General features: G+C 72.0%; 361 protein-coding genes, 1 tRNA gene and 5 pseudogenes (2 of these 367 only partly in view). 180 read left to right on the forward strand and 187 right to left on the reverse strand.

Features of this window, described 5'->3' with window-relative positions; all coding sequences use genetic code 11:
• Positions 1-69 carry the end of a Kazal-type serine protease inhibitor family protein gene (locus tag WME98_RS15345; protein WP_437951956.1) on the forward strand. Its footprint begins 867 nt before the window's first position, so the window shows 69 of its 936 coding nt (coding positions 868-936); its start codon lies off the left edge, out of view; the stop codon is at positions 67-69.
• A gap of 299 nt (positions 70-368) precedes the next feature.
• Positions 369-782, forward strand: coding sequence for a hypothetical protein (locus WME98_RS15350; protein ID WP_437333962.1), 414 nt, complete (start codon positions 369-371; stop codon positions 780-782).
• A gap of 80 nt (positions 783-862) precedes the next feature.
• On the opposite strand, the gene WME98_RS15355 is transcribed toward WME98_RS15350, so the two are convergent.
• From WME98_RS15355 to WME98_RS15395, 9 genes are all read right to left on the reverse strand, one after another.
• Complete coding sequence (locus tag WME98_RS15355; RefSeq protein ID WP_061627196.1) at positions 863-1,777, reverse strand: metallophosphoesterase; 915 nt, start codon at positions 1,775-1,777, stop codon at positions 863-865.
• 286 nt (positions 1,778-2,063) lie between these two features.
• On the reverse strand, positions 2,064-3,167 hold the full coding sequence (locus WME98_RS15360; protein WP_437951957.1) for an alpha-hydroxy acid oxidase: 1,104 nt from the start codon (positions 3,165-3,167) through the stop codon (positions 2,064-2,066).
• 196 nt (positions 3,168-3,363) lie between these two features.
• On the reverse strand, positions 3,364-4,377 hold the full coding sequence (locus WME98_RS15365) for an expansin EXLX1 family cellulose-binding protein (protein ID WP_437951958.1): 1,014 nt from the start codon (positions 4,375-4,377) through the stop codon (positions 3,364-3,366).
• A gap of 114 nt (positions 4,378-4,491) precedes the next feature.
• A complete protein-coding gene (locus WME98_RS15370; protein ID WP_437951959.1) occupies positions 4,492-5,760 on the reverse strand; it encodes a hypothetical protein in 1,269 nt (422 codons plus the stop codon).
• A 246-nt stretch (positions 5,761-6,006) separates the two neighbouring features.
• Complete coding sequence (locus WME98_RS15375; RefSeq protein ID WP_437951960.1) at positions 6,007-6,645, reverse strand: hypothetical protein; 639 nt, start codon at positions 6,643-6,645, stop codon at positions 6,007-6,009.
• A gap of 310 nt (positions 6,646-6,955) precedes the next feature.
• Complete coding sequence (locus WME98_RS15380) at positions 6,956-7,600, reverse strand: DUF2267 domain-containing protein (protein ID WP_437951961.1); 645 nt, start codon at positions 7,598-7,600, stop codon at positions 6,956-6,958.
• A gap of 213 nt (positions 7,601-7,813) precedes the next feature.
• Positions 7,814-9,226: a hypothetical protein gene (locus tag WME98_RS15385; protein WP_437951962.1), complete on the reverse strand. Its 1,413-nt coding sequence runs from the start codon at positions 9,224-9,226 to the stop codon at positions 7,814-7,816.
• Entirely contained in the window at positions 9,223-10,779 is a 1,557-nt protein-coding gene (locus WME98_RS15390; protein WP_437951963.1) for a YncE family protein, read from the reverse strand. The genes WME98_RS15385 and WME98_RS15390 overlap by 4 nt, the downstream gene beginning before the upstream one ends.
• A gap of 208 nt (positions 10,780-10,987) precedes the next feature.
• Entirely contained in the window at positions 10,988-11,275 is a 288-nt protein-coding gene (locus WME98_RS15395; RefSeq protein WP_437951964.1) for a hypothetical protein, read from the reverse strand.
• Between the two features lie 530 nt (positions 11,276-11,805).
• Between WME98_RS15395 and WME98_RS15400 the strand changes: the two genes are divergently transcribed.
• A complete protein-coding gene (locus WME98_RS15400) occupies positions 11,806-12,639 on the forward strand; it encodes a fibro-slime domain-containing protein (RefSeq protein WP_437951965.1) in 834 nt (277 codons plus the stop codon).
• A 58-nt stretch (positions 12,640-12,697) separates the two neighbouring features.
• On the opposite strand, the gene WME98_RS15405 is transcribed toward WME98_RS15400, so the two are convergent.
• From WME98_RS15405 to WME98_RS15415, 3 genes are all read right to left on the reverse strand, one after another.
• The gene (locus tag WME98_RS15405) at positions 12,698-12,946 is read right to left on the reverse strand and encodes a hypothetical protein (protein WP_437951966.1); all 249 of its coding nucleotides are present in this window, start codon (positions 12,944-12,946) and stop codon (positions 12,698-12,700) included.
• Between the two features lie 11 nt (positions 12,947-12,957).
• On the reverse strand, positions 12,958-13,191 hold the full coding sequence (locus tag WME98_RS15410) for a hypothetical protein (protein ID WP_061624140.1): 234 nt from the start codon (positions 13,189-13,191) through the stop codon (positions 12,958-12,960).
• Positions 13,192-13,263: 72 nt separating this feature from the next.
• Complete coding sequence (locus WME98_RS15415; protein WP_437333973.1) at positions 13,264-13,593, reverse strand: hypothetical protein; 330 nt, start codon at positions 13,591-13,593, stop codon at positions 13,264-13,266.
• A 206-nt stretch (positions 13,594-13,799) separates the two neighbouring features.
• Here WME98_RS15415 and WME98_RS15420 point away from each other — a divergent pair, with 206 nt between their 5' ends.
• Positions 13,800-14,933, forward strand: a complete 1,134-nt coding sequence (locus tag WME98_RS15420; protein WP_437951967.1) for a PAS domain-containing protein — start codon at positions 13,800-13,802, stop codon at positions 14,931-14,933.
• 31 nt (positions 14,934-14,964) lie between these two features.
• On the opposite strand, the gene WME98_RS15425 is transcribed toward WME98_RS15420, so the two are convergent.
• On the reverse strand, positions 14,965-15,417 hold the full coding sequence (locus tag WME98_RS15425) for a nuclear transport factor 2 family protein (RefSeq protein WP_437951968.1): 453 nt from the start codon (positions 15,415-15,417) through the stop codon (positions 14,965-14,967).
• Positions 15,418-15,639: 222 nt separating this feature from the next.
• Positions 15,640-17,115, reverse strand: a complete 1,476-nt coding sequence (locus WME98_RS15430; protein ID WP_437951969.1) for an alpha/beta fold hydrolase — start codon at positions 17,113-17,115, stop codon at positions 15,640-15,642.
• A 142-nt stretch (positions 17,116-17,257) separates the two neighbouring features.
• On the opposite strand from WME98_RS15430, the gene WME98_RS15435 reads away from it, so the two are divergent.
• Together WME98_RS15435 and WME98_RS15440 are read left to right on the forward strand one after the other, a co-directional pair.
• Entirely contained in the window at positions 17,258-18,160 is a 903-nt protein-coding gene (locus tag WME98_RS15435) for a helix-turn-helix transcriptional regulator (protein WP_437951970.1), read from the forward strand.
• A gap of 191 nt (positions 18,161-18,351) precedes the next feature.
• Positions 18,352-19,467, forward strand: a complete 1,116-nt coding sequence (locus WME98_RS15440) for a S8 family serine peptidase (RefSeq protein ID WP_437951971.1) — start codon at positions 18,352-18,354, stop codon at positions 19,465-19,467.
• A gap of 62 nt (positions 19,468-19,529) precedes the next feature.
• Here the strand turns inward: WME98_RS15440 and WME98_RS15445 are convergent, their stop codons facing one another.
• Entirely contained in the window at positions 19,530-21,506 is a 1,977-nt protein-coding gene (locus tag WME98_RS15445; protein WP_437951972.1) for a TolB family protein, read from the reverse strand.
• A gap of 342 nt (positions 21,507-21,848) precedes the next feature.
• On the opposite strand from WME98_RS15445, the gene WME98_RS15450 reads away from it, so the two are divergent.
• Positions 21,849-22,220 carry an RNA recognition motif domain-containing protein gene (locus tag WME98_RS15450; RefSeq protein WP_437951973.1) on the forward strand — a complete coding sequence of 124 codons (372 nt, stop codon included), beginning with the start codon at positions 21,849-21,851 and terminating at the stop codon, positions 22,218-22,220.
• A 191-nt stretch (positions 22,221-22,411) separates the two neighbouring features.
• On the opposite strand, the gene eno is transcribed toward WME98_RS15450, so the two are convergent.
• Positions 22,412-23,707, reverse strand: coding sequence for a phosphopyruvate hydratase (gene eno / locus WME98_RS15455; RefSeq protein ID WP_437333981.1), 1,296 nt, complete (start codon positions 23,705-23,707; stop codon positions 22,412-22,414).
• A gap of 297 nt (positions 23,708-24,004) precedes the next feature.
• Between eno and WME98_RS15460 the strand changes: the two genes are divergently transcribed.
• Both WME98_RS15460 and WME98_RS15465 read left to right on the forward strand, forming a co-directional pair.
• Positions 24,005-24,646, forward strand: a complete 642-nt coding sequence (locus WME98_RS15460; protein WP_437951974.1) for a DotU family type IV/VI secretion system protein — start codon at positions 24,005-24,007, stop codon at positions 24,644-24,646.
• Positions 24,647-24,650: 4 nt separating this feature from the next.
• Positions 24,651-25,745, forward strand: coding sequence for a type VI secretion system protein (locus WME98_RS15465; RefSeq protein WP_061626747.1), 1,095 nt, complete (start codon positions 24,651-24,653; stop codon positions 25,743-25,745).
• Positions 25,746-25,812: 67 nt separating this feature from the next.
• Here the strand turns inward: WME98_RS15465 and WME98_RS15470 are convergent, their stop codons facing one another.
• A complete protein-coding gene (locus tag WME98_RS15470; RefSeq protein ID WP_437951975.1) occupies positions 25,813-26,454 on the reverse strand; it encodes a hypothetical protein in 642 nt (213 codons plus the stop codon).
• A gap of 1,034 nt (positions 26,455-27,488) precedes the next feature.
• Positions 27,489-27,881, reverse strand: a pseudogene (locus WME98_RS15475) (eCIS core domain-containing protein); the annotation flags it as partial.
• Positions 27,882-28,430: 549 nt separating this feature from the next.
• On the opposite strand from WME98_RS15475, the gene WME98_RS15480 reads away from it, so the two are divergent.
• From WME98_RS15480 to WME98_RS15495, 4 genes are all read left to right on the forward strand, one after another.
• Positions 28,431-33,860 (forward strand): AAA family ATPase, encoded by a 5,430-nt coding sequence (locus WME98_RS15480; RefSeq protein ID WP_437951976.1) that lies wholly within the window; start codon positions 28,431-28,433, stop codon positions 33,858-33,860.
• Positions 33,857-34,237, forward strand: a complete 381-nt coding sequence (locus tag WME98_RS15485; protein ID WP_437951977.1) for a response regulator — start codon at positions 33,857-33,859, stop codon at positions 34,235-34,237. The genes WME98_RS15480 and WME98_RS15485 overlap by 4 nt, the downstream gene beginning before the upstream one ends.
• Positions 34,238-34,497: 260 nt before the next feature.
• Positions 34,498-35,253 carry an Hsp20/alpha crystallin family protein gene (locus tag WME98_RS15490; RefSeq protein WP_437951978.1) on the forward strand — a complete coding sequence of 252 codons (756 nt, stop codon included), beginning with the start codon at positions 34,498-34,500 and terminating at the stop codon, positions 35,251-35,253.
• 163 nt (positions 35,254-35,416) lie between these two features.
• Entirely contained in the window at positions 35,417-36,727 is a 1,311-nt protein-coding gene (locus tag WME98_RS15495) for a thrombospondin type 3 repeat-containing protein (RefSeq protein ID WP_437951979.1), read from the forward strand.
• A gap of 653 nt (positions 36,728-37,380) precedes the next feature.
• Here the strand turns inward: WME98_RS15495 and WME98_RS15500 are convergent.
• The 3 genes from WME98_RS15500 to WME98_RS15510 form a co-directional block, all read right to left on the reverse strand.
• Positions 37,381-38,379, reverse strand: a complete 999-nt coding sequence (locus WME98_RS15500) for a hypothetical protein (RefSeq protein ID WP_437951980.1) — start codon at positions 38,377-38,379, stop codon at positions 37,381-37,383.
• Between the two features lie 9 nt (positions 38,380-38,388).
• Positions 38,389-39,207 (reverse strand): PEGA domain-containing protein, encoded by an 819-nt coding sequence (locus tag WME98_RS15505; RefSeq protein WP_437951981.1) that lies wholly within the window; start codon positions 39,205-39,207, stop codon positions 38,389-38,391.
• Between the two features lie 296 nt (positions 39,208-39,503).
• Complete coding sequence (locus WME98_RS15510) at positions 39,504-41,168, reverse strand: protein kinase domain-containing protein (protein WP_437951982.1); 1,665 nt, start codon at positions 41,166-41,168, stop codon at positions 39,504-39,506.
• Between the two features lie 586 nt (positions 41,169-41,754).
• On the opposite strand from WME98_RS15510, the gene WME98_RS15515 reads away from it, so the two are divergent.
• Together WME98_RS15515 and WME98_RS15520 are read left to right on the forward strand one after the other, a co-directional pair.
• Complete coding sequence (locus WME98_RS15515) at positions 41,755-42,552, forward strand: GNAT family N-acetyltransferase (protein WP_437951983.1); 798 nt, start codon at positions 41,755-41,757, stop codon at positions 42,550-42,552.
• Between the two features lie 30 nt (positions 42,553-42,582).
• The gene (locus WME98_RS15520) at positions 42,583-43,368 is read left to right on the forward strand and encodes an iron-containing redox enzyme family protein (RefSeq protein WP_437951984.1); all 786 of its coding nucleotides are present in this window, start codon (positions 42,583-42,585) and stop codon (positions 43,366-43,368) included.
• Here the strand turns inward: WME98_RS15520 and WME98_RS15525 are convergent.
• Entirely contained in the window at positions 43,340-44,416 is a 1,077-nt protein-coding gene (locus WME98_RS15525) for a response regulator transcription factor (protein WP_437951985.1), read from the reverse strand. The two genes, WME98_RS15520 and WME98_RS15525, sit on opposite strands and share 29 nt — an antisense overlap.
• Positions 44,417-45,082: 666 nt before the next feature.
• On the opposite strand from WME98_RS15525, the gene WME98_RS15530 reads away from it, so the two are divergent.
• Complete coding sequence (locus WME98_RS15530) at positions 45,083-46,621, forward strand: SBBP repeat-containing protein (RefSeq protein ID WP_437951986.1); 1,539 nt, start codon at positions 45,083-45,085, stop codon at positions 46,619-46,621.
• A gap of 72 nt (positions 46,622-46,693) precedes the next feature.
• Here WME98_RS15530 and WME98_RS15535 read toward each other — a convergent pair whose 3' ends face one another.
• Both WME98_RS15535 and WME98_RS15540 read right to left on the reverse strand, forming a co-directional pair.
• Positions 46,694-47,659 (reverse strand): DsbA family protein, encoded by a 966-nt coding sequence (locus tag WME98_RS15535; RefSeq protein ID WP_437951987.1) that lies wholly within the window; start codon positions 47,657-47,659, stop codon positions 46,694-46,696.
• 112 nt (positions 47,660-47,771) lie between these two features.
• On the reverse strand, positions 47,772-48,662 hold the full coding sequence (locus WME98_RS15540; protein ID WP_437951988.1) for a hypothetical protein: 891 nt from the start codon (positions 48,660-48,662) through the stop codon (positions 47,772-47,774).
• 346 nt (positions 48,663-49,008) lie between these two features.
• Here WME98_RS15540 and WME98_RS15545 point away from each other — a divergent pair, with 346 nt between their 5' ends.
• The 3 genes from WME98_RS15545 to WME98_RS15555 are packed head-to-tail and all read left to right on the forward strand — an operon-like array spanning position 49,009 to position 51,819.
• Complete coding sequence (locus WME98_RS15545; RefSeq protein ID WP_437951989.1) at positions 49,009-49,965, forward strand: c-type cytochrome; 957 nt, start codon at positions 49,009-49,011, stop codon at positions 49,963-49,965.
• A gap of 7 nt (positions 49,966-49,972) precedes the next feature.
• Positions 49,973-50,833 carry a DUF692 domain-containing protein gene (locus WME98_RS15550; RefSeq protein WP_437951990.1) on the forward strand — a complete coding sequence of 287 codons (861 nt, stop codon included), beginning with the start codon at positions 49,973-49,975 and terminating at the stop codon, positions 50,831-50,833.
• Positions 50,830-51,819, forward strand: coding sequence for an HvfC/BufC N-terminal domain-containing protein (locus WME98_RS15555; RefSeq protein ID WP_437951991.1), 990 nt, complete (start codon positions 50,830-50,832; stop codon positions 51,817-51,819). The genes WME98_RS15550 and WME98_RS15555 overlap by 4 nt, the downstream gene beginning before the upstream one ends.
• 56 nt (positions 51,820-51,875) lie before the next feature.
• Here the strand turns inward: WME98_RS15555 and WME98_RS15560 are convergent, their stop codons facing one another.
• Complete coding sequence (locus tag WME98_RS15560) at positions 51,876-54,869, reverse strand: penicillin acylase family protein (protein WP_437951992.1); 2,994 nt, start codon at positions 54,867-54,869, stop codon at positions 51,876-51,878.
• 524 nt (positions 54,870-55,393) lie between these two features.
• Here WME98_RS15560 and WME98_RS15565 point away from each other — a divergent pair.
• Positions 55,394-56,272 carry a hypothetical protein gene (locus WME98_RS15565; RefSeq protein WP_437951993.1) on the forward strand — a complete coding sequence of 293 codons (879 nt, stop codon included), beginning with the start codon at positions 55,394-55,396 and terminating at the stop codon, positions 56,270-56,272.
• Between the two features lie 201 nt (positions 56,273-56,473).
• Here WME98_RS15565 and WME98_RS15570 read toward each other — a convergent pair whose 3' ends face one another.
• Positions 56,474-57,577 carry an alpha/beta hydrolase family esterase gene (locus tag WME98_RS15570; protein WP_437951994.1) on the reverse strand — a complete coding sequence of 368 codons (1,104 nt, stop codon included), beginning with the start codon at positions 57,575-57,577 and terminating at the stop codon, positions 56,474-56,476.
• Positions 57,578-59,055: 1,478 nt separating this feature from the next.
• Here WME98_RS15570 and WME98_RS15575 point away from each other — a divergent pair.
• Positions 59,056-59,682, forward strand: a complete 627-nt coding sequence (locus tag WME98_RS15575) for a glycoside hydrolase family 11 protein (RefSeq protein WP_437953985.1) — start codon at positions 59,056-59,058, stop codon at positions 59,680-59,682.
• Positions 59,683-59,807: 125 nt separating this feature from the next.
• On the opposite strand, the gene WME98_RS15580 is transcribed toward WME98_RS15575, so the two are convergent.
• Genes WME98_RS15580 through WME98_RS15590 form a run of 3 tightly spaced genes read right to left on the reverse strand, consistent with a single transcriptional unit; the run spans position 59,808 to position 63,501 of the window.
• Positions 59,808-61,208, reverse strand: coding sequence for a hypothetical protein (locus WME98_RS15580; protein WP_437951995.1), 1,401 nt, complete (start codon positions 61,206-61,208; stop codon positions 59,808-59,810).
• Positions 61,192-62,418, reverse strand: coding sequence for an MFS transporter (locus WME98_RS15585; RefSeq protein ID WP_437951996.1), 1,227 nt, complete (start codon positions 62,416-62,418; stop codon positions 61,192-61,194). Before WME98_RS15585 ends, WME98_RS15580 begins: the two co-directional genes overlap by 17 nt.
• 6 nt (positions 62,419-62,424) lie before the next feature.
• Positions 62,425-63,501, reverse strand: coding sequence for a TauD/TfdA family dioxygenase (locus WME98_RS15590; protein ID WP_437951997.1), 1,077 nt, complete (start codon positions 63,499-63,501; stop codon positions 62,425-62,427).
• A gap of 1,085 nt (positions 63,502-64,586) precedes the next feature.
• Here WME98_RS15590 and WME98_RS15595 point away from each other — a divergent pair.
• Positions 64,587-65,090: an SRPBCC family protein gene (locus tag WME98_RS15595; protein WP_437951998.1), complete on the forward strand. Its 504-nt coding sequence runs from the start codon at positions 64,587-64,589 to the stop codon at positions 65,088-65,090.
• A gap of 166 nt (positions 65,091-65,256) precedes the next feature.
• Here the strand turns inward: WME98_RS15595 and WME98_RS15600 are convergent, their stop codons facing one another.
• Both WME98_RS15600 and WME98_RS15605 read right to left on the reverse strand, forming a co-directional pair.
• Entirely contained in the window at positions 65,257-65,889 is a 633-nt protein-coding gene (locus tag WME98_RS15600; RefSeq protein ID WP_437951999.1) for a glutathione S-transferase family protein, read from the reverse strand.
• Between the two features lie 209 nt (positions 65,890-66,098).
• Positions 66,099-68,399, reverse strand: a complete 2,301-nt coding sequence (locus tag WME98_RS15605; protein WP_437952000.1) for a helicase-related protein — start codon at positions 68,397-68,399, stop codon at positions 66,099-66,101.
• A gap of 368 nt (positions 68,400-68,767) precedes the next feature.
• Here WME98_RS15605 and WME98_RS15610 point away from each other — a divergent pair, with 368 nt between their 5' ends.
• The 3 genes from WME98_RS15610 (at position 68,768) to WME98_RS15620 (ending at position 72,046) form a co-directional block, all read left to right on the forward strand.
• Complete coding sequence (locus WME98_RS15610) at positions 68,768-70,615, forward strand: serine/threonine-protein kinase (RefSeq protein WP_437952001.1); 1,848 nt, start codon at positions 68,768-68,770, stop codon at positions 70,613-70,615.
• A gap of 119 nt (positions 70,616-70,734) precedes the next feature.
• Complete coding sequence (locus WME98_RS15615; RefSeq protein WP_437952002.1) at positions 70,735-71,202, forward strand: NAD(P)-dependent oxidoreductase; 468 nt, start codon at positions 70,735-70,737, stop codon at positions 71,200-71,202.
• Positions 71,203-71,794: 592 nt separating this feature from the next.
• Positions 71,795-72,046: a hypothetical protein gene (locus WME98_RS15620; protein WP_437334005.1), complete on the forward strand. Its 252-nt coding sequence runs from the start codon at positions 71,795-71,797 to the stop codon at positions 72,044-72,046.
• A 148-nt stretch (positions 72,047-72,194) separates the two neighbouring features.
• On the opposite strand, the gene WME98_RS15625 is transcribed toward WME98_RS15620, so the two are convergent.
• The 7 genes from WME98_RS15625 to WME98_RS15655 all read right to left on the reverse strand — a co-directional run bounded on the left by WME98_RS15625 (position 72,195) and on the right by WME98_RS15655 (position 82,220).
• Positions 72,195-73,295, reverse strand: a complete 1,101-nt coding sequence (locus WME98_RS15625) for an aldo/keto reductase (RefSeq protein WP_437952003.1) — start codon at positions 73,293-73,295, stop codon at positions 72,195-72,197.
• A 101-nt stretch (positions 73,296-73,396) separates the two neighbouring features.
• Positions 73,397-74,806, reverse strand: a complete 1,410-nt coding sequence (locus WME98_RS15630; protein WP_437952004.1) for a DUF1552 domain-containing protein — start codon at positions 74,804-74,806, stop codon at positions 73,397-73,399.
• Positions 74,803-76,506 (reverse strand): DUF1592 domain-containing protein, encoded by a 1,704-nt coding sequence (locus WME98_RS15635; RefSeq protein WP_437952005.1) that lies wholly within the window; start codon positions 76,504-76,506, stop codon positions 74,803-74,805. Before WME98_RS15635 ends, WME98_RS15630 begins: the two co-directional genes overlap by 4 nt.
• A 265-nt stretch (positions 76,507-76,771) precedes the next feature.
• Complete coding sequence (locus tag WME98_RS15640; RefSeq protein ID WP_437952006.1) at positions 76,772-77,584, reverse strand: BPTI/Kunitz domain-containing protein; 813 nt, start codon at positions 77,582-77,584, stop codon at positions 76,772-76,774.
• 202 nt (positions 77,585-77,786) lie between these two features.
• Complete coding sequence (locus WME98_RS15645; protein WP_437952007.1) at positions 77,787-79,478, reverse strand: metallophosphoesterase family protein; 1,692 nt, start codon at positions 79,476-79,478, stop codon at positions 77,787-77,789.
• 94 nt (positions 79,479-79,572) lie between these two features.
• Positions 79,573-80,856 carry a c-type cytochrome gene (locus WME98_RS15650; RefSeq protein WP_437952008.1) on the reverse strand — a complete coding sequence of 428 codons (1,284 nt, stop codon included), beginning with the start codon at positions 80,854-80,856 and terminating at the stop codon, positions 79,573-79,575.
• Positions 80,853-82,220, reverse strand: coding sequence for a DUF1501 domain-containing protein (locus WME98_RS15655; RefSeq protein WP_437952009.1), 1,368 nt, complete (start codon positions 82,218-82,220; stop codon positions 80,853-80,855). The genes WME98_RS15650 and WME98_RS15655 overlap by 4 nt, the downstream gene beginning before the upstream one ends.
• 32 nt (positions 82,221-82,252) lie before the next feature.
• Between WME98_RS15655 and WME98_RS15660 the strand changes: the two genes are divergently transcribed.
• On the forward strand, positions 82,253-82,456 hold the full coding sequence (locus WME98_RS15660; protein WP_437952010.1) for a hypothetical protein: 204 nt from the start codon (positions 82,253-82,255) through the stop codon (positions 82,454-82,456).
• Positions 82,457-82,686: 230 nt separating this feature from the next.
• On the opposite strand, the gene WME98_RS15665 is transcribed toward WME98_RS15660, so the two are convergent.
• The 6 genes from WME98_RS15665 to WME98_RS15690 are packed head-to-tail and all read right to left on the reverse strand — an operon-like array spanning position 82,687 to position 90,157.
• Positions 82,687-83,382 (reverse strand): hypothetical protein, encoded by a 696-nt coding sequence (locus WME98_RS15665; protein WP_437952011.1) that lies wholly within the window; start codon positions 83,380-83,382, stop codon positions 82,687-82,689.
• Between the two features lie 11 nt (positions 83,383-83,393).
• On the reverse strand, positions 83,394-85,322 hold the full coding sequence (locus tag WME98_RS15670; RefSeq protein ID WP_437952012.1) for a DUF1585 domain-containing protein: 1,929 nt from the start codon (positions 85,320-85,322) through the stop codon (positions 83,394-83,396).
• A complete protein-coding gene (locus WME98_RS15675) occupies positions 85,319-86,908 on the reverse strand; it encodes an ABC transporter ATP-binding protein (protein WP_437952013.1) in 1,590 nt (529 codons plus the stop codon). The genes WME98_RS15670 and WME98_RS15675 overlap by 4 nt, the downstream gene beginning before the upstream one ends.
• Complete coding sequence (locus WME98_RS15680) at positions 86,905-87,987, reverse strand: ABC transporter permease (protein ID WP_061621958.1); 1,083 nt, start codon at positions 87,985-87,987, stop codon at positions 86,905-86,907. The genes WME98_RS15675 and WME98_RS15680 overlap by 4 nt, the downstream gene beginning before the upstream one ends.
• Before the next feature lie 9 nt (positions 87,988-87,996).
• Positions 87,997-89,094, reverse strand: a complete 1,098-nt coding sequence (locus tag WME98_RS15685; RefSeq protein WP_437334019.1) for an ABC transporter permease — start codon at positions 89,092-89,094, stop codon at positions 87,997-87,999.
• Between the two features lie 28 nt (positions 89,095-89,122).
• Positions 89,123-90,157, reverse strand: coding sequence for a BMP family lipoprotein (locus WME98_RS15690; RefSeq protein WP_437952014.1), 1,035 nt, complete (start codon positions 90,155-90,157; stop codon positions 89,123-89,125).
• A 231-nt stretch (positions 90,158-90,388) separates the two neighbouring features.
• Between WME98_RS15690 and WME98_RS15695 the strand changes: the two genes are divergently transcribed.
• The 4 genes from WME98_RS15695 to WME98_RS15710 are packed head-to-tail and all read left to right on the forward strand — an operon-like array spanning position 90,389 to position 93,420.
• The gene (locus WME98_RS15695) at positions 90,389-91,072 is read left to right on the forward strand and encodes a hypothetical protein (RefSeq protein ID WP_437952015.1); all 684 of its coding nucleotides are present in this window, start codon (positions 90,389-90,391) and stop codon (positions 91,070-91,072) included.
• A 5-nt stretch (positions 91,073-91,077) separates the two neighbouring features.
• Positions 91,078-92,379: a c-type cytochrome gene (locus WME98_RS15700; RefSeq protein ID WP_437952016.1), complete on the forward strand. Its 1,302-nt coding sequence runs from the start codon at positions 91,078-91,080 to the stop codon at positions 92,377-92,379.
• A gap of 28 nt (positions 92,380-92,407) precedes the next feature.
• Positions 92,408-92,803 carry a hypothetical protein gene (locus WME98_RS15705; protein WP_437952017.1) on the forward strand — a complete coding sequence of 132 codons (396 nt, stop codon included), beginning with the start codon at positions 92,408-92,410 and terminating at the stop codon, positions 92,801-92,803.
• The gene (locus WME98_RS15710) at positions 92,800-93,420 is read left to right on the forward strand and encodes a DUF1349 domain-containing protein (protein WP_437952018.1); all 621 of its coding nucleotides are present in this window, start codon (positions 92,800-92,802) and stop codon (positions 93,418-93,420) included. Before WME98_RS15705 ends, WME98_RS15710 begins: the two co-directional genes overlap by 4 nt.
• 27 nt (positions 93,421-93,447) lie before the next feature.
• On the opposite strand, the gene WME98_RS15715 is transcribed toward WME98_RS15710, so the two are convergent.
• Positions 93,448-94,041: an NAD(P)H-dependent oxidoreductase gene (locus WME98_RS15715; RefSeq protein WP_437952019.1), complete on the reverse strand. Its 594-nt coding sequence runs from the start codon at positions 94,039-94,041 to the stop codon at positions 93,448-93,450.
• Between the two features lie 68 nt (positions 94,042-94,109).
• On the opposite strand from WME98_RS15715, the gene WME98_RS15720 reads away from it, so the two are divergent.
• On the forward strand, positions 94,110-95,039 hold the full coding sequence (locus WME98_RS15720) for a LysR family transcriptional regulator (protein WP_437952020.1): 930 nt from the start codon (positions 94,110-94,112) through the stop codon (positions 95,037-95,039).
• Positions 95,040-95,097: 58 nt separating this feature from the next.
• Here WME98_RS15720 and WME98_RS15725 read toward each other — a convergent pair whose 3' ends face one another.
• Both WME98_RS15725 and WME98_RS15730 read right to left on the reverse strand, forming a co-directional pair.
• Complete coding sequence (locus tag WME98_RS15725) at positions 95,098-95,607, reverse strand: DUF3291 domain-containing protein (protein ID WP_437952021.1); 510 nt, start codon at positions 95,605-95,607, stop codon at positions 95,098-95,100.
• A 23-nt stretch (positions 95,608-95,630) separates the two neighbouring features.
• On the reverse strand, positions 95,631-95,780 hold the full coding sequence (locus tag WME98_RS15730; protein WP_437952022.1) for a hypothetical protein: 150 nt from the start codon (positions 95,778-95,780) through the stop codon (positions 95,631-95,633).
• Positions 95,781-95,796: 16 nt separating this feature from the next.
• Between WME98_RS15730 and WME98_RS15735 the strand changes: the two genes are divergently transcribed.
• The 3 genes from WME98_RS15735 (at position 95,797) to WME98_RS15745 (ending at position 99,853) form a co-directional block, all read left to right on the forward strand.
• Positions 95,797-98,106, forward strand: coding sequence for a hypothetical protein (locus tag WME98_RS15735; RefSeq protein ID WP_437952023.1), 2,310 nt, complete (start codon positions 95,797-95,799; stop codon positions 98,104-98,106).
• 151 nt (positions 98,107-98,257) lie between these two features.
• Positions 98,258-99,019, forward strand: a complete 762-nt coding sequence (locus tag WME98_RS15740; protein WP_437952024.1) for an SDR family oxidoreductase — start codon at positions 98,258-98,260, stop codon at positions 99,017-99,019.
• 87 nt (positions 99,020-99,106) lie between these two features.
• Complete coding sequence (locus WME98_RS15745) at positions 99,107-99,853, forward strand: class I SAM-dependent methyltransferase (RefSeq protein ID WP_437952025.1); 747 nt, start codon at positions 99,107-99,109, stop codon at positions 99,851-99,853.
• A 28-nt stretch (positions 99,854-99,881) separates the two neighbouring features.
• Here WME98_RS15745 and WME98_RS15750 read toward each other — a convergent pair whose 3' ends face one another.
• The 3 genes from WME98_RS15750 to WME98_RS15760 form a co-directional block, all read right to left on the reverse strand.
• Entirely contained in the window at positions 99,882-100,355 is a 474-nt protein-coding gene (locus WME98_RS15750; protein ID WP_437952026.1) for a hypothetical protein, read from the reverse strand.
• Between the two features lie 73 nt (positions 100,356-100,428).
• Positions 100,429-100,989 (reverse strand): NADPH-dependent FMN reductase, encoded by a 561-nt coding sequence (locus WME98_RS15755; RefSeq protein ID WP_437952027.1) that lies wholly within the window; start codon positions 100,987-100,989, stop codon positions 100,429-100,431.
• Between the two features lie 231 nt (positions 100,990-101,220).
• Positions 101,221-101,412: a hypothetical protein gene (locus WME98_RS15760; RefSeq protein ID WP_437952028.1), complete on the reverse strand. Its 192-nt coding sequence runs from the start codon at positions 101,410-101,412 to the stop codon at positions 101,221-101,223.
• A gap of 219 nt (positions 101,413-101,631) precedes the next feature.
• Between WME98_RS15760 and WME98_RS15765 the strand changes: the two genes are divergently transcribed.
• On the forward strand, positions 101,632-102,060 hold the full coding sequence (locus WME98_RS15765) for a DUF6184 family natural product biosynthesis lipoprotein (RefSeq protein WP_129579747.1): 429 nt from the start codon (positions 101,632-101,634) through the stop codon (positions 102,058-102,060).
• Between the two features lie 173 nt (positions 102,061-102,233).
• On the opposite strand, the gene WME98_RS15770 is transcribed toward WME98_RS15765, so the two are convergent.
• Together WME98_RS15770 and WME98_RS15775 are read right to left on the reverse strand one after the other, a co-directional pair.
• Complete coding sequence (locus WME98_RS15770; protein WP_437952029.1) at positions 102,234-102,467, reverse strand: hypothetical protein; 234 nt, start codon at positions 102,465-102,467, stop codon at positions 102,234-102,236.
• Positions 102,468-102,547: 80 nt separating this feature from the next.
• Complete coding sequence (locus WME98_RS15775) at positions 102,548-105,163, reverse strand: hypothetical protein (protein ID WP_437952030.1); 2,616 nt, start codon at positions 105,161-105,163, stop codon at positions 102,548-102,550.
• A 241-nt stretch (positions 105,164-105,404) separates the two neighbouring features.
• Between WME98_RS15775 and WME98_RS15780 the strand changes: the two genes are divergently transcribed.
• Complete coding sequence (locus tag WME98_RS15780) at positions 105,405-105,881, forward strand: hypothetical protein (protein ID WP_437952031.1); 477 nt, start codon at positions 105,405-105,407, stop codon at positions 105,879-105,881.
• Positions 105,882-106,442: 561 nt separating this feature from the next.
• On the opposite strand, the gene WME98_RS15785 is transcribed toward WME98_RS15780, so the two are convergent.
• The 7 genes from WME98_RS15785 to WME98_RS15815 form a co-directional block, all read right to left on the reverse strand.
• Positions 106,443-109,718, reverse strand: a complete 3,276-nt coding sequence (locus WME98_RS15785) for a hypothetical protein (protein WP_437952032.1) — start codon at positions 109,716-109,718, stop codon at positions 106,443-106,445.
• Between the two features lie 306 nt (positions 109,719-110,024).
• Positions 110,025-110,948, reverse strand: coding sequence for a response regulator (locus tag WME98_RS15790; protein ID WP_437952033.1), 924 nt, complete (start codon positions 110,946-110,948; stop codon positions 110,025-110,027).
• A complete protein-coding gene (locus tag WME98_RS15795) occupies positions 110,942-114,007 on the reverse strand; it encodes a response regulator (RefSeq protein ID WP_437952034.1) in 3,066 nt (1,021 codons plus the stop codon). Before WME98_RS15795 ends, WME98_RS15790 begins: the two co-directional genes overlap by 7 nt.
• 228 nt (positions 114,008-114,235) lie before the next feature.
• Positions 114,236-115,096 (reverse strand): sugar ABC transporter permease, encoded by an 861-nt coding sequence (locus WME98_RS15800; RefSeq protein ID WP_437334041.1) that lies wholly within the window; start codon positions 115,094-115,096, stop codon positions 114,236-114,238.
• On the reverse strand, positions 115,093-117,351 hold the full coding sequence (locus WME98_RS15805) for an extracellular solute-binding protein (protein ID WP_437952035.1): 2,259 nt from the start codon (positions 117,349-117,351) through the stop codon (positions 115,093-115,095). The genes WME98_RS15800 and WME98_RS15805 overlap by 4 nt, the downstream gene beginning before the upstream one ends.
• 8 nt (positions 117,352-117,359) lie before the next feature.
• The gene (locus WME98_RS15810; protein ID WP_437334043.1) at positions 117,360-118,439 is read right to left on the reverse strand and encodes an ABC transporter ATP-binding protein; all 1,080 of its coding nucleotides are present in this window, start codon (positions 118,437-118,439) and stop codon (positions 117,360-117,362) included.
• 43 nt (positions 118,440-118,482) lie between these two features.
• Entirely contained in the window at positions 118,483-120,471 is a 1,989-nt protein-coding gene (locus WME98_RS15815; RefSeq protein WP_437952036.1) for an alpha-amylase family glycosyl hydrolase, read from the reverse strand.
• A gap of 534 nt (positions 120,472-121,005) precedes the next feature.
• Here WME98_RS15815 and WME98_RS15820 point away from each other — a divergent pair.
• From WME98_RS15820 to WME98_RS15835, 4 genes are all read left to right on the forward strand, one after another.
• Positions 121,006-124,545 (forward strand): AAA-like domain-containing protein, encoded by a 3,540-nt coding sequence (locus tag WME98_RS15820; RefSeq protein ID WP_437952037.1) that lies wholly within the window; start codon positions 121,006-121,008, stop codon positions 124,543-124,545.
• A 240-nt stretch (positions 124,546-124,785) separates the two neighbouring features.
• Positions 124,786-128,373, forward strand: a complete 3,588-nt coding sequence (locus tag WME98_RS15825; protein WP_437952038.1) for a protein kinase domain-containing protein — start codon at positions 124,786-124,788, stop codon at positions 128,371-128,373.
• Positions 128,370-131,402 carry a hypothetical protein gene (locus WME98_RS15830; RefSeq protein ID WP_437952039.1) on the forward strand — a complete coding sequence of 1,011 codons (3,033 nt, stop codon included), beginning with the start codon at positions 128,370-128,372 and terminating at the stop codon, positions 131,400-131,402. Before WME98_RS15825 ends, WME98_RS15830 begins: the two co-directional genes overlap by 4 nt.
• On the forward strand, positions 131,399-132,019 hold the full coding sequence (locus WME98_RS15835; RefSeq protein ID WP_437952040.1) for a hypothetical protein: 621 nt from the start codon (positions 131,399-131,401) through the stop codon (positions 132,017-132,019). Before WME98_RS15830 ends, WME98_RS15835 begins: the two co-directional genes overlap by 4 nt.
• A 219-nt stretch (positions 132,020-132,238) precedes the next feature.
• On the opposite strand, the gene WME98_RS15840 is transcribed toward WME98_RS15835, so the two are convergent.
• Positions 132,239-133,762, reverse strand: coding sequence for an MFS transporter (locus WME98_RS15840; protein WP_437952041.1), 1,524 nt, complete (start codon positions 133,760-133,762; stop codon positions 132,239-132,241).
• A 649-nt stretch (positions 133,763-134,411) separates the two neighbouring features.
• On the opposite strand from WME98_RS15840, the gene WME98_RS15845 reads away from it, so the two are divergent.
• From WME98_RS15845 to WME98_RS15855, 3 genes are read left to right on the forward strand one after another with little or no spacing between them, the layout of a single operon-like run.
• Entirely contained in the window at positions 134,412-135,611 is a 1,200-nt protein-coding gene (locus WME98_RS15845) for a tyrosine recombinase XerC (protein WP_437952042.1), read from the forward strand.
• Positions 135,608-137,911, forward strand: coding sequence for a sulfatase-like hydrolase/transferase (locus WME98_RS15850; protein WP_437952043.1), 2,304 nt, complete (start codon positions 135,608-135,610; stop codon positions 137,909-137,911). The genes WME98_RS15845 and WME98_RS15850 overlap by 4 nt, the downstream gene beginning before the upstream one ends.
• 47 nt (positions 137,912-137,958) lie before the next feature.
• Positions 137,959-138,282 (forward strand): hypothetical protein, encoded by a 324-nt coding sequence (locus WME98_RS15855; RefSeq protein ID WP_437952044.1) that lies wholly within the window; start codon positions 137,959-137,961, stop codon positions 138,280-138,282.
• 74 nt (positions 138,283-138,356) lie between these two features.
• On the opposite strand, the gene WME98_RS15860 is transcribed toward WME98_RS15855, so the two are convergent.
• On the reverse strand, positions 138,357-139,061 hold the full coding sequence (locus WME98_RS15860) for a hypothetical protein (RefSeq protein WP_437952045.1): 705 nt from the start codon (positions 139,059-139,061) through the stop codon (positions 138,357-138,359).
• A gap of 289 nt (positions 139,062-139,350) precedes the next feature.
• Between WME98_RS15860 and WME98_RS15865 the strand changes: the two genes are divergently transcribed.
• The 3 genes from WME98_RS15865 to WME98_RS15875 all read left to right on the forward strand — a co-directional run bounded on the left by WME98_RS15865 (position 139,351) and on the right by WME98_RS15875 (position 143,600).
• Positions 139,351-139,977, forward strand: coding sequence for a LysE family translocator (locus WME98_RS15865; RefSeq protein ID WP_437952046.1), 627 nt, complete (start codon positions 139,351-139,353; stop codon positions 139,975-139,977).
• 111 nt (positions 139,978-140,088) lie between these two features.
• Entirely contained in the window at positions 140,089-141,174 is a 1,086-nt protein-coding gene (locus WME98_RS15870; protein WP_061626934.1) for an ATP-binding protein, read from the forward strand.
• An 11-nt stretch (positions 141,175-141,185) separates the two neighbouring features.
• On the forward strand, positions 141,186-143,600 hold the full coding sequence (locus WME98_RS15875) for a DUF5682 family protein (RefSeq protein WP_437952047.1): 2,415 nt from the start codon (positions 141,186-141,188) through the stop codon (positions 143,598-143,600).
• Positions 143,601-144,260: 660 nt separating this feature from the next.
• Here WME98_RS15875 and WME98_RS15880 read toward each other — a convergent pair.
• The 3 genes from WME98_RS15880 to WME98_RS15890 all read right to left on the reverse strand — a co-directional run bounded on the left by WME98_RS15880 (position 144,261) and on the right by WME98_RS15890 (position 147,754).
• Positions 144,261-145,181, reverse strand: a complete 921-nt coding sequence (locus WME98_RS15880) for a transposase (RefSeq protein ID WP_437953986.1) — start codon at positions 145,179-145,181, stop codon at positions 144,261-144,263.
• A 532-nt stretch (positions 145,182-145,713) separates the two neighbouring features.
• Complete coding sequence (locus WME98_RS15885) at positions 145,714-146,634, reverse strand: hypothetical protein (protein WP_437952048.1); 921 nt, start codon at positions 146,632-146,634, stop codon at positions 145,714-145,716.
• A 190-nt stretch (positions 146,635-146,824) separates the two neighbouring features.
• Positions 146,825-147,754 carry a LysR family transcriptional regulator gene (locus WME98_RS15890; RefSeq protein WP_437952049.1) on the reverse strand — a complete coding sequence of 310 codons (930 nt, stop codon included), beginning with the start codon at positions 147,752-147,754 and terminating at the stop codon, positions 146,825-146,827.
• Between the two features lie 155 nt (positions 147,755-147,909).
• On the opposite strand from WME98_RS15890, the gene WME98_RS15895 reads away from it, so the two are divergent.
• The 7 genes from WME98_RS15895 (at position 147,910) to WME98_RS15925 (ending at position 154,525) form a co-directional block, all read left to right on the forward strand.
• On the forward strand, positions 147,910-148,230 hold the full coding sequence (locus WME98_RS15895) for a putative quinol monooxygenase (protein ID WP_437952050.1): 321 nt from the start codon (positions 147,910-147,912) through the stop codon (positions 148,228-148,230).
• Between the two features lie 835 nt (positions 148,231-149,065).
• The gene (locus tag WME98_RS15900; protein ID WP_437952051.1) at positions 149,066-149,428 is read left to right on the forward strand and encodes a hypothetical protein; all 363 of its coding nucleotides are present in this window, start codon (positions 149,066-149,068) and stop codon (positions 149,426-149,428) included.
• A gap of 254 nt (positions 149,429-149,682) precedes the next feature.
• Entirely contained in the window at positions 149,683-151,146 is a 1,464-nt protein-coding gene (locus WME98_RS15905; RefSeq protein WP_437952052.1) for a sensor histidine kinase, read from the forward strand.
• Complete coding sequence (locus tag WME98_RS15910; RefSeq protein WP_437334062.1) at positions 151,143-152,528, forward strand: sigma-54-dependent transcriptional regulator; 1,386 nt, start codon at positions 151,143-151,145, stop codon at positions 152,526-152,528. The genes WME98_RS15905 and WME98_RS15910 overlap by 4 nt, the downstream gene beginning before the upstream one ends.
• 230 nt (positions 152,529-152,758) lie before the next feature.
• Positions 152,759-153,427: a UPF0158 family protein gene (locus WME98_RS15915; RefSeq protein WP_437952053.1), complete on the forward strand. Its 669-nt coding sequence runs from the start codon at positions 152,759-152,761 to the stop codon at positions 153,425-153,427.
• A gap of 110 nt (positions 153,428-153,537) precedes the next feature.
• The gene (locus WME98_RS15920; protein WP_437952054.1) at positions 153,538-154,086 is read left to right on the forward strand and encodes an OmpA family protein; all 549 of its coding nucleotides are present in this window, start codon (positions 153,538-153,540) and stop codon (positions 154,084-154,086) included.
• Positions 154,087-154,138: 52 nt separating this feature from the next.
• Positions 154,139-154,525, forward strand: coding sequence for an AgmX/PglI C-terminal domain-containing protein (locus tag WME98_RS15925; RefSeq protein ID WP_437952055.1), 387 nt, complete (start codon positions 154,139-154,141; stop codon positions 154,523-154,525).
• Positions 154,526-154,538: 13 nt separating this feature from the next.
• Here WME98_RS15925 and WME98_RS15930 read toward each other — a convergent pair whose 3' ends face one another.
• Entirely contained in the window at positions 154,539-155,558 is a 1,020-nt protein-coding gene (locus tag WME98_RS15930) for a hypothetical protein (RefSeq protein WP_437952056.1), read from the reverse strand.
• Entirely contained in the window at positions 155,555-157,924 is a 2,370-nt protein-coding gene (locus WME98_RS15935; protein ID WP_437952057.1) for a DUF4215 domain-containing protein, read from the reverse strand. The genes WME98_RS15930 and WME98_RS15935 overlap by 4 nt, the downstream gene beginning before the upstream one ends.
• Positions 157,925-158,192: 268 nt before the next feature.
• On the opposite strand from WME98_RS15935, the gene WME98_RS15940 reads away from it, so the two are divergent.
• On the forward strand, positions 158,193-159,434 hold the full coding sequence (locus WME98_RS15940) for a VWA domain-containing protein (RefSeq protein ID WP_061629686.1): 1,242 nt from the start codon (positions 158,193-158,195) through the stop codon (positions 159,432-159,434).
• A gap of 835 nt (positions 159,435-160,269) precedes the next feature.
• Here WME98_RS15940 and WME98_RS15945 read toward each other — a convergent pair.
• The 5 genes from WME98_RS15945 to WME98_RS15965 all read right to left on the reverse strand — a co-directional run bounded on the left by WME98_RS15945 (position 160,270) and on the right by WME98_RS15965 (position 169,712).
• Complete coding sequence (locus WME98_RS15945; RefSeq protein WP_437952058.1) at positions 160,270-162,459, reverse strand: ATP-binding protein; 2,190 nt, start codon at positions 162,457-162,459, stop codon at positions 160,270-160,272.
• Positions 162,460-162,475: 16 nt separating this feature from the next.
• Entirely contained in the window at positions 162,476-166,807 is a 4,332-nt protein-coding gene (locus WME98_RS15950; protein WP_437952059.1) for a HAMP domain-containing protein, read from the reverse strand.
• Positions 166,808-166,923: 116 nt separating this feature from the next.
• Positions 166,924-167,364: a response regulator gene (locus WME98_RS15955; protein WP_044986901.1), complete on the reverse strand. Its 441-nt coding sequence runs from the start codon at positions 167,362-167,364 to the stop codon at positions 166,924-166,926.
• Positions 167,361-169,061, reverse strand: coding sequence for an ATP-binding protein (locus tag WME98_RS15960; protein WP_437952060.1), 1,701 nt, complete (start codon positions 169,059-169,061; stop codon positions 167,361-167,363). Before WME98_RS15960 ends, WME98_RS15955 begins: the two co-directional genes overlap by 4 nt.
• A 228-nt stretch (positions 169,062-169,289) precedes the next feature.
• The gene (locus tag WME98_RS15965; RefSeq protein WP_437952061.1) at positions 169,290-169,712 is read right to left on the reverse strand and encodes a winged helix-turn-helix transcriptional regulator; all 423 of its coding nucleotides are present in this window, start codon (positions 169,710-169,712) and stop codon (positions 169,290-169,292) included.
• 424 nt (positions 169,713-170,136) lie between these two features.
• On the opposite strand from WME98_RS15965, the gene WME98_RS15970 reads away from it, so the two are divergent.
• A complete protein-coding gene (locus WME98_RS15970) occupies positions 170,137-173,106 on the forward strand; it encodes a HEAT repeat domain-containing protein (RefSeq protein ID WP_437952062.1) in 2,970 nt (989 codons plus the stop codon).
• Positions 173,107-173,205: 99 nt separating this feature from the next.
• Here the strand turns inward: WME98_RS15970 and WME98_RS15975 are convergent, their stop codons facing one another.
• The 4 genes from WME98_RS15975 to parA form a co-directional block, all read right to left on the reverse strand.
• Positions 173,206-173,628 (reverse strand): response regulator, encoded by a 423-nt coding sequence (locus WME98_RS15975; RefSeq protein WP_129579780.1) that lies wholly within the window; start codon positions 173,626-173,628, stop codon positions 173,206-173,208.
• Between the two features lie 277 nt (positions 173,629-173,905).
• Positions 173,906-176,800, reverse strand: coding sequence for a PAS domain S-box protein (locus tag WME98_RS15980; protein WP_437952063.1), 2,895 nt, complete (start codon positions 176,798-176,800; stop codon positions 173,906-173,908).
• Positions 176,801-177,372: 572 nt separating this feature from the next.
• The gene (locus WME98_RS15985; protein WP_437952064.1) at positions 177,373-177,930 is read right to left on the reverse strand and encodes a hypothetical protein; all 558 of its coding nucleotides are present in this window, start codon (positions 177,928-177,930) and stop codon (positions 177,373-177,375) included.
• Positions 177,931-177,985: 55 nt separating this feature from the next.
• Positions 177,986-178,669, reverse strand: a complete 684-nt coding sequence (parA, locus tag WME98_RS15990; protein WP_061624607.1) for a ParA family partition ATPase — start codon at positions 178,667-178,669, stop codon at positions 177,986-177,988.
• 273 nt (positions 178,670-178,942) lie between these two features.
• Here parA and WME98_RS15995 point away from each other — a divergent pair, with 273 nt between their 5' ends.
• From WME98_RS15995 to WME98_RS16005, 3 genes are all read left to right on the forward strand, one after another.
• On the forward strand, positions 178,943-179,467 hold the full coding sequence (locus WME98_RS15995; protein ID WP_437952065.1) for an alpha-ketoglutarate-dependent dioxygenase AlkB: 525 nt from the start codon (positions 178,943-178,945) through the stop codon (positions 179,465-179,467).
• A 550-nt stretch (positions 179,468-180,017) separates the two neighbouring features.
• The gene (locus tag WME98_RS16000; protein WP_437952066.1) at positions 180,018-180,491 is read left to right on the forward strand and encodes a cupin domain-containing protein; all 474 of its coding nucleotides are present in this window, start codon (positions 180,018-180,020) and stop codon (positions 180,489-180,491) included.
• A gap of 39 nt (positions 180,492-180,530) precedes the next feature.
• Positions 180,531-180,713 carry a DUF6210 family protein gene (locus WME98_RS16005; RefSeq protein WP_437952067.1) on the forward strand — a complete coding sequence of 61 codons (183 nt, stop codon included), beginning with the start codon at positions 180,531-180,533 and terminating at the stop codon, positions 180,711-180,713.
• Positions 180,714-180,833: 120 nt separating this feature from the next.
• On the opposite strand, the gene WME98_RS16010 is transcribed toward WME98_RS16005, so the two are convergent.
• Positions 180,834-181,898: a DUF4423 domain-containing protein gene (locus tag WME98_RS16010; protein ID WP_437952068.1), complete on the reverse strand. Its 1,065-nt coding sequence runs from the start codon at positions 181,896-181,898 to the stop codon at positions 180,834-180,836.
• 18 nt (positions 181,899-181,916) lie between these two features.
• Here WME98_RS16010 and WME98_RS16015 point away from each other — a divergent pair, with 18 nt between their 5' ends.
• Positions 181,917-182,543, forward strand: a complete 627-nt coding sequence (locus tag WME98_RS16015; protein WP_437952069.1) for a hypothetical protein — start codon at positions 181,917-181,919, stop codon at positions 182,541-182,543.
• A 216-nt stretch (positions 182,544-182,759) separates the two neighbouring features.
• Positions 182,760-184,565 (forward strand): carbohydrate binding domain-containing protein, encoded by a 1,806-nt coding sequence (locus WME98_RS16020; protein WP_437952070.1) that lies wholly within the window; start codon positions 182,760-182,762, stop codon positions 184,563-184,565.
• A gap of 124 nt (positions 184,566-184,689) precedes the next feature.
• On the opposite strand, the gene WME98_RS16025 is transcribed toward WME98_RS16020, so the two are convergent.
• Both WME98_RS16025 and WME98_RS16030 read right to left on the reverse strand, forming a co-directional pair.
• Positions 184,690-185,385 carry a hypothetical protein gene (locus tag WME98_RS16025; protein WP_437952071.1) on the reverse strand — a complete coding sequence of 232 codons (696 nt, stop codon included), beginning with the start codon at positions 185,383-185,385 and terminating at the stop codon, positions 184,690-184,692.
• A gap of 288 nt (positions 185,386-185,673) precedes the next feature.
• A complete protein-coding gene (locus tag WME98_RS16030; protein WP_437952072.1) occupies positions 185,674-186,648 on the reverse strand; it encodes an FG-GAP repeat domain-containing protein in 975 nt (324 codons plus the stop codon).
• On the opposite strand from WME98_RS16030, the gene WME98_RS16035 reads away from it, so the two are divergent.
• The gene (locus tag WME98_RS16035) at positions 186,637-187,818 is read left to right on the forward strand and encodes a hypothetical protein (RefSeq protein WP_437952073.1); all 1,182 of its coding nucleotides are present in this window, start codon (positions 186,637-186,639) and stop codon (positions 187,816-187,818) included. The two genes, WME98_RS16030 and WME98_RS16035, sit on opposite strands and share 12 nt — an antisense overlap.
• A 195-nt stretch (positions 187,819-188,013) precedes the next feature.
• Here the strand turns inward: WME98_RS16035 and WME98_RS16040 are convergent, their stop codons facing one another.
• Together WME98_RS16040 and WME98_RS16045 are read right to left on the reverse strand one after the other, a co-directional pair.
• A complete protein-coding gene (locus tag WME98_RS16040; protein WP_437952074.1) occupies positions 188,014-188,340 on the reverse strand; it encodes a hypothetical protein in 327 nt (108 codons plus the stop codon).
• 292 nt (positions 188,341-188,632) lie between these two features.
• On the reverse strand, positions 188,633-188,980 hold the full coding sequence (locus WME98_RS16045) for a DUF6210 family protein (protein WP_437952075.1): 348 nt from the start codon (positions 188,978-188,980) through the stop codon (positions 188,633-188,635).
• Positions 188,981-189,479: 499 nt separating this feature from the next.
• Between WME98_RS16045 and WME98_RS16050 the strand changes: the two genes are divergently transcribed.
• The 10 genes from WME98_RS16050 to WME98_RS16095 all read left to right on the forward strand — a co-directional run bounded on the left by WME98_RS16050 (position 189,480) and on the right by WME98_RS16095 (position 205,474).
• On the forward strand, positions 189,480-190,754 hold the full coding sequence (locus WME98_RS16050) for a PAS domain-containing protein (RefSeq protein WP_437952076.1): 1,275 nt from the start codon (positions 189,480-189,482) through the stop codon (positions 190,752-190,754).
• 134 nt (positions 190,755-190,888) lie between these two features.
• Entirely contained in the window at positions 190,889-194,959 is a 4,071-nt protein-coding gene (locus WME98_RS16055) for a hypothetical protein (RefSeq protein WP_437952077.1), read from the forward strand.
• A gap of 50 nt (positions 194,960-195,009) precedes the next feature.
• On the forward strand, positions 195,010-196,113 hold the full coding sequence (locus WME98_RS16060; RefSeq protein ID WP_437952078.1) for a UDP-N-acetylmuramate dehydrogenase: 1,104 nt from the start codon (positions 195,010-195,012) through the stop codon (positions 196,111-196,113).
• Between the two features lie 239 nt (positions 196,114-196,352).
• Positions 196,353-198,782 (forward strand): type VI secretion system Vgr family protein, encoded by a 2,430-nt coding sequence (locus WME98_RS16065; protein ID WP_437952079.1) that lies wholly within the window; start codon positions 196,353-196,355, stop codon positions 198,780-198,782.
• 83 nt (positions 198,783-198,865) lie between these two features.
• A complete protein-coding gene (locus WME98_RS16070; RefSeq protein ID WP_437952080.1) occupies positions 198,866-201,997 on the forward strand; it encodes a DUF2169 domain-containing protein in 3,132 nt (1,043 codons plus the stop codon).
• A complete protein-coding gene (locus WME98_RS16075; RefSeq protein WP_437952081.1) occupies positions 201,990-203,081 on the forward strand; it encodes a pentapeptide repeat-containing protein in 1,092 nt (363 codons plus the stop codon). Before WME98_RS16070 ends, WME98_RS16075 begins: the two co-directional genes overlap by 8 nt.
• Positions 203,082-203,088: 7 nt before the next feature.
• On the forward strand, positions 203,089-203,739 hold the full coding sequence (locus WME98_RS16080) for a DUF3540 domain-containing protein (protein ID WP_437952082.1): 651 nt from the start codon (positions 203,089-203,091) through the stop codon (positions 203,737-203,739).
• Between the two features lie 90 nt (positions 203,740-203,829).
• Positions 203,830-204,120 carry a PAAR-like domain-containing protein gene (locus WME98_RS16085; RefSeq protein WP_437953987.1) on the forward strand — a complete coding sequence of 97 codons (291 nt, stop codon included), beginning with the start codon at positions 203,830-203,832 and terminating at the stop codon, positions 204,118-204,120.
• A 68-nt stretch (positions 204,121-204,188) separates the two neighbouring features.
• Positions 204,189-204,659: a hypothetical protein gene (locus WME98_RS16090; RefSeq protein ID WP_437952083.1), complete on the forward strand. Its 471-nt coding sequence runs from the start codon at positions 204,189-204,191 to the stop codon at positions 204,657-204,659.
• 440 nt (positions 204,660-205,099) lie between these two features.
• Complete coding sequence (locus WME98_RS16095) at positions 205,100-205,474, forward strand: protein kinase domain-containing protein (protein WP_437953988.1); 375 nt, start codon at positions 205,100-205,102, stop codon at positions 205,472-205,474.
• A 42-nt stretch (positions 205,475-205,516) separates the two neighbouring features.
• On the opposite strand, the pseudogene WME98_RS16100 reads toward WME98_RS16095, so the two are convergent.
• From WME98_RS16100 to WME98_RS16120, 5 genes and pseudogenes are all read right to left on the reverse strand, one after another.
• Positions 205,517-206,953 (reverse strand): annotated as a pseudogene (locus tag WME98_RS16100) (sigma 54-interacting transcriptional regulator); the annotation flags it as partial.
• A gap of 123 nt (positions 206,954-207,076) precedes the next feature.
• Positions 207,077-207,478 carry a hypothetical protein gene (locus tag WME98_RS16105; RefSeq protein WP_437952084.1) on the reverse strand — a complete coding sequence of 134 codons (402 nt, stop codon included), beginning with the start codon at positions 207,476-207,478 and terminating at the stop codon, positions 207,077-207,079.
• On the reverse strand, positions 207,475-207,645 hold the full coding sequence (locus tag WME98_RS16110) for a hypothetical protein (protein WP_437952085.1): 171 nt from the start codon (positions 207,643-207,645) through the stop codon (positions 207,475-207,477). The genes WME98_RS16105 and WME98_RS16110 overlap by 4 nt, the downstream gene beginning before the upstream one ends.
• 249 nt (positions 207,646-207,894) lie before the next feature.
• Positions 207,895-208,497 (reverse strand): hypothetical protein, encoded by a 603-nt coding sequence (locus WME98_RS16115; protein ID WP_437952086.1) that lies wholly within the window; start codon positions 208,495-208,497, stop codon positions 207,895-207,897.
• 31 nt (positions 208,498-208,528) lie between these two features.
• Positions 208,529-208,870, reverse strand: coding sequence for a hypothetical protein (locus WME98_RS16120; protein WP_437952087.1), 342 nt, complete (start codon positions 208,868-208,870; stop codon positions 208,529-208,531).
• A 118-nt stretch (positions 208,871-208,988) separates the two neighbouring features.
• Between WME98_RS16120 and WME98_RS16125 the strand changes: the two genes are divergently transcribed.
• The 12 genes from WME98_RS16125 to WME98_RS16180 all read left to right on the forward strand — a co-directional run bounded on the left by WME98_RS16125 (position 208,989) and on the right by WME98_RS16180 (position 225,104).
• Positions 208,989-209,849, forward strand: a complete 861-nt coding sequence (locus WME98_RS16125) for a hypothetical protein (RefSeq protein WP_437952088.1) — start codon at positions 208,989-208,991, stop codon at positions 209,847-209,849.
• A 447-nt stretch (positions 209,850-210,296) separates the two neighbouring features.
• Positions 210,297-211,376: a prephenate dehydratase gene (gene pheA / locus WME98_RS16130; protein WP_061628186.1), complete on the forward strand. Its 1,080-nt coding sequence runs from the start codon at positions 210,297-210,299 to the stop codon at positions 211,374-211,376.
• Positions 211,377-211,494: 118 nt separating this feature from the next.
• The gene (locus WME98_RS16135) at positions 211,495-212,859 is read left to right on the forward strand and encodes a hypothetical protein (RefSeq protein WP_437952089.1); all 1,365 of its coding nucleotides are present in this window, start codon (positions 211,495-211,497) and stop codon (positions 212,857-212,859) included.
• A 147-nt stretch (positions 212,860-213,006) separates the two neighbouring features.
• Positions 213,007-213,606, forward strand: coding sequence for an RNA polymerase sigma factor (locus WME98_RS16140; RefSeq protein WP_437952090.1), 600 nt, complete (start codon positions 213,007-213,009; stop codon positions 213,604-213,606).
• Positions 213,603-214,721 (forward strand): tetratricopeptide repeat protein, encoded by a 1,119-nt coding sequence (locus WME98_RS16145; RefSeq protein ID WP_437952091.1) that lies wholly within the window; start codon positions 213,603-213,605, stop codon positions 214,719-214,721. The genes WME98_RS16140 and WME98_RS16145 overlap by 4 nt, the downstream gene beginning before the upstream one ends.
• A gap of 73 nt (positions 214,722-214,794) precedes the next feature.
• Positions 214,795-215,853, forward strand: coding sequence for a hypothetical protein (locus WME98_RS16150; RefSeq protein WP_437952092.1), 1,059 nt, complete (start codon positions 214,795-214,797; stop codon positions 215,851-215,853).
• A gap of 61 nt (positions 215,854-215,914) precedes the next feature.
• Entirely contained in the window at positions 215,915-216,967 is a 1,053-nt protein-coding gene (locus WME98_RS16155) for a hypothetical protein (protein ID WP_437952093.1), read from the forward strand.
• Positions 216,968-217,025: 58 nt separating this feature from the next.
• Positions 217,026-219,095: a PEP/pyruvate-binding domain-containing protein gene (locus tag WME98_RS16160; protein WP_437952094.1), complete on the forward strand. Its 2,070-nt coding sequence runs from the start codon at positions 217,026-217,028 to the stop codon at positions 219,093-219,095.
• Between the two features lie 64 nt (positions 219,096-219,159).
• Positions 219,160-219,843 carry a DUF4956 domain-containing protein gene (locus WME98_RS16165; protein WP_437334104.1) on the forward strand — a complete coding sequence of 228 codons (684 nt, stop codon included), beginning with the start codon at positions 219,160-219,162 and terminating at the stop codon, positions 219,841-219,843.
• Positions 219,844-219,943: 100 nt separating this feature from the next.
• Complete coding sequence (locus WME98_RS16170; RefSeq protein ID WP_437952095.1) at positions 219,944-222,067, forward strand: HlyD family secretion protein; 2,124 nt, start codon at positions 219,944-219,946, stop codon at positions 222,065-222,067.
• A 127-nt stretch (positions 222,068-222,194) separates the two neighbouring features.
• On the forward strand, positions 222,195-223,430 hold the full coding sequence (locus WME98_RS16175; RefSeq protein ID WP_437952096.1) for a CotH kinase family protein: 1,236 nt from the start codon (positions 222,195-222,197) through the stop codon (positions 223,428-223,430).
• Between the two features lie 324 nt (positions 223,431-223,754).
• Positions 223,755-225,104, forward strand: coding sequence for an Ig-like domain-containing protein (locus WME98_RS16180; RefSeq protein WP_437952097.1), 1,350 nt, complete (start codon positions 223,755-223,757; stop codon positions 225,102-225,104).
• A 66-nt stretch (positions 225,105-225,170) separates the two neighbouring features.
• Here WME98_RS16180 and WME98_RS16185 read toward each other — a convergent pair whose 3' ends face one another.
• Positions 225,171-228,173 (reverse strand): glycoside hydrolase family 3 protein, encoded by a 3,003-nt coding sequence (locus tag WME98_RS16185; RefSeq protein ID WP_437952098.1) that lies wholly within the window; start codon positions 228,171-228,173, stop codon positions 225,171-225,173.
• 390 nt (positions 228,174-228,563) lie between these two features.
• Here WME98_RS16185 and WME98_RS16190 point away from each other — a divergent pair, with 390 nt between their 5' ends.
• From WME98_RS16190 to WME98_RS16210, 5 genes are all read left to right on the forward strand, one after another.
• A complete protein-coding gene (locus tag WME98_RS16190) occupies positions 228,564-229,244 on the forward strand; it encodes a methyltransferase domain-containing protein (RefSeq protein WP_437952099.1) in 681 nt (226 codons plus the stop codon).
• 81 nt (positions 229,245-229,325) lie between these two features.
• Positions 229,326-231,572: a glycosyltransferase gene (locus WME98_RS16195; protein WP_437952100.1), complete on the forward strand. Its 2,247-nt coding sequence runs from the start codon at positions 229,326-229,328 to the stop codon at positions 231,570-231,572.
• Between the two features lie 14 nt (positions 231,573-231,586).
• Positions 231,587-233,002, forward strand: coding sequence for a DUF362 domain-containing protein (locus WME98_RS16200; protein WP_437952101.1), 1,416 nt, complete (start codon positions 231,587-231,589; stop codon positions 233,000-233,002).
• A 201-nt stretch (positions 233,003-233,203) separates the two neighbouring features.
• A complete protein-coding gene (locus WME98_RS16205) occupies positions 233,204-235,438 on the forward strand; it encodes a DUF3160 domain-containing protein (protein ID WP_437952102.1) in 2,235 nt (744 codons plus the stop codon).
• A 407-nt stretch (positions 235,439-235,845) separates the two neighbouring features.
• Positions 235,846-237,120 (forward strand): non-reducing end alpha-L-arabinofuranosidase family hydrolase, encoded by a 1,275-nt coding sequence (locus tag WME98_RS16210; RefSeq protein ID WP_437952103.1) that lies wholly within the window; start codon positions 235,846-235,848, stop codon positions 237,118-237,120.
• A 417-nt stretch (positions 237,121-237,537) separates the two neighbouring features.
• On the opposite strand, the gene WME98_RS16215 is transcribed toward WME98_RS16210, so the two are convergent.
• The 3 genes from WME98_RS16215 to WME98_RS16225 form a co-directional block, all read right to left on the reverse strand.
• A complete protein-coding gene (locus WME98_RS16215) occupies positions 237,538-238,320 on the reverse strand; it encodes an alpha/beta hydrolase family esterase (RefSeq protein ID WP_437952104.1) in 783 nt (260 codons plus the stop codon).
• Between the two features lie 813 nt (positions 238,321-239,133).
• The gene (locus WME98_RS16220; protein WP_437952105.1) at positions 239,134-239,967 is read right to left on the reverse strand and encodes a hypothetical protein; all 834 of its coding nucleotides are present in this window, start codon (positions 239,965-239,967) and stop codon (positions 239,134-239,136) included.
• 239 nt (positions 239,968-240,206) lie between these two features.
• Positions 240,207-240,383, reverse strand: a complete 177-nt coding sequence (locus WME98_RS16225) for a helix-turn-helix domain-containing protein (protein ID WP_437953989.1) — start codon at positions 240,381-240,383, stop codon at positions 240,207-240,209.
• 94 nt (positions 240,384-240,477) lie between these two features.
• Here WME98_RS16225 and WME98_RS16230 point away from each other — a divergent pair, with 94 nt between their 5' ends.
• The 4 genes and pseudogenes from WME98_RS16230 to WME98_RS16245 all read left to right on the forward strand — a co-directional run bounded on the left by WME98_RS16230 (position 240,478) and on the right by WME98_RS16245 (position 244,396).
• The gene (locus WME98_RS16230) at positions 240,478-241,278 is read left to right on the forward strand and encodes a hypothetical protein (protein ID WP_437952106.1); all 801 of its coding nucleotides are present in this window, start codon (positions 240,478-240,480) and stop codon (positions 241,276-241,278) included.
• 11 nt (positions 241,279-241,289) lie between these two features.
• Positions 241,290-241,889 (forward strand): annotated as a pseudogene (locus WME98_RS16235) (KGGVGR-motif variant AAA ATPase); the annotation flags it as partial.
• Positions 241,890-242,417: 528 nt separating this feature from the next.
• Positions 242,418-243,656, forward strand: a complete 1,239-nt coding sequence (locus tag WME98_RS16240; RefSeq protein ID WP_437953990.1) for a tetratricopeptide repeat protein — start codon at positions 242,418-242,420, stop codon at positions 243,654-243,656.
• Positions 243,596-244,396, forward strand: a complete 801-nt coding sequence (locus tag WME98_RS16245) for a tetratricopeptide repeat protein (RefSeq protein ID WP_437952107.1) — start codon at positions 243,596-243,598, stop codon at positions 244,394-244,396. The genes WME98_RS16240 and WME98_RS16245 overlap by 61 nt, the downstream gene beginning before the upstream one ends.
• Positions 244,397-244,467: 71 nt before the next feature.
• Here WME98_RS16245 and WME98_RS16250 read toward each other — a convergent pair whose 3' ends face one another.
• Entirely contained in the window at positions 244,468-245,853 is a 1,386-nt protein-coding gene (locus WME98_RS16250; protein WP_437952108.1) for a sigma-54-dependent transcriptional regulator, read from the reverse strand.
• A 197-nt stretch (positions 245,854-246,050) separates the two neighbouring features.
• Between WME98_RS16250 and WME98_RS16255 the strand changes: the two genes are divergently transcribed.
• A complete protein-coding gene (locus WME98_RS16255; protein WP_437952109.1) occupies positions 246,051-246,944 on the forward strand; it encodes a PaaI family thioesterase in 894 nt (297 codons plus the stop codon).
• 19 nt (positions 246,945-246,963) lie between these two features.
• Here WME98_RS16255 and WME98_RS16260 read toward each other — a convergent pair whose 3' ends face one another.
• On the reverse strand, positions 246,964-248,172 hold the full coding sequence (locus WME98_RS16260; RefSeq protein WP_437952110.1) for a cytochrome P450: 1,209 nt from the start codon (positions 248,170-248,172) through the stop codon (positions 246,964-246,966).
• Positions 248,173-249,470: 1,298 nt separating this feature from the next.
• Between WME98_RS16260 and WME98_RS16265 the strand changes: the two genes are divergently transcribed.
• From WME98_RS16265 to WME98_RS16275, 3 genes are all read left to right on the forward strand, one after another.
• Positions 249,471-251,012, forward strand: a complete 1,542-nt coding sequence (locus WME98_RS16265; protein WP_437952111.1) for an RICIN domain-containing protein — start codon at positions 249,471-249,473, stop codon at positions 251,010-251,012.
• Between the two features lie 177 nt (positions 251,013-251,189).
• On the forward strand, positions 251,190-252,638 hold the full coding sequence (locus WME98_RS16270; protein ID WP_437952112.1) for a non-reducing end alpha-L-arabinofuranosidase family hydrolase: 1,449 nt from the start codon (positions 251,190-251,192) through the stop codon (positions 252,636-252,638).
• 344 nt (positions 252,639-252,982) lie between these two features.
• The gene (locus WME98_RS16275) at positions 252,983-254,476 is read left to right on the forward strand and encodes a hypothetical protein (protein WP_437952113.1); all 1,494 of its coding nucleotides are present in this window, start codon (positions 252,983-252,985) and stop codon (positions 254,474-254,476) included.
• A 53-nt stretch (positions 254,477-254,529) separates the two neighbouring features.
• Here the strand turns inward: WME98_RS16275 and WME98_RS16280 are convergent, their stop codons facing one another.
• Both WME98_RS16280 and metG read right to left on the reverse strand, forming a co-directional pair.
• On the reverse strand, positions 254,530-256,122 hold the full coding sequence (locus tag WME98_RS16280) for a sensor histidine kinase (protein ID WP_437952114.1): 1,593 nt from the start codon (positions 256,120-256,122) through the stop codon (positions 254,530-254,532).
• Between the two features lie 66 nt (positions 256,123-256,188).
• On the reverse strand, positions 256,189-258,285 hold the full coding sequence (gene metG / locus WME98_RS16285; protein ID WP_437952115.1) for a methionine--tRNA ligase: 2,097 nt from the start codon (positions 258,283-258,285) through the stop codon (positions 256,189-256,191).
• 297 nt (positions 258,286-258,582) lie between these two features.
• Here metG and WME98_RS16290 point away from each other — a divergent pair, with 297 nt between their 5' ends.
• The 3 genes from WME98_RS16290 to WME98_RS16300 all read left to right on the forward strand — a co-directional run bounded on the left by WME98_RS16290 (position 258,583) and on the right by WME98_RS16300 (position 261,467).
• Positions 258,583-259,065 (forward strand): Dps family protein, encoded by a 483-nt coding sequence (locus WME98_RS16290; RefSeq protein WP_272826937.1) that lies wholly within the window; start codon positions 258,583-258,585, stop codon positions 259,063-259,065.
• 102 nt (positions 259,066-259,167) lie between these two features.
• Complete coding sequence (locus tag WME98_RS16295) at positions 259,168-260,463, forward strand: phytoene desaturase family protein (RefSeq protein ID WP_437952116.1); 1,296 nt, start codon at positions 259,168-259,170, stop codon at positions 260,461-260,463.
• A gap of 20 nt (positions 260,464-260,483) precedes the next feature.
• Positions 260,484-261,467, forward strand: coding sequence for a sigma-70 family RNA polymerase sigma factor (locus WME98_RS16300; RefSeq protein ID WP_437952117.1), 984 nt, complete (start codon positions 260,484-260,486; stop codon positions 261,465-261,467).
• A gap of 162 nt (positions 261,468-261,629) precedes the next feature.
• Here WME98_RS16300 and WME98_RS16305 read toward each other — a convergent pair whose 3' ends face one another.
• Positions 261,630-261,962, reverse strand: a complete 333-nt coding sequence (locus tag WME98_RS16305; RefSeq protein WP_020740911.1) for a polyhydroxyalkanoic acid system family protein — start codon at positions 261,960-261,962, stop codon at positions 261,630-261,632.
• Positions 261,963-262,255: 293 nt separating this feature from the next.
• Between WME98_RS16305 and WME98_RS16310 the strand changes: the two genes are divergently transcribed.
• The 3 genes from WME98_RS16310 to WME98_RS16320 are packed head-to-tail and all read left to right on the forward strand — an operon-like array spanning position 262,256 to position 266,544.
• Positions 262,256-263,320 (forward strand): hypothetical protein, encoded by a 1,065-nt coding sequence (locus WME98_RS16310; RefSeq protein WP_437952118.1) that lies wholly within the window; start codon positions 262,256-262,258, stop codon positions 263,318-263,320.
• 55 nt (positions 263,321-263,375) lie between these two features.
• On the forward strand, positions 263,376-265,046 hold the full coding sequence (rseP, locus tag WME98_RS16315) for an RIP metalloprotease RseP (RefSeq protein WP_437334126.1): 1,671 nt from the start codon (positions 263,376-263,378) through the stop codon (positions 265,044-265,046).
• The gene (locus WME98_RS16320) at positions 265,039-266,544 is read left to right on the forward strand and encodes an RsmB/NOP family class I SAM-dependent RNA methyltransferase (RefSeq protein WP_437952119.1); all 1,506 of its coding nucleotides are present in this window, start codon (positions 265,039-265,041) and stop codon (positions 266,542-266,544) included. Before rseP ends, WME98_RS16320 begins: the two co-directional genes overlap by 8 nt.
• A 159-nt stretch (positions 266,545-266,703) precedes the next feature.
• Here WME98_RS16320 and WME98_RS16325 read toward each other — a convergent pair whose 3' ends face one another.
• Positions 266,704-268,278, reverse strand: coding sequence for an AAA family ATPase (locus WME98_RS16325; protein WP_437952120.1), 1,575 nt, complete (start codon positions 268,276-268,278; stop codon positions 266,704-266,706).
• A 792-nt stretch (positions 268,279-269,070) separates the two neighbouring features.
• Between WME98_RS16325 and WME98_RS16330 the strand changes: the two genes are divergently transcribed.
• The 6 genes from WME98_RS16330 (at position 269,071) to WME98_RS16355 (ending at position 273,819) form a co-directional block, all read left to right on the forward strand.
• Positions 269,071-269,376 (forward strand): hypothetical protein, encoded by a 306-nt coding sequence (locus tag WME98_RS16330; RefSeq protein ID WP_061629550.1) that lies wholly within the window; start codon positions 269,071-269,073, stop codon positions 269,374-269,376.
• Positions 269,373-270,662, forward strand: coding sequence for a hypothetical protein (locus tag WME98_RS16335; protein WP_437952121.1), 1,290 nt, complete (start codon positions 269,373-269,375; stop codon positions 270,660-270,662). The genes WME98_RS16330 and WME98_RS16335 overlap by 4 nt, the downstream gene beginning before the upstream one ends.
• Positions 270,663-270,895: 233 nt before the next feature.
• Complete coding sequence (locus tag WME98_RS16340; protein WP_437952122.1) at positions 270,896-272,218, forward strand: hypothetical protein; 1,323 nt, start codon at positions 270,896-270,898, stop codon at positions 272,216-272,218.
• A gap of 40 nt (positions 272,219-272,258) precedes the next feature.
• Positions 272,259-272,332, forward strand: a tRNA-Gln gene (locus tag WME98_RS16345).
• Between the two features lie 153 nt (positions 272,333-272,485).
• Positions 272,486-273,376 (forward strand): sigma-70 family RNA polymerase sigma factor, encoded by an 891-nt coding sequence (locus WME98_RS16350; protein WP_437953991.1) that lies wholly within the window; start codon positions 272,486-272,488, stop codon positions 273,374-273,376.
• Positions 273,373-273,819, forward strand: a complete 447-nt coding sequence (locus tag WME98_RS16355; protein WP_437952123.1) for a hypothetical protein — start codon at positions 273,373-273,375, stop codon at positions 273,817-273,819. The genes WME98_RS16350 and WME98_RS16355 overlap by 4 nt, the downstream gene beginning before the upstream one ends.
• Positions 273,820-273,970: 151 nt before the next feature.
• Here WME98_RS16355 and WME98_RS16360 read toward each other — a convergent pair whose 3' ends face one another.
• A complete protein-coding gene (locus tag WME98_RS16360) occupies positions 273,971-274,744 on the reverse strand; it encodes a Stp1/IreP family PP2C-type Ser/Thr phosphatase (protein ID WP_061626148.1) in 774 nt (257 codons plus the stop codon).
• Positions 274,745-274,916: 172 nt separating this feature from the next.
• Entirely contained in the window at positions 274,917-276,146 is a 1,230-nt protein-coding gene (locus WME98_RS16365) for a S1C family serine protease (protein WP_437952124.1), read from the reverse strand.
• 263 nt (positions 276,147-276,409) lie between these two features.
• Between WME98_RS16365 and WME98_RS16370 the strand changes: the two genes are divergently transcribed.
• Positions 276,410-276,988 carry an RNA polymerase sigma factor gene (locus WME98_RS16370; protein WP_044989539.1) on the forward strand — a complete coding sequence of 193 codons (579 nt, stop codon included), beginning with the start codon at positions 276,410-276,412 and terminating at the stop codon, positions 276,986-276,988.
• Positions 276,989-276,992: 4 nt separating this feature from the next.
• Positions 276,993-281,654: a VIT domain-containing protein gene (locus WME98_RS16375; protein ID WP_437952125.1), complete on the forward strand. Its 4,662-nt coding sequence runs from the start codon at positions 276,993-276,995 to the stop codon at positions 281,652-281,654.
• 61 nt (positions 281,655-281,715) lie between these two features.
• On the opposite strand, the gene WME98_RS16380 is transcribed toward WME98_RS16375, so the two are convergent.
• Both WME98_RS16380 and WME98_RS16385 read right to left on the reverse strand, forming a co-directional pair.
• Positions 281,716-282,264 (reverse strand): hypothetical protein, encoded by a 549-nt coding sequence (locus WME98_RS16380; RefSeq protein ID WP_437952126.1) that lies wholly within the window; start codon positions 282,262-282,264, stop codon positions 281,716-281,718.
• Positions 282,265-282,267: 3 nt separating this feature from the next.
• Positions 282,268-282,594 (reverse strand): hypothetical protein, encoded by a 327-nt coding sequence (locus WME98_RS16385; RefSeq protein ID WP_437952127.1) that lies wholly within the window; start codon positions 282,592-282,594, stop codon positions 282,268-282,270.
• A gap of 204 nt (positions 282,595-282,798) precedes the next feature.
• Between WME98_RS16385 and WME98_RS16390 the strand changes: the two genes are divergently transcribed.
• The 3 genes from WME98_RS16390 (at position 282,799) to WME98_RS16400 (ending at position 286,821) form a co-directional block, all read left to right on the forward strand.
• Positions 282,799-285,276 (forward strand): AAA family ATPase, encoded by a 2,478-nt coding sequence (locus WME98_RS16390; protein ID WP_437952128.1) that lies wholly within the window; start codon positions 282,799-282,801, stop codon positions 285,274-285,276.
• Positions 285,277-285,352: 76 nt separating this feature from the next.
• On the forward strand, positions 285,353-285,898 hold the full coding sequence (locus WME98_RS16395; protein WP_437952129.1) for a hypothetical protein: 546 nt from the start codon (positions 285,353-285,355) through the stop codon (positions 285,896-285,898).
• Positions 285,899-285,930: 32 nt separating this feature from the next.
• Positions 285,931-286,821: a 3-hydroxyacyl-CoA dehydrogenase family protein gene (locus tag WME98_RS16400; RefSeq protein ID WP_437953992.1), complete on the forward strand. Its 891-nt coding sequence runs from the start codon at positions 285,931-285,933 to the stop codon at positions 286,819-286,821.
• 88 nt (positions 286,822-286,909) lie between these two features.
• Here WME98_RS16400 and WME98_RS16405 read toward each other — a convergent pair whose 3' ends face one another.
• The 5 genes and pseudogenes from WME98_RS16405 to WME98_RS16425 form a co-directional block, all read right to left on the reverse strand.
• Complete coding sequence (locus WME98_RS16405) at positions 286,910-287,980, reverse strand: hypothetical protein (protein ID WP_437952130.1); 1,071 nt, start codon at positions 287,978-287,980, stop codon at positions 286,910-286,912.
• A gap of 30 nt (positions 287,981-288,010) precedes the next feature.
• Positions 288,011-289,132: a hypothetical protein gene (locus tag WME98_RS16410; protein ID WP_437953993.1), complete on the reverse strand. Its 1,122-nt coding sequence runs from the start codon at positions 289,130-289,132 to the stop codon at positions 288,011-288,013.
• Between the two features lie 314 nt (positions 289,133-289,446).
• A complete protein-coding gene (locus WME98_RS16415) occupies positions 289,447-290,262 on the reverse strand; it encodes a hypothetical protein (protein WP_437952131.1) in 816 nt (271 codons plus the stop codon).
• A gap of 239 nt (positions 290,263-290,501) precedes the next feature.
• Positions 290,502-292,158: pseudogene (locus WME98_RS16420) on the reverse strand (hypothetical protein).
• 406 nt (positions 292,159-292,564) lie between these two features.
• Complete coding sequence (locus WME98_RS16425; protein WP_437952132.1) at positions 292,565-294,178, reverse strand: hypothetical protein; 1,614 nt, start codon at positions 294,176-294,178, stop codon at positions 292,565-292,567.
• 387 nt (positions 294,179-294,565) lie between these two features.
• Here WME98_RS16425 and WME98_RS16430 point away from each other — a divergent pair, with 387 nt between their 5' ends.
• Complete coding sequence (locus WME98_RS16430; protein WP_437952133.1) at positions 294,566-295,330, forward strand: hypothetical protein; 765 nt, start codon at positions 294,566-294,568, stop codon at positions 295,328-295,330.
• Positions 295,331-295,819: 489 nt separating this feature from the next.
• Here the strand turns inward: WME98_RS16430 and WME98_RS16435 are convergent, their stop codons facing one another.
• From WME98_RS16435 to WME98_RS16455, 5 genes are all read right to left on the reverse strand, one after another.
• Positions 295,820-296,458, reverse strand: a complete 639-nt coding sequence (locus tag WME98_RS16435; protein ID WP_437952134.1) for a tetratricopeptide repeat protein — start codon at positions 296,456-296,458, stop codon at positions 295,820-295,822.
• A 155-nt stretch (positions 296,459-296,613) separates the two neighbouring features.
• The gene (locus tag WME98_RS16440; RefSeq protein ID WP_437952135.1) at positions 296,614-297,360 is read right to left on the reverse strand and encodes a hypothetical protein; all 747 of its coding nucleotides are present in this window, start codon (positions 297,358-297,360) and stop codon (positions 296,614-296,616) included.
• Positions 297,361-297,428: 68 nt separating this feature from the next.
• Entirely contained in the window at positions 297,429-298,409 is a 981-nt protein-coding gene (locus WME98_RS16445; protein ID WP_437952136.1) for a pseudouridine synthase, read from the reverse strand.
• Between the two features lie 7 nt (positions 298,410-298,416).
• Positions 298,417-301,449, reverse strand: coding sequence for a PEP/pyruvate-binding domain-containing protein (locus WME98_RS16450; RefSeq protein WP_437952137.1), 3,033 nt, complete (start codon positions 301,447-301,449; stop codon positions 298,417-298,419).
• On the reverse strand, positions 301,446-302,390 hold the full coding sequence (locus tag WME98_RS16455) for an alpha/beta hydrolase (protein WP_437952138.1): 945 nt from the start codon (positions 302,388-302,390) through the stop codon (positions 301,446-301,448). Before WME98_RS16455 ends, WME98_RS16450 begins: the two co-directional genes overlap by 4 nt.
• A gap of 220 nt (positions 302,391-302,610) precedes the next feature.
• Here WME98_RS16455 and WME98_RS16460 point away from each other — a divergent pair, with 220 nt between their 5' ends.
• Complete coding sequence (locus tag WME98_RS16460) at positions 302,611-304,212, forward strand: amino acid permease (protein ID WP_437952139.1); 1,602 nt, start codon at positions 302,611-302,613, stop codon at positions 304,210-304,212.
• Between the two features lie 60 nt (positions 304,213-304,272).
• Here the strand turns inward: WME98_RS16460 and WME98_RS16465 are convergent, their stop codons facing one another.
• Together WME98_RS16465 and WME98_RS16470 are read right to left on the reverse strand one after the other, a co-directional pair.
• Complete coding sequence (locus WME98_RS16465) at positions 304,273-305,826, reverse strand: carotenoid oxygenase family protein (protein WP_437952140.1); 1,554 nt, start codon at positions 305,824-305,826, stop codon at positions 304,273-304,275.
• A gap of 65 nt (positions 305,827-305,891) precedes the next feature.
• Complete coding sequence (locus tag WME98_RS16470) at positions 305,892-307,481, reverse strand: AgmX/PglI C-terminal domain-containing protein (RefSeq protein ID WP_437952141.1); 1,590 nt, start codon at positions 307,479-307,481, stop codon at positions 305,892-305,894.
• A 710-nt stretch (positions 307,482-308,191) separates the two neighbouring features.
• On the opposite strand from WME98_RS16470, the gene WME98_RS16475 reads away from it, so the two are divergent.
• From WME98_RS16475 to WME98_RS16485, 3 genes are all read left to right on the forward strand, one after another.
• Positions 308,192-310,255 (forward strand): TonB family protein, encoded by a 2,064-nt coding sequence (locus WME98_RS16475; RefSeq protein WP_437952142.1) that lies wholly within the window; start codon positions 308,192-308,194, stop codon positions 310,253-310,255.
• 57 nt (positions 310,256-310,312) lie between these two features.
• Positions 310,313-310,843 carry a thioredoxin family protein gene (locus WME98_RS16480; RefSeq protein ID WP_437334151.1) on the forward strand — a complete coding sequence of 177 codons (531 nt, stop codon included), beginning with the start codon at positions 310,313-310,315 and terminating at the stop codon, positions 310,841-310,843.
• A 110-nt stretch (positions 310,844-310,953) separates the two neighbouring features.
• On the forward strand, positions 310,954-311,586 hold the full coding sequence (locus WME98_RS16485) for an AMIN-like domain-containing (lipo)protein (RefSeq protein ID WP_437952143.1): 633 nt from the start codon (positions 310,954-310,956) through the stop codon (positions 311,584-311,586).
• Positions 311,587-311,658: 72 nt separating this feature from the next.
• Here the strand turns inward: WME98_RS16485 and WME98_RS16490 are convergent, their stop codons facing one another.
• Together WME98_RS16490 and mutM are read right to left on the reverse strand one after the other, a co-directional pair.
• Positions 311,659-312,894, reverse strand: coding sequence for a LysM peptidoglycan-binding domain-containing protein (locus WME98_RS16490; RefSeq protein WP_061623512.1), 1,236 nt, complete (start codon positions 312,892-312,894; stop codon positions 311,659-311,661).
• 78 nt (positions 312,895-312,972) lie between these two features.
• Positions 312,973-313,839 carry a bifunctional DNA-formamidopyrimidine glycosylase/DNA-(apurinic or apyrimidinic site) lyase gene (gene mutM / locus WME98_RS16495; RefSeq protein ID WP_437952144.1) on the reverse strand — a complete coding sequence of 289 codons (867 nt, stop codon included), beginning with the start codon at positions 313,837-313,839 and terminating at the stop codon, positions 312,973-312,975.
• Between the two features lie 73 nt (positions 313,840-313,912).
• Here mutM and recD2 point away from each other — a divergent pair, with 73 nt between their 5' ends.
• Complete coding sequence (recD2, locus tag WME98_RS16500) at positions 313,913-316,336, forward strand: SF1B family DNA helicase RecD2 (RefSeq protein ID WP_437952145.1); 2,424 nt, start codon at positions 313,913-313,915, stop codon at positions 316,334-316,336.
• Here the strand turns inward: recD2 and WME98_RS16505 are convergent.
• A complete protein-coding gene (locus tag WME98_RS16505; RefSeq protein ID WP_437952146.1) occupies positions 316,333-316,503 on the reverse strand; it encodes a hypothetical protein in 171 nt (56 codons plus the stop codon). The genes recD2 and WME98_RS16505 overlap by 4 nt on opposite strands.
• A gap of 214 nt (positions 316,504-316,717) precedes the next feature.
• Between WME98_RS16505 and WME98_RS16510 the strand changes: the two genes are divergently transcribed.
• Positions 316,718-317,851 carry a tetratricopeptide repeat protein gene (locus WME98_RS16510; protein ID WP_437334157.1) on the forward strand — a complete coding sequence of 378 codons (1,134 nt, stop codon included), beginning with the start codon at positions 316,718-316,720 and terminating at the stop codon, positions 317,849-317,851.
• A gap of 72 nt (positions 317,852-317,923) precedes the next feature.
• On the opposite strand, the gene WME98_RS16515 is transcribed toward WME98_RS16510, so the two are convergent.
• From WME98_RS16515 to WME98_RS16530, 4 genes are all read right to left on the reverse strand, one after another.
• On the reverse strand, positions 317,924-318,766 hold the full coding sequence (locus WME98_RS16515) for an HAD family hydrolase (RefSeq protein WP_437952147.1): 843 nt from the start codon (positions 318,764-318,766) through the stop codon (positions 317,924-317,926).
• An 84-nt stretch (positions 318,767-318,850) separates the two neighbouring features.
• Positions 318,851-319,108, reverse strand: a complete 258-nt coding sequence (gene rpmA, locus WME98_RS16520) for a 50S ribosomal protein L27 (protein WP_012240530.1) — start codon at positions 319,106-319,108, stop codon at positions 318,851-318,853.
• Positions 319,109-319,122: 14 nt separating this feature from the next.
• Positions 319,123-319,431 carry a 50S ribosomal protein L21 gene (gene rplU, locus WME98_RS16525; RefSeq protein WP_020740951.1) on the reverse strand — a complete coding sequence of 103 codons (309 nt, stop codon included), beginning with the start codon at positions 319,429-319,431 and terminating at the stop codon, positions 319,123-319,125.
• 329 nt (positions 319,432-319,760) lie between these two features.
• A complete protein-coding gene (locus WME98_RS16530; RefSeq protein ID WP_437952148.1) occupies positions 319,761-322,373 on the reverse strand; it encodes an ATP-dependent Clp protease ATP-binding subunit in 2,613 nt (870 codons plus the stop codon).
• 74 nt (positions 322,374-322,447) lie between these two features.
• Here WME98_RS16530 and grxC point away from each other — a divergent pair, with 74 nt between their 5' ends.
• From grxC to WME98_RS16555, 5 genes are all read left to right on the forward strand, one after another.
• Positions 322,448-322,747 (forward strand): glutaredoxin 3, encoded by a 300-nt coding sequence (gene grxC / locus WME98_RS16535; protein ID WP_437334160.1) that lies wholly within the window; start codon positions 322,448-322,450, stop codon positions 322,745-322,747.
• Between the two features lie 197 nt (positions 322,748-322,944).
• Entirely contained in the window at positions 322,945-324,609 is a 1,665-nt protein-coding gene (locus tag WME98_RS16540; RefSeq protein ID WP_437952149.1) for a serine/threonine-protein kinase, read from the forward strand.
• 7 nt (positions 324,610-324,616) lie between these two features.
• Positions 324,617-325,849, forward strand: a complete 1,233-nt coding sequence (locus WME98_RS16545; RefSeq protein WP_437952150.1) for a tetratricopeptide repeat protein — start codon at positions 324,617-324,619, stop codon at positions 325,847-325,849.
• 165 nt (positions 325,850-326,014) lie between these two features.
• The gene (gene acs / locus WME98_RS16550) at positions 326,015-327,982 is read left to right on the forward strand and encodes an acetate--CoA ligase (protein ID WP_437952151.1); all 1,968 of its coding nucleotides are present in this window, start codon (positions 326,015-326,017) and stop codon (positions 327,980-327,982) included.
• A 264-nt stretch (positions 327,983-328,246) separates the two neighbouring features.
• The gene (locus tag WME98_RS16555; protein WP_437952152.1) at positions 328,247-329,776 is read left to right on the forward strand and encodes a serine/threonine protein kinase; all 1,530 of its coding nucleotides are present in this window, start codon (positions 328,247-328,249) and stop codon (positions 329,774-329,776) included.
• A 58-nt stretch (positions 329,777-329,834) separates the two neighbouring features.
• On the opposite strand, the gene WME98_RS16560 is transcribed toward WME98_RS16555, so the two are convergent.
• From WME98_RS16560 to rho, 4 genes are all read right to left on the reverse strand, one after another.
• Positions 329,835-331,514: an ATP-binding protein gene (locus WME98_RS16560; RefSeq protein WP_437952153.1), complete on the reverse strand. Its 1,680-nt coding sequence runs from the start codon at positions 331,512-331,514 to the stop codon at positions 329,835-329,837.
• Positions 331,511-332,596, reverse strand: a complete 1,086-nt coding sequence (locus WME98_RS16565) for a (Fe-S)-binding protein (protein ID WP_437952154.1) — start codon at positions 332,594-332,596, stop codon at positions 331,511-331,513. Before WME98_RS16565 ends, WME98_RS16560 begins: the two co-directional genes overlap by 4 nt.
• 49 nt (positions 332,597-332,645) lie before the next feature.
• A complete protein-coding gene (locus WME98_RS16570) occupies positions 332,646-334,634 on the reverse strand; it encodes a GAF domain-containing protein (protein ID WP_437952155.1) in 1,989 nt (662 codons plus the stop codon).
• A 203-nt stretch (positions 334,635-334,837) separates the two neighbouring features.
• Positions 334,838-336,085, reverse strand: coding sequence for a transcription termination factor Rho (gene rho / locus WME98_RS16575; RefSeq protein WP_044986941.1), 1,248 nt, complete (start codon positions 336,083-336,085; stop codon positions 334,838-334,840).
• Between the two features lie 387 nt (positions 336,086-336,472).
• Between rho and yccX the strand changes: the two genes are divergently transcribed.
• Both yccX and WME98_RS16585 read left to right on the forward strand, forming a co-directional pair.
• Entirely contained in the window at positions 336,473-336,751 is a 279-nt protein-coding gene (gene yccX / locus WME98_RS16580; RefSeq protein ID WP_012240542.1) for an acylphosphatase, read from the forward strand.
• A gap of 5 nt (positions 336,752-336,756) precedes the next feature.
• Positions 336,757-338,964 (forward strand): hypothetical protein, encoded by a 2,208-nt coding sequence (locus WME98_RS16585; RefSeq protein ID WP_437952156.1) that lies wholly within the window; start codon positions 336,757-336,759, stop codon positions 338,962-338,964.
• A 213-nt stretch (positions 338,965-339,177) separates the two neighbouring features.
• On the opposite strand, the gene rplQ is transcribed toward WME98_RS16585, so the two are convergent.
• The 24 genes from rplQ to rplV form a co-directional block, all read right to left on the reverse strand.
• Complete coding sequence (gene rplQ / locus WME98_RS16590) at positions 339,178-339,696, reverse strand: 50S ribosomal protein L17 (RefSeq protein WP_437952157.1); 519 nt, start codon at positions 339,694-339,696, stop codon at positions 339,178-339,180.
• A gap of 20 nt (positions 339,697-339,716) precedes the next feature.
• Positions 339,717-340,757, reverse strand: coding sequence for a DNA-directed RNA polymerase subunit alpha (locus WME98_RS16595; protein WP_020740962.1), 1,041 nt, complete (start codon positions 340,755-340,757; stop codon positions 339,717-339,719).
• A gap of 207 nt (positions 340,758-340,964) precedes the next feature.
• On the reverse strand, positions 340,965-341,594 hold the full coding sequence (gene rpsD, locus WME98_RS16600) for a 30S ribosomal protein S4 (protein WP_020740963.1): 630 nt from the start codon (positions 341,592-341,594) through the stop codon (positions 340,965-340,967).
• Positions 341,595-341,605: 11 nt separating this feature from the next.
• Positions 341,606-342,016, reverse strand: coding sequence for a 30S ribosomal protein S11 (rpsK, locus tag WME98_RS16605; RefSeq protein ID WP_020740964.1), 411 nt, complete (start codon positions 342,014-342,016; stop codon positions 341,606-341,608).
• Positions 342,017-342,036: 20 nt separating this feature from the next.
• The gene (rpsM, locus tag WME98_RS16610; RefSeq protein WP_020740965.1) at positions 342,037-342,417 is read right to left on the reverse strand and encodes a 30S ribosomal protein S13; all 381 of its coding nucleotides are present in this window, start codon (positions 342,415-342,417) and stop codon (positions 342,037-342,039) included.
• Positions 342,418-342,460: 43 nt separating this feature from the next.
• The gene (gene rpmJ / locus WME98_RS16615) at positions 342,461-342,577 is read right to left on the reverse strand and encodes a 50S ribosomal protein L36 (RefSeq protein WP_012240549.1); all 117 of its coding nucleotides are present in this window, start codon (positions 342,575-342,577) and stop codon (positions 342,461-342,463) included.
• 31 nt (positions 342,578-342,608) lie between these two features.
• The gene (gene infA / locus WME98_RS16620) at positions 342,609-342,860 is read right to left on the reverse strand and encodes a translation initiation factor IF-1 (protein WP_020740966.1); all 252 of its coding nucleotides are present in this window, start codon (positions 342,858-342,860) and stop codon (positions 342,609-342,611) included.
• The gene (locus WME98_RS16625) at positions 342,857-343,498 is read right to left on the reverse strand and encodes an adenylate kinase (RefSeq protein WP_437952158.1); all 642 of its coding nucleotides are present in this window, start codon (positions 343,496-343,498) and stop codon (positions 342,857-342,859) included. Before WME98_RS16625 ends, infA begins: the two co-directional genes overlap by 4 nt.
• Before the next feature lie 10 nt (positions 343,499-343,508).
• On the reverse strand, positions 343,509-344,837 hold the full coding sequence (gene secY / locus WME98_RS16630) for a preprotein translocase subunit SecY (protein WP_437952159.1): 1,329 nt from the start codon (positions 344,835-344,837) through the stop codon (positions 343,509-343,511).
• A 42-nt stretch (positions 344,838-344,879) separates the two neighbouring features.
• The gene (rplO, locus tag WME98_RS16635; protein WP_437952160.1) at positions 344,880-345,371 is read right to left on the reverse strand and encodes a 50S ribosomal protein L15; all 492 of its coding nucleotides are present in this window, start codon (positions 345,369-345,371) and stop codon (positions 344,880-344,882) included.
• A 50-nt stretch (positions 345,372-345,421) separates the two neighbouring features.
• Positions 345,422-345,625 (reverse strand): 50S ribosomal protein L30, encoded by a 204-nt coding sequence (rpmD, locus tag WME98_RS16640; RefSeq protein WP_437952161.1) that lies wholly within the window; start codon positions 345,623-345,625, stop codon positions 345,422-345,424.
• Complete coding sequence (rpsE, locus tag WME98_RS16645; RefSeq protein WP_437952162.1) at positions 345,622-346,230, reverse strand: 30S ribosomal protein S5; 609 nt, start codon at positions 346,228-346,230, stop codon at positions 345,622-345,624. Before rpsE ends, rpmD begins: the two co-directional genes overlap by 4 nt.
• A 79-nt stretch (positions 346,231-346,309) precedes the next feature.
• Entirely contained in the window at positions 346,310-346,669 is a 360-nt protein-coding gene (rplR, locus tag WME98_RS16650; protein ID WP_020740972.1) for a 50S ribosomal protein L18, read from the reverse strand.
• A gap of 47 nt (positions 346,670-346,716) precedes the next feature.
• The gene (gene rplF / locus WME98_RS16655; RefSeq protein WP_437952163.1) at positions 346,717-347,346 is read right to left on the reverse strand and encodes a 50S ribosomal protein L6; all 630 of its coding nucleotides are present in this window, start codon (positions 347,344-347,346) and stop codon (positions 346,717-346,719) included.
• Positions 347,346-347,741 (reverse strand): 30S ribosomal protein S8, encoded by a 396-nt coding sequence (rpsH, locus tag WME98_RS16660; protein ID WP_020740974.1) that lies wholly within the window; start codon positions 347,739-347,741, stop codon positions 347,346-347,348. Before rpsH ends, rplF begins: the two co-directional genes overlap by 1 nt.
• Before the next feature lie 4 nt (positions 347,742-347,745).
• Positions 347,746-347,931, reverse strand: coding sequence for a type Z 30S ribosomal protein S14 (locus tag WME98_RS16665; protein WP_080682593.1), 186 nt, complete (start codon positions 347,929-347,931; stop codon positions 347,746-347,748).
• Positions 347,932-347,941: 10 nt separating this feature from the next.
• Positions 347,942-348,667: a 50S ribosomal protein L5 gene (gene rplE, locus WME98_RS16670; protein WP_437952164.1), complete on the reverse strand. Its 726-nt coding sequence runs from the start codon at positions 348,665-348,667 to the stop codon at positions 347,942-347,944.
• Between the two features lie 2 nt (positions 348,668-348,669).
• On the reverse strand, positions 348,670-348,987 hold the full coding sequence (gene rplX, locus WME98_RS16675; RefSeq protein WP_437952165.1) for a 50S ribosomal protein L24: 318 nt from the start codon (positions 348,985-348,987) through the stop codon (positions 348,670-348,672).
• On the reverse strand, positions 348,987-349,355 hold the full coding sequence (rplN, locus tag WME98_RS16680) for a 50S ribosomal protein L14 (protein ID WP_020740977.1): 369 nt from the start codon (positions 349,353-349,355) through the stop codon (positions 348,987-348,989). Before rplN ends, rplX begins: the two co-directional genes overlap by 1 nt.
• A gap of 4 nt (positions 349,356-349,359) precedes the next feature.
• Complete coding sequence (gene rpsQ, locus WME98_RS16685) at positions 349,360-349,569, reverse strand: 30S ribosomal protein S17 (protein WP_237245713.1); 210 nt, start codon at positions 349,567-349,569, stop codon at positions 349,360-349,362.
• A gap of 146 nt (positions 349,570-349,715) precedes the next feature.
• On the reverse strand, positions 349,716-349,919 hold the full coding sequence (gene rpmC / locus WME98_RS16690; protein ID WP_012240564.1) for a 50S ribosomal protein L29: 204 nt from the start codon (positions 349,917-349,919) through the stop codon (positions 349,716-349,718).
• Positions 349,920-349,927: 8 nt separating this feature from the next.
• Positions 349,928-350,341, reverse strand: coding sequence for a 50S ribosomal protein L16 (gene rplP / locus WME98_RS16695; protein ID WP_020740979.1), 414 nt, complete (start codon positions 350,339-350,341; stop codon positions 349,928-349,930).
• A gap of 12 nt (positions 350,342-350,353) precedes the next feature.
• Positions 350,354-351,046: a 30S ribosomal protein S3 gene (gene rpsC / locus WME98_RS16700; protein ID WP_020740980.1), complete on the reverse strand. Its 693-nt coding sequence runs from the start codon at positions 351,044-351,046 to the stop codon at positions 350,354-350,356.
• 17 nt (positions 351,047-351,063) lie between these two features.
• Positions 351,064-351,402, reverse strand: coding sequence for a 50S ribosomal protein L22 (gene rplV, locus WME98_RS16705; RefSeq protein WP_012240567.1), 339 nt, complete (start codon positions 351,400-351,402; stop codon positions 351,064-351,066).
• Between the two features lie 652 nt (positions 351,403-352,054).
• Here rplV and WME98_RS16710 point away from each other — a divergent pair.
• The 3 genes from WME98_RS16710 (at position 352,055) to WME98_RS16720 (ending at position 355,662) form a co-directional block, all read left to right on the forward strand.
• Positions 352,055-352,789, forward strand: a complete 735-nt coding sequence (locus tag WME98_RS16710) for a hypothetical protein (RefSeq protein ID WP_437953994.1) — start codon at positions 352,055-352,057, stop codon at positions 352,787-352,789.
• A 385-nt stretch (positions 352,790-353,174) separates the two neighbouring features.
• Positions 353,175-354,008 carry an SUMF1/EgtB/PvdO family nonheme iron enzyme gene (locus tag WME98_RS16715; RefSeq protein ID WP_437952166.1) on the forward strand — a complete coding sequence of 278 codons (834 nt, stop codon included), beginning with the start codon at positions 353,175-353,177 and terminating at the stop codon, positions 354,006-354,008.
• 229 nt (positions 354,009-354,237) lie between these two features.
• Positions 354,238-355,662, forward strand: coding sequence for a hypothetical protein (locus WME98_RS16720; protein WP_437952167.1), 1,425 nt, complete (start codon positions 354,238-354,240; stop codon positions 355,660-355,662).
• A 92-nt stretch (positions 355,663-355,754) separates the two neighbouring features.
• Here the strand turns inward: WME98_RS16720 and WME98_RS16725 are convergent, their stop codons facing one another.
• Positions 355,755-356,327: a hypothetical protein gene (locus tag WME98_RS16725; RefSeq protein WP_437952168.1), complete on the reverse strand. Its 573-nt coding sequence runs from the start codon at positions 356,325-356,327 to the stop codon at positions 355,755-355,757.
• A gap of 1,446 nt (positions 356,328-357,773) precedes the next feature.
• Between WME98_RS16725 and WME98_RS16730 the strand changes: the two genes are divergently transcribed.
• Complete coding sequence (locus WME98_RS16730) at positions 357,774-358,439, forward strand: class I SAM-dependent methyltransferase (protein WP_437952169.1); 666 nt, start codon at positions 357,774-357,776, stop codon at positions 358,437-358,439.
• A 79-nt stretch (positions 358,440-358,518) separates the two neighbouring features.
• On the forward strand, positions 358,519-359,145 hold the full coding sequence (locus WME98_RS16735; protein ID WP_437334178.1) for a hypothetical protein: 627 nt from the start codon (positions 358,519-358,521) through the stop codon (positions 359,143-359,145).
• Positions 359,146-359,194: 49 nt separating this feature from the next.
• Here WME98_RS16735 and WME98_RS16740 read toward each other — a convergent pair whose 3' ends face one another.
• Complete coding sequence (locus WME98_RS16740; RefSeq protein WP_437952170.1) at positions 359,195-360,295, reverse strand: PhoH family protein; 1,101 nt, start codon at positions 360,293-360,295, stop codon at positions 359,195-359,197.
• 374 nt (positions 360,296-360,669) lie between these two features.
• On the opposite strand from WME98_RS16740, the gene WME98_RS16745 reads away from it, so the two are divergent.
• The 4 genes from WME98_RS16745 to WME98_RS16760 all read left to right on the forward strand — a co-directional run bounded on the left by WME98_RS16745 (position 360,670) and on the right by WME98_RS16760 (position 365,130).
• On the forward strand, positions 360,670-362,367 hold the full coding sequence (locus tag WME98_RS16745; RefSeq protein ID WP_437952171.1) for a porin: 1,698 nt from the start codon (positions 360,670-360,672) through the stop codon (positions 362,365-362,367).
• A 196-nt stretch (positions 362,368-362,563) separates the two neighbouring features.
• A complete protein-coding gene (locus WME98_RS16750) occupies positions 362,564-363,844 on the forward strand; it encodes a penicillin-binding transpeptidase domain-containing protein (protein WP_061624988.1) in 1,281 nt (426 codons plus the stop codon).
• 456 nt (positions 363,845-364,300) lie between these two features.
• A complete protein-coding gene (locus tag WME98_RS16755) occupies positions 364,301-364,597 on the forward strand; it encodes a hypothetical protein (protein WP_148314458.1) in 297 nt (98 codons plus the stop codon).
• Between the two features lie 350 nt (positions 364,598-364,947).
• Complete coding sequence (locus tag WME98_RS16760) at positions 364,948-365,130, forward strand: hypothetical protein (RefSeq protein WP_020740990.1); 183 nt, start codon at positions 364,948-364,950, stop codon at positions 365,128-365,130.
• A gap of 199 nt (positions 365,131-365,329) precedes the next feature.
• Here the strand turns inward: WME98_RS16760 and WME98_RS16765 are convergent, their stop codons facing one another.
• The 4 genes from WME98_RS16765 to WME98_RS16780 all read right to left on the reverse strand — a co-directional run bounded on the left by WME98_RS16765 (position 365,330) and on the right by WME98_RS16780 (position 371,006).
• On the reverse strand, positions 365,330-365,830 hold the full coding sequence (locus tag WME98_RS16765; RefSeq protein WP_061624991.1) for a hypothetical protein: 501 nt from the start codon (positions 365,828-365,830) through the stop codon (positions 365,330-365,332).
• A 59-nt stretch (positions 365,831-365,889) separates the two neighbouring features.
• Positions 365,890-368,940: a BamA/TamA family outer membrane protein gene (locus WME98_RS16770; protein ID WP_437952172.1), complete on the reverse strand. Its 3,051-nt coding sequence runs from the start codon at positions 368,938-368,940 to the stop codon at positions 365,890-365,892.
• Positions 368,941-368,964: 24 nt separating this feature from the next.
• Positions 368,965-369,936, reverse strand: a complete 972-nt coding sequence (locus tag WME98_RS16775) for a hypothetical protein (RefSeq protein WP_437952173.1) — start codon at positions 369,934-369,936, stop codon at positions 368,965-368,967.
• Positions 369,937-370,154: 218 nt separating this feature from the next.
• The gene (locus tag WME98_RS16780; RefSeq protein ID WP_437952174.1) at positions 370,155-371,006 is read right to left on the reverse strand and encodes a methionyl-tRNA formyltransferase; all 852 of its coding nucleotides are present in this window, start codon (positions 371,004-371,006) and stop codon (positions 370,155-370,157) included.
• 101 nt (positions 371,007-371,107) lie between these two features.
• Between WME98_RS16780 and WME98_RS16785 the strand changes: the two genes are divergently transcribed.
• The 9 genes from WME98_RS16785 (at position 371,108) to WME98_RS16825 (ending at position 377,924) form a co-directional block, all read left to right on the forward strand.
• Positions 371,108-371,938 (forward strand): cell division ATP-binding protein FtsE, encoded by an 831-nt coding sequence (locus tag WME98_RS16785; protein WP_437952175.1) that lies wholly within the window; start codon positions 371,108-371,110, stop codon positions 371,936-371,938.
• Positions 371,939-371,984: 46 nt separating this feature from the next.
• Positions 371,985-372,878: a cell division protein FtsX gene (locus tag WME98_RS16790; protein ID WP_437334186.1), complete on the forward strand. Its 894-nt coding sequence runs from the start codon at positions 371,985-371,987 to the stop codon at positions 372,876-372,878.
• Entirely contained in the window at positions 372,875-373,882 is a 1,008-nt protein-coding gene (locus WME98_RS16795; RefSeq protein WP_437952176.1) for a murein hydrolase activator EnvC family protein, read from the forward strand. Before WME98_RS16790 ends, WME98_RS16795 begins: the two co-directional genes overlap by 4 nt.
• 95 nt (positions 373,883-373,977) lie before the next feature.
• Positions 373,978-374,751: a ribonuclease PH gene (gene rph / locus WME98_RS16800; RefSeq protein ID WP_437952177.1), complete on the forward strand. Its 774-nt coding sequence runs from the start codon at positions 373,978-373,980 to the stop codon at positions 374,749-374,751.
• Positions 374,748-375,371: an RdgB/HAM1 family non-canonical purine NTP pyrophosphatase gene (gene rdgB, locus WME98_RS16805; protein WP_437952178.1), complete on the forward strand. Its 624-nt coding sequence runs from the start codon at positions 374,748-374,750 to the stop codon at positions 375,369-375,371. Before rph ends, rdgB begins: the two co-directional genes overlap by 4 nt.
• A gap of 105 nt (positions 375,372-375,476) precedes the next feature.
• Positions 375,477-375,851, forward strand: a complete 375-nt coding sequence (locus WME98_RS16810) for an AtpZ/AtpI family protein (RefSeq protein ID WP_437952179.1) — start codon at positions 375,477-375,479, stop codon at positions 375,849-375,851.
• Positions 375,841-376,305, forward strand: coding sequence for an ATP synthase subunit I (locus WME98_RS16815; RefSeq protein WP_437952180.1), 465 nt, complete (start codon positions 375,841-375,843; stop codon positions 376,303-376,305). Before WME98_RS16810 ends, WME98_RS16815 begins: the two co-directional genes overlap by 11 nt.
• 219 nt (positions 376,306-376,524) lie before the next feature.
• Positions 376,525-377,295: a F0F1 ATP synthase subunit A gene (gene atpB / locus WME98_RS16820; RefSeq protein WP_437315976.1), complete on the forward strand. Its 771-nt coding sequence runs from the start codon at positions 376,525-376,527 to the stop codon at positions 377,293-377,295.
• 290 nt (positions 377,296-377,585) lie between these two features.
• A complete protein-coding gene (locus WME98_RS16825) occupies positions 377,586-377,924 on the forward strand; it encodes an ATP synthase F0 subunit C (RefSeq protein WP_061622327.1) in 339 nt (112 codons plus the stop codon).
• Positions 377,925-378,164: 240 nt separating this feature from the next.
• On the opposite strand, the gene WME98_RS16830 is transcribed toward WME98_RS16825, so the two are convergent.
• The 3 genes from WME98_RS16830 to WME98_RS16840 all read right to left on the reverse strand — a co-directional run bounded on the left by WME98_RS16830 (position 378,165) and on the right by WME98_RS16840 (position 382,591).
• On the reverse strand, positions 378,165-379,529 hold the full coding sequence (locus WME98_RS16830) for a L,D-transpeptidase (protein WP_437952181.1): 1,365 nt from the start codon (positions 379,527-379,529) through the stop codon (positions 378,165-378,167).
• A gap of 37 nt (positions 379,530-379,566) precedes the next feature.
• On the reverse strand, positions 379,567-380,712 hold the full coding sequence (locus WME98_RS16835) for an FHA domain-containing protein (RefSeq protein ID WP_437952182.1): 1,146 nt from the start codon (positions 380,710-380,712) through the stop codon (positions 379,567-379,569).
• A gap of 274 nt (positions 380,713-380,986) precedes the next feature.
• On the reverse strand, positions 380,987-382,591 hold the full coding sequence (locus WME98_RS16840) for a hypothetical protein (protein ID WP_437936785.1): 1,605 nt from the start codon (positions 382,589-382,591) through the stop codon (positions 380,987-380,989).
• A 460-nt stretch (positions 382,592-383,051) separates the two neighbouring features.
• Between WME98_RS16840 and WME98_RS16845 the strand changes: the two genes are divergently transcribed.
• Positions 383,052-386,501: a DNA translocase FtsK 4TM domain-containing protein gene (locus tag WME98_RS16845; RefSeq protein ID WP_437952183.1), complete on the forward strand. Its 3,450-nt coding sequence runs from the start codon at positions 383,052-383,054 to the stop codon at positions 386,499-386,501.
• 1,797 nt (positions 386,502-388,298) lie between these two features.
• Here WME98_RS16845 and WME98_RS16850 read toward each other — a convergent pair.
• A complete protein-coding gene (locus tag WME98_RS16850) occupies positions 388,299-389,411 on the reverse strand; it encodes a hypothetical protein (protein ID WP_437952184.1) in 1,113 nt (370 codons plus the stop codon).
• A 193-nt stretch (positions 389,412-389,604) separates the two neighbouring features.
• Here WME98_RS16850 and WME98_RS16855 point away from each other — a divergent pair, with 193 nt between their 5' ends.
• On the forward strand, positions 389,605-391,797 hold the full coding sequence (locus tag WME98_RS16855) for a cyclic nucleotide-binding domain-containing protein (RefSeq protein WP_437952185.1): 2,193 nt from the start codon (positions 389,605-389,607) through the stop codon (positions 391,795-391,797).
• A 333-nt stretch (positions 391,798-392,130) separates the two neighbouring features.
• Here WME98_RS16855 and WME98_RS16860 read toward each other — a convergent pair whose 3' ends face one another.
• The 4 genes from WME98_RS16860 to WME98_RS16875 all read right to left on the reverse strand — a co-directional run bounded on the left by WME98_RS16860 (position 392,131) and on the right by WME98_RS16875 (position 395,897).
• The gene (locus tag WME98_RS16860) at positions 392,131-392,850 is read right to left on the reverse strand and encodes a hypothetical protein (protein WP_437952186.1); all 720 of its coding nucleotides are present in this window, start codon (positions 392,848-392,850) and stop codon (positions 392,131-392,133) included.
• 186 nt (positions 392,851-393,036) lie between these two features.
• On the reverse strand, positions 393,037-394,020 hold the full coding sequence (locus WME98_RS16865; RefSeq protein WP_437952187.1) for a hypothetical protein: 984 nt from the start codon (positions 394,018-394,020) through the stop codon (positions 393,037-393,039).
• Positions 394,021-394,045: 25 nt separating this feature from the next.
• Positions 394,046-395,152, reverse strand: a complete 1,107-nt coding sequence (locus WME98_RS16870) for a M50 family metallopeptidase (protein ID WP_061624635.1) — start codon at positions 395,150-395,152, stop codon at positions 394,046-394,048.
• Positions 395,153-395,330: 178 nt separating this feature from the next.
• Positions 395,331-395,897, reverse strand: a complete 567-nt coding sequence (locus tag WME98_RS16875; RefSeq protein ID WP_061624636.1) for a hypothetical protein — start codon at positions 395,895-395,897, stop codon at positions 395,331-395,333.
• A 396-nt stretch (positions 395,898-396,293) separates the two neighbouring features.
• Between WME98_RS16875 and WME98_RS16880 the strand changes: the two genes are divergently transcribed.
• Both WME98_RS16880 and WME98_RS16885 read left to right on the forward strand, forming a co-directional pair.
• Positions 396,294-398,114 carry a right-handed parallel beta-helix repeat-containing protein gene (locus tag WME98_RS16880; protein ID WP_437952188.1) on the forward strand — a complete coding sequence of 607 codons (1,821 nt, stop codon included), beginning with the start codon at positions 396,294-396,296 and terminating at the stop codon, positions 398,112-398,114.
• 282 nt (positions 398,115-398,396) lie between these two features.
• Positions 398,397-399,095: a hypothetical protein gene (locus WME98_RS16885; RefSeq protein ID WP_437952190.1), complete on the forward strand. Its 699-nt coding sequence runs from the start codon at positions 398,397-398,399 to the stop codon at positions 399,093-399,095.
• A 188-nt stretch (positions 399,096-399,283) separates the two neighbouring features.
• Here WME98_RS16885 and WME98_RS16890 read toward each other — a convergent pair whose 3' ends face one another.
• On the reverse strand, positions 399,284-400,894 hold the full coding sequence (locus WME98_RS16890) for an SBBP repeat-containing protein (protein ID WP_437952191.1): 1,611 nt from the start codon (positions 400,892-400,894) through the stop codon (positions 399,284-399,286).
• 391 nt (positions 400,895-401,285) lie between these two features.
• Between WME98_RS16890 and WME98_RS16895 the strand changes: the two genes are divergently transcribed.
• From WME98_RS16895 to WME98_RS16905, 3 genes are all read left to right on the forward strand, one after another.
• Positions 401,286-402,425: an SUMF1/EgtB/PvdO family nonheme iron enzyme gene (locus WME98_RS16895; protein ID WP_437952193.1), complete on the forward strand. Its 1,140-nt coding sequence runs from the start codon at positions 401,286-401,288 to the stop codon at positions 402,423-402,425.
• A 139-nt stretch (positions 402,426-402,564) separates the two neighbouring features.
• Positions 402,565-403,707 (forward strand): PEGA domain-containing protein, encoded by a 1,143-nt coding sequence (locus tag WME98_RS16900; protein ID WP_437952195.1) that lies wholly within the window; start codon positions 402,565-402,567, stop codon positions 403,705-403,707.
• A 9-nt stretch (positions 403,708-403,716) separates the two neighbouring features.
• Positions 403,717-405,336 carry a hypothetical protein gene (locus WME98_RS16905; protein WP_437952196.1) on the forward strand — a complete coding sequence of 540 codons (1,620 nt, stop codon included), beginning with the start codon at positions 403,717-403,719 and terminating at the stop codon, positions 405,334-405,336.
• A gap of 63 nt (positions 405,337-405,399) precedes the next feature.
• Here WME98_RS16905 and WME98_RS16910 read toward each other — a convergent pair whose 3' ends face one another.
• A complete protein-coding gene (locus WME98_RS16910; RefSeq protein WP_437952198.1) occupies positions 405,400-406,569 on the reverse strand; it encodes an RNA polymerase sigma factor in 1,170 nt (389 codons plus the stop codon).
• Between the two features lie 355 nt (positions 406,570-406,924).
• Here WME98_RS16910 and WME98_RS16915 point away from each other — a divergent pair, with 355 nt between their 5' ends.
• The 8 genes and pseudogenes from WME98_RS16915 (at position 406,925) to WME98_RS16950 (ending at position 411,960) form a co-directional block, all read left to right on the forward strand.
• The gene (locus WME98_RS16915; protein WP_437952199.1) at positions 406,925-407,260 is read left to right on the forward strand and encodes a nucleotidyltransferase domain-containing protein; all 336 of its coding nucleotides are present in this window, start codon (positions 406,925-406,927) and stop codon (positions 407,258-407,260) included.
• A gap of 173 nt (positions 407,261-407,433) precedes the next feature.
• Complete coding sequence (locus WME98_RS16920; RefSeq protein ID WP_437952200.1) at positions 407,434-407,577, forward strand: hypothetical protein; 144 nt, start codon at positions 407,434-407,436, stop codon at positions 407,575-407,577.
• Positions 407,519-408,388, forward strand: a complete 870-nt coding sequence (locus tag WME98_RS16925) for a hypothetical protein (protein ID WP_437952202.1) — start codon at positions 407,519-407,521, stop codon at positions 408,386-408,388. Before WME98_RS16920 ends, WME98_RS16925 begins: the two co-directional genes overlap by 59 nt.
• Before the next feature lie 484 nt (positions 408,389-408,872).
• Positions 408,873-409,037, forward strand: a pseudogene (locus tag WME98_RS16930) (hypothetical protein); the annotation flags it as partial.
• 45 nt (positions 409,038-409,082) lie between these two features.
• On the forward strand, positions 409,083-409,643 hold the full coding sequence (locus tag WME98_RS16935; RefSeq protein ID WP_437954179.1) for a hypothetical protein: 561 nt from the start codon (positions 409,083-409,085) through the stop codon (positions 409,641-409,643).
• A gap of 286 nt (positions 409,644-409,929) precedes the next feature.
• Positions 409,930-410,190 (forward strand): hypothetical protein, encoded by a 261-nt coding sequence (locus WME98_RS16940; RefSeq protein ID WP_437952204.1) that lies wholly within the window; start codon positions 409,930-409,932, stop codon positions 410,188-410,190.
• Positions 410,187-410,669 carry a hypothetical protein gene (locus tag WME98_RS16945; RefSeq protein WP_437723287.1) on the forward strand — a complete coding sequence of 161 codons (483 nt, stop codon included), beginning with the start codon at positions 410,187-410,189 and terminating at the stop codon, positions 410,667-410,669. The genes WME98_RS16940 and WME98_RS16945 overlap by 4 nt, the downstream gene beginning before the upstream one ends.
• Positions 410,670-410,940: 271 nt before the next feature.
• Positions 410,941-411,960 carry a ParA family protein gene (locus tag WME98_RS16950; protein ID WP_437952205.1) on the forward strand — a complete coding sequence of 340 codons (1,020 nt, stop codon included), beginning with the start codon at positions 410,941-410,943 and terminating at the stop codon, positions 411,958-411,960.
• A 200-nt stretch (positions 411,961-412,160) separates the two neighbouring features.
• Here the strand turns inward: WME98_RS16950 and WME98_RS16955 are convergent, their stop codons facing one another.
• From WME98_RS16955 to gloB, 3 genes are all read right to left on the reverse strand, one after another.
• A complete protein-coding gene (locus WME98_RS16955; protein WP_437952206.1) occupies positions 412,161-413,087 on the reverse strand; it encodes an NAD(P)-binding domain-containing protein in 927 nt (308 codons plus the stop codon).
• Positions 413,084-414,868 carry a 1-acyl-sn-glycerol-3-phosphate acyltransferase gene (locus tag WME98_RS16960; RefSeq protein WP_437952207.1) on the reverse strand — a complete coding sequence of 595 codons (1,785 nt, stop codon included), beginning with the start codon at positions 414,866-414,868 and terminating at the stop codon, positions 413,084-413,086. Before WME98_RS16960 ends, WME98_RS16955 begins: the two co-directional genes overlap by 4 nt.
• A 65-nt stretch (positions 414,869-414,933) precedes the next feature.
• Positions 414,934-415,689, reverse strand: a complete 756-nt coding sequence (gene gloB, locus WME98_RS16965; RefSeq protein WP_061624212.1) for a hydroxyacylglutathione hydrolase — start codon at positions 415,687-415,689, stop codon at positions 414,934-414,936.
• Positions 415,690-415,856: 167 nt separating this feature from the next.
• Here gloB and WME98_RS16970 point away from each other — a divergent pair, with 167 nt between their 5' ends.
• Complete coding sequence (locus tag WME98_RS16970) at positions 415,857-416,861, forward strand: hypothetical protein (protein ID WP_437952209.1); 1,005 nt, start codon at positions 415,857-415,859, stop codon at positions 416,859-416,861.
• Positions 416,862-416,951: 90 nt separating this feature from the next.
• Positions 416,952-418,136, forward strand: a complete 1,185-nt coding sequence (locus WME98_RS16975) for a bifunctional methionine sulfoxide reductase B/A protein (protein WP_437952211.1) — start codon at positions 416,952-416,954, stop codon at positions 418,134-418,136.
• Between the two features lie 314 nt (positions 418,137-418,450).
• Here WME98_RS16975 and lpdA read toward each other — a convergent pair whose 3' ends face one another.
• The 6 genes from lpdA to WME98_RS17005 form a co-directional block, all read right to left on the reverse strand.
• Positions 418,451-419,857, reverse strand: coding sequence for a dihydrolipoyl dehydrogenase (gene lpdA / locus WME98_RS16980; protein ID WP_437952212.1), 1,407 nt, complete (start codon positions 419,855-419,857; stop codon positions 418,451-418,453).
• A gap of 163 nt (positions 419,858-420,020) precedes the next feature.
• Entirely contained in the window at positions 420,021-421,211 is a 1,191-nt protein-coding gene (locus WME98_RS16985; RefSeq protein WP_437952213.1) for a thiamine pyrophosphate-dependent dehydrogenase E1 component subunit alpha, read from the reverse strand.
• Between the two features lie 107 nt (positions 421,212-421,318).
• Positions 421,319-421,594 carry a hypothetical protein gene (locus WME98_RS16990; RefSeq protein WP_061624216.1) on the reverse strand — a complete coding sequence of 92 codons (276 nt, stop codon included), beginning with the start codon at positions 421,592-421,594 and terminating at the stop codon, positions 421,319-421,321.
• A gap of 109 nt (positions 421,595-421,703) precedes the next feature.
• Positions 421,704-422,318 (reverse strand): DUF4149 domain-containing protein, encoded by a 615-nt coding sequence (locus WME98_RS16995; RefSeq protein ID WP_437334211.1) that lies wholly within the window; start codon positions 422,316-422,318, stop codon positions 421,704-421,706.
• Positions 422,315-423,352 (reverse strand): HEAT repeat domain-containing protein, encoded by a 1,038-nt coding sequence (locus WME98_RS17000; RefSeq protein WP_437952215.1) that lies wholly within the window; start codon positions 423,350-423,352, stop codon positions 422,315-422,317. Before WME98_RS17000 ends, WME98_RS16995 begins: the two co-directional genes overlap by 4 nt.
• Positions 423,353-423,405: 53 nt before the next feature.
• Positions 423,406-424,179: a hypothetical protein gene (locus WME98_RS17005; RefSeq protein WP_437952216.1), complete on the reverse strand. Its 774-nt coding sequence runs from the start codon at positions 424,177-424,179 to the stop codon at positions 423,406-423,408.
• Between the two features lie 160 nt (positions 424,180-424,339).
• Here WME98_RS17005 and WME98_RS17010 point away from each other — a divergent pair, with 160 nt between their 5' ends.
• From WME98_RS17010 to WME98_RS17025, 4 genes are all read left to right on the forward strand, one after another.
• Positions 424,340-424,645, forward strand: a complete 306-nt coding sequence (locus WME98_RS17010) for a YfhL family 4Fe-4S dicluster ferredoxin (protein WP_061621589.1) — start codon at positions 424,340-424,342, stop codon at positions 424,643-424,645.
• Positions 424,646-424,738: 93 nt separating this feature from the next.
• Complete coding sequence (locus WME98_RS17015; protein WP_437952217.1) at positions 424,739-425,536, forward strand: hypothetical protein; 798 nt, start codon at positions 424,739-424,741, stop codon at positions 425,534-425,536.
• A 97-nt stretch (positions 425,537-425,633) separates the two neighbouring features.
• Positions 425,634-426,605: a hypothetical protein gene (locus tag WME98_RS17020; protein WP_061621587.1), complete on the forward strand. Its 972-nt coding sequence runs from the start codon at positions 425,634-425,636 to the stop codon at positions 426,603-426,605.
• A gap of 25 nt (positions 426,606-426,630) precedes the next feature.
• Positions 426,631-428,682, forward strand: coding sequence for a protein kinase domain-containing protein (locus WME98_RS17025; protein ID WP_437952219.1), 2,052 nt, complete (start codon positions 426,631-426,633; stop codon positions 428,680-428,682).
• A 36-nt stretch (positions 428,683-428,718) separates the two neighbouring features.
• Here the strand turns inward: WME98_RS17025 and WME98_RS17030 are convergent, their stop codons facing one another.
• A complete protein-coding gene (locus WME98_RS17030) occupies positions 428,719-429,006 on the reverse strand; it encodes a hypothetical protein (RefSeq protein ID WP_061622496.1) in 288 nt (95 codons plus the stop codon).
• Positions 429,007-429,218: 212 nt separating this feature from the next.
• Between WME98_RS17030 and hutU the strand changes: the two genes are divergently transcribed.
• The gene (hutU, locus tag WME98_RS17035; protein WP_437952220.1) at positions 429,219-430,892 is read left to right on the forward strand and encodes a urocanate hydratase; all 1,674 of its coding nucleotides are present in this window, start codon (positions 429,219-429,221) and stop codon (positions 430,890-430,892) included.
• A gap of 5 nt (positions 430,893-430,897) precedes the next feature.
• Here hutU and WME98_RS17040 read toward each other — a convergent pair whose 3' ends face one another.
• Positions 430,898-431,824 (reverse strand): deoxyribonuclease IV, encoded by a 927-nt coding sequence (locus tag WME98_RS17040; RefSeq protein ID WP_437952222.1) that lies wholly within the window; start codon positions 431,822-431,824, stop codon positions 430,898-430,900.
• A gap of 265 nt (positions 431,825-432,089) precedes the next feature.
• Between WME98_RS17040 and WME98_RS17045 the strand changes: the two genes are divergently transcribed.
• From WME98_RS17045 to WME98_RS17065, 5 genes are all read left to right on the forward strand, one after another.
• Positions 432,090-436,664 (forward strand): AMP-binding protein, encoded by a 4,575-nt coding sequence (locus WME98_RS17045; RefSeq protein ID WP_437952223.1) that lies wholly within the window; start codon positions 432,090-432,092, stop codon positions 436,662-436,664.
• Entirely contained in the window at positions 436,661-437,662 is a 1,002-nt protein-coding gene (locus WME98_RS17050) for an NAD-dependent epimerase/dehydratase family protein (protein WP_437334220.1), read from the forward strand. Before WME98_RS17045 ends, WME98_RS17050 begins: the two co-directional genes overlap by 4 nt.
• A 310-nt stretch (positions 437,663-437,972) precedes the next feature.
• Complete coding sequence (locus WME98_RS17055; RefSeq protein ID WP_437952224.1) at positions 437,973-439,004, forward strand: sensor histidine kinase; 1,032 nt, start codon at positions 437,973-437,975, stop codon at positions 439,002-439,004.
• Positions 439,001-440,548 carry an RAD55 family ATPase gene (locus WME98_RS17060; RefSeq protein ID WP_437952226.1) on the forward strand — a complete coding sequence of 516 codons (1,548 nt, stop codon included), beginning with the start codon at positions 439,001-439,003 and terminating at the stop codon, positions 440,546-440,548. Before WME98_RS17055 ends, WME98_RS17060 begins: the two co-directional genes overlap by 4 nt.
• A complete protein-coding gene (locus tag WME98_RS17065) occupies positions 440,545-440,931 on the forward strand; it encodes a response regulator (protein ID WP_437952228.1) in 387 nt (128 codons plus the stop codon). Before WME98_RS17060 ends, WME98_RS17065 begins: the two co-directional genes overlap by 4 nt.
• Before the next feature lie 43 nt (positions 440,932-440,974).
• Here WME98_RS17065 and WME98_RS17070 read toward each other — a convergent pair whose 3' ends face one another.
• The gene (locus WME98_RS17070; RefSeq protein ID WP_437334224.1) at positions 440,975-441,868 is read right to left on the reverse strand and encodes a DUF2267 domain-containing protein; all 894 of its coding nucleotides are present in this window, start codon (positions 441,866-441,868) and stop codon (positions 440,975-440,977) included.
• 457 nt (positions 441,869-442,325) lie between these two features.
• Between WME98_RS17070 and WME98_RS17075 the strand changes: the two genes are divergently transcribed.
• From WME98_RS17075 to WME98_RS17100, 6 genes are all read left to right on the forward strand, one after another.
• Positions 442,326-443,273, forward strand: coding sequence for a hypothetical protein (locus WME98_RS17075; protein WP_437952230.1), 948 nt, complete (start codon positions 442,326-442,328; stop codon positions 443,271-443,273).
• Positions 443,267-444,856 (forward strand): protein kinase, encoded by a 1,590-nt coding sequence (locus tag WME98_RS17080; RefSeq protein ID WP_437952231.1) that lies wholly within the window; start codon positions 443,267-443,269, stop codon positions 444,854-444,856. Before WME98_RS17075 ends, WME98_RS17080 begins: the two co-directional genes overlap by 7 nt.
• A gap of 203 nt (positions 444,857-445,059) precedes the next feature.
• Positions 445,060-445,770, forward strand: coding sequence for a hypothetical protein (locus tag WME98_RS17085; protein WP_437952232.1), 711 nt, complete (start codon positions 445,060-445,062; stop codon positions 445,768-445,770).
• 45 nt (positions 445,771-445,815) lie between these two features.
• The gene (locus WME98_RS17090; protein ID WP_437952234.1) at positions 445,816-446,664 is read left to right on the forward strand and encodes a hypothetical protein; all 849 of its coding nucleotides are present in this window, start codon (positions 445,816-445,818) and stop codon (positions 446,662-446,664) included.
• Between the two features lie 228 nt (positions 446,665-446,892).
• Positions 446,893-447,441, forward strand: coding sequence for a hypothetical protein (locus tag WME98_RS17095; RefSeq protein WP_437952236.1), 549 nt, complete (start codon positions 446,893-446,895; stop codon positions 447,439-447,441).
• Between the two features lie 9 nt (positions 447,442-447,450).
• Positions 447,451-447,669 carry a hypothetical protein gene (locus WME98_RS17100; RefSeq protein WP_437952237.1) on the forward strand — a complete coding sequence of 73 codons (219 nt, stop codon included), beginning with the start codon at positions 447,451-447,453 and terminating at the stop codon, positions 447,667-447,669.
• An 82-nt stretch (positions 447,670-447,751) separates the two neighbouring features.
• Here WME98_RS17100 and WME98_RS17105 read toward each other — a convergent pair whose 3' ends face one another.
• From WME98_RS17105 to WME98_RS17160, 12 genes are all read right to left on the reverse strand, one after another.
• Positions 447,752-448,150: a hypothetical protein gene (locus tag WME98_RS17105; protein WP_437952238.1), complete on the reverse strand. Its 399-nt coding sequence runs from the start codon at positions 448,148-448,150 to the stop codon at positions 447,752-447,754.
• An 83-nt stretch (positions 448,151-448,233) separates the two neighbouring features.
• On the reverse strand, positions 448,234-448,398 hold the full coding sequence (locus WME98_RS17110) for a hypothetical protein (RefSeq protein WP_437952239.1): 165 nt from the start codon (positions 448,396-448,398) through the stop codon (positions 448,234-448,236).
• A gap of 66 nt (positions 448,399-448,464) precedes the next feature.
• Entirely contained in the window at positions 448,465-448,650 is a 186-nt protein-coding gene (locus WME98_RS17115; RefSeq protein WP_437952240.1) for an AAA family ATPase, read from the reverse strand.
• Between the two features lie 153 nt (positions 448,651-448,803).
• Positions 448,804-449,337, reverse strand: coding sequence for a hypothetical protein (locus WME98_RS17120; RefSeq protein ID WP_437952241.1), 534 nt, complete (start codon positions 449,335-449,337; stop codon positions 448,804-448,806).
• Positions 449,338-449,342: 5 nt separating this feature from the next.
• Positions 449,343-450,119: a hypothetical protein gene (locus tag WME98_RS17125; protein WP_437952242.1), complete on the reverse strand. Its 777-nt coding sequence runs from the start codon at positions 450,117-450,119 to the stop codon at positions 449,343-449,345.
• A complete protein-coding gene (locus tag WME98_RS17130; protein WP_437952243.1) occupies positions 450,116-450,655 on the reverse strand; it encodes a hypothetical protein in 540 nt (179 codons plus the stop codon). The genes WME98_RS17125 and WME98_RS17130 overlap by 4 nt, the downstream gene beginning before the upstream one ends.
• Positions 450,656-451,076: 421 nt before the next feature.
• Entirely contained in the window at positions 451,077-451,619 is a 543-nt protein-coding gene (locus WME98_RS17135; RefSeq protein ID WP_437952245.1) for a hypothetical protein, read from the reverse strand.
• A 109-nt stretch (positions 451,620-451,728) separates the two neighbouring features.
• Positions 451,729-452,292, reverse strand: a complete 564-nt coding sequence (locus WME98_RS17140; RefSeq protein WP_437952246.1) for a hypothetical protein — start codon at positions 452,290-452,292, stop codon at positions 451,729-451,731.
• Positions 452,289-453,065, reverse strand: coding sequence for a hypothetical protein (locus tag WME98_RS17145; RefSeq protein ID WP_437952248.1), 777 nt, complete (start codon positions 453,063-453,065; stop codon positions 452,289-452,291). The genes WME98_RS17140 and WME98_RS17145 overlap by 4 nt, the downstream gene beginning before the upstream one ends.
• The gene (locus WME98_RS17150; protein WP_437952249.1) at positions 453,062-453,601 is read right to left on the reverse strand and encodes a hypothetical protein; all 540 of its coding nucleotides are present in this window, start codon (positions 453,599-453,601) and stop codon (positions 453,062-453,064) included. The genes WME98_RS17145 and WME98_RS17150 overlap by 4 nt, the downstream gene beginning before the upstream one ends.
• Before the next feature lie 254 nt (positions 453,602-453,855).
• Positions 453,856-454,002, reverse strand: a complete 147-nt coding sequence (locus tag WME98_RS17155; protein ID WP_437952251.1) for a hypothetical protein — start codon at positions 454,000-454,002, stop codon at positions 453,856-453,858.
• A 280-nt stretch (positions 454,003-454,282) separates the two neighbouring features.
• A complete protein-coding gene (locus tag WME98_RS17160; protein ID WP_437952252.1) occupies positions 454,283-455,362 on the reverse strand; it encodes an AAA family ATPase in 1,080 nt (359 codons plus the stop codon).
• A gap of 170 nt (positions 455,363-455,532) precedes the next feature.
• Between WME98_RS17160 and WME98_RS17165 the strand changes: the two genes are divergently transcribed.
• Together WME98_RS17165 and WME98_RS17170 are read left to right on the forward strand one after the other, a co-directional pair.
• Entirely contained in the window at positions 455,533-456,063 is a 531-nt protein-coding gene (locus WME98_RS17165) for a hypothetical protein (protein WP_437952254.1), read from the forward strand.
• Positions 456,064-456,551: 488 nt separating this feature from the next.
• Positions 456,552-457,448 (forward strand): hypothetical protein, encoded by an 897-nt coding sequence (locus tag WME98_RS17170; protein WP_437952256.1) that lies wholly within the window; start codon positions 456,552-456,554, stop codon positions 457,446-457,448.
• A 393-nt stretch (positions 457,449-457,841) separates the two neighbouring features.
• Here the strand turns inward: WME98_RS17170 and WME98_RS17175 are convergent, their stop codons facing one another.
• Positions 457,842-461,373: the 3' portion of a transglutaminase domain-containing protein gene (locus WME98_RS17175; RefSeq protein ID WP_437952257.1), read on the reverse strand. The gene runs 536 nt beyond the window's last position; 3,532 of the gene's 4,068 nt are visible here — the last part of the coding sequence; the start codon falls outside the window, past its right edge; it ends in the stop codon at positions 457,842-457,844.

The raw sequence follows: 461,373 nt of genomic DNA on the forward strand, positions 1-461,373 counted from the left end.
TGCGTCGCCGCCGCGAGCGGGATCTCCGTCGACGCGCGGGGCGCGTGCGACAGCCCGCCTGTCGAGTGATCGCCCCCGGCGCCTCGCCCCTGCCCGCCCCGGCGGCGCCGCGGGCCCCCTGACGCCGCCCCGCGACGGCGCGGCCAAGCGGCACGCGCCCGCGCCGCCCGGGGCCGCGCTCCAGGCAATCTGAATTTTTTCAGCCCCATTTCTATCTGCCTGTCCGATCGGCGCGTCGTCGCCTCGTCCGGCGGGGGCGTGTGTCCCTTGGCGCTCGCGCGCGCCGCGCGCGCGGCGTAGATTGATTGGGTACAGCGCTCGACGTCCATTTCCTGGCTCTCTGGGGGCGCGAAGCGCAGGAGAACGACATGCTCGTATCGCCGCTTCCCGTCGATGTCCGCCACGAGTCCGAGCGAGGCAGCATCGAGATCTCGTATCCGGGGCGCCATCTCATCTACTACCGCCTCGCGGGGCACATCGACGCATCGCTCGTCCCCGGCCTCGTCAAGCCCACGTTGCACGCCATGGCGCTCCACGGGCACATCGACGAGTTCATCGATTGCACGCGGATGACCGGCTACGATTCGATCGTCCGTGTCCGCATGGTCGAGTACCTGCGCGCCGCGCGCGAGAGCGGCTCGGTGCTCCAGCACGTGCTCGTCGGCACCAAGATCGTGACCCTGGGCGTCTGGCTCGCGAAGCTCGCCGCCGGCGGCATCGACATCTACCACGATCGCGCCGCGTTCGAGGCCGCGCTGGGCCGCGCGCTCTACCCGAGCTGACGCCGCGCGAGCCGCCGCAAACCTCTCCCCCGCCCCAACCGTAGCCGCCGGAGAGGGGGGCCGGGCCAGCCTGGTGCGACCTAGGGCTGTCCCCCCGCGCTCCCCTCGCCGTGCCGGTGCGCCCGCGCGCGCCGTTCCCGGTTCCTCGCCACCCGCGCCGCCCGGCTCGCCACGAGCTCCGGCGACGGCTTGCGCCCGCGGAGCGGCAGCTGCTCGGCGTGGTGCTCGTCGAACGACCCCGGCTCGCTGCCCAGCTCGAAGATCGCGACCTCGCGCTGGCCGCGCTCGCCGAGCCGCAGCGGCATCACCGCCGCGCCGATCCCCGCCCCCACGTAGACCGCCCCCTGGCCGGGCTCGCCCCGCTTGCGCGTCCCGTAGAGCCCGTGGATGTACCGGTGCCCCGCGATCTTGCCGATCGAGAGCTCGTTCAGGCGCGCGACCGTCACCTGGCCCGCGTGCGTGTGGCCCGAGAGCACGAGCGGGATGCCGTGGCGCCAGAGGCCGTCCGCCTCCTCGGCGATGTGCGAGAGCCCCAGGGTCGGCAGATCGCGCCGCATCCCCTTCACCGCCTTCTCGCGCGACGCGTGGCCGGTATAGGCGTCGTCGAGCCCCACCACCTGGAGCCGCTCGTGGCCCAGCGTGATCACCGTGCTCGCGTTGCAGAGCACCGCGGCGCCGCCCCGCTCGAGCGCGCGCTTCACCGCGTCCGCGCCCGACCAGTGATCGTGATTCCCCAGCACGGCGATGACCGGCGCCTCGAAGCCGCGCACCACCTCTTCCAGCTGATCGAGGTAGAGCTGGCTGTGACACACGAAGTCGCCCGTGAGCACGACGAGATCGGGCCGCTGCAGGTTCGTCAGCGCCACGGCCGCGCGCTGCACCCGCACCGACGTCACCCGGCCGACGTGCTGGTCGGTCAGGTGGGCAATGCGAAGCGACGACACCTGCTCGAGGTAAGCCGCCGGCCCGGCGAAGCGCCGGAGGCGAATCCCCATGGTCGTGTCCGCTCCCTCGGAGTCCGGCCCCCCACCCGAGGCGCCAGCGCCTCGCCGGAAGAGCCCCCGCCACCGCTCCCTCGCAGGTACTGCACCGCTCACGGCCGCCGAGTGTACGGGTGAGGTCGAGTGGCCGCCACCTTTTCTTTCGTCGGAGACGCCTTGATGCCGGGGAGCGCAGCAATCTGACGAGCGCGCGCTAGTCTGACGAGCGCGCGCTGGTCTGACTAGCGCGCTCGGCAGCGCTGATCTTGGAAAACTCCGCGCTCGTGCGACTCGGCATCCCTCATCGGGCCTGAGCCCGGCGAATCAGGTCGCGATCGATGGAAGCCAGGGTGGGACAGCCGGCGAGCGCCATGGCCATCGACAGCTCATCGCGCAAGCCCCCGAGCACGCGCGCGACCCCCTCGCCGCCGAGCGCGGCGAGTCCCCACAGGACTGGCCGCCCGACCAGCACCGCGCGGGCGCCGAGCGCGATCGCCTTGAGCACGTCCGTACCCCACCGGACACCGCCGTCCATCAGCACCAGGCACCGCCCGGCGACCGCGTCGGCGACGGCCGGGAGCACCTCGATCGTCGCGGGGGCGCCGTCGAGCTGCCGCGCGCCGTGGTTGGAGACGACGACGCCGGCCGCGCCGGCCCCGAGGGCGCGGACCGCGTCGTCGGGCCGGACAATGCCCTTGAGCAGGATGGGGAGTTTCGTGATCGAGCCGAGCCACTCGACATCGCGCCACGTGAGCGAGGCGTCGTGTCGCGAGGCGACGTAGGCCGCGAGCAGGGAGCCCCGCTCCGCGGCGGGGGCCGCCGCGGCGACGTCGAGGAGGTTCGCCATCACGAGCCCCTCGGGGAGCGCGAAGCCGTTGCGCACGTCCGCGATCCGGCGGCCGAGGAGCGGCGTGTCGACGGTGAGCATCAGCGCCCGGTAGCCCGCGGACTCGGCCCGCTCGACGAGCGCGCGCGTGAGGCCTCGGTCCTTGTGGACGTAGAGCTGGAACCACTTCGGCCCCGGCGAGGCCTCGGCGACCGCCTCGAGGCTCGTCGTCGAGAGGGTGGAGAGCGTGAAGATGGTGCCGAGCTCGGAGGCCGCCCGCGAAGAGGCGATCTCGCCGTCGGGGTGCGCGAGGCGCTGATAGGCGGTCGGCGCGACGAGGATGGGGAACGGGACCGTGGTGCCGAGCAGGGTCACGCTCATGTCCCGCGCGGCCACGTCGACGAGGACGCGATAGTGAATCTGGAGACGCCGGAACGCGTTGCGGTTCTCCCGGAGCGTCCTGCCCTCGTCGGCGCCGGATCGGTAGTAGTCATAGGCCATCTTGGACAGGCGGGCGCGCGCTGCGCGCTCGAAGTCGTCGACGGTGAGCAGCGACGGGGCGGGGCGAGGCTCTTGCACGGCGTTCTCCTGAAAAGCGCGGCGACGCGTCCTGGCCGCGGGCGCCGGCCATCTTACCAGGAGCGACGCTCAAGCACGAACAGGCGAACGCGCTGCGCGACGCGAGCCACGCCGCGCCGCACGCGGGGCGCGTCCACCGCTGGGCCTCCGGGCGGCCGCCCTCAAGCGGCGGCCCGGAGGCGCGATCGGTCAGTCGTCAGTTGCAGGCGGGGAACTGAGCGCTCGCGGGCTGTTCCCCGCCCTTGAGCTCGAGCATCGCTTCCACGGTGGAGCCGTTGATGTCGGTGGCGCGGACATGGTACGGCGCATTCCCCATGTCCCCGTCGCCGACGACGAAATAATTGTACGACTGCCGCGTGGCCGTCTGCCACGTGCCGTTGATCTCCACCTCGACCTTCTCGATCGGGTGCGCGTGCCCCTCGACGAGGATCTCGTTCCAGTACCTGTTGGTCGCGTCCTTGAGGCGGAAGGTGACGGGCGTCGTCGTCGGGCAGGGGATGTACCGCCAGGAGATCTTCCCCGCCGCGCCGCCGTTGGTGGTCCCGAGGTACCCCTCGCGCTCTTCGCCGATCTTGAGAAAGGCGTTCTTGCTGAGATCGATGTGGCCCCTCACGCACTTCGGGTTCGTGGCGATCGGACACTGGTCCACGACCATGGCCTGCACCTTGCGGCCGTCGTCGCGGGAGACCTCCACGCACGCGCCGCACATCCCCGCGCTGTTGTAATCCTCGGTGTTCATGGCGGCGAAGTACTGGCCTCCGCCGAACGGCACGTGCGCGACGACGTCCGGGTTCCGCCCCGTGATCTGGTAGCTGCAGTTCACCTCGGTCGAGCCCATGTCGAGCGTGTAGAAGGTGATGGAGCCGTTCGCGTGCTCCGCGGGATAGTCGCAGCTCACCGACGCGCCGCCCGCGCCCGTGGTGGCGGTGGTGGTGGCGGCGGTCGTGTTGCTGGGATCGCCGCTGCTCGTCGAGGTGGCGTCGGTCGTCGTGGAGCTGCCCGGGCCAGCGCCGGCGCCCGTCGTCGCGCCGCTCGCGCCCCCTGAGCCGGCCGCGCCCGCGCCGCCCTCCCCGCCGGTGGCGCTCGCGGTCGAGGTGCTCTCCGTACCGCCAGCGTCGCCATTCCCGTCGTCGCCGCAGCCCGCAACGCCGAGCGCGATCAGCGACAAGAGCGGCCATAAAATGCCCGTGGGCACGTAATCCAGCTTCATCCAGGCTCCTTAAGGTTTATGATAGGGGTGGATCCGCGAATCAACGCGACTGGATTACGCCAGGAGGGCCAATCGCGCAACAGCGCGTCGGCGCTGCAAATGCGGCTGCGGGTTTCACGGCCCCACGGCGCGCTGCTCGATGAAGGTGCCGGCGCCCGTCGTGTACGCGATCCACAGCGAGCCGTCGCGATCCGCCTCGACGGCGACGTGCTTGAACGATTTGCCCTCCACCGCGAGGCAGCGCGGCTGAAACCGCCCTTCGGCGTCGAGCTGGCCGAGCTCGAGCGCGTGCGGCGATCCGGGCTCGCGCGCGGTCGGCCGGACCCGGGCCACGCGGATCGGCGAGACGCCCTGTGTGGCCGCGATCGGCGCGGGGCTCAGCCCGTTGGGGTAGAGCGACCAGACGGCCGGCATGTCGTCGCGCGGCGCCTGGTCGATGCGGATCGCCGCCATGCCGAACGCCGACATGTCCTTGGACGCCGGGAGGAGCGCGAAGGCCGGCCCGTCGGCGCCGATCGCGAGCGCGCCGCCCATGCGCGACTCGCCTGCGTCGCCGACGAAGAGCACCGCGTCGGGCCCGAGCTCGAGCTTGCCCTCCGGCGTGACCCCGACCGTGCGGGCGTGCACCGGCGTCAGCGCCGAGCGCGCGTCGATGTACATCGCGAGCGCGCCGCCCTTCCACGGCGACAGCGCCACGAAGGTGGCGCCGCTGCCCTCCTCGGAGAGCGGCACGGCGGGCTTGTCGTCGAGCACCGCGAAGGCCTGGGTCACGGCGCCCTCGCTCGTCTTCCGGTCCGAGAGGAAGGCGAGGAGCGTGTGCCCTCCGGGCAGCGGGATGGCGGAGATCCCGGTGCCGCGGCGCCCGGCGCCGATGGGTGGCCCCTCGCCTCCCCACAGCGGGGTCCTCCGGATGGTGCCGCCGTGATCCATGCAGAACACGAACCGCGAGGCCACCGCGCACGCCGGCCAGGAGGCGCGCGCCGGCTCTCCGCCGGCGGCGCCGGCGTCAGCGGCGCCGGCGTCGGGCGCGGCCTCCCGGGGCGGCGAGCCCGGGGCGGCGAGCCCGCTGGACGCCGGCATGGCGAGCGGGCCGAGCGCCGGCGCGACGTGCTGCGCCACGCCGTCGCGGTTGAAGATCACGCGGAAATCCGCGCGGGCCGCGTCGTCCGGGGTCCAGAGCAGGGCCGGCCCGCGGAGCGAGAGCGAGAGGGGCCCGCGCCGGAGCTTGCAGCCCGCGCCGGGCGCTGCGGCTGCGGCGTCCGGTGCTGCGGCGTCCGGTGCTGCGGCGTCCGGTGCTGCGGCGTCGGGGGCTGCGGCGTCGGGGGCTGCGGCGTCGGGGGCTGCGGCGTCCGGTGCCCCTGCGTCCAGCGGCGCGGCGATCACTGCGGACGCCGCGCTCGCGGTAGGCGCGACGGAGGGCGACGGTGCGGCAGCGCCCGCATCCGGCGCCGGCCCGGCGCCCGGCGCACCCGAGCCGCCACGACAGGCGGCGAGCGCTGCCAATACGATTGCGCACGAACGCGGGGACGGGCAGCTCATCGCCGCAGCCAGACTCCGGGCAGGGCCAGGACGTTCCCTGTGCGCATGCAGCAGCTATCTCCGAAGAGACCCTTGCCTGGCCAACTTCGCTCAGCTCAGGTCGTCGAGCACCTCGGCGAGCGACGCGGCGACGATGGCCCGCTCCAGCCACCGTTCCAGGATCTCCGGATTCTTCTCGGCCAGGATGCGCTCCCGCGCCACGTCCGGCACGGCGATGCCGCGAACCCGGAGCGCCGTCAGCACGGCGCGCGCCGCTTCCTCGGCACGGCCCTCGTCGCGGCCTTCCTTCCGCTCCTCGGCGCGAAGCTTCCTCTCATAATCCTCGAACCACGCCCGGATCTCTGCGCTCACCTCGTCCTCCTTGTCGGTCGCCGGCTCCTGTCCTCCGAGCCGGAAGTGTACCAGCAGCGGCTTGACGATGCTCTTCTCCCAGGCATCGTCCGGCAGCGCCGCGAGATCGGCCAGCGCCTCGCGCAGGAGGCGGCCCGAGCCGAGCAGCCGCAGGAGCAGCGTCGCTCGCGTCCGGGGCAGCTCCGCGAGCACCACCACGCGCATCGAAAGGCCCGGCACGGCGTGGTAGACGCCTGGTTGCACCGGCTCGCAGCGGTAGGCGTCGAGCACCGTCTCAGGGCGCCCCGGGCCGATGACGACCAGCGCAGGGAAGTCCACCGCCGGCTGCGGCGGCGCACCACATGGGCCACCACAAACGACGTAAGAAGACGAATTCATCAACCCGCGAAAGCGCCACGAATAACGGGTCGTGCCTGCAACGACTCGTTGAACCACAAGCGTTTACCGGCAGTGGGAGCGAATCGTTTTAAATTCGCCCTCAGTCGTCGCGCGCCGCGGTGAACATGCACACAGACGTCACGAGCCTCGTCATTCAAGAGCGAATCGACGCCGAGATACTCATGGATGATGAAATCGAACGGGCAGACGCGGACGAGCCGGGCTCGATTTTCACCCGAGGACTCGAGAACATCTGGATGGATTGAGGAACACAACAGCAACAAGCCTGTTTCCCACCCAGGCGGCGTCATCAGCGCTGCGTCTCGCTGACCGGACGCTCGGGGCCGGGCCGCCCCTCCGCCAGCGTGTCCCCGAGGCGCTCCTGCGTCAGCCCCCGGCTGCTCGACAGCTTGGTCTCCGCGTGCGGCTCGTCCGATCGGGCGACCGACCCCGCGTGCGCCGTCGCGGGGTGCGCCTCGCTCAGGGGGTGACGGCTTCCGGGCCTTCCCGTGGCGAGCGTCGAGCCATGACCGACCTCGGGCGGCGCCGGTGCGTGCACCGGCCGCGGCGGGGGCGCTCCGGCCGCGCGCGGCGTGAAGAGGTCCGCCCAGTCCGGCAGGTGCCGCTGGAGCCTCAGGCGCTCGGCCTCGGGCAGCGCCTCCCCGATCACCTGGCACACGGCCTGGGCGTGCTCCATGCCGAAGCGGCGCGGCGCGCCCTCGCGACGGGCAACCCGGTCGTAGAGCTCATCGCGATCGAAATCGCCCTGGTACGCCGCGCCGCGCACCGCGGCGGCGACCGGCCCCGGCAGCCCGCCCGCGACCGCGACCGCCTCCTGCTCCAGCAGCCGCTCGCCCAGCGTCCGCGCGGTCACCGCGATCGCGCGCTCGGCCTCGTCACGGCCCTCGAAGCCGGCGCGGCGCCGCACCTCCTCGACGAAGCGCTCGTAGTCCATGATGCACCTCCCTCGTGGCGTGATCTTGTGATGTCCGTGCCACGGCGGGACTGGTCCCCCGACGCGAGCCCGGGAGGGGCAGCGGCGAGCCGAGCCCGAGCCGAACATCCACATCAGCTCGCCGGCACTCCGGATCGGGAGCGGGAATCTGGAGCGGTTCTCGGCTGGGACGGAGACACCGTCCTCCGTCTCTCGTGATGCGCCCGGGCCGACCTACTGCTCGAGCACCGTGATCGACCGGTCCCAGTACGACGCGACCACCGCCCGCGCGCCGTCCTTCGAGACCGCCACCGCGCACGCGCCCTTGCCGGTGGGCAGCGACGCGACGACCCTCGGCGGATCCCCCGCGATGACCGCGACCCCGCTGCCCGTCGGCGGCCACTGCGTCCCGCCGAGCGCCACGAAGAGCGTCTTCCGATCCGGCGACGTCACCCCCGTCCGCGGGACCCCGCTGAGCTGCAGCGTGCTCTTCACCGCCATCGTCGAGAGGTCGATGACGCTCGCCGTCCGCGCGTCGGCGTTGAGCGTGATGCCGTACCGATCCTCGTGGAGCAGGAAGCCCGCCGTCGGACCGACGCCGACGGGCGCCTTCCGCGTCTCGGTCACCCCGGCGACGCTCAGCAGGATCGCCGTGTTGGACAGCCGATCCGGGAAGAACACGGCGCCCCCGTCCAGCGTGATGTCGCCCTCGCGCGGCTCGCGCCCGACTGCGATGCTCCGCCGCGTGGCGCCGAACGGCGACTCGCTCGGGTCGAACAGGTCGATCCAGGCGCCCGCCGGGCGGCCGGCGTGCGTCAGCGCGCCGAGCGCCGCGATGTAGGGGCGCCCCTCGGCCTGCACCAAGAACAGCTGCCCCGTCGCGTGCGGGAGCGTGATGTTCGCGAGCCGCACCCCCGTCGGCAGCTCGAACTTCGTCACCCGCTTCGTGTCCGTCGTCGCCGCGACCACCGTCCGGCCATCCGGGAGCGCCACGATGTCGCCCGGCGTCCGGCCGACGTCGAGCAGCACCGGATCGCGGTCCCACGCCGTCGTGTCCATCACCGGGATCCGCGCGGCGTCCTCGTGCCGCAGCACCGCGACGTAGCGATCGAACAGGAGCCGGATGTGATCGCCCTGCGCCGGCACCGACGCCTTGTGGATGATCTCGCCGCTCTCCAGCGTGTACTCGCGCAGCGAGGCGTCGTCGCCGCTGACGTAGACCGACGCGCCGCTCGGGTTGAAGACGACGTCGAGCGGGTGCACGTCCCCGATCCGGAAATCGCGGGCGCGCCAGCGGCCCTTCGGCTCGGGGTGCGGCGGCGGGGGCACCGGATCCGGGCCGAACGCCGCGGGGTTCGGCGCGTCGTCGGGCGCGCTCACCGAGGCGTCGCCCTCCGGCTCGAGCGCGGTCAGCGGCGGCGCCTCGCCCACGGGCGACTTCAGGCTCGTGATCGTGGCGATGATCACGGCCGCGACGCCGCTCGCCACCGACACCGCGGCCCGCGCGAGGCGCGGCTCGCGGCCGGAGAGCGAGGCGGCGGACCCGCGGTGACGCTCGCCGAGCCACGCCTTGCAGGCGCGGCACTTGCGCGCCCCCTCGACGATCCGGGCGCCGCAGCTCGGGCACGGGACGCGACGCTCGCTCATTGCAGCACCCACGCGACCTTGGCGCGGTCGCCGAGCGCGAGCGCCGAGCCGCCGTCCGGGGCGAGCCGGATCCGCGTCGGCTCGCCGCCGAGCGGGTGGACCTTCGCCGCGTACGTCTTCAGATCGACCAGCGCCACCGAGCCCGCCTCGTCGCCGCTCAGCGCCACCACCGCCTGCGCCCCGTCCGGCGCGACCGCCATGTCGAGGGCGCGGCCGGGGAACGTGACGGCGCGGAGGAGCTCGCGCTTCGAGAGGTCGAAGACCTGGATCGCGCGCCCCTCGTTGCACCGCACGATGGCGCGCCGGTCGCTCCGGACGAGCTCGATCTGCTCCGGCTCGCGGCACGTCGTGATGCGCGCCTCCTGCCGCACCGCGCCCGACGGGAGCCAGGTGAGCGGCACCAGCGTGTTCTCGGCCCGAAGGGCGACGAACCCCACCGAGCCGTCCGGGCTCATCAGCGCGCTGGCCGGGTTGCCCACCATCGAGGTGCGCACGCGATCCTGCTCCGAGCCGAGCCGGCTCGGGTCGAACGGATAGGCGACGCCCCCCGACGGCTCGCGCTGGCCGGGCAGCGGGAGCTGGCCCGTCGTCGTGATCGCCCGCGTGCCGCTGTCGTCGACCGCCACCGGGCGCACCGGGTCGTCGCCGAACTGGATGCGCTCGATCTCGGCGTGGTACTCGGTCGCGAGGATCGCGACGGCGTGCGCCTCGGGCAGCGAGGCGAGCGCGCGCCGACCCGAGGCGCCGACCTGGATGTCGCCCACGGCCTCCCCGAGCTCGATCGTCTTGAGCAGCCGCGTCGTGGCGGCGTCGATCACGTAGATGCGCGACGGCGAGGTCGCGTAGACGACCTCGCCCACGCGGTGGAGGCGCCGCACGTTGGGCGCCTCGGTGACGAGGCTCAGCGCCTCGCCGGTCCGGGAGCTGCGCACCTCCAGGCCGGAGGACAGCGCGACCGCGAAGCGATCCCGGTCGAGCGGGAGCGCGTCGAACGCGTCCTTGGGCAGCGAGAAGGGCCCGGCGACCGAGGGCGCGTCGACGAGGTGGCCGACGTTGTTGGGGCGCTGCCAGACGCAGCGGCCGAGCTGGCACGACTCGCCGCTCCAGCACGGCGCCCCGCACACGGGGGCCGGCGGAGGGACCGCCGACGCGGCCCGGGACGGCGCGAACCGGTGGGGCGCCAGGTAGCGCAGGGCGCCGCCGGTGCTGATGAGCCCGAGGATGGCGCCGATCGTGACGAGCGGGCGCCAGTGGAGGGAGAGCCAGCTCGCGTCCGGGGGGGCGTCGGGGACCGAGGGCGCGCGCACCGACCGCTTCGACCCGTCGGTCGGCTCCCCGCACTCGGGGCAGAGGACGACCCCGGCGACGATGCGCTCGAGGCAGACGGGGCAGCTCGCCTCATCGGCGGCGGGCGCGGCGGGCGACCGGCGCGACGGCGGCTCCGGCTCCGACCACTGCGCGGGCAGCGGGGTCGCCTCGGCGGCGTGGCGGGCCTCCCGCGCGTCCGCGGCGCTGGAGGCGGGCTCGATATCGCTCCGCGTCTCGTGGTCCACTGCGCACCTGCGTCTTTTCCGTGACGAGCGGTCCCCGAGTACTCCGAGCGTACCCGGATGTCGAGCCCCTCGTCGCAGCGCGGCGCGCGCAGCGACGCCGCGAGCCGCGTAGAAACTGACGCACGGAGAAACCGCGCTGCTGTCGGGAAGACGCGCGGCCGGACGAGCGTTACCGCTGGATCAGGCGAGCGTGGCTGTGGCCGCCAGCTCAGGAGTCGGCGGGCGGCCGCTGGATCGCCGCAACATCGGTGTAGTCGGATTGCCCGACGGGCTCGCGCCCGTCCTTGGGCGCGGAGGGCGAAATGCCGGCGGGTCGGTCCGCATAGGCCTCATCGCCATCGCCCGGCTCCGCGTCGTCGTCGGGGGGCTCGGCCGGCGGATCGAGCCCGGGGCCGTGCCCGATGTCCTCCGGCGGCGCGCCGTGCGCGGCGTGACCTTCTGCCCCGGTCTGCGCGGCCGTCCGCTCCGCGGCGTCACGTCGTTGATCGATCATCATCGCTTCCTCCTTCCGCATTCCGCGTCTCGTTCTCCGCAAGCAATCCTGGATCCAGGCTCGCGGCGCTCCCTGCGGGCGAAGCGCGCCCGCGACGCCGGACACAGCCGCGCATGCGGTCGAGGCCGGCCCGCGAGCTCGGCGGCGCGCGCCGCACGCCCGCGCCGGACGGCCCGCCCCGGCAGCCCGCTCCGAGCGAGCGCTCGCCCCGTGGCGGCTCTCCGGGAGGCGCCGCCCGGGTCGACACCGGTCCTCGCAACGGCGATGAAATTATCGTATGGGATCAAACAATCCCGCCCCTCGGATCGCGGGGCCTCTGGCCACGATCGTGCGGCGAGCAGCGATGATAGAAAATACCAGCTTCAGCGAATCCCCAGGCGCATCTACGTTGTGCGATTCTATCGGATGACGCACAACGTCAGCGTACATGCGAGGCGGCCTCATGCTATTTTACCGTCAGGGCTTCGGGACGGCATCTTAACGCGAGGTTGGCGATGAAAAATACTGTGGGTGGCTTGGCGGCGATTGCGCTTGTGGGCTTGCTGAGCGCGTGCAGCGCGGCGCCGAATGAGGGCGAGACCAGCGGCGGCCGGACGTCCGCGAACGGCCCCGGCGGGCCTGGGCCCACGGGGACCGGGGGATACGATGAGAGCTTCGGCTCGGTCAATCCGAGCGGCGGCGTCGGCGGCGGCGGCGAGATGCCCGGCGGGAACCAGCAAACCGGCGAGTCGTGCGACGGCAGGTTCACCGGCCGGGTGCGCGATTTCAAGGAGGAGCACCCCGACATGGAGCCGCAGGACTCCGGCAAGTGCGTCGGCTGCGACGACCATGAGATCGTCACCGACACCCTCGGACCGGACCTGAAGCCCGTCTACGCCGGCGCGGCGGACGGCACGAGGAGCACGACCGGCAAGGAGGCCTTCGACCAGTGGTTCCGCGACCTGGAGGGCGTGAACATGCCGATGAACATCACGCTGCAGTTCGAGGACCCCGACAACGACGGCGTGTGGACGTACAGCGACCAGGAGTTCTTCCCGATCGACAACGCGCTGTTCGGCAACGAGGGGCGGCAGCACAACTACCACTTCACCTTCGAGATGCACATGGGCTTCGAGTACAAGGGGGGCGAGCGGTTCACGTTCGCCGGCGACGACGACGTCTTCACGTACATCAACGGGAAGAAGGTGGTCGACCTCGGCGGCGTCCACGTCGAGCAGACCGAGGTCGTCAACCTGGACGATCTCGGCCTCGAGGTCGGGCAGACATATCAGCTCGACTTCTTCTTCGCCGAGCGCCACGTGACCGACTCGCACTTCCGGATCGAGACCTCGATCGAGTTCATCAACTGCGGCGTCGAGGTCAAGTGACGCCGGCGAGCGAGCGCGATCGGCCGGCGCGGCCGCCCGGCGGCTCGCCAGGTGCCGCCTAGTCGTCGCAGACGAACTGCAGGGGGAAGCTCTCGAGCACGGCGCAGTCCGAGCCGCACTCCATGTGACAGTCCATGCAATCGCCGTACGACCTCTGGTCGGCCGTGGCCACCGGGCCGACCAGGGCGTCGCACGTCGCCCTCGCCTCGTCCGCGTCGTAGCCGCCGCCGCAGCCGAGCGCGGCGCCCCCGAGCGCGCCCGCGAAGAGCACCGCGACGACCCACGAAGCTGCTCTGCTCTTGCTCATGATGCTCCCTCTCACTCGGCGCAGGTGAATGTCTGGGGGCAGGCCCCCGACGGCTCGCAGTCGTCGCCGCACTCCTCGTAGCAGCTCACGCACGCCTGGTAGCTCTCGTCGGTGGCGCAGGACGGCACCGCGTCGCGCAGCTGATCACAGCGCTCTTGCGACGCCTGCGTCGAGAGCCCCCCGCAGCCGGACGCGAGCGTGATCAGCGAGAGCAGCACCGTGCCAATACCCAGCCTTCGAGCCATCGTCGCCTCCCTTCGAGTCCCCCGAGCGTAACCGAAATGTCGCGGTGGGGCGCGGGTTTCCGCGCGGCGCGCTCAGCCCGCCGGCCGCGCCGCTGGGGCGAGCCCGTACGTCCCTGCGCCGCTCACCTGAATCCACGCGCGCGTCACCTGGATGGGGCGCCCCGCCCGCGCGACGGCGGCGGCCGCCTCCGCGAGATCGCGCGCGCACGCGGCGTGCAGGTCGTCGGTCGTCTCGTGATCCTCCGCCGAGCGGCGGATCCAGACCGCGGTCGACGGCATCGCCGCGCCCTCGTGCCTGTCCTGCCAGCGCCTGCCGACGAGGTGCGCCCGGAGGAGCTTCCTCGCGTCCGCGGGCGTATCCGGGTGAAGCTCGTAGACCATCGTCGCGATGAATGACCTCATGCGCCCGAGCCTGCCGGAGCGACGCCCGCCCGTCCAGACGGCGGCCGCTGCGGGGCGCACGCGCGGACGCGCGGATGCGCGGACGTCAGCCGAGCGCCGCGCGGCGCAGCGGCGCCCGTCCCGCTCGCCCGATCGCCGGGTTGCATTCGAACGTAAGCGAGCTTATGCCTTTACGGCCAGCGGCTCTATCGAGCTGGGGGTGCCGAATGACGCTTGATGAACGCCTTGCCCCGCTCGCTTCCTCCAGCCTCGTCACGCTGGTCCTGGATCCGGAGCACCTGCGCTTTCGCTGGGCCAACGCCGCGGCGGTGCGGCTCTGGAACACCGCGAGCGTGGAGGAGCTCCTGGCGCGCGATCTCTCGGACATGTCGCCGGCGGCGCAGACGCGTCTCGCGGGGTATACCGCCCGGTTTCGAGAGGGCCAGACGGCACAAGAGACGTGGACCGTGTACCCGGGCGGGAAGCCTGTGCCGCTCCGGGCGTTTTTTTCTGGCATTGACCTGGATGATGGGCGCCAGGGCATCTTGATCCAGGCGCTGTCCGACGACGGGGCGCCGGAGGCGGAGCGCGCCCGGAGCGTCGAGGCGCTGCGCCATTCCTCGGTGATGGTGACGTTGCTCGACGCGCAGGGGGGCGTGCTGCTGCACAACCCGGCGGCGCTGCGCGCCTTCGGCGAGAGCGCGCCGTTCGCGGAGCGCTTCGTCGACGAGTCGCTCGCGCCGGCGCTCGTGGAGGCGGTCGCGCAGGGACAGGTGATCTCGCGCGAGACGCGGGTGCGGACGCTGCAGGGCGATCGGTGGCACGTGGTGGAGGCGCGCCCGGTGCCGGATCCGGCGACCGGCGAGGCCGCCATGCTGGTGCAGCACACGGACGAGACCGAGCTGCGGGAAGCCGAGGAGACGGCGGAGGCGCGGGCGAAGCTGGTGGCGGAGCTGGCGGGGGCGCTCGACCTCGTCGAGCAGCAGAAGGAGGAGATCCTGGCGCTGTCGGCGCCCATTCTGGAGGTCGCCACGGGGACGCTGGCGCTTCCGGTGATCGGCGCGCTCGACGGGGGGCGGAGCGAGGAGATGGGGGCGCGGCTCCTCCGGGCGGTCGTGGAGCGGAGGAGCCGCAGCGTGATCCTGGACCTGACGGGGGCGGCGACGGCGGACGCGGCGGTCGCGGAGCATATCGCGCAGCTGGTGCGGTCGATCCGGCTGCTGGGGGCGAGGCCGATCGTCACCGGGGTGCAACCGGCGCTCGCGCAGGCGTTCGCGGAGGCGGGGGCGGACCTGTCGGGGGTGGTGCTGCTGCGGAGCCTGCGGGATGGGATACGGGCGTCGGCGCGGGGGTGGGGCTAGCAAGGCGCCGAGCGTCGGCCCCGGCCATGGTTCACCGCCCCACGTTGTAGCTCGCCCCGAGCGCGTCTCCGAACGCACGCTGCAGGACGATGGGATCGAAGTACTCGTAATACTCCGCGATCTGCCCGCTCTGGATCACGAAGAGCGCGGCGTAGGTGTTGTTGTAAGAGCCGCCGGACTTGAGCCGGATCTCGCCACGGTAGGTCACGAAGAACCGAGACGGGTCGACCATGTCGTGGACGACGCGGTCGGGGAACCGCATGCTGGCGAAGTTGTCGGGCATGCCCCGGTATTGATTGAAGATCGCGGCCCGCCCCTCGAGCCTCTTCGGGAAGCCCTCCGGAGAGAAGGGCATGATCTGCGTGCCCTGCTCGGCGAAGAGCTCGGAGAATCCGCGGATGTCGAACGCCTCCAGCCGGGCGAAGAAGGCATGGACGACGGCGCGGTTCGTCTCCCGCACCTCCGATGAGCTCGAGCTGGACATGACTTCCTCCGTGGGCCTGCGCTGCGGCGAGGCGCAGCTGGGGGTCGAGATGATGAAGAGAGACAACACCGCAAACTTGAGCGCGCGTCGCATGGCTTCCTCCATGGCGCCAGCCGGCGTTGCGGCCGGCGGCGACACCGACACGCCGCACCGCCGGACGGGCGGGATGCAAAAAGGGTTGATCGGCGCAGGTCGCGCTTCCCCGGCGCGCCTGCCGCCGGCTCAACGCGCAGCCAGGGTCGCGCGCAGGTGCGCGGCGGCCTCCTGGCTCGCGCGCTCCACCGTCGCCGGGTCGTCGTAGAAATGGAACTGCGTTCCAGCCGTCCACACCACGCGCGGCGCCGCCGGCATCGCGGCCGCGAAGCGCTTCGCCCCGTCCGGAATGGCGCCCTGCTCGGAATGGACGATGAGCGTCGGCGCGCGCAGGCGCGGCGCGCTCGCGAGCGCGTCGAACTCCAGCCACCCGGGCCACGACATCACCGCGAATCGATTCCCCCACTGCGGGATCCCGCCGCGGCGCACGTCCAGGTAATAGTCGAATTGCCCGACCATCGCCGCGCTCGAGTCGGTCATGCTCACGGCCGGCACATAGCTGACCTCGCCCATCGCCGCGAAGCGCGCGCGCGCCTCCCTCCCCTTGCGCACCCGCTCGGCGACGCCCTCCGGCCCGCCGTACACCGAGGCGGCGAGCGCCGCGTCGTGGAGCCACGGGGCGACCATCACCACGCTCTTCACGCGCGGGTCGTCCGCCGCCTCCGCCGCGACGTATCCGCTGCTGGCGCAGACGCCCACGAGCCCGAGGCGGTTACCGTCGACGGCGGGGTGCGCCGACAGGAACGCCACCGCGGCGCGGAGGTCCTCGATCTTCCGCGCCGGCGACTCCTCATGACGAGGCGCCCCCTCGCTCTCGCCGAAGCCGCGAAAGTCGAACGTGAGCGCCGCGAATCCGGCGGCCGCGAGGCGCTGCGCGTACAGCGAAGGCATCTGCTCCTTCACCGTCGTCCACGACCCGAGCACCGCCACCGCGGGCACGCGCTCTCCCTCCCGGGCGCTCGCCGGCAGGTGCAGGACGCCCACGAGCTCCGCGCCCTCGCTCGGAAAGCGCACGTGCTCGACGCGGTATTCGGGCGCCCGCGGGGCGGGGAGGCCCGCCCGCTCGCGCGCGCGCTCGAGGAGCGCGGCGTTCCCCGTCGACTCGCCGGGGATCATGCGCATGCGCGTCACCTTCCACCCCGAGGCCGTGCGCGCGAGCTCGTGCTCGTAGCGGCCGGCGAGGCTCCAGAGCTCGCCGCCCGCCGCGCCGGCGAGGTGGTGAGCCGCCTGGAAGCGCGAGCGCACGCGCGCGAGATCGGGGTCGACGAAGCTCACCTGCTCGTCGCGGATCGCGTGCTGGGTGCTGTCGAACGCCGACAGGAGCGGCTGCCACCGGGAGACGATCTCCTCGGGCGTGAGCAGCTCGGGAATGCCGTAGTCGAGCACGACGCGCCCGGCGAACGCCGAACGCACCGTGTCCCACTGGCGCAGATCGGCGCCTCGGGCGACGTTGTGGATGGTCTCCAGGATGGCGGATCGGTCTCTCGTCGCGTTCTGCATGGGGTTCTCCTTCGCGCCGGGCTGGACGGCGCTGGTCGGGCTGCCACAGGCGGTGAGCGCCAGGGCGAGAGCGGCGATGGCGGCGCGGGCTCCGGTGGTCGTCATAGGGGCTCCTGATCGCGCCGTGAGGGTGCGCCCGCGCGGCGCCCCGCGCTTGAACGAAGCCCGCGCGCGCCGTTGAAGAAACCTGCGCGGAGGGGACCTGCGCCGTTCGCCTCGCGCCGCCAGGGCAGATAAAGTCGGGCGGGTGAGAGGTCGCAGCGCGGTCCCGTTCGTCGCCTCGAGCTCGTCCGAGCCCGTCGACGCGCTCGCGTCGGCGCGCATCCACGTCTCCAGCGCGCACCTGGGCTGGCCGGAGGTGCACGTCGAGGTGGGGGAAAACCCGTCGTGGGACGTGCACGATCTCACCGTGCGCGCGCATTACCTCGCGCTGAACACCGACCCTCACGCGCTGACCTTCGAGGCGGTCGTCGACGGGCGCCCCCGCGAGATCACCCTCGCGCCAGGGCAGCTCTGGTTCTGCCCAGCCGGGGAGTCGTTCACGCACCGCGTGGCGGCGCCCGCGAGCTTCGCCATCGTCACGCTCGAGCCCGAGAAGGTGCTCCGCGTGCTCGGGGGGCCCGAGGAGCGCGAGCTCAGGCGGGCCTACTCGGTCGATTCCCCCCAGCTGGAGCACCTCGTCCGCGCCCTCTCGGCCGAGGCCGAGCGCGGGGGCCCGAGCGGGGCCGTGTTCGTCGACGCCCTCGCCACGGCGCTGGCCGTGCAGATGGCCGCGACGTTCGCCGTGAAGGCGGCGCCCGCCCTCGCGGCGCGCGGCGGGAAGCTGTCGCGGGGAGATCTCCAGCGCGTGCTCGAGCTTGTGGACGCGGAGCTCGGCGAGGGGCTCACGGTCGAGCGCATGGCCGACGCCGCGGGGCTGAGCGCGGCGCACTTCGCCCGCGCGTTCCGCCGATCCCTCGGCGTCGCCCCGCACCAGTACGTCATGCGGCGGCGCCTCGAGCGCGCCCGGCAGGCGCTCGAGGCGCGGGACGCCGATATCCTCAACGTCGCGCGCCGGCTGGGCTTCGCGGACCAGGCCCACCTGACCCGGCTCTTCAAGCGTGAGTTCGGCGTGACTCCGGGACAGTACATGCGCGATCGCGCCCGGTGACGCGACAGGCGCCCAGGCCCGACGGGCCGAGCTGCCTTGTGGCTCGCGCCGCCGTGGCGACGACTCGCATCGTTCTCATCGCCATCGCCCTCGTCGCCACCGCAGCTCAGCTCGCTCCCTCGCACGGAATCCCGCGCTCCACGGCGCGGGCGAGGGCCTCGGCGGCGAGCCGCTGAGCTAGCATGGCGCCGATGTCGCTCGATCACCGGCGCATCCTGCCCATCGCGGACCGGCTCCACGCGGAGCCCGGCTATGCAGGCCGGGATGTGACCATCGCCTTCCTCGACTCCGGCTTTTACGCCCACCCGGACCTCGTCACGCCGCGCAGCCGCATCCTCGCCTACCACGACCTCTTCGCCCCCGAAGCGGACCTCTCCGCGCTCGAGCGCCCCGACGTCTCGTCGTGGCACGGCATGATGACCTCGGTGGTCGCCGCCGGGAACGGCGCGCTCTCGGGCGGGCGCTTCCGCGGGCTCGCCTGGGAGGCGAACGTCGTGCTGGTCAAGGTCGGCTCCGCGCACCGCATCGTCCACGACGACATCCGCAGGGGCATCGAGTGGGTGATCGCCCACCGCGAGCAGCACCGGATTCGCGTGCTCAACATCTCGTGCGGCGGCGATTACGAGGAGTCGTACCTGACCGGCGGCCTGTCGCGCGCGGCCGACGACGCGACCCGCCACGGCATCGTCGTCGTGGCGGCCGCGGGCAACGCGGGGCACGACGCCGCGCACAACGTCCTCCCGCCGGCCAGCGCGCCGAGCGTCGTCGCGGTCGGGGGGCTCGACGACGGCGGCGCCGGGGAGCAGACGTGGCACTACCACTCGTCGTACGGGCTCACCCTCGACGGGCTGCAGAAGCCCGAGATCATCGCCCCGGCGATCTGGCTGGCGGCGCCCATCCTGCCCGGGACGCCGACCGCGGCGCAGGCGCAGCTCCTGTCGCTGCTCGACGGCGCGCGGGACGAGGATCTGCCGGGGCTGCTCGTCGAGCACGCGTGCGTCGATCCGGACCTCGACGCCGTCGCCGGGCGCGAGCCGTACCTCGTGCGCCAGCTCGCGGCCGCCAAGCTGCGCGACCAGAAGGTGATCTCCGGCCACTACAAGCACGTGGACGGGACGAGCTTCGCCGCGCCGATCGTCAGCAGCGTCGTGGCGCAGATGCTGGAGGCGAACCCGCGCCTGTCCCCGCAGCAGTGCCGGCGCATCCTGATGAAGACCGCGCGCGGGCTGCCCGGCATCCCGCTCGAGCGGCAAGGCTGGGGCGTCGTGCAGCCCCGCGCGGCCGTGGCCGCGGCGCGCGCCGCCTGAGCGGGGCCGCGCTCCGGGACGCGCCCGGCCGCGGCGCCGAGGCCTGCGCCGCCCGGCCGCCCTCACCGCGGCACGGGGAGCGCCTTCTCGGCCCACTGCGGGATGTGGTTCCCCGTCGGGTCCGTCATGTCGTCGTTCTGCTGGGGCATCCACACCGGCGCGAAGCTCGGGTCGCCCTGGATCGCCCCGCCCGGCGCGAGCGTCACGGCCGCGAACCAGAGCTGCGGCTTCGTCGTGCCGTCGGTCGACCCGGGCAGGCGCAGGCCGTAAGGGCGCCGCGACGAGAACGCGACCCAGTAGATGTTCTTGCCGCGGTAGATGTCGTGGCCCGGCCCGAAGCGAGGCCACGAGTTCGCCCAGGTGTCGCCGCCGTTCGCCCGCGCGAGGTCGACCGGCGCGCCCCCCGCGACCGGGATCAGCTGGAGGCGCGCGGAGTTGTCGTCGTAGGCGTCGCACGGGTCGTTGCCGGCGGCCCCGTTGCCCGGAGGCCCGTCGCAGCTCGACGTGTTGAACACCACCCAGACGCCGTCATCGGAGATGGCGGGATAGAAATGGGTCCGGCCCTGCTCGCGCGGCACGAGCACGCGCGGCGCGTCGAACCCGCCCTCCCCGTCCGAGGCGGCGACCAGGATCTGCGCGCCCCTCACCGTGTCGCCGTAGAGCTCGGGGCCCGCGCCGTTCTCCCCCGGCTGCCACGCGACGAACGCGAGGTGCTCGCCGTCCGGCGACCAGAACGGCTGCGTCAGCCGCTCGCCGACCTCGCCGAACAGGTCGCCGAGCGCCTCGAGCGTCTCGTCGGCGCGGCGGAGCGTGAGCGCGCCGCGGAAGGCGTTGACCATGAGCTCGCCGTCCGGCGAGAAGGTGGTCATCGTCGCGAACCCGTCCGGGTCGGTGTTGCGCAGCGCGATGATGTCCGCGGTCGCGACGTCCACCAGCGCGAACGACGACGGGCCGCTGCCGCCGAACGTGAGCGCCATCTTGTCGCCGGCCTGCGCGAGGGCGTGGCACCCCATGCACGGCATCTCCTGCCCGTTCGCCAGCGGCGGCGACTGCTCGTTCTCCCAGAACAGCTCGGGCGGGCTCGCCGCGTCGTCGAGATCGTAGCGGTAGATGGCGGCCGACTGGAGCGAGGTGCCGTCGGTGCGCCAGTAGTACAGGCCGCCCGAGAGCGCCGCGCTCGCCCACCGGACGTCGATCGCCGCGCTCACCCCGAGCTCGCTCCCGTCCTCGGCGGCGAGGCGGACGCGCGTCTCCATCGCCTCGCCCTCGCTCGTGCGCACGAGCATCGGCGCCATCTCCGCCGGGAGCGCCATCGCGCACCCGCCCGCGTCCGGGATCGCCTCGCAGGCGCCGACGATGCGTAAGTTGATGAAATCGCCGAAGATTTCTATCCGGCCGACGCGCTGCCCGGCGCTGCCCTTGCGGACCTGGAGCTCGACCGTGCCGATGTTGGAGGGGAAGAGCGCGCCGTCGAGGGGATAGGCGATCGCGGGGGCGTTCGCCGCCGCCGGGGCGCCGCCGAACGCGGCGCTCGCCCCGGGGGGAGCGCCCGGCAGCGCGACCTCGCCGGCGAGCTTCACGGTGACGTCGGCGCTCGCCCTGAGGGAGCCGTCCGCGGCGGTCACCCGGACGCGTCCGGGGGAGCTGGTCGTGAGCTGGCCTTCGTTCACGTGGGCGAAGAGGTCGTCGGCGGTCCAGGTCACCAGCGCGGTGACGTCGCGCTCGGCGCCGTCCTGGAAGCGGCCGACGGCCTTGAGCTGCGCCGAAGCGGTCTCGCGGAACGCGAGCTCGACCGAGGTTGCGCCCGGCTCGATGCGCAGCGCGACGAGCCCCTCCACCGCGCCGCTGCTCGAGGAGCCGCCGCCGCCCTGCGCGCCGCTCCCCGACGCGCCGCCGCCCTGCGCGCCGCCCCCGGACACGCCGTCGCCCGAGGAGCACGCCGCCCCGGACGCCGCGATCGCCGTCGCGAGGGCGAGGAGGAGCGTCGCTCGATGCCCCGTGCGCGAGCCTGTCCTCGCGGAAAATGCGCGTGATCTCATGGTGTGATCTCCAGGTTGAGCACCGAACGGGCAGGCTACCATGCCCGGCTGCGGGCCCCCGCGCGCCGCCGCCGAGCGCGCCCCCGGGCGGGAGCATGACCAGGCAGACGCGGCCAGCCTGGGGGAATACCTTGCGTACCCCGCCGCCGGCCGGTAGCTTCGAGGCGCCTCAAGGCTCGTTCGTCCTCGACCTCTGATCCGGCCGCCTGCTGCAACGTGGTTGCCTCTTCCGAACGTGGGGTGACGGCCGGTCGTCGGGGAGCGTTTTCGTGTGCGGCCCGCGGCACGATCCGGGCCGTCCGCGAGGGAAGCGGGGATCGTGCAACGGGATTGGCGGCAGACATGAGCAAGCGGCTTTATGTGGGGAACCTGGCGTTCCATTCGACGGAAGACAACCTGCGCAACGCGTTCGAGTCGGCAGGGGTCGAGGTTCTGTCGATTCAGTTGATGACGGACCGGATGACCGGGCAGTCCCGCGGGTTCGGCTTCGTCGAGGTGAGCGATGCGCAGGCGCAGGCGGCCATCAACGCGCTGCACGGCAAGGACCTCGACGGTCGCACCCTGACGGTCAACGAGGCGCGCGAGCGCACCGGCGGCCCCGGCGGCGGGGGCGGGGGCGGGGGCGGCTTCCGCGGCGGCGGCGGCGGCGGGGGCCGTGGCGGCGGCGGTGGCCGTGGCGGTGGCCGCGGCGGCGGCGGGCGCGACCGCTGGTAGCCGCAGCGAGGTCGAGCTCCCCTGGCGCTTCGCCAGGGTGATCGGATCGGCGGGGGACACGAAGGCGGGAAGGCAGGAAGAAAGATCAACGATCTTCCCGCCTTCCCGCTTTCGTCGTGGCGCTCTCCTGGGCGGAGGCGCCCCGACCCGGCGGCGCGGCGGCCTCGCGCCAGGCCGCGCCGCCCTGCGCTCTAGCTGGCGCGCTGCGCCGCGGGGCGGCGGAACGGCTTGCGGCCGGCGAAGATCTGGCCATCGCCGAGCGCGTACGAGATCCGGAGCAGCTGGTTGTACTTCGCGACGCGATCCGAGCGGGACGCGGAGCCGGTCTTGATCTGGCCCGCGTTCGTCGCGACCGCGAGATCGGCGATGAACGTGTCCTCGGTCTCGCCCGAGCGGTGCGAGATGATCGACCGGTAGCCGCCCTCGGCCGCCTGGCGGATGCACTCGAGCGTCTCGGTGACCGTGCCGATCTGGTTCAGCTTGATGAGGATGGCGTTGGCGAGGCCGTCCTCGATGCCCTTCGAGAGGCGCGCGGGGTTCGTCACGAACAGGTCGTCGCCGACGAGCTGGACCTTCTTGCCGAGCCGCTCCGTGAGCAGCCGCCAGCCCTTCTCGTCGTTCTCCGCGACGCCGTCCTCGATCGACACGATCGGGAACGCCTTGGAGAGCTCCTCGTAGATGGAGACGATCTCCTCGCGGGTCTTCTGCTGCTTGTCGAAGGTGTACCGCTCGGTCTTCGCGTCGTAGAACTCGCTGAGCGCCGAGTCGAGCGCGACGCCGACGTCCTCGCCCGGGCGGTGGCCGGCGGCCTCGATGGCGCGCACGACGTACTCGAGCGCCGACCGGTTCGACGCGAGGCGCGGGGCGAAGCCGCCCTCGTCGCCGACGGCCGTGACCATGCCGTCCTTCTTGAGCAGCCCCTTCAGGGTGTGGAAGATCTCGGCGCCCGTGCGCAGCGCCTCGGCGAACGACTCGGCGCCGTAGGGGACGATCATGAACTCCTGGATCTCGAGGCCGTTGTCGGCGTGCACGCCGCCGTTCAGGATGTTCATGAGCGGCGTCGGCAGGACGCGCGCCGCGGCGCCGCCGAGGTAGCGCCAGAGCGGGAGGTCGACCGTGTCCGCGGCGGCGCGGGCGGCGGCCATCGAGACGGCGAGGATCGCGTTGGCCCCGAGCTTCGACTTGTTCGCGGAGCCGTCCGCCTTGATGAGCACCTGGTCGAGCTCGGCCTGATCGAGCGCATCCATCCCGAGGATGGCCGGACCGAGGACGGTCTCGATGTTCTTCACCGCGGTGAGCACGCCCTTGCCGAGGTAGCGCTTCTTGTCGCCGTCCCTGAGTTCGACGGCCTCGTGCTCGCCGGTCGACGCGCCGCTCGGCACGGCCGCGCGGCCGGTGCCGCTCAGCGTGGTGACCTCGGCTTCGACGGTGGGGTTGCCGCGCGAATCGATGACTTCGCGGGCGATGACGCTCTGGATCTCCGACATGACCTCTCCTCAAGGGACCGCTTCCGCGCGACCCCGGCAGCTCTCGAAGGGGGCTCGAGAAGCGGCGGGAGCATAGGCACGGCCCTCCCCGGATGTCGACGCTCCGGTGCACCCGCGGCGCTCCAGCGCGCCGCGCCGGAGCCGCCGACGGCCGGCGGGGCGCGCCTCGCGGCCGACGCGGAGCCGACACGCGGCTGGACGGAGCGGGCGCTCGCGGCGCCGTCGGCCCGAGCGCGCGGACGCGCACGCGCGCCCGGGTCGACGGGCCACGCGCGCCTGGCGTAAGCTCGCGGCCGCGTGGAAACCTCCATCGGCGTCTTCGGTGAGGAGATGCTCCTCTGGCTCTGCATGCTCCGCCAATCCCCGCGGCGGCCGCCGGCCGATCACGTGCTGCGGCAAGCGAACCTGCTGCTCGAGGAGCTCAAGGGGTCCAAGCTCGCGCAGGACATGCCGATCGCCTCGGTCGACGACGGCATGTTCGCGATCGCCGCCTTCGCGGACGAGCTCGCGATGTCGCTGCCGGACCTCCGGCCGGTCTGGGCCCAGCGCCCGCTCCAGGCGGCGCGATGGATGACGAACAACGCGGGCGTCGAGCTCTTCGAGCGGCTGGAGCGCGTCCGGAGCGGCCCGCTGCCGGTGATGGCGACCTACGCCTGCGTGCTCGGCCTCGGCTTCCGCGGCCGCTACGGGCTGCCGGGGCAGAGCGCCGACGACCTCCTGCGGATCCGCCGCGATCTCTCGCTGAAGCTCGGCGTGGATCCGGACCGCGACTGGAGCGGCGGGGTGCTCCGGCCGGCGCGCGTGGACGGCGTGGACGCGCAGCACCTCCCCAACCTGCCGCTGTGGCAATCCGCGCTGGTCGGGCGCGTCCTGGCGGCGCTCGTCGCGATCGGCGGCGCGGTCGCGCTCGGGTGGACGATCGCGCAAAAGGTCGGATGATCGGATGAGCGGCTCCTTCGTGTACGAGCTGGCGAGCGTCCACGCGCTGGTCCAGCAGGCGAACCCGGACAGCGACCAGGGGATCTACGCGGTCCCCTGCTACCTCGTGCTCGGCGAGCCGGGCTCGGGCCGCTCCACGGTGATCCGCGCGATGAACCTCACCTGGCCCCCGGGCGGCGCCCCGCTCCAGATCGGCGTGCCCGGGGCGCGGTGCTCGTACTGGCTGGCGAAGGAGGCGCTCTTCATCGAGCCCGAGGCGTCGGTGCTCGGCCCGCGGCGGGAGCCGGCCGAGCTCGCGCAGCTCTGCGACGAGCTGCGCCGCTCGCGGAAGCGCGAGCCGATCGACGGCATCCTCCTCGTCCTGAGCATCGCGGACTTCGCCGAGCTCGACGAGCAGGGGGTCGAGGCGTACGCGAACCGGATGCGCGCGTACCTCATCGAGGTCGGCCGCGCGCTGCGCGCGGACGTGCCGGCCTACGTGGTGCTGTCGCGCTACGACACGCTGTGGGGCTTCGCCGAGGTGTTCCAGTGGACGCACGAGCGCGGTCGCGAGGAGCCCTGGGGCTTCACGCTCCCGCTCGAGGCGGGCCCTGGCGCCGCGGCCCCGCGGATCCTCCAGGAGCTCGAGGGGCTGAACGCGCGGCTGGAGTCGTACTGCCTGGCGCGGGTGAGCTCGGAGGACCCGCCCGACGCGCGGATGCGGGCGTTCCAGCACCTGGCCGAGGTGCGGGCGCTGATGGCGCGGCTGCGGCAGCTGTTCGGGGCGCTCGCCATGGAGAACGCGTTCGAGCGGGCGCCGTGGCTGCGCGCGGTGGCGATCGGCAGCGCGCTGCCCGGCATGGGGGACCGGCTCCGCGCCGGGGTGACGCGGTTCATCAACATGGGGCTGGCGCAGCCGCCGCACGTGGCGGTCGCGCAGCGGCCCGGGGGGCTGCCGATCCACGCGACCATGAGGGTGGTCGTGCTGCCGGAGCGGGACATCGTGCCGCTCCGGCCGCGGTGGCGGGACGACCGGTTCACGCTGATCGGCTTCGTCGGCGGGCTGCTCCTGCTGCTCGCGGCCGGGATCACCGAGCTCATCTTGCGGTATGTGATGTGAGGGCGGCGGCGGGGGCGCGCAGCGAGCGGAAGGCTCGACCGGGCCGCCCGCGCAGGCGGAGCGCCCTCTACCCGTCGAGGGCCTGCTCCAGCTGTTCGTAGCCGGATTGGGCCACGTGCGGCCTGCGCGCGGCGAGCTGACAGAGCCGCTTCTTGGCCGTCAGCATGTCCAGCACCCAGGCGTCGTCGAGCCGTGCGAGCTGATCTTCGGTCGGGGTCGAAAGCTCGATCCACTGCGCGTCCGTCAACGCTTCGACCTGCTCCTCTAGCTTTCTCATCTCGCCCTGCTCGTAGGCTTCTGCGTCGCGTCTGAGCGTGAGCGCGTCTGGCTCGGCCGCGGCGCTGGCGCGTTCGAGCATCCCGTACACCTCGTCTCTGAGCTGCAAATAGCGCCGGAGCAGGCGAAACACGGTCGGGTCTCTCCCCCAGTCCCTGGGCGGCTTCTCCAAGCCGGCGAGCGCGCCCTCGATGGCCGCATCGAGCTGCTCCTCGGCAGCGCCGGCGGTGGACGCCCGCGCCGTGAGACGTTCGACCGGCTCACCCGTGTCGTCGCGGACGATCGTCGCGGTCGCGCGCCACTGCGTCCCTGCTCGCTTCGCCGGGCTCCGCTCGACGCGGAAGTAGAGGGGCTCGGTGGGGTCCATGCTCTTCCTAGTACCGAGGTGTCGGATGGGTGTGGGGGCGGCTGAGCTCGGCGTCGGCCTCTGCATCGTAGGGGCAGTCAAGGGCACGAGCCATCTGCACGAGCCGCCGCAGCGCCTCCTGGCGCAGCCCGTAGGTGGACCGATGCCTTGCATCCCCTCCGGAGTGCCGCTGCATGTCCCAGCGACGGAACCTGAGATCGCGAATCAGAATCAGCACGTCAATCGCGTACGCCAGCGCGTCGCAGTCGGTGCTGCGCTCGTTCGCTGCGTCCTGGACCTCCTCATGGGTGGGGTGCGACTCGCCAGGGCTCGGCTCCCATCGCGGCAGCGGTCGTTCGGACGAGGCGACCGGGGCCGAGGGCACGGCCGGCTGCTGGCCTGGCCGGCCCACGGAGGTGATCGCGTCCACTGCCGGGCGGCGCGGTGCTCCCCAGCGTCTCCGCGGGGAGGACCCGGTAGCCTTCCGGTCCGAGCTCGCGCAGGTACGGTCGAAGCGTGTTGATGCGCTGCTGCGCTTCTGCCACCGCAGGCAAGCCCCTGGGCTGCTCGGAAGTTGCGACCTGTTCGCCCGCAGCGAACGCGGGCCTGGGCCCCGGGTCCGCGCCGGCGGCGAGCTGCTCGAGGGGCGCCCGGAGCTGTTCGCCTCGCTCCGCGCGCGCTCGATCCATGGCCTCGGCCTGGACGGTGGCGTGGCAACCGGTGCAGGCCCGGTAGCGTCCGTCGATCTGCTGCTCCAGCACCCAGCGGCGGTTCGCGCCTCGCGTGCGGAGCCATTGCTCCGCCAGAGCGAGCTCCCCCCGTCGGCCGGCGGCGTCGAGGTCGAGACCTCGGTCGACGGGAGGCGCTCGACGACGGAGACGGCGACCCTGGTCTGACGCCGGAACAACGTCACCGGGTTGACCTGATCGGGATCGATGTGAAACCCGAAGCGGAATCGCTCGCCGCGCTCGGCCGACTGCCCGAAGTCGAAATGAACGGCGGCGCCGCGGATCGATACGCCGACCGTGTAGTCCCCGACCGGGATCTCGCAGGAGGTCAATCGGTCGATCGGACGCCGGGTCGTACTGACCGCTGCGAAACGCGATGTCCCGGCCGACGGTATAGGCCAAAGCGTTCACGGCGCGGGCGGAGGCGTCCGCCCGCGCATCGGCGTGGATGCGCACGTCGCCGAAGTCGTGGCCCCGGACGGAGCGAGAGACGATGGCGCCGCGGATGCCGCGACGGCCTCGGGCGCCGCGCGATCGACCCATGACCAGGGGGCGCTCCTCGGAGCAGGCCAGCGCGGCTCCACGTCGCGCCATCGCTCCTCGGTCGTCCCGGACGGAGCAGTCGCTGCGGCGTGGTTCGACGAGTCCCGCCGAGACCGAAGCTGGCTCGCCGGCATCGCCTGCGCAGAGCGCTGCAATGCGGGATTTCGCGCTGGAGGGTTTGCTGCCGATGGAATCGGTCTTCGGTCGACCGTGAACATGGCACAACCCTCCCGAGGGGACCATTCCTGCTTATCCGCTTCCGGTGGGCGTTGTCTACGGTGCCTCGAGCGACGGTATCCACGGCTCGCCTGCAAGAGCCCGATCGAGCTCGAATTGAAGACCTACGTGCCCGCGCGCGCGATATGGTGAGGCCGCCCGCGGAAGCGGGACGGGAGAGGGCCACATCTGGACGCTGTCGCACGCGAGCGTGCAGCGGCCATGCCGGCCTGAGCGCGGACGCCGCCGGCGACGCTACCCCTGGCTCCGATCGTCAGGTTGACAGGGCGTGCGGAGGGCTCATACGCATGCAATGGGGAAATATGTCCCAGGCGCCGAATCGGCCTGCTGTTCAGGGCGCTCGCTGCGCTGCGCCTGGACGCGCGCCGCGCAGACGGCGGACCGCGGCCGCCGGCGTCCAGCGGGAGGGCGGCCTTCGCCGGGATCTCGCCGTGACAGCGACGAGCGCGGCCGGCGCCGCCCGTGCGCCATGACGGGCCGGAGCGGCCGCGGCGCGACGCTCCCGGCGCGGCGCTGCCCAGGCGGGACCGGGGCGGCGGGCGCGAGGACGGCGCGATGACGCACCTCCCGATCCAGCCCGGCGCGACCCGCATCCGAGGGCATCACGTCACCGCGAAGATCGGCGAGGGCGCGGGCGCGGCCATGTACCGGGCCCGCCGCGACGCCGACGGGCTCGAGGTGGCGATGAAGATGCTCTACGCCGATTACACGCGGATCGGCGATATCCTCCGCTTCAAGCACGCCTATCGCGTCATCCAGCGCATCGACTCGGCGAGGGTCCTCAAGGTGCACGCCGTCGAGGAGCACGGAGACGGCCTGGTGCTCTTCACCGAGGTTTTCCCGGGCGCCCCGCTGTCCTCGACGCGGAGGTCGGAGGCGGCAGGCGAGCTCGACGTCTTCGCGGTGCTCGACGCCGTGATCCCCGTGGCCGAAGCGCTGGCCGACATCCACCGTCACGGCCTCATCCACGGCGACGTGAGGCCCCCGAACATCCTGCTCGGAGAGGGCGGCCAGGTGAAGCTCACCGGCTTCGGCGTCGACGCCCTCGTGACGCGCGAGAAAGAGGAGATCTATTCCCGCCACGTCCTCACGGAGGTGCTCCCTTACGCGTCGCCCGAGCAGACCGGCCGCATGAACCGCAGCGTGGACTACCGCACCGACATGTACTCGCTGGGGGTCGTGCTCTACGAGATGCTCACCGGGCGGCGGCCGTTCGAGGCGGCGGACCCGCTCGAGCTGATGCACGCCCACATCGCGGTGGCGCCCGTCCCGCCGTCGGAGATGAGCCCGGCGGTGCCCGGCGCGCTCTCGGCGATCGCGATGAAGCTCCTCAGCAAGAACGCCGAGGATCGCTACCAGTGCGCCGAGGGGCTGAAGGCCGATCTGGAAGAGCTCCGGTCGCGGCGGCGGAGTAGCGGCCTCTCGGGGACGTTCAGCCCCGGCCAGCACGACAGGAGAGACCTCTTCCAGCTCCACCAGAAGCTCTACGGCCGCGAGGGGGACATCCGGGCGCTCATCGATTCGTTCGACGACGTGCTCGGGGGCAAGCGCACGATCGTCCTCGTCTCGGGCTATTCGGGCATCGGCAAGTCGTCGCTCGTCCAGGAGATCCTGAAGCCGCTGGCGCGCGAGAAGGGCTATTACATCAGCGGGAAGTACGATCAGTACAACCGCGACAGGCCCTACAGCGCCCTCGTCCACGCGTTCGACGGGCTCATCAAGCAGCTCCTCTCCGAGAGCGAGGAGCGGATCGCGGCGTGGCGCGGCGCCATCCTGGAGGCGCTGGGGAGCAACGGGCAGGTCCTCTGCGACGTGCTCCCGTCCTTGAAGCACATCCTCGGCGAGCAGCCGCCCGTCCCCGCGCTCGGCCCCGTGGAGGCCCAGAACCGCTTCATCCTCTACTTCCAGAAATTCGTCTGCGTGTTCGCCCGGCACGCCCACCCGCTGGCCGTGTTCCTCGACGATTTGCAGTGGGTGGACTCGGCCAGCCTCGGCGTGATCGCGAGCATCCTCGCGAAGGACGGCGTGGAGTCGCTCTTCTTCTGCGGCGCTTACCGCGACAACGAGGTGAGCCCGGCCCACCCCGTGCTCGTCGCGCTGGAGGAGCTCGAGAAGGGCGGCCTCGGGGTGCGGCGCATCGTCCTCGCGCCCCTCGGGCTGGGCCACCTGACCGAGCTCGTGCGCGACAGCCTCCAGACCGCCGACGGGGGCCCGCTCGCGGCCGCGGTCCTGAAGAAGACCGCAGGCAATCCGTTCTTCGTGAAGCAGTTCATGCGGCACCTCTATGACGCGAAGGCGCTGGTCTTCGATCCGGCGAGGGGCTGGGGCTGGGATCTGCGGCAGATCGAGCGGCTCGGGTGCACCGACAACGTCCTCTGCCTCATGGCGGAGACGATCCGGCGCCTGCCGCCGGCGACGCAGCGGGTGCTCCGGCTGGCCTCGGCGATCGGCAACACGTTCGAGCTGGACGTCCTGAGCACCGTGAGCGAGCGTGCCCCCGAGGAGACGTACGCGAGCCTCGATCACGCCCTCGGCGAGGGCCTGATCGTGAGCGCGAACGGGCAGGCTCGCTTCGCGCACGACAAGATCCAGGAGGCCGCGTATTCGCTGATCCCGGAGCGCGACAGGCCGGCGTTCCACTACCGGATCGGGAGGCTCTTGCTCGGCAAGCTGCGCTCGGACAGGGGGCACGACCTGTTCGACGTCGTCGATCACCTGAACAGCGCGGGCGATCTGATGAAGGACCCGGAGGAGCGCATGGAGTCGGCCCGGCTCAACCTCCAGGCCGCCGCGCGCGCCGAGGAGTCGGCGGCCTTCGCCGCGGCGCTGAAGTACCTGGAGCACGGCATGGCCATGCTGCCTGAAGACGCGTGGACCTCCGATTACGAGCTGGCGTTCCTCTATCACACGAAGAAGGGCCTCTTGGAGTCGCTGTGCGGGCGGCACGACGACGCGCTCGCGACGCTCACGGGCACCTTCGACAGGGCGAAGGGGCGCCGCCACCAGACGGAGGTGCGGCGCCTGAAGATGAAGGTCGAGATCCTGAAGAACGATCTGCCCGCCGCCATGGACGAGGGGCTCGCCGCGCTGCGCGCCTACGACATCCACCTGCCGCCCTATCCGGACGACGGCGCGCTCGCCGCCGAGCTCGCGCGGACCCTCGAGATCATCGGCGACCGCCCCATCGCGTCTCTGGTCGACCTGCCCGCGCTGGACGACCCCGAGATCGCCGCCCTCCAGGACCTCCTTCAGGAGATGTTCTCGCCGACCTACCAGCTCGGCACGAACAACTTCGGCATCACGGTGATGAAGGCGCTCCAGGGCTCGCTCCTGCACGGCATCTCGAAGAGCTCGATCTACGCCTACGTGAATTTCGGGACATTCCTCTGCGCCGGGCTCGACATCGAGAAGGGCTACGCCTTCGGGCGGGCGGCGGTCCGCCTGAACGAGCGATGCCCGGACGCGAAATCCGAATCCATGCTGTGCAACATGTGGGGGGCGTGGGTGCAGCACTGGATGGACACCTACGAGAGCTCGAAGGCGTCGCTGCGCAAGGGCATCCACGCCGGCGTCGAGACAGGACAGTACATCTGGGCCTTCTACAACGCGTGCAACGCGAGCGTGAACGCCCTGCTCCGCGGGGCGCACCTCCACGACGTCCTCGAGGAGGCGAGGCTGCACGCGCCGCTCTGCAAGCTCGACGAGTTCAACACGATCACGTGGATGGTCGGGGCCGTCGCGCAGCTCAGCGAGCACCTGGGCGCGCCGGCCGGGGGCGACTGGAGGCGGGGGGCGTGGGTCGACATCGGCGCGGTCGCCGAGGAGGCCCGCCGCATCGACAACCGGGCGTCGCTCTATTTCTTGAACGTCTTCGAGGTCATCGCCGGCGTCTTCGAGGGCGCGTACGAGGAGGTGGCGGCGCTCTGGGGCAGGGCCGACCCCGGCAGCCTCGGGATGCTCGCCGCGTGGCACGCGAGCCCTTGCTATTACTTCTATGGTGGACTGGCCTTCTCGCGGGCCGCCGGGACCGCCGCCCCTGCGCTCAGGGAAGCCTACCTCGCGAGGCTCCGGGAGTGCGCGCGCAAGGTGGAGTCCTGGGCGGCCCTCGGGCCGGAGAGCCACCGTCATCGCGCCTCGATCCTGAAGGCCGAGCTCGCCCGGAGCGAGCGGCGCGAGGGCGCGGGCGCCCTGTACGATCAGGGGATCATGGCCGCCCGGGAGGGCCAGTTCCTGCATGACGCGGCGCTCGCCAACGAGCTCTGCGCCCGCCATTACCTCGATCTGGGCAGGACCTTCGTCGCGTGTGCCTACATGACCGAGGCGCACCGCCTCTATGGTCGCTGGGGCGCCGCGCGCGCGATGCGGCGCCTCGAGAGGGATTTTCCGCACGCGCTCTGGCCGGAGGCGATGCGCATGCAGGCCGCGGCCGGGCCTGCCCCGCCGTTCGATGCGCCGCACGCGAAGCTCGACCTCATCACCGTGCTCAAGGCGTCGCAGGCGGTCTCGGGCGAGCTGATCCTCGACCGGCTCATCGAGACCTTGCTGACGATCGTGATCGAGCACGCGGGCGCCGAGCGAGGCCTCCTGATCCGCCCGCGCGGCGCCGAGCACGACGTCGAGGCCGAGGTCGTCACCCGGCGCGGCCGGGTCGAGGTCACCCTCCGGCAGGCGCCCGTCACCCCGGCCGATCTCCCCATCTCCCTCCTCCACTACGCGATCCGCTCGCGGGAGAGCGTGATCCTGGACGACGCCGCCGTGCCCAACCAGTTCTCGGAGGACGCCTACGTGCGCGAGCGGCGACCCCGCTCGGTGCTCTGCCTCTCCCTGGTGAAGCAGGGCACGCTCGTGGGCGTGCTCTATCTGGAGAACAACCTGACCCCGCGCGCCTTCACCGCCGATCGCATCGCGATGCTGGAGCTCCTGGCCTCCCAGTCCGCCATCTCGCTGGAGAACGCGCGCCTCTATACCGAGCTCCAGCGCGAGAACAGCGAGCGCAAGCGGGTGGAGCTGGCGCTGCGCGAGCGGGAGGCGCGGATCCGGCGCCTCGTGGACGCCAACATCATCGGGATCGCCTTCTGGGACCTCGACGGCAGGATCCTCGACGCGAACGACGCCTTTCTGGCCATGCTGGGCTACAGCCGGGAGGAGCTCGCCTCGGAGAAGATCTACTGGACGGAGAGCACGCCGCTGGAGTCGCATGACGTGACCCAGCTGGCGGTCGACGAGATCGCCCTGACCGGCCAGTTCCGGCCTTTCGAGAAGGAGTTCTGCCGGAAGGACGGCAGCCGCGTCCCCGTGCTGCTCGGCGGCGTGCGGTTCGAAGGGTCGGACGACCAGGGGGTGGCGTTCATCCTCGACGTGAGCGAGCGCAAGCAGGCGGAGGAGCGCCAGAGGCTCCTGTTGAATGAGCTGAACCATCGGGTGAAGAACACGCTGGCGATCGTGCAGGCGATCGCCGCGCAGACGCTCCGCATGGCGGACTCGCCCAGGGCGTTCACGGAGGCGTTCCTCGCGCGGCTCCTGGCGCTGTCTCAGACCCACAACCTGCTGAACCAGACCTCCTGGCAGGGCGCGAGCCTCCGCGACATCGTGTGCGCCGAGCTGGCGCCGCACGCCGACTGCGACGCCGATCGGGTTCACGTGATCGGCGAGCACGTGCGCCTCCGCCCGGAGGCGGCGGTGACGCTCGGCATGGCGATCCACGAGCTGGCGACCAACGCGGCCAAGTACGGGGCGCTGTCGCAGCCGTCCGGCCGCGTCGAGATCGCATGGGACGTGAGCGCGGACGGGCGCGAGCCGCTGCTCTGGCTCGAATGGCGGGAGATGGGCGGGCCGCCGGTACGACCGCCGCGCCGCCGGGGCTTCGGCTCGCGCCTGATCGAGCGCGACCTCGGGCGCCAGCTCGCCAGGGAAGTGCGCCTCGACTTCGTGCCCGAGGGCGTGCGCTGCGTGATGCATCTGCCGCTGGAGCGCGTGGCCGCATGATGCTCCCGGATCCCGAGGGCAACCGCGAGCTGGAGGGGCTGCGCGTCCTCGTCGTCGAGGACGAGCCGATGATCGCCTCGTCCCTGGAAGATGTCTTGACCGACCTCGGCTGCGTGGTGATCGGCCCGGCGTTGACCATGAAGGACGCGATCCGCCTGGCCCGCGAGGCGCAGATCGATGGGGCGAGCCTGGACATCAACATCGCTGGCGAGAAGGTCTATGCCGTGGCCGACATCCTGATGGAACGGGGCATCCCGTTCGTCTTCGTGACGGGGTACGGGAAGGCAGGGCTGCGCGAGTCCGATCTCAGCCGTCCGGTGCTGCAGAAGCCGTACAGCCTCCACCGTTTCGTGGAGATCGCCAGGCGGTGGCGATAGCCGGGCACGCCTGCGCGGCGACGCCTGGCGCGAGCGCGCGCCGCGCGTGCGCAGCGTCGAGCTCGTCCGCGCCCGTCGTGCCCGGTCCGGCGCCGGCGCGCGGGGTGCGCTCCCCGCAGGCGGGCTCATGGTGGCTATTTGCGACGGCGCGCGCTCGGCCATGTGACGTCGCACGACGGGAGCCGTCGCATCGGCGCGCCCTTTCGCGAGGGCGATGCGGCCTTATGTTTGCAATGATTCCTCGTCGAAAGGAGGTTCCCATGGCGGAGCAGCAGCGTCAGCAAGCGGGTCAAGACGTTCCTGTGGCCAGGTCGCAGCAGGGCAAGCCCAGCAGCCAGGCGACGGGACAGACTTCCTCTCTGGGGGCCGGCGGTCCGTCCACCGGGCTGCAGCGCCAGCAAGGCGGCGGTCAGCTCGGGCGGTACGGCGGGGCGGGCGGGGTCTTCAGCCCGTTCACGATGATGCGCCGGATGATGGAGGACATGGATCGCATGTTCGAGGACTTCGGCTTCGGTGGGACGTTGTCGCCGTTCGGGCAGCCTCGCTCGCTCGCCGAGCAGGGCGGCGGTCGTGGTCTCTCGTCGTTCGGCGGCGGCCTCTGGTCGCCGCACATCGAGGTGGGCGAGCGCGACGGTCAGCTCGTCGTGAAGGCCGATCTCCCGGGCGTGACGAAGGACGACATCCGGGTGCAGCTCCACGACGACGCGCTGATCATCGAGGGCGAGCGCCGGCAGGAGCAGCAGGAGCAGCGCGAGGGCGTGAGCTACAGCGAGCGCAGCTATGGCTCGTTCATGCGCTCGATCCCGCTGCCCCAGGGCGTGCAGGCCGACGACGTGGACGCGAGGTTCGAGAACGGCGTCCTCGAGGTCTGCCTGAAGCTGCCGCAGCAACAGCAGCGCGGCCGCACGGTGCAGATCAAGAGCGGCGGCGGGTCCGCGGCGCAGGTGGCCGGCGGGCAGGGGGCGACGGCGGGCGGAGGCACGACGGCGTCCGAGAAGGCGAATCGTCCGAGCTGAGCCGGCTCGGATTCGGAGGGGCGGCGGCGCGCCGCCCCTCGCCGCATTCCAGCTCTGGAGCTCGTACCACTTTGGTAGACAGGCCAGGCCCTGAATCCTGATTGTAGGCCAGCGATGCGGCGCGCTAGCATGTTGGGGCATGATTGGACGCCTCGGTCGAGCGATGGCACTCGTGGGTTCGGCCCTGCTCCTGGGCGGCGCGCAGGCCCACGCCCAGGAGCTCGGCGACATCGGGCTGAACCGGTTCTCACCTGCTCCCGTCGGAGATCCCTTTCAGGAGGTACAATCGCCGACGATCGGTGGGCACATCGTCCCGCGAGCCGCGGTGTTCATCGACCATGCCGATGAGCCGCTCGTGCTGGAGCTCGGCTCCGAGCGCGGCGCCGTCGTCACCCACCAGACGTTCCTGCACTTCAGCGGTTCGTTCTCGCTCTGGGACCGCCTGCTCGTCTCTGCGGTGATCCCGGTCGTCCTCGACCAGGGCGGCGAGCGGCCGACGGCCTTCAACATGCAGTTGCCTTCGCCGCCCTCGGCCGCGATGAGCGATATCCGTGTGGGAGCCCGCGTTCGCCTGAGCGGGACGGAGGATGGAGACTTCTCTCAATTCTCCCTGGGGACCGACGTGTACCTCCCTACCGGCGAGGCGGGGATGTTCGTGAGCAATGGCGGCCTATGCCTTGCGCCGCACCTGCTCTTCGGAGGCAGAGGCGAGATCTTTGCGTGGAGCATCAGTCTGGGCGGATTGTTCCATGACTCCGTGAGCGCCTCCGCGCTGACGTATGGCGGCGGCGCCGGGTTGTCCTTCTGGGGCGGGAGATTGTTCCTGTCGACGGAGCTGAGCGCGGCGACCACATTCCAGGCGATGGTGACGGCGGCGTTCAAGGGCCGTGACTACAAGCCCCAGCTCCCGGGAGAGTTCGTCTACATCAAGGACGCGAATCGCTCGATCAGGCAGGACATCGGACACAACATCGAGCTTCTCTTTGGCGCGCGCGTCCGTCTGCTCGCGGGCGTCTCGGCGGGCCTGGCGGCCGGTCCGGGGCTCACGAGCGGCATCGGGACCCCCGCGTCCCGTATGGTCGCGGCGCTGAGCTGGGAGTTGCCCCAGGAGGAAGAGGAGCGGGTCCCGGACGCCGACGGCGACGGCGTTGCCGACGCATCCGATGCTTGCCCCTACGCATCCGGGCCGCAGCGCTCCGCTTCGGCGCAGAGCGGCTGCCCGGAGGTGGATCCCGACGGCGATGGCGTCAAGGCTCCGGACGACGCGTGTCCCGACGAACGGGGCGTCCGGACGAAGAGCTGGCACAGCAACGGGTGCCCTTCCGTGGACGATCCGGACGACGACGGCATCCCCGACGCGGTGGACGCCTGCCCTGATCGAAGGGGCAAGCCCAGCAAGGATCGCACGACGAACGGCTGCCCGGACGCGGCAGGTGGCGGCGCACCGACGGGTGTGAGCCCGGGACCGGGTTAGGTCTGTCGACGTCGACGCCGTCCGCGCGCGACCACTTCGACGCGCGGGAGCACGCAGGCGCTCGACATGGGCGTCCAGCGGATCGGTGTTTTCATCGCCAATGAGAGGTCACATGGAGAGGGTCATCGACTCAGAACGACGCTCGTACGCCGCAGAGACAAGAGAGCCGTCGCTCCGGCGATGTTCGGCGGAAACAATCACCAGCTCGCACGGACTGGCAGACCAATGGCGGATCCGCGTCCGACGCGCGCTTCGTTGGGCCACGGCTGGCGGGGCGGCGCTCCTCACGGCGGCCTCCACGCCGGCGGCGGCGAGCGGCGAGACGGGCGAGGATGCACCGTATACGACGACGAGCTGCGAGACCGCCGAAGACTGCCCTGCTGAATGTGCGGAGCAGACGTTCTGCGTTCACGGAATGTGCCTGCCAAGGGCGGTGCCCGACGGTACTCTCTGCACGGGAGGTACGTGTCAGGCGGGTGAGTGCACGCCTGAGCTGATCCTCCGGGGCGCCGGTTGCGCGTCGGCCGCACAGCCGCAGGAGGGCGCCTACCTCTCGACGCTCCTCCTCGTCGCCGTGGCGGTGTACCGGAGACGATCGCGTCGACCTTCTCGAGCGCCCTCCTGAGGGTCCGTCAGCAGACGGTGGTGCCAGGTTAGTCCAGCTGCGAACGACACAAGGGCCGCTGCTGCGTCCGATGTGGGCATTCAGGCGTCGCGTGAGCAAACAGCACGCCCAAGACGTCGTCCTTGTACTTGCGGAGCTCAGCACAAACGTCTTCCCGCAAAGTCACGCTGTCGGTGATCTCGCGCCCTTTGATCTCCTTGTGAATAGACTCGGGGATGATCGGGGCGACCCGGCAATTCCTATCTTGCTCATCGCATATCCCCCAGCGCCCTCCAGACTCTTTATCTTTCATTTGTATCGCCACATTGATATCGCTGAACTTCTTGCCCAGCAAACTCTCCCGCAGCGAGCTGTCGCCTTTCAGCTGGAACACGCACGGCTTCCCCTCCGCCGGGATGTCGATCCTGTCCGTGGGGGTATGCGAGGCGTCAAAGCATTTGTGAACGTCGAAGCAGTCGAGCGCGCCCTTGGCTGCGTCATAGTCAGCGATCTCCGATAGTACATCGACCGGCACGCAGGTCGAAAACGCGCACGCCTGATCGGTCTCCTGGTCCGAGCAAGCAGATTTCCCGAACTTGAAGATCACATCCTTTCGCTTGAGCGCCTTCGTCGCACAGAGGAATTCGAGCGGAACGAATGTGGTCGACGACTCATGCTCGGGCACCGTGACGACCCTTTTGTTGTAACCTAGAATCTCCCCGTCCTCGCCGCCGCTCCAGGCTGACACCTCCACCGTCACCGGCTCGAGCGGATCCGGCTCCGGCGCGTCGAAGACGATGGACCCCGGGATGACGAGCCTGGGGTAGAGCTCGTTCGTGCTCGAGACCGAGAAAGAGTTGTGATATTTCACCGAGCCGGACACCGACACCATCAAAGAGACGGTATCCACATTGTTGGGGATGCCCATATCTGTGTCGATGTAAACCTCCAGCTTTCCTGACGGAGCGCACGCTGCGGCTCCAAGCGCGCCGAGCAGGCAGCCCACTGGCGCCATTCGCTGCGGTGTCATCATGCTTCGCGTCATCACGTCGTCTCCTCATCGCAATGGGTAGATAACATTCACGTCAGGGCTGCTCCTCGACGGCTCCAACTCTGAATGTACGATGCTGGCGATGCCGCCCACCGCCACGGCGGCCAGGACGGCAGCGGCCGCGGTCCACACCCAGACCGGTCCTCCACGCGGAGGGCGAGCTGTGTCGAGGGGCATCGCGACGCGTCGGGCCTCGCCGTCCAGCAGCGAAATTTCACGTTCCTTCGGGAGCATGCCGGGCGCGGTCACGAGGAGGGTGTGCCCGCCCACCGGCACCGTGCCTTCCCAGCGCCCCCGGCCGACGACCCTGCCGTCGAGGGCGATCAGCTCGTTGGGACCGGCTGTGACGAGCAAACGAGCGCTCTGCACCTTCCTGACGAGCCTCACATGAAGGTCGAGCGGCTTCTCACCGGAGATCTCCACGACACGCTCGTACCTCCTGAATCCAGCCTTGACGATGCGGACTCGCCGCTTGCCGACGTCGACGCGGAGCGGTGCTTTGATCGGAGTCGTCCCGCGGGGCTCGCCATCGATGAAGACCTGGGCGCCTGCCTCGTCGACGGCGATGGTCATCAGGCTGATGTACGACGCCACCGCCTGCGCCAGCTCTCTTGCGTCCTGCCGGTCTGCCGCGGTCACCAGCGAGCTGGGGTGCTTATCGATCTGGGACGCCAGATCTGCCACGCGCGTATAGTGCCCGAGGAGCTGCTCGCAGCGAGCCATGAACCAGAGCACTTCGGGATCTTTCGATTGCTCGTAGGCCTGGCGGAACTTGATGAGCGCGTTGGCGTAGTCTTTACTCTTGAGCAGCGTCTTTCCGGCCATGAAATCGACCCGCGCGGGGCCGTGGAGACGACTTTCGACCGAAAGTTGCGCCGCGGCTGGCGGTGCGGCCTCCGCCGTGACCCCCGCTGCTGCCGGAGCAGGCGGCACCGCGGTCGCAGCAGGAGCTGGCGGGCTGCCCTCGAGCTCACGCTGAGGCTCCGGTGGGGGGGCCTGCGCGCCGGACCGAGCAGCGCTGAAGGAGATAGAGAGCCCAATCGAGGCGGCGACGAGGCTCAGCTGAAGTCCAGAACGCAGATACATCGGTGTCAACGATCTCATTTCTGATGACCTTCGTCTTAAGGGCCGCCGAGTTGCCTTTGAATTCTGCCGTCGAGCACCTCAAATGCGTCCTTGGTCGATTCAGGTGGAGGCGTAGGGCTGCTCGGTGCAGGACCGTCACTGTGAGATGTCGACACAGGCGGCTTCGGCCGCACACCTTCCGGAGCTCTCGGTCTGACCGGGGAGGCATTCTCCGGCTTTGTCGATTGTGCCCCCGCGTCGGGGGCATCCTGCTGCGCCGCCGGATCCGCGCTGGAAGAGGCCTCCGCGGCGACCGGCATAGGCTTCGAGGGATGCACCTCGGAAGCAGCATGACGAATCGTCGGCGCGACCAGCCCCGCCTCGGCCACGTCTCCTGCTCGCCGCGGCACGAAGCTGAACGCGCCGGCGATGCCGCCGGCGAGCGTCGCCACGGTGGCGATGATCGCGGCCAGCTTCTCTCTGGATGTATCCGGACGCCGGCCTTTGCTCTGCTCCCTCGAGGTCCTCCCCGGCTCGGGCGTGCGCATGGGTCCTACCTTCGGCGGCGTGCTCTCGCCGTCCGCATGGAACGCAGGAGAACGACGTTCCGCCGGCGTACCCGATCTGTCGGAGCCTGCATTGTCTGCTCGGATGGTCGACTCCATGCCGATCGGCGCATCCGCGTCCGGGGCAGGGTCCTGCGGGATCACGGACGTTCCTGCGGAGGGGTCCACGAGGACGGCGGAGCTCGGGGGCGGCCGCCTGCTGTCGTGCGCCTGCGCCGCGGATCGCGGGAGCGGGAGTCCCAGGAGCCGCGAGGCACGGACGGCGCACCGCGCGGCCTCCGGTGGACCGAAGGGCGCGATCGCCCATGCGAGCTCGGCGATGTTCTGGAATCGATCCGCCGGGTTCCGCTGGAGGCAGCGCAGGATCGCCTGCTCGAGCCCTTGCGGCAGGTCGGGGCGCAGCTGGCTCGGCGGCGTCGGCGGCTCCTCGTGAACCCACACGACCAGCTCGGCGAGCGACTGCGCAGGGAACGCCGCTCGCCGCGTCAAGATCTCGTAGAAGAGCGCCCCGACGGACCAGATGTCGCTTCGCGGATCGACATGGCGGGCCGATCGCAGCTGCTCCGGGCTCATGTAGAGAGGTGAGCCAAGCAGGGCCGAGCTCTTGGTGAGCCCCAGCTCCTGCTCGCCGTCTCCGGCGTCGCCGATGGCCTTCGAGATCCCGAAATCGAGGACCTTCACGGTCCGGAGCCCGCCTGCTCCATTCGCGAGGAACAGGTTCGCCGGCTTGAGATCGCGGTGCACGATGTTCATGGCGTGCGCCTCCGCGATCGCCTCGCACGCGCCCAGCACATGCGAGGCGGCCTCAAGGATGGACAGCGGACCGTCTTGCCGGAGCACGCGCGACAGGTCCTTGCCCTCGAGGAACTCCATCACCATGTAGGGCTGGCGGCTCGGCAGGTCTGCGACGTCGATGACGCGCACCACGTGCTCGCTCGAGAGACAGGCCGCAAGCCGGGCCTCCCTCCGGAACCGCTCGACCACCTCCGACGAGGCTTGCGGCAAAAGGAACTTGATCGCGACAGATTTCCTGAGCTGGATGTGCGTGGCCTTGACGACCATGCCCATGCCCCCCTTGCCCAGGACGTCCTCCACCCGGTACTTGTCGGCGATGATCTCCCCGACGGACACCGGGCACCCCGGAGGAGCGCTCACGCTTGCGTCATCGCGCGTTGAACCAGAGTGTTCATGCGATCCTCCATGACGATCCCGTGTTAACGATGCATGCAAGCGCCGCGGTCAACGGCAGCGGCAAGCAACGACCGCGCCGCCGTGCACCCACACGCGGCGCTCCGTCGTTCGCCGACCGGCCGAGGTGCCAATGGCGCCGCGACGTGCGCCAGACCACCGTACGAGAATGACGGGAACGAGAGCAGGTGAGCGCCTCAGCGGAACCGCTGGCTGACCGGACCCTCCTCCCAGGAAGTCCGCTGGAAAAGCTGCTCGAAGCTGCGCGGTTGCAGCTGTCACACCGGCGTAACGGCCGTAACAGGCGTAACGGCGCGCAGGTGTCGCGTCTCCGTCGAGATCAGGGAGCCGGAGATGCCTCCCGACCTGGAGGAGCGCTCCACGCGGCGCGAGATCGCGTGGCACGCCCGCTGCAAGTCCCGCCGCGAGCAACGCGAAGTACGCGCTGGACGCGCAGCACGCGCTGCGAGTTCCGCGGGGACGAGCCGGCGACCGCGCCGGCAGCCCGGAACCCTTCTCAGAATGCCTGCGCACCGTGTCGGAGGAATTGATCATGATCTCGATTCACTGCCGTATCGCCCACACGCGCAAGGAGCTCGACGACGCGCTCCGCATCCGCTGGGAGGTCTTTGGTCAGGAGCTAAATCTCATCGCAGCCGCACCTGTCGCGCCGCGTGAGGTCGATCCGTATGACACCCTCGATACAACGATCCATTTCGTCGCCTACGCGGACGAGCAGCCCATCGCGACCACCCGGCTGCTCTTGCCCAACCCCGAGGTTGCGCTCGCCCGCCGCGGCTGCCTCGGCGTGGACCTCGAGTCCAGGTTCGATCTCGGAGTCCTTCATGTCCCAGGGCTCTCGCTCGCGGAGGTCACCCGTTTCTGCGTCCTCGCACGTCATCGGAGCAGCAGCGCCCTGAGCGCGCTCCACGCGGCCATGCTCGAGGAGAGCCGCCGCCGCGGAATCACACACTGGATCGCCGCCGTGAACGCGGAGACCGACCACGCGGAGGACGCCACGATCATCCTCCAGGTGGCCGCCGCGCTCGGGCTCGTGAGCCCGCGGGTCCGGGTCTCCCCTCTCGGCGGCGAGCCGCCGCCGACCTCGCCCGGATTCCCCTTCTACAGCGAGGAGGAGCGCGCGCGGGCCCGCTCCGGCGCTGTCCGCGGATTGCGACTGCCCCGGCCGCTCCGGGTGTTCACCCGCCGGATGACCGCGCGCTTCATCGGCCCGGCGCGGTACGACAGCCGCTTCCGCCGGTTCGCCATGCCCCTGTTCGCCTCGGTGGAGGAGCAGGCGCGGGCGCCGCGACCCGTGACGACCACACCCATGACGCGCAAGGCCGCCTGAGCGATCACCCATCTTGAACGGAGGAACACCATGGCAACGAGAATGTTGGACTGGATCACCACCCTTGATCAGGAGGTCGCGGCCCTGCTCCTCCGCCTCGATGCGGATCCCGCGGCCCGCCGGCTGTACGACGGCGCCACGACGGCCAGCGAGTACGCGGCGTTCCTCGAGCAGATTTATCATTACGTGCGCTGGACCCGCCCTCTGTGCGCCCAGGCCGGCGCGCGGCTCTCGGCCAGGTGCGTCGGGCACGCGAGCGAGGCCTCTGCGGCGGATGGACGCGTCATCCTGGCGCCCCTCCTGCTCCGCAAGGCCGAGGAGGAGTCCGGGCACGAGCAATGGGCCCTCGACGATCTCGCCGCGCTCGGGCGCGATCCGGAGGCCGTGAGGCGCGCGGAGCCCGCGCCGGCGACACAGGCCTATATCGCGTGGAACCGCTACACCGCGGAGGCGGGCGCGCCCGAGGCCTTCCTGGGCACGGCCTACGTGCTGGAGGCGCTCTCGGCCCGCCGCGCTGGAGACGCCGCGGCGCGCCTCGTGGCACGCGCCCGCATCCCTGGTATCGCCGGTGCGGTGCGCTTCCTGCGGGGGCACGCCGACGCCGACGAGGGGCACGTACGCGAGCTCGCCGCGCTGCTCGCGACGATCCCCTGCCCGGACGCGCGCGAGGCCATCCTCCTGTCGGCGCGGGTCACGCGGGCGCTCTATCCGGACATGATCGCCGGCGCGCTGGCCGGCGCGGCCCGGCAGAGCGCGGCGGCGACGAGGTGGGAGGCGCCGAGTCACGTCAGCCTCGCTGCGCCGCGTGAGCCATGAGACCTGTACGACTCGGTACCCCCAGGGCGTCGTAAACCCGCTGCAGGTGCTTCTTCACGGTCGCCGGCGTGCACCCGAGGTCCTCTGCGATGAGCGCGTTGTCCCAGCCGCGCAGAACGCGCTCCGCCACCTCGACCTGCCGCTCCGTGAGTCGCCCTCTCCACGTCGCCGGGGCCGCCGCGGCCGCCCGCTCGCGCAGCTCCACCACCCACAGCTTGCGCCCTCGCTCGACGAACGGCACGAAGTCGGCGCGCAGCTCGCCGCTGGATGCTCGTCGCGCCCAGGGGGCGGCCGGCGGGCCGGAGGCGGGCGCGGCCGCGGCGGCGCCGAGCGCGGTGGCGAGCGGCGCGGGGAGGGCGCTGGCGCTCCGCTCCACGGGCGTGAACCAGCGTCCGAGCAGCGCCTCGGCGCCCGCGCTGCGCGAGAGCACGGACGCCGGCGGGGCGACCACCAGGACCTCCATGCCCTCGCGGCGGAGCGCCGCCTCCAGCGCGTCACCGCGTCGTATCGAGTCTCCGAAGCGCCTGCAGCTCCGCGTCGCGGCCGCGATCGAAGGGGCGAGGTGCTGCAGGAGGGCCCGGTCGCGATCCGAGAACGGGCGCCGCCGGTCGCGGTAGAGGGTGATCCCGCCGTGCCAGCTCGGCTCTACCGCGAACAGGATCGCCATGGCCTGCTCCAGCCGCATCCCGAGCTCCCGGCTGCGCCGGTACATCACGCTCCGCTCGATGGCCGTGCGGGGGAGCATCTCGCTGTCGCGCAGCACCACGTTCGGCTGCGCGATCACGGCGCTCCGGACGAAATCGTGCGGCGCGAGCGCGCCGTACCCCGCGAACAGCTCCGGCGGTAGATCGGCGACGGCCCAGTCGTACGCCGTGGGATCCTCGGGGAGCGAGACGCAGAGCGCGCCGTGGTCCGCGGGCACGAGCTGGCAGAGCACGCCGTACGCCCCGCGCAAGACCTCGTGAAGATCCAGCGAGCTGTGCAGGGTTTCGAGGAGCTCCCACGTGATCCGCTGCTCCCGCGCCGTCAGGTGGATCGAGGATCGCATCGGGGGTGGAGAATATCCGATGCACGACGCGTTGTGCGCGCGCGTACCACCAAAGGGGTACAGGGCCGCCCCGGGGGCTTGGAAGCCCGACCTCGAGGTCCACCTGGCCGATCCGTCCGGTCCACAGCCCTGACGTGTTCCCACGGTTGTATCGAGGATTCTGTCGCCGCCGCGCAGCGCGCAACGCGCGACCACGCCGCGCTCCCGGCTGCGCCGATGCCGCAGCAGCCCTGCGTGCTCGATCGGCCCGAGGGTTGTTTCAACCCCCGAGCTCCGGGTGCTGATGGAGGGGTTGTCCATGGAATCAAACCCGCGGCACACGCGTGGCGCTCTGCGCGCCACGATAACGTTTCAACATACATCCTGCCAACAAGCGGACCGATGAGCGAAGGGCGTCCAAGATCAGGATATCGATGGTACCTGCCCCAACGCTTCGGCGCGCTACTCCTAAAGTGGCATTCACGCGACCCGCGCGGCGACTTATCCTGACGATGTCGATCGATTGTCACGGCACGCACGACGCGCCAGGCCGGCACAACCGACGGCGCGCTCTGGCGGAGGTCATGCATGATGCTAATCGCGAACTCGGAGCTCAGCGTCCCGACTCCTGCCGCTGGGCATCGCCCAGCGGAACCAGCGCGCAGAAACACACGACGGTTCAGGCCGATGATATCGTTGCTCCTCCAGTGCGCAGCAGGATGCACTCCGGCGACGACTTGGTATGACGATTATTCGTCTGCCAATGTTTCAGCGGCGTCGGGAGGGATCGGGGGCAACCACCTTTACGACGGTCATGAGGCGAGCGGGGGCTGCGGCGCTGAGCTCGGCGCGAGCGGCACCTCCTCCTGCGACGCTCCGGCGATCGACGGCTGCACGTCGGTGGGCAACGAGGGCTGCGGTGCCTCCATGGTTCGCGGCGAGCTCTCCGCCCACGTCCACCGCATCCGAGCCGCCGGCATGCAGGTCCCCACTGACATCGCTGTAGACGGCGACGGGAGCACGATCATCGCCGGCAATTTCGACGGTTCTCTCGACATCGGGGGAGCGCGGCTGGTGGGTCATGAGACGGATGACATATTCGTCATCAAGCTCGGCCCGAGCGGTGCTCCAGTATGGAGCAGGAGCTTCGGCGACGACGACCTACAGCACGTTCAGCGAATCAGCACGGACGCGGACGGGAACGTCCTCCTGATCGGCCATTTCCAAGGGACGATCGATCTCGGCGGAGGTCCGCTCGTGAGCGCGGGAGCGCGGGACATCTTCGTCGCAAAGCTGGACCCTTCGGGGAGGCACGTGTGGAGCAAGCGCTTCGGCGGCGCCCACGATCAGCTCGGGCGCGGCATCGCAGCGGATCGAGACGGAAACGTGCTGATCGCCGGCACCCTTTGGGGCTCTGTTGACTTCGGCGGCGGGATGCTGAAGAGCGCCGGATGGGATGACCTCTTCGTGGCCAAGCTCGACAGGAGCGGCGAATACGTGTGGGCCCGGACCTACGGCGATGAGGAGACGCAGGAAGCGTCGGATCTGACGGTCGACGGACAAGGCAACGTCGTGGTGACGGGCTACGCCTTGGGCGTGGTTGACTTCGGCGATGGCCCGACCGTGGGCGCGGGCATGCCGGACGCGATCCTCGTCAAGCTGGACAGGAACGGCTCGACGCTTTGGAGTCACCGGTTCGGGGACGAGGGCACGCAGCTCGGCCACAGCGTGGCCGTCGACGACGAGGGGAGCGTCGTGATGGCGGGCGCGGCGCGCGGATCCATCGATTTTCCGGACAAATCATTTCATAGCGCCGGCGGCTACGATCTCTACGTCGCCAAGTTCAACGCTGCCGGCGAGCTCCTGTGGCACCGCCAGTTCGGCGACTCTCAGGACCAGTCAAGCATCGCCATATCTATCGACCGCGCTGGCGCCGTGCTGCTCACTGGCTCGTTCGAGGGGCGCCTGGACTTCGGATGCAGCCCGCTGGTCAGCGCAGGCAAAACCGATGCATTTGCGGCCAAGCTCGACCCTTACGGCGGCACCCTGTGGAGTTGGGCAATGGGAGATACGGATTCGCAGGCAGGGATGGGGATCAGCGGCGCCCCCGATGGCAACGTCATTGTCACCGGCGAGGTGTCGGGGGCAGTCGGCTTGAAGTTCCACCCGTTACCGGCTGCTGGCGATCTGTCGTCGGATATATTCTTGGCCAGGTTCCGACCTTGAGGCGGTCGCGATGGGGACCGCCAGTCCACGACCGCGATCGCGTGCTATCGCGCCCAGGCTGGCCCGCGGATCTCACCGCGCGCCCGGCGCTCCGGCGCCCCCGCCGAGGATCGCGAGCTCCGTCGCGATCCACCGGTCGAGCTCCCCCTGCAGGCTGAACAGCGCCAGATCGAACTCCCGGCCGTTGACGACGATGAACGGCGTCCCCGAGAGCCCCGCGCGGTCGGCCTCGGCCTTGTCGCGCGCGATCACCCGGGCGGCCGCCTCGCCGGCCATGTCCGCGCGGAACCGGGCCATGTCGAGGCCGACCCGCTGCGCGTAGCCGAGCAGGTCCTTCTCCTCGAGCCGCTGCTGGTTCTCGAACAGGAGCCGCTCCATCTGCCAGTAGCGGCCCTGCGCGTGCGCCGCGATGGCGGCGCGCGCCGCGGCCTCGGCGTGCGGGTGCGACCGCAGCGGGTACACCTTGTGGATCAACCGCACGTTCGGCGCGTGGCGCTCGAAGATCTCGTCGAGGAGCGGGACCGCGCGGCCGCAGGAGGGGCACTCGAAGTCCGACCACACGACGATCTCCACCGGCGCGCGCTCCGGCCCGCGCGACGGCGAGTCGGCGAGGTCGATCTTCTTCACGTTCGGTCCGAACCGCACGCCGTACGCGGCCTGCGCCTCGGCGGCGCTCGCGCCCCCGCGGATCTTGTCGGCGACGAGCTGCGCGGCGGGCACGCAGGCCGCGCAGGGGCGCGACTCGCGGACGCACTGCGCGAGCGACACCGCCTGCTCGGCGCACGGCGCGTAGAGCTGCGAGACGAGCTGCCACCACGTGTGGCGCTCGCGGCGGACGAGCTCGGCCGTGTTCACGCCAGGCAGCTCCTCCGGCTCGCCGCCGGGCGCGTCGAGCGGCGCGGCGCCGGGAGGACCGGGGAGCGGGACCGCGGGCGCGTCCGCGAACTGGGGATCCTGCCGCTCCGCGCCGCCGCACGCGGCGAGCGCGGCGAGCGCGATGAGCGCGAGCCGTCGTGCACCTGATTTCGGAATGAACACGCGCGGATGCTACACCCCCGCGGCGGCCGAGCCAGGCCGAAGCGCCGCCCGCGTCGCGCGCCCTCGCGGCGGCGCGGCACCTCGCCGGCGCGCCCGCGGCGCCGCTACCCCTTCAGAAGGCGCCGCCGAGGCCGAGCGTGGCGCGGTCCGGCGCCAGGGCGACGTGCGGTGCGAGCCGGAGCCGAGGCGAGCGGAGACGGATGTACTCGTAGCTGTCGGCGGTCGAGCGCTCCTCGCGCTCGAGGACCGCGATGTCGATGATGTTGGCCGTGAGGAGGCCGGCGCTGCTGCCGAGCATGATGCCAGCCACCTCGTCCCACCCGCGGGCGTCCACGGCTTTGCCGGCGAGCAGGCCGACCATGCCGCCGCCGAGCGTGCAGCCGGCGTTGAGGCCGAGGCTGGCGAAGCCCTTGCCGAGGTTGCCATTGGCCCAGTGGGTGACCGGACCGCCGAGCGCGAAGGTGCTGACGGACCACCAGGCGAGCACCTCGTTTTCCGTGCCGACGGCGATGGGCACGAGGATGGCGGTCCCGCCGAGCACGAGGAGGTGCTGCCAGCCGTACCAGACGCGCTTCGGCCCGGGCTGCTCGCCCGCGGGAGCGCCCTCGAGCAGCCAGGGGCTCGTCGTCCAGGCCGGGAGCGCCTGGGGAGCTCCCGGCGGCACAACCCCGGTCGGTGGCGCCCCCGACGGCGGCGCGACGCCGTCGCCCGGAGCTGGCTGCGGAGGAGATACGTCCGTCGCGGGCGCCAGGTGCATGTCCGCCGCGCCGCCCGGCGCCGTCGCCGGCGCCATCGGCGACGCTGACGGCGCGCCGGCTGGGCCGCCCTGCGACGCGGCAGGCGCTGGCTGCGACGCGGCAGGCGCTGGCTGCGACGCGGCAGGCGCTGGCGAGACCCGGGGCGCGGGACCAGACGCCGGCTGCATGGCGGCGACCGGTCCCGCCGCGAACACCACGGCCGCTGCACAACCGAGCCGCAGCCCCCCGCGAAGCATGCCTGTCATCCGGCGCTCCTCTTCCTTCTTCGACGCTCGCAGCCCTTGTACTTCCTTTCGCTCGGCCGCTGCACGCAAATCGGGCCCCGCGCCCGCGCCCGCGCGAGCGGCGAGGACGGCTCCTGCGACGGCGCGCGCCGTCGACCCCAGCGCCACGCCGACCGCGCGCAGGTCTCGCACGCGGCGCCGAACTGGCGCGCAGCCGCCGCTCCTCGAACGCGATGCACCAGCGATCGGACGGTAGGCCTGCGACAACTTGCCACATATTCCGCGCGCGCCAGCCATGCCTAAATGCCCTGCGCCGGGCAGCCGGCAAGCGCGCGCAGCGCGCTCCTTCGGAGGCAGGACGACCACCATGACCCAATCGCCGGGATCCACCTTGCTTGCGCTGGCGCTCGCCAGCTTCGCCGCCTTCGCGCCCGCTTGCGGCGACGACGACAGCGTCAACCCCATCTCCGGAACCGGCGGCGCCGGCGGCGAGGAGCCCGCCGGGACCGGCGGCTCCGACACGGGCGGCGGCGAGCCCGTGGATGACGAGGACAGCGACCACGACAGGGACGGCTTCACTCCGCGCGAGGGCGACTGCGACGACTTCAACAACACCGTCCACCCCGACGCCGAGGAGCGGAATCTCGATAACGTCGACTCGAACTGCGATGAGTCCGACGCGCCGGTCACTACGCTCGTGTGGAGCGCCGGCCCGGAGGACGATCTCGTGGACGCGATCGACGTCATGGACGAGGACGGCGATGGCCAGATCTCCCTCGAGGAGTTCGCCGCGGCGTGCGCGGAGTCCGCCATGCTGTCGGGCACCGCGCGCCCCGGCCTGGTGCAGGTCCACGCGTCCTGCGCCGGCACGAACAGCTGCCGCGGCATGGTCTATCAGACATGGAATGAGCTCTACGAGCACGCCTGCCGCGCCATGAACAGCTGCGAGGGCTGGAGCTGCGTGGAGACCGCCGAGGACCAGGATCGCGACGGCCCAGCGGCGTTCGGGGACGGGGGATGCACCCACTGCCACTCCGGCCCGGCGGGCACGTTCGGCGTGAAGGTGCCGCCCGGCGAGGACGTGGAGGCCTTCGTCGCCGGCTTCTGGGAGCGCCGCTCGGACACGTACCTGCAGTCCATCATCGCGTTCGGGATCGACGGCGTCGCCGCCGAGGGCATCGCCTACTCGAACATGCCCGGCGCCTATCACCTGCTCTCGCGGGCCGAGATCGACACGCTGATCGCCTACCTGCGCACGCTGACGCCGGAGGGCCACCCCTTCGAGCAGCTGCCGGCTGCAGAGCCGATCGACCCGAGCCCGTAGCCGGCCGATGAGCGCGCCGCGAGCCGCCGACGACGACCGAGCGCCCGACGCGCGCGCTCTCCCGTGCGACGCGCTCGGCCTCGGGCTGCGCCCGCCGCACTACGAGGCGATCGAGCGGCTCCGGCCCCGGCTGGGCTTCTTCGAGATCATCGCGGAGAACTACCTCGGCGCGTCGCCGCTGCCCCGGGAGCGGCTCCGGCGCATCGCCGAGCGCTACCCGATCGTCGCCCACGGCGTCTCCCTGAACCTGCTGGGCGAAGCCCCCCTCGACCGGGATCACCTGTCCCGGCTCCGGGATCTGATCCAGGAGTTTCGCATTCCCTATTTCACGGATCACCTCTGCTGGACGGCGTTCGAGGGCATGACGCACCACGATCTGCTGCCGGCGCCGTACGATCCGGAGCTGATCTCCTACGCCGCCGCGCGGGCGTCCGAGGTCCAGGAGGCCCTCGGCGTCCCCTTCGGGATCGAGAACCTGTCGTCGTACGTCGCCTGGGAGCGCGACACGATGCCGGAGTGGGACTTTTATCGCCGCGTGGTGGAGGAGTCCGGCTGCTGGGCCATGCTGGATGTCAACAACATCTTCGTCTCCAGCGACAACCACGGCTTCGATCCGCGCGAGTACCTCGACGGCGTGCCGTGGAGCCGGGTCTTGCAGGTCCACCTGGCCGGACACCAGGTGTTGCCCTCGGGCCTGCGGCACGACACGCACGATCGTCCGGTATGCGACGAGGTCTGGTCGCTCTACGAGGAAGCGTGGCGGCGGGGCGGCCCTTTTCCCACGCTCCTCGAGTGGGACGCGGAGATCCCGCCCCTGTCCGTGGCCCTCGCGGAGCTCGACAAGGCGCGGCGGGTGCGATCGGCATGAGCCCGAGGGGCGGAGAGCCTCCGCGCTGGCTGCGAGAGCTCCAGCGCGACTTCACCGCGGTCCTCCGCGCGCCGCTCGACCCGGGCGCCGGGCGCTTCCGCGAGCGGCAGGAGCGGTATCCCGCGCGCCTCGTGGCGCAGCTGAAGGGCGGCCCGGGGGGCCCCGCGCCGGCGGAGCGGCTGGCGGTCTATCATCGCCAGTACTGGATTCGGCTGTTCACCGCGCTCCAGACGAGCTTTCCCCGCGTGGCGCGGGCGGTGAGCCACTGGCACTTCAACCACCTCGCCGCGCTGCACCTCGCCGAGCGCCCGCCCCGCCACGCCGACCTCGACGACGCGACCCGCGGCTTCGCAGAGCGGCTCCACCGCGCGCTCGAGCGCCTCGACGGTGCGGGCCCGCGCCGACCGCCGGAGCGCCCGCCGCACGGCGACGCGTGGTGCCGGCGGGTCGAGCTCTCCAGGGCTCCGCTCGCCATGGTCCGCCAGGCGCTCCGCATGGACGAGGCCGAGCGGCGCGCCTACGAGTCGCCCTTCGAGGGGCTGTGGCGGCCGACGCCGGAGGAGCTCTCCCGGCTGGCCGGATCGCGGCTGCGCTTCGCGGTGTCCTGCTCGCTGGCCGAGGAGGACTGGGACCTCGCCCGCTTCTCGCAGCTCGCGGGGGCCGATCGGGACGAGGACGCGCCGGAGCCGATCCGTCGCCACCCGTCGACCCGGACCTGGGTCTTCGCCCGGAGCGCCGCCGGCACGACCACGACCTCCGTGGATCCGCTGTTCGCCCGGCTGCTCGAGCGCTGCCGGGAGCTGCCGTTCGGGCAGGCCCTCGCCGCTGTCGAGCAGGGCTGCACGGCCGCGGAGGCAGCGCAGCTGCGCGCGGACCTGCAAGGCTGGATCGCGCTCGCCCTCGCGAGCGGCTGGTGGACCGGCCTCGCCGGCGGCGAGCCCGGCGCGCGGCCGGAGGGCTCGAGCGAGGCGCCGAGCCGGGCGTGAGCCTCCCCGGCGAGTCCCGCCCGCCGGCCCGGGGCGGGCCTCGGCGGACGCGCCGGCTACGGCGCCTCGACCACGGTGCGCGACTCCTTCGCCTGGATCACGTCGGGGAGCAGGAACGGCACCAGGCGCGTCTGGTTCTTTCGCCAGAGCTCCGCCTGATCGCGGAAATGTGGGCTCTCGGCGTCCCAGACATTGCCTCCGGGAATGGCGTTCCACGCCTTCGGGCCCGCCGGGTCGAGCTCCACGACGAGCCGTTGCGACGGGCCGTGGACGTACCGGAAATCCGGTGACTCGTCGAGCGCCCACGAGAGGCGATAATCCGAGGAGTCCACCGCGAACTCGTCGCCGCCGCGCGGAAAGCCGCCGCTCCAGAGAGGATCGCTCGGCGGAGGGATGCTGAGGCTGCTGAGCAGGGGGACGAGCGCGTCGAAGGTGACCGTGTGAAAGGCGCCCCAGCGGGGCGCCGCAGCCCCGGAGCCGCCCTGTCGATCGAGCCAGGCGAGGGCGTCGAGCAGGGCGCGCAGCACGCGATCGTCCCTGGACTCGGCCGCTGGCGTGCCCATGTCGTCCCACAGCGCGCTGTCCTGCACGGCCGGATCGAAGGTGGCGAGCTGCTCCCGATCGGCGGAGAACAGGTGGAGGAGCGCCTTCGCCGACATCTCCCGGGAGAACGACGAGAAGCCCATCTGGCCGAGCTCGTCGCCCAGCACCCGGCGCACCACCCGGACGAGCCAGAGGTTGAAGACCAAGGTCGCCTCCGAGGCGCGGGCGTCGACCGCGCCGGGGCCATCGCCCTCGTCCGCGAGCGGCATGGCGGTATCGAGATCGACGCCGGCGGCCGCCTTGTAGTCCGCCTCCTTGCCCCAGCCGTCGAGGAGCGCCCGCAGGGCGACGAGGCGCTGCGGTTCGTATGCGGCGTCGGCGACGATCGCGGTCACATCGGGGTGAGTACCGGGCGTCTTGCGCTCCTCTTCGGCGCGGTCCATGGCGCGGAGGAGGTGAGGCACGAGCCTCGCGCCCAGCGCCGACTTGATGTCGCCCTGGATCGCCGCGCAATCCTCCGGCGACAGAGGTCCCTCGTGGGCATCGATCCGCTCCTGGATGCGGCCCTCGCGAAACCCGATGTCGAAGCTGCAGCCCAGGTACATGGGGGTGCCGTCGGGGAGCGCGCCGTTCGATGGATCGTTGTCCAGGGAGTCCCCGATGGGGTCGTTGTTCGCCGTGGCGATGTATCCCGCCGGCGGGTTCTTCGCCCGGGGGATGAGGTGCTCGGGGAGCGTCCCGGTCCACTCCGCGGTCCCGTCGCCGGGGAGCACCATGCAGGGGAGGACGCCCGTATAGGTGGCCGCGTCCCAGGCGAACGCCTCACGAGACCGCGTCGGGATCGCCGCGTGCGTCGTCCAGAGGATGTCGCCCGCGGCGTCGCCCATCACCCAGTTCTGCGCGCCGACGCTGAATTTCGAGAGCGACTCCTGCGCCTCATCGACCGAGCGAGCGCGCAGCAGGCCGAAGATGGCCTCCAGCTCCTTCGTCGGCTCCAGCCCCGTCCAGCGGACGCTGAGCGCCCCCACGGCCGGGTCCGGATCCACCACCGCGTGGTCGACGATGGTCGGCAGGAGCGGGCCGTGATGGGGCACGATCGGGACGCGGTAGGTATAGGGCTCCCTGCCAGCGATCGCGATGACCTCCTCGACCGTCTGGAGGGGCACTGGATTGCCCTTGAAGAGCACGGCCTTGCCGTCGGGCGTGAGCGTCTCGGCATAGACATCGGTGACATCGTACATCGCGACCGTCGCTCCCCACCCGACGTGCTCGTTGTGGCCCAGGATGATCCCCGGAATCCCGGGGAAGGTGACGCCCCCGACGTGAACATCGCGGCTCGCGTCCTTGCCCTCGGGCGCGGTGACATGGATCGAGACGGCATACCAGACGGCCGGCGCGCTCAGCGACAGGTGGGGATCGCTGGCCACGAGCGCGTGCCCCGTCGCGCTCCGGCTCGCGTGGATGGCCCAGTTGTTCGAGCCGAAGCCCTCCGGGGCGATCTTGCTCCTGGCGCGCTGGACCGCGCTCAGGTAGCCGGTCAGCGACGACATGAGCTTCGCGCGGGCCGGCGCGGCGCGCCCCGGTCGTCGCGCGCGAGGCGCTCTCTTCGCCGCCTTGTCCTCCGCCTTCCGGGCCTTCTCCCGCGCCGGGGAGGCGGGATAGCCGCTGCTGGTCACCGCGGGCTCGGAGGGGGCGAACCTCAGGAAGTCCCGCTCGAAGCCGGCGCGCTTCTGCGCGAGCGGATCGGCGCCGCTCGACGCGAACGTCGTCCGGGCGGCGTCGAAGAACTGCTGCGTGGTGATGTCCAGCTCGGCGTCGAACGACAGGAGGTAGCTGTGAAAACGGCTGATCACGAGCGAGTCGACGCCGCTCCAGTCGGTGAACGCCTTGGCGGGTATCCCCGTCGCGCCGCCGGGGAGGAGGATGTCCCCGGAGCGGATCTTCCTGAACACCTGGGTCACCCCGTCCGCGTACGCGTCGAGCATCTGGCGGAGCTCCCCCTCGGGGAGCGCGTCGTACTGGGCCCTGGCGATCCGACCGAGCCCGACATGGCGGAGAGCGATGTCCTGATCGATGGTGGTGGGATCGAGGTCGCCGAAGAGCTCTGCGAGCCTCCCCTCGGCGGTGCGCCGCAGGATCTCGAGCTGAAGCGCGCGGTCGCGCGCCGTCAGATACCCTTCGACGCGCATCGCGTCCACGAGGCTTTCGGCATAGATATGGGGCCTACCGTCCCTGTCCTCGACGACATCGACGGCAGAGAGCAGGCCGTCGATGGTGAGCCGCCCGTCGACGGGCAGATCCGGCCGATCGCCGAGCGGACCGAACGTCGCGGAGGAGGGCGGGCTGCCGTCGGGCGCGCCCGCGTCGGGGCCCGCGTCGGGATCGCTGGGCGCGCCCGCGTCGGGCGCGCTGCTGCCGGGACCAGGGTCGTCCGAGCAGCCGAGCATGCCCGTGAGCCCGGTGACCAAGGCGAGGACGCAATGTGCCGAAGAGAATGACAGTCGCATGAACGCTCCTTCATAGGATGGAAGCGAGCCACCGCGGCGGTGTCGTCGCGCGACGCGGTGGCTGGAACGGCGCGTCGTCGAGCGAGGTAGGGTTCGGAGCTCCTTTCGCGGTAGCATGGGCCAGGGCACGACCGGCGAGAGGGAGCGTGGCTTGGCGCGGTGTCTGGGCCAGCATGACACGCGGACGCCGCCGCGGCCCCGGTGCCGGACCGCCGCCGCGCCAAGCTGTCTGCGCGCTGTTCGCGTTCGTCGGAAAGCGGCGGACCCCGCCCCCGCTTCCCGCGGAAGAGCAGCGCGCGACGAGCTGACCGGGCCGGTTCCATCGCGCCCATCCTGCACCAGCTGACCGACGTTGGGGCTACGGCGCTTCGCGCAGCGCTTACTCGTGAGCGGCCGAGGTGTGGCGCCCCGTTCACGCGTCGCGTCTCGCGCCGCGATTTGGGCGGAAAATCCGCATGGATCGGGGAGGTACGAGCTTTGCTCCCACCGCCGTCATGAGGAACTACTTTCGTTCGCTGGTTCTCGTGGGGGCTCCTTTCATCTTCGTCGCGGGCTGCGGCGGATTGGACGGCGACGCGATCGCCGAGCCCACCGCGGCGCCGGCAACCCCGTCGACTCCGGCGGAGGTAGACACCACCTATGAACAGATCGGGCGCGGCTGCGGCGACGACGGCTTTCTCGTTCGCTCGCTGGCGCACGTCCCCGCGCTCACCACCAACAACCTCTGGATCGCCCCAGACGACGACGCCGCCGGCCTGGCCGCGTCCAAGAACGACAATGGCTGGGGAGCGAGCGTGGGCGTCTACGAGCTCGGGTTCGAGTCGAGCGGGGACAACATGGAGAGCCGCTCCGCCGAGCAGGCCGCACGATGCGACGCGGTCAGCGAGATCTTCGACCCGGTCGGGGACGGCGCGCGGCACCGCTTCCTCAACGTCCTCGTCTACGCCGGCGATCACCCGCACGCCGAGGCGATGCCCGCCGAGGGTCTCCCCGCTGCGGTCGAGGCGCCGGTCCGCCTGAAGGGCTATCTGGACGTGGCCACGGGCACGCGCGAGGAGATCGAAGACGGCGTCGTGTACCGGGACGCGCAGCACCAGTACGTGCCCATCTACGTTCGCTGCGAGAAGCCCATGAAGATCGCCCACGAGGAGCGCATGTTTTCTCGCGAGGAGGTCGAGGCGCTGAAGATCGACACCCGCATCTGTCGCCCCGTCGCCGAGGACGGCTACGGCTGCCTCTTCGAGCGCCCGCAGCCGATCGAGGGTGCGTGCACGTTCGTGGCGGCCGACGCGAAGTACGTGGCGACGAGCGGCGAGGAGCACAACATGTCGCTCGGTGGCCGCATCGAGCGCGGCGAACGACTCAGCTACAAGATCACGGTCGACCGCTTCGCCTTCCACTGAACGAGGGTCCTCGGTCAGGGAGCGTGACGTCGGAGCGCGTGCACGTGCACCGGGATGCGCTCGAGGGCGCACCGAGCAGCCGCCCGATCAGGCTTGATTTGCCCACGCGCTCGGAGGCGGCCCCTCTTCCCCTTGCAGGCGAGACGCCCCGAGCGCGGCGCTACGCGCGGGCGAGCGTCCCGCCCGCGGCGAGGGCGTCGGTCAGAACTGCTTGAAGAATTTCCACGACTCGATGGGAATCCAGTTCGGATTGCCGTCGATGTTCGTGTGCCCGCCGCCGAAGGTGCACACCCGCGTCGGATGCTCCGGATCGCAATCCTTGAAATCGTAGCAGCTGTACGCGCCGTTTGAAGTCGGGATATTGTCCGGAATCGTGCAGCCGTTGTCTTCGGCCTTTTCGAGGGCGATGAACTTGGCCCCTCTCTTCTGACCTTCGTTGTTCACCCAGGGGCAAGTCCCGTCGCTCATGCCCGTCGTGTGCATCCAAGCAATGGGCTTACGTGTCTTTTCAGGCAACCAGATGTTGTAGTTGGCCGGGGCGATGCCCACGGCCGCACGGATTTCCGCTTGATGGTTCGTCGACAGCGAATAGGTGATCATCCCTCCGAAGCTGAAGCCGGTCGCGAACACGCGGGTCGTGTCGTAGCAGACATTTTCATTCATGAACGCCATGATGTCGTCGAACAGCGCGTGGTCCTTCTCTTGCCACGTTGGACCGTCCGAGGAGGGGGCCACGAAAATGGCTTGCTCTCCGTCGGCCTCCAACTGCGGTTTGAGAAAGTAGAAGTCTTGATTCTTGACGTCTTGGTAGCGGCTGCCGATCCAATGTGAGGTGTAGAACAGCCGGTAGGGCTTGTTCATGTCGTAGTTGCGGGGCATATCGACGTAGTACACGCGATTTTGGCCCGAGCTAGAGATCGTATACTCCTTGGACGTCAACGTGGTTGCCTTGCCGCACCCCGCGCTCGGCACAGGCGCGTTCCCCATGGGAATGGCTCCTTCGGGCCAGCCACCCATGCCATTACCGCCGCTGCCGGTTGGCTCAGCCCCGCCACCCCCGCCGCTGTTGTCACCGCCGGTCCCAGCCGCGGTGGTGCTGCCAGAGGTCGCAACGCCGCTGCCGCTCGCGCTGCTGCTAGACGTCGCAACGCCGCTGCCGCTCGCGCTACTAACGGAACCACTGGTCGCCGTCGCTCCCCCCCCTCCCTCGTTGTTCGAGTCGGACTCGGCGGGGGCGCACGAAATCGCGACCCAACTGGCAAGGGTGACACAAAAGGCGAGTCGGCTGAACGTTTGATCTTGCATCACAGGTCTCCTACGTACCGGAATCAGGTGAGAATGAAACAAAACGATCCGAGCGTATCAACGGCGACCCGCCACACGCACCTCAGGTGACAGAGCGTTCCTCACGGGATCCGCCTCCCTGGCAAAGTGCCTCCCACCCGGCTCAGACGAGCCCCCGGACGGGGCCGATGTGATGACACCGGTGCGCCCGAGGAGCGTCTCAGCGCGGCCCGCCGCGACATGGGTTCCCTCGTTCCCGAGCTTGCCGTCCGGTCGCTTCGCCAGCATCGCCGGATTCTTGAAAAAAATCATCTCCGGTGGACAGCGCGCAGGATTTCACGACAGCCGTCGAACAAGCGAGGGCTGTCGCGTCCTCTATTGGATCGCTCTTGGCAAGACGCCGATCACCATCGATCAGCAATCGCTTCCGCGACGACCGCGCGAACAGGATCGGTGTAAAAAATCGACCGAATGGATCAGATTGACGAAGAGCTCGGTACTCAGGAGGACCCGACCAAACCGAAACAAAAGGATGGCCCTCGACTGGAATGTGAACGTTAACATTGTCGGTGTCAATTCCAATCGACCGGCCCGCGGGTATCTTCGGGCCCGAGGGAGGACATGGCGGGCAGGGCTCCTTCGGAGCGCCGCGTTAAGATGGGTGGGCGCCGGACCGCGGCCATCGCCGGACGGCACGACCACAATCGTACTGCCAGCGTGTCATGTCGCCGCGGCCGATGCGGAAACCGTGCCGCCATGGTCACTGAGCCCCGGAACATCGTCCGCTTCCTCTCCGCGCTCGGCGAGCCGACCGATGTTCCAGCGCGCTCTCCCAGCCGGGGACCACCGTACTGGAAAAGCACCGTTGTGCGCCGCAGGGCGCTCGGTGTCGACGCCCGGTGACGAGCGCCCGCGCCACGGAGCTCGGGGGTGGTCGAGCTGGCGGATCGCGGCGGGCGGCGGCATCGGCGTTGACAGCCGCTACGTGAACGTTCACGATGAGACCTCATCCTTACGCTTTCCCCTGAGTGGGCCGTCATGAGCACCGGGACCTCCGTCATCGGGATCGGGATCGATCTCTTCACCGGCTCCCATTGTTCGGTCGTCGCGGACACATGCAGCGGCGCGTTCGCGGGCGCCGCGCACAGGCCTCCACGACAGGTCCACTGTGCATTTCTCGCGTGGCCGCTCAGCTTCGAGCAGATCGAGTCGCTTCACGCCGAGACTCGCGCGCCTGGCGCGCCGGGCGATCGCGCCCGTCGAGGCCTCGGCCCCCTGTCGGCGTCAAGCCACCCTCGTCACTCTGCATCTGATAATATCGCACCTTCTTGATGACCAGGCCCGGTTGCATTGCTCATTCGGCTTGACGCAACTGCCAGCCCCGAACAATAGATAGGCCAAGAAAGGCGATCGCCATGAACAACATCACCCGTCTCGGCATGTGCTCCGCCTTTGGGCTCCTACTGACCAACTGCGTCATGGATGGCGCAGAAGTGGACATGAACGAGACCGATCTGACCACCGATCAAAGCGCTCTCACGATAAGCGCGAACAAAACCGGAACGGACGGCCAGTGGTACACGTTCTGGAAAGATGGCGGGTCGGTCAGCATGAATCTGAACGGCGGCGGCAACTACGCTGTCAATTGGGCAAACGGCAACTATAATTTCGTTGGCGGCAAGGGCTGGAGCACTGGGTCGTCGAGCAGGAACATTGGCTACAATGCCGGCGTCTGGTCGACGGGCAGCAGCAATGCATATCTGACGCTCTATGGGTGGACGACAAACCCACTCGTAGAATACTACGTCGTTGACAGCTGGGGCAGCTGGAGACCGCCGGGCGGAACGCCGGCGGGCTCAGTCACCACGGACGGGGGCACCTACGACCTGTACAGGATGCAGCGGGTCAACGCGCCCTCCATCATAGGCAATGCGACGTTCTATCAGTACTGGAGCGTCCGAAGGTCGAAGAGGCCCACCGGGACCAACAGCACCATCACGTTTTCCAATCACGTAAATGCTTGGGCGTCAAAGGGGTGGAAGCTTGGCACTCACAGTTACCAGGTGATGGCGACAGAGGTGTTCAACCCCTCGAGCAGCGGCAGCTCCAACCTGACGGTGTGGTAGAAGCAACGTACGGGGCCATCGACGGCGCCATCCCAGGCCGCGCCGCGCGCGCCACGCCCGGTGCCGGTCGCAGAGGGCGGTGTACCGCAGACCGCAGGCAACGCGTCCGCGCAGGGAGACGAGCCCTACCGTCCGGCCACCTGCGCCCTGGCCAGCGCCTCCTCCATGACCGGGAGCCAGCGGCCATGTGTGCGGAACAACTCAAGGTTCCGGGTGATCGACCGCGTGCTCCTCCGCGCGTAACGCTCCGCGAGCACCGGGAATATCCCCGCGCGCCCCGTCTGGGCGATGAGCGGCAGGACCTCGTCCGGCTCCTCCAGCACGTGCATCCCCCATCCGTGGTTGTCGTCGGCGAGGATGTCCTCGACCAACGCGCGCTCGTCCCTGTCCGACCCATCGAGCATGGCCAGCAGGGCGGCTCGGTATACCGGCATGTACGCGATCTGAAAGAACCCGCCCAGCGCGCGGAAGCCCGGCAAGAACGTCGCCGCGAGGAAGAGCAGGAACACATTCGGCAGCAAGGCGCCGCGGCGCAGCTCCTCGATCACGGCGCCTCGTTCGAATGGAACCGGCGCCACGTCCGGAGCTTCCTGCTCCACGAGGTGTCCGCCGCGCAGCGCCATGGCGCGGATCCGATGGTCGCGCACGCGCCAGAAAAAGTCGGTGCCAGACGGGAGCATGCTGCCCATGGTCGCTCCAGCCGCCCGCTCGATGACGCGCATGCCGGCCGCGCGCCGACGGGGCTCGAAGAGCAGGCGGCCAAGCAGGCCGTCCTCCACCTCGAGGTGCCGCGCGACGAGGCGCGTACAGAACCCCTCGGCGAAGACGACCAGCCGCGCCCGCCCCTCCGGCTCCCATTCCTGCCAGAGGAGGCGGTTGGCTGCGTCGACTGCCTCCGGCACGCTGTGATGCGCGGCGCCGCCGAGGAGATCACGCAAGTGGGCGAGCTCCGCGGCGACCGCAGGAGACAGCGCGCCGCTTTCCTCGAGCGCGAAGCGGACGGGCCCCGGGGCGGCGATGGCGCTGCTCCTGGTCATGAGCCTCCGCGACAGGCCAAAGACGTTGATGCACGTGCCCGCAACGCCCAGCCAGCCGGCGCCACGGCCGGGCCTCACCTCGAGCTTGTTCGTGAAGCAGGTGAACCAGAAATAATACCTGCATCCCCGCGACAGCAGGCCGATGCGCGAGAAGATGGCCGTGTAGAACGCGTCATGGTCCAGCATGAGCTGACCATGAGGGCCGGTCTGGATCACGCCGGAGCGCTCGAGCTCGGCGAGCGCGGCCGGGACGTCCTCTGGCGGCAGCTGCGCGCGCAGCTCGGGTCGAAGCGCGTCGGCGAAGAGGGCGCGCGCCTCCAGGCCGAGCCGGCTGCGGGGAGGCCGCGCAGGGCGGTAGACGTGGCGGGCGTAGTCGACGAGCGGCGCGTCGTAGAGCGCGGACAGCGGCTGGCCGACCTCGGGCACGGCGCGGCGCAGCGCCAGCAACGCCGCGTCCTCGGGCAGGCGGGGGCTATCGAGAAAATCCATGGGATGACCTTCTGAATGCGGTGATTGACAGCCCGGCCCAGACCACGCCCAGAAAGACGGCGTAGCCGCGGTAGATGGCCGCTGGCGACGCGAGGTGGCCAAAGGCGCCCAGGTTCAAGTAGAGGACGCCGGAGAGGACCGCCACCCCGACCTGGACGAGGTTCTTGATGCGGCCGATCCTCTCGACGCCGCTGCGCTGCTGCAGGTCGCAGTCCGCGGACACCCGGCCTGTCACGATGCAGAGCCCCATGGTGGCGTAGAGCACCGCAGCGCCCGCGAGGCCGCGGCTCAGGCTGAACGCGCCGGTCGAGAGGCACAGCAGGAGCAGGCTGTGGCGCATCGAGAACCTCTGGAGCGCCCGGCTGCTCGCGGCGCTGAAGAGCGCCGCGCCGACCATCGCTCCGGCCGCCCCGGCCGCGTCGATGACGCCGTACGCGGAGCCGTCGCGCTCCAGCGTATGCGCGACGAAGCCCGGCAGGAGCGTGTTCGTCACGCTGAGCAGGCCGATGAGCGTGGCCTGGAGGACGATGTTGACCTGGATCCCGCGACTCTGCTGCAGGGCCGCGACGCCCTCCATGAGAGAGTCCCGGAAGGACGCCGCGGCTCGGGCGCTCGTCGCCGCCGGGCGTGCCCGCCGGTCGCTGAGCCGGGAGAGCGCGAGCGGCGAGATGAAGAAGCAGACGGCGCTCACGAGCTGCGACGCGCCATAGCCGATGCTCGCCACGACGACGCCGCCGACGCCCGCCCCGAGCATGTTGCCGAGCTGGACCATCGAGGCGGTCCGCGAATTGAACCGCAAGAGCTCGTGCTCCGGGGCGATCTCCATGACAAGCGCGTACACCGACCCCATGAACAGGCGATCGCCGAGCGCGGACAGGATGCCGAAGGTGTAGATCATGGCGGTCGCGCTGGGCGCCAGGTCGACTCTCCACGCGAGGAAGAGGAGCAGGAGCAGCGCGCCCCTCCCCGCGTCGGCGGCCATGCTGATCCTCTTGCGGTCCCACCGATCGATGACGATCCCAAGGAACGGCCCGACGGCGATATCCGCGGCGCTCTGCCAGACAAGCAGCCAGCCGACGGCGTTGACGGCGCCGGTCGCCCTCACGAGCTCCCACGACGCGGCGACGAGGAACGCGCCGCGCGCTACATAGGACGCGAAGACGGCGACGAGGAGCGGGATCTGGCTCATGCGCTGCTCGACGATCGCCATCGGCGCTCAACCGTGGAGCTGAGCCGTCGGGCGGGAGCTGGGCTGCTCGACCGTGAAGGTGGGAGCGAAGACCGCGTCGTCGATCCTCTCCCAGCCATCGAAGTTCTCCAGCGCGTCCGTCACGAAGATGCGCTGCACCCACCTGGACGCGCGCCCCTGCTCGTCGAACGACGCCTTGAAGGCTGTCCTGGCGTGGAGCGTGACGCGGTTGTCGATGCCTAGGAGCTCGCCGGGCGACACGATCTCGTCGATGGCCACCTCCTCCAGCGCCGCCTCGAAGCGCTTCGCCGCGCGCTCCGCTCGAGGGGACAGGATGTCGGCGATCATGTCTCCGTAAAACGCCGCGTTCACCACGAGACCCGCGGGCGTCCGCTCGACGAGCGGGATCGGGCGCGTGGTGACGTTCACGTAGGCGCCGCGAGACCTCCTCCACCTGTAAGGCAGCTTCATTTGATAGGCCGGGCTCGCCAGCGCCGCGCGTTCTTCCGGGCTCAGCATGGATAGCGCCAACCGCGCGTCGCTGACGCGCGTGTACGGCGGGGAGGCGTCCTGACGGACCCCGGTGAGGAAGAGCGCCTTGGGTGAGCAGTCGCGCCCGGTCATGAAGCGGAGGGCGGCGTTCTCGATGTGGAGCCTGAGCTCGGAGGTCGTGCCTAGCCCGCTCAGATCGCCCGACGTCTCCCTGGACGGCACGAGGTTGTTCACGAGGCCGCGCCCTTCGCAGTACATCGAGTACGGTTCGCCGAAGAACGAGGCGATCATCGTCAGGAGGTTCTCGGAAAGATAGCTCGGCTTCTCGATCCTCTTCGCGAGCCCCGCCTGAGGCGGCGGCACAGGGACGTTCGCGCTCGTCGGCAGATTCCCGACCTTGAGCGCGCCGCAGAACACCGGCGGCGAGCGGCCGAGATCCGCGAGCGCCGAGAGATCCGAGAACATGCCCGCGACGCGATCCCGCGCCTTCCGGAGCTGCGCGAGGTACTCCACGTAGCCGTTCTCTGGATACGTTATACCGGCGAGCGTCTCTTCGAGCAGCTCCCGTTCGCCATTCGATAGCGTCTTCGTGTAGATTTGCGTAGATGCCACGATGTTCCTTCCGTCGACGCACGAAGGCCGCGATACCGTCGCAGAGGAGTCGGCGCTCCGCGAGCGGCCGGCCGGCACTGGTGGTGAATGGGTTCATCGACGAGGTCGGCCCATCGCGGCGCCGCCTCGTCGGCAGTCGACGCGGCGGGCTTGGCAACCCGCATACCAGAGCGCAGCGATGCTCCATCGGGGCTCATCAAGGCGTCCGCAGCCCACCCCGTGGCCTGATCGCGCCGGGAATCCGCAGGCGGGCGGCGCGGAGGCGGCGCGGAGGCGGCGCGGGACGTGGACCGATCACGCAGGAGCGGCAGTCACGTGTTGCGCGATCGCGCAAGGGATCGTCGCCCCCGGCGCGAGGAGTACTGGGATGGCGTGGAGGACGAGCAGAACAAGGGAGAGCGAGGAGGGCGCTCGCCCCGCGGCTCCGCAGAGGACCGCTGCGACGTCGGCGTCCACGACCCGAGCGACCCGCCGGCGTCGTTGAACGTCACCGGCAACCTCGGCACCCACGACCCCGCCATCATCGCGCAATATACTGGCCACAGCCGGAGCGCGTCCGTGCATGCAGGCAACAAAAAAAAATCTCAGATCATGTCAATGCTTCAGTCATGGCCGCAACGTAAAGAACGTGTTTCCAGCCAACGTGCGAAATCTCGCGAATTTGGGCCCTGGACTTCCAGTCCCTGCGGCTCTCCACCCGAACAAGCCTGTTGAGCTTGGGTCCCGGATGGCGACCCGCAACCGAGCCACATCAATAGCATTCTGTATAAAAGCTTGATATGTGAATAGTCACATCCGTAACATCTGTTCCATGTCGCCGAAAACGCATATATCACCTGTCGCGAACGGATACGCGAGCCTATCGTAGGACAGCGGCAGGGGGAAGGCAGGAGCTCCGACGGCCTCGATGCTGGCGGCGCGGCGGCGCTGGAGAAGAGAGGCCGCACGCCCAGGCCGCGGCGGTGACGACGCGGAACCCGGGCGCGGTCTCGTCAGCCGACGGCGAGATCGCGTCCGGAACCCGCGGATCGTGATGGCCGTCTACAGGCCTTCCCTCGCAGCGCGGGGGGCCCTATGACGGCGGCATGATCGAGGGGATCAGCGAGGCGGTCATCCAGCGACCGCCGGAAGCCATCATCGACTTCGTGACGGACCTCCATCGATACAAGCTTGCCGACCGGAAGATCGGCCGCGTCCTCGGCCTGCGCCGCGAGGGCGACCGCATCTGGATGCGCCACGACGGCAAGCTGCGCGGCCTCCCGGGGCCGCCGGTGACGCTCGAGATGACGATCCTTGGCCGCCACGCGGTGCGCTATCGCAGCCTGCGCTCGTTCCCCGCCTGCCTGTTCCTCACCTTCGAGGGCGGCTTCGATCTCGACGAGACCGCCGCGGGCACCCGCGTGGTGCATACCGAGCGCTTCCGCTTCTTCGCGCCGTGGCGCTGGGTGATGGATCCGTTCCTGCGTGAATGGCTGGCGAGGGACGTGCGCGAGGAGATGGGGCGGCTGAAGACGCTGATCGAGGCAGAGCACCTCGCGCGCCCGGCGCAGCGCGCTTTCCCGATGAACAACGCGAAACCGGCTCCCTGACCGCAGTTCTCTGTACGATCCACGCGCCGAGCTCAGCGCCGCCGACGGATAGAGCGACGGCGGGAGCAGGCCGCTGATGGGGAAGGCGGCCGCCAGCGCCTCGGGGTGGGTGACCGCCAGGGCGAAGGTCATGATGCCGCCCTGCGAGAAGCCGGTGACGAGGGGGCTAAGCCCCAGGCATCTTGAGGCCGCGCTCGTCCATCACGGCTTTGTTGCGGGCCTCGCTCTTCGCGTACGCCGGGCGGGCTTTGACCCGCTCGGCATATCCGGTGAAGCTCGGGCGCGGCTCGAGCATCTTGAAGTCGAGCATGTACGCGATGGTGCCGCCGAAGATGACGTCGGCCATCGAGAAGTCCTTGCCCAGGACGAAGTCACGGCCAGAGATGGCCGATTCCATCGTCGCGATCATGTCGTCGTAGTTGCCCCAACCGGCGGAGCCGGCGCGGAACTCCCAGTTGCTGGCCTTGGCCATCGAGCCGGGCTCGATGACCGAGGGGGCGAAGAGCGACCAGCGAAAATACGTGCCGCGCGCCGCGTCGTCGAGCTTCGGCGCGAGGCGGCCCGGGGCATAACGATCGGCGAGATAGAGGCCGATCGCCGCGGATTCGGTGACGACGGTGTCGCCGTCGACGAGCAAGGGCAGCTTGCCCATCGGATTGAGCTTCGTGACGTCCGCCTTCTTCTGGTCGCCGGCCATGATGTCGACGAACTTGAGCTCATACTCGACGCCGACTTCCTCGAGCATCCACACGGTGTTGGCGGCGCGCGAAAACGGGTGGTGGTAAAGAACGATGGCCATGGTGGTGTCTCTTTCTCCGTTCGTTCCGCCGGTCGGTCGGCGGCGCGGCGGAGGCTACCAGAGGCCGGCCCCGTTGGGCGCGGCGCCAGGTGCGGCAGATTTGGAAAGCGGTGGCGATCGCCACTATTTCGGCGACCGCTCGTCATCGACCGGCTTTTCTGGCGGGATTTCTGACCCGCGGAGCCGGCCGCGCCGCGACGCCGCGACGCCTACCCGAGCAGCGACGCCGCGACGCGCGGCGCCTCCCGCGCCGAGCACCCCATCCAGCTCGAGAGCCGCGCCGCCGGCTCGCCGCTCGCGAGCGCGCGGTGCACCCGCTCCGCCACGTCCGCGCGGAGCGCCCGCGTCCCGAACACCGGGTAGCCGATCGCCGCGTAGGCCTTGGGATCCACGCCCCGGGCGACCGGCACCGACACGGCGCCGGGCGCCGGGCACGCGGGCACGCGGCCCCGGCCGAACCAGGCCGCGCACAGCGAGAGGCGGCGCTCCAGCGCGCCGCGCCGGAGCAGCTGCTGCACGTAGAGCACGCGCTCGCCCACCTCGATGCCGTGCGCCTTGAGCAGCGCGCGGTCGTCCGGCGCGAGCTCCGCGATCTGCTCCTCCGCGTCGCGCGCCGCCGCCGTCCCGAGCCCCTGCTCCAGCTGGTAGACGATCCCGCGCGCCGCGCCGGGCAGCGCGCGCACCTCGGGCGAGCGCAGCGGCGCGAGGAGCTCCTCGACCAGATCGCGCGCGAACGCCACGAGCCGCCGGAGGACGCGCGACCGCGCGCCGGCGCCGAGGTCGTCGAGCTCCGCGAGCCGCACGTCGGGCAGGAGCAGCGTCGGGCCGCGCGCGAGCTGCCCGAGCGGCTGCTCGCCGTGGGCGATCCGCCCGGCCGCGTCCACGGAGAAGCGCTCGTGCGGCGCCCCCACGATCGCCTCGACCCAGCGCGCCCGGTCGTCCTCGGGCGCCGGCGCCGCGGGCCCGGGCGCGAGCAGGGCCCGGAGCGCCGCGATCCGCGCGAACGGGTGCCCCGGGTCCACCGGCTCCGGCTCGGCCTCGGCCCGGCGCTGGCCCCCGCGGGCGACCGCGCGCGCGCCGGACGACGCCCGCGCGCCGCCGCCCCGCTCGACGAAGCGCTGCACGAGCCGCTCGTGGAGCGCGTCGCTGAGCCGGTCCTCGATCGCCCGCGTCCGGTCCTGCCACGCCGCCGCGTCGCGGACCCAGCGGCCGTGGTTCGAGATGTAGGTCCACGTCCTGATCGACGCGATCCGCGTGATCAGCGTGTCGATGTCGCCGCCCACGTCGTCGATCTCGGCCACCCGGGCGGCCATCCAGTCGGTGTCGAGCGCCGCGCTCGAGCCCGAGAGCTGGCCGTAGATCTCGGCGAGGAGCGCGACGTGCGACTCGAACAGGAGCTTGCGAAAATCCGGGATGCGGCAGACCTCCCAGAGCAGCGCCACCGCTTCGCGACCCCGCGCGCGGGCGCGCACCTCCGGGTCCTCGGCGAGCCGCATCAGGGCGGCGGTGTCCTCGGCGTCGTCGACGAGCTTCAGGCTGCGGGAGCGCGGGCGCTCCCGCAGCGACGCGAGGAGCGCGTCGATCGAGCTCCAGTCGAGCTCGCTGTTGCGCCAGAGCAGCCGCCGCACGGGGGGAAAGCGGTGCGCCTCGATGGCGGCCGCGACGCCGTCGGGGAGCGACAGCGGCGCGACGGTGCCGAAGGTGCCGTCGGCGAGGTGCCTGCCCGCGCGGCCGGCGATCTGCGCGAGCTCGGCGGGGTCGAGGTCGCGCACGGCGCGGCCGTCGAACTTGCGCAGCGCCGCGAACGCCACGTGGCGCACGTCGAGGTTGAGGCCCATGCCGATCGCGTCGGTGGCGACGAGGTAGTCGACCTCGCCGGACTGGAAGAGGGCGACCTGCGCGTTGCGCGTGCGGGGCGAGAGCGCGCCGAGCACGACCGCGGCGCCGCCGCGCTGCGCGCGCAGGCGCTCGGCGATCTCGTAGACCTGGGGGGTCGAGAACGCGACCACGGCGCTGCGCGGGGGCAGCCGCGAGAGCTTGCCGGCGCCGGCGCTGGCGAGCCGCGAGAGCCGCGGGTGCTGGACGAGCTTGGCGGTGGGCACGAGCTCGGCCATGAGGGGCCGCATCGTGTCGGCGCCGAGGAACCAGGTCTCGCGCCGGCCGCGCGAGAGGAGCAGCCGCTCGGTGAACACGTGGCCGCGCTGATCGTGCGCGGCGAGCTGGATCTCGTCGATGGCGAGGAAGTCGACCTCCAGGTCGACGGGCATCGCCTCGACGGTGCACACCCAGTAGTCCGGGCGCCTCGGGACGCGCTTCTCCTCGCCGGTCACGAGCGCGACGCGGGCCTCGCCGACCCGGGTGGTCACCCGATCGTAGACCTCGCGCGCGAGCAGCCGCAGCGGCAGGCCGATCATGCCCGAGTCGTGCGCGAGCATGCGCTCGATGGCGCGGTGGGTCTTGCCGGTGTTGGTCGGGCCCAGCACGGCGGTGATCGGGGAAGCGTCGACCATGCCGCGCGCAGCTTAGTACCGGACGCCGGAAAGACGCCTCCGGGCGGGACCGAGGACGCGCGCAGGTGCTTCCGACTGGACGGACTCTTCCGCGGGGTGCGGCGGCGGGGAGCGTGCGGCGGCGGGAGGCACGCGGTAGCGACGAGCCTACGGCGCAGAAAGCTACCGCGGCATGGGAGAGAGCTACCGCGGCACGGAGGAGAAGATGCGACAGCGACCGCTCGCGCTCGGTCTTCGTCCCGTCGCCGCGCCCATGGCATGATGGCTCGAGATGCCGGCAGCTGTAAGTACCGCGACAGTGGGCCCCGCCTCTGCTAGAGCCCGAAGGCCCGAACCCAAGGACACGGGGACGCAGAAGGCTCGAACGCATGCTGTCGCTTGAAGCGGGGAGCGTCGTCGGTGGGAAGTATCGCCTGGAGCGGCCGCTGGCGGGCGGCGCCATGGGCCTGCTCTGGGTGGCCCGGCACCTCCAGCTGGAGGTCGAGGTCGCGATCAAGTTCATGATGCCGCAGCACGCCGACTCCCCGGTCGCGCGGGCGCGGTTCGAGCGCGAGGCGAAGGCGTCCGCCCAGCTCCGGACGCCCAACGTGGTCCACGTCTACGACTATGGGCTCGAGGGCGACACGCCCTACCTCGCGATGGAGCTCCTCGAGGGCGAGGACCTCGCCGCGTACCTCGTGCGCCGCGGGCGCGTCGCGCCGGCCGAGCTGCTCGGCATCGTGAGCCAGGTCTGCAAGGCCCTCCGCCGCGCGCACGAGGTGGGCCTCATCCACCGCGATCTCAAGCCGGCGAACATCTTCCTCGCGCGCCAGGGCGACGAGATCGTCAAGATCCTCGACTTCGGGGTCGCCAAGACGACCGGCACCGGGCTGGCCGCCGACGCGACGAAGACCGGAACGCTCATCGGCTCGCCGCACTACATGAGCCCGGAGCAGGTGCGCCGGAGCAAGACGGTCGACCACCGCAGCGATCTCTGGTCGCTCGGGGTGATCATCTTTCAATGCCTCACGGGCCAGCTGCCCTTCCCCGGCGAGGAGCTCGGCGACGTGCTCGTGGAGATCTGCACGGGCGACATCCCGGTCGCCTCGCAGCTCGCGCCGGATCTCTGGCCCGAGCTGGATCGGTTCCTGGAGCGCGCGCTCAAGCGCGAGCCCGGCGAGCGCTTCCAGAGCGCGAGCGAGCTCGCCCGCGCGTTCGCCTCGGCCGTGCAGCGCGCGGCGGTCCCGGATTCGCGCGACTCGCTGGACTCCGCCGAGGCGCTGGCTCAGGGCGGCGCGCCGGCTCGCGGCGGCCTGCTGGCCGAGGGTGGCCTGCCGGCCCAGGGCGGCGCGCCGGTTTACGGCGGCGCGCTGGCTCACGGCGGGCCGCCGGCTTACGGCGGCGCGGCGGCTCACGGCGGCGCGGCGGCTCACGGCGGCGCGGTGGCTCATGGCGGCGCGGCGGCTCACGGCGGCGCGGCGGCTCACGGCGGCGCGGCGGCTCACGGCGGCGCGGCGGCTCACGGCGGCGCGGCGGCTCACGGCGGCGCGCCGGGCTCTGGCGGCACTCCCGGCTCGGGCGGCGCCCCGGGCTCGGGCGGCACGGTGGCCCTCGATGACGCCATGGTCCCCGGCGGCACGCTGGTGGCAGGCGGAACGGTGGTCGCGGACCGAATGCGGGTTCCCGGCGGCATCCCAGGCCCGGGCGGCACGTTGACGGCGAGCGGCACGCTGGAGGCCGTGGGAGGCGCCCTGCCCCCGCAGCCAGACCGCCGCCCCCCGTCATCGCGGGCGTTGCTCGCCGTGGCCGCCAGCGTGCTGACGGTCGGCGTAGGGGTCGCCGCCGTCGTCCTGCTCCGCTCGCCTGCTCCAAACGAGCCCGCCACGCCGGCGGCCGCGCCCCCGCTCGGCGCCACAGAAGCCGCCGCGCCTCCGGACCGCGTGCCGGAAGAGCCCTCCCCTCCGCCTCCCACCGCGAGCGCACTTCCCGCCGCTGCGGCGTCATCGTCTCCGGCCGCCGCGGACCCCTCCCCGGCCGCCGCGGACCCCTCCCCGGCCGCCGCGGACCCCTCCCCGGCTGCCGTCGACTCCGCCCCAGCCCCCACCTCCTCGGCCGGCCCCCCCTCCGGCGCCGGGAAGGCCCCCCTCAAGCCGGCGCGCCCCCCCGCCAAGCGACCCTCTCCGGCCGCGCCCTCCAGCAAGGGTGCCCCCGAGAAGGATCCGACCTTCGGCTTCTGAACGACACGAAGCGGAGAGCGTCACCGCACCGCGCTCGCTCCCCGCAGCTCGAGCTCCACGCGCACAGCCACGCTTACCCCTGCTCCCGCTCGATCGCGAGCATCGGGCCCGCCTTCGGCGTGCGGGTCATCGGCCTGAAGCGCACGAAGGAGCCCGTCGAGCACGTCGCCGAGGTGTACGGCCCGGACGACCTGGAGGCGTTCCTCGCCCAGTCCGAGCTGCTGGTGAACATCCTCCCCCTGACGGCGAAGACGCGCGGCTGGATCGGGCGGCGCGAGCTCGCGACGCTGCCGCGCGGCGCGTTCCTCGTCAACGTCGGTCGCGGCGCGACGGTGCAGACCGACGCGCTCGTCGAGGCGCTGCGCTCCGGCCACCTGGCGGGGGCGGGGCTCGACGTGACGGAGCCGGAGCCGCTGCCCGCCGAGCACCCGCTCTGGAAGCTCCCCAACGTGATCATCACGCCGCACTACTCCGGCGCCCATCCGGGCTATTACCAGCACCTCGGGGAGCTCTTCCTCTCGAACCTGCAGCGCTATGTGCGGGGCGAGCCGCTCGTGAACGTGGTCGACAAGCAGGGGGGTTACTGAGCGCCCGAGCCTGCGCTCCGCCCCCGCGATCGCCGCGGTGGTGCTCGAATTTGACCGGATAGAGTTCACATGAAGGCGGGAAGACAGGAAGATCATTGATCTTTTCTTCCCGCCTTCCCGCCTTCATGTTCAATTTTGAGCACTGCCCTCACCGCACGGGCTTCCGGCGAGCAGCGCAGCGGCGCGGCGCGCTCCGCCGCTCGCGGTGATGGGGCCGAGGTAGTCGAGGCGCGCCGGATTGGTTCACTCCACACGACCCGTGGCAGGTGGGGCGCGAGCTTTTCGTTATCCTCTTGGCTCAGACGGCGCAGTCGCCGCCATGACCGCGACCCCCCGGCGGCGACGCTGCGGCGCGGCGGACAACGCGCGCCGCGGCTCCCGCTTGGGACTTCCATGTTTCTCGATTCCTGTGTCATCATGCTCAATGCTGGCGGCGCTGGATGTCGAATCGCCGCTGGCGAGATTCGGCTGATCGCGAACAACGTGTGGCCTGACCGAGAAAGGTGTTCCAATGAATCGAGGCTCGTCTTCGGGGCGTCTGTCCAGGAGCCGCATCGGGCGCTCCCTGTCTGTCCTCCTCTGCGCGCCCCTGGTGGTGCTCGCGCTCGCCGGTTGCGGCGGCGAGGAGCCCTCCTCTTCGTCCGACTCCGAGGCTGAAGAATCCACGCCGAACGAAAACACCGATATGAGCTGGGAGGAGTTCCAGGCGAACGCCCACCGCGACAAGGAGACTGGGCTCACCGTCATCGACGGCTTCGAGCGGCGGCTCAACGACGCGGAGCTGCGTGCCGTCTATGAGCGCTATGTTCAGACCGGAGCGCTCGTCGTGGACGGGCGGCGCTGACGACATCTCGCAGGGGTACGACCGATAGCCGGATCTGACATATTGCGTCAGCAGCGCATTCGGCGGCCGGGCGGTTCGGCGAGTCCTCTCGTGCATCCAGGGAAGGAGATCCGACCTCGGCGACGCGGGTACCAGCCCCCCGCGCCGATCAGATCTTCGACGACGTCATCCAGTGGGGGTTCTTGGTCGTTCCATCGAATCGCTCGGTGGTCTTGAACTGCTCGTGCTCCCCCTTCGCCCCGAGCGGGGCCGTGCGCGCGAGGATCTCCGAGACGCGCTGGCTGCTGAGCGGCTGGAACGTGTACGCCGCCTTGATCGCCTGCTTGAGGATGCCCATCGAGTCGCAGCCGGTGATCACCACCGACGTCGGCAGGCTCATGGGATAGTGCAGGCAGTCCATCGGCGACACCGCCCCGGTCTTCGCGATCTCCCCGCTGGCGAACGGCTTCATCCCCAGCACCCCGATGCCCTGCTGCGTCAGCGCCGGGAGGACGTTCTTCTCGAAGCTCCGGTAATGCGGATCCATGACGTTGAGCGGCATCTGCACGGTGTCGAGCGGGACGCCCTGCCGCTCCGCCATCTTCAGCATGGCGAGGTGGATGTCCGGGTCCTTGTGGCCCGTGAAGCCGATGAACCGGATCTTGCCGGCCTTCTTCGCGGCCACGAGCGCCTCCATCGCGCCGCCAGGCCCGAAGATCTTCTCGGGATCGCTCATCCGGATGATCTCGTGCATCTGAACGAGATCGATGACGTCGGTGCGCAGCCGACGCAGCGACTGCTCGAGCTGCGCCTCGGCGGAAGCGCGGTCGCGGCCGTCGAGCTTGGTCATCAAGAAGACCTTCTGTCGATAGCCGTCCTGGAGCGCCTTGCCCATCCGCTCCTCGCTCTTGCCGTCGTGGTAATCCCAGCAGTTGTCGAGGAAGGTGACCCCGTGATCGATCGCGAAGCGGACGATCCGGAGGCTCTCCTGCTCGTCGTCCGGGATCGCCATGTGGTACCCGCCGAGCCCGAGGAGGCTGACGTTCACGCCGGTCCGCCCGAGCGGCCTCGTCGGCATCACCCCGCCGGCCGGCAGCTCGACGTCCTTCTCCCCGGGCGCGCCAGGCGCCGGCCCCTGCGGCGGCTCCTGAGAGCCCCCGCCCGCAGATGCGGCGTTTTGCCCCACCTGCGCGCTTCCTCCACAGGCGCTGAGCGCGAGGCCCGCGCCCACGGTCTGTACAAATGCCCGTCGAGAAGGTCGCTTCGTCATAAAAGGCAGCGCTCCTTTTAAAGACGAAGCCCGTGTGCAGGGCGTGTGCCACGCGGCGCGGCGCGCGTGAACGTGAGCGCGCCGCGCCCTGGCCGCGCCGATCAGGCCTTGAGCTCGTCGAACTCGCCCGGCTCGCCGAACGCGCCGAAGTTCTCGATCGGCCCGCCGCCCTCCTCGGTGCAGCCGACCGCGTTCGCGAGCGTCGTGAGCAGCTTGTTGTGAGGCGCGTCCTCGTCCTGAAGCGTGTTCTGCTGCCGCGTCACCTTGATGTACTGCCCCGTCTTGAAGTAGCCGCCGCAGCCCCCCGCGATGATGTACGGCAAATCGCGGAAATCGTGGATCTTGCCGTTGGAGAGCTCGTTCATGAACACGACGGCGCTGTTGTCGAGCACGGACGTCCCGCCCTCGTCGTAGCCCGCGAGCCGGTCGAGCAGATAGACATACTCGCCGATGAACCAGCGATCGATGTCGAAGAGCATCTCCTCGTAGCCGTCCACGACGCTCCCGGTGTCGTCGTCCCTCGTGTTGCCGTGAGAGAGCTTGTGGTGGTTGTACTCGTGGTTCATCCCATCCCACTTGAAGATGGGCCCGTACGCGCCCGCGCCCCACTGCAGCGTCGCCGAGCGCGTCGCGCGGGTCGCGATCGCCAGCGCGAGGATGTCCATCTGCATCCGGCCGATCTTCTTGAACTCGGCGTCGAACGACACCGTCGCCGGGTCGACCGCCTCGATCTCCGCGGCCCGCGCCGGCGGGAGCTCGCGCGGGATGAGCCCGGCGTTGCCCATGCCCACCTCGAGGTCGCGCACCGTCTGGAAGTGCATCTCGAGCTTGTCGCGGTCCGCCTTGCTGAGCTTCTTCTTGAGCAGGCCCTCGTACTCGGCCCCGACCAGGTCGAGCACGCTCTGGCGCCGCTTGGTCAGCCGCTCGAGCGCCTCCTCCTCGACGTTCGTCACGCCGATCAGGTCCTGGTACGCGAGCCACGGGTTGTTCTCGCCGGAGACGGGCTGCTCGCTGCCGCTGTACGAGATGTGCCCGCGCACGTTGGGGACCCGCGCCCCGACCATCAGCGTGAGCGCGGGCGTGCCCGGCGGGTTGAGCTTGTTCGCGATGAACTGGTCGAGCGAGATCCCCGCGGCGTACTGGCTGCCCTGGACGAGCGGCTGCGCCGTGAGCTTGCAGCCGATCCCCTTCGCGTGATCGTCGCCCGCGCTCGGATCCCACCCGAAGCCGCGCGGCGCCATGTGAATGCCCCGCGGGATCAGGAGCTTGTCGCGGTACGAGGCGAGCGGCGCAATCGCGCGATCCGCGCCGAACGAGGCGTCCGTCAGGGCGCCGTACCGCGTGCTCGGGAAGAACCGGCCCATGTTCACGCCGTTGCACATGAAGAACGCGATGAACCGGCGCGGCGCGGCCTCCGGCCCGGCCTTGGCGTCGCGAGCGCGCAGCGACTCGAGGAACGGCAGGCCGAGCATCACCCCGCACGCGCCCCGCAAGAACGTTCTGCGATTCATTGGTCCACCTCTTCCACAGCGCGATACCTGAACGTCTTCGTCTGGGTGAGCGCGACGAGCAGCTCCTTGATGTTGTACCCGGACGCGCCGAGCTTCGCGTCGAGGTCGTCGATCGTGCACGCGTCCTCGCGCGAGAGCTGGCGGGCGTTGCCGTAACGGTACCAGTTCGTCAGATAACACCGCTCTGCGACAGGGCTCTCCGCGAGCTGCTTCGCGAGGTCGACGGCGCCGTCGAAGCGGATCTCGGCTTCCCCGACCGCCATCGTGCCGCTCGCGTCGATCGGCTCGCCACGCTCGTCCTCGCGGTACCGCCCGACCGCGTCGTAGTGCTCGAACGCGAAGCCCGGCGGGTTGATCAACCCGTGGCACGAGCTGCACGCCTTCGGCGACGTGTGCGCCTCCACCTGATCCCGCGTCGTCCGGATCTCGCCCTGCTTGGGCGGCAGCTCCGTGTTGATGTTCGCCGGCGGGTCCGGCAGGTCCGCGCAGAGGATCTGGCGCTGGATGAACACGCCGCGGTGGATCGGCGAGGTCTCCCTCGCGAACGCGTGCGAGGCGAGGAAGCCGGCCTGCGTGAGGAGCCCCGCGCGCGACGCCGGGTCGAGCGGCGTCTCGACGAGCTCGCTCGTGAACGACCCCTCCACGCCGTAGATCGGGGCGAGCTTGTCGTTCACGAACCCGACGGGCGCGGTCATCAGCGTCCGGTAGTCGCCCTCCATCTCCAGGATGACGTGCCGGATGAACGCCTGCGTCTCGGCCAGCATCGCCGAGGACACGCTGGCGTCGAAGCCCTCGTAGAGCGCCGGATCCTTCGAGAGATCCGCGTAGCGGCTCATGTGCAGCCACTGGCGGTGGAAGTCGTCGAGCGCGCTCACCGCCTTGGGATCGTCGACCATGCGCCGCGCCTCGGCCTCGATCCCCTCGGGCGAGCCCAGCGCGCCGCGCTCCGCCGCCGCGAGGAGCGCGTCGTCGGGCAGGCTGTTCCAGAGCAGGTACGAGAGCCGGGTCGCGACCTCGTAGCCGTCGAGCGGGATGATCTGCTCGCCGTCGAGCTCCTCGCTGAGCTCGACGCGGTAGAGGAAATGCGGCGACTGGAGCATCGCCTCGATGACGTGGCGGACGCCCTGCTCGAACGGCGTGCCCGACTCGAACAGGCCATCGCCGCGCGCGTAGGCCGCGACGTACGCCGCCTCCTGCTCGGCCGACAGCGGCCTCCGGTAGACGCGCTTGCCGAGCTCCCGGATGAGCTGCCGGGCGCACGCGGCGCCGTCGCCCTCCGGGGCGCACGGCAGGATGTCGCCGAGCACGGCCTGGTCGACCACGACGTCCGCCGCGATGGCCTCGGCGGCGCGCCGGTAATCGCGGGCGAGCCGGTCGGACACGACGAGCCCCTTCGCGTTGTTGTCGAACCCCTCGAACGCCGGATCCGCGAGGAACGACGCCGAGGCCTTCATGTCCTTGCCGAAGAGGTCCCGGATCGAGTTGTCGTATTGCGCGTGCGTCAGCCGCGTCAGGCGCGGGGTCGGTCCGGGCGCGGTGACGCCCGGCGCGCACTGGACGCCGGCGCCGGATCCGCCATCGCCGGCGCCGGTCCCGCCACCACCCGCGCCGGTCCCGCCGTCTCCATTCGAGCCCGAGCACGCGGCCGCGCTGGAGAGCGCGAGGGCCACGAGCAGCATCCTCGGGGTGCGTCGATTCACGGGCAGCTCCCTTCGTGAAGAGGTCGAAGATGTAAGAATCTACAAGAGCTTCAAGGCCCAGGCTATCGGGCGCAGCCGTCCAGGGTCAACGCGCGGCGACCGCGCGAACGGCATTTCCCGTGCGCTTTCTGGACTTCGTTCAGCGCGAATGCCCGGCGCGCTCATGACGCGCTGCGCGCGGGAGGCGCCGTGGTGGGTACCGGGGAGAGCCGTATCTACAATGCATGAAGCTGCGCCTGATGGCGCAGGGCGGGGACGCCGGCGTTCACGGCGAGGACAGCTTCGGCTGACACCTGCCCTCCAGGCACACCGCGGTCATGCCCTCCGGGTACACGGGCGCGCAGGGGGGGCACGCGCCGAAGCCCTCGGGGCAGACGATGGACTCGATGTCCGCGCTCTGGTTGAGCGCGACGATGCCTTTCCCGCTGCACTCCTCGCAGCACCCGACGCCGTCGCGCAGCGCGCAGTCCGCGTCTTGCGTGCACTCCGTCAGCGGGGATTCGCGCACGTCGAGGACGACGCAGCGCCCGGCCTCGCACGCGGCGGCGAAGTACTGGCCGGTGCTCTCGGCCTCGCTGACGTCCTGGCACGGCGCGCACGCCACGCCCCCGCCGCACCCGAGGGTGTTCCAGAAATCGGTCGCCATGTCGCGGTGGACGGCGACGAAGTCATGGACGGCGTTCGGGTTGCAGGCGGCGCAGCAGCGCGGCGAGGCGAGGACGCAATCGCCCGGCGCGGCGCAGGCGGCCATGTCCGGGACGTTGCCCTGACAGGCCTCCTGGCACGCCTCGAGCGACTCGAAGCGGTTCTCGTTGCCCTCGCAACCGCCATAGGTGAACGGAACGCACACGCCGGAGCTGGGGTCGTGCCAGTAGCGCGGCATCGCCGCGTCGCAGGGCCCGGGGTCCTGCGGCAGCGAACAGCGGTTCGGCAATTCGCCGCCGGCGCCGCTGCTCGTGACCGGGCCGCCGCCGCCGCTGCCGGCGACCGGGCCGCCGCCGCCCGCGCCGCCGTCGCCGCCGTCGCCGCCCGCGTCCGCGCCGCTGCAGCCCGCGGCGAGCAGGAGAGAGGTAAGCAAGCCAAGGCCGAGGGAGGAGCGCCGCCGCAATCCAGAGACATTGCAACCGGCGCGCCCTCGACCGCCCGAGAAGAAGGCTATCGATCGTAGGGTATTCATACGCATGCGATGGCATGCCAGGCCGCGGCGTGCCAGGCGACGTGGCGCACCGCGACGACATCGTCGAGGCGCGGCGCCCGTCGCGCGGCGGCCGCCTCGCTCGTCAGACGCTGATCTCGAGCGACGGGAGCTGCTCCCGGAAGAACGCGTTGTACTTCGGGTCGTTGTACCGCTCGTATTCGATCACGAAGGGCGTGAGCTGACTGACTCCCCCCTTGTAACGGATGGTGAGGGCCATCGGGGTGACCTCGCGGTAGTTGCTGGTCAACGGCAGGTCGTCGTTCGTCCTCCCGCCCGCGGAGAACAGCGTGAGGAGCACGCCGTCGGGGTCGTCGTAGACCACGCGGAACCCCTCCTGGATGCGCTCGTGGCCGCGGATCAGGGTGGTGCAGCCGAGCTTCTGCATGAAGCTCTTGAACTGCCGCTTGCCGAAGGGGAAGCGGGCGGTGGACTTCTGGAGCTCCGCGGGGATGGCGTCGACCTCGCTCGGGTCGCTCCAGAGCATCTGGAACCGGATCTCGGGGTCGTTGAGCGAGGACACCGACTGCCACCGGGTGGCGAGGGTGTCGTCGCGGGGGATGCCCGCGTGGACGAAGAGGATGCGGTCGAAGACCAGCATGTTGGGGAGCGCCTCGAAGAGGCGCATGTACGCGGCGAACACCTCGTTCGGGGCGATGGCCGCGAGCGAGCTCATCGCCTCGGAGGGCCGCACCGGCGCGAGCACGCGGCCGTTCAGCTCGACGTAGTACTCGTGGTTGCCGCGCAGGACGAAGACGTTGTCGGGCGCGGCGAGGAAGAGCTGCATCACCGTGCGCAGGATGCCGTTGTAGCTGAACCTGCCGCGATCGATGTAGTCGCCCAGGAACACCAGCATGATCCGCGGGTTGTGCGCCGGGTCCTCGCGGTACGCCTGCAGCTTGGCGAAGAAATCTGCCTGCATCAGCGCCGCCTTGAGGCACGAGTAGCAGCCGTGCAGATCCCCGACCACGAGGAGCTCGACCTCGTGCGCGGGGTCGGGCGAGGCGACGTAGACGTGGCCGTCGAGGAACGGCGCCTGCCCGGCGAAGCTCGCGAGGTCCACCGCGCCGTCGAGCCGGCCCGCGCCGCGCGCGCGCTGCTCGGCGAGCTTCTCCTCGAACCGGCGCATCAGGTCGAGATCGACCTTGGCCTGCTCCGCGAACGTGGCCGGATCGGTCGCGTAGTCCCACTCGAACGCCTTGAAGAACGGGTGATCGAGCTCGCGCGCCTGCTTGCGCGTGGCCGGATCGATCACCACCGCGCCCTGCTCGATGGGCTCGATCTCCAGGTCGTCGATCTCGACCGCGAGCGCGAGCAGCGCGGAGAGCTCGTCGCGGAACTTCTGCTCGCTCGGGTGGATGACGCCGTCGGCGAGCATGAGCCCGTCGACGGTGGCGAGCAGCGCCTCGCGGTTGTCGTCGTCGAAGCCGTCGAGGAGCTCGAAGCAGCGGAGCTTGATCTTCGCGAGGACGAAGTCCTTGGGGTCCTCGCCGTCGGAGACGCTCTCGGTGAAGAGGCCCTGGATCTGGTGGTCGATCTCGGAGAACACCTCGTGGAAGTGCTTGGTCCACCGCGCGATGACGTCCTGGTTCGCCTGGGCCTCGTCGCCGAGGGCGTCGCGCGCGCGCTGCTGGACGAGCTCCTGGATGTGGCCGCGGATGAACGATTTCTCGGTCGGATCGAGCTCGCCGTCGATGTACCCGAACCCCGTGAGGTAATAGATGATGGCGTGCATCTGCTGCTCAGCGAGGCGCGGATCAGGGCTGAACGTCATCATCAGGCAGCTCTCCTCTGGCGGTGGGGCCCCAGGGTAGCGCAAGACGGGCGCGCCGCGCCTGCAGCCGCGCGCTACAGCGACGCGGGCGGGTGCGTCACGGCCGCGTCGACGGGCGCGCGGGCGGCGCGAGGCGCTCGACGAAACCGCGGATCCGCGCGCGATCGGCCTCGGACAGCGCGTGCCCCGGGGGCGGCATGGTCCGCTCCTCGACGACCCGGCGCGCGATGGCCTCCCGGAGCGACGCCCACGCCGCGCGCGTCGAGAGGTCGACGCCGCCCTCGCCGCGCGGGCGGTGGCAGCGCGCGCACGCCCGGTCGAACACCGGCGCGATGTCGTCCCAGGCGGGCCCGGCGCCGGCGTCGTCCGCGGCGAAGCGCCGGAGGGTGCCCGCCGCGAGCAGCCAGACGTCGCCGCTCGGCGATCCGATGAGCCGGCCGGCCTCCGGGAGGCGCGCGCCGCGGGTCGCGCGCGCGCCCGACGCGTCGAGCACGCCGAGCTCGCCGCCGTCGGCGAACCACACGCGCTCGCCGGAGACGGCGAGCCCGTGGAGCGCCGCGCTCGCCCGCAGCCGGAGGCGCAGCACGCCGGCGCTGTCCTCGGCGTAGAGCGCCGCCGGCGTCGCCGCGAGCAGCGCGCCCGCGCCCGTCACGGCGAGGAGCGGCGCGGGGCCGTCGGCCTCGAGCGGGTACGATCGCAGCGCCCTCGGGGCCACGTCGAGGGCGAGGACCTCGTCGCCGCCGAGCGCGAACGCCACGCGCCCTCCGCCCGCCGCGAACGCCGCGAGCGGCCCGGTCGCATAGCGCGTGACGCGCTCGCCGTCCGCCACCGCGATCTCGCCGTCCAGCGCGAAGGCGGCGCCTCCGCCGAGGCCGAGGCCGGCCGCGGCGCGGACCGCGGCGCGCTCGAGGCCGTAGTGGTCGGCGACAGGCTCGAACGACCCCCGGCTCGGCAGCCTGAGCAGCCGGCCCTCGGCGTCGGCGCCGACGATCCACGTGCCGTAGCCGTCGGGCGCGGGCACCACCGCGGCGCTCACCCAGCGATGGGGGGCGCGCTCCACCCGGGCGAGCGCGCCGTTCACGAAGACCGCCGCGGCGCCGTCGTGGAACAGGACGACGCGGTCGCCATCGTCGGCGACCGCGCGGACCGGACCGAGCTCCCCCGGCGCGGGCCAGGCGACCGGGCGCACGGCGAGCGGCGGGCGCGGGGGCGCGGCCTGCGAGGCGCAGCCGGCGAGCGCGAGCACGGTGAGGCATGCGAGCGCGAGCGCGGCGAGGCAGGCGCGCGCGGCGATGCAGGCGCGCACGGCGAGGCAGGCGCGCGCGGTGAGGCAGGCGGGCGCGAGCGCGGCGAGGGGCGCCGCTCGGCGCAGGGGCGTCACGGCCGCCGGAGCAGCTCCGGCACCACCTCGCCGTCGCGCAGGTGCTCGAGCGGGGGGATGCCGAAGGCGAACAGGAAGGTGGCGAGCAGATCCGGCGGGGCGATCGGCCGAGGCCCGCCCTGGAACGTCTTGGCCGGGGCCGGCAGGAGCTGCTCCGGGTCGGTCTTGCCGAACGAGATGCCCCCGCGGAAGCGGGGGGAGATCACCATCGCCGAGTTGTTGGGGTAGTGGTCGCGGCCCATCGCCGTGTTGAGTTGGGGCGTCCGGCAGAAGTCGCTCGTCACGAGGATGTGCGTGTGATCCGAGAGCTTCTTGCCGGCTCGGGTCGGGTGCGGGGTCTTGTCGAGCGAGCCGAGGAGGGCGGCGATCAGGTCGAAGAGCTCCTGCTGCGTGGCCGCGTGCTGGCGGTAGTTGCTCGTGTGCGTGTCGAACCCGTCGCTCGCGAAGCTCACGCAGCGGACCACGTTCCGCCGCATGGCCTCGATCGCGAACGCCGCGTTGACGGCCGCCTGCCGGGCGAAGCGGGCCTTGTGGTCGAGCTCCGGGTGCGCCTGGATGAGCTTGCCCCTGGAGAACACGTCCTGGAGCCCGGCGTTCAGCATCCTGCCCAGCGCTTCCGACTGGATCGCGAAGCCGTTCAGGGCCTCGGTGTAGCGCGATCGCGCGGCGAGGGACCTGGCCTCCTCGGAGAGGAGCGCGGTCACCGCGGCGCGGTCCTCGTCGGTGTCGTAGTGCCGCGCGCGGGCGAGGGAGCGGCTGATCGTGCCGATGTCGCCGACCGTGAGCGGGACGGCGCGCCGGTCGAGGCGGTCGCCCACGAACGCCGAGGGGAACTGCACGGAGACGGCGGGGAAGGTCTGGCTGGCGCCGAGCTCGCTGGCGCAGATGGCGTCGAGGCTGGAGGCCATGACGCGGCCGCCGCTCAGGTGCCGCCCGGTGGTCGCGAAGGCGGTGCCGTCGGGGTGGCTCACGGTGTTCATCGCCAGGCCGTTGACGATGCACAGCCGGTCGTGGAGGTCCGCGAGGGCGCCGATGCCCGGGCCGAACGCGAGGCTCGAGCCCTTCGGCGTGACGGGTGCGAAGCTCTTCGCGCCGCCGGCCGCGGGCGCGTCGACCCAGAGGCGGAGCGGCGCCGTGTCGGTGTTGTCGGTCGTCGCCGGGGTCACGAGCCCCTTGCTCTCGTTCCGCGGGTCGGCCCAGAGCGTCACGTCCCAGCCGCCGGACGCGTGGATGAAGAGGAAGAACTCGCCCTCCGCCGCCTTGCCGTGCGCGGCGAGCGCGCGCGCCGGCAGGCCGAGGAGGCCGGAGAGCGCCGCGCCCGCGGCGGCCTGGAGCAGCGCGCGGCGCGGGAGACCATGGGCCATCGCGAGCGCAGTTTGCGCTCGGGGATGGCGGCGTGCAAGCGAGCGCGGGGCCGCCGGGGCGCCAGCGCGCGATCGCCGCGCAAGGCAAGGCGGCGGTCTCCGGTCCGAGCGACCTCAAGAATTACATGGCCGAGCTCCGGGTCCGGTCCGCCGGCGCGTCTCCGGTGCACGCACCCGCCGTGACGTTCGACGGCAAGCGGGTGGCCGTGCACGCGGCGACGGGAATCAGCCGATGATCCTGACAGCGAACCAGTGGCGATATGTATGCATCGGCCGAGCCGAGCGACAGCAGCGCGCGATCCGATGCACTCCTGTAGGGCTCCGCGCCCTCGACCCGATAGATGACAACACAGGAGTCCAGATAGACTCGACTCACGGCTCTCCCCAGCTGTCGCGCTCCGCGCTCAGCGCGGCATCCACCTGCTCCTTCGACAAGATTCGTTCGGGTCTGCACCGACCAGACACCCTAATACAGGTGAAACTCCGGGTGCCTCACCAGCCCGTAACACACCGCCGCCCACCCCGCCTCGCCCGGCGAGAAACGCGACTTCGGCGCTCCCTTCGCGCGGTGCCGCGCGACCGTCCCCTGGTAGAGCGCGAAGAACTTCGCCTCCCGGTCCGGCGGCGCGAGGCGCGCCGGGTAGCTCAGGAACGTCCGGTGCAGCACGTCGAAGCGCGGGGCGAACGCCGCCGCGTCGAGGTCCTCCGCGGGGAGGTCGAAGGCGAAGATCAGCCGGCGCTCGAGCGGCACCGGCGCGCTCGCCTTGAGGTCGTGCTCCAGGGCGCGGTCGCACAGCGCGATCCCGAGCCGCTCGAACGCCGCCATCATGAGCGCGTTGGTCTGCGTGCCGCGCGGGAGATCCAGGCCGTGATCGGGGAGCCCGAGCGCCGTGAGGTAGTCCTCCCAGGCGTCGAAGAGCGCCGCCTTGTCGTCCCCCCGCGCGCGCCGCTCGACCGCCGCCGGCGCGAGGCCGCCGAAGAGCCGGAGATACGTCCTCAGGTACGCCTCGGCCGGGATGAGCCGCAGATCCTGCTTCGGCGTCCGGCTCTGCGCGACCCGCCCCGTCTCCCGGAGCGGCGCCGCAGGCCGCGGCGCGACCGCCTCCGGCGGGGCGCACGCGCCCGCCACCGCGGCCATCCCGGCAAGGGCGAAGGCCCTCACCCCGCCGCGCATCACCGCGCGCCCCCGCCGCCGCGCTCCAGCGCTGGCCGCACGTTGCTCGCGCGCGCGTAGGCCGGCGACCGCACGATCGCCTCGACCAAGGGCCGCATCCGGTAGCCGCGCGACACGAACCGCTCCCGCAGCGCGCGGAGCAGGGCCTCGTCCTCGTCGCGCAGCGGCCGCCCGAGGAACGACTCGGTGACGCGCGCGACCGCGCACGACGCGAACTCCGGCATGCGCGTGAGATCGGCCGCGGCGCCGGCCGGGCCGCGGTCGGCGTGATCCGGCGAGGCATACGCGCCCCGGAGCACCCCGCGCTCCCTGCTCGAGAAGTCAGGATCGTAGAAGCGCCGGCACGACCCGCCCGTCTTGCCCTCCGCGTCCAGCTTGCACACCGGGTTCTCGATCGGAAATCGCGAGGCGGGCAGATAGGTCCACGTCGTCTCCTCGACCCGCGTGAAATACGCGGCGAGCGGCTCCAGCGTCGCATGACAGCTGGAGCAGCCCGGCCGGACCATGAGATCGGGCTCGTCCGACGGCGGGAGCTCCGCGTGCTCGGCCGCGAAGCTCTTGCACAAGAACGCGCTGTAGAGCGCCGCCGCGCGCGCGCGGCGCGAGGAGTACTTCGTCAGGAACACCGGCGTCGTGACGATCCCCGCCGCGCGCGGCCCGCGATCGGGGATGTACGTCCACTCCGAGACGTCGTGCGGCGCGACGACCGGCGGCACCGCGCCCGGCAAGAACAGCGGCGCCTCGTCCTCGCGCATCCCGAAGGACTTGTGCAGCGAGCAGCACGCCGCGGGCGCGCTCGATCGATAGAACTGCGCGAGCGGACCGTTGATGAACGTGTAACGCCCGGTGAGGATCTCCCGGAAATCGCGGTCGGCCCGGAAGACGTGCTCCATCAGGTGAATCGCCTCCTGCGACCACCAGAACTTGTTCCAGCCGGAGATCGTGCGCGGCGCCGAGCCGATCGGGCTCTCGATGCCGAGCGGGACGTGGGCGGGCAGCACGAACGCGCGAGGATCCCTGCCGGAGTTGTCGCCCGGCAAGCAATGCTCGAGGCCGATGCCGCAGCCGCAATCGACGCTCATCGCGAAGGCGAGCGCGCTCCGGCACGAGATCGGCTCGCCCCGGTGCTCCCTGGCATAGCGATCCTCGGGCATCGGCGGGCGAACGCGCCCCGCGGGCAGCGGAGCCCCCGCGGGCAACGGGGGGATGTCGCTCGCATGGATGCGGCCGACCTCGGCGGTCTGCGCCTCTTCCTTGCAGACCCGGACCTCGACCGTCGGCGTCTTGCCGTCGGGCTCGACCAGGAGCTGCGGCAGCGGGACATAGGCGCTGTCCGGGTCCTTCCACCCGGCGCCGTAGCGCTGCGTCGGCGAGATCGAGAGGTAATCGCGGTAAAGCCAGAACGGGCGCACCACCGTGGTCCGCTCGTCGAGGAGCTTCTGGGAGATCGCTTTGGGCGTCCCCGTCAGCGCATGAAAGCTCCCGCGGAGCCCGCTCTCGGGCTCGGAGAAGCAGAACTCGCCGTCGATCACCGGGTTCAAGCGGCGCTGGTTGTAACGGAAATAGACGTAGAGCGGCTTGCCGTCCGGGCCGAGCACCTCGGCCCTCCGGAGCGTCGTCTCCGGCGGCGCGAACAGCCCCACCGGGCCGAGCTCCAGCCGCAGGACATCCATGTAAATGCGCGTCAGCCGCTCGACGTACCCCGGGCCGTCGAGGTGGCGCTCGATCCAGGCGTCGAGGTCGAAGCCCGGCGACTCCATCTCCGCGAGCTCCTCGCGCGTCGGGAGCCGACCCTTCAGATCGAGGGAGAGCGCGCGGAAATACCGGTACTGCTCCAGCGTCGGGGCGGCCGCGGACGGCGGCGCGAACAGGGCCGCGGCCGCCGCCGCGAGGACCGCAGCCGCGGCCACTGCGCCGAGCCCCCTCATGCCCCCGCCTCGCCCGCCTCGCCGGCGTCCCGCGCCGGCGCCGCCTCGCCATCGCGCGCCGGCGCCGCCTCGCCGGGGAGCGCCCCGGCCATCAGCATCCCGAGCTCCGTCCGCGAGACCGCGCCCGCGTCCCGCGTCGCCACGATCCCGCCCCGGTACATCACCGCGATCCGGTCCGACAGCGCGAGGATCTCGTCGAGCTCCGCCGACACGAGCAGCACCGCCGCCCCCGCGTCGCGCGCCGCCACGATCTCGCGGTGGATGTGCTCGATCGAGCCCACGTCCACGCCGCGCGTCGGCTGGCTCGCCACGAGCAGCTCGACCGGGCGGCTCATCTCGCGGGCGAGGATCACCTTCTGCTGGTTGCCGCCCGAGAGCGCCGAGACCGGCGTCCCCGGGCCGGGCGCGCGTATGTCAAAGGTCTTTATCAATCGCCGCGCGTTCTCCTCGCGGGCGTCGTCGCGGAGCACGCCGCGCGCGGCGAACGGGGGCTTGTGGTACGTGCAGAGCACGAGGTTGTCCGCGATCGCGTACGAGAGCACGAGCCCGTGGCGCTGGCGGTCCTCGGGCACGTGCGAGACGCCGCGCTCGATGAGGTCGCGCGGCGGCGCGCCGGTGACGTCGCGGCCCCGGAGGAGCACGCGCCCGGTGCGCGGCGGCGTGAGGCCGGTGACCGCCTCGACGAGCTCGGTCTGGCCGTTGCCCTGCACGCCGGCGATCCCGAGGATCTCGCCGGCGCGCACCGAGAAGCTCACCTCGCGGACCACGTCGGCGCCCGCCCCGCGCCGGCCCGCGACGCTGAGGCGCTCGACCTCGAGCACGACCGCCCCGGGGCTCGCCGGGGCCTTGGTCACCTGGAGCGCCACCTCGCGGCCGACCATCGTCGCCGCCAGGCCGCGCTCGTCGGTCTCGGCCGGGATCGCGGCGCCCACCACCTTGCCGGCGCGCATCACCGTCACCCGGTCCGCGACCGCGAGCACCTCCCGGAGCTTGTGCGTGATGAACAGGACCGAGACCCCCCGCGCCGTCAGCCCCCGCAGCACGCGGAACAGCTCGTCCGCCTCCTGCGGCGTGAGCACGGCCGTGGGCTCGTCGAGGATCAGGATCTCCGCCTTGCGGTAGAGCGCCTTGAGGATTTCCACGCGCTGCTGCACGCCGACCGGGAGGTCCTCGACGCGGGCGTCGGGGTCGACGTCGAGCCCGTGGCGCGCCGAGAGCGCGCGGACCTCGGCGCTCGCGCGCCGGCGGTCGAGCAGGCCGCCGCGCACGAGCTCGGCGCCGAGCACGACGTTCTCGGCGACCGTGAACACCGGGATGAGCATGAAGTGCTGGTGCACCATGCCGATCCCGAGCGCGATCGCGTCGCTCGGCGACCGCAGCGAGACGGGGCGCCCGCCGCGGCGGAGCTCGCCCTCGTCCGGGCGCAACAGCCCGTAAAGGATGTTCATCAGGGTCGATTTGCCGGCCCCGTTCTCCCCGAGCAGGGCGTGGATCTCGCCCTCGCGGAGGTCGAGATCGACCCCGTCGTTCGCCACGACGCCGGAGAACCGCTTGGTGATCCCCCGGGCCTCCAGGACGGCCGTCACCGCCGACCCTCCGGATCGTAGGGCTGGCCGTCGGCGGCCGGCGGCGTGGTCTTGCCGATGACGCCGGTGAGGATGAGCAGCGTCAGGAGGTACGGCACGAGCCCGACGACCGACGATTGCTGCAGGAACGACCACGACGGCGGGATCTGGTCGCGGAAGAGCTGGAGGTTGATCTGGAACGCCTGCGCCGCGCCGAAGACGAGCGCCGCGGCCCACGCGCCGAACGGCGTCCAGTCGCCGAAGATCATCGCCGCGAGGGCGATGAAGCCGCGCCCGTTCGTCATCATCGGCTCGAAGGACGGCACCGACTCCAGGGTGAAGTACGCCCCGCCGAGCCCCGCGATCGCGCCGCCGATCACGACGTTGACGTAGCGCACGCGGGCCACGTCGATCCCGACCGTGGCGGCGGCGCGCGGGTGCTCGCCCACGGCGCGCGCGCGCAGGCCCCACCGCGTGCGGAACAGCACGAGGTGCGTCACCCCGACCAGCGCGACGGCGGCGACGGCGATCGGCTGCTGCTCGAACACGGGGCCCACGATCGGGGCGTCCGCGAGGAGCGGGACGTGCAGGCGCGGCAGGACGCCGGGCGCGTGCGGCACCTGGCCGCCGAACGAGCTCCCGGGCCCGAAGAAGAGCTGTCGGTTGAAGAAGCCGGTGAGCCCCACGGCCAGCAAGTTGATCACCGTCCCCGCGAGGATCTGGTCCACGGAGAAGGTCACCGCCAGCACGGCGAGCAGCAGGCCGAGGAGCGCGCCGGTCGCGACCGCGATCGCGACGCCGAGCAGCAGGCTCGGCAGCGGCGGGACGCCGAGGACCGCGCTCGCGTAGATCGACCCGAACCAGCCCGAGAACGCGGCCGCGAGCATCATCCCCTCGATGCCGAGGTTCACGACCCCGCTCCGCTCGCAGAAGACGCCGGAGAGCGCCCCCAGGGTGAGCGGGGTGGCCACGGCGAGGGTCGTGGCCGCCATGCTGGCCACGATCGTCAGCGGCGGCACCTGCGAGGCGCCGACGAGCGCCACGACGCCGACCAGCACGCTCACGACCACCGCGATGAAGGCGTAGCGTCGATGGCCCATCGCCGCCCCCTAGCCGCCCCACCCGCGCGTGAGCACGAGCCGCTCGCGCTCGCCGCGGACCCGGTAGATGCGGCGGACCAGGGTGTCCGCCGCGACGAACAGCAGGATCAGCGCCTGGATGACGGAGATCACGTCGATGGGGATCTGCGTGAGGTACTGCATCCGGGTCGCGCCGCTGCGCATCGCGCTGAACAGCAGGGCGGCGAGCACCGTGCCGCCGGGGTGCGCCTTGCCGAGGAGGGCGATGGCGATCGCGTCGAAGCCGTAGCCCTGCGAGAACCCGAGCTCGTGCCGGTGGTGGAGCGCGCTCACCTCGATGGCGCCGGCCACGCCGGCGAGGGCGCCCGAGAGCGCCATGGTCACGATCACGGTGCGGCCCACGCGCACGCCGGCGTAGCGCGCGGCGTCGGGGCTCTGCCCCGCGGTGCGGATCTCGAAGCCGAACGCCGTCCGCCGCAGCACCCAGCCCACGAGCGCCGCCGCGAGCAGGGCGAGCGGGAAGCCCCAGTGCAGCCGGTAGCCCTCCACGAGCTCGGGGAGGCGCGCGCTCTCGTCGATGAGGGGCGTGCGGGACAGCACGTTGGACGCCGCGGGATCCTTCATGGGGCCGTTCAAGAGGAAGCTCACCGCGTTGAGGGCGACGTAGTTGAGCATGATCGTGCTGATCACCTCGTGTCCGCCGGCGCGCGCCTTGATCCACCCGGGCACCGCGGCCCACAGCCCGCCGGCGAGCGCGCCGAGGAGCAGCGTCAGGGGCACGTGCAGCGCCGCGGGCAGGCCGCCGCCCACGAGCCGCGGCAGCCAGTGGCCGGCCCACGCCGCGGACAGCGCGCCGAGCGCGAGCTGCCCCTCGGCCCCGATGTTGAACAGCCCCCCCTTGAAGGCCAGCGAGACCGACAGGCCGGCCAGGATGTACGGCGTCGCCCACACGAGCGTCTCGCTCACCGCCCGCGGCGACCCGAACGCGCCCTCGAGCAGGCCCGCGTACGCCTCGAGCGGGTTGCCCCCGGCCAGGGCGATGAGCACGCCGCCCAGGACCATCGCGGTGAACACCGAGAGGGCCGGCAGGAGCAGCGGCTCGAAGAGCCGGATCAGCTTCTGTCGCATCCGCGGGAGCCTGGGGCGATCACGGCGTTTACTTGGCGTCCTTGGCGGGCGGCACCGTCGTCTTGAGCGTCCCGTCGAGGAGCCCTTTGCGGAGCTCCTCCATCTTCGCCTTCACCTCGGCCGGGACCTTGCCGTCGAGATCGTGATACGGCGCATACCCCGATTTGCCCTGGAAGTTCCCGGACGGCAGGTTGCCTTCCTTGGCCATCTTGATGAGGTCGAAGGCGCCCTCGGTGATGAGCTTGACGGCGCTGGAGAGCAGCACCTTCTGGGCCTCGGGCACCGTGTAGTACTGGTCGGTGTCGACGCCGATCGCGTAGACGCCCTTCGTGGCCGCGCCGAGCAGCGCGCCGTTGCCCGTCTTGCCGCCGCCGCCGAAGACGATGTCGACGCCCTTGTCGATCATCGAGACGGCGGTCGTCTTCCCCCACTCGGGATCGGTGAACGTCTTATCGAAGCCAACGTCGTTGTGGTAAACGACGCTGAGCTCGATGTCCGGCTTGACGTGGCGCGCCCCGGCGCGGAAGCCCTCGCCGAAGCGGTAGACGGGCGGGACGGCGTCGGTGGCGAGCACCGCGCCGATCTTGCCGGTCTTGGTCATCAGCGCGGCCAGCGCGCCGACCAGGAAGCCGCCATGGTCCTCGGGGAAGACCAGGCCCACCACGTTCGGCTTCGTGTCGGCCTGGAACTGGTCGATGCCGATGAACTTGACGCCCTTGAACCGATCGGCCGCGGCGTGCGTCGCCTCGGTGAGCCCGAAGCCCGACGTGACGACCACGTCGTACTGCTCCTCGGCGAAGGTCGCGATGTTCTTGGGGTAATCCTTGGGATCCGTCGTCTCGATGTACTGCGTCGTGGCGCCGAGCTCCTTCTGCGCCCGCTGGATCGCCTCCCAGGCCGACTGGTTGAACGACTTGTCGTCGATCTTGCCCATGTCCGTCACGAGGCCCACGCAGAACACCTCGGGGCTCGCGCAGTCCGCCTTCTTGTTGCGGGTGCACGCCGGGAGCGCGCTGGCGAGGGCCAGCAGGACCGCGATCGCGAGGCGCCGCTTCTTCAACATGCCGGATCTCCTTGGAAGGCCCGCATTGGACACCGGGCAGCGCACCAAGGCAACCCAGCGTTCGCATCCGCCCACCTTTACTTACATCGGGCAGCCGGGCTGAGCGGTCGCGCGGCGAAGGTGTCGCGATCGCGGAGCAACTTTTTTTTCTGAGGCGTTGTCACAGTCGATCGGCAGCGCCCGATGAGCGACGGGGCGCGCCGGCGCAGCCTGCCCGAGGAGGTCCTTCCCATGAATGGTCCCGCCGTTCGACTCACGCTTGTTTGTGCTCTCGCCGCGTCCGCCCTGGTTCCTTCGGGGGACGCGGCCGCCTGCGGTGGCGTGGAGATCCTGCCCGCGATCGATCACCGCGTGATGGGGGTCGCTCAGGCCGAGCAGGCCCTGCGCGACGGCCGGATCACCGCGGCCGCCGGAAGCGTGATCCGCATGTTCCCCGAGATCCGGCGGATCTCCCACGACAAGGATCCGCTGCTCAACCGGGCTTTCCGCGTCCTCGCGGTGGCCACCGCGCGCGCGGGCGGCGCGCTCGACGTCCGGCCGGAGGTGCCGCGCGAGCTGCTCGAGACGTGGGGCGGGGCGTCGGCCGAGGAGCGCAAGGCGAACGTCGACTGGTCGATCCGCGCGCTGCGCCGGCTGAACGAGCACCGAAAGGGCGATCCCGCGCTGCAGACCGACCTCGGCGAGGCGCTCGCCCGGTCGCCGGAGCACCGCGGCGAGGCGCTGCAGCTGCTCGGCGGCCTGGCGGAGAAGGACCTCCTGGCGAGCCCCGAGGCGTACGCGGCGCTGGCGCGGCTGCGCGCGCTGTCGGGGGACGCCGCGGGGCACGACGCCGCGGCGAGCCGCTGCGAGGCGATGGCGAAGGACGCGGCCCTGTGCCGGACGAGCCGCGCGATCGACCCGCGCCCGCAGAGCTGACGCCGATGCGCGCCCGTCCGCTGCTCGCCGCGCTGGTCGCGCTCGCCTCGAGCGCCGCCGCGTGCACCTCCGAGGACGCGCGGGGGCCCGAGCCCGCCGCGCCCCTCTCCGCGGGCGGCGGCGCCGCGGAGGCCGCTGCCTCCGCCCCGGCCGCCGCCGCCGCGCAGGCCGCCGTCGTCGCGGTGGCGGCCGGCGATCCGGCGCGCGGGCAGCGGCTCGTCGCCGAGCTCCAGTGCAACCGCTGCCACGACGGGACCGGGCAGGCGCCCGCGCCGCGCGACGCGCACTGCGTCCAGTGCCACCAGGACATCGCGGCGGGCCGGTTCCAGGCGCCTGCCGCGGCGATGAAGCGGTGGAACGACAACCTGGTGCAGCTGCGCGACGTCCCGTCGCTCGCCGCCGCCGGCGACCGGCTCCGGCGCGACTGGATCCGCGGGTTTTTGCTCGCGCCGCACGACCTGCGCCCGCGCCTTCACGCGACCATGCCGCGGCTCGCGATCGGGCCCGAGCAGGCGAGCGACATCGCGGCCTACCTCACGCGCGATCGCCGCGAGCGGCCGCGCGAGGCGCTCGGCGGCGCGAGCGCGGCCCGGGGGCGCGAGCTCTACGAGGCCAAGGGGTGCGGCACCTGCCACGCCTTCACCGGGGCGGCCGGGCTGACGGCGGTCGCGCCGGTGAGGGCGATGGAGAAGGAGACGCGCGCCGCGGTCGCCCTGGCGCCGGATCTGCGGCACGCGCGCGACCGGATGGAGCCCGCGGACCTCGCCGCGTGGGTGCTCGATCCCGGGGCGATCAAGCCGGGCACGCCGATGCCCCAGGTGCCGATGTCGCCCGCCGAGGCGCGGGACATCGCGGCCTTCGTCGCGACCACGGCGCTCTCGCCGCCGGCGCCGGCGAGCGCGCCCGAGCGGCTGCCGCTGCTCTCGCGCCGGGTGACCTACGCCGAGGTGGACCGCAGGGTGTTTCGCGTCACGTGCAGGCACTGCCACTCCGAGCCCGATTACGCGCTCGGCGACGGCGGGCCCGGGAACACGGGCGGCTTCGGGTTCAAGCCGCGCGGGCTGAACCTCGCGACGTACGAGGGGATCGCGGCGGGCTACGTCGACGATCGGGGCGAGCGGCGGAGCGTCTTCGCCCGCGGGCCGGACGGCGTGCCGCGCCTCGTCGCCGCGCTCGCGGCGCGGCAAGCGGAGGAGGCCGGCCGCGCGGATCCGGCGGTGCGCGGGATGCCGCTCGGGCTACCCGCGCTCGGCCCGGAGGAGATCCAGCTCGTCGAGAGCTGGATCGCGCAGGGACGGCCGCAATAGCGCGACGGGGCGCGGCCTCGCGCGCCGCGTGATCGGAGAGTTCGAGTTCGTGGCCAAGGATCACGTCATCCGCCTGGTGCCCCGCGGGGACGCGCACCTCCTGGGCGATCCCGAGCTCCTCGAGGAGGCCCTCTGGAGCCTGCTCGTCCAGTCCGTGGCGGTCGCGATGGAGCGCGATCCGGTGCTGATCACGATCGACGCCGCCTCGGCCTCGCGCGTGCTCATCACGATCCCTCGCCAAGCCCTTCGATCTCGACGAGCTCCACGACGCGGTGCTCGGCCCGCGCGCGCCCTCGGCGTGAGCGGCGGCGCCGGTCCGCGCAGGAGCGCGCCCGGCGGCGGCGCGCTCCGTGGTAGGCTCCCGGCCCGCGCCCGCGCAGGAGCGGATCTCACGGGGCGCGACGTGTGGAGGCCAGCGTCATGACAGGGCAGCTTCTGGAAGAGGGCTTTACCAGAATCGGGATCGACCCGCGGCTCACGTGGCGCAACCCGCCCTCGCGCTGGGTGGTGGAGCCGGAGCGGGGCGTGCTCGTGGTCGAGCCCGGCGCGAAGACGGACTACTGGCAGCGGACGCACTACGGCTTCCGCACCGACAACGGGCCTTTCCTCTTCACCCGCGCCGGCGGCGACTTCGTGATGACGTGCCATGTGCGGTTCCGGCCGGCGCACCAGTATGATCAGGCGGGGCTCATGGTGCGGATCGCGGAGTCGTGCTGGCTGAAGACGTCGGTGGAGTTCGAGCCGGACGGCCCGAGCCGCCTCGGCGCCGTGGTGACGAACGCGGGCTACAGCGACTGGTCGACCCAGCCGTTCCCCTCGGATCGCCGCGAGGTCTGGCTGCGCGTGCGGCGGGAAGGGCCGGATTACCTCGTCGAGAGCTCGGACGACGGCGGGGCCTGGACGCAGATCCGCATGGCCCACCTGCACGAGGACGACGGCGCGCGCGAGGTCGAGTGCGGCCTCTACGCCTGCAGCCCGGTGGGCGAGGGCTTCACCGCCGAGTTCGACCTGCTCCGGATCGCGCCGGGGCGCGTCGCGTGAGCCCCCGCGGCGCGGGCGGCGCCGGCGTCATCGCCCGGCGCTGAACCGCCGCGCGTCCCGTTCGCCGATGCGCTCCATGTCCCGGAGCCAGGCCGCGCGTTGCTCGAGGGTCCGGGTGTTCTGGTTGAACAAGGTGGTCTCGCGGACGGGCCCGAAGCCCACGAAGCGCAACGTCGCGTTGACGAACGAGGCATGGACCGAGCGCCGGTGCCAGAAGCGGTACCACCAGCTCGGGCTGTCCATCGTGGTCACGACGCGCGCGCTGCGACCGGCGAGCAGCCCCTCGGGCAGCGGGCTGCGCTTTCGATAGGCGAACGACCAGCCGGGCAAGAAGGTGCGATCGACGAAGCCCTTGACGAGCGCGGGCGGGCCCGCCCACCACGTGGGGAAGAACCACGCCACGTGGCTCGAGCGCTCGATGGCGGTCCGGGCCTCGAGGAGATCGGGCTCGAGGTCTTGCCGACCGCTGAAGCCGGCGCGCAAGTGCGGATCGAAGGCGAGCGAGCGTAGGGCCAGGTGCTCGACGCTGGCGCCGCCCCTCTGGAGGCCGCTGGCGTAGGCCTGGGCGAGCGCGTCGCTCAAGCTGTCGGGCGCTGGGTGACCGTGGATGATGAGGTGCATGCGTCGATCTTGGACATGCAGCAGCCGCTGGGTAGACGGACCTGGGCAGGCGTGCCATGCGTGGATGCATGGCACGCTCTCGCGCTTCCGCGCCGGCTGGCAGTCCGCCCGCCGACGTGGATTGGGACGATCTGCGCCTCTTCCTCGAGGTGGCGCGCGCGGGCAGCTTCTCGGCCGCCGCCCGCAAGCGCGGGATCGAGCAATCGACGGTGAGCCGGCGCATGGCGGCCTTCGAGCGAACGCTCCGGGCGGCCGTGTTCGATCGGCTCCCGGGAGGCTCCATGCTCACCCCGCTCGGCGAGCAGCTCCGCCGCCACGTCGAGTCGATGGAGGCCGGCGCCGACCGGCTCGTGCGCGAGGCCAATGGCCACGAGAGGGAGGTCGAGGGCCTGGTTCGCCTGGCGCTCACCGAGTCGATCGCCGTGCACGGCGTCATTCCGCGCGTGCTCCCGGTGCTCGCCGAGAGGCACCCGCGCGTGTCGCTCCACCTGCTGACCAGCTACGAGGCGGCGGATCTGGGCCATCGCGAGGCCGAGATCGCCGTGCGCTTCTTCCGGCCGAGGAGCGGCGATCTGGTGGCCGCGCGCATCGTCACCTTGCCCACGGTGCCTGTCGCCCACCGCAAGCACGCGAAGAAGAGCCGCGACGAGCTCGACTGGATCGGCGTCGACCTGGGCCGCATCCCCGCGGTCGAGGAGGACTACCAGAAGCGGCACGTGCGGAAGGCCCCCAAGCTCGTCGTGAGCAGCTACATCGCTCAGCTCGAGGCCGTGCGCGCGGGCCTCGGCGCCGCCGTCTTGCCGCGCAGCGTGCTCGACCTGGACGACGGCCTGGTGGAGCTCGATCTCGGTCTCCCCGCAGGTCCCGTGCTCGAGCTCTGGCTCGTCACGCCGCGCAGCCTGCGCCACGTGCCGCGCATCGCCGCCGTGTGGGACGCGCTCGAAGAGCAGCTCCAGTTCCTGAACAGCGCGCGACGCGCGCGGGCACGTCCGCGGTGAGCCGGCGTGAGCCCCCGCGGCGCGGGCGGCGCCGGCGTCATCGCCCGGCGCCGACGGCTCAGCCGGCCGGGCAGCGCGGCGCGTCGTCCGCGGGCGCGGGGATGGTGGCGTCCGGCGCGTCCGGCGCGGGGAACGGGCGGCGGAAGGTGAACGCGTGGGGCGTCGGGCCGTGCCGGCGCAGGTGGTCGAGCCGCTCCTCGGCCTCGGCGACGGTCGGGGTGTGCCCGGCCGGGATCCACCACAGCACCGCGATCGCCTCCTTCATCGGGACGAACCATTCCCGGCGACGGCGCAGCACGGCGGCGTGCTCGGGATTGCGGAAGACGAAGTCGGACAGGGCCTCCGCCGATTCCCAGACCGACATGTTCACGAGGATCCGGTCGTCGCCGAACGCCCGCACCGCGGTGGCGTCGCCGCCGTAGCCCTGCAGCCGCCACACGAACCCTGGCGCGGCGTCGGCCAGCGCGTTGACCGGGGCGAGCGCCGACACGAAGTCGGCCAGCCGCGCCGAGTCGAGCGGCTCGAGCGGCAAGGCGATGTTGACCTGAGCGAGGTGGTAGGAAGGCATCCGGGGAGGATAGCGCGCGGAGCCTACGGTTGCCGGAGCCGCCGCGAGGACAGGAGCGCGAGGCCCCCGGTGCGCTCCGCGATGCGCTGGAGCGACGCGCGCAGCGCGGCGGTCTGCTGGGGCACGTCCCTGGGCGCTGCCTCGGCGATGAATGGCCCGGGAACCGGGGGCATCCATGAGACCATGCACATGAGAGCCAACACGCTTGTCGCGGTATCGTTCGTCGCGCTCCTCGGCTGCTCCGACGCGGGGGGCGGTAACCTCGGCGGAGGCGGAGCTGCTCCTGGAGCAACGACGGGCGCGGAGGGCAGCGGCGGCAACCAGGGCGGCTCCGGGGGCGAGGGTGGAGGCGCCGGAGGCGGCCTCGGCGGCTCGGGCGGCGACGGCGGCCTCGGCGGCGACGGCGGCTCGGGCGGCGACGGCGGCAACGGCGGCCTCGGCGGTTCCGGCGGCGAAGGCGGCGGCGTCGGCGGCTCTGGCGGCGAAGGCGGCGGCGTCGGCGGCTCCGGCGGCGAAGGCGGCGAAGGCGGCGGCGCCGCCTCCTTCGGGCCGTGCGGCACGTCATCCCTTTCGCTCGGCGCTCCGGAGGCATTTCTCGATCTCGGTCACGAGCGCCGCCTGGCCCGGCTCTTCGTCTCCGGAGGCCGCGTCCTGAGCTGGGATTACGAACGCTGGATCCTCTGGGATACGGACACCGGCGCCGCGATCGCCGGCGGCCGCGCGCCGGGCGGCATCGACCCCGGCGACCCGCTGGCTGGAGAACCGGAGTCCGAGCTGCCGGGCGGCGTGGCCCTCCGCGGAGACGTCGTGCTGGTCCAGACGAACCCACAGCACGCCTTCGAGCTGCGCAGCGCGGTCGACGGCTCCCTCCTGGCCTCCGTGACCGCGGAGTACGACGACGCGGGGCTCGCGACCGACGGAAGCTACGCCTGGACGCGCAACCTGTCCGCCAGGACGATCACCCTCTTTAGCACCGCGGGGGTCGAGCGCTGGTCCGCGGCGGTGAGCCACTATGGCGACGTCCACGCGGAGCCGGACGCGCTGCGCGTCGGCCCGGGGATCGCCCCCCTGCAAAACAGCATCGCGGTGCTCCCCGCCGACGGCTCGCCTCCCACGGTCACCCCCGCATTCTCGGGCACATTCCACGCCTGGTTCCAGGACGGCGAGCGCTACCTCACCACCGCCGGCACCACGGTGCGCGTGTACTCGAAGGCGGCGATCCAGGAGAGCATCGTCAACATGCCGTCGATCAAGCACCTCGCGGGGACGCGCGACTATTTCTGGTCGCTCGCGGACGGCAGACCGGACGACCCGCTCGTGATCTATCGCGTCGGAGGCGGAGCCGTCCCCGTCGCCGAGTACCCTGAAAGGGCCGACTACCGCTACACGTTCGTGCCGACCGAGCGCGCGCTCGCCTTGCTTCGCCAGGGAGAGCCGAGGCTCGACATCATCGATCTCGACGGTGCCGAGGTGAGCCTGAGCGAACACCCGCTGCCGCTGGCCAACAACCGCAGCGTCACCATCGACCAGGACCTGCGCTGGGCGGTCTCGAATGGGCTCGGCGCGATCGCGCATAAGGGCACCCTCACCGATCCGGAGGGCTCGGGGCTGCTCGGTTGCGGCGCGCTCAGCGCGGTCGCGGGCTCTCCCTCAGGGCACGTGGCCCTCGCGACGGCTTCGGGGAAGACGTTGATCTATGATACGGCCGCGCTCGACGCCCGACCCTCGGCGATCGCCCCGCTCCACAGCTCGAAGGTGCTGCTCTCGTCGGACGGCAGCCTGCTCGCGGCGCGCGCTGGCATCGATTCGTATACGGAGGACAGATCGCTCCGGCTCTTCTCGCTGCCGGACGGCGCGGAGCTCGCCTCGCTCTCGCGCGACGAGGTGGTTCAAGACTTCTCGATGTCGTTCGACGGCAGCACGGTCGGTCGCACCTACCTCATCGACGGCCGCATGACGGAGCGCGTCGTGAGCGACTGGTCGGGCGGCGCGCCGCTCTTCCAGGACACCGGGATCCTTCGGCCGGCGCCGCTCGTCTCCCCCGACGGTCACCACTTCGTCGTCACCGACACCGTCCCCACGGAGGGCTGCGGGTTCACGCAGTTCTACGAGGACGGCGCGCTCGTCAACGCGGTGCCCGGCTGCGCGATCGGCTGGATCGACGACACCCGCGTGCTCGTCCAGACCTACGTTTTCAACAGCAACCGCATCCGCTGGGAGTACCAAGCGTCGACGATCTACGACGAGCTCGGCAATCCCGTCTCCGCGCCGCCGCTCCCGAGGATCCCCATCCGCACCGACCTCAACTTTTCGTCCTCGTACGACGACTACGGGATCCAGCCGGTCTCGGCGACGTTGTTCTACTCGCGCGGCGACGGCGTCCTCTACGACATCGACACAGGGGCGGCGCTCGCGACCTTCCCGGCCTGGCGGAGCGCCCCCGCCGGCGCCTTCATGGTCTATCCGTGCGGCCACGGCGTGTGCGCGGAGACCTACTGAGCAGGCCGCGACGTCGGCGCGTGGATTCGATGGCAAGATCCGGAGCGCAGCCCGCCCCGGCGGTCGCTAGCTTCCCTCGTGACGCGGTCACGCGCGGCGCGATCCAGAGGGAGCGCCTGTGAGCGGACCGCCTCGCCAAAGGAGCAATTCCATGACCATGCGACTCGAGGGCAAGGTTTGCATCGTGACGGGCGCGAGCTCGGGGATCGGGCGGGCGACCGCCGTGGCGTTCGCGCGGGAGGGCGCGAAGGTCGTCGTCGCCGGCCGCCGCCCCGCCGAGCTCGAGGCGACGGTGCAGGCCGCCGCCAGGGCAGGCGGGCAGGCGGCCGCGCGCGCCGCGGACGTCACCAAGGAGGATGACGTCCGGGCGCTCGTCGGCTTCGCCATGGAAAGGTTCGGTCGCCTCGACATCGGGTTCAACGCCGCGGGAGGGACGTTCCCCGGCGCGCTGACCCACCAGCTCGACGTCGGCGACTTCCGCGCCTGGCTCGATAGCTACCTGGTGAGCGCGTTCCTGTCGACCAAGCACGAGGTCGCCGCGATGCTGCAGTCGGGCGGAGGCAGCGTGATCAACGTGGGCACCTTCGTCGGCCGCACGAAGGCGCTCCCCGGCACGGCGGGGTACGCCGCGGCGAAGACCGGCCTCATCGGCCTCACGCGCACGGTCGCCGCCGAGTACGCGACGCAGGGTATCCGCGCCAACGTGCTCATCTCGGGCGGCGCCGACACACCCATGTTCCGGCTCTGGAACGACACCGACGAGAAGCGCGCCTTCGCGGCCCAGCTCCATGCCATGAAGCGCGTCGCGTCCCCCGACGAGATCGCCAGCGCGGCCGTGTTCCTGGCGAGCGCGGACGCGTCGTTCGTCACCGGGACCGCGCTGGACGTCGAAGGGGGCGTGTCGCTCGGGTAGCTCTCCTGCTCCGCTTCTGCTCACGAGGGCGCCTGGCCCCCTCCGCGCAGCGTTCGTGATACAACGCCAGCGAGAGGACCGAAGGCCATGAGCGCGCTCTACGATCGCATCGGCACGTGCTATTCCGCCACGCGAAGGACGGATCCCCGTATCGAGGCGCTGATCAAGGACGCCCTTGGCGACGCCCGCTCGGTGGTCAACGTCGGCGCGGGCACGGGCGCGTACGAGCCGACCGATCGAGAGGTGCTCGCCGTCGAGCCCTCGGCGACCATGATCGCGCAGCGGCGGCGCGGCTCGGCGCCAGCCGTCCAGGCCAGGGCCGAGAGCCTCCCCCTGCCCGACCAGAGCTTCGACGCCGCCCTGGCCGTCAACACGCTACATCACTGGACCGACCTGCGGGCAGGCCTGCGCGAGCTCCGCAGGGTCGCGCGCAAGCGAATCGTCATCTTCATGCGCGACCCGAGGAGCGGTCGACCTTTCTGGCTGACCGAGGACTATCTCCCCTCGCTCGACCCGTCACGCAAGTACTCCGCCATCGCCGACGCGATCCGAGAAGAGCTCCCGTCCGTCAAGGCGCTGCCTTTCGCGTTGCCTCGCGATTGCGCCGACGGTTTGTTCGTCGCGTACTGGGGGCGGCCCGAGATGTACCTGGACGGCGAGGTCCGGCGGAACATCTCGAATTTCGCGCTCGCGGAGGAGAACACCGTGGAGGAAGGGCTCGCGCGCTTGAGGGCGGACCTCGCGTCCGGGGAATGGGACCGCAAGCATGGAGAGCTGCGACGGGTGGAGTCGCTCGACCTGGGTCACCGCGCGCTGGTCGCCGAGCTGGCGTGACGCACCACCCGGGCGGAGAGCGCGCCGCTCACCTCGACTCCGACGGGCGCCCGCCGCCCGTCAGCCGTCGTGCCATCCACGAGAGCAGCAGCACGCCCGCGGCGTCGGCCGCGAAGTCGGCGACGGACGAGGTCCGGCGCGGCGACAATCCCTGCGCGAGCTCCTCCAGGCCGGCGCCGGCGAGCACGAGCGCCGGGCCGAGGCGCGGGAACGAAACCCCGCGATGGATCGGGCGCTGGCCGAGCGCCCCGTCGACGCAGACCGCGAGCAGGCCGAAGCCCAGCGCGTGTCCGAGGAGGTCGGCGTGCGGGAACGAGGGGTGCGAGGTGGGGAGCAGGCCCAGGTAGGCGCCCGCGGAGGCGGCGGCGACCAGCGCGAGCTGGGCGCAAAGCAGGAGACGGAACTGGCTGATCCGTGCGGCGGTCATGTGCACGGCGTAACGGCGGAGCGCGCGCGGGCAATCCGAGGCGAGCAGGCTCCACGAGAATTCCTCGAGCGCCACGGCTCCACCACATCGGCTCCACGCCCGCTCCTCGCCGAGGAGGCTCACCCGCCGGCTGGCGCTCCGCGAGCGCTCACTTGTTGCGAAGGGTCTTCAGCGCGCCGGCCCACGCGAGCAGCTGGTCGAGCAGGGTTCCGACGGACGCCTCGTGGCGGGAGCGGGGCTTGAACACGCTGAATTTCTCGAAGTCGTCGTACAGGGAGAGCGTGACCTGCGCGCGCACGTCCGCGACCTGGAGCTCGGCCATCACCAGCCGGAGGTGCTCGACGGCGCGGACGCCCCCCGCGCTGCCGTAGCTCACGAAGCCGGCCGCCTTGTTGTTCCACTCCTTGTACAGGTAATCGATCGCGTTCTTGAGCGCGCCCGAGGTGCCGTGGTTGTACTCCGGCGTGACGAACACGAAGGCGTCGAACGCGTCGATCTTCGCCGACCACGCCTTGGTGTGCGGCTTTGTGTACTGCCCCATCGACGGCGGCGCTGGCTCGTCGAGCAGCGGCAGATCGAAATCCTTGATATCGACGAGCTCGTAATCGGCGCCGCCCTTCTTCGTCGCCACGCCGTGCACCCACTTCGCGACGGCCTCGCCGTTCCGGCCCGGCCGCGTGCTCCCGAGGATGATCGCCACCTTCAGCATGTCTCCGCTCCTGTCAATGGCCCCTCTCCGGTCGCCCCAGCGAGCGGCGTGATGCTCATTCCCACGACACCCCGGCGGAGAGAAGGGACCTTCGACGTTACTGCCAGATCGACGCTGCCACCAGCCAGGTCTCGCGCGTTCGCGCGAATGCGCGCCCGGTAGCTCCCACGCGTCGCGCAGGCCGGCCGGAGCGTGGCCGCCGCAGCAGCGGCGCTGGCGAGCTCGAGCGCGTCACGGCGTGCTCGGCGATGAAACGGCAGCCTCGGCGCTACGGGCGAGCGCCACATCCTCGATGATCAGGCCGAGCGCTGAGCGCAGCGCGAGCACAGCGAGCGGCCAGGTGGCAAGCGCGGAGAATGCAGGAAGCCCCGGCACCGGCGGGCCGCCTGCTGCGGGCGCGCACGCGGCGTCGCAATCTGCCACACGCGTGCGCCTGGCGCATGGCGGCGCGCCGCAGCGGACACGCGCGATCCTCGGCGCAGAGCGCCTCCGAGCGGCCGCGGACGCGACGGAGGGCGACTGGCACGGACGGTGCTTGAGCGGGTTGTACATGATAGCGAGCCCGCGGCGCATAACCGCGAAGCGGGCTACGCGTGAGGCCGCCATCCGACATTCTGGCGAGCTGCGAGAGAGGAAACAACGATGCAAAAGTGTCTCTGGGTTTCTTTGGCGACGACGATCGTCCTGGTTGGAGCCGCGGGCTGTGACGACGCCGCGGACACGGTGAACGACGTGCTGCCCGGCGAGGAGTCGCGCGAGGCGCGCATCACCCAGATCGCCGAGGCGGCGTGCGACCGGTACGCCGACACCGAGGCGGGCTGCCCTGGTTACGGCACCGGGGACGACCAGACCTATGAAACGGAAGAGGACTGCCAGCGCGATTTCGAGGACCGCGCGGCCGAGCTCTGGCCCGCGAGCGAGTGCGGCTCGGGGCAGATCAACGATAGCCGCTACGATGTCTGCGAGGAGCGCGCGAAGGCGGTCGCCTGCTCGCAGGGCGTCTTCGACGCGATCGCCGCGCTGGACGAGTGCAGCGCCGAGAGCGTGTGCACGGATCCCGCGGACAAGTGACCCCCTCTCGGCGGGCTGCCCGACCGGCAGCCCGCCGAGTACGTCCCCGAACGGGTTGAAGCCCCGAGAAGATGAACCACAGCGGCACAGAGGAACAACAAAATACCTTTGTGCCCTCTGTGCCTATGTGGTTCAGTCCCTTCATTCTCGGGCGTTTCAAGCGGAGCGGCGCCTTAGGGTCGCGCGTTCGCTCGTCGTGCCCGGGCCACGGCTGCGCCGATCGCCGCGCCGATCGCCGCACCGAGCAGCAAGCCTAGCCGGCCTGTCGCCTCGTAGCCCCGAAGGCCCTGGAACTCGAACCCGCTCGCGAAGTTGCCCCCGAAGAGCGCCCCCAGCAGCAGCCCCAGGGGCGCCCCCGCCGCGGCCCCGACCGCGGCGCCGATCACCAGCCGAACGACATCCCTCATGGCGGCGAGCCTAGCCGCATTCCCGCGGCGGCGCCACGCGCGGCGCGGTCACGGGGAGCCCGGAGCCGCGGCGAGCCTCCTCAGGGGTTCAACGTGGCGACGAAGGTCTCGAGACGCGCTGTGGAGGGGCGAGGGTCGGTGTCTATCGACGGGTAGATGTAACCGGCGAATGCAAACGTTCCATTCGGAGAGATGGTCATGTCCGCCCCGGCGCCTCGATAACCCGTGGGGACGTCGACGTGGGCGGACCAAAGCGTGGTCCCGCTGTCGTCGAGCTTGGTAACCACGAAGCCCCCGTCGAGGAGCATTCCACCAGCAGGATCCAGGGTTATATCCCCGGGGTAGGGAATCGTGCTGGAGGTGATGACCTCCCCTGCGGCGTCCAGCTTGACCAGCACGGCGAACGACTTGTCGCCAGCTCCTGGCGCGCCACCGCCGAAGTCGACGGTGCCATCCGTGTAGCCCGTCACCAGGACCTCGCCCGCGGCGTTGACGGCCACCGAGGTGGCCGACGCCCTGGGATCCACGTGCGCCTTGGAGCGGAATTGCCGCTGCCAGAGCAGAGCACCTGTCGTCGACAGCTTGACGACGCTGAAATCCGCACCGGGGGAGTAGACATAATCCTGATCCGCGTTCACCGCGAGCACGTTACCGTCGCTGTCGACCGCGATACCTCCCGACCCGCTCGAGGATCCTGGACTCTCGGATCCTGGCAGCATCTTATCCCAGAGGACGCCCTCACCTCCGGCGCTCACCTTTACCACGTGATAGGACACAGAATCCCAGCCACCAGCCACGCGGAGGACGAACACATTGCCGATGCCATCGACGGCCATCTCCAGCACACCCCCGAAGTCGATCGCAGTCCGCGGGAAGCCATTGCTCCAGATGTGGTTGCCCTCGGGGTCGAATTTGACCAAAAAGAGCGCGTTAGCAGAATAATCGGCGGGCGGGATGGGACCCCCACCAAAATCTGGGCTTTCATAGAAGTACGGCCCATTCCCATAATAGGTTCCGGCAAAGTAGATGTTTCCGCTTCCGTCGACGGCCAGGCTGGGGGCCCACTCGTCGTGCCCGGACCCGAAGCGCCTGCTCCAGATGAGCGAGCCGGAGGGGTCGAGTTTGAGGAGGAAGATGTCGAATTCTCCTTCGCTGGTGAGAGGGCCGGCGCCGAAGTCCACCGTCCCTGTGAAAACGCCGGAGACGTAGTAGTTGCCCCACGCGTCGCTCACGATGGACGTGGCGCCCTGCTCGCCGGGGCCGCCGTATGCCCGCGCCCACGGCGGGAGACGGGGGCACTGGGGATCGCCGTCGCAGTCCTCGTCCACCGGGCTGGCGCAGATCTCTGCGGCCGGCGCCACCGCACCTGCACACGGGCCATAGCCGAGCCCATCGGGGCGACACGTCTGCGTCCCGGTGGTGCACGGCCCGATGCCCACGGTCCCGGTGGGGCCCGTGTAGCAGGTGAGCACCGTGCCCGGCACGCACGTGCCTGGCGTGCCGCCGCCCTCGCCGCCGCTGCCGCCGACGCCGCTGCTGGCCGCGCCGCTGCCCCCCTCGCCGCCGCTGCCACTGCCGCCCTCGCCGCCGCTGCCACTGCCGCCCTCGCCGCCGTCGTGGAAGTGGTTGAACGTGGCGATGAAGATGTCGCTGCCCGCCGCGTAGGCGATCGGACCCGTCCCGAAGTCCACCGGCGCGAGCACGCGCCCGGTGGCTGCAATCGTGCCATTCGGAGCAAGGGCGATGTCCTCGAAGATCGCATCGGCGCCGATCGACCACGTCTCCGTCCCGCTCGCGTCAAGCCCGACCAGGCCACCCCCGGCGATGACGATGCCGCCGGCCGGGTCCAAGGCGATGTCGTCGTCGAAGCGAACCGAGCGGCTGAAGAGATGCTGGCCTGCAGCATCCAGCTTCATGAGCATCGGCCCACGAGGGAGCACGCCGCCGCCGAAATCGATGGTTCCGTCCGTGAAGCCCGTCACGAAGATCTCGTCCGCCGCGTTCACCGCCACCGAGGAGGCCGATACCCCGGTGAATCCCTCTGGCGCGCTTTGCCAGTGCATTGCTGACCAGAGAGGAAAGCCATCAGGATGGCACTTGGATACACCGATGTAGTATCGATCTCCACCCACCACGATCGCGTTTCCTGCGTTATCGATAGCGAGATCTGCTTCCTCCTCACTGGCGATGAGCGGAGAGGCCATAGTCATCCAGGTGATGGCGGTTCCGGCGACCAGCCTCGAGAGATACAGCATGCCGTCTCCAGCTAGTACGTACCCATTGCCGGCTCCATCGAGGGCGACTCGCTCGACCTCCCTGTGGGCCAACGGCTCACCCGGAAAGCCCTTGCTCCGGATGTGGTTGCCCTCGAGGTCGAGCCTGGCCACGAAGAGCGTGGACCGTTCGGCGGGCGCGAGGGGGCCCCCGCCAAAGTCGGGGCCCGGCACGGGAGCGTGGGCTGGACCAGCGTTATAGAATCCGGCGACGAAGATACTTCCGCCATCGCCGATGGCCACGGTGACGCTCTCATCGTCGTACTCGGCCCCGAAGCGCCTGCTCCAGATCACCGAGCCGGAGGGATCGAGCTTGAGGACGAAGACGTCGGATCCCCCTGCGCTGGTGAGAGGGCCGGCGCCGAAGTCCACCGTCCCTTCGAAGGCGCCGGAGACGTAGTAGTTGCCCGACACGTCGCTCACGATGGACAGGCCTCTGTCGTCGCCGGCGCCGCCGTATCCTCGCGCCCACGGCGGCTGGCGGGGGCACCGGGGCTCGCCGTCGCAGCTCTCGTCCACCGGCGTGGCGCAGATCTCTGCGGCCGGCGCCACCGCACCTGTACACGGGCCGTAGCCGAGCCCATCGGAGCGGCACGTCTGCGTCCCGGTGACGCACGGCCCGATGCCGATGGTCCCGGTGGGACCCGTGTAGCAGGTGAGCACCGTGCCCGGCACGCACGTGCCTGGCGTGCCTGACGCGCCGCCCTCGCCGCCGCTGCCGCCGCCGGCGCCGCTGCCGCCGGCGCCGCTGCCGCCGGCGCCGCTGCCGCCGGCGCCGCTGCCGCCGGCGCCGCTGCCGCCGGCGCCGCTGCCGCCGACGCCGCCCTCGCCGCCGCTGCCGCCGCTGCCGCCGCTGCTGGCCACGCCGCTGCCGCCGCTGGCGCCGCTGCTGGCCACGCCGCTGCCGCCGCTGGCGCCGCTGCTGGCCACGCCGCTGCCGCCCTCGCCGCCGCCGTTGCCGCCGCTGGCGCCGCTGCTGGCCACGCCGCTGCCCCCCTCGCCGCCGCCGCTGCCGCCGCTGCTGGCCACGCCGCTGCCGCCCTCGCCGCCGCCGCTGCTGGCCACGCCGCTGCCCCCGGCGCCGCTGCCCCCGGCGCCGCTGCCCCCGGCGCCGCTGCCGCCCTCGCCGCCGCCGCCGTGAGCGCTGGTCGTGGTACCGCTGTCCGTTCCGGCGCCGCCGCCATCACCATCCGTGCCCCCGCGCACGACGAGATCGCACGCCGTGGACACGAGGACAGCAGCGATGGCCAAGGCGGCCGTCCCACCCCGGCTCGCGCTGTATCGCGCTGAAGCAATAGACTCGTCGTCTCTGGTCATGGCGGCTTCGTTGCCCGGCGCGGCCGAAAGATTCACGTCCCGCGACGGGCCCCCGAGCAGCGCCGAGGCGATGGGCCGATGGCTAACCAGATTGCGTCGGCGCTCGAAGCCCACCCGATCGAGGCCGCCTCAGCCACCAGGATCGCTCGGCTCCTGGTCGTACCCCGGCGAGCGACACCGCATGATCATGTGGATCTCGTTGCCCTTCTCGTCGTGCCACACCTCGTCCATGAAGGTGCGGATCCGCATCAGGCCGCGGCCGCTCGGAGGGCGCCTTCGTCACGGGTGCCAACCTGACGATCGACGGCGGCGCCTCCGCCTGAGCGGAGACCGGAAGCCGCGCGCACCGGAAGCGTTGGACCGCAGCCGCGAGCCCCCGATCTCTTCAGGGATTCAACGTGGCGACGAAGGTCTCGAAACGCGCCGCGGAGGGGCCCGGGCCGGTGTCCATCGACGGGTAGATGTAACCGGCGAATGCAAACGTGCCATTCGGAGCGATGGTCATGTCCGCACCGCCGCCTCGATACCCCGTGGGGACGTCGACGTAGGCGGACCAGAGCGTGGTCCCGCTGTCGTCGAGCTTGGTAACCGCCAAGCCCCCGGTGAGGAACATTCCACCAGCAGGATCCGGGATGATACCCCCGGGGTAGGGAATCGTGCTGGAGGTGATGACCTCCCCTGCGGCGTCCAGCTTGACCAGCACGGCGAACGACTCGTCGCCAGCTCCTGGCGCGCCACCGCCGAAGTCGACGGTGCCATCCGTGTAGCCCGTCACCAGGACCTCGCCCGCGGCGTTGACGGCCACCGAGGTGGCCGACGCCCTGGGGTCCACGTGCGCCTCGGAGCGGAACTGCCGTTGCCAGAGCAGAGCACCTGTCGTCGACAGCTTGATGACGTTGAAATCCGCACCGGGGGAGTAGATATAATCCTGGTCCGGGCTCGCCACGAGCACGTTGCCGTCGCTGTCGACCGCGATACCTCCAAACCCGCTCGAGGACCCTGGACTCTCGGATCCTGGCAGCATCTTATCCCAGAGGACGCCCTCACCTCCGGCGCTCACCTTTGCCACATAGTAGGACACAGAATCCCAGCCACCAGTCACGTGGTGGACGAACACATTGCCGACGCCATCGACGGCCATCTCCATCACGCCCCCGAAGTCGATCGCAGTCCGCGGGAAGCCATTGCTCCAGATGTGGTTGCCCTCGGGGTCGAGCTTGACCAAAAAGAGCGCGTTAGCAGAATGATCGGCGGGCGGGATGGGACCCCCACCAAAATCTGGGCTTTCATAGAAGTACGGCCCATTCCCATAATAGGTTCCGGCAAAGTAGATGTTTCCGCTTCCATCGACGGCCAGGCTGGGGGCCCGCTCGTCGTGCTCGGACCCGAAGCGCCTGCTCCAGATCACCGAGCCGGAGGGGTCGACTTTGAGGAGGAAGACGTCGGATCCCCCTGCGCTGGTGAGAGGGCCGGCGCCGAAGTCCACCGTCCCTTCAAAGGCGCCGGAGACGTAGTAGTTGCCCCACGCGTCGCTCACGATGGACGTGGCGCCCTGCTCGCCAGGGCCGCCGTATGCCCGCGCCCACGGCGGGAGGCGGGGGCACTGGGGATCGCCGTCGCAGTCCTCGTCCACCGGGCTGGCGCAGATCTCTGCGGCCGGCGCCACCGCACCTGTACACGGGCCATAACCGAGCCCATCGGGGCGACACGTCTGCGTCCCGGTGGTGCACGGCCCGATGCCCACGGTCCCGGTGGGGCCCGTGTAGCAGGTGAGCACCGTGCCCGGCACGCACGTGACTGGCGTGCCGCCGCCCTCGCCGCCGCTGCCGCCGCTCCCCCCGCCGCCCTCGCCGCCGCTCCCCCCGCCGCCCTCGCCGCCGTCGTCGAAGGGGTTGAACGTGGCGACGAAGATGTCGCTGCCCGCCGCGTAGGCGATCGGACCCGTCCCGAAGTCCACCGGCGCGAGCACGCGCCCGGTGGCTGCAATCGTGCCATTCGGAGCAACGGCGATGTCCCCGAAGATCGCATCGACGTCGATCGACCACGTCTCCGTCCCGCTCGCGTCAAGCCCGGCCAGGTCCCCCCCGGCGATGACCATGTCGCCGGATGGGTCCAGGGCGATCTTGCCGCCGGAGCGGACCGGGCGGCTGAAGAGATGCTGGCCTTCAGGATCCAGCTTCACGAGCATGGGCCCACGAGGGAGCACGCCGCCGCCGAAATCGAGGGTTCCGTCCGTGAAGCCCGTCACGAAGATCTCGTCCGCCGCGTTGACCGCCACCGAGGAGACCGATTTCTCGGCGGACTCGTCGAGCGAGCTTTGCACGAGCGATCGCTGCCACAACTCAAATCCATCAGGATCAACCTTGAAGACGCTGAGGTGATACGGAGGAGGAAAATCGGTCGAGTCTATCGCACACACCACAACCGCGTTTCCTGCGCTATCGATCGCGAGATCTGCTCCCGCGATATCGATGCTGCGCGGCGCAGCCCAAGTCATCCACGTGGGGGTTCCGGCGATCAACCTCGAGAGAAACACGTCACCGTCCGCAAAAAGCACGTACCCATTTCCGTCGCCATCGACGGCAGCTCGCTTGATCTTCCGGCCGCTCGCCGGATCCTGAATTCCTCTGCTCCGGATGTGATTGCCCTCGGGGTCGAGCTTGGCCGCGAAGAGCGCGGACCGTACGGTGGGCAGGAGCGGACCCCCGCCAAAATCTGGGCCCGGCACGGAAGCGTGGGCTGGACCAGCATTATAGGATCCGACAAGGAAGATGTTTCCACCCTCGTCGAGGGCCACGGTGGCGCTCTCATCGTCGTACTCGGCCCCGAAGCGCCTGCTCCAGATCACCGAGCCGGAGGGGTCGAGCTTGAGGAGGAAGACGTCCGAGCCCCCTGCGCTGGTGAGAGGGCCGGCGCCGAAGTCCACCGTCCCCTCGAAGGCGCCGGAGACGTAGTAGTTGCCCGACGCGTCGCTCACGATGGACACGCCGCTGTCGTCGCCGGGGCCGCCGTATCCTCGCGCCCACGGCGCGAGGCGGGGGCACCGAGGCTCGCCGTCGCAGCTCTCGTCCACCGGCGTGGCGCAGATCTCTGCGGCCGGCGCCACCGCGCCGTCACACGGGCCATAGCCGAGCCCATCGGAGCGACACGTCTGCGTCCCGGTGGTGCACGGCCCGATGCCGACGGTCCCGGTGGCGCCCGTGTAGCAGGTGAGCACCGTGCCCGGCACGCACGTGCCTGGCGTGCCTGGCGTACCGCCCTCGCCGCCGCTGCCGCCCTCGCCGCCGCTGCCGCTGCCGCCGCCGCCGCCGCCGCCGCCACCGCCGCCGCTGCTGGCCACGCCGCTGCCGCCCTCGCCGCCGCCGCTGCCGCTGCCGCCGCCGCCGCCGCCGCCGCCGACGCCGCTGCCGCCCTCGCCGCTGCCGCCCTCGCCGCCGCCGCCGCCGCTGCTGGCCACGCCGCTGCCGCCCTCGCCGCCGCTGCCTCCGGCGCCGCTGCCTCCGGCGCCGCCCTCGCCGCCGCTGCCGGCCACGCCGCCGCCGCTGCCGCCGCTGTGAGCGCTGGTCGTGGCACCGCTGTCCGCTCCGCCGCCATCACCGTCCGTGCCCCCGCGCACGACGAGATCGCACGCCGTGGACACGAGGACAGCTGCGATGGCCAAGGCGGCCGTTCCACCCCGGCTTGCCCTGGTTCGCGCTCGAGCAATCGACTCGCCGTCTCTGGTCATGGCGTCTTCGTTGCCCGGCGTCGCCGGGATATTCAGGTTCCGCGACGGGCCCCGAGCAGAGCCGAGGCGATGGGGCCGATGGCTGGACAGATTGCGTCGGCGCTCGAAGCCCACCCGATCGAGGCCGCCTCAGCCGCCGGTAGTGGTCAACTTTGCCCAGAGAGAGCCCACATGAAGGCGGGAAGGCGGGAAGATCATTAGGGTTTTCTTCCCGCCTTCATGTTCAAATTTGATCACTGCTCAGCCGCCAGGATCGCTCGGCTCGTGGTCGGACTCCGGCGAGCGACACCGCATGATCATGTGGATCTCGTTGCCCTTCTCGTTGTGCCACACCTCGTCCATGAAGGTGCGGATCAGCATCAGTCCGCGGCCGCTCGGCTTGTCCAGGTTGGCGAGGTCGGTCGGGTCGGGCAGGTCGCGCGGGTCGAAGCCGAGGCCCTCGTCGCGCACCACGTAGGTCGCCTCGGTCCGCGTCTCCCGCGCCACCACGACCACCCGCCGGTCCCGGTAGGGGCTCTCGGTCCGGCGCCGCTCGACGAGCGCCGAGAAGGCGCTCGGATCCTCGTCGAGCAGCGACGAGCTCACCTCGAGGTTGCCGTGCACGATCGCGTTCACCAGCGCCTCGCGCAGCGCCACCGCGACCTGGATCCGGCCCGTCTCGTCGCACAGCCGCATCCGGCCCAGGCTCTGCTCGATGTGGCCCACCAGCGCGGGCACCTTCGCCACGTCGTTGTCGAGCTCGAAATGGGACTCGGTCGCCGTCAGGCACGCGAGCAGCTGCTGCTCCCGCCGGTCGAGCCGCGCCACCGCGAGGACGTTCTCGACCGTGCTCACGAGCTCCGCCGCGAGGCTCCGCTTCGCGACGTAGCTCGCGGCGCCGCGCCGGAGCGCCTGCACCGCGATCTCCTCGCTGCCGTGCGCCGTCATCAGGATCACCGGCAGGTACGGGTGCTCGCGGCGGATCGCCTCGACCAGCTCCAGGCCGTCCATCTCCGGCATCTGGAGATCGGTCAGCACGATCTCGGGCATCGCCTTCGCGATCGTCTGGAGCGCCTCGACGCCGTTCTCGGCGTACATCGGCTCCATGCCGGCGCGCTTCTTGAGCAGGCTCCCGGAGAGGCGCCGATCCAACGGGGAGTCGTCCACCACGAGCACCCTCACCATCGCGTCACCTCGTTATCAGAGCGCCGCTCGCCCTGCACCGGCGGCGCGGCGTCCACAAGCGGCGCCGAGTCCGCCGGCGAGCCCTCGCGCACGAACGCGGCGAGCTCGGGGATCAGGCGATCGATCTGCGCCCGCAGCGCGAACTGCGCCTCGGCCAGGCTGCCGAGCTCGTTCGACCGCGCCATCTTCTCCAGCGCGAAGGCCGCCTCGAACGCGCCCCGGGCGCCGAAGCTGTCGACCCCGCCCTTCAGGCTGTGCGCGGCCCGCTGGAGCTTGCGGGCGTCGCCGGCGGTCACCGCCTCGTCGATGTCGGCCATCCACCGCGGGCACTCCTCCAGGAACACCTCGGCGAGCTCGCGCAGGAGGTCGGCGTCGCCGCCCGTCCGCTCCAGCGCCCTGGTGCGGTCGAACATCGGCCGGCTCGCGATCGACGAGGGCGTGCCCTGCGGCCGCTCGTCCGTCGATCGGGTGCTCGGCGGACCGTTGTCGAGCGGCGACGAGGGCACCGACGGGTACGAGTTCGGCGCGCCGAGCGACAGGCGCGCCGGGTCCTCGATCTCCAGCGAGGAGGGCCCGGCGGCGAGCCGGTCGATCATGTCGTAGAGCTCCTCGACCTGGACCGGCTTCGACACGTAGCCGTCGAAGCCCGCCCGGAGGCAGCGCTCGCGGTCGCCCTTCATCGCGTACGCGGTCACGACGATGAGCGGCATGTGCCCGCCCTCGCGCCGCTCGCGCGCGCGGACCGCCCGCGCGGCCTGGAGGCCGTCCATCTCCGGCATCTCCACGTCGAGCAGGGCCACGTCGTACTGGCCGGTCGCGATCTTCTCGACGGCGAGCCGGCCGTTCTCGACGATGTGCACGTGGTGGCCCTGCCGCTCCAGCCAGCGGCGCATCAGCTTCTGGTTGATCGCGTTGTCCTCGGCCACGAGGACCCGCAGGCCGCGGGCGCGCGGCCCGGGCACGGCGCGGCGCACGTCGGCCGACCGGAGCGCGCTCCGCGTCGGGATGCCGAAGGCGTGGAACACGGCCTCCTGGAGGTGCGACGTCTTCACGGGCTTCGTGACCATCGCGAAGACGCCGAGATCGCGGCAGCGCGCGGCGTCCGCCTGCGCCGAGGTGGAGCTGAGCATCATGATGGTGCGCCCCTTCAGGATCTCGCGCCGCCGGCAGTGCTCGACCACGGCGAAGCCGTCGACCTTCGGCATGCGGGCGTCGACGATGGCGAGGCCGAACGAGGAGGTCGGCCCGACCGCGTTGCCCCCCGGCTTGCCCCAGGGCAGCGCCCAGGTGCCCGAGTCCTCCGAGAGCGCCGCGATCGCCGCCGCCCCCGAGTCGACCGGGACCGCCTTCATCCCCCAGCCCTCGATGGTCTCGGCGAGGATGCGCCGCGCGGTCGCGTTGTCGTCGGCGATGAGCACCCGCGTGCCGAGCAGGTCCCGCGGCATCTCCAGGCGGCGCGACCGGGCGGCGCCCTCGAGCGCCCGGAGCTGGAGGGTGAAGTGGAACGTGCTGCCCTTGCCGAGCTCGCTCTCAATCCAGATCTTGCCGCCCATCATCTCGACGAGGCGGGCGCAGATGGTGAGGCCGAGCCCCGTGCCGCCGTACTTGCGGGTGGTCGAGCCGTCCGCCTGCGCGAACGCGTCGAAGACGAGCTGCTGCTTGTCGGGGGCGATCCCGATGCCGGTGTCGATCACGCGCACGTGGAGCACCACGTTGTCGCCGAGCGCCTCGCCCGCGTAGAGGCTGGGCGCGCTCAGGCGGTCCGCGCTGGCCTCCTCCTCGGGCGTGAGGGGCGCGCGCGCGTCGACGCCGGCGCGGACGACGATCTCGCCGGCGTCGGTGAACTTCACCGCGTTGCTGACGAGGTTCACGAGGACCTGGCGCAGGCGCAGCGGGTCGCCGACGAGCGCCTCCGGCACGTCGGGGCCCACGTCGTAGGCGAGCTCGAGCCGCTTCTCGTGCGCGCGGAGCGCCAGCGTCTTCACGGCGTCGCCGATGATCTCGCTCGGGTCGAAGACGACGGGCTCCATCTCGAGCTTGCCGGCCTCGATCTTCGAGAAGTCGAGGACGTCGTTGATGATGGCGAGGAGCGCGTCGGCCGAGATCTTGACCATCTCGAGGTACTCGCGCTGCTCCTGGGTGAGCTCGGTCTGGAGCGCGAGCGACGTCATGCCGATGATGCCGTTCATCGGGGTGCGGATCTCGTGGCTCACGCTGGCGAGGAACTCGCTCTTGGCGCGGCTCGCCGCCTCGGCGGCCTCCTTGGCCTGCTGGAGCTCGGCCTCGACCGCCTGGCGCTGCATGAGCAGGGCGCGCAGGCTCGCCGAGTGCTCGCGCTCGTTCTCGAGCGAGGCCGCGCCCATGGCGTCCGCGCGCCGCTTCGCGATGCTCGCCATCACCGCCATGGCGGGCGTGGTGACGGCGAAGACGATGACGCGGAGCAGGTTGTCTTCCTTGTACGAGAACGGCACGCCGTCCTCGGAGAAGTAGAGCGCGAAGTAGACGCACGAGATGAGCGCGGTGACGATGCCGCTCCACAGGCCGCCGCTGAACGCCGCGAAGACGATGATCATCGAGAGGATCGCCGGCGGGTTCGGGATGTTCCAGTCGAACGCGGCCTCGAGCGTGGCGACCGCGCCGATGACGAGCAGCGCGAGCAGGGGCCCGAGCAGCGGCAGGAGCCAGAGCTTCTCCCACGAGGTCCGGCTGTGGCGCCGCTGCGGCACGGCCCCGGCCGGCAGGAAGGTGCCGCGGCCGTCGGGGTCGCCGACGAGCGAGAGGCGGGGGTCGCCGGCCAAGGAGGGGCGCGGCTCGCCGCCGAGCGACGGGCGGGCCTCGCCGACCAGGGACAGCCGCGGCTCGCCGCCGAGCGACGGGCGGGCCTCGCCGCCGAGCGACGGGCGGGCCTCGCCGCCCAGCGACGGGCGGCCGTCGCCGCTCAGCGAGGGACGGCCGTCGCCGCTGAGCGAAGGCCGGCCGTCGCCGCCCAGCGGCGGACGGGGCTCCGGGTGGGCGGTCCCCGGCGCGGCGGCAGGCGGGGGATCCTCGGCCTTCGGCATGGCTTTATGGAGATAGCGGGGTCGCGATCGGGCGTCCATGGCCGCGAGGTGGGGTCAGGCGGACGGTTGCCGCCGGGGCGGCCGGGGGGGCGGGCCGGGGGTGCCGTACGCCCCCGCGCGCCGCGCCGCCGCCGCGCGGCGTGCGTCGCGCGCGTCGCGCCATCGAGCGGCGCGGCCGCGCCGGCAGCCCGCGCTGCACCTCGTGGGCGGGGTTGCGCGCAGGTCCGCTCACCCCTTCACGCCGCCCGTCGTCAACCCCGCCACGAGGTGCCGCTGCACCAGGTAGAACGCCGCCATGACCGGCAGCGACACGAGCAGCGCCCCCGCCGCGAACCGCTCCCACTGCGCGTCGTGCTCGCCGATGTACCGCTGCAGCACCACCGGCAGCGTGAACATCTCCTCCTTGGAGAGCAGCGTCGCCGCGAGGATGAACTCGTTGTAGGCCGTCATGATCGCGAACAGCGCCGTCACCGCGATCGCCGGCCGCGCCGCCGGGAGCACCACCCGGACGAAGGCCTCGAAGCGCGTCGCCCCGTCGACCATCGCCGCCTCCTCCAGGTCGACCGGGATCGCCTCGAACGCCGCGCGGAGCTGGAAGATCGAGAACGGCACCGCGGTCGACGCGTAGCAGAGCACGAGCCCCGTCCGCGAGTTGAGCAGGCCCAGCGCGTCGAGCAGGAGGTACAGCGGGATCGCGCTCGCCACCGTCGGGAACATCTGCGTCGCGAGCAGCGCCCGCAGGCCGCGGCGCTTGCCGACGAACTCGAAGCGCGCGAGCGCGTACGCCGCCGGGATCGCGATGGTGACCCCGACGGCCGCGGTCGCGAGCGCCACGGCGACCGAGTTGGCGAGCTGGCGGGGGAACAGCCAGATCGTCTCGCCCCCGACCTTCTGCGACGTGGTGACCACCGCCTCGAGGTGCTCGAGCGTCGGCTGGTTCGGGATCGGCAGCACCTCCGGCACCGGCGGGCGCGCCCCCGAGAAGGCGATCGAGACGACCCAGAGCACCGGGTACAGCGCGAACGCGACCGCCGCGAGCAGCGCGACGTGCACCGCGATCGACTCGGCCGGAGAAGGCCGCCGCGTCATACGCCCTCCGTCGCCGCCACCGGCGCGGGCGCCGACCCGTCCGCCGCCCCGCCGCCCTGCGGGATGAACGACCCGGGCGTCCGCCGCCGCCACCGCCAGTCCCGTGTCGCCAGCGTGAGCAGCAGGAAGATCAGCACCGAGTACGCCGCGGCGTAGCCGTACTGCGCCTCGCGGGTGAACGCCCACCGGTACGCCTCGGAGACGAGGATGTCCGTGGTGCCGTCCGGATCGCCGCCGGACACGAGGAACACCACGTTGAACATGTTGAACGTCCAGATCGCGCCCAGCGTCACCGCCGGCGCGAGCACCGGTCGAATCAGCGGCAGCGTGATCATCCGGAGGCGCTGCCAGCGCGAGGCGCCGTCGACCTCGGCCGCCTCGAGCACCTCGCCGGGCACGGCGGTGAGCGCGCCGAGGGTGACCACCATCATGAACGGGAACCCGAGCCAGACGTTGGTCGTCACGTTGGCCGTGAACGCGGTGGTGAAGCTCGAGAACCAGGCGATCGGCTCGATGCTCGTCCCGAAGGCGGCGTTCACCGCCTCGATGAGGCCGGTCACGGCCCCGTACTGCCGGTGGAACATGCCCTTCCAGGACAGCGCGGTCACGTAGCTCGGCACCGCCCAGGGCACGATGAGCAGCACCCGGTAGAGCGCGCGGAGGCGCAGCGTCGGGCGGTGCAGGAGCAGCGCCAGCGAGACGCCGAGGACGAGGTGGCAGACGACGTTCACCGCCGTCCAGAGCACGGTCACCGCGAGCACCAGGTAGAACGAGCCGCTCGAGAAGAGCGGCTCGCCGCGCGCCGTGAGGATGCTGATGAAGTTGGCGAGGCCGACGTACCGGAGGCTCTCGCCGCTGCCGGCGAAGAGCGACGTCGCCGCGCCGATGACGAGCGGCACGATCACGAGCACGCCGATCGCCACGACGGCGTGCGCGACGTACTTGTAGGCGGAGAGCGAGCGTTCGAGGGATCGCCGGAGCGCGGGGCCCTGGACCGCGCCCTTGGCGGCGGAGACCCACCGGAGGACGAGGACGAGCGCGAGCGCGCCGAGCCCGACGAGGAGCGGCGCCGGCGAGGCGGGCGGGGGCAGCGGCCGGCGCACGTCGTCGAAGCGGTGCTTCGCCTCGGCGAGGGCGACGTCCGGCGGCGCGTCGCCCCGCAGCACCTTGCGGATCGCGCGCGCGGCCGGCTCCCAGGTCGAGCGCATCGCCGGCGACGTCGGCATCGGGATGGCCACCTTGGCCTGCTCGGTGAAGGCCGCGATGAAGGCGTCGTCGGCCGGGACGGCCACGTCGGTCCGCACCGGCGGCGTGCGCGCGATCTCGATCCGCGCGGCCGCGGCCGCGGCCCCGGCGATGTGGCGCGCGAGCGCCCGCGCCTCGGCCCGCTGCGCGCCCTGGGGCGAGAGCATGACCGCCTCGACGGTCATGAACGGCCGCATCGGCTGGCCGGTCTCGCGCACCTTCGGGAGCGGCACGACGCGCGCGCGCCGCTTCGCCTCGTCCTTGAGGCCGCCCACGAACCACGGCCCGCTGATCACCAACGCCGCGCGGCCCGCGTTGAACAGGTCGGTCACCAGCGCGCCGTTCGCGTCCTCCGGCACGATCCGCCGCGCGATCAGCGAGCGGACGAGCTCGAGCGAGCGCTCGGGCCCCGGGCCGAAGAAGCCGAACTGGTCGCGCTCGTCCAGCATCGCGCCGCCGAACGCGGCGAGGATCGGCATGTGCGCGTAGGCGTTCGACGCCTCGTACGCGAGCGGATACGCGCCCTGCGGCAGCGCGCCGGCGAGCGCCGCGATGTCCTCGAGGTAGGCCGGGGCCTCCTGGACGAGCGCGGTGTTCATGTAGAGCGCCATGCACTTCTGGCTGATCGGCAGCCCGAAGATCTCGCCGCCCAGCCGGACGGCCGCGAGCGCCGGCCCCTGGAACACCGCCTCGCCCCCCGGCTCGAGCGCGTCGCCCACGGGCGCGACGATCTTGCGCGCGCGGTAGTCGCCGAGCCGCTCGTGGGCGTCGATGAACAGGTCGGGCCCCTCGCCCATCGGGACCGCCGCCTGGAGCTTCGGGGCGTAGGCGTCGAACGGGACGGCGAGGAGCTCGACCTCCGCCCCCTGGAAGGCCGCCACGATGGCGCCGAGCGCCCTGGCCTCGTCGTCGCGGTAGGCGTGCCAGAGCCGGATCGGCGCCGCGACCGCGAGCCCGGGCAGGAGCAGGACCAGGGCGAGCGCGGCGAGCGCGGGGCGGCGGCTCGGCATGGCGCGCCTCACGCCTCCCGCAGGGTCAGCCCCGAGTCCGCGTCGAACAGGTGCACGTTGCGGAGCGCGAGCGTCACGGTGTCCCCCTTCGCCACGGGCGCCGAGGGGTCGAGGCGCGCCACGAACGGCGCCCCCGCGACCGTGCCGTGGGCGTACGACTCGGCCCCGAGCGCCTCGACGATCGCCACGTGGAACGGGGCGCCGCCCTCGCCCGCGGCGAGCTCCACCTCGTGCGGGCGCACGCCGACCATCACCCGCCGGCCGGACGCGAGCGCGCCCGGGAACTCGGCCGCGTCGACCTCGACCGAGAGCTCGCCCTGGGCCGCGACCCACCGGCCGCCGCGGTTTTCCATGCGCGCCTCGACGAAGTTCATGGCCGGGCTGCCGAGGAAGCTCGCCACGAATTGGGTGCGCGGCCGGGCGAACACCTCGAGCGGCGGGCCCGACTGCTCGACGACGCCCTTGTTGAGCACGAAGATCTCGTCGGCGAGCGTCATGGCCTCGACCTGGTCGTGGGTGACGTAGACGCTCGTCGCGCCGAGCCGGTCGTGCAGCTTGCGGATGTCGACCCGCACCTGCGCGCGCAGGGCGGCGTCGAGGTTCGAGAGCGGCTCGTCGAACAGGAAGAGCTGCGCCCGCCGCACGATGGCCCTGCCCATGGCGACGCGCTGCCGCTGGCCGCCGGACAGCGCCCGGGGGTGCCGGTCGAGGAGCGGGCCGAGCCCGAGCATCTCCGACGCCTCCTTCACGCGCGCCTCGATCTCGGCGGGCGGCGTCTTCCGGAGCTTCAGGCCGAACGCGAGGTTCTCGCGCACCGTGAGGTGCGGGTAGAGGGCGTACGACTGGAACACCATGGCGATGTCGCGATCGCGCGGCTCCAGCCGCGTGACGTCGCGCCCGCCGAGCGCGATCGAGCCCTCGTCGGCCTCCTCGAGGCCGGCGAGCAGCCGGAGCAGGGTCGATTTGCCGCAGCCGCTCGGGCCGACGAGGACGGCGAACGAGCCGTCGGGCACGTCGACGGACACGCCGCGCAGCACGTGCGTCTGGCCGAATCGCTTGTTGAGTCCGCGCACTTTGACAGAGGCCATAATCAAGGTTCTCGGAGGGAAGTCGGAGGGGAGCTCGTGGGGATCAAAGACCCTGGATGACCTGGTCTTCCGGGATGAGCAGCGCCCCGCTCACGGGGGGCAGCTCGACGGCGACGGCGCCGTTCGCGCCCACCCTATACGTCGTTTTCCCGGAGGAGAGCACGTCGACGAGCACGGTCCCCGGCCGGAGCTCCGTCGTCATGACCGACCCGCCGAAGCGCGTGGCGCTCCGCTTCGTGGGGTGCGTGTTGAGCACGACGAGCGCGTAATCGCCGCCCGGCTCGCCCCGCTCGAAGGCGAAGATGCCCGCGTCCTCGTCCCCGTCGCCGGTCCGCTCCGTCGACCAGCGCACCCGCTGCTCGCCGATCGTGAGCGCCCGGTAGCCCCGGCGCAGCGCCGTGAGCCGCTTGACCCACTGGAAGAGCGGATGCTGGGTGTCGTAGCCGCTCGCCCAGAGGTCCTCGCGGTTCGCCGGGTCGTGGCCGCCGCTGAAGCCCTGCTCGGTGCCGTAGTAGAGGCAGGGGATGCCGTCCTCCGCGAAGAGGAACAGGAGCGCGTTCCTGAGCGCCGCCTCGGGATCGGCCTTGAACGGCGAGACGCCCGGGCCGTCGTAGAGGAAGCGCGGGACATCGTGGTTGTCGATGAAGTTGACCAGCGTCTTCACCGGCGGCAGGCCCGTGGCGTTCGCGTTCGGCTCCGTGCCGTAGTTGGCCTCGCGCGCCGCCCAGAGCTCCTCGATGCGCCGCGTGCCCCGCGCGTCGCGGAAGACGTCGCGGAAAGCCTGGTAGTACTGGGAGAAATAGAAGACGCCGTCGAGCGTATCCCCCGTGATCGGCGCGGCGCCCGGACAGCCGCCCTCCGCCTCGCTCGAGTTCTCGCGCTCCAGATCGCCGCCGAGCGCCGCGTCGTGCGGGTGGGCCGGGACGTCGTGCCTCGTGAAGCTGCCGACGAGATCGTCCCTGCCGTCGAGGACCTCGCCGAACATGAAGAAGTTGGTCTTGCCCTTCTCCTTCAGCCGCAACCGGACGTTCTGCGTGAAATAGCGCCAGAACTCGTGCTCGACGTGCTTCACCGTGTCGATGCGGAGCCCGTCGACGTCGGTGAGCTCGACCCAGCGCACGAACACGTCGACCATCGCCCGCTTCACGTCGCAGCGGGCGGTGTCGATGTCCTTGAGCCCGCCCGGGAAATCGCCGTGCACGAGCTGGTCGATATCGTCGAAATCGAAGGCGCGGCCCTTGCGATTGTAAACCTCGGGGCGCTGGAAGAGCTCGGGCCGCGGCGGGAGGTGGTTGGTCGCGGGCTCGTGACGGAAGACGATCGGCGCCGGGCCCGACGCGCCGAGCGACGTCCGCGCCTGGACGCCGCGGGGGTCGAAATCGGGGTCGTATTCGCTCTGGGGGTGCGCGCCCTTGCCGCCGCCGTAAACGGCGTCGTCGGGCCGCCCGTTCTGGTTGATATCGTAAAAGAACAGCTGGCCGACGTGGTTCGTCACGATGTCGAGGATCACCTTCATCCCGCGGCCGTGGGCCGACGCGACGAGCCGGCGCAGCGACGCGAGATCGCCGAAATGGGGGTTCAGCGCGGTGAAGTCCTGCGTCCAGTAGCCGTGGTACCCGTCGAAGCCGGCGTCGGTCTCGACGTTCTTGACGATCGGCGAGATCCAGAGCGCGGTGACGCCGAGCTCCTCGAGGTAGGGCAGCCGGTCCTCGAGCCCCTTCCAATCGCCGCCGTGCCAGCTGCCGAGCGCCGAGGAGACCCGGTAGTTGTTGCTCGCGTCGCCGTCGGCGAAGCGGTCTATCAGCACCTGATAGACGATCTCCTCCCGCCAGTCGCTCGCGTGCGCCGCGAGCGCGGCCCGCTGCGCGAGCCCGTCGTCGAGCTGCATGCACCCCGCCGCGGGGAGGGCCGCCCCGGCCGCCCGGCAGAGCGTCGCCCCGCGCGACGAGGCGGCCGCGGCCCCGCCGCGCAGCTCGGGCCGGGCGGCCGCCGGCAGGAGGGCTGCCCCTGCAGTCGACGGCGGACTCTGCATCTCTCCGGAAGGTGCTTCAGGAGTATCGGGCAAAGCCGTAGTATCCGCAGGAATCTGCTGAGCCGCAGAGCGCCAAGCGAAGCCGAGCGGCGACAGGGCCGCCAGCGCGGCCACGACGCCATGCCCCATCGCCTTCAACGCCCCTCGCACGGCGCGAACGCTACACCAGCCAGAGTGGCCCGGTCCACGATTTCTGGACGTGGCAAGTGGGTTTTGGGGCGCGGCGCAACGGGCGCAACCGTGATCGCCGCACGGCGAAGGAAGGGAGGAGCGGAGGCGCGCGGCCGCGGCCGAGCCGCGCGACGCGGCGCCGACAGAAGCCGGCGGCCGCGCGCGAGGGTGCGCTCCTGCCCTGCTCCAGCGCCGCTCCAACCCCGCTCCAACCCCGCTCCTGCCCCTCCCCCCGGCCCTCCCCGCGTGACGCTCTCGTGAAGTTCACGCGCCGTCGCGAGACCTGTTGTTCCACCGCGGACGCTAGCGACGCGGGATGTCGTTCCGTTGACGGTCCCGGCGCTGCATGGCACCGTCTGATTCGTGACCTTCTCGGCGCCTCCCGACCTCGATCAGGCGAAGGCCAGCGCCGGTGATCACAGGCGCCGGTTCCAGGCGGGCGGGACCGTGGGCGACGGCGCCATCTATATCGAGCGCTCCGCGGACACGGAGCTCTTCGAGGCGCTGCTCGGCGGTGAGCTCTGCTATGTGCTGTCGACCCGGCAGATCGGCAAGTCCAGCCTGCGACTCCGGGTCTCGATGCGGCTCCGCGCCGAGCAGATCGAGTGCGCGAGCGTCGATCTCGGGGCGCTCGGCACCGACACCGCCACGCCCGTGGGCTGGTACCTCGGGATCGCGTCCGAGATCGCCGAGCAGCTCGGCCTGGAGCCGCCGGACGAGTTCTGGGACGCGCACTGGCACCTCGGGCCGGTGCACTGCTGGCTGCGCTGGCTCGAGGACGTCGTGCTCGTGGAGATCTCCTCCGGGATCGTCCTGTTCATCGACGAGGTCGACGCCACCCTGTCTCTGCCGTTCTCGCGGGACGACTTCTTCGCGGCCATCCGCGCCTTCGTGAACCGGCGCGCCGAGCGCCCGGCCAACGCCCGGCTGACCTTCTGCCTGCTCGGGGTGGCGGCGCCGTCGGAGCTCGTCTCCGATCCGACGCGGACGCCGTTCAACATCGGCCGCGCGATCCGGCTCGACGACTTCACCCGCGCCGAGGTGCGGGGGTTCCGCGAGGGCCTGGAGGGGCTCGTGGCCGACCCCGACGCGGCGCTCGACGCGATCTTCGCGTGGACCTCGGGGCACCCCTACATGACCCAGCGGCTCTGCGCGGATCTCGTCGGAGAGCGGCGCGGCCTCAGCGTCGACGAGGCCGTGGAGCGGCGCTTCCTGGGCCAGGGGCGGGCCGAGGACCCGAACCTGCGCTACGCGGAGCGGTGCCTGGAGGCGCACGGGCCCCACCGCGCCCACGCGCCGAAGCTGCTCCGGCTGTACGCGCGCCTGCTCGACGGCCACCCGGTGTCGGTCGACAGCGGCGATCCGATCCAGCTCTTGCTGCGGCTCTCGGGGCTCTGCGCCGAGCGGGCGACGGCCTCGGGCGCGCCGTGCCTCGACGTGCGAAACCGCATCTTCCGCCGCGCCTTCGACCGGGCGTGGGCCGGGTCGCGCGAGGTGGAGCGCGCCGTCACGGAGCCGCTCCTGCGCTGGCTCTCGAACGGGCGGAAGGACGACTTCCTCGTGGGCGGCGCGGCGCTCGCGGAGCTCACGTCGTGGTGCGACGGGCGGGGCGACCTCTCGGCCGAGGAGCGGGCGTTTCTGACCGCCTGCGCGCGGGCCGAGGGCCAGAAGCGGTCGATGCGGCGGCTCCTCACCGTGCTCGCCGTCGCCGTCACGCTGCTCGGCAGCATGGTCCTCGTGCTCCTCTGGCAGATGGGCAAGGAGGAGCAGGCGCTCGTCCGGGCGCAGCAGGAGGCGCGCGAGAAGGACGCCCGGCGGCTCGCGGCCCAGTCGGCGAAGGAGCTGTCCGACGGCCTGCTGCCGCGCGCGCGCCTCCTCGCCGTGGAGGCGGGCCTCGCCGCCAGGGCGAGCGGCCGCCCCGCGGCCGCCACCGTGGTGCAGGCGCTCGGCGACGCCGTCCGGGGCCCCGCCGTCGGCCAGGAGGTGCTCACCGGCCACGGCGGCGCCGTCCAGGACGCGGCCTTCAGCCCGGACGGCCGCTTCGTGGCCACCGCCTCGGCCGACGGGGCCGCGCGGCTCTTCCGCCTCGGCGCGCGCGACGCACCGGTCCTGCTGCGCGCCCACGATCCCGGCGGGGTGGTCGCCGTCGCCTTCAACCACGACGGCAGCCGCCTGGCGACCGCATCGACCGACGGCACGGTGCGCCTGTGGCGCCCCGACGGCCGCGAGGACGGGGCGCTCCCCACGCGGGACGCCGCGCCGTCCAGCGTGGCGTTCAGCCCGGACGGCAGCCGCGTCGTCGCGGGAACCACGAACGGCGCGATCTACGTGTGGCGCCCCGGCATGGGGGACGAGCCGCCGCTCGTCGTCCCGCTGGGCGAGCGGCTCATCCGGCGCGCGGTCTTCAACCACGACGGCACCTGGATCCTGGCCACGGCCATCAGCGGGACGGTCTACGTCGTCCGCGCCGACGGGCACGGCGCCCCCGAGGCGCTGAAGGGGCTCGGGCAGGGCGTCGAGGGCGCGAGCTACAGCCCCGTGGACGCCCGCGTCGCCCTCGCCGCGGGCGACGGGACGGCGCGCATCCTCGAGCCCGGCCGCCGCGAGCCCGTCGTCCTCCGCGGGCACCAGGGCTCCGTGCGCAGCGCCGCCTTCAGCGCCGACGGCACGTCGGTCGTCACCGCCTCCGCGGACGGGACGGCCCGCATCTTCCGCTGCGACGGCAAGGGCACGTCGACGGTCCTCGTGGGCCACGAGGGGGCGGTGAACAGCGCCGCCTTCAGCCGCGACGGCACGTCGGTCGTCACCGCCTCGGAGGACGGCACCGCGCGGGTGTGGCGCCTCGAGGCGCCGGGCGAGCCGCTGCTCCTCCACGGCCACACAGGGCCGCTGACCAGCATCGCGGTGAGCCACGACGGCAACAAGATCGCTACCGCCGGGACGGACAAGACGGTTCGCATCTTCCGCGTCGACGGCTCGGGCGAGCCCGTCGTGCTGCGCGGGCACGAGGAGCACCTGCTCAGCGTCGACTTCAGCCCCGACGGCAGCCGCCTGGTCACCGGCTCGGCCGATCGGACGGCGCGGGTGTGGCGCACCGACGGCAAAGGCGAGCCGGTCGTGCTCGGCGCCCACGACGATCGGGTGGTGGGCGTCGCGTTCAGCCCGGACGGCACGAGGATCGTGACGACCTCGTGGAACGGCATCCTGCGCGTGTTCGAGGCCGGGGTCCCGGGCGAGCCGGTGGTGCTGCGCGACGAGCGCGCGGGGCTGCTCAAGGCGGCGTTCAGCCCGGACGGCAAGAGCATCGTGGCGACGTCGGGGCCCAACGTGAAGGTGTGGCCCGCGGATGGCCGCGGGGCCCCGCGCGTCCTCGCCTCGGGGTACGAGGACCGCGCGATCGCGGCGCTGGCGGTGAGCCCGGACGGCAGCCACATCGCGATCGCAGCCCTCGACGACGCCGTGCGGCTGCTCCGCGCCGACGGCCAGGGCCAGCCGCTCGTCCTGAGCGGCCTTGGCACCTCCGTCCGGACCGTGTCGTTCAGCAGCGACAGCGCGCGCGTGGTGGCCGTGTCGAGCGACGGCATCGCGCGGGTGCTCCCCGTCGACGGGCAGGGCGAGCCGATCACGCTCCGGGCCGAGGGGGTCACGCTGACGGACGCGGTGTTCAGCCCCGACGCGACCCGCGTGGTGACCGCCGCCAACGACGGCGCGGCGCGCGTCTTCACGATCGCGGCCGAGCCGCTGATGACGCGCGCGTGCGCCTACGCCGGGCGCAATTTCACGCGCGAGGAGTGGGCGCTGCTCATGCCCGACATCGCCTACCGCGTCACCTGCCCCGAGTGGCCGGACGCGCCCGAGCCGGACGCCGGCGCAGCGCCGCGCCCGAGAGAGACGGTGCGCTGACGCGCGCGACCGTCGGTGGCTGTCCGGCGCTGTCCGGCGTCGGCCGATATCGTCCGTCGTGGGTCGCGCGCGTGCGTCGCACGCAGCCTCGCTGCTACCTTACGAACGCCTCTCCCACCTTTGTTCGGTGGGGGCGGACGAGCTTGTCCTGGTTCGCGCTTCACCGGGAACCATGTATGCTCGCCCTGGTTTACCCGCCCTCTGCCGCGCACGGCGCGGCCTCTGTCCGCCGCCCGGTCTATGGCCCCGCTCGACCCGCACGCCGAGGAGCCGAACCTCGTAGATACCGCCGCTGCGCGGATCGGGACGGCCCTGAACGCCAAGTGGCGGCTCGACGACCTGCTCGGGGTCGGCGGCATGGGCGCGGTGTTCGCGGCGACCCACCGCCGGGGCTCGCGCGCCGCGGTGAAGGTCCTTCACATCGAGTTCGCCCGCAACGCAGAGCTGCGCGACCGCTTCCTGCGCGAGGGCAAGATCGCGAACCGGGTCGACCACCCCGCGCGCGTGGCCGTGGTCGAGGACGACCTCAGCGATCGCGGGGAGCCGTTCCTCGTCATGGAGCTGCTCGCGGGCACCACCCTCCAGCGGCTCGCGAGCAACCACGGCGGCACCCTGGCCCTCGCGCAGGTGCTGCCCGTGTTCGACGTCGTGCTCGACCTGCTCGACAAGTGCCACTCGATCGGCATCGTCCACCGCGACATCAAGCCGGCGAACATCTTCGTCACGAGCGCCGGCCACGTGAAGGTCCTCGACTTCGGCATCGCCCGCATGCGCGACCCCGAGCGGCAGGCGACGCGCGCGGGGCTCACGTTCGGCACGCCGGCGTTCATGTCGCCCGAGCAGGCGATGGGGGTGTCCGGCATCGACGGCCGGTCGGATCTCTGGTCGGTCGGCGCGTGCCTGTTCACCCTGCTGTCGGGCAAGCGGCTCAACCGCGGCCGGAGCGAGTCCGAGTCGTATTTCCTCGCGGCGACGCAGACCGCGCCGTCGATCGCGACCGAGGTCCCCGACCTGCCGGTCGAGATCGTGGCGTTCGTCGACAAGGCGCTCGCGTTCGAGCGCGGGAGCCGCTTCCAGAGCGCCGGCGCGATGCGCGCCGAGCTCCGCCGGCTGACCGCCGCGAACGCCGCCGGCCAGCTGACCCCCTCGCGCGAGAAGAAGGCGCCGCGCGTGCTCGTCCGCGGCAACGACACCATCGACGAGGACCCGGATCCGCAGCCTTCGTCCCTCGTCGAGCAGACCTGCCAGCGGCTCGTCGGCGTCTGGAAGCAGCTCGCGCTGGTGCTCAGCAACATCCGCCAGTACGGGTGGAACCACCCGCATGTGAACAAGGGGATCCACTTCGCGTTCGACGAGATCACGCGCACGCTGTCGCAGAACCCGCTCGGCGTCCGCTGGGAGGTCACGCCGAACGCGTTCACCTCGGGCGGCCAGCCGATCTGGCAGCCCGACAGGCCGCCGTTCGATCGCATCCCTTACCAGCTCTTCGCCGACGGCGTCCGGAAGATCCAGATCAAGGCCGGCATCACCGAGGCCGAGCTCCGCGACTTCGCCGCCATCCTGCTCCGCGACCAGAGCTTCGGCATCGGCGAGGACGACGACGCGGTGACGGCGCTCTGGGACCGCCGCTTCGAGCACATCGCCTACATGGCGATCGATCAGTTCGCCGAGGGCGACGTCGACCCCGAAGATTTCGAGGACCAGTGCCGCGAGATCGCGATCGGGGCGCGCGCGCTCGCGCAGATCGAGAGCCTCTGGGACGAGAGCTCGCTCGCGGGCAGGGCGCTCCAGCGGAACGTCGAGGCCGCGCTCGCCGAGACGGGCGCGGCGGCCTCGGCGCTCGCCGTCGACCCGCTCACCCGGAGCACGCTCGGCGCCCAGATCGCGCTGCCCTCGGAGCAGTGGACCGAGCGGTACATGGAGGCGTTCGTCGACGGCTACGTCGACGCGGTGAGGCACGGCGACGCCGATCGCATGACCGGGGCGCTCACCGCGTGGACCGCCGACCAGATCGTCCTGCACAGCTACGAGCTCGCCTTCGAGGTGCAGACGATGCTCCGGCGCGCGTTCTCCACGCGGCTCGAGGGCGTCCAGCGTGGCGCGGCCGGCGCGGCGAGCAGCCGGCAGCTCGCCGCCATGCCGCAGCTCTCGCCGCGCGCCATCGACCGGGCGCTCGCGCAGTCGATGTTCCCGGTCGAGGCGCTGAAGGCGATCCTCGACGACCTCGCGACGACCCACCCGGAGGAGCCGGCGGCGATCGGCCCCGCGACGCTGGCGCCGGCGGCCCCCCGCGCCGGCGCCAGCCACGGCGGCGCGGGCGCCGGCGCGGTCTACGGCGCGGCCGCGGGCGTCGGCGCGGCCCACGGCGGCGCCAGCGTCGCGGCGCAGCCCGGCGCGGGGCGGGGCGCGGCGCAGCCCGGCGCGGGCCGAAGCCTCGTGCCCCTCGACCCGGCGATCGTCGAGGGGCTGGCCCACGCGCTCGACGCGCTCGACGACGGCGCGCTCTTCAGCGCGGCGTGCCAGTGCCACGGCGCCGCGCAGTCCGAGCGCCTGCGCGAGGTCCTGTTCGCGTACATGCGGCGGTGGGCGCCGGGCCGCGAGGCCGAGCTCGGCGACCTGCTCTCGCGCGCGCCGGCCCCCCTCGCCCTCACGACCATCCAGCTGCTCGCGCAGCTCAAGACCCCCGAGGCGCTCGCCGCGCTGGAGGCCGGCTTCGCGAGCCCGCACGTCGAGGTGCGCATCAGCGCGCTCGCCGAGCTCCCCGACGCCGCGGGCAGCGACGGCGCGAACGGCCCGGGCTCCGCCGCCGAGCGCGTCCGGGAGGAGCTCCAGAAGCTGCTCGACGATCCCGCGCCGCCGGTGCGCCGCGAGGCGCTGCGCCTCATCGGCAAGCTCGGCGTCCTCGCCGCGGGCCCGACGCTCGTGCGGCGGATCATCGCGCCGTCGTTCCACGACCTGCCGGGCTCGGAGCGGCGGCAGTGGCTCGAGACCGTCGCGCAGCTGAACCCCGCGCGGGCCGAGAAGCTCGCGATCGAGCTGCTCGAGAAGCGCCAGCTCATCCCGTCCGAGGCGATCGAGCAGACCCGCGAGCTGGCCGCGCACTTCCTCTGCCAGGCGCGGAGCTACGAGGCGCTCCGCGCGGTCAAGGAGGCCACCAAGCCGCGCTGGTGGAACACCCCGCCGGTGCGCGACGCCGCCGCCCGCGCCGCGGTCGCGATCGCCGCGCGCCTCGTCGCGCCGACCCGCCCGAGCGAGCGCCCGCCGGCGCAGGCGTCGCTGCCGTCACCGCCCGCCCCCGAGGCGAGCGCGCCGCCCTCCCGCGCCGCGCGCTCCTACTCGCCGGTCTCGGTCCGGCGCGTGAGCCCGGGCGGGCCGCTCAGCCTGCCCGACCAGCTCGAGCCGTGGAGCACCCCGCGCCCGAGCTCCGTCGGCCCGTACAGCAGCGGCGACGCCGGCCGGCCCGCGTACCGGCCGCCGATGGTCTCGCCGGTGCCCTCCTCGACCAGCGCCGCCTCGGCGCCCCCCAACTCGGTGCCGTTCAGCAGGCGCGGCCCGCCGCCGTCCTCCGCCGCCGCGGCGTCCACCCCGACCGCCGCGCCGCCCCCGATGCCGCCGTCGATGCCGCGCCCGGTCGCGCCGCCGCGGTCGCCCGCCCCGCCGTCGGGCCCCAGCGCTCCGCCGTACAGCGTGCGGCAGGGCCCCGCGTCGTTCCCGCTCGGCCCGTCGGCCCGGCCGGCGCCGGCGCCGGCGATCGAGCCCGCGCCGATGAGCGGGGTGCCGTCGACGAAGCCGGCGCCGTCGCCGTCGCCCCGCGGGAGGAAGCCGTGAGCGAGGAGAAGGCCAACCTCCACGAGAGCACCGGCGACATGGCGATCTCGGGCGTGAAGGCCGACGGGCGGCGCCGCGCGGCGCTCGGCCTGGTGCAGATGATCTACCGGCTCGCGAAGGCGTGCCTCCTGCACAGCGACTCGAACCAGGCGGTGCTGTCGCTCGTCCCGTCGGCGATCGACAGCATCGTCCAGTTCTGCGAGCTGTCGGGGAGCGAGGCCGCGACGCTGGTGTTCGCGGGCAACACGCTCTTCATCAACGGCCAGATGCTCCGCGCCTCGCGCGAGACGTACGAGATCGCCCTGGAGCTCGGCAGCTTCTTCGAGGCCTGCGACGTCTCGGAGCTCGTGCTCGACAAGACGGTCCGCCGCGCCGAGCTCGCCGCCTTCGCCCGCCTCCTCGCCGACGCGCAGCGCGACCGCAGCATCGCCGCGCGGCTGCTCCAGTCGAGCCTGCGCGGCGTCCGGGTCCGCAAGCTCACGAACCCGTTCCCCGCCGGGGCCATCGAGGGCGACGGCACCCGCATCGGCCGCATCAGCCGCACCTACGCCGCGGCGATCCTCGTGATGCGCGGGTTCTACGCGGCCCTGCGCTCGTCGGAGCCGACGCTGCCGCAGCGGGTGAAGCGGGTCGCGCAGAAGCTCGTCGCCGCGGCCGAGGAGGACGCGCGCCTCTTGCTCTCGGTCGCCGCGGGCAAGGTCGCCGATCCGGACGAGGCGGGCCTCTGCGTGTCGACGGCGATCGTCGCGCTGGGGATCGCGCGCCAGCTCACGACGGACCGGCGGATGCTCGGGAGCCTCGTCACGGCGGCGCTCCTCTACGACGTGGGCAGGCTGCGGCTCACGGGGGCGCTCGCGGGCTCGGCCGGCGGCGAGGAGCTGGCCGGGCGCTCGCTGCTCGAGCGCAGCCTGAGCGACGACGAGAAGGAGCGGCAGCCCGCGAGCGCGGCGGTCATGCTGACGGCGCTCGGCAAGCTGCACGCGCCGTCGATCACGCGCACGGTGATCGCCTACGAGGCGCTCGCGCTGCGGCCGGGCGGCCGGCAGGGCCCGCTCTACGGCGGCCGGCGCAGCCCCACGGTGCTCGCGCGGATCCTCGCGGCCGCCCGCCAGTTCACCGAGCTCCGGGCCGCGCCGTTCCCGTCGCTCGAGGGCGCGTCGGGCGGCGGCGCGTCGCTCGACGCCGTGCTCCAGCGCATGGTCTCGGGCGCCGAGAGCGCGACCGATCGGGCGATCGGCAAGCTGCTCATCGGCGCGCTCGGCATCATCCCGACGGGGACGTTCGTGCAGTTGAGCACCGGCGAGCTCGGGGTCGTGCTCGCGACGCCGTCGTCGCCCGCGCACTTCGCGCAGCCGCCGGTGCGCATCCTGTTCGACGAGCAGGGTCACCTCGTCAGCGCGCCGTTCGACGTCGATCTGTCGCTGCGGGCGCCGGGCGCGGAGCCGTGCTTCATCGTCCGGCCGGTCGAGGTGGAGCCGCACCACGAGCGGGCGATCCGCGCCGCGTTCGGCTTCCGCTCGGGGCGGGGCGCGGCGGGCGTGGAGTCGCGCGGGGCCGGGGCCGCGCCGCTCCTCTTCGGCGACGAGGTCCCGGCGACCGAGCCGGGCGACACGCTCGCGCCGCGCGCGGTGCGGCCGGCGGAGGAGGGCGCGCGCTCGTCGCAGGGGCGCAAGGACGCGGCGTGGCTCGGCCGGCCGCTCGCTGGCTCGGCGCAGGCCGCGTCGTCCCCGACCAGCGTGCGGCCCCGGCAGCCTGCGCCGGCGGATCGCCCGCCGTCGGCCGAGCGGGGTCGCGACGAGAACCTCATCTCGACGCAGCCGCCTCCCTCGACGGCGGCGGCGCGCGCGGCCATGGCGGTCCCGCCGCCGCCGCGGCTGCCGCGGGACTCGCGGCCGTTCGGGCAGGTCGCGTCGACGAGGTACTCCGTGCCGGCGCCCGAGCCGACGCGCCCGTCGCGGCGGATGGAGCGCCGGGAGGACGCGCCCCCGCGGGATCCGGGCGTGGGCCAGCTGCCGACGATCGGCCCGCCGGCGGGGTTTCCGATCTCGCGGAGGTCGGCCGAGCTGCGGCTGGGCCCGCCGTCGCGCCGGTCGGATTCCCGAGTGGATCCGGAGGATTGGGACTGGGACGACGAGCTGCCGACCATCGATCCGCCGCCCCCGCCGCCGCCGCCGACGTCGCGGAGCCCCTCCTTCCCGCCGGAGCCCATGCCCAGCGTCGCGCCCGAGCGGGCGCCCAGCGTCGCGCCGGGCCGCGCGCCCAGCAACGCGCCGGGCCGCGCGCCCAGCAATGCGCCGAGCCAGGCGCCCAGCGTCGCGCCGGGCCGCGCGCCCAGCAATGCGCCGAGCCAGGCGCCCAGCGTCGCGCCGGGCCGCGCGCCCAGCCAGGCGCCGAGCCAGGCGCCCAGCGTCGCGCCTGGCCGCGCGTCCAGCCATGCGCTGGAGCGGACGTCGAGCCACACGCTCGACCGCGCGCCCGGGTACGCCTCGGACCGCGCGCCCAGCCACACGCTCGACCGCGCGCCCGGGTACGCGCCCGACCGTCCGTCCAGCCATGCGCTGGATCGCGCTGCTCCCAGTTACGCGCCGGAGCCTGTCCCGACCGAGCGGAACGCGCCGCGGAGGTTCTCCAGCAGCGCCAGCTCCGTCCCGAGCCTGGAGGAGGCGGACCTGACCTGGACCGACGAGCTGCCGACGCTCGATCCCCCGCCGCCGCCGAGCACGGAGGAGCTCGAGCGCGACCGGCTGCTCGCGGCCTACCTGGCCGAGCGCACGCCGTTCCCCCAGGCGGGGCTGATCGAGGGGAGCGCGGCGTCCGGCGGACCGCCGGAGCCGGCCGAGCCGGAGGCGAGCGGCCCGTGGCGCGGCGGCGCGCCGTCCCAGCCTGCAGCGCCCGACTCGCGCGCGGCGCCGCCGATCAGCTCGAGCTCCTTCGGCGCCACGAGGCGCCCGCCGCGCGCGCCCATCCCGCGGGAGGAGCCGGAGGACGACGAGGGCCCTCCGCCGGCGCCGGAGCGGCGGGATCGATGACGGCCGCTCGCGCTGCGACGCGGCGAGCGCTCGCGGCGCTGCTGCTCGTCGCGCCGGCGTGCGGCGACGACGGGGAGCCTCCTCCGCCGGTCGTCGAGGAGATGTGCAAGCTCGGATACCTCGGCGAGGAGGGCGCGCCCATCCAGATCGACGTCATCGCGCTCGACTCGAGCGGCGTATCGCGCCCGGTGAGCGACGGCGACGCGGTCGACATCGTCATGCCGCCGCAGGGCGGGCGGGTGCTCTTCCTGGGCGTCCGCGCGACGAACCTGGGCGCGTGCGGCGTCCAGCTCTCCGGCGCGCTGCGCGACCCCGGGTCGGGGCGGGTGATGTCCGAGTCGAGGACGGTCAACCTGAAGCCGACCGGCGACGGCTGGGGCGCGAGCGTCGACGTCGACATCTCGACGTTCGCGAACGTGGGCGTCTGTCCGAACAACTGGTCGAGCCGCGACATCTTCGATCAGGACTACGAGATCGTGGTGCAGGTGAAGGACCGGGAGGGCCGGACGGCGAGCCACACGACCCAGGTCCGGCCGGCGTGCAACGAGGCCGAGCTCGAGGTCGAGTGTCGCTGCATCTGCAAGCACGGGTACATCCTCGGCGAGGCGTGCGAGTAGGCCGTCGCGCTGCCAAATCCGGCGGCGGAGTGAGCAATCTAAAAAACTCTTAAATCATACGATTCTAAGACGCGCATACATCGTCGCGCGTAAGCGCCCAAAGACCACGAACACGGCGAGATGCGCTGATTCGGTGCTCGGCATGGTAAGACCACCGCGGTGCCCTGCCCGCGGGCCCGACCGATGGATCGGGCCGCGCAGCAGCTCGGTAGACAGAGCCTACACGTCGAGATCCTTCCACCGCTTCGATCGCTGGGAGAAGAGCAGCATCCCCACGAGCGACGCGACCCCGACCGCCGCGAACGAGTACCAGATCTCGTAGGGTTGATAGGTGTCCCAGAGCAGGCGCGTGGCCTGGGTCGCGTCGATCTGCAGCACCTCCTGGAGCTTCCGGAAGGCCTCCTGGCGCGACACCCCGAGGAGCTCCGGGAGCGACGCCACGTCGCCGTTCCATGCCTTCCCCTTGGCGACATCGGTCTTCTCGGCGAGGTAGCGCAGGGCGCGCGTGGCCTTCTCGCCGCGCGTGCCATACAGGATCCCCGCCATCTGCGCGCCGATCGCCGGGCCGATCGCCGCCGGGATGTTGATGTAGCCGAGGTAGAGCGCCTTCTTCCCCTTCGGCGCGATGAGCGCGAAATACTCGCTCTTCTTCGGGCCGGTCAGCATCTCGCCGATGGAGAAGAGCAGGATGCCCAGGAAGAGGACGTAGAGCGACGTCGTGGTCCCGGAGACGAGGATGCCAAAGGTCGCGACGAGGATGCCCAGCGTCATCGCCGAGAGCACCTTCATCCTCGCCACCAGGTACGAGAACGGCACGAGGAAGAGGACGATGCACACCGCGTTCAGGTTGAGCACGTTCTCCTGCTTCAGCTGGACCCCGCGCGCATCCTTGACGTCGAGCCAGGAGGACGGGAGCCAGGAATTGTTCTGCACGAACGAGGTGCTGCTGATCCAGTCCGTGTAGAAGTTCGGCATCAGGTCCCAGAGCTGATACATCATCAGCCAGAACCCCGAGAGCAGCAGGATCACGGTGATGAGCCGCGCATCCCAGATGTTCTTGATCGTGTCCTTGAAGACCTTCCACGCGTCGGCGGTCTTGTCGGCGCCGGAGTCGACCTCCCGGTAGGTGAAGAGCATCAGGAAATTCAGGGAGATGATGCCGGCGCAGCCGTAGAACACCCACGGCCAGCCCTTGCCGTGGAGGTAGCCGGCGAGCGGCGGGCCGACCGCCGCGCCCACGTTCACGAGCCAGTAGAAGAGCCCCCAGCCGACCGACGAGTTCGACTTATCCATCGACTGGGCCAGCGTGCCCTGGATCCCGGGCTTGAAGAGGGCCGTGCCCGTCGCGAGGACGACCACGCCGAGGAGGAAGCCGGTGAAGCTCCGCTGCGTCGCCATCAGCAGATAACCGATGATCTTCAGCCAGACCGTGACGAAGATCGTGCGCTTGTAGCCGTACCGGTCCGCGTAACCGCCGGTGATCATCGGGAGCAGCGATTGGATGAGGGCCCAGACCATGTAAATGGTGCCCTTGTCCTGCTGGCTGAAGTGGAGCCCCCCAGGCTCGTCGGCCTGGGCGATGTAGATGGGCATGACGACGCGGACGCCGTAGTAAGCGAGCCGCTCCCACATTTCCATGATGCAGCCCATCCAGAAGGAGCGCGGCAGGCTCCTCAGGGTCTGGGCAAAGGAGAGCTTCGGCGGGACCTCGGTGGCCGGCTCGCTCACGACTGCATTCGTCATTTCATGCTCCTCACGCCCCGCGCGTCGTCGCCAGCGCGCCGGCCCTCGTACCACACCGAAAGCGGCGCACGTATCGGGATCACGCGCGCGATCCGCGGACGTCCATGACAGGCGGCAGCCGAGCTGCCCAGGAGAGGGGCGCGAGGGCGGAAGGCGGGGAGATCCTCGGCCTTTCCTCTTCGTCTTCCCCGTCATGTCCGGAATCCGGCCGGCAGCCCGCCACCGCAACGCCGATTGAGCGGCGCCCGCGCGCGAGCGCGCAGCCGTCGATCTTCCCGCAGCCTTCCCGCAGCGAAACAAAGGCCGATGTCCGCCGCGCCACAGCGAAACAGCCCATGTTCGAAGCGCGGTTCGGTAACTCAAGTCACGAAGCCACAGCGATGGTCACCGAACGACCTGAACAGCAGGGACGCGCGCGCCGGGCGCGTCCCTGCACCCCGAGGGCCGTACGCCGCGCCGGCCGCGGCGAGCGGCCACCGGCCCTGCGCAGCGCGCGCCGCGACCTCGACGGGGCCCGAGTCGGGCTGCCGCCGCCACCCGGCCTGCGGGTTGCCTCCCGGCGCGCCCGCGCGGCGGGAGCGCGGCGCCCCGGCGGGCCGCCGGCGAGTCTTTGCCTGCCGCCGCGTCCTGGTGGTAGGGCAAACCGGTGATGCACGTGCGGCGAGGCGGCGATCGATCCGGCGAGACCACGCTGGAGCAGGCGATCGCGCGCTTCCTCACCTACCTCACGGCCGAGCGACGGGCGTCGCGCCACACCGTGGCCGCGTACCGGCGCGACCTCGAGCAGCTCGCGCGCTTCGCCCGCGAGAAGGCGGCCGCGAACGCCGACCACCGCCCCGCGCCGACGCGCAGCAAGGCCCCGGCCGCCGGCAAGGCCCCGGCCGCCGGCAAGGTCCCGGCCGCCGGCAAGGTCCCCGCCGCCGGCAAGGTCCCCGCCGCCGGCAAGGTCCCGGCCGCCGGCAAGGTCGCGGCCGCCGGCAAGGCCGCAGGCGAGGCCCCGACCGCGGGCGAGGACGCGGCCGCGGTGGAGGACACGGCCGTGACCGGCCTCGACGTGCTCCTCCTGCGCAGCTGGCTGGGCTCGCTCGCGCGCACCCACGCTCCCGCCTCCATCGCGCGCAAGGTGGGCGCCGCCCGCGCCCTGCTCCGCTACCTCGAGCGGCGCGGCGAGGTCGACAAGAACGCGGCCGCCCAGCTCGCCCTGCCCAAGGTCCGGCGCCCCCTGCCGACCTTCCTCGACGTCGACGCCGCCGCCGAGGTCATGGAGATCCCCGGCGCCGACACCGCCGAGGGGCTCCGCGACCGCGCCATCCTGGAGACCCTCTACGGCGCCGGCCTGCGCGTCTCCGAGCTCTGCGGGCTCGACCTCGCCCACGTCGACCGGCAGCCCGCCGACAGGGCCTCGGTGCGCGTCATCGGCAAGGGCGACAAGGAGCGGATCGTCCCGCTGGGCTCCCACGCCGTCGCCGCCATCGAGCGCTACCTCGAGCGGCGCGACGAGCTCACCGACCCGACGACCGGCGCCCGCGACCCGCGCGCGCTCTTCCTGTCCCGCCGGGGCGCGCGCATCGGCGTGCGCCGCGTCCAGGCCCTCGTCCAGCGCTACGGCGCGCTCGGCGCCGGCCGGTCCGACCTGCACCCGCACGCGCTCCGGCACACCTGCGCGACCCACCTGCTCGACGGCGGCGCCGACCTCCGCGCCATCCAGAAGCTGCTCGGGCACGCGTCGCTCGCCACCACGCAGCGGTACACGCACGTGTCGATCGACCACCTGCTCAAGGTCTACGACGCCGCCCACCCCATGGCGCGGAACGCCCACCCGATGGCGCGGAAGCGGAGCCCGGCGTGAAGCGCACCCCCAGCTCGCCGGGGCCCGCCGTCCCGACGCTGGCCCGCGCGTGGGCAGGGCGGCTCGCCACGAGCGCCCTCGGCGCCAGCGTCCTCGGCGTCGTGGCCGCGTCGCTCGACGCCGGCTGGGCCGCGGCCTTCGCCGGCGACGACCCCGCCTTCCAGCGTGCGACCTACCTCGCCGACATCGGCGTGTTCGCGCCGGTCGCGCTCGCCGTCGGCCTGCTCGGCGGCCTCGGCGCGATCGTGGTCGACCCGTCGCGCCCGCCGTCGCCGGCCACGCTCGTCGCCTCGCTCCGCGTGCGGGCGATCGGCCGGCCCGCCGACATCGCGGCGTTCGTGCCGCTCGCGGTGCTCGCGGCCTTCCTCTGGATGACCCTGTGCGCGCACCTCGCCCGCGCGCTGCTCGGGCTCGAGGCCGCGCCCCTGCTCGTCGGCACCGCCGTCGCCGCGGGCTCGCTCGGCGTCGGCCTCATCGCGGGGCTCGCCGTCCTCGCCCTGACGCCGCCGCTCCGGCGCGCGCTCGCCAACGCGAGCGACGGGCGCCCCGCCTGCGTCGACCCGGCGGTCACGGGCGGCGTCGCGCTCGGGATCGCCGCGGCCCTGTTCGCGGTCGGCGTCGCCACGGGCGGCGTCTCCGGCGAGGGCGGCTTCCTCGGCATCTACGGCATCTTCAAGCGCCCCGAGCTCGACCTGCGCGCGCCGGCGCTCCTGCTCGTCGTCGCGCTCGCCGCCTTCCTCGCGCCGGCCGCCGTCCGGACGGTGCGCGCCCCGGTCGCCCTCCTCGTCGCGCTCCTGCCGCTCGCGCTCACCGCGCGCGCGGCCACGGCGCTCAACGCGGCGCCGGCGGTGGGCCAGGCGCTCGAGCGCGGCGCGCCCGTCGGCGGCAAGAGCCTCGCGGTCCTGCGCCGCCTGGCCGACCGCGACGGCGACCGCTCGGCCGGGCTCTTCGGCGGCGGCGACTGCGACGACCGCGACGCGCGCGTCCACCCGCTGGCCGAGGAGATCCTCGACAACGGCGTCGACGACGACTGCTCCGGCGGCGACCTGACCGCCGCGGCGCTGGCCGCGCTCGCCCCGGCCCCGAAGGCGGCCGCGCCCGCCGAGTCGCCCGCGGCGCGCCTGCCCCAGGACCTGAACGTCGTCCTCATCACGATCGACACGCTCCGCTGGGATCTCGGCTACGCGGGCAACCCGCGGCCCGTGTCGCCGAACCTCGACGCGCTCGCGGCCCGCTCGACGGCGTTCGAGCGCGCGTACGCGCTCGCGTCCTACACGGGCAAGAGCATCGGCCCGATGCTCATCGGCAAGTACGGGAGCGAGACCCACAGAAACTGGGGCCATTTCAACAAGTTCGGCGAGGAGGACACGTTCGTCGCGGAGCGCCTGAAGGCGGCGGGGGTGCGCACGATGAGCGTGCACGGGCACCGCTATTTCGGCAGCTTCGGCGGGCTCGATCGCGGGTTCGACGTGGTGGACATGTCCGCGGCGCCGCCCGAGGGCGCGCCGTGGGACATCGACAACAAGGCGACGAGCCCCGCGCTGACCGACGCCGCGCTGCGGCTGCTCGGGTCGCCCGAGAACACGGGCGGGCGCTTCTTCCTGTGGGTCCACTACCTCGATCCGCACGCCGACTACCTCCGGCACGACGACGTGCCGGGCTTCGGCGCGTCGTCGCAGCGGGACCTGTACGACGGCGAGGTGGCCTTCACGGACAAGCACATCGGCCGGCTGCTCGACGCGGTCGCGGCGGCGCCGTACGGCGGGCGCACGGCGATCGTGGTGACGAGCGATCACGGCGAGGCGTTCGGCGAGCACAAGATGTTCCGCCACGGCTTCGAGCTCTGGGAGGAGCTCGTGCGCGTGCCGCTGCTCGTCCATGTGCCGGGCGCGACGCCGTCGCGCGTCTCGGCGCGGCGGAGCCTGATCGACCTCGCGCCGACGCTGCTCGATCTGATGCGGGTCCCCGGGCCGGGGGAGGGCGCGCCCGCGACCGACTTCCTGTCCGGCGTGTCGCTCCTGCCCGACGTGTTCCTCGCGCCCGGCGAGCAGGCCGCGGCGCGCGACGTGCTGATCGACATGCCGGCCGGGCCATACAACGACGCGCGGCGGTCGTTCATCCGCGGCGATCTGAAGCTGACGATCTCGGGCGGCGCCCGGTTCGAGCTGTACGATCTGGCGGGCGACCCGGAGGAGCGGAAGAACCTCTGGGGGACGCCGGCGGCGAAGGAGATCGAGCCGTACTACGCGGCGGCGCGGGCGCGCCTGCGCGAGATCCAGGTCACCGGCGCGCGGAAGTGACCGGCGCGCCGAGGTGACCGGCGCGCGGACGTGACCGGCGCGCGGACGTGACCGGCCAGCGCCGGTGGCCCGCGCGGCGGACCTGCCGACACTTCCCCGGGTTCATCCGGCGCGACGGGTTCGCCTTCCTGATGTTCGTGATCCTGCAGTTCCACCTCGGGATCCAGATCACGCCGCTCGCGGCGCCGCAGGTGGGCCTCTTCGAGGCGCGCAAGGTGCTGCGCGCGGTGGCGCGCGGCGCGGCCTGCAAGGTCGATCTGAGCGACCGCTGGGACTTCTGGGACGTCGTCCACCTGCCGCTCGGCGAGGTGCGCGCGCGGTTCGGGATACCGCCGCTCGCCGCGATGGGGGCGCGGCAGGAGGCCGCCTGAGCACATGAATCCACCGCTCGCCTGACCGCACGGAGCCAGGTGTCTGGCTCACCGGAGCCGGGCGAGGCGGGCGATCACCTCGGTGCGAGCCGCTCAGCGATGTCGGTGCAGGTGGTGTCGTCCACGGCCTGGCAGTTGCTCAGCCCTGACCACGGCACCCAGACACACCCCTCCTCGGAGTCTTCCTCGCACGCTTCTTCCATGGACTCAGGGATCTCGACATCGCAGATCTGATGCAGAGACGGCGCCTCCCACGTGTCGGGCTGGCAGGGCGGCTCGTCGGGAGCTCCGCAGTGCCTCTCGCGGGTCTGCACGAGCGCGGTGCCGTCGCCCAGCACCACGATGAGCGACTCTGTCTCGTCGATGAACGGTCCGGGGGTATCGAGCGCCGCGAGGGCGCCCGTGTCGCCCGAAAGCAGGAGCCTGGCCGCGCACTCCAGCGCCTCTCGTGGTTCCGGGCCGAGGTGCCGCGAGATCTTCTCACAGCTCAGCTCGAGGCTGCATGCGAACAGGTCGGGCGCTGTCTCGGGCGCGCTCACGTCGCCGCCGCCTTCGCCGGAGGGATCGTTCCCGGTATCCGGCTCGGGATCACCCGAGCCGTCGACCGTGCCCGAGCAGGCGGCAACGAACGGAACCTGTGCGGCGACCAGCAGGAGCGCGACCCAGGCGAGTCGATGTGCTTTCATGATCATCATCTTTCCAAGGGGTGGGGAGCCGTCCGTGAGTGCGGCTCCGTCCTCGAGCTCGGTCAGTGCAAACTGCGTGCTCATCTGCCCCACGGGGTTGCGATCACGCCATCGCGCTCGATCTAGCGCTGCCCACGATGCGCCAGTGTGTAGCAGAGCACGGGGCTCAGCAAGACCCGAGCCCCCTTCGATTGACGCAGTTTGGCACATACTGGCAGAGGTGATAGCAACCTCGTCGCGGCCTCCGGGACGTGCCCTGACCACCGCGCGACAGCCTGTGGTTCGCCGCGATGCTGCTCGGCGGAGCCCTGTCCTGTAGCTGCGGCGTTCGGGCTCGGTTACAGTCGACCATGTAAGGAAACCAACACAGAGGATCGATGCGATGTCGGAGACCCAGATCGTTCTCTTCTTGCTTACTTCGCTCCTCGTCATTGTGACTCCGGGCCAGGACATGATCCTCGTGATGTCGCGCTCCCTCGCGCAGGGCTCGTCCGCGGGCATGGCGACCGCGGGCGGCATCAGCCTCGGCCTGGTGGGCCACACGGCGCTGGCCGCGCTGGGGCTCGGCTCCATCCTCATGGCGTCTGCCACCCTGTTTCTGATCCTCAAGCTCGTCGGCGCTGCGTACCTCGTCTATCTCGGCGTACGCCTCCTGCGCACGCGCGCTGCCGCGCTCGATCTCTTGGAGGCGAGGCCGTCGAGCCTGGCCAGGCTGTTCGCCGAGGGCGCGCTGTCCAACCTGTCCAATCCCAAGGTGACGATCTTCTATCTCGCCTTTCTCCCCCAGTTCGTCCCTGGTGATGCCGAGCACCCGACCTTGCTCATCAGCGGGCTCGGGGTGGCGTTCTCGCTGCTCACCTTCCTGGTGAAGGGGCTGGTCGGCTACTTCGCCGGCGCCCTGTCCGCGTGGCTGCGCGCGCGTCCGAGGGCCCTCACCGGCGTCTACCGGACGAGCGGCGCGATGATGGTCGGCATGGGCGTCAAGCTCGCCTTCGAGCGGCGTGCCTGAGCGCCTCGCGCTCCCGGGAGCAGATCGAGCACGAAGCTTCCGAGCGCATCCTCGACCTCCGCCCGTGTCGTTCTCTCCGCACCCCGTTCTGCGGTAGCCTCTCCCCCGCCCATGAGCGACCTCCGCCAGCCCGCCGAGACCAAGTACGCCCACGAGCTCGCCGCCCTCGCCGCCGAGGACACGGCGCCGAGGCCGCCCGGGTGGCGCCTCTCGCCGAGGGCCGTGGAGACCTACATCCTCGGGAGCGACAAGCCCGTCGGCGGCGTCGCGATCACCCCCAAGTACATCGGCGACCGCGCCCTCGTGCAGGTCGCCCTCGCGACGCTCGCCTCCGACCGCGCCCTCATGCTGGTCGGCGAGCCGGGCACCGCGAAGAGCTGGCTCTCCGAGCACCTGTCGGCGGCCATCAGCGGGACGAGCGCGCTCGTCGTCCAGGGGACCGCAGGCACCAGCGAGGAGCACGTCAAATACGGCTGGAACTACGCCCTGCTCCTCGCCGAAGGGCCGTCGCAGAAGGCGCTCGTGCCCTCGCCCATCCTCCGCGCCATGCGCGACGGGCGGTTCGCGCGCTTCGAGGAGATCACCCGCACATCGTCCGAGATCCAGGACGCGCTGATCTCCATCCTGTCCGAGAAGCAGATCGCCGTCCCGGAGCTCGACCAGGTGGTCCCCGCCCAGCGCGGCTTCAACCTCATCGCCACCGCGAACACCCGCGACCGCGGCGTCAACGAGATGAGCGCCGCCCTCAAGCGCCGCTTCAACTTCATCACCGTCCCGGTCGTCGACGACCTCGAGCAGGAGATCCGCATCGTGCAGAAGCGCGAGGCCGAGCTCCGCGGCGACTACCAGGTCGGCGTCGAGCCGCCGGCCGAGCTCGCGAAGCTGCTCGTGACGCTGTTCCAGGAGCTCCGCGCCGGCGTCACCAAGGACGGCAAGACCAAGGTGAAGGCGCCAGGGTCCGTCCTGTCGACCGCCGAGGCGATCAGCGTGCTCTTCAACAGCGGCATCCTCGCGCAGCACTTCGGCACCGGGAAGGTGACCGCCGACGACCTGTCCCGCTCGCTGCTCGGCGCCGTGAGCAAGGAGGGCGGCGACGACCTCAAGGCGGTGCGCGAGTACTGCGAGACCGTGGCCAAGGGGCGCACCGGGCTCTGGAAGGAGTTCTACGCCGCCGCCAAGAAGCGCCTCGCGCCCTGAAGGAGCCCCCGATGGACCTGGCCCGGCTCGCCGCCGTCCACCTCTTCCCGGTGCGCCACCACTCGCCGCGCTCCAGCGCGACGCTGCGCGCCTACCTCGACGAGGTGCGCCCGAAGGCGATCTTCGTCGAGGGCCCGAGCGACGCGACGCCGCTCCTCGAGGCGCTCGTCGACCCGAAGACGGTCCCGCCCGTCGCGATCCTCGGCTACCGCACCGACGGGACGCCCGCGTCGTCGCTGTGGCCGTTCGCCGCCTACTCGCCCGAGTACGTCGCGGTGAAATGGGCCTTCGAGCACGGGGTGCGCGTCGAGCTCATCGACGTCCCCGTCGGCATGACGCTCGCGCCGTTCGAGGGCGCCGTGGTCGGCCACGACGACGTCGAGGACCCCGGCGGTCACGAGCGGGAGAGCGACGCGGAAGGCGGTGGGCGCGCGGAGGACGGCGCAAGCGGCGAGGACGGCGAGGGCGGCGGCGATGCGCCGGCGTCCGCGGAAGGGGCGCAGGAGAGCATCTACGAGGCGTGCGCGCGGGCCCGGGGCTTCCGCTCGTTCGAGGAGTTTTGGGAGGCCTCGTTCGAGGCGCCCCGCTACGACCCGAGGTCGTTCCGCGAGGCGCTCCTCGCGTACGCGGACCTCGCGCGCAGCGACGGGGACCGGCTGGTCCACCGGGCGCGCGACGCGTACATGGCGCGGTGCCTGCTCGAGCGCATGGGGCCGGACCTCGCCCCGCACGAGGTCGCGGCCGTGCTCGGCGCGGCGCACGCGGCGGCGTTCGCGGCGCGCGACGTCGATCCCGCGCTCGAGGCGCGGCTGCCGGCGCCGGTGCCGTGCGCCGTGACGCTCATCCCGTTCAGCTTCCCGCGGCTCTCCGAGCAGCTCGGCTACGGCGCGGGCAACCGGGCGCCGCAGTATTACCAGCGCGCGCACGACGCGGGCGGCGACTTCCGGCGCGCGACGCTCGAGGTGCTGATCGACTTCACCGAGCACCTCCGCCTCCGCGGCTTCATGGCCTCGCTCGCCGACACCATCGAGGCGTTCCGCCTCGCGGTCACGCTCGCCGAGCTCCGCGGCAAGGCAGAGCCGGGCCTCGACGAGGTGCGCGAGGCGACCATCGCGACGATGTGCCGCGGCGACGCGACGCACGTGGACGGATTCCTGTGGCCGGCGGTCATCGGGCGCAACGTGGGTCGCGTCGGCGGCGGCATCGGGAAGAACTCGCTCCAGGAGGAGTTCTGGCGCGAGGTGCGCGAGCGCAGGCTCCCCGCCACGGACGCGCCCGAGTCGTTCCGGCTGTCGCTCACCAACCAGGTTGAGGTCGGCACGAGCGTGCTCCTGCACCGGCTCCGCATCGCCAAGATTCCCTACGCGGCTTACGCCGGGGCGCGGCGCGCCGGCGGCGGGGCGAGGCGGCGCGGCGGCCAGGCAACCCAGGAGACGCCGCCCGACGAGCTGCTCGGGCAGCTCAGCGAGACGTGGGAGGCGCAGTGGACGCCGGCCACCGACGTTGCGCTGGTCGAGAAGATCGTGCTCGGCGACACGCTGGAGCAGGTGGCGACGCGGCTGCTCGAGGAGGACCTCGCGGCGTGCCATACGACCGGCGAGGCCGCCGACGTGCTGCTGAACGGGGTGCTGGCGTCGAGCGCCCGCGCGGTGGCCGCGGCGCTGAGGGCGTGCGACCAGTTCGCCGCGGGCGACAGCGATCTGCCGTCGCTCGCCCGGGCGTGCCGCGCCTTCGCGGGGCTCGCGTCGTTCGGGTCGTCCCGGTCGCTGTCGTCGCTCGGCGACGGGGTGATCGCGCCGATGCTCGAGAAGACGTTCGCGCGCGCGGTGCTGCGCGTGCAGGGGGGCTGCACGGGCAGCGACGAGGCGGTCGCCACGGCCAAGGAGGCGCTGCGCACGCTGCACGACGTGGCGCTGTCGCAGCCGATCGTCGACCGCGCGGCGTGGCTCGCCGCGGCGCGGGGGCTCGTGGACAGCGACGCGGTGAACCCGACGGCGTCCGGCTTCGCCTGCGGGCTGCTCTACCTGGCGCAGGCGATCGACGATGCGGAGGTGGCGAGGGTGGTCGGTCTGCGGCTCGGGGGCGCGGCCCCGCCCGAGCCGGCGGCGTCGTTCCTGGCCGGCTTCCTCGAGGTGAACGCGCTCGTCCTCGTCAAGAGCCGGACCGTGGTTGAGGCGCTCGACGCCTTCCTCGGGGGGATCGCGCCGGAGCGCTTCAAAGACACGTTGCCGATCCTGCGGCGCGCGTTCGCGACGCTCGGCGCGACCGAGCGGCGGTATCTGCTCGAGAACGTGCTCGCGGCGCGCAAGCTCGGAGACAAGGCGCGCGCCGCGCAGGCCGTGCTCCTGGAGAAGGACCGCGAGAAGCTGAAGGAGATGAGCGAGGACCTCTCCCAGGCGATGGACGAACTGGACGATCTGCTCTGACGGAGGGCCGCTGGCCGGGCCGGGCCGGGCCGACCGGACCCGGGGCCGACCGGACCCGGGTTGCGACCTGTTGGGCACACCCGGATTGCGGGGCCGACCGGACCCGGGTTGCGACCTGTTGGGCGACCTGTTGGGCACACCCGGATTGCGGGGCGACCTGACCCTGGTTGCGCGGGGCGCGGGGCGACCGGGCCGCCGGCGGCGGCGGCGACCTGACCCGGTTGCGACCAGCAGCGGAGCGGCGGGCGACCTGCGGTGGCGACCTGCGACGGCGGCGGCCGCGACCGGGCCCGGGTTGCGACCACCTGCGGACCCGGGTTGGTCGGTCGACCCGACCCGGGTTGCGGGTTGCTACGGGTTGCCCATGCGGATTGCTCCAGTCCGCGGGCTGCCGGGCAACGACCCGGATTGACCTGGTGAGCGAGACGCGACGGCCGGCAAAGATCCGTCTCCTGCCATCGATCAGAGGCTTCGACAGCCTGGCATGGGCGCCGCTTCGTGTCCGCTTGGCCCGGCACGGCATATGCGCGCAAGGCGCGTGATACAGCGCCGAGCATCCGCCGGCCGCTCCCGCCTCGCCGACACGGGCATATCCGCCCCACAACGCGTCAAGACAACGCCGTCCGTGCCCGAGTCGCTGTCGCGCTCCCGATCGCCGTTCTACGCTGCAAGCGTCGCGTCGTTCACCCTGGCACCGTGGAACGTGCGCATCCACCATGTCCCCACCGGGAATACCGCGTTGTGCACGCCAGCACACCACTGTTTACGCGCCGTGCGATAGGATATGCGAAACGCACGTACAGCGGCCGTAGCGGTTCGCCAAGCATCGCCCTGGTTGCGGCCCACGGCGAACGTTGGATTGCGTGCACCGAGCTCCTCGCGGCTCGTGGCTCGCTCGTACGGGGAGATCTCGCTGGCTCGCTCGGCGCCCGAAAAGCGGCGGCCTTGTTGCTCCGCCTCTGCATGGGCCTGAGCTTCCTGGCGCTCAAGCTCTGCCGCGACCTGCAGGCGAAAGGCCTCCGCGTTCTCCTGCTCGATGGTAGGCGGCAGCGCGAGCGAGAGTGTCGCTTGCTCGACCCACTGCGGATTCTTTGGATTGAGATATGCGGACGGGCGCAGCGCGTGCAGCACTCCACGACCGAGGTCACCCACATCCACCTTGACGCCCGGCCATTCGCTCGCGTGCCGAACCAGGCCAGCAGCCACAGGGTTCGCGAGCACGTAGGCGATCTTCTCTACCACCGCCGCCTGCGTCACGAGCTGTACCACGCTCGTGGCCTCATGGTCCCATACTGGCCCTTCCCACTGCCGCAGCACTTTGGTGCCCAATGCGACCAGTCGATGGTAAAATTGCAAGAAGCGCGGCAGCACGCCCTGCACATCGGTCACGACCAAGTGCAGATGTGTTGACATCGCGCAAATGGCATGAACCTCGATGCCGTAGCGGCGAGCCGATATAGCGAGGGCGTAGACTAACAGCTGGTTGATGGCCGCATCGGGGCGCAACAGGAAGTGCCGACGCATGACCCGGCGGGTGAGTAGGTAGGTCGCACCTGGAGCGATTTGGCGAGGCTGGCTCATGGCCGCGCGCAGATACAAACGCCGCGCCATGAGTCGGCATGAATCATTTCAAGGACTTGCACGGTCGCATGGGTGGCGGCAGCGGTTTTCCGCCAGTTTCCGCCACTCTGAGTCGGCGCGCCGCGACATAGCCCAACTTACACCCGTAACCCGCGTTGATGGCCTGGATCGGGTCCAACATTGGATCGGGTCCAATCTGGGTTAGTTCCAACCTGGGGTCGGGACCCAATCTGAGGGGTGCGCCAACCTGGGTCGGGTAGTCGGGTCGCCAACCTGGGTCGGGTAGTAGTCGGGTCGCCAACCTGGGTCGGGTAGTCGCCCAACCTGGGTCGGGTCCGCGGGCGGGCGGGGGTCCGGCGCCAACCTGGGTCGGGTCCGGCGCCAACCTGGGTCGGGTAGTAGTCGCCCGCGCCAACCTGGGTCGGGTCCGGCGGCGGCGGGTCCGGCGGGTCCGGCGGCAGCTCCGGCGGCGGCGGCGGGTCCCGGGGGATCGAGCACTCTTGCCAACCTGGGTGCGTAGTCCCAGTCCAGCTCACTCCTCCTGGCCGGCCTGCGACCATCCACCGAGCCTTACCCCCGGCGTCCGCTCCAGAAACGCCCGCACATCGGGCGGCGTCGACGCCCACGCCGCGAGGCGCGCCGGCGTCCTCTCGACCGGCACCACCGCCGAGCGCGAGTACGAGCTCCACGCCCCGTCGCTGCACGCGTAGCACGCGGATCGCGCGAGCTGCGCCGTCAGCCGGAGCGCCCCCCGCTCATCGTAGGCTGGCGCGATCTGCACGAGCTCCGGTGCATCCCGCTCCTGCCCCGCGGCCTCTGCGCCGTCCTCGCCGTCGTCGAGCAGCGCCTCGGCCGCGCTCTGCAGCGCGGTCACGCCGCGCACCTCGGCCAGCAGATCGACGGCCGCGCGCCGCTCGGCGTCCCACGCCACGAACCCCGCGCCCTCGAAGCCGTGCGCCCCGCAGAGGTCCGTATACGTCCGCTCCTCGATGAACAGGTACGGCCCCACGCTCCCGATCAGCGCGGCCGTGTGGTGGATCTCGTTGCTCTCGTCCCCATCGTGCGGCGAGATCACCTCCTGGCGCTCGCCCTTCCCGCGGAGCACGAGCGCCGCGCGGGTCGCCGTGCCCTCGCCCGGCTCGCGCATCTCCCCCAGCCCCATCTCGCAGGCCGACGTCGCCACCTGCTCCTCGCGCGTTTCCCAGCGCCACTCCCCTCGCCGGGTCGCCACGACGATCCCGGGCTCCTCGCGGATCACCGCGCCGCCCTCCGCGAGATGCCACGTCCGCGGCGCTCCGTCGCCCACGCTGCCCCAGACCAGGAGGCCCCCGCCGGGCGCCCCGTTCCCGGCCGCCTCGGCTTCGGCCGTGCGCTGCGGAGGCGCGACCGGGATCTCGACGGGAACGGGAGATGCGGGCTGCGACCGGGCGGCACAGCCGGAAGTCAGCGTCACCAGGGCGATCAGCGCAGCGGCTCGGATGCACGGCATGCCGGCCCGGAGGAGCACGGCGCGTGCCGCAGAGCACGACCCGGAAAGCCCGCGCCGCGCCTGAGGCACGTGTCATCGCAGGCCCACGCCGCGTGGCAGGCCGGCCCCATCGCGCCCCGGCGTACACCGGCGCGCGCGCAGCCCGCGCCGATCCTCACCCGGACGCGCCCGGGCCCTCGACCGGCTCGCAGGCGACGGCCCTCGCAATGGCGGCCCGAAGCCAGCGGTGCCCTTCATCGCGCTCGGAGCGCTCCGCCCAGACGAGCGTCAGCGCATAGCCCGCGATCTCGACCGGACACGGCCGCACCACCAGGTCGAGCTTCGACGCCACGGCTTCGGCGACCCGCGCGGACACGGTGAGCAGCAGGTCGGAGCCGGAGACGATGAACGGAGCGACGAGGAAATGCGACACCGTCAGGGTCACCCGCCGGCGCAGCCCCCGCGCTGCCAGCTCCCGATCGACGACGCCGTGATCCTCTCCATGCGGTGAGACCATCAGGTGCTCGCAGGCAGCGTAGCGCGCCGCCGTGAGCGGCTTCCGGGACGCCGGGTGGCCTCGCCGCATCACGCAGACGAGCCGCTCGGCGGCCAGCAACATGGACCGACACCCGTCGGGCACCGGCCCGCCCCGACCCAGCTTGCCGTCGAGCTCGCCGGAGCGCAGGAGCTCCGCGAAATCCGCCGGGATGTTGCGGCACCGCACGTCGACGCACGGCGCCTCCGCGGCGAGGAGCCGGGCCAAGGCCGGGAGCACGAGCAGCTCGAGGTTGTCGGTCGCGACGAGCCGGAACGTGCGCCTGGAGCGCCCCGGGTCGAACCGCTCGGCCGGGCTGAAGACCTGCTCGAGGCGCTCGACGGCCTCCGCTGCTCTCGGCAAAAGGTCGCGCGCTCGCTCGCTCAACGTCATCTGCCTGCCGACCTGGACGAGCAGCGGGTCCCCGAAATGGGCGCGCAGCCGTGAGAGCGCGTGGCTCATCGAGGGCTGCGTCACGCCGACGCGGCGCGCGGCGCGCGTGACGCTCTTCTCCTGGAGCAGAGCGTGCAAGGCGACGACGAGGTGGGTGTCCACCGACTGCAGGCGCATGATCGATGGATAGCACGCCAACCCATAGACACCATCGATGGATGGGCGCGCCGACAGTCGATTCGACGGCAGGGCCGCGGCCACGTATCCCTGCTCTCCGGAGCGCGCGCGCCGCCGCACGGAGCGCCCCCGGCCACCCGACCCAGGGAGCTGCCATGATCATCGAGTATATTCGTTATGCCATCCCCGCGGACCAAGAGCAGGCGTTCCTGGCCGCTTATCGCGACGCAGCCGCCGAGCTGCGCGGCTCCGAGCATTGCCTCGACTACGAGATCTCCCGCTGCGTCGAGGATCCGGCGAGCTTCGTCGTCCGCATCCGCTGGGGCTCGCTGGAGGGCCACCTCCAGGGGTTCCGCAAGGCGGCGTCGTTCCCGTCCTTCTTCGCCAAGGTGAAGCCGTTCTATGAGCGCATCCAGGAGATGAGACACTACGCCTCGACCGACATCGCCGGCGCGGGGGGCGGCGCCAGCGGCTGATCGATCGCGTGTGTGACGCGCGTGCGATGGGAGCCCTCCTGGCTTCGCGCGGGCCATCGTGCGATGCTCCCTCGGTGGCACGCAAGCTGGCATCGGTCCGGACGCTCGCGCTCGGGCGCCCTCTCTCGCTGCTTCTGCTCCTCGTCCACTGCGCGAGCACGCCGAGCCCGACCGCCTCGACCGCAGCCCCGGCCGCTGCGCCGGGTCGAGAGCCTGATTCGCCCCCTCGGCGCGAGCCCGGCGCCGCGCCGACCGGTCGAGGGCCTGATTCGACCGCCGAGCGCGCGCCACGCCCCGAGCCGACACACGGGCCCGAGCCGACGCACGGCTCCGAGCCAACACCGGCATCCACGTCCGACCACGGGCCGGCCCCTGGCGCCGAGCCCGCGGCGGGCAGCGCGCCGGCGTCCGAGCCAGACCGGAGCCCTGCTCCCGGTCACGCGCCCAGGGCGCACCCCAAACCGACCAGCAAGCCCGCACGATGCGCTGCTCCGGCGCATCCCGCTCAGAGCTTCGGCGACTGCGGCGCGAGCGACGTCTTCGCCGACGGCTGCTGCTATCCGAGCTTCGAAGCGGCCTGCGCGGGTCTCGGCTGCCCTCCGCGGGCCTGCGTGCGCTTGAAGTCGAGCCCGTTGCAGGCCCGATGCAATCGTTGAAGAACGAATGGGTGCGACGCGTCGGCGCCGGAGAGCACGCGAGCGGAGGCGACGTGCAAGGCTGCGCCGAGAGGGAAGCGGTACGCCCGTCTCCATAGGTTGACCAGGCGAGAACGGCGCCAGGCCGCCACGCCGGACGGCGCCAGGCCGCCACGCCGGACGCGGGAAGGACACGAACGATGATCTCCACACCCCCGGAAGGCCCGAACACCGTCAGCGCTCACCGGCGACCATCCCCGCGACGACCGCCGAGGCGCGCGTCGCCCTGGGCTCGCAGGTCCGTCGCCGCGCTCCTCGCGCTCGTCGTGGCCGGCGCCGCGCTCGCGGCCTGCTCCAGGGGCGCAGGCGCGCCGAAGCGCCGCGAGGCAGCGCCGGAGCGCGACAGGGCCTGCACGGATCCAGAGAGGCCCAGGGCGTACTTCTATCCTGCGGAGAACCGGACGGACTACGCGCCCGACGACCCCTGGAAAGACGGCTGCGCCATGCTGGTGCCCGATCACCTGTTCTGCTGCCCGGAAAAGGCGGCCGAGAAGCCGAGGTGAGATCGCGCGCCAGAGCCGTCCACCGCAGCTCCGCCTCCCCGGGTGATCGGCTCTGGGCACGAGCACGGCGTCAGCCCAGCGAGCGCCGGATCTCGCCGGGGAGTCGTGCCGCTCATGACGCCCGACGCGCTCGGCGGCCTGCTCCTCATCCGGAACCGACGCCCTGCGCTGGTGTCGCAAAATGCGGCATGTCGTACTTTGCGGCGGCCTCATGCGGGTAGCTCGCCGCGCACCACCTGCGCTACGCCTCCGGCATGAAGCTCGCGCGCAAGCTGACGCTCGCTCTCGTGTTCGGAGTGTTCCTCGTGCTTGCGCTGAGCGCCTACGTCCAGATCCGCAGAGAGGCCAGGATCTTCGAGAACGATGTGCAGCGGGACCACCACACGATGGGCCGCGTGCTGGCCGCCGCCGTGACCGAGGTGTGGCGCTCCGAAGGGCAGGCCCGCGCGCTGCGCCTGGTCGACGATGCAAACGAGCGCGAGCGACAGGTGGACATCCGGTGGGTCTGGCTCGACGAGCACGCGAGCGAAGCGCATCGGCCAGGACTGGCGCCAGAGCTGCTCGTCCCCGTCTCGATGGGGCAAACCGTCGTGCACAGGATCCCCCGCGAAGACGCGGACGTGCTCATCACCTGCATGCCCGTGCCGGTGCCCGGCGACCGCGTCGGCGCGTTGCTGCTCTCCGAATCGTTGGCGGGCGCGCGCCGGACCATCCGGAGCATGATCCTGAGCACGACCGTCACGACAGCCGCTCTGGCGCTGGTATGCGGGTTGCTAACCACGTCCCTCGGAGTCGGGCTGGTGGGACGTCCCATGCGAACGCTGATCGACCAGGCGCGGCGGATCGGCGCGGGTGACCTCTCCCGACGCTTGTCGCTGCACCAGAAGGATGAGATCGGCGAGCTCGGACGGGAGATGAACGCGATGTGCGATCGCCTCGCTGCGGCGAACCAGAAGCTCGAGTCCGAAGCGGCCGCGCGGCTCGCCGCGCTCCAGCAGCTCCGCCACGCCGAGCGGCTCGCCACCGTCGGCAAGCTCGCCTCCGGAATCGCGCACGAGCTGGGCGCGCCTCTCCAGGTCGTCGCGGGACGCGCACGCATGCTGGTGGACGGGGACGTCTCCGGAGACGAGGTGCCGGCCAACGGACAGATCATCCTCGAGCAGGCGCAGCGAATGACCCAGATCATCCGCCAGCTGCTCGATTTCGCCCGGCGCCGCAGCGCGGAGAAGCAGGAAACCCCGCTGGGGAGCGTGCTCCGCAGCACCTTCACGATGCTGAGGCCACTGGCGGAGAAGCAGGGCGTCACGATCGTTCAGGAAGGGGACACGTCGGCGCTGATCGTCCACGCGGATGCTGACCAGCTCCAGCAGGCGCTCACGAATGTGATGGTCAACGCCATCCAGGCCATGCCGTCCGGCGGTACGCTGACGGTTGGAGTCCGGGCAGAGCGCGCCAGTCCCCCCGCCTACCAGGGCGGTGGGGGCGAGGGGGATTACGTCGCGCTGTCCGTTCGTGACCAGGGAGGAGGCATGCCGGCCGACATCCTCGAGCACATCTTCGAGCCGTTCTTCACGACCAAACCCGTCGGCGAAGGGACGGGGCTCGGCCTGTCGGTCACCTACGGGATCATCAAGGAGCACGGCGGCTGGATCCATGCCGACAGCCGAATGGATTCGGGGAGCTGCTTCACGATGTTCCTGCCACAGTGGAAGCCATGACGGGGCGCGTCCTGATCGTCGACGACGAGCGCGGCGTCTGCGAGCTCCTCGACGCCGGGCTCAAGAAGCGTGGATTCCGGACGGCGTGGCGGACGTCGGCCGCGGAGGCGTTCGAGCTCCTCGGGGTCGAGGACTTCGACGTCGTGGTCACCGACATGACCATGCGCGGCATGAACGGCCTCGAGCTCTGCGAGCGGATCGTCCAGAACCGGCCCGATCTGCCGGTCATCGTCATCACCGCGTTCGGCAGCCTCGACACCGCCACGTCGGCGATCCGCGCGGGCGCGTACGACTTCGTGACCAAGCCCTTCGAGCTCGACGCGCTCCGGCTGACCGTCGAGCGCGCCCTGCGCCACCGCGCCCTCCGCGAGGAGGTCCGCCGCCTGCGGCGCGCCGTGGCCGACGCCCGCGGATACGAGCAGATCCTCAGCAGCAGCCCGGTCATGAGGAGCGTGTTCGATCTGCTCGATCGGGTCGCCGACTCGGACACATCGATCCTCATCACGGGAGAGAGCGGCACCGGCAAAGAGCTCGTCGCCCGCGCCGTCCACCAGCGCAGCCGGCGGAGCGAGGGCGCGTTCGTGGCGGTGAACTGCGCGGCGGTACCGGACGCCCTCCTCGAGAGCGAGCTCTTCGGCCACGCGCGAGGCGCGTTCACCGACGCCAAGGGCGCGAGGAGCGGCCTGTTCGCGCGAGCTCACGGCGGGACCTTGTTCCTCGACGAGATCGGCGAGCTGCCGATCGGGCTCCAGCCGAAGCTCCTGCGCGCCCTCCAGGAGCGCGTCGTCCGGCCCGTCGGCGCCGACGAGGAGATCCCGGTGGACGTCCGGCTCATCGCCGCGACGAACCGCGACCTCGAGACGGCGATCGAGGAGCGCCGCTTCCGCGAGGATCTCTATTACCGGATCAACGTGGTCCACGTCGACCTGCCGCCGCTCCGCTCCCGCGGCGCCGACGTGCTGCTGCTCGCGCAGCACTTCCTCGAGCACTTCGCGGCCGTCAAGGCGAGGCCGATCGAGGGCCTCTCGGCGCCCGCGGCGGAGAAGCTCATGGCCTACGCGTGGCCCGGCAACGTGCGCGAGCTCCAGAACTGCATCGAGAGAGCGGTCGCGCTCGCGCGGTACGATCACATCACCGTCGACGATCTGCCCGAGAAGATCCGGACCTACGCGCGCTCCCATGTCCTCGTCTCGAGCGACGATCCGACCGAGCTCGTCCCCATGGAGGAGGTCGAGCGACGCTACATCTTGCGCGTCTTGGAGGTGGTCGGCGGGAACAAGAGCCAGGCAGCGCAGATCCTGGGCTTCGACCGGGCGACCTTGTATCGAAAGCTCGAGCGGTACGGCATGCGCGGCGGGCGTTCGAGCGACCCGAAGCCGTGACCGTCCGGCCGCCCTGCCGCCGAGCGCGCCTGCGCCGCGCCCCGCCCGACGCGAGCGGCGGTCGCTGAAGGCGCCGCGAGGCGCGCGACTCCGCGCTTCGTCGGCGTGTTGCACAACGCGACACCCACGGCGGCCAGCGCAGGACGGATGACTCTCGGGCGCGCTGCGCAGCGTGGGAGCGCGCCTTGTGCGTGGATGGCATGAGAGCTGCCTGCGGACCGGGCGCCAACATGAGCACGACCACGACGGAGTCCGCTGCTGCGGGTCGGAGAGTCCCTGTCGACTGGAGCGCGCTCGCGAGCGCCTTCGACAACACCGCTCAACACATCCGCTATTTTCTCCACCTCGAGACAGGCGCCCTGATCCGGCTGGTCGACGGGCTCGCCGATCCGGACACGCGCGTGCGCGTCGAGGCGGATCCGGCCTGCGTGCGCGTCGAGGCCATCGCTGCGCGCGACCAGTATCGATGGCTGCAGGCGTTCATCCCGACGGTCGACGACATCGAGCTCCAGGCGCTGCTCCTGCAGTGCCTCCAGGGGCCGGGGTCATTTCGGCGGTTCAAGGCCGTGCTCTCTGGCAGGCCGGACCAGCTCCGCCGCTGGCGCGTCTTCCGGATGGAGCGGATCCGTGCTGCCATCCTCGATTGGTTTGGCGCCCGCGGCCTCGTACCCGCTTCTTTCGAGCACGCCTGGCCCCGCGCCGACGCTGAGTCGATGCGATCTCGCGCCGTCGACTCGGCTCGCCAGCAGCTCCACGCGATGACGAGCGACCTCGCGCCCGGCGACCTCCACGCGCTCACGGCGCTCGCGGAGTTCCTGCGCGCGACACGCTCTAGCTCTCACGCTCCCCTGGTTTCGTCGAGGAGAGACGCAGAGCGACCCGATGGCCTGGGCCCGTGACGGCGGGCGATGGAGACGCGATCATGAAGGGTATGCATGATAAACAAGATGCGATGATGTGCCCGAGCCCTCGCCGTTGGCGAGTCGCATGGCGCAGCTCGCGGCGCGCCATGGGCCTCCGGCCCTGGGTCGTCGGTGCCTTGCTGACGGGCATGGGCCTGGGCTCGAGCGCCTGCGGCGGCGTCACCATGTTCGAAGGGGAGAGGGCGTTCAGCGTCGCGGGCCGCCCGCCCGCGCCGCCCCCGCCGCCCCCGGCGGATCGCGTCGTCGTGACCGACGACAAGATCGTCATCAACGAGAAGATCCAGTTCGAGTACGACAAGGCGACGATCCGGCCGGAGTCCCACAGCTTGCTGAACGAGGTCGTCGACACGATCAAGGCGCACAAGCACATCAAGAGGATCGCCATCGAGGGTCACGCGAGCGCCGAGGGCTCGGACGACCACAACCTGAAGCTGTCGGATCGCCGCGCGAAAGCCGTGATGAAGTACCTCGTCGACCGCGGGATCCCTGCCGGCATGCTCACCGCCCGGGGCTTCGGCACGTCGAGGCCCATCGCGGACAACGACACAGCGGAGGGTCGCGAGAAGAACCGCCGAGTCGAGTTCAACATCGTAGAGCAGGACACCGCGGCGAAGACCGCGGACGCCGGGCAGTGAACCGATGATCCGAAGCCGAGCCACGAGCGGCGCTCCCCGCAAGGAGGCGAGCATGAAGCAGTTGTTGCCGGTTCTTACCATGATGGTTCTGGCGAGCGCCTCCGCGGGCTGCTCCTTCGCCGTGCGGAACGCCGAGATGTACCGCGACGATACGGCCGCGCTGCTCGATACGAGGCGCGACGAGATCAGGGCATGCTATGACGCAGAGCTCGCCCGGAATCCCCGCGCGCAGGGCAAGGTCGCCGTCGATTTCACGGTGCTCGAAGACAGCGGCCGCATCACGAACGTCGCCGTCGACCCCGCTGGCACCACCGCGTCGGACGAGGTGGCGAGCTGCGTCGTGAAGGCGATCGACGGGCTCGTCCTCGCCCCGCCGGATGAGAAGCAAGGAAAGGGCAAATTCGTCTGGGAGTTCACCGCCGGGGCTCCGAAGGCGTAGCGCCGGCGCTGGATCAGAGGGCGAGCCGAGCCGACAGGCCGGCCACGTCGCCCGGCAGCACGGGCAAGAGCTCGATCCGAACACCGCCTCGATCGTCGGTGCGGTGGGACTGGGGCCCGTTCATGAGGAGCAGCACCGTCCCCGTGATCATCGCCGCCCCACCCGCGACGAACGCGCCGATCGCCAGCCGGTTCTCGACGACGCTGGCGTCGTACGCGTCGCGGGCCGACGGCGTGCACCACGGGTCGCATCCGCCCCCGAGGCGCCGGTCGGCGTCCCGGTGGTGCACGTCGGCCTGCCACCACAGGCCGGCGCCCGCGACGCCCAGGGCCGCGCCGGCCCCGAGCGTCGCCCAGGGGACCCACGGAGCCCACCGCCGCTCGGCGATGACGGCGTCGACGCTCAGCGTGACGCGGCCCGAAGCCTCCTTGCCGGCGAGCACGAGGACGGGCTTCACGACGGTGAAATACCCCTCCTTCCTCGCCGTGATCACGTGCTCTCCGGGCGTGATCATCCGGCGCGCGGCGCCCGGGCCGACGAACCACGGCTTGCCGTCGAGCAGCACGCGGGCCCCCCGCTCATCACAGCGGATCTCGATGGCGGCGAGCTCGTGCTGCACCAGCGCCCGCAACGTTGAGCGCGCCTCCCGCTCCTGCTCGGGGGTGAGCGAGCCAGGCCCCCATTGCAGCGACAGGCGCAGGCTCTCGTGGGCGAGGAGCGGCAGCCCGATGCTCCGGAGCACCCGCGCCAGGTAGAGCCGGAGCTCGGGGTGCTCCCACGAAGCGAGCGCCTCCTGGTACTTCTCCCGCGCCTCCGCCAGCATCATCCGCCGGTGCAGGTCCCGCGCCTCCTGGAAGAGCGCGTACGCCCTCTGCTTCCGCTCCTCGGAGACGCCCTGGTGCCACGGCGGCAGCGCGGGCGGCGCCTGGGCGCGCGCGGGCGCGGCGACCGCGGCCAGCAGCGCGAGCGACACGAGCGACGCCGCGCGGCGGCGGCGCGCTCTCTGGAAGGAGGGAGCCTGCGCGGCCTTCACGGCGGCGCCATCCGGGTATGACGGTAGATGACGCCGCCCTCGCCGACGATGAACGAGGTGCCGCCGTCGCCCCACACGTCAAGGAGGTGACGGTCCGTCGTGGAATTGAGCTTCAACCAGGAGATGCCGTCATAGTGCAGGAGCGTGCCCCGCTCGCCGACGGCGAAGACGTCCTTCGGCCCGCTCCCCCACACCGCGAGCAAGCGCGCGGACGTGGGCGACTCCATCGGCCCCCAGCGCCGGCCGTCATAGCGCAGGATCGTCCCGCTCTCGCCGACGGCGAAGACGTCCTCCGGCCCGCTCCCCCACACCGCGCGCGGGAGCGCGAACTCGGGCGAGGCCATCGGCTCCCAGCGCTCGCCGTCGTAGCGCAAGATCGCTCCGCTCTCGCCGACGACGAAGACGTCGTTCGGCCCGCTCCCCCACACGGGCCCCAGGTTCACCTGCACGGGCCTCGCCATGGGCTGCCAGCGCTCGCCGTCATAGTGCACGATCGTGCCCGCCACGCCGACGGCAAACACGTCGTCTGGCCCGCTCCCCCACACGCCGAACAAGAGGTCGAGCGTGGACGACTCCATGGCTTCCCAGCGCTCGCCGTCGTAGTGCAAGATCGTCCCGCTCTCGCCGACGGCGAAGACGTCCGCCGGCCCGCTCCCCCACACGCCCGACAAACCGGACGACAGGGGCGTATCCATGAACGCCCAGCGCTCGCCGTCGTAATGCACGATCATGCCGTTGTCGTCGATGGCGAAGACGTCCCTCGGCCCGCTCCCCCACACGCTGACCAGCGCCTCCGGCGTGGGCGATTCCATGGGCTGCCAGCTCTGGCCGTCGTGATGCACGATGGCGCTGTCGATGCTGACCGCGAACACATCGCTCGGGCCGCTCCCCCACACGCCGTACAGCAGCTTTGACGGGACCACCATCGGCTCCCAGCGCTCGCCGTCATAACGCAGGATCGTGCCTGCCAGGCCGACGGCAAAGACGTCCCGCGGCCCGCTCCCCCACACGCCGTACAGGGCCACGGACGCCGGCGACGCCATGGGCTCCCAGCGCTCGCCGTCGTAATGCACGATCTCGCCGTCCTCACCGACGGCGAAGACATCGTTGGAGTCGCTCCCCCACACGCCGAGCAGCGCTGCCGGTGTGCGCGAATCCATGCGCTGCCAGCCGTCGCCGTCGTAGCGCACGATCTCGCCGCGATCGCCGACGGCGAACACGTCGCGCGGCCCGCTCCCCCACACGCCGTACAGGGCCGCGGACGCGGGCGACGCCATGGGCTCCCAGCGCTCGCCGTCGTAGCGCAGGATCGTGCCTGCCAGGCCGACGGCGAAGACGTCCTCTGGCCCGCTCCCCCACACGCGGAGCAAGACCGCCGTCGTGGACGAGTCCATGGGCGCCCAGCGCTCGCCGTCGTAATGCAGGATCGTGCCGCGATTGCCGACGGCGAACACGTCGCGCGGCCCGCTCCCCCACACGCCGCCGAGCCACATCGGAGAGCTCGAGTCCATGGGCTCCCAGCGCTGGCCGTCGTAATGCACGATCGCGCCGGCGTCGCCGACGGCAAAGACGTCGTTCGGCCCGTGTCCCCACACGGCGAGCAGCGGCGCCGTCGTGCCGGGCTCCTGGAGACGCCAGTTCCAGTCCCCGCACGACGCCGTCGAGAGCCCATCGCACGCGCTCGTGCAGCCGGGCCGGCCGAAATCATAGCGCAGCGCCGCGCAGGGCGTGGTGATGAGCGCCCCCGGATCGCACGCCTCCTCCTCGGCCACCCGCCCGTCGCCGCAGTGGACCTGGCAGTCGTCCCGGCAGTACCCGCCGGACGCCGCGTTCTGCGCCCCGCGGCACTGCGCCTCGGCGGGCAGGACGTCGCCCGCGCCGCAATCGCACGTCTCCCCGCGCACCCTGTCGACCACCCCGTTGCCGCACCGCTCGTCGGACCGGCAGTCGGCGCTGCAGCCGTCGCCGTCCCTCGCGTTGCCGTCGTCGCAGACCTCCTCCAGCGCGGGATCGACGACCCCGTCGCCGCACTGCTCGTCGGACCGGCAGTCGGCGCTGCAGCCGTCGCCGTCCGCCGTGTTCCCGTCGTCGCAGATCTCGACGCCCTCGACGACCCCGTTGCCGCAGAGGTCGCGCTTGCCGGGGGCGAGGCACAGGTGCGTCGCCTCCCGGGTCAACACGCACTCGTGATCGACGGCGCAAAAGCCGTCGCCGCACGGGACCCCGCCCTCGAAGCACGCCGCCGCGACCGCGACCGGCGCCGCCGCGAGCACCATCAGGGCCGCACGGCGGAGCGCCCCGCCGCGACGGCGTCCCGCGGCGCCCCCGCCCGACCGCATGCCCCGCTTCCCCGTCCGCGCCCGCATCGTCCCCTCGCCCTCCTCCGCCGCGCGCCCGCCCCGCCCGGCCGCTCGCTCCGGCCCCCGCCCGCGGCGCGCGGGACGCCGCCGAACGCGCGCGATCCGGCGCGCCCGATCTCCTTGTGCCCGTCCGCCGCGCCCCCTATTCTGCCTCTGTGCAGCGCGCGCGCACAGCGCGCTCGACGGCTCGTTGCATGCGCCCCGGGACGGCTTAACGGGCTTCCGCCAGACAGGTCCTCTGGACAGTTCGCGACCCCCTCGACACCCCGCCGCGATGAGCGCCCGCAAGCCCGGAAAAGCCCCTCCGCCCCCCTCCCCCGCCGCCGCGCCGGACGACCTCTCCGACGCCGACCGCGACGCGCTCTTGCGCTGGCGGCTCGCGCTCGGCCCGGAGGCCGAGCGGGTCGACCCGCGCCTCTCCCTCGGCGGCCTCGGCGGCGCGGCGCCCGCCCTCCACGTCGACCCGCGGCGGCTCGGCGACCTCGACAAGGCCCTCTCGTTCATCTACGACGAGCGCGCCGGGAACCTCGGCGGCTCGCGGCCTTACGTGCCCGAGTGGCTGTCCGCCGTGCGCGAGTTCTTCAGCCACGACATCGTGGCGCTCGTCCAGAAGGACGCCATCGAGAGAAAGGGGCTGACTCAGCTCCTCTTCGAGCCCGAGACGCTCCCCTTCCTCGAGAAGAACGTCGAGCTCGTCGCCACCCTCATGAGCGCGCGAGGCCTCATCCCCGACGCCGCGCGGGAGACCGCCCGGCAGATCGTGCGCGAGGTCGTCGAGGAGGTGCGGCGCGCGCTGGAGTCCGAGGTCCGCACCGCCGTCCTCGGCGCGCTGCGGCGGAACACGACGAGCCCCCTGCGCGTCCTCAGGAACCTCGACTGGAAACGCACCATCCGCAAGAACCTCAAAGGATGGGACGCGGACCGGCGCCGCATCGTCCCCGACAAACTCTATTTCTGGGCGAACCAGACGCGACGGCACGAGTGGGACGTCGCCATCCTCGTCGACCAGTCGGGCTCCATGGGCGAGAGCGTCGTCTACAGCTCCATCATGGCCGCGATCTTCGCGTCGCTCGACGTCCTCCGCACGCGGCTCCTCTTCTTCGACACCGAGGTCGTCGACGTGACACCCATGCTCGTCGATCCGGTCGACGTGCTGTTCACGGCGCAGCTCGGCGGCGGCACCGACATCAACCGCGCCGTGGCCTACGCTCAGGCGAACTTCATCGAGCGCCCCGAGAAGACGCTGCTCATCCTGATCACCGACCTCTTCGAGGGCGGCAACGCGGAGGAGCTCATCGCCCGGATGCGCCAGCTCGCCGACAGCAAGGTGAAGTCGATCTGCCTGCTCGCGCTGTCCGACAGCGGCAAGCCCTCCTACGACCACGAGATGGCGCAGAAGCTCGCCGCCCTCGGGACCCCTTGCTTCGGCTGCACGCCAAAGCTGCTCGTCAAGGTGGTGGAGCGGCTGATGAGAGGACAGGACCTCGGCCCGCTGCTGGAGGCCGAGGCGCGGTAAAATCACGGAGGCACAGAGGACACAGAGGCTCTTCTCTTTCCTCTGCGTCGTCTGTGCCTCCGTGGCCCCCGCCTGGCGGGGCCTGAGCCCGATCGGCGCGCCTCGGGACGCGCGCCTTCGTCAGCGAAGGCGCGCCCTCGACCTCCGCGCCGCGTCGCCGCGTTATCGCGCGCGACGGATCGCCTTCGCGGCGCGCTCGTCCGTCCGCCGCGCGGCGGCGCGCTTGCGCGACGTGGCGCCCCGGGCAGCGCTCGCGGAGACCCGCCGGCGGGTGCCGGCCGCGCGACCCACCACCTCCAGCGAGGGGGGCTGGGCCATCAGCGCACCAGTGCTGATCGAGGGGCCGACTAGGCTGATAGAAAGCTTCACTTGAACTTCCGATGGGGTGGCGGACCGATCACGTCGCTCAGCGGAGGGCTCGTCAACCTATAAACTGTTTCGATCGATTACGCAGCGTCGCAGTGCGGAGATCACGAGCCCTGGAGCGCCCGTCCGGACGTGAACATGTCCACCCGGGAGATCCACTCGCCTCTCCGCCTCTCACGGCGGATGCACGCACCACGGAGGCACGAAGGCACGGGTCTGGGTTCGCTCCGTGCCTCCGTGTCTCCGTGGTGATCGGCGAGGGACTGCCCCCGGTGGTTGCACCGGGCGCTCTGTTACGATCATGTTGCACGTTGCAGGCCAACGATGGCTGGATGCCGGCATCGCCCGTTTTCTCGGGATGGGCGTGGGCCGCCTTTCATGGTTGAAACCACCGGTTGCAACCGTGGCGCAACGCAGCGGCGCCCGCACCTCCAGGAGCGCCTCGCACGCTCGGAGGGTGGATCTCGGCTCAGCCGGCAGGGCCGGTCAACGGAGATCCAGGGCGCTCACCCAGCGGCCCCGGGGATCCAGCCGCTCGGGGTGGGAGCGGCAACGCCACCTGGAACCTCGCCCCCATGCCCGGCGCGCTCTCGACCTGGATGCTCCCGCCGTGGGCCCGGAGGATCTGGTCCACGATGTACAGGCCGACGCCGAGGCCCCCATAGGAGCTCGTCGGCGCCGCCCGCTCGAAGCGCCCGAAGATCCGGGCGATGTACTCCTGCGCGATCCCGATGCCCTGATCCATTACCTGGAGCACCGCGGACTTGCCGTCGACCGAGATCCGCATCTGGATCGGCTTGCCGCGCCCGTACTTGATGGCGTTCGTCAGCAGGTTGGTGATCACCTGATCGATGCGCAGCCGGTCCCACCGGCCGATCGCCGACTCCGGGACGTCCAGGTCGAGCGAGCAGCCGGCCCGCTCCAGCTCGGATTCGAGGCGGCCCGCCACCTCGCGCGCCACGTCGCACAGGTCCACGTCCTCGAGGCTGAGCTCGAGCTGGCCGCTGTTGATGCGCGTCACGTCGAGCAGCGTGTCGATGAGCCGCGTGAGCCGCTCGATCTGCGCCTCCGCCTGGGCGAGCTTCGCGAGCGACTGCTCGGCCGGCAGCCCGCCGTCCGCGCGGCCGATCGCGCGGGTGAGGCCCTGGATCTGCAAGACCAGCGCGCTGAGCGGCGTCCTGAGCTCGTGCGAGGCGACCGCCACGAAATCCTCGCGGATCTGCACGGCCTCGCGCGTGAGCCGCAGCAGGCGGGCGTTCTCGAGGCAGAGCGCCGCCCGCTGCGCGACGTCGAGGGCGACCGCGAAATCCGGGGGCTCGAAGCGCTCGCCCGGCTCCACCCAGACCATGCTGAGCGCGCCGAGCACGTTGCCGCGCGTGACGAGCGGCACGCACAGGTAGCTGCTCGCCCCGAGCTCCTGGATCCGGCCCGGATCGTCGATGTCGAGCGCCCTCGCCACGTCGCGCGGGGCGCACTCGACGCGCAGGTCGGGGCGGCCGCTCGTCAGCACCGCGCCCACGCCGCCCTCGGCGAGCGGGAGCTCCCGCGGGCCGAACCGCTCCGCGAACCGCGCCGCCTCGCGCGCCCGATGCGCGGCGGCGACCCTGCACGCGCCGCCCTCCTTGCGCAGGTCGAGCACGCACCAGGTGCAGATGCGCTCCGCCGCGACGCGCACCAGGGCGGCCGCGACGCTGGCCTCGTCGAGCGACGCCGAGAACGCGCTCGACGCCTCCGCGAGGAGCTCCGAGCGGCGCACCGCGGCCTCGGCCTCGGCGCGGGCCGCCCGCTCGCGCGTCAGGAGGTGGATGCGCTCCTGCTCGTGGCGCTTGCTGTCGTCGATGTCGGTGAAGCTGCCGAGCCAGCCGACCACGCGCTTCCACACGTCCCGCTCCGGGACCGCCTGGCAGAGGTGCCAGCGGTACGCCCCGTGGCGCGACCTGAGGCGACACTCGCCCTGGAGCGGCTCGCCGGCCTCGATGCAGCGGCGCCATTTGCTGACGAACTGGTTCAGGTCGTTCGGGTGCACCGCGGCCTGCCAGCCCCAGCCGCGGAGCGCCTCGAACGCGAGCCCCGTGTACTCCAGCCAGCGCGAGCTCACGTAATCGACGCTGCCGTCGAGCTTCGCCGTGAAGACGCACTGCGGGATGGCGTCGGCCAGGTTCTGGTACCTCGCCTGGGCGGCGCGCCGCAGGTCCTCGACCTCGGCGTCGCGCCGCCGCTGCTCGGCCTTGCGCAGGAGCTCGGCCTGCTCCTTGATCTGCTCGCCGCGCCGGTGGAGCTCGACGAAGACCGCGACCTTCGCCTGCACGACCTCCGGCTCGAGCGGCTTCAGGAGGTAGTCGACGCCGCCGACCGCGTACGCCCTGTAGATGGCCGAGAGATCGTCCGTCGCCGCGGTGAGGAAGATGATCGGCGTGTGGCGCGACCGCTCCCGCTGCTTGACCAGCGAGGCCACCTCGAAGCCGTCGATGTCCGGCAGCCGCACGTCGAGCAGGATGACCGCGAAATCCTCGGACAGGATCCTGAGGAGCGCGTCCTTCCCGCTCGCGGCGGTCACGAGGCGGTAGCTCTCGTCGACCAAAATCGCCTTGAGCGCGGCCAGGTTCTCGGGCTGGTCGTCGACGAGGAGGATGCTGGTCGTCGCTGGAGCGGTGGACACCGTGCGGCTCCGTGGGTCAGTCGGGCCGCAGCCAGTGCAGCATGACCGCCATCAGCCGCCCCTCGTCGACGGGCTTGGCCACGAAGTCGTTCAGGCCGGCGTCCAGGCACTTCTGCCTGTCCTCCGGCATCGCCTTGGCCGTCACCGCGATGATCGGCAGCTCGTTGAAGCGGGGATCGCTCCGGATCTCGCGCGTCGCCTCGTAACCGTCGAGCTCGGGCATCATGATGTCCATGAGCACGATATCGATGCTCGCGTCGGACTCGCGCAGGAGCTCGATGCCGTGCCGCGCGTTCTCGGCGAGGAGCACCTGCGCCCCGCGCCGCTCGAGCAGGCTCGTGATGGCGAACACGTTGCGCGCGTCGTCGTCGATGACGAGCACGTTCCGCCCCGTGAGCGCGACCCCGGCGGAGCCGTTCGTGAGCAGCGGCGCGATCGGCTCGGGCAGGTCGGCGCGCACCGGCCGCGCGGCCTTCTGCTCGGGCCGCTCCGCCGGCAGGTAGAGGGTGAACTTGCTGCCGAGCCCGGGCGTGCTGTTCAGCGAGATCTCGCCGCCGAGCAGGCTGGCCAGCTCCCGGCTGATGGTCAGGCCGAGGCCCGTGCCGCCGTAGGTGCGGCTGGTGGAGGCGTCGGCCTGCTGGAACGCGTCGAAGATGAGCGTCTGCTTGTCCGGCGGGATGCCGATGCCCGTGTCGGTGACCGCGAACGCGAGGACGGTCTTCGCCTTGATGAGCGTGTCCCGCTTGAACGAGAGCCCCCGGCTGGCCACCTCGATCTCGAGCGAGATCCGCCCGGACGACGTGAACTTGAAGGCGTTCGACAGCAGGTTCTTCAGGATCTGCTGCAGCCGCTGCAGGTCCGTCATGATCGTCGAGGGCACGCCGGTGGCGACCCGGACCCAGAACTCGAGCTCCTTCTGCTCGGCGATCTGCCGGAAGCTCCGCTCGACGTACTCCGCGAGCTCGGACAGCGACACCCGCTGGGTCTTCACGTCGATCTTGCCGGCCTCGATCTTGGAGAGATCGAGGATCTCGTTGATGAGCTGGAGGAGGTCCTGCCCCGCGGCGGCGATCGTCTTCGCGTACTCGACCTGCTTCGGCGTGAGCGTGTGCTCCTCGTTGTCCGCGAGGATCCGGGCGAGGATGAGCAGGCTGTTGAGCGGCGTGCGCAGCTCGTGCGACATGTTCGCGAGGAACTCGGACTTGTACTTCGAGGTGCGCGACAGCTCCCTGGCTTTCTCCTCCAGGGAGGCGCTGGCGCGGGCGATCTCGCGGTTCTTGATCTCGAGCTCCGACGCCTTCTCCTCCAGCTCCTGCGAGCGGGAGCCGAGCTCGGTGTTCGACCTCTGGAGCTCCTGGAGCAGCTCCTCCGTCCTCATGCTGGCGCCGATCATGTTGAACACGACGCCGATCGACTGCGTGAGCTGCTCGAGGAACGTGAGGTGGATGGGCGTGAAGTTCTGGAAGCTCGCCAGCTCGATCACCGCCTTGAGGCCGCCCTCGAAGAGCACCGGCAGGACGCAGATGTTGCGCGGCGGCGCCTCGCCGAGGCCCGAGCTCACCCGGATGTAGTCGTCCGGCAGATCCGTGACGACGATGCTCTTCTTCTCGAGGCCGCACTGCCCGACGAGCCCCTCGCCGAGCGCGAACCGGTTGGAGATGCCCTTGCGCTTCTGGAACGCGTAGCTCGACGTGAGCTTCAGCGTCGGGTGCTTGTCCTCGGACTCCAGCACGTAGAAGGCGCCGTGCTGCGCCGAGACGAGCGGGGTGACCTCGGACATGATGAGGCGGGAGAGCGCCTCGATGGTCCGCTGCCCGGCCATCATCCCGGAGAAGCGCGCCAGGTTGGTCTTCAGCCAGTCCTGCTCCTGGTTGGCGCGCGTCGTGTCCCGCAGGTTCGAGATCATCTGGTTGATGTTGTCCTTCAGCTGAAGGACCTCGCCCTGCGCCTCGACCGAGATGGCCCGGGTCAGGTCGCCCTTGGTCACGGCGGTCGCGACCTCGGCGATGGCGCGCACCTGCGTGGTGAGGTTGCCGGCGAGCTGGTTCACGTTGTCGGTCAGGTCCCTCCACGTGCCGGCCGCGCCGGGCACCTTGGCCTGGCCGCCGAGCTTGCCCTCGATACCGACCTCGCGCGCCACCGTCGTCACCTGCTCGGCGAACACCCGGAGCGTGTAGGTCATGTCGTTGATGGTGTCGGCCAGCGACGCGATCTCGCCCTTGGCCTCCAGGGCCAGCTTCTGGCGGAGGTCGCCGTTCGCGACCGCGGTCACGACCTTGGCGATGCCGCGCACCTGCGAGGTGAGGTTCGAGGCCATGACGTTGACGTTCTCCGTCAGGTCCTTCCAGGTGCCCGACACCCCGGGCACCTGCGCCTGGCCGCCGAGCTTGCCCTCGGTGCCTACCTCGCGCGCCACGCGCGTCACCTCCGCGGCGAACGCGCGCAGCTGATCGACCATCTTGTTGATGGTGTCCTTCAGCTCGAGGATCTCCCCCTTCGCCTCGACCGTGATCTTCTGGGACAGGTCGCCGCTCGCGACCGCCTTCGTGACGAGGGCGATGTTGCGCACCTGGTTGGTCAGGTTGCCGGCGAGCTGGTTCACGTTGTCGGTCAGGTCCTTCCACGTGCCGGCGACCCCGGGCACCTGCGCCTGACCGCCGAGCTTGCCGTCCGTGCCTACCTCGCGCGCGACGCGCGTCACCTCCGCGGCGAACGCGCGCAGCTGATCGACCATCTTGTTGATGGTGTCCTTCAGCTCGAGGATCTCCCCCTTCGCCTCGACCGCGATCTTCTGGGACAGGTCGCCGCTCGCGACCGCCTTCGTGACGAGGGCGATGTTGCGCACCTGGTTGGTCAGGTTGCCCGCGAGCACGTTGACGTTGTCCGTCAGGTCCTTCCACGTCCCGCTGACGCCCCGCACCTCCGCCTGCGCGCCGAGCTTGCCCTCGGTGCCTACCTCGCGCGCGACGCGCGTCACCTCCGACGCGAACGCGCGCAGCTGCTCCACCATCTTGTTGATGGTGTCCTTCAGCTCGAGGATCTCGCCCCGCGCCTCGGCGGTGATCTTCTGCGATAGATCGCCCTTGGCGACCGCCGTCGTCACCAGGGCGATGTTGCGCACCTGGTTGGTCAGGTTGCCCGCGAGCTGGTTCACGTTGTCGGTCAGGTCCTTCCACGTGCCGGCGACCCCGGGCACCTGCGCCTGACCGCCGAGCTTGCCGTCCGTGCCTACCTCGCGCGCGACGCGGGTCACCTCCGCGGCGAAGGTCCGGAGCTGCTCCACCATCTTGTTGATGGTGTTCTTCAGCTCGAGGATCTCCCCCTTCGCCTCGACCGTGATCTGCTTCGACAAGTCGCCGTTCGCGACCGCCGTCGTCACGACCGCGATGTTGCGCACCTGGTTGGTCAGGTTGCCCGCGAGCACGTTGACGTTGTCCGTCAGGTCCTTCCACGTCCCGCTGACGCCCCGCACCTCGGCCTGCGCCCCGAGCTTGCCCTCGGTGCCTACCTCGCGCGCGACGCGCGTCACCTCCGACGCGAACGCGCGCAGCTGCTCCACCATCTTGTTGATGGTGTTCTTCAGCTCGAGGATCTCCCCCTTCGCCTCGACCGTGATCTGCTTCGACAGGTCGCCGTTCGCGACCGCCGTCGTCACGACCGCGATGTTGCGCACCTGGTTGGTCAGGTTGCCCGCGAGCACGTTGACGTTGTCCGTCAGGTCCTTCCACGTCCCGCTGACGCCCCGCACCTCGGCCTGCGCCCCGAGCTTGCCCTCGGTGCCTACCTCGCGCGCGACGCGCGTCACCTCCGACGCGAACGCGCGCAGCTGCTCCACCATCTTGTTGATGGTGTTCTTCAGCTCGAGGATCTCCCCCTTCGCCTCGACCGTGATCTGCTTCGACAGGTCGCCGTTCGCGACCGCCGTCGTCACGACCGCGATGTTGCGCACCTGGTTGGTCAGGTTGCCCGCGAGCACGTTGACGTTGTCCGTCAGGTCCTTCCACGTCCCGCTGACGCCCTGGACCTCGGCCTGCGCCCCGAGCTTGCCCTCGGTGCCTACCTCGCGCGCGACGCGGGTGATCTCCGAGCCGACCGTCTGCAGCTGCTGGACGACGTCGTTCACCTCGTCGGCGATCTGACCGATCGTCCCCGGCACCTCGCCGATGCCGACGCGCGCGGAGAAGTTGCCCGCCTTCACCGCCTTGAGCACCTCCAGGATCGCCTGGAGCTGCATCTCACGCACATCCAGGTGGTTCCCGTCGGCGCCGCGCCTGCGGGACGGCGGCTTCTTCTTGCTGGCGCCGTTCCCGTTCTTGTCCTTGGTCGCCGCGATGTTGTTCGGTTGCATGGATACCTTCCTGACGACGAGTGCGCGCCTGGAAATCTCGGTCCCGCTGGAGACTGATCAGGACCGCGCGGCGCCGGGGGTGGGCGGCGTCGCGAGGCCCCTGGTGCGCCGCCGCCTCACGACTTGCCGCGGCGCAGAACTTCTTCGACTTGTCGCTGGAGACGAGCGTGCTCGATCTCGCGGGCGCGCCGCTCGAGCGCGCGCCGCATGCGAGAGCTTAGCTCATCGGAACGGAAAGGTTTCGAGAGGTAATCGGAGGCGCCGACGCGGAGGGCGCGCATCCCCGTTTCGACGGAGCCGAACGCGGTGATGGCGATGACCGCCAGGGACGGGTCGTGCTGCTTGGCCCGGGCGATCAGCTCGATGCCGTCCATGCCCGGCATGCGGATGTCCGTGATCAGCAGCTCGAATTTGCCCGACGGCAGCAGGCGGAGGCCCGACAGGGCATCGGCAACGTGCGTCGCCTGGTAACCGTGGTCCGTTGCGATGTCAACGACGAACCGGCCAAGGTCGTCGTCGTCCTCGACAATCAATACGTTCGGTGAGCTCGAACTCATCCCTTCTGTCCTTCCTCCGTGCCCCCTGTCCTCGCCTCTCTCCTCGCCTCTCTCCTCGACTCTCTCGTCGCCTCTGGGCCCGCGGCCAGGCTCGCCCCCTCGCCACCTGTAGAGCTCGCCTCTTCCCCCTGCCTCGCCTGCATGTCCACGGATGAGCTCGCAGCCGAGCTCGCGTCCCGGCTCGACGGCGAGTCGGGCGCCACCGTGGGCAGGGTGACCCGGAAGCGCGCCCCGCCGGTCGACGAGGACCCGACCTCGACCGAGCCGCCCGCCTCCTGGACGATCCCGTGGACGATCGCAAGGCCGAGGCCGCTCCCGCCGCGGGTCGACTTCGTCGTGAAGAACGGCTCGAAGATCTGGCCCAGGTCCTCGGCGCGCACCCCGGGCCCCGCGTCCTCGACCTCGAAGCACACCGCGCGAGAGCCCGCCGGGCCGTCGTGCTCGGGGAGGACGCGCACCACGAGCTCGCCCCCGCCGTCCTGGGCCTCGATGGCGTTCAGGCACAGATTGAACACCACCTGAAACAGGCGATCGGAGTCGAGGGCGACGCGCGCCCACGACCCGCTGTCGCGCGGGCACTCGACGCTCGTCTCGATGTCGCGCTTCTTGCACTCCGGGCCGAGGAAGGCGACCACATCGTCGACGACGCGCCGCAGATCGCTGTCCCCCTGCTGCTGCCGCGACGGCCGAGCGAGGGAGACGAGGCGGGAGACGACCCGCGTGATCCGCTCGGACTGCCGCGCGATCGTCTCCAGCTCGGCGCGCAGATTCTCCGGACAGCCGGGCAGGTCGGCCGCCCGGCGCGCGCGGCCCTGGATCACGTTCAGCGGCGAGCCGATCTCGTGGCCGAGCGAGGTCGCCACCTGCCCCGCGGCGGCGAGCGCCTGCGCCTGCTGCAGCCTGCGCTCCACGTTCACCCGCGCCATCTCCTCCCGCTCGGCGCGCTGCCGGGCCTCCCTGAGCGACCAGGTCATCGTGTTGAACGCGTGGGCCAGGCGCGACAGCTCCTCCGCGCCCTTCTCGGGCACGGCCGCGTCGAGATCGCCGCTCGCCACGCGCTCGGCGCCGGAGAGGATCGCCCGCGCCGGGAGCGCGACGGTGAAGCGAACCACGGCCCCGGCCACGACCGCGCTGACCAGCAGCAGCACGACGCCTGTCGCCGCGAGGCCCCGATTCAACGAGCTCTCCAGCACTTCGATGTAATGACGGTCGCGCACCAGGATGGCCACCAGCGGTGGATTGGCGCTGCTCGGATGGATGGCGACCGTGCGGACCAGCACCGGCTGCCCGACCAGGTTGGTGGGCTCCTCGATGTCCCCTCCCTCCAGGAACGCCCGGCGGGCGAGCGCCTCGAGGCGCCCCTGCTCCCCCTTGACCCCCTCCGTGATGAAGACCGCCTCGCCCTCCCGGGTGAACGCGGCGACGCCCTGGATGCGCTCGGCGCTCGCGAAGTGCTCCGCCCGCCGCCGGACGAGCGCGATGTCCCTGCGCTGCAGCGCGCTCTCGACGAACGCCTGAAGCAGCGTGGCGTAATTCCGGAGCTCCGCCGTGGCCTCCTGCCGCAGGACCTGTTTGCGGTGCGCCGAGGAGAACAGGCCATACAGCGCGATCGCCATCGCGATCGGGACAACGAGCGAGAGCCAGAACTGGTGCGCGAGCCTCATCCCCGCGGGTCGGCGCTGGAGCTTCGGTGCCATACGACGATCCACCGCGGCGCCCGGAGGACGCCACCGCGTTAACGCTTCGCATCATCGGCGGCTTCCGATCGTACGAAGCCCTGGAATCACATCATCATTTCCCCGAATCGGCAAGGCCTTCCACGGGCTCGACAGAGGGATTCATCTCGCTACCTCGCCATACGAGGGCTCGGCATCAGGATATCCCTGAGTGACGCTCAGGATCTCGCGGACTCCTCGTGACGTCCGTCACGGGCCCTTGCGCGGCTGCGCGGCGCGGGGCCGAGCGCGCTTCGCCGCTGGGCCGGGCTTCGCCCCGCGCGCGCCGCCCTTCGCCCCGCCGGCGCGCGCCGCGCTCTCCGCGAGCATCTCCCCCCACCGCGAGATCGCCTGCGCCACCTCGCCGAACCCCCGCCCGGCGGCGGTCAGCTCGTACTCGACGCGGACGGGGGGGCCGGGCAGCACCCGCCGCTCGACGAGGCCGAGCGCCTCGAGCTCCTTCAGCCGGCTGGAGAGCATCCGATCGCTGATCGCGTCGATCCGCTCGCCGATCTCGCCGAAGCGCAGCGCCCCCTCCTCGAGCGTCGCGATGATCAGGCCGTTCCACGGCTTGGCGAGCACGCTCATCGCCGTCTGGAACCTTTGGCAGAGGTGCTGACAAGAGCGCTTCATTCCTCGTCCTCGCGCGCAGCATGACCTCGTCACTACCCAAAAGGAAGTGCGTCGACACGAGGTCGCTGCGACGCAGGACGCACCTCCGGCGGAGGTTACTTCCCTTTCGGAAGTTACGTTTCCTTTCGAAACAGCATCGATCCTGACCACCGCCTCTGACCTGCTGTTCAGCCCCTTCGCGCTCGGCCCCCTGCCGCTGCCGAGCCGCCTCGCGGCGAGGCGCAGGCCGCCAGCGCCGCGCTCTGACCCGAGGGCGTGATGGCATGAGCCCGGGATCCGCGGCCCCGGCCGGGCGCCTGGGCCAGGAGCTCCCGCGCCGTGGCCCATGGTAGGCTCAGAGGCCGATGCCGGCCGCCGCTCCCCCGCTCCCGAACGATGGACTTCCCCCGGCGCCGGGCCCGGCGCGCTCGCCCGCGGAGGCCCCGTGAGCGCGGCGCCGGGCGAGGTGCAGCGCATCGGGGCCGCCGAGCTCCGGGCGTTCATCCAGGACGCGGGGGAGCTCAAGAAGGGCACGCTGCTCTACGACGGCGGGCAGCTCCTGAACCTCGCGCGCTACGAGAACAAGCTGTTCTGCGAGGCCCGGGGCTCGGGGGCCTCGCCCTACAAGGTGACGCTCGTCTACAGCGACGCGCCGGCGCCCGGGTTCAAGGGGCGCTGCACATGCCCGGCGCGCACCTTCAACACCGCGTTCTGCAAGCACGCGGCGGCGCTGCTCGTCGCCTGGGCGCGCGCGCCCGAGTCGTTCGCCGTGAGCGACGCGGCGCCGCCCGGCGCGCCGGGCGGGGAGACCGCGCGCAAGAGCGTGAAGAAGGGCGCCGCGAACGCGCAGGCGCTGATGAAATCGGGCGTCGAGCAGGTCAGCACGCTCGTGCGCGAGCTCGGCGTGGCCGGCGTCGCGACGATCGGGGCCGACCGTATCGAGCAGATGGAGAAGCTCGCCGAGGGGCTCCGGGAAAACCGCCTCCGGCGGCTCTCGGCCCGGACGCTCGACCTCGCCGCGCTGCTGCGGGGGCAGGCCGCGGGCTCCGCGCCAGCCGCGCGGGGCCCGCAGGCCGCGGCCGGTCCCCCGGCGGGCGCTCGCCGCGGCGCGCTCCCGGCGGTCGCCTACGCGAACCTGATCGCCGACCTCCTGCTCACCGCCCGCAAGCTCGAGAAGCACCTCGCGGGCGAGCCGCTCGACGACCGCCACGTCGAGGAGCTCGTCGGCAAGACGTGGAAGGCGTCCGACCGCAAGCCCGCGGGCGCGCTCACGCTCGTCGAGTACGCCTTCTCGACGCGGACCACGAGCGACGATTTCGTCATCCGGGAGAGCCGCTTCCTCGACCTCGAGTCCGGCCTGCACTTCAGCGAAAAGCAGATCCTCCCCGCCTTCATGGCGAAGCGGAGCGACCCGAAGCGGAGCTTCGCCGGCGAGGTGCTCGCCGGGGCGCGGGCGACGACCTACCCCGGCTACCCGCCGCTCCGGCTCGATTTCACCGACCTCGGCGACAAGCGCCCGCTCGACGCCGGCGCCCTCGACGCCGTGCTCGCGCGGGCGCTGCCCGACGTCGGCGCCGCGCTCGCGGCCCTCCAGGAGCACCGCAAGGACGTCTTCGCGCCCGACCTCGTGCCCGTGGCCGTGCGCATCGACACGCTCTTCGCGCGCGGCGCGCGGCTCTCGGCGGTCGACGACAAGGGGGAGGCGCTCCACCTGCCCGACGACCCGGCGCTCGAGGAGCGGCTCGCCGGCTCGCTCCGCGACGCCCGGCTGCGCGCGCTGCTCGGCGATGTCGGGATCGACGCCGCGCTGCCCACCCTCTGGCCGCTCGCCGCGATCGTCGAGGGCCCGCTCGGCCTCTCGCTGCTCCCGGTCGTCGAGCAGGGCGCCGCCGCGCGGAGCGGGCCGCTCGAGGGCTCCGCGTGGAACGCCGCCGCCCGCGAGGCGGGCGCCTCGCCCGCGGCGATCGCGCTCGGCGAGGTCCGCGAGGAGCTCGCCGACGCGCTCGCCACCGGCCTGACCGGGCTGAGCGCCCGCGTGACCGACCCGCTCGCCGAGCGGCTCCGCGATCTCCGCCTCGAGAAGCAGGCCGCGCTGCTCCAGGGCCTGCCGCAGCGGCCCGATCCGGCGGACCGGCTCGACGACTTCATCAAGCTCTACCAGGTGCTCGAGATGGCGCTCGTGCGCCTCGCCGGCGCGACGCACGTCGATCGCGAGGACGGGGCGATCGAGCGCGTGCCGACCTATGAGAGCGTCGCCGTGGCGCGGCCGGACGAGACGCTCCCCCCGGACGAGGTGGCGCGGCGCCGGGCCGCGGGCGCGATGAACCGCTACGTCGCCGCGGTCCACCACGCGCGCTACTACGCGTCGCTGCCGCCGGGCGCGCTCGTCGGGAGCATCTTCCCGATCTGGGCGGACGGCACCGCGACGCCGACGATCGCGCGGACGTTCGCGCCGCTCGGGGCCGAGGCGATCGCGGCCGCGGAGAAGGCGCTCACCGTGAAGGCCGGCCGCGTGGCCAAGCTGACCGCGGTGCGGGTGCTGCAGGCGGTCGTGCAGCACGGCGGCCCGGCCCGCGCCGAGGCCGCGGCGATGCTCGGCCGGGTCGCGGAGCACGCCAAGGACGCCGGCCTGCGGGCGCTCGCCCGCGACGCGCTCGACGTGGCCGATTCGACCGGGCCGGGCGGGGCCGCGGTGCGCGCGCGCCGCGCCGCGCGGATGGAGCGCGTGCAGGAGCTCGCCAAGGCGCTCGGCGCGGCGCCGACCAAGGAGGAGCGGCTCGAGGCGCTCAAGGCGCTCGCCGAGCTGGGCGACCTCGCCGCGCTCCCGGCGCTCCGCCGCGCCTTCTACGCGGACGCCGCCCGCGGCGTGCGCGAGGAGGCGGCCTACGCGCTCGCCCAGCTCGGCGACGTCGAGATGGTCGAGACCTTCGCGCGGATGCTGGCGAGCCGCGGCGAGGACGACCGGGAGGCGAAGATCGCCGCGTACGCGCTCGGCTACCTGGGCGACGTCCGCGGGCTGAGCGAGCTCCTGTCGGCCTACGCCGAGGGGTACAAGCCCGGCATCGTGGCGGACGCGATCCGCGCGCTCGGCCCCGTGGCGCTCGCGCCGCTCGTGGACCTCATCGAGGCGCGGCCGGAGATCGCGAAGCGGGCGGCGGCGCTCGACGCGCTGAAGAAGATGGACGACACCGCGGTGGCGGGATGCCTGCTCGAGCGGATCGAGGCGCGGCGCGGCGACGCCGATTTCGCCGAGAAGGCGCAGCTCTACCTGAAGCTCGCCGACGTGCACCCGCACAGCCGGCGCGAGGTCGCGACCGCGATCGCGGCGGCGCTCGCGGGCGCCGAGGGCAAGGAGGCGCAGGCTGCGATCAAGGCGGCGCAGAAGGCGCTCGGCGTGGTCAAGCGCAGCAAATAGCCAGCGCCGCTCCATCGCGACGCGCGAGCGCGCGTGGCGCCGCGCGTCTCGCCGCCTCACCGCACCTCGCGAAGGTGGGCAGAAAGACGGCGAGTTTCGCTACGGTAGCTCCACGAGTCTCCAGTACTTGTTGAGCGCTGCCATGAGCTCAACGAAGCTGAGGAACGTGACGGGCTTGAGGAGATAACCGGCCACGTTGAGGTTGAAGGCCCCCACCTTGTCGCGATCGTCGTTCGATGTGGTCAGAACGACAACCGACGTGGCCACGAGATCCGGATCGGCCCGCAGCTCGCGGAGGAACTCGATGCCGTTCATCTTCGGCATGTTCAGGTCGAGCAGGATCAGCCGGCGCTCCACGGGGATGGCGCCGCTGCGCAGCATCTCCAGCGCCTCGACGCCGTTGCCGGCGACCCAGAGGGGGTTCGAGATGTTGTTGCGCTTGAACGCCCGTCGGACGTTCATCACATCGACCTCGTCGTCCTCGACGAGGAGGATGTTGAGCAGTTTTTCTTCGACGCTCATGGTCTCCTGGATCTCCTTGGCGAGGAGGACGTGAACGTCAACCTCCGCGCGATCGCCGCCGCGGCAATTCCCAGTGCAGCACGGCGACCGCCGCGGAGGTCTCGCGGCCGCCGGTGAGCCCGGACGCACTCCGACCTGGCCCTACCCGCGCAGGCGCTGTCGAGGCGTCTCATCGTTCGAGCTTGGACCACCGGTCCGTCGGGTTCAACTCCAATGACGCGTTCCGAACACCTGCTGAGCCTGCTGCTTTCGCGCTCTGCCGCGCGAGCGCCGCGTTTCAGGAGTCGCTCGGATCGCGCTTCTGCCAGGTGAAGCGGAAGATCGCGCCCTGGCCTGGGGAGGACTTGATCCAGATGCGTCCGCCGCGGCTCTCGACGATCTTCTTCACCACGGACAGCCCGATTCCCGTGCCCTCCACCTTGTCGCGCGCCTCGAGCGTCTGGAAGAGGCCCCAGACGCGCTCGTGAAACTCCGGGGCGATGCCTGGCCCGTTGTCCTCGACGAAGAACTCGTGGAGCAGGCCGGCGTCGCGGTGCCCGATCCGCACGCGCGCGTCGGCGCGCCGCGCGTGCTTGAGCGCGTTGCTGACGAGGTTCATGAACACCTGCTGCAGCGGGATCCGCTCGGTCCGCAGCACCGGCAGCCCCGGCGCGACCTCGACGCTCGCCTCGGACGGCGGCGCGATCAGCTCGACGACGTCCGCGAGGATCTGGCCCACGTCGACCGGCTCCACCGCGTGCCGCACCCGGCCGGCGCGGCTGTAGTCGAGGATCCCGTCGATGAGCGCCTCCATCCGGCGGACGCGGCCGCGCAGCAGGCTCATGTGCTCGCGCGACTCGCCCTGGAGCGTCCCCGAGAGGTCCTCCTCGATCCACTGCGCCAGGTTCGCGATGCCGCGGAGGGGCGCCTTCAGGTCGTGGCTGGCCACATACGCGAACTGGTCGAGCTCCTTGTTGCTCCGCTCCAGCGCGGCGATGAGGCGCTCGCGCTCCGCCTCGGCGCGCTTCTGCTCGGTGATGTCGCGGATCTCGATGACCGTGCCCACGGGGACGCCGCCGTCGAGGATCGGGCTCGCGGTGAAGGCCACGTGGTAGAAGGAGCCGTCCTTGCGGACGAAGACGTCCTCTCCCTGCTCCTGGCTCTTGCGCGGCAGCGCCCGGTCGATCGGGCACTCCTCCATGGGATAGCGGCTGCCGTCCGGCCGCGTGTGGTGCACGATCTCGTGCAGGGGGCGATCGAGCGCCCGGATCTCGTCGAACGTGAAGCCGGTGATCTTCTCGGCCGCCGGGTTCATGAAGGTGCAGCGCTGGTGCGCATCCATCATGAACAGGCCGAGCGTCGCGTTCTCGGCGATGGTGCGCACGAGCCGGTGCTGGACCCGGAACGCCTCCTCGGCGCGCCGGATGTCGCTCACGTCGACGTTGCAGCCGACCCACTCGTAAATCGAGCCGTCGTCCGCGATCAGCGGGACGCCGCGCGCGACGGTGTCGGCCCACGAGCCGTCGCGCCGGCGCAGCCGGTACTCCACCTCGTACCGGGTCTTCGACGCGACGGCCCCTCGCCACGCGGCGTTCGCCCGCGCGCGGTCGTCGGGGTGGACGGCGTCGAGCCAGCCGTAGTCGACCCACTCCTCGTAGCGCTGCCCGGTGAAGCCGCGCCAGGACGGGGAGTCCTCCACGACGTGGCCGCGCGGATCGGTCCGCCAGACGACGACCGCGGTCGCCTCGACCATGGAGCGAAAGCGCTTCTCGGCCGCGAGCGCCTCCTCGCGCAGCCGCGCGTTCTCGATGGCCACGCTGGCGAGCTGCGCGAGCTGCACCAGGATCGACTCGTCGTCGCCGGTGAACTCCCCCTCCTCCTTGTCCGAGAGCTGGACGAGCCCGAGGTTCCTGCCGTCGCGGCCGATGAGCGGCGCCGCGAGCCAGCCGCGCATCGGCGGGTGGCGCGCCGCCTCGCCGCTGAAGCCCCGCCACGCCGGGTGCGCCTCGAGCTCGGCCTGCGTCATGCGGCGCGGCTTGTTGGTCTCGCAGACCAGCGTGTAGATCCCGCTCCCGTCGCTCCTCGCGTCGTAGCCGCGGTACGCGGCGTACTTGTCCGAGAGGCTGACGGCGTTGATGGCGTGCGCCCAGTTCTGGTCGTCGGTCATGCTGATGACCGACTGGTGCGCCCCGATGAGCGCGCGCGCCCGCTCGGTGATCTCCGCGAGCATCCGGTCGAGCGACGTCGCCGAGTTGACGGCGAGCGACGCCTCGGCGAGCCCCTTGAGCTGCTCGCTGCGGCGCTGCTCCTCGCGCAGGGCGCGGATCCGCTCCGTCGCGTCGACGCCCACCGCGACGCCGGCCACGATCTGCCCCGAGCCGTCGCGGATGGGCGCGGCGCTGTACTCGATGATGGCGCGGGTGCCGTCGGCGCGCAGCATCTCCACCGGCTCGGCCCGGACGAGCTCGCCGCTCAGGACCGCGCGCGCGAGCGGCCACTCGTGCGGCGCGTAGGGGCGGCCGTCCCCGTGGAAGCCGCGGTAGGCCGCGCTGTACGCCTCGACGTCCTCCGACGCGACGAAGGGGCGGCCCAGCTGCGCGGCGCCCTGGGCGTTGCCCATCACGAGGTGCCCCGAGGGGGCCTCCGCGATGTACACCGCGTGGGGCATCTGCTGGATGACCTGCTCCAGCTTGTGGCGCTCGTGCTCGAGCTGCTCGGCGAGCTGCTCGATGCGGCGCCGCGCGAGCACCTGGTCGGTGACCTCGACCGCGAAGAGCACCACGCTGTGCGCCCCGCCGGCGCCGGCCGGGATGGGCTGCAGCGTCACGTTGAAATAGCCCTCGGCGAGCGCCCCGTCGCCGGCGCCGCGGTCGAGCAGGATGAGGAGCTCGCACGCCGCGGCAGGCTGGCCCGAGCCGTAGGCCCGCTCGAGCAGCTCGGCCACCTGGGAGCCGGCGAGCTCCGGGGCGCACTGGAAGAGGTGCCTGCCCACGGTGGTGCGGTCGCGGAAGAGCCGCTGCGCGAGCCGGTTCGTGAAATCGATCACCCAGTCGGGGCCGCGGAACACCGCGATGGCGGTGGGCGCCTCCATGAACATCGCGTGGACGGAGCGCCCGGCGTCCGACGTGACCTGCGCCTCCTTCTGGTTGAGCCCACGCGCGGTCGTCCCCTCGTCCCGAACATGCTGGGTCATCGCTCGTCCTGGTGGTCAATCGCCGCCGCGGCGAACGGCCCCGTGACGCTGGAGCCACGGCGCGCTCGGCGGCGGGAGCAGTGCGCTTCTCGCGCGGCGTCGCGGCGACTCAGAGCCTGCCCGGTCACCCCATGAATGTCAACGTCCCCCCCGGGAAGTAGCGGCGTCGGCCGGCGGGCGCGGCGCGCTCACGACAGCGCGGTGATAGCGCTCACCGCATCTGGCGGCGAGCGACCGGCGCGCCCGCGGCAGAGCGCTTGTCCGCGGCCGCCCCGGCGGAGCGGCCTGTGCGACCGCGCCCGCGGCGCGACGCGCGTCATGCCGCCTGGAGGGCGGACGCGGGCTGTGCGCTGGGACTCGGCAGAACCGCGGATGGCCTGTTTGGACCGGAGAGGCGCACTGCCGATTCGAGATAGCGGGTAGACAGGAAGATCCTTGTTTTCCCCCCGCGCGCCTGCCAAGGGCCGTCCGGCCACCCCGGAGCGGCGGCGCGCCGGGGTTCGTTCAGGGTCGGCGCAGGGGTTCGTTCGAGTTCGAGCGGGGGAGTCGCGCGGCGGGTCCGTGCGCGCGCGTCAGCTCGCCCTGGGCCGCTGCCGCCACAGGGTCATCAGCACGCGCCCGACCTGGACCATCCGGCCGACGCGCCCTGTCGGGCGGGTGTCCGCCGCGCGGAACGGCTCGGCGCGGTAGCTCGGGCCCGGCGGCGCGGCCTCGTGCGCGGCGGCCGCGCCGCCGCCGACGGGGGCGGCGGAGACCGGCGCCGGCCCGAGGCGCTTGTCGAGGTGCACCTCGACCGCCTCGCCGACCAGGTTGCTCACGTCGCGGTCGTGCTCGATGCAGTGGAGGAGCAGCCGGTCCGCGAGCGGGTCGGGCAGGTAGACCGTGACCGCGCGCCGCGCGCGGCCGTCGTTGCCGACGAGCACCGGCGGGACGGCCGGCGGCTCCGAGGTGGTGGCGAGCGGCTGCGGCTCGGCGGCCGCGCCGGCCTGCGGCGGCGGCGGGGCGACGGACGGCGCCGGCTCGGCGCTCGGCGGCGCTTCGGGCGCCCGCGCTTCCGGCGCGCGCTCCTGCTTCGCCTCCGCCGTCTTGTCGTCGTGCGCTCGCCTGTCGGCGGCGGGCCTCGACTTCACCGCGTCGGGGGCCGGCGCGCCGCCCTCGCCGCCCGCGACGAACGCGTCGACCTTTTCAGGCGACGGCGGCTTTCTTAGCGAGACCGCGACTTGCTTTTTCGCCATGATGAAGCTTCTCCAGTTCTTCGAGAAGGTGGGTGATCTCTTTGGCCGCGGCGTCCCGCGGCGCGTAGCCCGTCACCCCTTGCCCGCAGGCGAGGGACTCCTGGTAGGCGATGCGATAGCCGAGCTCCGTGGCGAGCACCGGCAGGCCCGACGTCTCGAGCACCGCGCGCGCCGTTTTGCCGAGGGCCGTGCGGCCCTGCTTGCGCGTGATGAGGATGCAGCCCTTGAGCGCGCTCCGCAGCGCCGCGGCCTCGCGGAACACCTCGATCGCGGCGGTGAGGGCCCAGGCGTCCGCGGCCGTGGGGCCGCAAGGGTAGATGGCGACGTCGGCGACCATCAGCGCCGACCGCGCGATCTCGCCGTGACGCGGGGGGCAATCGATGACCGTGAGGTCGTACGCGGCGGCGACGTCCGGCAGCTGCCCCGGCTTGTGCATCGAGGCGCCCATGGCCATGACGGTCGGGGTCTCGTGCCCCGCCTCGGCGGCCACGTCGCCCCACGTACGGACGGTCCCCTGGGGATCGGCGTCGACGAGGAGCACGCGCCGGCCCTTCGCCAGCGCGGCCACGGCGAGGCTCACGGCCGTGGTGCTCTTGCCGATCCCACCCTTCTGTCCGGTGAGCGCGATGATCATGAGCCCCCCCTAGCAGAATTCTCGCGGCGCCGCCCAATTTCCGGAGGTCCCCGGACGGCGGGGATCTCGCGAGAAGCGTGGAGCGTAGAGCGTGGACGGAGCGCGCGTCCCTCGCCTGAGCCGAGCGGCCGGCGCGCGCGGAGGCGATCTTCATCGCGGTGTGCCAGCCGCGCGAGCCGTCCTCCATCTGCCGTTTCAAGGTTAAGATAAAGCGGAGATCCGTATGGCGCGCAACCTCCACGGCGTCGACGGCTGGCTCCATCGCAGCGACTCATGCCGGAAGACCTAGAAGCTCAGTACCTGGCGGGGTTCGTCGCCGATCCGACAGCCCTGTTCGACATGGCGGAGCGGAGCCTCGCGTGGGACGACCGGATGCATTCACGCCGAACCGCCTCGTGCGGGGTGGCGTACAACTACTCGGGCATCTCCTACCCGGACTGCGAGATGCCGCCCTTCGTGCAGGAGCTCGCGGCCCGCATCGCCGGCGTGGCGGGGCACGGGATCAACAACTGCCTCGCCAACTTCTACGCCGACGGGGCGGCGAAGATGGGCTTTCACTCGGATTCCAGCGCCGGCGTCGTCGCCGGGACGACGACCTCGATCGTGTCGCTGGGCGCGCCTCGCGTGCTCACCTTCCGCCGGCGCTCTCGCCGGGGAGAGCGGCACGACATGGCCCTGGCGCCCGGCTCGCTCCTGATCATGCGCGCCAGCGTCCAGGAGGGGTGGCAACATGCGATCCTCGCCGTCGAGGCCGCGGGCCCGCGGATCAGCCTCACGTTTCGGTCCCTGTCTCGATGAGTCGGCGGCCATCTCCGAACCTGCGAGAGATCTACGAGCAAGCGCTCGAGGCTTCGCTGGTCCCGCGCTTCCGCGCTGAGCGCAGCGCGTGCGCCGCATTTTTACTGGCACGTCGGGCTGGTACCGGTGATTTGGTGAAACCATGGCGTGGAAGGCTCTGGCGATCTCGGCTACGTGCACTACGCACCCCAGCTCGCTCAATGGCTTCGTCATGTTCAGGAGGAGCCTCTGGACTATGAAAGCGAGCCCGAGTATACAGTCTGACGAGCGGCTGGCATTGACCCCGCCCCGCCCCGCCAGCACACCCGCAAGTCGCACTACCCTCGGGAGGTGACAATCGTGGCTCGTCACGGGGAGCCATCAGGGACGAGACAGAGCTCTACTTGCTGAAGGGCATCGCGGACGACTTGACGAGTCAAGTACCCGATGAAGAGCGAGCGCAGATCGACACGCTGCTCTCACAGTATGAAGCGCATCGGTCATAACGAATGATTGCAGGCGACGCTCTCAGAGCGACGCGCGACTGAATACGCCAGGAAGGAGAAAGCACGTGACGAAGTCAGGTCCAGTGATCGCTTCGGAGGTTCCGCCCCGAGCGAAGCCGTCCAACTACCCCGAGCCGTTTGCTTCGCGCGTCGCCGGACGGCAGAAGCAGGCCCTGGGCGACGTATTCGGGCTCAGGAGCTTTGGCGTGAATCGCACGACGTTGAAGCCCGGCGCAATGTCGGCGCTGCGTCACTGGCATTCGGTCCAAGACGAGCTCATCTACATTCTCTCGGGTCATCCCACGCTCATCACCGATGCAGGAGAGACGACGCTCGACCCCGGCATGTGCATGGGGTTCAAGGGGGGAGATCCCGACGGGCACCATCTGGTGAACCGGTCGACGGAGGACGTCGTATACCTGGAGATCGGAGATCGCCTGCCCGGCGATTCCGGATCGTACCCGGACGATGATCTGAAGGCCGTCATGGGGTCCGACGGCAAGTGGCAGTTCCAGCGCAAAGACGGCACGCCCTACTGACGTTCACCCTACCAGAGCGCCTCGGGGCAGACATTTTCCATGGACTCATCGTCGAAGCGACACGTCCCCCTGGACCCGGACGGCACGTGGCGCGCCACCTGGCTGGTCGTCGTCGAAGCCCCTACCGGCGTGCTCTATGAGCAGCAATGCGCGGGCAACGGCTGCGACGATCGTGCCATCGAAGGGTATCTGGTTCCGCTCGGCGGCTTGAAGGTCGACTGAGGACGACCGTCGAGCGGCGGGCTGGCCGCGGCCGGGTGGTGCCCCACCACCTCGAGGCCGAGGCGCAGCGACAGCGATCGTCGACATGACCGGGGGGAAGTACACGCCCCGGTTCGTGCCTCACGCGCCCAGCTCGAAGAGCTGCATCGCCACCAGCGCGACGCAATCGGGCTCGCGCGAATCCGACACGATCTGACGAAGCTCGTGGAAATACCGCACGTGCAAGGCCCGCAGCCGCTCGAGGTCGCGGCGCGCGACGCTGACGAGGTTGTAGGAATACAGCCCCGGATCGCCGCGACGCTGCCGGTTCGCGGCGACGTCGAGCCAGTGCGATTTCAGTCGTTGTCGCGGTTCGGCGGCGCCGCGGGTCATGTCGACCGTCTCGGCCGTGGTGGCGTACCGCCCTTCGCGCAACCGGATCAGGCCCGCCCGCGACAGGGCTTCGCGGCACGCACGCACCTCGTCGTCCGGGAGCCCGAGCCGCGCGGCGACCCAGGCATCGTCATGGCGGGGGAGGGCCGCGTAGCTCGCGAGCTCGAGGACGCGCAGGACGGCGTGAGACCAGGGTAGCTCCGTCGCGATGCGGCGGCGCTCCTCGAGCACACGGAAGTCGCGCGCCACCGAGGGCAACTGCCCCGGATGCACGAAGAGGGCGAGGAAGTCGAGGAGCCGCTCGGTGGTCGCGTCGACCAGGGCCAGCGCATCGGGGAGCCGGGGCTGGGACGCGCCCGCGATGAAGCGCGACACCTGGGACGCGCTGCGCCCGATACGGGCGCCGATCTCCGCGTTGCTCAGCCCTCCCTTGATGACCTGAAAGAAGGTGGCCGTGAGGGCCGGGTCGGAGACGGCGACGTCGGCGCCGAAGGCCGACTCCTGGCGTACGAAGCCCGAGAGCTCGCGATGGACGTCAACGCCGTTGTAGGCCGCGACGCGCAGCAGGGTGGGGAGCGTGGGAAAGCGCCGCCCGGACTCCCAGCCGAAGGCGACGTTCGTGCCGTACCCGAGCCGGACGCTCAGCTGCCGCTGCGAGCGCCGGCCGCGGAGCGCACGGCAGAAATCCCTTGCGATTTCCTCATATTGCGACCTCTTGTATCGCATATCTGCATCGATGGTAGCACATCGGAGCGATAGAATAATGCGTGGCTGCGCTACGCGGCGCTTGCGCTGGCTCGTTCGCTGCGGCAAATGGGAGCGGAGATTTCGATGAACGTACGACTCGCTTACTGGCTCTTGGCGGGGCTGCTCATGGGGTGCTCGCACGCCGGGGGACAGACGGGGGAGGTCGGCTCCGATCCGTGTAACTCCCTGCCGGTGACGGCTGGTCCGGCCGTGGAGCATGGCCTCACCGACCCGACGCCCCTCGGTGTGAGCGGCCAGGAGGCCCTCGACGCGACAGGCCGGGCCGGGAGCTTCGACGTGGCATGGGCCAACGGGATGAGGAGCGCCGTGAGCTGGTCGCTCGTCGCCGACATCGAGAGCTCACCGGCCGTGGGGTACGTCGACCGCAGCGGCGAGTGTGACGACGCGTATCTGCAGATCCTCGTGATCGGGCGTCTATCGAGCGCCGACGGCATCCTCCACCACGAGCAGCGCGGGGCGCTCTATCGGGGCGACGACGGGGCCGCGCGCCTTCGCCTGTCGTTCATCTTCGACGAGAACCCGTTCCCGGACGTGTACGCCGGCGGTGGATCGGGAGACGGCTGCACGGGGTGCGGCGGCGCCTTCGACCTCTCCGTCGAATCGCGCTGGGAGGCGGGCGAGTCGACCCCTCGAGGCCATGTGTACCTGCTCGAGGACGGGGCGCTGCTCGGCGAAGTCGGCGCCTTTTAAGCCAGCTCCGCGGCGCGCGCGTCCGCCTTTCACCCACGGAGGCGGCCCGCGGAGCGCGCGGTCGGCGCGAGCGGCTTCTCCCCGCGTCGGTGCGACGCGGCGATTCACGGATGTAGTGACGGAGAGGATCGACGCAGCTTGGGCTCGCGACGCACGCTTCCCGTGTGCGCGAGCCTGAGCCGGCGCTTTCCTCGTTTCAAAGAAGAAGGTTGATTCATGAGTTTCGTTTCCAGGAAGATCAAGGTCCGAAGTCTCGCCGGGGTGCTCGCTGGTTGTGTCGGTCTGGTCGCCGCTCAAGCGTCGGCCGGCGTGGTCGTGGGTAAGCCCACGCCGCACGGCAACACCGATTATCCCGAGGCCGGGACGACCCTGGCGCGGGCAGGGACCTACACGCTGGTGGGCGCGCTCCAGGAGCACGTGAAGATCAGCGGGGAGCCAGAGCCCACGTTCCCCAGCACGATGCAGGGGGCCGTCTACTTGATGAACGGGACGAGCGCCACGCCCGAGCGCGTTTACCAGTTCCCGGGGGTCGCCCAGTTCAGCCTCCAGGCCGGGAGCCAGCTCGCCATCTCGAGCCGCTTCCTCGCGTTCGCGACGCGAGGCCCGAACCCTTCCACCTCGCCGCACGCGAACTCCGTGTTCATCGCCCGGAAGACCAACGGCTCATGGGCGGAGTGCCCCCTGGTCGGCGGTCAGCGAAACTGCAACGGCGCGGTGCGCGAGAACGGCCAGAACATCAGCCACGCGCTCACCCGCATCCCGCTCAGCTACCCCGCGCTCAGCAGCTTCAAGGACATCGCGCTCGCCCTGTCCGACGATTACCTCGTGATCGGCTACAAGCGACACAGCGTGCTCGAGATCTACCGCTACAACTCCTCGAACGACACGTGGGTCCTCGAGCACTTCCTCAACGAGCCGGACGAGCGCTTCACCGGCGCCGCGGTCGCGATCGACGGCGACCTCGTCGCGGTCGGATCGCCGTGGTCCGACGGCGGCGAGGCCGGGGCCGAGCTCGGCTCGGTCCGCATCTTCCGCAGGAATGCCAGCGACGTCACCTGGAACGCCGTCGCCCTCGCGAGCGGCTATTTCTCGAGCGGCGCCTTCGGGCGGAGCCTCGCCATGGCCTCCGGGAACTTGGCTGTCACGTCCGGCGCGACGTACCTCGTCAACGACGTCATGCCGCAGCAGCACCTCTCGTTTTACCGGGTGGCGGGCGACGGCACGATCACGGCGAGCCAATCGCTGGCGACGGACTACCCTCACGTGCACCTGGCGCTTCACGGCGACACGCTGGCCAGCACGGTCGGCGGTGGCGACGAGGGCCTCTCGATCCACAAGCGCGACGCCGCGTCGGGGCAGTGGGCCTACGAGACCGGCCTGATCCGCGACTTCTACAAGAGCGTCAACAGCTCCAACTCCGGGTACGGCGGCATCGATCCCATCGGCCTCGTCGGCGATGACCTGTCGCTCGGCTGGCGCGCCTTTTCGGGCCTCCTGGGCGGCGTGGTCCACGAGAAGGTCAGCCTGGTCGACGCCTGCCGCGATCCTCTCAACCTCGTGACCAACTGCTCTTTCGACAATGTGACAAACACCTCGCTCGCGGGGAGCCAGAGCAGCAGCGGCTGGCAGCTCCTCAACTGGAACGGCGCCTCGGCATGGGCGGACTTCACCGGCCGCCAGATGCGCATCAACGTGCAGCAGCCCGGCTCCGACATGTGGCACATCCAGGCTCGCACCACGGTCAACCTGTCGCAGGCGGGGCGCTACCTGCTGACGTTCCGCGCCAAGGCGGACGACGTGCGCACGTTCGTGGTGAACCTGGGACGCAACGGCAACAGCGACAACAACTGGGCGAGCTACGGTCGCGTGACCGCGGCGGCGGGCCCCGCGTGGGTCGTCTACGCGTTCGAGCTCCCGAACGTCCCGCAGGATTCCGCGGCGCTCCTCGACATCAACGTCGGCAACGCAGGGACCGCGGCCGTCACCGTGGACAGCGTGAAGCTCGTTCGTCTGGCGCAGTAGCCACGTCGCGCGAGCCGCAGACGGGGGGCCAGCGAAGGCTGGCCCCTCGCATCGTGCACGAGGAGCTCGCGCGCGCCGGCGCGCGGGCGCCAAAAGGCGCTCCTCGCGATGGGCTGAAGCGGAGCTACGCGGCCTTGGCCGGCTTCGGGTTCAGCGCGAGGAAGCGGCGCTGGTAGGCGTAGGAGCGAAAGCGGATCTGCAGCGGCGGATCGTTGCCGCTCTGGATCTCGACCTTCGCGCCGTCGTCGTGCTCGGCGCAGTGCGGGATGCGCAGCGTGTACGTCGTGCCGCCGCCGGTGCGCACCGCGATGCCCCCGAGCGCGAGCCCGGCCGCGGCGACGGCCACGTTGGTCCCGGTCTGGCCGTCGTGCGCCTTCGCCTCGACGCCGCGGGTCGCCGGCCTCGCGCACACGCAGCAGCCTTCCGGCCAGCTGATCGTCTGGCCCGTCACCGGCGCCGAAAAGACCGGCGTCGGGTGGACGTAGTCGTCGGCGAGCACGGTGAGGACGCGCTTGTCGACGAGGTACGCGGCCTGGCACTTGTCGCAGAACGCCGGCTCGTCGGTGTGGTTGAGCTCGATCTCCGCGAGCGCCGCCTGGCAGCGCGGGCACGTCGCGGTGCCGGCCAGGTCCTTGGCGGCGAGGAGCGCCCCGAGCGCGAACACCGCGAGCCCGATGCCGCCGACGAGGCAGAGCGCCCACAGGAAACCGGAGCGGCCGATCATCGCGCTGAAACAGAGGAACGAGAGGCCGGCGAGCACCACCGTAATGACGGCGTACTTGATGGTGGAGCCCGTGTTGCGGGTCACGGTGGACGTCATGAGCGCGACCTTAGCGCCGATCGACCCTCGCGCGCGCGCCGAACGCCGTCGCGGAGAGGGGGTAGCAAGGTAGGAGGGTAGCGCGTCCAAACGCCTTCCGGCGCTCCGATACCATCCTGCCCCACATGCCCGTTGACGTCATACCCGGAGCGCGGCGCCGCCTCGATGCGCCGGAAACATTCATGATTTCAGCAAGTTGGCGTGGGCGTGCCCCGGAGCGGCGGACGAACCGTTCGCGGGCGTCGAAGACGTCCCTCGGTCCTCGCGGTCGTACGCGCGCGGCAGCGCTCAGGGCGCCGTCGCGCAGCCGCGACCGCGGAAGACGACCAGACCGTCGACCTGGACGCCCACGACGTCAGGACACCCGTTGCAGTCGAAATCGGTGATGCCGATGCCGAAGCCGTCGATTTCCTGGGAGGTGCCGGGGAATGGCGCCGGCTGGCCTTCGAACGTGCCCTCCGCGGTCTGCAGGAACGACCACATCTCGGCGGTGTTTGGGCTGACCACGACCAGATCGCTCCGCCCATCGAGGTTCAGATCCGCGATCTGCAGACCTCCGGAGGCGAAAACCTGGGGGTCATCGATGGTGAGCAGCGGCTGCGGCGCCGTCAGCTTGCCGAGGTCGTCTTGCAGCAGGATCCAGACCCGCATCGGCCCGTCGCTGTGCTCGTGCGTGACGGCGGCGACGTCCTGGCGTCCGTCGTTGTTCACGTCGCCCACCGCGACGGAGACGAACGAGACGCCCGAGCTCGGCGGCGTGGTCTCGAAGAAGACCTGCTGCCCGGACGTGTCGAACCCGCGCTCGGCGTCGTGCGGAAAGACCGCGACGCCCGCGCCCACGCCGTCCATCCCGATCACCGCGTCCGGGCGCCCGTCCCCGGTCACGTCGCCGGTGACGATGCCGGACATGAACACGCCGGCCGGCAGATCGTGGGTGAGCTCGTAGCCGCCGTCGCCGTCCCCCCGGTAGACGAGGATCTTGCTGTCGTACCCGAGCCCGACGAGGTCGAGGACGCCATCCCCGTCATGATCCACGGCGCTCGGGGAGAACGTGGTCGGCCCGGCGATCGTCCTCGGGGGCTCGAAGGCGCCGCCGCCCTGGTTGTGGAGGAAGACGAGCCCTTCCTGCTGAGCGACGACGATGTCGAGCGCGCCGTCGTGGTCCGCGTCGAGCAGCAACGTGTCTTCGACCGAGTTGGCCGGCGCGGAAGGGGTGTAGATGACCTCGCCGTTCAGGTCCCGCACCCGCGGATGCGTCTGCAAATACAGCTCTTTGCGATCCGTGCTCACGAAGCGCGTCACCAGGGGCTCGGCGGCGCGTTCTTGCTCGGCGCATCGCGTCGCGGAGCCGGTCACGACGGTCGACGGTCCTCCCCTGCCGGAGACGATCGCGCGATTTTTCACCGCGGCGCGGCGATCCCCTCACACGTCGTGCACGTCACGCGTGAGGTCGAGCAAAGAGCGGACGAGCGGGTCGGCCTCGTCCGCGGGCCGTCCTACGAGTCGCCCGACGATGGCGATAGGGCCGCAAGGGGTCTCGCCCATGGCGATGGCTGGGTGGGTACTCTGAACCGGGCATGGCGCCTCGCCCTTGACATCCTCAAAGCATTTTGTTCTCATTTTTTCAGGTTTGCGGAGATGACGATGCCAATGCTTAGAATCGATTCGATGCGGTCCATGTCTCGCCCTTCGGCCGTGGTGTCGAGCTGCTCACGGGCCTTTTTCGCGCTACATGCTGGGTTTGCGATCGCAATTTCCGCATGCGGCGCAGAATATCCGTGTCCTTCGGAGGAGCAATTGCGATACGCAGTCCGGGCGGACCTCAGCTGCCCTTCGGTTCAAGAAGTGGAGGAGGCCGCCACGCCGCACTACGAATACGACATTTCGGTCACGCTCAACGAGAGGAATGCTGGCTTCGGGGAGATCGCCGACCAACCGTGGACGGTTTGCTGGTACCGAGTCGAGGGCTCTCCTCTCGAGTACCACTGCGCTGACGACGCGAGCATCGTGGAGGACGACAGTCTGCAGTCCAGAACGCTGCGCCTCGCCTTGGTTCAAGAGACCGGGCGCGACGACCTCTGGGCGGAATCCAAGCGCTTTTCGGACGAAAGAACTGGTTATCCGATCGCATGCGACGCCGAGGGGTTGCTTTACGGCCATACCATCGTCCACGAGGTGACGACGCTGGATGCCGCCCTGGCCACGATGCCCGCCGATTGTCCCGCCATGTTGACCGAAGAACAGCTGAGCGACGCGCTCGTGGATGATCCTTCCGCGGAGGATGGGAAGCGCGAATGGAACGAGGCCGGCGAGAGGCTTTCTGGGCTGGTGGGACGCGATTTCTACCCGGCGCGCGTGCACTGCGTTTACGATGTGATCGAGGCGCGCGTCTGCAGGACTTCTGAGCTTGGTTCGGGATTCGGACCCAAGTGACGAGGTGGAGCGCTCCGGGTCTCCAAGCCGATGTCAGGAGGCTGCGCTCGCGGCTCCGCACCGCATCGCCGAGGAGCAGGCGCCGTCCCCGCACCGGCCGGTCGAGGCGCGCGGTCCCCCCATCTCGCTCCCCCATCGCCCCGCGGGGACCGACGCCCAGCATCGGCGCGGCGAGCGCCGGGTGTCTCCCGGTCATCAGCGATCGAGCCAGGCGCGGACAGGAGCGATGACACGCTCCCTGAAAGCATCTCGGTCCAGCGCGTTTTCGAGAGCGACGTTGAGGTACCGGTAGGTACACGGCTTCCCGCCGGTGTCGAGCTCGTGATCTCCGCCGTCGTAGATGGAGTCGTCCTGCGCGCTCAAGGACGACCAGAGCTGGGTCCACGACAGGTTCGGAACGGGGGACCGCAGCAGGCTGATCTGCAGCTCGGAGCGCGCCGCGCGGGCGTCGCCGAACCTGGTCGGATCCGGCTCTTCGCCTGGAATATGGTCAAAACCCGTGCCCGAAACCACCTCGATCACCAGACTTCGCGAGACCTTGGCCGACGACTGCCAGACGAGCTGGAGCCGATACGCGGGCAGGAAGTCCCATACCCAGTACTTGCGCCGGAAGAACTCCGAGCTCGACTTGGCGTGACGTGCGAACAGGAGCTGCCTTCGTTGGAACCCGTGTCGTCATACGAACCAACACCCGTGGCGCAGACTCCCGAACCAATATCAGTGGCGCACGTTCCCGAATCAATATCAGCGGCGCAGACTCCGTTGGTTGCGTCTTCCGATCGATCAGCGCAGTTCGCTCGCGCGGCGGCGCCATTCACCGCTCAGCGTAGTCCGTCTCACGCCGGTAATATCCGACCAGGACGCAAAATTTTCCAGCCAGCACAGAAGCCGACGATTCCATTCGATGCTGTGCGTTCGGAGTCGCATTCCGATTTTTAACAGCCGGTACGGCAGCCCATCGTGGCGTTGCGTCTGTACAGGATACGCGCGCTAGGACCTTGCGCTTGGCGTCGAACGGGACGAAGACCCCCTCCATCTCCGGCTGCGCGCAGCAAACACCACAGGTCTGGTCCGTATAGAGCACTCCGCTCGGGTGCTGGATGATGGCCCCCAGCCCTGCGTCGTAAAGTCGGATGCGCGCCGTCATGATCCCCGTCTCCATGAGCAGCCCGGACCATCGCCGAAACCGCCTGTGTCGCAGGGCGGAACGGTCAGCAGACTACCACGGGGAGCCGCGATCCGCAGACGCCCCCAGAGGAACCGCCGCGGCGCAGCGACGCGACCCAGGTTGCGGCGCCGCCCGCAGGTCGCGGCGCCTCCCCCGCCCTCGCCTCTCCTCCCCCGGCAGAACCCGCGCCGGACAGCCCGCTTCCTCGCAGGCACCCCCACCGCGCCGGGGTCCTCTTGCCAAGCCGAGCCCGCCCAACACCTCCGCGAGCGTAAGGGAGCTCTCTGCACGACGGTGAACAGCACACCGGATCCCACCGGCCCGGCGACGCCGCGATCGAATCTCACCTCACACGCTCGGCTCACCCCTCTCGTCCCTCGCCGGCCGCTCGTCGGTCGCCCTCGACACCGACCGCCGGCCCACGTTAGCTTGAGGACCAACGATGACGAGCACACCGATCGCTCCCCCATCCCCAGGGCTCCCCGAGAGCACCATGAGGGCAGTCCGCAGCGCGCCTTTCGCGGTGATCGAGTGCGCGGGGGACCTCGGCGATCTCGAGATCGACGCGTGGAACGGCGAGGCGGAACGTATCTTTGGAATCACCGCTGACGAAGCGGTGGGCCGCCGCCTCACGGACACGATCGTGATCGGACCGGACGCAGAGGCCTTCCGGCGCTCGCTCGCGCAGCCGGGCGCACCGATCCGCTGCGCCCACACCCGCAAGGACGGGCGCGCCGTCGTGTGCGAGTGGCGACTCGCGCCCGTGCTCGACGACGGCGGCGCGCCGATTCGGCTGCTCTGCTTCGGGCTGGATGTCACGGAGCAGGAGAAAGCCCTCGAGCGGCTGAGGGAGAGCGACGTCATCCTCCGGGCCATCCTCGACAACGTGGACACGGCCGTGACCCGGATGGATCGAGACGGATTCTGCACCTTCCACGAGGGCAAGAACCTGAAGGCCCTCGGCCTGACGCCAGGCCAGTTCGTCGGAATGAACGTGTTCGACGAGCCTCCCGCGCCGATGGACATGGAGCCGATGCGAAGAGCGGTCCGGGGCGAGCTCGTCCGCACCCGCGTCGAGGCGTTCGGGATGGCCTGGGAGACGTGCATCATCCCGCTCCGCGACGCCCGCGGGGAGCCCGACGGCGCCGTCAGCTTCACGGTCGACGCCACGGAGGCGAAGCTCAGGGAAGACGAGCTGAAATCGCGGCTCGAGCTGATCGAGCGCCAGCAGCAGGTGATCCGCGACCTGTCGACGCCCATCATCGAGGTCTGGGACAGCGTGCTGACCCTCCCGATGGTCGGCGTCGTCGACAGCAAGAGGGCCGCCGACGTGATGGACGACCTGCTGGCCGCCATCGTGGACAAGCAGGCCCGCTTCGCGATCCTCGACCTCACCGGCGTCGAGCTCGTCGACACGAAGACGGCGAGCTACCTCATCGAGCTCGTCCGCGCCATCCGGCTCCTCGGCGCCGAAGGGGTCATCACGGGCATCCGGTCCAACGTGGCGCAGACCATGGTCTCCCTCGGGCTCGACCTGTCGGGCATCGCGACCGTGGGAAACCTCCGCGCGGGCCTCAAGCTCTGCATGCAACGCCTGGCGGCGAGCGCCGCCGCGGCGCGCGCCACGGCGCCGCCCGGCGCGGCGTCGCCCGGCGCGCCGGCGCGCGGCACGGCGTCGCCCGGCGCGGCGCCGCCCAGCGCGACTTCGCCGCCCCGCGCGCCCGCACGAGGCGCCCCGCCGAGGCTCCCGGGAGGCGGCTCGGGCTGAACCGGCGGCGATGGAGCCGGCCTCGCGCGTCGGCCGGATCGCCGCGCCGCCCGAAGTTCGCGTTTGCTTCGGCAATCCCAGCCCCGTAAGGAACGGCGGACAGGCGCCCCGCGCGGCGCCGGGAGACGCCGACCGTGACCACCCCGCCCCAGAGCCCCACGAACGTCGGCCAGCGCCCCGGGAGCCCGCGCCGCGCACGGCGCGCCCCCCTCGCGCGCCGCGCCGCCCTCGGGCTCGCCCTCGCGCTCGCCGGCGCCGCGCCCGCCGCGTGCGCGCCGCGGGGGGCCGCCGCCCCGTCGGCCGTCGAGGCGCCCCTGCCCGCCGCGTTCGGCGCCGCGCTCGAGGCCGAGATCGCGAGCTCCGCCGCGGCGGCGCCGTACCTCGCCGCCATCGAGGCCGCCGTCGACGCGCCGGGCGACGAGGGCGCGCTCGCCACCGCCATCGCGTCGCTCGACGCGCTCGTCTTCGGCGCCGGCACCGCGGGCGGCTCCGCCCCCGACGCCTCGGCGATCGCCTTCCGCTCGCGCGAGGCGCTCCCCGAGGTCGCACGCCGCCTCCAGCGCGCCTGGGCGTTCGCGGACGTCTCCGGCCGCGGCGCGCCGGAGATGCCCTTCCTGCGCGGCGCGCTCGCGAGCGCCCTCCACCGCATCGCCCTCCACGTCGGCGACGAGGCCGCGGCCGCGACGTGGAGCGCGCGCCGCGGCTGCGCGAACGAGGCCGCCCTCATCGGCCCGCTCGACGCGGCGCCGCTCCAGAGCCTCACCCGCCCCTCGCCGGTGAGCTCCGCGAAGGGCGCGCCGCTCGCGCGCTCGTACCCCGGCATCGCGCCGTTCGCGAGGGCCGTCTCGCCCATCGTGGTCCGCGCCGACGCCTGCGCCATCGACGTCGACGCGGTGAGCGCCCTCCAGGGCACGCGCGCCGTGGTCGTCGACCTCCACAACCCCGTCGCCCAGCGGGTGAGCCTCGCGCTCGCCTCGTCGTCCGCCGCCGCGCTCGAGGTGGGCGGCGTGCCCGCCCTCCACCGCGACTACGCGGCCGGCGGCGCGCAGGTCACGCGCTTCGCGACCGTGGAGGCCCAGCCGGGGACGCTGCGCGTCGTCGTGCGCGTGGCCCAGAAGCGCGACGGCGGCGCCATCGAGCTCAGCGCCTTCGGCGAGAACGGCCTCCCGCTCCGCGCCCGCGCGCCGCGCCCCGGCGCCGCCGCGTCCGCGACCGCGGCGCGGCCCGCCGCGGTCAGCGTGGTCCCGGCGCCGCGCGCCCCCGGCGAGCGGCTCGGCCCCGCCGCCGTCGAGGTCGCGGCCGCCGCGCTGCTCGCGCTCGGCGACGCGCGCGCGGCCGAGCGCCTCCTCGACCCGGAGGGCGACGGCCGCCTCGACCAGGGCGGCGCGCCCGCGCCGGCGTCCGCGTCGTCGCCCCGCGCCGCGCCGGCCGCCCCGCGCTCGCCGCGCCTCGACCTGCTCTACGCGCGGGCCGTCCGCCGCGTGGGCGATCTGCCCGAGACCAAGGTCGTCGAGCGCACCCGCGCCGCCGTCGATCGCGCGCTCGCCGCCTGGCCCGCGTCGTGGGAGGCGCGCCTCTACCGCGCGGAGCTCGCCGAGCGCCGGGGCGGCCAGGGCGAGGGCACGATGGACGCGCTCCGCGAGCTCGGGGTCAGGGTCGCTCCTCCGACAGGGCCCGCCGGACCGAGCGCGCCCGCGGTCCCCGACGCCGACCGGATGGTCCTCGCCGAGCTCGCGATGGTCGCCCGCCGCGCCGGCGTCACCGACGTCGCCGAGGCCGCGTACGCGAGGCTCGCCGCGGCCGCGCCGGGCTCGGCGCTCCTCGCCGCGGTCGACGACCGCGTCCACGGCCGCGCCGGGGTCGACGCGGTGAAGGCCGCCTGCGGCGGCGGGCTCGACCGCTCGGGCAACGCGTGCCTCGCCGCGCTCCTCGGCGCGAGCGGCGACCGCGCCGCGGTCCTCGCCGAGATCCAGCGGCTGCGCCGGCTCCGCCGCGCGCCGGACGCCCTGCGCGACGTCGAGCTCCGCGAGCGCGTCGCCCGCGGCGACCTGCGCGGCGCGCTCGCCGTGTACGACGCCATGCCGCCGGGCGAGCGCGTGATGCTGGAGGCGCTCGGCCTCGCCGCCGGCCGCGGCGACGTCCGCGCCGCGCGGGGCCGCCTCGCCCGCGACCGCGCGACCGCGCGCGACGCCCCCGCCGCGCTCGGCCCCATCTCCCGCGCGCTCGGCCTCACGCCGGACCCGGCGCCGCCGCTCGAGGCCGAGGGGCGCAAGCTCGTGCTGGAGGACCAGGCCAAGGCGTTCCTGCCCGGCGCCGCGGTCGCGGTGCTCCGCCACGTCGAGCGGTTCACGATCGCGCCCGACGGGCTCGTCCACTACGTGACCTACGACCTCCGCCGCGTCTCCGGCACCACGGACGTCGCCCAGGGCGCGGTCGCCTTCGGCCCGCTCATCGAGGGCCGCGGCATGCCGCGCCTTTTGCGCCGCCGCATCCACAAGCGCGACGGCCGCATCCTCGCGCCCGACGCCGCGTCGAACGCCGCGCAGGAGCACAGCGACCTCTCGCAGCTCGAGCAGGGCGACTACATCGAGCAGGTCACCGAGGGCTACGCGCTGCCGGGCGACAGCGGCCAGCTCGTCATCGACACCTGGGACCTGCTCCCCGAGCGGACGAGCGTCCGCGAGGCGACGATCGAGGTCCACCGCCCGTCGTCGCTCCCGCTCGCGGTCTGGTCGCACCCGCTGCTCGGCGCCGCGGAGGAGCGCGCCGAGGGCGCCTCCACGGTCAGCGTCTGGCGCATCAAGGACCAGCCGCCGCGGCGCATGGAGGACGGCGTGCCCCAGGTGGAGATGGGCGTGGGGGTCAGCCTGGGGACGCAGACCTGGGGCCACGTGGCCGCGGCGATCGACGAGAACCTCCGCGCGCTGTCGGACCGCGACCCGTACATGACCCGCTGGGCGCGGGAGGCGGCGGGCCCGGAGCGGGCGCCGTCGCCCGCGCTGCTCGAGCGCGTCGTCGCGGCCGCGGGCAAGGCGCTGAAGGTCGCCGGCGGCGCCGAGCTCTCCGATTTCGCGGCGCTCATGGCCGGCGGCCCGCAGCGCACGACGGCGCGCGCGATGATCGAGCTCGGCCAGGGCAGCCGGTCGTGGGTCGTCTACCGCGCGCTGCGCGAGCTCGGCGTGCGCGCCGACCTCGCGATCGCCGAGACCGAGCCGTTCAGCTCGTCGGCCGACTTCCCGCCGCACGCGGGGCGCTTCCGACACCCGCTCGTCATCGCGCGCCTGCCGGGCGGCGACGTGTGGATCGACGCCGACGTCGAGGGCCCGCCGCTCCCGCCCGGGCGCATCAGCCCCGAGCTGCGCGGCCGCACCGCCATGCTGCCGGGCGGCGAGCTCGTCACGGTGGCCGGCACGAGCGGCGAGACCGGCGACGAGGTCGACCTCCGGCTCGCGGTCGACGCGCAGGGCAACGCTTCGGGATCGTTCACGATCTTGCTGCACGGCCGGTCGGCGCAGGCGCTCTCGGAGGCGTTCGAGACGGTGGTCGGCACGGCGCGGCGCGAGATGCTCCGGGGCGTCGTGCTCGGCTGGCTCCCGTGGGCCGACGTCGAGGACGTCGCGGTCTCGTCGACGGAGGGCTCGTGGGAGGTCGCGCTCCGCGCGGCCGTGACGATCCACGGCTTCGCGCGGCCGGAGGGCAAGGACGCCGCGGCGTGGACGCTGCCGGGGCTGGAGCCGGTGCACCTCGTGTTCCCGCGCGCGTTCGCGGGCACGCTCGGCGCCACGTACGCCTCGCGCGGGGCGCGCAAGAGCGCGCTCTCGATCGAGACCGCGCTCCAGTACCACGTGCGCCGCCGGATCGAGCTGCCGGAGGGGTACGCGGTCCAGCGCGCGCCCGAGGGCGTGCGGGTCGAGCACGCGGGCCTCGAGGCGTCGCGCAAGGGCAGCTACGGCGCGGCGATCGAGGAGGACTTCGCGCTGAGCCTGCCGACGGGCACGGTGTCGGCCGACGAGTACAAGGCGTTCGTCGGGCGGGTGCAGGCGGTCGACAGCGGCTTCATGGCGGGCATCCGGGTGGCGCGGCCGGCGCCGGCCGGGAGCGGCGCGCCGAAGGCGGCGGGGCGGGGCCCGGCGCAGCCGCAGGGCGCGGAGAAGCGGCCGCAGGGCGCGGAGAAGCGGCCGCAGGGCGCGGAGAAGAAGCCCTGAGCCTCGACGTCCGCGAGGCGGTCCCGCTGGCCCCGCTCACGACGCTCGGCGTGGGCGGCCCGGCGCGCTTCTTCGCCGAGGCGGCCGACGAGGCCGCGGTGGTCGAGGCGTTCCGCTTCGCCGAGGCCCGCGGGGTGCCGCTGTTCGTGCTGGGCGGCGGCTCGAACCTGCTCGTCGCCGACCGCGGGGTCGACGCGCTGGTCTTGCGCGTCCGCGTCCGCGGGGTCGAGCTCGCGGGCGGGGGCGACGCCGCCGGCGACGGCGGGCACGGCCGGCGCGTGCTCGTGCGCGCGGGCGCGGGCGAGGGGTGGGACGACCTCGTGGCGCGGGCGGTCGCCGAGGGCTGGGCCGGGGTCGAGTGCCTGTCGGGCATCCCGGGCGACGTCGGCGCGACGCCGATCCAGAACGTGGGCGCGTACGGCCAGGAGGTCGCGGAGACGATCGCCGAGGTCCGGGCGGTCGACCGCGCGACCGGGGCGGTCGTCGCCATCGCCGGAGCGGATTGCGGCTTCGGGTACCGCGACAGCCGGTTCAAGCGCGCGTGGCGCGGGCGGTACGTCATCACGGCGGTCACGTTCGCGCTGCGCCCCGGCGGCGCCGCGACGGTCCGCTACCCCGAGCTCCAGCGGGCGCTCGCCGCGGCTCCGGGCGGGGCGCCGCCGCCGCTCGCCGAGGTGCGCCGCGTCGTGATCGCGCTCCGCCGCGGCAAGTCGATGGTGCTCGATCCGGCGGACGAGAACGGCCGGAGCGCGGGGTCGTTCTTCATGAACCCGACGCTCGAGGCGGGCGCGGCGGCGGGCGTCCTCGCGCGCATCGAGGCGGCCGGCGTGCTCGCGGCCGGCGAGGCGGTCCCGCGGTATCCGGCGGGCGAGGGCCGGGTGAAGCTGTCGGCCGCGTGGCTCATCGAGCGCGCCGGGTTCGCGAAGGGGACGCGCCACGGCGCCGCGGGCATCTCGACGCGCCACACGCTCGCGCTGGTGAACCGCGGCGGCGCCACCGCGGCGGAGCTCTTGGAGCTCGCGCGGCGCGTGCGGCGCGGGGTGCTCGATCGGTTCGGCGTGGCGCTCACGCCGGAGCCCGATCTGGTCGGGTTCGCGCCCGGCGACGTCGACGATCTGGTCGGCGACGCCCACGCGGCGGGCCAGGGCCGCTGAGGCGCCCGCGCGCCGCCCCGGGCCCGGCGGCGCGGCGCGGTCATCGAGCGCGCCCGCGACCGCGCGGCCTTCCGCCGCGCCACCAGCCTATCCGAGCGGAAATAGCCGCTTCGGCTGCGAGCGCCGTCCTGGACGACAGCAACTAGGAGGCATTCCGACACGAGATCGCCACAGAGCCCCTCTACGCTCCACGGCGCGTCCTTATCCCTGCCGCCGCTCCTCACCCTCCAAGGCTCCCCATGCCCGACATCTTCGTCGTTCAATCGAGCGCCCTGCCCTCGTCCACCAGGCTCGTAGCTTTTCATGGCACCGAGGGGATCTCGAAGCTCTATCGCTTCGAGCTCTACCTGGTGATGACCAACGACGTCGGCCATAGCTTCGATATGGCCGCGGCCGTGGGCCAGCCGCTGACCATCTCTCTGCAGCGGAGCGAGAGCGAGAACAGCGGCGATTCAACCTTCGTTCGAAGCGGCGTCCTGGGCAGCATCGAGCTCTTGAACGACACCGCCGGTCGGTGCGTCTTCCGGGCCACCCTGGTCCCGCGCCTCGCCTTGCTGGCCATGGCGTTTCACAGCCGCATCTTCACCGAGAAGGCCATCCCGGAGATCATCCAGAGCGTCCTTCAAAAGGGCGGCGTCACGGACTGCACCCTCCAGCTCCAGGGCGCCTATGTCGCCGAAGAGCATGTCTGCCAGTACCGCGAGAGCGACTACGCCTTCATCACCCGGTGGATGGAGCGCGAGGGCATCTACTATTACTTCGAGCACAGCGAGGGCGGCGAGACGCTGGTGCTGGCGGACGATCGGTCGGCCCATCAGCCGTATGGCGGCAAGCCCGTTCGTTACTACCCGCAGCCCGGCGGCGCCAACACCGCGAAGGACTCCTTCTACGCCTTCACCTGCCGGCATGAAGCCGTGCCCAGCGCGGTCCGCCTCAAGGACCACAACTACGCCAACCCGGCCGTGCCGGTCACCGGGCAGGCGCTGGTCTCTCCCAACGGCTTCGGCGAGGTCAGCCTGTTCGGCGCGCGCTTCTTCTCGGCGGGCGACGGGGAGCGGCTGGCGCGGGTCAAGGCCGAGAGCCTCGCCGCGACCAGCGTCGTCTACCAGGCGATTGGCAACGCGGCGACGCTGCTCCCTGGGTTTACCTTCGAGCTCGACGAGCATCCGCGGGCCGCGTTCAACACGAGGTATCTGGCCATCGAGGCCGAGCACTGGTGCATCCAGAACCGGGACATGCCCGAGCTCAGCGAGCTCGTGTCGTGGCGCGAGAACTACCGCATCGAGGGCAAGGCCATCGCCGCGACGGTGCAGTTCCGCGCGGCGCAGGTCACCGCGTGGCCGCGCATCTACGGCACCGAGCCCGCGGTCGTCGACGGCGCGGCGGTCAGCGAGTACGCGCAGATCGACACCCATGGCCGCTACCGGATCAAGTTCCACTTCGACGAGAGCGACCTGACCGGGGGCAAGGCGTCGACCTGGGTCCGGATGCTCCAGCCCCACGGCGGCGGCATCGAGGGCTTCCACTTCCCGCTGCGCGCCGGCACCGAGGTCATGTGCTCCTTCGAGGGGGGCGACCCCGACCGGCCGGCCATCGTCGGGGTCGCGCCAAACGCGCTGACGCCGAGCCCGGTCACCTCGGGGAACAACACGCGGAACGTGATCCAGACGGGCGGGCGGAACCGCCTCGAGATCGAGGACCAGGCCGGGCAAGAGCGGATCACCCTGTCGACGCCCCACGCGAACACCTACATCCGGATGGGGGCGCCCAACGCCGGCTCGACCTACGAGGTGAAGACGAACGGCCACGCCTTCACGTGGATCGGCGGCTCCTCCGAGAACATCGTGGGCGGCAACCGGACGGCGATCACCGTGGGGATCTCCGAGAGCATCGTGGGGGGCTTCGCCCTGAGCATGGTCGGGGGGTACTCCGGGAGCTTCGTCGCCGGATACTCGCAGAACGTGATCCTCGGCTACCGCGACACGCGCATCCTCGGCAACGAGTCCACGAACGTCTACGGCAATCGAAAGACCCGCATCAAGGGGACCCGGAAGACGACCATCGGCGGCGACAGCACGACCTTGCTCATGTCCAACCGTGAGCTCACCGTCAGGGGCTACAGCGACTTGACCATCTTCGGGAAGCGCGACACGCATATCCGAGGCCGCGACAAGGGCGTCTTCGACAACGGCCGAGAGACGACGGTCTTCGTTGAAAATAAAACGACGATCAATGGCAAGAACGAGACCCGCGTCACGGGCCCGCGGAAGACCGAGATCGTCGGCCTCGACACCAGCGATTTCCGCGCAGGGCGAAAGACCACCGTTCACGCGGTGGGCAGCTTCACGGACATCACGGGTCAGAGCGTCACGAAGATCAAGGGCGGGAGCCGCACGACCGTCAGGGGGTGGAGAAAGAGCACTGTCGTGGGCCCTGCCTCCAGCACGGTGACTGGTCTTTATAAGACCGAGATCGGGACACGGGTCGAGAGAATCCACGGCACGAAGACCGAGAGGATCGATGGGCTGGCCTACAAACGTGCCCCTCTCGAGGTGAAGCAGCTGAGCATGTCGGAGCTCAAGACGAAAGGCTTCAACGCCAAGGCCCAGATCTATCGCATCTCGTCCCAGCTCGATCTCTTGCAGTCGGAGCTGCACATCGTGAAGTGATCTGCGTGCTGCGTCTGGAGGAGGCTCGCGCTCGGCGCTGAGCCGGGCGATCCCTCGAGGCCCGCTACCCTGGATTCCATCGGATGAAAATCGTCAAACCCATGCGTCTCGGGGTGGTGCCGCGGGTCTTCATGAACCAGCGCACCCCGCACCTCCTGGTCACCGCCTTCGTCGGCTTCTCCTACGAGAGGCCGGCCCGGCTGCTCTACGAGCCGACGGTCTGGACGATAGTCACGGAGGAGCTCGGCAAGGATGGCCTCCTCGACGAGCTCAATCCGAAGACGCGGGGCGAGCTCCTGGTCACGGGACGCTGCTATCCGCCTGGGCGCGTCGCTCGCCCCGCGAGCTCGGTCCGCGTCCAGCTCGGACCCATCGACAAGAGCCTCTACGTCGTCGGCGACCGGACGTGGGGAATGCTCGGCATGTCGGACCCGGCGCCGTTCACCGAGATGCCCGTCACCTGGCGGAACGCGTTCGGCGGAAACGGCTTCGCCAAGAACCCGCTGGGCAAGGGGCATGGCGACAGGAGCGCGGCGCTCCCCAACATCGAGTCGCCCAAGCACCTGATCCACGCCCGCAGCGACCGCCCTGCGCCCGCCGGCCTCGACGGCTACGACGTGACCTGGCCCCAGAGGTTCTCCAAGATCGGCACCCACGACGCGGCGTGGCGCAACGAGTGCTTCCCCGGCTTTGCGCGCGATCTCGACCCGACCCTGTTCAACATGGCCCCGGACGACCAGCAGATCGACGGGTTTTTCCGGGGCGACGAGGCCTTCGTGGTCGAGAACATGCACCCCGACAAGCCCCGGATCGAAGGCGCGCTCCCCGGGGTCGCGACCCGATGCTTCGTCTGCCTCAAGACGCGCGACGGGGTGGAGGTCCACGAGCCCGCCATGAAGCTCGACACGGTGCGTCTGTTCCCGCACCGCGAGCGGGGAGTCGTCCTCTTCCGCGGTGGCCTCGAGATCGCCGAGGACGACGCGAAGGACGTGGTGGCCGTGCTGGTCGCCTGCGAGGCCATGGGCGCTCCGAGGCCCGCCGCGTACTATCATGAGTACCTGACCCCCCGGCTCGGCCCCCGGAACCCCGATCTCCCGGACGACGAGGACGACGTGCTCATGCCCGAGCCGGAGGATCCGGAGGCGCCGCCGCTGCCCGATGACAAGCTCTCCGGGCTCGCGTCGAGGCTCCGGCGGCAGGGGTTCCTGGGAGGTACGCCGGATCGGGCCGTCAGGCGCGCGGCCGGGGCCGCGGCCGCGGCCGGCGTCACCGCCGCCGGCGCCCGCGAAGCCGGAGCAGAGAGGGACTCCGACGTCGAGGAGCTCGACGACGACCTCGCCGAGATGGGGATCGACCCCGAGCACCTCGATGCCGCAGCCGGCGAGGACGAGGCGGAGCCGGCTATGGATCTCCCCGACGGCGAGGAGGGAGAGGAGAGCCTCGCGTGGTCCGAGTCCGACGAGGAAGAGGAGCGCCTCGCGTGGTCCGAGATCGGGGAGGACACGGGGGTAAACCAAGCGGCGGACCCGGAGCCGATCGAGCCTGCGGTCGCGACGAGGACCCCCGACGCGGATGACGACGCCGAGGACGCCGAAGCGCTTCGCCAGGAGGAGGCGCTCGCGGCATGGGCCAAGAAGCGGCTGCAGGACCATGGCCTGGAATCAGAGACAGATTTCGCCCAGCAAGGCCCCTCCGAGGACCCCGAGCCCCTCGATGAGTCCGAGGAGGCCCTGGTCAGCCTGGTCGAAGGCAAGGCTCGCGCTGCCGCGCACATGCACGGGGTCGACGTTGGCGCGATGCTCGCGAAAGCGCGTCAGCACGCCTCCGAGCGTCCGAGCGAGGTCTCGGTGTCGCAGGTCCGCGAGCGCGCGCGGCAGACGCTGGAGAGCGAGGGCGTCACGCCAGAGAAGACCGAGGAGCTGCTGTCGGGGCTGGATTGGCGAGCGCTCGAGGAAGGAACCCGGGCCGACGATGACGCCGACCTCGACGGCGACGACGACATCCCCGACGACGCCCACGCCCTGGCCGAGGAGCCCGCCGAGGATCCGCTGCCGGAGGACGAGGGCTGGGGCGGTGAGGCTGCGGAAGACGAGGACTTCGAGTTTGCCGAGGGCCTGGACGAGAAGGCGTCCGCTTCCGCCGGGTGGGGCGAAGACGGGCCGCGGCTCGCGCACCTCTTGCCGGCCTCCGCGGCCCTCGACAGCGAAGAGGCTCTGCGGCTTCGGCGCGAGGTGGAGGCCGGGCACAAGGAGGGACGGAGCTTCGCGGGGTGCGACCTCTCGGGCGCCGATCTCTCCCACCTCGACCTCGAGGGGATCGACCTCTCGGGCGCCGTCCTCGAGTCGGCCTTCCTCACCGGAAGCGTCCTGCGAAGGGCGAACCTCACGGGAGCCGTCCTTGCGCACGCGAACCTGGTGGGCGCGGATCTCTCGGGGGCCAAGCTCGACGGGGCCAACCTCGGTTCGGCGTGCCTGCGGGACGTGAAGGCCGGCGGAGGCGTCGATCTCCGCGGGTCCGTGCTCGCCAAGGCCGACCTCTGGGGAGCGGATCTGTCCGGCGCCAACCTCTCGGGCGCTGATCTCTCCGAGGCGAACCTCTGCGATGCGAACCTGGAGAACGTCGTCGCGGAGAAGGCGACGTTCCAGAACGTGGACCTCACGGAGGCGCGCCTCGCGGGCGCGCGGCTCTCGGGGAGCACGTTCAACGAGGTGAACGTCACCGAGGTCGATTTCACCGGCGTCGACCTGAGCTCCGCCACCTTCATCGCCGCCGAGGGCGACGGCGCGGTCTTCCGGAACGCCATGGCGAAGGACCTCGCGATCGTGAAGGGCTCGTCCTTCGCGGGCGCAGACTTCGGCGGAGCGACGCTCGCCGGCGCGAACCTGATGGGGACGCGCCTCCACGGCAGCAACTTCGCCGACGCCGACCTGCGCGGCGCGCTGCTCAACGAGGCCGACCTGACCGAGGCGAAGCTGGATCGCGCGAACCTCGTGGAGGCCATGTTGATGCGAGCCGACCTCACCAGGGCGTCGCTCCACGCCGCGGACCTGAGGGAGAGCGTCCTGAACTCCGCATGCGTCCGCGGGGCCAGCTTCGAGAAGGCCAACCTGTTCGGCGCGTGCGCCGACCGGATGGTTGGAGACGACGACACGAGCTTCGCCGGCGCCAACCTCAAGCGACTCCGGATGATACCGGCCGAGAGGCAGCATGGATAGGGAAGCGCTGCGCGCGCTGATAGAGCAAGGCGAGGTCGTCTCGGAGCTGGACCTATCGGGCCGCGATCTCTCGGGGATCGACCTCTCGGGCGGGATCTTCGAGGACGTCCGCTTCGCGAGCGCCAACCTCGAGGGCGCCAAGGCGCGCGAGGCGATCTTTCACCGCTGCGACTTTTCGGGCGCCAACCTGAAGGGGCTCGATTTTCACCTCGGCAGCGCCGTGGACTGCACGCTCGCGGGGGCCGCGCTCGCGGGCGCCTCGCTGGTCGGAGCGAGCTTCTCGGACGTGGACCTCGAATCGGCGGATCTGACCGGAGCCGATCTCTCGTTGACCGAGATCGCGCGCTCCAGCCTCAAGAACACCCGGCTCGTCCGCGCCAACCTGACCGACGCCGCCCTGTTTCAGGCCGAGACGGGCGGCGCGGACTTCTCCCAGGCGAACCTGACCAAGGCGGTCCTGTTCCGTCAGGACCTGTCCCAGGCCATCCTCACGGGCATCACCCTCGTGGAAGCGATCCTCGTCGAGGTGCGGATGGGGCCCAAGGACCTCCGGGGGATGGACCTCAGCGGGGCGCAGCTCACGAACGCCGATCTGCACGGCTGCGACTTCTCCGGGGCCAACCTGACGCAATGCAGCTTCAAGGGCGCCAACCTGACCGGGGCTCGCCTGGATGGCGCCAGCGCCCCCACGGCCGTCTTCGTCGAGGCGGCCGTGATGAACGCGAGCTTCGCCAAGACCGACCTGACCCAGACGCTCTTCGTCGATGCGCGCGTGGACGCCGCGAACTTCTCGGGCGCTCGGCTCGAGGCGAGCGTCTGGCACCGGGCGAGCTGCCCGGGCGCCCGCTTCTCTGGGGCCGACCTGAGCCATGCAGACCTCTCCCACGCCGACGTGTCGTTCGCCGACTTCTCCGACGCGACGCTGTCGCGGGCGCGGCTGCATCGCGTGACGGACAAGGGCACGGTCTGGCCGCTGAGCAAGGCGATGGCGCAGGGGGACGACCAAGAGCTCAAAGAAGCAGAAGACTGGCAGGCCAACGTTCTCGGGAGGCCTGCCGGCGGTCAACGCACCCCTCACTCATGAGCAAACCATGCAGAGCGTAGCAAGGACGAGACAATACGAGCGGCAAGCCTACGGCGAACACGGCGCGGTGCTCCGGTTCGACGGCTCCGCGTACATCGTCGAGACCGACGACGGCGAGGTCCGCGCGAAGCGCGCGACGAGCTGTCTCCTGGAGCCCGCCGCCGGAGACCTGGTGCTCCTGGCCGTCGTGAACGGCGCGCACTACGTCCTCGCCGTCCTCGAGCGGGAGGAAGGAGCGCCCTCGCGCCTCGTCTCCGAGGGAGATCTCCAGATCCGCCTGCAGCGCGGCTCGCTGGGCCTCTCGGCGCCGGACGGCGTGCACGTGCAATCCGGCAAGGACCTCTCGATGGTCGCGTCGACCTTCCGTGTCCAGGCGAAGGAGGGGCACGTCGCGCTGGAGCTGTTCTCGTTCCTCAGCAAGATGGTCCGCGGCGAGGTCGACCGGGCCAAGCTGGTCGGCCGGAGCCTCGACGCGCACCTCGAGCGGGTGATGCAGCGGGTGAAGCGCTCCTACCGCATCGTGGAGGAGGCCGACCACGTGCGCGCCGATCGCATCGACTATGCGGCCAAGGGCAACCTCGCCATCCACAGCGAGAACGCCAAAATCACGGCGTCGCACCTCGTGAAGATCGATGGCGACCAGATCCAGGTAGGGTGACCAGAGATGTGCTTTGCTAGCACCTCGGGCGGTGGGCTCGACTTCGGCGTCCCGGATGTCTGCTTGCCGGGCCCCGTCCCGTACCCGAACATGGCATCTCGAACCATGGCGACGTCCGTCGCGTACAAGGTGATTCTCGGGCGCGGCCCCGCCCATACGCTGGCGACCGTCATTCCCATCTCCATGGGCGACAACCCTGGGATCCTCGGCGGCGTGATCTCCCGTCGCAACATGGGGCCCTCGCGGCGCCTCGTCCCCTATCCGAAGCTGCTCTTGCAGAACAAGCCGGCGGTGCGGCTCGGCGCCACGGGCATCCAGAACCAGATCAACGTGAACGGGACGACCATCGCGCCGAGCCAGGTGAAGGTCCTGCTGCTCTGACGCCCGCTCGGTCGTCCGCGAGACCGCCCCGAACCCCTGCGCTGTTCTGCCCGGTGAGGGACACGAGCATGGCCATCAACGAGCACGCCCGCATCCGCCTGGCGATCATTCAACAGAAATACGGCAAGCGCCTGGCCCAGGGCGCGAGCGGCGCTGACGCGGCCGACCGGCGCGGGCGTTTCAAGAGCGATTTCCGGCGGATCCTGGCCGACATCTTCGCGCCCACGTTCAAGGCCATCGGCGATGAGCTCGCCGCGTCGGGTCACGCCTACCGGATCGAGCATGACGCGGGCGAACAGACCCCGAGCCTCGAGCTCCACGTCCTGCTCCGGGGCGTGCCGGCGGACGCCAACAACCTGATCCGCCTCTTCTACAACGCCGAGGCCGAGGGCGATGGAGAGGTGATCGCCGAGGTCAACGTGCACCAGACGTTGACCGAGCTCACGCGGTTTCGGGTGCTGTCCCGGATCAACCAGGAGGTGGCGGAACAGATGTGCGTGGACGCCATCGAGCACATCTTCGCCGTGAACGCCCGCTGAGCGCTCGGCGGAGGGACCCCGCCGACCGGGCCCTGCTCGACAGCTCATCGCCCGGCGCGCGGCCGTGGTAGAAGCGCCCCGTGATCTCGGGGGAGAGCGCGGTCGTTTGCCGGCGCTGCGGCGCGGACAACTCCCCGTTCAACCCGCGCTGCGCGCGCTGCGGGGCGCCGCTGTCGGAGGAGCCGGACGCGCGCGCCGAGAGCACCCTGGATCTCGCGTCGAGCGGCGGGGGCGCGGCCCCGGGCTCACCGCCCGATCCGTTCGCGAGCACGGTCCTGCCGCTGGGCCGGACGGCCCCCGCCGAGGCGGCGCTCCCCGGCGCCGAGGCGGCGCTCCCCGGCGCCGAGGCGGCGCTCCCCGGCGCCGAGGCGGCGCCCGATCTGCGCCCGGGCGCGAGGCTCGGCCGGTTCGAGGTGATCGACCGCCTCGGCCAAGGCGCGATGGGCGTGGTGGTGCGGGCGCGCGATCCGGTGCTCGGCCGCGACGTCGCGATCAAGGTGCTGGGGCCCGAGGCGCTCGGGCGCTCGGGGACCGCGCAGGCGCGCGCCCGGCTCGTGCGCGAGGCGCAGGCCATGGCGAGGATCAAGCACCGGAACGTGGTCACGGTGCACGAGGTCCTCATCGAGGGCGCGCAGGTGCTCGTGGTGATGGAGCTCGTGGAGGGCCGGACGCTGCGCGCCTTCTGCGCGGAGGCGCGGCGCCCGACCGCCGAGCTCGTGGCCGCCTTCCTCCAGGCGGGCGAGGGGCTCGCGGAGGCGCACCGCGCAGGGCTCGTCCACCGCGATTTCAAGCCCGACAACGTGCAGCTTCTGTAGGTAGGTGCGGTTGAGCCCCGACGCGCGCGCCGCCTGCGACACGTTCCCGCCGTGCCGATCCATCAGCGCCGCGAGGAACGATCGCTCCGCCTCGGCGGCGCCCGCCTCGCGCGCCGCCTCGAGCTCGTCGGCCGAGAGCTCCGAGAAGCGCGGCGCCGGCGCGGCCCCGGCGGCGGCGGGCCCGGCGGCCGCGGACGCCGTCAGGTCGGGCGGGAGCAGATCCACGTCGAGCACCGGCCCCGTCGCCAGGATGCACGCGCGCTCCACCGGGTGCGCGAGCTCGCGCACGTTGCCCGGGTACGCGTGCTCGCGGAGCGCCCGCTCGGCCCGCGACGTCCACCGGGGCTGCTCGCCGGGGCGCTTCCAGGAGGCGCGGAGGAAGTGATCGACGAGCAGCGGGATGTCGCCGGCCCGCGCACGCAGGGGCGGGATCTCGAGCTCGATCACCTTGAGCCGGAAGTACAGGTCGCGCCGGAACTTCCCGGCCTCGACGAGCGCCGGCAGATCCTGGTGGGTCGCCGCGAGCACGCGGACGTCGACCCGCTCGGTCCGGTCGGAGCCGACGCGCTGGATCTCCCCGAACTGGAGGAAGCGGAGGAGCTTCGCCTGCACGTCGGGCGCGATCTCCGCGACCTCGTCGAGGAAGAGCGTCCCCCCCTGGGCCGACGCGATCCTCCCCACGCGATCGCGATCGGCGCCGGTGAACGCGCCCCTGACGTGGCCGAAGAGCTCCGACTCGAGGACGGTCCCTGGCAGGGCCGAGGTGTGCAGCGTGACGCAGGGCTTGGCGCGGCGGCGGCTGTTCACGTGGAGCGCGCGGGCGACGAGCTCCTTGCCGGTGCCGGTCTCCCCGCGGATCAGCACGGTCGCGTCCGCGTCGGCGACCTGCGCGATCGTCTTGAGGAGCGCGATCATCCTCGGGTCCTGCGCGACGATGCCCTGGAAGTCGTGGCGGGCGAAGAGATCGCGCTCGAGGCTCTGGGTGCGGCGGCGGAGCGCCTCGCGCTCGATCGCCCGCTTGAGGAAGAGCCCCGCGAGGTCGGCGAACTCGGCGACGAAGCGGAGCGCCTCGTCCCCGGCGCCGCGGGTCCCGTGCTCCACGTAGACGGTGCCGTAGACCTCGCCGCCGTGGGCGAGGGGCACCACGAGCACGGAGGACGCGCCTGACGCCTCGAGGCTCTCGATGAGCGCGAAGCGCGGCGCGTCGGCCTCCCGGGACAGGCGGACGATCTGCCGCGTCTCGATGGCCTGGCGCACGAGGCCGCGGCTGAATCTGCGCTCCTCGTCGGTGATCGTCGCCCGATCGAAGCGGACCGCGAATCTCTGCTCGTAGGCCCCCCCCTCGCGGACGACGATGAAGCCGCGGTCGGCGCCCGTCGCCTCGATCACGAGGCCGAGCAGGAGCTCGGGGGTCCGGACGTCGTCGTCCTCCGAGAGGAGGATCCGCACGATCTTGAGGAGCGCGGGGTAGAGATCCATGACGGCAGCGCCAGGGTAGAGCGTGCGGACCACCGCCGCGAGCGCGCCGCGACGAGCGCCCGCGCGGCGGGCGGATCGATCCGCCGGGGACACGGGGACGAGAGGGACACCGGGGCGGGAGCCCTAACCGCCTCGGCGCGCCGACAGGGCCAGCAACGGCTCGTCGCCGAGCAGCGCCATGTGAAGCAGGAACGCGGCCACCAGCCGGCTTGGATCGCAGGAGAGCGCATCGGTCGCATCGTTGACATCGCCGTAGATCAGCGCGCAGCTCTCGAGGTCGGGATCGAGGACGAAGCCCTCGAGCAGCCGCGCGAGCGGCGTGTCCAGGGCGGTCCGAAGCGAGCGAGGCCGGTCGCTCACGGGGAGGTCTTCGAGGCGCTCGATCGCGCAGTAGAACCTCGCAGACATGGCCGCCGCGGCCATGGCCCATGCCTTCGCGCGGAGGAAGCAGCGCTTATCGTGGTAGGAGCGCGACCGAATCCTGTATTTGAACACGAAGCCGAGCGTGCCGATCTGTTGGTTCATGGCGCTCCATTCGCAATGTTCAGAAACGCGCTACCTCGGCTCGACGCGTCCCCGGCCACCCGGTGCAGGTGAACGCGCCGCTCGCCGGCGCCGTCGTACAGCGCCCGCGACAGATCCTGCCCGTTCTCCCGCACCGACACCACCCGGTTGTCCTCGTCCCAGCTCAAGGCTCGCTGCCGGCTCCCGCGGTCCGGCTCCGTGCTGGCTTGCCCGGCCTCGGCACGGCCTCGACCGCTGAGCAGCGCCTCGAAGATGGAGGGAGCGGCGCCATCACGGCCGGGGCGGGGGTAGGACGGTTCGAGCGGACATGGGAAGACGTCGGCACGGGTTGCGTCCATTCTCCACCCTCACCACACAGATTTCGAGAGGAAAGCTGTCTCACGCGTCATTGAGACAGGGGGCGTTGCGGCATGGGCTCATTCCATTCCTGGCACGGACTTCCGGAACTCTTCCCATAGCGCGACAAAGGCTCGAAGACCGCCGAGGTCGGCTCCCTCGAACACACGGATCATCGCGTACCAGGAGGCACCCGACTGGGCGTAACGCTCGGCTAACCATTGCTCAAACGCCTCGAAGCGTTCTCGCTCATGCAGCGCTGCAGTCGGGTCGACCTCATCTAGTCCTGCGAGGAAGCCTTTCCAGAAGTTCGCGCACCAATCAACGGTAGGCTCAGCGAACACCATTCCCGTTCGTCCACTCACGATAGGATCGCGCACGAGCTCCACAAACCCAAGCTGCGCACTCGCCGGCGAGCTCCCCGCCAACGCCGGCTCTGCAGCAAGCATTAAACTCAGCGCTTCCAGCACACGTCGGAGGGCATGTTCCGTGTTCCGAGCGCTCAGATACGCTCGCGTACATGCGTCAGCCTGATCAGGCCCCTCGAATCGCCGTGCAAGCTCGTAAAGAATCGGAGCGACGTTTCCGTTCGCCATCCGATACCCAAACAGAAAGGCTCCGAGGGCCAGCACGCAAGCCTCGGTGAGGCACTCCCCCGGATTCTTTCGAATCGTATCGATCACACTCGCGAGTCTCATCGCTACTCCCTCTGAGTCAAAATCCAACAGCTTTGATTGCCACACCGCCGATCGCGTGCAGCGAGTCGACGTAGGTCTGATATGGAACACCTCCAGGACAGCCCCCCTCGAACGCCACCACCCGGGCCTGGTCGGGGAGCACCATTTCTCCATGGGGCGCCCCCACGTCCTCGACCAGCGGCGCGTCGAGACGAGGCCCCAAGAGCAGCCCCCCTGCGCCGTCGCTCGGCAGCCGCAATGGAATCGCCGAGAGCGCCACCCCGCCGCCCGGAGGCGACAGGGGCAAGAGCCGCGGCTCCTGCGGCCCCGCCAGCGCGAGCCCCTCGTGCCCCCGCCCGAGCAAGAGCCGCCTCTTCACGAAAGCTACACACGAGCATCATCGCAGCAGCATTCGGACGCCTGGCCGCGCTGAACGCCGTTGACAGCTCCTCCCCATGAGCGACCATCGCCCGTTACGCTCAACCAGGAGGGAGTCCATGCCCCTGAAACGCACCGTCAAGAACACGTCCAAGCCCAACTCACCCAAGGCCAGGTCGTCCGGCAAGGCGCCCGTCTCCAGGACGAAGCGCCCTGCCGCACAACCCCATGATCCGACCAGCGATGAGGCGCTCCTCGCCCTGGCCCCGACCTACGCGGCCGGGCCCGACATTCCGGTGAGCGTCGCGGAGCGCGAGCTCACCTCGCTCGCGCGCCTCGCGCACGCGCACGCGGCGCGGCTCGCCAGGATCGGGATCACCTCCGACAAGGTGGCTCTCCTCGCCCGCTTCGCCCACCGCCTCGGCGCCCTCGAGAAGGCCTGGCAGAAGGCGCGCGGCGCCGTGCAGCTCACGTCGGCGCAGCGCAGGCTCCGCGACGAGGCCGAGGCGCTCGACGCGAAGCTCGTGGCCGGCGGCCGCTGGGGCTGCCGCAACGACCCCGCCGCCCAGGCCGAGCTCTCGCGCATCGCCGACGGCTCCGGCCTCGCCGACACGATCCAGGACCTGCGCGATCTCGTCGACTTCTGGTCCGACCACGAGAGCGCGCTCGGCGTCACCGATATCACGCGCAAGGACCTCCAGCGGGCCAGGGCGCTCGCCGACGCGCTCGAGGACGCCGCCGCCAACGAGGCATCCGACGCGAGCGCCGCCCACGCGCTGGAGCTCCGCAACCGCGCGTTCTGGGCCGCCGACGAGCTCGCCAAGGAGCTCCGCGAGGGCGGCCGCTATGCCTTCCGCGATCAGCCCAAGCTCGCGGCCAGGTTCGTATCGCGCCACCGGGCAACCCTGAACCAGCGCTCGCGCCTCAAGGCGAAGAAAGCCAAGGCGGACGCGCTCTCGGAGCAGACAGCCGTCATCTGAGCATTCCTTCTGCGGCCGTACCGCGCGTCTGGCATCGTATCGCGCCCTCCCTGATCCCCTCGCGCCCGCGCCCGATCCTCTCACGCCTGCGCCCACCCCTATCGCTCCCGCCCCCGCCCCTATCGCTCCCGCCCCCGCCCCTATCACGCCCGCGCCCACCCCTATCGCTCCCGCCCCCGCCCTCATCTCGCCTGCTCCCGCCCTTCCCGCTCCCTCGTCAGGCGCTCGTTCTTCCTCTTCGCCTTCGCCGGTCTCCTCTCTCCCAGCGGGCCCATGCGTCGAGCCCGCACGGATGCCGCTTCGCCCCCGACGCGCGCCTCCGTCGCGCGCGTTTCACGCGCCTCCGTCGCGCGCGTTTCACGCGCCTTCCCCGCGCCGAGGCGAGCCTTGCGCGGTGGCGTCCCCTGCGCTTTGATGGCCGCCGGTCCCATCCGAGGTGAAGTGTACATGACGACCCTGGGCGAGCTCCGCGTGCGCATCGACAGCATCGACGATCGGATCCTCGAGCTCCTCGCCGAGCGGGCCGAGGTGGCCCTCGAGGTCGCGCACGCGAAGCGCGCCGCCAACGCCACGCAGTTCCACGACCCGGAGCGCGAACGGCGCGTGCTCGACCGCCTCCAGACCAAGGGCGCCGGCCGCTTCCCGCGCGACGCCATCCGGGTCGTCTTCCGGGAGGTGATGAGCGCCTGTCTGGCGCTCGAGGAGCCCATGAAGGTGGCCTTTCCCGGGACCGAGGGCGCCTTCGCCGAGGTCGCCGCGCGCCACCTCTTCGGGCTGGCGGCGCGCTACCGGGAGACGGGCACCATCGAGGGCGTCTTCGACGCCGTGCGCGCGGGCGAGGCGGCCTGCGGCGTCGTCCCCATCGAGAGCTCGTCGGACGGCTCGGTGACCCTGACCGCGGACGCCCTCATCGAGAGCGACCTCCAGATCCGACAGGAGCTCGTGCTCGACGTGGCGTATTGCCTGTTCAGCAAGGCGGAGGGGCTGAGCGGCATCACCCGCGTCCACGGGCACTCGCACGCGCTCTCGCAGTGCCGGCTCTGGCTCGCCAAGCACCTCCCCGGCGCGCAGATCGTCCAGACCGCCTCCGTCGCCGCGGCGGCGCACGAGGTCCTCGGCGATCCCGCCGCGGCGGTGGTCGGCAACCGCGGCGCGGGCGAGCTCTACGGGCTGCCGCTCCTCCGCGAGCGCATCCACGACCGCCCCGAGAACGCGACCCGCTTCATCGTCATCGCCCGGGCCGACGCGCCGCCCACGGCCGCCGACAAGACTTCGATCGTCTTCTCCGTGCAGGAGGAGCCCGGCGCGCTCCGCCGGGTGCTCGCCATCTTCGACGACGCCGCCATCAACCTGACGAGGATCGAGTCGCGCCCGAGCCGGCAAAAGCACTGGGACTACGTCTTCCTCGTCGACCTGGAGGGCCACCGGAGCGATCCGCGCGTCGCCGAGGCGATCGAGCGGCTGCGCGCCCGCTGCGAGATGGTGAAGGTGCTCGGGAGCTACCCGAGGTCGGCCGGATCGCGCTGAGGCCGCCAGCGCGGCCGTTCCGGCGCCGCCGCACCGCGGCGATCGCACGAACTCCGCGGTTCGGGGCGGCCCGCCGGGGATGGTGCCCCGGAGGGAAGGATGGTATTTTCCGCAGCCCGTGCCGGCTGCGTCGCTCGCGCTCGCCCTCCGCGCTGCCCGAACGGCCGCCAGCGCGGTGGCCTGCACGCTCCTCGCCCTCCCGGCCGCCGCCGAAGCGCCCAGCGCCGCCCGCGAGGCGCCCAGCGCCGCCCGCGAGGCGCCCAGCGCCGCCCGCGCGCCGGTGCTCGTCCTCGCGGCCTTCCCCGGCGCCGGCCGCATCGACGAGCGGGCCATCGACCTCGTCGCAGCCCATGTCCGCCCCCTCGGCGTCCGCCTCCAGGTCGTCCGTGCCGGCGCGCCGGGGCGCACGCTGCACACCCTCCTCCCCGACGCCCGCGCCCTCGCCGACGCGTGGGACGCGCGGGGCGTGCTCTGGATCGACGCCGGCTCGAGCGACGAGCTGGCCTTGTACGCGGTCGAGCGCGGCGGCGATCAGGTCTACGGCCGCCGCATCCCGGTCCCGCCCGGACAGATCACCGCGGCCCTCGAGTCGCTCGCCAACATCGCCGGCGCCGTCGCCGAGGAGCTCCGCGAGGGGCGCATCGCCGGCCTGGCCGAGGTGGATGTCGCCGCGACCGCGGCCCCGCCGGCCGCTCGCCCCGAGCCCGCCGCCGCCCCCGCGCCCGCGGCGCCCCCCGCGGCGGCCGCAGGCGCGGCGCCGGCCCCGCCGCCGCCCGCGGTCGAGCGGGGCGCCCGCCCCGAGGCGCCGCCGCTGCCCACGCTGGCCGTGCAGGTCGGCTACACCGGCGCGAACTTCAGCGGCGAGGTGCCCTGGCAGAGCGCCGCCGCGCTCCGCGCCTCGTGGGCGCCGGTCGATCGGGCCGTCCTCGGCCTGGGGTACGATCTGGTCCCTGCGGCCACGCTCGGCGACGATCGGTCGCCGTTCGAGCTCGTGCGTCACCCCGTGAGCGCGACCGGCCAGCTCCGGCTCCGGCTCCCGCTCGGCTTCGACCTGCAGCTCGGCGCGCGCGCCAGCGTCGACGTCGTCGAGCGCATCCCCCAGCCTCCCCCGCAGCCCACCCCGTCGTCGCCGCCCGCGTGGCCGCTGCCGGCCCGGCCGCCGCAGCGGGGCGAGCCGCTGCCGCCCTTCCCTCCCCCCTGGCGGTGGCCGCGGATGATGCCGCGGCAGCTGCCCCCGCCCGAGGCCCGGACCGATGTGATCGTCAGCGCAGCGCCGGTCGCGGAGCTCGGGTACCCGCTCACGGGGTGGCTTCGCCTCAAGGCGACGCTGGGCGTGGACGTCCTCCTGTCGCAGCCGGACGCCTCGGTGCACCCGGCCCTCGCGCTCCAGCCCGACCCGGTGCGGTTCGTCGCCGGCCTCGGGCTGGAGCTTGGCCTCTCCTTGCCGGCTTCCCCGGCCGCGGAGGGCGCGGTCCGGCGATGACCGCCCGCGCCGCGTGACCCGGCCCGGAAAGAAAATTGACCCGGGTTGGGCCGTGCGCCGCACCAGGTCGGGGCGATGGACGCTGCGCACACACGAGCTCTTCGCACGAGCCTCGGACCGTTTCCCGAGCCGCGCCCGGCCAGCGCCATGACCCGCCCCCCTTCCCCACCGCCGCCCACCGCGCCCCTGCCGCTCGATCTCGAGCGGATGCGCCGCGCCGGCGCGGGCGATCCAGAGGCGCAGGCCTGGCTCATGACGCACGTCATCCCCCGCGTCCGCAGGATCGCGCGGGCGTTCCTCCGCAGCTCGGCCGACGCCGACGACGCCGCGCAGCTCGCCCTGCTCGCGATCCTCGAGAGCGCCTCGACCTACCGCGGCGAGGCCGCCGTCGAGGCCTGGGCCAGGCGCATCGCCGCCCGCACGATCCTCCGCTACGCCAGGCAGCAGCGCCGGGACGGCGCGCCGGTCGCGCCGGAGAGCGCGATCGACGAGGAGGTCGCCCAGGCGCCGCATCAACCCCCGTTCGAGGCGCTCCCGCGCGAGGCGCGGGCGTACCTCGACGCGCTGCCGGAGGCGCAGCGCAACGTGATCCTCCTGCACCATGCGCTCGATTACTCGATCGAGGAGATCGCCGGAATGACCGAGGTCAGCCCCGACACCGTGAAGAGCAGGCTGCGCCTCGGGATCGGCGCGCTCCGCAAGCAGGTGCGCCAGGACATCGCCATCGGCCGCAAGAGGGCATCATGACAGGGACCCAGAAGCCCGAGATCGATCTGGACCGCCTGCCCGCCATCTTCGCCGCCGAGGCGCGTGGCGAGCCGATCCGCCCGGAGGACGCGGCGCTCCTCCGCCGCGCCGAGCAGGAGGACCCCGAGCTCCGCGGCGAGGCGCAGCTCTGGGCCGCGATCGGGAAGCTCGGCGACGAGCGCGGCGCCGGCCTCGAGCTCAGCGACGCCGCCCTGCTGGAGCGGGTGCTCGCGCGCGCCCACGTCGAGCCCGCGCCGAGGAGCGCGGCGCGGCCGCGCGCGGCGCCGCGGCCGGCGCTGCGGCGAGGGGTCGCGGGGACGCTCGCGGGCGTGGCCGCCGCGGCGACCCTCCTGGGCGCGCTCGCGGCGGAGCTGATCGACGGGCCCGCGCACGCGCCCCCGCCCGCGCCGGGCACGGGCGAGGCGCTCGCTCCGAGCGGCGCGCCGTCCGCCCCCGCGCCCGCGCCCGGCGAGGACGCGCCCTCGCCGGGCGCGGGCGCGGCGCCGAGCGAGCCGCCGGGGGCGCCCTCGCCGGGCGCAGGCGCGCCCTCGCCGGGCGCGGGCGCGGCGCCGAGCGAGCCGCCGGGAGTGCCCTCGCCCGGCGCAGGCGCGGCCGCTCCCCCGAGCGCGCCGTCGCCCCGCGCGGGCTCGGCGGCGGGCAAGCCCGCGGCCACCGGCGCGGGCGACGCCCGGGATCGCGCCCCGCAGCCGCCCAGGCCGCGCGCGGAGGAGCTCCCGATCGGCCCCGAGGCGCTGCTCCTGCGCGCGCAGGCCCGGCTCGGGGAGGGGAAGACCGCCGAGGCGAGCGCCGCGTACCGCGCCCTGCTCGCGCAGCACCCGTCCAGCCCGGAGGCGCGGGCGGCGCTCGTGTCGCTCGGCCAGATCGCGCTCCGCCAGGGCAAGCCGGCCGAGGCGCTCGGCCACTTCGAGCGCTACCTCGCCGGCCCCGGCGGCCCCCTCGCGGCCGAGGCCCGGGTCGGGCGGGTGCAGTGCCTGCGCCGGCTCGGGCGGGCGGCCGACGAGCGCGCGGCCATCGCCGACTTCCTCTCCCGCCACGGCCAGAGCGTCCACGCCCCGCGGCTGCGCGCGCGCCTGTCCGAGCTCGGCGGCACGTGAGCGCCGGCGCCCGCGCGGCCTCCGCAAAAAAGATTGACCCCCGAACCTGCGACATCTCCACCAGGTCATCGAGATGTCGCGAAAAATTCGCAGAATTGTAAAATTCCCTCACGGGGTCGGAGGGCGCGCCGGCGTCCTCGTCGGGCTCCTGAGCCTTCTTTCTCTTCACTGCTCGACGTCGGGCACGGGCGACACGACGGGCGCCGGCGGAGGCGGCGGCTCCGGCGGCTCCGGCAGCTCCACCGGGCCCGGCGGGCCGCCCGGCGACCCTACGCGCCTCGTCGGCGCCTTCCAGGTGCGCTCGCTCCCCGACACGCCGGCAGGCGACGCGCCGTCCGGCAGCACGTCGGTCGTCGGGAAGATCTACGACGGGCCCACGCCGTCGCAGATCATCTGGGAGATGGCGGCCGAGGAGGGCAGCTGCCGGCTCCTCAAGCCGCGCGTCCCGTTCTGTAACGAGCCCTGCGGGGGCAGCGCCGTCTGCGTCGAGGACGACACGTGCGAGCCCTACCCGGCCGCGCACAGCGCCGGCGCCGTGACGGTGACGGGCCTGAACCTCGAGTCGGGCGAGGCGTCCCTCGTCATGACCCCCGTGGCGAACAACTACCAGCCTCCCGCCGGCGCGAAGCTCCGCTATCCGCCCGCCGACGAGGGCCAGGCGGTCCGCTTCGAGGCCAGCGGCGATTACTTCGGCGCCTTCGCGGTGGAGGCCAAGGGCGTGAGCCCGCTCGAGCTCCTGAACGACACGATCCGCCTCGATCCCGATCAGGACGTGCAGCTCGCGTGGACGCCGCCGGGACAGGCCGGCGGCTCGGAGATCTACGTGAAGCTCGACATCAGCCATCACGGCGGCACGAAGGGGATGATCGAGTGCTCCGCCGAGGACACCGGCTCGCTCGACGTGCCGGCGTCGCTCGTCACGCAGCTCCTCGACCTCGGCGTGGCTGGCTTCCCGACCGTCATCGTCACGCGCAGGTCCGTGGGCTCCACGACGATCACCTCCGGCCGGGTCGATCTCGTCATCTCGTCGCAGATCGAGAAGTCGGTCGAGATCGCGGGGCTCACCTCGTGCAACGACAGCTCGCAGTGCCCCGAGGGCCAGACCTGCCAGCCCGATCTCACCTGCAAATGAGCCTCGCCGGCTGCCGGCGCGGCGCACAGCCCAGCTTAACCAAGACAAAGGAACAGACGCCATGACCACCTCTTATCGCCCCTTGCTGCTGCCCCTCGCCGTCGCGCTGCTCTCCACCGCCGTAGGCTGCTCCGGCTCGGACGCGGAGACGCCGAGCGACGGGACGACCAGCACGTCGTCGAGCTCCGGCGGCGGCACCACCGGCGGCGGCACCACCGGCGGCGGCACCACCGGCGGCGGCACCACCGGCGGCGGCGCGACCACCGGCGGCGCCACCACCGGCGGCGCGACCACCGGCGGCGCCACGACCGGCACCGGCGGCGGGACGACCGAGAAATTCAGCTTCTTCGTGACCAGCCTCGTCGCCATGCAGGAGCTGTCGGGCTCGGAGGACGGCTTCGGGGGCGATCTCCGCTTCGGAGAGACGGGCCCGGGCGCCGGCCTCCGCGGCGCGGACAAGATCTGCGCGACGATCGCCGAGAAGAGCCTCCCGGGCGCGGGGAGCAAGCAGTGGCGCGCGTTCCTGAGCGCCGTCGCGGGAGAGGACGGCAAGCAGGTCGACGCGATCGACCGGATCGGCGAGGGGCCCTGGTACGACCGGCTCGGCCGGCTGGTCGCCAACAACAAGGAGGAGCTGCTCAACGATCGCCCCATCGCGGCCGACGAGGCGATCATCGATGATCTGCCGAACGAGGACGGCGTCCCCAACCACCAGCCCGATCCGAGCCAGCCCGAGGTCGACAACCACGACATCCTGACGGGGACCAACGACCAGGGCAAGCTCTACAGCGCGACGGCCACGTGCAAGGACTGGACGGCCAAGGCGGGCGACAAGGAGGCGGAGGGGCGGCCGCGCGTCGGGCACTCGTGGCCGAGGAACTTCGGCGGAGGCTTCCCCGGCGGCTCCAGCGGCGCGGGCTTCCCCGGCGGCTCCAGCGGCGCGGGCGGCCCCGGCGGGAACATCAACATGGCCAACTGGATGTCGTCCCTCGACGAGTCGGGGTGTGCGCCTGGCATCAACCTCCTGGAGACCGGGGGGCCGCTGCCCAACGAGGCGACCGTCGGCTCGGGCGGCGGCTACGGCGGGATCTACTGCTTCGCGCTGACGCCCTGACGCAGGCGTGCCGGCGCGCGCCGCCCCTCGATCAGCTTACTTGTCTCAGGAGGAGTTCATGGTTCAAGGCAATCGCATCACGTCGATCATCGCGCTCGCCCTGCTCTCCGCGGTGCTGCCAGGCGCGTGTGGCGGCGGCGGCGCACCGGACGACGTCGGCGCGGCCCCGGAGGTCTGCGAGCGGAAGGGCGACGAAGCATCGACGGAGTTCCTCAAGCGCGTCGGGTGCGCCGAGGACTTCGAGGCGCTCGCGTCGGCGCCCGTCGACGCGAGCTTGCCCGGCGCGCGCTCGGTCAAGGTCGTCCTGGATCAGGCCGATCAGAACGCGCTCTATTTCCAGAACAGCGTTCTCTACCAGATCCATTACGACTTCGTATCTTCGCACCTCTCCGGCGAGGGGCTGCCCTATGTCCCTCCCCTCGCCGAGTTCAACGCGACCGAGTACTTCACGCCGGATCGCCGCTTCGTCCTCGGCGCGGTGACGCATTACGAGGGTCCCGGCACGTGGGCGCTCGAGCTGTCTCCCTACGACACCGCGTCCGCGGACATGATCACCGCCCTGTTCCGGGCGGTGCAGGGGGCCTCCTTCTTCGGCGCGAAGCTCGCCTTCCACCCCACGTCGGAGGCCGTCGCGGTCGAGGCGGCGAAGCTGCCCGCCGACATCCCCGTGGTCAGCACCGGCGATCTCTACGCGGGGATCGACTACCAGCCGCTCTCGCTCGGCAAGGCCATGGGGCGCCTCCACTTCGCGAAGGCGGCGGATCTCGACGACGAGTACCTGTCCCATCAGGACATCGTGGTGCTCGACGAGGCGCCCAACGACATCTCGGTCGTCCAGGGGATCATCACCGAGGAGTTCCAGACGCCGCTGTCGCACGTCAACGTGCTCTCCCAGAACCGGCGCACGCCCAACATGGGGCTGCGCAACGCGATGAGCCACCCGGATCTGCTCGCGCTCAAGGACAAGCTGGTCGAGCTCACCGCGGGGCCGTCCTCCTGGAGCGTCCGCGAGGTCACCGAGGCCGAGGCCGAGGCGTTCTGGGAGGCGCACAAGCCCGAGCCCGTCACGCTCCCCGAGCTCGACCTGACGGTCACCGACCTGCGCGACATCGCGGAGGTGACCCCCGATCCGCCGGAGGGCGAGCCGCTCCGGGACGCGATCAAGCAGGCCGTCCTCGCCTTCGGCGGCAAGGCGGCCCACTACTCCATCCTGTCGAGGATCCCCGACCTCCCGATCCAGAAGGCGTTCGCGATCCCGGTCTACTACTACGACCAGTTCATGAAGCAGAACGGCTTCTACGAGCAGATCGAGGCGATGCTCGACGACCCGAAGTTCAACACCGACCCGGCGGCCCGCGACGAGCAGCTGAAGGCGCTCCGCGACGCCATGAAGGCGGCGCCGGTCGACGCCGACTTCCAGGCGCTCCTCAAGGCGAAGATCGAGGCGGAGTACCCCGGGCACAAGATGCGGTTCCGCACCAGCACGAACAGCGAGGATCTCGACGGGTTCCCGTGCGCCGGCTGCTACGACTCGAACACCGGCGATCCGACCGACTGGGAGGACGTCCTCGACGCCATCCGCAAGACGTACGCGAGCGCCTGGAAGCTCCGCACCTTCGATGAGCGCACCTATTACGGCATCGATCACCGGTCGATCGGGATGGCCCTGCTCGTGCACCACAACTTCCCCGACGAGGAGGCGAACGGCGTGGCCATCACCAACAACCCGTTCGACACGGCCGGCGTCCAGCCCGCGTTCTACGTCAACGTGCAGGCGGGCGGCGACGTGGAGGTCGTGGCCCCGCCGGCGGGCGTGACGAACGACGAGTTCCTCTACTTCTTCAGCCAGCCGAACCAGCCGGTCACCTACCTGACGCACTCGACCCTCGTGCCCGAGGGCGAGACGGTCCTCTCGGCGGCGCAGGTCCACGCGCTCGGCGCGGCGCTCGACGCCATCCACACCCGGTTCTCCCCCGCGTACGGCCCCGCGGCGGGCAACACCGGCTGGTACGCGATGGATGTGGAGTTCAAGTTCGACGACGACGCGAACCCGAACGAGCCGCCGACGCTCTACATCAAGCAAGCGCGCCCCTACCCCGGCCGGGGGGCTGCCGCCGGGGCGCCGTGAGGCGATCGCCCGCGCGCCCGGGCGGGCCACGCCCCGCGGTCGCCGCAGGCGAGGACGGACCATCATGATCGACTGGCTCGGATGGCTCACCCAGGGGAGCGCCGTGGACCTCCGCAGGGCCCTGGTGGCGCTCCTGCTCGCGTTCGGGCTGGGGCAGGTGGTCGCGCTCGTCTACATGGCCACCTTCCGCGGCCTCTCCTACTCCCGCTCCGCCGTGCACAGCATGGCCATGGGCAGCGTCATCACCTGCATGCTGATGCTCGCCGTGGGCAGCAGCCTCGCCGCCGGCATCGGCGTCGCCGTGGGCCTGAGCGCGGTCCGCTTCCGCACGACGCTCCGCGATCCGCGCGACGTCATGTTCGTCTTCGCGGCGCTCGGCGTCGGCATCGCCTGCGGGCTCCAGGCGTTCGGCGCGGCGCTCGCCGGGACGGCGATCTTCGGGGGCGGGACCTTGCTCCTTCACGCCACCGGCTACGGCGCGCGGCGGCAGCCGGACGGCCTGCTCCGTTTCACCGCGCCCTCGGTGCCCGACGCGGAGGAGGCGCTCGCGAAGATCCTCCGCGCGCACTGCCAGACGTTCTCCCTCGTGACCCTCCGGGAGGCCGCGCAGGGGACCCTCATGGAGCACGCCTACCAGATCAGCGTCCGCGCGCCCGAGCTCCGCGCGTCGCTCGTCTCGAGGCTGCAGGCCATCCCGGGCGTGCAGGACGTCTCGCTCATGCTCCAGGAACCGACGCTGGATCTCTAGCGGCCGAGGCCCCTCGTCGAGAGGCCCGCCTCGCTCGCCCCACGGGCGCCCTCGACCCGTTGACGCGACCGCCGTGGTCATCACCGCGCAAGGATCACCGATGCACAGCTACCAGCGACTCCGCTCGGCGCTCAAGGACGCCGGACCCGCGATCACCCTCGTGCTCACGTTCGGAGCCGCGCTGTGGCTCCACCTCGACGGCGGCGGCCCGCGCGGGCAGGTCTTCGGCTTCGCGGAGGCGCTGCCCGAGGCGATCTCGCCGATCGAGACCGCCCGCGTCGCCTCCATCGAGGTGGTCGTCGGCCAGGAGGTCGCGGCCGGGCAGGTCATCGCGACGCTGGACGCCTCGGCGATCGACGCCGAGATCAGCGTCGCGAAGGCGGAGAAGGCGCAGGTCGAGGCCGATCTCCGGATGGAGCTCGCCCTCGTCGAGCAGGAGCTCGACGCGGACCGCGCGTCGGTCGAGCGCCACCTCGCGGAGCAGCGCGAGGAGCAGCGCCGGGCGGTGGCCGAGGCGAAGGTGCTGGACGGCGAGATCGCGAGGATGAGGGCGCTCGTCGAGGGCCACCTGACGGCCGTCGACCAGCTGGCGAAGCTCGATCTGCAGCGCGCGACGGTGACGGCGATCGCCAGCGAGAAGCCGCGGACCCTGAGCCTGCTCGCGGCGCAGCTCGAGGCGGCCGATCGGCGCCGGAGCGAGCTCCGGGATCGGACGTCGGGGCTCGCGGCGAAGCTCGACGCGGACGCGCGCGTCGCGTCCGAGAACATCGCGATGCTCGAGCAGCGGCGCGCCGGGTACGCGCTGCGCGCGGCGAGCGCGGGGCGCGTCGCCTCGATCGACCGGCAGCCCGGCGACGTGGTCCCGGCCGGCGAGCCCGTGGTGCGGCTCGTGAGCGCGCGGTCGGGCGCGCGCGCGATCGCCTGCGTCCCCGAGCGGCTCGCGCTCGGCGTCCACGAGGGCGACGGCGCCGAGCTCTGGATCCGCGGTCAGCTCGGCGGTGCGCTGCCGGGCACGGTCGCCGCGGTGGGCCCGGTCGTCTCGGAGCTCCCCCCGCGCTGCTGGCCGGCGCCGGAGGTGCCCGCGTGGGGCCGCGTGGTCACCATCGCGCTCGACGCGCCGGCCGCGCTCGTCCCCGGCCAGGCCTTCGACATCGCCTTCGGCGGCGCGCGCGCGGCCGCCGCGCCCAGGCCCGCCCCGGCGCCGCCCAAGCCCGCGCCCGCCGCGCCCGCCCCCGCCGCGCCGCAGGCCGCCGCCGCCGCCGCGTCGCAGCTCCCCATGAAGGTGCCGCCGACGCTCGCCGGCCGCTCGCGCCTCGAGCCGTCCGGCGTCCTCGCGCGCCCCGGCGAGTCGCGGTACCTCATCGCCAGCGACGACACCGGCCACGAGCGCGACGAGGGCGCGCCGTGGCTCTTCGCGATGTCCGCGGGCGGCGCCGTCGCGCCGGATCCGGTGCCCGTGAGCGGCGTCGACGAGCTGAGCGACGTCGAGGGGATCGCCGCCGGCGACGCGGGCGAGGTCTACCTCCTCTCGTCGCAGAGCTACAGCAAGAAGGGGAAGCGCAAGCCCGCGCGGACCGCGCTCCTCCGCCTCCGCCCGGAGGGCGGCGGCTTCCGCGTCGACGGCGAGATCCACCTGGCGGAGCTGCTCGACGCGGCCCCCGCGCGCGCCGCGGCGCTCGGCCTCCCGGACGGGACGCGGGCGCTCGACATCGAGGGCCTCGCCTTCTGGCAGGGCTCGCTGTACCTCGGGCTGAAGGCGCCGCTCGATCCGCAGGGCAACGCGATGATCTGGCGGGTCGCCGCCCCGCTCGCGCTCTTCGGCGGCGAGGGCGCCTCCCCGGTCCAGGCCGCGCGGGCGAAGGGCGGCCGGGCCGCGGACGAGGCGAGGCGCTTCGAGGCGGCCCGCGTCTCGCCGTGGGCGCGCGCGCGCGTCGACGTGGAGGTCGACGGGCGGCCCACGCCGGGCGGCATCTCGGAGCTCACCTTCATGCCGGACGGCTCGCTGGCGATCGCGTCCACGCCCTCGACCGCGGACGGCGATGCCGGCGCGCTGTGGCGGGTCGATCGCCCCGAGGCCGGCGTCCTCTCGCCGCGCCTGGTCCAGCGGTTCCCGGGGCTCAAGCCCGAGGGGCTCACCCCCTCGCTCGCGCCGGGCGCGCTGATGATCGTGTTCGACGCCGGCAGCGCCGCGCCCTCGTTCCAGGAGCTCCCGTGGCGCCCGTGAGCGCGGGCCCCGGCGCCCGGCGCCCCCCTCGCGCCGCGCCGCGGCACGGGCGGCCGGCGCCGCACACGCGGGCCGACGCGGAGGAGAGGCGGTATCCAGAGAGATGCTCCACAGCAAACCGGCAACGATGAGAATCCGCCACGCTTCCACCGCCCTCGCGCTCCTCCTCGTCGCGGCGAGCCAGAGCGGCTGTCCGGTCCACGAAGAGACCGGCGAAGCGGTCTTCGATCGGACGAAGCTGCACACGATCGCGATCACCGTCGACGAGGCCCACCTGGAGCAGCTCGCCACCGATCTCGAGGACCGCGTGCCGTGCACGCTGACCTACGACGGCGAGGTCATCGAGGGCGCCGGGATCCGGCAGAAGGGCAATGACATCAAGGATCTCGAGAAGAAGCCGAGCTTCAGCGTCAAGATCGACGAGTTCGACGAGCAGGCGGAGCTCGACGGGGTCAAGAAGCTCTTGTTGAACAGCGCCAAGCAGGACTCGAGCTTCCTGCGCGAGCAGATCGGGGGGGACATGCACGAGCGCGCCGGGGTGCCCGCCGCGCGCACCGCGCACGCGGTGCTGAGCCTGAACGGCGTCGACAAGGGCATCTACGTCGTCACCGAGGCCATCGACAAGCGGTTCCTGCGGCGCCATTTCGGCGAGAAGAACGACGAAGGGGCGCTCTACGAGGGGCCGTGCTGCGGCGATTTCGTCGACGACCTCGGCGCCGCCGAGCTCGACGGCGGGGAAGACCCGGGCGCGGCCGCGCTCCGCGCGCTCGCCGACGCCATCCGGGACACGCCGGACGAGGCGCTGGCGGCGAAGGTGAGCGAGCACCTCGACCTCGATCGCTTCATCACGAGCTTCGCCCTCGAGGCGCTCCTCGGCCACTGGGACGGCTACGCGTACCGCGCGAACAACTATTACCTGTACGAGAACCCGGTCGACGGGCGCTTCGTGTTCCTCCCCCACGGGATGGACCGCATCCTGGACGACCCGCGCTTCGACACCGAGACCGCGCCCGTCGCCGTGCTCCCGCGCCGCATCCGCGAGATCCCGGCGCTCGACGCGCGGTTCCGCGCCGAGCTCGACCGCCTCGCGAGCGCGGCGTGGGATGAGGGCGCCGCGCTCGCGGCCATCGATCGGGCGGCGCAGGTGATCAACACGGCCAGCGCCGGCGAGGAGACCCGGGAGGATCTTGTCGAGTTCAACGCGAACGCGGGCCCGCTCCGGGACGCCCTGACGCTGCGCCGCGCCCTGATCGATCCCGCGATCGTGTGCGGCGACGGCGACATTGGGGGGCTCGAGACGTGCGATGACGGCAACACGGCGGCCGGCGACGGGTGCAGCGCGGCGTGCCGCGTCGAGCCCTGACCGCCGGCGCCCCTCCCTTCTGCTGCACGGCGTCGGGCGCCGTGACCGAGCTCAACCGTTGAGTTGCGCAAGCCGCTGCCGGAGCCCGCGAACGGTTGCGGGATGGCGCAAAGACCCGCGAACCTCCTGACCTGACAGAGCGCCTCCGGCGCCGCTGAAGCGCAAATTCTCGACGCCTCCGGTCGGCCCTGCCGCGGCATGCGCGATGCTGCAGGCGGAGCCCGGCGCGCAAGGGGCCATGGGGCCGCCCTGGAGATCTGCTGTCAGCAGAGCTCGCCGCGCCCGCGATGATGTTGCCGAACGTCACCAGGGAGAAGGTGCACCATGCGAAGCTTATTCCACTCTCGCGCGAGTAAAACGATGCTCATCGCGCTCGTCGCCGCGACGCCGGCGTGCGACGGGGGCGCGGAGGACGCCGCGGCGAAGGAGGCCGCGGAGACAGGGGCCATCCGTGCGGCGCTCACGGTCGGAGGCCTGCGTCACGATGTCGTCGCGGTCCACTACAAGGTCGTTGCCGCGGACGGCAGCTGCGGTGATGCGGCCATCGCGGAGACCACGAGCGCGCTGGAAGAGGAGGCGCTCCCCGAGCTCGCGCTGCCTCCCGGGTCCAGGGTCCACGCGGGGGCCGACGGCCTGTTCGTGGTGCCGCCCGGCGTCTACCGCGTCTGCGCGACCCCGCTCGGCAGCGCCGGCCCTTCGGTGGAGTGCGCCCCCGCCGAGGCGACGGCCGCGGTCTACCCCGAGGGGACGTCCGAGATCACCCTCGTCTCCCAGTGCGCCGGGGCGCCGAACGGCGGGCTCGACGTCGTCGCCGCCCTGAACGACCCGCCGACGATCGACGACATCGACATCGCCCCGAGCAAGTTCATCACGCAGTGCGAGACCGCCGCGATCGCGGTGACGGCGTCGGATCCCGACGGCGACGCGTTCTGGGTCGACTGGGAGCTCACGGGCGGCGCGGGCGAGCTCGCGGGCGACGGCGGCGCCGCGACGTTCACCCCGGCGGGCCCGGGCGTCGCCACGGTCCAGGTGACGGTCACCGATGTGCTTGGCGGGAGCAGCCGGCTCTCGTTCCCCGTGCACGTGTCGGCCGCGGACTGCGGCGGGGCGACCTGCAGCGACGGCATCCAGAACCAGGGCGAGACCGGCGTCGACTGCGGGGGCCCGTGCGCGCCGTGCGGCGGCGTCTCGGTCTACAGCTTCGTCGACACGCCGGCGGACGACGTGGGCATCAAATCGCTCTACGACTTCTTCTCGAGCCTCGGCAGCGTGAGCTCGAGCCAGTACATCCTGTTCGAGATCGTCACGAACGAGGGCGCGACCGCCTGGTGCTCCGAGAACGCCGCCTTCTACGTCGACACCTACGTCGCGCAGACGTACGAGGGCGGCGGCGGCTTCCAGTCGGGCCCCTGGAACAAGTACTGGCGCGTGGCCGGCGGCCCCTGGTCAGGACCGGACACGGGGCAGTACTCGAACAGCTACGCCGCGACCTGCGATGAGAGCCCGTACTCATGGTGCGCCGAGTGGGGCCTGGGGGGCAACCAGTGGGCCGTGATGCCCCATCACACCGTGACCAACGGCGAGAGCTACCTCAACTGGAGCTATTCGAACGGCGAGAACTGGGTGGTCACCATCGCGGTCGGCGATGACCGCCTGTCGACCTGCGGCTTCTAGCCAGTCGCCGGCGGGGCTGTTCCACGGCGGCGGACCGTCGCGATCCGCCGCATCCCCAGGAGAGGCTCAGAACGTGCAGGTCGGCGTGGGGCCGGCGGTGAAGGGCTCCCAGCGGATGTCCTCGATCGCCACGTCCATCGGCGACTCCGAGTAGAGGAGGAAGGGCGTGTTGACGTTGGTGATGTCGAGCCCGCTGTCCGTCAGGCACTTCAGCGGGACGGAGACCTCGTGCCACTCCCCGTCCGCGATGGAGGTCAGCGTGTCGGCGATATTGATGTCGCCCAAGCAGGGATACACGCAGTGGGCCGACAGCGTGACCAGCGCGCCCTCGGGCGGCGCGTCGACGCGCGCCCGGAAGACGATCGAGGTCTCCGAGTTGTAGTAGGGCGACAGATCGACCCCGGGCGAGCCCGCCGAGACCTGCGCGTAGATCTGGCCCGTCGCGCTCCAGGTCACCTGCTTGGCGCTCCCCTGGATCTCGCCGTCGACCGTGCTGACGCTGACCTCGCCGCCGGGCAGGGTGGCCCCCATGCCCACGTCGATGCCGCCCCAGTTCGAGGGGCCGCCGATGCGCAGCACGTAATCGCCCTTCTCGTCGCCATCCACGAAGATCTCGAGCGGCTCGTTGGTGGTGCCGGCCGTCCCCGGGTCCGGGGCCGCGCAGCCGTGGCCCGTGGAGACCTCGGGCAGATCGTCGCCGAGCGCGTCGGCGTCGGTGGTCGCGAGGCCATAGCCATACGGGAAGAGCGGCGTCTCGCCGTCTCCCTTGTTGATGGGCGTCTGGCAGTCGGCCGAGGGCCACGAGAACGACAGCTTGCCCTGGAACTCGTGATCGCCGAAGAGCACGTCGGCGACGCCGCCGCCCTCGCTGCCCGGCAGCCAGGCCGCCACGAACGCGTCCGACCGGTTGAGCTCCTTGTTGGTGTGGAGCGGGCGGCCCGACACGAACACCGTGACGATGGGCACGCTCGGCGCCTGGGCGCGGATGGTGTCGATGACGGCGAGGTCCTCGGGGTGGGCGTTGGCGTGCTCGAGCGTCTCGAACTTGCCGATGTCGCCCTGACCCTCGGCGTAGGGCGTCTCGCCGATGACCACGATCGCGGCGTCGAAGGTGTCGGCCGCGGCGGTGCCGTCGGGGCTCAGGGTCGCGGTGCCGCTCATCCCGGCGCCCGTGATCGTCTCGTTGATGCCGGCGTAGATGGACTGCGCGTTCGGGAAATCGGCGTTGGTGTTGCCGGTGCCCTGCCAGGTCAGCGTCCAGCCGCCGGACTGGTTCTGGATGTTGTCCGCGGTCTTGCCGGCCACGAGGACGTTCATCGCCTTGCTGAGCGGCAGGACGCTGCCCTTGTTCTTGAGCAGGACGAGCGACTTGCGCACGGCCTCGCGCGCCACGGCCCGGTGCTCCGGCGCGGCGAGGAGCGTGGCGTCGCCGGCGACCGGCCGGGCCGAGGGGGCGCCCTTGCTCGCCCTGGGGCCGAGGAGGCCGGCCCGCATCTTCACGCGCAAAATCCGGGTCACCGCGTCGTCGACGCGGGCCATCGGGATCTCGCCGCTCTGCACCTGGGCGATGGTGTTCTCGATGAACGCCCTCCAGTCGTTGGGCACCATGATCATGTCCACCCCGGCGTTGATCGCCGCGGCGCACTGCGCGTTGCTACAGCCCGGGAGCTGGCCGTGCCCGTTCCAGTCGCCGACGACGAAGCCGGTGAAGCCGAGCTGGCCCTTGAGGATGTCGGTGAGCAGGTACCGATTGCCGTGCATCTTGTCGCCGTTCCAGCTGCTGAACGACGCCATCACGGTCTGCGCGCCCGCCTCCAGCGCGGAGAAGTAGCCCTGGGCGTGGATGTCGCGCAGCGCCTCCTCGGAGCAGACGGTGTTGCCCTGGTCCTTGCCCTGCTCGGTCCCGCCGTCGCCCATGAAGTGCTTGGCGGTCGCGATCACGTGCCTGTCGCTGAACAGATCCGCGCCGTCGGCCGGCCGGCCCTGCAGGCCCCGGATCATCCGGCCCGCGTAGCTCTTCACGATCTCCGGATCCTCGGAGTAGCCCTCATAGGAGCGGCCCCACCGGTCGTCCCGCACCACGGCGAGCGTGGGGGCGAAGGCCCAATCGAGCCCGGTGACGGCGACCTCGGCGGCGGTGATGGCGCCGATCTCCTCGATGAGATCGGGATCGTTCATGGCGCCGAGCCCGATGTTCTGCGGGAACAGCGTCGCGCCGATCACGTTGTTGTGGCCGTGCACCGCGTCCACGCCCCAGATGACGGGGATGCCGAGGTGCTCGCCGGGCGCGCCGCTCGTGTCGGTGGAGGCCTCGTAATAGGCGTCCGCGAGGGTGACCCAGTCGGCCACGGTCGCGTGCTTGGAGCGGCCCGGCCAGGAGCCGCCGCCGTTCAGCACCGAACCGATGTGGTACTCGCGGACCTGCTCCGGCGTGATCGCCAGGATCTCGGGCTGGACCATCTGGCCGACCTTCTGCGCCGCGCTCATCTGCGCGAGCAGCTCGGTGACGGCGGCCTCGATCTCGGGGTCGAGCGGGATCTCGCTCGTCACCGTCGGCCATTCGACCGACGCGGCCTCGCCGCCCGCGCCGCCGCCACCGCCGGTGCCGGTGGTCGTGCCCGCGCCGGAGCCGCCCGCCCCGCCGCCGCCGCCGGTCCCGGTCGTGGCGCCGCCGCCGGAGCCGCCTGCCCCGCCGCCGCCTCCTGTCGTGGCGCCGCCGCCGGAGCCGCCCGCCCCGCCGCCGCCTCCGGTCGTGGCGCCGCCGCCGGAGCCGCCCGCCCCGCCGCCGCCTCCTGTCGTGGCGCCGCCGCCGGAGCCGCCCGCACCGCCGCCGCCTCCTGTCGTGGCGTCGCCACCGGAGCCGCCCGCACCGCCGCCGCCTCCTGTCGTGGCGTCGCCACCGGAGCCGCCCGCACCGCCGCCGCCGGTCCCGGTCGTGGCGCCGCCGCCGGTCCCGCCCGACCCTGTCGGGTCAGCCGGGGGATCTGTGGAGTCGTCCCCGCAGGCGGGAACAGGGATGGTCAGGGCTGCGAGCAGCAGCCATTGGGTAACTCGGTTCCAATGCTTCATGCGATCGCCGGAGCATCGACCCAGCGCCGTGGGGCGTCAAGCGGCGGGGACCGCTCACGACGGAGCTCGACGGGTCCAAGGTGCGCGCTGCGGTACGGATGGAGGGCTGGGACGATGAAGGGCGTCAGCGGCTCGTGAGCGCAGCGCCCGCCCCTGCTTTGCCCTGGAGCGGCGCAGCGCGCCGAGGCGCGGCGAGGTCGCCTACCGGATGAAGTACCCGACAAGGCTTCTGCGGACCTGGGGCGACTCGACGTGATCGTCGACAACGCCGGCGACGCCCTGCTCGGCGCTGCGCGCCGGCCCGATCGACCGTCGCGGCCGCGCTCCCGGCTCAGCCCGGCCGCGCGCGGCCCGGGTGAGGCTCCGCCGCCCCCGTGCTATGGGGCCGCCATGCCGAACGCCGCCGGCGACATCGACGTGGAGGCGCTCAACGACCGCCTCGCCCGGGAGCACCCGATCGACGACTACTACGACCGCGCCCCGCTGCCGATCCGGCTCATCGAGCGCGAGCGGCTCGCCATCATCCGCGACATGCTCGGCGACTGCGCGGGCCTCGACCTCGCCGAGGTCGGCTCCGGCGGCGGCCACGTGCTGCGCATGTTCCCGCGGGCGCGCATCACGGCGATCGACGTCTCCGACGTCTTCCTCGACACCGCCCGCAAGAACCTCGCGGGCTACGACGCCCGCTTCCTCAAGGGCGAGGTCGACAAGCTCGACCTCCCCGCCGCGAGCTTCGACCGCGTCATCTGCACCGAGGTCCTGGAGCACACGGTCGACCCCGCCGCCGTCCTCGCGGCCATCGCGCGCCTGCTGCGCCCCGCCGGCGTCGCCGCGATCACGGTCCCGAACGACCCGCTCATCGCGCGGCTGAAGGGCGTCGTCCGCCGCACGCCCGTCGGCTACCTCCTGCGCGACCGCATCCAGTGGGGCGGCGACGTCTACCACCTGCACCAGTGGACGCCGGACGAGTTCGGCCGCCTCCTCGAGCGCCACTTCCGCGTGACCGAGCGCCGCGCGGCGCCCCACGGCGCCCTGCCGATCCGCGCCTGCTTCCGCTGCGTCCCCCGGTGACCTCCGCCGTGCACCCGGACCGCCCCGAGCGCCCGTCGCCCCGCCGCGGCCCCCCCTTCCAGGCAAGATAGGCGAACCACCATGTCCGAACCCCAGTCCGAGCCTGCTCCGGAGATCCCGATCGAGCTCTCCGTCATCGTGCCGTGTCTGAACGAAGAGCTGAACATCCCCGAGCTCACCGAGCGCGTCCTCGGCGTCTTTTGCGAGGGCGCCCTCGCGGGGGAGCTCATCCTCGTCGACGACGGCTCGACCGACGGCACCGCCACGACGATCCGCGCGCTCATGGCCGCGCACCCCGGGCTCGTCGTGGGGTGCTTCCACCCGCAGAACCGGGGCATCAGCGCGGCCTGGCGCACCGGCGCGGCCGCCGCGCGCGGCAAGCTCGTCGCCATCATCGACGCCGATCTCCAGTACCAGCCCGAGGACCTGCTGCGCCTCCGGCGCGAGCTCTACGAGCACAGCGTCGATGTCGTCCAGGGCTGGAGGAGCGCCGTCGGCCGGCGCAAGGACCGCCGTTACCACCTGAGCCGCGGGTTCAACACCCTGCTGAACACCACCTTCGGGATGTCGCTCCAGGACAACAAGAGCGGCTTCGTGATGTGCGCGCGCGAGGTGTTCCAGGACCTCTTGACGTACAAGGGCAGCTATTTCTACTGGCAGTCGTTCATCCTCGTCGCGGCCCACGCCAAGGGTTACTCGTACAAGGAGGTCGAGACGCTCTTCGAGCAGCGCCGGCAGGGCGTCTCCTTCCTCGACAAGGGGGCGGCCGGCGCCGTGGTGAAGTCGTTCTACGACCTCGGCAAGGCGATGTGGGAGTACCGCGTGGGCCGGCCCCCGGCGGACGTGGCCACGCAGTACCTCCGCCGCCACCCGGTGATCGACCGCTCGCCGGAGCGCGACCCGCTCACCACGGCGAAGTGGCGCGCGTACCTCGCCGCGTTCAACCACACCCACTGGATGATCACGCGCGACGTCGAGCACTACTACGAGACGCTGCGCAAGACGCAGTGGCTCACGCCGGCGCAGACCCGCGAGCTCCAGGACGAGAAGCTGCGGCGGCTGCTCCGCCACTGCTACCGCAACGTGCCCTATTACCGCGCCCGCATGCAGGAGCTCAAGCTGCGGCCCGAGGACATCCGCGGCCAGGAGGACCTCCACAAGCTGCCGTTCCTCACCAAGGCGGATATCCGGCGCCACCTCTACTTCGACATCATGTCGGAGAACCACGACAAGTCGCAGGTCCTCAAGATCACGACGAGCGGCTCCACGGGCGAGCCGTTCGTCTGCTACGCCGACCGGGCGCAGCTCGAGTTCCGCTGGGCGGCGACGCTCCGGGCGCAGGAGTGGACGGGCTACCGCTTCGGCGACCCGACGTTGCGGCTGTGGCACCAGACCATCGGGATGACCCGGTGGCAGGCGGCGCGCGAGCGCGCGGACGCCATCCTGTCGAACCGGACGTTCATCCCCATCTTCGAGCTGTCCGACGACAACCTGGGCAAGATGATCGCGCGCATCGCCGAGGTGCAGCCGGTGCTCATGGACGGCTACGCCGAGGCGCTCGATTTCCTGGCGCACTACGCGAAGGGCACCGGCAAGGTCGCGGCCCGGCCGCGCGCGATCATGTCGAGCGCGCAGACGCTGCCGCTGCCGAGCCGCCGGCTCATCGAGGAGGCGTTCGGCTGCAAGGTCTTCGACAAATACGGCAGCCGCGAGTTCTCGGGCATCGCCTACGAGTGCGACGCGCACGAGGGCCACCACGTCGTGGCCGAGGGGTACATCGTCGAGATCCTCCGCGACGGGCGCCCGGCCGAGCCCGGGGAGATCGGAGAGGTGGTGATCACCGACCTCAACAACTTCTGCATGCCCTTCGTCCGCTACCGCATCGGCGATCTCGCCGAGGCGATGGATCCGGCCGTGCCGTGCCCTTGCGGCCGCGGGGCGCCGCGCGTGGGCCGCATCGAGGGGCGGGTCCAGTCGATCATCCGGGGGACGGACGGGCGTTACCTGCCCGGCACGTTCTTCGCGCACTACCTCAAGGAGTTCGATTACGCGATCAAGCGCTTTCAGGTGGTGCAGGAGGAGCGCGACGCCATCACGTTCCGCGTGGTCAAGGGCGGGCGGTTCTCGCAGCAGGTGCTGGACGAGGTGCTCGCCACGTTCCGCCGCTTCCTCGGCGAGCGGATGCGCATCCGGGTCGAGTTCGCGGACGACATCGCGCTCGTCCGCACGGGCAAGCACCTCGCGAGCGTCTCGCGCCTGAACGTCGATTTCCAGCGCGCCGCGCCGGCGGAGATCCTGTCGCCCGGCCCGAACGGCGCCGGCGGTTGAGAGGGGAGATCCGGATGGCAAAGGCGACGGGCCGCGTGGTGACGGTATCGAGGCCGGGCCTCGGCTATGCCGATCGCGCGCCTTATGGCCCGCCGGGCCCGGTCTACGAGGCCGTCGAGGCGCTCTTCCGGGGGCTCGGCCTCGACGCGGCGCGCGCCGGCACGCCCGCGTGGAACCCGCTCGGCGACCTGATCGCGCCGGGCGACCGGGTCATCATCAAGCCGAACCTCGTCTCGTCGAAGAACCTGCACCAGAAGATCACGGGCGAGCGGCTCGCCGCCTCGAGCACGCACGGCTCGCTCCTCCGGCCGGTGCTCGACTATGCGCTCCGCGCCGCCGGCCCGCGCGGGCGGGTGCGCGTCGTCGACTCGCCGGTCGAGGGCTGCGAGGTCGAGAAGGTCGCCGGCCCTCTCGGCATCTTCGACGTCATCGATCACCTGAAGGCCCAGGGCCACGACATCGACTTCATCGACCTGCGTTATTTCCGGGTCGCGCCCGTGTTCGCGCTCGACGACGTGCGCCGCTTCGGCCGCTCGTGGAACCTCGGGCTGCTCCTCCGCCGCCCGCTGCCCGGCGATCCCCGGGGCTACCGCGTGGTCGATCTCGGCCGGGACAGCTTCTTCGCCGGCGCGGGCGCCCCGCGCCCCGGCGCGCTCCGCTTCCACCGCAGCCATTACGCGACGCCGGTGCCGCACCACACCGGAGAGCGGCACGAGTACAGCATTCCGCAGACGCTCCTCGACGCGGATGTCGTCATCAACCTGCCCAAGCTGAAGACGCACAAGAAGACCGGGGTCACGCTCTCGCTGAAGAGCGTGATCGGGTTGACCAACGAGAAGTACTGGCTCCCCCACTTCAGCGAGGGGGATCCGTCGGTGGGCGGCGACGAGTTCGATCGTCCCCAGGGCCTCGGCGAGGCGGTGGAGAACAAGCTGAGCCGGTTCCCGCTCCCGGGCGATCACTCGCTCGTCGCGCGCGCGCCGCGGCTCGGGGCGCCGCCGAAGGTCATCGACGGGAGCTGGGAGGGGAACAACACGCTCTGGCGGACCATCCTGGATCTCAACCGCATCCTGTTCTTCGCCGACCGCGGCGGCGCGCTGCGCGGCGAGCCGCAGCGGCGGTATCTGACGATCGTGGACGGCATCGTCGCGGGCGAGGGCGAAGGGCCGCTCGGCGCGACGCCGGTGCGCGCGGGGCTCTTGATCGGCGGGTTCGACCCGAGCGTCGTCGACGCGATCGCGTCGCAGGTGATGGGCTTCGATCCGGCGCGGATACCGCTCGTGCGCGCGTCGCTGGGCGGGGCGCTGCTCCCGGGCGGCCACCTCGACGAGGTCGAGCACATCGTCGATGGGCCCGCGCCGACCCACCGGTTCAAGCCGCCCCGGAGCTGGCCGTCGCTGCTCGCGCGCGTGGCCGGCGCGGCGGCGTGATCCAGAGTCCCGCGCGTTCGGCCAAACACCGCACTCCCCGGCTCGGCATCCCCAGCACGAAATCGACGCTTGGTCGAAGGCCGTTCTCTCCGGAGCGGGAGTCGCCACGCCTGGCACGCCGGTTGCCGTTCGCGAGCCCCGGCTCTCCCCCATCGGGTGGCACATTTTGACCGGGAGAGCGGGAGGCATGACATGAATGGCATGACGCGAAGGACGATGACCTGGCTCGGGCGCGGGACCAGAGTGACCCTGCCCCTGCTGGCGCTGCTCTGCGCCAGCTCGTGTGGACCCGTCGGCCCCGATCCCAGCGCGATCGCCGATGTGCCGAGCGAGATCGACCCTGGCACGGAGATCACGGTCTCCACGCCGGCCAGCGTCGACCCGCTGCTCCAGGAGCTCGACGAGGCGCGGCTGGCGACCGCGGACGAGCTGCGAGCGAGCCACGCCGTCGAGTTCGCGCCGAACCTCGGTTACGACCCGCTCGCCGCGGCGAACCTCGACCCGATCCTGAACGCCTTCTTCTCGGCTGACACCGCTCCGAAAGAGCGCCTGTCGCAGATGGGCTTCGCCATCGCCGCGGGCCACCAATTCTCGTCGTTCGCCCTCGGCTATTCCACTATTTACATGGAGGATCTGCCGGTGTTCATCAGCAGCGACATGGTGCTGGAGGCCATCTACCGCTCGCACGACAAGATCCTCCAGCAGCTGGAGAAGAAGGCGCTGCGGCCTCGGCTCAAGCGCTTGCTGACCGACGTTCGCAGCTCGCTGATCGACGCGGCCGACAGGCTGGAGCCGGAGGTCGCGTCCGATCTGAACTTCTACCTGGGCGTGGCCGTGTCGCTCTTGAACGGCAAGGTCGACTCCCGCGAGCCGTCAGGGGTGCAGAGCTTCGTCGACGCCGCCACGCGCGCCGCGGGGATCCAGGAGCGCGTGCTGTTCGGCGTGAAGCGGAACATCGACTTCTCCCAGTTCAAGCCGCGCGGGCACTACGACGGCGACCCGGAGCTCGAGCGCTACTTCCGCAGCATGATGTGGCTCGGCCGCATCGACTTTCGCCTGCTCGAGACGCAAGAAGACGGCAAGCAGATCTTGCGGCGCAGGCAGGTCGAGAGCGTCATCGCGCTGCGCCGGCTCCTCGACGAGAGCACGTTCGCGGAATACAAATCGATCGACGCGACCATCAGCGCGTTCGTGGGCGAGCACGACTACATGACGCTGCCGGAGGTGGACGAGCTGCTCACCGCGCTCGACGCGCCCGACGGGATCGCCGCCGTCGACGACGCGACCCTCGCCGGTGCGCTCGTCGAGGGTCAGTTCGGCGAGCAGCGGATCGCCAGCCACGTGATGAGGCGACAGGCCGGCGGCGCGAGCACCTTCCCCTTGAACCTGAGCTTCGCGCTGTTCGGCCAGCGCTACACCGTCGACAGCCACGTCTTCTCGAACCTCGTCTACGACCGCCTGCCCACGCGCGTCGTGCCCGACCCGCTCGACGTGGCGTTCGCCGCGCTGGGCAACGACCAGGCGCTCGGCCTGCTCGGCGACGAGCTCGACGTCGAGGCAGGCTATCCCGGCGAGCTCTCCGCGGTGCGCCTCTTGGTCGACGAGCACCCCGAACAGTACTGGGAGGGCAGCCTGTACACGAGCTGGCTCGGCGCGCTCCGCACGCTGTCGCCCGCGGCGGGCGCCCCGCCTTCGGACCTGCCCGCGGTGGCCCGCAGCGAAGCCTGGGGCCGCCGGCTGCTCAACACCCAGCTCAGCTCGTGGGCGCAGCTCCGCCACAACAACGTGCTTTACGTGAAGCAGTCGTATACGTCGAACGCGTCGTGCGAGTATCCCGACGCCTACGTCGACCCCTACCCCGAGTTCTTCGAGGCCGTGGTCCGCTTCGCCGAGCGCGCGCAGGAGCTCACCGCCACGCTCGAGCTCGATCCGAGCTTCGGCGGCCAGATCGAGGATTACTTCGCGCGCGTCGCGCGCATCAACCTCACGCTCGCCGAGATGGCGCGCGCCCAGCGCAGCGGCCAGCCGCACAACGCGGAGCACCTCGCGTTCATCAACCGGGCCGTCACGGCCAACGTGAACTGCGACGGGACCGTCCTCGGCCACTCCGGCTGGTACAGCGAGCTCCACTTCGACCCGCTGCAGGCCGTGAAGATGGATCCCGCCATCACCGACGTGCACACCGACATCGGCGGCGACTTGCCGGTCCCTCGCCAGCCCAGCGTGCTTCACGTGGGCACCGGCATGCCGCTCCTGATGGTGGTGACCGTCGACTCCTGCCAGGGTCCCCGCGCGTACGCGGGCGTCGTCTCCGCCTACCACGAAGTCCGCGAGGACGGCCTGGTGCGCCTCACCGACGAGGAATGGAAGAGGAAGGTCCAAACCGACAACGCTCCGCTGGTCGCACCCTGGCTCGCTCCATTGCTGAGCGAGTGAGCGCGGGGACCCCGCTCGACGACGTCACCGCTGGCTCGAGCGCTCCGGCCTCCGGGAAGTTCAGCTCGCATCTTTCCAGTAGCACCGTCCCGCGCCGCAACGCGCTCGGAGCTGCGGTGTCGTCTGCCGCAGCAGCACCGCGGGCTCAGACCCGCCTGCCAGGGCGGCGGACGCCGTCTTCCTCGTAGGGTAGCCCACGCGAGCATCGCTGCCGGCCGCCGCCGCGCGCCCGTTTCTGATTGACGCCGGCCATGTTAACGCTCACAATCAGGACTCCGGGGATCCTTCGGCTTTGCCCTGGATGGGCCGTCGTGTGCACCGGGCCCTTCTTCCTCATCCGCTTCAACCTCGACGATCGGGCTCTGAGGAGCTCGCTGGCCCTGTCGGGCATCCCTCTGGAGACTAGCATGACCACTCACCTCGATCTGCCCCGCCAACTCCCTACTCTCCACCGCTTCACCCTTGGTCTCTCTGCCCTCGGCTGCGTGCTCGCGGCGCTCGCCGGTTGCGGCAGCGATCCGGACGACGGGCAGGAGCCCGCCGATGGGACGAGCGGCTCGGCGAGCACGACGACGAGCGCCGGCGTCACGACGGGATCGGGCGGAGGGGGCACCGGCGGGTCGCCTGCCACCGGGAGCGGGGGAGGCGCCACGAGCACGAGCAGCAGCAGCACGTCGGCTTCGGGGACCGGCGGCTCCGTAGGGGAAGGGGGTGGCGGCGGCGAAGGGGGCAGCCCGCCGGTGACCTGCGACCTGCCCACCACGTTCAAGTGGAAGTCGAGCCAGCCGGTGATCAGCCCCAAGGCGCCTGGTGGCCGCACCTGGGCCTCGGTCAAGGACCCGACCATCGTGTTCTTCGACAACAAGTACCACGTCTTTGCCACCGTGTTCGAGACCGCTCCGAGCAACAACTGGCAGTCGATCTACACGAGCTTCACGGACTTCCCTCAGGCGAACGCCGCTGAGCAGCACTTCATGGGGAGCTGGCCCACCGGCAGCACGGTCGCGCCCCAGGTCTTCTATTTCAGGCCGCACAACAAGTGGTACCTCATCTACCAGTGGAACGGCAGGTACTCGACCAACGACGACATCAACAACATGAACGGCTGGAGCCGCCCCCAGTCGCTGCTCAAGGGCGAGCCGGGCGCCATGGGGAACGTCCTCGGCGCGCTGGACTTCTGGACCATCTGCGACGACGCCAACTGCCATCTCTTCTTCTCGCGGGACGACGGCAAGCTCTACCGCTCCAAGGTCAGCATCGAGAACTTCCCGAAGTTCGAAGGCTATGAGGTCGTCATGACGGCCCCCAGCTCGGGGCTCTTGTTCGAGGCCAGCAACGTCTACAAGATCGACGGGTCGAACAAGTACCTGCTCCTGGTGGAGGCGTTCGACAACAGCCCTCGCTTCTTCAGGTCGTGGACCTCCGAGAGCCTCGATGGGCCCTGGGCCCCCCTGGCCGACACCAAGGCGAAGCCCTTCGCGGGCCCCGCGAACGTGACGTACGATGGCGCGGACTGGAGCGACGACATCAGCCACGGCGAGCTGGTCCGCTCCGGGCACGACGAGCGCATGACCATCAACCCGTGCGACCTGCGGTTCCTCTACCAGGGGAGGGATCCGAACGTCGGGGGGGAGTACGGGCGCTTGCCCTACAAGCTCGGGCTGCTCACGCTCGAGAAGTAGCTCCGCTCCCCTCGAGGCGGGCTCCCCGCTGGAGCCTCCCCATCGAGCCCGTGGCGACGCAAGGTCGCCGCGGGCTCGCGTGCTTCTAGAGCGGCGGTCACCCGCTTCGGATACGGGCCCATCTCGACGTTTTCGGTGCTCAGCGCACCGGAGTGCGCTTCCGCGCCGAAAACGCCGAGCTGGACCCGTCTCCTGTGCGGGTGACAGCCGCTCTGCGACGCATGTATCAGAGACGGGCGAAAACCGCTCTCTGCCGAGACGCCAAGATCTTGTTCTCTCCTTGGCGGTCTTGGCGTCCGTGGAGGTTCACGTCTCGGTCGATCGACGTGATCGGCGCTCCGGCGTCGCTCGAGGGCGAGCGGCGGACGCCGTGACGGAGGTGATAGAGGGCGACGAGCGAGCGGGCTCGGGGCTTCCTTACGGCATGCCCGTGAAGAAGTCGTACATCGCCTGGATGGCGAAGCACGGCACGCCGTGGCTCGTATTGCTGTACGCGGGGTCGTCGTGCGAGCACCAGATCGTCGGCGCCGAACAGCCGCTGTAGGAGATGCAGCCGGGGTTCACCGTCTTGCCGCTGCTCTGGCAGCCCATGACCTCGGAATAGGGCGTCGAGCTCATCTGGCACATGTTGGCGGTGCGGAACCTGGCGACCGTGCTCGCCCCGTCCCCCCCGCGGACGGTGTCGTTCTGGCCCTGGATGTACATCACCGGCATGGACACCTGCAGCGCGCCGTAATCGGAGGCCGCGACGGGCGCGACCGCCTTGAAATTCAGGTGCTCGGCGTCGGACCTGTGCGCCAAGATCTGCACGATCATCTGGGCACCGGAGCTGTGGCCGGTGGCGAACACACGGTCCATGTCGATGCAGTAGTTGTCCATGAGGTCGTCGTAAATGCGAAGGACCTTGGCGATATCCTTGTTGTAATTCCAGCATCCCCCCCCGTCCGACGACCTCCCCACGGCGCGCACGTACTCGGTCTCGAAGGCGGACCCCCGCGTGAGGTTGATGAACTGGTCGATCGGGTTGCCGCAGGCGTGGAAGCCCACCAAGAGCGGGAGAGGGGTGCTGCCGTCGTAGCTGTCCGGGAACGTGTAGATGTGATCGTTGTCGACCTTCACGGTTCCGTTCGCGGGCCTCCCCGACTTGCCGCAGCCTGGGCTCGGCTTGGCCGCGGTCGGCTCGGCGCCCCCGGCGCCCATCCCGCCGCCCCCCGCCGACGATTCGCCCCCGGTCGACCCGCTGCTGGCGCTGCTGGCGGAGCCGCCGCCAGCGCTCGTGACCCCTGTCGAGGTGGTTTCCGCGCTGGTCGTAGAAGCGCCGGCCCCGCCGGTGCCACCCGCGGCCTGCCCGGCGCCGCCACCTCCCGCACCGGGAGAGCCTGTGTCGGACGAGCATGCGAGCAATACAAACGCGACGGCAGGGAGAGTGGAACGAGCACCCAGTTTCAGCATGGTCTGGACCCCATCGTGATCGCGCGAATCGTCCTTCGGCACTCGCCTCGTGGCGATCCCGCGATGAGCTTCGGCGATTGGCAGCACCACCTGCATCACGCTCGACGATGCGACCCAGCGCCCGCGGTCGTCCAAGCGCATGCAGATGTAATCTTCCAGGAAGAAAGGCAGAGCGTGCGATACGGACCGACGCCCGTGGAAAGGCTCGGTGCGCATGACCGCCTATCCAAGGCAAAGCGGAAGAATACCCGGACGTCAATGTGAGCGTTCACATTGGCGGCGTCAATCCAAAAGATGGACAGGCGCGCGACCGTCCTCGATCCACCGCTCGTGCGGGAGTTGCTGGGGGGGTGTATCTCGGGCGGCCGGCTCGACGAGGTCGGACGCGTCGCGACGGGCTCGCGCCCATCGACCGGCACACGCCGCGCGGGGCAGGCCGCCGCCGCTGGGCGTGGCCGGCGCGGCGGCGCGACGAGGACGAGGCGTGTGAGCCCGCGCCGCCGTCACGCGAGGATCGCCGGCGGGCGCGAGCCGTGTTCGGTGCGCCTGATAGAAGGCGGTTCAGTTGGGAACGAACGCGCAGCAGCCGAGGATGCAGACGTAGCCGTCGGCGCAGCCGTCGCTGCAGGGATCCGAGCACACCGGGCCTTCCGACCCGGACCCGCCCTCGCCGCCGCCGGGGTCGCCGCCGCTGCCACCTTCGCCGCCGTCGCTGCCGCCTTGGCCGCCGTCGCTGCCGCCCTCGCCGCCGTGCGAGCAGCCGCCGCCCTCGCCGCCGTCGCTGCTTCCCGTGCCGGTGCTGCCCGAGCCGTCGCCGGGGTCGCCGCCGCAGCCGCAGTCGTCGCCGCCGCCCGTGCTGCCGGAGCCGCTGCCAGGGCCGTCGTCGCAGTGACCCGGGCCGATGCCCCCCTCGTTGAAGTCCGCGAGCGAGCCCGAGAGCGAGACGGCCTCGTCGGCCGCGCCCCCGCGCTTCACGCCGTACGGGAGCCGCCCGTCGGCGTCCTTGTTGGCGGCCATCCACGCCTCGGCATCCGCGAGGGCGCCGTCGAGGGCCGCGTCGCTCGCGCCGCTCCCCACGTTGAGCAGCGCGGCGATGAGCTGGTGGCCCAGGATGAGGCTGGCGTCGCCCTTCGGCGGCGTCCGGAAGAGCTCGAGCAGCTCCTCCTGCGAGTACGTCGCGCCTCCGATGGTGAGCGACGACACCGGCCAGCTCTCCTCGTGGTTCTTCCAGTAGCCCTGGGTGAGCGTACAGCCGTCGCCCTCGGACGTCGGCGGGCTCACGACCACGTTGCCGTTCCCCTCGCCGAGCCGATCCGCGTCGCTGTTCGCGCACGCGGCGAGGGCGGAACCGACCAGCGACAGGCACCCCACAAGCACCATCCTGCTAAGCATCATGACTCCTCCTGAAGTTGCTCGTCTGCAGCGCTCGCCCCCGTGAGGAGCGAGCCACCGACATCGCGCGTGCAGAGCGGCCGACGTCGCACCGATCGGCGACAGGTCATGGCGAGCCGCGCTCTCGGTCCTTCAGTGCCGGCCCGCGCCCGGCGCGGCTCATGTTTTTTCGGTCGCCTGCAGATCCGATGTCGGTTTTATCGGAGCAAACTTTTCCTTCATCACTGCATGAGCGATCGAGCTCACTTCAGCCCGTGGCGATCCATCTTGTTGAGCAGCCCGTGGCGCGACAGCCCGAGCCGCGCCGCCGCCTGGCTCTTGTTCCCCTGGGTCGCCCGCAGCGCACCGGCCCGGCGAGCCCTGGGGGAACGCCCGAGACATGCAGGACGACGGCCCCGGCTTGCCGGAGGTGATCGCAGAGATTACACCCGCTGGAGCGATGAACGCCGAGTGCCTGGCGGTCCCCACCTCGGATTGGAGCACTCGCCCCTTCTTGAGCCGGAGCGCCCCCCGATGACGCTCACGTCTTCCGCCGCCTGGCTCGATGCTGTCCGGTCTGCTCCGAGCGGCCCGGAGCTGCTCCGGTTCCTCCGCCGGAGGCTCGCGGAGCCTGGAGCGGAGGGGCCGCCCCTCGATGACCGTCGCGGCGAGGGCGCCGAGGAGGTCTTCGAGCGGATCGCGCGCGAGGATCCCGAGTTCCGGCTACGCCTGGAGGAGACGATCGCCGCTTACTTCAAGAGCCCGGAGGCATCTCCGACCAGCGCGGCCGCGCGCCCTGTCGTGCGCGGCATGCTCGAGATCGTGCCGCGCCTCGGGTTGACGGGGACCTTCACGCCGCTGCGCGCCTGGCTCGCACGGCACGAGGCGGCGCTCGCGGCCGATCCGACGTCCGTGCTCGGGCGCGCGGTCCTCGGCGCGCTCGCCGTCCCGCAGCCCACCGGGATCGCCGATGTGCGAGATTTCTGGCGGCGCCTGTGGCGCGATGGGCCTGCGGCCTGGCACCCGCGCGCGTTCGTGGGGTTGCGCCTCCAGGACCCGAAGGCCGCGGCGGAAGAGCTCCCGCTCCTCCTGGAGCGCGCGAGAGCGCTCGGGCAGGATCCCGGCCCGCTCCTCCAGGGCATGTGGCTCCAGCCGAGCGCGCAGCCGGTGCTCCTGGCGTGGCTCAACGACCCGAACAACCCTGCGGCCGAGGAGGCACGGAGGGCGCTGCTGCGGCGGATACCGAACGAGAGCCTCACGGGGAAGAGCATGCCGCCGCGCCGGCCGCTCCGCCCGCTGGCAGCACCCGAGCAGAGACGCCGCTGGGCAGCTTGAAGAAAGATGTGATGCAAAAGCGCGATCGCGGGCAGGTCGTCACCTTCTACTCGTTCAAGGGAGGCGTTGGCCGCTCGATGGCGCTGGCCAACGTGGCGGCGCTCTCCGCACAGCGGGGCAAGAAGGTCCTGGCGCTCGATTTCGACTTCGAGGCGCCGGGGCTGCATCGCTACTTCCTGACGACGACGGAGAGCTCGTTCGAGCGGTACACGCCGTCGAAGCAGCAGGACGGCGTCATCGAGCTCTTCTATGAGCTCCGGGAGCGGCTGCAGCGCGCGTGGCCCGACGGCCGAGGCTTTCAGGAGCCGGCGGCGCAGGAGCAGCTTCCGGCGATCCTGGCGGAGCTCCTCGACAGGCAGAAGTACCTCTACCAGGTTCGGCTCAGAAACCCGAACGTGAAGAGGGGAAGGCCGGCCGAGATCGAGTTCATGGCCGCGGCGCGGTTTGATGACGCCTACCCGGAGCGGGTGCGCAGGTTCGACTGGCAGGCGTTCTACGATGCCTACGCGGAGGTCTTCCCGGCGTTGGCCGCGGAGCTCGCGCGGCGATACGATTACGTGCTGATCGATTCGCGCACGGGCGTGACGGATATCGGCAGCATCTGCACGATGATGCTCCCGGACAAGCTGGTGCTGGTGTTCTCGCCCAACGAGCAGTCCCTGCAAGGCGTTCTGGAGGCGGGCTGGCAATCCGTGCAGGAGCGGAAAGCCTCGGCGGACGCGCGATCGCTGCCGATCTTTCCGCTGCTGTCCAGGGTGGAGAACAGCGAAGAGTCGCTGAAGCGGCACTGGGTCGCGCGGGCGCGGGGGGCGTTCGAGCGGATGTTCCGGGAGGCGTACGGGCTCGAGATCTGCGACTTGGAGACGTACTTCAACCTGGTCCGGATCCCGCACCAGAGCTACTACGCGTACGGCGAGCGGATCGCGGCCGAGGAGCAGGCGGGCATCGAGACGGGCTCGCTGGCGCAGGCGTTCCGGCAGTTCGCCGAGTGCCTCGAGCACGAGAGCGCAGAAGACGCGCAGAACATGCTGGACAGCATGGATGAGGCGCAGAAGCAGGAGGTTGAGGAGGAGCTCCTCCGCAAGCTGAAGAGCGAGAAGGATCTTCTGGAGATGATCCAGCAAAGGCCGGACATGCCCATGTTCCAGCTCTTCTATGCAAATTTCCTGGTTGAACGCAGGCGACTTACCGAGGCCATTACCGTCTACGAGCGGGTTGCGCATCGCTTCGGCAACCTGAGCGACGCAGAGGCCCAGAACGCTGTGGCGATTTCGATCGTCGGCAAGGGGCTCGCTCTCGGAGAGCTGGGACGCCGCGAGGAAGAGCTGTTCGCGTATGAACAAGCCATCCATCGTTTCGGCGACGCAGCAGAGCCTGAGCAGCGCGAGCAAGTAGCGATCGCCTTAATCAACAAAGGATACCTGCTCGGCAAGTTGAATCGCTTCGAAGAGGAGCTGATCGCGTACGACGAGCTGCTCAGGCGATTCGGCGATGCGCAGGAGCTATCGCTGCAAGAGCGGATAGCTCACGCACTACTCAACAAAGGCATTGAGCTCGGCACCTTGGGCCGGAGCGAGGAAGCGCTGGCGACATACGATGAGCTGATCCGCCGCTTCGGGGATGCCCCCGAGACATCTCTGCGCGAGCACGTGGTGCAAGCACTGTTCAACAAAGGCGTCGCGCTCGGCGAGTTGAAGAGGAGCGAGGAGGAGTTGGCCACGTACGACGAGCTGCTCCGCCGCTTCGGGGATGCCCCCGAGCTGCCCCTGCGTGAGCAAGTGGCTCAAGCGCTGTTCAACAAGGGCGTCACACTCGACACATTGAACAGAGGCGAAGAGGCACTGGCGACGTACGACGAGCTGCTCCGTCGCTTCGGGGATGCCCCCGAGCTGCCTCTGCGTGAGCAAGTGGCTCAAGCGCTGTTCAATAAAGGTACGACATTCAGCATCTCAAGTAGGAACAAAGATGCACTGGCGGCGTACGACGAGCTCATCCGCCGCTTCGCGGATGCCCCCGAGCTGCCTCTGCGCCAACAGCTGGCGCAAGCGCTGCTCAATAAGGGCGTCACGCTCAGCATCTCAAGGAGAGGCGAGCAGGCGCTGGCAACATACGATGAGCTCATCCGCCGCTTCGCGGATGCCTCCGAGCCATCTTTTCACGAGCAAGTAGCACAGGCGCTATTCAACAAGGGGGCCGTACTCGGCGAATTGAACAGAGGCGAGGAGGAGCTCGCGGCGTACGATGAGCTGATCCGCCGCTTCGGGGATGCTGTCGCGCTGCCTCTGCGCCAACAGCTGGCCCAAGGCCCGCGCTCCGCATGCATGTCGCACGGGCACTGCTCAACAAAGGCATCTGCCTTGCTGACTTATCTCGGGTAGAGGAGGCGCTCGCGATACGCGACGAGGTGGTGCGTCGGTTCGGCGACGCGCCCGAGCCCGCGCTGCGCGCGCTCGTGGCACGGGCGCTTATCAATACGAGCGTCCGGCTCAGCGCTTCTAAGCGAGGGGAGGAGGCACTCGCAGTCTACGACGAGGTGGTGCGTCGGTTCGGCGATGCGCCCGAGCCCGCGCTGCGCGCGCAGGTAGCTCGGGCGCTGCTCAACAAGAGTGCCCTGCTTAATTCCATGGATCGCATCGACGAAGCGATGGCAGTCTGCGGTGAGGTCGTACGCCGGTTCGGTGATTCTAAAGAGGCCAAGCTGAACACACCGGTAGCACAGTCTCTCAACTTTATTGGCTTCAATCAGCTCGTGCAGGCCAAGCGGCACTGGAAAGATGACGACAATTCTGCCCGCTCGCTCCTTCGGGAGGCAGAAGCAACCATCTCTTCTGCGTTGGCTCGCACACCTGAATCTCCCATCGCCCTCGGCAATGCCGGATATATCGCGTTCCTCCTAGGCCGCGAGGCGGACGCGCGAGCCTTGCTCGCGAAGGCGATCCAGCTCGGAGGAGAAAAGCTTCGGCAGGCAGAGCTCAAGGACGCCGACATCCACCCGCTGCCCCAGGACGAAGCCTTCCGAGCCCTGGTCCTCTCTCTACCGGGGCCCGCCGACGACGCTACGAAGCCAGCGGCTCCCTCCCTCGATGCTCCGGATCCAGGCGCCGAACAGGCCTCCTGAGCCCACCTGGCAACCCGGGCAGGCGCGCCGCTCGGGACGGCGCCCGAGCCGCCATGGCGCCGGCTCCCAGCTCACTTCAGCCCGTGGCGATCCATCTTGTTGAGCAGCCCCTGGCGCGACAGCCCGAGCCGCGCCGCCGCCTGGCTCTTGTTCCCCTGGGTCGCCCGCAGCGCGGCGGCGATCTCCCGCCGCTCCAGCGCCGCGATCTTCTCTTCCAGCGTCGCCCCCTCGGCCGGCTCGTCGCCTGGAGACGCCGCGGGCGCGCCCCCTCGCCGCGCCGGCGAGAGGTCCTCCTCGAGGATCTCTCCCCTGCCCCCGGCCATCACGAGCGCGCGCTGCATCTCGTGCCGGAGCTCGCGCAGGTTGCCGGGCCAGTCGCAGGCCTCGAGCCGCCGCATCGCGCCGGGCGAGATCGCGGTCGCGGGCGAGCGCGGCACGAGCGCGCGCGACAGGTTCAGGAAGTGCTGCGCGAGCAGCGGCAGGTCGCCCACGCGATCCGCCAGGCGCGGCAAGCCGATCTCGATCCCGCGCACGCGCCAGTAGAGGTCGTCGCGGAACGTCTTGTTCGCGACCATCGACTCCAGCGACCGGTGGGTGGCCGACACGATGCGCACGTCCACCGTCAGCGGGCGCGCCGCGCCGACGGGCAGGATCTCGCCCGTCTCGAGCACCCGCAAGAGCTTCACCTGCAGCGCAGGATCCATGTCGCCGATCTCGTCGAGGAAGAGCGTCCCCCCGTCGACCTCGACGAACAGGCCAGGAGCGTCCTTGATCGCGCTCGTGAAGGCGCCTTTCTTGTGGCCGAACAGCGTCGACTCCAGGAGGGTCGGCGCGAGCGCGCCGCAGTTGACCGCGATGAACGGCTTGTCCTTCCGCCGGCTCCTCGCGTGCAGGTAGCGGGCGAACACCTCCTTGCCCGTCCCGGACTCGCCCGTGATGAGCACCGGCACGTCGGTCGGCGCCGCGCGCTCGCAGAGCGTCTTCGCCTCGAGGAAGGCCGGCGACTGCCCGAGCAGCGCCGAGGCGTCGCCCTCGCGGGCGGTGAGCGAGCGCTCGAGCTCCGTCACGCGGTCCTCCAGCGCGAGGCGCGCCGCCGCGCGCGCGACCACGGCGAGCAGCACGTCCGGATCGACGGGCTTGGCCAGGAAGTCGTACGCGCCGCGCTCGACGAGGCGCAAGGCGAGCGGCGTCTCGCCCGCGCCGGAGACCACGATCACCTTGGCCGCGGGCCGCTCGGCGAGGATCTTGTCGGCGAGCGCGGCGCCTTCCTCGGGGCGGCCCGACGGCGGCAGCATCAGGTCGAGCACGACGAGGCGCGCGCTCGTGCGGCGGAGCTCCGCGAGCGCCTTCGGGGCGGCCCCGGCCTCCGCGACCGCGTACCCCTCCTGCGCGAGCAGCTCGCGGTAGGCGTCGCGGAACCCCGGATCGTCGTCGATGAGCAGGACAGTCTCGGTCACGGGTGACCGTACCGCGTCGCCCAGGTGCGGAGCCAGGCCTGTCGGGGGCGCGGCGCGCGGCGCTCTCCCCCGCTCACCGAGCAGCGCTGTCCGCGACGGCGCGCGGCCGGAGAGCGCCGCGCAAGGCGGGCGGCCGGAGGGCGCCGCGCAAGGCGCGCGAGGCTGGACGACTCCGGCCGATCCCTGGAGACTACGGCATGACCGAGATCATCAGGACGCAGTTCGAGGACGGCTCCTACCCGGCCGACCTCGGGGTGAAGGTCGAGGCCGCCGACGACGCGCAATCGCGCCTTGTCCTGCCCTTCGACGAGCGGAATACCATGTTCGGGCTGGTCCACGGCGGCGCGCTCGCGTCGCTCGTGCCGATCGCCGCGCACGCCATCGCGCGCGAGCCCGCCCGCGCGGTCACGCCGCCGCTCCGCACCGTCTCGATGCACGTGGGCTACGTGCGCGCGGCGCGCAAGGCGGTGACGGTCGAGGCGCGCGCCGTGCGCCGCGTGCGCGAGCTGGGCTTCTTCGAGGCGCTCATCAGGGACGCAGACGGAAACGCGGTGGCCCACGCGTCGTCGACCGTGAGCGAGGCCGGGAGCGCGCCGGCGGAGGCCCCTCCCCTCGCCGATCCCCCCGACGGAGGGCCCGCCTTCGTCGCGCCCGCCGACGGGGCGGCGAGCGGCGTCGCTGGGGCGATCCGCGCGGCGATGGCCGGCAGCCCCTTCCTGTCGCGAAGGCAGCTGCGCCTCCTGGGCATGCGCCGCGGGGCGATCGAGATGGCGATGGCCCCCGCAGCGACGAACCTCGACGGCGGCGGCGCCATGCACGAAGGGGCCGTCCTGACGCTCATCGACGCCGCAGGCGCCACCTGCCCATGGACGGCCGTCCCGCCGTCGCCGGGGGCTTCGGGCGCCACCATCGCCCTGAGCGCGCAGTTCCTCGGGGCGTTGCCCGGAGACGAGCTCGTCGCGCGCGCCGTCGTGCGCGCGCGCGACGCGCGGATCTGCTGGACCGACGTCACCGTCGCCGGCAGCGCCTCCGGGCTCGTGCACGCCTTCGGGACGGTCGTGTACCGCTTCAGCGAGAAGAACGGGTCATGAGCGGCCGTCGCGCCGCGCGCTACCCGTCAGGGCGCGCGCAGCGGACGGGCATCGATTTCACGCCGCTCACCCAGTTCGAGCGGAGCCGCACGACCGGCCCGGCGAGCTCGAGATCAGGGAGCCTTCGCAGGAGCTCCTCGAAGGCGACCCGCGCCTCCAGGCGCGCGAGCGCGAGGCCGAGGCACACGTGGGGGCCGACGCCGAAGGAGAGGTGCTCGTTGGGCGTCCGGCCGACATCGAACGTGTGGGGATCCCGGAAGACCTCCTCGTCGCGGTTGGCCGAGACGTACCACAGGACCACCTTGTCCCCCGCCGCGATCCGCTGCCCGCGAAGCTCGGTGTCCCGCACCGCCGAGCGCCGGAAATAATGGACCGGCGGCGAGAAGCGCAGCATCTCCTCGATGGCGGTCGGGAGGAGCGACGGGTCGTCGAGCAGGCGCCGGCGCTGGTCGGGGTGCTCGATCAGGGCGAGCATCCCGTTCGTGATGAGGTTCTTCGTGGTGTCGTGGCCGGCCGTCAGCAGCAGGTTGAAGAAGCCGCCGAACTCCGTGTAAGAGAGCCTCTCGCCGTCCACCTCGGCGGCCATGAGCAGGCTCAGCATGTCGTCCTTGGGCGACCTCCGCCGCTCCTCCGCGAGCCCGTGGGCGTAGGCGTTCATGTTGCGGAGCACGGTGTTCAGCTCCTCGGGCGTGATGCGATAATCGGGGTCGCTGGCCCCGAAGAACCGCATCGTCCAGTCGAGCATCTGCTCCTGGTCCTCGCGGGGGACGCCGAGCATCTCGAGGATCACGGTCAGGGGCAGCCTGCCCGCGATGTCGCTGGCGAAATCGCACCCGCCGCGCGCGCAGGCCTCGTCGATGAGCCGCGTCACGAGCTCTCGCACGCGCGCCTCGAGGCGCTGGATGACACGGGGCGTGAACCCCTTGCTGACCAGCGCCCGGAAGCGGCCGTGCCTGGGCGGGTCCATCATGATCATGACATCGGGGTTGTCGCGCATGTCCCCGGGCGCGAAATCCTCGATGAAGAGGCCGCGCCCCGAGCAGAACGCGGCCGGGTCGCGCGAGATGCGGGCGACGTCGTCGTGCCGCGTGATCGCCCAGAACCCCCGGCCCCCCGGCTCGGGGTGCCAGTAGACGGGCGCCTCCCGGCGGAGGATCTCGAAGCGGTCGTGCGGCGCGCCCGCGAGGTAAAGGTCCGGATCGAGGATGTCGACGGTCTCAGGGGTCATCTGGGCAGAGCCTCCTCGGAGGCTTTGCAGGATATCAGAGGGCCTGCGGCCGTGTCCGTGCGCTGCCTGCGCGGGCTGTCATGGCGCAGGATGTGCGTTCCGCGGCCACCACCTTGCCTTCGCGCTGGTGGATCACCTCCGCGAGAGCTACGCGCGCGCCATTCCGCAAGTGCGACGCCGTGGGAGGGCGGATCGGAATTGACATCCGAGTTGTTAGCGCTCACAATCGTCGCATTCTTCGGCTTTGCCCTGCGTGGGGGTTGTCTCATGCGCACCGCTCTCTTCGTCGCCGGGATCGACCCCGGCTCCGTTCGTTCGATCGCCGCGGGCGCGCGCGATGGCGCGCTGGCGGGAGCGGCGGGCGCGCCCTACCCGCGCTGGGCGCAAGGTCGTTCCGCGATCCGCACGCGCACCGGCTCCGCTGGCAGCCGCTCGACGGAACGCGGGGCCTCGGCCTGCGTGCCGCCCAGCCCGATCGCGCCTCGGAGCGATCGAGGGTTGTCGCTCCGTGTCGGTCGGTCAGTCGGCCATCACCCTCTCGCGAGGGTGATTACGATGAAACCCGAGATTTTCACGCTCTTACGATCCGCCATACCATAGCTTTCCTCGACCGCTGACGGGCGCTGACGACCCCGGGGAGCCATCGGTGCGCGATGCCCAGGGCAGCGCGCACCGGCCGAGACGTGACGCGGCAGAGGGAGCGCAGGCCCCCACGGCGGGGGCGCTGTGCAGCGCTCGCCCGTCCGCGCTGCTTCGATCGGCTCGAGTCGCTTCACGCCAGGAGGAGCCTTGTGCGGCCCTGGTGGCGCGCGGCCCCTCCTTGATCTCACTCCAGCTCTTCGAGCGCGCTCTCCTGCCGAGCGCGGCCGGCGCGGCCCGCGGATCATGGGCGATCTTCGGCGCTATTCGCGCGCCTGGCGCGCCTTTCGATCGCGCCCGTAGGTGCCTCGACCCATGTCGGGGTCAAACCACCATCGTGACTTCGCATCTGTGCATATCGCACCTTGATGAGGCTCATGCCCGCTTGCGATGCACAATCGACTTGACGAACATGCCAGTCCGGAGCAAGAAACACCCTCGACGCGCTGCCTGACGCGCATCGAATGAACTTATCCGCTCCGCGCGCATCTCGTTCGAGATTCACCCGCAGCGGCAATGCCCAGCGCAGCGGCAATGCCCAACGCGGCGGCCCCTCGGGGGCCTTCAGCGCGCGGAGAGCGATCCCGACCCACGCGAGGGCAGCGTCGAGCGGTGGGAAGATTCTAGTTTCACTTACTTAACAGGAAGAGGAGAACACGATGAGATTTGGAACGATGCAGGCCTTGCTTGCGGCGGCGACGGGTATCCTCGCCGTGTCGTGCGTCATCGACCCCGAGGAGGCGTACGACGCCGAGACCGAGGAGGGGGGGTCGCTCGACGGCGCCATCACGATCGATACGGGCGCGGTCTACACGATCGTCGGCGCGCAGAGCGGAAAGTGCGTCGAGGTGGCAGGAGGCAGCACCGCTGACGGAGCGGCCTTGCAGATCGCCAGCTGCAACGGCTCGACGCGGCAACAGTTCCGCGTGGAGTCGGCAGACGGCGGCTACTACCGCATCCGCAACGTGGCCAGCAACCGTTGCCTGGACGTCGCGGGCGCCTCCACCAGCGACGGCGCCCGCGTCCAGCAATACTCCTGCTGGAACGGACAGAACCAGCAGTGGTCGTTCACGGACGTCAACGGCGGCGTGCGTCTCACGGCGCGCCACAGCGGCAAGTCCCTGGACGTCGCCGGCAGCGCGGACGGCGCAGGCCTCCAGCAGTGGGGCTGGGCGAACGGCAACAACCAGAAGTTCTCGCTCCGGACCGGCGGCGGGGGTACCTCGAGCAGCAGCTCCAGCAGCTCCAGCAGCTCGGGCGCGGGTGGCTCCGGCGGCTCCGGCGGCTCCGGCGGCTCCGGCGGCGCGGGCGGCGGTGGCGGCGGTGGCGGCGGCGCCACCGGGGCGAAGTTCGTGGGCAACATCACGACCAACGGTGCCGTGCGCGACGGCTTCTCGAGGTACTGGAACCAGATCACGCCCGAGAACGAGGGCAAGTGGGACTCCGTCGAGCGGACGCGCGGGAACAAGAACTGGGCAGCGCTCGACCGGATCTACAACTACGCGAAGGCGAACAACGTCATCTTCAAGCAGCACGTGTTCGTGTGGGGGGCCCAGCAGCCGAGCTGGATGGCGAGCCTCTCCGGGTCGGAGCAGCAGGCGGCCCTGAAGGACTGGATGCGGTCGTTCTGCGCGCGCTACCCGGACACGAAGTACATCGACGTCGTCAACGAGCCGCCGCCCCACACGACGCCTTCCTACATCAACGGCATCGGCGGCGCAGGCGCCAGCGGCTGGGACTGGATCGTCAATTCCTTCAAGTGGGCGCGCGAGTACTGCCCGAACGCGGTCCTGATCCTCAACGATTACAACAACATCGAGTACCAGGGCGATCACGATAACTTCATGAGGATCGCGCAGGCGGTCATCCGGGCGGGCGCCCCCGTCGACGCCCTCGGCGCTCAGGCCCACGACGCTTACAAGATCAACACGAACACCGTGAAGGGGTACATCGACAAGCTCGCCTCGCTGGGCAAGCCCGTGTACATCACCGAGTACGACATCGGCATCGCGGACGACAACCGGCAGAAGCAGGTGATGGAGGAGCAGTTCAAGATGTTCTGGAACCACCCCGCCGTCCCCGGCATCACCCTCTGGGGTTACATCGTCGGCGCCACCTGGAGGGACAACACCGGCCTCCAGCATTCGAACGGCACCATGCGGCCGGCCATGAGCTGGCTCATGAACTTCCTCGGCCGCTGACGGCCCGGAGGGAACGGCCGCTGCACCCGCAGCGCGTCGAGACATCGAGCTGACGACGCGGCAGAGGGCGCAGAGCGCATCGACGACCGATGCCTCTGCGCCCTCTTTGCCCGTCATCGCAGCGTCGAGCCGCGAGCTGATCGCGTAGCACTTGTTCAGCAGGACGAGGAGAACGATATGGGGTTCGTATCCAAACACGCCTTGCTCGCCGCCGCGACCGGCGCCATCGCCGTGTCGTGTGTCGTCGGCCCGGAGGAGATCGAGAGCGATAGCGAGGAGGCCGGCTCGCTCGAGGGCGCCGCCGCCATCGCCAACCCGACCTGGTATGTGGACGCGCCGATCTTGTACAAAGCCAAGGCGGAGCCCTACGACCACTACGCCGTCAAAGATCCGACGATCGTGTATTCAGGCGGCAAATATCACATGTTCTACACCGGCGCCAACGCCAGCGGCGGATGGCAGATGCTGTATTCGTCCGCGACGACGATGGAGGGCTTCCGGACCGCTCCGCACATCTACTTGAGCAAGATCGGCGAGAGTTATTTCTGCGCGCCGCAGGTGTTCTACTTCGAGCCGCACAACCTGTGGTACCTGGTCTACCAGGATGGGAAACACGGCGCGGCCTATGCCACGACCTCGAACATCGCCGACCCCAATTCGTGGTCCGGCCCGAAATCCCTGGGCGCCTCCGGCAACATGGGCTGGGATTACTACGTGATCTGCGACGATGCCAGCTGCTACCTGTACAACACCCCCGACGACGGCTCGCGCAGGCTCTACGTGCGCAAGACGGCGCGGGGGAGCTTCCCGGGCGGCTGGGGATCACCTTCGGTGGCCATCACCGATACGTTCGAAGGCGCGCACGTCTACAAGTCGCTCGCGGACAGCCAGTACTACCTCATCGTCGAAGACCTCAAGGACAACCGGTATTACGAGCTGTGGACGTCGGCCAGCGCCGGAGGGCCGTGGCGGCAGATCGCCGAGAAATGGGCCTGGCGCGGCAATCTCGTGTACAACGCAGATCGGTGGACCACGAGCGTCTCCCACGGCGAGCTCATCCGCGCTGGCGTCAACCAGAAGCTCGAGATCAACGACATCAACCGCGTCGACTTCCTCATCCAGGGGAACCTCAACCTGTCGGGTCCCCCTTACCAGCAGCTCCCCTGGGATCTCGGCGTCATCCGCAACTACACAGCCGGCTCGACCACGACGCCGGTCGGCACCATCCGCCAGCTCCAATCCTACAACTTCCAGAGCCGGTACCTGCGCCACCAGGGCTTCCGCGCCCGGATCGATGAGGCGGTGTCGCCGATCCAGGACGCGCAGTTCCGCGTGGTGCCCGGGCTCGCCAACTCGAGCGCCGTCTCGTTCGAGTCGGTGAACTTCCCCGGCCGCTTCCTCCGGCATCGCGGCGGCGAGGTCTGGCTGGACACGAACGACGGGTCGTCCGGCTTCCGGGGCGACGCCACCTGGCATCGCCGCCCCGGCCTGGCGAACAGCGGCTGGTCGTCCTTCGAGTCCTACAGCGCGCCCGGGCAGTACATGAGGCACTCCGGCTTTCTGATGATCGTCGGCACGGTGTCCGGCAGCGCCCAGCAGGCCGACGCCACGTTCCGCGAGCAATGAGGCGCCGGCGGCCCGCAGGCCGCGGAGGGAGCATGGCCCCTTCGCGCCCTCGAGGCGGGAGCCACGACCGCCCAGCTCGAGGTGACCGCGGCGTGACCCTCGAGGTCCTGGGCTGACGCCGCGCGCCCGGCCACGACGCGCGGCGGGCCATCTCACACTCCAACACACCCCCACACGCAGGGACCGTCGCAAGGACGCCATGATCACGTGGTCCGAACTACTTTACATACAGATATTCCTTATTTAAAACAGGCGCCCACGCCCGGCGCTCCAGCCAGGGCGTTCGTGCCGCGCGCTCCAGCGGGCATGGAGCCGCGCCACGCGAGAAAGGTGCCTCCTCATTCATGCAAAGAACATCGATCCTGTGCGCACTGGCCAGCCTCGCGATCGGGGCTTGCACCCTCGACACCGGGACCTCGGGATCCGGGGATGACGGTCCTCTCGGCGAGGCGGCGCAGTCGCTCGTCACCGATTGCGATTACTTGAATCCGACGCTCTGGCCGCCGCTCCCGCTGCCCGTCGACTTCGACCGCGAGCTGCTCATCCGCGATGTCGCCGTCGTCGACGACGTCTGCCGCACCACCTGGTCTGGCTCCTGTCCCTCCGGCGGCACGCCGGCCGCGTGGACCTTCGGCATGCTCATGCGCCAGATGGCCGGCGCGACGCCCGTCCACGAGTTCGTGGCCGAGTGGCTGCACGCGTGGGAGGTGCCGAACGTCGTCAACGGCTTCCCCGTGCCGGCGCGGCCGGGCATCCGGCCCACGCTCATCGACCCGTGGCTCATCGCCAGCGGCTGCGCCCCGGGGTCGCCCATCGTCGGCCCGGGCGCCTGTCCGCTCGACATCACGCAGGCGCCCTTCCGCCTGCTCGCGATCCTCAACCGCGCCGATCTGCAGGACCCCTCCCCGCTCTACGGCGGCCCTCCGAGCGCCGGCGAGGTGCGCTTCGTCTTCGGCATCGTCGATCTGCCGAGCGGCGGCCCGCTCCCGGCCACGGTCATCCTCGAGTACAGCCTCCCGTCGCAGCGCGGCGGGGCTCCGGCGACGACCTTCGACTGGGCAAACGCCTTTCACAAGCTGAGCGACCCGTCCCTCGGGCCGATCGGCTCGCCCGCGTACCTCGCTCTTCTCGAGTCGCTGCTCGCCGACATCACCTCGCCGGGGGCAGAGCCCGGCGCGATCAACTTCGGCAGCTCCATCGCCCAGGTGCGCACCAACGAGATCATCTTCGGGCCGGACTGGAAGCTCCGCGAGAGCACGCTCCAGCAGGTCGGCCTCGGGCCGAACGCCGCGCTGCTCCGGCCGGACACGACCAAGCAGACGCCGGACGACAGCCTGAACGCGTCGGGCGCGCTCGACGGCTACCTCGACGCCAACGCGCTCTGGACCGGCTCGCCGAACCTGATCGACTTCACCCAGACGCCGGTCCCGGCCCCGCTGCTCGGCGGCGAGTCGACCTCGCCCCCGCCCCCGCCCGCGCCGGGGCCGTTCTGGGATCACACGGCGACGACGCCGCTCCAGGCCATCGAGCGCCACCATTTCGCGCTCGCCACCTGCAACGGTTGCCACAGCCCGACCGAGCTGGCGACGCCGTTCACGCACATCGACCCGCGCCCGCCGGGCGCGCAGTCCGGCCTCTCGCCGTTCCTTTCGTCACCGCCCATCCCCGCCGGCGGGGCCGTCGGCCTGCCCGCCCCGGGCACCGAGCTCACCGTGCCGGATCCCGCGGGCACGGGCGCCATGTTCTCGTACCACGAGCCGTGGCGCCGGGTCTGCGAGACGACGCGGATCCTCAACGGTGTGACCGCGCCGTTCACGCGGGCCAACGGCGCGCACTGACCTGATCGCTGACCAGCGCCGGTCGCCGATCGGTACGGGTCACTGGCCAGGCCTCACCCCGCCGCCTCCGCCGCCCGCGCGGGCCACCGCGCCTCGAAGCGCGCGCCGCCGCCCGGGGCGCGCTCGTAGCGCAGCGCGCCCCCGTGCCGCTCCAGCCAGCGCGCCGCCACGGCCAGGCCGAGCCCCGTTCCCGGGTGCTTCGCGTCGCGCCCCCGCCCCGTCACGAACGGCTGGAACAGCATCCCCTCGATCTCGGCCGGCACCCCCGGGCCGTTGTCCTCCACGCGCACGATCACCGAGCCGCCCTCGCGCGCGACCACCGCCCGGATCCGCCCCTCGGCGACCCCGTCGAGCGCGATGGCCGCGTTCTGCAGCAGCGCCGTCGCGACGTCGAGGAAGGCGCCGCGATCGGCCTCCACGAAGATCGGTTTGCCCGCCTCGGGCGCGATCTCGATGGGCGGCGCGCCCTCGCCGACGATCTGCCGGACGTGGCTCGCCGCGAGCCGCAGCGTGGAGAGCGCGTCGACCTCGCTCACCTCGAGCGGCCGCGGGCGGCTGTAGCGGAGCAGGTCGTCGAGGAACCGCCTCGCCCGGTCGACCTGCCCCCGCAGCGAGGCCACGGTCTCGGGCCGCGCGCCCTGCCGCTCGAGCAGCTTCGTCTGCGCGGCGATGACCCCGAGCGGATTGCGGATCTCGTGCGCCACCGCGCTCGCGAGGCGCCCGAGCTCGGCGAGCCGCTCGGCCTGGTCGGCGCGCACCTCGACGCGCTCGATCTCGTCGGCGAGGTCGCGGACGCCGATCGGCCGCTCGAACAGCCGGCGCCCGAGGTGCTCCACGACGAGCAGGCGCAGCGGATCGGACGGGAGCGCGACGAGGAAGATCACGAAGACGAGCCAGGGGAGCGACGCGCCGCCGCCGGGCGCGAGCGCGGGCAGGACCTTGAAGAAGACCATGAGCCCGAGCGACGAGACGAGCGCCGTGAGGCCGGCGTAGGCGAGCCCCTGCGCGAAGACGCGGCGGGAGCGCCCCAGCTCGCCGATGAGCGCGGCGTAGGCCACGAGCAGGATGGCGAGGAGCAGGACCGGCGCGCCGAGGAGCACGTCCCCGAGCCCATGCACGCGCAGCACCACGAGGAAGCCGCCCCCGAGCGTCGCGAGCACGCTGCCGAAGAAGAGCGCGGCGATGCGCCGCTGCAGGAGGCCCCGGGCCGCGAGCGCGGCGCGCCCGATCTGGACCTCGAGCGCGATCGCGGCGGCGCCCATGACGGCGGCGAGCGGGAGGAACAGCGGGCCCGGCGAGCGGGCGGCGGGGCCGTAGAGCACGCGCGGGGAGACGGCCCCGAGCAGCGCCACCGCGGCGCTGACGGCGTAGGCCACGGCGACGGGGCGGCGCGAGGCGCCGGCGACGTCGGCGTAGGCGTGGGCGAGGCCCGCGGCGACGATGATCCCGCTCGGGAGGACGCGCTCGGCGAGGGCGACCGTGCCGTCGGTCTCGAGCAGGATGAGCCCCGTGACCCAGAAGGCGAGGAAGAAGCAGAGGGCGACGAGGCCGCGGCCCACGTTGCGCCCGAGGCGCAGCGCGGTGACGCCGACGGTCACGGCCACGGCCCAGAGCGGGTAATAGGCGAGAGCGACCAGCGGTCTCATGGGGCCTCGGCGATCCGGAGGCCGGCACGATAACGCTGGAGGCAGCGGGGAAGCGAGGTGCTCGCCTCAGTGCACCCGCATCCCCGGCTTCGCCCCCGAGTCGGGCGCCAGGAGGTGCACCGTCTCGTCCCCGGCCGCGAGCACCATCCCCTCGCTGAGGCCGAACTTCATCTTCCGCGGCGCCAGGTTGGCGCACACGATGACGAGCCTCCCGATCAGGTCTTCCGGCTTGTAGTACGCCTTGATCCCGGCGAACACGGTGCGCCGGGCCTCCCCGCCGAGCGAGACGGTCAGCTTGAGCAGCTTCTTCGCCTCGGGCACGTGCTCCGCCGCGACGATGCGCGCGACGCGCAGGTCGACCTTGGTGAAGTCGTCGATCGTGCACTCCGGCGCGAGCGGCTCCTTGGCGAGCGCCGCGCCGTCGTCCTCGGCGGCCGCGCCGCCGCCCGCCGCCGCCGGCGCTTCCGCCGCTACCGGCGCTCCCGCCGCTACCGGCGCTCCCGCCGCCTGCGCCTCCACCGCCGGCGCCTCCGCCGGACGGCCCTCCGCGATCATCTTCTCCACCGCACCCGGATCGACCCGCTTCATGAGGTGCTCATACGCGGCGACCGGCGTCCCCACAAGCGGCGTCTTCGCGAGCTCCCACCGGTCCATGGGGCACCCGAGCAGCCGCGCCACGTCGTCGGCGAGCTTCGGCAGCACCGGCGCCAGGTAGATCACGATCTGCCGGAACAGGTTGAGCGCCACGGTGCACACGGCCTGCACCTCGGCCTTCTTCTCCGGCTGCTTCGCGAGCGCCCACGGCTGCATCCGATCGACATACTCGTTCGCCCGATCCGCCAGCGACACGATGATCCTCGTCGCCCGCGCGTAATCGAACGCCGCATACGCCGCCCCGATCGCGTCCGCCTCCGCCGCGGCCGCCGCGAACAGCCCCCCGTCGTCCGGATAGGCCGCCGACAGGCCCGTCTGGGCCACGAAGCGCGACGACCGGCTCGCCAGGTTCACCACCTTGTTCACGAGCTCGGCGTTCACCTTGTTGACGAGCTCTTCCAGGTTCAAATCGATGTCGTCGACCTTCGAGCTCAGCTTGCTCGCGTAGTAATAGCGGAGGTACGCCGGGTCGAGGTGCTTCAGGTACGTCGAGGCCAGCACGAACGTGCCTTTGCTCTTCGACATCTTCTCCCCGTTCACCGTGAGGAACCCGTGCACCTGCACGCGAGAAGGCAGCGAGAAGCGCGCGGCCCGCAGCATCGCCGGCCAGAAGAGCGTGTGGAAATAGACGATGTCCTTCCCGATGACGTGGACGATCTCCGTCTCCTCGGATCGCCACCAGTCGTCGAACGCCTCGCCCTCCCGGTCGCACCACTCCTTGCTTGCGGCCATGTACCCGATCGGCGCGTCGAACCAGACGTACCAGTAGTTCCCGGGCGCGTCGGGGATCTCGAACCCGAAGTACGGCGCCGGGCGCGACACGTCCCAGTCGCGGAGGGGCTCCGACAGGAAGTGGCCTGCCAGGTAGTTCGCGATCTCCTTCGGCATCCGCCCCTCGCCCTGCGTCCAGGTCGAGAGGAACGGCCGCTCCGGCTCGATGGCCACCATGAGGTGCTGCGCGCTCCGCACCTCGGGCCGCGCGCCCGTGAGCGCGCTCCTCGGCTCGACCAGATCCGTGGCGGCGTAGGTCGAGCCGCACCGGTCGCAGCTGTCGCCGTACTGGTCCTCCGCCCCGCACTTCGGGCAAGTGCCCTTGACGAACCGATCCGCCAGGAACATGCCCTCCTTCGGGTCGAAGAGCTGCGTGACGTCCTTCGTCGTCACCATGCCGCGCTCGCGCAAGGACGCCCAGATCTGCTCGCACAGCGCCCGGTTCGCGGGCGAGTTCGTGCTGCCGTAATGGTCGAACCGGATCTGGAACGCCGCGAAATCGCGCTGGTGCGCCGCGCTCATGTCGGCGATGACGTCGGCCTCGCTCCGCCCCTCCTGCCGCGCGCGGATCATGATGGCCGTGCCGTGGGTGTCGTCGGCGCACAGGTAAATGCACCGACGCCCGGCCATGCGCCAGTAGCGCGCGAAGATGTCCGTCTGCGTGTACTCGACGAGGTGGCCGATATGGATGTGCCCGTTGGCGTAGGGCAGCGCGCTGGTGAGCAGGAGCCTCTTCATGCTGCGCCGGACTTTGCACGAGATCCCGGCCGGAGGCGAGCGCCGATGCGCCCCGGCGCGCGGGCTGCTGCGCGGCCAGCAGCCCGCCGCCCAGCGCGGAGGCCGCTGGCCTTGGACATAGCGGGCAGCCGCCCTAGGTACCGGGTGGACCGATCACACGGGGGGTGAATCATGTCGTCGAAGATCCGGCAACAACGTGGCAAGGACGGACAGACGCGAGCTTTCGAGGCCCAGCCTCTACTCCGGCAGCGCGGCACCGAGATCCAGCCTTTCGGGACGGTCGTGGATTATCAGCTGGTGCTGAGCTCAAAGGCTCGCGCGCTGAGCGTCGGCGCGTTGAATCAGATCCTGACGGACACGCTCGTCCTCCGCGATCTCTACAAGAAGCACCACTGGCAGGTGTCCGGACCGACCTTCTACCAGCTCCATCTCCTGTTCGATAAGCACTTCAAGGAGCAGAGCGCGCTCATCGACATGCTCGGAGAGCGGGTGCAGACGCTGGGCGGCATCGCCGTCGCCATGGCGCACGACGTCGTGGAGATGACGAGGATCGAGCGGCCGGCCCGCGGCCGCGAGCAGGTGCCGGTGCAGATCTCGCGCCTGCTCGACGCCCACGAGGTGGTCATCGCGGACACGCGCGAGGCGTTGAAGGTGACGGCGCAGAGCGACGACGCCGGCACCGCCGACCTGCTCATGGGCGACGTCCTACGCACGAACGAGATGCACGTGTGGTTCCTCTCCGAGCACCTCGTCGACACGCCCCTCGTCCGCGCCACCTGAGCCCCCGCCCGCCTCCCCTCCGGGCCCGCCCCGAAAATCGACCGGCCGCGCGTAACCTTTCCGGACCCCCGATCGTGGTACCGCCAGGAAAGGGAAACTGTGATGGAACGCACAAAAGATGTGGTGGTGGTCGGCGGCGGGCTCGCGGGCCTCGCCGCGGCGGCGTACCTGGGGCGGGCGGGCCGGTCCGTCGCCGTGATCGAGAAGGCGCACGCGCCGGGCGGCCGCGCCGTCACGCAGGAGAGCCACGGCTTCTCGCTGAACCTCGGCGCCCACGCGCTCTACCGCGGCGGGCCGGCGCAGGAGGTGCTCCGCGAGCTCGGGGTCCGGTACACGGGCGCGCCGCCGCCCGGATCGGGCGCGCTCGCGCTCGACCGCGGCGCCCTCCACACCCTGCCGTCCGGCGCCCTGTCGCTCCTCACGACGGGGCTCTTCGGCCTCGCCGCGAAGCTCGAGGTGGGCCGCGTCCTCGGCGGCCTCGCCGCGATGCGCCCCGCCCCGCTCGACGCGGTCCCGGTCTCGGCCTGGCTCCGCGACGCCTTCCGGACGCCCGAGGTGCGCCGCTTCGTCGGCATGCTCGTCCGGCTGACGACCTACTGCGCCGACGCCGATCGCCAGAGCGCCGGCGCCGCGCTCGCCCAGGTGCAGCTCGCCCTGAGCCAGGGCGTGCTCTACCTCGACGGCGGCTGGCAGACGCTCGTCGACGGCCTGCGCGCCGCGGCGGCGGCGGCCGGCGTGGAGATCCTCACGGGCGCGCGGGCGACGCGCGTCGCCGCCGAGGGCGGCGCCGTCTCCTTCGTGGAGCTCGCGAACGGCGACCGCCTCCGCACGGGCGCCGCGCTGGTCGCCGCGAGCCCGCGCGCCGCCGCCGCGCTCGCGCCCGACGTCCCGGCGCTCGCCGCGTACGCCGAGCGCGCCGTCCCGGTCCGCGCCGCGTGCCTCGACGTCGCGCTGTCCCGGCTGCCCCGCCCGCGCTGCCGCGTCGTGCTCGGCGTCGACCGCCCCCTCTACCTGTCGCTCCACTCCGAGGTCGCGCGCCTCGCCCCCCAGGGCGGCGCCCTGTTCCACGCCGTCCAGTACGGCCCCGAGCTCGCCGGCCGCGACCCCGAGCGCGAGCTCGAGGACCTCCTCGAGCGCGCGCAGCCGGGCTACCGCGACGCGCTCGTCGAGCGGCGCTTCCTGCCCTCGCTCGTCGTCTCCAACGCCGTGGTCGCCGCGGAGGGGGGCGGCTACGCGGGGCGCCCGGGCGTCCGCGTCCCCGGGGTCGACGGGCTCCACGTCGCGGGCGACTGGGTCGGGCCGACGGGCATGCTCGCCGACGCGAGCCTCGGCAGCGCGCGGGACGCCGCCGCGGCCCTCCTCGCGCGCGCGCGACGGACGCTCGACCGCGCGGCGTGACGGGGTTACCCGGGCGATCCATGAGCAGCTCCACGGCCTCCTCCGCTGCCCGCGCGGCGCTCGCCCCGCCGCCGAGCTTCGTCGCCGCGAGCTACCGCGAGCACGAGCGCTTCCTCTGGGCGCTCTGCTACCGGCTCACCGGCAGCGCCGCCGACGCGGACGACATCGTGCAGGAGACGTTCGTCCGCGCGCTGGAGCGCCCGCCCGCGCGGACGGATGAGCCCGTCCGGCCGTGGCTCGCGCGCGTCGCGCTCAACCTGGGTCGGGACGCCCTGCGGCGCCGCAAGCGCCGCGCCTACGACGGCCCGTGGCTCCCCTCGCCCATCGAGACGGAGCCCGAGCCGCCGTCGTTCGAGATCCCGGGCAAGGACGGCACCGAGGGCCGCTACGACCTGCTCGAGAGCGCGTCCTTCGCGTTCCTCATCGCGCTCGAGGCGCTCACCCCGCAGCAGCGCGCCGTGCTCCTGCTCCGCGACGTCTTCGACTACTCGGTGCAGGAGACCGCCGACGCGCTCGGCCTGTCGGAGGCCAGCGTGAAGACGACGCACCACCGCGCCCGCCGCGCCCTCGAGCCGTACGAGCGCGAGCGCTGCCGCCCCTCGCCCGAGCTCGTCGAGCGGTCGGGCGCGGCGCTCGCGCGCTTCCTGGAGACCCTGGCCACACAGGACGTCGCCGCGATCGAGGCCCTCCTCAGCGAGGGGGTCCGCGTCGTCAGCGACGCGAACGGCGAGTACAGGGCCGCGCGCCGGATCGTCGTCGGCCCGAGCCGGGTCGCGCGGCTCTTCATCGGCCTGCTGCGGCACGAGGGCGGCGGAGACCTCCGCTACGAGAGCCGCCAGCTCAACGGCCTCGTCGGGCTCGTCGTCGAGCGCGGGGCCCCCGTCGACAAGGTGGCGCCTCGGTACGTCATCCGCTGCGACGTCGACGCGCGCGGCCGCATCGCGGCCATCCACCTCGTGCTCGCCTCGCAGAAGCTGACGGCCGTCAGGGCCATCGCGCCGTGAGCGCCGCGGCGGACGAAGGGCGCGCGGCGAGGAGACAGCCTCTGCCGGCCGAGCACTGGAGTGAGTCATGTTGCGAGGCGTGCTTCGGCCGGCGAAGTGAATTCTGTCGCACCAACATAGCGCCGGCGGACGCTCATGTCCACGGCGGATCAGGCCGCTCGCTCAGGCGGTCTTGCCCCCGCCCTGCGCCCGTTCCTTGTGCGCCTCTTGGATGAAGTGGCGAACCTCTTTATCGATGGCGGCGATCGCCACTCCCTTGAACGGGCGCAGGAGGAACGGCACGTCGAGATCGACGTCCACGGCGCCGGGGCGCAGCTCCATGCTGCCTTTCAGCTTGACCCCCTTCACCGAGAAGCCGAGCTCGGCGCGCTTCTCGTCGCGCCACACGAGGAACGGCTCGTACTCCGCGTACCGCTCTCGGTACTGCGCGATCGCTCGTTCGGTGGCCACCTTCGCCTCGCTGTCGTTCAGGTCGTGCTCAATCGTGTGCTTCATGATGGGACCTCGCAGTTCGTTGGGGGGCACATCGCGAGAACCGGCCCGGTTACCGTCCGCCGGGGGCGTCCGCTCGCGGGCGCGGCGCCCGGCCGATTTCCATCGGTGAGATATCACGGATGCGCGGGTCTCGCGGGCCTCCGGCGCGCGATTGACTCACTTCTGTGCTCTGTGGCATTTCGCCACGAGGCGGAATTGCAGGTTTTTGTGAGCTCTCGCGCGTGCGCGCTGGGCTCGGGCGCATGCGGCGCGACGGACCGGGGGCGGGCACCGGCGATGCAAAGCGCCCTCTCATGCGTGCGCGAGGCGCTCGATCCGGCGGTCTCCTGGGAGGGCTCCTCACCGCGCTATGCCTGGCGCTCGGCGCCGGCGGGTGCGCCCTCCCCACGAGGATCACCTCGGTGGACGCGGAGGTGGCCCGGGTCCAGACGCCGGCGGCGATCGACGAGGGGCTCCGCAAGCTGGAGGAGGCGGAGACCCAGCGGCGCATCGCGCGGATGATGGCGAGCCCGGAGATCAGGGCGGCGCAGCGGCAGCTCGTCGCCGGGCTGCTCGACGGCACGCTCGCCTCGCTGGGCGAGGAGGACCGGGCCGCGCGCATCGACGCGCTCACCGCGCAGTACGCGCGCGGGGTCGTGCGGAGCGCGATGCGCGGGGCGCTCGACGGGGCGCTCGGCGAGGACGGCCGGCGCGAGCTCCAGCGCGCGGCCGGATCGCTCGTGGAGGCGAGCGTCCAGCAGCTCAAGGAGAGCCTCGACGAGGCCGATCTCGGCCCGTCCGTGGCGGCGGCGATGCGCGAGCAGCTCGGCCCGGCGCTCCAGGCGGTCATCGCCGAGAACCTCGGCCCCGGGGTGACGTCGCTGCTCGGCAGCGAGGAATTCCAGCGCGCGCTGGGCAACACGGCGCGCGTCGTCGCCCGCGAGATGGTCGCCGGCGCGAACGACGCGCTCATCGAGGCGCAGCAGCGGGGCGAGCGGCGGGACGACTCGATGCTCTCGCGCATCGGCCACCTCGCCGACCAGGGCGCGCAGCTCGTCAGCACGATCACGTGGCTGCTCGGCGCTGCCGCGGTCGCGCTCGCGGTCTGGGTGACGATGCTGCTCGTGCAGCGCAAGCGCTACCGCGCCGAGATCGAGCGGCGCGCGCGGGCGCGCCTGCTCCTCGAGGCGATCGAGGCGACCGAGGGCAAGCCCTGGTCGGACGAGCTGCTCGCGGCGCTCGAGGACCGCTTCCGGACCGAGGAGGAGGCCGCCGAGCTCGCGCTCCGCCGCGCCCGGCGCAGGGTGCGCGGGGCGCGCGCCCGCGCGAACGGCGCGAGCGGCGCCGACGGCGACCTGCCGAGGCCGCCGCCCCGCTGAGCCGTCGCTCCCCAGTGGTCACCGCGCCCGGCCTCGCGTAAAGAGAGCCGCCGCCGTGGACCTCCTGTATTTCGCGCTGCTCTGCTCCGTGCTCATCTTCGTGCACGAGCTCGGCCACTTCGTGTGCGCGAAGATCTTCGGCGTGAAGGTCCTCACCTTCTCGATCGGCTTCGGCCCCCGGGTGCTGCGCTTGCGGGGCCGGGAGACGGAGTACTGCATCGCGCTCCTGCCCCTCGGCGGCTTCGTGAAGATGCTCGAGGAGAACCGGCAGGAGGCGGTGCTCCCCGAGGATCGCAAGCGCACCTTCGAGTCCCAGGCGCTCTGGAAGCGCGTGATCATCGTCATGTCCGGCCCGGCGATGAACGTGCTCTTCCCGGTGCTCCTGTATTTCGCCGTCTTCATCGGGGAGAGCCGCTTCGTCCCGCCGACGGTCGGCGTGGTCCTGCCGGGGCACCCGGCCGAGGGCCGGCTGTTCCCGGGCGATCGGATCCTCGAGGTGGACGGCGAGCGCGTCAGCACCTTCGCCGAGCTCCACCGCATCGTCGCCAAGAGCCCGAACCAGGAGCTCCGGCTCAAGGTGTTCCGCAACAAGGATCACGTCGAGGTCACGGTCGTCCCGGAGGAGAAGGTCGTCCAGAAGCCGCTCGAGATCGTCGATCGGGTGGGCGAGATCGGCATCAAGCCGAGCCGCCCTGCCGCCGTGGTCGGCGTCTCGCGGCCCGACTCGCCGGCGTTCCGCGCCGGGCTCCGCACCTTCGACGTCGTGACCGAGGTGCGCGGCACGCCGGTGAAGACGTTCGCCGACCTGGAGCTCGCGCTCGAGGAGAGCCGCGGCGCGACGGTGCCGGTCACGTACCTGCGCCCGATGCCGGTGCCGCACGCGCTCGGCGGGCTGGCCGAGCTCGCCGTCTATGAGTCCGGCGTCGCCGCGCTGACCCCGGAGAGCGGCCACGGCGATCTGCTCGCGCGGACCGGCATCGAGCCGGCCGATCTCTACGTCGCCGAGGTGCCCGTGGGCTCGGCCGAGTGGGACGCCGAGCTCCGGCCGGGCGATCGCATCACCGAGGTCGACGGGGTCGAGGTCACCGCCTGGTCGACGTTCGTCGAGCGGCTGTTCGCGGCGCCCGACCGGCCGCACGTGATCACCTGGCAGCGCTCGGGCCAGCGCAAGAGCGGCACGATCGAGCTCCGGCGCGAGGACTGGGTCGACGAGTACGGCCAGCACCGCCCGCGCTTTTACCTGCGCGCGTCGAACTGGTCGCCGATGGTGGCCGAGCCCTACGTCGAGAGCCCGTCCGCGTTCCAGTTCGCCCTGGAGAGCGCCATCGACGAGACGTACGACGTCATCCGGTTCATCGTGGTCGGGATCGTCCGCATCATGGAGGGCAAGGTCAGCATCTCCACGCTGGGCGGCCCCATCACGGTGTACGACGTGATCGGCGAGGAGGGCGCGAAGGGGGTCAGCTATTTCGTCTGGGCGATGGCGGTCATCTCGATCAACCTTGGGCTCATCAACCTCCTGCCCATCCCCGTGCTCGACGGCGGTCATCTCCTGTTCTTCACGTTCGAGGCCGTGCTGCGGCGCCCGCTGCCGCTGCGCGTCCGCGAGATCGCGAGCCTGGTCGGGCTCATGGTGCTCATCGGCCTGATGGGCATCGCGTTCAAGAACGACGTCGAGCGCCGCTGGGACGTGATCCAGGGGCAATTCAAGGAGCTCGTTGGCTGACCGGGCGCAACGCGACGGGCGCGGCGGGCGCGACGGCGGCGGCGCCGCGGCGCGCTCCGGGGAGAGCGCCGCGCGCGCGGTGGCCGCGCGCGTGCTCGCGCGGGTGTGGGGCTCGGACGCGTTCGCGTCGGCGGCCCTCGACGGCGAGCTGCGCCGCGCCCCGGCGCTCGACCCGCGGGACGTGGGCCTCGCGACCGAGCTCGTCTACGGCGTCCTGCGCGCGCAGGCGGCGCTCGAGGCGCGGATCGCCGAGCTCGCCGCGAAGGGCCGCTGGACGGCGGACCCGCTGGTGCGCGCGCACGTGCTGATGGGCGCGTACTCGCTGTGCTTCCTCGATCGCGTCCCCTCGTTCGCGGCCGTCTCCGAGGCGGTGGACGGCGCCCAGGCGGCCGGCGGGCCGCGCGTGGGCGCGTTCGCGAACGCGGTGCTGCGCAAGGTCGCGGCGGCCGTGGAGGCCGGCGGTCGCCCGCCGCTCGCCGACGCGGTGGTCGCCTCGGCGCCGGGGTGGCTGCGGGGGGCGCTGCGCCGCTCGCTCGGCCGCGCCGCGGCCGAGGCGTTCCTGTCGGCCGGCCCGGTGCCGCCGCCGACCGGCCTTTGCCTTTCGCCCGGCGAGGACCGCGACGCGTGGCTCGCGGCGCTGCGGGGCGCCGCGCCCGCCGCGACGTTCGAGGCGGGGCGCGTCTCGCCGGCCGCGATCGTCGCGCGTGGGGCGGGCGATCTGCGGCGGCTCCCCGGCTTCGGCGCGGCGTGGATCGGCCAGGAGGAGGGTGCGCAGGCGCTCGCGTTCGCGCTCGGCGCGCGGCCTGGCGAGCGCGTGCTCGACGCGTGCGCCGGCCGGGGCAACAAGTCGTGGCTCCTGTCGCGCGCGGTGCTCCCCGGGGGCGCGGTGGACGCGGCGGACCTGTATCCCGCGAAGCTCTCGCAGCTGCGCGCGGCGCTGAGCGCGCCCCCGGCGAGCTCGGAGGGCGCAGGCGCCGAGGGCGGGGGCGGCGAGGCCGCAGGCGCGGAGGGTGGGAGCGCAGGCGCGCGCGGCGGGCTGGAGCGGGCCGCGGCGTTCGTCCGCGAGACGTACGCCGTGGACTGGACGGTGGGCGCGGGCGACGTCCCCGAGGGCTACGACCGGGTGCTCGTGGACGCGCCCTGCTCCGGGGTGGGCACGCTGCGGCGGCGCCCGGAGATCGCGCTCCGGCGCGCGGCGGACGACCTCCCGCGCCTCGCCGATCTGCAGGTCGCGATCGCGCGCCGCGCGGCGACGCGCGCCCGCGACGGCGGGCGGCTCGTGTTCGCGGTGTGCAGCGTGCTGCGCGAGGAGTGCGAGGCCGTGGCGGCGCGGCTCGCGGGGCCGGCGGACGACGACCTCGGCGTCCGGCTCGAGCCGGCGCCGTTCGACGCGGAGCTCGCGCGGGAGCTCGCGGGGGGCGGGGACGCGTTCCGGCTCTTGCCGCACGTGCACGGCACGGACGGGTACTTCGCGGCGATGTTCGTCGTGCGGCGGTGACGGCGCGCTCACGCGCGTCGCCCTCGTGACGGCGCGCTCGCGCCCGTCGCCCCTGTGACGGCGCGCTCGCGCCCGTCGCCCCTGTGACGGCGCGCTCGCGCCCGTCGCCTTTCACGGCCCGTCGACGCGGCGGGGAGCGCCTTCGGTCGGGCCTTTCGATCAGGCGCGGAGGACCGTGACCCGGCGACCCGACGGGGTGAGCGCCTCCTCGAAGCGGGTGCCCGACTCGGGGTCGGCCCCGGGCCGGCGGTCGAAGATCACCACGACGCCGGTGTCGAGGGACAGCCCGTCGAGATAGGCGTCGATCTGCGTGAGCGCCTTCGGCAGCGGGTCTCTCTCGCCGGCGCGCCAGATCTTGAGCTCGATCGCCTCCCGCTGCCAGGCGCGCTTGCCGTCCTCCCCGGTGTGGGGCCAGCGCACCAGCAGGTCGATGCGGCCGCGGCCGACGCCGTACTCCCGATCCACGTGGCCGCCGCCGTTCACCACGCGCTGCAGGTACGCCATGAGCACGAGCTGCGGCGCCACCTCGTGGTAGGGCATGCGGCCGGCGAGCACCGCGCCGTGCTCGCGCCAGAACGCGGCGAACTCGCGCAGCAGGCGCGCGACGTCGAAGCGCCCGTCGGGCCGGACGAACGCGCGCGGCTCGACGGCGATGGCGTCCTCGGCGGGGCTCGCGAGGACGCGGACGATCACCTCGCGGTAGATCGGGTTGGCGATCCGGAGCGGCCTGTCCTGCGCGACCAGGCCGAGGTCGCGCACGTAGCTCGCGTCGTCGTCGTACGTGTCGCCGCCCGCGAAGCCTCCCTCCAGCAGCGGCTCGAGGACGCGGCGCACGCGCGGCTCCATCAGGCGCGCCACCAGGGAGTCGAGGTGGGTCGCGCGGGCGAGGATGAGGCGCTCCTTCGCTTCCTCGACGTGCGCCGCCGTGATCGCCTCGGCGGGAGGCACCCGCATCTTCTCGACGATCTCGCGGCCCATCGCGTTGACGAGCCACGGCTGGCCGCCGGTGAGCTGCACGGCGCGCTCGATCGCCGCGTCGGTGAACGGCTGGCCGGTCTCTTCGGCGTGCTGCCCGTAGAGCGCGCGCACCTCGTCCCGCGTGAAGTCGCCGAGGCGGATGGACTCGACCTTGACGTTGAACGGGCTGCTGGTCCCGAGCCGCGACGGATCTCCGCCGCTCTGGGCCTTGTAGTCCCGCACGTCCCTGAGGCCGCAGAGGACGACGGAGGCCGGGAAGTGATCCGGCCGCTCGGGGAAGCCCGACCTGAGCTGGCGCAGCACGCTGAGGAGGCCTTGACCGCGGAGCGCGTCGATCTCGTCGAAGAAGAGCGCCAGCGGGCGCGGGCACGCCTCGGCCCACGCGCTGAGCGCCGCGACGAGCAGGCCGGTGTCCGACGCCGGCGGGAACGGCGGCGGATGGAGCTCGGCGGGCAGCGCCTGCTCGGCGCGCTTGCGGATGGTGTCGAGGATGGCGCGCTGGGCCGCCGCGTAGTCGTCGCCCGCCGTCTCCCCGGTCTCGCACGAGAAGTGGAGCGCCGCGTGGCGGCCGGACGCGGTGAGCTCTTCGGCGAGCGCGCGCAGCGTCGTTGTCTTGCCGGTCTGACGGGGCGCGTGCACGACGAAATAGCTCGCCTGATCGACGAGGGCCGGGGCCTCCGGCAGGCGCTCGGCCGCAGGGAGCATGTAGTGCAGGTCGGGGCGGCAGGGACCGGCCGTATTGAAGCGGCGGCTCATGGGGCGAGCCTGGCGGTCGCCGCGCCGGGGGGCAAGTGGCTCGCCGGGAATTCGGGGGGCCGCTCGTGCGCGCGGCCAGCGGGCGAGACCGTCCCCGGCCCCCGGGGCGCGGGGTGGTGGATCAAGGTCCACCCAGATGAACCGATGAAGTACAGCGACCGAGAAAACCTCCTGAAAACGTATCCAGTCACCACGTAACCTATCGAAATGATTCTCCACTCACGCCGGCAACCGGCCCCGGCGGTGCCGTGGTCTGCCGCGCGCTCTGTGGCAAGGCAGGCTGGGGCGAGTGCAACGAACCCTGAATGCAAGGGTTCTGCAACGACACCTGCGGCCGCTGCTGATACCGCGTCGTCAAGACTCATCCCTGAATGATGAGATGGGAAACCACGGAGGCGCAGAGGGCACAGAGGAGAGAAGAAAAGAGAGAAGATTCACCTCTTCTCTCTCCCTCTGTGCCCTCTGCGCCTCTGTGGTTCAAATCTTTCCCATCACGGAACCAGCGACGATCTCGGAGCCAACGGCGCCAGCGACCAAGCCCGCCGGAAGCGCGGTCACGGACGGCCGGACTGCCGAGCCGCCTCGCAGCCGATTCCGCTCGGCGGGGCCGGCCGGGCACGTGCCCGCCTCGGGAGACGCCGGCAGGATGACGTAGCTGGCGACGCCGCGCGACGGTGGCCAGACCGTCGGGCCCTCGCAGGAGCACCCCTCGATCCCGTGATCTTCGCGAGATGTCGCGCGGCCGCCAGCCGCTGTACCGTGCCGCGCGCGTGTGAGAGGATCGCTCTCGCCATGAAGAGGATCAAGCTCAAGCTCCACAGCGACGAGTACCACCTCAGCGCCGTCGGCTACCTGTTCGAGGACCCCGCCCCAGCCGGGGATCCGGCCGGGGTGAGGCCATTCTCGATCCGCAACACGGTCTTCCCCGAGTTCGACCTGGAGCCCGGCAGCTACGTATTCCGCTTCAGGGTCCGGAACGGCAGCGGCAAGTTCCAGATCTTCGCCTTCGACCCCAAGACGAACCAGAGCACCCGCGCCGAGTACGACACGTCGAACGGCGCCGAGAACCTCACCTTCAAGTTCACGGTGGCGCCATGAGAACATCCCTGCTGCTCCTGCACACCGCTGCGCTGCTGTCGCTCTCGCTCTCGCTGGCGGCGCCCGCGCGCGCCCAGGGCGCGGCGCCGCCGTCGGAGCCCGCGCCGCCCGCCGCGCCCGCCCCCCCGCCGCCGGCCGCGCCCGCCGCCCCGAGCGCGCCTGCCGCACCGCCGCCGGACGCCGGCCCAGCCGCGGCGCCCGCGCCGCCGGGCGCCCCCATCGCGCCGGTCGCGCCCGCCTCGCCCGCCGCCGGCGCCCCCATCGCGCCGGTCGCGCCCGCCTCGCCCGCCGCCGGCGCACCCATCGCGCCGGCCGACACGGGACGCGAGCTCGTCTACCTCGTGCCGGCCGAGGTCACGGGCACCTCGGGGGGCGCGGCGCTCGCGCGCGTCGGCTTCGGGGTGCTGGCCGGCTTCGGCGAGGTGACCGATCCGACGGCGTGGGACGTGAGCACCGTGCTCGAGGCCGAGGTGGCGACCGCGAACGGCCTCGCCACGCTGATCGGCCTCTCGAGCGCCGACGAGACGGCCCAGGCGCCCATCGGGAGCCTGCGCCTGTCGGCCTCGTTCGCGCGCCTCGACTTCGAGGGCGAGGGCAGCTCGGCGTATCCGCCGCTGATCCTCTACGTCGGCGGCGCGGTCGGGCGCACCCGGTTCAACTATCTCGGCCCCGGCCCCGGGCGGCGCGACACGAGCCTGCCGCCGACCTACGCGCCGCGCGAGCTCATCGCCCTGCCCTGGAGCGCCGGCGCCGCGGCCGTCTATATCGGCCAAGGCGGCAAGAAGCTCGCGCCGACCATCGAGGGGCAGGTCGCGTTCGACTCGCGCTGGACAGCGTCGAGCGACACGATCGAGTGGTGCGAGCCCGCGGGCGACGTCGTCGCCGGCGTCGATCCGATCACCAAGTCGACCACCTTCGCCCCGGCCGCGCGCTGCAAGCGCGAGGTGCTCGGCGCGCCGAGGAAGAGCCAGGAGCTCACCCTCACGGCGCACGCCGGGATCGTCGACAAGGTCGCGAACGCCACGTTCCGCGCGGCGTTCGGCGCGCGCGTCGCGGTCGCGCTCAACGACGAGGCGCCGGACGACGTCCGCATCAGCCTGCGCGCTCCGGTCTACGTGACGCTGGCGCGCGCGCCGGAAGGGACGAAGTACCGCGGGCTCATCCGGCTGATGCCGGCGCTCAGCATCAACCGGCATTCGACCGGCGAGACGGACGTCGGCGGCATGCTCGAGATCAGCTTCCTCGGCCAGCGCGCGATGTTCTCCGACAACTACACGGATCTCTGACCGCAGCCGCCGGGCCGAGCAGCACGCGCGCCCTCACGCGCAGCGCGTGCCGCGCGCGCCCTCACGCGCAGCGCGTGCCGCGCGCTCCCGCACGGCGCGGCGGTCCCGGGCGCCCGGCCCGACCCGGCACTTTCTTGGCCCACCGCGCCAGCATCCGCTACCGACGCACGAGAGCAGCGGAGGTGGACCCGGAAGCATCGGGTGGATCGCCGCAGCTCGCTAGGGAGACAGCGATGGGCCCGAGCGCGGCGTACAAGGTGGAGGGGCTTTGCGACGGGGTGCCGGCGCCGAGCGGCGTGGAGGGGCGCAGGCAGGAGCATCTGAGCCTCTGCAGCGCCCCCACGATGCCGTTCAGCTCGCACGCGAGCAGCGCGGAGGAACGCGCGGACGAACCGGCGGAATCGAGGCCCTGGTGCGTCGACCACGGCGACTGGCTGGAGGCGATGAGCACGGTCGCGCTGTGGCGCGCGCTGGAGCTGGGGGAGCTTCCGCACAGCACGCGCGTGTGGCGCGAGGGCCTCGAGTGCTGGACGCCCGCCGGCGACGTGAAGGCGCTCGGCTGGACCGTCTCCCAGCCGCCCCCGCGCGACGAGGCGCCCGCCCTCTCCGCCGCGGGCGAGGGGCCCGAGTCCACCGGCCCGCTCAGCTTCGCGCTGACCCCCGACCACCTCCGGCCCGTCGCGCCGCGCCCGCACCCGGGCGGCCCCCGCGACGAGCGCGCGGACTCGTTCCTCCTCGCCCCGTTGCCGCCGGCCGAGGCGGCGGCGCGGCACGAGACGACCTCGCCGCCGATCTCCCTCGAGATCCCGTCATGCTTCCCGGCGGTCCCGTCGTCGCCGCCCGACACGCTGCCGAGCGCCGGGACCGCGCGGGCCGGCGCCGCGAAGCCGGGACGCGGGCCGGCGCGCGGCGCGCGCGACGCGGACCAGGCGCCGCGCGGGCGCGCGTCGGGCACCTGGTCGCGGCTCGCGCGGCTCGCGCGGCGCGCCCGCGCCTCGCGCAGCGCGGTCTCGCTCGCGGCGGGCAGCGCGGCGATCGTGCTGGCGCTGGGCCTGTCGGTGCTGAACGCGCTCGCCCCTGCGGCAGCGCCCTCGACGGCCGCGGCCGCCCCGGCGGCGCGCCTCGGGGTCGCCCCGGGCGTCGCGGCGGCCGCCGCCCAGGCCGTCGCGCACGCCCCGGCGCTCGCCGGGGCGGCCGGCGCCGCGGCCCTCCCCGCCGCGGCCCCCACGCCGGCCCCGGCGCTCGCCAAGGGCGCCGGCGCGGCTCCGGCCGAGGGCGCCGGCGCGGCTCCGGCCGAGGGCGCCGGCGCGGCTCCGGCCGAGGGCGCCGGCGCGGCTCTGGCCGAGGGCGCCGATGCGCCCGAGCTGCCGCCGCAGCGGGCGGGGAAGGCTCCGGCGGCGGGCGCGAAGCCGGCGCCCCTGGGTCGGCGTGAGCGCGGGCAGGTCCGCCTGCGGCGAGGTCGGTACGAGCCGGACGGCGCGCGCGGCATCGGCCATCCGGGCCGCGGAGCCGGCCCGTCGGTCGGGACGGGTGCCATCTTGCGCGACTCGCGCTAAGGTGCGCGCCGCGCGGCGGCCGGCAACGGTCCCGCGGCACTCCGGCGTCGTTCAAGGGCAGGACGGGGGACTTTGAATCCCCTAATCGTGGTTCGAATCCACGCGCCGGAACCAATCGAGGCCCGCGCCCTCTGAGGGGGATCGTGGCGGGCGATCTCCATCGGGCTGACGGGAGCGCCTCGGGCGCGGCCGCACGGCGTCGCGGGCGCGTCCGGCGCCGCTGCCTGCTCGCTATTGTCTGGCGCGGTCGAGCCGGGGTTGTTTACCGTGGTCTCACCGAAGGCTCTGCGCCTGCCGCGGGGCGGGGGCGAGATCCTGGATCCTGGAGGACCGGACGGCGTGGCGAGCGATGAAGGGGACCGCGGGCGCGGATCCCCGACCCATGCAGATGCGGACCGCGGGCGCGGCGCCACGATCCGCGCAGATGCGGACCGCGGGCGCGGATCCCCGACCCATGCAGATGCGGATCGCACGCGCGGCGCCACGATCCGCGCCGACGCCGATCGCGCGCGCGGCGCCGCGATCCATGCGGGCGTGGAGCCCGCGGCGCAGATCGAGGTGAGCGAGGCCCAGTTCATCGCGCGGCTCGTCGCGCGCGACGAGAGCGCGTTCAACGAGCTCGTGATCATGTACGAGCGCCGCGTGTTCGCGCTGGTCTACCGCATGCTTGGCCGGCGCGACGAGGCCGAGGACCTGTCCCAGGAGGTCTTCGTGCAGGTCTTCAAGGCGATCGATCAGTTCCGCGGCGAATCGAAGCTCTCGACCTGGATTTACCGCATCGCCGTGAACCTCTGTAAGAACCGGACGAAGTACCTCTCGCGGCGGCACGCCGGCGCCCAAGACGACGTCGATGCCATGGTCGACCGGGTGCCGCTGTCCGCCGCCAAGGGCGTGAGCGTCGGCGACGTGAGCCGCCCCGACGAGCTCGTCGAGGGGATGCAGCTCGAGGCGGTCGTGAAGCACGCCATCGGCCAGCTCGATCCCGAGTTTCGGGAGGCGCTCATCCTTCGCGACGTCGAGGACATGTCCTACGAAGAGATCGCCTCGGTGACGGGTTTACCGGACGGGACCGTGAAGAGCCGGATCCATCGCGCGCGCGGGCAGCTCCGCGCGCTCGTCGAGAAGGTGATGGGCGAGAAGGTGAGAGGCGGGAAATGAGCGGAGCGGACGACCCCAGGGGCGCGGGGCAGGCCGAGGAGCCGGCCGCTCCGGGCGTGGAGAGCGGCAGCCGTCCCACGACGCCCCCCGCGGACCGATCGCGCGGCGGCGCTGCACCGCCGCGCGACGCGGTCGCGTCGCCGCGCGACCTGCCCGACGACGTCGACCTGCCCGACGACGGCGACCTGCCGCTCGTCGACGAGGTCGATCTGCGCGAGCTGGTCCGCGGCGCCATGCGCGCGCCCCCGGCGGCGCCGCCGAGCCTGCTCAGCGGTGTGCAGCGTCGGATCCGCGTGCGCTCCCGCGGCAAGTTCTACGGGGACGGTTGGAGCACCGCGCGCTCGCCGCGTTCGACCTACCTGATGACGAGCCTGTTCATGCTCGCCCTCATCGCCTTCGTCTTCCTCATCCTCGTCCCCTGGAGCGGCGGCGTCCTCCCCTGAGCCGCGCTCCCGCGGAGCGGCGGTCGCCGAGCGGCGGTCACCCGCACAGGAGACGGGCCCAGATCGGCGTTTTCGGCGCGCAGGCGTGCTCCAGCACGCCGAGCACCGAAAACGTCGAGGTGGGCCCGTATCCGAAGCGGGTGACCGCCGCTCACTGGGTCCAGCGGACGAGGACGCAGGTCACGTTGTCCGGGCCGCCGTTCTCGTTCGCGCGCTCGATCAGCTTCGAGGTCGCGACCTGGATGTCCTGGTGGTCCGACAGGATCTGCGCCATCTCGGAGTCGCTCACCGGGCCGGAGAGGCCGTCGGAGCAGAGGACGTAGAGGTCGTTCAGCTGCGGCACCTCGAACCGGGTGTCGACCTTGACCGTGTCCTTCATCCCGAGCGCGCGCACGATCACGTTCTTGTGCGGGAAGTTCGCGATCTCCTCCGGCGTGAGGCGCTTCATCTTGATGTAGTCGTTGAGGAGCGAGTGGTCCTCGGTGAGCATCTCGAGCCTGCCCTCGCGGAAGCGGTAGACCCGGCTGTCGCCGACGTGGGCGACGTAGACGCCGTCGTTCGCCGTGAAGATGCCGACGAACGTCGTCCCCATTCCCCGCTTCTTCGCCTCGCGCTGCGCCGTCTCGTAGATACGCAGGTTGGCGAGCTTGATGCCCGTGATCAGGCGGTTCTCTTCATACCCCTTGGACCGGTCCATCTTGTAGGGCCAGGTCCGCTCCGGGTCGTCCTGCGTCTGGGCGAAGAAGTCCTGCATCGCGTCGACAGCCATCTTCGACGCGACCTCGCCCGACGCATGCCCCCCCATCCCATCGGCGACCATGAAGAGGCCGTACTCCACCATGATGCCGAAGTTGTCCTCGTTGTGGTTGCGCTTGCGCCCGACGTTCGTCTCGCCGGCCACTTCGATTCGAAACGTTTGGGACACGGATCACCCGATCGAAGGCCCCGCGCGAGGCGCGGGGCCGAATGAGAACCGCGAGCGCCCCGATCGAGCCGCTCAGGCCCGATCCTGGAGGTTTGATTGACGCAGTGTCAACCGGATCGCGCCCGAGCGCCGAGCTTATAGAATCCCGGCGCGGACCCCCATCATTTTTCGCTTACTTGCGGTACTCTTCGGTGGCTTTGCCGCTTGAGCTCGGCGGCGGGAGCTCGGCCTCGGGCCGCTTCGCCGCGGCCGCCTTCGGATCCGGGGCGGCGCGGAGCACGACCGTGACCTGCCGGTACTTCCCGCCGCTCAGCAGGGTCAGGGGGACCTTCTCGCCCACCGCGTGCGTGCGGATCGCGTCGGCGAGCGCCTCGGGGCTCGTGACGGGCACGCCGTCGACGGCGAGGATCATGTCGCTCGCCGCGCGATCGCCGCCCTTCAGGCGGGCCTCGTCCGCGGGGCTCCCGGGGTGGACCTCCGTGACCCGGACCCCCTTGGCGACCGGCGCGGCCTCGCTGACGCCCTGGATCCCGAGCCACCCCGCGGGCTGCACCGCCGTCGGGGGCACGGCGCGGAGGAACCCGCGGATCGCGCCGATCGGCGCCCCGAACGCGACCGGCGTGCACGGCTTGCCCTCGTTCGGGGCGCAGCCGCGGCCGAGGATCGCGACGACGCGGCCGTCCTCGTCGATGAGGGGCGCGCCCAGGTCGAGCGGCGAGACGCGCGACCCGAGCTCGATCGCGTCGTCGAGCTGCCGGTCGTCGCCGCCGAGGAGCGTCCGGTGCGATCGCAGCACGATCGGGACGGCCGCGACCTTGCCGCGCGCCGCCGAGAACGCGCGGATCTGCGCGTCCTGCCGGACCGGATCGCGCGACGAGGCGGTGAGCCCCTCGGTCCACCTGCCGGTCTGCGGCACGAGCAGCGCGAGATCCCACACGCGGTCGTGGTGGCCGAGCTTCACCCGCACGGTGGTCCCGTCGGCGAGGCGCGCCGTGAGGTCGTTGCCCGCGCCGAGCGGCGAGAGCGCCGTCAGGATGCGCCCGTCGCCGGCGAGCACCGCGCCGAGGCCGAGGACCTGCCCGCCCCGCTCGACGATCGCCACGCCGCGGGCGGCGCGCTCCTCGACCGGGGGCTCCGCCTTGTCCCGGTCCTTGTCCTTCTCGGCCGGGCCCCGCTTCGGGTCGGCGGGGGCCGCCTTCCTCTCCTTCACGTCCACGTCGGCCCGGGCCGGGAGCACCCCCCGCTTGCGCGCCTTCTGGGCCGGCGGCGGGGCCTCTCCCTCGACGTCCTCCTGAGCTTGCTCCTCGTCCGGCGCGCCCTGCGCGAGCGCCGCGGGCGCGGCGAGGGCGCCGGCGAGCGACGCGGCGAGGGCGAGGGCCAGCGACCGTCGCCATCGCTTCACAGGCGAGGTGTCAACGGGAGCGCTCGGCCCGGCCCCCCCGGGCGACGTGGCCTTCGCGGAAACAGACGGGCGTGTCTCATTCATAAGCGCGGCTCCTGAGGCGACTGCCGATTCTGCTGCGGCTGGGATCGTATTGCAAAAGGCAAAGGCCGGACCGCCCTGTACGGTGGGATCGGGCACCGGAGCCCGCCGGGGCGGGGGGCGAAAAAAAAACCGGTCACGAACGCGGGGGACGGGGGCACATGGCCGGCGATGAGGCAGCGATGGCAGCTGGGTTAGCGCTCGTGGGCTCGGAGGGGGACGCGCGGGCGGACGAAGCTCGCGCGATCGAGGGGCTGATCGGGGCAGGCGACTTCCGGGAAGCGCTGTCGCGGTGTGCGAGGGCCTACGCCATGCCGCTCGGGCGGCTGTGCATGGCGTTCACCGGATCGCAGGCCGAGAGCGAGGAGCTGGTGCAGGAGACGCTGCTCGCGGCGTTCGACGCGTTCCCGCAGTACCGCGCCGAGGGGAGCGTGCGGGCCTGGCTCTTCGGGATCGCGCGGCGCATCTGCGGGCGGCACACGGAGCTGCGGGCGCGGCGGGAGGCGCGGCTGCGGCTCGTGCACGACACCCGTCCGCGGCCGGACGCGAGCGAGCTCGCGCTGGAGCGCGAGCGGGCCGAGCGCGCCCGCGCCGCGCTCGCGCGGCTCAAGCCGAGCGAGCGCGAGGCGGTGGTGCTGCGCTTCGAGGCGGGGCTCTCCTTCAAGGAGGTGGCCATCGCGTGCGGGATCGACGAGGCGGCGGCGCGCAAGCGCGTCAGCCGCGCGCTGGCGCGGCTCAGGGCCGATCTGGGCGAGGAGTAGGGCGATGAGCGCGACGGAAACGGGTTCGGCGGGGCTGTGCGGCGAGGTCGAGGAGCAGCTCGCGGAGGTGCTCGACGGGACGGCGCGGCCGGCGCTGTACGAGCACATCGCCGGCTGCGACGCGTGCCGCGACCTCCGCCACGACGCGGCGCGGGCCGCGGAGGTCGCGGCGGCGGCGGGCGCGGACTTCCGGCCGGCGGGCGACTTCGCCGAGGCGCTGCTCCGGCGGCTCGAGGCGGCCCGCCCCTCGGAGGGCGCGACGAGCGGCGCGGTGCTCAAGGCGGTGCCCGAGGCGCGCACGAGCCAAGAGCGCGCGGGTGAAGAGCGCGCGGGCGAGGAGCGCGCGAGCGATGAACGCGCGAGCGATGAGCGCGCGAGCGATGAGCGCGCGAGCGAAGAACGCGCGGGCGAGGAGCGCGCGGGCGAGGAGCTGGCAGGCGCGCGCACCGGCGACATGACCGACGCGCGCACCGGCGACACGACCGGCGCGCGCACCGGCGACATGGCCGGCGGCGCCGCGACCGACGCGCGCACCGGCAGCGCGGCCGCCGGCGCGCACGCCGGCGAGGCGCGCTCCTCCAGCCCGGAGCGGGCCGCGCCGGCGCCGCGCCGCGCGCGAGGCGCCGCCTTCGGGCGGCGCTCGGCGATGGCCGCCGCCGCCCTGGCCGCCGCGGCGGCGGTGACGGCCGGGATCGCCCTGCGGCGCGGCGAAACGGTGCAGCCGGCCGCCTCCGTGACGGCCGGCGCGCCCTGGTCCGGCAAGGTCGCCTCGGTCTCGCGCGCGTCGGCCGACCGGTCGGGGGGCCTCGAGGCGTGCGACGCCGCGGGCGCCTGCGCGCCGCTCGCCGCGGGCGCGGCGCTCCCCGAGGGCGCGACCCTGCGCACCGACACGCGGACGCGCGCGCACCTCGCGCTCGCGGACGGCTCCGCGCTCGCCATCGACCGCGGCTCGCGCGTGTGGATCGCCGGCGACGCCCGCGCGGCGCGCGTCGATGCGGGCGCCGTCGTCCTCGACGTCGCCCCGATCCCCGGCGCGCCGCCCGCGCGCATCAAGGTGCCGCACGGCGAGATCGAGGTGCTCGGCACGAAGCTCGCCGTCACCGCGAGCCCGGGGCGCGCCTCGGTCGAGGTCGCGCGCGGCGCCGTGCGCGTCACCGGCGAGCGGGGCGAGCCCGTCGAGGTGCGCGCCGGCGAGGAGGCGACGCTCGCCGAGGGCGCCGCGCCGGACGTCGCGAGCGCGACCTCGCTCGCCGACACGCTCGCGTGGAGCGACCGCTCCGCCGAGGAGGCCGACGCCCCGGCGCTCCGCGGCCTCGGCGAGCTCAGGGCGCGCAAGCCGGGCGCGACCCAGGAGAAAGAGCGGGCCGTGCGGCTCGCGAAGCACGCGGTCAAGGTGCGGATCGTCGACGTCGTCGCCCGGACGGAGATCGACGAGACCTTCGCCAACGACACCGACGAGGAGCTCGAGGGCATCTTCCGCTTCCCGCTCCCGCCGGGCGCCCAGATCGAGCGGCTCGCGCTCGAGGTGGACGGCAAGCTGATCGAGGGCGCGTTCGTCGACCGCGACCGCGGGGCCGCGATCTGGCGCGGCGTCCTCCAGAACGCCGCCCCCAAGGCGCCCAAGCCGCGCGAGGAGATCATCTGGGTCCCTGGCCCGTGGCGCGACCCCGCGCTGCTCGAGTGGCAGCGCGGCGGCCGGTTCGAGCTCCGCATCTTCCCCATCCCGAAGCGCGGCTCGCGCCGCGTCGTGCTCACCTACACGCAGCTCGTCGAGCAGTCGGGCGGCGTCCGCCGCTTCACCTACCCGCTCGCGCACGACCAGAGCGGCACGACGAGCATCGGCGACTTCTCGCTCGACCTCCAGGTGCTCGGCCACGACCGGGCGTTCGGCGTCGAGGCGCGCGGCTACGAGCTCGCCGCCGCCCCCGCGGAGGGCGCGGCCGATCGGCGCACGCTGCGCGCCCAGGGGTTCACGCCGGCCGGCGACCTCACGGTCGAGTACGCGCTCCCCGATCGCGATCGGCCGGTCACCGCGTGGGCCTACCGGATGCCCCCCGCCGCGTCCCCGCAGCCGCCCGCGGGGCCGGCCGGGCCCCGCGCCGCGAGCGCGCCGAGGAGCGGCGGCGCGGGCGCGTCGAAGGGCGACGGCGCCGAGCACGAGGCGTCGCTCGCCGCGGCGCGGGCCATCGCGAGCGACGCGTCGCCCTACGTCGCGATCGCGATAAGGCCCCGGCTCCCCCGCTGGGAGGAGTCGACCTCGCGGCGCCACGCGATCGTCGTCGACGCGAGCCGGTCCATGGTCGGCGAGCGCTTCGCCCGCGCGACGCGGCTCGCCTCGTCGATCGTCCGCGAGATGGACCGGCGCGACGAGGTCGTCGTGCTCGCGTGCGACACCCTCTGCCGCTCCCTCGGCGAGGGCGCCCAGGGCGGCGCCGCGCGGCCCATGGCGCCCGGCGCCGCGTCGGCCGGCGAGGTCGAGCGCTTCCTCGGCGGCATCGAGCCCGACGGCGGCAGCGACCTCGCCGCGGCGATGATCGCGGCGCGCGCCGCCGCCGGCCCGCTCGACGGCAAGGAGCTCCGGATCCTCTACCTCGGCGACGGCACGCCCTCGGTCGGCCCGACCCGCCCCTCCCACATCGAGGCCGCGGTGCGCGGCGCCGTCCCCGCGGACGGCGCCGCCGTGATCGCGGTCGCGCTCGGGAGCGACGCGGACACGACGTCGCTCCGGGCGCTCGCGCGGGGCGGCGGCGGGGTGATGGTCCCCTACGTGCCCGGCCAGAAGGTCGCGAGCGCGGCGCAGTCGGTCCTCGGCGCGGCTTACGGCCTCGCGCTGCGCGATCCCGAGCTCGAGCTGCCGCCCGGCCTCACCCAGGTCACGCCGGCGCGGCTCGACCCGATCCGCGCCGGCGGCGAGGCGATCGTCGTGGCGCGGATGAGCTCCGGCGCCGACGTCGCCGGCGCGATCCGCCTCCGGGGCCGCGTCTCGGGCGAGCGCTTCGAGCAGACCTACCCGGTGAGCATCGTCGCCGGCTCGGGCGCGGGCAACGCCTTCGTCCCGCGCCTCTACGCCGCGGCGAAGATCGCGGAGCTCGAGGAGACCGGCGGCGAGGCGCAGAAGCCCGCTATCATCGAGCTGTCGCGGCGCTTCTCCGTGGCGAGCCGGTTCACGTCGCTGCTCGTGCTGGAGAGCGAGGCGATGTTCAAGGCGTTCGGCCTGGAGCGGGACGGCATCGCCTCCGCCTTCACGGGCGAGGAGCAGGCCCAGGGCGTGACCGCGGGCGCCGAGGGGGAGCAGCCCGACGACGCGGCGGGCGAGAGCGCCGCGAAGGAGGAAGCGAAGGGGATGGGGCCCGCGAACGGCCTCGGCGTGTCGGGCAGCGGCCTGGGCGGCGGCGGCCGCGGGTGGGCGGCCGCGGAGGCAGCGCCGCGCCGCAAGTCGGCGTCGGCTCCCCTCCCCCCGCCGGCGCCGGCCGCCAGGCCCGCGCCCGAGATGCCCGCCGACTTGTTCGAACCCCCCTCGGCCCCGCGCGACGCCGACAGGCCGGCGCCGGCGCCGACGACCGCCGCGCCCGCGGCGCCGCGGCCGGAGCCCAAGAGCGACGACCGCGCCCAGAGGCGCTGGCCCGACGGCGCCGCCGACGAGCCGTGGCCCCGGCCGCGGCGGATGATCCCGATGCGCCGGGTGTTCGACCGCAAGGTGAGCTTCGACGCGACGAACACGCTCGCGCCCGAGAGCGCGGCGAGGACCGCGGAGGCCGAGGCGGCGCTCGCCGCGGCCCCGGACAGCCGCGACCGGACCGTGGGCCTCTACGCCCTCTACGCCACGACCGGCCGCCTCGGCGAGGCCCAGGAGCTGACCGCGCGCTGGAGCGGCCGCGACGCGCTCGACCCCGACGCGCTCGTCGCCCGCGCCGACCTCGCGGCCCGGCAGGGCGATCGCGACCGCGCGGTGCGCATCCTCGGCGGCCTCGCCGACGTGCGCCCCGGCGACCGGGCGGCCCAGGCGCGCCTCGCCGAGCTCTGGGACGCGGCGGGCCGGCCCGCGTACGCGTGCCAGCACCGGGTGACGCTCGCCGAGCTCGCGCCCGCCGACGCGAAGCTCGCCGCCGCCGCGATCCGGTGCGCCGGCGAGGGCGGCATGAGCGAGCTCGCGGGCCAGCTCCGCCTCGATCTGACGTCCGCCGTCCGGGCGACGGTCGACCGGCTGCTCGCGCAGCCGGACGCGCCGCCCTCCGCGGACCTGCCGGGCGACGTGCAGCTCAGCGCCGCGTGGACCGGCGGCGCCGATCTCGACCTCGCCCTCATCGACGCGCGGGGGCGGCGCCTCTCCTGGATGGGCGCGACGCTCGGGCCGGTGGGCGTGCGCTCGCGCGACGCGACGAGCGCGCGCGCGGAGTCGCTCGCGCTGCGGAACCTCCCCAAGGGGAGCTACGTCGTCGAGATCGCGCGCGCCTCGGCCGGGGACGGCGCCTCGCCGCCCGCGCTCGCCGGCGCGCCGGGCGCCGTGCGCGGCGAGCTGACCCTGCGCCTCGCGGGGGAGACCCGCAAGGTGCCGTTCACGCTCGAGGGCGCGCGCATGGAGCTCGGCACGGTGCGCGTCTTCTTCACCTCCCGCCTGGTGCCGGCCGACGACGTCCCGCCGCCCCCGCCGTTCATCCGGGACTGAACGCTGACGTCAGCTCCGCAGGGGGCGCCGTCGATGCGGCAGGACGCGTGTTCGACCTGGCTCAGCGTTTGGGGATGATCTTATCTCCCGTGAGCAGCAGCAAAAGGAAGAGCTGGGCCAGAGGGTCGTTCTGGGCGACCCTCCAGTCCTTGAACGCCTGCTCGGCGCGCTCGACCGCGTTCAGCGCGTTCGACCGCGTCAAGCGGGGTGCGCCGAGATCGTAGTCCGCCATGTGCCGTTGCTCCTGCAGATCGGCGAAGGTCGCCGCGACATCACGGAGCGCGGGCGAGACCAGCTTGGGCAGCTTCGACCTCGCGGTCCGGTCCGTCATGTCGGCCAGGCTCGTCGGTGTGCCCTTCCCCTGGAACCACTCGGCGACGCGCTTCATGGTCGTGTGATCGAACCAGCGCCGCACGCCGTGGTTCACCTCGGCCGCGATCCCGAGGAACGGCGGGCCCACCAGCTGGACGCTCGCTTCGTGGAGCAAGAGGTGGAATACGGCGTAGTAGGCGCTGGACACGGCGCGCCTCAGGTTGCCTTGGCGGGGTCTGCGTGGGTCGAGCTTGGCGAGGTTTCGTGCCTGCTCGAGCAGCTCGTCATGCAGCAGCATGCCTCAAGCTTCCGCGCCGCTGCCGTCGTCCTCGTCCTCTTCCGTCAGCTCGGACTCGAGGCTGAACTGGATGTAAGGCCAGCGCCGCACCGAGCGCTCCTGGAACGTCTCGACGATCGCGTTCCTGATGGGGGCGAGCTCGCCCCAGACGTAGTGGTCCCCTCCAGGCGGGTCCTTCAATACCACCGTGACCAGCACCGCGTCATCCCCGGTCGAGTCGACATGGAACCTCCAATCGTAGCGTTCGACCTGGGGCACGGCAGGGAAGCGCCTCTGCGCCTCCTCCAAGGCGTTGCTGACGAGCTTGGACTCGTCGTCCGCGGCCTGCATGACCAGGATGGTGCCAGAGCCGATCGAGACGGTCCACCCACAGCGCCGGCGGACGTCCCATGCTTGGGTCGCGAGCGGCGGCGATCGTAAATTTACCCGATTTCCGATGCGCCACCTCCGTCGCCCCCGGGCGCGCTCGCCCGGGGGGTCTTCGGCCCTCCCGCCACCCTCGTGTCGGGAGGAGATCCCCGATACAGTTTCGACATGAACCCGCTCGTCCCGGACTTCATCCTCGAACAGGATGCCGAAGGGCAGTACGCGGGGGCGGTCGACGCGGCCGTCCTGCATGTCTCGCTCCCGGCCGTCGTGGAGCTCGCCGAGCAGATGATCGCGCGTCAGGCGATCGATCCGGACGCGCTGCGGTCGCTCTTCGAGCCGCTCTTCGAGGCCGTGCACCAGTCGGGCGGGTTCGTCGCGGCGTTCTCGCCCGGCGGCGGGTTCACCGCGCTCTTCCCCGATCGGCCGGGGCGGAACGTCACCCGCCTCGCGCGCAGCGCGGCCCTGGCGATGCGGCGCAGCCTCCTCGAGCTCGCCGCGCGGCGGGCGCTCGGCGCCGGCGGCGCGCCGATGCCGTTCAGGATCGGGCTCGCGTGGGGCTCGGTCCACTGGACGATCGTGCGGATCGCCCGGGATCGCGCCTACTCTCTGCTCTACGGCCCCGCGATCGAGGCCTGCCAGGCGACCGATCGCGGGGCGGACGACAGCGAGCTGCACCTCGATCGCAGCTTCCGCGAGCGGCTCCCCGCGGCCAGCGCCCGCGAGAGCGTGGCGGAGCTCGACGAGGCGGACCTCCTGACCGGTCCGCCCTCGCTGACGGTCGCGGTGGCCCCGACGGACGCGGACGCCGAGGCGTTCCTGCCGCCGGGCGCGGGCGATCTCGCGCCGGAGGGCGAGATCCGCGAGGTGACGACGGTCGCGCTCTCGCTCGATCGGGTGGCGAGCCCGACGGAGCTCATCCAGCAGCTGCACGAGATCTCGGCGATGTTCGGCGCCACGTTCGCCGGCATGAACGTGACCGAGCGCGGCTTCGGCGCGCTGTTCTACTTCGGCGTGCCGGTCGCGCACGAGAGCGACCACGATCGCGCCCTCGACTTCGCGCTCGAGCTGAAGAGCAACGGCCTCGGCGTGCCCCGGCTCGCGGTGGGCATCACCCGCGCGCGCTGCCTGTCCGGCTTCTTCGGGGCCGGGGGCCGCCGCGAGTTCGCCTGCCTCGGCCGCGCCGTCCACCTCGCCGCGCAGATCGCGCGCAAGGCCGCGCCGTCGTCGATCTGGGCGGACGAGCGCGCGTTCCTCGCGGGCGAGGCGAGCCACCAGTGGTCGACCGAGAACATCTTCCGGTTCGACGGGTACGACCTGCCGATCCTCGTCTACTCGCTCGAGCGGCGCCGCATCGCCGTGCAGGAGGAGTTCTACGACCTCGGCCCGATCGGCCGCGAGGCCGAGCTCGAGCGGCTCACGCGCGCGCTCGAGCCCCTCTTCGCCGGGCGCTCCGCCGGGGTCGTGTACATCCTCGGCGAGGCGGGCATCGGCAAGAGCTACCTCGTGCACAGCTACCGCCACCAGCGCGCGCAGCTCATGGACATGCGCCCGCTCCTGTGGATCGAGGCCCGCTGCGACCAGACGCTGAAGACCCCGCTCTACGCGTTCGAGTTCGCGCTCAAGGAGTACCTCGGGATCTCGTCGGAGCTCGGCCAGCGCGCCAAGCAGGCGGGGCTCGATCTCGCGCTCCAGCTGCTCCTGGAGCGGCTGCCCGAGGCCTGGACCGAGGTGCGGCAGGGGATCGACCGGTCGCGCGAGGCGCTCGCGCGGCTGCTCCGGCTGCGGGGCGAGGAGCCGGCGACGCCGGAGGCCGAGGCCGGGCGGCGCGAGGAGGCGCTCGCGGCGCTCTCCGCGCTGCTCGTCGCCGAGAGCTCGCTGCAGCCGGTGGTGGTGCACCTCGACGACGCGCAGTGGGCCGACCCGACCTCACTCGAGGCCGTGCGCGCGATCACGGCCGCCTGCCGGGATCTGCCGCTCGCGGTGCTCTGCTCGGCGCGGCCCGCGGCCGCCGGCGAGGGGGCGGACGTGCGCATCCCGCTCGAGGCCGGCATCCCGTCGCAGGTCATCGAGCTCGCGCCGCTGCCCCAGGAGCGGCTGCTCGCGCTGGCGGAGCCGTTCTTCGGCGGCCCGATCCCGACGATGCTCGAGTCGCTGCTCGGCCAGACCGCCGGCGGCAACCCGTTCTTCGCGCAGGAGATCCTCGCGTACTGGCTGGAGGACGGCCGGTACGGCTCGACCCACGAGGCCGCGCGCTCGAGCCGGTTCATGCCGCCGCGGACCGTGAACAGCCTGCTCGTCGCGCGGCTCGAGCGGCTGGAGCCGCGGACGCGGCAGACGGTGATCTCCGCGGCGGTGCTCGGGCGCGAGTTCGACACCCGCGTGCTCGCCCGGATGATCCCGGACGCGTCGGTCCTCGTGGATCACCTGCGCTTCGGCGAGGCGCAGCGGATCTGGTCGCGGATGGGGGAGCACCGCTTCGAGTTCTGCACGGTGCTGATCCGCGACGCGGCGTACGGGATGCAGCCGAAGGCGGCGGCGGAGCGGCAGCACCGCCTCGCGGCCGAGGCGCTCGAGGCGGTGTACGGCGACGATCTCGAGGATCAGCGCGCGGCGCTCGACAGCCACCGGCGGCTCGCGGGCTGAGCGCGGCCGGCCGCCCTTTCGGCCGGATCGTGGAACCCCCTCGACGCCGCTTGCGAAGTGCGGCAACTGTCCGCGCATGAGCACGGCCCATCAAGAGGCTCACGCGGCCGCGGCGCACGACGTGAGCGACCACCACGGCTTCGACGGGGAGCCCGCCCGCGCGCTGCCGGCCGACGAGCCGCCCACCCCGAACTGGGTCCCTGCGCTGGGGCTCGCGGTCTTCGCGGTGGCGGGCGTCCTGTTCCTCGCGATGAGCGGCGACGGCGACGCCGCGGATCAGGCCGCGCCGGCCGGCGCGCGCCCGGTCCCGGCCGACGCCCGTCCGGCGGCCGCGCGCCCGGCGCCCGGGGCCGACGCGCGCCCGGCGGGAGCGCGCCCGGCGCCCGGGGCCGACGCGCGCCCGGCGGGAGCGCGCCCGGCCGCGCCCGAGCCTGGGCCGGCCGGGGGGGCCATGCGCGCGGCGCCCGGGCACGAGGGGCACGATCACGCCGCGGGCGCTGCCGCGCCGGGCTCGCCGAACCTGCGCAAACTGACGCCCCAGGAGGTGGAGGCGGTGCGCAAGCGCATCGAGGGGCGGCAGAAGGGCGCCTCGAACGCGCCGCCGCCAGCGCCGCCGAAGTGAGCGCGACGGTGGGGGACAACGCCGCCGCGCGGATGCGCACGGTGCTCGTGCTCGGCGCGGGCACGATGGGCCAGGGGATCGCGCAGGTCACCGCGGTCGCCGGTTACGTGACGCGCCTCCACGACGTCGACGCCGCGCGCGTCGGCGCGGCGATCGAGGACATCAAGCGCGCGACCGATCGCCTCGTGCAGAAGGGCAAGATGCTCAACGAGGCGCGCAGCGAGATGATCGGGATGCTCGTCGCGTCGCCGGATCTCGCGCGCGCGGCGGCGGACGCCGATCTCGTGATCGAGGCGGTGCCCGAGCAGATGGACCTCAAGGTGGAGGTGCTCGGCCGGGCGAAGGCGGCGGCGCCGGCGGGGGCGCTGCTCGCGTCGAACACGTCGAGCCTGAGCATCACGGAGCTCGGCCGCCGGCTCGGGGCGGGGGCGCGCACGATCGGTCTGCACTTCTTCAATCCGCCGCCGGTGATGGAGCTGCTCGAGGTGGTGCGGGGGCTCGAGACCGACGAGTCGACGGTGACGGCGGCGCTCTCGGTGGCGAGGCGCCTGGCCAAGGCGCCGATCGTGGTGAACGACACGCCTGGGTTCGCGACGAGCCGGCTGGGCGTGGCGCTCGGCGCCGAGGCGATGCGGATGCTGGAGTCCGGGGTGGCGTCGGCGGCGGACATCGATCGGGCGATGGAGCTCGGGTACCGGCACCCGATGGGGCCGCTGAAGCTGACGGACCTCGTGGGGCTGGACGTGCGGCTCGCGATCCTGGAGCACCTCCACCGCGAGGTGGGGGAGCAGTTCCGGCCGCCGGTGATCCTGCGGCAGATGGTGCGGGCGGGGAGGCTCGGGAAGAAGACGGGGGAGGGGTTCTACCGGTGGACGGAGGCGGGGGCCCAGCCCATTGAGGGCGGCGGCTGGCGGCGGGGGTAGAGGGGGCTTGACGCGCGGGGTAGAGAGGGCTTGACGCGCGGGGTAGAGAGGGCTTGACGCGCGCGCGGTGCAGTTCGCGCGAGCGCTGTCAGCACATCAGGCCGAGCGCGAAGAGGGCGTCGGACCAGAGCGGCCAGAGCGTGCGGTACGGGTGGGTCGCCAGCACCACGCCGCCGCTCGGCAGGCGGCGCACGTGGAAGGGTGCGTGGTCGACCAGGAACTCGAAGTGGTCGAGGGTGATCTCGACCTGCGAGAGGGGCGAGCCGTCGCCTGTCTCCATGCCCTGTCCGTCGCGCCCCCTGAACGGGAGCGTCCGCTCGTAGATCTCGCGCGCGCGCGGCTGTGCGGCGCGCCACGCGCCGTCGGGCACCTCCGCCGCGGCTTCGAGCGCCTCGAGCAAGGCGGAGGGCGGCGTCTCCAGCACCTTGAGGACGGTTTCGCGCGAGAGCGCGTTCGAATGTCCGCTCTGATGTCTCAACGCGACGCACGCCCCAGGCGGCGCGGCTTCCACCCGCGCGTGGAGCGCTTCCAGCGACAGGCCTGCGGTGCGCGACACTTTGTCCTTGTCGTGGAGGCAGAGCCACGAGAGTGCGAGATCGCGCGCGATGTCGCGCGCGTCCGCGTTGTACGTCGCGCACAGGGCGATCGGCGCGAGCCAGGTCCGCGCCGTCGTGCAGCCGCCGGTCGGGACGCGCCCGCTCGCGTCCGGCGCGCAGAGGCGAAGCAGGACGTCGTCGATGTCTTCCAGCGCCATGTGCCACGCGAGCACGGCCTCGGCCTGCACGGAGCGCGGACCCTTCCCCAGGGCGAGGTCCATGTGCATGGGGGAAAAGTCCTCGATTTCGCGGGCGTGCATGTGGATGGGGCCCATCGGCTTGAGACGTTCGCTTCTGTCGGTATAGCCGCGAAGGATGCAATGGACGAAGTGTTCGTAGCTCAGCGACGCGACGAAGTAGGCTTCGGCGTCGGTGCGCCCGAAGTGGGCGCGGAGCATGCCGACCACCTCGTCCACGGAGGTCGTGTTGCATTCCGTGTCGCGGTCCATGATCGCGCGGATGCCGTACTGGGGCTCCTTGATGAGGGCCGACAGCGCTGCGCCGAACGCATCGACCCGCTGTGCCTCGTCACACCAGGCGAAGAAAAACGGCCCTTCTCTCATCGCTCGATCCTCCTCATGGTGTAGCCTGCGTCAGGACATCAGGCCGAGCGCGAAGAGCGCGTCGGCCCAGAGCGGCCAGAGCGTGCGGTAGGGGTGCGTCGCCAGCACCACGCCGCCCCTCGGCAGGCGGCGCACGTGGAAGGAGGCGTGATGCTCGATGAATCGAGTGTGTGCGCCCGTATTCACGATCACGTTCTCGGTGGGCGTACCCTCCTTCGCTGCCTGAATGGTCTCGAGCGCGATCGGCTCGAGCGCGCGCCACGCGTCGTCCGGCACAGCGGAGGCTTCGAGCGCTTCAAGCAGCGTGGCCGGCGGCGTGGAGAGCGCTGCAAGGACTTGCTCGCGCGCCAGCTCGGCGTCGCCCGCGAGCGCGACGCGCGTGCCGAGCGGCAGGACCTCACCGCGCGCGCGCAGCGCGTCCTCCCTCTCTGTGAGCTCGATGGACTTCCTCGAGCGCGCGCGCGGATCGGGTTCATCGCGCACGAGCAACCCTATCCTCTCCCGCTCTGCGACATGCTCGAGCGCGGCGTGCTTGCGCGCGCGCGCGACGGTGCCCGCGACCGCGATCCGCGTCCCGCGCGGCGCGGCCTCGACACGCGCTCGGAGCGCATCGAGCGAGTTTCCTGCGGCGCGCGCCACCTTGTAGCCCTCGTGGACGTGCACCCATGAGAGGGCGAGATCGCGCGCGACGAAGGAGTCCGCGTGGTATGTTGCGGCGAGCTCGATCGGTGGACCCCAGGCAGTGAGGTCTGAGCACCCGCCGGTCGTCACGTGTTCGCTCGAGCAGACACGGACCAAGAAATCGATGATGTCCTTCTGGACCAGTACCGACATCACTGCGGCTTCGACCTCGACGGAGCGGGCGCCGACAGCCACGTCGATGCTGTTTGGGAGCAGATCGTGATAATCGCCGCTCGACGCGCTCAGAGGACCGTCCGGGGACCGGCGCTCGTGCTTCTCGTCGGCGCAGCCGATGGTGAGCGGGATGCCGTGGCCGAAGCTCGTGATGGTCCAGAAGCTCGCTCCGATGCTCACATCCGTGCCGAATGCCGAGCGAGCCACTTCCACGGCCTTCTCGACGGGAAGCGCGGCGTAAGACCTATCGGGGCCGGCGAGCGGATGGATCGAGAGCCTCACGAACCACCCCGGCATGACGAGAGCGGACAGCGCAGCCGCAAGCGCGTCGACCCTGTGTTCCTCGTCGCACGCCGCATACAACCGAAGGGGCTCCTCCCTCAGCGTACGATAGCTGCTTGCGCGACTCACGACGCGATGCCCTCCGACCTGAGCGGAACGGCTACATCATTTACACCCTGCTGACGGACCATTGGTTTCCCTTCCCTTCGTCACAGAACAGGGTCGGCCTCCATCGCGGCCCTCTTGCCGGCCGGACCCAGCCGTCATTCCCCGGGCTTGATCTTGACCCATAGCGTCACGGCCTCCCGAGCGTGTGGCTTGGCTTGACGTCACGACATCAGGCCGAGCACGAAGAGCGCATCGGCCCAGAGCGGCCAGAGCGTGCGGTACGGGTGCGTGGCCAGCAGCACACCGCCGCCCGGGAGCCGCCGGACGTGGAACGGGGCGTGCTCTTCCAGGAAGCGGGTGTGCTCGCGCGTCGTGACGTCCACCCAGAATGCGGGTGGGACCTCCCCCGCGGCTTCGTCGTCGAGCTGGTGGCGTAGCTCCATGAGCTCGCGCGCCTTCGGCTCGGCCGCACGCCACGTGTCGTCGGGCACCGCCGCGGCCTCGAGCGCTTCGAGCAGCGTGGCTGGCGGCGTCGTGAGCGCCTTGAGCACGGTCTCGCGCGAGAGCGAGCCGGCGAGCTCGCTCGAGCTGTTCATGGGCACGCGCGCGCCACGGGGCGCGGCGTCCACACGCGCGTGGAGCGCCGAAAGCGGCGTGCCCGCGATGCGCGAGATGCTCTCCTTGTGATGGAGGCTCACCCACGAAAGCGCGAGATCGCGCGCGAGCTCCGCGGCGTTCGCATTGTAGGTCACGGACATCGCGACCGGGGCGATCCAGTCCTCCTCGCCCGTGCACGCGCCGGTCGGCACGCGCCCGCTCGCGTCCGGCGCGCAGAGGCGGAGCAGGAGATCCTCGATGTCGCCCTGGACCACGTGGTAGGCCGCTGCGGCCTCGGCCTCCACGGAGCGGGGGCCTCTGCCCACGGCGAGCTCGTAGGGGTAAAAATCCTTCTTGCGTTCGCCCGCCTTGACCTCGAGAGGGCCGTACGGATGGTCATCTTCGCTGTCTTCGGGGTAGCAAGCCAGGCTGAACACCATGACGCGCTCAGATTCGCGCAGTCTCACGCCGGATGACAGGTGAGCGCTATTCCGTCCTCCGAAGTGGGCGCGGACCGTGGCAAGGACGTCTTCGACGGAGCGTGTTCTGCACGTTATGGTCGCGCTCATACCCAGGCTAATGAGATCCCCCGGAATCATCAGCGCAGACAATGCTGCCGCGAACGCATCGACCCGTTCGGACTCGTCGCACCAGGCGAAGAATCGAGGTCCTGAGTAGCTCATAGCCGGATCACCATGATGGGCATATTGAAGCCATCGAGGGTAAGGAGCTTGCCAGCGTCCGAATCGAACAGGTAGCCGTCCTTGACGATGAACTTCTTCGGCTCGAACTTCGCCCCCTGCTCCATGATGAGCTCGACCCGCTGCACGTCGCCAGCGAGCCCCCACTTGTCCTTCAGCGCCCTCATCGCATTCAAGAGCTGATCGCGCACGTCAAAGGCGTCGATCTTTCCGCCGCCCTTCGCCTCGCTCAGGATGAGCTTGTGACCGCTGGACACCGACAGGAAGTCGGGCGCCTTCCCCTCGATGGTACCCGTCCGTGACTCCCTCGGAATGTCGAGCACCCTGCGCACCCCGTCGTCGCCGACCCCGACGAGCGATCGACCATCGTCCACAAGGAACTTGGCCGCCTTCTTCTCGAAGAAGTCTATTTTTTTCTGCTTGGTGACCGCCCCGCGGAGGTTCTTGTACCCTCGGACGCGGTTCGTTTTCACGATCTTGGCGAAAAACTCCTCGATCTCGGCGATCCCCGGCCACCCGGATCGCGGCCGGTCGCAGGCCGCTGCTCGTCTTGACCGCACGCCACATCGGCCCGACCGCCCCGAGCCCGAAGCCCAGCCCCGAGAAGATCCGCTCCTCGTCGCTGAGCTCTCGCCCGGCCGGCAGGCACCACTCCTTCCCCGTCACCGCCTCGCACAGGTCGAGCGCCGGCCCCACCACCGGCACGAACCCCACCCCGATGCGCGTCGTCGCATGCACGAGCGTCTGCATCACTCCCGCGTACGCCTCGACCCCCTCGCCGACCGTCGACATCGCCCCCGCGAACGCGCTGATCGTCTGGTAGAGCTGCGTCTGCTCCAGGTCGAGCCCGTCCCCTGTCCACTGGTTCAGGCTGTCCTTCATCTGGTCCGCCAGCGCATCGAACCGCGGCTTGAGCACCGTGTCCACCACCGCGCGCAGGTCCGCCGGCACCGGCGAGTCCACGAACCAGTCCGACGCATCCATGAACCGCCGCACGACCGCCGTGATCCGGTTCTGCGCCTTCAGGAACGCGTTCGTCTCCGCCAGCGACACCCCCACCCGGTCGCGCAGCGCGATCTCCAGCGCCGCGCTGTTCTCTCGCCACGCCCGCACGTTCGCCACGAAGTCCGCCCGCGCGACCACGACCCCGCCGCTCACGTCGGCCTCCAGCGCCGCGATCACCGCGTCCGCGTACCCCGCATACGGATCCCTCCCCTCCTCGAACGCCCCGTCCACCTCCGCGATGTCCGGCACCTCGACCCACGGCACCTCGCTCTCCCCGAGCGCGTAGTTCCACGGGTCGTCCGGATTCCACCCCTCGGCGCGCGCGTCCTGCGTCGCCAGGTCCGCCACCTCATCGGCCTGCGCGCCGAACTCGTCGAGCAGCCGTGCGAGCTCGTTCTCCAGATCGCTGACGCTCTTCTTCAGGTCGTCGACGAGCTGCTCCATCGCCGCCCGCGTCTCCGCGTCGACAACGTCCTTGTACCGGTCGAGGATCGCGTCGAGGTCGGTCCGCGAGATCTCGTCCAGCGGCCGGCTCGCCAGGTCGTGCAGCTCCGTGTCGAGCTGTCGCAAGAGGTCCATCCGCGCCCGGAGGTCCGCGACCCTCGCGGCGTTGCGGAGGAGCTCCGTCATCAGCCGGGCGATCCTGACCTCCAGCTCCGCGATGTCGCGCGCGAGGTCCGGGTTGATCTCCGAAAGGCTCAGATCGACCTCGGTGCTGCCCTCGAAACCGGTCCCATCGCGGCGGATGTCGAAGAGTGGTTTGTTCAGCCCGAGCGGCTCCGAGACGAGGTGCACCACCTCCTGCGCGTGGGTACACCAGTCGTTGCCGTTGACGGTGTGGACCCCGAAGTTGAACTCGTTTCTACCCATGAGGAGCAGCACCGAGTCGAACTCCGCCTCGAGCGTGTTGCTCCGCGAGCCGTCGGCTTCGATCTGCAGCGCGCCCGGCACCCCGTAGGTGGGCAGCGGCGTCCGGTTCACCTCGAAGATGGCATCGCCCTCGGTCTCGAGCTCGGTAGAACCGCACGAATCGGCATCACCGTAGCTCCTCCACAGCACGGTATACGGCGTGCGGGTGCGCGCCCACGCCGGCGACGGCGCCAGCACCGAAAGCGCCGTCATCAGCGCGATGAGCTTCTGGAACACCGCGGCGCAGAAGCCGCGCCGCGCGACGTCCTTCGAGCCTCTCATGTCCCTCCGCGCCGCGCACCGCCGCGTCATACGCGACGGCGGCGCCCTTCACGTCGCCCGCATCGAGCCTCGCTTGCACCGCGTCGAGCGCCGCCGCGGCCATCCCCGTCTCCCGCAGCGCCGCCAACCCCGCAGCGATCTTCCGCGGCAGGCCCGTTCTGAGCTCCGCCTCCGCGGCGTCGAACCGCCCGCGGAGCACCGCGCACCCGGCCTCGCGCCACGACGCCCCCGCCGCCTCGCAGAGCGGCCGCATCTGCATCAGCGCCACGAGCGCCCCGCACCGTTCGGCCAGCAGCGGCAGCCCCAGTTTCTCGCTGACCGGCGGCGCCGCCGACAGCGCCTCCACCCGCGCGCGCGCCCCCTCACCGAACACCTCCGACGCCCTCTCCATCCGCGACCGCGCGATCGCCTCGCGCGCCCCCTCGTCCGCCTGCAGCACGTGGAGCGCCTGCCGCCGCAGCGCGATGCCGCCGATCAGCGCCGTCGCCGTCGCATCGCTCCGGGCGACCCGCCGCTGCGCGTAGCCCAGCATCGCGCTCAGCGAGCGCAGCGCCCCCGAGGTCATGTCCGGCACGACCGCGCCGTGCGTCGCGAGCACCTCCTTGTGCGGCGCGATCGCCTCCTCGAACGAGACCGCGAGCGCCCGGAGCTCCGCCGACAGCGTCATGATCTCCGTAGCGAGCTCGTTCGGCGCCCGGCTCGCCTCGCGCGCCGCCGCGAGCACCGCCTGCTCCGCGCCGTCGAGGCCGTCGATGTCCGACCGCGATGCCTGCTTCGACAGCGCCGCGTACGCCGCCGTCTCCACCGCCTCGGTCGCGCGGTACGCGGCGAACCGCGCCGCGACACCCGCGTACCTGGATTGCAGCGGCGCGGCGTCGCTCCGGGCCTGCTCGAAGATCGCCTGCACGACCGCCATCGCCTGCTTGTCGGCCGCGAGCGCGGCGACGAGCGGTTCCTCCTCGGCGCTCGCCTTGTCGGTCATCGCCTGCTGGAAGTTGTCGGCCGCGCGGACCGGCTCCTCCTTCAAGATCGCCTCCTGGCGCAGCCTGGAATTCAAGAGCAGCCCGAGGAGCCTGCCGTGCAGGGTCGCCCGGAGCGACTCGGCGTTCTTCTCCTCGTCGCGCACGTAGGCCACCGCCCGCTCGATGTTGTCAAACCAGGCCCGGAGCGCCGCCGCGTCCGCGGCGGGCTCGTCGAGCATCGCGCCGCTCGGCTCGACCGCCCACATCTGGATCGGCAGCTCGCCGTCCGCCTCGGCCTTACGCCACGCGGTGCCCGGGCCCTCGCTCGCGTCCACGCAGTGCTCGATCACGCTGGTGTTCGATTGCGCGCAGAACCGGCCGGGCGCGTGCTCCTCGCGCTCCCACAAGCACCCGGCCCCCACCGCGCCGAGCGCCACGGCGGCCACGGCCGCCACGAGGATTGCCTTCGGTCGCCTCGTGTTCCTTCTCATTTTCATTCCCTCCACCCCGCAACTTTTCTCAATGGCGCACGCTCGCCCGCAGGCCCACCGGATGCAAGCGTCCATACGGGGGCAGTAGGACATTGCTCAGCCGAGCAAGAACGCTCCGGGACCTCATCGCTCCGTCCTTGGTAGAGAGGCACCGGTGCGCTGGACCGGAGGGAGCACGGGAACGCGCACGAAGAGGAGCACGGGAGACGGGAGACGGGAGACGGGAGACGGAAGACGGATCCGATGCCAGCCCCCGAACACGGGCCTCGTCGACGCAGCAAGAACCCGACGGCAGCGCGAGCGACAAAGCTCTTTTCAACTGCCCCGATTCCCATTGTATCTTCCCGTTTCATTGCCGCCGTCCGGCTTTGCCGGCGGCAGGGAGGAATCGACATGGACTATTCGAATGAGGTCCTCGAGGCCACGCCCGAGCGCGTCACCAAGTTCCTGTTGGGCATTGGCGCCGTCGCCGCGATTCGCACGTTGATGGCGGAGGCGGGGATGACCGATGACGACATCGTGGAGGGCCGCACGCTCCTCCTCGACGTCCTCGCCGCGCCCCGCAGGGCCGGCGCGGCGCCCGATACCGCGGATGCCAGGGCGCAGCGCGCCGCGACGGCGGAGCTCGATCAGTGGGACGAGCCCAATTATGCCCGTTATGGCGCCGCGCTCCGCCGGCGTTTCCCCGACGTGCACGATTACGTGTTCAAGGACCTCGCGCCCTCCACCGGCGCTGCCGCCGTCCGGGGAGTGGCCACCTTCCTCGCGCGGCTCGACGCCCTCGAGAGCGGCGCCGACCCGGGTCGCGCCGGGACCAAGCAGAGCGACAAGAAGGCGGTCGCGTTCCTCGGCCCCCGCGGCCTCGACAAGGCAGAACGCAAGCGCCTCCAGGGGCTCGTCGACGTCGCGCTCGGCCCGACATCGCCTCTGCCCGAGCAAACCGAGCTCCCGGAGACCGCGCGCAGGCGCGAGGCGCTCGTCAAACTGCGCGGCTGGTTCGACGAGTGGTCGACCACGGCGCGCGCGGTCGTCAAGAAGCGGGGCTACCTCATCCGCCTCGGCCTCGCGAACCGCAAGGCGCCCCAGCGCAAGACCCCCGCCGAGCCCGCCGAGCCCGCCGACGCGCTCGACGACGCCGACGCGACCGATCTGGAGTAATCCGGCACACCGACAAGCGCTTCCCGCGCGCGTCCGAGACCTTCCGACGCGCGCCGGAAGCTTCCGTCGCCCAAATGAAGCCCTTCGGCGCGCTCCGGAGCACGACATTTCGCGTACTTAGGAGCACCGGCCCTGCTCCCGACGCCGTCCGGCGTCCGCCGGAGGTCGAATTTCCGGAGAATTTCGCGCCCCGCCCCGCGCCGGAAGCTTCCGGCGCGCGACGGAAGCCTTCGTTCCCGCGACGGAAGCCTTCGTTCCCGCGACGGAAGCCTTCGTTCCCGCGACGGAAGCCTTCGTTCCCGCGCCGGAAGCTTCCGGCGCGCGACGGAAGCCTTCGTTCCCGCGACGGAAGCCTTCGTTCCCGCGACGGAAGCCAATCGGTTGAGATTTCTTGGCGTCCTTGGAGCCTTGGCGGTTCCCCAAGCACCGCGCTCCCCCGCGGAAGCGCATCCCACGGACGCCGCGCGCAGCGGCGGACGCGCGAACCGGTTACCGGTTCAGCTTGTCCTTCTTGGCGTTCTCTTCGGCCTCTTTCTGGCGCTCGGCCTCGCGCTGGACGATGCGCTCCTTGACCGTGGCGTAGTCCTTCTCGTCCTTCACCCGCCGATCGATCTGCTTCTGCCGCTCGGTCGCCGTCGCCGGGTAACCGCCCGCCTTGGGGTTGCTGGTCAGGTACGCCGCGTAGGCGCCCCACGCCTCCCGCGCCGCCTGCCAGTTCTTCTGGCGCTCACGAAGATCCGCGAGGCAGAAGAGCACCTTCGCCTGAAGCTCCTCCGAGCCCTTCTTGCCGAGCGCCGTCGTCCAGGCCGTCTCGGCCTCCGCCGCATTGCCCGACTCGAGCATCGCCTCGCCGAGCCGGTAGAAGCCGAGCATCTTCGAGGGATCCTGCTTGATCGCCTCCTGGAACGCCGCGATCGCGCCGGGGATGTCGCGCGCCACGAACGACGCGTTGCCCTTCAGGATCTGCTCCGTGTAGGGGCTGATGCCGGTGTGCCCGCTGGGATCCTTGCGCGGCGGAGCGGCAGCGGCCGGCGCCGCCTCCGGCGTCTGCTGGGCGGCCGCGGGCGAAGCAGAGACGACGACAGCGAGAGCAAGCGACGCGATGACGGCAAGCGAGCGGTCCTGCATGCCCGCCAAGGTACCGCAGCCGCGGCCCGAAGGGGAAACCTTGCTGCACCGACGAGCGACGATCCCCGCCGCCCGGAGCAAGGCGCGCGACGGCGCCCGACCCAGCACGCCGCCGGACCTCGGACCGGCATGCGTGACCCCGACGGCCCGGCAGGCTACCGCCGCGGAGCCCTGAACGGGTCCGGCGGCTGCCCAGCATCCGGGCGCCCCGCGTCCACCGGCGGCCACCCGCCATCCGGCACCCCCGCGTCCGTCGGCGGCCACCCGCCGTCCGGGCGCCCCGCGTCCACCGGCGGCCACCCGCCATCCGGCGGCCCCGCATCCGTCGGCGGCCACCCGCCATCCGGTCGGCCCGCATCCACCGGCGGCCACCCGCCATCCGGTCGGCCCGCGTCCGCCGGCGGCCTCCCGCCGTCCGCCGGCAGGCCGCCGTCGACCGCCGCCGGGGCCTGCGCGCTCAGCGACACGAGCCGGCCGTCCGGCTCCGGCGGCCAGAGGAAGCGCTCCTCCGCGCCCGTCTTCCGGTCGACGAGCTTGGCCCAGCTCGCGCGCGGGTTGTCCGCCATCTGCACGCGAAGCCGCGCCGTCACCCCCTCGTCGAACGCCGGCCGGCGATAGAGGATGTTCGTCGACCGCTCGGGCGCGTCGCCCGTGAGCGGCACGTCGAACCGGACCCGATCGAGCAGCTCCTGGCCGACGTACAGCTCGAGCGCGAACCGGCCCATCACCCGCGCCGTCGCCGCCGGCCGGTCGAGCGTCACCGGGCGGACACGCGCGACCGACCCCCTCCCCTTCGCGTACTGCACCTCGAAGACCCACTGCTTCGCGCTGGGCCGCACGGCAGGGTCGGGCGCATACCCGGCGCGGGGCGGCGGAGCCCCGGGCTCCGCCAGGGCGATCACGCCGGCAGCAGCCAACGCGAGGCCGGCGAGGGCCGCCAGGGCGGCACGGGCGAGAGGGCGAGGCGAGGTCATCGAGCTCCACCGGAAGGAGCCGCCAGCGGCAAAGCCGCCTCGGGCGTCCCAGTCAGCACCTCTTCCCACGCGGAGCCGTCGCCGTCGAGCGCCCCCCAGAGATCCCGCAGCTCGTCCGGGACCGGCGCGAGCGCAGCGCGCTCCTCGCCGGCCTCGTCCGGCACCGCGACGCGCAAGGCGTGCAGCGCGACGCGCGCGAGCGGGAGCACACGGCCCCGCGCCGTGGTCACGGAGCGCGCGCCGCCATGGTCGCGGTCGCCGAGGAGCGGCGCCCCCGCATGCGCCGCGTGCACCCGGAGCTGGTGCATGCGGCCCGTCGCCGGATCGAGGCGGAGCAGCGTGGCCGGCGCCGCGCCGCCGCCGGCCGAGGCGACCGCGCGGTACCGCGTCGCCGCCGCCTTCGCGCCGGCCCCGCCCACCGCCGGCAGGCTGCGCCCGCGCGACCGCGCCGCGCCGATGGGCGCGTCCCACGTGCCCGCCCCCTCGACCCGGCCGCCGGCGATGCCGACGTACACCCGCGCGACGCGCCCCGCCTCGCGCATCGCCGCGAGGTGCCGCTGGCCCCGCGGGCCCGTCGCGCACAGCACCACGCCGCTCACGCCGACGTCGAGCCGCGAGGCCGCGTGCGGCGGCGCGCGCAGGCCGAGCAGCTCCGCGACCTCGGTGACGAGCGAGCGCGTGCCCCGGCGCTCCGGCTCCGTCGGCAACGCCGCCGGCTTCGACGCGACGAGGATCTCCCCCCAGCGCGCCAGCACCTCCACCGGCGGCGCCCCGGGCGCGTCGCGCCGCGCCGGCCACACGGCGAGCTCGTCGCCGGGGGCCACCGCGTCGCCCGGCCGCGCCCGCCGCGCGTTCAGGAAGGCGCGCCCCTCCGCCGCCGCGCCCGCGAGGCCCGGCGACGCGCCGCCCAGGCGCTCGAGGACGTCCGCCACCGTGGGGCCGTCGGACGGGCCGACCCGGAAGCGCGCGGTCGTCATACGGGCGTCATTCGGGCGGCGCAGCGAGCGGCGCCGCGCCGTCGCCCTGCGCGCCGCCGGCAGCGCCGTTCGGCGACGGCGGCCCGGCGCGCTCGTCGCGCTCGTTCAGCCGCTCGATCACGCCGCGATCGCCGTCGACCCGCAGCCGGTCGCCCGTCTTGATCGCCAGCGTCGCGCCGGGCACGTTCACCACCGCGGGGATGCCGTACTCGCGCGCGACGATCGAGGCGTGCGACATGGGGCCGCCGAGCTCGGTCACGACCGCGGCCGCCACGAGGAAGAGCGGCGAGAGGCCGATGTCGGTCGTGCGCGCGACGAGCACCTCGCCCGGCGCCACCGCGTCGAGCGAGGGCGCGCCCGGCTCGAGCACGCGCGCCCGCCCCTCGACCACGCCAGGGCTCGCCGGCAGCCCGAGCAGGCGGACCCCCGACGCGGGCGGCAGCACGACCGGCGGCGGCCGGCCGATGAACGTGGCCGGAGGATCGGGGCGCGCGGCGTCGCGCAGGTGCTCGGCGCGGCGCAGCCGCACGACGTGGCCCACGTCGGCGCGGCCGCTGGAGAGCGCCGTCACGAGCTCCTCGTAGGTGCAGAAGAACACGCTCCCGGGGAGCAGCGAGGGCTCGATGCGGAGCAGGCGCCGGTCGATGTCGAGCGCGACCTTCCGCAGCATGCCGAGGACGCGCGTCACCCACGTCCGCATGCGCTCCCGCAGGCGCACGTAGCGCTGCGCGCGGCCGACCAGCGTGCGGAGGAGCGCGAGCTCCACCCGCGAGACGCGCGTCTCGAGCATCGCCATCTCCCGGTCGGCGAGCGCCCGCGCGCGCGCCAGGGCGCGCTCCGGATCGCCAGGCGCCCCGCGCAGCGACGCGGTGAGCATCGCGATGACCGGCGCCGGGTCCTCCCGCCAGCGCGGGGTCGCGAGCTCGGCCTCGCGCACGGCGCGGTCGCCGTACGCGTCGAGGAACCGCGCGAGCGCGTCGCGCGCCGGCCCCTCGGGCAGATCGCGCGGCCCCCTCACCTCGCCGGCGAGGAGCCGCTCGCGCGACGCGCGATCGAGCATGACGAGCTCGGCCACCCGGGCGAGCTCGATGCCCGGCCCCGCGCTGTCGAGCTCGCGCACGCCGCCCGCGAGCACCTGCGCCAGGTGCTCGACGTTGGTCTCGGCGCGCCCGACCGGGCCGTCGAGGGGCGCCTCGCCCGAGGCCGAGCGCGCCGAGGCGCGGCGGCCCGCGACCCGCTCGAGCGCCTTGCAGAGCGCGAGGTGGCTCGCGAGCGACGCCGACGCGCAGTGCAGCATCAGCGTGCCGGTCCGCTCGAGCAGCAGGAAGACGCTCCGCAGCGTGGTGCCGATGGCGTCGTCCGGCAGGAGCGTCATGTCGAGCTCGGAGAGCGCGCGCTGGGCCCAGAGCGCCTCGCCCTCGTAGGCCGCGACCTCGCGCTCGAGCCGCGCCTGCCGGAGGAGGAGCCGCGGCCCGGTGAGCGGCAGCCGCGCGTAGAAGCGGCGCCGCGAGACGCCCGCGCTCTGCTCGGCGAGCCGCGCGATGAGCTGGTCGCTCGCCCCGCCGCTCATGCCGAGCAGCGCCCGCGGCGAGAGCCCCGGGACCTGCGCCGCGATCTGCATGAAGGCGGTCAGGTTGAGGTAGAAGCGCCCGTGCACGTTGGCGACGAGGCGCGCGCCGCGCGGCACGCGGCAGCCGAGCGCGGCGAACGCCTCACGGAAGCCGCGGTCGGAGAACGCGCGCGCCACCGACCAGGTGAGCGGCGTCGCCGCGCCGGGGAGCGCCTCGCCCACGTTCGCGCGCGACCAGATCGTGTCGGCGCCGCCCCCCTCGGGGAAGCCGCCGCCGCTCACCGGACGCACCTGGAGCAGCCACACCCGCGGCTCCGCCGGCGCGCCCTCGGCCGGCGCACCCTCGGCCGCGGCGTCGTCCGCGAGGCGGCCTGGGTCCTCCCCCTCGGCCGCGGCGTCCTCCGCGAGGCGGCCGGGGTCCTCCCCCTCGACCGCGAACTCCACGTCGAACGGGCCCTTGCCGCCCTGCTCGAGCCGCTCGGCGAGCTCGGCGAGCTGCCGCAGCGCGGCCTCGCCGAGCGCCGGCCGATCGGCGCGCGCCGCGGGCACCGCGACCTCCTCGAGCCCCGCCGCGCCCACGACGAGCGCGCGCCGCTTCTGCGCCACCGCCGACGCGACGACCTTGCCGTCGCCCCGCGCGATCCGGAGGGTGTCGGCCGCCACGGCGCCGTCGACGACCGGCGCGCCCAGCCCGAGCGTGGCGTTCACGAGCCGCTCGCCGGCGCGCCAGTGCTCGCCCTCGAGCCCGGCCGGGGGCGCGGTGAAGAGCACGCCCGCGGCCTCGGCGCGCACCATCACCTGCAGCACGACCCCCATCGCGACGTCGCGGACGCCGGCGTGCGCGAGGTACGCGAGCGCGCGCGGCAGGAAGGCGCTCGCCCAGACCTGCCGGATCGCGGCGTCGAGCTCGGCGTCGCCGCGCACGCCGAGCACGGACGTCGCGAGCCCCGCCATCGACGTCTCGTCGCTGTCCTCGCAGGTGGCGCTGGACCGCACCGCGAGCCCCCACGGCGCCTCCGGCGCGATCGTCTGCCAGAGCGCCTGCAGCGCGGCCGAGAGCGTCTCCGGCAGCGGCTCGCTCAGGATGCGGTCGCGCGCCCGCGCCGCCCGGTCGACGCCGACCTTCGTGCCCGAGAGCCGGATCAGCGTGGCGAGGTCGTGCCCGCGCGGCAGCTGCCGGTCGACGAGCTCCGTGAAGCACCGCGCGTCGAGCACCCAGCCGCGCGGCACCGGGAAGCCGTCGCGCAGCAGGCGGCCGAGCGAGGCCGCCTTGCCGCCGACGCGCTTCGCGCTCGTGCTGCGGCGCTGGCCGGCGCTCTCGAGCGGCTTCAGCCACTCGCGCACGGAGGGCGGGTCGGTCGCGCTCTCGGCGCGGGCGATGCGTGTCGGGTCGGCCACGTCGTTGCCGAGGAAGTAACACGGTTCGGCGGCCTGGTCAGGGGCTTGTGACGCCCGGACCGCCGCGATCACGGCGCGCGCAACCCGCGCTGGACGCGCTCGTGCCAGAGCACCATTTCCACGCCTCCAGGCCCGCGGTTCCAGGCATAGTCGTGCGGTCCGGGCACAATGAGCAGCTCGTGGGCGACGCCGTCCTGCCGGAGCCGATCGCTGATCGCCTGGATGGCGGGCAGGAAGGGGTCGGCCTCGCTCGACACGAGCCGCAGCGCGAGCGCGCGGCGCTCGGTGGTCCGTCGCGCCCGGCGCGCGAGGGCGGAGAACATCTCTGCCTCGTCCGCCCGCACGGCCGGCTGGAGGGCGCCGACCGCGCCGAAGACCTCGGGGTGCGACAGGCCGACGAGCAGCGCGAGGCGGCCGCCGAGGCTCACGCCGTCGATCCCGGTCGCCTCGCGCGCCGCGAGGCAGCCGCTCTCGGCGCGCGCCCGCGGCAGGAGCCGCTCGACGACGAACCGCCCGAAGGCCGCGGCCCCCTCGACGGAGCGGTCGCGGAGGTCGGGCGCGAACGGCGTGGCGATGCACAGCCCGCGGTAGGGGTGCTCTCCGAGCGAGGCGTTGAGCTGCGCGAGCCGCTCGCGCGTGACCATCTGCCCGAGGTCGTCCGGCGCGAGCGGCGGCGCGAGGATCCGCTGGAGGGTCGCGTCGAGGCGGTAGTCGTCGCGCCACCCGCGCGCGCCGGCCTCGGGGCCGCGCACCGCCTCGCCGCGGCCGTGCAGCGCGACGAGCAGCGGCAGCGGCGCCGCGGCCTCGGGCGCGAGGAGCAGCGCGCGCTGCGGGCCATCGCCCCCTTCGGCCGGCGCGAAGGCGAGCTCCTTCCAGCGGGAGGGGGCCGCCTCCGCCGCCGCGGGCCCCGGCGGGGGCGGCGAGCTCTTGCGCCGGCACGACGACGCGGCGAGCGCGGCGAGGCCGAGCAGGGCGCGCCGGCGCGAGAGCGAGGGGGGCGTCGTCGTGGACATGCGCGGCGAGGGTAGCAGCGGGGGCAGGCGGTCACCGCCGGCGGCCGCCGCACCGTGCTTGTCGTGGTTCCGGCGCATGCGCTGGTCAGTCGCCGGCGCCCCCATGTACGCTCGTCTGCGCGGGTGGGCTCCCCGAAAGGGGCGCGCACCGGCGAGGCGCGCCGATCCCGACGGGCTCCGTCGGTCACGAGCGCAAGACCGTCGAGGAAAGGGACCGCTCATGAGCCGTGAGACGAAGGGGGACGTCGGGGCGCGCTCCGGCGACGAGCCGCGCAGCGTGGAGGGCGTGATCGCCGAGGACGTGAAGACGCTCCACAGCATGGGCTATGCGCAGGAGCTCCTGCGCCGGATGGGGGGCTTCTCCAACTTCGCGATCTCGTTCTCGATCATCTGTATCATCGCGGGCGGCATCACCTCGTTCCAGATGGGGCTTTGCAGCGTCGGCGGGGCCGGCATCGGCATCGGCTGGCCGGTCTGCAGCGCGCTCTCGCTCTGCACCGCGCTCACGATGGGACAGGTCGCGTCCGCGTTCCCGACCGCCGGGGGGCTGTACCACTGGGCCTCGATCCTCGGCGGCCGGGGCTTCGGCTGGGCCACCGCGTGGTTCAACCTGATCGGCCTCGTCACCGTCCTCGCGGCGATCAACGTCGGCGCCTACCTGTTCATCATGAGCTCGCTCGGCCCGCTGTTCGGCGTCGACATCGCGACGATGTCCCCGGATCAGGCCCTCTTGACGCAGATCGTCGGGGTCACGCTCATCACGGGGACACAGGCGCTCTTCAACCACCTGGGGATCCGCGTCACAACCCTGCTCACCGATTTCAGCGGATACCTCATCCTCGTCGTCTCGGTGATCCTCACGCTCGCGATGCTCTTCTACGCGCCCCAGGTCGACCTCGGGCGGCTCGTCACGTTCACGAACTACAGCGGGGCGAAGGGGGGCGACGTGTGGCCGGAGACGAACAGCATGACGATGCTGTTCCTCCTGAGCTTCCTCCTGCCCGCGTACACGATCACCGGATACGACGCGTCGGCGCACACCTCGGAGGAGACGATCGGCGCGGCGCAGACCGTCCCGCGGGGCATCGTCCGGGCGGTGCTCGTCTCCGGCGTCTTCGGCTGGCTCATGCTGAGCGCGATCGTGCTCGCGATCCCCGACATGGACCAGGCCGCGTCGAAGGGCGGCGGGGTCTTCTTCTGGATCATGGAGAGCGTCATCCCGGAGAAGCTCCGGATCGCGCTCTACGCCGGCATCTCGATCGCCCAGTACCTCTGCGGGCTGGCCACGGTGACGTCCGCCTCGCGCATGACCTTCGCGTTCGCCCGCGACGGGGGGCTGCCGCTCTCGGAGCAGCTCCGCAAGGTGAGCCCGAAGTTCCGCACGCCGGCGACCGCGATCTGGGTCGTCAGCGCGCTGACGATCGCCTTCACCGTGTACACGCCGGTCTATTCGACGATCACGGCCGTGTGCGTGATCTTCCTCTACATCTCCTATGTCATGCCCACGATGGCGGGCGTGCGCGCCTACGGCCGCACGTGGGTGACGATGGGGCCGTGGGACCTCGGCCCGCTGTACCGGCCGCTCGCGGTCATCAGCGTGCTCGCGTGCCTGATGCTCATCGTGGTGAGCGTCCAGCCCCCGAACGACAAGGCCCTTGTCATCATGCTCATCGTGTTCGCGCTGACGGCGATCATCTGGTTCGCGCTGGAGCGCCGCCGCTTCCAGGGCCCGCCGCAAGGGGTGATGATCCAGCAGCGAGCGCAGGAGATCGCGGAGGCGGAGCGCGCCGTCGGCCAGGTCGCCTCGGGCGGCGGACGGTAGCGACCCGGAGGCGCGCAGGCGGGGGCGCGGCGGTCAGCCGCGCAGGCGGGGGCGCGGCGGTCAGCCGCGCGCCACCCACGAGCCGTGAAAGCCGTACGGGATCCGGTGCGGGCAGCGCAGCACCGCGACCGGCTCGCGCTCGACGTCGAGCGCGTCGAGGACGAGGAGGTCGCTCCGGTCCGTCTCGGCGCGGTACACCACGGCGAGCAGCCACCCCTCCCCCTCCGGCGCTCCCTCGCCGCGGGGCACGAACACCGGCTCTGACGTGAAGCTCGATCGACCGAGCTCGTGGTAGCGCGTGCGCCGCTCGACGTGGTCGACCAGGGCGATGGCGTTGTGGTGCCCCCGGCCGTCGCTGTCGCCGCGCCTGCACACCATCCAGCCGTAGCGGTACGGCCGCGCCGTGAACCGCGGATCGACGATCGGAAACTCGGCCGGCGCCTCGTCCAGCAGGGTCTCGCTGACGGCGCCCTTGTCGGGATCGATCCGGAGGCGGGTGAGCCGCCCTTCCGGGTTCTCCGTGAGCGGCGGGTTCGGGTTCTCCCCGCCGAGATCGAAGAGCGGGAGGCGCGGGTACCGCACCACGTCGAGCACGACGGAGCCGCCGTCGTCGAAGGCGTTCATCGTGTGGAAGACGAAGCAGGCGGGGAGATCGACCGTGCGCGCGGGCGCGCCCGGCTCGTCCCGCGGGACCACGATGAGGCGCGCGCCCTCCGAGGGCTCCCACCGGACCGGGTTCGAGGTTTTGAAGTTCTCGTACCGCATGGTCGCGGGCAGGTGATAGAGGATCGCCCGCGTCGCCGTGACGCCGAAGTCGTGCATCATCGCCGGGAACGGCACGTCGATGTCGCGCGAGAAGCGGAGCGAGCCGTCCGCGGAGAAGGCGTAATACGTCAGGTGCGGCGGCCGCGGCGAGGCGCCGAAGGTGTAGATGTCGCCCGTCTCCGGATCGACCTTCGGGTGCGCGACCATGCGGCGCGCCTCCAGCACGCCGCCGAACGTGAAGCGCCCGCGCGTGGCGAGCGTCTCGGGGTCGATCTCGTGCGCGGCCGAGTTCTCGACGAGCGTCAGCAGCCTGCCGGCGAGCCTGAGCACGTTCGTGTTGCTCCGGTCCTGCGCCCGCATGATCCGCCGCACCTGATCCTCGCGCGGCGGCAGCCCGAGCAGCCCGCGCACGCGGAGCTCGATGAGCTCGGACGGCGTGAAGCCGAGCGCCTTCCAGCCGTCGACCGAGGTGCGCCGGCCAAAGCCGCGGAGGCCGCCGAAGAGCGCCCGGCCCGCCTGCTCCTCCCAGCGGAGCTTGTCCGTGCGGACCCAGCGGCGGCGGTGCGCCACGCGCCCGCCTTCAAAACGGAACGCGTCCACCATGCCGTCGCCCTCGAACCAGTGATAGAGGGCGGGATCGAGCGGCTCGAACCGCGGCGCGGGCCCGATCCGGTAGAGCGCGCCGGCGAGCGCCGCCGGCACCTCTCCCGACACGAGCTCGAGCGAGGCGCACTCCGTCTCGCTCCGGAAAGGGGCGTAATTCCCTTCGAGAAAGGGGTTTTGAAGGGTCTTTTCGGGCGCGCGCCGCGCGCGCCCGAGCGTGCTCAGGATTCGGGATAGGGCGCTCACGCACGCACGATAGAGCATACCACTCGCCGGGGCGACACCGAAGGTCAGCCGCCGGAAGGGGCGAGTCAGCCGCCGGAAGGGCTGAAGAGGATAGGATAGGTCACGGTCACGATGCCGGCGTCCGGCGGCGGGAACGACAGCCCGTAGAACGAGCGCACCACGCAGGCGACCACGCCGGCGTCCGGCAGGTCGGAGCCGCCGTTCTGGACGCTGGAGACCGCGCCGTCACGGCCGATCGTGAAGCCGACCGCCACGCGCCCGGCGAGGTTCGGGCTGTTGCGCAGCCCGTTCTCGTAGCAGAGCCGGAATCGGCCGAAGTTCTGCCGCACGATGCGCTGGATCACCTCGGGCGGGAGCCGGCCCGACACCGAGGTCGACCCGACCCCCATCCGCGGCGCGCTCACCTTGTGGCCGGGTCCGTTGATGAAGCGCGACGCGCCGCCGCCCGGGCCGAAGCCCTGCCCGTCGCCGAGCCCGTTGCCGTGGTTGATGGTGCCGAGGGGGCCCATCCCGATGCCGGTGAAGCGCCCGCCGCCGCCCTCGCCGACGCCGGTCAGCCCGAGGCCCCCGGCGCCGCCCGACTCATCGATCGTCTCGCCCCACAGGTTGCCGATCACGCTCTTCGCCCCGTTGCCGAGCGTGTCGACGCCGCCCCAGGGGGCCGAGGGCGCGTTCGGATCGCCGAGGCCGGCCTGGAGCACGCCGATCAGGCCGAAGCGGGCCGCGTCGTCGAGCGCCTGCGCCCGCGAGATCCGCACGTCGGCGTTGTCCTTCGGCCCCTCGATGTCGAAGCGCCCGTTGGTCTTCCGGCTCGTCGCGCTCCCGGCCTTGCCCGACTCGCCGATCGCGGCCGCGCCCGAGCCGCCCTCGGTGTCGTTCGGGCGGGTCGCCTCCGCGCCCTCGGTCGCCTCGGGCAGCTCCCGCTCCGCGGTCGCCGCGAGCGCCTGCGCCATGAGGTACGCCTGCTCCGCGCTCACGCCGCCGTCGTCGGCCATCGCCAGCGGGGGCATGAACGCGGCCATGGCCCCGAGCAGGCCGACATGGACCAGCGTCGAGAGCGCGGCGAACGGCAGGCTCCGGCGGTCGAGGCTCACCTTGCCCGCGACGCGGCGGCCCGCGTTGCCCACGGCGACCTCGAAGCCGAAGTCGCCGAGGTCGAGCCGCGCGCGCGCGCCGAGCGGCAGCGCGACCCGCCGCGCCCCGCCGAGCGCGGCGTCCGCCGCCGCGCGGCCCGTCGCGATCGCCTGCGCGACCGTCATCTTGCAGCTCCCGATCTCGATCATCCCCGACGCGCCCGGCGGGATCACGGCGCTCACCTCGCCGTCGTCGCCGACGAGCACGAGCGGCGCCCTCGCCGCGCCCAGCCGCTCCGCCGGGAGGAAGAAGTCGCACGCGCCCTCCGCGCCGTCCTGCTCGCCCACGTGGAAGGAGCGCGGCGGGGTCAGGTGCGCCACGTGGATCAGGTTGCTCCCCCAGCGGATCAGCACCTCGACGGACAGCGCCTCGGTCTCGCACTCCGCGGCGGGCAGCTCGGGCGCGCTCTTGACCAGCGCGTACGTGTACGAGCCCTCCGGCGCGTCCGCGGTCACCTCGGGATCGCGGGCCGGAGACGCGCTGAAGGGCGGGTTGCCGAGAAACGGATTCGGGGATGCCATGCTCGGAGCCAACTTGAACGTATCCATCTGAAGCCAGGCCTTTCCCTGCTCCCGCGTGCGGCGTGGACCGCGCAGCGAGCGGTCTGAATGGAGCGAGCCCGCGAGGGCCCGCGCTCTGGCGTTCCCCGGCGCACGCGCGGCGAGCTTCACCGCTCTCTGCGTGCGCCGCGGAGCACCGCGTCCACGCCCGGGATCGACAGCGCCCCCGGCCCCAGGTTCCGGACCCGCCACGCGATTTTCAGCGGCGAGATCGCGCCCAGGGCGTTGAATGAACTCCAGATTGCCGGCCCGACTCCGCGCCGCTCGGCGCGGCGGCTCGCCCCCGGCCGTCGCGGAGCGCGCCACCTCGGAGGGGCAGGCGCCGACGTCCGCGCCGCGGTGTGTGTGCGAGGGCCACCTCGATGCGATGCGCGCGGTTGGCCAACAGACATGGAGTCGTCGCGAAACACAGCCGTAAACTTCCGGTGCTCTCTGATGAACCGCGCCGCGCAGCGGGAACACGCGCCGCGCAGCGGGAACACGCGCCGCGCAGCGGGAACACGCGATCGAGCGCGCCGCCGACAGCGCACCAGACACGGCCGCTCCGCACCGTCGAACGAGCGGAGCCGCGCGGGGATCGCGAGGTGCGCAGTCCAACGAGACGACAAGACGCGCGAAACAACGGGCGTTGGGGTAGCCGCGCCCCCGCCGTCGTGCGTATGATGAACGGCATGGGTGCGACCAGGAGCAGCGGTCAAGACCCGCTCATCGGCGCGACGATCGCCGGTCGATATCGGATCGTATCGCTCATCGCGCGCGGGGGTATGGGCAAGGTGTACAGGGCAGAGCAATCGGCCCTGGGACGGATCTGCGCCCTCAAGCTCCTCGTGCCCGACGAGCGCCGCGAGCAAGATCCGGAGTTCTTCCGGCGCTTTTCGCGCGAGGCCGCGACCGCGGCGCGGCTCACCCACCCGAACTCCGTCACCGTCTTCGATTATGGCAGGGACGATCCGCGCGGCATTTATTTCATCGCGATGGAGTACATCGCTGGCCGTACGCTGCACCGTGTGCTCCACGACGAGGGCGCGCTCCCCGAGGCGCGCGCGAGCCGGATCGCGCGGCAGATCTGCCGCGCGATCATCGAGGCGCACGGCCTCGGCCTCGTGCACCGGGATCTCAAGCCGAGCAATGTGCTCCTCGTCGACCAGGGAGACGAGCAGGACTTCGTCAAGGTGCTCGACTTCGGCCTGGTCAAGGACGTCTCGGGGCAGGACCTGGACGATCTGACCCAGAAGGGCCTGTTCATCGGCTCTCCCAAGTACACCGCGCCGGAGCAGGCGATGGGCCACGAGCTCTCGCCGCGCGCGGACATCTACGCGCTCGGCGTCCTGCTCTACGAGATGCTCTCGGGCAAGGTGCCGTTCGACAAGAAGGTGCCCACGGCGACCCTCATGGCCCACGTCAGCGAGCCGCCGCCGCCGCTCGCCGGGAGCGCTCCGGGCGCGCTCGTGTCGCCGGCGATGGAAGCCATCGTGATGCGGTGTCTCGAGAAGGACCCGGACAGGCGCTTCCAGTCGATGAAGGAGTGTCTCATCGCGCTGAAGAGCGCGGCCGGCGAGCCGATCGATCTCGCGCGGGCCTCGGCGCCGGAGCGGCTGTCCGTGGCGCAGCTCGGCGGCGCGCTGCCCTCCGCGCCGTCGAACTCGGGGCCGCGCCTCTCGGCCCTCTGGCCGTCGCCGAGCGGGCTGGGCGCGCCGCCCCGCGCCGGGGCGAGCGAGCCCGCCGCGCCGATCCGCCAGCCGCAGGGCGACTCGCTCTCTCCAGCCCAGGCGCCGCCGACCGTCGGCGGCTCCGTCGGCCCTGCTCGTCCTGCGCCGGTGTCCGTCTACATCGTGGCGCTCGTCGCGGCGATCGTCGGCGGGGGGCTCGTGCTGGCGCTCACCGGGCACGTGCGCGGGCGCGCTCCGGACGCCGCGAGCGCCCCGGCCGCCGCGCAGCCCGCCCCGGTGCCGCTCGCCATGCCCGTCGAGGCCTCGGTGGGCCGAGAGCCCGGCGCCGCGGCCGAGTTCAGGATCGTGAGGATCGAGAGCGCCCCGCCCGGGGCCCGCGTGTCCGACCGCGGGACGGAGGTCTGCCTTTCGACCCCGTGCCGGCTCGTGCTGCAGGGCGCCGGGACCACGGCCGAGTACCGGCTCAATCTGACCAAGCCCGGCTACAAGCCGGCCGTGCTGGTCGTCCGCCCCGAGGACGAGACCGCCTCGGCGGAGCTCGAGGCGCTCGCCGCGGCGGCGCCGGCGCCGAGCCCGCACGCCGCGGCGAGCGCGCTCCCGGGGCCGGCGCCCCCGGCGGAGCCGCCGAGCGCCGGGCCGCCGAGCGGTGGGCCGTCGCCGAGCGCCGGGCCCGTCGCTGCCGGGCCGAGCGCCGCGCAGCCGGCCGCGATCGCCGCGCCGGAGCCTCCAGCGGCCGGGGCCGGGGCGGCGCCGGCCGCGCCGGCGCCAGCCGCCCCCGAGATCCTGCCGTTCCAGGAGGGGATGACGCGCCCCGTGCCGATCGCCGCGCCCGCGGTCGTCTACACGCGGCAGGCGCGGCAGGCGCGGGTCGAGGGGACGGTCCTCGCGAAGTGCGTGGTGACGACGGCCGGCAGCCTCACCGGCTGCCGGATCGTCAAGGGCGTGCCCCACATGAACGAGGCGGTCCTCGAGGCGCTCGCGGCGAGCCGCTACAAGCCGGTCACCTACCAGGGCCGGCCGGTCAACGTCGACTACGTGTTCTCGATCAAGCTCGTGCTCCCCTGAGGCGCTGGCGCAGCCGGCCGCCGTGAGCAAGACCGTGCCCGAGAGGGAGACGACGACGTGAACGGTCATGGCCGGAAGGGGTCGGCTGGCGCCGGGCTGGTGCTCTGTCTCGCGGCGCTCCTCGGCTGCTCGCGGGAGGAGACCTCCGCGCCGGCCGCAGGGAGCGGCGTCGCGCGGCCGGCGGCGCTGCGGGCCGAGGTCGAGCTCGCGCCGGACGGCGGCGAGGTGCCGGCGCTGGTGCAAGCGGCGCGGGAGCGCGCCCGGCGGGAGGGGCGCGAGCTCGTCGTCTACGTGGGCGCGCCGTGGTGCGAGCCGTGCACGAGGTTCCACGACGCCGTGAAGGCGGGCCAGCTCGACGCGGCCTTCCCGGCGCTGCGCCTGCTCGAGTTCGACCTCGACCGCGACCGGGATCGGCTCGCCGAGGCCGGTTACGCGTCGAAGATGATCCCGCTGTTCGTCGTGCCCGGCGAGGACGGCCGGGGGACGCGCCTCCGCATCGAGGGGTCGGTGAAGGGCGAGCGCGCGGTGGACGAGATCGTGCCCCGGCTCGCGGCGATCCTGGCCAGGGCGCGGGCGCCCTCGCGGTGATCCTCGGCGGCGCGCGCCGGCCGCGCCGCCCCCCGCGATGCCCGCGGCGGCGCGCGCGCCGCGTCGTCGCAGTGGACGTTCGGCGGCCGTGGCGCCATGAATGCCCCCTCATGAGGACCGCCGACCTCCTGCTCGCCGCCGCAACCGTGTCGCTCGCCGCGGGCTGCCGCGGCGGCGCCGGCAGCGAGCCTGCTCAGCCCGTCCCGCAGGTGACGCCGATCGACACGCGCCCCGAAGGGCCGGCCGTGGACGACGAGCCGCCCACGCCGCGGCCTCCGAAGGCGGCGGATCCCACGAGCACCGACACGTTCGAGGGCACCGCGGGCGCCACCGACAAGCCGCGCGCCGGCGCGAAGGTCGCGATCCTGCGCGACGTGCGCGCGGCCCGGCACGAGCACTACGACCGCGTCGTGTTCGAGTTCGAGGGGGACGCGGTGCCGGGCTACCACGTCGACTACATCGACAAGCCGGTGCGGCAGTGCGGCTCGGGCGAGGCGACCGAGATCGCCGGCGACGGGTGGCTCGCCGTGCGCATGACCCCCGCCGCGGCGCACACGGACGAGGGGAAGCCCACGATCCCGTTCCGCGAGCGGAAGCTCGCGCTCGGCGTGGCGCTGGAGCTGGAGCGGACGTGCGACTTCGAGGCCGAGGTGACGTGGGTGCTCGGGGTCTCGTCGCCGAACAAGTACCGCGTCCTCGAGCTGACCAAGCCGGCGCGGCTCGTCGTCGACGTGAAGCACTGAGCGGGGCCGAGGCCGCGCCCGCGGGCCGACCGCGCTCCCGGAGGGCCGGCGGCGGAGCCCCTCCCGCGGCTCTCAGCCGCCCAGCGCCGGCCCGGCTTCGTCGTGGCGCACCGGCGGCGACGCCTCCGCGGCCCGCGGCGGGGGCAGCCGGCGCGGCGGCACGACGACGTGCTTCGGCGGGGCGGCGGGGCCGCTCGACGGCCGCGGGATGTTGTAGACGCGTTTCGCCTGGATCGCCGTCGAGCGCAGGCCGTTCGCCCGCTTGATCGCCTCGACCGTGGTGCCGTACTGCCGGGCCAGCGAGCCCAGCGTCTGCCCCTTCTTCGCGGTGTGCCGCACGTAGTGCGCCGTCGGCTTGATCGCCCCGCGCTTCACGAGCAGCGGGTACGCGCGCACGGCCGACTCCTGCGCCACCGGGCTGTAGAACCGGATGTGGATGTGGTTCGCGTGCCCCCGGGCATGGCGGATGAGCGGGCGCGCTTTCCTCGACCCGTACTGGAAGACCTCGTCGAGCCAGTCCTTGTCCTCGCCGATCTTCAGCGCGTGCTCCTTGAGCAGCCGCTGCACGCTGCTGTCGATGAGGATGAGCTCCACGTCGGTCTCGGTGATGAGCGCCCGGACGAAGGCCCAGGTGCGCTCTCGATCGAGGTTCGCCGCCGTGGCCCGCTGGTACCATTGGTGCCGCGCGTCGAGGAAATAGCTGATGTCGACGTCGCGCCCGGCCTGGTGGCTCTTGTGCGGAGAGAGCCGGCCGCCGTCCCGGGCGCTGATGTGCCCGATGTAGAGCTTCGGGCTGCCCGGGAACTGCCGGTGCACCTCCGCGATCGCCCGGTCGAGCGCGTCGACCGTCTCGCGCGTGCCCCAGGCGTGGCCCGGATCGACGAGCTCCCACCGGTCGCTCTCGGGCATCCGGATGCCGTTGAACAGCGCGCCCGCGTTGGTGGCGCCCACCGACATCGGCCCCAGCGCCGCCGGGTCCTTCGCGAGCAGCTCCTCGATCTGGGCCTCGGTCATCGCCGCGAGCGGCGAGTGCGCGCGCGTGCCGGCGCCCGGATCCACCCGCAGATCCAGGCCGTCGTCGGCCTCGGCGCCGTCCTCGTCCACCTCGTCTTCGTGCTCGTGCGCGTCCGCGTGCGCGGCGTCCTCCGCCGCTGCCCCGGGCGCTGGCGCGCCGGCGCCCGGCTCCACGGCGACCGAGGCCGTCGCGCGCAGCAGGCGGTCCTTGGACCGCGCCGCCTCCGGCGCGCTCCCGGCACAGCCCGCGAGAACGAGGGCGCAGAGGACGGAAAGCAAGGTGCTGCGGCCCATCGCGGGGCCACTATACCGGCACGAAGATGTCACGCCAACCGCGGGCCCGCGGCGCAAATCCCTTCGCGCGACGGGTGTTCAGCGCCGGGGCGCCCTGCGCGGCCCAGCTCGCGCCCGCGCGCGGCCGCGCTCCGGCTGGCAGCGCGGGCAGAAGGCGCTGGAGCGGCCGCCGATCGCGCGCGTCTCCAGCGCCGCGCCGCAGCGGGGGCACGGCTGGCCGGCGCGCGCGTAGACGAGGAACGGGTTCGGCGTCGCGCCGGACTCGGACAGGTAAGCGATCTCGCCCGCGCCGATCGCCCCGAGCGTGTGCGCGATCGAGCCCAGGGCGCCGGCGGCGATCGCGGCCACCTCCTCGCGCGAGAGGGATCGGCCCGGCCGCGCCGGGTGCACGCCGGCCCGGAAGAGCGCCTCGGTCGCCTGGATGTTGCCGAGGCCGGCGATCACCGCCTGGTCCATGAGGATCGCCTTCACGGCGCGCGCGCTCGCCCGCGCGCGCCGCGCCAGGGCGTCCACGTCGATCCCGTCGCGCAGCGGATCCGGGCCGAGCGCGGCGATCTCGGGGATCTCGCCCGGCGAGACGCCGCGCAGGACCGCGAGGCGGCCGAGGAGCCGCGGATCGCTGTAGTGGAGCACGCTCCCCGAGGCGAGCAGCAGCCGGGCGCGGCTGTGCGCCGGCGCTGGCTCGCCCGGCGAGCGGCGCACCCATTTGCCGGTCATCCCGAGGTGGCTGAGCAGCACCACGCCGGCGTCGAGCTCGAGCGTAAGGTACTTGCCGAAGCGCGTGAGGCGCTCGAGCGCGCGGCCCGGGAGATCGCGCTCGAAAGCGTCGCGGCTCGATCCGCGGAACAGGCGGGTGCGGTCGCCCTCGGCGGACGCGATCCGGTCGCCCGTCAGGAAGCGGCGCAGCGAGGCGGCGGCGTGCTCGACCTCGGGGAGCTCCGGCACCCGCGAGGAGTATCACGCGCCGCGGCGCACGAGGGCGTTGCCGCCGGCGGGCCGGCGGCTACATGCTGCCCTCGTGCAAGGGTCCCAGCGGAGCGGCCGCCCCGATCGGGCAGCCCGGGGGGCAGCCGCGCCGCCGCCGGACGGCGCGCCGCGCCCGCACGAGCGCGCCGAGCGCCCCGGCGGGGCCGGCGAGCGCCCCGGCGGGGCCGGCGAGCGCCCGCCGGGCGGCGGGGGCCAGCAGCGGCTCTTCTCGGCCAGGGAGGCGGCGGGCAACGGGCCCGCGACGGTCGAGGGCGAGGTCGCCCGCGTCACCTACGAGAACGAGTCGAGCGGCTTCCGGGTGCTGCGGGTGGAGGTCGCCCCCGGCGCCGCCCCGGAGGTCTGGGTCGGGGTGTTCCCGCAGGTCGTCCCCGGCACGCGCGTGCGCGCGACGGGGCGCTACGAGCGCGATCCGAAGCACGGCGAGCAGCTCAAGGTCGAGACCCTGCTGCCGATCGCCCCCGCCACGCTCGACGGGCTCGAGCGCTACCTCGGGTCGGGCATGGTGCAGGGCATCGGGCCCGCGTACGCCAAGCGGATCGTGGAGGCGTTCGGCGCCGAGACGCTGGAGATCCTCGACCGGTCGCCGGAGCGGCTCGCCGAGGTCCCCGGGCTCGGCCAGCGCAGGGCGCAGGCCGTCGCGAAGGCGTGGGCGGCGCAGCGGGCGATCGGGGCCATCATGATCTTCCTCCAGGCGCACGGCGCCTCCCCGGCGCTGGCGAGCCGCATCTACAGGCGGTTCGGCCCCCACGCCATCGACATCGTCTCCCGCTCCCCGTACCGGCTCGCGCTCGACGTGTGGGGCATCGGCTTCAAGACCGCCGATCGGATCGCGCGCTCGATCGGCGTCCGGGCCGACTCGCCCGAGCGGGCGCAGGCGGGCGTGCTGCAGACGCTCGTCGACCTGTCGACCCGCGGGCACACGCTGGCGGAGCGGCCGGAGCTCGCGGAGCTCGCCGCGGCGATGCTCGAGCGCGACGCCGCCGAGGTCGACGGCGCGATCGACGCGCTCGCGGCGAGCGGCCACGTGCGCGTCGAGGCGCTGTCGACCGGCGAGGTGGCCGTCTACCCGAAGGACCTCTACGAGGCCGAGGTGCGGCTCGCGCGCCGGATGCGCTCGCTGCTCGGGGACGACGACGACGGCGCGGCCGGCGACGCGCGCCTCGCGGAGGGCGTCGACGCGGCGATCGCCGCGTTCGAGGAGAAGACGAAGGTCTCGCTGGCGCCCGCGCAGCGCAGCGCCGTGGAACAGGCGGCGCGGAACAAGGTGCTGGTCATCACGGGCGGCCCCGGCGTCGGCAAGACGACCATCGTCCGGGCCATCCTGGCGCTCTTCGACCGCGCCCGGCTGCCGGTGCGGCTCGCCGCGCCCACGGGCCGCGCCGCCAAGCGGATGAGCGAGGCGACCGGGCGCGAGGCGGTCACGCTCCACCGCCTCCTGGAGTTCGACCCGAAGCAGCGCAAGTTCGGGCGCCAGCGGGGCCGCCCGATCGAGGCGGCGGCGATCGTGGTCGACGAGGCGTCGATGCTCGATCTGGCGCTCGCCGACGCGCTCCTCCAGGCCACGTCCGACGCGGCGCGGCTCGTGCTGGTGGGCGACGTCGACCAGCTGCCCTCGGTCGGGCCGGGCGCGGTGCTGCGGGACGTGATCGCCTCCGGCGAGGTGCCCACGGTGCGGCTCACGCAGATCTTCCGGCAGGCCGAGGGCAGCCTCATCGTCCGGAACGCGCACCGCATCCACGACGGCGAGCCGCCGGAGGGCGCGCGCGGGCCCGGCGGCGAGTTCTACGTCATCGAGCGGACCGAGGCCGAGGCGGCGGCGGAGCTGATCCTCCACCTCGTGACCGAGCGCATCGCCAAGGGGTTCGGGCTGGACCCGCGGCGGGACGTGCAGGTGCTGACGCCGATGCACAAGGGCGAGGCCGGCGCGATCGCCCTGAACGCGCGGCTGCAGGCGGCGCTGAACCCCGAGGGCCCGACCGTCACGCGCGGCGCGCGGACGCTGCGGCTCGGCGACAAGGTGATGCAGCTCCGCAACGACTACGACCGCGAGGTCTACAACGGCGACGTGGGGTTCGTCACGGAGGTGAACGCCGAGGAGCGGAAGCTCCAGGTGCGCTTCGACGATCGCGAGGTCAGCTACGAAGAAGCGGAGCTCGACGAGCTGACGCTCGCCTACGCGACGAGCATCCACAAGAGCCAGGGGAGCGAATATCCGGCGGTGATCGTGCCGATCCTCACCCAGCATTTCGTGATGCTCTCGCGGAACCTCATCTACACGGCGGTGACGCGCGGCAAGCGGCTCGTGGTGCTCGTCGCGGATCCGCGGGCCGTGTCGCTGGCGCTGGCGGAGACCCGGAAGGAGGAGCGCCGCACCCACCTGGCGGAGCGGTTGCGCAGCGCGGCGCCGGCGCGCGAGCTCAAGCCGGCCCTCGCCGCCGGCCCGCGACTCGACTAGGACGGCGCGCGGAGCAGGGAGAGGGCGAGCGACATGAGCGTCCGTGACGGCGAGAGCGACAGCGAGCACGACAGCGATCCCACGAGCGACAGCCAGCCGCGCGGCGCAGCGACGACGGCGGCGACGCAGGCCGCAGCGCGGCAAGTCCGGAGCGCGGCAAGTTTCACTGGAAACTCGGGTGGAAACTGGAGCGGACCGAGCGCGGCGCGCGGCCGTGCTCTCCGAGCTCCCCCGTTGCCCGGGTGGGCCCTCCCTGCTAGCGTTCGCGCCCCTTCTACACGAACTACGGCCCCCATCAATTTGGCGCGCAGGGTACCGGGGCGAGGCTGGGTGATGCCTGCGCCTCGGCGCGCGTGGGGAAGAGATCTCGGAGCATCGACGATGACGACGAACGGACAGCAGCAGGCGGCTGGGCTCAATATCGCGGGAGGGGCAGCGATCGTCGCGCCCGTGAGCGCGTTCCCGAACGGCGTGCCGGGGAACGCGCTCATCGTCATCCCGGTCAACAAGCCGACCGATGAGCTGAAGGGTCTGATCGAGAAGGGCCCCGCGGCGGTGACCCTCGATCAGATGTGGCAGCTCCTCGGCTTCAACGGGCCGGCGGTCCAGGTGCAGGACGACCAGGGGCGCCCGATCGCGATCGGCCTGGAGGACCTGCTCGCCGGCCTCGAGAAGCACTGGACCGAGCAGCCCGACGATCTGAACCGCGGGCGCATCTACGCGCAGGAGCTCCTCAAGCACAACCGGCTGCAGCGCGCCGAGCAGGTGCTCTCGAAGGTGGTCGCGAAGGGCGGCACGGGCGACGACTGGCTCGCGCTCGGCATCGCGCAGCTCTCGCAGGACAAGCACGACAAGGCCGAGGGGACGCTGAAGGGCGCGCAGAACCTGCTCAAGGACAACCCCTACCCCTCGCTGCACCTCGCGAAGCTCTACCAGGCGCGCAAGGAAGACGCGAAGGAGCGCGAGTTCATCGAGAAGGCGATCGCGATCGACGTCGAGTGCATCGACGCGTGGGCCTACCTCTTCCAGTACCTGAAGCAGCGCGGCGACGAGGCGAGCGCGGTCGCCGAGATCGAGAAGTTCTCGGCCGACAAGAAGACGCCGGCGCCGTACATCGCGATCCAGGGCTTCTACGCGGCCAACGAGGAGACGCGGGACAAGGCGGTCGAGTACGCCAAGAAGGCGGTCGCGCTGAACCCGGACAACCCGCTGGCGCTGCTCTGTCTCTCGGCGCTGTACGGGCAGAAGAACGACCTCGAGGCGGTGGTCCGCCTGCTCCAGCCGCACGAGGCGAAGATGAGCCGCGACGTGCGCCTGGCCAACAACTACTTCGAGGCGCTGTTCCAGTCGCGCCAGCTCGAGAAGGTGACCAAGCTGCTGAACGCGCTCGCCGGCTCTCCGAACAAGGAGGTCAAGCAGTTCGCCATCGAGCGCTCGCGCGCCGTCGCGCAGTACCTGCAGCAGCAGCAGCAGCAGCTCGCCGCCGCGTCCCAGCCGGCGCAGCGCAAGGCCTGACACAGCGCTTCGCGCGGGGGAGCGCTGAGCGGCGCTCCCCCCGCTGCTCTTCGGCGCCCTCTGCCGCTCGGCTCAGCGACCGAAGGCGCGGCGGATCGCTTCGGCGATGCCCCCGCCGCGCAGGCCGTCGGCCTCCAGGCGGTCGGTCGCGGCCTGCTTCACGTCCTCGGGCGCCTGCGCCATCGCGAACGATCGCCCCGCGACCTCGAACATCGGCAGATCGTTGAGCCAGTCGCCGACGACGACCACGTCCGACGTCGCGCAGCCGTAGTGCTCCGCGAGCCACGCGATCGCCGTCCCCTTCGTCGACCCGGACGCGCGGACCATCATGGCCCAGAGGCTCGTGTGACCGTCGCGCAGGAACGGGAACGAGATGACGAAGGCCGCTTCACCGAGCTCGGACCGGACCTCCTCGACGGCGGCCGTGACCTGCAGCTCGGTCCCGATCGCCACCAGCGCGAGCAGCCCGTGCTCGTGCTCCCAGTACGGGTGCGACGAGACGCGCTCGACCTCGGCGATCGCGTGCGACCAGCCGCGGACGTAGTGGACGTGCGGCGTGCCGGTCGCGTCGTGGACGATGCTGTCCTGCGCGAAGAGGAACGACGCCGTCGCGTGCCGCTCGGTGATCGAGCGCAGCAGGGCCGCGTGGGCGCCGGAGATCGTGCGCGAGTACAGGTGCGCGTCGCCCTCGGTGTGCACGATGTGGCTGCCGTCGACGCACGCGATGGGGCCGAGCACGCCGACCCGCCGCGCGACCTCGCGCGTCCCGGAGTACAGGCGCCCGGTCGCGATCGAGACCGGGATGCCGGCGCTCTGGAGCCGCTGGATGGCGAGGAGGTCTTCGTCGTGGATGGAGCCGTCGCGCCGGACGAGGGTCCCGTCGACGTCGAGGGCGAGGAGCTTGTAGGTCGTCACCGCGTTGAGGTGAAGCGTGAGCGCGCGGAGCGCAACAGGCGGGACGCGAGGGGACGGCTCATGAGGCCGTCCCGGTGCGGGAGCTCAGGACGCCGGGTAGACCGACACCTGCTTCTTGGTGTTGGACTTCCACTCGTACGTCACGACGCCATCGACGAGGGCGAAGAGCGTGAAGTCGCGGCCGGTGCCGACGTTGTGGCCGGCGTGGATCGAGGAGCCGACCTGCCGGACCAGGATGTTGCCAGCGCGCACCGGCGCGCCGGCATACACCTTCACCCCACGGCGCTGCGCGTTCGAGTCGCGGCCGTTCCTGGAGGAGCCGCCGCCTTTTTTGTGAGCCATGTCTACTTCTCCTGCTAGGCGGTGATGCCGGTGATCTTGAGCTCGGTGTACGGCTGACGGTGGCCGTTCTTGCGGCGGTAGTTCTTCCGGCGCTTGAACTTGAAGACCACGATCTTCTTGCCGCGGTCCTGCCCGGTGATCTCGGCCGCGACGGAGGCGCCGCTCACGAGGGGCTTGCCAATCTTGGGGGAGTCGCCGCCGACGAGGAGCACCTCGCTGAAGGTGACCTTGTCACCGGCATTGCCGGCAAGCTTCTCGACCCGGAGCTTCTGACCTTCGGCGACCCGATACTGCTTGCCGCCCGTCTTGATGACCGCGTACATGGTGCGTCTTCCTCAACCTGGGGACCGCGATCCCTCACCTTACGCCACGCATTGGCCCTCGAGCCGAGGGCCCGGTGAGCGAGGGAGCGGCAGTATACGGACCTTGCTTCGCTTGGCAAGAGGTTCGCAGCGCCGTCCGCCCAGGTTCTTCGCCCCGGAGAGCCGACCGTACGCCGCAGCGCTGTAGAGCCCGAAAATCGCCCGCCGCCGCGGCTCAGGCCGGGCGCCGGCCGCGATCGGCCGCGGTCGCGCAGCACCCCGCCGTGCCCTGCGGCGCCGGTCCCGGCCGCGTCCGTCGCGCGCCCGCCTCGGGCCTGGCGCGCGCCCCCTCACGCCTTGGTGAAGACGAACTTCTCGTCGCTCACGTCGACCCGCATCGTCTGGCCGGGCTGGTATCCGCCGGCCAGGATGGTCTCGGCGAGCGGGTTCTGGAGCTCGCGCAGGATCGCCCGCTTCAACGGGCGCGCGCCGAGGCTGGGCTCGTAGCCGAGCTCGACGAGCCGCGCCTTCGCGGCGTCCGTGAGCGAGAGGCGGATGTCCTTGTCGGTGAGCAGCTGCTCGAGGCGGCGGAGCTGGATGTCCACGATGCCCCGGAGGTCGTCCTTGCTGAGCGCCTTGAACACGACGATGTCGTCGATCCGGTTCAGGAACTCCGGGCGGAAGAACCCGCGCAGCTCCTCGAGCAGGACGTCGCGGATCGCCTCGCGGCCGTCCTCCGTGGTCCACAGCTTGGCGTCGGTCTCGAGCACGCGCTTCGACCCGATGTTCGAGGTCATGATCACGACCGTGTTCGAGAAGTCGGCGAGCCGCCCGCGGCCGTCCGTGAGCCGGCCGTCGTCGAGGATCTGGAGCAGCAGGTTGAACACGTCCGCGTGCGCCTTCTCGACCTCGTCGAACAGGAGCACGCTGTACGGCCGGCGCCGGGCCGCCTCGGTGAGGAAGCCGCCCTGCTCGCTGTCCGCGTAGCCCGGGGGCGCCCCGATCAGGCGCTGGGCCATGTGGCGCTCCATGAACTCGCTCATGTCCATGCGCGTCAGCGCCTGCTCGTCGTCGAACAGGAACTCGGCGAGCGCCTTCGCGAGCTCCGTCTTGCCGACGCCGCTCGGCCCGAGGAACAGGAACGAGCCGATCGGCTTGCCCGGATCGCGCAGGCCCACGCGCCCGCGGCGCACCGCCTTCGCGATCGCGCGCACCGCCTCGTCCTGACCGACCACCCGCTGCGCGAGCCGCTCCTCCATCTTGAGGAGCTTCTCGGCCTCGCCCTCGAGCATCTTGGCCACCGGGATGCCGGTCCAGTCGTTGAGCGTCGCCGCCACGTCCGACTCGCCGACGACGTTCGAGGTCGGCGCGACCCCCTCCCGCTGCGCGGCCTCCTCGGCGGCCTGGAGCCGCCGCTTGATCTCCGGGATGGTCACGTGCTCGAGCTCGCCGATCTTGGCGAACGCCTTGTCGCGCTGGGCCACCTTCAGCGCGTCGGTCGCGGCGACGAGCTCCCGGCGGATGGCCTGGCACGCGGCGATGACGCCGCGGCGCGACGCGTTGCGGCTGCGCATCGCCGACGCCTTCGGCTCGATCTCCGCGAGCTCCGCCTCCAGGCGCGCGCGGGTCTGGACGCTGAGCTTGTCGTCGTCGTCGGCGAGCGCGGCGATCTGGGCGCGGAGCGCGTCGACGCGCCGGCTCAAGGCGTCGAGCTCGGCCGGCACGCCGTCGACCTCCACCCGCTTGCGGGCCGACGTCTCGTCGAGCAGGTCCACGGCCGTGTCGGGGAGCGCGCGGTCCGAGATGTACCGCTTGGCCAGCGCGACCGCCGAGGCGATGGCGCTCTCCCCCACGCGGACGCGGTGGTGGGCCTCGTACTTCGTCGCGATCCCGCGCAGGATCTCCGTCGCCTGATCGATGCTCGGCGCCTCCAGCGTGATCGTCGAGAACCGGCGGATGATCCCGGGGTCGCGCTCGTTGATCTTGCGCACGCCCTCCGGCGTCGTCGTGGCGATGATCCGGATCTCCCCGCGCGACAGGAGCGGCTTCAGGAGCTCGCCGACGCCGGCGCCCTGCACCCCTTGCCCGAAGAGCGCGTCGAGGTCCTCGACGACGAGGATGCTCTCGACGTCCTGCGCGCCGCGCAGGCGGTCGACCAGGACCTTGAGGCGCTGCTCGATCTCGCCGCGGAGCTTCGCCCCGGCGACGAGCGCGCCGGTGTCGAGCTCGTAGAGGTGGGCGCCCGCGAGGTTCGTGGGCACGTCGCCGTGGGCGATCCGGTCGGCCAGGCCCCGGATGAGCGCGGTCTTGCCCACGCCGGGCTCGCCGACGATGAGCGGGTGGTTCTTGAACCGCCGCTCGAGGATCTGCAGCAGGCGCCGCGCCTCGACGTCGCGGCCGATGACCGGATCGAACCGCCCTTCGCGGGCGTCGGCGACGAGGTCCCGGGTGTACGGCGCCGGCTGCCCGGGCTCCGACGCGCTGGACGCCGCGGGCGAGGGCTCGCGCGAGGCCGCCTCGAGCGCGCCGAGGTGCGGCCGGAACGCGCCGGGGCCGATGCCGAACGAGGAGAGGATCTCCCCCGCAGGCCCGCGGATCTCCTGCGCGAGCGCGTGGAGCAGGTGCTCGATGCCGACGTTCGCCGATTTGTCGCGGGTCGCCTCCCGCTCGGCGCGCCCGAGGAGGTCGAGCAGGCGCGGGCTCACGTACGCCACGCCGCTGCCCGCCTTGGACAGCTTCTTCAGCGCGTTCTCGGCGAGCTGGAGCACCTCGTTCGGGTCGGCCCCGGCCCGCCGAAACACCTCGGATACCCCCCGGTCACGCTCCAGCAGCCTCATCAGCAAGTGCAGCGGCGTGACCTCGGCGTGCTGGCGCTCGTCCGCGATCTGCTGGGCGCCGGCGACGACCTGCTTCGCGTCGCTTGTGTAGCGATCGAGGTGAATCGTCCCCTCTTTCTCGGCCATGCGCGCAGCCTACCGCAAGGTGGAGCCCTGTGCGCTTGCATCTTTGGCGGTCCCGGGAAAGGAAAGAGGACGAGATGCCCATGCAAGCAGCCGACGTCACCATCTACGTCACCGAGTATTGCGGGTACTGCACCATGGCGAAGCGCCTGCTGAGCCAGAAGCAGGTGCAGTTCACGCAGATCAACGTGGAGGGCCGAGACGACCTCCGCGCCTGGCTGGTCAAGGCCTCCGGGCAGCGCACGGTCCCCCAGATCTTCATCAACGGCGTCAGCATCGGCGGGTTCAGCGAGCTGTCCGCCCTGGAGAAGCAGGGCCAGCTCGATCCGCGCCTCGCCGAGGCGCCGAGCCCGGACGCCGCCGCCCTGCCGCGCTGAGAAGGGCGGCCGATGTGCGACGGCGCCCCTCGGCTGGCGCACCCCTGGCCGCCCCCGCCGGCGCAGGTGCACCCTGGCGGGGGTAGGTGTTAAGCTGCCGCGCAGGGAAGGGGCGCAGCTTTCTTTGATACGGTTCGTCCATCGGGCCTCATAGCGCTTCGCCCGCCCCGCCCCGCCCCTCGCGAGTCGCAACCGCCATGCCTAGCAGCACCGACACCACCGCCGCAGCGACTCAGCCGGTCGAGGGCGCGCTCGTCGGAAAGCGGGTCCAGAAGTACGAAATCGTACGGACGATCGGTCGTGGCGGGATGGGCACGGTCTACGAGGCGGTCAACACCGCCATCGGCAAGCGCGTCGCGATGAAGTTCGTCGACGCCGAGCTCGCGCGGAACAAGGACGCCGTCGCCCGGTTCCACCGCGAGGCGCAGGCGGCGAGCGCCGTCGAGAGCGCGCACATCGTCGAGATCTTCGACGCCGGCTTCGCCGACGACGTCCCGTTCCTGGTCATGGAGCTGCTCCGCGGCGAGGACCTGGGCCACCGCATCCGGCGCTGCGGCCGGCTGGAGCTCGGCGAGGCGCTCCACGTGACCGCGCAGATCCTCCGCGGCCTCCACCGCGCGCACGAGGCGGGCATCGTCCACCGCGATCTCAAGCCGGACAACATCTTCCTGGTCGACCGCGACGACGACCCGAACTTCGCGAAGATCCTCGACTTCGGCATCTCGAAGGTGCGCCGCACCGACGGCGCCCCGGCGCACACGCTGACCCGGCAGGGCACGGTGCTCGGCACGCCGTTCTACATGTCGCCCGAGCAGGCGCAGGCGCTGCCCGACGTCGACGGCAGGACCGATCTCTGGGCGGTCGGCGCCATCCTCTACGAGTGCCTCACCGGGCACCCGCCGCACAGCGGCAGCTCGTACGAGCAGGTGATCGTCAACATCTGCATGAAGGACGCCCAGGACGTGCGGATGAGCAACCCGGCCGTCCCCGAGCCGATCGCGCGCGTCATCGCCAAGGCGCTCACGCGCGACAGGGACGCGAGGTTCTCGTCCGCGCGGGATTTCCTGGACGCGCTGGTCGCCGGGGCCGGCGGGCTCCTCGGCGCGCGGCGCAGCTCGAGCGACGAGCTCGGGGCCCACACGACGAGCGCGCCTGGCGTGCCCGGGCAGACGCCGGTGAAGCTCACGCCGGGCGACCCGAACATCGCGATGGATCCGACGCTCGAGGTGCCCGGCACCGGCTCGAAGGTGGGCTGGGCGAGCAACGGGCGCGCGGGCGCGCGCGGGCCGCGGCGGCTCGCGCTCGCCGGGGCAGCGCTCGTCGCGCTGGTCGGCGGGCTCGCGGGCGCCGCCTTCCACGCGCGCCGCTCGCCGGCGGAGGGCGCCGAGGTCGCCGCGCCTGCGCCGCCCGCCCAGGTCTCCGTCGAGCTCCGGACGAACGCCGAAGGCGCGCGCTTCACCGTCGACGGCGTGGCGCTGGCCGATCGCACGCTGCGCGGCCGCACGGGCGAGACGAAGCGGGTGAGGATCGAGGCCTCCGGATATACGACCGTGGACAAGGAAGTGACGCTCCAGGCTGGCAGGGCCCCCATCGAGGTCCTGCTCCACCCGCTGCCGGCGGCGGTCGCGCCGGTGCCCACCGCGGCGCCGGCGCCCACCGCGGAGCCGGCGCCCAAGGCCGCGCCGCCCCCGGCGCCCAAGGCCGCGCCGAGCGCGAAGAAGACGGCGACGCTCCCCTTCGCGGCGCGCCCCAGGGCGACGGGCGCCGGCGCAAAGGCCGCCGCGTCGGGTCCGGTCGGGCCGGACGTCGCGGCGTCGAAGCCGGCGGGGGTCGCGGCTGGTCTGCAGCTCAAGGTCGACTGAGGCGGGCTTGGGCAGATCGCACGGACGACTCCAGGTCGCGCTCTGCGCGGCGCTCCTCGGCCTGGCAGCGCAGCTCTCGCCGGCGCTCGCGCAGGTCGAGCCGTACCGGCAGCACATGGAGAACGGCATCAAGCTGTTCCAGGACCGGAACTACCCGGCGGCGATCGTCGAGTTCGAGGCGGCCTACGAGGCGAAGCCGAAGGCCAGCCCGCTCTTCAACATCGCGCTCGCCGAGAAGGCCCTCTTCAACTACCCGCGGGCCATCGCGGCGCTCGAGCGCGCGCTCGCGCAGCACCGCGACACGATGGACGAGGGCGACGAGCGGACGGCGCGCAGCGCCATCGAGGAGATGCGCGCGCTGCTCGCCCACCTCACGATCGAGCTCAGCCCGCCGGACGCCGCGCTGCTCATCGACGGGGAGGAGCAGCCGCCCGCGTCGTCGGGGACGCGGGTCGTGGAGCTCGGGCCGGGGGTGCACCGCATCGGCGCGCGCGCCGAGGGCCACGCGAGCGCCGAGCAGAGCGTCACCGTGGTGAGCGGCGAGCGCGACAAGCGGGTGAAGCTGACGCTGGCCCCGGAGAAGCCCCCCGCGATCGCGGCGCCGCAGCCGTACACGCCGCCCCCGCCGCCGCCGCCGCCGCGGCCGGTGCCGCTCTCGCTCGCGCCGCAGGGGTACTACGTGATCGGCGCGGCGTCGCTGCTCTGGCCGCTCGGCCACCCGCGCGGGTTCCAGCTGCCGGAGGCGAACAGCGGCGGCGCCGGCTCGATCCGGGTGGGTTACCGCGTGAACACCCCCGCGGCGTTCGACGTGATGTTCCAGTACGCGAACATCGCCACCGGGTCGGATCACCCCAGCTACCCGAACGCGAGCTACACGCTCGGGTCGACGCGCGTCGGGCTGAACGTCCGCCTGATGACCCCGGGGCAGACCTGGCGTTTCGTGGGCTCGATCGGCGGCGGCCTCACCTACGACGACGTGAGCTTCGACAGCATCAAGGGTCCCGGCGGCGACATCTGCGACGGCCGGTGCAAGCACGCGCGGGGGGTGAACGCGTTCGTGTTCTCCGAGGTCGGCGTCGAGCTGGACCTCAGCGGCGTGCTCCTCGGGTTCTCGCTGGACAGCTATTTCCAGTCGTCGCGCGGCATCAGCTACAAGGACGGCGACGACGACATTCCCCTCTACTCCTCCGTGCTGCTGCAGCTGGGAGGCAGCCTGCACGCCGGCTACGCGTTCTGGTGAGCGGGCCGAGCCCGGGCGTCCGCCCGTTCCGTCCTTGTTCTGCTGCTCGGCGGATGTATCCTCGCACGCCCTCGCGGTGAGTCGTAGATGGTTCGCCGTCCTCTCCAGCGGGGGAACAGCGATCGGGGGTCGGCCTCCGCCGTCCCCTCCAACGCAGGGGTGACCATGTCGCAGGATGCCATCACGTCGTTGCTGAAGGAGACGCGCCGGTTCGAGCCGCCGGCCGAGTTCTCGCGTCGTGCGCGCGTCGGCGCGCGGGAGGCCTACGAGGCGCTCTACCGCGAGAGCATCGAGCAGCCGGACGCGTTCTGGCGCCGGGAGGCGGGCGACCTCGTGTTCCGCACGCCGTGGACCACCACCAGCGACTGGTCCCTGCCGCACGCCAAGTGGTTCGTCGGCGCGACCCTCAACGTCACCGAGAGCTGCCTCGACCGGCACCTCACGACCGCCACCAAGAACAAGGCCGCGATCATCTGGGAGGGCGAGCACGGCGCCACGCGCACGCTGACCTACGCCCAGCTCCACCGCGAGACGCTGCTGCTCGCGAACGCGCTCAAGAAGCTCGGCATCGAGAAGGGGGATCGGGTCGCGATCTACATGGGCATGGTCCCCGAGGTCGCCGTCGCGATGCTCGCCTGCGCGCGCCTCGGCGCGGTGCACACGGTGGTCTTCGGCGGCTTCGCCGCGGACGCGCTGCGCGACCGCATCCACGACAGCCAGGCCAAGCTCGTCATCACGCAGGACGGCGCGTACCGGCGCGGGCAGGTCGTGCCGCTGAAGGCGACCGTCGACAAGGCGCTCGCGCAGCCGGAGGCGAAGAGCGCGACGCGCGTCATCGTGTACCAGCACCTCGGCAGCGAGCGCTGTGAGGTGCAGATGACCGAGGGCCGCGACGTCTTCTGGCACGACCTGCTCGCCCAGGCCGCGCCCTCCTGCGAGCCCACCATCGTCGACGCCGAGCACCCGCTGTTCATCCTCTACACGAGCGGCTCGACCGGGAAGCCCAAGGGGGTGCTCCACACGACCGCCGGCTACCTGGTCGGCGCGCACGTCACGACGAAGTACGTCTTCGATCTGCGCGACGACGACGTTTACTGGTGCACCGCCGACGTCGGCTGGGTGACGGGCCACAGCTACATCGTGTACGGCCCGCTCTCGAACGGCGCGACGTGCCTCATGTACGAGGGCGCGCCGAACTTCCCCGACTGGGGCCGCTTCTGGCGGCTCATCGAGAAGCACGGCGTCACCATCCTCTACACCGCCCCCACGGCCATCCGCGCCTTCATGCGGCAGGGCGACGAGTGGCCCGCGAAGAGCGATCTGTCGAGCCTCCGGCTCCTCGGGTCGGTCGGCGAGCCGATCAACCCCGAGGCGTGGATCTGGTACCACCGGACCATCGGCGGCGGCCGCTGCCCCATCGTGGACACCTGGTGGCAGACGGAGACGGGGGCGATCATGATGACCACGCTGCCCGGCGCCTCGCCCTCGAAGCCGGGGTCGACCGGGCTGCCGATGTTCGGCGTCGTGCCCGAGGTCGTCACGAAGGACGGCAAGCCGGTCCCCGCGGGCGAGGGCGGGCTGCTCGTCCTGAAGACGCCGTGGCCGTCGATGCTGCGCACCGTGTGGGGCGACGACGAGCGGTTCCGCAAGCAGTACTTCAGCGACGTCGAGGGCTGCTACTTCACCGGCGACGGCGCGCGCCGCGACGAGGACGGCTATTACTGGGTCGTCGGCCGCATCGACGACGTGCTGAACGTGGCCGGTCACCGCATCGGGACGGCCGAGATCGAGAGCGCGCTCGTCTCTCACCCCGCCGTCGCCGAGGCGGCCGCGGTCGGCCGACCGGACGAGCTCAAGGGGCAGGCGCTCGTGGTGTTCGTCTCGCTCCGACCGGGGTTCTCGGCCGGGCCGGAGCTCCAGGCGAAGCTCGGCGAGCACGTCGCCAAGGAGATCGGCAAGTTCGCGCGCCCCGACGCCATCCGCTTCGCGGACGCGCTGCCGAAGACCCGCAGCGGCAAGATCATGCGCCGGCTGCTGAAGGACGTCGCCGCCGGCCGCGAGATGACCGGCGACACGTCGACGCTCGAGGACCTGAGCGTCGTGGCGAAGCTCCGGCAGCAGGAAGACGAGTGAGCGCCGCGGCGGCGCGGGGGCGCGACCGTGCCCCCGCGACCGGCGCGAGACGCCGCGCGTGAGGGGGGAGCGCTGGCGCATCACCGGAGGGGCGGAGGGCCCACGGAAGAGCTCGATTCTGCGGCTCTTTCGCCGTCCTCTGCCGGGGCGAGGCCGCGGCGGCCCGCGGCCGGCGGCCCATCGCCCATGGTCGACTTACCCCGTTCGCGCCGGAGAATTTGATCGCCCGCGTCGGCGCGGGGGATAATCTGTGGCGAGGCGCTTTTGGAGCTCGAAGCTGGAACCGTCGTTGCGAACCGGTACCGCATCATCCGCCAGCTCGGCCGTGGCGGGATGGGGGAGGTGTTCGCCGCGGAGAACATCCGCACCGGCCGCCAGGTGGCGGTCAAGCTCCTTCGCGCCGACTCGAAGGCCAAGTCGTCCGCCGTCGAGCGGTTCCGGCGCGAGGCGCGCGCCGCGGGCTCCATCAACAGCGACCACGTCACCGAGATCCTCGACGTCGAGGAGGACCCCGAGCTCGGCATCGTGCTCGTCTTCGAGCTGCTCGAAGGCGAGTCGCTGATCGATCGGCTGAAGCGGACGGGGCCGATCGCGTTCGAGGAGCTGCACCCGATCATCGAGCAGGTCTGGATGGGCCTCGCCGACGCGCACCGCGCCGGGATCATCCACCGCGATCTGAAGCCGTCGAACGTGTACCTCGAGGCGCGCCCCGACGGGTCCACGCGGGTCAAGATCCTCGACTTCGGCATCTCGAAGCTGCCGAAGGAGATGGGAGCAGAGACCCTCACCGAGATGGGGCAGAGCCTCGGCACGTTCTCGTTCATGCCGCCCGAGCAGATCGGCAAGGCGAAGACGGTCGACCACCGCGCGGACATCTACGCCTGCGCCACGATGATCTACCAGTCGATGAGCGGTCAGCTGCCTTACCAGGCGCGCAACCTGCTCATCATGGTCGAGATGAAGCAGAAGACCGACGCGCGGAGGCTCGCGGACGCGATGGACGGGCCGATCGATCCGCGGCTCGAGGCGTTCCTCGCGAAGGGGCTGGCGCGGGAGCCTGCGGACCGCTTCCAGAGCGCGCTCGAGGGGCTCACCGCGTGGCGCGAGCTGCGGCCCGCGCAGGGCTCGAGCCAGCCGGCGGTCAACCCACGCACCTCCAGGGCGCCCGGCAGCGGCGCGTCGGGCCACGCGCCCGGCACGCCCCTCCCATCCCCGCACCCGACCTACAAGCCCCCGTCCTCGGGCGCGCGCAAGCTCCCGGTGCCGCCGGCCGATCCCATCCTGATCCGCACGGCCACCGATCCAGGGGCGCATCCGCCGGTGGAGGCCCCGGCGCGCCAGCCCAGCGACCCTGCGCTCGCGGCCCACCACTTCCTCGGCGATCCGGCGCACGCGCTGGGCGAGGGGCAGCGTCCCTCTCACGCGGCGGGCGGGCTGCCGGCGGTCCAGCCCATGCCCTGGACCGGCCCGAACGGCACCATGGTGCTGAACAACGCGGCCATGGAGCTCGCGCCCCCGCCCGTGTCGCCGCGGACGCTGCCGGACTTCTCCGAGGACAGCTCGCCCGGGCCGACCAGCCAGGGTCCGACGCTCGTCTACAGGCCCACGCGGCCGACCCTGGGCTCGGTCAGCTCGGGGCTGCCTGTCCCCGGGGAGCCGGGGCCGCTCGAGCAGCCGCCGCGCGCGCCCCCGGCGCGGACGCTCCGGACCCTCTTCTACGTGCTGGCGGCGCTCGTGTTCGCCGTCGTGGGCTTCCTCGCCATGGGGATCATCCTCGAGCACCTGCCCAAGTAGCCGCGGCGCCGGGCCTGCGCGCCGCCGTCGCCGCGCGCGCCCCCGCGACAGGCGCGGCTCAGAGCGCCGCGTGCGCCTCCGCGGCGCGGCCCTGGGCCGGCGCGCCGCCGGCGGGCAGGACGATCCGGAACCGCGTGCCCCCCGCCTCGCGCGGCTCGCACGAGATCGCGCCGCCGTGCGCCTCGACGATGTCCCGCGTCACCGCGAGCCCGAGCCCCGTCCCGCGCTGCTTGGTCGTGAAGAAGGGGTCGAAGATCGACGCCCGCAGCTCCTCCGGCACGCCGGGGCCCGTGTCGTCGACCGCGATGGTCGCGGCCCCGCCCGAGAACCTGACGCTCACCACGATCTCGCCGCCCTTGGGCATCGCCTCGCGCGCGTTGCGGAGCAGGTTCAGGAGCGCCTGCCGGAGCTGCGACTCGTCGAGGAGGATCTCGGGCCCCTCCTCCACCTCGACGCGGACCGCGACGCCGGCGCGGTCGAGCTCGGGCCGCACGAACGCCACGAGCTCCTGCACCAGGTCGTCCACCCGCTCCGGCACGAGCTGCGGGCGAGGGCGGCGGGCGACGCTGAGGTACTGCTCCGCGATGCGCGACAGGCGATCCACCTCGGCCCGGATCGCGGCGACGAGCTGCGCCGACTCCTTCATCACGGGCCTGAGCTCCGCGTCGGGCATGTCCGCGGCGGAGGCGCGCGCCACCTCCTCCTCGAGCAGCTCGAGGTTCAGCCCGATCGACGACAGCGGATTCCTGATCTCGTGCGTGACGTGCGCCGCCATCTTCCCGATCGCCGCGAGCCGCTCGGCGTTCACGAGCTCGGCGCGCGCGCGGCGGATGGCGGCGACCATGCCCTCGAACGTCGTCGCGAGCTCGCCGATCTCGTCGTTCGTCGCGAGCACCTGCTTCGGGGTGAGGTCGCCGCGCGCGACCGCGTTCGCCCGCTCGGTGACCGCGGTGAGCGGGGCGAGCACGCGCCGCGCGTACAGCGACATCACCGCGCCGACGAGCAGCGTCAGCACGCCCAGCCCGAGCAGCAGGTGCATCGAGCGCTCCTCCCGCCGCCGCGCCTCGACGGTGAGGCTCTCCATCTGCTCCTCGACGCGGCTCTTGATGGCCCTGAGCCGCTGCGCGCCCTCGACCTCGCGCTTGACCAGCTCGTCGCGCGTGCGCTCCGCGAGCTCGCGGTTGCCGACGGAGAGCGCCTGGAACAGCTGCGAGAACCGCTCCGGGCTGGCGCCCACGAGCCGCTCGATCGCCGTCACCTCGGCCGCGATCTCGTCGCTGAACCGGCGCACGCCCGACGAGCCGGCCGCCTGCCCGACGCCGACGCCCGCGCCGCCCTGCACCTCGTCGGCGCCGGCGAGCGCCCTGGCGGCGTCCTTGACGATCGAGAAGGCGAGCGGCCGGGTCCGGCGGGCGGTCTCGAGCCACTCGCGCACGTCGCCGGGGTTCTTCGCGGCGGTGATGTGGTTGAGCTGGGCGTTGAAGACGTTCTGCTCGGCCAGGACCTCGCCGATGCGGAGCAGCAGCGGGACGTACCCGGCGCGCAGCAGCTGGGCGTCGCGCGACGCCGCCCGCAGGGCCTGGACGCTCCAGCCCACCGTCAGCGCGAAGGCGGCGAGCACCACGAGGTAGCTCGCGAGGAGCCTCCCCGCGACCGTGCGCCGCTTGTGGCGCGCCGGCCCCTCCTGGCCCGCGGCGCCGGCGCGCGCCTCGTCCACGGCAGGCCCCGGCGCGGTCATCGCGGCGCGACGGCCCGCGCGACCAGGCTCGCGAGGTCCTCCGCCGGCTCGCCCCGGGTCCTGAACCGCCGGAGGCTCTGCGCGCAGTGGGTCACGAGCAGCCCGCCGCCGAGCGCGCGGTGCTCCGCGATCCTGCCGTCGGCGATGGCGGCGGACGAGGCGGGGCGCGTGGCGGGCACGAGGCCGCCGCCGCCGCTGCAGTCGGCGTGCTCGCGGCGGTGGATGAACTCCTCCGGCGGCCGCCCCGTGATGCGGGCGAGGATCTCCCGGGGCGCGTCGTAGCGGTCGAGGCCGCGCCCGAGCTGGCAGGGGTCGTGGTAGCGCACCCGCCGCTCCGACGTCGACCGCTGCAGCCGGTCGAGCGACGCGCGCGCGAGATCGACGAACAGCTCCGGGCTCTTCACGCTCACGCCCGCGCGCGCGTACTCGACGCGGACGGCGCGCGCGCACCCGGGGTCGACCGCGACGAAGCGCTCCCCCGCCGCGACCTCGGCGGCGAGCCGCCGCGCGGCGGCCTCGAAGCCCGGCCGATCGCCGGCGTAGAGGAGCGGCAGCCCGCAACACGCGCGCACCGGGCGGACCGGCGCGCCCGTCAGCGCCTCGGTCGCCTCGAGCGCGTCGCGGGCCACGTCCGGCGCGTGGCGCTCGTAGCCGCAGCCGACCAGCACCTGCACCGCGGCCGGGTCCGGCTGGGCTTGCCCGTCGCGCTCGCCGGCGCGGCCGTCCTCGCGGGCCCGGAAGCGCGCCGCGACGCGCCGCGCCCCCTCCGGCTCGAGGCCGCGGGCGAAGAGCTCGGCGCGCGCGTCGGTCAGCACCGTGGCCACCTCGTTCTTGTGATCGCAGCGCTCGCGGCATGCGTAGCAGGCCGAGCACGCCCAGGCGGGATCCGCGTGGGGCGCGTCGAGCGGCACGTCGCCGCGCGCGGCGAAGTACGCCATCGACATCTTGCCCCACGGCGTGACCGTCTCGTTCGCCTCGACGTTCGACACGGGGCAGGCGGCGCGGGAGAGCTTGGGGCAGTAGACGCACTTCTCGAGCGACGTCCGGTGCGGCTCGAGGAGCTTCAGGCGGAGCTGGGACACCGGTTGAGTCTCTCCATCGGGTGCGCCTCGCGCAAGCGGCGGGGGCGCGTCACGCGTCCGAGCCGTTGCTCGACGAGCGCCTGCCGCGCTCGTTCACCGGCGTCGATGAGCCTGTCGGCCTGCGGCGAGGGACGCCCTCGTGCACGACCGGCGAGGGCTCCACCCCCGCCTTGGGCGCCGGGCCGCCGTCGGCCGGCGGCAGCTTGGCCTGCCCCTCCGCCGGGGCCGGAGGCCTCGACGCGCTCTCCTGGGGCAGGCGGATCGTGAACTTCGCGCCCTTGTCGGACGACTCGACCGCGATCGTCCCGGCGTGCTCGTCCACGATCTTCTTCACGATCGCGAGCCCGAGCCCGGTGCCGCCGCGCTTGCCCGACGTCACGAACGACTGGAACAGCCGGCCCTGGACCTCCTTCGGGATCCCCTTGCCGGTGTCGGCGACGCTGATCGCGAGTTCCCCCCCGTCGCGGTAGGCGCGGATGGTCACCGTGCCCCCGCGCGGCCGCATCGCCTCGACCGCGTTGCGGACGAGGTTGTGCAGGAGCCGCGTCATCTTCGCCTCGTCGAACCGCGCCGTCCCGCGGTCCTCGAGCTCCAGGGAGAGCGCCACGCCGGTCCCGGCGAGCTCGTGCTCCAGCTGCTTCTCGATGTCGCCGAAGAACTTGGTCAGGTAGACCTTGCGCACGAGGATGCTCCGCTCGCCGCGCGCGAACTCCAGCACCTCGCGCTGCATCGCGCTGATCACGTCGAACTGCTTCAGGATCAGCCGCGCGTGCTCCTCCCTCGTCGCCGCGTCGGGGGCGCTGGCCATGAGCTGGACGTAGCCGCTGATCACCGTGAGCGGCGTGCGCACGTCGTGCATCACCCCCGAGAGCAGGCGCCCGATCGTCGTGAGCCGCTCGCTCTGCTCCCGCTCGAGGCGCGAGCGGAACAGCCGCAGCGCGGTCGACGCGTTCGCCGACACGAGCCGCAGGAGCGCCCGATCGTCCTTCGAGAAGCCGTGGGGCTTCCTGGAGTTGTAGAGCGCCATGGCGCCGATCGGCACCGCGTCCTCGCCCTCGAGGGGCACGGCGATCGCGGACTCCAGCTCCCCGCCGAGCATCTGGGCGAGCCGGTGCGAGACCGTCATGTCCATGTCGTCGAGCTCGTCGCCCCCGCCCTCGCTCGAGTAGAACACGGCCTCGTTGTGCACCATGGCGCGCCCGACCAGCCCGTCGCCGCGGCGCATCGCGATGCGCTTCACCGCCGGCCTCGGGGGCGCCGCGACCACGACGCCCTCCGGCTCCTCGCCGGGCGCGCGGGGCGGCGGGGTGCCGTCCTCGAGCGCGTCGAGATCGAAGAAGTAGAGCACCAGCCCGCCCTCGATCTCGTCGACGAGCATGCCCCCCGCGCGCGCCTCGCACGCCCTGCCGGCGGACGTGATGACCGCGCGCGCCAGGTCCTCCATGTTGGTCGCGCGGCCCATCGCGCTCTCGAGCTCGAAGAGCAGCTTGAGGTCGCTCACGCGGTGCTCGAGCTGCTCCTTCGTCTCGACGAGCTGCGTGTTCTTCTGGATCACCGAGAGGAACAGCCGCGAGTTGTCGATCGAGACGGCCGCCTGCGTCGCCAGCGCGCTCAAGAGCTCCTCGTCGTGGACCGAGAACTCCGCTCCCCCGTGCTTGTTCAGCACCTGGATGACGCCGATGGTCCGGCCGACGTGGTTCTTCATCGGCGCGGCGAGGATCGAGCGGGTGCGGTACCCGGTCACCTCGTCCCAGTCGCGCTGGAACCGGCGATCGCGGTAGGCGTCCTTCACGCGGACGGTGCGCCCGATCTTGGCGACGTGGCCGGCGATGCCGGCGCCGACGGGCAGCTCGATCGCGCGCGCCTCCTCGCCGATGACGATGCGCGAGTACAGCCGCTGGCGCTGCTCGTCGAGCAGGTACAGGGTCGCCCTGTCCGCGTCGAGCAGCTCGGTGATCTTGTTCAGGATGAGCGCGAGGAGCTGGTCGAGATCCAGGGTGCTGCCGAGCGCGAGCCCGACGTCCCGGAGCGCCTGCACGGTCTTGTCAGCTTGGGCAAGGCGCGCCTCGAGCTCCTGTACCCGAGCCTGAAGCGCTTTCGTGCGTTGTTCCGCCTTCGCGGTCACCAGCAGACGCTAACACGACTTCGGCCGGAGGAGCGCGCGCGCGGTCCCCTGCGCGACCCGTTCGCGCGGAAGAGAGCGCTCCCGACGTCCGCCGGGAGCGCCCCTACGACGCGCCGCTACTGGTTCATGCTCTCGAGGAATTCCTGATTGGTTTCGGTGCGGCTCACCTTATCCAGGAGGAATTCCATCGAGTCGATGACGTTGAGGGGATGCAGGAGCTGGCGGAGCAGCCACACGCGCTGGAGGATCCACTCCGGGAGGAGCAGCTCTTCCTTGCGGGTCGCGCTCTTGTTGATGTCGAGGCAGGGGAAGATCCGCTTCTCCATCAGCTTGCGATCGAGGTGGATCTCGCTGTTGCCGGTCCCCTTGAACTCCTCGAAGATGACCTCGTCCATGCGCGAGCCCGTGTCGACGAGCGCGGTGGCGACGATGGTCAGCGACCCGCCTTCCTCGACGTTCCGCGCGGCGCCGAAGAACCGCTTCGGCTTGTGCAGCGCGTTCGAGTCGACGCCGCCGGAGAGGATCTTGCCGCTCGGGGGGACGACCGTGTTGTAGGCGCGCGCCAGGCGGGTGATCGAGTCGAGCAGGATCACGACGTCGTGCTTGTGCTCGACGAGGCGCTTCGCCTTCTCGATCACCATCTCGGCCACCTGCACGTGCCGCGTCGGCGGCTCGTCGAAGGTCGAGCTGATCACCTCGCCCTTCACGGTGCGCTGCATGTCGGTCACCTCTTCCGGGCGCTCGTCGATGAGCAGCACGATCAGCGTGGTGTCCGGGTGGTTCGAGGAGATCGCGTTGGCGATCTGCTGGAGCAGGACCGTCTTGCCGGCGCGGGGCGGCGAGACGATGAGGCAGCGCTGCCCTTTGCCGATCGGGCAGAGCATATCGATGATGCGGGTCGAGAAGCTCTTCGTCCCGTTCTCGATGTTGAACTTCTGCTGCGGGTAGAGCGGCGTCAGGTTGTCGAAGAGGATCTTGTCGCGGGCGACCTCGGGGGGCTCGCCGTTGATCTTGTCGACCTTGAGCAGCGCGAAGTACGCCTCGCGCTCCTTGGGCGGCCGGATCGAGCCGCTCACGCTGTCGCCGGTGCGGAGGTTGAAGCGCCGGATCTGGGACGGCGAGACGTAGATGTCGTCCGGGCCCGGCAGGTAGTTGTAGTCCGGCGCCCGGAGGAAGCCGAAGCCGTCGGGCAGGCATTCGAGCACGCCCTCGCCGTAGACCGGCTGGTCCTGCGCCGCGTGGGCCTGCAGGAGCGCGAAGATGACCTCCTGCTTGCGCAGCCCGGCAGCGCCCTCGATGTTGAGCCCCTTCGCCATCTGGACGAGCTCGGCCATCGGTTTCTGCTTCAGTTCCCTGAGGTGCATGAGTCGGAAAGCTCCAGGATGCGACAGCGCGCGCCCTGTCAAGGGCGTGGAGGCCGTCGGTCGATGGTTTCTGGTTGGGGGGGTCTAGCGGGTCGGGCCCGAGGCGGGGCCGAGCATGTCGTCGATGTCGGCGGGTCGCCAGGGGGAAGAGGGCTCGCCACGCAACCGGCGCCCTCACGTTCATGTCGCTCGATCGGCGGGCTGCGCTTGCCGATCGGGCGGCGACTCTATCAAGCGCGTCTGCTCTGTCAATGCGCGCCGGGAGGCACGGCCGCGGGGTCGACCGCGCCGCGCGCGCGCGGAACGGCGGGGGCGAACTGCCGGCGGCGCCCCGGCGCTCCCCGAAGTTGCCTCCCTCGGAACGCGCGGCTAAGTCAAGCTGGTTCCATGGGGCTCAAACAGGTTCAGCTGTTCGTCCGCGGTCGCGTCCAGGGCGTCTTCTTTCGTGCCTCCACGCAGCGCGAGGCCAAGCGGCTCGGCCTCACCGGCTGGGTGAAAAACCGCTCCGACGGCAGCGTCGAGGTGCTCGCCGAGGGGGAGGAGGACGAGCTCAAGGAGCTCATCGCCTGGGCGAACCGCGGCCCGAGCGCGGCGCGCGTCGAGCGCGTCGACGTCCGGTGGCGCGGCTTCTCGGGCGACTTCTTCGACTTTCGCATCACGGATTGAGGCGCTTGGCACGCGGCGCGTCGGATCCGAGGAGCGCGGGCGCGCGGCGGTCGCCGCGGGGCGGCCCGCGGTGCGCGTGGCTCGTCCTGCTCAGCCTGGTCGCGGCCGCGCCGCTTGCGCCGCCCCTGGCGCACGCCGCCGTGGATCGCGACGCCGGCGCCGCCGCGCCGGCCTCGTCGGCGCTCCCGGAGCTCCCGCGCCTCGCCCCGATCGCCCGCCCCGAGCCCGACATCACCGCGGTCCGCGAGCTCGATCGCGTGCTCGACCAGATCACGTCGCAGGACGCCCGCGCGCGGGAGAACGCCCGCGCGGCGCTCGACGAGCCGATCTCCGGCATCGTCGACGCGGTGCGGCTCCGCGTGCAGGACATCCGCGGCTCGATCGATCGCGACGCGGCGCCCCGCGTGCTCGCCGAGGCGCGCCGGGAGGGGCGCAAGGCGCTGAAGGGCGACAAGGGCGGCGACGACGCGCCCGACGGCAAGAAGAAGGGCGCGGAGGCGAAGGACGACAAGGGCGCGAAGAAGGGCGCCGACGCCAAGGACGCCAAGAAGGGCGACGCGAAGAAGGGGGCGGGCGACGCCAAGAAGGACGACAAGAAGGACGACAAGGGCGCGAAGAAGGGCGCCGACGCCAAGGACGCCAAGAAGGACGACAAGGGCGCGAAGAAGGGCGCCGGCGACGAGAAGGACGACGCCGAGGGCGACTGGCTGGACTTCATGCTCGCCACGCCGCGGCCGCGCGACAGCGCGTGGCGCGACGTCGTGAAGCTGCTCGCGATGGTGCGGATGCTCGCCGCCGACGGCACGACGCCGGCGGTCCGCGAGCTCATCGCGCTGCACGCCTACTTCGGCGAGCTGCTCCGCATCGATCTTCAGCGACAGGTCGCCAAGCTGCGCGACAAGGCGGTCCCCGCGCTGATCGAGGCGCGCCAGCACGACGCCAAGATCGTCCAGCGGTGGGCCAACAAGCAGCTCGATCTGCTCGGCCGGGCGATCCCCGGCGAGGCGATCGCGTCGAACGACACGCAGATCCTCGCCGATGTGCTCCGCGCCTACGGCCGCGTCCGGGACGTGGACGCCATGCGCGTGATCCTGAGCTTCTGCAACAGCGATCGCGCGCGGCTGCGCGACGCCGCCCGCGAGGCGATCGCCGCGATCGGCGAGCCCGGCGTCTGGCAGCTCCGCGACGCGTACCTGAACCTCACCGGCGAGAAGCCGCCGCGCGAGTGGTCGTGGGACCGGATCGCGCGCGAGCTCTTCGCGACGTACGATCGCGCGCGGCTCGCCGAGGTGTACAAGCTGATGGACGAGGGCGTCGCCGCGGCGAGCGCGAGCAAGCTCGCCGAGGCGACCGACGCGTTCGACCGGGTGCTCGCCCGCGCGCCGCTCTTCGAGCGCCGCAAGGAGATGGTGGGGCCCTACGTCGAGCGCGCGAGGTCGATGCCGGCCGATCGGCGCGAGGACGCGCTCGCGATGCTGCGCAAGGCGCTGCGCCTCGACCCGACCGGCGAGCACGCGCCGAAGATCGAGGCGGAGATCGCGTACCTCGAGGGCGCGCTCCTCATCGATCGCGGCACGCCGGACAAGTTCGTGCTCGAGCGGGCGATCGAGCTCGATCCGGGCCACGCCGGGGCGAGGGCGGCGCTCGCGTCCCTCGGGGACAAGGTCGCCGAGCGGAAGAGCCAGAAGAACCGCTACATCGCCGCCGGCGCCGTCGGCTTCGCGGCCCTGCTCGCGATGTTCTTCATCGCCCGCCGCCGGAGCGATCCGGCGGCGTCCGCGAAGCAGCCCAGCGCCGCCCCGCCGCAGCCGCCGGCGTCTCTCGGTGCAGAGCCGCCTCGAGCGCAGCTCAGCGCCGCGCCGCAGCCGCCGGCGCCTCCCGCGCCCGCGCCGTCCTCGAGGCAGGACAGCGCTCCTCCTCGGCAGGCCGTGGCGTCGTCCGATCCGGCGGCCTCTCCGGGACAGGACAGCGCTCCTCCTCGGCAGGCCGTGGCGTCGTCCGACCCGGCGCTGTCCCCGAGGCAGGACAGCGAGGCCATGGCGTCGTCCGACCCGGCGCTGTCCCCGAGGCAGGACAGCGAGGCCACGGCGTCGTCCGACCCGGCGCTGTCCGCCTCCGCGCCGGAGGCGAGCCCTGCCCCTCCGGTCCAGCCGATCGAGCCGGCGGAGCCGCGAGACGACGGCGCACCTGAAGCCGGAACGCTCGGCCGCTGAGCCACGGTCCGCGCCCGAACCCGCACCCACAGCAGAATTTTACAACGCAGATGGCGCGTCACGCCCCACCCGAATCATCCGCGGTGAGCTCGCGACACCACCGCCGCCGCGCGCGCCGGGCGCACAACGCAGAAACGCCGGGCGAGCTCATGGCTCTCCCGGCGTTCTCTCTGCAGCTGCGCCGGCGCCGCTGGGCGCCGGCTTGCCTCCGGCTCAGCCGGCGGTCGTCGCCGGGGTGGCCGGCTCCGCCGCGGCGACCGGCTCGGCCGCCTGCGCGGGCGCGTCCTCCACCGGCGGCGCGTCGATGAACTCGATGAGGCTCATCGGCGCGCTGTCACCGCGGCGCGGCCCGAGCTTGATGATCCGCGTGTAGCCACCCGGCCGCCCCTCGAACCGCTTCGAGAGATCGATCATCACCTTCGCGATGATGTCGACCTTCTTGCCATCGGTCGCGACCCCCCAGCGAGGGATGTAGCTGCCCACGAGCCGCTCGGCGTGCAGCCGGCGCGCCCTGTCGCCAGGGCTGAGCTCCGCGTGCGCGGTGTACGCGACCTTGCCGAGCCGAGTCGCCTTGGTGATGAGCCGCTCGGCCACGCGCCGCAGCTCCTTCGCCTTGGCGTCGGTCGTCTCGATCCGCTCGTGGGTGATCAGGTTCGCCGTCAGGTTGCGAAGCATCGCCCTGCGGCTGGAGGTGTCCCGACCAAACTGCCTGCCCGCTTTCTTGTGACGCATGACGTTCCCTCAGTACCGACTCACGCCTGCGCCTGCTGCGCCTTCCAGCGCTCGAGGAGCTGCGGCCAGTTGTCGATCTTCATCCCGAGCGAGAGCCCCATGTTCGCGAGGATCTCTTTGATTTCCTTCAGCGACTTGCGACCGAAGTTCTTGGTCTTGAGCATGTCCTGCTCGGTCCGCTGCACCAGCTCGCCGATGAGCGTGATGTTCGCGTTCTGCAAGCAGTTCGCGGAGCGGACGCTGAGCTCGAGCTCCTCGACGGAGCGGAACAGGTTCTCGTTGAGCGGCTCGTCGTCGCTCATCACCGCCTGGTAGCTCGTCTCCTCGCTCTCCTCGAAGTTGACCCAGATGGAGAGCTGCTCCTTCAGGATCTTCGCGGCGAAGGCGACCGCGTCCGCCGGCGAGACCGAGCCGTTGGTCCAGACCTCGAGCGTGAGCTTGTCGTAGTCGGTCACCTGCCCGACGCGGGCGTTCTGCACGGTGTAGTTCACCTTGCGGATCGGCGAGAACAGCGCGTCGATCGGGATCGTCCCGATGGGCATGGTCGGCGTCTTGTTCCGCTCGGCGGGCACGTAGCCGCGGCCCACGTTCACCGTGAGCTCCATCGAGAGCGGCCCCTTCTTGTCGAGCACGGCGATGAGGTGGTCGGGGTTGAGCACCGACAGCCCGTCCACGAGCTGGATGTCGCGTGCGTACACGGGCCCGGGGCCCTCGCGGTCGATCCGCACCGAGTACGTCTTCGGGGTCGCCGCCTTGAAGACGACCTCCTTGACGTTGAGGATGATGTCGCTGACGTCCTCGACCACGTCCGGCACGGTGGTGAACTCGTGCAGCGCGCCCTCGATGCGGATGGCCGTCGCCGCCGCCCCCTGAAGGGAGGAGAGCAGCACCCGGCGCAGCGAGTTGCCGATCGTGATCCCGAAGCCGCGCTCCAGGGGCTCACACGTGAACTTGGCGTAGAACTGGGTCCCGCTCTCCGCGTCGATCGAGATGCCCTTGGGCCGGATCAGATCGCGCCAGTTCCGGGCGATCATCGTGAGGTTCGGGTTGTTCATCGTCATGGCGATCTCCTTCCTTCATGAGGTTTGCGCGGAGGTCTCACGCCGCGGCCGCACTCGACCGGTCGGCGCCGCCTCCTGCCCGCATCCTTGGCTCATGCGCCTGCGCGCCCGCGCGCAGGAAGACGACGCGGAGGGGAGCCGGCAGCGAACGAGCGCACCCCGCAAGGTGCGCTCGTGGCGCTGCCCTCCTCCGCGCCGCCCTCGCGCTCAGCGCGAGTAGTACTCGACGACGAGCTGCTCGCGGATCTCGGGCTCGTTCAGATCCTCGCGGATCGGGGCGCCCTTGATCGCGCCGGTGAACGCCGCGCGATCCACGTCGATCCAGCTCGCGACCGGGCGCTTGTCCGCGCCCCCGACCGACGCGAGGACGCTCTTGAACTTGCGCGCCCCCTCGGTGAGCTCGATCCGATCGCCGGCCCGCACCACGTAGCTCGGGATGTCCAGCCGCTTGCCGTTCACGTGCACGTGCCCGTGCCGCACGAGCTGGCGCGCCTCGGCGCGCGACGAGCCGAAGCCCATCCGGTGCACCACGTTGTCCAGGCGCCGCTCCAGGAGCGCGAGCATCTCCTCGCCCGTCCGGCCCTTGCGCCGGTTGGCCTCCTGGAAGTACCCGCTGAACTGCCGCTCGAGCACGCCGTAGATGCGCCGCACCTTTTGCTTCTCGCGCAGGCGCACCGCGTACTCGCTCAGCTTGATGCGCCCCTGGCCGTGCTGGCCGGGCGGATACGGGCGCCGCGTGTACGCGCACTTCTCGGAGTAGCACCGCTCTCCCTTGAGGTAGAGCTTCATCCCCTCGCGGCGGCAGAGCTTGCAGACCGGACCAATGTAGCGAGCCATCGTGAATTACCTCAAACCCTGCGCCGCTTCGGCGGCCGGCAACCGTTGTGGGGGATCGGCGTGACGTCGCGGATCAGCGTCACCTTGAAGCCAGCGGTCTGGAGCGCGCGGAGCGCGCTCTCGCGCCCGGCCCCCGGGCCCTTCACGAACACGGCGACCGAACGCATCCCGTGCTCCTGCGCCCGCCGCGCGGCCTCTTCCGCCGCGAGCTGCGCGGCGAACGGCGTCGACTTTCGCGATCCCTTGAAGCCGCGAGCGCCAGCGGACGACCACGCGATCGCGTTGCCGTTGATGTCCGTGATCGTCACGACCGTGTTGTTGAAGGTCGACTGAATGTGCGCGATGCCCGCGGCGACATTCTTCTTGACCTTCTTCTTCTGCTTGGCCTTGGTGGTGGTGGCAGCCGTCTTCGCTTGCGCCATGGCGTCCTAATCCCCGCTCGTCACTTCGTAGCGGCCGGACGCCGCTGCAACATGCCCTTGCGCGGACCCTTCCGGGTGCGCGCGTTCGTGTGCGTCCTCTGCCCGTTCGCCGGGAGGCCACGCCGGTGGCGGAGCCCGCGGTAGCAGCCGAGGTCCATGAGCCGCTTGATGTTGAGCTGCACCTCGCGCCGCAGGTCGCCCTCGACCTTGTACTCGGCGTCGAGCAGGTCGCGGATCGCCTTCACCTCGGCGTCGCTGAGCTCCTCGACGCGCCTGTTCGGCGCGATGTTGGTCTTCTCGCAGATCTGCAACGCGAGAGTCCGCCCGATGCCGTAGAGGTACGGCAGGGCGAAGGCGACATGCTTCCGACGCGGGAGATCGACACCAGCGATACGAGCCATGGTTACTCCAAACCAAAACGAGGGCGGGCTTCCGCCGAAAGAGCTAGTTCCCCTGGCGCTGCTTGTGGCGGGGGTTCTCGCAGATGATCCGAACGACACCACGCCGCCGCACCACCTTGCACTTGTCGCAAATCTTCTTGACGCTCGGGCGCACCTTCACGGGGAGCCTCCAGATTCCTCAAAAAACTACGTTACTTGTGCCGGTACGTGATCCGGCCTCGGCTCGGGTCGTACGGCGAGACCTCGACGGTCACGCGGTCGCCCGGCAGGATCTTGATGTAGTACTGCCGCATCCGGCCGCTGATGGTCGCGAGGACGCCCAGGCCGTTGTCCGCCTTCACGCGAAACATGGCGTTCGGCAGGGCCTCTTGAACCACGCCGTCGAACTCGAGCTTGTCGCCCTTCGGTTCCTTCGGCGGTCTGGCTTGTTTGCTACGCCTCATTCTCCACCCGAGCCCGATCGGCCGACGGCCGACAGCACCCTGTGCGTGACTTCTTCCGGCTTCCCGACCCCGTCGACGCGATGCAGCAGCTGCTTCTGCTCGTAAAACGGGAGAAGCGCAGCCGTCATCGCCTCGTAGGCATCGAGCCGCTTGGCAACAGCCTCGGGCCGATCATCGGCCCGATGCTCTAGCTCCGCACCGGGGGGCGGCGGATTATAAACGAGATGATATATCTGTCCACTGCGTTTGTCGGTCCGGCGATGAATCAGCCGTTCCTCGAGCAGGGGGCGCGGAACGTCCAGCTGGAGCACCGCATCAATCCGCTTGCCGCCCTGGCTGGCGAGGAGCTCGTCGAGCGCCGTCGCCTGGGGCACCGTCCTGGGAAATCCGTCCAGGAGGAAACCATTGCTACAATCGGAATCGACCGTTCGCCGGGCGATGAGACCGATGACGGCCTCATCCGGCAGGAGCCCGCCCGAGTCCATGATGTCCAGGTAACGCTTCTCTAGCGTGCCCGCACGCTTGGCCTCGCGCAGCATGTCGCCGGTCGAGATCTGCGGGATACCGAAGCGCGAGCACAGCAGCTTCGCTTGCGTACCCTTCCCAGCTCCAGGAGGCCCCACAAGAACCAAGATCATTTGCCCTCCGTCACGCTTCCGGCAGCCTGCGGCCGCGGATGCGGGTGGCACCGGGGCCCGTCAGCCCCTCGTAGCTCCGCGTGATCAGGTGCGCCTCCAGCTGGTTCACCGTGTCGAGCGCGACGCCCACGACGATCATGAGCGACGTCCCACCGAAGCCGAAGGGGACACGCAGCAGGTTGCCGACGATCGAGGGGACCACGCACACCGCGGCGACGTAGAGCGCGCCGCCCACGGTGATCCGCTGGATCACCCGGTGGATGTAGTCCGCCGTCTGCTTGCCTGGCCGGATCCCGGGGATGTTTGCCTGCTGCTTCTTCAGGTTCTCGGCGACGTCGACCGGCTGGAACGTGACGTTCGTGTAGAAGAAGCAGAAGAAGATGATGAGCAGCGCGTAGCCGGTGTTGAAGACCCAGTCCCCCCGGTTGATGATCGCCTGGAGCGCGTTGGCCCCGGGCACGTTCATGTTCGCGAGCGTCTGCGGGAACATCAGCAGCGACGACGCGAAGATGGGGGGGATGGTGCCGGCGGTGTTCACCTTGAGCGGCAGGTGCGCCGTCTGCCCGCCGTACACGCGGCGGCCGACCTGGCGCCGCGAGTACACGATCGGGATCTGGCGCCTGCCGTTCTCGAAGAACGCGATGACCCCGATGACGAACACGATGAACGCGGCGATCGCGGCCATCGTCAGCGGCTGGAGATCGCCGGCGTTCTGGGCGAAGTAGTTGCCGATCTGCCCGGGGATGCTCGTGATGATGCTCGCGAAGATCAGGAGCGAGACGCCGTTCGAGACCCCGCGCTCGGTGATCTGCTCGCCGATCCACATCAGGAACGCGGTCCCGGTCGTCAGCGTGATGACCGTCATCAGCTGGAAGCCGATGCCGGGGTGGTTCACGATGCCGGCCCCCGTCTCGCTGCTCGACAGGCCCTCCAGCATCTTCGCGATCGAGAAGGCCTGGAACAGCGAGAGCGCGACCGTGCCGTACCGCGTGTACTGATCGAGCCGGCGACGCCCCTGCTCGCCCTCTTTTCGCAGCTCGTCGATGGGCTTGTACACCATGCCCATGAGCTGCATGATGATCGATGCCGAGATGTACGGCATGATCCCGAGGGCGAAGATCGACAGGTTCTCCAGCGCTCCGCCGGAGAACATGTTGAAGAAGCCGATGAGCCCCCCGGACTGCTTCGCGACGTACTGCCGCATCGCGTTCCGGTCGACGCCCGGGGTCGTCACGAACACGCCGACCCGGTAGACCGCGAGCATCACCAGGGTGAAGATCACGCGTCGCCGGAGCTCGGGGATCTTGTGGAAGTTGGTGATTCCCGCGAGGCTGGCCATAGGCGATCCTGGACTCCGGCTTGGTGGGGGCGCGCGCGCTGGCTACGAGGACGAGGAGCCCGTCGAGTTGTCCTGGGAGGCGGGCGACGCGAGCACGACCGCCTTGCCCCCCGCCTTCTCGATCTTCTCGATCGCTCCCTTGGAGAAGCGATGCGCGGTCACCGTGAGCTTCTTCGTGAGCTCGCCGCTGCCGAGGATCTTCAGGACGTCGAACCGGCCCTGCACGAGGCGGCTCGCCTGGAGCGCGGCCACGTCGACCTGGGCGCCGTCATCGAACGCCTCGAGGGCGCCGACGTTGACGTTGGCGACGATGTCCGCGAGCGGATTCCGGAAGCCACGCTTCGGGAGGCGGCGCTGGATCGGCGTCTGCCCGCCCTGGAAATGCTTCTTGTTGATGTTGCCGCCCGCCCGCGCCTTCTGCCCTTTTTGTCCGCGGCCAGAGGTCTTGCCGAAGCCCGACCCCACGCCGCGGCCGACGCGGAGCCTCTTGGTTACGGCGCCTTCAGGGGCTTGAAGCTTAGAGAGGATGTCCATGTTTCACACTTCCGTACGCGGCGACTCCGCGGGGATGACGATCTCGCTTCTCAGGACTTCGGGGAGGTTGCCTCGTCGGCGACCTCCTCCACCTCGACCAGGTGAAGGATCTTCTTCACCATGCCACGGAACGAGGGCGTGTTCGCGACGACCACCTCGGACCCCGGCCCGCGCAGGCCGAGCCCCTTGATGACCTTGCGGGTGTGCTCGACCTGGCCGATGTTGCTGACCTTCTGACGTACGCGGAGCTTCACTGCGAGCCTCCTTCACCGCCACCGCCGCCGCCCTGCGCGCCGCCCGGCCCGGGGGGCGCCACGCTCGCGCGCCGGCGGCCCGCGGTGGTCGTGCCGCCGCGGCGCTGGTAGTCGAGCGAGTCGAGCTGCATCGACCGCTTCCCGGCGACGCTCTCCGGGCTCTTGAGCCCGCGGAGCGCCGCGACGGTCGCGTGCACGACGTTGTGCGGGTTGCTCGTGCCGAGCGACTTCGACAGCACGTCGTGGATCCCCGCCGACTCGACGACGGCGCGCACCGCGCCGCCGGCGATGACGCCCGTCCCAGGGCTGGCCGGCTTCAGCAGGACCTTGCCCGCCCCGACGTGGCCGAACGAGTCGTGCGGGATGGTCACACCGTCGAGCGGGATGCGGAACAGGTTCTTGCGAGCCTGGTCGTTCCCCTTGCGGATGGCCTCCGGCACCTCGTTGGCCTTGCCCAGGCCGACGCCCACGTGCCCCGCTTCGTCGCCCACCACGACCAGCGCCGAGAAGCTGAAACGCCGGCCGCCCTTGACGACCTTGGCGACGCGGTTGATGTGGATGACTCGCTCTTTCAGCTTCTCTTCGTCGACATGATCGAACGCCATAACCGTCCTCTATCACGTTCTCCGCCGCGGCAGTTGACCGCGCCCGCCGCCCTCACCATCAGGGCAGCGGCTGTGGGAGTCAGAAATCGAGACCTGCCTCGCGCGCCGCCTGGGCGAGGGCGCTGACGCGCCCGTGGTACAGATAGCCGTTGCGGTCGAAGACGACCTTGTCGATCTGCTTCTCCTTGCAGATCTTCGCGATCAGCGCCCCGACCTTCTTCGCCGCCTCGACCTTGTTGTCCTCGTCGAGCGCGCCCTTCAGATCTTTCGACAGCGTCGAAGCGTGGGCGAGGGTCTTGCCGCTCACGTCGTCGATGACCTGCGCGTAGATGTGCTTCGAGCTGCGGAAGACGCTGAGGCGCGGGCGCTCCGGCGTCCCCTCGACCTTCTTGCGGATGCGGAGCTTCCGGCGCTCCCGACCGACGATTTTCATGCCCATGACCGTCTCGTCCCTCGGTGCAGCGGCGTCGCCGCCGCTGCTCGCCTTTACTTCTTGCCGCCCTTGCCGGCCTTGCCAGCCTTCTCCCGCACGCGCTCGCCGCGGTACCGCACGCCCTTGCCGCCGTACGGCTCCGGCGGCCTGAAGCCGCGAATCGTCGCGGCCGTCTGCCCGATGAGCTCCTTGTCCGCGCCCGTCAGGACGAGGACGGTGCCCTTCGAGTCCGCCGGGATCGTCGCGGTCAGGCCCGCCGGCACCGCGAACGTCACGGGGTGGGAGAAGCCGAGGGCGAAGTTCAGCGTCGTGCCCTTGAGCTCGACGCGGTAGCCGGTCCCCTTGAGCTCGAGCGTCCGCTCGTACCCCTCGGCGACGCCCTTCACCATCGCGGCCACGAGCGCCCGCGTGAGCCCCTGGAGGCGCGACCCGTCGCGCCCCGGCGCCACCGAGCTCACGTGCAGCTTGGCCCCCTCGAGCTTGATGTCCACCTTGTCGGTGATCGCGCGGGAGAGCTGCCCCTTCGGGCCCTTGACGTCGATCTTCCGGCCGTTGACGGTCGCGGTGACCCCCTTTGGCAGATCGATCGGACGCTTGCCGACGCGCGACGTCTTGGTCGCGAGCCGGCTGTCACCGTTCGCGTTGCCCTTCGCAGGCTGGGCTGTGTTCGCCTGAGCTTCCATCACCACACCTCGCAGAGCAGCTCGCCGCCCACCTTCAGGCGGCGCGCATCCCTGTCGCTCATGAGCCCGCGGGACGTGCTCAGGATCGAGATCCCGAGCCCGCTGAACACGCGCGGGATCCTGTCGTGGCGCACGTACACGCGGCGCCCGGGGCGGGAGACGCGGCGCACGCCGTCGATCGCGCTCTGGCGGTCGCGCCCGTACTTGAGCACGATCGTCAGCTTCTTGGGACCTTCGCCCTCGGTCTCGCGCACGTCGGCGATGAAGCCCTCGGATTTGAGGATCTCCGCGACCGCAACTTTGATGCGGCTCGCGGGGATCTCGGTCCGGTCGTGCCGCGCGAGCGCCGCGTTGCGAATGCGGGTCAGCATGTCGGCGATGGGATCGGTCATCATAGAATCACCAGCTGGCCTTGATCACACCAGGGAGCTCACCACGGAGCGCGAACAACCGAAGGCAGACACGGCAGAGCTCGAAGTCGCGGTAGTAAGCGCGCGAGCGCCCGCACACCTTGCAACGGTTCTTGTGCCGCGTAGAAAACTTCGGCGGACGGTTCAGCTTCGCAAACTCTTTTGCACGGGCCATCGAAAATCCCTCAATGCCGGAACGGGATGCCAAGCTCGGTGAGGAGCGCGCGTCCTTCCTCGTCCGTCTTCGCCGTGGTCACGAACGAGATGTTGAGCCCCTTCACGACGTCGATCTTGTCGTAGTCGATCTCGGGGAAGATGATCTGCTCGCGCAGGCCCATCGTGAAGTTGCCCTTGCCGTCGAACCCCTTCGGGCTGACGCCCTTGAAGTCACGGACGCGCGGCAGCGAGAACGAGATCAGGCGATCCACGAACTCCCACATCCGCTCGGCGCGCAGGGTCACCATCACCCCGATGGGCAGGTTCTCGCGCAGCTTGAAGGTCGCGATCGACTTCCGAGCCCGGGTCACCACCGGCTTCTGGCCGGAGATCGCCCGCATGTCCTCGACCGCCGAGTCGATGATCTTCGGGTTCTGCACCGCGGCGCCGAGCCCCATGTTGATCACCACCTTCTGCAGGCGGGGCACCATCATCGGGTTCTTGTAGCCGAACCGCTTCGAGAGCGCGGCGGTCACGGACTTCTGGTAGTGCGTGCGCAGCCGCGGGGTGTAGTTCGGGTCGCGCGGGCGCGCCTCGGTCGGCTCGGCGGCCTCGGCCTCCGCGCCCTTCCCCTTCGCGCCCTTGGCTTCCTTGCTCTTGGCGGGCGCCTGCGGCTTGGCCTGCTGCGGCTTGGGCTTGTCCTTGCCCTTGCCGCCGTCCTTGGCCGCCTTGTCCTTGTCCTTCTTGTCCGCCATGGCTAGCCCACACCGATCGCGCTGCCGCTCTTGCCGACGCGCGTCTTCTTGCCGTCCTCACCGACGCGGATCTTCACGCGCGTCGGCTTGCCCGTCGCCGGATCGACCGGCATGACATTGGAGGCGTGAATCGGCGCCTCCTTGGTGATCTTCCCGCCCTCTTGGTTGCGCGGCGTGGGCCGCTGGTGGCGGGTCACCGTGTTCAGGCCCTCCACCACCACGCGCTCCTCGTCGGCGAGGATCCTGGTGATGCGGCCCTGCTTGCCCTGCTCCTTGCCGCTGATGACCTGCACGAGGTCACCGACCCTGAGGCGCTTCATCAGAGGACCTCCGGCGCGAGCGAGATGATCTTCATGAACTTCTTCGCGCGCAGCTCGCGAGCGACCGGCCCGAAGATGCGGGTGCCGATCGGCTCCTTCTCCTTGTTGATGAGGACCGCGCTGTTCCCATCGAACTTGATGTAGCTGCCGTCCGAGCGGAGGTACTCCCGGGCGGTGCGGACGACGACGGCGCGCGCCGTGTCCCCCTTCTTCACCTTGGTCCCCGGCAGCGCTTCCTTGATCGACACGACGATGACGTCGCCGAGCGCGGCGTACTTGCGGCGCGAGCCGCCGAGCACCTTGATGCACTTCACGATTCGGGCGCCGGAGTTGTCCGCGACCTCGAGATGCGTCGACACCTGGATCATGGCGCTACTCCTCCACCGGCCGGGCAACGAGCTTGGTCACGAGCCACCGCTTGTCGCGGGAGATCGGCCTGTGCTCCGTGATTTCGACGCGGTCGCCCACCTTGTACTGGTTCGTCTCGTCGTGCGCCTTGTAGCGCTCCCGCTGACGGACGTACTTCTTGTACACAGGGTCGAGTGCGTTCCGGATGACCTCGACGGTGACCGTCTTGTCCATCTTGTCGCTGGTCACCTTGCCGACCAGCTTGCGCCGGAAGCCGTGCGCCTTCGCCTCGGTCTCGGCCTGCGCAGGCGCGGCGGCTGCCAGCTCGGGCGCCGCAGCGACCGGCTGCTGGTTCTCTGCCTTCTTCTTCGTCGCCATGGCTACGCCTTCTCCTCGGCACGCGCGCGCTGCGTGAGGATCGTCTTCACCCGCGCGAGATCCCGCTTCGCCTTGCGGATCGTCGCCGTGTCGTTCAGCCGATTCGTGAAATTCTTGAACCGCGCCTCGAACAGGCCCGCCGCCAGCGACTTCTCGAGCTCGCGCAGGTGCTCGGTGGTGCGTTCACGCAAATCCTTCGCCTTCATCGCTTCCCTCACGTCAGCCCGCGGACGAGGAACTTGCACTGCATCGGGAGCTTGTGCGACGCGAGGCGGAAGGCCTCCTTCGCGATCTCCTCGCTCACGCCGCTGATCTCGTACATCACGCGGCCCGGCTTCACGACGGCGCACCACTCCTCGGGCGCGCCCTTGCCCCCACCCATGCGGACCTCGAGCGGCTTCTTCGTCACCGGACGGTCCGGGAAGATGCGGATCCACAGCTTGCCCGCGCGCTTCACGTGCCGCTGGATCGCCATACGAGCCGCCTCGATCTGCCGCGAGGTGACGCGGGCAGGCTCGACGCACTGGAGCGCAAAGTCGCCGAAGGAGACGTCGCTGCCCGTCATGGCGAGGCCGCGGTTGTTCCCCTTCTGCATCTTGCGGAACTTGGTTCGCTTCGGAGACAGCATTCTGCAATCCCTCTACTGGATCCGGCGCGCCTTACGCTGCAGGACCTCGCCCTTGAACATCCAGACCTTCACGCCGATGATGCCGACCTTCGTCTTCGCCTCGGCGAGGCCGAACTCGATGTCGGCGCGCAGCGTGTGCAGCGGCACCCGGCCCTCGCGGTAGGTCTCGACGCGGCTCATCTCGCTGCCGCCGAGCCTGCCGGCGCAGCGGACGCGGATGCCCTTCGCGCCGAACTTCATCGCGGTGGAGACCGCCTTCTTCATCGCCCGGCGGAACGCGATCCGGCGCTCGAGCTGCGTCGCGATGTTCTCGGCGACGAGCTGCGCGTTGGTCTCGGCCTTCCGGACCTCCTGCACGTCGATGAACACCTCGTTGTCGGTGAACGAGGACACGCCGGGGAAGAGGGTCTCGCCCTTGGAGGCCGTGCCGACGTTGCCGCTCTTCAGCGTCTCGATCCCCTTGCCGCCCTTGCCGATCACCATGCCGGGGCGGGCGGTGAAGACGATCACCTTCGCGCGGTTCGCGGCGCGCTCGATCTCCACGCCGGCGATGTTCGCGTTGTAGAGGTACTGCTTGATCGCGCGCTTGATGCGGATGTCCTGGTGGAGCCACTTCTGATACGCGGCGCCGTCCTCGTACCACTTGCTGCTCCACGTCTTGATGACACCGACGCGGAAGCCATACGGATGGGTCTTCTGTCCCATATCGGCAGGTCCTCTACTTACTTTCTCTCGTCGACTTCGATGACGATGTGCGACACGCCCTTGGTGATCCGGGTCGCACGACCCATCGCGCGCGGCCGCCAGCGGCGGTTGAACTTGTTCGGCCCCTTGTCGACGGTGGCCTTGCTGATGAAGAGCGCGTCGATGTCCGCGCCCGCCTGCTGGGCGTTCGCGACCGCGCTCTCGATGATCTTCCGCAGGACGGGGGCGCCGCTCTTCTGCGTGAACGAGAGCAGCTGGATCGCCTCGTCCGCGTCGCGACCTCGGACGAGATCGGCGATCATGCGTGCCTTGCGCGGGGCGATCCGCGAAAACATCGCACTGGCTTTGCTTACCATTCGAGACACCTCGCGACACCGGCGGGCGGAGTGACTCCGTACCGGGTTTCGGTTCGCTGCGAACCGGTTGCACCGTCGTACGCTTCCGGTCTCAGCCCGGCGTCCATCGACGCGGACCCCCTTCGCGTCACCGGGGGGGTTCCCGCGGCGGCCGAAGGGGCTGAGCTGAGATCGAAGCGCCGTTACGGCTCTTCTACTGGGAGACCGGGAGGACACCCGATCGCCCGGGAAAACGGAGCGCGGTGATTACCAGCGGGAGACGCCGTACGCAAGCGCGATCCTTCCGCGTCCTTTCAGTTTGTTTCCCGCGCCCGAGCGACCTGAGCAGCTTTTCAGCCTTTCCTGAACGGGCGTCAGGAGGGGGTCACGCCGCCCGCGTCCGGCCGCCGCCCGCGCCGGCCGGCCGGCTTCCGGGAGGCGCTCGGCCGTTCACGATCTCGAAAATTGATCTTGACATGCACGAAACACTGTTGAAACAGGCTGCCCGGGCGGCCTGAGCGGGACGGCACCGGGTGCGTCCGCGGCGCATCGGCCTCGTCCGGCTCGACCGGGGCGAAGAACGGGATTGCGAGGGGAATAGGAGAGCCCCAGGCTGAGTCGAACGTACCAGATCGTGGAACTCTTCCCCGACATTGTAGGAGGCAACGTGACCATGCTTGCTCGTCATCGCCATTCTTTCTTCGCGCTTACCTTGATCTTGCCCGCCGTCGTCGGCGGCTGCGTCGTGACCTCGGCGGACACGGACAACGACCCGGAGCAGACGACCGGCCCCGGCGTCACCCACAGCTCCTCGGCCGGCGGAGGCGAGGGCGGCGAGGGCGGCGAGGGCGGCGACTGGGGCGAAGGCGGCCAGGGGGGCGACGGAGGAGAAGGCGGTCAGGGCGGCGAGGGCGGCGCGGGCGGCGCGGGCGGCGCAGCGGCGTGCATCGAGGCCGGGAACAGCAGCGTCACGGCGGACGCATGTGAGCGGCTGAACATCGCGCCGGCGCAGGGGGCGACGAGCCAGTGCGGCGACGACCGCGACGAGGAGCCCATCGGCTACAGGCTCTGCAAGCGCGCCTTCCTCCTGTTCGCCCGGAGCCACGCGGCGGATCTGGTTGACTGCCTGGCGGACATCGGCGTGCAGTACGCGTGCGATTTCGAGCCCGCCCAGGATTGCCTCACCGAGATGTACGAGAACGCCTGCCCCAACCAGGCGCTCACGACCTGCGACGGGATCGCCGACCAATGCGACGAGTCGTTCAACGAGGGGCAGTGCGCCGCCGATCTGAACCCCTTCAGCGCCGCCGGCGTGGACGAGCTCGTAGAGTGCATCAACGAGGCGGATGAGAACCTCACCTGCGGCGCGGCCTACCGCGACTGCTACGAGACCGTCATGAGCTTCTGAACAGGTCCCCGCGCGAAGGCGGGACCGAGGGCGCGCGCAGCGCCCTCTCTGCTCTCGCGGTTCTTTTCCCCCACCGTTCAACGCACATCCGATGACCTCTGGGCCCGTTCCCAGCCTGCGCCCACCCTAGCGCCGCGGCGCCCGCACCCTCTCCCGTACGCGCCTTCGGGGGTCCCCCGAGGGCGCTATTCGGTTGCAAAAAAGATGGCGGGAAGGGATCCTCGGCTCCGCCGTGGCCAAGGACCTCTCCCGCCCGCGTCTGGCGACTTCCCTTCCGCGTTCGTCGCGGGCGCGTGCATACCGCGGCGGTGTCCTGCTCGGACTTGTCGTCGCGTCGGCCGGCTGCGCGCCGGGGTCGACGACCGCCGAGCAGATCACGCCGCGCGTGGTGGCGCGAGCGTCGTTCGAGGGCGCCGCCGCCATCGTCGTGGACCGGCCCCTCAAGGCGAAGGAGAGCGCGCTCTCGACCGTCAAGGACAGCGCCGCGATCGCGTCCGTGATGGAGCCCGAGACCAGCGCCGCCGCGGCGTCCTCGTCGACGAGCAGCGCGCGCTGTCCGGCCGAGATGGCCCTCGTCGACGATCGCGTGTGCGTCGACCGCTGGGAGGGTTCCCTGGTCGAGCTGACGCCCGGCGGCGAGCGCCCGTGGTCGCCCTTCGATCCGATCGACGGCAACGAGCGCCGCGTCCGCGCCGTGTCCTGGCCGGGCGTCATCCCGCAGGGGTACATCAGCGGGCTGCAGGCCAAGCGGGCGTGCGCGGCGTCCGGCAAGCGCCTGTGCAGATCGGACGAGTGGGTGAGCGCGTGCCGAGGGCCCGATGAGACGCTCTTCCCCTATGGCGCGAGCCGCCAGCACGGCGTGTGCAACGACGACGAGCGACCGGTGCACCCGGTCGCCGAGATCGCGGCGCTGCTCGGCATCAAGTCCGAGGAGCACTGGACGAGCGCGTTGAACAACCCGCTCATCAACCAGCTGTCCAACGCGCTGCTCCCGACGGGCGAGCGCGCGGGGTGCACCAACGGCTACGGCGTGTTCGACATGGTCGGCAACCTCCACGAGTGGGTCGACGATCCGAACGGCACCTTCCGCGGCGGCTATTTCATGGACACGACGCGCAACGGCGAGGGGTGCAAGTACGCGACGACCGCGCACTCCTTCGGCTACCACGACTACTCGACGGGCTTCCGGTGCTGCATGGATCCGGAGCAGGCTGACTAGTGCTGGCCGCACGGCGTGCGGCCGGCGGCAGAGCGGCCGCGAGGCGGGCGCGGGGCTCGAGGCGATGCGGCGAGCGATCCAAGCGAGCGCGCCGCGCGCGCCCCGCGGCGGCGCGGCGGCCCGATCCCCGGCTCGACCGCTCCGGCGCGGCGCGGCCGAGCATGCCAGTCGGCGAGCGCCCGGCGATGCGGCGCAGCGATCCAAGGCGACACCAGCGAAGAGAATGCCGATGTTCGACTCCGGAGTGAGCGCGGCGGCGCGGCGCCGCGCCGTCGCCACCGCCCTCGCCGCCCTGACCGCCCTCCTGGCGCTCGGGTGCCGGAAGAAGGAAAAGCCAGAGCCCATCACCGTCCCGCCGCCGGGCGCGGCGTCGCAGGATGAGCTCACCACGGCCATTGGCCAGGCGCGAGGCATCGCCTCGGCGCTCGCCCCGTCGTCGACCCGATGGCGACGGGTGTTCGTGCTCGACGACAAGCGCGCGGTGGTGACAGGCGAGGTCGAGAACGAGGCGGTCGCGCTCGTGACCGAGACCGCCGGCAGGACGTGGCGCTCTCTGCGGCGCCTCCGCGAGGGGTGGTCCACCTGGTCGGTCGGCGCCGACGGCGCCACCGTGCTCACCGCCGGCCCGCGCGGCCCGGCGCCCGCGAAGGACGCGCGCGGAGCTCGAGGCGCGCCGCCCGCCGTGGACCCGCCGAGCTTCTTCTTCGCTCCGTTCGAGGCGAGCGAGCTCTCGGCGCCCTCGTCGGTCGCGCTGCCCGAGCTGGGCCGCGGAGCGCGGCCGCTCGCGAACTCCATAGCTGCGGTGCTGTCGGCCGAGAGCGCCGCGCTGCTCGTCGAGCCGAGACCCCGGCGCGCGACCCTCGTCTATGGGGGGCCGCCCGGCGCCGCGCCGGTGCCGCCGGTCCAGCTCCCCGCGCAAGAACAGGCGCTGCCGGTGCCGTACGGCCGCCCGCCGGCGCTCCTGTCGGTGCGCGGGCGCAACCTCCTCGCGCGGCCCGTCCCCGAGCCGGGAAAGCCGCTCGACGCACCGCGGATCGTCGAGGGACTCGCGATGAACCCAGCGGCGACGGCCGCGCTGTCTGCCCCGCCCGCGTGCGACTTCGCCGGATGGTCGATCCAGGTTGTGCCGCAGCCGCCCGACAAGGCCGCCGTGCTCGCCGTCTCCGCGACGCAGACAGCCGTGCTGAAGCTCCCCGCGAAAGCCGCCCCCGAAGCCGCGGTCGGCTGCGCGGCCGACCGGATCATGGTGGAGGTTATCGCTCCCACCACCGGAGAGCGCACGCTCGCGACCTGCACCCTCGAAGGCGCCTGCGTGCTCGCCGAAAAACCGCCCTTTCGCCCCTGGCTGGAGCCGCACGAGCGGTCTATCGCCCTGGCGCCCACACGCCAGGGGGTCGCCGCGGTGCTGACGTCCCGCACCGCGACGCGGTGGGGGCTCTATATCGCGCAATCGCCGGAAGCAGGTAAGATCTACGACGTCCCCAGGGTAATCGGCGAAGACTCGGGCGAGCGCGGCCGTATCGAGCTCGGAGCGCTGCTCTCCTTCGGAAATCGACTTTTGATGCTCCTCCAGGCCGACGTCACCGGGACATCGCGCCGCGGCTGGTACGTCATGGCCTCTGAGGATAGCGGGCTCACCTGGAGCCCGCCCTGAGCTCCGTCTCGAACGGGACAGCCATTCTGAACGCGGCGCGTCAGCAAAGCCTCCATCCCATCTGACCCTGGCGTGCGCGGTGGTCGCTCGACCTACTTCGCTGGCGCGGCAGCCTGAGCGACGCGCTTGCGCCCCTTGGCGGCCGGCTTCTTCGCCGCAGGCGCAGGTCCCGCCGCGGTCTTGCGCGCGTTCGCGCTCGCCTGCTCGGCCGTCTTCGCGTCGCCTGCATAGCGGGCGAAGCGGCGGTCACCCCCCTGGAAAATCCGCTTCTCCAGCTTGAGCTCCTTCAGCGCTGCGGCGGCGCGCGTCTGCGGGATACCCGCCTGCTTCGCCACCTCGCTCGCGCTGACGCCAGCGCTCGCCTTGACGACACGCTCGACCGCGTCGAGCGTCTCCTGACGCTCCGCCGAGGCGGCCGGCGACTTGCGCGGGCGGCCGGGCCGGCGCTTCGGCGCGGCGCCACGCTTGGCCGCGACGGAAGAAGGTTTGGACTGGACCGCTCCAGCGCGGGCGCGCGTACGGCTGCGGCGCGGCGCCGGCGCAGGAACCAACGGCGCTTCCCCTGTCACGGCGCCCAGCTGATTCTTGACGAGCGCGAGGATCGCCTCGTCCGGCATTTTCCGCACGAGGTTTACAATCTGCTGTGAAAAGGCATCGGTCGCCATGTGCTCTCCCTCGTCGCCGAATCCAGCTCGGCGGTTGGATACGACTATGCCGTTGCCACTTGCCTGGTCAAGCGAATTGAGGATAGCCGCCCGTCTTTTCTTTCAATAGGCGCTGCGGGCGGGCTCAATCGGAGAGCTCATTGGACGGCCACGAACGGCTGGGCTGCTTTGCTCGACACGAGCCGAAGCGATGAAGCGCCCCTTCGCGCGTCGATTGATAGCCGAGACCCCTCCCCCGCGCAGGACGGCCCGAGCCGCGACAACCCTCTCAGGCCCCCCACGCTGCACCGCGGCATTGCGTGTCTCGGGTGCTCGAGGCAGGTCAGGTGAGCACTGTATGAGAACCGAGCAACCCCGCTCCCTCGAGCAGGCCCGTCGCGGGCGGCAATGCGGGCTCGCGCACAACTGCGGGGCGCATCGGCCTCGGCCTGGGCCTCCCCCCAATCATTGAAGCGCCCCGCGCCGGGTGCGAGCGCCTGGCGACCACACACAGGCGGCCAGCGCATGGCTACATTGCACGCCCTGGGCGCACGACTGACCTATGCAGGCGCATGATGATACGATGCCGCCCCGCGGGAGGGGCGCGGCGGGGGAGCTTCGCTATCAGCGCCGGAGGGGCACGAATCAGGGCCGACCCCGCGGCGCCTCGCCCCCGGGTCCGCGGCGCCACGGCGTCTCGCCGAGCGCGCCGCCGCCCTGTCCGCCCGCGGCGCGACGCCGGCGTCTATGCCCGCGCGCCTGCTTGAGCCCACTGCCCCGGCGCGAGTCGCCGGCAGGCTCGCCGCGAGCCGCTGCGCTGAGCGAGCGCGCTGCGCGACATGCGCTCATCTCCGCGGGATTGCGCGGGCTCGCGCGCTCTGCCGCGCCTCGATCAAAAGCCAACCCGACGAGCTCTTCGGAGTGATGACCCCACGCCGGCGGCGCCGCCGCCATCCGGGCACGCGCTCTCTTGGCGCGGCGCCGATCTCGACATCACGCGCGGCACCTCTCTGCCGCGGGCAACGCGGGGCGGCCGGCTGGAGCCCGTCGTGCCCGCCGGACCGGCGCGCGGGCGCACGGCGTATCCAGCAGGACCTCTCATTATAGAGAAGAGCGCCTAGAGAAGAGCGCCGAGGAGAGCTCATCGCCGCGCTCGGTCTGTCCGATCGAGCGCTCCCGAGTGAGCTCAGCCTTCGGCCCGGCGCCCTCGAGTGCGGCGCGCGGTTCGCGCTCCAGGTGCATGGACTCTACGACATTGGCGCCTACTCCAATGAGAGAAGCAGGAGCAACGGCGGCGGCGGCCCGGCCCGCTCCGCCTCGACTTCTTCGAACGCCTTCCTGTCCATATCCACGCGGACCCGGAATCCGCGCGGGCCGAGTGTCGACGCTGGCCCGGTGGTCGGCCGGGATTGACCAGCCGCCCACAATCCGTTGACATGCGCGTCCGTCGGGGAGAACGATGCGCGCATGTCGCTGGCCCGCGTGCTCGAGCCCGAGGTCATGGATACCGACGAGGACGCGCGGGCCTATGACAGCATGGATCACGCCGCCGTGAACACGGCGTTCTGCGACGCGCTCCTCTGCCACGATCCGGATCTCGCATACGCCCTCGACGTCGGCACGGGGACGTGCCTGTTGCCCATCGAGCTTTGCCGGCGCGTACCGACGGCGCGCATCAAGGCGATCGATCTCTCGGCGTCGATGCTCGACCTCGGGCGCCGCCGCGTCGAGCAGGCGGGGCTCACCGGCGCGATCGCGCTCGCCCTCGCGGACGCCAAGGCGCTGCCCGAACCGGACGAGACGTTCTCAGCGGTCCTCTCGAACAGCATCGTCCACCACATCCCGGAGCCGATGCAGGTCATGCGTGAGATGTTTCGCGTCCTCCGGCCCGGCGGGCTCCTGTTCATCCGAGATCTGCTCCGTCCGGAGGACGAGGCGTCGGTGGCGGCCCTCGTCGCCGCGGTTGCAGCGAACGATACGCCGTACCAGCGAGCCCTCTTCGATGCGTCGCTGCGCGCCGCGCTCGCGCTCGAGGAGGTGCGGGAAATCCTGCGCTCGCTCGGGATCCCCCCCGAATGCGCGCAGGTGACGAGCGACCGGCACTGGACCGTGGCGTTCCGCAGGGCCTCCTGATCCGGAGGCGCCGCGCCTCGCGACGCCGGCCCGTCAAATCGACGCGACGACCAGCCCCGCACGTAATAAAAGCGTCCGCGTGAACGCCACCGGAACACGAGCCCGCCGGGCGCGCGGCGGTGCCCCCGCGCTCCTCCTGTCCCTCGCCATCGCTCTCCTCGCCGCCTGCGAGGAGAGCCCGCCGCGCCCGGGCGAACCGGAGCGGCCCGCGCCCTCGCCGCCCCCGTCGACCGCGGCGAGCGCGCCGCCCGCGGCCAGCTCGGCAGCCGCCGAGCTGCCGGACGCAGGCCCGCCGGGAGAGGTGGGCGCTCCCACGGGCGCGCCCGCATGGCAGGGGACGTGGGAAGGGCGCTACGACGCCAAGAAAGGCAGCGTCGTGCTGCCCCCCAAGGTGAAGGACGCCGTGCGCCAGAAGGACGACGGCAAACAGGCCACCGGCCCAGGAACGGTGACGCTGACCATCGATCCGAGCGGTGAGCTGAAGGGCACGGCGAAAGGCGCGCTCGGCGACGCGACCCTCGTCGGAAAGGTCGAGGACGGCATGGTGCGCGCCTCGGTCTTCCCCGAAGATCCGCGCGCGCCGACCGCGATGACCGGCATCCTCGTCGGCGAGCTGAAGGAGAACGTCATCGCGGGCAGGATCCGGGTGACCGGACCCGACGCCATGCTCGTGCGCGAGTCGCCCGTGGAGCTGAAGAAGAAATGATCGGCGCCGCTGGACGAGACGGCGGCGTCTCGTCCAGCAGCGTCGCGCGTCAGCTCGCCGCGCCGGCGCCGCCCGGCTCGCCCGCCGCTCGGCCCGGCGGCGCAGCGCCGGCCTCGCCGGCCGCGCCGCCGCGGCCGCCGCCGCGACCCGCCTCGCCCCGCCGCTCCTCGCGCTGGCGGGCGATCTCGGCGTCCCGCTGCTCGTACGCGACGATGATCCGCTGCACGAGCGGGTGGCGCACGACGTCGACCTCGGTGAACGAGCAGATCGCGATCCCCTCGATCCCCGCGAGCAGCTCGCGCGCCTCGGCGAGGCCGCTGCGCGCGCCGTGCGGGAGATCGACCTGCGTGACGTCGCCCGTCACCACGGCGCGAGAGGCGTAGCCGAGGCGCGTGAGGAACATGCGCATCTGATCGCTCGTCGCGTTCTGCGCCTCGTCGAGGATGACGAAGCAATCGTTGAGCGTGCGGCCGCGCATGAAGGCCAGCGGGGCGACCTCGATCTGGCCGCGCGTCACGAGGCCTTGCGCCTTGTCCGCGTCCATCATGTCGTGGAGCGCGTCGTAGAGCGGGCGCAGGTAGGGATTCACCTTCTCGGCGAGATCGCCGGGCAGGAAGCCGAGCCGCTCCCCCGCCTCGACCGCCGGCCGGGTCAGGATGATCCGCTTCACGCGGCGCTCGAGCAGCGCGTGGACCGCCATGGCCATCGCGAGGTACGTCTTGCCCGTCCCCGCCGGCCCGATGCCGAACGTCATGTCGTGCGATCGGATCGCCTGGATATAGCGCTTCTGCGCCAGACCCTTCGCCGAGATCGGCCGGCGGCGCGCCGAGATGAGCACGACGTCCTCGAACAGCTCGCGCAGGGTCATCCCAGGGTCGTCCCGGAGCGCCTGGACCCCGCGGACGTAGTCCTGCGGGTCGAGCGCCACGCCGCTCCTCAACATCTGCGCGGCCTCCGCCAGGCACCGCTCGGCGAGCGCGACCTTGTCGGCGTCCCCGGCGAGCCGGATCGTGTTGCCTCGGACGCCCGACTCGATGCCGAGAGTGCGCGCGATGAGCTTGAGATTCTCGTTCCCTGGCCCGGCGAGGGCCACCAAGGTGCTGTTGTCGAGCACCTCGACATCCGCCGTGATCCGCACGCTGGTCGTCATCGAGTGATCCTTCCCCGCCTTTGCTCCGGCGCTCCGCCGCCGGCACGCGCCGTCCTCCCTTGAACGGACTCTTGACTGCCCCCACCTGTCACGCGACTGTCCTGCCCGCTCGTCCCGTGCCCTACACAGAAGCGTAACGTCCTGGTCATAATTCGGCGTTGAAATGCGTGGAGCTTCGGGCACGCGGGCGAGCCGCACACAGGGAGAACTGCATGAGGTTAGCTACATCGGCGCTACTGGGCATGACTGTTACGCTGTCGGGCCTTTCGGCGCTAGCACAGCCTGGGCCCCAGGGCCCGGCGCAACCGGCGCCGGCGCCACCTCCGGCCGCAGCACCCGCGCCGCCTGCCGGTGCGGTGCCGCCTGCCGGTGCGGTGCCGCCCGCCGGTGCGGTGCCGCCCGCCGGTGCGGTGCCCCCCGCCGGCGCGGTGCCGCCTGCCGGTGCGGCAGCGCCGGCACCGCCGCCTGCCGCCGCGGCGCCGGCGCCGCCGCCGCCGGTGCCGGTGCCGCCGCCGGCAGAGCCGCTTCCGCCGCCGCCTCCTCCTGGCGCGCCGGCGACCGCCGCACCGCCGCCGCCGCCGCCGCCGGCGGAGGTGTTCGCGCCGACCGCCGAGGCCGCGGTCGTGAAGGAGCAGCAGCCGCTCGCCGGCTGGCACGGCGGCTTCTTCTTGCGGGACGCCAGCGACACCTTCCGGCTGTACCCGAAGGGGAGGATGAACCTCGACTTCTACAGCACCTTCGGCGGCGGCGTGTCGGACGTGACCGCGACGAGCGGCGGGGGCGCGCTCAAGCCGCGCTTCTTCGTCCGCCGCGCGCGGCTGGAGCTGGCCGGCGAGTTCCTGAAGAAGTGGTCCTTTGACGTCGACGTCGATTTCGGCGGCCAAGGGCTCGCGAACACGAACGGCAGGACCGAGAACGCCGCCGCGGCTCCCGGCCAGACGCCGACCGCCGAGACCGCGCGCTTCGCCCCCGTCGAGAGCACGACCTCGAACGCGGTGCTCGCCGACGTCTGGATCAACTACTCGGTCATGCCCGCGCTGAACTTCATGTTCGGGCAGTACTCGACGTTCTTCTCGATGGATAACCAGACGAGCGACAACACCTCGACGTTCCTCGAGCGCAACATCGCGACCCGGAGCTTCACCTACCCCGAGGGCAAGGACATCGGCCTGACCATCTGGGGCGACGTCGCCGACAGGAGGCTCGTCTACGGCGTCAGCGTGCTCAGCGGCGACGGGCAGAACCGGCCCGGCGTCGACGCCCCGCCCGATTTCGTCGCCCGCGTCTTCGCGCGCCCGTTCGGCGGCGACAAGAAGGCGTTGCTCGCGAAGGCGCAGATCGGCATCAGCGCGCGCCACGGCGAGCGAGACCAGGAGTTCGTGGGCTACGACTACTCGCCCATCAGGACGGGGCAGGGCTACGCGCTCTGGGGCGCCGGCTACACGGACTCGCTGAGGCGCCCGATCCACGTCATCCCGTCGGGCGCGCAGAACGCGATCGGCGGCGAGCTCCGGCTGCCGATCGAGATGGTCGAGCTCCGGGCCGAGGCCTACTACGTCGCGAACAACACGCGCGAGGCCGTGGAGGGCTATCAGCTCACGAACACCGAGCGGCTCGGGCAGGTGAGGGGGCTCGGGTGGTACGTGCAGCTCTCGGCGTGGCCGGTGGGCGACACCTTCGTCAGCGGCGATCCGGGGTTCAGCCCGCGCCCCACCAAGATCGATCTCTCGAAGGAGCTCGAGAAGCCGAAGTCGGGCCTCGAGGTCGCCGCGCTCCTCGCCGGGATCAACGCGACGTACGACGGCGCGTCCCGCGAGGGCGCGTACGACGAGCGGACGCCGGGCGCCGAGAACGGGCCGGGCACCGACCTCAACGTCCTGCAGATCGGCCTCGCCGCGAACTACTGGCATACGAAGAACGTGCGGCTCGGCGTGAATTACAGCGCCTACCTGACGCCGGGCAGCGGCTCGAGCGACAACCTCCTCCGGGTGCCGGGCAACACCCTGACCGAGCCCGATCCGGACGCGCACGCGCTGCACGAGCTCAGCGCCCGGCTCGGCCTGTCCTTCTAGTCCTTCTAGGCGCGCGTCGCGCCTCCCCCGCCGCGGCCGGCGCGCCGGCCGCGCTCCTCGATCGTTCGTTTGCCCTCCAACGAAGCGCGCCGGCAGGCCTCCCTGCGCGGCGCGCCGCGGAGCGGGCCGCGCAGGCCGGCCAAATGGCGCGCCTCAATTTTGGCCCAGGACACCCCGGCGGGGTACCCGTCGGGCCATGCGCGAGATGCGTCAGTGGATCGCCGTCGGTGCAGCCGTGGGGCTCGTGGCGGTGACCCTCCCCATGCTGCGCGAGCACGACGTCCAGCTCGGAGGGCTGCTCGCCAAGAAGACGACCGCCGGCGGGCCGAAGATCACGCGGACCGTGACGCCGCCGCCGCTCACGGACCTCGACCTCACGCGCATCGACGACCGGAGGAGCCCGCCGACGGCGCCGGCGCACGGCAGCCGCGTCGCGGAGCTGACCATCGACCCGATGTACCAGCGCGCGGCGATCGGCTTCCTGCGGGCCGGCCAGGTCCCGGAGGGCGCGGTCGTGATGACCGATATCCGCACCGGGAAGGTGCTCGTCTGGGCGAGCTACGTGCACGAAGGCGCGCTGCACGACGTCGCCGCGGAGGCCACCGCGCCGTCGGCGAGCGTCTTCAAGGTCGTGACGGGCACCGCCCTCGTCGAGGCCGGCCTGAGCCCGAACACGAAGCAGTGTTACTCGGGCGGCGAGCACTCGATCCGGCCGGCCGACATGATCGACAACAAGCGGCGCGACAAGTACTGCGCGACGCTCACGCAGGCGATGGGCCGCAGCATCAACACGGTGTTCGCGCGGCTCGCCGCCAAGAACCTCGATCACGAGAAGCTCGGCGCCGTGGCCGCGAAGCTCGGCTGGGGGCAGGACACGCCGTTCGACGTCAACGTCGCGACGAGCACGATCGCGCTGCCGGAAGACGAGCTCGGCTTCGCGCGCACCGCGGCGGGCTTCTGGAACACGACGCTGTCGCCGTTCCAGGGGGCGAACCTGGCGACCACCCTCGCCAACGGCGGCGAGATGATCCGGCTCCACGTCGTGTCGAGCGTCAAGGACGAGATCGGCGAGATCTACCAGGGCGTGAGCGAGCGGCAGGTGCTCAAGCGCGTGATGGACGAGACCACGGCGAGCGCGGTGACCACGATGATGGAGGCGACGGTGGATAACGGGACGAGCTACCGCTCGTTCCACGACCGCAACGGCCGCGCCTACCTCCCGGATATCCGCGTCGCCGGCAAGACGGGGACGCTCACGAAGCCGACGCCCGAGGGGCCCTTCTACACCTGGTTCGTCGGCTTCGCCCCGAGCCGCAAGCCGGAGGTCGCGATCTCGGTGATGGTCGCCAACGGCGCGAAATGGCGCGTGAAAGCGACCAACGTCGCGTGCGACATGCTCCGCACCTACTTCGCGGACAAGGGCGCGCCCGGCGTGACCGACCCGAATAACCGGACCGGCTCGACCGCCCGGCGATGACGCACGCCCGGGCCGGCCGCCGAGCCGCGGCTCGAAAGGCCCGGGTCCGGCGCGCAGCGTCGCGCGGCGCGGCGCAGCAGCATACGAGCACGGCGAAGCTCCGGACCGAGCCGACTCGGCCGGCAGCGCCGCCCGCCGCCCGAGCCGGGCGTCAGGTAGACCACGCGTCGGGCTGCGTGACCCGTCGCATCGCCGAGTGCGCTCGGCAGGATTCCGCCCTGGCCGCGATCCAACAATCCGGCGATGATGGCCCGCGCGAGCGATGTGCCCGCTCGATGGCTGCCGGGTTTGCAGGACCATTGTACGCCCGCGGCAGCGATCCATTTATAGAACTTTTCCGCCCGGGGCTGGCTCCGCTACCACCTGCTCGCCGTCCGCGGCGCGAAGGTCCGGGCCGCTCCGATGCAGCCGGACACCCTGGTCCAGGGTGGGACCTAGTTGCGAGAGGTGCTGCTTGTGCAGCTTGTGCTCGGCCGAGATCTGCGTGCTAGCATCTCTGTTGTGCAGGTTGTGCTCCGCAAGCTCGGCCGGGGATCGCGCGCAGTCGTTGGCCGGCTCGTCCGTGCACCACGGAAAGGCTCGGTCATCGTCATCGAGTTCTCCGACGGAATGCATGAATATGTGACGACGCCAGTCAAGCGCGTGTTGCGCCTCGCCGGGCGCGAGGTCTTCTACATAGAGACCGTGAACTCCCGGTACCGCCTCGAGGTCCGCGGCCGCGAGGTGGCGCTGGACGGCGCGGTCGGCGGCTGAGCGCTGCCGGGTGCGCCCGGGCAGCGCGAATCCCGCGCGCGACGCGCCGACGTGCTGACGTGCTGACGTGCCAACGTAACAGCGCGCAACTCCCCGACAAATCGCGCAGATCCCGCAGGCGGAGGCCCGCGAGCGGTCGGCCTGGCCGGGCGTCGTACTGCACGCGCGTCTAGCGCGAGAACTGCGTTTCGGAGCGCATTGCCCCTTGCGCTTCCATGCGCTCTTGGGCAGAGTCCCGCTCCCTTTGAGGGGCCCCGCGGTAGGCCATCCACCGGTGCAGGATGGGGCTCGCCTGGCGAGCTGTCGTCACGATGCCGCGCCCGTGCCCCCGACCGTGAGGAGATTGAAGCATGGGCAAGCGCGATCGTCGCCAGTCGATGAAGATGAGGCGCCGCAAGGCGCAGGCTGCCAAGAAGGAGCGCGCCAAGCGCAGCAAGCTGTCGCGGGCCACGACGGAGGTCGCCGGCAAGGCGAAGAAGCCCCGCGCCCCCAAGAGCGCCGCCGCTCCCGCGACTCCTGCCCCGGCTTCCTGACGGTGCGCGGCCGGTCCGCCGGCCACGCGCTGGATCCATCCCGCAGAACCGTCCCGACATTCCTCGAGATCGCGCCCGCCGGCGCCGCGAGGCCCCGGCGCGATCCCGGCGATCGCCACGATTGCGCGCGCCGGCGCCGTGAGGGCCCCGGCGCGCGGTCCGCCGCGTAGCCTCGTACCGCCCGGCTCAGCGGCGCCGTTCACTCGTCGCGAATGACGCGCGTGTGAAGGCTCAGGCCGGGTCGCCGGCCCGGGTCGATCGCGCTCGCCGCCTCGCCGGCCGGCTTCTCCTTGGGCGGCGGCTCGCCGAGCAGCCCAGTGTCGCCGTCTCTTCGCTCCTCGCCGACGAGCTCCCAGTGGCCTCGCTCGTCGCGCCAGCGCTGCGCGATCCGGGTGGTGCGGACCGTGGCCTCGTCGTGCCGCAGCCAGAGGACGTCGAGGTAGACCTCGGCCTCGTCGCGCTGGGTCATCTCGAAGCCGCCGAACTCCACGTCGACGACGCGGAGGCGGGCGCCCCAATCGGCGTGGCGGCGCATGAAGTCCTCCCGCGCCCTCGAGCCGACGCGCTCGAGCGCGACATCCATGCGGCCGAACCGGGCCGCCGTGTTCATCTCGAGCGCCGCTTCGGTGAGGCGCTGGGAGTTGCTCGGGGCGATGCCGCAGCCGGCGAGGGCGAGGCTCAGGGCGAGGAGGGCGCGCATGGCCGACCACCCTGGGCGAAGGGGCCGGCGCGGGCAAAGTTTCCGGCGGCGCGGGGCGCTCAGAACGAGTTCGTCGCGACGAAGTAAAACTGGCCGCCCGGGATCGCGAGCGGGCTCAGGCCGAGCGCGTACCCGAAGCGCAGCTGCGAAGAGAGGACGTACCCGAGCGTCAGGCTCAGCCACACCTCGCCGCCGATCGAGGTGTGCAGCTGGGGCGAGTAGAGCAGGCTCCCCTGCGTGAAGAGCGCGAGGTCGTCCATCTCGAAGCGGTTGAATGCGCCGCCGTGGTCGAGGAAGAGGCTCGCGTCGATGCGGCGCAGGTAGAGCGGCAGCGTCGAGAGGCCGCGATCGGGCTCCAGGACGGGCACGCGGTACTCGAACGTCTGCGAGAAATACGAGCGGCCGGCCATCACGCCCGGCGCGTAGCCGCGGAGCGTGAACGAGCTATTCGTGACGCCGGTGAGCAGGGTGTCGACGAGCGTGAGGTTCTCGAGATCGTACCCGCCGACGGCGTAGGCGGCGCCCCGAGGGAAGTTGCCGCCGGAGACCGCCCCGGCGACGCGGAAGGCGAGGGTGTGGTCGCCAGGCCAGGGCATCGCGACGTAGGCGCTGAGCGAGGTCGAGAACGCGTAGGTCGTATAGCTGCTGCCCGTCTCCGGGCCGGCGTAATCGAGGCCCGCGTTGAGCGAGATCCCGCGCGGCGCGCCGGACGCCTCGATCGAGCCCTCGGCGTTCGAGAACCCATAGCCGAGGTGCGCGAGGTTCAGCGTGCCCTGCGGCGGGAGGATGGTCCGCGGCGCGTACGGGTCGAGCTCGCTGCCGACGGGGAGCTGCCCCTTGAAGGCGACGCTGCTGAACGACGCGGCCAGGCTCTGCCGCGAGAACTCGCCGCGGATCGGGTAGCTGACGCCCGAGACGACGCCGATCGATCGCTCGTCGTAGGTGACGTTGCGGCCGCTGATGCGGTAGCCGCTGCGCGGCGTCATGGCGTAGTACGCGCGGACGCCGAGGTCGATGGGCAGCCGCCCGTAGGTGTACCCGACGAGGACGGTCGGGGCGGGCGCGTCCGGCTGCACGGTGAGCTCGCCGAAGACCGAGTGACGACCGACGATGTCCGAGCCGGTCACGCTCACCGTCAGCGCGTTCGACCCGTAGCTCCCGGGCGCGTAGTCGAGCGTGATCGCGCGCGGCGCGAGCGTCGGAAGCGGGTTGTACGGGGAGCGCTCGAGCCGCACCGCCGCGGGCGCGGTCGGCGGATCGGGGCGGTCGGTCGGGGGCGGCGGCGCCGGGAGGAAGCGCGCCGGATCGAGCGGCATGACGAAGAGGTCGTGGCCGCGGGACGTATATCCGACATAGACAAGCGTCTTGCCGTCGGGGCTGATCGCCGGATGGAAGGCCCCGAGTCTCACGTTGGTGACCTGCCGCAGCGCGCCGGTCGAGAGCGCGTACGCGTAGACGTTGTGGATGCCGGTGCGGTCCGAGGTGAAATAGAGCGTCTCGCCGTCGGGCGACCAGACCGGGCTCATGTCGGTCGCGCGATCGCGCGTCACCTCACGGAAGCTGCCGGTGGCGACGTCGACCACGCGGATGTCGCGGTAGCCGCCGGCGGTCCAGGCGCTGTAGGCGAGGCGCTTGCCGTCGGGAGAGAACGACGGGGAGTAGGCCTGCTCGAAGCGGGCGCTCGGCACGAGATCGCGCCGCTCCGAGAGGGCGCCGTCCCGCGAGAGCCGCGCGATCTCGAGGTAGCGGGTGCCCTTGCTGTTGAGCGAGAAGGCGACGAGATCGCCGGTCGGGCTCACGTCCGGGGCCGAGGACCGGAGGCCGCGCGTCAGCCGGCGGCGCGAGGGTTCGTCGCCGTCGGGCGCCTCCTCACCGCGCGGGAGGAAGACCAGGTCGTCCCGGTAGTACTGATTGCGCCACGGCATGAGCGCCGCGAAGATCATGTCGCCGGCCGGCGTGAACGCCGGTCGCGAGGCCGTGTTGGTGCGCGCGACCAGCGCTTCCTTGCGCTCGGTCCCGGGCGCGGGCGCGGCGAGCGAGAGGCGGTAGATGCCGGGGCGCTCGCGGCCGTCGTCGCGGAAGTAGACGATCTCGTCCGCGGACGTCCGACGCGCGACGGGCGGAACGAACCGCGGGTAATGGACGGTGCGGCCGTGGTGCGTGAGCCGCGCGCCTTCGCGGAGGCCGCGCGCCTCGACGGCCGCCATCTGCTCCCGGTAGAGCCGGCGGAGGTGGTCCTTCCAGCCCTCGTACAGCTCGACGTAGGTCTTGCCGGTGACGCGGCGGATGGCGCGGTTGATCCCCCACGGGACGAGCGACGCGCCGTAGTCGGCGGAGACGGCGCGCATCGTGTTCGGCCCGTAGACGTCGAGGATCCATCCCAGGAACCTCGAGCCGTAGAGGTACCAGAGGGTGCCCTGCGGCCAGCGGAACGGGGAGCTCGAGATCTGATCGAGCCCCGCGATGTTGTCCTCGAGCACGTCGGCGCGCAGGTACATGTCGAACATGGTCGAGCGCATCCGACCGCCGCTCGTGTGGTTGCTCTCGCTCACGACGGCGAGCCCCTCGATGATCCACCGCGGCTGCACCTGGTTCGGCGAGAACGACTTGCCGACGATCGCGTTCAGGATCGCGGGGATGCCCGACGTGTTGTCGATGTGCGCGATGTGCGTGAACTCGTGCGTGAGCAGGTCGAGGTACCAGTCGTCGTAGTCGCCCAGCGTCGACATGTCCTCGGGCCCCGACGCGAGGAGGTGGATCGCGTTGTACGGGAGCGTGCCGGCCGAGCCGTTCGCGATCTCCGAGTCGTCGGTGATCACGATCTCGGTGCGGTCCCGCGGGGCGTAGCCGAGCGCGCCCTCGACGCGCCCGTAGATCGTCTCGGCGAGCACGGCGATGCGCGCAGCGACGGGCTCGAGGCCCTGCGGGTGGTGCACCCGGAAGTGGTCGGTCTCGTAGGTCCAGAACGCGAGATCGGGATCGCCGGTCGCCCGGGCGGGCCGCGGCGCGAGGAGCAGCAGCGCCGCGAGGGCGACGGCGGAGAGGACGGAGGCTGCGCGGCGGAGCGGCCGGCTCGCCCGCGAGCCGGAGCGCGAGAAGAAACGGTTCACCAGGATCGAGGCGGCGTGGCGGCGTCAGAGGTCGTCGTAGAAGAGCGGCTCCCTGTTGCGCGTGAACCGGGAAACGAGCTGGCGGCCCTCCGCCGAGATCTGCGTGATCCGGGCGCCGAAGCCCGGCTCGGCCGAGTCCTTCGAGCCGCCGGCCTCGCGCGTCCACCGGACCGCCGCCAGCGCGGTGAACTCGTAGTCGCCCGGCAGGCGGACACGCAAGGTCACGACGGAGCCGATCGGCGGGATCTTGTAGGTCGCGACGAAGATGCCCCCGTGCTCGATCACGTCGTTGCCAGCGAGCCCCTTGTAAAAGTTCGACGGGGTGAGAGCGCCTAGCTCGACGTCGACGACGGCGGCGGGCGCGCGGTTGTCGACCGGCGGCGGCGCGGCCTGTGGCGGCGGCGCTCGGCGCGCGTCCGCAGCCGGGTGAGGCGCGGCGGGGTACGCGGGCGGGGCCGGCGCATGCCGCGGCGGCTGCGGCGAGGGCAGCGTCTGCTGGAGGTGCGCAGGGGCGGCCACCGCGACCGGCGCAGGGGCGGCCACCGCGACCGGCGGCGGCGCAGCGACCGGGGCGGGCGCACGGGCCGCCGCGACGGGTGCGGGCGCGGCTACCGGGACCGGGACCGGTGCAGGCGCAACTGCGACGGGCGCAGGCGCAACTGCGACGGGCGCAGGCGCCGCCGCGACGGGCGCAGGCGCCACCGCGACCGGCGGCGGCGCGGCCGCCGCCGCGGGCGCCGGCGGCGGCGCGCCTGCGGCGGCCTGCGCCCTGCTCAGCGCGTGCACCTTGCTCAGCGAGGACGCGACGTGCTCCATCAAGACGTCGATCACGGGATCGGCCACCGTGATCCTCTGCAGGCGGTTCAGGACGTCGCGCACGTGGCCGAGCGCGGCCTCGCTGCCGTCGAGGGTCTGTCCCCCGGAGCGCTCGATGCGGTGCATGATGCCCATCGCCTGCGCGATCGGCTCGGCGAGCGCCTCGACGTCCGGCGACACTCCCCCGTTCGACTGGAGCGCATTGAGCGCCGATGCGAGCAGTTCGCGGGCGCTTTTCGCAAGCTGCGCGGGTTCCGACATGAATCCTCCGAAGGGCGCATCCTACGCGGTCGCGCGCGCGCAGGTTCAGGTTTCGATGGCCCGCGCGCCGGCCAGGCGACCCCGCCGGCGCGGCGGCCGGCGCCGCGGCCGGTAGCCGAGCGCGCCCGGGCCGGCGGTCACCCGCTCGGCGCGCCCGACGCCACGAGCGCCGCGAGCTCGCCCGCCGACGCCGGCTCGCCGTCGATCTCCCCCTCCAGCAGCGCGACGGCCGTGTCGCCGGTCCTCACGAGGACCACCCCGCCCTGCGCCACCGCCTCGCCCGGCGCGAGCGCCCCCGGGAAGGTCGGCGCCGGCGCGGCCCGCAGGACGATGACGCAGGCGCCCTCGATCTCGGTCCACGCCCCCGGCGCCGGCGCGAGGGCGCGGATGTGCCGGAGCACGCGCTCCGTCGGCCAGGACCAGCAGATCGCGCACGCCTCGTCGTCCGGCGCGGGCGCCTGCGTCGCGAGCGCCGGATCCTGGGCGACGCCCGCCACCTCGTCGCCGCGCGCGAACCGGGCGACCGTGCGTCGCAGGACGCGCAGGCTCGGCCGGTCCAGCGCGCGGGCGAGCTGCCACGCGGTCCATGCCGGATCGATCGGGAGCCGCTCCTGGTCGAGGATGTCGCCGGTGTCGTACTCTGCCTCGATCCGGTGCGCCGTGACGCCGCTCTCGGCGTCGCCCGAGGCGATCGCCCAGTAGGTGGGATCGGGCCCGCGGTGGCGCGGGAGCAGCGAGGGGTGCACGCCGATCCCGCCGAGCCGCGCCGCCCGCACGAGCGACATCGGCAGGCGCGTGGTCCAGAACCAGCTCACCAGGAGATCGGGCGCGAGCGCCTCGACGCGCGACCTGAGCTCGGGCCGCTCGACGTCGGGGCGCAGGAGGAGGCGCTCGCCGAAGAGGCGGCGGGCGCGGCGGAGCCCCACCGCGTCGGCGCGGCTGATCGCGGCGAGCGCGATCTCGTGGCCGTCGCCGTGGAGCAGCAGCACGGCCAGCGGGAGGCCGAAAAAGGCGACCCGGAGGGGGCGCTCGCCCGGGCGTCGGCCGAAAAGTTTTCCGTGTCCGAGCAGGCTGATAGGTGAAGGGTCCGATGGCGGCGCCCCCTCCGCAAGGCTCATTTCGTCCGGCGCTCCGGCCCGGCCACCGCTACGACGCGTCCGCCGCGCGCCGGCCGATCCTCGTGTTCGAGGACGTATATAAGTCGTACCGCGCGGATCAGCCGGTGCTCCGGGGCATGTCGCTCTCGATCGAGCGGGGCGAGTTCGTGTTCATCACCGGCCCGAGCGGCTCGGGCAAGAGCACGCTCCTCCGGCTCGTGCACCGCACCGAGCGCGTCGACGACGGCCGCATCCTCTTCCTCGGCCGGGACATCGCGCGCCTGACCGACGCGTCGATCCCCGCGCTCCGGCGCAACATCGGCTTCGTGTTCCAGGATTTCAAGCTGGTCCCGAGCTGGACGGTGTTCGACAACGTGGCGATTACGCTCGAGGTCCTCGGCCTGCCGTCGCGCCTGCTCCGGACCCGGGTCGGCGAGGCGCTCGAGCGCGTCGGCCTGTCGGGGCGCGGCGGCGACCGGGCGCAGGTGCTGAGCGGCGGCGAGCAGCAGCGCGTCTCGATCGCGCGCGCGATCGTCGGGGAGCCGACGCTGATCCTGGCGGACGAGCCGACGGGCAACCTCGACCCGCAGCTCGCGATCGATCTGCTCGGCCTGTTCGAGGACATCCACGAGACCGGCACGACGGTCCTGTTCGCGACGCACGATCGGACGCTGCTCGACGTGCGCCCGCGGCGCGTGGTCGTGCTCGACGACGGCAAGGCGACGGACGTGCCGCACGGCCTCGGGTCCGGCGGCGAGCTCGCCGGCGACGGCGTCGACGTCGTCGAGGACGAGATGGACAGCGGCGTGCGCGGCGCGGCGTAGCGCCGAGGGCTCCGGCTCAGGCTCCGGGGATAGAAGAGGGAACGGGATGCAGACGAGCGAGCGTGACGATCGGCGGAGATGGCTTCGCACCTGGCGGGCCGGGAGGAGCGACTGGCGCCTGCAGGCGCTGTCGATCTTCTCGCTCGCGGTCGCGTTCGTCTGCCTCGCGTCGGCCCTCCTCGTGGTCACGAACCTGATGGCCGTGCGCGATCGCTGGTCGCGCGCGGGCCGCGCCACGGTCTACCTGCGGGACAGCGCGACCGACGCGGAGATCGCGGATCTCACCCGCGCGCTCGAGGGCACGGACGGGGTCAAGAAGGTCCGCCTGGTGACGAGCGCCGAGGCGCGCCGCGAGGTGGTGCACGACGACGGCGACAAGGCCCTCGCCGCGCTGCCGCCGAGCGCGTTCCCCGCGTCCCTCGAGGTCGGCTTCACCGAGGAGATCTCCGACGAGGCGCTCGCGTCGATGACCGTGAAGCTGCGCGCCCTGCCGGCCGTGGACACGGTGGAGACCTACCAGCGCTGGACGGAGCGGCTCTCGTCGCTCCTCGGCGGCGGCGTGGCCGCGAGCACCTGCCTCGCGGCGATCGTCCTCTGCGCCGTCGTCAGCGTCATCGGCTCGACGATGCGCCTCCTCTTGCACCGCCGGAAGATCGAGGTCGAGGTGCTGAAGCTGGTCGGCGCGACCGACGGCTTCGTGCGCCGGCCGTTCATCGTCGAGGGCGCGACGCAGGGCGCCGCCGGCGCGGCCGGCGCGCTGCTCATGCTCGGCGCGCTGTTCCTGATGGTGCGGGGCCGCTTCGATCACGAGCTCGCCAACCTGCTCGGCGTCTCGCCGTCGTTCCTGCCCTGGGAGGTCGCGCTCGGCATGGTCGGCCTCGGCGCCGCCCTCGGCGCCGCCACCGCGCTGCTCACGCTGCGCAAGATGGTGGCCGTGTGAGGCGCCGCGCCCGGCTCGCGCCGATCGCGCTGGCGCTCTTGACCGGCGCGGCGACCAGCGGCGCCGCGGTCCCGGCGGCCGACGCCCCGTCGTCGCCCTCGGCCTCCCTGGCGGCGCCGGCGGCGCGCCCGAGCTCCGCGCTGGCGGAGAACGATCTCGATCGGCTGCTCGCGAAGCTCGACGCCGAGGAGAAGGCGCTGCGCGCGGAGCTCGACGCGATCGGCCCCGCGCTCGAGCTCACCCGCCGCCGCATGGTCGCGCGCGGCCGCGCGTACTACCGCCACGTCCGCGCCGGCTTCCTCCCGGTGGGCGGCGGGTTCGACGCGCTGGTCGACCACGCCGCCCGCGTGGAGCGCACCCGGCTCGCGCTCGAGCGCGATCTCGCCCGCGAGGCCGAGCTGACCCGGCGCAGCGCCGAGCTCGCGGATCGGCTCACGCACCTCGGCGCGGAGCGCGCGCCGCTCGAGGTGCACCGCGAGGCGATGAACCGCGCGCGGGTCGCGCTGGCCCAGGAGGAGGAGCGCCGCGCCGCGTTCTCGCGCGCGTTCGAGACGAGCGTGCGCCCCGACTACCTCGCGATCTACGGCGCCGACACCGGCCCCGCCGAGCTCGATCGGCGCGCCGGCTTCCGCTCCCTCCTCGGCCGGCTCCCCTTCCCCATCGCCGGCCGCGCCGAGGTGCGCAAGGTGTCGCGCCGCGGCGCCGGCGGGCCCGGCGTCGAGCTCACCGCGCTCTCCGGCGCGCCGGTCCGCAGCGTGGCCGCGGGGCGGGTCGCCTTCGCCGACACCTACGCGGATTACGGGCTCACGGTGATCGTCGATCACGGCGAGCGGCACTACTCGGTGTACGCGAACCTCGGCGCCGCCGACGTGCGCGCCGGCGATCAGGTCGCAGGCGGGGCGCGGGTGGGCACGGTCGGGAGCGGGCCGGACGGCGCGAAGCTCTACTTCGAGCTCCGGCGCGGCGCCGACGTGATCGACCCGGGCCCCTGGTTCGGGATGTAGCGACGCAGGACCGCAGCGACGCAAACCGCAGGGCGCCTCGTGCGCCGCCGCGACGCGAGCCCGTGCGTCGCCCGAGTTGTGCTAAGGCGGCCCTCGTGAATCGCCCTGACGGCCGCGCCCTCGACGTCCACCGCCCGGTGGAGATGATCCTCGGGTTCCACCGCAACGCGGAGGGGTCCGTCCTCTACCGCGCCGGGAGGACGGTCGTGCTCTGCACGGCGTCGGTCGAGCCCACCGTGCCCGCGTGGATGATCGGCAAGGGGGCGGGCTGGCTCACGGCCGAGTACCAGATGCACCCGCGATCGAGCCCGACCCGGAGGGAGCCGCGCGACGGGCGGGGCAAGGCGCCGAGCGGGCGCACGCAGGAGATCCAGCGGCTCATCGGGCGCGCGCTCCGCGCGGCGATCGACATGAAGCAGCTCGGCGAGCAGACGATCGCGATCGACTGCGACATCCTCGAGGCGGACGGGGGCACGCGGACCGCGTCGATCACCGCCGGGTTCGTGGCGCTCGCGCTGGCGCTCGACCGGATGCGCGCGGCCGGGTCGCTGAAGGGGCCGGCGCTCCGCGATCAGGTGGCGGCGATCAGCGTGGGCCACCTCCCGGGCGGGCTCGCCCTCGACCTCGTGTACACGGAGGACAGCGCGGCGCGCGTCGACATGAACGTCGTGGCGACCGCGGTCGGCGCGATCGTCGAGGTCCAGGCGACCGCCGAGGACGAGGCCATCCCCCGGACGGAGCTCGACCGCATGATCGACCTCGCGCTCGCGGGCGTGGCGTCGCTCGCGAGCGCGCAGCATCGCGCGCTGAGCGACGCCGGCGTCGACCTCGCGGCGCTGTTCAAGACCGATCACTGGAGGGTCGCGTGAGCCGGGAGCCGCTCTGCCTGCTCGCCGCGACCTCGAACCGGGGCAAGCTCGCGGAGCTGCGGTCGCTGCTCGCCGATCTCCCGATCGAGGTGCGCTCGCTGGCCGAGGTGTTGCCGGACGCGCCGCCGGTGGTCGAGGACGGCGCGACGTTCCTGGAGAACGCGCTCCTCAAGGTGCGCGCCGGGGCGCTCCGGTCGGGCCTGGTGACGCTCGCCGAGGACTCGGGGCTCGAGGTGGACGCGCTCGGCGGCCGGCCGGGCGTGCGGTCCGCCCGCTTCGCCGGCGAGCACGCGACCGACGCGGAGAACAACGCGGCGCTGCTCGCGGCGCTCGCGGACGTGCCAGACGACCAGCGTCGAGCGCGCTTCCGCTGCGTGATGGTCCTGCTCGATCCGCGGTCTGCGGAGCAGCCCATCGTCACCGAAGGGCGCTGCGAGGGGTGGATCGCCAGGCAGCCCAAGGGCTCGGGAGGCTTCGGCTACGACCCGCTGTTCGTCGTGGAAGCGTACGGACGGACCATGGCCGAGCTCGGCGAGGCCGAGAAGAACCGCGTGAGCCACCGCGGCGAGGCGGCGCAGGCGATGCGCTCCGCGCTGGAGGCGCTGATCGCGCGGCGGTAGCAGGCGCGACGCCGGCGGGCGCTCCGACGGCGGTTGACCCCGTCCGGGACCGCTTGTAATCGCGACCCGAGGCACCCAGGTACTGCCTGGTGATCGGATCCCCTGATGAAGCAGGACTGGAAGGCCGTCGGAAGCTACGGGACCGTCGGTCTCGAGGTGGTGCTCTGCATCCTGGTCGGCCTGTTCATCGGCCGCTGGCTCGACGCGAAGCTCGGGACCGAGCCGTACCTCGCGGTGCTCTGGTTCTTCTTCGGCCTCGGCGCCGCCGGCAAGGCGGTCCACCGGGCGTGGAGGGAGATGCAGGCGGCGGCCGCGCGCGAGGAGCGCGAGCAGGGCAACCCCGCGCCGATGTTCGACGACCGCAAGGCGCTCGCAGACGAGCGCGCGGCGAGCGGTCACGGGAACCGCCGGGCGGACTCGATCGACGTGGTCCCCTACCCCGACGAGCGGCAGCCCGCGAAGGAGCACGATGAGCGCTGAGCGAAGCCCCGGGACGCGCGACGGCGGCCCGCCGCACGAGGAGCCCGACGCGGACGGACAGCCCGGCGTCGGCGACGCGACCATGCGGGCCGTGCTCCGCTGGGTGGCCGGCACCGCGGCGGTCCTGGCCGTGGCCGCGCTGCTCGCGTACGGCGTGCGCGCGGCGCTCGGCGTCGGCATCGGGGGCGCCATCGCCACCGCGAACCTGTACGTCTTCGCGCGCATCGTCGACGCGTTCCTCTCGCGCAGGGGCCGCACCGTGTCGTGGACGCTGATCGCGATCATCAAGCTCCTCGGCCTGATGGGCGGCGTCTGGCTCGTCCTGAAGAGCGAGCTCGTCTCGGGGGTCGCGCTGATGGTCGGCTACGCCTCGCTCGTGGTCGGCATCACCCTGGGGACGCTGTTCGGGCCGAAGCCCCCGGCCGACGGAGCCCCCCCTGGCGCTCGCGGCTGAGCTCCCGCGTCGGCCGGCGCCGCCGCCGGCGACCCGCGCGACGCGGTGGCGCGTCGGCGCGTCGGCGCGTCGGCGCGCTCCAGGGTGCCCACCGTAAAGGAGTTGTGGTAGAGGCGAGGCCCCTCGACCGAGGGCGAACTCCCCCAAGGCGCGCCGGCGCGCGCGGCCGTCCCGGCACAGCCGCGCGGCCGTCGGCGCCGCGCATCGACGACGAAAGCCATGCCTGAGCATACAGGGTTCCTCACGTACCTTCTGGCGCAGCTCCCCGGACTCCGGGAGAACGCTCGCAACATCGGCAAGACGTTCATCGGTCACCACACGGTCGACTACCGCGGGACCGAGCCGATCTTCATGAGCCTCCTCATCATGGTGCTGTTCGTGCTGCTCGCGAGCGAGGTGCGCGGGCAGTACCGGCGCCTGAACGAGTCCGTGGTCCCGGAGGACAAGCTCACGCTGCGCACGTTCTTCGAGGCGTTCTTCGGCTACTTCTACGGCATGGCTCGGGACGTGATGGGGCCCGAGAACGCGAAGCGGTACTTCCCGCTCATCGGGGGCTCGGCGGCGTTCATCTTCTTCTCGAACGCATCGGCGCTCATCCCGGGCGTGAACCCGCCGACCTCGAACCTGAACGTCACGATCGGGTGCGCCGTCGTGGTGTTCGTCCTTTTCAACTACTACGGGCTGAAGGAGAACGGCTGGGGCTACATCGCCCACCTCGCCGGGCCGAAGTGGTACCTGGCGCCGCTCATCTTCCCCATTGAGGTCATCTCCACCTGCGTCCGCCCGGTCACGCTCTCGATCCGGCTCATGCTCAACATCGGGGTCGACCACCTCGTGGCGAGCATCTTCCTCGGGCTGGTCGCGCTGTTCGTCCCGGTGCCGCTGATGTTCCTGGCGATCATCGTCATCGTCGTGCAGACGCTGGTGTTCTGCCTGCTGAGCTGCATCTACATCGGGCTCGCGACGGAGAAGGCGGACCACCATCACTGATCGCTTCGCCTGACCGCTCGATCAGGCATCACCCGGCGCCGAGGAGAACGGCGCTGGAGGTGAAGAGAAGGCTAGCCAGCCCTCGAAAATCGGATTAGAGGGGCCCCGCTGTCGATGGGTTGCCCCAGAGCGGTGGGTGGATTGCACGAGCGCGTCCCCTACCGAGCAGTCGAAGAGGTCCCGGGAGCGATCCCCGGTTCTCGAGGGGGTGCCGCCCGCGCGGCCCCCGACCCACGCAGATGTACGCATGCAGCCCCGCGGGCTGTGTGGCTTGAAAGGAGCAGATTCGGATGTCGCTGAAGAGCAAGCTGTCGCTGTCCGCCGTTGTCGGCACTGCGCTGGTACTGGTTCCCGCTATGGCGCTGGCGCAGGATGGCGCGGCGTCGAACAAGTACGACGCGAACTCGTGGCTCGCCGTCGCTGCCGGATTCGCGATCGGCATCGCTGCCCTCGGCGGCACCATGGGCCAGGGTCGCGCCGCTGCGGCCGCCCTCGAGGGTATCTCCCGGAACCCGGGCGCCGCGGCCCGGATCCAGACCCCGATGATCCTCGGCCTGGCGCTCATCGAGTCGCTCGTGCTCCTCTCCTGGGTCATCGCCTTCTTCCTCCAGGGCAAGATCGCCCTCTGAGCCAGCGCCGGCCGCGCCCCACCGGGCCCGGCGCCGCTGCTCCTTTCTCCCCTCCCGCTGCGCCGGCCGAGCGCCCCCTCGATGGGACCTCGCCTGTGCCCGCCCTCCATCTCCTGCGCATAGACCCATCGATGCCGCGGCGTTCGCGGATCGGCTCGCGCGCGCCGCGGCCTGCGTGATCCGTCGCGCGCGCCGCGGCCTGCGCGATCCGTCGCGCGCGCCGCAGGTCGCGCCCCGCCGCTAGCGCACGCGCACCACGGTGCCCGGCTCGTGCGCCGTGGGGAGGACCGCCGTCCAGCCGGCGGGCAGCCGCGGCGACGTCCACCAGAACAGCCGCTGCGCGTCGAGCGGGGCCAGGTTCACGCAGCCGTGGCTCCGCACCTGGCCGAACGAGCGATGCCAGAACGCGCCGTGCAGCCCGACCCCCTTGGAGAAGTACTGCACGTAGGGGACGTCCTCCATCCGGTAATAGCGGTCGGCGCCTTCGTCCTCGAGGTTGTCCATGTCCGAGGTGAGCAGCTTGGCCCAGATGCGGAACGTGCCGGCGGGCGTCGCGCGCGACGACCCGGGCGCGCCCTTGCCGGTCGAGACCAGCGTCGCGAACACCGGGCGACGCCCCTCGTAGGCCACGAGCGTCTGCGTCGAACGCTCGACGTCGATCCACCGCTCGCCCGCCTCGGCGTCGACCTCGGGCGGCGGCGGCGCCACCGACGGGCGCCGGAGATCGCGGAGCGAGATCCACGCCGCCGCGTCGCCGTCCGCGATGCGCGCGAGCTTGCCCGAGGCGCCCTGCGCCTCCTCGAGCGTGGAGACGACCTCGAACCGCGCCTTGCTCTCCTCGGTCCGCGCGAAGCCCGCCGCCGTGCGCGTGAAGAGCGGAGCCCTCTCGGACACGACCCACGCGATCCCGATCTCCGCGGCGCCCGGAGGGACGGTGGCGCCGTGGAAGGCGAACGCGCGCACCGGGCCGAGATCGCGCATCGGCACCCAGAGGCCGCTGTTCGTGCGGCCGTAGCGCGACCCGCCGAGCGCCCGCTCCTCGACGATCGCCACCGCGAAGCCGGGCTCGAGCTGCGCGTCCGGCGCGTCGATGTCGGCCGCCTCGACCCGGCGGTAGCCGAACGACCCGTCGGGGCCGACGAAGTAGTAGCGGTACGGGAGCCCGTCCGGCATCTCGCGCCACGTGCGCACGAGCGGGCTGATCGGACCCGCGGCGGAGAGCTCGACGGCGTCGTCGCAGACCCAGGCCGCGGCGCCCACCTCGAGCCAGCGACCGAGGCAGCCGCCGTCGCGCCGGGCCGCGAAGATGGGCAGCTGCACGTTGCGATCGACGGAGCCGCGCCGACGCGGGTTCTCGCCCGGCGCCTCGAACAGCGGCTGATCGCGCTTGAGCACGCGCGCGCTCTTGACCCACGCCGGCAGCGGAGCGTCGCCCTCCGCGACCCACGGCGGCAGCTGCGACGCGAGGACCGCGCCGCCCCAGATCATCGCGCCGAGGCCGACCGCCGCGGCGCCGGCCCTCAGCGCGACGCGGCGCACGCGCCGCAGCAGCGCCGCGCGGGGCAGCTCCACGAGGCCCGCGGCGGCGCCTCCACGCTTCGTCATCGTGCGAGCTCCGGCGGAAGACGCGGGACCGCCGCGATCAGCGGTAGGAGAAGCGCACTTCGTGATCGCAGATCCGGAAGAGATCGCCTTCGACGATGGCCTTCCGGGCGATGCGCTGGCCGTTGTACTCGACGCCGTTCGTCGAGCCCATGTCGACCATGTAGTACTGGCCGTTCAGGAACTCGACCATGGCGTGCTGGCGCGACACGTTCGGGTCCTTGATCGTCAGATCGCTCGACTGCTTGCCGCGCCCGATGATGAACCGGTCCTTGTTCACCACGAACCGCTGCCCCGCGTAGAACGCGGCGAGCGCCGGGCCCGCGGGGACCTGGTTCGGCATCGCCATGTTCATCGGCGGCGGGCCCGGCACGCTCGCCGCCGCCTGCGGCGGCACGCCGTACGGCGGCGGCGCCATCGGCGGCGCGATGGGCGTGGCGTACCCGGCGCCGCTGCTCAGCGGCGGCGGCGGCCCCGAGCGGCTCGCGGCGGCGCCAGGCATGCTCTGGCGCCCGCCGGAGTTCGTGGCCTGCGACGGGAGCGGCGGCGGCGCGCCGAGGCGGGTCACGCTGGTCGGCGGCGGCGGCGGGCCGCCGACGCGGCCCGGGATCGGCGGCGGAACGGGCAGGCTGGGCCGCTTCCCGCCGGCGCTGCTGCTGCCCGGCGGCGGCGGCGGCGGCGGCGGCGCGCCCGGCCGGACCTGCCCCGGCGGCGGCGGCGTCAGCGCCGGCACCGGCGTCGGCACGGGCCCCACGGGGGACACGCCGTACGGCGGCGAGGGCGCGCCATAGGCAGGCGCGCCGGCCGGCGCGCCGTAGGCCCCCGCGGGCGTCGGCTGCTGCTGCAGGGCGACCATCGGCGGCCCGCCCGGCGGTCCGAAGGGCGGCGGCGAGCCGGGCGTCATCAGCCCGGGCGGCGGGGGCGTCGCGGCCGGAGGCACCGCGCTGGGCTGATGAGCGTGCGGGACCGGCTGGTGCCCGGAGCCGGGCGCCGCGTCGACCCTCGCGGGCGGCGGGAAGGGCGTGCGCGGGCTGTAGCTTCGCTGCCGCGCGTACTGCTTCATCGACTCGTTGATGAGGTAGTCGATGGAGCACTCGAGCTCGCGCGCCATCTGCTCGAACGTCTCCCAAAGGACATCGCGACACTGGAACGTCCGTGCGCTTTTCTTGTTCGGATCCGCGCTCATCTCTACCCAACGATAACGGAGGATGAATTGCGCTGGGAAGCGTCCTCCCGGCCTCTTCCCTGCAAGCACCTGATGGCTCTGGGCCGCGCCGAAGGCGCGCTGCGATCGCGACCATGGCCGCGCGAGATCCGAGGAGCGCGCGCGCGGCTCGCCGCGAAGCGCGCGCCCCCGCCGCGCCCCGCGCCGTGGCAGGAGCGCGGCGCGAGGGGCGCGCCGCGCTCCCTCGTGGCGGCGGGATCGCCCGACGATCCCGCGTGCTGCGCCGGCGCTCGCGTCACTTCTTCTCGCCCTTCTCGAGCTCCGGCTTCCTCTCCTGCATGGCCGGCTCGATGCAGTACTGGACGAACTCGCCGACGGTCTTCACGTCCCTGAGCTCGCGCTCGTTCGACCCCTCTTTCTGCACCTCGCACGCCCACTTGCAGTCCGGATCGGCGTCGCAGACCGGCGCGCGGGTGGTGTCGCCCTCGAGCGGCTTCACCGCCGCGAGATCGGCGGCCGTGCCGAAGGTGAAGTAGTAGGCGATCGCGCTCGTGCGCACCGGCGCCGGGCCCTCGGTGAAGTGCTTCTTCAGCGCCTCGAGGGGCGAGCCCTCCTTCAGGTCGCCGAACGACGCGCCGTACGTGAGCGCCTCGGGCATGGCGAACCCCTTGCTGTCGGGGAGCCTGCTCATGAACTCGTCGATGTGCTTCACCGTCGACATCTTCAGGATGGTCGCGGCGGCGGCGCGGCGGATCTTCCACTTGTCGGTCTTGAACAGGCCGTAGAGCTTCTCGACGACGAGCTCGCGCGGCATCTCGCCGACGCGGCGGAAGGCCTGGTCGAGCACCGCGTCGGGCGCGTCCGCGGTCGCGATCTCGAGGATGCGCTGGATGTCGCTCGGGTTGTTGCGGTCGAGCCGGCCCTCGAGCGCGGCGAGGGCGGCCTGGCGGCGCTTCTCGGGCTGGTTCTTGTCCGCCGCGAACCCGAGGAGGAAGTCGACCGACGGCCTGCCGCCGAGCTTCTTCATCGAGCCGAAGACCCGGAAGAGCTCCTCCTCCTGGTACTGCGCGAGCTGCGCCTCGAACTGCTTCTCGGTGGGCGTGATCTTCGACGCGGCGTTCGCCGCCTGGAGCTCGGGCTTCTTCGCGTCGACCCACTCGCTGGAGGTGACGAACCTCGCGATGGCGACGAGGTTCGCCGAGGCGGCTTCCTTCGCCTGTGGGTCGCCGTACTCGGCCACGAGCGACGCCATCTGGTCGAGCCGCTTCGCCTCGCGCGTCATGAGCTTCGGCAGGCCGGCCACCGCGGGCGGGCCGATGAAGCGCAGGAGCTGCTCCATCCCGTAGGCCTGCGAGCGGTCCTCGAGCCGGTGCTCGAAGTCCGCCATCGCCCAGTCGATGAGGGCGGCCTTGAGCCCCTCCTTCAGCGCCTCGTCCGCGATGATCACGGTCCGATCGGACGTGAGCATCGCGTACGCGGCGTCCTTGTACGGGAACGAGGTGTCCACCGGGCGGGGCTGCCCGGGCGGCGCGACGGGCGGCGGCTTCCTCAGCTCGGCGATGATGGACGGCACGAGCGCGGCCACGATCGACTGCCTCGCCTCCGGGGCCATGGTCGCGAGGGTCTCGACCATGATGCCGATGCCCACGCGCCGGCCCTGCCGCGGCTTCATGCGGATGAGCGACGTGGCCGCCTCGATGCGGAGCGAGTTGTCGTACTTGTCGTGAAACAACACCGCCCTGAGCTTGTCGGGCCCGTGCGCCGTGGTCTCCCACCGGTGGATGTCGTTCTCATTGACGCGGCACCCGCTCGTCGCGAGCCCCACGCCAGCGGTCGCGAGGCACAGCACAAGAAGGCCCGCAGCGCCGACGCGCCGCCCTGCTCGTTCGACAGTTTCCATGCACGTCCCAGGAGGGTCGGGATGGTACCGCCCGCGGCGCTCTGTTTGAAAGAATTTCAAGGGCGGGAAGAAGGGAGCGAGGACAAAGTTTGCGCGAAATCCGGCTGGAACTCCAGCGCGGCGGCGCCTTCGGAGGCGCCCCCTCCCCGTGCCTCCCTCCCCTCTATCCCCGTCTCCTCCACCTTACCCTCCCCCTCCCTGCCTCCCGCCTCGCCTGCCGAGGCCTGGAGGCCGCTCGAGCCCCCGTGCTTCTGGCGAGCTCAGGCGTGCGTGACGGTGCACGGAAGCGCGTAAAAGCGCCAGTTTCCTCCTGTTGCTTCCTGTTGGTTCCCGTCCGCTTCCGCTGCCCGGGCTGTTTTTCCGTTTCCGTACGGCGCTTTCCCCTCCTTACTCAGGCCTCCCAGACTTCTTGCCCCCGGGGCGGAGTGCGCATATGTGAGTAAGGTAGGTTTAGGTAGGCATGAACGTCCCCTTGTTCGCTCCTCGCCGTGCTCAGCCCGCCGCCGGCCTTGGCGAGCCCTTGCGGTCCGGGGCGCGCGGCGCCGCACGGACCAGCCCGGCGGGGGTCTCGGGCCCTGCCGCGCCGCCGGGACACAGCTACGCCCGGGATGCGGCGGCGCTGGTCCTCCTGGTGTCCGCCCTGTACAGCGCCCTCGCGCTCGCGTCGTTTCGCGCGGATCCGCTGCGCCCGGAGGTCTCGGGCGACGACTGGGTGGGGCCGGTGGGCGCGGCGCTCGCGGGGGCGTCGGTCCAGGCGGTCGGGGTCATCGCGTGGTTCGTCCCGCTGGAGCTCGCGCTGCTCGCGATGCCGCTGCTCGGGGCGAAGCGCTCGATCGCGAGCCTGTTCCGGCTGAGCGGCGACATCGTCGTGGTCATCGTGCTCGCGGCGCTCGCGCACGTGGCGTTCCCGCGGGCGGTCGCGTTCGGCGCGATGCCGCTCGGCGGGGCCGTGGGCGAGCTGTTCGGGGAGGTGCTGCGCGCGCTCTTCTCGAACATCGGGTCGTACATCATCGGGCTCACCATCGTCGCGCTCATCCTGATGGGCCGGGCGACGTTCTCGTTCATCGAGCTGGCGCACCGGGCCGAGCAGCTCGCCGTGGCCATCGCCGCGCGCGTCGCCGGCTGGGCGCGCGCGCTCTTCGGGGCGTGGGCCGCGGCGCGCGATCTGGAGCGGCGGGAGGGCGCCTCGACGCAGGAGGCGCCGCCGATCATCGCGCGCAACTCGAGCCCCGACGCGATCATCGCCGCGCTGGCCGACGACGCAGACGAGCCGCTCTCCGACCCCGCCGCGAGGACCACGCCCGTCGAGCCGGCCCACGCCGAGGCGCCGGCGCTCGATCTCTGGAAGAGCGCGCCGCTGAGCGCCGCCGCCGAGGAGCCCGCGGCCCCGCCGAAGCCGCGGCGCGGGAGGAAGGCGCAGGCCAAGGAGCCGCGCGAGGCGGCGCCGCAGGGGAGCGAGGCGCGCGAGCCGGCGGTCCGCGGCGGCGACGCGCACGAGGTGGTGATCCACGGCGCCGAGCCGCGCGAGCTGGTGATCCACGGCGCCGAGCCGCGCGAGCTGGTGATCCACGGCGGCGAGGCGCACGAGGTGGTGACCCGCGGCGGCGAGGCGCACGAGGTGGTCGTCCACGGCGCCGAGCCGGAGGAGGAGGAGGCGCCCGAGAGCGATGCGCCGCGCGAGGCGGCGCTGCACGGCGCCGGGCCGCGCGAGGGCGCGCAGCGGTTCGTCGAGCTGACCGAGGAAGCGGAGCGCGAAGGAGCGCAGCGCGCCGCCGAGCCGCGCGAACGGGCGCAGCGCGCCGCCGAGCCGCGCGAGCGAGCGCAGCGCGCCGCCGAGCCGCGGCGGCCTGCGCGACGGCGCGCCGCGGCGCTCGCAGGGCCGCGCGACGCCGCCGCCCTGGAGGACAGCGACGAGTCGCCGTTCGCGGGCGAGGCGCACCTCGTCGAGAGGATCGTCGAGCGGGAGGTGGAGCTCGACGAGGACGACGCGGTCGAGCCCGCGGCCTTCGAGTCGGACGACGACGACAGCGCGGCCGCGTTCGCGGAGCCGGAGGCGGTCGACGTGCCCACGCCGTCGCCCATCCTGCCGGTGCGCGGGCTGCCGGCGCGGGAGCCGGACGCCCACCGCGACCTGCCCGCCCGCGAGCCGCGCGACGCGGCCGCCCGCGAGGCCCGCGAGCCGCGCGACGCGGCCGCCCGCGAGCCCCGCGAGCCGCGCGACCTGCCCGCCCGCGAGCCGCGCGAGCCGGATGCCCGGACGGCCCACCGCGAGCCTCCTCCCGCCGTCGGCCCGGAGCGGCCTCAGGGCGCCGCGCCGCGCGCGCCGACGATCGTCGACACGAGCCGCGCGCTCGTCAGCGAGAAGCCCGCGGTGGTCAAGGTCGTCCCGGCCACCGGCGAGGGCTTCCGCCTGCCGTCGACCGACATGCTCGACGTGCCCGCGGGCGGGCGCCTCCAGCTCGACGCGGATCAGCTGAAGGCCACGGCGCAGCTCCTCGAGAAGACGCTCGCCGACTACGGCGTCAGCGGCAAGGTCGAGGAGATCCACCCCGGACCCACGGTCACGACGTTCGAGGTCTCGCCCGCCGCCGGCACCAAGGTCTCGAAGGTGGCGGGCCTCGCGGACGACCTCGCGCTCGGCCTGTCGCGCAAGGTCCGCATCGTCGCCCCCATCCCCGGGAAGAACCGGATCGGCTTCGAGATCCCGAACGAGCACCGCCTGCCCGTCAACCTGCGCGAGCTCGTCGAGGATCGCCGCTTCGTCGAGATGAAGGCGCCGCTGCCGTGCGTGCTCGGCCGCGACATCATCGGGACGCCGTACTTCGCCGACCTCGCGTCGATGCCGCACGTCATCGTCGCGGGCGCGACCGGCGCCGGCAAGAGCGTCGGGCTCAACGTGATGCTCGTGAGCCTGCTCTTCCGCAAGACGCCGGACGAGCTCCGGCTCCTGATGATCGATCCCAAGGTCGTCGAGCTCGCGCCCTTCGACCGCATCCCGCACCTGCTCCTGCCGGTCGTGACGGACATGAAGCAGGCGGCGAACGCGCTCAAGTGGGCGGTCGACGAGATGGAGCGGCGCTACCAGCTCTTCGCGAACGCGGGGACGAAGAACATCACGACGTACAACGCGTGGGTCGAGCGCGTGCACCGCGGCGAGGCGCGCCCGCCGAAGCCCCCGGCCAAGGTGACCGCGATCGGCGCGGACGGGCTCGAGGTGGAGGTCGATGCGGCGAAGGACGGCTCCGACGCGGCGCTGCCGGAGAAGATCCCGTTCATCGTGATCGTGGTCGACGAGTTCGCCGACCTGATGATGCAGCAGGGCAAGGACGTGGAGGCGAGCGTGGCCCGGCTGGCGCAGAAGGCGCGCGCCGCCGGCATGCACGTCATCCTCGCGACGCAGCGGCCGAGCGTCGACGTGATCACCGGCATGATCAAGGCGAACTTCCCCACGCGCATCGCCTTCCGCGTCGCGCAGAAGGTGGACAGCCGCACGATCCTCGACGAGCAGGGCGCAGAGCACCTGCTCGGCCGCGGCGACATGCTGATCAAGATGAACGGCTCGAACGAGACGCGGCGCGTCCAGTGCCCGTTCTGCTCCGAGGAGGAGGTCCAGAAGATCACCGACTTCCTCCGGCTCCAGGGCGAGCCGGTCTACGACGAGGCGATCCTCCGGCCCCGGGACGAGGAGGGCGAGGAGCCCGACACCTCCGACGCCGAGGCCGATCCCATGTACGACGCCGCCGTGAGGATCGTGGCCGACACCCGGCGCTGCTCGACCTCGTGGCTGCAGCGCAAGCTCGGCGTCGGCTACAACCGCGCGGCCAAGCTGGTCGAGGCGATGGAGAAGCGCGGGCTCGTCGGGCCCGCGAACGGCGCCAAGGATCGCGAGGTGCTCATCGCGCCGATCTGACCCGCGCGCAAATTTATCTTGACGCCGCTTCGCAGCGCGTGTTGGCACGCCGCCGACCGGGACGCGCGGTCCCGATCGGATGTGGAGGAGAGCACAGCGCCGACCTTTCCGCCGCCGAGGCCGCGCGCTAGCATCGCGGTTCTTTTGACTTTCCCGTTCGAATGCTTCATGGAGCACGCAGGATGGCGCCTGAGGAAACGCGCACGCGTCTGATCGCTCAGATCGCGAGCCTCCTGAAAGAAGGGACGATGCCTGCAGACGCCCGCGCAGCGGGGCTGACGCTCATCGGTTGGCTTGCGAGACGCATGCCCGGAGAGGCGGCGTCGCGGGACGGCGTCGACGAGATGTGCCGTCGCGCGGCGGTCCTGGGGTGCCCGCCGCGGCGCGTGGGCGGGCGGCGATCCACCTGAGCGCGCGGCGCTGAGCGGGGCGGCGGGTGACGCGCGCCGCTGCCGTGCGCGGCGAGGCGCCTCCCGAGCCGCCGGCCGGCGGGCTGGCCGACCGCCCCCGGCGGGAGCGCGCGGCGGTCGCCTCCTTCCATGGGGGCGTCGCGCCGGCCCCGCGCGGCCACGAGGCGGCCGAAAGCGACATCAGTATCGTAATTTGTACGTGCCGTATCCAGCGCGGCTAAGCTCTTGGTGGCGCGGCTTTCCGCGCCGCGGGGCTCGCGCGACGCTCGAACCGGGACGTCGGCTCGCTCGGTATCATGGGTAAACGGCCGCAGTGGGGCCTGTGATAGGTGGTGTTGCTCATGGCGAACCGCGTGGTCGCCCTCCCCGAACCGCACCCGAATGACGATGAAGATGTCGTGTGGGGGATCTCCACGGCCAGCGCGCTGTGGGCGCGCGGCGAGCGGCGCGACGCCATCGTGTGGCTGCGGCGCGCGGCCGATGCGGCGGGGGCGGCCGGGCAGCCGTTCCGCGCCTCGGAGCTCGGGCTGTGCGCGACGGCGCTCGAGGAGGTGATGGCCTCGGAGGTCGGGCAGCCGAGCGATCCCGATCTCCTGGAGACGATCGCCAGCGAGGACGACGCGCCGTCCCCGCCCGCCGATGACGAGGACGACGCGCCGCCGTCCGACGAGCAGACCTGGCGCCGCCGCATCTCGCTCGCTGCAGAGCTGCGCGCCTCGATGCCCTCGATCGAGATCGACCTGTTCGAGCCGCTCTCGCAGCCGGAGCTGGCCGCCGAGGCGGAGCGCCTGGAGGTGCCGTCGCGGCCGTCGCCGCGGCTCCTCCCGGGCACAGCGGAGGGGCCGGCCGCGGCGGACCGGCCGATCGCGCCGTTTTCTCCTGCGCCTGCCGGGGCTTCGCAGGGCAGCGCGCCGCAACCGCCGCCTCCCCCGCCGCCGATGGCGCAGCAGCCGGCGCAGCAGGCACCCGGCGGCGCGCTCCCGCCGCCCGCGCCGCCCGCGCAGCCGCCGCCCTCCTTCGGGCCGGAGACGCCGCGCTCGCAGCCGCCCGCTGCGCCGTATCCGCAGCCGCCCGCTGCGCCGTATCCGCAGCCGCCCGCTGCGCCGTATCCGCAGCCGCCGGCCGCCGCATACCCGCAACAACGGCTCGACCCACCGTACGCACAACCGCCTGCGCGGGTGGCCCCCTCGGCCCCCCCGCCGGCGGCGCCCAACGCCCAGGCCGGCGCGCTTTATCGGAGCCAACCACCACCGGCGCCTCCGCTGGCTGCCCCGCCGGCAGCGAGCGCGATCCCGCCGCCGCCTCCACCGCCAGGGCCTCCGTCGTTCAGGCCGCAGAGCGCCCCGGACCCGCACTCGCTCGCGGCGCAGACCAGGACGCAGAGCGCTCAGCCGCCCGCCCCGCTGCCGCCGCCGGCCGTGCCGCGGGCAGCTTCGCCCAGGCCGTCATCGGCCCCGCCCCGCATTCCCCCGGCGCCGGGACTTCCGGAGCCGCCGCCCACCCTGGCGTCGTTGCCGGATCGTGGCCGGGCCGACGCCACGATGGGGCCCCCGCCGCCGCGCCCCGCCGCGGCGCACCCCACGAGCGAGCCGCCGCCAGCGGTGCTGCTGCCTTCGTCGACGTCCTCCCCGCTTCCGGCAGCAAGCCTCGGTGCTCCACCGCCGCCGCGCCTCATCGCGGATGCGCATTCACCGCCCGCACCAGGAATCGCCGCGCCCGCGTCGACACCGCCGCAGCCGCAGCCGCCGTCCTTCGGGCCGCCGCCGGCGCCGCTGCAGCCGCCGTCCTTCGGGCCGCCGTCGGCGCCGCCGCAGCCGCCGTCCTTCGGGCCGCCGTCGGCGCCGCCGCAGCCGCCGTCCTTCGGGCCGCCGCCGGCGCCGCCGCAGCCGCCGTCCTTCGGGCCGCCGCCGGCGCCGCCGCAGCCGCCGTCCTTCGGGCCGCCGTCGGCGCCGCCGCAGCCGCCGTCCTTCGGGCCGCCGCAGCCGTCCTTCGGGCCGCCGGCGGCGCCGCCGCAGCCGCCGCCGCTCGCGCCCCCGCGCCCGCAGCCGCCGTCGTTCGCGCCCCCGCGCCCGCAACCTCCGCCTCCACCTGCCGCGCAAGCCCCAGCGCCGCCGTCACCTGCGGCGCCCCCACCCCCGCAGGGACTGGCCACGCCGGCGTCGGCGCCGTCGGTCGCGCCGCTGCCGCCGCCCGCCGCGCCGCCGCGCCCGCCGACGCTGCCTCCGCCGGCGCCGCCGCCGCTTTCGACGACCCCTTCCGCTGCGCCGCTGCCACCGCCCGCCGCGCCGCCGCGCCCGCCGACGCTGCCTCCGCCGGCGCCGCCGCCGCTTTCGACGACCCCTTCCGCTGCGCCGCTGCCGCCGCCCGCCGCGCCGACGCACCCGCCGACGCTGCCTCCGCCGCTTTCGGCGATCCCTTCCGCTGCGCCGCTGCCGCCGCCGCCCGTCGCGCCGCTGCACCCGCCGACGCTGCCTCCGCCGGCGCCACCGCCAGCACCCACGCTGACCTCCGCCGCGCCTCCGTCGCACGCTGCGCCGCTGCCGCCGCCCGTCGCGCCGCTGCCGCCGCTCGCTGCACCTCCGCCGCCTGCTGCGCCGTCGCCGTCGGCGCCGCCGTTGGCCGCACCGCCGCCTATGACGCCGCCGCCTGCTTCGCCGTCGCCGTCGGCGCCGCCGTTGGCCGCACCGCCGCCTATGGCGCCGCCTGCTGCGCCTCCGCCTCCGCCGCCCGCGGCGTCGTCGCCTTCCGCGCCGCCACTGGCCGCGCCGCCGCTGTCGGCGCCGCCACTACCGCCGCCGTCCGCAGCGCCGTCGCCGCTCGCTGCGCCGCCACCACCGCCGCCGCCCGCAGCGCCGGCTCCTTCCGCGCCGCCGCCGGCCGCACCGCCGCTCGCGCCCCTCGCCTCCGCCGCGCCGCCGCCGCCCTCGACGCCGCCCTACGCCCCGAGTCCCGCAGCGCTCACCGAGGTGCACGCGCCGGACGATGACATCGGCGAGATCCTCGTCGAGGCTCCGATCCCGACGCCCGCCCCAGCCCGCACAGAGACGGCCGCTCCCACCGTCGCAACGGCCGGCTCGAGAAGGAAACCTCGCGAGCCGATCCTCGACCCCTGGTCCGACGACGCGGAGATCGCCGCGCCGCCTCGGCCTCTTCAGGAGACGATAACGGCGAGCGGCGACATGTACCTCGTGGCTCGCCGGCCCCCCTCGACGCCGCAGGCGGGCGATGAGGAGGAGGTCGTCACCTCGGCAGCACCGCTCGACCTCGCGCTCAAGCGGAAGCCGATTTCCGCGCGGCCGCCCGCGCCGCCGGCGTCCGCGCCGCCGGCGTCCGCGCCGCCGGCGCCCGCGCCGCAGGCACCCGCACCGCAGGCACCCACGCCGCAGGCACCCGCGGCGCCGCGCGCCCGCGCAGCCACGCCCTCCGGAAGCGAGCCGCCCGGGCACCTCGGGGCCTCCGCCGACGACGTCATCTCGAAGGGCGCCGGCGCGGCCGCCATCCCTGCAACGACGATCGAGCCTGCCGCGAGCACGGAAGAGCCCTCCCCGATCTCGACGCCCGATGGGACCGTCGTCATCGAGCTCTCCGACAGCGATCTCGACGCTCCGACGTCGTCGCGGCTCGACAGCCCCTTCCCCGCGTCGCAGGCGGCGACGCAAGGCGACGACCTGCAGGCGAAGGCCGGTCCGCCGCTCGACGAGCCCGCCTCCGGCGCCGCCGCGGACCCGTCGCAGCGCGCGCTCGAGCTCGATGCAGCGACCGCCGAGCCCACGGCGGAAGAAGAGCTGCTCGACGACGCGGACATCGCGCTCGTGGAGGAGCCCGCGACCCAGGCGACCGCCGTCGAGCCGCTGCCGGCGGGCGACGCGTCCCTGGCGGCCGATGCGTCGCAGCCCTTCGTAACCGACGCGGCGCAGCCCGGAGCGCTCGCGGTCGAGGGGCCCGGACCGGACGCGGGCGAGACCATCGACCTCGCCGCCATCGTGCTCGACCCGCCGCCCGGCTCGCCGCTGGGAGAGGGAACGGTCGCGACCGCCGACCTCGACCCGGGGCAGGCGCCGGATCTGCCGCAACCGGAAGCGGCCAGCGCCTCGCCGCCCGCCGCCGGTGCCGCGACCCTCACCGGCCGCGACCTCGAGCACGTCGAGGCGTTCGCCGACCTGCCCGAGGAGATGCACGACGAGCTCGCGCTCGCGGCGCACGTGGAAGACCTCGCGCCCGACGAGGAGCTCGCCGTCTACGGGGCAGCGCTGGTGCTCAGCGGCAGCGCCGCCGTGTGCGCGACCATCGTCGATGCGCCCGCCGAGCACGCCGCCATCAGGGCGCTCGTGCCGTCCCGCGGTACGCTCGAGGAGGGCATCCCGCTGCGCGTCGTCGCCGGCGCGCGCGGCGCGCGGGTGGCGATCTGGGACCAGGCGACCATCGACAACGCGCTCCGCACCTGCCCCTGGGTGCTCGACGAGCTGCGCGCCGTCGCGGACCGGCTCCAGTCGCTCGCCGGCGTCACCCTGGGGCCGCTCGGCGAGCTCGAGGAGACGCTGCTGCGCCGGGTCCTCGGCCGGCTCCGCCTGTGCAGCTTGGAGCCCGGCGAGCCGCTGATCCACGCCGGCAATCCGATGCCCGGCCTCGTGATCGTCGGCGCCGGCACGCTGGAGCTGGTCGCGGAGCGGACGCAGGAGCTCGCTGGCGCCGCCAGGCCCGGCGAGCTGCTGTTCGCCTCCGAGCTGCTCGGCGGCCAGCCGGCGCCGGCGATCGCGCGCGCGGCCGGGAGCGGCGCGCTCGTGCTCATCGTCGACCACCCGGCGCTGCGCGAGCTGTTCGAGAGCACGCCGGAGCTGCTCTCCATCCTCGCGCAGTCCGTCTCGCTGAACGCCCAGCGCGGCTGACCGAAGGCGGGCCGCGCCGCGCAGGGCGGCCCGCCGCATCGCCCGCCCGTCACGAGCGCCGCGCGCCCGAGGCCCCGAGCGGTTCGCCGGGTCGCTCATGACTCGAGCGGTTTTCGCTCGGGCTAATGCCGACGTCCTCCGTCCTTCGTCTCTCGTCCTCCGTGCTCGTCCTTCGTGCGCGTGCGCGTGCGCGATTCCCCGGAGTCAACGCGCACGCGCACGCGCACGAGAGACGAGAGACGAGAGACGAGAGACGAGAGACGAGAGACGAGAGACGAGAGACGGAAGACGAGAGACGGAAGACGGCTCCACCAAACCCGAGCGAAAACCGCTCTAGAGCCGGCCTCTCACGGGGCGCAGCGGTCTCGCCGCTTCCTGCTCCAGCGGGGCGGCCTCGGTGGGCTCCTCGTCGTCGTTGAGCTGCCAGACGAGCTCGCTGTTGCCCTGCGCCCCGGCGAAGCGGAGCCCGAACCACTTCGCGCTCGGCGAGATCGTCGGCCTGCCCTCCGCGGTCGCGCGCGGGAAGCGGATCCGGAACGCCTGCCGCCACACCGTGTTGTACGGGAAGTAGGTCCGCTCGAGCGCGTTCGGCTTCGGGATCGCGACGATCTCCTCGGGCGCCGTCTCGTTCCCCGTGTCGTCGATCAGCCGGACGATCCACGCGCTGTTCGGCGTCGAGAGGTCGTTGTACTTGCGCTCGCCGCCGAAGATCGCGACGAAGAACTGGTGGCGCTGGCGCGTCTCCTCGAGCGTCCTCTCGAGCAGCTTCTGCCGCTGCTCGATCGTGAGCCGGTAGTCCTGCGCGTAGCGGGCCACGTAGGCCCAACGGAAGTCCCACGACTCGAACGTCGCGGTGGCGGTCAGGAAGTTGTCGAGCTCCGAGAGCGCGAACAGGTGCTCCGTGCGCGTCCACGCGCGCAGCACGTTCTCGTAGTCCGTCGCGACGTACTCGCGCGGCCCCTCGTTCAGGCTGACGAGCTGGGTCGCGCAGCCGGTCGACGCGAGGAGCGCCGCGAGAACCAGACCGCGCCGGAGCCATGCCGCAATGACCACGCCGCCAGGGTACCCAGCGGCCGCGCTGGATGCACGCGCTCGAACGAGATCCCCTCACCTTCGCCCGCGGGAGCGCGCTCGCCGGGGTGCGCCCGGGCCCGCGCGGCGGCGGGGGCCCGATCCTCCTAGTAGCCTCCCCGCGCGCGGGGAGCGCGGGCCCGGCGAGCGCGCCGCCCGCTCACCGGCTCACCGGCGCGCCCGCGGACGATCCGTCGGGAAGGTGAACCCGACGCTGAGCCGCGCGGCGTAGTACCAGGCGACGTCGCCGCGCAGCGGGGTCGCGACCGGCAAGAGCACGCTCAGCGCCGGCTGCACGTTCGCCAGGATGAAGCGGATGCTCGGCGAGATAACGAACGTCGCGCGCTTGTCGTCCGACAGGTCCTGCGTCAGCTGGTAGACTTCCCACAGCTCCAGGCCCACGCCGACCGGCGGGGCGAGCCGGTAGCCGAAGTAGAACGCGGTGTATGCCGAGATGTCGGTGCGGCGCTCGTCGGACCGGAGGCGGCGCACGACCAGCGACCAGTCGATGCCCTGCCGGAGCTGGAAGATGAACGGCCCGGTGATGTGCCGCATGTCGAACCAGGGGCGGAACGTGAGCGTGAGCTCCCGGAAGCGCGTCTCGTCCCACGGCCGCACCACGCGCGCGGTCCGCAGCACCTCGGCCTCGGCCGGCGAGACGTCGCGCGGGACCGGGAGGACGATGCCGAAGCCTCCCCCGGACGCGAGCCCGCGCACGCTCGACCAGACGCCCCGCCCGTAGAGCTCGGGGCTCCCGAGCAAGATCGACCGACCGACCCCTGGAACGCTCGCGGCGGCGCTGTCGTGCACCGCGCCGACGAACCACTTGCGGGGGACGAGCGGCACCTCCATCTCGCCGTGCGAGTACCAGGCGTAGGCGGTCCTGCCGCCCGCCTGGCTGGTCGCCTCGGGCTCGATCGCGGCCGCCGAGTACTCGAACGTGAAGGTCGGATCGCGCAGCGTGAGCCCTGGGAGCGTCGGGGGCGCGGGGACGTCGAAGACGGCCTGCTCTTCCTCGTCGGACCACGCGCCCGGACCCGGCGGCGCGGCCAGCGCGGCCCCCGTCTCGCCGGCGAGCGCGAGGAGCGAGAGGCACGCCGCCGCGCGGGCGAGCCGCCCGGCCGGCGCCGGAGCCCGCGCGGGATACCTCATGCCACGGGGAGGCGCGGGCTCGGCGCTACTTCGACCCGAGGCCGAAATCGTTCGCGGTGACGTAGAGCATCAACCCGATCAGCATGAACACGCCGACCAGATGGATGTGCGCCTCGATGCGGGCGTTCGGCCGGCGCCGCGTGGCGGCCTCGTAGAACAGGAACATCAGCCGGCCGCCGTCCAGGGCCGGGAACGGGATCAGGTTGAACGCGCCGAGGTAGGCCGAGAGCAGGCCGAGGAACTCGAGCCCCTCGGCCCACCCGCGCTTGGCCGCGTGCGCCGTCTCCTCGATCATCCGCTTCGGGCCCCCGAGCTCGCCCTCGACCTTGCCCGTCAGGTACTGGCCGAGCCCGACGACCAAGCTCTGCACGACCTTCGGCGGCTTCGTCACGGCGAGCACCGCGGCCTCCTTCGCGGTCACGGGCGCCGACTGGATCGGCCCGATGGCCATCACGCCGATCTTGCCCGCGCCGTTCTCGTTCACCGGGGTGACCTGGGCCTGGACGCGCTCGCCGGCGCGCTCCACGACGATGTCGAGCGGGCGGCCGGGGCTGCGGGAGATGATCTCCGCCATCTTCTCCCAGTCCTTGACCGGGGCTCCGTCGATCTCGACGATGCGGTCGCCGTCCTTGAGGTTGGCCGCCGCGGCCGGCATCCCGGCGACCACGCCGATGTCCGTCAGGCGGTAGGGCTTGCCCCCCGTCATCAGGCTCGCGAAGAAGAGCACCGACGCGAACAGGTAGTTGGCGAGCGGACCGGCGAAGATCGCGGCGATCCGGCCCATCAGGCTCGCGTTCGCGTAGCTGCCCTTGTCCTCGGGGTCGACCTCCTCGAGCGGGTTCATCCCCGCGATCTGCACGTACGCGAGGAAGGGGATCATCGCGACCTGGAACACGGTGGGGCCGTGCTTCACCGGGTCGTGACGCCAGAGCCGCACGCGGACCTTGTCCGCGGCGGTCGTGAACCAGAAGTACCCGTCCTTCGGGACCACCTTGAAGAAGGTGGGGCCGAAGCCGATCGAGAACTTCAGGACGCGCATGCCGTAGGCGCGCGCGGCGAGGTAGTGCCCTCCCTCGTGGACGACCATCAGCAGGGCGAGCCCGAGGATGCCTACGAAATACCAGCCGACCATCTCCGGCTAGTCTAACCAGGGTGGGGCGCATCCGCACGCGCCCGATGTCCGCCCCGCACGCCTGCCCCGGCAAGATCCCGCCGCCCACGGCGGAGTCCGGGCGCTCTCCCCCGGCCCCCGCGGCGGCAGGGCGGCGCTCCGGGCGGTCCAGCCCGCCGGAGAGGCGGCGCGGCGCGGCTCAGCCGGTGAAGAACGATGCGCCGATGCTGAAGAACGGATAGCCGATCCGCATGGTCAGCGAGATGTCGTCGTTGAAGTGGTACCGGCCGCCGACCATGGTGACGAAGTCGAACCACACCCGGTGGTAGAACCCGTCGGTGCGGAGGACGGCGCCGAGATCGGCGAAGGCGCTCCACTTGTCGTTGAAGAAGAAGTTCCACTGCATGGTGACCGGACTCCAGATGGTGAAGTCACGGCGGCAGTACGTGCAGTTGGTGAAATCCAGGCCGAACGAGATGCCGACAGTGTTGTTGAGCTTGGGGATGAACGCCGGATCGGCGAGCTCGATCGTGGCGCGGAAGCCGACGCCGAACTCGGGGTCGCCGAAGTCGTCGTAGTACCTGTACCCGGCTCGCCGCAGGCCGTAGTCGCGGTGCAGGAAGACGAAGTTCCCGTGCGGCTCGAGCTCGGCCACGTAGTCGGGGTGATCGTTCGGATTCTTGATGTTCGCCTGCGCTTCGGGCGCGAGCGTGAGGAGGGTGACGGAAGCGAGAGCGACACTCACGAGCGAGGGGAGCGCTTTCATGGGCTCTTCGTACCAAAGGAACGGCAGCGAAGGAAGCGAACGGCCACGGGGCCAGGTCATGGCGGCCGCCCCTGGATGGCGGCCGCCCCTGGATGGCGATGTCGCACCACGCGCGGCGCGCTGCGCCCGGAGCGGGGCGCGCCGCGGCGCCGGGCGCGAGCCGTCGCCGCGAGGCCGCGCCGCGCCGCGAGGCCGCGCCGTGCCGCGAGCCCGCGCCGCGCCGCGGGGCCAGGCCGCAACGTGAGCCCGCGCCGCGCTGCGAGCCCAGGCAGCGACGTGAGCCCGCGCTCGCGACGCGAGCTCGTCTGGCTGAGGCGCGCGCTTCGGGGTAAACAGACCCAGCGCCGCATGAGCCCGCGTGCCGCGGCGGGGGGCGGCCTTCCCGGGAGCGTCGAGATGAGAGGACCGACAAGCGTCATCCAGCTGGCCCGTGGCTGCGCCCGCATCGGCGGCGCGCTCGTCGCGGCGGCCGCGCTCGCCTGCAGCGCCACGATCCACGTCGCCGGGCCGCCGCCCGAGGGGCCGGCGCAGCCGACGGCGCCGCAGAAGAAGCCCCCCGCGCCGGCCGAGCCCTCCGCGCCCGCGGAGCCGCCGTCGCCCGCGGCCGTCGAGCCGTTCGTGAAGACGAGCGACTCCGACGCGTGGGTGAGCCAGACGTTGAAGCTGCAGCGGCGGTACGAGCGCGTGCTCGTCGTGGGCGCGCCGGCGCCCGCCACGCTCCGCGTCGCCGCGCTCGACCTGAACGCGCCGGGCGCCGCGGCCGAGCCGCAGGACCTGCCGGTCACGCGCGCGTTCGCGACGCTCCAGGACGCCGCGGACGCGGCCCGCGGCGGCGATCTCGTCGCGGTGCTGCCGGGCGCGTACGCGGGGTTCTCGCTGGGCGAGAAGCCGAGCGCCACGCAGGAGCGGTACATCCATTTCAAGGCCATGGGGCGCCCGGGCGAGGTCGTGATCCAGCGGGGGGCCGCCGCCGACCCGAACTGGATGATCTACCTGAAGGGGGCGCACCACGTGGTGATCGAGGGGTTCCGCCTCGCCGGCAGCAGCGGGCCCGGCAGGCAGAGCGCGGGCACGCCGAAGGCGGGGATCATGGTCGACGGCGCGTTCGGCGAGACCGGCAGGCTGGCGCACCATATCGCGATCGTCGGCAACTTCTCTCATCACCATCGGACGTGGGGGTTTCACTCCACCGACAGCCACACCGTCCTGCTGCAGGACAACCTGTTCGCCTTCTCTGCCGCCGAGCACGGCGCCTACGTGTCCGACGGCTCGGACAACTACGTGGTTCGTCGCAACGTGTTCTTCGGCAACAGCGCGAGCGGGTTCCAGGCGAACCTCGATCCGGAGGCCTCGCTCGACGCGGTGCTGGAGCACCCGTCGTTCCGGGGCTATCCGCGCAGGGAGCCGACCCGCGCCTGGGCCGCGGGGCTGATGAAGCTCGCGACGGACCGGTTCGGCGAGCACGGGTTTCCGGACGGCCGCGGCGTGAACTTCATCATCGAGCGGAACGTCATCAACGGCAACGGGCGCATCGGCGGCGGGGCGATCAACCTCGCGGGGGTGTCGGACTCGGTCATCCAGAACAACCTCATTTACGGCAACCTCGGCAGCGGGATCGCGCAGTGGGACAACGGGAACCCGTTCGACCAGGCCTATGTGGAGCCGGGCCCGCGCTCTCCGGAGCAGGTGAGCGGCCCCGACGCCCTGCCGCTCTGGGGCTGCCGCAACAACCTGATCCGCAACAACACCGTGGTCATGAGCAGCCGGGGCCGGCCCGCGCTCCAGTGCGGTAACGGGAGCTGGGGTTGCCGGCTGCGGAACAACATCCTCGTCAGCGACGACTCGCCCTCGATCGAGGTGCTGAGCACGAGCATCTACCGGTTCGACGCGGGCCACAACGTGGTGACCCAGGTGAGCTACGGCGGGATGCCCGACGCGCTGAAGCGCCTGGCGGCGGCGCTGCCGGAGACGCGGGCGATCACGGGCATCACGCGCGCGCGGCTCGCGGCGGAGGTGGTGCGCGCGGGCGAGGAGCCGTGGGTGGTCGTGGAGGGGAGCTGGTGGAAGCTCAACCCGAACCGGCCGGATTTCAGGCCGAAGCGCTCGTCCAAGATGCTGCTCGGGCAGGGCGACGCGCGCGAGGTGCCGGCGCTGGATCTGCTCGGCGAGAAGCGCGGCGGCGCGGAGCTCGGGGCGCTGTCGCCGGGGCCGGGATGAGGGGCGCGGGGGGCCGGGATGAGGGGGCGCGGGGGCGGGATGAGGTGGCCGGCGCCGGGCTGAGGGCCCGCGCCGGGCTCACTGCCATTCGAGGGCGCCGCCGGCGACCATGAGCATCGGCGCGGCGGGCCGGGGTGCCAGCGGACGCGGGCGCGGAAACGCTCGCGCGGGGGCATCGAGGCGGCAAAAAAGGTCTTGCCGGGGGAATGCAGCAGGCGAACGATCGCGCCGCGCTGGGGGTAATCACGTGGAAGGCCCGTGGCGCGCCCAAGGAGGACGGCGATGCGCGGCAGGACTTCTTCTCTTGTATTCATTTTCTGTTTCGTTGCGGGCGGAACGATCACGGCCTGCTCGGGCGAGACGACGGAGAACCCCGGCGGCGGGGGGAGCGGCGGGAGCGGCAGCGGGGGAACGACGAGCAGCACGACGTCGAGCACGACGGGGGCGAGCAGCAGCAACAGCTCGACGACGGCCGCGTCCACGACGGCAACGTCGACCGGAGCGGGCGGCGCCGGGGGCGGCACCGTGTGCGATCAGGCGTGCGACAAGGCCGAGGAGTGCATGGTTCCCGTGTGCGACCTCTTCACGTTCGACTGCGCAGAGCCGGCGGCGGAGTGCGGCGCTCAGTGCGTGCGCGACGCGACATGCGAGCAGCTCCAGTCGCTCACAGGGGATGCCGTGGATCCGGAGCTCGCCGGCTGCCTGAGCGAGTGCCAGGGGACGGAGGGAGGCAGCGGCGTGGAGTGCCTGAGCTGCGCAGGACAAAACGGCTGTCTGACCGCTTGCGCGTTCAATGAGAACTGCCAGCCTTGGCTCCAGTGCGCACAAGCGTGCATGGAGAGCGACCCTCAGCCGCAGTGCTTCAGCGACTGCAACACAGATCACCCTGAGGCCGGAGCGATGGCCGACGCCGTGTACGCTTGCGCCTGCACGGACTGCAGCGAGAGCTGTGGTGCCGTCGCAGATCCGTGCAACCAGTAGGGCAGGTAGCACGGAAATCTCGCCTCACGGCTCGTCTTTTTTTCGTCAGGCACCCACCCAGCCGTCATCAACGCGGCTCACGAGCTCGCCCCCGCGGGCTCCACCTTACACGCCCACCGCACGCACCTCGGCGCGCGACCCGTCCCCTGTCAGGACGCCTGCGCTCGAGCGCGCTCCGCGCACTCGAGTCACGGCTGGAACTTCGCCACCCATATATCGCTCTCCCCTTCCGGGCTCATAACACCTTCACCGAGGTCGATACCACTACTCGCACGCCCAGCAACCAGCAACTCTTGAGCGCCACGACGCGCCAGCGACGCAACACTATAATCCCCCACCTCGCTGAAAGCTCGAGCCCAAAGCAGCTTCGCATCATCACTCATCCCCAACAACAACAAGTCTTTCGCTGAACCCGGGCGGAGCACCTTGCCATCCAGCTCCACATCACCAGTGAGCCCACCCACGGCCAGCAAGCCACCTTGCGGTTCGACGGACAGAGACCCAACATCCATACCGTCCATATCAAATATTCTATGCCATCGATAGGCGTTCGCGGTCGTATACTTGAACACTGTCCGCGCGAATGTATTCGCAACCAGCTCTCCACCGCCAACGTCAAATGCACCTCTGAATGTAGCGAGCACCACAGGCCCACCTAGCCTATCCACAGCGACAGAATCCACCGAATCATCCTCGGCTCCACCAAACGCTCTCGCCCAGCTCACGAGACCGCGACTCGTCAATTTGGAAAGAAAGACATCGGAACCGCCGGACGACACAAACGAAGCGTCGCCGATGCTCAAGCCATCATAAAAATGACCAACGACGATCACATTGCCGGCGGAATCCACCGCAACGTCATGCGCATACTGAGAATCCTCGCCACCAAAAGCGTTGACCCATCCGGTGGAAGCATCAATTAAACCGTCGGAAGATCGCATCTTCGCAACGAACACATCCGCCAAATCCGTCGCATTGGAAACAATGTGATTGTCGTCAAACCGCACATCACCACAGTAGTCGCCCACAACAACGACATCCCCATCCGGAGCGAACGCCATCGACTTCACGACGGTTGGCACGATTCCGCAGAAACCACCGCCGAGCGCTCTTCGCCACGACAGCTCTCCATCCGGATCGTACCGGTGTAGCACCAGATCCAGAAACACCGGGTTAGAACCAATCTCAATAGTAGCAACGATGGGATGCCCGTCGGGGCCAACGGATAGCGAGTACACCGACTCGTCACGTATACCACCAAGCTGCCGACTCCACACGAACTCTCCTGAGGGAGAAAGCTTAACCAGAAACGCATCACTCTTCCCGGAAGCAATAAGCACGTTTTCCCCCAACGAGATCGCCCCACTGAACGAGCCTGCGACATAGACGTTACCCACCGCGTCTACCGCGATGCCATTTACCGTCTCCTCCTCGGCGCCACCGATGAGCCTCGCCCACGCGACGCAATCCTTCCCGTCGCAGTCCTCGTCATCCGCGCTCGCGCACGTCTCTTTGGCCGGCGTCACCTCACCCGCGCACGCCTCGTACCCGGAGCCATCCTCCTTGCACGCCTGCTTCCCGGCCCGGCAGATCCCGACGTCCTCCGTCCCGGGAGGGCCGGAGTAGCACTCGACCTCTCTCTCCGGCTCGCACGTGGCGCCTCCGCCCGATCCCGCCGACGTGGCGCCGCCGGCAGGCGCGGCGTCCTTGAAGTCGTCGAGGCCAAGCACCAAACCGCAACCGGATGCCGCCAGGATGCCGAGGCCAGCGAGGCATCGAAGCGATGTGCGCATTCTCATGCGCGGCATCGTAGAACGACAGACGCAGGGCGTCAGCCGGAGCGCATCTCCCGGACAGTCGAGGCGGGATACCGCCTCATGTCGCGCTCGCCGCAGGCGCCTCGCCCGGCGCGCCGTCCCGCGCCGCCGCCGAGGCGTTCCCCTTCGGCTCGACGTGACCCGACTTACCTCGACGTGAGCTCAGAAGAGCGGCGCGGCGGCGCCGTCGCGGCGAGTCGATGAGCGCGCCGCGATCCCACGCAGCCGCGCGCCGGGCGCGTGTACACTCCGCCTCGTGCCGTCCGTGCCGCGCCGCGATTGCCTCCGGGCTCGCCTGTCTCTCCTCTGTGCCCGCCAGCCTTCGAGGTCCTCGCTCCCCCGGCGCCGCCTGTCACGATGCGCGACGACGGGCTTGCTCGCCGTCCTGGCGTGGATGACGGCGTGCACGGGTCCGAGCGACGGCGGCGGCAGCCCGGCAGCGAAGGCGGACGCCGTTGGCCAGGGCCACGTGGCGCACGCGGCCGAGGGAACGGCGCCCGCCGCGGCTTCCGCGTTCGCGTCCGCCGCCGCTTCCGCGCTCGCGGCCGCTCCGGCGCCCGCCGCGCCCGCGTCCGCCGGCAGCAGCGCGCACGCCAGCGCCGCCATCCCGGGCGGCGCAGCCGCCGAGCCCGCGTCGATCGCCCCCGGCGCGAGCGCCGCCCCGGTCGATTCGCGCCCGCCCGGCTCGGCCAGCGCCGCGCTCTCCGTCTTCCCCCCGCAGCCGCTCGGGATCCCGCTCTCGCTCGGCTCCTGCCCCGCCGACATGGTCCTCGTCGGCGGCTTCTGCATCGACCGCTACGAGGCGCACCTCGTCACCGATGCCGGCGGCGAGCTCGCCGTGCACCCGCACTTCAAGCGGCCCGAGCCGGGCGTCCGCTACGTCGCGCGCAGCGAGGCCGGCGTCTTCCCGCAGGCGTACATCAGCCGCGTCGAGGCCAAGGCCGCGTGCGCCGCCGCCGGCAAGCGCCTGTGCACGCGGCGCGAGTGGCAGCGCGCCTGCCGCGGCAACGGCGTCCACCGCTACCCGTACGGCCCCCGTGGCGAGCGCGGGCGGTGCAACACGGGCAAAGCCCACCTCCTGAGAGAGGTCTTCGGTGAGCACCCGCCGGGCGGGTGGAGCTACGAGCGCCACTTCAACAGCCCAGAGCTCAACCAGACGCCGGGCTTCCTGGCGAGGAGCGGCGATCACGCCGGCTGCGCCAGCGAGCTCGGCGTCCACGACATGATCGGCAACCTCCACGAGTGGGTCAGCGACATGGTCGATCACGAGCTCGTGATGCGCATGCAGACCGAGGGCGTGGAGCGCCGCGCTCAGCCCTGGCACGAGGGCAACGGCGTGTTCATGGGAGGCTTCTTCAGCACGACCAGCGAGCTGGGCCCGGGCTGCTACTTCACCACGATCGCCCACGAGCCGGCCTATCACGACTACTCGACGGGATTCCGGTGCTGCGATGACGCCGAGCTGCCGGCGGCGCCGGAACCCGCGGGCGCGATCCAGCGGGACGGCGGTTGACGGCGCGGCCGGCTGCGACGCGCAGCTCGGGGCACAGGAACCAGCTCCGATCGGGCCCAGGGGTCCGAGGCGGGTCCCGGGTGGACTTCGCGCCGAAACAGGGCGCGTCGAGCCGCCTGACTCCCGTTAGGATGCGGCCATGTTCCCCGGCCGCCACGCTGTGTCGCTTGCCCTGAGCGCCGCACTCGCCCTGGGGGTCGTGCCTGCGTCGGCGGAGCCGGACGCCTCCGGGCGATCTCCGGCTTCCGCCGCGCCGACCGCGGAAGCCGCCGCGCGCGACGCCCTCCATCGCGCCGATGAGGCGCGGCGCGCCGGCCGGTTCGCCGACGCCGTCGATGCCTACCGGGCCGCTCTGGAGGACCATCGCGGCCCGATGCTCCCGCTCGCCAAGCGCGCCGAGGTGCTCGGGGAGCTCGGCCTGTGCGAGCTCGCGCTCGGTGCGCACCGGGACGCCGCGGAGCACCTGCACCTGAGCCTCCAGCACCGGAGCCTGCTCTCCGTCGAGCAGCAGAGGCGCTTCGAGGCCGCGCAGAAGCAGGCCGAGCGCGAGGTCGGCACGCTCTTCCTCGCCGTGAGCCCCCGCGATGCCGAGGTGCTCCTCGACGGGAAATCGCTCGGCGCATCGCGCCCGACCCACGTCGTCTTCGTCGAGCCCGGGCCGCACACGATCCGCGCGAGGCTCGCCGGATACGCCGACGCGACGGCGGCGCTCCAGGCCGCGCGCGGCTCCTCGTCGAGCGTGACGCTCACCCTCCCCGCGAGGACGTCATCCCCCGCGCCCTCCCCCGAGGTGAGCGGCGCGCCCGCGCACGCCCCCGTGCCGGCCGAGGCTCCCGGCGCGCCCGCCCACACGCTGCGCCGGATCGCCCTCGGGACCGCCGCGGCGGGCGTCGTCCTCGGCGTCGGCTTCTGGGTCGCCGCCGGCGTGCTCGACGGCGTCGTCGACGAGCGCGCCGCGAGCCTCCGCGCGCGCGGCGGGTCCGGCGCGTGCAACGGCACCGCGTTCCCGACGGAGTGCAAGCACCAGGAGTTCCTCATCGCGCGGCGCGACGGCGTTGGCGCGGCGGCCATCGCGGTCCTCGTCGCGAGCGGCGCGCTCGGGGCGCTCGCCGTGTCGTCGTACTGGTGGGCCCCGGACACCTCGACGCGTCCGGCGATCGGCTTCGGGCCCGTCGACGCGGACGCGCCGGACACCTCGCCGCGCGTGGCGATCGGCCTCGGGCCCGTCGACGCGGACGCGCCGGGGTTGTCTCCCGGCGTAACGTTCCAGGCCGTGTGGTAGCCTGCTCCCGTGACCTGGGGCACACGAGGGTGGCACGCTGCAGTGCGCTGCGCGCTCGGCGCTGCCGCGGGCGCCGCGATCGGGTGCGGCAGCGCGGTCAGCGTCTGCGGGTGCTTTCCCTATGACTGCGCCGAGCACGTCGCGTGCGGCGCTCCCGACGCGCCGGAGACCGAGGTCGAGCCCGACGCGCCTGGCGAGCCGGGCGCGCCTGCAGATCCCGAGGATATCCCCTGCGGCGGCGATCCGAGGGATGGCGCGCCCAAGGACGGCTGCGGTGTGTTCGCGAGCAGCAGCCTGGGCGACGACGCGAACCCGGGCACGCGCGCGCTGCCGGTGCGCACCGTGCGCCGGGCGATCGAGCTCTCGCGCCAGGGCGCGCGGCGCGTCTACGCCTGCGCGGAGATCTTCCCCGAGGCCGTCGAGGTTCCGGCCGGCACCCAGATCTGGGGAGGCCTCGACTGCGCGCACGGCTGGGCGTTCATCGGCGACCGCGCGCAGGCCACGCTCGCGCCCGCGTCGGACCTGATCCCGCTGCGGATCGAGGGAGGCGCCGGCAAGTCGCTCGTCGCGGACGTGCTCGCGCGGTCCGCCGATGCAGCGCAGCCGAGCGGCTCCTCGATCGCGGCGCTGGTCCTGCCCGGCGCGACCGTGACGTTCCTTCGCAGCGCGCTCGTCGCGGGGAACGGCGCCGCGGGCGCGCCGGGCGCGGACGGAGGCGAGGGCGCCGCCGCGCCGGGTACGGACGGCCGCAGCGGAGGCGACGCGTGCTCTGCCGACGTGGTCCCGGGCGCGCCGTTCGTCACGACGGCTTGCGACGATGTCGACTCGATCGGGGGCTCCGGAGGCGACGGCGCCGTCAGCAGCGGCGACGACGGGCGCGACGGGCTGCCGGAGCCGATCTCGAGCTCGATGGAATGGGGGCACGCAGGCCAGGGCCAGACGCTCGGCGCGGATTGCACCGACGGGATGCAGGGCCTCTCGGGGGCCCACGGCGCGCACGGCCGCGGGGCGGTAGGGCGCGGGGGCATGATCACGCGAGCGGGCTGGGAGGGCGTCCACGGCACGGACGGCGCGCGGGGGATCTCCGGCCAGGGCGGCGGCGGCGGCGGCGGGACGCTGGGCGGGGTGATGTACTGCGGCATGTCGACGGCGACGCCGAAGGGCGGGGCCAGCGGCGGCTCGGGCGGGGGCGGCGGCTGCGGGGGCAAGGGGGGACAGGGCGGCGGCTACGGCGGCGCGAGCATCGCGCTGATCAGCCTGAGCGCCGGCGTGACGCTGCACGACACGAAGCTGTCGTCCGCGAACGGTGGCCATGGAGGCAACGGGGGCGCCGGGCAGATCGGCGGCGAGGGTGGCAGCCGCGGCAGCGGCGGCGCGGCGAGGAACGGCTCGCTGCGGGGCTGCGACGGCGGGCGCGGCGGCCAGGGCGGCAACGGAGGTCACGGCGGCGGGGGCCTGGGTGGCGCGTCCATCGGGATCGCCTACCTGCTCGATCCGCCGGAGGTGCTGGGGACGCTGGCGCTGCGCATCGGCGAGCCGGGCAAGGGGGGCGCGGGCGGGCGCCCGGACATGATCGAGCTGGCCGGGCAAGATGGCGCGGTCGCCGAGGTGCTCGGCTTCGTTCAGTAGGCGCCGGCAGCACGAGCCCGCAGCGGACGCCGGCAGCAGAAGCGCGCCGATCCCGGGAAGGCGTCATGGAGTGGAGCTCCCGGCGTCGAGCTCGCGCAGGAGTGCTTCCCGCCGCTCGGCGAGCTTCCCCCGCGGGAACCGCCGCGCGTGGCGCGTGAGCAGCTCGGCGGCCTCGGCGACATGGCCGGCGCGCAGCGCGACCGCGGCCTCCTCGACGAGCCGGTGCTCCTCGGCGAGGCGCGCCCCGCTGTCGCCGGGGCGCTCCCGATCGCGGCGCGCGTCGGCGCTGGCCGTCGCTGCGGCCGGCGGCGCGGTGCTCTCCTCGTTCTCCGCGAGCTCCACGCGGTGCGCGGCGCCGTCGTGCCGGCCTGTCGCCGGCGGCGCGCCGTCGAGAGCGCGCCGGGCGAGCGCCGCGCTCAGGCCAATACCCGCCTGAGCGCGCGTCGGTGCCGGTCCCGCGGACGGCAGCGCGGCGCCGGCCGCCAGCACCGCCCCTGCGGCCGCGGCGGCGCAGACGAGCTTCGCGACGCCGAGCGCGGCAGTGCCCCAGGTGCCTGCGCTGGCGGGCGCGCCGGCGCCCAGGTCCCCGAACCGGCGCAGCAGCCAGCCGCCGACGCGGTCGCGCAGCACGTCGCACAGGAGCGACGCCGGCTGCCCGCCCTCGACGATGGCCGGGAGGACCACCGGCGTTTCGTCCCACCCGCGCCGGCGCCAGCGCGCTCGCCGCCGCGCGTCGGCGGCCTCCAGATCCCGGCGCGCGAGGCGAAGGCGGCTCCACGCGGTGTTGACGGGGATGGCGAGGGCCTGGGCGATCTCGCCCATCTCCATCTCGAGGATGTCGTGTGCGACGAGGACGCAGCGCCGTGCCGGGCGCAGCTCGGCGAGCAGCGCATCGAGCGCCCTGTGCCGGTCCTCGTCGATGGCCCGGGACTCCGAGCTCGGCGATTCCTCCACGAGGGGCTCGAAGCCTTCGGGAGACCAGAGCTCCTCGCGGCGGCGATGGGCCCGGTCGCGGTAGTGCGAGAAGTGGTGCGTGGCGATGCTGATGAGCCAGGTGCGCAGCGTGCCCAGCTCGGGGTTGAACCGGCGCAGCCCGAGGTAGGCGCCCTGGAGCACCTCCTGCATCAGGTCGTCCAGGTCCTGCCGCTCCACGCCGAGGCGCAGCAGGTACGTGGCGAGCATCTCGCGATGCGTCCGCCAGATCGTCTCGAAGAGCGCGTCGTCTGATCCCAAGGCCACCTCACCTCGGCGCGCGCGAGGCCTCCGCAGGTCTTCGCGCCGCCGATCTCGCCATCCTCACTTCAGGAATTGCGGGCAGGCGCCCGGCGTCGTCACGGAATCGACGCCCTCGCCTTCGGCTGCGCCGGCCGCGGCCCGGAAGACCGTGGCGGGACGGGGAGGCGTCCCCGACGGATGGGATGGGCATGGCGCGTCGACTGGCAGCGCACCGAAGGTGAACCGAGCGAGCAACCGCTTACTGTGGCCATGCGGGCGCAAGAGCCGTGCGTGCGCAGAGGCTTCGGCCACGTGGCTGCGCGCTCGACGGCCGGCGCCGGGCACGGCAGGTTACCTTGGACTCTCGCGCTCCATGTCCATGCTGCACCCGCCGGTAACCGAGGAAATTCCCGAGCCGTTGCTCTTCCGGATCGTCGAGAAGATGCGCCCTGTTGAGGTGTGGCTCTTCGGCAGCCGAGCACGGGGAACCGCACGCCCGGGGAGCGACTGGGATCTCCTGGTCGTGCTGCCTGACGACGCGATCGACGACGATCTGGATTTGATGCACGCGTGGCAGATGGTGAGGGATCTACGGATCCCCACGGATGTATACCCGGTCCGCCAGAGCGAGTTCGAGGAGGCGCGCAGTCACGCGGGAACGATGGCACGGACGGTGATGCACGAGGGGAGACGGGTCTATGCCCGGTGATCCCGTAAAATGGGGCTTCGTGCGGCAGCCACGTCGCGACTCCCCGATGAGGCGCCTCGCTGGATACAGTGCTTCTTCCAAAGCGCGTGCCAAGACGCCAAGGCAAGAATCCGTCGCGCGGCACCCGTGCCCGGCGGTTGACGGCTTGAAGGCGGCTCCGGATAGGATGCCCGATGAACAACCTGCCGCAGGGTGGTTTGCTTGGACAACCGATGTCCCTGCTGATCGAACAGCCTTCGCGGCCGCAAGGGAGGAATCGTGGCAACAGCGAGAACGAAGAAGAAGTCAGCGCCGGCCAAGCCGAGCGCGCCCGATGAAGCTGCCGAGGCGTTTGCGCAGATCGAGCCCGAGCTCGATCGCATCGAGAAGGTCGTTCCCATCAACGTCGACATCCCGCGCGCGGTCGCCGTCGCGGTGGGCGCCGTTCCGCACCTCAAGGCGCTGCGGGCGCGCTTCGTGGACGAGCTGCCCAGGTTCCCCATCGAGGCGCTGGACAAGCTGATGAGCTACGCGCTCGGCGCGTGGTACGCGCACCTCCTGGCGCTGCCCGCCGGCCCGGGCCAGGAAGGGCTGAAGCGGCTCCTCGACGAGGCGTCCGCGCTGCGCGCCGACCTGCTCGTGGCAGCCGAGGCGCTCGCGCACAAGGGTTTCGTGGATGCGGGCCGGGTCGCGGAGATCCGGAGCGGCAACGGCCACCTCGACACGGCCAACGATCTGGTCGCGCTGGCCGCGCTCTTCGGGGAGTCGTGGGGCGCCGTGAAGCACAAGACGACGGTGGAGTGGCCGGAGGTCGAGCGCGCGTCGAAGCTCGGTCCGGAGCTGCTCGTGGCCCTCGGCGCGCGCAACCAGCCGGGGGTGCCGGCGCCCAAGGCGGCCGATCCGGCGGAGCGGCGCGCGCGGGCGTTCACGCTGCTCGTGCGGGCGTACGACCAGTGCCGCCGCGGCGTGACGTACCTGCGGTGGGCCGAGGGCGATTACGACGCGATCGCGCCGTCGCTGTTCGCGGGGCGCGGCGGAGCGCGGCGCGCGGGGCCGGTGAAGGAGGAGCCGGCGGACGAGGGGGCGGAGGGAGAGGCCGCGGGCGACGGCGAGTGGGGTGCGGACGGCGGCGGGGCGCCGGAGGAATAACGCGACGGGAGTGGGCCGCGGCGGGGCCGAGGCGAGGGCCGGGCTCGAGGCCGGAGCAACACACGCGGCGGGGGCGGCCTGTGACGAGCGCCCCCCCGCCGCCGGCCTCGCGCCGCGGATCCGTGTGCCGCGCTCGCGGCGTACACGTAGGCCGGTCCGGGCGGTCCGACCGGTCCACTCCCATGGGAAGCACGCTCTTCGAGCGGTCCGACCGCCCTCCCGCTGTCAGGCTCGTCGTCCAGAAGGCGGTCCGACCGCCCCGTCGCTGTCAGGCTCGTCGTCCAGAAGGCGGTCCGACCGCCCCGTCGCTGTCAGGCTCGTCGTCCAGAAGGCGGTCCGACCGCCCCGTCGCTGTCGAGATCGATACCGGAACAACGGTCCGACCGCCCTCCCGCTGTCGAGATGACATTGCAAGGGGCGGTCCGACCGCCCTGTCACTGTCGAGATCGGTTCCGGGGAACGGTTCGACCGGCCCGCGCTCGGGTTGACGAGCCCGTGCGCCCGGCGCTCCACTCGAGACCGGCCTCCGGGGAAAAGGAACTGGGACGAAGCAGATCGCTGCTTACGCCAGAGCCTGAAGCTCAAAGAGAACGCCGGCGATGCAGCGGGCGCGGCAGCGACGTGCAATCAGCTCGGCCTTGTCGCCCGTGGTGCAGGGCGCGCCGAGGAGGCCGAGGATTGGCTCAGGAGAGCGTTGAGGACCTTTCAGGATCTGAAGGATGCGGCACACCAGGCCATCCTACTCAACAACCTTGCGGAGCTCATCCAACATGAAGCGCGCGCCGGCCGCTACCCCGCGTCTCGACTTGCCGAGGCTCGTGCTCTTGCCGAGCAATGCCTGAAGATCATGCGCACCCTGGATGCGTCTTCGGAGCCCTGGAAAACACTCGACATCCTGGCCAGCATCGCCGAGGAGGAAGGCGACGATGATGCAGCCCGCGGCTACCGCCGCGAAGCGCGGGAGACGTTCGCGGCCTTCCCCGGCAGCCGCTACTACATCGACAAGCGCTTTGCCCAGTTCATCCAGGCGCTCGCCGCCGCCGCCGCGCAGGCGGATCTCCGCCCCCAGCTCGAGCCGCTCCTCTCCAAGCTCGAAGCTGCCGGCTGGCACATCATCACCCCCATCCGCCGCCTCTGGGCCGGCGAGCGTGACTGGCACGCCCTCGCCGAGGGCCTCAACCGCGGCGCCGCCCTCCTCGTGCTGCGCGTGCTCGAGACCCTCGCCGGGACCGCGCCGCCGCCCGCGGAGCCCTGACCCGCCCGCCGTACGACCGCATCCCTCTCAGCCCCCGCAGCTCCGGGAGGCTCACCGGCGCCTCGCAGCCCTGCTCACCCGGCGAGCCCGGCACGTCCGCGCTACGGAGATCGATGACCGCCAACCGGCCAATTTGCCGCTCTGCTCTGTCCCCAATACCTAACAGGACTCAAGAACGCCGCGAGCGGCCTTGTGCTCGGCCTGCGCGGCGCCCTTCCCCGTACCTCCTCCACGCGGCGCTGCATCGTCATGGCTCAACCCGGGCCAACCGTGGCATGCTCGGCCCATGGGTGGCGACCAGCACAGACAGGACGGTGGCCAGCAGGCAGCAGCCTCGCCGCCGTCACAGCGTTCCGAGGAGCCGATCGTGGATCCGGTGGACCGGCCTGATCCGATCATCGAGCTCTACAAGAAGCACGTCGACCGCAGCCTGCTCCGGGAAAACCTGAAGCTTACGCCGGAGCAGCGCTTGCTGAAGATGATGGACCTCCAGCGCTTCGCGGCGGAGCTTCAGCGCGCCGGCCGCGCGGCAAGGAAGCGCCCGTGACGGACCTGCGCCGGCTCATCGAGGTGCTCGTCGAGGGCGGCGTCGAGCTCATCCTCATCGGAGGCGCCGCTGCGGTGGCCCACGGGGCGTCACGGCTGACGCAGGACGTCGACGTCGTGTATGCACGGACCGGCGAGAACCTCCGGCGCCTCGTGGCCGCCCTGGCGCCATATCGCCCTTACCCGCGCGGGGCGCCGCCCGGCCTGCCTTTCCTCTGGGATGAGATCTCGTTGCGGAACGGGCTCAACTTCACGCTCACCACAGAGCTCGGCGATGTGGATCTGCTCGGGGAGGTGACCGGCGGCGGCGGCTACCAGGACCTGCTGCCCCATGCGGTGCCGCTCGTGGTCTTCGGCCGCGAAATCCAGTGCGTAGGTCTGCGAAAGCTGATCGCGCTGAAGCGCGCAGCCGGGCGGCCGAAGGACTTCGAGGCCATCGCCGAGTTGGAGCTCCTGCTGGAGGACGAGGCGCAAGGTTGACCGTCGCAGCCGCCAGCGCGAGCTGGACGGAGCTACCGGAAGGCGACACGCCCCGGCCGGATCGCTGCATAGCGCAACAGCGTCCGCCTCGCGCCGCGAACGCCCGCTCGATGACCGCTTCCGGCGCCGAGCTCTCAAGGATCACCTCCCGCGCCTGGGATCCCTTTCTCGAACCCCCTTCCGGCATGCGCCTCGGAAGCCAGGAGCATTGTTCGGACAGACATTCCGGGACACCCTGCACGCGGAGCGATCACTCACGTCGTGGAGGTCCGTGAAGACCATCGCGTTCTTCAACAACAAGGAGGGAGTTGGGAAGACGTCGCTCGTCTACCACCTCGCGTGGATCTACCACGAGCTCCGCAAACGCGTCGTCGCCGTCGACCTCGACCCTCAATCCGACCTGACAACGGAATTCCTGCCCGCCGAGCGGCTCGAGCAGCTCTGGCTGGATCATGACCATCCGCACACGATCCTCGGCGCGATCCGGCCGCTCCTTCACCACCTCGGCGATCTCGCGCCACCCCACGTCGAGGTCGTGGACGATAGCTCGTGGCGCTCTCTCTCGCTCGTCCCTGGCGACCTCGGCCTCGGCCTCTTCGAGGACCGGCTCGCCGAGGCGTGGGACAAGTGCCTGAGCGACAGCCCGGGTGAGGCGGCGGACGCGTTCCGGGTCACGAGCGCCTTCCACCGGATCCTGGAACGCGCGGCGGCGCAGACCGAGGCAGATCTCATCCTCCTCGACCTGGGCTCGAACCTCGGCGCCATCAGCCGCGCTGCCCTCCTCGCCGCGGACTTCATCGTCGTGCCGCTCGGCGCCGATCTCTTCTCCGTCCAGGCGCTGCGCACCCTGGGACCGACGCTCGCAGCCTGGCGGCGCGCCTGGGAAGAGCGCCTCGACAACAAGGCGCGCCCGGAAGAGATCTCCGTTCCCAGGGGCGAGATGCGCCCCCTCGGGTACGTCATCCTGCAGTACGCCGCGCGTGAGGCGTATCCCGCAAGGGCACACCAGCGATGGATCCCCAAGATCCCGAAGGCCTACCGCCAGGTGCTGCTCGGCGAGGACGGGGACGCGCCCAGCCCGGATCCGCACCACCTCGCGACCCTGCGGTACTACCGCGGCCTCATGCCCATGGCGCAGGAGGCACGGAAGCCGATGTTCCTGCTCACGCCCGCCGACGGCGCCATCGGCAGCAACGCCGCCGCCGTGCAGGACTGCCGGCGCGACCTCGAGGCGCTCGCGCGCCGCATCGCCGCCGCCGCCGGCAGTCCGCTGGCCCCGCGTCCGACCTGAGCGCTCCTTGCCCGGAGCGGCTCAGCCCGGCGGCCGCTCCAGAGCGGTTCCGATCCATCTCTGGTACGAGCGTCGCAGAGCGGCGGTCACCCGCACAGGAGACGGGTCCAGATCGGCGTTTTCGGCGCGCAAGCGCACTCCTGTGCGCTGAGCACCGAAAACGTCGAGATGGGCCCGTATCCGAAGCGGGTGACCGCCGCTCACGCCGCGAACATCCGGTCGAGGACCGCCCTCGGCTCGCCGCCTTGCAGGATCGCCTCCAGCGCCTCGAACACCCCGCCGTCCACCCTCCGCGCCTTCGCGAACGCCACGATGCGCGGGATCAGCGGGATCGCCTCCACGCGCAGCCGGGCCTCCGCGACCGCCTCGTCGAGCGTCCGCCCGCGCGCGAGCGCCTTGCCGAGGATCACCTCGGGGCGGCCCGCGAGCCGGATCGACGCGAGCAGATCGCCATAACCGCCGAGCCCCAGCATCGTCCGCTCCTCCGCGCCCGCCGCGGCGGCGATGCGCGCCGCGCTGTCGACCGCCCTCGAGATGAGCGCGGCGAGCAGCCCCGGCCCGGCCCCCGCCTGCTCGGCGAAGCCGACGCCGACCGCCAGGCACCCCACCAGCGCCGACGCCCACTCCAGGCCCTGGAGATCCGGCGTCGTGTAGACGTGGAGCGCGGGCGACTGGAACGCCGCGGTCACCGCCGCGTGCACCTCGGGGAACCGCGAGCCGCACACCATCGCCGAGGGGCGGCCCTCCCGCAGCTCGTCCTCCTGCACCGGGCCGCCCAGCGCGCCCACCCGGCGCGCCGGGGTCTCCTCGCGCACGAGATCCGAGACGGTCTTCAGCGCCTCGCCCTCGAGGCCGCGCACGCCGTGGATCACGAGGTGCGCGCCGTCCATGTGATCGCCGAGCGCGCGCAGCGCCGTCCGGGCCGCGTTCGACGGCACCGCGATCACGAGCAGCCGCGCCCGCGCGACCTCCGCGTGGTCCCGCACGATCCGCGGGCCGTCGTTGATCTGCGGGTGCTGGCGGCGCGAGTACAGGAGCACCTCGGCCCCGGTGCGGCTCGCCGCCAGCGCGAGCGCCACGCCCCAGAAGCCGCCGCCGATGACCCCGACCGCCGGACGCGCGCTCACCGGCCACCTCCGGCGCCGTTCATCGAGCCCGCCGAGCCCGCGCGCGCCGCCGCGGCGCCGCCACGCGCCGAGGACGCGCCCCGCGGCTGCTGCTGCTGCTCGTCGAACGACGGCGGCGGCGTGGACGGCGCGAGCGGCGGGAGCGGCGGCTGGACCTGCAGGCCGGAAGGGACGCCGGGCGGCGCGATCACGTCCCACGCGACGCCGTGCGCGGCGAGGCGGTTCTGGTAGTAAAAGAGCAGGTTGGTGTCGCAGATGGCGATGCCGTCCGGCCGCGAGTCGAGCACCGGCGTCGCGTGGTACCCGGCGAAGGCGCGCAGCGCGCGCTCGACGATGTCCCCGCCCGAGCCGAGCCGGACGTCCTCGCCCAGCACGACGCACCCCTGCTGCTCGAGCGCGCGCAGCCGGTCGCACAGCGCCATGACGTCGGCCGCGAGGTCGTCGCGCGGCACCGTGAGCACGTCGCGCTGGCGGAGCACCGTGAAGAGGTCCGCCGCCGGCGCGTGGGCGCGGAGCCGGGCGAAGCTCGCCGCCGCGACGACGTGCGTCGCCATCACGACCGTGTCGCGCGCGTACGCCCGGCAGATCTCCTCGCCGAGCTCACGGGCGTACTGGGCGTCGCGCGCCGCGTCGATGTTCGGGACGCCGTCCTGGTCCTTCACGTAGCTCGCCGGGTCGACCTCGCGCCCGCGCGCGTCGAACGAGCGCCCGAGCTCGTCGACCCGGTTGCCGAACGGATCGAGCGGCTCCGAGAAGCGGATGACCACCGCGGCGTTCATCGCGAGGAGCTTGCGGAGGAACGAGGCGATGCGGCCGATCCGGCTCGACTCGTCGTCCTCGATGATGAAGCGGCCCTTGCCGGCCTCGGAGAGGAAATCGGCGATCAGCGTCTCGGCCTCGAGCGTGATGAGGTAGTTGATCGTGGCCGGGACGAAGAAGATGCGGCGCTCGCGGCCGCTCAGCAGCGTCCGCGTGTAGGCCTCGAAGGCGCTGCCGACGAGGCCGAGCTTGAGCCTCCGCTCGATGCCGCCCGAGCGCGACCGCGTGCCCCCGGGGAAGAACAGCGAGTGGTAGCCGCGCTCGAGGAGCACGCTCGAGTACGTCTTCAGCACGTCCTTGTAGAGGTTGTGCCGGATGCGCCGGTCCACCCGGTAGGCGCCGAGGTTGTGCATGAAGAACGAGAGGACCGGGTTCGTGAACAGGTTCTTGCCGGCGCCGTAGGTGGCGGGCGGCAGGCCGGCGCGCTCGAGGGCGTAGCCGAACACGATCGAGTCCATGTTCGAGAGGTGCGTCGGAACGTAGACCGCGGTGCCGCGCTGCACCAGCGACCGGAGCTTCGCGAGCGGGCCCTGCACGAGCACCCGGTCGGCGAGCAGCTCGAGGCTGACGAGCTTGCGCGGGTCGCGGACCACGGTCACGAGCTTGCGCGGCGCGAGCAGGGCGCTCACGACCGGCGGCAAGAGCCGCGACGACAGCTGGTAGACGCGCCGGTCGAAGTTCCCCGCGATGTCCCAGGCGTACTCCTCGGCGAGCTCGCGGAGGCGGCGGCGGCGCTCCGCGTCGTGCATGCGGCCGAGCGAGCGGGCGAGCCGCTGCCACTCGCCGAGCTCGCGGACGTCCTGCGGCTTCCGGGACCCCTCGAGGCGCTTCGCCTCCTGGTACGCCGCCTCGTTCATGGCGAGCAGCGGATCCCTCGTGGCGCCGATGACCCGGTCGACCACGGTGCGCACGATCTCGTCGCGCGCGTCGTTGAACCCGAAGATGGGAGCGCGGGAGTCCATGGCCTAGTCGTATAGAAAACAGGCGACGGGCGCGAGCGGAATACGGCCGCGCGCGACGCCGTTGCTCAGCGGTAATCGTCCTTCGCGCGCCGCACGGCGGCGAACACGTCGGGCAGCGTGGGCCCCGGGAAGCGAGCCCGCACGGACGCCTCGCCGCAGCGCAGGAACGGGTTCGTCGCGAGCTCCTCGGCGATGGTGCTCCCGACCGTGGGCTCGCCGCGCTCGCGCGCCGCGCGGGCGGCCGCGAGCTTCTTGCGCACGGCCTCGTTCTCGGGCTCGACCGTCTCGGCGAAGCGGAGGTTGTTCACGGTGTACTCGTGGCCGCAGAAGACGCGCATGTGCACCGGGAGGGCGGCGAGCTTGGAGAGCGACGCGTGCATCACCTCGGGTGTGCCCTCGAACATGCGGCCGCAGCCGCCGATGAAGAGCGTGTCCCCGGTGAAGACGGCGTCCTCGACGCAATAGGACACGGCGCCCATCGTGTGGCCGGGGACGTGCAGCGGCCGGAAGGTGAGGCCGGCGACCTCGACCGGCTTGCCCTCCTCGACCCGCTCGGTCTGGGCGGGCACGCGGCCGACGTCGCTCGCGTGCGCGTAGACGGGGAGGTCGCCGTAGCGCTGGCGGAGCGCCTCGTTGCCGCCGACGTGATCGTGGTGGTGGTGCGTGTTGATGATGGCGACCAGGCGGAGCTGCTCGCGCTCGAGCGCCGCGACGACCGGATCGGCCTCCGACGGGTCGATGACGATCGCCTCGCGCCGCCCGTCCGCGGCCGCGAGGTACGCGTAGTTGTCGCTGAGGCAGGGCACGGGGAGGATGCGCATGGGGCGAGAAATATAGTGCGGCGCGCCGGGGGAGCCTGCGAAAAACTCGGGGCAGAAGACGTAATGCGGTGCGCGTGTCGATTTCGATCGACGTCGCGCTGGGGATGGCGCCGGCGGGCCGCCGCGCGCCGTGACGCGGGCGCGGTCGTGTGGCAGAGGGGCCGTGCATGGCGTCCGCCGAGCCCTCTGTCCGCTACCGCATCGGCGTCGATGAGAACGGCCTCGGCCCGCGGCTCGGTCCGATGGTGGTGACGGCCGTCCTCTCGCGCGTCACCGAGGCCGGCTGGGAGACGGCCGGCCGCGCGCCGCGCGGCGCCCTGGCGCAGCGGCTCGGCGACTCGAAGCAGCTCGTGGCGCACGGGGACGTCTCGCTCGGCGAGGCGTGGGCCCGCGCGCTCGTCGCGCGCGGCTGCGGCCGCGGGGCGGCGGCCGCCGAGCCGTCGTCGGTCGACGAGCTGATCCACGCGGTCGCGCTCGAGGACCGCGCCGCGCTGCGCGCGCTCTGCCCGGGCCACGTCGAGGCGCAGTGCTGGTCGACGGAGGGCGAGGGGTTCACCGCGCCCGACAAGCTGCTGCGCGCCATCGGCCGCGACCTCGACAAGCTCGCCGACAAGGGGGTCGAGATCGTGGCCGTGCGCTCGGTGCTGCTCTGCGCGAAGCGGATGAACGACGGGGTGCGCGCCGGGAAGAACCGGTTCGTGCTCGATCTCCACGCGATGGAGCGGCTCATCCTCGAGCTCGGCGGCCTCGCCGGCGCGGAGGTCTTCGCGGTGTGCGGCAAGGTCGGCGGCTTCGGCAAGTATGGGTCGGCGTTCGGCCCGCTCGCCGGGCGGCTGCACCTCGCGCTCGAGGAGGGCCGCGCCCGCAGCGTCTACCGCTTCCCCGGTCTCGGCGAGATCGCGTTCGTCCGCGACAGCGACGCCTCGGATCTCTGCGTGGCGATGGCGTCGATGGTGGGCAAGTACGTGCGCGAGGCGCTGATGGAGCGGGTCGCGCGCCATTACCAGCGCGCGGTGCCGGGGCTGCACGGGGCGAGCGGCTACCACGATCCGGTGACCACGGCGTTCATCGGGGCGACCCGGCTCGTCCGCCGCGCGCGCGAGATCCCCGACGACTGCTTCGAGCGGCGCGCCGCCGAGGGCGAGGCCCCGCTCGAGGGCGGCAGCCCATAGCGCCGAGCCCGGCGAACGCCGAGCCCGGCGCCGCGCGGGGCCGCGGCCGCCGGGTGAAACCGCCGGCCTCGCGCGGCGTAGGAGGGGTGGATGCGCTACCCTCGACCGGCCAGGTGGACGATGAATTGGCTCCGCGCTGCTCGTCTCTTCTTCGCGCTCTTGCTCGTCGCGTCCGCCGCCCTGGTCGCGTGCTGGCGCGCGGGCGCTGCGGGGGAGGCGAGCAAGGCTGCCCCGGGGTCCAAGGAGGCTGTGACGATGTCGGATAGAACCTATCGCAAACCGTCGGAGGAGGCGCTGCGGAAGCAGCTCACGCCGCTCGCGTACGAGGTGACCCAGCGCGACGCGACCGAGCCGCCGTTCCGCAACGCCTTCTGGAACAACCACGACGCGGGCCTCTACGTGGATGTCGTGACCGGCGAGCCGCTCTTTTCGTCGCGCGACAAGTTCGACTCGGGCACCGGCTGGCCGAGCTTCACGCGCCCGGTCGAGCCGAACCGGGTCGTGGAGCGCTCGGACCGGACCCACGGGATGGTCCGGACGGAGGTGCGCTCCAAGGCCGGCGACTCGCACCTCGGGCACGTCTTCGAGGACGGCCCTACGCCGCGCGGGCTGCGGTACTGCATCAACTCTGCGTCTCTCCGGTTCATCCCGCTCGATCGCCTCGAGGCCGAGGGCTACGGCGCCTACCGGGCCCAGGTCGAGGGCCGGAGCCACGCGCCGGCGGCGGAGGACGGCGCGAACGCCTGCGCCGTTCCGGCGTCGGGGGAGGCCCCGGGCTGCCAGACCACGCTGGAGACGGCCATCCTGGCGGGCGGCTGCTTCTGGGGGATGGAGGAGCTCCTTCGCAAGATCCCGGGCGTGCTCGAGACGGAGGTCGGTTACACCGGCGGCCGGACGAAGGACCCGACCTATCGCGACGTGAAGACCGGGGACACGGGGCACGCCGAGTCGGTGCGCATCGTCTTCGATCCGGCGAAGGTGTCGTATGCCGAGCTGCTCGAGAAATGGTTCTTCCGCATGCACGATCCGACGACGCGGAACCGCCAGGGCAACGATGTCGGCACGCAGTACCGCTCGGCCATCTTCGTGACGACGCCCGAGCAGCGCCGCGTCGCCGAGGAGGTGAAGGCGCGCGTGGACCGGAGCGGCAAGTGGCGCGCGCCGGTCGTGACCGAGATCGTGGAGGCCGGGCCGTTCACGCGCGCCGAGGAGTACCACCAGAAGTACCTGGTGAAGTACCCGGACGGGTACACGTGCCATTACATGCGCGACTGACGCGTCGGTGGCCCGGCGTCGATCGAGCGCTCCGCCGAGGGCTGCGACGCGTCGACCGGAAGTGGGTTACAACGCAAAGGCGCAAAGGCGCAAAGGCGCAAAAAAGACGAAGGAGAGAGGGAAGGGACGAGCGCCCCGACTCTCTCTTTCGTCTTTTTGCGCCCTTGCTGCCCGAAGCGGGTTGAAAACGCGAAAGCGCAGGGAGAGAGGGAAGGACGAGCGCCCCTGCCCCCCTCTTCGCCTTTTTGCGTCTTTGCGTCTTTGCGCCTTTGCGTTTTTTCTTACATCAACCAGGGGCTCACACCGCCAGGCGCTCAGCGGTTCGCGATGTGGATCGCCGCGCCCATGGCGTGGGCGGCGGCCTCCATCAGCGACTCGCCGAGGGTCGGGTGCGGGTGGATCGTGAGCGAGAGGTCCTCGAGGAAGGCCGCCATCTCGAGCGAGAGGGACGCCTCGCTGATCATCGTGCTCGCCTCCGGGCCGACGATGTGGACGCCGAGCACCTGCTTCGTCTTCTTGTCGGCGACGATCTTCACGAACCCCTCGGTCTCGTTCAGGGCCATGGCCTTGCCGAGCGCCGAGAACGGGAACTTGCCGACGCTGACCTCGAGGCCCTTCGCCTTCGCCTCCGCCTCGGTGAGCCCCACCGTCGCGATCTCCGGATCGGTGAAGATCGCGCCCGGGATCGCGACCCAGTCCTTCGCGGCCTTGTGCCCCGCGATGACCTCCGCGACGATCTCGCCCTCCTTCGTCGCCTTGTGCGCGAGCAGGGGCGGGCCGCTGACGTCGCCGATCGCGTAGATCGACGGCACGTTGGTGCGGCACGCCTTGTCGGTCGGGATGAACCCGCGCTGATCGACCGTCACGCCGACCTTCTCGAGGCCGAGCCCCTTCGAGGTCGGCCGCATGCCGACGGCGACGAGCACCGTGTCGACGACGATCGTCTGCTCCTTGCCCTCGATCTGGATCTTCACCCCGACCGAGCCGTCCTTCTGCTTCTCGTAGCCGATCGCCTTGGCGTTCTTGTGGATCGTGCCGCCGCGCTTCAGGATCTTGCGCTCGACGATCTTTGTGCAGTCGGGGTCGACGCCCGTGAGCAGGTCGGGCAGCGCCTCGACCACGGTGAGCTGCGAGCCGAAGGCCTGGTAGACCATGCCGAGCTCGAGGCCGATGACGCCGCCGCCGATCACCATCAGCCGCTTCGGGATGTGGCGCAGGCTCACCGCCTCCTTCGCGCCGATGATCGACTGGCCGTCGAACTTGAACGACGGGATCTCGATCGTGGTCGAGCCGGTGGCGATGACGATCGCCTTCTTCGCCTCGATCTGCTCCACCGAGCCGTCCGGCAGGGTCACGTCCACGCGCTTCGGCCCGACGATCGTCGCGGTGCCGGTCATCAGGTCGGCGCCGTTGCCCTTGAGCAGCGACCGGACGCCGCCGGTGAGCTTCTTGACGATGCCTTCCTTCCAGTCCTGCATCGCGTTGGCGTCGAGCTCGACGCCGCTGACCTTGATCCCCATCGAGGCGCCGGCCTGCGACTTCTCGTAGAGGTGGGCGGCGGAGATCAGCGCCTTGGAGGGGATACACCCCCAGTTGAGGCAGACGCCGCCGGGCTGCTCCTTCTCGATGCAGAGCGTCGTCTGCTTGAGCTGAGCCAGCCGGATGGCGCAGGGGTAACCGCCCGGGCCGGCACCGATCACGATTGCGTCGTAGGTCTTCATCCTTGTCCTTGTTGTGCGCTTCGGAGACTGGGATTAGGGGCGCCGGGGTCCGTTAGACAAGCCCCTCGCCGACCAGCCCTGAGGCCGCGCCCGCAACCGCGAGCCGTGCCCGGGGTGTCCGGGGCTTACACGACCTCGCACCGAGGGGAAATCCCTCCGGTGGTCAGCGTCCGCCGCCGTGCGCGGGCGCTTTCGGGGAGCGCAGGAGCTCCGCGCGCTGGTCGCGCAGGTGCCAGGGCAGCTCGGCGTAGACGTCGTCGAACAGGGTCTCGCGGGCGGGCGGGTCCATCGCCTCGACCTCCGCGACGGCGGCGGCGATCTCGGCGTTGAGCTCCGCCTCGAGGGCGGCCTCCGCGGCGTCGTCGAGGAGGCCGCGGGCGGCGAGGTGGCGCCCGAGGCGCAGCAGGGGGTCGCGCGCCGTCCAGCGATCGACCTCCTCCTGCGACCGGTAGCGGCTCGGGTCGTCGCTCGAGGAGTGCGCGCCGACCCGGTAGGTGAGCGCCTCGATGAAGCTGGGGCCGCCGCCCGCCCGGGCCCGCGCGACCGCCTCGGAGACGGCGCGGTAGACCGCGATGACGTCGTTGCCGTCGACCCGCACCGACGGGACGCCGTAAGCGCGGCCCTTGATGGCGATCGTCCTGGAGGCCGTCTGCCGGTCGGTCGGCACGCTGATCGCCCAGTGGTTGTTCTGGCAGATCATCACGCAGGGCGCCTTGAAGACCCCGGCGAAGTTCATCGCGCTGTGGAAGTCGGGCTGGCTCGTCGCGCCGTCGCCCAGGAAGCCCACCACCACCGTGCGGTCGCGCCGCAGCCTCGCGGCCCACGCGGCGCCGACCGCCTGGGGGATCTGCGGGCCGATGCAGCTCGACCAGGACACCTGGTTCACCTGCCGGCCGCTCATGTGCGACGGCATCTGGCGCCCGTTGAGGAGGTCGCCCGAGTTGCCGAACACCTGGGCCACGTAAGTGCGGAGCGGGAAGCCGCGCACCAGCATCATCACGCTCTCGCGCAGCGCGGGGAAGATCCAGTCCGTGGGCTCGAGCGCGAGCGCGGCGGCGATCGGCGTCGCCTCCTGGCCGGTGCACGCGCCGTAGAAGCCGACCCGCCCCTGCCGCTGGAGCAGGAGCATGCGCGCGTCCAGCAGCCGGAGGCGCTTGATCTCGCGGTACGCGCGCAGGAGCAGCGCGTCGGCCAGGCCGGGGTCGGTCGCGGGATCGAGCGTTCCGTCGTCGCGGAGGACGCTGAGCAAGCCCTCGTCGTCCGCCTCCCCCGCGCGGGGCGGCGGCGCGTGAGGTAGAGGGGCGCCTTCGGCCCTGATCGAGGCGCCGGGCGGCGTGGCTTCCAGCTCGCTCATGGCCGGACCATACCGCGAAATGGCGGCGATCGCGGCCCCTTCGGCGCGCTGGCGCGGGACCGCCCGGCCCGGTCGCCCGCCGGCGGGAACCGGCCCGCGCGCCGCGCTCAGCCGAGGAGGACGCGGAAGATCCGCTTGCTGTCGGAGAGGTAGTAATAGGCGGCGCGGTCCGCGTCGCCCATGAGATCGAGGATGGCGCGCTCCATCTGGTCCGGGCTCAGCGTGTTGGACACCTCCCAGGTGCCCGGCGTGACCTCGTCGCCCTGCCACGGTCCGGCGCAGAGCGCGACGAGGCGCGCGCGGTTCTCCTCGTCGGCGATCGAGAACGTGAGGATGTAGTCGTGGTTGACGAAGCCGCTATACAGCTTGTTGTCCCGCGGCATCTGCTCTCTCCCTGTCCTGGCCGCGCCGCGCGGCGGCGCCTCGCGCGCCGGTGATCGGATCGGCGCCCCCGCGCCGGCGCCCGCGCGGGTGACGTGCGCCCCCGCGCCCTCACCGCGGGCCGGGCGGCAGCGGCGCGGCCGCGTCCTCGTCGTCCTCGTCCTCCTCGGGGCGGCGCGCGCCGAGCGTGAAGACGTGCAGCGCGACGAGGCTCGCGCCGAGGAACACCTCCGACCGGCTCACGAGCTCGGCGCGGCGATGGGCGCGCTCGAGCTCCATGCCGCGCTCCCCCTCGCCGCGCCGCGCGCCCTCGCGGTGGAGCGCCGCGATGCGGGGCGTGAGCGCGAGGCCGACGTACGCGGCGCACCCGGCCATCGCCATGGCGACGACCCGGCGCACGCGGGCCGCGCGGCTCGCGCCCCGGCGCCCCGCCGCCCAGGTGCGCGCCACCTCCGCGCCGAGGAGGATCACGGCGGCGCCGAGCGCGAGCTGATCGAAGCGGGCGAAGGCCGCGCTCATCGCGTCGCCGGAGAAGGGGGCCGGGGTGAGCCGAAAGACGAACGGCGCGGCGCAGGCGCCCAGCGTCACGACGCCGCCGGCCCAGGCGCCCGCCGCGAGCGCGGCCACGCTCGCGGCCACGCGATCGATCAGGAAGCGGCGCGACGCGGCGCGCTCTTCGGGGCTCGGGGCGAGGTCGGCCTCGCTGAACTGGGCGTCATCGTTCATGCATCCACCTCGGAACCGCCGGAGCCGATGGCGGCGAGCGCCTCCTCGACGGCCCCCTGATCGGCCTTCCGGTCGTCGCCGCGCATCGCCTCGATCGCCGGCCGGGCGGCCGCGAGGCGCGCGCGGCCGGCGGCAGCGATGGCGAGCGTGCGCCGGTGGCGGTCCCACGCGCCGAGCTCGCTCAGGATCTCGCGGATCGCGCGCTCGTGGCGCATCCGCGCGAGCGCGACGCGCGCGTGCCAGCGCAGCGGATCCCGGCCGAGGCCGAGCCGGCGCCCGAAGGCGCGCCGCTCGAGCGCGCCCCGCGAGGCGGCGAGGCCGAGCTCGCCGCAGAGCTCGATCGCCGCGGCCTCGTCCTCGTGGTCGACGCCGCGGAGCTTGCCTTCCGCGACCTCGACGAGCACCGCGTGGCCCGCCGGATCGCCGAAGCGCGCGGTGACGACCGCCGCCGTGGCCCGGACGAGCGGCGACGCGTGGCCGAGCAGCGCGCGCGCCCGCGCCATGCACGGCGGGGGGAGCTCGCCGTTCGCCTCGCCCAGCTCCTCGAACATCCGCAGGGCGATGTGGCAGACGAGCGGGTCGCCGTCGTGGGTGGCCTGCATGACGGCCTCGAGCGCGTCGGCGGGCTGGGCGCAGACGCGGGGGAAGGCGATGACCGCCTGGAAGCGGACCTCGGGCCGCTCGTCCGAGAGCGCGCGTCGGAGCCGGCCCGTGGCGCGCACGTCGCCGATCTCGCCGAGCGCCGTGATCGCCATCTGCCGGACGTTGGGGTCCTCGTCCTCGACGGCGAGGAGCAGCGCGGGCAGCGCCTCGACGGCCTTCGTGTCGGCGAGGGCGATCGCCGCCGCCGCGCGCACGGCCGCGTGCGCGTCGGAGCGCAGCGCGCCCTCGATCGCGCGCAGGACCCGCTCCCGCGCCGTCGCGGCATACGGGACGAGATCGGTCACCGCCTCCACGCGCACGGCGGGCTTCTGCGAGGCGACGTCGCGCAGCGCAGCCTCGAGCGTCCTCTTCGCGGGTGCCGGTCCGAACACGCGGCCAACGCTAGCACGGTCGCCGCGCGACGCCGGATCGCACCGCGCGGCGCTCAGCCGCCGCCCGCGCCGCCGGCGCCGCCCGAGCCGCCGCCCTCGCCGTTCGAGCCGCCGGCGCCGCCCTCGCCGTTCGAGCCGCCGGCGCCGCCCTCGCCGTTCGAGCCGCCGGCGCCGCCCTCGCCGTTCGAGCCGCCGGCGCCGCCCTCGCCCTCCGAGCCGCCGGCGCCGCCCTCGCCCTCCGAGCCGCCGGCGCCGCCCTCGCCTCCCGCGCCCGGCGTGTACGGCGTCCACGCGGGCTGCTCGGGCGCGGCCCCGCAGACCCCGGGCCCGCTGTCGACGTCGCCCGAGGTCTCGCCGGGCGCGCTCGGGGGAGAGGACGGATCCGGCAGGCACGCCTTCGAGCCCTCCGGCTCGGCGTCGATGATCGCGGCGCTGCGCTCGCCCGGCGGGATCGCCGCGGCGCTCCGGATGTCGCGCAGCGCGACGCACGAGTAGCCGCTGCGGCAGTCGTCGTCGTCGTCGCAGGTGGCCATGCAGAACGTCCGCTCGAAGCGCGGCCAGCGGACGTTCTCGAGCTCGCTGCACGCCTGATCCAGCACCGGGTTGAACGCGACGCAGACGCTGCTGCCCTGGCAGCTGTCCGGCCCGCAGTTGAAGACCGTGCAGTAGCCGCCGGGCTGCGTGCCGTCGCAGAAGAGCTCCTGCTCTTGCTGGGCGCAATCGAGCGACGTGATGCACGCGTCGCCGATCTGCGGGCCGCATGCGGCGAGCAGCGAGGAGGCGCCGAGAGCGGCGAGCAGGAGGGCGGGCCCGGTGAGGCGGAGCATCGAGGAGGGCCGCTTAGTACCGGCAGGGGCGCCGGCGCGCAAGCATACGCCAGCGCCGCCGCGCGGAACCTGCGCTCCCTTCCGCCCGAATTGACACCTTGCCCTCAGGCCTCTAGAAACGACCGGACCGGGGTTGACCCCGGAGAATGAAGCGAAGGCCATGGCGACTTACATCACCGAAGACTGCATCAACTGCGGCGCCTGCGAGCCGGAATGCCCGAACGAAGCCATCAGCGAGGGCGATGAGATCTACGTGATCGATCCGGAGCTCTGCACGGAGTGCGTCGGCTTCTACGACCACGAGGCGTGCCAGGCGGTGTGCCCGGTCGAGTGCTGCCTGCCGAACCCGCAGATCGTCGAGACCGAGGAGACGCTCATCGCGCGCGCCATCAAGCTGCACCCCGACGATGCCGATCTGCAGAAGCGTGCCGCCGCGAACGACTACCCCTCGCGCTTCCGCAAGTAGAGCGTCATCCCGGGCACCGTCGCGTCGCCTCTCGGCCGCGCTCCCCATGTCTCCGCCGGCACCGTCGGTTCAACACAGCGCCCGGGTCACACCGTGATCCGGCGCTGGGCCGCAGCGATCCTCGCGGGGGCCTGCGCGGGCTGCCATGGCGGCGGGCCGCTGCTCCATCCGGCCCACGTCCTTCACCCGGGCAAGGTGAGCGTCGGCGCCGGCCTGTCGGGCGACATGGTCGTCGCCGGCGCGACGGCCGCGCCGCCGGGCGCCGCCGGCGACGCGGCAGCGGCCGAGGGCGCCGCGCAGCGGAAGCTCTCCGAGATCGCCGTGTCGCCGGGCGTCGCGCCGTGGGCCAGCGCCCGCGTCGGGATCGAGGGCGGGAACGAGGCAGGGCTGACGTACTCGGGGCGCGCCCTCCGGCTCGACGGGCGCCACGCGTTCCCGCTCGGCGACGCGGCCCTGTCGATCGGCCTCGGCGCCTCGGCGCTCTTCGCCGGCGCTCCGGGCCCGACCGCGGCGGGGGGCGACGTCGTCGACGTCGTCGACGTCGTCGACGTCTACGGCGCCGGGGTCGACGTCCCGATCCTGCTCGGCTTCCGGTCGGACGCGGATCTCTACGCGCTCTGGTTCGGTCCGCGGCTCGGGCTCGAGCTCCTCGGCGGCGAGGTGCGGTTGCCGCCCGCCGGGTCGGCCTCCCGCGGGCCCCTCGTCGACGCGTCGGGCCAGCACCTCCGGCTCGGGTTCGTGCTGGGCGTGCGCGCCGGGTTCCGCCACGTACATGTCGCCCTGGAGGCGACAGCGACGTACCACCACGCCTCGGGCGAGATCGGCGGCGCCCCGGTCGCCATCGACCAGGGCACGATCGCCCCGGGCGGCGGCCTCACGGTCACGTTCTGACCGGACCGTAAAGCTGTAATAATGCGGATTTTTGCGCGGTTTCCGTGGCCAGCGCAGGCGCTTGCCCGGCCGGAGGACCCGCCTTAGACTCGGATCTATGCGTCCCTACGGCGCCCTCTCCACCTCATGCCTCCTCGCCGGTGCGGCTCTCATCGGCTGTTCGGCGCCTGTCGCGGGCGACGCGACCGACGTCAGCGGGGTGGTCACCCAGGGGGTCGTTCGCGTCGAGCGCGCGATCAACCTGAGCCGGGACGCCGCCCCCATCGAGCTCGACGACGCGGCGCCCGAGGGCGCGGCCGACGAGGGCGCCGGCTCGGTCACCAACGTCCTCGCGAAGTTCATGCGCCTCTCCTCCGCGATGGATCCCGAGCTCGCCGAGGGCGCGGTCGGCCAGCCGTTCGTCCTCCCGTCCGCCGGCAGCTGCATGGTCCTCTCGCCCGCCGCCGAGGACGAGGCTGCGAGCAGCTTCAGCTCGCTCAGCCCGATCGAGCTGCTCGACGCGGGCGACGTCACGATGCGGACCGACAGCACCGAAATGCCGCTCGCCGCCCGCGCATTCCCGGACGTGGGCGCCCTGGTCTTCGGCGTCTTCTACACGTCGCGCGACGCCACGAGCGACCTGCCGGCGCCGGCGCGCTACGTCTTCGAGAGCTCCGGCTCGGGGCAGCTCGATCGGTTCGCCTTCGAGGCCGACGCCCCCGCCGGCCCCGAGGAGGTGCGGGTGGGCGACGCCGACCTGGCCGACGGGGTCGAGCTCGGCGCCGGGGTCGGCGCGGTGGTGCAGTGGCGCGCGGACGAGGGCGGCGACGCCGGCCGGGCGCGCGACGTCATCTATGTCGACGTGACCTCGGCGCACGGCGCGACCGTGCGGTGCGCCTTCAAGGACACGGGCAGGGGCGTGATCCCGGGCTCCTTGCTGGATCCCTCGACGCTCGGCCCCCTGCCCGCGAGCGCGACGCTCGCCGTGCACCGCACGCGGCAGGTGCCGTTCAGCGCCGCGGGGATCGACGCCGGCGAGGTGCGCTTCGACCTCTCCGTGTACGGCCGCGCGCGCCTCGCCGCGCACTGACGACGGGCTCGCGACCAGCGCCGGGGTGACGTACGAGGACCTGCGACGGCGCGCGGCCGAGCTCGCCGCGATCGGGCAGCGCGAGCGCGGCGCGGCGCTCCTCGTGGCGGCCGGCGATCACGCGGGCGCGTCGGAGCTGCTCGAGCGGGTCTGCGACTTCGCCGGCGCGGCCAGGGAAGCGCTCGCCGCCGAGGACCCGGCCCGCGCGGCGCTGATGGCCGCGCTCGGCGGCGACGACGCGTTGGCGCGCCAGGCGCTCGACGCGCTCGTCGCCGCCGCGCCCCGGGACGCCGCGCTGCGCGTCGCCGCCGACCTCGCGGCGCGCGGGTTCGCCCGCCACGCCGGCGCGCTGTTCGCGGCGCTCGGCGCCCACGCCGCGGCCGCGGAGGCGTTCACCGCGGCCCAGGACGCGCGCCGCGCCGCCGAGAGCTTCGAGCTCGCCGGCCGCCCCGCCGACGGCGCGCGCGTGCTCGAGGCCTCGCTCCGCCGCCGCCCGGGCGACGCGGCGGCGTGGCTCGCCCTCGGCGAGCTCCTCGCGCGCCACGGCCGCACCGAGGCCGCGGTGCGGGCGCTGCAGCACCTGCCGCCCTCCTCCGCGGAGCGCGCCCGCGCGCTGCCGCTGCTCTGCCGCTGCCTGAGCGCGCTCGGGCTCGAGGACGCCGCGCGGACCGTGCGCGACGAGCTCGCGCAGCTCGACCCGCGCGGCGAGGAGGCGCTCTCGTCGCCCGCCCCCGCGGCGGGGCCCGCCGCGCCGGGCCCGGCGCCAGGCGGGCCGCTCCTCTTCGGGCGCTACGAGATCCTGCGCGAGGTCACGGCCACCCCCCACGCGCGCGTGGTGGAGGCGCGCGACCGGATCACGGCGGAGCGCGTCGCCGTGAAGATCTTCGCGGGCGCGGCGTTCGGCGCGGGCCGCGACGCGCTCCTCCGGTTCGAGCGCGAGGCGCGCGCGCTCGCCCAGCTCCGGCACCCGAACGTCGTCGCGCTCCGCGCCTATCACCCCGAGGGGCCCGCGATGGTGCTCGCCTGGATGGCCGGCGGCTCCCTGATCGAGCGGCTCCGCGGGGAGCCGGTCGCGCCCGCGCGCGCCGTCGAGGTCGCGTGCGCGCTCCTGTCCGCGCTCGGCGAGGCGCACCGGCTCGGCATCCTCCACCGCGACGTGAAGCCGAGCAACGTGCTCTTCGACGAGATCGGGACGGCGCACCTCGCGGACTTCGGCGCGGCGCACCTCGGCGATCTCTCGACCACCGCCACGGCCGGCGCGATCGGGACGTTCGCGTACATGTCGCCGGAGCAGCGCATGGGCCGGCCGGCGACGCTGGCGAGCGACCTGTACGGCGTCGGCGCGGTGCTCGCCGAGCTGCTCACCGGAGAGCCGCCCGCCCCCGCCGTGGGCGGGCAGCTCGATCCTGCGCCGAGCGCGAGCCACCCGGAGCTCACGGCGGCCCACGACGCGGTCGTGGCAGCGCTGCTCGCCGAGGACCCGGCCGCGCGGCCGGCCGACGCGTTCGAGGCGCGGCGCGCGATCACGGCGCTCCCCTGGCCGGAGAGCCCGCGGCCGCGGCGCGCGCGCGCGAGCGCCCGGCCCAGGTCGAGCGAGGCGCCGCCCTCGACGGCGGCGCGGCTCGGGGCGACGCTGGAGGTCGGCGACGGCCGCGACACGGAGGGGCGATGGCGCGACGTCTGGCTCGAGCGCGACGTGCTCGTGCTGCAGCTCGACGACGCGACCCTCGCCCGGGCCCGGGCGTTCGCGCGCGCCGGCCACGCGGCGCTGCCGTGCGTCCTGCGGGTCGACCTCGCCGCCGGCGAGGTGTGGGTGGCGCCGCCCCAGGGCCGCGCGCTCGCCGACGAGGGGCGCGCCCTGACCAGGGGCCAGCGGGCGCGCCTCGGCGAGGCGATCGCGGCGCTCCACGCGGCGGGGGGCGCGCACGGGCGCATCGACGACCAGCACCTCTACGTGCACGACGGCGAGGTCGTGCTGGCCTACCCGCGCGAGGCCGAAGGCAGCGTGGAGGAGCTCGCGGCGCGGGATCTCGCGGCGCTCCAGGAGCTCGACAGGAACGCGCTGGACGAGCTCTAGCTGGACGAGCTCCAGCTGGACGAGCTCTAGCGGGCGCTAGAAGGGGTCGCAGGGGGCGTCGTCGGTGCGCTTGGTGATGTCGTAGCAGCAGTAGTCGCCGTCGTACTCGGGCTCGCTGTCGACCGACTTGACCTCGCCGCCGCAGGAGGAGCCGCCGAAGTACTCGAGCGCCTCTTCCTGGGAGGGGCACGCCCCCTCGTACTTGGTCCACTCGAAGCACCCGACCTTGTCGCACCCCGTGGTCGCGAGGGAGACCGCCAGGGCTGCGAGCGGTAGGGCCCGGACCGGGCAACGCGCGAGGGCCGAACGGATCGTCGAGATCATGGATTCTCCCGGGGTCGGGCGCTGCTGCGCCGCGGGCGAGCATACTCCGGTTCGGACGAAGCCGGCTGTCCGGGAGCTGCGCCGGGCGCGCCGAGCCGCCTTACGTCACGCGCCGGCGCGGCGCGCTCCGTGGCGCGGCGCGCGCGACGGAGCGCGCCACGGAGCGCGCCGCGCCGCCTGGTCGGCCTCCACCCGCTGGGGTACACGACAGCATGGCGACCGGAGAACAGGGGGCCCGGGTGGTGCGCGCGCCGCGCGGGAGCGAGCGGAGCTGCAAGGGGTGGATCCAGGAGGCGGCGCTCCGGATGATCCACAACAACCTGGATCCGGAGGTCGCGGAGCGTCCCGACGACCTCGTGGTCTACGGCGGCACCGGGAAGGCCGCGCGATCGTGGGAGGCGTTCGACGTGATCGTCCGCGAGCTCCGGGAGCTCGAGGACGACGAGACGCTCCTCGTGCAGTCGGGCAAGGCGGTGGGCCGCTTCCGCACGCACCCGGACGCGCCCCGCGTGCTCCTCGCGAACTCGAACCTCGTGGGCCGGTGGGCGACGTGGGACGAGTTCCGGCGCCTCGAGGCGCTGGGCCTGACCATGTATGGACAGATGACCGCGGGCTCCTGGATCTACATCGGCTCGCAGGGCATCGTGCAGGGCACGTACGAGACGTTCGTCGCCGCGCGCAAGGCGCACGCCGCGCGCGCGCCGGGCGGCGGCCGCTGGGTGCTCACCGCGGGGCTCGGCGGCATGGGCGGCGCGCAGCCGCTCGCCGCGACCATGGCCGGCATGGCCTGCCTCGGCGTCGAGATCGACCCGGCGCGCATCGAGAAGCGGCTCCGCACCCGCTACGTCGACGAGCGCATCGACGACCTCGATCGCGCCCTCGACGCCGTCCTCGACGGCGTCCGGCGCGGGGCGCCGCGCTCGATCGCCCTCTGCGGCAACGCCGCCGACGTCTACCCGGAGCTCGTCCGCCGCGGCGTCACGCCGGACCTCGTCACCGAGCAGACCGCGGCGCACGATCCGCTCGTCGGCTACGTCCCGCCGGGGCTCACGCTGGAGCAGGCGGCGGAGCTGCGCGCCCGCGACCCCGTGGCGTACGTCGCGCGCGCGAAGGCGGGGATGCGGCTCGAGGTCGAGGCGATGCTCGAGATGCAGCGGCGCGGGGCCGAGGTCTTCGACTACGGCAACAACATCCGCACCTGCGCGATGGAGGCGGGCTGCGAGGGCGCGTTCGCGATCCCCGGCTTCGTGCCCGCGTACGTGCGCGAGCTGTTCTGCCAGGGCAAGGGCCCGTTCCGCTGGGTGGCGCTCTCGGGCGATCCCGAGGACATCCTCGCCACCGACCGCGCGGTGCTCGAGGCGGTCCCGGGCGACCCGGATCTCCGGAGGTGGATCGAGCTCGCGGAGCAGCGGATCGCGTTCCAGGGGCTCCCGTCGCGCATCTGCTGGCTCGGCTACGGCGACCGCGCGAAGGTGGGGCTCGCCTTCAACGAGCTCGTGCGCACCGGCCGGGTGAAGGCGCCGCTCGTGATCGGGCGCGACCACCTCGACTGCGGGTCGGTCGCGTCCCCGTTCCGCGAGACCGAGGCGATGAAGGACGGCTCGGACGCGATCGCCGACTGGGCGATCCTCAACGCGCTCGCGAACACGGCCGGCGGCGCGTCGTGGGTCAGCTTCCACCACGGCGGCGGCGTCGGGATCGGCAACTCGCTGCACGCCGGGATGGTGATCGTCGCCGACGGCACCGAGGCCGCGCGGCGGCGGCTCGAGCGGGTGCTCACCATCGACCCGGGGATGGGGATCATCCGGCACGCGGACGCGGGGTACGAGACGGCGATCCGCGTGGCGGACGAGAAGGGCGTCCGGGTGCCGCACCGGGCGAGGTGACGGCGTCAGCCTCGAGGGGCGCGCGGCTTGCGCTTCGTCGGCGGTCGGGCATCGGCGGGGGGCGGCGCCGCTGCCGGCTCGGGCGCGCCCCGGAGGGCGCGCAGCCGCGCGATCTCCTCCGCGTAGCCGCGCCGCTCCTTCGAGAGCGGCGGCAGCTCGACCACCGCCGGCACGCGCGCGAGCCGCGCGTCGTTCGCGAGGCGCCAGAACGGCGCGAGCCCCATCTCCCCGTCGCCGATGCGCTCGTGCCGATCGACCCGCTGGCCGAGCGCCGCCTTCGAGTCGTTCACGTGCATGCACCGCAGCCGATCCATGCCGAGGAGCCGGTCGAAATCGCCGAAGAACCGCGCGTAGCCGGCCTCGCTCCGGAGATCGTGCCCCGCCGCGAACGCGTGCTGCGTGTCGATGCAGACCCCGAGCCGCGCCCCCTCGGGCCCGGCGCGCTCGATCATCGCGGCGATGTGATCGAGGCGATCGCCGAGCGTCGACCCCTGCCCGGCCATGTTCTCGATGCACAGCTGCGCGCGGAGCCCCTGCCCCCGCGAGAGCACGATCGCGAGGCTCTCGCCGATGCGATCGAGGCCGGCCTCCTCGCCGAGCCCGCGGTGCGCGCCCGGGTGGAACACGACGAAGTCGATCCCGAGCGCGTCGCAGCGCGCGAGCTCCTGGAACAGCGCCTCCCGCGAGCGCTCGAGGATCGAGGCGTCGTCGGCGCACAGGTTGATGAGGTAGCTCGCGTGGGCGAGCGTCGCGCCCGCCCACGCCGCGCGCGCGGCCCGGAACGCGGCGATCTGCTCCGCGCCGAGCGCAGGCTCCCGCCACTGGCCCGAGACCTTGGTGAAGATCTGCAGCACCTCGCAGCGATCCTCACCCGCCAGCGCGATCGCGCGGTGGAGGCCGCCGGCCACGGACTCGTGCGCCCCGAAGATCATCGGCCGCACTGCTTGGGTCGCGCCCCCCGCGCCGGCAAGCCATTCCTCCGAGCGCGACGGATCTGCCACGCCGCCGCGACGCGCGCGCGACCGCGACCCCAGGAACACGCCGTCCGATCCTCCGCGAGGACCCCGATTCCACGCGCAAACGCGCGAGCAAACCCCATGCCGGGAGGGCGCGAACCTCCGTTCGCGGCACCTCACCCTTGACGCGTTCCGGCCCAGGCGCGAATTGAGCGGCCTTCCTGGAGTCTCGATGAGCCATATGGGTGTTACGAACGGGGCCGGCGCCCGCGGGGTGGAGCCGGGGTCGCCGGGTGCGGCCAAGGGCGAGGAAACCGCGGCGGCCCCGCCGCTGGTGCCGTCTCAGGTGCTCTCGGGCAAGCGGCTCGTGGTGGTCGGAGGCACCGGGTTCCTCGGCAAGGTCTGGCTGGCCATGCTGCTCGCCAGGTTCCCGGAGATCGACCACATCTACCTGCTCGTCCGCGCCAAGGACAGCCAGTCGCCCGAGGAGCGCTTCTGGTCGCAGATCGCGACCTCGCCCGTGTTCGACCCGATCCGCGAGCAGCACCCGGGGCCCGCCTTCGAGGAGTACCTGCGGCGGAAGATCACCCCCATGAACGGCAACGTCGGCCAGCCGATGCTCGGCCTCAGCGACCGCGTGGGGGAGCTCACCGGCAAGGTCGCCGCCGTCGTGAACGTCGCCGGGGTCGTCGACTTCAACCCCCCGCTCGACGAGGCGCTCGAGGTCAACGCGTTCGGCATCAGCAACCTGGTCGAACTCGCGCGGGCCCTCGGGGCCAAGGTGATGCACACGAGCACCTGCTTCGTCGCGGGGTACCGCTCCGGGCTCATCGAGGAGAACCACCCGGCCGAGATCCCCTTCCCCCGCGCCGCGGGCGAGACGTGGTTCGGCGCCGCCTGCCCGAAGCGCACCCTCGATCGATCGCACTGGGATCCGCAGCGCGAGATCAGCGAGTGCCTCGACCTCGTGAAGCAGGCGCGCCAGCGGTGCGAGGACGCCTTCCGGCAGAGCGCCTTCCTCGACGAGGCCAAGGCCAACCTGGCCGCCCGCGGCGAGCCGAGCCGCGGCAGCGCGCTCGAGAACGAGCTCGCCAGGGTGAAGCGCAAGTTCATCAAGGACCGGCTCGTCGAGGCCGGCAAGGAGCGCGCGCTCTTCTGGGGGTGGACCAACATCTACACCTACACGAAGAGCATCGGCGAGCAGGTCCTCGCGAGCTCCGGGCTGCCCTTCACCATCGTGCGCCCCGCCGTCGTCGAGACCGCCGTCGAGTTCCCGTTCTGCGGCTGGAACGAGGGGATCAACACCTCGGCGCCCTACCTCTACCTCGCGTCGAAGGGGCAGGTGCAGTTCCCGGGCGACCACGACGTGCGGCTCGACCTCATCCCGGTCGACATGACCGCGAGCGGCATGATCGCCTCGCTCTGCGAGCTCATCGAGGGCCGCGCGCCCGCCGTGTACCAGTACGGGTCGACCGACACGAACGGCTGCCGCGTGACGCGCTACCTGGAGCTCGCCGGGCTCTACAAGCGACGGCAGGTCTTCGAGGGGAAGAAGACCGCGCTCTTCGACATCGTGTCGTCCCGGTTCGAGCCGCGCGGCCTCACGCGGCAGCAGTACGGCGCGCACGGCGCGCGCGCCATCGAGGGCGCGCTCCGCGGACTCGGCGGCCTGCTCAAGTCGGCGAGCGTCGGCCCCGCCGCGGCCCTGCTCAAGCCGGCGGCGGCCGCGCTGGAGAGCGCCGCCAAGGCCGAGCAGAAGACCGCCACCCTCCTCGAGGTCTTCATGCCGTTCGTCGCGGAGGCCGACTGGGTCTACTCGTGCGCCAACACGCGCGCCGCGATGGCCCGCATGCCGCCCGAGGAGCGGGCGCGCTTCACCTGGGCGCCCGAGGCGATCGACTGGCGCGACTACATCTGGAACGTCCACCTCCCCGGCCTGGAGAAGTGGGCCTTCCCGCTCATGGAGGACATGCTCCGCCGGGAGATCAAGCCGCTCCGGCCCTACGACAGCCTCGTCGACCTGCTCGACGAGGTCGCCGAGCGCTTCGATCACGCGCTCTCCCTCCAGCGGATCGAGCAGGACGGGCTCTCGCGCACGAGCTACCGCGAGCTCCGCGACGCCGCCTGCAAGACGGCCGCGCGCCTCGCCGCCCTCGGCGTCCGCCGCGGCGATCGCGTGGCGCTCTCCGGCGAGAACCAGCCGTCGTGGCCCATCGCCTACTTCGGCATCCTCCGCGCGGGCGCCGTCGCCGTGCCGATCGACCCCGCGCTCGACGCGGAGGCGTTCGCGGGCATCGTCCGCTCGTCGACGGCGAAGGTCGTGCTCTGGGACGGCGGCGTCGAGGAGAAGATCGGCGCCGCGGTGCGCGCGGCGCTGCCGAACCTGTACGCCTTCGACCTCTGCGGCTTCGCCGAGGGCCGCGTGGCCGACCTGGGGCCGGCGTCCGGCGAGGGGCTCGCGCCCCCGGACGTGCGCCTGGGCAGCGAGGACGTCGCGAGCGTCGTCTACACGAGCGGCACGACCGGGGAGCCGAAGGGCGTGCTGCTCACGCACGGCAACTTCACCGCGCTGCTCGCCGCCCTCGCCCCGCTGTTCCCGCTCAAGGCGAGCGATCGCGTGCTCAGCGTGCTGCCGCTCCACCAGACCTTCGAGGTCACCTGCGGCCTGCTCCTGCCGCTGTCGCAGGGCGCGCGGATCATCTACCTCGACGAGGTCTCGGCCGACCGGGTGACCGACGGGCTGAAGCGGGCCCGCGTCACGGCGATGGTCGGCGTGCCGGCGCTCTGGCAGATGCTGGAGCGCCAGATCGTCGCCCGCGTGAAGGAGCAGGGGCCCGCCGCGGCCGCCGCGTTCAGCTGGGCGATGGAGCTGAACCGCATGCTCGGCAAGCGCTTCGGGCTGAACGTGGGGCGGCTCTTCTTCGGGAGCGTCCACGAGGCGCTCGGCGGCAACGTCCGCTTCCTCATCTCCGGCGGCGCCGCGCTCCCCAAGGACACCGCCGCCGTGTTCAAGGGGCTCGGCCTGCCGCTCGCCGAGGGCTACGGCCTGACCGAGGCGGCGCCGCTCCTGACCGTCGCCAAGCCGTCGCCGACGGTGAGCCCCGGGAACGTGGGCAAGCCGATCCCCGGCGTGCAGATCAAGATCGCGAACCCGGACGCGAGCGGCGTCGGCGAGGTGCTCGCGCGCGGCCCCAACGTCATGAAGGGCTACGCCGAGGGCGCCGGCGCGACCGAGGCCGCGCTCGACGCGGACGGGTGGCTCCACACGGGCGATCTCGGCAGGCTCGACAAGCAGGGGCGGCTCGTCCTCGTCGGCCGGCAGAGCGAGGTGATCACCGCGGCGAAGGGCGAGAACGTGTACCCGGCCGACGTCGAGCGCCAGCTCGGCAAGGTCGCGCACGTGAAGGAGCTCGCGATCGTCGGGATCGACAACGGCCGCGGCGGCGAGCAGGTCGCCTGCCTCGCCGTCCCCGCGGCGCCGAGCGCGAAGGGCGAGGGCGGCGACGAGGCGCTCGCGCGGGCGGCGCAGCACGAGCGCGCGCTCGACGCGCTCCGCACGGCGATCCAGGCGCTGCCCAAGCCGTGCCACCCGATGGCGCTGCACCTCCACGACGCCGACCTGCCGCGCACCGCGTCCGGCCAGGTGAAGCGCGCCGAGGTGAAGGCGATCGTCGAGCGCCTCGCCGCCTCGGCGGCCGAGGCGGGCGCGGGGGCGCTCGCGCAGGACGCCGGCGCCGCGGCCGCCGAGCCGACGCCGCACAAGCCGGGCGAGGAGCCGATCCACATCCCCCGCCCGGTGGCCGACTTCGCGAAGCACTGGATGAACAAGGTCCAGTCCGGCTTCTACGGGAACGTCATGCGCCCGAAGGTCTACGGGCGCGCGTTCATCCCGCACAACCGCAACACCATCGTCGTCTCGAACCACGCGAGCCACCTCGACATGGGGCTCGTGAAGTTCGCGCTGGGCAGCTACGGCGACGGCATCGTCTCGCTCGCCGCCCAGGACTACTTCTTCGAGGGCAACCGCTGGCGGCGCGCCTACTTCGAGAACCTCACGAACCTGGCGCCCTTCGACCGCAAGGGCGGCCTGCGCACGGCGCTGCGCCAGACCGGCGAGATCCTCGACCGCGGGCGGACCGTGCTGCTCTTCCCCGAGGGCACGCGCAGCCCCGACGGCAGCATCCTGGAGTTCAAGCCGGCGATCGGGCACCTCGCGCTCACGCACAACGTCGACATCCTGCCCCTCTACCTGGGCGGGACCTTCGAGGCGCTCCCCAAGGGGCGCAGCGTGCCGATCCGCCGCGATCTGGTCGCGCGCATCGGGCCGCCGCTCGAGATCGCCGACCTCCGCCGGCTCACCGCCGGGATGAAGTACGCGCTGGCCTGCCGCAAGGTCGCGGAGCTCACGCAGCTCGCCGTGATCAAGCTCAAGGAGGGCAGCGCCCTCGACCTGCGCCGGGTCGAGAGCATCGATCAGGCCGCCACCACGAAGGAGCACCCGCTCACGGTCCTGTTCCGCGAGCTCGAGTCGAAGTACGTGGCCGGGCGGGTCACCCAGCCGATCACCTACTACGTCACGCTCGGGGCGGAGGAGGAGGCGAAGTGGACGCTGCGGATCGATCCGGCCAGCTGCGAGGCGCGGATCGGCAAGCCGAGCCAGCAGGCGGACTGCGTCCTCAAGACGACGCCGGAGATCTTCACCAAGATCGTCCGAGAGGCCTACACGCCGAGCCCGATGGAGTTCATGACGGGCCTCGTGAAATCGAACGACATCTCCCTCCTCCAGACCTTCCAGAAGGTTTTCGATCTCGCATGAGCCGCTACCTCGTCACCGGCGCGACCGGTTTTCTGGGCTCGCACCTCGTCTCGGCGCTGCGCGGGGCGGGCCACGACGTCGTGGCGCTCTGCCGGGCGGAGGCGCCCGCGCTCGCCGAGCAAGGCGTCGCGCTCCGCCGCGGGGACGTCCTCGACGCGGCGTCGGTCCGCGCCGCCGCCGAGGGCTGCGAGGGCCTCTTCCACTGCGCCGGGCGCGTCTCGCGGCGCCGCGAGGACGCCGAGGCGCTCTACCGGACGCACGTCGAGGGGACCAAGATCACCCTCGACGCCTGCCGCGGCGCGGGGGTGAAGCGCGCGGTGATCGCGAGCACGAGCGGCGTCGTGGCGGTGAGCCGGGATCCGGACGACATCCGCGACGAGACGGCGGAGCCGCCGATGGACATCATCGCCGGCTGGCCGTACTACCGCTCGAAGCTGTACGCCGAGCGCGCGGCCTTCGATCGCAACGGGCCCGGCTTCGAGGTCGTCGCCGTCAACCCGAGCATCCTGCTCGGCCCGGGCGACGTCCACGGCGCGTCGACGGGGGACGTCGTGAGCTTCCTCGAGCGCCGGCTCCCCTTCATCCCCGCGGGCGGCCTCTCCTTCGTCGACGCCCGCGACGCGGCGCAGGGGATGGTGCTGGCGATGGAGAAGGGCCGCCCGGGCGAGCGCTACCTGCTCGGCGCCGCCAACATGAGCCTCGACGTCTTCTTCCACCGTCTCTCGCGGGTCTCGGGCGTCCCGGCCCCGGCCCTGCGGCTGCCGCGGAGCATCGCGCTCGCCAAGGCGGGCGCGCACCTCATCGAGCGGGCGCGGAAGCGGCTGCCGTTCGACCTGCCGGTCGACCCGGTGTCGGCCGAGATGGGCCAGCACTTCTGGTACCTCGACGCGACGAAGGCCCGGCGAGAGCTCGGCTGGACGCCCCGCGACCCGCTCGAGACGCTGGCGGACACCGTCGCCGATCTGCGCGCGCGCGGCGTCGTCTGGCCGCAGCCGTAGGCCACGCCGCGCGCCGAGGTGCGCTGGACCAGCGAGAGCGGCACTCCCCTTCGACCATCGATGGTGGTCCGTCACCACCCCCGCACGCGCCAAGTTGCCCCGCGCAATGGCGTTACGCCACAGCCGCCCTCCGGCGCCGGCGCGAGCGCCGCTTTGCGCCGGAGCTCCCGCCGGAGGACCGGGGCGGTCCGCCCTTTGCACGATGAGCCTGCTCGAGACCCCGCAGACAGCGAGGAGCGCGAGCTTGGTGAGACCGCATCTATCCACCGAACCCAACGCCGCAGACGCGATTCAGGCAGGCCTCGTGTTGATGACCGTCGGACGGGGTGGCCGGGTCATCTTCGCCAACCCGTCGGCGCGCGAGATCTCGTTTGCCTACGAGGACCTGGACGGGCACACCCCGCAGGTCACCGACGCCGACGGGAAGCCGCTCGGGCCCGACGAGCGGCCGCGGTCCCGCGCCCTCCGGGGCGAGTCGTTCGGCCCCCTGCTGACGCACTGGAAGACCGCCGAGGGCGACTTCGCGCTCCTCGTCCGGTGCGACGCCGTCGACCACGGCGACAAGCTCGCCGCGCTCACCTTCATCGACGTGACCGCCTTCCAGCGCTGGACGGAGGACACGCGCGCCGCGCTCGCCGCCCGTGACGAGTTCCTGTCGATCGCGGCGCACGAGCTCCGGTCGCCCCTCAACGCCCTGCTCCTCACCCTTCATCGCATCAAGCTGCGCGTCCCGCCGGACGGGTCGTTCCCGGAGCTCGACAGGCTCGTCGACATGTCGGAGCGCCAGATCGATCGCCTGACCAGCCTGGTCCAGAACCTCCTCGACGTGACCCGGATCCGCGCCCGCCGGCTCGAGCTCGATTTCGAGCCGAAGGATCTGCTCCAGATCGTGCGTGACGCCGCGGAGGCGATCGCCGAGCACGCCCGGACGGCCGGGACGCCGGTCCAGATCGTGGCCAGCGAGCCCATTTTCGGGCTCTGGGACGGCGCGCGCATCGAGCAGGTCGTGCAGAACCTGCTCACGAACGCGCTGAAGTACGGCGGCGGCGGCCCGATCGAGGTCTCCCTCGCGCGCGAGGGCACGACGGCCAAGCTCACGGTGCGCGACCACGGGCCGGGCGTCGCCGCGGAGGACCACGACCGGGTCTTCGAGCCCTTTCAGCGGATCGCCTCCACCTACAAATCGCAGAGCCTCGGGCTCGGTCTCTACATCGTGCGCGAGATCGTGCAGGCGCACGGCGGCAGCATCGTCATCGAACCCCCCGACGGCGGGGGCGCGGCGTTCGTCGTTCGCCTGCCGGTCGCGCAACCGACGTCGGAGACTTCAGCGGAACCGTCATGACGCGAGAACGTGAACACCCGAGAGACGCACAGGCACCCTCGACCGAGGACAGGCAGAGCGACAGTTCGAGCGCGGACATCCCCCGGCTGGAGACCGGCATTCCGCGGCTCGATTACATCCTGAAGGGCGGCTTCCTCCGCAACGGCACCTACGCCCTGATGGGGCCGCCCGGGAGCGGAAAGACGATCTTCGGCAACCAGCTCTGCTTCGAGCACATCCGGAGGAGCCCGAGCGCGCGGTGCGTCTACGTGACGCTCCTCGTCGAGTCGCACAGCAAGATGATCCGCCACCTGCGCGGCATGAAGTTCTTCGATACGGGGATGATCCCCGATCGCATCTACTACATCAGCGGCTACCCGGCGCTCCGCGATCAGGGCCTGCCGGCGCTGCTGGAGCTCTTGCGCCGCACCCTGCGCGAGCGCCGCGGCACAGACGTGCTCGTGATCGACGGGCTCGAGAGCGTCGAGCAGCGCGCGCCGACCGCGCTTTCGTTCCGCGAGTTCGTGCACGAGATCCAGGGGCTCTCGGCCCTGAACGACTGCACGACCTTCCTCCTCTCGAGCACGCGCGATCCGTCGCACGCCGAGAACGCGCTCGTGGACGGCGTCATCGAGCTCACCGATAAGCTGATCGGGCCGCGGGCCGTCCGGGAGCTCACGGTGCACAAGTTCCGCGGGAGCGACTACCTGCGCGGCAAGCACGAGGTCGAGATCGACACGTCCGGGATGGTCATCCACCCGCGCACCGAGATCCAGTTCGACAGCCCGCGGGCGAGCGCGTCCGAGGAGCGCTGCCGGATGGGCTTCGGGATCGAGAGCTTCGACGCGATGCTCGAGGGCGGCTTGCCCTCGGGCTCGACGACCGCCCTCCTCGGGGCGCCCGGCACCGGCAAGACGCTCCTCGGTCTCTCGTTCCTGGCCGAGGGGGCGAGGCGGGGCGAGCACGGGATCTACTTCGGCTTCTACGACCCTCCGCCGCGGCTCCGCGACAAGGCCCGGAAGGTCGGGATCGATCTCGACGCCCACATCGAGAGAGGGGCGATCCGGCTCATCTGGCAGCCGCCGCTGGAGCACATGATGGACGCGCTGGCCGAGCAGCTGCTCGAGCTCCTGCGCCAGGATCCGACGCCGCGGAGGCGGCTGTTCATCGACGGCATCGAGGGCTTCCGGGCCGCGTCGGTCTACCCGGACCGGATGCCGCGGTTCCTCTCGGCGCTCACGAACCAGCTCAGGATGCTCGACGTGACGACCGTGGTGACCGAGGAGCTCGACCTGTTCACGCCGCTCATCAAGTTGCCGACTCCCGAGCTCGGGAACGTGGTCGAGACCGTCATCCTGCTCCGGTACGTCGAGCTCCGGTCGCAGATCCACCGGCTCATCTCGGTCATGAAAATGAGAGAGAGCCTCTACGACAGGTCGATCCGCGAGTTCGTCATCTCCGAGCGCGGCATCGAGGTGGCGAGCTCGTTCGCGTCGGCGGAGCAGATCCTCTCGGGGCAGGCGCGGCTCCTCGCCGGAATGCAGCAGAGAGAGGAGGCGCCGTGACGACGGTGCTGGTGGTGGACGACGAGCTCGACCTCCTCGCGTGCATCGAGGGGCTGCTCGAGGACGAGGGGTACTCGGTCGTGACGTGCCCCGACGGCAAGCAGGCGCTCGATTACCTGCGAGGGGCGCGTCCGGATCTCGCCCTCGTCGACCTGATGATGCCGATCATGAGCGGCTTCGACCTCATCCAGGCCGTCTCCGCGGAGCGGCGGCTCGACGGCATGCCGATCGTCATCATGAGCGCGGTGGAGCAGCGCCACGAGCTGCTCCAGAAGCTCGGCGACCGGGCGCAGGCCGTCCTCAAGAAGCCGTTCACGGCCGACAAGCTCCTCGGCACGGTCCGCAAGCTGCTCGCGGCGACCGCGCCCGCGCCGGCCCCCTGAGGCGCCGCCCCGGCGGCTCAGACTGAGGCGCCGCCCCGGCGGCTCAGACCGCCCGGCGCAGGGGGGTCGGCGGGAACAGGTCCTTCATGTCGAGCGGGAGCTGGCCGCGGAACCCCTCGATCTCGCCGGCGGAGACGCTGTCCGCGACCGCCTCGCAGATCGCCTGCAGCACGAAGCCGGCCGCCTCGCGGTCCATGCGCAGCTCGCGGGCGACGTCGTCCTCGATGGTCGCCGTCGTGATGCGTTTGTCGGGCCCGTCGAGGAACGGATCGAGCGACGGGTGGAGCTTGGAGGGGAGCTGCGCGATGAGGTGACGCGCCTCCTGGGGCGTCACCCTGCGGCAGAGGTTGCCGAGGACGATCTGCAGCGCGAGCTCGGCGCGGTCGCGCTGCTGGAGGCCGCTGTGGCGCTCGACCGCGTGCAGCAGCCGGCCATAGGCGCTGTCCGCGCGCGCCTTGCGCCGGGTGAGGGCGCGCACGGGGCCGCGCGAGCGCTGCTCGGGGCGCGCGATCCCCTCCGGGTGCAGCGCGCCCCCCGGCTTGAACCGGGCGGCCACCTCGAGCTGCGCGCGCACGACGGAGCCGGCGGCCTCGGCGTCGATGGCGCCGTCGGCGAGCAGGTCGTCCAGGGTCACGACGCCGACGGGCCGCCCTTGCTCGGTCAGCGGCACGCGCCGACACGCATGATCGCGCATGATGCGCACGGCGTCGTCGATCGACGCGTCGATTTCGAGCGTCGCGATCTCGTCCGACATGACGTCGCGCAGCGCGGTGCTGCGCGCGTCGAGATCGCCTGCCACGATCTCGAGCGCGATGTCGCGGTCGGTGACGATGCCCGCGAGGCCCTGGCCATCGTGGACCAGGACCGCGCCGACGTGGTTGTCGACCATCGCCCTCACCGCGTCGTAAGCGGTCGAGCGCGGGCTCAGAACGATCATTCGCGGGCGTCGGTATTGTTCTAGCGGCATGGCGAGATCCCTCCCCTGGGTAGCGCTGGCGCGTGGGCGCGTTGAACGGCGGCTAGCCAGAACGGTACCAACGGAGAGGACGGCGCGAGGATCGTCGCGGTCCGGACAGGCGCGGCTTTCCTGAGCGCGGCCGGGCACGGCGGCGCGCTCTGCCTCGTGCCCTTCGAGAGGCGCGGGAGCGGCGCCAAGCGTCCGGATCGTCAGCCGTTACGGCGATCTTCTCGGCAGCAGACGAGAAATTTCGACGTGCGCTCACAATGCACAGCACGGAACATGCGGCGCCTCGGCGCGCTTGACGGCGTCGTCGTGGTGGTACGAAAGTCGACGCCGCGCTGGGCGGGCCAGCGCGGCGTCGTGGCCTCTTCGATCCGGCGGGTGAACCGTGCGTGCTCCTCTTCTGCGGGACCATCTACGGCAAGCGGCCGCCGTGGCCGTCGCCCTTGCCTCCATGTTCCCCCTCCAGGCCGTGGCCGCGGACCCCTCTGCGCGGGACCGCGAGGTCCAGGAGCTCATCGACGAGGCGGAGAAGGCCGCCAAGCGGCTCGATCTCGCTCGCGCTCGCGAGCTCTGGGCGCGCGTCCGTGCGCTCAAGCCCTCGACCATGGCCATCTGCCAGCTCGGCGTGTTCGATCTCGGCCTCGACCGCCTCGAGGAGGCCGCGGCCGAGCTCGAGACGTGCGTCGAGCAGATGCCCGCGCCGACCAACGACATCGAGCGCCGCCGCTACGAGGTGAGGCACGCCGCCCTGGCGGCCGTTCGGCAGCGCGTGGCCGAGCTCCACATCAGCCCCCCGCCGGGCACGGCGCGGCTCCTCGTGGACGGCCGCGAGGTGAGCGCGGGCGGCCCGGTCTTCGTCACGCCTGGACAGCACGAGGTCACGGCGATCGGCAAGCAGGGGCAGGTAGCCCATGCGCTCGTGAAGGTGGCGGCGCGCGATTCGCGGCGCGTCTCGCTCGCCTTCGAGACCCCGAAAGCTGCCGCCGCAAAGGTCCCTGTGCCGGCTCCGGTCGCTCCAGCGCCGGCGCACGCCAGGCCGAACCCCTCGATCATCGGCGCCGGCGCGGCCGCGTCGGCGGCCCTGCTCGGCGCTGGCATCGGGCTTCACGTCGCGGGCGACTTCGCCGAGCGCGAGACGGTCGCCAAGGTGACCCGCCTGAACGACGGCTCGATGCTCCACAGCAGCGCCGAGTATCGCCGAATCTACGACGAAGCGGACGCGGCCGACGCTCGAGCGAGCCTCTTCCGTGGCTTCGGCTCGGCGGCGCTCGTCGCCGGCGCAGCGCTCGGCGCCGCGACGATCGTCTACGTCGTCTGGCCGCGGAAGGCCGAGATCCGCCCGCGAGGCGCCGGCGCGGAGGTCAGGCTCGTATGGTAGCCGTCGGCGACGTCTGGGAAGGTCACGAGCTGCTCAGCGAGGAGCGCGGCCTGGTCCGTCACTTCCTCGCGCGGCAGGTCGGCGACACGAGGGCGCTCGTCCGGTTGCACCTCCGCGAGGGCGCGCGCCTCGACGAGCGCGTGTTCGCCGAGGAGCTCGCGCGCCTGCAGCGCCTCGCGGGCGAGGTCCCGGAGGTCGTCCCCGTGCTCTACGGTGGGGTGAGCGGCTCCGTCGCGTGGGCAGCATCGCCCGCGCTCGGCGACGCGGTCCCGCTCCTCGACGCCGCGCGCGGGAGCGAGCTCGGGCCGGATGCACTCCAGGTGCTGATCGAGGTCGGGCGCTGCCTTGCGCGCGCTCACGAGCTCTCGTTCATCCATGGCGCCCTCAGTCCGGACCGGGTCTTCGTCGTGGGCGATGGTCGAACCGCGATCACGCACTTCGGCTTTGTCCGACTCTTTCAGCTCGGCGCGGAGGAGGCGCGTCACGACCCGTACGGGTACGCACCGCCGGAGCTCCTCTCCGGGGGTCGGCTGGGACCTCGCGCGGACGTCTACGGCTTCGGCACGCTCATGTACGAGCTCTCGTGCAAGCGCGCCCTCTCGCCGTGGACCACGCCGCCGAGCTTCCCCAGCGGGCTCCCTCCGCTGCTCCAGGCCGTGATCCAGATGGCCCTCGAGGAGGACCCCAGACGGCGGCAGCCGAGCATCGGTGAGGTGCTCTCTGTCCTGACGCCCTTCGCGCGCGCGTGGGAGGATCTCGGCAGACCGCCGGACCTGCCCTTCGCGAACATCCTTGCGGAGCCGTCCGGCGCTCGGTGCGAGCCGGCCGAGGGAGCGCCGCTCCCGGTGGAGGGCGAGGCCCAACCGGTCGCGCCGGGTGAAGCAGGGGGACGCGCCAGCGACCGACCCACGCCGCGCCCTTCCGGAGCGCCCGACACGGTCGAGAGCGTGATGCCGCCGCAGGACGCGCGGGACGACGGCACCCACGCGCCTTCGGTCGCCGCGCCGCGCCCTCCTGAGACGCCCGACACGCTCAAGAGCGCGGTGCCCGCGGTGCCGCCGCTGGCACCGCGGGACCACGCCCTCCACGCGCCTCCGGCGGCGCCGCGGTCGCCTCCAGTCCCCGATCTTCCCGACCTCGCTCCGATGCTGCCGGTCGCGCCGGCACCCTCGACCTCTCCACGTTCCCCGGCGCTGCCCCGCGCGCCGGCGGCCCCGCCCCCTCCGCGCCCGAGCGGCCCCCCAGGGCGACGCTCCTCCGCGCGCTGGTTCGGTGCCGTGCTCGCGCTGGCGTTCGTGCTGGGCAGCGCGGCCGCGGTCCTGTGGTGGGAGCCCCCTCATCGGGCCGTGCTGAGCCTGGGACCGATCGTCCGGGCTGCAGCCGTCCGAGCCACCCCGCCGCCATCGGCTCGGCCGCTCGATCGATGCCCTGAGCCGCTCCCAGGGGCCGCCGCCCCGCCGCCCGTCGCGGCGCGGCCCCGCGCGAACCGCCCTGCCGCTCCCGCGCGGCAGGCCATGGAGACGCCGGTGCAGGGGCCCGATCTCTGTGACGGCTTCGTCCCTTGTCAGAAGGTCATTTACTGAGCAGCGGGAGGGGTCTCATGAGGTCGAGCGCTTGCTTTGTAAGTGTCGCCGTCGTGCTGACGGCGTGTGGGGACGGGCTCGAGGCCTACGGTGTCGCTGCCCCGCGGGCGGACGACAACGCCGTATGGCTCTGGACTGGCGAGAGTCCCGATGCGCCGGCGTGTCCGGGTCACCGGCTGGATTTCTGGGAGGGTTGGGCTGACATGGGTGCCGTCGAGGAGTGCGGCGTGTGCACGTGCGGACCAGCCCTGTGCACGTTGCCGTCGAGCGTGACAGCGCACAGGTCGCTGCGCTGCGGCGACTACGGAACCGAGATCGTCTTCGATGATCAAGCTGCGGACGAGGGACAATCCGGCGTGTGCCGCAAGGCTGCCCCTCCTGTGCCAAGCGAGGTGTTCGCCTCGGTCACCTTCGAGCCGCCGACCCTCGCTGCCGAGTGCGTTGCCTCGCCGTCGTTCGACCCCCCTCCGATCTCCGCGCGCTTTGCAAAGGCATGTCCGATGGGGCTAGGTATTCATGCGTCGATTGACTGGCAAGCGTGCATCTCTCCCGAAGATGACGGCCAGTGTCCGCCAGGGTTCAACATGCGATGGGAGTTCAAGGAACGAATCGCAGACGCACGCACGTGCACCCCATGTTCCTGCGAGGCTCCGGTGGGTGGGAGCTGCGAGGCCGAACTGCTCGTATATGCCGAGACCAGCTGCACCACCAAGATCATCGGAGGTGGGTTCGGCATCGACCAGAACGACAGTCGGTGCACCGACCTCGATCCCCTTCCGATCGCGGCGATGCGTGCGGTACTCACCCGGCAAAGGCCGGGCACGTGCGCGCCGACGTCGCCCGTCTCACAGGTAATGGGCGATCTCGTCAGCGGAGAAAGGCGCGTTTTCTGCTGCTCCAACAACTTCAACTGAAGGGCGGTACCCACGATGCGGCCGAATGCATCATCCCTCCTTGCAGTGTTCACACTGCTCGGGTGCTCCTCGATCGATCTTCCACCAGAGCTACCGAAGCCCGATCTGACCAAGCAATTATTTATCCTCATGGAAAGGGCGGAAGAATTCACGCGATGCGAGAATTTCAACGAGGAGCTTGCATGGGAAGGGTACTTCGAAGCAGAGGGGTTCAGCGCGGAGAACGAATGTGAGCCCTGCGAGTGTGCTCCGGCCGAGTGCGCGCTGCCGCCGAAGGTGACCGCCAACGCGTCGGTTTGTCCTGGCGAGGACGCCGTCGGCACGCTCGAAGCAGGCGCATCATGGGACGGTTCCTGTACAGCGGCGGCGGAGCCAATCCCGAGCGACGCCTTCGCTACAGTGACCTTCGAGCCGCCGACCCTCGCCCCGTGCGCGCCTGTGTCGACGGAACCGAAGCCGTCGATGGGCAGTCTACGGTTTGTCAGGGCCTGCAAATCCGATCCTCCCGGATGGGCGCCGACCCTCAGCGCGACGTGCTACCCTCCCCAGGAAACCGGCGAGTGTTGGGAGGGATATACGCACAAGCGTGAGTTTCCCATGCTCAACGACACCCGCAAATGCTCTCCATGCTCTTGCGGCGCGCCGAGCGGCGGAAGCTGCACGGTGAAGACCACGCTGTACCAGGATCCGTACTGCGTCAGCGAGATCGCAGCGGAGGTCATCGCCGATCAAGATGAACCTATTTGCACCAGGACGACGAATGCGCCGCTTGCGTCGATGCGATCGCGGTTCACGGTGAACGAGCCTGGCACGTGCGCCCCGTCGACCGACTCCAAGATCGTGAGCGGTTCCCTGGAACGCGGGTTCACACACGTTTTGTGCTGTGATCGCTAGGCGCTGCAGGCGGGCACGACGGCGCCCGCGCCGCGCTCGCGCTCCCGCCCGTCGTCGCCGGCATCGTGCCCGAGCTCGGCCAGGTGGCCGGCGGCGAGCTCAGGGCCGTGCCACCCCCGCCGCGACCCCCTGTCCAGGGGGGGCCGATCCCACGACGCCCACCAGGTGTGGCATGCCGCTCGCAAACCTGTCATCGCGGGCCGGAGTCGGCGCCGCGGGGACGGGCACATGGGCAGCAGGATCATCCTGGGAACGGCCGCGCTCGTGAGCATGACGGCCTGCGAAGCGGCGGAGGAACCTGGCAAAGCGGGAGCGGACGGCCGCGAAGCAGAGCAAGCCGAAGGCGCGCCGCCGAGCTTCGTGTTCAGCGTGGACCGGGCGATCACGGCAGAGGACGCGATCCCGCAGATCCTGAACGCTGGGCGCCCTCAGCTCGCCGCCGCGTGTGCCGAGTACCCCGGAGCGTTGATCCGCGTATTCAACCCGCTTGCCTTGGGCGCGTACGAGGACGTGACGTGCTCCGCGGTGCTCGACGGCGAGGGAGCCGGGGAGGCCAACGCGGCGCTCGCCAACGCTGAGCGCGGCGGGCCGATCGGTGTGGCGCAGCAGGAGCTCTCGCCGTTCTCGATAGGCTGCGGTGTCTTCGTGGGCGCATCAGCTCTCGTTGCGCAGTTTGGTGTGTGCCCGCGTGCGAGGACGGAGCGAGCCAGGAAGCGCTGCGATTACTGGACAGGCGGTGGATTCGTCGGCCTCGGCGTGCTGTGCGGGTTCTTCTGAGGCGCATCGATGACGACCGATCTCAGGCCGCTGAGAGTCCTCGGGATTCTGCTGTGCGGAGGGCTGCTGGCAGCTCCGACGGTGGCGAGCTACCACGAGCCGCTGCAACCGATGGGCCTGAACGTCATCCGCGCCCTGTTCCCGCTCTGGATCGCCTTGCTCATCCAGTTGTGCATCGACGAAGGCCGCGCACGCGAACGGGCCGCGCGCGAGGGGCGTGGAGAGTGAGCACGGGACGACGCGAGCCTCGCGCAGAACCTACCAGCCGAAGCCGACCTGACCACGACCGGAGAAGGTCAGCGAGTCATCTTCATGGATTCGTCGCCTTGACGCCGACGCGTTTCGGCCACTTCGCGAGGAAGCTCGAGCTCCAAGCGACCATGGACGACGGCGGCTCGCCTTCACCATCCCATGAAGCGGCCAGCGCTTCGAGCTCGCTCCTGGCAGCTTCGAGCTCGCGCCTGGCAGCGATGCCGCGGGGAGTCTTCAGCGATCCAATCTGCGGGCGAACCGCTGCAAGCGTCTCCAACAACTCCTCCTTCCGCAGCACGCCATCCGTTGTCATCGCCCCAGCAAAACCGCCACGCGTCTCTCGCTCCAAATTTGACGGAGCCCACGCGATGTGGCCGAGCGCCGCAAACACGGTGAGCGTGGAGACAAAAGGCGCTGCCAGGCTGCTCGCATCGACCGCTGCGGGGGGCGGGTCCATATCGCACGGCGAGGGGTATACCCATTGATACATCTCCGTAAACAGACAGCCACATAGCCTGACTTCCCCCAGAGTACGCAGGTTCACCGCCACGCCGCGCACGTGGCCGCGCACAGCCGCGCGGCCACGAGCCGGGCGTGTTCTTCTGTTTTTTTATAGCGCTCGATGTCGGCCTGCTCAATGAGATTAATCCCACGAGGGTAATGTCTGTAAACGACGTCCAGCAGATCTCCAGTGCTGTACTTCATGGATTCATGCTCCTTGCGCTTAGACCCTTGTACTCTTCGCCGTCGAACATGTTGTGCATCGCACGCTCAAATTAGATTGGCCAGGGTGCGCGCGAAGTTGCCGCCGGCCGCGGAGCCGAGCAGCACCATGATGCGATAGAGTTTCGTCTTGCCGACGCCGTTCGGCCCGACGATGACATTGACCTGCGCGAGCGGGAGGATCAGCTCGTGGATCGAGCGATATCCGGTGACGTGGAGCTCCTGGACCGTCATCCCGCCCAGGATAGCCCGATGCCGGCCGCTCCGCGACGCCGGCCGCGGCGCTTCTACCTGGAGGAGATGCCCCGCTCGCGCTCCACGAGCTCGACGCCCGGCCTCGAAGCGCACGAGCTCGGCCAAGTGGACGGCGGCCGCCCAGGGGAATGGCTACGGATCCACCCAAGTCCACACGACTGAGAAGAGGCACACGTAGATCGTCGCCCGGCCCATCAACACCGTGTCCATCGACACGTCCGGCACCACCTCGTTCCCGAGCTCCGGCGGGATCGGTCGGTGACCGGGGTACGTGACCTCGATCTCTCGAGCGATCTCGCGCGCCACTGACTCCTCCTCGGGGATGCCGGGGAGGTGGATCCCATAGTATGGCCCGAGCAGGGACACGTGGAAGCTGAGCGCCGTTTCGTCGGTGAGCCAGATGCGGGCCGAGTACGCCGGGTCGCCCCCTCCCGCCAACAGGTGGAGCGACTCGTTTTGAAGCCCGTATCGATCCCCGAGGCGGCGGATCATCGCTTTCCACGTTGGGTACTCCGCTCGCCCTCGGTTTGCGGCTTCCACCAGGCGGCGGTGCTCCTCCGTGTCGTCGTAGAAGGGCTCGTTAGGAGGCACGTAGATGCGCTCGGTGCAACGTACGCCCCGCGGGTAGAAGCGATAGACGACGTCGAGCAACTCGGAGCGAGTCATCACCATCATTTCGTCACCCTGGCGCCGAGTCGCTTGTACTTGGATTTGAATGCAGCGTCCGCCTCGCTGCGAAATATGTCGCAGAAGGTCTCCTGCGGGAGATCGTAATCCATGCGGTTTGCGACCTCCTCCGTAATCTCCTCGCTAAAGCTGGCCGCACGGCTTGCATCGATTATTCCATAAATCTCAGTCCGAAGCGGCATTCCGATTGTGAAAGCGCAGGACCAGCTCTTGATCTTGCGCGGGACAGTGAGTCTCCTGAAGTTCAGTTTGGCCCTGGCCTCTTGCCATCCTGCGCCCTTACCCTCACCGTCGTCGTCGACGACGGTGACAAACTTGAAGTCCGACGGATCGAAATCCACATATCTCCATGGGGCCATTCCAGGCGACGGGCACTTCGAGCTGCACGCATCGCTGCAGCTCAAGAAGATCGCTCCGTCTCCCGCTATATCGCCCACTCCGGGGCACGGGTCCGGCGGGCTCGTCGTGCTCTCTGTCGGCCTCTCGGAGCTGTCGCGCGGGCTCTCCTCTTCGTCTTCGAGCTCCCACTCGTTGCACGCGATCTTGCGCTCGCTGCCGTCGTGCGGGCCGTCCGGCGGCTCCGCCCCGAAGTCCCCCGACGAGGCGGAGGTGAAGACGGGAACGGGATCATAACCTGGACCCGCACCTACCCCCGAGCTTCGTTCCTCGACAGGGTAGCAGTCTCCGATCGTCCAGTTGCACGCCGCCAGCGTCCAAACCGAGATGGCCCACATCAACAACAGGAATCTTCTCGCGTTCATTTCGCACTCCATCGAAGCACAGGCCCAGCAACAACGACAACGGACACGTAGCCCGGGAGCACCAGACTACCCCGACCGACCCAATCCACGTTGGCGCTCACCGACACCCCCAGCGGTCCGGCGACGTACGCGCTCGCCTGCGCGTGGCCGCCCACGGCGAAGCCGCCGACGATGCCGCACAAGGTGGTGCCGCACGCCGGCATGACGTAGAGCGCGACCGAGGGCCCCGCGCTGACGTTGCCGTCCTTCCACGCGTACCCGAGGTCGACCGAGGTCTGGTTGTAGACCCCGAACCCGTCCTCCTGGGTCGGGGGTAGGATCGTGCACAGGTCGTGCACCGTGAACAGCAGGCTTCGCTGGATGGGCCACGAGATGCCGGCATGCGGCCCCACCGCGAGGCGCGGAACGGTACCGGCCTGGAGCCCCCCGAAGCTCACGCCGGCGCTCAGCTCGGACGCTCCTGCTTGCGCCGGTCCTGCGAGGACCGGGAGGACCACCAGGGCCGCCCCTGCGATCCGGCGGCCTCTCTTGCCCATCGTTCCCTTTCCTCTCTCGCGACGGACGAGCAACGTGTCGGCGCGGGCCATCTTTCCGATCGTGGAATCGAACGTCAACGCAGATTGGGGCGGGGACACCCCGACGGTCGTGGGTCCTACCGCCGAGAGCGGACGGGAGGGCGACGCGGCGGCGAGGCGACCTGGGGCACGCCGGGCCAGGGCGAGCAGACAGCGGCCGCCGGGTCGAGGTGGACGCCGGCGCGCGCGGAGCCGTCGCCGGCGTCGAGGTTCGCCTGGTCCCTGCCGAGGTGCGAGTCGCGCGAGCTCTTCCTCTCCCCCCGAGGGCGTGTCGGCCGCGGCCACGCCGCCGCGCAGGGGGGGCGCCGACGAACTCGCATCGAGCGTCTCGACGGCGAAGCGCCCGAGCTCGGCCACGTGGACGGCGGCCGCCAGGGATGAGCTACACCGGATCCACCCAAGTCCACACCTCCGAGAATAGGCACATGTAGATCGTCGCCTCGCCCATCAACACCACGCTCATCGCCACATCCGGCACCACCTCGTTCCCGAGCTCCGGCGGGATCGGTCGGTAGCCGGGGTACGTGGACTCGATCTCCCGGGCGACCTCGCGCGCCACCGGCTCCTCCTCGGGCATGCCGGGGAGGTGGAGCCCGTAGTATGGCCCGAGCAGGGACACGTGGAAGCTGAGCGCCGTTTCGTCGGCCAGCCAGATGCGGGCCGAGTAGGCCGGGTCGTCCCACCCCGCCAACAGGCTGAGCGACTCATTCTGAAGGCGGTATCGATCCCCCAGGCGGCGGGTCATCGCTTTCCACGTGGGGTACTCCGCTCGACCGTGGCTTGCGGCTTCCACCAGGCGGCGGTGCTCCTCTGTGTCCTTGTAGACGGGCTCGTTGGGAGGCACGTAGATGCGATCGATGCAACGTACGCCCCGCGGGTAGAAGCGGTAGACGACATCGAGCAGCTCGGAGCGAGGTATCATCATGGATTCGTCACCTTGGCGCCGAGTCGCGGGTACTTGGACTTGGGCACAGCCTCCACCTCCTCGCGCGCCCGAGCTCGGCCAAGTGGGAGGCGGCCGCCCAGGGAAATGGCTACGGATCCACCCAAGTCCACACGACCGACAAGAGGCAGACGTAGATCGTCGCCTCGCCCATCGGCACACCATCCACGTCCACATCTGGCACCACCTCGTTCCCGAGCTCCGGCGGGATCGGCTGGTAGCCGGGGTACGTGGCCTCGATCTCCTCTGCGACCGCCGCCGGTATCTCGTCGGGCTCGCCCCTGCTGTGGATTCCATAATAGAGCCCGAGAAGGCTCACGTGGAAGCTGAGTGAAGCCCTGCTGCTGAGCGAGGGAACGGGCTCTAGATCCTTCGGGCGATAGATGCGGGCCGAGTACGCCGGAGCGCTTCCCCCCGCCAACAGGTGGACGGACTCGTTCTGAAGGCGGTATCGATCTTTCAGGCGACGGATCATCGCTTTCCACGTCGGGTACTCCGCTCGCCCGCGGTTTGCAGCTTCCACTAGGCGGCGGTGCTCCTCCGTGTCCTCGTAGACGGGCTCGTTGGGAGGCACATGGATGCGCTGGATTTTATGCACGCCCCGTGGATAGAAGCGGTAGACAACGTCGAGCAACTCGGAGCGATTTGTCATCATGGACTCGTCACCCTGGCGCCGAGCAGCGGGTACTTGGACTTAAACGCAGCATCCGCCGTGTCGGCAAACATTTTGCAGAAAGTCACTTGCGGTAGTTTATAGTCCATGCCGTTTGCGACCTCCTCCGTGATCTCCTCGCTGAGGATGGCTGCACGGATTGGATCGATGCGCCCCAGAAACTCGGTCCGGAGCGGCATTCCGATGGTGATAGAGCAGCTCCAGCTCGCGATTTTGCGCGGGACAGTGAGCCTACTGAAATTCAGCTTGGCCCTGGCCTCTTGCCACCCGCCGCCCTCATCCTCGCCGTCATCCTCGACAATGGTGACAAACTTGAATACCGACGGATCGAAATCTACGTAGACCCATGGGGCCATTCCAGGCGGCGGACACTTCGATCTGCACGCATCGCTGCAGCTCAAGAAGGTCGCTCCGTCTCCCGCTATATCGCCGACTCCAGGGCACGGGTCTTGCGGGCTCGTGGTGCTCTCTGTCGGCCTCTCCGAGCTGTCGCGCGGGCTCTCCTCTTCGTCTTCGAGTTCCCACTCGTTGCACGCGATCTTGCCGTCGCTGCCGTACGGGCCGTCGGGCGGCTCCGCCCCGAAGTCCCCGGATGCGGCGGAGGTGTAGATGGGGCGGGGCTCCGAGCCTGGCCCTGCACCTACCCCCGAGCTTCGTTCCTCGACAGGGTAGCAGTCTCCTATCGTCCAGTTGCACGCCGCCAGCGTCCAAACCGAGATGGCCAACATCAACAACAGGAATCTTCTCGCGTTCATTTCGCACTCCATCGAAGCACAGGACCAGCAACGACGACGACGGACACGTAGCCCGGGAGCACAAGACTACCCCCGCCGATCCAATTCACATTGGCGCTCACGGACACCCCCAGCGGTCCGGCGACGTACGCGCTCGCCTGCGCGTGGCCGCCCACGGCCATGCCGCCGACGCGGCCGCACAAGGTGATGCCGCACGCCGGTACGACGTAGAACGCGACCGAGGGCCCCGCGCTGACGTTGACGTCCTCCCACGCGTACCCGAGGTCGACCGAGGTCTGGTTGTAGACCCCGGGCCCGCCCGCCTGGGTCGGGGGTAGGAACGTGCACAGGTCGTGCACCGAGAACAGGATGTCTCGCTGGATGGGCCACGAGATGCCGGCATGCGGCCCCACCGCGAGGCGCGGCACGGTACCGGCCTGGAGCCACCCGAGGCTCACACCGGCGCTCAGCTCGGATGCTCCTGCTTGCGCCGGTCCGACGACGAGCGCGAGGACAACCAGGCCCGCCCAGGGGATCCGCCGGCTTCTCGTGCCCATCGTCCCCTCCTCCCCTCTGTCAACGGACGAGCGACGTCGCGACGCGGGCCATCCTTCTGATTGTGGAATTGGACGTCAACTGGAATTGGCGCCGGGACACGCCGATGGTCGTGGGTCCTACCGCCCAGAGCGGACGGGAGGGCGACGAGGCGGCGAGGCGACCTGGGGCACGCCGGGCCAGGGCGGCGGCGGTCGTCGGGGCGGGATCGCCCTGTGCGGCGTGGCCTCCAGGGGAGGCCAGCCGGCCTCCGACGTCAGCGACGGCGACGGATGCCGAGGACGAGCGCGGCGCCCATGCCGACGAGCACGAGCAGGGCCACGATGACCCACACCCAATCCCGAGGATCCGAGCTGAAGGAGACCGCCGTCGCACCGCACCCGGGAGACAACACTCTTTTCATCAGGCAACCCATTCTTCCATCGACTGCCCCCTCCGGACCGCTGGAGGGTGCGGACCGCGCCGCGGTGATCCTCGACGCCGCGGCCCCGCTATCTGCACCAGCGCCATCTACGACGCCAGCACATCGCGCGCTCGCCGGCATCCTCCTCGACGCCCGCGGCCGCTCCGCGGTCGACGAAGCAGCGGCGCCGAGCCCACGTTCGAGAGCTCGCCAGCCACGGCCCCGAGCCTCCCCCCGACACCGGCCCCGCTCGCAGGGCTCACGCGGGGGCGGACGTCGTTCATCCTCCGCCGCCCGCCAGCACCGTCTCTCCAGCTCGCTTGTCGAGCTCGATGACCCGGCAGGGCGTCGCCTTCCGGATCCGCTCCGCCAGCGGGCGCGAGTGCGTCGTGATCCACAGCTGGCTCCGGGATGCCGCATGCACGAGCAGATCCCCGAGCGGCCCGAGCAGATCCGGATGCAGGCTCGTCTCCGGCTCGTTCAGCGCCAGGAGCAGCGGAGGCCTCGGGCTCAAGAGCGCCGCCAGCAGGCAGAGATAGCGCGCCGTGCCGTCCGAGAACTCGCGGGCGTCGAGCGGCCGCGACATCCCGGGCAACCCGAGCTCGACGCGGAACCGCCCCTGCGTCGAGGACACCTCGAGCGACGCGCCCGGGAACGCGTTCTCGACGGCATCCTGCAAGGCGCCCCTGTCGCCGATATCGAGGATCGTCGCCAGCGCCGCGGCCAGATCATGGCCATCGGTGCTGAGCACCGGCGTCCGCACCCCGACCTGCTCCACGCGCAGCGGCGCGCCGGAGTCGGTGGGGAAGTGATGATAGAACCGGAAGTTCATCAGCTGTTGCCGCACCACCGAGAGGAGCGGAAAGCGGTGCGGCTCGACCACCTGCGACAGCACCGACTCCGAGCCCCAGAGCGAGAAGGGAAAGGTCACGCGGTGGCCGTCCGCGTCGCGCACGAACGCCGAGCCCGCGGCCCGCTCCAGCATCGGCAGGCGGCGGCGCTTGTCGAGCAGCCAGAGGCTCTCTTCCTTGATGTCCGGGTCCAGCTGGAACGGCCCCCCAGGCGGCGGCGTCAGCCCGCACTGGAGCTCGTAGACGAGCTGATCCAGCCGCACCCGCAGCGTCATCCGCACCGGACCTTTGCTGCGCTGGCCGGCCCAGAGCACCGACGGCATCCCCCCCTCGTCGGCCAGGGTGCGCGCGAAGCTCCCGCTCGCCGCGGCGCCGAGCAGCACCATGGTGCGATAGAGGTTGGTCTTGCCGACGCCGTTCGGTCCGACGATGACATTGACCTGCGCGAGGGGGAGGGTCAGCTCGCGAATCGAGCGATACCCGGCGACGTGGAGCTCCTGGACCGTCATCCCGCCCAGGATAGCCCGACGCCGGCCGCTCCGACACCAGCCGCGGCCGCTCAACCTCCGAGCCCTTCGTGCGCTCCGGCTCATGCAGACGTGGCACGGCCCTCGCAGCTGCATTCCATGCGCGGCGGACCTGTGTCGCGTGGAGGTCGTACATGTACAGGAGGATTGCCATGGCCATGGCCGCGCTCATGGGAGCGCCGGCCTGCGGAGCGGCGGATGAACCGAGCGAGGCAGGGATAGATCCCGATGAGGCGGAGGACGCGGCCGTTGCTCCCCGCACCTTCGTGGTCGACCTCGACCGCGCAACGACGGCGGAGAACGCGATCGCCACGATCCTGGAGGCCGGACGGCCCGAGCTTGCGGGTGCCTGTGCGGACCTCCCTGCGGCAACGATACGCATCTTCAGCCCGTTCGATCCGGGCGTGTTCGCTGATGTGCCCTGTTCCTTCGCCTTCTACGGCGGCGCCGCGGCCGAGGGCACAAGCCCCGCACCGGCTTCCGACGGTGGCGAACCGATCGACACGGATCAGCAGGCGCTGAGCCCATTCTCTCTCGGGTGTGCCGTCTTCGTGCTGGGGTCCAGCTTCGTCGCCAGTCGCGCGATCTGCCCGAGAGCGCGCAATCAGCGAGATTTCAAGCGCTGCCAGAACTGGTCCGATGCCGGCTTCGCGGGCATCTCGATCATGTGCGCGTTTTTCTGACCGGTGACGTATGCACAAGATCCCGCGAACTCTGGGGATTTTCGCCTCTGGCGGCGCGCTGATAGCTGCCGCGCTGACCACGCCGTCAGAGGGGCCTGGCTCTTCGTGGGGCGACGTAGCACGCCTCGGGCTTCCGCTCGCGCTCTTCTTGTACGCGCGGTGCTGGCTCGATGAGGGACGGGCACGCGAGCGCGCCGCGAGGGGGGTGAGGGACGAGCCGTAGCCGCGCTGGACGGCCTCGAGGCATGACAAGGCGCACGCCGGCGCCGAGGCCCAGCCGGACGCGCACGGCGCGGCCGACGTCGAGACCCTGGGGAGCGAAGAGCAGGTCCCCCGGCATCGCCAGCGGGGCGGCGTGCACACGTTGAGCCTCGCCGCCGTGCCGCCGTCCGAGCGCGCGCCGCCCCGAGGCGCGCGCCGCCACAGCACCATTCCGTCGTCGCGCCTCCATTGACCCGCTCGCGAAAGCCCCGATAGCCTTTCCGGCCATGCCCGCACCCATCATCGAACAAGACGCCTCGCTGGAGAGCGTCCTCGAACAGAACACCCATACCCTGACATGGCTGCTCGCCTATCCCTTCACCCAGGATCTCGCCGCCCCGTTCCAGGCGCAGCAAGAGCGGTGGATGGCGGTCGATCGTCAGGAGATCCTCCTCTGGATGGACATCCTCAAAGCGACGACGCTGGTCAGCGTCGCGGACGAGGCGCTCGACGCCCTCGTCGACGCCGTCGCCAACACCATCCTCGCCGAGGCCGGCAACGACCGCAGCGCGCCGCTCTACACTCTCTATTTCGGCAACCAGCGCCCCAGCGACCTCAAGCGGCCTGTCCTCGGCGGTCAGCTCGAGACCATGCGCGCTTGGCTGCCCTCCCTCACCGGCGGAAGCCAGGCGCTCCGCGCGCTCGGCGAGCAGCTCGCCGCGGCGATTCAAAAGGCCGACGCCGCGACCGCGGCGCTCGCCGCCGCCAAGCAGAAGAACCGCGAGTTCCGCACCGTCGGCGAGCGCAAAGCGTTCATCGACGCCCAGAACGCCCTGCGCAAGTCCACCTATGGCGCGCTGTCCGAGATGCCGCACAAGCACCCGGACAAGCGCCTTCCCAACACCTTCGCCGATCTCTTCTTCAAGCGCCTACCGCGCCGCAAGACCGCGGCCGAGGAGCCGGAGCCGGCGACGGCCGCCGAGCTCACCGCCAAGATCGCCGAGGTCGAGCAGCAGCTCGCCGCGCTGAAGACGCGCTACACCGAGGTCCTCGCCGCCGAGGAGGTCTCGGCGCGCGAGAAGGCGCAGCGCGAGGCCGACGCCGCCGCCCTCGCCGAGGCCGAGAAGGCAGCCGAGGCCCTCGCCGCCCGCGTCACCGCCCTGCGCGCCAAGCTCGGCCGCTGAGCGCGCAGCGCCGCCGCCACCGCCGGGAACCCGCCGCAACGCTTGACAATCGTTCCCCCGCATGCAGGGGACGCCGCGCCGACGCTCGACGACCGTTCCCCCGCGCCGCGCACCGCCGAATCCGTCTTGACAGGAGGCTCCCCCGCGCTCCGGGGAGCGATCGCCGAGGCTCGCCCCCGCGCCCGCGGCGCGCCGCGCGGATCGCAGGAACCATCGACGCGCCGGTCCGGGCGGCGCAGCGGCGCGGTCGAGCGTCGACGGCGGCGCCCCGGACCGCCGGGGCAGGTCCTCCCGCGGCAGGGCGCCGGCCTCCGGCGCGCGGGGGGCGGCGCGGCGACGTCGACGGAGCGCTCCCCGCGCGCCGGGGCGCCGGGAGCGCTCGTCCCGCCGCCTTCACCGCGCCTGCTGGCTCGCCGGCGCCGCCGGCTTGCCCGCCGCCCCGACGGGGGCGCTCGCCGACGCCGCCGGCTTGCCCGCCGCCCCGACGGGCACGAGCCGCACCATCCGGTGCAGGAGCCCGTCGACCCGCTGCAGCCAGCCGCGCCAGGCGGCGTACTGCGCCACCGGGATCGTCGACCGGTCGATGACCACGCGCTCCTTCACCACGACCGCGTTCTTGCCCGGCGCCTTCGCGAACGAGATCGACGCGCGGCCGAAGTCGCCGCCGTCCTCGTCGCCGCCCGGCGGGAGCTCCGCGAACGCGTACCCCGCGGGGGCGACGATCGTGATCGTCCGGGTGTGGTGCCGCGGCGCGAGGCTCGGCGGCAGGACCACGGGCAGCGTGCGCTTCACGAGCGGCGCGAGCTGCGACGTCAGCGTGGACGTGCCCGAGAGCGGCACCGCGAGCTCCGCGCCCTCGCGGCGCGCGAGCCCCTCGGAGCGCGCCTCGAACTCGAGCGTCGCCGCCCCGTGCGCGAGATCGGCCTGGAACGCCACCTTGGGCTTCACGTCGACGGTCGGGAACCAGCCGTACGCGAGGTACTGCTCGACCCACTGCGCCCGCGCGTCGGCCTCCGCCAGGTTCGACCGGAGCTCGAACGCCGCGTCGCCGATGTGCCGCTCCTTGGCCGCGAGCTCGCCCGCGCCCGACGGCTGGAGCGCGATGGTCCAGTCGGCGTCGACGCCGTGATCGGCCGGCGAGCTCGCCGGCGTCTCCACGATCTTCGGCGGCCCCTCGTCGACGAACAGCGAAAGCGTGCGCGCGTCCATCGCCGGCAGCGGCCCGAGCCGGCTCTGCGGGCTGGTCGCGTCGAGCCACAGGCCCGGCGCGCCGCCCGCGCCCGGGAGGTACGCGATGCCGTGATCGAACACCGGGATCGCCGCCACCTCGCTCCGGAGCAGCGAAGGCTGGCCCGTGTAGCGCGTCTGCACCAGCACCTCCGTCGCCTCGATGCCGATCGACTTGAGCAGCGTGATCAGCAGCATCGCCTTGTCGTCGCAGTCGCCCTGGCGTCGCGCGAGGAGCTCCTGCGGGCGGTTCGGCAGCCACCACTCGCCCGAGACGAAGTTCACGTACCGGATGTCGTCGGCGACGAAGTCGAAGAGCGCCCGCAGCTTGTCCTCGCGCGTGGTCTTGCCCTTCGTGAGCTCGGCGGCGAGCCGGCGGACCTGATCGTCCGGCTCCGTGAAGCCGGCGACGGCGCCCCGGTACCACTCCCGGAAGTCGTGCCAGCCGTGGAACGTGGAGCCGACGACGACCGGCAGCACCTCGGCGAGGTGCGGGGCGAGCGGCTCCTCGGGCACCTCGGGCGGGTCGTCCCAGATGAACCGCGTCACCTGGCGGCCGTCCTTCTCGGACCGGAGCACCCGCTCGGCCTTGCCGTTCAGCACGTCGATCGCCAGCGGATCGCTCGTCGGCGAGTCGACGACGACCTCGTTGTAGAGGATCGGCCGCGTGTCGGTCGAGCCGACGTAGTCGATGAAGTAGAACGGCGCGTCGCCCCGGCGCCCGACGGGGCCCGGGGTCCACGCGCGCACCGCGACCTCGACCACGTCGCCGGCCTTCAGCTTGGGCCAGCGCACGAACGGCCGCTGCCCGCCCGCGCCCTGCTCGTCCGGCGGCGCCACCGTGCCGTCCTTGCGGTGCACGCGCGCGAACAGGAGCTCGGTGTCCTCGGCCTCGGCGGGGATGTCGCGCTCGTAGAGGTCCTGATCGGTGCGCGGCTCGATGACGATCTCGCGCGCGTAGTGCATGAGCTGCGAGACGCGCTTGTCCGGGTGGTACGTCACGACGCGCACCCAGTGGAGCTGCCGGTCGGCCACCTCGCCCTTCTTCGCCGGCTCCCTTCGCCCGCGCTCGAGGAAGACGCCGGGCGCGGCGAGGTACTGCTCGTCGCGCATGCGCCGCCGGCCCGGCGCGCCGGCCGCGCCCTCGCCGAGGCGGAGCGCGAGCTCGGCCTTGAGGAACGGGTCGCCCGGCGCGAGATCGCGCGCCCGCGCGAGCGCGCCGTTCGCGAGCGCGGCCGCCGCGCCGCTCGCCTGGCCCTGCCGGACCGCGGCGAGCGCCTGGAACGCGGCGGGCTGGTTCGGCGCGACCTGCGTCGCGTACGACAGGACCTCGCGCGCCCACGCGACGCGGCCCGCGTCGTGGAGCGCGCGGCCGACGCGGATGACGTCCTCGGCCGACGTCTGCTGCGCGAGCGCGCCTGCGGCGGCCACCTCCAGCGCGGCGCCGCCCTCGGGCTCGAACGCGAGCACGTAGTCCGCGCCCCGCGACTCGGGCGCGATCTCGGCGAGCCTCCGCGCGGCCCGCAGCGCGAGCGCCGGGTCGAGCCGGGCCGCGGCCGCGATCTCCTGCCAGACGACGACCGGGGTCCGGTCCTTCTGCTCGCGCTCGACCGCGAGCAGCTCCTCGAGCCCGGCGCGCGCGAGCCCCGACGTCCCGAGCTTCTTCTCGACGAGCCCGCGGAGGACGCGCGCCTCGGGGTCGCGCGCCGAGCGCAGCGGCTCCTCGCGCAGGACGGCGGCCGCCCAGTCGGCGCGGCCCGAGGCGAGGTGGGCCGCGACGAGCCTGCGCTGCGCGAACGAGGCGGTGGCCCGGTCCTTCTCGGCGAGGCCGCGGGCGCGCGCGGCCTCGAGCCAGCCGCTGCGGTTCGCGCCGAACGGCGACACCCACCCGGCGAGGGCGAGCGCGTCCGCGGAGATCCCCGGCGACCGCGTCACGCGGTCGAGCAGGCCGGGGGCGCGGGGCGATCGCTGATCGTCCGCGCCCCCGAGCGTGCGCGCCACGACGGCCGTGAGCGTCTGCTCCAGCGTCTGCGCCGCGCCCGCGCCGAGCGCCCTGTCGAGCGCCGTCGCGACGGCGGCCGACGGCGACGGCGCGGCCGGGGGCAGCGCGAGCCTCGTGAGGTCCGACGAGGTCGCGAGCGCCACCGGCCGGCGCTGCTCGTCGGTGAAGCGCACGCGGACGCGCCCCTCGTCGGCGATGGCGCCGGTGCAGACCTTGAGGGCGAGCAGGTGATCGCCCGCGGGCGCCTCGATCCGCGCGGCGATGCGGTCGAGCACGAGCCGCTGGTGGGCCGCGTCGCTCGAGGCGACGTCCGCGCCGTCCCACGCGAGCCGCACGGCGCCGGCCGCGGCGACGTGGGCGAGGATCGGCTTGCGATCGAGCGCGGCGGGGACGGTCACGCGCGAGGCGAGGTAGGTGCAGCTCTCGGCGCGGGGATGGATGTAGAGGTCGAGCGGCACGCCGCGCGCGGTCGCCGCGGCGGGCAGCACCCGGCGCCACGCGACGTCGTAGACGCCCCAGGCGTAGCGGGCGCTCATGTCCGAGAAGCGCTGGCCTTCGGCCTCGGGCCCCTCGCGGCGCGCGAGCCCGCCGCCCGAGTTGTCCTGGAACGGCCCGAGGATGGCGAACGCCTTCACGAGCCCCGACGGGTCCGGGGGCGCGTCGTACGAGACGGCGCGCGCGCCGGGCCACGTCGCC

Source organism: Sorangium sp. So ce296, from assembly GCF_051529605.1.
Classification (GTDB): domain Bacteria; phylum Myxococcota_A; class Polyangia; order Polyangiales; family Polyangiaceae; genus Sorangium; species Sorangium cellulosum_D.

Excerpts from the sequence above, each read along its gene's own strand:
- WME98_RS15350 (WP_437333962.1), top strand. The coding sequence starts at position 369 with ATGCTCGTATCGCCGCTTCCCGTCGATGTCCGCCACGAGTCCGAGCGA.
- WME98_RS15355 (WP_061627196.1), bottom strand. The coding sequence starts at position 1,777 with ATGGGGATTCGCCTCCGGCGCTTCGCCGGGCCGGCGGCTTACCTCGAG.
- WME98_RS15365 (WP_437951958.1), bottom strand. The coding sequence starts at position 4,377 with ATGAAGCTGGATTACGTGCCCACGGGCATTTTATGGCCGCTCTTGTCG.
- WME98_RS15375 (WP_437951960.1), bottom strand. The coding sequence starts at position 6,645 with ATGAATTCGTCTTCTTACGTCGTTTGTGGTGGCCCATGTGGTGCGCCG.
- WME98_RS15380 (WP_437951961.1), bottom strand. The coding sequence starts at position 7,600 with ATGGACTACGAGCGCTTCGTCGAGGAGGTGCGGCGCCGCGCCGGCTTC.
- WME98_RS15385 (WP_437951962.1), bottom strand. The coding sequence starts at position 9,226 with ATGAGCGAGCGTCGCGTCCCGTGCCCGAGCTGCGGCGCCCGGATCGTC.
- WME98_RS15395 (WP_437951964.1), bottom strand. The coding sequence starts at position 11,275 with ATGATGATCGATCAACGACGTGACGCCGCGGAGCGGACGGCCGCGCAG.
- WME98_RS15405 (WP_437951966.1), bottom strand. The coding sequence starts at position 12,946 with ATGAGCAAGAGCAGAGCAGCTTCGTGGGTCGTCGCGGTGCTCTTCGCG.
- WME98_RS15410 (WP_061624140.1), bottom strand. The coding sequence starts at position 13,191 with ATGGCTCGAAGGCTGGGTATTGGCACGGTGCTGCTCTCGCTGATCACG.
- WME98_RS15415 (WP_437333973.1), bottom strand. The coding sequence starts at position 13,593 with ATGAGGTCATTCATCGCGACGATGGTCTACGAGCTTCACCCGGATACG.
- WME98_RS15420 (WP_437951967.1), top strand. The coding sequence starts at position 13,800 with ATGACGCTTGATGAACGCCTTGCCCCGCTCGCTTCCTCCAGCCTCGTC.
- WME98_RS15425 (WP_437951968.1), bottom strand. The coding sequence starts at position 15,417 with ATGTCCAGCTCGAGCTCATCGGAGGTGCGGGAGACGAACCGCGCCGTC.
- WME98_RS15430 (WP_437951969.1), bottom strand. The coding sequence starts at position 17,115 with ATGACGACCACCGGAGCCCGCGCCGCCATCGCCGCTCTCGCCCTGGCG.
- WME98_RS15440 (WP_437951971.1), top strand. The coding sequence starts at position 18,352 with ATGTCGCTCGATCACCGGCGCATCCTGCCCATCGCGGACCGGCTCCAC.
- WME98_RS15445 (WP_437951972.1), bottom strand. The coding sequence starts at position 21,506 with ATGAGATCACGCGCATTTTCCGCGAGGACAGGCTCGCGCACGGGGCAT.
- WME98_RS15450 (WP_437951973.1), top strand. The coding sequence starts at position 21,849 with ATGAGCAAGCGGCTTTATGTGGGGAACCTGGCGTTCCATTCGACGGAA.
- eno (WP_437333981.1), bottom strand. The coding sequence starts at position 23,707 with ATGTCGGAGATCCAGAGCGTCATCGCCCGCGAAGTCATCGATTCGCGC.
- WME98_RS15465 (WP_061626747.1), top strand. The coding sequence starts at position 24,651 with ATGAGCGGCTCCTTCGTGTACGAGCTGGCGAGCGTCCACGCGCTGGTC.
- WME98_RS15470 (WP_437951975.1), bottom strand. The coding sequence starts at position 26,454 with ATGCAGAGGCCGACGCCGAGCTCAGCCGCCCCCACACCCATCCGACAC.
- WME98_RS15480 (WP_437951976.1), top strand. The coding sequence starts at position 28,431 with ATGACGCACCTCCCGATCCAGCCCGGCGCGACCCGCATCCGAGGGCAT.
- WME98_RS15485 (WP_437951977.1), top strand. The coding sequence starts at position 33,857 with ATGATGCTCCCGGATCCCGAGGGCAACCGCGAGCTGGAGGGGCTGCGC.
- WME98_RS15490 (WP_437951978.1), top strand. The coding sequence starts at position 34,498 with ATGGCGGAGCAGCAGCGTCAGCAAGCGGGTCAAGACGTTCCTGTGGCC.
- WME98_RS15495 (WP_437951979.1), top strand. The coding sequence starts at position 35,417 with ATGGCACTCGTGGGTTCGGCCCTGCTCCTGGGCGGCGCGCAGGCCCAC.
- WME98_RS15505 (WP_437951981.1), bottom strand. The coding sequence starts at position 39,207 with ATGGCCGGAAAGACGCTGCTCAAGAGTAAAGACTACGCCAACGCGCTC.
- WME98_RS15515 (WP_437951983.1), top strand. The coding sequence starts at position 41,755 with ATGATCTCGATTCACTGCCGTATCGCCCACACGCGCAAGGAGCTCGAC.
- WME98_RS15520 (WP_437951984.1), top strand. The coding sequence starts at position 42,583 with ATGGCAACGAGAATGTTGGACTGGATCACCACCCTTGATCAGGAGGTC.
- WME98_RS15525 (WP_437951985.1), bottom strand. The coding sequence starts at position 44,416 with ATGCGATCCTCGATCCACCTGACGGCGCGGGAGCAGCGGATCACGTGG.
- WME98_RS15530 (WP_437951986.1), top strand. The coding sequence starts at position 45,083 with ATGATATCGTTGCTCCTCCAGTGCGCAGCAGGATGCACTCCGGCGACG.
- WME98_RS15540 (WP_437951988.1), bottom strand. The coding sequence starts at position 48,662 with ATGACAGGCATGCTTCGCGGGGGGCTGCGGCTCGGTTGTGCAGCGGCC.
- WME98_RS15545 (WP_437951989.1), top strand. The coding sequence starts at position 49,009 with ATGACCCAATCGCCGGGATCCACCTTGCTTGCGCTGGCGCTCGCCAGC.
- WME98_RS15550 (WP_437951990.1), top strand. The coding sequence starts at position 49,973 with ATGAGCGCGCCGCGAGCCGCCGACGACGACCGAGCGCCCGACGCGCGC.
- WME98_RS15555 (WP_437951991.1), top strand. The coding sequence starts at position 50,830 with ATGAGCCCGAGGGGCGGAGAGCCTCCGCGCTGGCTGCGAGAGCTCCAG.
- WME98_RS15560 (WP_437951992.1), bottom strand. The coding sequence starts at position 54,869 with ATGCGACTGTCATTCTCTTCGGCACATTGCGTCCTCGCCTTGGTCACC.
- WME98_RS15570 (WP_437951994.1), bottom strand. The coding sequence starts at position 57,577 with ATGCAAGATCAAACGTTCAGCCGACTCGCCTTTTGTGTCACCCTTGCC.
- WME98_RS15575 (WP_437953985.1), top strand. The coding sequence starts at position 59,056 with ATGAACGAGACCGATCTGACCACCGATCAAAGCGCTCTCACGATAAGC.
- WME98_RS15580 (WP_437951995.1), bottom strand. The coding sequence starts at position 61,208 with ATGGATTTTCTCGATAGCCCCCGCCTGCCCGAGGACGCGGCGTTGCTG.
- WME98_RS15585 (WP_437951996.1), bottom strand. The coding sequence starts at position 62,418 with ATGGCGATCGTCGAGCAGCGCATGAGCCAGATCCCGCTCCTCGTCGCC.
- WME98_RS15595 (WP_437951998.1), top strand. The coding sequence starts at position 64,587 with ATGATCGAGGGGATCAGCGAGGCGGTCATCCAGCGACCGCCGGAAGCC.
- WME98_RS15600 (WP_437951999.1), bottom strand. The coding sequence starts at position 65,889 with ATGGCCATCGTTCTTTACCACCACCCGTTTTCGCGCGCCGCCAACACC.
- WME98_RS15605 (WP_437952000.1), bottom strand. The coding sequence starts at position 68,399 with ATGGTCGACGCTTCCCCGATCACCGCCGTGCTGGGCCCGACCAACACC.
- WME98_RS15610 (WP_437952001.1), top strand. The coding sequence starts at position 68,768 with ATGCTGTCGCTTGAAGCGGGGAGCGTCGTCGGTGGGAAGTATCGCCTG.
- WME98_RS15625 (WP_437952003.1), bottom strand. The coding sequence starts at position 73,295 with ATGACGAAGCGACCTTCTCGACGGGCATTTGTACAGACCGTGGGCGCG.
- WME98_RS15630 (WP_437952004.1), bottom strand. The coding sequence starts at position 74,806 with ATGAATCGCAGAACGTTCTTGCGGGGCGCGTGCGGGGTGATGCTCGGC.
- WME98_RS15645 (WP_437952007.1), bottom strand. The coding sequence starts at position 79,478 with ATGATGACGTTCAGCCCTGATCCGCGCCTCGCTGAGCAGCAGATGCAC.
- WME98_RS15655 (WP_437952009.1), bottom strand. The coding sequence starts at position 82,220 with ATGGCCCATGGTCTCCCGCGCCGCGCGCTGCTCCAGGCCGCCGCGGGC.
- WME98_RS15670 (WP_437952012.1), bottom strand. The coding sequence starts at position 85,322 with ATGAGGGGGCTCGGCGCAGTGGCCGCGGCTGCGGTCCTCGCGGCGGCG.
- WME98_RS15680 (WP_061621958.1), bottom strand. The coding sequence starts at position 87,987 with ATGGGCCATCGACGCTACGCCTTCATCGCGGTGGTCGTGAGCGTGCTG.
- WME98_RS15685 (WP_437334019.1), bottom strand. The coding sequence starts at position 89,094 with ATGCGACAGAAGCTGATCCGGCTCTTCGAGCCGCTGCTCCTGCCGGCC.
- WME98_RS15690 (WP_437952014.1), bottom strand. The coding sequence starts at position 90,157 with ATGTTGAAGAAGCGGCGCCTCGCGATCGCGGTCCTGCTGGCCCTCGCC.
- WME98_RS15695 (WP_437952015.1), top strand. The coding sequence starts at position 90,389 with ATGAATGGTCCCGCCGTTCGACTCACGCTTGTTTGTGCTCTCGCCGCG.
- WME98_RS15700 (WP_437952016.1), top strand. The coding sequence starts at position 91,078 with ATGCGCGCCCGTCCGCTGCTCGCCGCGCTGGTCGCGCTCGCCTCGAGC.
- WME98_RS15710 (WP_437952018.1), top strand. The coding sequence starts at position 92,800 with ATGACAGGGCAGCTTCTGGAAGAGGGCTTTACCAGAATCGGGATCGAC.
- WME98_RS15715 (WP_437952019.1), bottom strand. The coding sequence starts at position 94,041 with ATGCACCTCATCATCCACGGTCACCCAGCGCCCGACAGCTTGAGCGAC.
- WME98_RS15720 (WP_437952020.1), top strand. The coding sequence starts at position 94,110 with ATGGCACGCTCTCGCGCTTCCGCGCCGGCTGGCAGTCCGCCCGCCGAC.
- WME98_RS15725 (WP_437952021.1), bottom strand. The coding sequence starts at position 95,607 with ATGCCTTCCTACCACCTCGCTCAGGTCAACATCGCCTTGCCGCTCGAG.
- WME98_RS15730 (WP_437952022.1), bottom strand. The coding sequence starts at position 95,780 with ATGCCCCCGGTTCCCGGGCCATTCATCGCCGAGGCAGCGCCCAGGGAC.
- WME98_RS15735 (WP_437952023.1), top strand. The coding sequence starts at position 95,797 with ATGAGAGCCAACACGCTTGTCGCGGTATCGTTCGTCGCGCTCCTCGGC.
- WME98_RS15740 (WP_437952024.1), top strand. The coding sequence starts at position 98,258 with ATGACCATGCGACTCGAGGGCAAGGTTTGCATCGTGACGGGCGCGAGC.
- WME98_RS15745 (WP_437952025.1), top strand. The coding sequence starts at position 99,107 with ATGAGCGCGCTCTACGATCGCATCGGCACGTGCTATTCCGCCACGCGA.
- WME98_RS15755 (WP_437952027.1), bottom strand. The coding sequence starts at position 100,989 with ATGCTGAAGGTGGCGATCATCCTCGGGAGCACGCGGCCGGGCCGGAAC.
- WME98_RS15765 (WP_129579747.1), top strand. The coding sequence starts at position 101,632 with ATGCAAAAGTGTCTCTGGGTTTCTTTGGCGACGACGATCGTCCTGGTT.
- WME98_RS15770 (WP_437952029.1), bottom strand. The coding sequence starts at position 102,467 with ATGAGGGATGTCGTTCGGCTGGTGATCGGCGCCGCGGTCGGGGCCGCG.
- WME98_RS15790 (WP_437952033.1), bottom strand. The coding sequence starts at position 110,948 with ATGGTGAGGGTGCTCGTGGTGGACGACTCCCCGTTGGATCGGCGCCTC.
- WME98_RS15795 (WP_437952034.1), bottom strand. The coding sequence starts at position 114,007 with ATGCCGAAGGCCGAGGATCCCCCGCCTGCCGCCGCGCCGGGGACCGCC.
- WME98_RS15800 (WP_437334041.1), bottom strand. The coding sequence starts at position 115,096 with ATGACGCGGCGGCCTTCTCCGGCCGAGTCGATCGCGGTGCACGTCGCG.
- WME98_RS15805 (WP_437952035.1), bottom strand. The coding sequence starts at position 117,351 with ATGCCGAGCCGCCGCCCCGCGCTCGCCGCGCTCGCCCTGGTCCTGCTC.
- WME98_RS15810 (WP_437334043.1), bottom strand. The coding sequence starts at position 118,439 with ATGGCCTCTGTCAAAGTGCGCGGACTCAACAAGCGATTCGGCCAGACG.
- WME98_RS15815 (WP_437952036.1), bottom strand. The coding sequence starts at position 120,471 with ATGCAGAGTCCGCCGTCGACTGCAGGGGCAGCCCTCCTGCCGGCGGCC.
- WME98_RS15825 (WP_437952038.1), top strand. The coding sequence starts at position 124,786 with ATGGCCCCGCTCGACCCGCACGCCGAGGAGCCGAACCTCGTAGATACC.
- WME98_RS15835 (WP_437952040.1), top strand. The coding sequence starts at position 131,399 with ATGACGGCCGCTCGCGCTGCGACGCGGCGAGCGCTCGCGGCGCTGCTG.
- WME98_RS15840 (WP_437952041.1), bottom strand. The coding sequence starts at position 133,762 with ATGACGAATGCAGTCGTGAGCGAGCCGGCCACCGAGGTCCCGCCGAAG.
- WME98_RS15845 (WP_437952042.1), top strand. The coding sequence starts at position 134,412 with ATGCACGTGCGGCGAGGCGGCGATCGATCCGGCGAGACCACGCTGGAG.
- WME98_RS15865 (WP_437952046.1), top strand. The coding sequence starts at position 139,351 with ATGTCGGAGACCCAGATCGTTCTCTTCTTGCTTACTTCGCTCCTCGTC.
- WME98_RS15870 (WP_061626934.1), top strand. The coding sequence starts at position 140,089 with ATGAGCGACCTCCGCCAGCCCGCCGAGACCAAGTACGCCCACGAGCTC.
- WME98_RS15875 (WP_437952047.1), top strand. The coding sequence starts at position 141,186 with ATGGACCTGGCCCGGCTCGCCGCCGTCCACCTCTTCCCGGTGCGCCAC.
- WME98_RS15880 (WP_437953986.1), bottom strand. The coding sequence starts at position 145,181 with ATGAGCCAGCCTCGCCAAATCGCTCCAGGTGCGACCTACCTACTCACC.
- WME98_RS15890 (WP_437952049.1), bottom strand. The coding sequence starts at position 147,754 with ATGCGCCTGCAGTCGGTGGACACCCACCTCGTCGTCGCCTTGCACGCT.
- WME98_RS15895 (WP_437952050.1), top strand. The coding sequence starts at position 147,910 with ATGATCATCGAGTATATTCGTTATGCCATCCCCGCGGACCAAGAGCAG.
- WME98_RS15900 (WP_437952051.1), top strand. The coding sequence starts at position 149,066 with ATGATCTCCACACCCCCGGAAGGCCCGAACACCGTCAGCGCTCACCGG.
- WME98_RS15905 (WP_437952052.1), top strand. The coding sequence starts at position 149,683 with ATGAAGCTCGCGCGCAAGCTGACGCTCGCTCTCGTGTTCGGAGTGTTC.
- WME98_RS15910 (WP_437334062.1), top strand. The coding sequence starts at position 151,143 with ATGACGGGGCGCGTCCTGATCGTCGACGACGAGCGCGGCGTCTGCGAG.
- WME98_RS15915 (WP_437952053.1), top strand. The coding sequence starts at position 152,759 with ATGAGCACGACCACGACGGAGTCCGCTGCTGCGGGTCGGAGAGTCCCT.
- WME98_RS15920 (WP_437952054.1), top strand. The coding sequence starts at position 153,538 with ATGGGCCTCCGGCCCTGGGTCGTCGGTGCCTTGCTGACGGGCATGGGC.
- WME98_RS15925 (WP_437952055.1), top strand. The coding sequence starts at position 154,139 with ATGAAGCAGTTGTTGCCGGTTCTTACCATGATGGTTCTGGCGAGCGCC.
- WME98_RS15935 (WP_437952057.1), bottom strand. The coding sequence starts at position 157,924 with ATGCGGGCGCGGACGGGGAAGCGGGGCATGCGGTCGGGCGGGGGCGCC.
- WME98_RS15940 (WP_061629686.1), top strand. The coding sequence starts at position 158,193 with ATGAGCGCCCGCAAGCCCGGAAAAGCCCCTCCGCCCCCCTCCCCCGCC.
- WME98_RS15950 (WP_437952059.1), bottom strand. The coding sequence starts at position 166,807 with ATGCAACCGAACAACATCGCGGCGACCAAGGACAAGAACGGGAACGGC.
- WME98_RS15955 (WP_044986901.1), bottom strand. The coding sequence starts at position 167,364 with ATGAGTTCGAGCTCACCGAACGTATTGATTGTCGAGGACGACGACGAC.
- WME98_RS15960 (WP_437952060.1), bottom strand. The coding sequence starts at position 169,061 with ATGGCACCGAAGCTCCAGCGCCGACCCGCGGGGATGAGGCTCGCGCAC.
- WME98_RS15965 (WP_437952061.1), bottom strand. The coding sequence starts at position 169,712 with ATGAAGCGCTCTTGTCAGCACCTCTGCCAAAGGTTCCAGACGGCGATG.
- WME98_RS15975 (WP_129579780.1), bottom strand. The coding sequence starts at position 173,628 with ATGAGCGTCGAAGAAAAACTGCTCAACATCCTCCTCGTCGAGGACGAC.
- WME98_RS15980 (WP_437952063.1), bottom strand. The coding sequence starts at position 176,800 with ATGACCCAGCATGTTCGGGACGAGGGGACGACCGCGCGTGGGCTCAAC.
- parA (WP_061624607.1), bottom strand. The coding sequence starts at position 178,669 with ATGATCATCGCGCTCACCGGACAGAAGGGTGGGATCGGCAAGAGCACC.
- WME98_RS15995 (WP_437952065.1), top strand. The coding sequence starts at position 178,943 with ATGCCGGAAGACCTAGAAGCTCAGTACCTGGCGGGGTTCGTCGCCGAT.
- WME98_RS16005 (WP_437952067.1), top strand. The coding sequence starts at position 180,531 with ATGGACTCATCGTCGAAGCGACACGTCCCCCTGGACCCGGACGGCACG.
- WME98_RS16015 (WP_437952069.1), top strand. The coding sequence starts at position 181,917 with ATGAACGTACGACTCGCTTACTGGCTCTTGGCGGGGCTGCTCATGGGG.
- WME98_RS16020 (WP_437952070.1), top strand. The coding sequence starts at position 182,760 with ATGAGTTTCGTTTCCAGGAAGATCAAGGTCCGAAGTCTCGCCGGGGTG.
- WME98_RS16025 (WP_437952071.1), bottom strand. The coding sequence starts at position 185,385 with ATGACGTCCACCGTGACCCGCAACACGGGCTCCACCATCAAGTACGCC.
- WME98_RS16035 (WP_437952073.1), top strand. The coding sequence starts at position 186,637 with ATGCGTCTGCAAATACAGCTCTTTGCGATCCGTGCTCACGAAGCGCGT.
- WME98_RS16045 (WP_437952075.1), bottom strand. The coding sequence starts at position 188,980 with ATGGAGACGGGGATCATGACGGCGCGCATCCGACTTTACGACGCAGGG.
- WME98_RS16050 (WP_437952076.1), top strand. The coding sequence starts at position 189,480 with ATGAGGGCAGTCCGCAGCGCGCCTTTCGCGGTGATCGAGTGCGCGGGG.
- WME98_RS16065 (WP_437952079.1), top strand. The coding sequence starts at position 196,353 with ATGCCCGACATCTTCGTCGTTCAATCGAGCGCCCTGCCCTCGTCCACC.
- WME98_RS16070 (WP_437952080.1), top strand. The coding sequence starts at position 198,866 with ATGAAAATCGTCAAACCCATGCGTCTCGGGGTGGTGCCGCGGGTCTTC.
- WME98_RS16075 (WP_437952081.1), top strand. The coding sequence starts at position 201,990 with ATGGATAGGGAAGCGCTGCGCGCGCTGATAGAGCAAGGCGAGGTCGTC.
- WME98_RS16080 (WP_437952082.1), top strand. The coding sequence starts at position 203,089 with ATGCAGAGCGTAGCAAGGACGAGACAATACGAGCGGCAAGCCTACGGC.
- WME98_RS16085 (WP_437953987.1), top strand. The coding sequence starts at position 203,830 with ATGGCATCTCGAACCATGGCGACGTCCGTCGCGTACAAGGTGATTCTC.
- WME98_RS16090 (WP_437952083.1), top strand. The coding sequence starts at position 204,189 with ATGGCCATCAACGAGCACGCCCGCATCCGCCTGGCGATCATTCAACAG.
- WME98_RS16095 (WP_437953988.1), top strand. The coding sequence starts at position 205,100 with ATGGGCGTGGTGGTGCGGGCGCGCGATCCGGTGCTCGGCCGCGACGTC.
- WME98_RS16105 (WP_437952084.1), bottom strand. The coding sequence starts at position 207,478 with ATGAACCAACAGATCGGCACGCTCGGCTTCGTGTTCAAATACAGGATT.
- WME98_RS16125 (WP_437952088.1), top strand. The coding sequence starts at position 208,989 with ATGCCCCTGAAACGCACCGTCAAGAACACGTCCAAGCCCAACTCACCC.
- pheA (WP_061628186.1), top strand. The coding sequence starts at position 210,297 with ATGACGACCCTGGGCGAGCTCCGCGTGCGCATCGACAGCATCGACGAT.
- WME98_RS16140 (WP_437952090.1), top strand. The coding sequence starts at position 213,007 with ATGACCCGCCCCCCTTCCCCACCGCCGCCCACCGCGCCCCTGCCGCTC.
- WME98_RS16145 (WP_437952091.1), top strand. The coding sequence starts at position 213,603 with ATGACAGGGACCCAGAAGCCCGAGATCGATCTGGACCGCCTGCCCGCC.
- WME98_RS16150 (WP_437952092.1), top strand. The coding sequence starts at position 214,795 with ATGTCGCGAAAAATTCGCAGAATTGTAAAATTCCCTCACGGGGTCGGA.
- WME98_RS16155 (WP_437952093.1), top strand. The coding sequence starts at position 215,915 with ATGACCACCTCTTATCGCCCCTTGCTGCTGCCCCTCGCCGTCGCGCTG.
- WME98_RS16160 (WP_437952094.1), top strand. The coding sequence starts at position 217,026 with ATGGTTCAAGGCAATCGCATCACGTCGATCATCGCGCTCGCCCTGCTC.
- WME98_RS16165 (WP_437334104.1), top strand. The coding sequence starts at position 219,160 with ATGATCGACTGGCTCGGATGGCTCACCCAGGGGAGCGCCGTGGACCTC.
- WME98_RS16170 (WP_437952095.1), top strand. The coding sequence starts at position 219,944 with ATGCACAGCTACCAGCGACTCCGCTCGGCGCTCAAGGACGCCGGACCC.
- WME98_RS16175 (WP_437952096.1), top strand. The coding sequence starts at position 222,195 with ATGAGAATCCGCCACGCTTCCACCGCCCTCGCGCTCCTCCTCGTCGCG.
- WME98_RS16180 (WP_437952097.1), top strand. The coding sequence starts at position 223,755 with ATGCGAAGCTTATTCCACTCTCGCGCGAGTAAAACGATGCTCATCGCG.
- WME98_RS16185 (WP_437952098.1), bottom strand. The coding sequence starts at position 228,173 with ATGAAGCATTGGAACCGAGTTACCCAATGGCTGCTGCTCGCAGCCCTG.
- WME98_RS16190 (WP_437952099.1), top strand. The coding sequence starts at position 228,564 with ATGCCGAACGCCGCCGGCGACATCGACGTGGAGGCGCTCAACGACCGC.
- WME98_RS16195 (WP_437952100.1), top strand. The coding sequence starts at position 229,326 with ATGTCCGAACCCCAGTCCGAGCCTGCTCCGGAGATCCCGATCGAGCTC.
- WME98_RS16200 (WP_437952101.1), top strand. The coding sequence starts at position 231,587 with ATGGCAAAGGCGACGGGCCGCGTGGTGACGGTATCGAGGCCGGGCCTC.
- WME98_RS16205 (WP_437952102.1), top strand. The coding sequence starts at position 233,204 with ATGACGCGAAGGACGATGACCTGGCTCGGGCGCGGGACCAGAGTGACC.
- WME98_RS16210 (WP_437952103.1), top strand. The coding sequence starts at position 235,846 with ATGACCACTCACCTCGATCTGCCCCGCCAACTCCCTACTCTCCACCGC.
- WME98_RS16215 (WP_437952104.1), bottom strand. The coding sequence starts at position 238,320 with ATGGGCGCCGGGGGCGCCGAGCCGACCGCGGCCAAGCCGAGCCCAGGC.
- WME98_RS16220 (WP_437952105.1), bottom strand. The coding sequence starts at position 239,967 with ATGATGCTTAGCAGGATGGTGCTTGTGGGGTGCCTGTCGCTGGTCGGT.
- WME98_RS16230 (WP_437952106.1), top strand. The coding sequence starts at position 240,478 with ATGACGCTCACGTCTTCCGCCGCCTGGCTCGATGCTGTCCGGTCTGCT.
- WME98_RS16240 (WP_437953990.1), top strand. The coding sequence starts at position 242,418 with ATGTTCCAGCTCTTCTATGCAAATTTCCTGGTTGAACGCAGGCGACTT.
- WME98_RS16245 (WP_437952107.1), top strand. The coding sequence starts at position 243,596 with ATGCATGTCGCACGGGCACTGCTCAACAAAGGCATCTGCCTTGCTGAC.
- WME98_RS16255 (WP_437952109.1), top strand. The coding sequence starts at position 246,051 with ATGACCGAGATCATCAGGACGCAGTTCGAGGACGGCTCCTACCCGGCC.
- WME98_RS16260 (WP_437952110.1), bottom strand. The coding sequence starts at position 248,172 with ATGACCCCTGAGACCGTCGACATCCTCGATCCGGACCTTTACCTCGCG.
- WME98_RS16265 (WP_437952111.1), top strand. The coding sequence starts at position 249,471 with ATGAGATTTGGAACGATGCAGGCCTTGCTTGCGGCGGCGACGGGTATC.
- WME98_RS16270 (WP_437952112.1), top strand. The coding sequence starts at position 251,190 with ATGGGGTTCGTATCCAAACACGCCTTGCTCGCCGCCGCGACCGGCGCC.
- WME98_RS16275 (WP_437952113.1), top strand. The coding sequence starts at position 252,983 with ATGCAAAGAACATCGATCCTGTGCGCACTGGCCAGCCTCGCGATCGGG.
- WME98_RS16280 (WP_437952114.1), bottom strand. The coding sequence starts at position 256,122 with ATGAGACCGCTGGTCGCTCTCGCCTATTACCCGCTCTGGGCCGTGGCC.
- metG (WP_437952115.1), bottom strand. The coding sequence starts at position 258,285 with ATGAAGAGGCTCCTGCTCACCAGCGCGCTGCCCTACGCCAACGGGCAC.
- WME98_RS16295 (WP_437952116.1), top strand. The coding sequence starts at position 259,168 with ATGGAACGCACAAAAGATGTGGTGGTGGTCGGCGGCGGGCTCGCGGGC.
- WME98_RS16300 (WP_437952117.1), top strand. The coding sequence starts at position 260,484 with ATGAGCAGCTCCACGGCCTCCTCCGCTGCCCGCGCGGCGCTCGCCCCG.
- WME98_RS16305 (WP_020740911.1), bottom strand. The coding sequence starts at position 261,962 with ATGAAGCACACGATTGAGCACGACCTGAACGACAGCGAGGCGAAGGTG.
- WME98_RS16310 (WP_437952118.1), top strand. The coding sequence starts at position 262,256 with ATGCGTGCGCGAGGCGCTCGATCCGGCGGTCTCCTGGGAGGGCTCCTC.
- WME98_RS16325 (WP_437952120.1), bottom strand. The coding sequence starts at position 268,278 with ATGAGCCGCCGCTTCAATACGGCCGGTCCCTGCCGCCCCGACCTGCAC.
- WME98_RS16330 (WP_061629550.1), top strand. The coding sequence starts at position 269,071 with ATGAAGAGGATCAAGCTCAAGCTCCACAGCGACGAGTACCACCTCAGC.
- WME98_RS16335 (WP_437952121.1), top strand. The coding sequence starts at position 269,373 with ATGAGAACATCCCTGCTGCTCCTGCACACCGCTGCGCTGCTGTCGCTC.
- WME98_RS16340 (WP_437952122.1), top strand. The coding sequence starts at position 270,896 with ATGGGCCCGAGCGCGGCGTACAAGGTGGAGGGGCTTTGCGACGGGGTG.
- WME98_RS16355 (WP_437952123.1), top strand. The coding sequence starts at position 273,373 with ATGAGCGGAGCGGACGACCCCAGGGGCGCGGGGCAGGCCGAGGAGCCG.
- WME98_RS16370 (WP_044989539.1), top strand. The coding sequence starts at position 276,410 with ATGGCAGCTGGGTTAGCGCTCGTGGGCTCGGAGGGGGACGCGCGGGCG.
- WME98_RS16375 (WP_437952125.1), top strand. The coding sequence starts at position 276,993 with ATGAGCGCGACGGAAACGGGTTCGGCGGGGCTGTGCGGCGAGGTCGAG.
- WME98_RS16380 (WP_437952126.1), bottom strand. The coding sequence starts at position 282,264 with ATGCTGCTGCATGACGAGCTGCTCGAGCAGGCACGAAACCTCGCCAAG.
- WME98_RS16385 (WP_437952127.1), bottom strand. The coding sequence starts at position 282,594 with ATGCAGGCCGCGGACGACGAGTCCAAGCTCGTCAGCAACGCCTTGGAG.
- WME98_RS16390 (WP_437952128.1), top strand. The coding sequence starts at position 282,799 with ATGAACCCGCTCGTCCCGGACTTCATCCTCGAACAGGATGCCGAAGGG.
- WME98_RS16395 (WP_437952129.1), top strand. The coding sequence starts at position 285,353 with ATGAGCACGGCCCATCAAGAGGCTCACGCGGCCGCGGCGCACGACGTG.
- WME98_RS16400 (WP_437953992.1), top strand. The coding sequence starts at position 285,931 with ATGCGCACGGTGCTCGTGCTCGGCGCGGGCACGATGGGCCAGGGGATC.
- WME98_RS16405 (WP_437952130.1), bottom strand. The coding sequence starts at position 287,980 with ATGAGAGAAGGGCCGTTTTTCTTCGCCTGGTGTGACGAGGCACAGCGG.
- WME98_RS16410 (WP_437953993.1), bottom strand. The coding sequence starts at position 289,132 with ATGCCGGGGTGGTTCGTGAGGCTCTCGATCCATCCGCTCGCCGGCCCC.
- WME98_RS16415 (WP_437952131.1), bottom strand. The coding sequence starts at position 290,262 with ATGGTGTTCAGCCTGGCTTGCTACCCCGAAGACAGCGAAGATGACCAT.
- WME98_RS16425 (WP_437952132.1), bottom strand. The coding sequence starts at position 294,178 with ATGAAAATGAGAAGGAACACGAGGCGACCGAAGGCAATCCTCGTGGCG.
- WME98_RS16430 (WP_437952133.1), top strand. The coding sequence starts at position 294,566 with ATGGACTATTCGAATGAGGTCCTCGAGGCCACGCCCGAGCGCGTCACC.
- WME98_RS16435 (WP_437952134.1), bottom strand. The coding sequence starts at position 296,458 with ATGCAGGACCGCTCGCTTGCCGTCATCGCGTCGCTTGCTCTCGCTGTC.
- WME98_RS16445 (WP_437952136.1), bottom strand. The coding sequence starts at position 298,409 with ATGACGACCGCGCGCTTCCGGGTCGGCCCGTCCGACGGCCCCACGGTG.
- WME98_RS16455 (WP_437952138.1), bottom strand. The coding sequence starts at position 302,390 with ATGTCCACGACGACGCCCCCCTCGCTCTCGCGCCGGCGCGCCCTGCTC.
- WME98_RS16460 (WP_437952139.1), top strand. The coding sequence starts at position 302,611 with ATGAGCCGTGAGACGAAGGGGGACGTCGGGGCGCGCTCCGGCGACGAG.
- WME98_RS16470 (WP_437952141.1), bottom strand. The coding sequence starts at position 307,481 with ATGGCATCCCCGAATCCGTTTCTCGGCAACCCGCCCTTCAGCGCGTCT.
- WME98_RS16475 (WP_437952142.1), top strand. The coding sequence starts at position 308,192 with ATGGGTGCGACCAGGAGCAGCGGTCAAGACCCGCTCATCGGCGCGACG.
- WME98_RS16485 (WP_437952143.1), top strand. The coding sequence starts at position 310,954 with ATGAGGACCGCCGACCTCCTGCTCGCCGCCGCAACCGTGTCGCTCGCC.
- WME98_RS16490 (WP_061623512.1), bottom strand. The coding sequence starts at position 312,894 with ATGGGCCGCAGCACCTTGCTTTCCGTCCTCTGCGCCCTCGTTCTCGCG.
- WME98_RS16510 (WP_437334157.1), top strand. The coding sequence starts at position 316,718 with ATGACGACGAACGGACAGCAGCAGGCGGCTGGGCTCAATATCGCGGGA.
- rpmA (WP_012240530.1), bottom strand. The coding sequence starts at position 319,108 with ATGGCTCACAAAAAAGGCGGCGGCTCCTCCAGGAACGGCCGCGACTCG.
- rplU (WP_020740951.1), bottom strand. The coding sequence starts at position 319,431 with ATGTACGCGGTCATCAAGACGGGCGGCAAGCAGTATCGGGTCGCCGAA.
- WME98_RS16530 (WP_437952148.1), bottom strand. The coding sequence starts at position 322,373 with ATGGCCGAGAAAGAGGGGACGATTCACCTCGATCGCTACACAAGCGAC.
- grxC (WP_437334160.1), top strand. The coding sequence starts at position 322,448 with ATGCCCATGCAAGCAGCCGACGTCACCATCTACGTCACCGAGTATTGC.
- WME98_RS16540 (WP_437952149.1), top strand. The coding sequence starts at position 322,945 with ATGCCTAGCAGCACCGACACCACCGCCGCAGCGACTCAGCCGGTCGAG.
- acs (WP_437952151.1), top strand. The coding sequence starts at position 326,015 with ATGTCGCAGGATGCCATCACGTCGTTGCTGAAGGAGACGCGCCGGTTC.
- WME98_RS16560 (WP_437952153.1), bottom strand. The coding sequence starts at position 331,514 with ATGACCGCGCCGGGGCCTGCCGTGGACGAGGCGCGCGCCGGCGCCGCG.
- rho (WP_044986941.1), bottom strand. The coding sequence starts at position 336,085 with ATGCACCTCAGGGAACTGAAGCAGAAACCGATGGCCGAGCTCGTCCAG.
- yccX (WP_012240542.1), top strand. The coding sequence starts at position 336,473 with ATGGGGCTCAAACAGGTTCAGCTGTTCGTCCGCGGTCGCGTCCAGGGC.
- rplQ (WP_437952157.1), bottom strand. The coding sequence starts at position 339,696 with ATGCGTCACAAGAAAGCGGGCAGGCAGTTTGGTCGGGACACCTCCAGC.
- WME98_RS16595 (WP_020740962.1), bottom strand. The coding sequence starts at position 340,757 with ATGACGATGAACAACCCGAACCTCACGATGATCGCCCGGAACTGGCGC.
- rpsD (WP_020740963.1), bottom strand. The coding sequence starts at position 341,594 with ATGGCTCGCTACATTGGTCCGGTCTGCAAGCTCTGCCGCCGCGAGGGG.
- rpsK (WP_020740964.1), bottom strand. The coding sequence starts at position 342,016 with ATGGCGCAAGCGAAGACGGCTGCCACCACCACCAAGGCCAAGCAGAAG.
- rpsM (WP_020740965.1), bottom strand. The coding sequence starts at position 342,417 with ATGGCTCGTATCGCTGGTGTCGATCTCCCGCGTCGGAAGCATGTCGCC.
- infA (WP_020740966.1), bottom strand. The coding sequence starts at position 342,860 with ATGAGGCGTAGCAAACAAGCCAGACCGCCGAAGGAACCGAAGGGCGAC.
- WME98_RS16625 (WP_437952158.1), bottom strand. The coding sequence starts at position 343,498 with ATGATCTTGGTTCTTGTGGGGCCTCCTGGAGCTGGGAAGGGTACGCAA.
- secY (WP_437952159.1), bottom strand. The coding sequence starts at position 344,837 with ATGGCCAGCCTCGCGGGAATCACCAACTTCCACAAGATCCCCGAGCTC.
- rplO (WP_437952160.1), bottom strand. The coding sequence starts at position 345,371 with ATGGACATCCTCTCTAAGCTTCAAGCCCCTGAAGGCGCCGTAACCAAG.
- rpsE (WP_437952162.1), bottom strand. The coding sequence starts at position 346,230 with ATGGCGTTCGATCATGTCGACGAAGAGAAGCTGAAAGAGCGAGTCATC.
- rplR (WP_020740972.1), bottom strand. The coding sequence starts at position 346,669 with ATGGGCATGAAAATCGTCGGTCGGGAGCGCCGGAAGCTCCGCATCCGC.
- rplF (WP_437952163.1), bottom strand. The coding sequence starts at position 347,346 with ATGGAAGCTCAGGCGAACACAGCCCAGCCTGCGAAGGGCAACGCGAAC.
- rpsH (WP_020740974.1), bottom strand. The coding sequence starts at position 347,741 with ATGATGACCGATCCCATCGCCGACATGCTGACCCGCATTCGCAACGCG.
- WME98_RS16665 (WP_080682593.1), bottom strand. The coding sequence starts at position 347,931 with ATGGCCCGTGCAAAAGAGTTTGCGAAGCTGAACCGTCCGCCGAAGTTT.
- rplE (WP_437952164.1), bottom strand. The coding sequence starts at position 348,667 with ATGGCGGACAAGAAGGACAAGGACAAGGCGGCCAAGGACGGCGGCAAG.
- rplX (WP_437952165.1), bottom strand. The coding sequence starts at position 348,987 with ATGAAGCGCCTCAGGGTCGGTGACCTCGTGCAGGTCATCAGCGGCAAG.
- rplN (WP_020740977.1), bottom strand. The coding sequence starts at position 349,355 with ATGATCCAGGTGTCGACGCATCTCGAGGTCGCGGACAACTCCGGCGCC.
- rpsQ (WP_237245713.1), bottom strand. The coding sequence starts at position 349,569 with ATGGACAAGACGGTCACCGTCGAGGTCATCCGGAACGCACTCGACCCT.
- rpmC (WP_012240564.1), bottom strand. The coding sequence starts at position 349,919 with ATGAAGGCGAAGGATTTGCGTGAACGCACCACCGAGCACCTGCGCGAG.
- rplP (WP_020740979.1), bottom strand. The coding sequence starts at position 350,341 with ATGCTGTCTCCGAAGCGAACCAAGTTCCGCAAGATGCAGAAGGGGAAC.
- rpsC (WP_020740980.1), bottom strand. The coding sequence starts at position 351,046 with ATGGGACAGAAGACCCATCCGTATGGCTTCCGCGTCGGTGTCATCAAG.
- rplV (WP_012240567.1), bottom strand. The coding sequence starts at position 351,402 with ATGGTAAGCAAAGCCAGTGCGATGTTTTCGCGGATCGCCCCGCGCAAG.
- WME98_RS16710 (WP_437953994.1), top strand. The coding sequence starts at position 352,055 with ATGCTTGCTCGTCATCGCCATTCTTTCTTCGCGCTTACCTTGATCTTG.
- WME98_RS16720 (WP_437952167.1), top strand. The coding sequence starts at position 354,238 with ATGTTCGACTCCGGAGTGAGCGCGGCGGCGCGGCGCCGCGCCGTCGCC.
- WME98_RS16725 (WP_437952168.1), bottom strand. The coding sequence starts at position 356,327 with ATGGCGACCGATGCCTTTTCACAGCAGATTGTAAACCTCGTGCGGAAA.
- WME98_RS16730 (WP_437952169.1), top strand. The coding sequence starts at position 357,774 with ATGTCGCTGGCCCGCGTGCTCGAGCCCGAGGTCATGGATACCGACGAG.
- WME98_RS16740 (WP_437952170.1), bottom strand. The coding sequence starts at position 360,295 with ATGACGACCAGCGTGCGGATCACGGCGGATGTCGAGGTGCTCGACAAC.
- WME98_RS16750 (WP_061624988.1), top strand. The coding sequence starts at position 362,564 with ATGCGCGAGATGCGTCAGTGGATCGCCGTCGGTGCAGCCGTGGGGCTC.
- WME98_RS16760 (WP_020740990.1), top strand. The coding sequence starts at position 364,948 with ATGGGCAAGCGCGATCGTCGCCAGTCGATGAAGATGAGGCGCCGCAAG.
- WME98_RS16765 (WP_061624991.1), bottom strand. The coding sequence starts at position 365,830 with ATGCGCGCCCTCCTCGCCCTGAGCCTCGCCCTCGCCGGCTGCGGCATC.
- WME98_RS16785 (WP_437952175.1), top strand. The coding sequence starts at position 371,108 with ATGGCGGCGCCCCCTCCGCAAGGCTCATTTCGTCCGGCGCTCCGGCCC.
- WME98_RS16790 (WP_437334186.1), top strand. The coding sequence starts at position 371,985 with ATGCAGACGAGCGAGCGTGACGATCGGCGGAGATGGCTTCGCACCTGG.
- WME98_RS16810 (WP_437952179.1), top strand. The coding sequence starts at position 375,477 with ATGAAGCAGGACTGGAAGGCCGTCGGAAGCTACGGGACCGTCGGTCTC.
- WME98_RS16815 (WP_437952180.1), top strand. The coding sequence starts at position 375,841 with ATGAGCGCTGAGCGAAGCCCCGGGACGCGCGACGGCGGCCCGCCGCAC.
- atpB (WP_437315976.1), top strand. The coding sequence starts at position 376,525 with ATGCCTGAGCATACAGGGTTCCTCACGTACCTTCTGGCGCAGCTCCCC.
- WME98_RS16825 (WP_061622327.1), top strand. The coding sequence starts at position 377,586 with ATGTCGCTGAAGAGCAAGCTGTCGCTGTCCGCCGTTGTCGGCACTGCG.
- WME98_RS16830 (WP_437952181.1), bottom strand. The coding sequence starts at position 379,529 with ATGACGAAGCGTGGAGGCGCCGCCGCGGGCCTCGTGGAGCTGCCCCGC.
- WME98_RS16835 (WP_437952182.1), bottom strand. The coding sequence starts at position 380,712 with ATGAGCGCGGATCCGAACAAGAAAAGCGCACGGACGTTCCAGTGTCGC.
- WME98_RS16840 (WP_437936785.1), bottom strand. The coding sequence starts at position 382,591 with ATGGAAACTGTCGAACGAGCAGGGCGGCGCGTCGGCGCTGCGGGCCTT.
- WME98_RS16845 (WP_437952183.1), top strand. The coding sequence starts at position 383,052 with ATGAACGTCCCCTTGTTCGCTCCTCGCCGTGCTCAGCCCGCCGCCGGC.
- WME98_RS16855 (WP_437952185.1), top strand. The coding sequence starts at position 389,605 with ATGGCGCCGCCTGCTGCGCCTCCGCCTCCGCCGCCCGCGGCGTCGTCG.
- WME98_RS16865 (WP_437952187.1), bottom strand. The coding sequence starts at position 394,020 with ATGAGGTATCCCGCGCGGGCTCCGGCGCCGGCCGGGCGGCTCGCCCGC.
- WME98_RS16870 (WP_061624635.1), bottom strand. The coding sequence starts at position 395,152 with ATGGTCGGCTGGTATTTCGTAGGCATCCTCGGGCTCGCCCTGCTGATG.
- WME98_RS16875 (WP_061624636.1), bottom strand. The coding sequence starts at position 395,897 with ATGAAAGCGCTCCCCTCGCTCGTGAGTGTCGCTCTCGCTTCCGTCACC.
- WME98_RS16880 (WP_437952188.1), top strand. The coding sequence starts at position 396,294 with ATGAGAGGACCGACAAGCGTCATCCAGCTGGCCCGTGGCTGCGCCCGC.
- WME98_RS16885 (WP_437952190.1), top strand. The coding sequence starts at position 398,397 with ATGCGCGGCAGGACTTCTTCTCTTGTATTCATTTTCTGTTTCGTTGCG.
- WME98_RS16890 (WP_437952191.1), bottom strand. The coding sequence starts at position 400,894 with ATGAGAATGCGCACATCGCTTCGATGCCTCGCTGGCCTCGGCATCCTG.
- WME98_RS16900 (WP_437952195.1), top strand. The coding sequence starts at position 402,565 with ATGTTCCCCGGCCGCCACGCTGTGTCGCTTGCCCTGAGCGCCGCACTC.
- WME98_RS16915 (WP_437952199.1), top strand. The coding sequence starts at position 406,925 with ATGTCCATGCTGCACCCGCCGGTAACCGAGGAAATTCCCGAGCCGTTG.
- WME98_RS16920 (WP_437952200.1), top strand. The coding sequence starts at position 407,434 with ATGAACAACCTGCCGCAGGGTGGTTTGCTTGGACAACCGATGTCCCTG.
- WME98_RS16940 (WP_437952204.1), top strand. The coding sequence starts at position 409,930 with ATGGGTGGCGACCAGCACAGACAGGACGGTGGCCAGCAGGCAGCAGCC.
- WME98_RS16960 (WP_437952207.1), bottom strand. The coding sequence starts at position 414,868 with ATGGACTCCCGCGCTCCCATCTTCGGGTTCAACGACGCGCGCGACGAG.
- gloB (WP_061624212.1), bottom strand. The coding sequence starts at position 415,689 with ATGCGCATCCTCCCCGTGCCCTGCCTCAGCGACAACTACGCGTACCTC.
- WME98_RS16970 (WP_437952209.1), top strand. The coding sequence starts at position 415,857 with ATGGCGTCCGCCGAGCCCTCTGTCCGCTACCGCATCGGCGTCGATGAG.
- WME98_RS16975 (WP_437952211.1), top strand. The coding sequence starts at position 416,952 with ATGCGCTACCCTCGACCGGCCAGGTGGACGATGAATTGGCTCCGCGCT.
- lpdA (WP_437952212.1), bottom strand. The coding sequence starts at position 419,857 with ATGAAGACCTACGACGCAATCGTGATCGGTGCCGGCCCGGGCGGTTAC.
- WME98_RS16985 (WP_437952213.1), bottom strand. The coding sequence starts at position 421,211 with ATGAGCGAGCTGGAAGCCACGCCGCCCGGCGCCTCGATCAGGGCCGAA.
- WME98_RS16990 (WP_061624216.1), bottom strand. The coding sequence starts at position 421,594 with ATGCCGCGGGACAACAAGCTGTATAGCGGCTTCGTCAACCACGACTAC.
- WME98_RS16995 (WP_437334211.1), bottom strand. The coding sequence starts at position 422,318 with ATGAACGATGACGCCCAGTTCAGCGAGGCCGACCTCGCCCCGAGCCCC.
- WME98_RS17005 (WP_437952216.1), bottom strand. The coding sequence starts at position 424,179 with ATGCTCCGCCTCACCGGGCCCGCCCTCCTGCTCGCCGCTCTCGGCGCC.
- WME98_RS17010 (WP_061621589.1), top strand. The coding sequence starts at position 424,340 with ATGGCGACTTACATCACCGAAGACTGCATCAACTGCGGCGCCTGCGAG.
- WME98_RS17020 (WP_061621587.1), top strand. The coding sequence starts at position 425,634 with ATGCGTCCCTACGGCGCCCTCTCCACCTCATGCCTCCTCGCCGGTGCG.
- WME98_RS17030 (WP_061622496.1), bottom strand. The coding sequence starts at position 429,006 with ATGATCTCGACGATCCGTTCGGCCCTCGCGCGTTGCCCGGTCCGGGCC.
- hutU (WP_437952220.1), top strand. The coding sequence starts at position 429,219 with ATGGCGACCGGAGAACAGGGGGCCCGGGTGGTGCGCGCGCCGCGCGGG.
- WME98_RS17040 (WP_437952222.1), bottom strand. The coding sequence starts at position 431,824 with ATGATCTTCGGGGCGCACGAGTCCGTGGCCGGCGGCCTCCACCGCGCG.
- WME98_RS17045 (WP_437952223.1), top strand. The coding sequence starts at position 432,090 with ATGGGTGTTACGAACGGGGCCGGCGCCCGCGGGGTGGAGCCGGGGTCG.
- WME98_RS17050 (WP_437334220.1), top strand. The coding sequence starts at position 436,661 with ATGAGCCGCTACCTCGTCACCGGCGCGACCGGTTTTCTGGGCTCGCAC.
- WME98_RS17055 (WP_437952224.1), top strand. The coding sequence starts at position 437,973 with ATGACCGTCGGACGGGGTGGCCGGGTCATCTTCGCCAACCCGTCGGCG.
- WME98_RS17060 (WP_437952226.1), top strand. The coding sequence starts at position 439,001 with ATGACGCGAGAACGTGAACACCCGAGAGACGCACAGGCACCCTCGACC.
- WME98_RS17070 (WP_437334224.1), bottom strand. The coding sequence starts at position 441,868 with ATGATCGTTCTGAGCCCGCGCTCGACCGCTTACGACGCGGTGAGGGCG.
- WME98_RS17080 (WP_437952231.1), top strand. The coding sequence starts at position 443,267 with ATGGTAGCCGTCGGCGACGTCTGGGAAGGTCACGAGCTGCTCAGCGAG.
- WME98_RS17085 (WP_437952232.1), top strand. The coding sequence starts at position 445,060 with ATGGGTGCCGTCGAGGAGTGCGGCGTGTGCACGTGCGGACCAGCCCTG.
- WME98_RS17095 (WP_437952236.1), top strand. The coding sequence starts at position 446,893 with ATGGGCAGCAGGATCATCCTGGGAACGGCCGCGCTCGTGAGCATGACG.
- WME98_RS17100 (WP_437952237.1), top strand. The coding sequence starts at position 447,451 with ATGACGACCGATCTCAGGCCGCTGAGAGTCCTCGGGATTCTGCTGTGC.
- WME98_RS17105 (WP_437952238.1), bottom strand. The coding sequence starts at position 448,150 with ATGGACCCGCCCCCCGCAGCGGTCGATGCGAGCAGCCTGGCAGCGCCT.
- WME98_RS17110 (WP_437952239.1), bottom strand. The coding sequence starts at position 448,398 with ATGAAGTACAGCACTGGAGATCTGCTGGACGTCGTTTACAGACATTAC.
- WME98_RS17115 (WP_437952240.1), bottom strand. The coding sequence starts at position 448,650 with ATGACGGTCCAGGAGCTCCACGTCACCGGATATCGCTCGATCCACGAG.
- WME98_RS17120 (WP_437952241.1), bottom strand. The coding sequence starts at position 449,337 with ATGACTCGCTCCGAGTTGCTCGACGTCGTCTATCGCTTCTACCCGCGG.
- WME98_RS17125 (WP_437952242.1), bottom strand. The coding sequence starts at position 450,119 with ATGAACGCGAGAAGATTCCTGTTGTTGATGTGGGCCATCTCGGTTTGG.
- WME98_RS17130 (WP_437952243.1), bottom strand. The coding sequence starts at position 450,655 with ATGGGCAAGAGAGGCCGCCGGATCGCAGGGGCGGCCCTGGTGGTCCTC.
- WME98_RS17135 (WP_437952245.1), bottom strand. The coding sequence starts at position 451,619 with ATGATGATACCTCGCTCCGAGCTGCTCGATGTCGTCTACCGCTTCTAC.
- WME98_RS17140 (WP_437952246.1), bottom strand. The coding sequence starts at position 452,292 with ATGATGACAAATCGCTCCGAGTTGCTCGACGTTGTCTACCGCTTCTAT.
- WME98_RS17145 (WP_437952248.1), bottom strand. The coding sequence starts at position 453,065 with ATGAACGCGAGAAGATTCCTGTTGTTGATGTTGGCCATCTCGGTTTGG.
- WME98_RS17150 (WP_437952249.1), bottom strand. The coding sequence starts at position 453,601 with ATGGGCACGAGAAGCCGGCGGATCCCCTGGGCGGGCCTGGTTGTCCTC.
- WME98_RS17155 (WP_437952251.1), bottom strand. The coding sequence starts at position 454,002 with ATGAAAAGAGTGTTGTCTCCCGGGTGCGGTGCGACGGCGGTCTCCTTC.
- WME98_RS17160 (WP_437952252.1), bottom strand. The coding sequence starts at position 455,362 with ATGACGGTCCAGGAGCTCCACGTCGCCGGGTATCGCTCGATTCGCGAG.
- WME98_RS17165 (WP_437952254.1), top strand. The coding sequence starts at position 455,533 with ATGGCCATGGCCGCGCTCATGGGAGCGCCGGCCTGCGGAGCGGCGGAT.
- WME98_RS17170 (WP_437952256.1), top strand. The coding sequence starts at position 456,552 with ATGCCCGCACCCATCATCGAACAAGACGCCTCGCTGGAGAGCGTCCTC.